Here is a 461,373-nt window from a genome sequence, read left to right on the forward strand (position 1 = left end):
CAACATAGCAGGCACCGCTGCCGCCATGCTGCGGCTGCGCGCTGCAAAAGGCCTGCACGTGCTCAAACTGCTGGAGCCAGCGATCGAGATAACTGCGTACGACATTCGCGTGTGAGCGATCTTCCCTTCCCTTTCCGTGGATAATCAGCAGGTTGCGGAAGTTATGTTGCTCCGCCTGAAGCATAAAGGTGTACAGCGTACGGCGGCAGGCTTCCACCGGCTGACGCAGCAGATTCAGGCTGGCATCCTGCTTGTATTTCCCCAGCCTCAATTTATCCAGCACGCCCTGCTGAATGCCTTCTGCTTTGTATTCCAGCGGCGTGGCAAGCGGAACGAGAGTGAGGTTACCGCTGAGCAGCGGATTATCCAGTTGCGTTTCATCGTAAGGTGCCTGGCGCGTTCTGACGGAAGGTGATTTCAACCACTGCGTGTCGGCGCGGGTGCTGAGCGGCGTCACGTCTTCCATTGCCGCCTGAAAGAGATCTTTGTCTTCTGAATTTGTCATCTGGCCCTCCGGTTCACTCAGCGCGATCGATGACCGCGCCGGGTTAGTTTAGCAAATTTGCTCCCGGATGCGCTTACGCGCTGGCCAGCGCGAAGCGCGCGCTCTCTTCATCAGTGATCAGGCCGGAAACCCAGCGTCCTTTCAGCGCAGCCAAGATGGCACGATGTTTGTCGCGCCCGCCAGCGAAGCCAATTACGCGGCGCGTGGTATGCGCGGTCAGGCGCACGCTGGTCAGCCGCTCATCCAGCTCGCTGGCAACCCGCTGCCCGTCTTCGCCAATAAAATGACCGAGCATTTCCGCCGCCACGCGCTGCGATTCCAGTCGACTCACCTGCGCATCGCTGATAAACCCGTCCGCGTTCAGCGGGCAGCCTGGCGCCACCTGGCCGATGCCGACAAACATCACGTCCGCCTGCGCCGCTTTCTCTGTAACAGTGCGATAAATGCGATGGTTACACCAGAGATCGCGGTCTTCGGCACTGTCGGCGTAGAGCGGCGCAGGCAGAATAAAATAGCGCCCCTGGGTTTTTTCCGCCATCCACAGCGGCACGTCGTAGCGGGTACAGGAACCGTCGCTGGCGATGGCGCCAATCAGCGAGACGCAGCTGTGCTGCGGACGATCGAAAGCAGGCAGTTCCTCAATGGTGGCACGCAGCGTACGCCCCGATCCCACCGCGACAATTTGCGGCGTATCCAGCTTCAGCGTTTGCGCCATGATCTCCGCACCGGCAACGGCGATCATCTGTTGAAGACCCGAGGACTCCACGCCCGATGAGGGCACCACCTGACACTCTTTCAGTTCAAACCGCTCTCGCAGCTGTCGCGCCAGCGTCATGCAGTCGGCGACCGGATGCGCAATGGTCACGCTGACCAGCCCCTGCTCGGCGGCCAGCGCCACCAGACGCTGCGCTACCTGACGTGAAACACCGAGTTTATCGGCGATATCGTGCTGCGTTTCTCCTGCAATGTAATACATCCAGGCCGCGCGTGCCGCCTGATCAAGCTTCTTATCGTGTTTACTCATCATAGTGCTCTGACATTTTTTTTCAGCTTACTCCGAATATTTGCCCTTCAAACGGGCAAAAGCAAAATTTGTGATCTCTCCCGCAGACAGCCAGACGTTTGTTCACCAGTCTATAACGCATTAAGCAAAAGCTCTTGTTAAGAGCAAATGCCCATTTAAATAAGGAGAGTATTATGGCCGCTTCTGTCCCTTCCGTCTGGATGCATATTGGCGCAGGTTCATTTCATCGCGCGCATCAGGCCTGGTATCTGCACCGTCTGATCAAACAGGGTGAGTCCGACTGGCAGATTGCGTTGAGCAATATTCGCGATGACGCCTGCGCGCTGCTCGACACGCTCAGCGCACAAAACGGTGAATATACGCTGGAAACCGTTACGCCTGAAGGCGAACGTGCTTATGAGCGTATTACCTCCATTAAAACGCTGGTGCCGTGGGATCGCGAACTGAACGGCATGATCAAACAGGGCGCCGACGAAGCCACCCGCGTCATCGCTTTCACCGTGACCGAAAGCGGTTACTATCTCGACAACGATCACCAGCTTGATCCGCGTCATGCCGATATCCGTGCCGATCTTCAGGGCGAGGCGCGCACCATTTACGGCGCGCTGACTCGCATTTTGCTGGCGCGAATGGCTGCACATGGCAATCCCGTGACGCTTCTCAACTGTGACAACCTGCGCCATAACGGCGAGCGCTTTCGTCAGGGCTTTCTCACGTTCCTGACCCTGCGTAAAGAAGAAGCGCTGCTGGCGTGGGTGACCGCGAACACCACGTCGCCTGACACCATGGTCGATCGTATCACGCCGCGCCCAACGGCCGATATTGCGCCGCGCGTGGCACAGGCAACCGGTTTTGATGATAAAGCGCCGATCATGGGCGAAGCCTTTATTCAGTGGGTGATTGAGGATGACTTTGCCGCCGGGCGCCCTGCGCTGGAAAAGGTTGGCGTGGAAATGGTTGACTCCGTGCTGCCCTGGGAAGAAGCAAAAATTCGCATTCTTAATGCCAGCCACAGCTGCATTGCCTGGGCGGGCACGTTGACGGGCCAGTCTTATATTCACGAAAGTACGCAGACGCAGGCGATCAAAGAGATGGCCTGGGAATATGTCACGCAGGATGTGATCCCGTCGCTGACGCCAAGCCCGCTCGACTTGCAGGCGTATCGCGATGTGGTGCTGGAGCGTTTTGCCAATCCCTGGATTCAGGACACTAACCAGCGGGTGGCGGCCGATGGCCTCTCCAAGATCCCCGGTTTTATTACCCCAACGCTGATTGAGTGCTATGCCCGTGGCGAAACGCCGCGCGCGACCGCCGTGCTGCCCGCCCTCTTCTTCCTGTTTTTACAACGCTGGCACCGCGGCGAACTGCCGTATGAGTATCAGGATGGCGCGCTGGATGCGCCTGCGCTGCATGCATTATTAGACCGTGACGACGCGCTTGAGCGCTTTGCCGCCGACGAAACGTTGTTCGGCCCGCTGGCACAGCGGGCTGAGTTCGCCGCGCTGTTGAAAGAGACCGTTGCCGGGCTGGCTGAGTGGGTAAAACAGCCGCAGCCCGTCGGCGAATAAGGAGCACACTATGTATCTCGGAATTGATGCAGGCACCTCGGAAATTAAAGTGCTGGTGATTGACGGCGAAGGCGAGATGGTGGCCAGCGCCGGGGCAAAACTCAGCGTGCAGCGCCCGCATCCGCACTGGTCGGAACAGGATCCGGCGCAGTGGTGGCAGGCAACGCAGCAGGCCATCAGCGAACTACGGACGAAGGTCGGCAACCGCTGGGGAGAAATCCGCGCCATTGGCCTGTCGGGTCAGATGCACGGCGCGGTGCTGCTGGATAAAGATAACCGCGTTCTGCGCCCGTGTATTCTGTGGAACGATACCCGTAGCGCGGCAGAGTGCGCCGAACTGACCACGCTGGCGCCAATGCTCCACAGCGTCGCGGGCAATCTGGCGATGCCGGGATTTACGGCACCCAAGCTGATGTGGGTGGCGCGCCATGAACCTGAAATATTTGAACAGACCGCCAGCGTGCTGCTGCCGAAAGACTATCTGCGCTGGAAAATGACCGGTGAGAAAATCAGCGATATGTCTGATGCGGCCGGGACGCTCTGGCTGGATGTGGCGAAGCGCGACTGGTCAGACAGCCTGCTCGCAGCCTGCGGATTGAGCCGCGATCATATGCCGCGGCTGGTTGAAGGCTCTGCGCCGGGCGGAATGTTGAAGGTTGAGCTGGCGCGCCAGTGGGGGCTGAGCGAAGAGGTGATCGTGGCGGGCGGCGGTGGCGATAATGCCGCCAGCGCGGTAGGCATTGGCGCGGTGAATCCGGGCGATGCTTTTATCTCTCTCGGCACCTCCGGGGTGCTGTTTGCGGTGAACGATCGCTTCCGCCCGAACCCGGCCTCGGCGGTTCATGCATTTTGTCACGCCCTTCCCGACCGCTGGCATCAGATGAGCGTAATGCTCACCGCCGCCAGCGGTCTGCGCTGGCTGTGTGACCTGCTCGGCGCGTCGGAAACCACGCTCCTCTCGGAAGTGGCGACGCTGAGCAGCGCCGAGCAGCAGAGCGCTCCGCTGTTCCTTCCTTATCTGTCCGGCGAACGCACGCCGCATAACGATCCGCAGGCAACGGGATCTTTCCACGGGCTGACGCACGGCACGCAGCGCGCTGCGCTGGCCTATGCGGTGCTGGAGGGCGTGACGTTCGGTATCGCTGATGGACTGAAGGTATTAAACGAAGCGGGCACGGCGCTGACCGCCTGTTCGCTGATTGGCGGCGGCGCACGCAGCCCGTGGTGGGCGCAGCTGATGGCCGACGTGCTCAATCTGCCGGTGGTGACGCATAAAGGCGGCGAAGCGGGCGGCGCACTGGGCGCGGCGCGGCTTGGCTGGCTGGCGGATGGCGGTGATGAGGCGCAGGTCTGCCGCAAGCCCGCCGAACTGAAACGTTACCTGCCGGATGCCGGACGGCATGCGGTTTTAGAGAAGCGGCTCGACTATTTCCGGCTGCTTTATCAGCAGCAGCGCGAGGCTCGCGCACTCGGTTTCTAATCCTGACCCGGACGCCATGTCCGTCCGGGCCCTGCACGCATCTGAGGTACTAACATGACATCAGCAAAAAACTGGTTCGGACTCCCGCTCTCGCTGATCTGGGGCTATATCGCCATCGCCATTTTTATGAGCGGCGATGGGTTTGAGATGGCGTTTCTTTCCAAACACATTACCGATCTGGGCTTCACCCCGGCGCAGTCCGCGCTGGTCTTTACGCTGTATGGCGCCGCCGCCGCGCTGGCGGCGTGGAGCTCTGGCGTGGTGGCGGAAATCATCACCCCGCAGCGCGCGATGCGCATCGGTTTTGTGCTATGGGTGATCATGCATATTCTGTTTATGACGCTGGGACTGGGCCTGCGTAACTATCCGCTGATGCTGCTGTTTTACGGTATTCGTGGCCTGGCTTATCCGCTGTTTATCTACTCTTTCGTGATGCTGGTAGTGCAGAATGTACCTAAACATCAGCTCTCTTCCGCCATGGGCTGGTTCTGGGCGATGTATTCAATCGGCATCGGCTGCGTGGGCAGCTACCTGCCAAGTTTTACCATTCCGTGGATTGGTGAAACCGGTACGCTGTGGTTTGCGATTGCCTGGGTGACTGCGGGCGGTCTGATGGCGATGTTTATGCTGCGTAAGGTGGGCGGCGAAAGCGAAAAAGCCCATCTTTCAACGCGTGAGAAAATCACCGAGCTGTCGCGGGCGGTGACCATTCTCTTCACTAACCGCAATATTTTTCTGGCCTGTCTGATCCGCATTATCAATACCCTCTCACTGTTTGGTTTTGCGGTGGTCATGCCGATGCTGTTCGTCGGACGGCTGGGCTTCAGCATGTCGGAATGGCTGCAAATATGGGCGGTATTCTTCTTCGTCACCATTTTCACCAACGTGATGTGGGGCGTGCTGGGTGAATATATCGGCTGGATCCGTCAGGTGCGCTGGTTTGGCTGCCTGGGCTGCGCGCTGTCGAGCCTGGCGTTTTACTATCTGCCCGTTACCTTCGGTCATAACTACTGGGTGGCGATGATCCCGGCGGTGATGCTGGGCATTACCGTGGCCGCTTTCGTGCCAATGACCGCCGTTTTCCCGGTACTGGAGCCAAAACATAAGGGCGCGGCGATTTCGATTTATAACCTGTCGGCAGGGCTCAGCAACTTTCTCGCCCCGGCGATTGCATCACTGGTGCTTCCCTTCTTTGATATTGTCGGTGTGGTGTGGACGTATACCGGTCTTTACCTTTTTGCCGGTATTCTGACCATGATCATTAAAGTCGATCAGCCTGCACGCGTCTCTGCTTCGCAGGAAACCAGCCGCTACCGCAACAGCGTCGCCACTGAGCATAAATCCTAATTTTCTCTAACCACTTGATTTTTATTAAGGGATGCTGTTTTAAAAACGGCATCCCTTTTTTTATGCGGATAAACAACCTCCGACCCGTTCCCTTTAGTGGCCAATAAATGTTAAAATTGACCCTGGTCAATAATACAGTCGAGCATAATTTATGATCCCGGAAAAGCGTATTATCAGTAGACGCATTCAGTCTGGCGGTTGTGCAATCCACTGTCAGGATTGCAGCATCAGCCAGCTCTGTATTCCATTCACCCTGAATGAACATGAGCTCGATCAACTCGATAATATTATCGAGCGCAAAAAGCCGATTCAGAAAGGCCAGACGCTGTTCAAAGCAGGTGATGAGCTGAAGTCTCTGTACGCAATCCGTTCCGGCACCATCAAAAGTTATACCATTACCGAACAGGGCGACGAGCAGATCACCGGCTTTCACCTGGCGGGCGATCTGGTGGGTTTTGACGCTATCAGCGCCGGGGAGCATCCGAGTTTTTCTCAGGCGCTGGAAACGGCAATGGTCTGCGAAATTCCTTTTGAAACGCTTGATGACCTTTCCGGTAAGATGCCCAGCCTGCGTCAGCAGATGATGCGTTTGATGAGCGGCGAAATCAAAGGTGACCAGGAAATGATCCTGCTGCTGTCAAAAAAGAACGCGGAAGAGCGGCTGGCTGCCTTTATCTATGGCCTTTCACGTCGTTTCGGCCAGCGCGGTTTTTCCCAACGCGAGTTTCGTCTCACCATGACGCGTGGCGACATTGGTAATTACCTGGGGCTGACGGTGGAAACGATCAGTCGTCTGCTGGGCCGCTTCCAGAAGAGCGGTATGCTGGCCGTTAAAGGTAAATACATCACCATTGAAAATCACGAGCTGCTTTCGCAGCTCGCCGGTCAAAGCCACGCCGTGGCCTGAGGATTGTTTCCGGGCTGATAAACAGCCCGGCTTCTCCTTTTTTCGCCAGGCAATCACCCTTCGACAATATTGTTATAATATTGATCCCGCTACGTCTTTTTTACTTCTTACCCGGCCATGATTGGGCTATCTTTATGCAATACGCTCAGTGCATGGAGACTTTACTTATGGCTAAGTATCAAAACGTTCTGGTGGCCATCGACCCACAGCAGGACGATCAACCCGCGCTACGTCGTGCTGTTTATCTCAATCAGCGTCTGGGCGGCCGGATCACTGCGTTTCTGCCGATCTACGACTTCTCTTACGAAATGACCACGCTGCTTTCACCGGATGAACGCACCACTATGCGTAAAGGCGTGGTCAGCCAGCGAACCGAATGGATCCGCGAGCAGGCGCAGGCCTATCTGAGTGCGGGTGTGAGCATTGATATCAAAGTTGTCTGGCACAATCGACCTTTCGAAGCCATCATCCAGGAAGTTTTGCACGGCGGTTACGATCTGGTGCTGAAGATGGCGCATCAGCAGGACAAACTTCAGGCGGTGGTCTTTACGCCGACCGACTGGCATCTGCTGCGTAAGTGCCCCTGCCCGGTGTGGATGGTTAAAGACCAGCCCTGGCCGGAAGGCGGTAGAGCGGTGGTGGCGGTCAACCTGGCGAGCGAAGAGCCGCATCACGATCCGCTTAACACAAAGCTGGTGAAAGAAACCATTGAACTGGCTGAGATGGTTAATAATACGGAAGTGCATCTTGTGGGCGCGTACCCTGTCACGCCGATCAATATTGCGATAGAACTGCCGGACTTCGATCCCAGCGTGTATAACGACGCTATTCGCGGGCAACATCTGTTGGCGATGAAAGCGCTGCGCCAGAAGTTCAGCATTGATGAGAAATATACGCACGTTGATAAAGGTTTGCCGGAAGAAGTCATCCCGGGTCTTGCCGAGCACCTGGATGCAGGCGTGGTGGTACTGGGCACTATTGGCCGGACCGGCCTGTCAGCTGCGTTTTTAGGGAATACTGCTGAGCAGGTTATCGATCATCTGCGCTGCGACCTGCTGGCAATCAAGCCGGATGGCTTTGTCTCACCGATTGCGCTGGACAATGACGAAGACGACTAGTCGGCGGAGAACATAATGGATAAAAAAGCCGGGTTTCCCCGGCTTTTTGTTATAACGCTTTCAGAATGGCGTCGACGGTCGCTTTCGCATCGCCGAACAGCATCTGAGTGTTCTCTTTAAAGAAAAGCGGGTTTTGCACGCCAGCGTAACCGGTATTCATTGAACGCTTAAACACCACGACATTCTGCGCTTTCCACACTTCCAGCACCGGCATCCCTGCAATTGGGCTGTGCGGATCGTCCTGTGCGGCCGGGTTCACCGTATCGTTCGCGCCAATGACCAGCACCGTATCGGTATCGCTGAAGTCGTCGTTGATTTCGTCCATTTCCAGCACAATATCGTACGGCACGCGCGCTTCAGCCAGCAGAACGTTCATATGCCCCGGCAGACGTCCGGCCACGGGATGAATGCCGAAACGCACCTTAATGCCCATCGCACGCAGTTTCTCGGTGATTTCGGCGACCGGATACTGTGCCTGAGCAACCGCCATGCCATAGCCTGGTGTGATGATCACCGAACTGGAATTTTTCAGCAGCTCTGCGGTGCCCTGGGCGTCGATTTCCCGATGTTCGCCGACCTCTTCACCCTCGCTGGATACCGCGCTGTCGGTGCCGAATCCGCCAGCAATCACGCTGATAAACGAGCGGTTCATCGCTTTACACATGATGTAAGAGAGGATGGCGCCGGAGGAACCGACCAGCGCACCGGTGACGATCAGCAGATCGTTACTGAGCATAAAGCCCGCTGCCGCTGCCGCCCAACCTGAGTAGGAGTTAAGCATTGACACCACCACCGGCATATCCGCACCGCCGATGGAGGCAACCAGATGCCAGCCGAACGCCAGCGCAATCAGCGTCATCACAAACAGTGCGAAGCCCTGAAGCCCTGCGCTGTCGGTACGCACAAAAATGATCAGCAGACAGAAGGAAACCACCAGCGCCAGCAGATTCAGCTTGTGGCGATGCGGCAGCATCAGCGGACGCGAGGAGATTTTCCCGCGCAGTTTACCAAACGCCACCAGCGAACCGGTGAAGGTCACCGCGCCAATAAAGATACCAATGAACACTTCGCTCAGATGGATATTTTCCAGTACCGCATCCAGACCCGGACCGTGATCGAGGTAGCTGTTAAAACCGACCAACACCGCTGCCAGGCCGACAAAGCTGTGCAGGATTGCCACCAGCTCCGGCATTTCGGTCATTTCAACTTTTTTCGCCAGGTGCATGCCAATCGCGCCGCCAATGACCATCGCCAGCAGAATCCAGGCAACGTGACCGGTTTCAGGGCCAAAAATGGTCGCCAGCAGCGCAATCGCCATACCGCTGATGCCGAACAGGTTACCCTGTTTAGAGGTTTCATGTTTTGACAGCCCGGCCAGGCTGCAAATGAAGAGAATTGCCGCAACAATATATGCTGCTGTTACTAATCCGCCAGACATTGCTTATCCCTTAGTTCTTACGGAACATTTTCAGCATACGCTGAGTCACGGTGAAACCACCGAAAATATTAATGCTGGCAATCAGCACCGCGATAAATGACAGGAAGCTCACCCACCCGCCGTGGCCAATCTGCAACACTGCGCCAACCACAATAATGCCGGAAATGGCATTGGTAACCGACATCAGCGGCGTATGCAGCGCATGGCTGACGTTCCATACCACGTAGTAACCCACCACGCAGGACAGCGCGAAAACGGTGAAATGGGAAAGGAACGACGCAGGCGCAACACTGGCAAACCAGCCAAACAGAATGATGGCCAGCGCGAACAGCGCATATTTACGCATCGGCGACGCAGGTTTGGCCTCAACCTTCTCCACTTTTGCCGCCGCCGGCGCGGCTTTTGGCGCAGCGGAAACCTGAATCGGCGGTGCGGGCCAGGTCACCTCGCCGTCGCGGATCACGGTAACGCCGCGGATCACCACGTCGTCGAAATCAATGGTGATTTCACCATTTTTCTCTTTGCACAGCAGCTTGAGCAGATTCACCAGGTTGGTGCCATAAAGCTGGGAGGACTGCGTTGGCAAACGGCTCGGCAGATCGGTATAGCCAATGATCTTAACGCCGTTGTCGGTAGTGGTAACGCGATCGGCAACGGTGAGCTCGCAGTTACCGCCGGTTTGCGCCGCCAGATCGACAATCACACTGCCCGGCTTCATTGCCGCCACCATCTCTGCGGTAATGAGCTTCGGCGCCGGGCGACCGGGGATCAGCGCGGTGGTGACAATAATATCCACCTCTTTCGCCTGCGCGGCGAACAGTTCCATCTCCGCCTTGATAAAGGCTTCGGACATCACCTTTGCGTAGCCGTCGCCGCTGCCCGCTTCCTCTTCAAAGTCGAGCTCAAGGAACTCGGCGCCCATGCTTTTCACCTGCTCTTTTACTTCAGGACGGGTGTCAAATGCACGAACGATCGCCCCGAGGCTGCCTGCGGCGCCCACGGCGGCAAGGCCAGCCACGCCGGCGCCGATCACCAGCACTTTTGCCGGCGGCACTTTACCGGCGGCGGTAATCTGTCCGGTAAAGAAGCGGCCAAACTCGTGCGCAGCTTCAACGATCGCGCGATAGCCTGCAATATTCGCCATTGAGCTGAGCGCATCAAGCGACTGCGCGCGCGAGATACGCGGCACCGCGTCCATTGACATCACGGTGACCTTACGCGCCGCGAGTTTTTCCAGCAGTTCAGGATTCTGCGCGGGCCAGATAAAGCTCACCAGCGTGCTGCCTTCACGGGTGAGCGCAATCTCGGCGTCATCAGGCGCATTCACCTTCAGTACGATATCGGATTGCCAGACGTTGACGCTGTCGGTCAGCGTGGCGCCTGCGGCCCTGTAGGCGGCATCATCAAAGCTTGCCAGCGCGCCCGCTCCGCTCTCCACCGCCACGGTAAAGCCCAGTGCGATCAGTTGCTCAACGGTTTTAGGCGTGGCGGCGACACGCGCTTCGTTGAGCAACCGTTCTTTTGTAATTCCAATTAACATGTTTTTCCCTTTCACCAGAATTTAACGGCGTTCTCGTGAACGGCAGAGGCCGTCCGGTCTGTATCAAACTGTTTATAACCTACTGAAATTGTGTCTTGCGATCTACCCGCAGCCCGAGCGTTTCACAACATTTCATATAAAACTTCGAAGGCAAGTAGCAAATGCGCTATTTTTCGACTGAATTTTACCGTTCAGCACGCATATCCTGCTGTACCTTAAAACAACGTTTCAAAAAAATACATGCCCAAAATCATTATTTAACAATGGATTAACGTTTTAAACGATAGGACTTATCGAATTCACTGTTTAAAAAGCGAAGCAGCATTGTGGATAGCAGCAAGCAGCAATTTACGCTTTTGCCGCACCGGCTCCCCTGCACATATCGCTCAAAATGGCTGAGACAGAACTCATTATTACATGTAATATCCCGCTACTAATCTGTTACACATCAAGAGTCCGGCACGTTTATTACTCATTTTGGCGTAAGGCGAAGGATTATTTTTATGAAGCTGAAGAACACCCTTCTGGCATCAGCCCTGTTATCACTCACATCACTCTCCGCCTTTGCGGCACAGGAGCTGGCGCCCGAAAAAGCAGCATCGCTGAAACCGTTTGACCGCATTGCGGTTTCCGGCCGGTTTAATGCGATCAATGAAGCAAGCAGCGCCGTATCGAAACGTGCGGACGAGGCAGGTGCGGCTTATTACTACATTCAGAATATTAACGACATCAATGGTAACGGCGGCAACTGGCGCGTGGTGGCCGACTTGTATCATGCGGATGCGCCAACGGTATCGACTAAAAATCGCGATCGCGTCATTAATGGCGTGCGCGAGCTGACTAAGGAAGAAGCCTACAAGCTTGAGCCTTACGACACCGTTTCGATAAGCGGCTTTTACCGCAGCCAGCCGGACGTCAACGAAGCCATTACCAAAGCCGCAAAGAAAAAGGATGCGGCCTCCTTTTTCATTATTCGCCAGTTTGACGCCAACGGCGGCGGTAATCAGTACATCACTGCCTACATCTATAAATCTGATGCGCCAGAGCGTAAAACGCAGTCGCCAGACCTGATCCCTGCCGATTCACAGGCGGGTAAAGCCGCGCTGGCCACCGGCGGCGCGGCGGCGGCGAAAGTGCAGATCCCTGGCGTTGCCTCCTCCGAAACGCCAAGCAATAAAGTGGGCCGTTTCTATGAAACGCAGTCATCGTCCGGCGAACGTTATACGGTGAAAACGCCGAACGGCAAGAGCGTGCAGGAAGTGAGCGCGGTGACGGCGGCTCAGATGCAGCCTTTCGACAGCGTGACCTTTACCGGCCACTTCGGTTCGCCAACGGAAGTGTCTGAAGCCGTTGGCCGCGCCGCCATTGCGAAAGGCGCGAAGTATTATCACGTGACGCGTCAGTGGTCGAATCAGAGCGGCGGCAACCTTACCGTCTCTGCCGATCTGTTCAAGTAAGTCCCGGAGTGGCGGCCTGCGCGCCGCCGCTCCTGCATAGTTTCCGCATTAAAACTGCATAAACACGCAAAACTCACCCTCATTGCATTGCATCCCGGTATCACGCCTCGTAGAATCGCCAGCCTGTTCAGAGGATCTGATGACTCATTTCCGCTCATTTACGCATCAGCAGCCTTTTAACGTGTTGAAGCTGGTTGTTTATTCTGTTTCTGGAAGCCATTTTGGATAAAAAACTTGGTCTTACCGCGCTGACCGCGCTGGTTCTCAGTTCAATGCTTGGCGCGGGCGTGTTCAGCCTGCCGCAAAATATGGCAGCCGTTGCAGGCCCGGCCGCTTTGCTGATTGGCTGGGCGATAACCGGCGTGGGGATCGTATTGCTCTCACTGGCGCTGATGTTGCTGACGCGTATCAAACCCGACCTCGACGGCGGCATTTTCACCTACGCCCGCGCAGGGTTTGGTGAGCTGACCGGTTTCTGCTCCGCCTGGGGATACTGGCTCTGTGCCGTGATCGCCAACGTCTCTTATCTGGTTATTGTGTTTTCCGCCCTGAGCTTTTTTACCGATTCGCCTGGGCACGTGGTGTTTGGCGATGGTAATACCTGGCAGGCAATGGTTGGCGCTTCCCTGCTGCTGTGGCTGGTTCACTGGCTGGTGCTACGCGGCGTTCAGACGGCGGCCAGCATCAATTTAGTTGCCACGCTGGGCAAACTTCTGCCGCTCGGTCTGTTTGTCGTGCTGGCGATTGCCGCCTTCAACCTTGATCGGTTCAGGTTCGATTTTTCAGGCATCCAGTTGGGCACGCCGGTCTGGCAACAGGTGAAAGATACAATGCTCATCACGCTGTGGGTTTTTATCGGCGTGGAAGGCGCGGTTGTGGTTTCTGCTCGCGCGCGCAATAAAAAAGATGTCGGGCGCGCCACGCTGCTGGCGGTGATCGCGGCACTGTGCGTTTACCTGCTGGTTACCCTGCTCTCTCTGGGCATTGTGCCGCGCGCAGCGCTGGCCGAAATGCGCAATCCCTCTATGGCAGGTCTGATGACCCGGTTGATCGGTTCATGGGGCGATGTGGTTATTGCGCTGGGGCTTATCGTTTCGGTATGTGGCGCCTATCTGAGCTGGACGATTATGGCTGCGGAAGTGCCGTTGCTGGCTGCGCAACTGGGCACATTTCCGCGTGCGCTGGCGAAGCAAAACGCCCGCGGGGCGCCCGCTGCCTCGCTCTGGCTGACCAATGGCAGCGTTCAGGTGTGTCTGGTTCTCATCTGGCTGACCAATTCGGATTACAACACCCTGCTCAATATTGCTTCTGAAATGATCCTCGTACCCTATTTTCTGGTGGGCGCTTATCTGCTGAAAGTAGCAAAAAAACCGGCGGTGAAGGCGGTGGCAACGGGAGCCAGCGCCTATGGCTTATGGTTGCTGTATGCGTCCGGCCCGCTGCATCTGTTGCTCTCCGTGGTGCTTTACGCGCCGGGTATTTTGCTGTTTTTGTATGCGCGGCGCGGTGAGCGAAAAGATGTCAGGCTGAACGTTGCGGAAAAAATCGCCATGGTGGCGTTAATGGCAGGCGCCGTACCAGCGCTTTGGGTGCTGGTGCGCTAATGAGAAAAAGCGGCGACCTGTACGCGTAGCCGCTCGTTTTGTTGTTCAAGCTTCAGCGGCTTCACGTACTCTTCGCGGATGGCCTCAAGCTGAGGTTCCGACAAGGGATAAGGCAGCAAAATATCGAACTGTTCAACGTGCTGCTGTGCCGCCAGCGTTATCAGTCTGACGATATTGGTTTCGTCACTGAGCTGCGTTGAAATGATTTGCAGCGCTAACGCTTTCAGCCGCTCCGCAGGCGAACGTGGCAGGTCGGGAGCGCTACGGGTTACCATGCCGAAAACGGGTATTACGCCATAAATAGCATCGACAAAACTCCAGCGTTTTTTGCAGGAAGCCGCAAGAAAATCAGTGTAATTCAGGCAGATTGCTTCACTTACTGGTGCAGCGGTCAGCTTTTTGTCAGACACGCTTTTGCTCCCCTGTTCGTTAAATATTTCCCTTAGTTGCCGAAACAACCCTGCTAATATAATGGCATATCTTTCCGCGCTTATACTATATATCCGGCGTTATTTAGCGTAGGGGAATAGTGCTAAGGCCGGACAAAAGGTAATCTTGCTTACTTCTTTTCAGATAAACGCGCGTATGAACAGAATTGTATTTGTTGAAGACGACCCGGACGTAGGCGAACTGATCGCCGCCTACCTTAATCGCCATGATATCGAGGTGGTGGTGGAAAGCCGCGGCGATCGCGCTGAGGCGACCATTGCTGAAACCAATCCCGACCTGGTGATGTTGGATATTATGCTGCCCGGCAAGGATGGCATGACGCTGTGTCGCGACCTGCGTTCACAGCAAAAATGGACCGGGCCCATTGTGCTGCTGACCTCCCTCGACAGCGACATGAATCATATCCTGTCGCTGGAAATGGGCGCCAATGACTATATCCTCAAAACCACACCGCCTGCGGTGCTGCTGGCAAGACTGCGGCTGCATCTGCGTCAGGCAGGAAACACGACGGATATCGCGCCCGCCGTCAGCGGACAAAAAGAGCTGCGATTCGGCACCCTGCGCATCGATCCGCTTAATCGTCAGGTGCTGCTCAGCAACGACGTCGTTGCTCTTTCCACGGCGGATTTTGATCTGCTGTGGGAGCTGGCGACCCATGCAGGCACGATTTTAAACCGCGACGCGCTGTTAAAGACGCTGCGCGGCGTCAGCTACGACGGGATGGATCGCAGTATTGACGTGGCGATATCGCGACTGCGCAGAAAACTGCTGGACAGCGCCACCGAACCCTATCGCATCAAAACCATCCGTAACAAAGGCTATCTTTTCGCGCCACATGCCTGGGATGCAGAGCAATGAAGAAACTGTTTATTCAGTTCTACCTGTTGCTGTCGGTCTGCTTTCTGGTGATGGCGATGCTGGTCGGGCTGGTCTATAAATTCACCGCCGAACGCGCCGGGCGCCAGTCAATGAACGATTTGATGAAAAGTTCGCTGTACCTGATGCGCAGCGAACTGCGGGAGATCCCGCCGCGCGACTGGAACAAAACCATCGATAATCTTGATCTCAACCTGTCGTTCAAGTTGCATATCGAACCCATGAGCAACTACCGGCTCGATGCGGCTACGTTCAAACGCCTGCGCGCCGGTGAAATCGTTGCGCTCGATGATGAATACACTTTCCTGCAACACATTCCACGTAGCCATTATGTGCTGGCGGTGGGGCCCATTCCTTACCTTTTCTATTTGCATGAGATGCGGCTGCTGGACATTGCGCTGCTGGCGTTTATCGGCATTTCGCTGGCGTTTCCGGTGTTTATCTGGATGCGTCCGCACTGGAAGGAGATGCTGCGGCTGGAGGCCGCCGCACAGCGCTTTGGCCAGGGGCATCTGGACGAACGCGTCCATTTCGACAGCGCGTCAAGCCTTTTGCGTCTTGGCGTAGCCTTCAATCAGATGGCGGACAATATCAACGCCCTGGTCGCCAGTAAAAAACAGTTAATTGACGGTATTGCCCATGAACTGCGCACGCCGCTGGTGCGCCTGCGCTACCGGCTGGAGATGAGTGAGAACCTGACGGAAGCGGAAGCTGCCGCGCTGAATCGTGACATCGGCCAGCTTGAGTCGTTGATTGAGGAGCTGCTGACCTATGCACGCCTCGATCGTCCTGAAGTAAAGCTCGACGCGCAGCCGCTCGATCTGGCGCGCTGGCTCAGCGAACGGCTGGAAGACATCCGCTTTATGCACCCTGATTTCACCATTGAACTGGATATGCCGCAGCGGCAGAATCACGGCGTGGCGGATACGCGCCTGATCGAGCGCGTGCTTGATAATCTGGTTAATAACGCGCTGCGCTATGCCAGCCAGCGTCTGCGCATCAGTTTGTGGTTTGATGGCGAGAGCGCTTTTATGCAGGTCGAAGACGACGGCCCCGGCATTCCGCCCGAAGAACGCGAGCGGGTATTTGAACCTTTTGTCAGGCTCGATCCCAGCCGCGATCGTGCCACCGGCGGCTGCGGGCTGGGCCTGGCCATCGTGCATTCCGTCGCGCAGGCTTTTGGCGGTAACGTCTCCATCGGCGCCAGCCCGCTGGGCGGCGCCAGCGTTCGCTTTTGCTGGCCGATTAATTTACCCTTAACCCCTTCTTCACGCGCTGCCTGATGGCGCCAGACAACATCAAGGAATCCCATGCCTTCTGCCTATGAAAATCTGACCAAAACGTTTACCCGCCTCTCCCGCTTCGGTCACCTTTCAGCCATTGCTGGCTGGGATATGATGACCATGATGCCGCCAGGCGGCAGCAGCGCGCGCGGCGAAGCGCTGGCTGAACTGAGCGTGCTGCGCCATGAGATCCTGACGGCTAAAGAGGTCGGCCAGTGGTTGAATGAGGTCGACCCCGCTGCGCTGAATGATATCGAACGCGCTAACGTGAGCGAAATGCGCCGTGTCTGGCAGCAGGCCGCCCTGCTCCCCGCCTCGCTGGTGGAAGCCAAATCCATCGCGGGTACGCGATGTGAACACGCCTGGCGACAGCAGCGTCCGGCCAACGACTGGCAGGGCTTTGCTGAAAATCTGAAAGAAGTGGTGAAACTGAGTCGCCAGGAAGCGGAGATCCGCGCGCAGGCCGGTGGCGTTTCGCGCTACGATGCATTGCTGGATATGTTCGAACCGGGCATGACGCGCGCGAAGCTGGACAATACCTTTGGCGACATCAGGCAGTGGCTGCCGGATCTGCTGCAACGCATCGTCGATAAGCAGGCGCGGGAAACCGTTGAGGTGCCGGTCGGGCCGTTCGCTGTTGCATCGCAAAAGCAGCTTGGCCTGGCGATCATGAAGCAGCTTGATTTTGATTTTAATGCAGGCAGGCTGGACGTCAGCGCCCACCCTTTCTGCGGCGGCGTACCGGAAGACGTACGCATTACCACCCGCTACAATGAAAACGAATTTATCAGCGCGATGATGGGCGTGATCCACGAAACCGGCCACGCGCGCTACGAGCAGAACCTGCCGAAGCAGTGGCCGGGACAGCCGGTTTCGCTGGCCCGCTCAACGGCAATCCATGAATCACAAAGCCTGTTTTTTGAAAAACAACTGGGTCGCAGCGCCGAATTTCTGCGCCTGATCCTGCCGCAGGTCAAACTGCTGCTGGGCGATCAGCCTGCGCTGGAAACCACCAACTTTATTGCGCTTAATCAGCGCGTGAAACCAGGCCTGATCCGCGTGGATGCCGATGAGGTCAGCTATCCTGCGCACATTATTCTGCGTTACGAAATTGAGTGCGCGCTGATTGAAGGTGACATCGAGGTGGATGATATTCCTCAGCTATGGCAGGAGAAAATGCAGTCGCTGTTGGGCCTGGATACCACCGGTAACTATCGCGATGGCTGTATGCAGGATATTCACTGGACCGATGGCGCGTTCGGCTACTTCCCTACTTATACGCTCGGCGCAATGTATGCCGCGCAGCTTTTCCAGGGATTGAAGAAGGCGCTGCCGCAGGTTGATGAACTGCTGGGGGAAGGTAATCTGCAACCGGTCTTCGAGTGGCTGCGGCAAAATATCTGGCAGCACGGGAGCCGTTTCAGCACCCGCCAGCTCATTGAGAATGCCACCGGCGAAGACCTGAATCCTGTCTGGTTCCGCCAGCATTTAGAGAATCGCTATTTGCGGGGCATTTAACCGATATAAACGCTGTGCGGTCGGTAAACGGCCGCACAAATTTCAGTAATTTTGACGTCTGCGAGTTTGTTTAATGAGATTTCAGCCGCTTCATGTTCCCCGCTAACACTTTTCTTCGCCCACCGCATCATAGGTACATTCAAACGGATCGCGCCATGTGTAACGCTTATAAAATAAGCTCACCTTGTCGCCCGTATCCCAAAATAATACGCCGCCGCCGCTGGAATATATTTTCCATCTTCCGCGAAAACTATTATTAAATTCGACACTTCCTGTTGCATAGCAAGGCGAGTAGCGATCGTGCACGATAAAGCTGAGAGGCACCGGCTGCGAGTTGAGGAAAAAAGCACGAATATCTTTCATGTCAGGGATAAAATTACGACAGCCACTTTTCACATTTTCGGCGTCATCTTCACTTTTACCTGTTTCGTTAATTTCTATTGATACTATTTTTCTGTCTGACGCTGCATTTACCTGCGCAACATTTACAGCGTAAAGCAAAATCAGCAACGAATGAAGTATATTCACCATTTTGCCGTGCCTGCTTCAGTTTTAACTTTATACGATACTTCCGGATGCCTGAAGACATCAGCCATTGAAACATTGAATGTATCTGACAGTTGGTTAACTAACCATTTAAGCGAACTATTTTGCGCATCATTAACTTTTTCATAAATGGCATTTTCACCTTCCCCGGACTCTGGCTTTCCCACGATTTCTATTCCAATAGAATCAAAATTAGCTGGATATCGTTCTGGATAGGTTTTTTTTTGCTCAATACGGGATAGTTGCTTATATTGATTCAGGAAAGGTTTGATCTTAGCGAGTTCCACAGGGCTGCATCTCATTTCCATAAGACATCTTGACCTGATATTGCCAACATGATTGGCTACTTTGTATAAAGAAGCGGTTTGATATATCGCCCCATCTTTAGCGATCAGAAAATGCGCGCCATTTGCACCTTTATTTTTATAATTATTGAATGCGCTTTCAGCGCTGGGGCCGCCCGTCTGATGTACTATTATGCCGTTAACTTTACGCAATTTTCCTCGTTCAATTGTATTAAAAATCTTAACAACAATGCGTTCTGCATCAACGTAACCCTTTTCATCGATATATAACATGCCTGTTCGTCCTTGTTCTTCCTTTTCCAGCCTGCATAGTGCGCTATCGCCACACTCAAGACAAATTTATGATGTTTTTTTTGAAATGCCTGTCACAATTTGACACTCACCGGCCCTTTGTACAATCCGTTACACGCCGATACCAATCACTCACTGAACAGTGCAAACCACTCCCTTATAGTTCACCTACCGGCCCCGCAGTGGGCTGACATGTGAAATAAAATCGAGGATTTTTGCAATGAAAAAATTATTTGCTCTGGTTGTAGCCGCTGCTCTGGGTATGTCTTCTGTTGCTTTCGCTGCTGATACCGCTGCTGCGCCAGCATCAACTGACTCAAGCACCACCACCAGCACCACGACGTCTACTCCGGCGAAAACAACCACCGTTAAGCATCACAAACAACATAAAAAAGCCGCCGCACAGAAAGCGCAGGCTGCCAAAAAACACCATAAAAAAGCAGCTAAAAAACCCGCTGCTCAGAAAGCGCAGGCCGCTAAAAAACACCACAAAAAAGTAGTGAAAAAAGCAGCAACGCCAGCAGCATAATTGCAGAAATATAACTGTTGATAGCATGATGTCACTTAACACCCGGTTCGCCGGGTGTTTCTTTCTGGAGTCACGGATAATGGTACGACGCTACTTGTTCGAAATTATCCTGTTGGTGATGATCGTCTGCGGCGTCATTACCGCCAGTTTCTGGCTGTAATTTTTTGGCGTGCTGATATTCCAGTTTACTCTCCCTTTTTGCCCCGTATCCGACTATAGTTAGCACCATCCTCAGGGTTAAATTGTGATTATTCTCCATTCAGAGAGAGATATGCGCCTAAAAGCAGCTTTTTTGGTCGGGTGTTTAGCTTTTTCCTTTTCTGGTCATGCTGACGAAGACGATACCAGTAGTGCGGACGTGAAAACCCTTTTTTTTGGCAACGATGAACGCAGGCCGGTTTCTGATAATGCAAGCCAGCCCTGGGAAGCCATCGGCCAGCTTGAGACCGCCAGCGGCAACCTTTGCAGTGCAACGCTGATCTCTGCGCATCTGGCGCTGACCGCCGGTCACTGCCTGGTGATCCCGCCGGGTAAAGTGGATAAAGCTATTGCTCTGCGTTTTATTGCCAATGAGAAAAATGGCTGGCGCTATGAGATCCACGACATAGAAACGCGTGTCGATCCCGCGCTGGGAAAAAAGCTGAAGGCAGACGGCGACGGCTGGATTGTGCCCGCGTCGGCAGCGCCCTACGATTACGGCCTGGTGGTCTTGCGCAATCCCCCCTCAGGCATCACGCCGATTCCCCTATTTGACGGCAGCCGCAGCGACTTAACCGCAGCGTTGAAACAGACCTCAAGACGGGTGACGCAGGCAGGCTACCCGGAAGATCATCTGGAGACGCTCTATTCACATCGCGACTGTCTGGTGACCGGATGGGCGCAGAAAGGCGTGCTGTCGCACCAGTGCGATACGCTGCCGGGCGACAGCGGCTCGCCGCTGTTATTAAAGGTGGATAATGCCTGGCAACTTATCGCGGTGCAGAGCTCGGCACCGGCAGCGAAAGACCGTTATCTGGCGGACAACCGCGCCATTGCCGTTACTGCCTTTCGCGATAATCTGGAAGCGCTGGCGCAGTAACAGCAAAAGCGTTTCGAATAAGCAGACGCTCAGGCGCCAAAAGCGCCATCTATCGTATGCATTGCGCCGGTGACAAACCCTGCTTCCGGCCCCGCCAGCCAGGCGACCATACCGGCGACCTCTTCCGGCCGCCCGTGCCGTTTAAGCGCCATAAAGCTGTGCATCAACGCCTTCATCGGCCCCTCAGCCGGATTGGCATCGGTATCAATTGGCCCCGGCTGCACCACGTTTATCGTGATGCCACGCGGGCCGAAGTCGCGCGCCAGCCCCCGCGCCAGTCCCTGTAAGGCCGACTTGCTGACCGCATAAGACGCCATGCCTGCAATGGGCATCCTGTCGCCGTTTACCGAACCAATAACAACGATCCGTCCGCCTTCCGGCATCTGTCGGGCCGCTTCGACCGAGGCATAGTAAGGCGCGTGGATATTGATCTTAAAAAGCCGCTCAATCTCATCAGCACTCTGCTCCAGCGCATCGCCGAAAACGGCTATGCCTGCATTCACCACCAGCACGTCCAGCGGGCCGCTGGCGCGTACCTGCGCAATAACCGCATCGCGATCGGCGCTATCGATCTGCACCGCCACGCTGCCCGTTTCGCTGGCAAGCTGCCGTGCCGCCTCCGACGAACCACCCCAGGTAAAGGTGACGACCGCGCCATCTGCGGCAAATCGCCGGACGATTGCTGCGCCAATGCCGCGACTTCCACCCAGTACCAGCACCGACTTATTTTTAAAATCTGTCATAACACACTCCACAAGTAATATTGTAGTAGACGGTATATAATACCCTGAGAGCCTCGTCAATGGATTATGTAGTCATGACTAAAAAATTAACCCGTTCGCCTGGACGGCCTCGCAGCTTCGATCCGGCTATCGCGGTGGAAACCGCACAGAAACTCTTTCACGCGTACGGATACGACGCGGTCAGCGTGTCGGATGTTACCGATGCGCTTAACATCAAAGCGCCCAGCTTCTATGCGGCTTTTGGCAGCAAGGCGGGACTGTTTACCCGTGTTCTCGATCGCTACAGCCATCAGGGTGCGATCCCGCTAAACGAGATCCTTCGCCCTGACCGACCGGTTGCTGAGTGTCTGGCAGAACTCCTTGAGGAGGCGGCACGGTATTATGCGGCCGACCCGCTTGCAAGAGGCTGCCTGGTGTTGGAAGGGGTTCGCTGTAACGATCCGGATGCCCGCGCGCTCGCCAGCAATTACTACTTCGCCGCCGGAAAGGCGATCCATGATTTTATCGCTGAGCGCCACCCGGAGGACGCAGTCCGCCTGACCGACTTTATCAGCACTACGATGGCGGGGCTTTCCGCCAAAGCGCGCAGTGGTCAGTCGCCTGAACGTCTGCTGGCCACCGCGCAGCTTGCCGGTATGGCGTTGAGTAATGCGTTTCCGACCTGACGTTTGCAACGTTGCCGGGCAGGCGCCCGTCATAAATAAAACCTATCCCTCTACCCCATGAATTTAAGGAACTTCTTACGGCTTATTACCACGTATATAAAAATCTTTATTCATGAGTACATAATGAATCCAACTTCTTCTTCCATCACGAGTACGTTACATCCACATCCGTCTGCCGATAATGAGCCAGTACATACGGAACAGCCTGGCCCTGCTCACTGCTTTGCGCTGAGTGGCAGCCCGCTACCGCCATCGCGAATGACGCCAGGTCAGGGACAGGCATTATTGCGGAATACATTGAATGCGGCTTTGCTGCATCAGTCAGGACAACATAATTTCAGTGGCCTTGAACCGTTAATAACGGCGCTACCTGATTTACTTCAGGATGCCGACGCGCTTCACGAGTTGACTGAACCGCCACTCAATACGCTTCTTGACAACGTCAATACTCAGATTCAAAAGCAATTAGCAGAGAGTACAGTCGGGCAGCGACCGCAGTTGCACCAGCTTGCAAGTGATGTCAACACGCTTCGCCAGGCGGCGCACTTTGCCGGTCATGGTCAGTGGGCTGGTCTGCCTGAAGGCGGCATACTGTTAAAATTACATCTCCTTCGCGAACTTGACCCGGCCACGTTTCCGCAGGTCAAAAGTAGTCAGGGGCTACGCCAGTTTCTGCATAGCGCCAGCGAGGCGTGTCGTGGATTAATCGACCAACTGAATCGCCCGCTCGATCTGGCTAAACCGCTGGTCGGTGACGACACTATTCCTCCAATGCTCAGGCAAGTCTCTGATTTACTGGCGGCCATTGTTCCGCAATTAACGGATGCTGATGGCCGTGAATCCGCTAAAGATTTACAGCAGACGGTGGCTGAACTGCACGATCATCTGCTTCAGCGGGCAGCGTCTGAAGGAGACGTTTACGTTGACGCGCCCGAGGGGGCGGAGCAGGCTGACGGCGCGATGCAAAAACTGACCCATGCGCTGAGACAAACGTCGCAGCGTACTGATGTGCATGCGGCTTTATCACAGCGTGATGATGCAGAGTTTAAGTCGCAGTTGCGCGGCGAGTACGCTGAACAGATTAAGACAATGATCACGCATGCCGAAGGGCTGGACGCGATCCTGACCGACGCCAAACTGCCAAAAGCCGCCGAGAAAAGTCTGCGCAGCGCAAATAACGATATCATCAGCGAACTTAACGCGCTCAGCAAAGGGGTTCCCCTGACCGAACGTGCCTGGCGCGGTGCGTTGACACTGGCTGCTTATCCCTTACCACTGGCGGTTTCACTGGTCACCCATGAAAAAGAGTACAGTTCAACCCTGATCCCGCACTTTGTTAAAAATCTTGCGCTGCTGACCGGCCTGATGACAAATGACAGTACTAACCATCAGTCAGTTCTACAGCATGCCAACAATCGTCTGTTTGTTAATGGCGTGGTGGGTCTCATTTATGCCGGCCCGGCGTTTATTAACGCAATGAAGCCGTTGCACGGCGCGCCAGCCTTCAGCGTTGGCGCGGGTTTACTCTCCGGCGCAGCCACATTCGGATGGTTTAATCAGAAACAGCTGGGCAAAGGTGTGAACCATATTATCCAGAAAATGCAGTCTCTGGTTTTCGGCTCCCGTAATGACCAGTTAATTCTGCGGAGTGATGCCAAAGCGCGGCTACACGACTACATCGAAGGACTACAGGGCAACCGCCAGGCTTTTGCAGAAATTGACCGCGCGTTTCGCGGCGGCGGCGAAAAACATCTGTCTGATAATCTCGATGCGCAGATTGAGCGTACGCTGACACAAATGGATTCAGTGCTGCAAGAAGGCCACGATCTTCTGACCAGGAACACGCCGGATGAGCGCAACAACAGAACTGAAACGGCTGCGCCGCCTCATAATGCAGATTTCCTGCCTAAACTTGGGCTGACCGCTTTTACCGGTATGATTTGCGGCGGCGTTGTTGCGCTCATGTCGGATAATCCGGTGGGCATGGTCGACTATATTGTTGATGGCTTGTGGTGTAGTCATGAGATGTACAAACAGGCAGCGAATCCAAACGTTAATTTGCAGGGCGCGGTGAAAACCTTTAAAGATTTGGTCGGCCTTAATCTGACGATGATCGCCTATCTCTCAGCGAACAAAGGCTACGACTTCCTGCACGCCGGCGCCGGTGAGTACGCCGCCGGGACGCTGGCGATGACTGCGGCAAACTTAACTCTGCCGGGCATGGTGGGTGAAATGGTAGGCAACAGCGCGGGTGGGATTCTGGAAAAAGGGAATGCGGCTTTCAGTCACGCCTCGCGTGAGGTCCAGGGCGCACTGGGATATCTGACCAGCAGACTCAACAGCAGCTTTGGCATTACAGAGCCTGAACGGCGTGGCACTGACATTGAGATGCAACCTGCTCAGGTCGCCGCCATGGAACCGGAGGCGCAATCCGTTTCGCGCTCCTGACAAGCGCGAAACGGTCGCCAGCGGACGCACAAAATGCATCTGCGGCAAGGCCTAAACAGCAATCTCATCCATCGCCTGCTGGATGCGTTTTTCCGACACCGGATAAGGCGTACCGAGCTGCTGCGCAAAGTAGCTGACGCGCAATTCTTCAATCATCCAGCGCACGTCCTTCACCTCGTCGTCGTCCCGGCGCGCTTCCGGCAGCTTATTAAACCAGGCGCTCCAGGCCTGCTGAATTTTTTCCACCTTCAGCATACGCGCGCGATCGCTGTGTGGATCCACCGGCAGTTTTTCCAGCCGTCGTTCGATGGCAAGGAGATAGCGCAGGGTATCTCCCAGGCGCTTCCAGCCGTTACGCGTTACAAAGCCGCGATATACCAGGCCGCCCATTTGCGCTTTGATATCGGCCAGCGCCAGCGCCTGAGTCATATCCACGCGCCCTTTCAGCCGTTTGTTTATGTTGAAAACGGCGGTCAGGATCTGCTCGACTTTTTTTGCGATATCCACCACCGTGTCGTTAAGACCGGCGCGCACTTTTTCATGCAGCGCGTCAAATTCGTTTTGCTTCCAGGCCGGCCCGCCCTGTTCGGCCATCAGCTTGTCCACGCCGCAGGCAATGCAGTCATCAATCAGATCCAGCACCTTGCCGTAAGGATTGAAATAGAGTCCCAGCTTGGCTTTATTCGGCAGCTTTTCATGCAGATATTTAATCGGCGATGGAATGTTAAGCAGCAGCAGCCTGCGTTGTCCCTGCCACATCGCCTTTTGCTGCTCGTGCTGTGAATCGAACAGCCGGATCGCCACGCTGTCTTTTTCGTCCACCAGCGCTGGCCACGCCTTGACGCTGTAGCTGCCGCGCTTCTGCTCGTAGCGATCCGGCAAATCGCCAAAGCTCCAGATGTGCAACCCGCTCTGCTCCAGCCCGTCATCCGCGACGTTCGCCAGCGTCTCCTGGACTTTGCCTTTCAGGATCTGCTTAAGCTGCATCAGGTCGCGCCCTTCGTTCAGCTTGCGGTTGTGCTCATCGACGACGCGGAAACTCATTTTCAGATGATCGGGCACCTGCTCCCATTGCCAGTCTTCACGCGCCAGCGCGATCCCGCTCATGCGGCGGAACTCGCGCTCCAGCGATTCAAGGAGAGGCCGCTCAAACGGCACGGCGCGCTCAAGAAATGCCTCAGCATAGTTGGGCGCGGGCACAAAATTACGACGAAGCGGTTTGGGTAAAGATTTAATCAGCGCAATCACCAGCTCTCGCCTGAGGCCCGGGATCTGCCATTCAAAACCTTTGTCCCCGACCTGGTTGAGCAGCGGCAGAGGAATATGCACCGTCACGCCATCAGCGTCGGCGCCGGGCTCGAACTGATAGCTCAGACGCAGGCTGAGATTACCCTGCTGCCAGACGTTCGGATAGTCGAGCTTGCTGACGCCCTCTGCACCCTCTTTGATCAGCATCTCTCTGGCAAAGTTGAGCTGTTCAGCGTCATCACGACTTGCCTGCTTCCACCAGCTGTCAAAATGGCGGGCGGAAACCACCTCGTGAGGAATGCGCCGATCGTAGAAAGCAAACAGGGTTTCATCATCAACCAGAATATCGCGGCGCCGTGACTTGTGCTCCAACGCCTCCACTTCCTCACGCAGCCTGAGATTGGCGCGGAAAAAAGCGTGGCGCGTCTGCCAGTCGCCCTCAACCAGCGCGTGACGAATAAACAGCTCGCGTGACAACGTCGGATCGATACGGCTGTAGTTAACTTTGCGCGCAGCAACGATGGGTAGCCCGTACAGTGTCACTTTCTCACTGGCCATCACCGCGCCCTGCGCTTTTTCCCAGTGAGGCTCGCTGTAGCTGCGTTTGATCAGATGCTGCGCGACGGGTTCGATCCACTCAGGATCGATGCGCGCGGCAATGCGCCCCCACAAGCGGCTGGTTTCAACCAGCTCGGCCACCATCGTCCACTTCGGCGGCTTTTTAAACAGACCGGAGCCGGGAAAAATCGAAAAACGGGCGTTGCGTGCGCCGGTAAATTCAGGTTTCTCGGCATCTTTCTGACCGATATGCGACAGCAGTCCGGTGAGCAGCGCAGTATGCAGACCACGAAAATCCGCCGGTTCACTGTTCAGCGGAATCCCCAGTTCGCGTACCACCTGGCGGAGCTGGGTATAGATGTCCTGCCACTCGCGCACCCGCAGATAGTTAAGGTAATCCACCTTGCACTGGCGACGGAAGGCATTCGAACCCAGCGCTTTTTGCTGTTCCTGAAGGTAGTTCCACAAATTCACGAATGACAGGAAATCTGACTCTTTATCAAGGAAACGGCGATGCTTCTCATCCGAAGCCTGCTGCTTTTCTACCGGACGCTCGCGCGGATCCTGAATCGACAGCGCAGCGGTGATGATCATCACTTCGCGCGTGCAGCCATATTTTTGCGCTTCCAGCACCATTTTCGCGAGGCGCGGATCGACCGGCAACTGCGCCAGCGCCCGGCCCGACGGCGTCAGTTTATAGTGCTGATTGTCCTGCGTGATGGCGCCCAGCTCTTCCAGCAGCCTGACGCCATCCTGAATATTGCGCTTGTCGGGCGCTTCCACAAACGGAAAGGCGCCGATGTCGCCTAAACCCAGCGCGGTCATTTGCAGGATCACCGAGGCCAGATTAGTGCGCAGAATTTCGGGATCGGTAAATTCGGGACGATTTATAAAGTCCTCTTCCGAATAGAGGCGAATGCAAATCCCTTCTGACACGCGGCCGCAGCGCCCTTTACGCTGATTGGCCGACGCCTGAGAAACCGGCTCAATCGGCAGGCGCTGTACTTTAGTGCGATAGCTGTAACGGCTGATGCGCGCCGTGCCGGGATCGATAACGTACTTAATGCCCGGCACCGTCAGCGAGGTTTCAGCAACGTTCGTCGCCAGAACGATGCGCCTGCCGGTATGCGACTGAAACACGCGGTTTTGCTCAGCGTTGGAAAGACGCGCGTAGAGCGGCAGTACGTCGGTATGCGGCAGATCGCGGCGATTGAGCGCATCGGCGGTATCGCGGATTTCCCGCTCGCCGCTCATAAAGATCAGAATATCGCCCGGCCCTTCGTGGCTCAGCTCGTCCACCGCGTCGAAAATGGCCTGAAGCTGATCGCGCTCGCTATCGTCGGCGTCCTCCATTACCGGACGGTAACGCACCTCGACCGGAAAGGTGCGGCCTGAAACTTCAATCACCGGCGCGTTGTGAAAGTGGCGAGAAAAGCGCTGCGGATCGATGGTCGCCGAGGTAATAATGACTTTCAGATCGGGACGGCGCGGCAGCAGTTCACGCAGGTAACCCAGCAGGAAATCGATGTTAAGGCTGCGCTCGTGCGCCTCATCAATAATGATGGTGTCGTACTGCATCAACAGGCGATCCTGCTGGATTTCCGCCAGCAGAATACCGTCGGTCATCAGCTTTACCTGGGTGGTGTCGCTGACGCGATCGTTAAAGCGCACTTTATAACCGATGCAGCCGCCCGGCGTGGTGTCTAACTCGTCGGCGATGCGGTCCGCCACGGTACGCGCCGCCAGCCTGCGCGGCTGGGTGTGGCCAATCAGCCCGACGATCCCTCTGCCCAACTCCATACAAATTTTAGGGAGCTGCGTGGTTTTACCGGAGCCGGTTTCACCGGCCACGATCACCACCTGATGGTGTTTAATCGCCTCGGCGATATCCTCTTTTTTCTGGCTGACCGGCAGCGCGTCGGGATAGCTGATGGTTGGTGTGGCCGCACGACGCTGCGCCACGCGCTGTTCTGCGTGGGTCACCTCAGCCTCAAGCTCGTCGGCGATGGCCTGACGGGCAGCAGAATTCTTCACTTTGCGCGCGCCGTGCAGGCGTTTTTGCAGCCGCTGGCGATCGCGCAGCATCAGCGCATCCAGGCGTGGCATCAGCGCCGCAAGTGATGAAGGAAGGATTTCAGACATAGGGTTTAATGCTCGATCGACCGCAGCCGATATTTCAGATGAAAAAATTTCGCGTAGTGTAGCACAGACAGGCACTTAGCACCGATCCCTCGCGGGTTACGCTTGTTCAGTAATTTTGAACGCGGGCGTCAGAATATTGCACTATCACTCGGCGAAGTTTGCCCATAGAGTGTAACCCATTGAGCATAAAGCCATCACGCAAAGGAAATTAATATGAGCAAAGTTTTAATTCTGAAATCCAGTATTCTTGCCGGTTATTCGCAGTCGAACCAGCTGGCCGATCACTTTGTATCAGAGTGGAAAGCGTCTCACAGCGGCGATGCTATTACCGTACGCGATCTGGCTGCGGATCCGATCCCGGTGCTTGACGGCGAACTGGTTGGCGCGCTGCGTCCTTCCGATGCCGCACTGACGCCGCGTCAACAAGAAGCGCTGGCGCTCTCTGATACGCTGATTGCTGAACTTCAGGCTCATGACGTTATTGTTATTGCGGCGCCGATGTACAATTTCAACATCTCAACTCAGCTCAAAAACTACTTTGATTTGGTGGCCCGCGCAGGCGTCACTTTCCGCTATAGCGAAAACGGCCCTGAAGGCCTGGTCACCGGCAAAAAAGTCATCGTTATCACCAGCCGCGGCGGTATTCATAAAGACACGCCAGGCGATCTGCAAACCCCGTACCTGAAGCTTTTCCTGGGCTTTTTGGGCATGTCCGACGTGCAGTTCGTCTTTGCCGAAGGCATCGCGTACGGCCCGGAAGTGGCGACTAAAGCCGCCGCAGAAGCAAAAGCGGTTCTTTCGCAAATCGTTACCGCTTAACGTATAAACAATAAAGCCGCCGCGGCCTTTGCGACGGCTTATCGCTATTCTATAAAGTTAGCCAGCTCGTCTGATGTTCCTTCAGGAAAGCATTTCTTCAGCCAGGCCATAAAGGCGGAGACGCGTGGGCTGAGCAGGCGCCGCGAGGGATATAATGCCCACAACGCAGCGGCCGGGCCTTCCATGTCGCCCCATTTCACCAGTTTTCCGGTATTGAGGTCGTTAAAAACCAGCGAGAGCGGCAGGCTGGCAACGCCAACATCAAGCCGCACTGCATCGCGGATCATTATCATTGACGAGAGCGAAAGAACCGGATTGACCATCATGGTCGATGCCCCGTCCGGCGTGATGAATTTCCAGCTTTTTTGCTGTCCGGTTGCTCCTCTGACGATTACCGGAACAACGCCGTCGCCCGAAGGCCGGGTTCGATGCGGGCTGGCGACCAGGATCTGGCGATCGTGCAGGAAAGGCCGACCAATCAGCGTTTCATCCTCTTTCGGATTCACCCTGATCACCAGATCGTATCCCTCCTCAATCATCGCAACTTCACGGTCATCCGCTGTCACCTCCAGCTGTATTTCCGGATAGTGCAGCACAAATCCGGCGGCAAGCCTCCCCATTGCGGTCTGCGCAAACAACAGCGGAACGCTGACGCGCAACCGTCCTCGCGGTATTTTTCCTCCCGACGCTATTGCTGCCGTGGCTTCCTCAAGTTCGGTGAGCAACTGCCCCGCGCGCTCAAACAGCGCCAGCCCTTCTTCCGTCAGCCTGAGATCGCGCGAACCCCGTTCAAACAGCCGTAAACCGAGTTCAGCTTCTAATTCCGCCACGCGGCGCGACAGCGTCGCCTTGGGGCGGCCGGTGGCGCGGGCGGCTTTCCCGAACCCGCCGTAGCGGGCAACCAGGGTGAAGTCTTTTATTCTCAGAAGATCCATGTGTTCCACCAGTGAGACAAGGCATCTATATATAACGTCTATTCGCCTGATTTTGAATCAGTGATAATGATTCCGTCAACACAGACATCCTTCAGGAGAAATAAAATGACCATTCTTGTAACAGGCGCGACTGGCCGCGTTGGCCATCATGTTGTTGAGCAACTTATCAGCCGTGGCGCTGCCGTTCGTATACTTACCCGCGATCCGTCAAAGGCGAATTTTTCCCCAGACGTTGAAGTGGTACAGGGCGATATGTTGAACATCGCTTCGCTTCGCGCTGCCTTTGCTGGCATAAAAACGCTGTTTCTGCTCAATGCCGTAACGGGTGATGAATTTACTCAGGCGCTGATCACACTCAATATTGCGCGTGAAGCGGGGGTCAGACGCGTTGTCTATCTCTCGGTTCTTCATGCCGATCGTTTTGTGAACGTGCCGCACTTTGCGGTGAAATCCGGCGCCGAGCGGATGATTGCACAAATGGGGTTCAGCGCCACCATTCTGCGTCCCGCCTATTTCATTGATAATGAGCACATGATCACCGATGTCATCGTCAATCATGGCATCTACCCAATGCCCATCGGCAGCAAGGGGATTGCCATGGTCGACACACGCGATATTGCTGAAGTGGCGGCAATTGAGTTAATCCGCCGCGACCAGACAGAGGGCGAACTGCCATCCGACACCATTAACCTTGTCGGCCCTGACGTGCTGACCGGCGCCGATGCGGCTGCTCTCTGGTCTGAGGTTCTGGGCCGTACAATCGGTTATGGCGGCGACGATCCCACGGGGTTTGAACAGAACCTGGCGACGTTTATGCCTGAGTGGATGGCTTACGAAATGCGTCTGATGGCTGAACGCTATGTCAGTGACGGAATGTTGCCAGCGCCGGGTGACGTTGAGCGCCTGACCGCCCTCCTTGGCCGTCCGCTTCATACCTATCGGGAATTCGCGACCGGCACGGCTTCTGAAGCATGATAAAGATCCTGAGGCAGGGAAGCCTGTTTTGCTGCGGCTCAATGATCCTTTTTCAGCCACTGACCATTTATACCACGCACGTATTCACCCACCGCCGCGCGCTCCACCAGTTTTTGACCGGCGATGCGGCCGACTTCGTTTTCGGTCATATTGTTCTTCTTTGCCAGTGCCTGATATTCCTGTTTTCGTCCCTGATTAACCCGTTCGACCAGCGCACGGGTTTCCTCATCCTGTTTTACCGGCGCGACAAAGCCGGAAAAGGTTTCGCCCACGCGGCCCTGCTGACGCGCTTCGTTAAGCGTTAACGCCATGACGGCGGGAGTAAAAAGCATCAGGGCAGTTACTATTGCTTTCAGCGTAGTCATTATTTTTTCCTCAGAACAGGTCGCTGTTATTTTTCAGCAGCGCTTCTACGTCTTTATCAACCTTAATATGGATCTCATGCTCAATCTTCACGTTCATATTAATGGTGATGGGCTCTTTCGGGGCAGCCACTTCGATACGCGGAATGCAGCCGCTCAGTAGCATCGCGATTGCAGGCATCAGCAGGCTAATGCGTTTCATCTTTTTTTTCCTTCTGCTGTGGCAGGTTGGCATTATCTTCTACCCAGGATTGCAAATTATCGCCAAAGCGCAGGCTGCGCCAGAGCTGGAACAGATTTTCCTGCTGCGTATAGTTAAGCGATACGCGCTGATTTTTATCGCTGAAGCGGCTGGTGCCTTCCACCTGCGCCTTCATCGTCAGGCCGCCCAGGTTATCCAGATCGAGGGTGGCCCAGCTACGCGATATTTCCATATAGCGCAGCCAGTCGAGCGCGGCGCCGGCGGCAATACTGTTCTGTGACAGGGCATCAGCGAAATCCTTATCCAGCCGGATGGTCAGCGGGCCGCTGTTGGCCAGCCAGCCCTCTTTTACCAGCCACTGAGAATGGTTGAGCCACAGCGGCAGCGCGCCGTTAATTTTGCCCGACATGGCGATCTGTTTTGGCTTCACCGCCGTAATCACTTCACTGAGGTCGATATTACTTAAGCGCAGCATCGCCGCCTCGGTTTGCGGCATTTGCAGGCTCTCCATACTGATTTTTCCGCCGAGAACGTCCATGGCGACGTTGCTTAAACGCAGCGGCTGCCGGGCGCGCCAGGGATACCACCCCTGAAGATCTGCGGTGATATTGTGCAAAGCAAACTGGTTCTTGATCTCTTTAATGCGCAGCGAAACCGGCCCTTTTGCGCCGAAATACCACTGATGCGCCTTCAGGCGGAACGGCAGAGAAAAGTCCACGCCGTTAATCTGATTATCCGGCATGCGTACGCTGCCGTTCGTCACCACCCAGTGTCCACCGGCGCTCAGCCCCTGCTCGTCAGAGGCTGAAAACGCCGCCTGCGCGCGGAGCGTGCCGGACTGGATCTGCATTTTCAGGTCGCCGAGCAGCGGCTGAAAGACCGACAGCGGCTGTGATGGCCACCAGGCCTGACCGCGCAGCCGCTCGCCATCCCAGCGGCCCTGCACGCGAACCGGGCCGATCGCCTGCGCCTGTAGCGATCCGCTGTACAAAAATGCGGCCGGATCGCGGCCTCTGACGGCCAGCGTCAGCGCAGCCGGCGGCAGGTAACCGCCGCCGGAGAAATCCGTACGCTGCGCGGCAAGCCGGAACTGCCCTGTCATTGACGGATTTTTTTGATCGCGCTGCCAGCGCAGCGGCGCCGTCAGCGTCAACCTTGGGGAATTCACGTTGACGCTGCCGTAAGCGATGCGATCGAACCCGGTGGAAAGCGACGTCAGTTCAATCACCGTATCCTCCCAGCGCCCTCGTCCGCTGATATCCCACGTCGCCGCCAGCGGTGCAATCGCGCCATCGCCCCAGTAGCGCCAGCGCCACAGCCCTTTGTCCGGCCAGAAATCACGCGCGCCGCCGTCAAGATGCAGACGAAAACGCCCCCGCCGGGGATCGTGCGCGGTCAGGATTGCCTGAAGGCGACCGCTCAATCCCGCAGAAGAGAGCGTCACGCCCGCCAGCGGCCAGCGCGCTTCGTCCACTTCCAGCGTCGAAAGCAACCGCCCTTTCATGCGCAGCAATGCGCCGGGCTTGAGGAGAATATGCGGATCGCTCAGCGCGCCCTGCACGTCACCGGGCAAACCGGCATAGAATTGCAGCTGATCCAGTTTGCTTTCGCCGGTAATGCGAAACGGCAATGCGCTGTTAACGAAATCAAGATGTCCCGGCCCGAGCGACAACACCACGTTTCCTTTACCGCCGCGCCCCTGCGTCAGCACGTTAAGCCTGCCGACGATCTCCGTCGCGGGCAGCCCCTGCTGCCAGTTACGCAGCGACAGCGAGACGCCGCCGGAAACAGGCTGCGGGCCGTAAGGCCAGCGCCATTGCCCCTGATTGATGCGTATCTCTTCTGCGGTCGCCTGCCAGGGAAGCGCCAGCAGCGGCGTGTCGTCATTCTGCTGCGTCACGCTCAGTTGGCCCTGCCGACGCTGCCACGCCAGGTTAATCGCCACGGGCGTCGGCAGAGCGGACAGGGTCAGCGTGCTGTGTAGCCGACCGCTCTCAGGCAGGCCATCAGGAAACGCAGGCAGCGTCACCGTACCGGCAAGACTTACCGGCTTTTCCACACCCGGCGCGCTCAGCGTCAATGACTGAATATCCAACTGCTGACCGCGGAGTTCAGCGATGAGCGAAAGCGCCTCTCCGCTATAGCGGATACGCTGTGCGCTGCCGTCCAGGTTGAGCGTCAGCGCGCCCGCCCATGTCTGCCACGGGGTGACCTTTACCTTATCAATATTGATATCGGCAGCAGGCAGCATTGCCTGCCAGTCGGCGATCGATCGCGGCGCGGCGCGGTTTTCGCCCGCCGGAAGCTGATTAAAGCAGTCGCTGTCGATATCCAGCCCGGCAGCATGCAGCCGCCAGCGGCCTCCCGTGTGCTGCAACGTGGCATCTTTCACTACCGCCATCGGGCAATCACCCGCCAGATAGCGAACGTCAGGCACAAAAAGGCCGCCGTTACGCCACTGCGGCCGCCCGTCGAGCGCCACGGAGGTGCCCGCCGGTAACCAGATGCCGGCCAGGTGTGGCAACCAGCGGGTGACGGTTAGCATGAGCCCGGCCAGCAGCAAAATCAGCGTCAGGACCGCCGTTGTGAAAATTTTCCAGCCCCGGCTCATGACAAATTACGTCCGTAAAAAAAAGAGAGTAAACAATGATGGCACGTAATATTCATTCAAAGAAGTTTTTCGCCAAAAATCATGGTGTAGCGTCATAAGGAGTTTTCAGTTCATCCTGAAGAAATGTTGTTAAGATTAAAGCAGTGTTTTTTGAGTTCAGGAGAAACGTAATGAGACTCGCGGTGTACAGCACAAAACAGTATGACCGGACATATATCGAACAGGTAAATCAGGATTTTGGTTATGAACTGGAGTTCTTTGACTTTCTGCTCACCGAACGCACCGCAAAAAATGCCGTAGGCTGCGATGGCGTCTGTATTTTTGTCAACGACGACGGCGGGCGCGCGGTGCTGGAAGAGCTGGCGGCGCTGGGCGTTAAGTTTGTGGCGCTGCGCTGTGCGGGTTTTAACAACGTCGATCTGGACGCGGCGAATGCGCTGGGCATTCAGGTCGTGCGTGTACCGGCCTATTCACCCGAAGCCGTAGCCGAACATGCGGTAGGCATGATGATGACGCTGAACCGGCGCATTCATCGTGCGTATCAACGCACGCGCGACGCCAATTTTTCGCTGGAAGGGTTAATCGGTTTCAATATGCATGGCCGCACGGCGGGCGTCGTCGGCACGGGAAAAATCGGTCTGGCCACGCTGCGTATTCTGAAAGGCTTCGGCATGCGCCTGCTGGCGGTTGATCCTTTCCCCAATCCACAGGCCAGTGAACTGGGCGCAGAGTATGTCGATATCACTACGCTGTTCCGGGAAGCGGACGTTATTTCTCTTCACTGCCCGATGACGCCGGAAAATCACCACCTGCTGGATATGGCGGCGTTTAATCAGATGAAAGATGGAGTGATGATCATCAATACCAGCCGCGGCGGGCTGATTGATTCCCAGGCGGCCATTGATGCGTTAAAGCTGCAAAAAATTGGCTCGCTGGGGATGGATGTTTATGAAAACGAGCGCGATCTGTTTTTTGAAGATAAATCCAATGACGTTATTCAGGATGATATTTTCCGCCGCCTGTCCGCCTGCCACAACGTGCTGTTCACCGGCCATCAGGCGTTTCTGACGGCGGACGCGCTGACCAGCATTGCGGAAACGACGCTGCAAAATCTGAAGCTGTTGAGCAACGGAGAGCCCTGTCCAAACGCGCTGACTGCGTAATCAGCGCGCGCAGGTGCCACCGGCAAGCGCGTCTTCGCCGCAGCGACGACCGTTCGCCAGCTGGCACATGCCCACCGATGAGCCATCGAGCTGGCGGGAGAGCGCCAGCGTTCCGCCTGCGCTGACGCAGTTACTGGCAGCCAGATCGGACATCACGACTTTTGCAGGTACGTGCGCAGCGGTGGCCTGCTGCGGCGGTTCGTTATCATCGCTGCTGCTGCATCCGGCCAGCAGCAATACTGCGCCAGCAATAAGTAAAGTCGTGGTTCTCATGGTGTCTCTCCAGGCGGTTGGACAGCCAGCATATGCCACGATTTCGGGTGGGTCGAGAGGTGACATAAATATTTACCATTCAGCAGCGCGCCGCGGTCTCCTGGCTGATACGTGTGGTCAGATTGTCTGACCGCTTGCCGCCTTAATGCGCGGTGAGGTGACTCAGCGTTTGTTGTCACGCAAGAGGCTGGCGACCATTGGGCCAGCGCCAACCGGGAAGCGCCGTGGCGCGACATTCGCAGGGAAACGTCGCATAAAATTGATGCCTGACAGCACGAAGGTTGAAAGTTATGCGTCAGGGTTTGCTAAACTGATTAAGTTCAGGAACATAAGAGGAAAACAGGATGAGTAATAAATCAGTGCTGATTGTGGCGAAATTTACGGCAAAACCTGGCAAGGCTGATGAGTTAAAAAAAGTGCTTAATCACGCGGTGAAACCTTCCCGCGCGGAAGCAGGCTGCCTGCATTACGATCTTTATCGCAGCGTGGAGGACGGGAACGTGTTCCTGTTCCACGAGGGATGGGAAAACGGTGCGGCGGTGGAGAACCATGAACAGCAGCCCCATTTCAAGACGTTGATTGAGCAGGCGGAACCGCTGCTTTCAGCACCACCTGACGTCAATAAAATCTGAAAAAAAAGCCAGCGTCGCTGGCTTTTTTATTGGAGAAATTCTATTTCAGCAATCGTACGCGGCAGGTCTTGCCTTTAATTTTTACCTGCTGAAGCGACTTCAACGCCTGGCGGCCGCCCTCGCTTTGCAGCGCGACATAAGCATGCGCAGGCGCAATATCGATTTTACCAATCAGATCGCCGCTCAGCCCTGCCTCACCGGTCAGCGCGCCTAAAATATCACCGGGGCGAATTTTCGCTTTGCGCCCGCCATCAAGGCACAACGTAATATTCATCGCCGGTAGCGGCCTGGCCGCGACGGAGAGCAGAGAGGCGACCGGCTTCCATACCAGCTTCTGTTGCAGAAAATCTTCCAGCGCGTGAGCGCGGATCATCTCATCGGCAGACACAAAACTGACGGCGCTGCCCTCTTCGCCCGCGCGTGCCGTGCGTCCAATGCGGTGTACGTGCACTTCAGGATCGTAAGAGAGCTGATAATTCACCACCAGCGCCAGCGATTTGATATCCAGCCCGCGCGCGGCGACATCGGTCGCCACCAGTACGCGGCTGCTGCCGTTGGCAAAGCGTATCAGCACCTGGTCGCGGTCGCGCTGTTCCAGATCGCCATGCAGCGCCAGCGCGTCAATACGGCTGCTTATCAGCGCGTTGGCAATATCATCGCAGTCGCGTTTTGTGTTGCAGAACACCACACAGGACGCGGGTTGACGTTCGCTCAGCAGGCCAGTCAGCGCCGTCAGTTTTTCACGTGAGCCCGTCTCATAGAAATGCTGCTCAATGGCGGGCAGCGCCGACACGTCATCCGTTTCAACGCTCAGCGGATCGCGCTGAATGTGCTGGCTGATCTGCGCGATGTCCTGCGGCCAGGTGGCGGAGAAAAGCAGCGTCTGTCGCGCTGACGGGCAGTGGCTGATAATGGCATCAATATCATCGCGAAAACCCATTTCCAGCATCCGATCCGCTTCATCCAGCACCAGGGTGGCGATACCGTCCAGCCGCAGGGTTTCGCGTTTGAGGTGATCGAGAATGCGCCCTGGCGTGCCGACCACGATATGCGGCGCGTGGACCAACGAATCCCGCTGCGCGCTCATTGGCTGTCCGCCGCAGAGGGTGAGGATTTTTACGTTTGCGGTGAAGCGAGCAAGACGACGCAGCTCTTTCGTGACCTGCTCGGCCAGTTCGCGCGTGGGACAAAGCACCAGCGACTGGGTGGCACCCTGCGTTGCATTGATGCGCTGCATGACGCCCAGACCAAATGCCACCGTTTTGCCGCTGCCGGTTTTCGCCTGTGCCCGCACGTCGCGTCCGGCGAGAATGGCGGGAAGCGCGGCGGCCTGAATTGGCGTCATGCTATGGAAGCCGAGCTCGTTAAGATTCTCGATCTGGCTGGCGGGCAGGCCTGGAAGCAGTGAAAAAGCGGTCACACAGTACTCTCTGTTTACGTCGACGGGCGGAATGCCGCCGAGTGTAACAGAGGCGTCGGACGCGCTGAAGAAGCTTTCACAAAAACCATTACGCCTGGCGCGTAATAAGCGCTCAAATCCTGCTGGTAATCCCTGCTGTAATCCGTACCATACTCTGCATCATGACGCCGCGCGCTTCACGCGACGATTACTATCGCAACGAGTAAGTCAACAAATGCATTCTAATCAAGAAGTTAATCAAAAGTCCCGCTATAATCTTAATAAGCTGCAAAAGCGTCTGCGTCGCAATGTCGGCGAGGCGATTGCCGACTTTAACATGATCGAAGAAGGTGACCGCATTATGGTTTGCCTTTCCGGCGGCAAAGACAGCTATACGATGCTGGAAATTTTACGCAACCTGCAACAGAGCGCGCCGGTGAATTTCTCGCTGGTGGCGGTCAATCTTGATCAGAAGCAGCCCGGTTTCCCTGAGCATATCCTGCCTGAGTACCTGGAAAAACTGGGCGTTGAGTACAAAATTGTTGAAGAAAATACCTACGGCATCGTTAAAGAGAAGATCCCGGAAGGCAAAACCACCTGTTCGCTCTGCTCGCGCCTGCGTCGTGGCATTCTTTATCGCACCGCAAGCGAACTGGGCTGCACGAAAATCGCGCTCGGCCATCACCGTGACGATATTCTGCAAACGCTCTTCCTCAACATGTTTTACGGTGGAAAGATGAAAGGCATGCCGCCAAAGCTGATGAGTGATGACGGTAAACATATTGTGATCCGCCCGCTGGCCTACTGCCGGGAAAAAGACATTGAGCGTTTCGCCATTGCCCGCGAATATCCGATTATTCCCTGCAACCTGTGCGGATCGCAGCCAAATCTGCAACGGCAGGTTATTGGCGATATGCTGCGTGACTGGGACAAACGCTTCCCCGGACGTATTGAAACAATGTTCAGCGCGATGCAAAACGTGGTGCCTTCTCATCTGGCCGACCACCAGTTGTTCGATTTTCGCGGTATTCAACACGGATCGGCGGTGGTTGACGGCGGTGATTTGGCATTTGATCGCGAAACGTTGCCGCTCCAGCCTGCCGGATGGCGCGTTGAGGATGATGAAGAGATGCCTGAGCGGCTTGATGTGATTCAGGTGAAATAAATAATACTTACCGGCTTACCTTTTGGGCAAGCCGGGCGGTTCAGACTACATATGCGGCGGCGGGTCGAGAATGGGATCCGGATCGCCCGGCGGTGGATCGGGCATCGGCTGCGGTGTAGGAATTGGATCGGGGATCGGCGTAGGGTCGGTGGGAACCGGATCGGACGCACGCGGAGTGTTCAGAGCGTTTAGCGATAACATGTCTTCCTCCTGTGACGTTTCGTGTCAGTTAAGCATAGGCACGCTGCGCGATGCTGGCAAATGCGCAAAAAAAAGCCGGCATTAAGCCGGCTCGTGTGAATCAAATGTGCTATGCATTAATTCAAATAAGGAAGTAAGACAATATGGAGCGCAACGCCCATCGCTTGACGTTGCATTCACCTGCGAGAAAGAGTTTGCCTCAGTGCCATCGGCTGGATATTGATGTCGATCAGCTTTTTTAGCATTGTTACTATTTTTGCGCAGCGCTACAGCCACCTGCGACGCCTGAGCCAGAAGGCGACGCCCAGCACTAATCCCATCAGCAACAGGCAAAAGACGCCAAACCCATAATGCCAGTTGCCGCCCGGAATACCGCCTAAATTCACGCCAAAAAGCCCGGTCAGAAATGTGGTTGGCAGGAAAATCATCGCCAGCAGCGACATGGTGTAGGTTCTGCGGTTCATCGCTTCCGCCATGACCGTGCTGATCTCGTCCGCCAGCACCGCCGTTCTTGCCACGCTGGCATCAAGATCGTCCAGACCACGCCCCAGCCGGTCGGCAATATCCTGCATTCGTCGGCGATCGTCATCACTCATCCACGGCAGGCGTTCACTGGCGATACGCGAATATACATCGCGCTGGGGAGCCATATAACGCCGCATGATGATGAGCTGCTTACGGATCAGCGCCAGTTCGCCGCGTGGAGGAACCTGTTGATCCACCACCGCATTTTCAAGCTCAATGATGCTGTCATGAAGCTCTTCAATAAATTCGCTGGTGTGATCGGTCAGGGCATCACACACCTCCACCAGCCAGGTTCCCCCATTTACCGGCCCGTTGCCGTTTTGCAAATCGGTCAGCACTTCATCAATGGCGAAGACCTTTCTTTGCCGTGTGGAAACGATGAGCTTTTCATTAATAAATACCCGAATGACCACCAGTTGGTCGGGCCGCGACTCGCTGTTAAGGTTGACGCTGCGCAGCGTGATCATGGTGCCGTCGCCAAGGCGGCTCACCCGCGGACGCATGCTGTCACCGGCCAGCGCATCGCGCACGGCATCGGGCAGCAGCGGTGTGGACATCAGCCAGTCCGCGCTCTCACGGTGGGTATAGTTAAGATGAAGCCAGCAAGGCTGGTGGCAGTGAATAACGTCCTTGTCCTCGATTGGGATCATGCCGCCCTTTCCGTCCAGCTGGCAGGAGATAATCGCATCGGACACCTGTAAAGCTTTACCTGCAATAACGTTCACATCCGCCCCACTAAGCATTTTCAATTCGATACAGTCTAGCGCGACGTTGACGTGTTGCAAAACGCGGCCCGTGCCAACATTGCGCAAAAAAATAAGATCTTGCTCACGAATTCTTTGGCAGTACGCTTTTATCGCTTGTGTTCACCGTCTGACTAAGGAAATATCAGCCCTGCGCGTCAGGATTGTTACTGTACAGACAGGCAAAACCTAAACCGCTTACCTTCTCGCCACGGTGAAGAGAGTAAGCGGTTTAGGTTTTTTTTTGGTCTGCACTTCGTCAGGGAAACGCTATTCAGGAGCGAATACAATGAAATACCAACAGCTAGCGCAAGACATTTTGCAGGGGGTCGGAGGTCGGGACAACGTGCTCTCACTGATGCACTGCGCCACCCGTCTGCGGTTTCGCTTAAAAGACGCCACGCAGGCGAACTCGCCGGAACTGAAAAATCATGCCGATATTATTACAGTCGTTGAGAGCGGCGGGCAGTATCAGGTTGTAATCGGTAATCATGTGGGTGAAGTCTGCCAGGCCATTCAACAGCTGGGCAAAATTGGCGACGACGCAACAGCAAGCGAACCCGTCGGGAAACAAGGCATTGTCGCCAGATTTATCGATATTGTATCCGGCATTTTCATGCCCTTCCTTGGCGTAATGACCGCTTCCGGCATACTTAAAGGCCTGCTCGCGCTGGCGGTGGTTATTGGGATCACCGATGACAAAAGCGGCAGCTACAGAATGCTGTTTGTCGCCAGCGACGCCCTGTTCTATTTTTTACCGCTGATACTGGGCTACTGCGCCGGTAAGAAATTCGGCGGAAACCCGTTTACCACACTCGCCATTGGCGCGGCGCTGGTGCATCCGATAATGTTTGATGCCTGGCAGCAGACGCAAAACGGTGGAGAATCTCTGCGCTTCCTCGGTATACCGGTGGTGCTGATCAATTATGCGTCGTCGGTTATTCCGGTGATCCTGGCCGCCTGGCTCTCGTGCTTTATTGAACGCACTATCCATCATCGCCTGCCTTCCGCCATTCGCAATTTCACGACACCGTTGATCTGTCTGGTGGTCGTTATTCCCCTGACCTTTTTAGCGATTGGCCCGGTGGCCACCTCGCTGAGCCTGAAGCTGGCGGATGGCTATCTGTGGGTTTACGGCTTAAGCCCGCTTTTTGCCGGTATGGTGATTGGCGGGCTCTGGCAGGTCTGCGTGATTTTTGGTTTACACTGGGGACTGGTGCCGGTAATGATCAATAATCTCAGCGTCTATGGCTTTGATACGATCCCACCGCTGTTGCTGGCGGCGGTAATGGGTCAGGCCGGCGCAACGCTTGGCGTCATGCTGCGCACCCGCGACCTTAAGCTCAAAGGTCTGGCCGCCTCATCGTTTACCGCCAGCCTGTTTGGCATTACTGAACCAGCGGTTTACGGCATCACGCTGCCGCGCCGTCGCCCGTTTATATTTGGCTGTCTCGGCGGCGCACTTGGCGCCGGACTGATCGGTTTTTATCAGGCCAAATGCTATTCGTTTGGACTGGCCAGCATCTTCACAATCTTTCAGTCCGTGCCGAACACCGGCATTGACTCAACCGTTATCGCAGTCATCTGCGGTTCGCTCTTCGCGCTGGTTTTTGCCGCGCTCAGCACATCGCTATTTGGCCTGCCCGCCTCGCCTGCGGAGCAGGAAAAACCGACGCCGCCTTTACCACACAGCCGCGCCTTTCAAAGTCTGCTGAGCCCGCTTGAGGGGCGCGTCATTCCGCTGGAAAACGTTCCCGATGAAAGCTTTGCCAGCGGGCTGCTGGGCAGAGGTATCGGTGTTGTCCCTTGCTGCGGGCGCATCGTCTCGCCGGTCAACGGCACAGTCGCTTCGCTGTTTCATACCGGCCATGCTATCGGCCTCAAGGCGGACAACGGCATGGAGATACTTATTCATATCGGCCTGGATACCGTAAAGCTCGGCGGCAAACACTTTACCGCACATGTCAGTCAGGGAGAGGCCGTCAGCGTGGGCGACGTGCTGATTGAGTTTGATATGGCAGCGATAGACGCCGCCGGATATGACCTCACCACCCCCGTCATTATCAGCAACAGCGAAGACTACCTTGACGTACTGCCTGCAACGTCGCAGGAACAGGTCAGGGAACAAATGCCGTTGTTAAGTCTGTTTATTTAACCAGCACAAGGAGAGAGCCATGACTAAACGTTTTCCAGAAGGTTTTTTATGGGGCGGCGCAGTGGCTGCCAATCAGGTTGAGGGAGCCTGGCAGGCCGACGGGAAAGGCCTGTCGACTGCCGATTTACAGCCGTCGGGCATCATGGCGCCCCGCGTGGCGTGGCGTCAGGATGACTTTAGCATTCGGGACGTGGCGATCGATTTTTACCACCGCTATCCTGAAGATATTAAATTATTTGCTGAAATGGGCTTTACCGTACTGCGCATCTCAATTGCCTGGTCGCGTATCTTTCCCGCAGGCGATGACGCCAAACCTAACGAGGCCGGGCTGGCCTTTTACGATCGGCTTTTCAGCGAAATGGAAAAATATAACATTGCGCCGATGGTTACGCTTTCTCACTATGAGATGCCTTTTGGGTTGGTCGAAAACTATGGCGGCTGGGGAAACCGGAAAACCATAGAATTCTTTGAACGCTACGCGCGCACGGTATTTGAGCGTTATAAAGACCGGGTGAAATACTGGCTAACCTTCAATGAAATCAATATGTCACTGCACGCACCGTTCACCGGCGTCGGCCTGTCGGAAGGGAGCGGTAAACAGGCTATCTATCAGGCGATCCATCATCAGCTGGTAGCCAGCGCGCGCGTGGTGAAAGCCTGTCATGAAATTGTACCAGAAGGAAAAATCGGCAATATGCTACTTGGCGGACTGCTCTATCCGCTGAGTTGCCAACCGGCCGACGTGCTGGAAGCGATGCAAAAAAACCGTGAATGGCTCTTTTTCGGCGATGTGCAGGCACGCGGACACTATCCAGCCTACATGAAGCGATTCTTCCGGGAAAACGACATCACGCTGGAGATAACCGAGCAGGACAAATGCGAGCTGCGTGAAACCATCGACTACATCTCCTTCAGCTACTACATGACCGGCTGCGTTACAGCCGATAAGGAACTGGATAAACGAACGCGCGGAAACATTCTAAGCATGGTGCCCAACCCTCATCTGCCCGCCTCGGAGTGGGGATGGCAAATCGATCCGCTTGGCCTGCGCGTACTGATGAACCAGCTATACGATCGCTACGAAAAACCGCTTTTCATTGTCGAAAATGGTCTGGGCGCGCGCGATAAGCAGGAGGCCGACGGTTCAATCAATGATGACTATCGCATCGCCTATCTGAACGACCATCTGGTGCAGGTTCGCGAAGCCATTGAAGATGGCGTGGAGATCTGGGGATATACCAGTTGGGGCCCCATCGATCTGGTAAGCGCCTCGAAAGCGGAAATGTCGAAGCGTTATGGCTTTATATACGTTGATCGCGATGATAATGGCAACGGTACGCTGGAGCGCAAGCGCAAGAAAAGCTTCACCTGGTATCAGGAGGTTATCCGCTCGCACGGTACTTCTCTGGAATAAATGTTTTAAAGGGGCACTCGCTGCCCCTTGTTTCATTCAGCCCGTCAGCGTTTGAATTCTGCTGACAGCTCATCGGCTACCAGCATTTCGCGCCTGACCCTTTCAACATGAATGGTTAAAAACATCCGCTCTTCTTTACCCAAAGCGTAGTGCCAGTTTTTTTGGACGTGGCGATCAATTTTTTCAACGCAGCGATAGGCCTGAGGATAGCGTTGGGAAACCACATCGTGCAGCGATTCATCATCGCTGGTCACGCCCTGCTTCCCTAACATTCGCTGAGCGAAAAATTTGAGATGGGTAACAAACCGGTTGTAGCTGAGCGCGTCGGTACGCCAGGTGATGTGAAGCGTGTATTTAACGATATCGAGAATTTGCTGCATGAACAGCGTGATATGCATAACTTCAGGCATTTCCGCATGCAGTTGGGCATTAACCAGATGTAGCGCAATAAAGCTCGCTTCATCTTCTGCCAGCCGGATAGCTAACCGCTGGTGAATAATATCAAGCGCCCTCGTGCCAAGCGCAAACTCCTGAGGATAGAGGTTTTCAATCTCCCATTTCAGCACGGTGTGTAACGGAAGATGATGCTCATAACGATATATGGCGAAGTTGAGATGATCGGTCAGCGCAATAATAACGCTTTCATGCAGGCTGGCTTGCAGTGTCTGCTTTGCCATAGCGATAATGCATTCGCTGGCTGCCAAAACTTCCGGACGAATGGTACCGAGTAATTCACCAAGCTGTCCGGTAAGCTGTGGATTTTGCAGCGTGAACACCTTTTCGACTGAGCTGCTATCAATTCTGTCTCCCGCGCGCTTTTGAAAAGCCAGCCCGCGGCCCATCACGACCTGCTCTTTTCCCTGCGCATCGCATACGACCGCGACGTTATTATTCAGTACCTTGCGTATTTTCATATCCCTGCCTGCAACCCGATCCGAGTAAGTCAGGTCTTGCCCGCACAAACGGTCACAATCCTTTTCGCTACAATAGTTCATTGCCTTTTGACATCAAGCTTCTCACGACAGAAATGTGAAGCTTCTCCGGCTTTCACTTCTCTGCATCAGCGACCCGGTGGGCATTTCACCGTCTGTAACGTCTTTAACCGGGCCATCCGGCGATCGGCGGCCTTCTGCGCCCTGTTTTTTACCACACCGTTACCGATGCCGAAGTCTCCCAAAAACCCCAGCACCGTCAGGCTGTCGAATTCGCCCGTTTTATCAATTTTTGATTGTACACGCTGCTGGGCGGCAATACGTTCAGTGACGTTGTCACAGTCCCATATCGTAGCCTGTACATCAGTAACAGGCGGTGAATCCGGGTAGCGCTTTAATGCACAGCCTGAAAGCACTATCACCGCCGTTATCAGTAAGCAAGCTCTGTTCATTTATTTTATGCGCCTGGATTAGTGTTTAAGAATATAGAGCTCGCGACTGTAGGCAACGTCTTCCGGGTTAGTCACCGGGTAGCCTTTCACCCACGGTTTAATCAGGCGCCCGTTGGTATACTGATAAATGGGTGCAATCGGCGCGCGCTCGGCAATAATCTGCTCTGCACGGTTGTAGTCATCATTGCGCACGGCAGGCTTCGTTTCACGGCTGGCTTTGTCTAAGAGTGCATCGTATTCAGGGCTGGAAAACTTAGCAATATTGCCGCTGTGTCCGGCGGTTAACAGGCTGAGGAAAGTTGACGGTTCATTATAGTCCCCCACCCATGAGGCGCGGATCACATCAAAGTTGCCGCTGTTGCGGCTGTCGATATAAGTTTTCCACTCCTGATTTTGCAGCTTCACGCTCACGCCCAGATTTTTCTTCCACATTGAGGCCACCGCAATCGCAATTTTCTGGTGATTTTCTGAGGTGTTATACAGCAGCGTTAACGCCAGAGGGTGCGCGGGGCTGTATCCGGCCGCAGCCAGCAGCGCTTTCGCCTGCTCGTTAAGTTCGGCCTGCGTATGCTGTTCTAAGATACTTTTCTTCGGATGGAATCCGGCTGTGACGTCTGGCGTGAAGTGCCAGGCTGGCTTTTCGCCCGTCCCTAACACTTTCTCAGCAATAATTTTGCGATCGATACTCAGCGACAGCGCCTGCCGCACGCGCACATCGGCGGTCGGGCCTTTTTGGGTGTTAAAAGCGTAATAGTAGGTACCGAGCTGATCAGGCGTATACACCTCATTCGGGATCTGCTTTTTCAGCAGGGCATACATATTTTTCGGGAAGGATTCGGTGATATCAATATCATTTGCGCGATAGCGTTTGGTGGCGCTCGACTCTTCATTGATCGGCAGGAAAGTGACTTTGCTGATAACCGTGTGGGCGTTGTCCCAGTAATTGTCATTACGCACCAGCACCAGTTTTTCATTCACCACGCGAGCCTGAAGCTGATAAGCGCCGTTACCCACCAGGCTGCCGGGTTGTGTCCAGTCGGCACCCGTGCTCTCAATGACTTTTTGCGGCACCGGATACAGGCAGAAGTTAGCGGTAAGGCTGACAAAATACGGCACCGGCTTGTCGAGCGTCACCTTCAGCCGGTATTTATCCAGCGCAACAACGCCCAACTCCCCGGTTGTCTTTTCGCCTTTGGCGATGGCTTCCGCATTCTGTATGCCCGCAAGACCGGCAAACCAGGCAAAGGTGGAACCGGTTTTTGGATCAACAAGACGTCGCCAGCTATAAACGAAATCGTTCGCGGTGACCGGTTCACCGTTTGACCAGCGTGCATCTTTGCGCAGCGTAAAAATCCAGGTTTTGTTATCCGTCGTCTGCCACTGCGTGGCGACACCAGGCACGATATTGCCTTTCGCGTCCTGGCTGGTCAGCCCTTCAAACAGATCGCGGATCACCTGAATTTCCGGCAGGCCGACGGCGCGGGCAGGATCAAGCGTAGCGGGTTCGTCTTTGATATGGCGAACAATTTCCTGGCGATCTGCCAGCACTGTGCCGGGGGGAACGTCGGCGGCAAAAAGGGACGACGTAACAGCCAGCGCAACGGCGGCCAGGGTGAAACGGGCGATCTTCATCGGAGCACCTTTCAGATGAGAATATGCGATTGACAGCACTTTAACGCAAATTGTTAAGCGGCAAATAGCCTTTTCCATTGCTGTTGATGCTTTATACGAAAAGAGTGGAGATGCGCCGGCTTTTGTTAGCCGCAGTTTTGCGCTAGTTTTAAAAAAACATTCGGGAGTCAATAACATGTCGCAGATACATCCCCGCACGCAGCGCGGCGCCCTGAACGCAGAGAACCAGCGCTACGGCGCGTCGGTACTCGGCGCGCCGCTGCTGTGGTTTCCGGCGCCTGCCGCCGATGCGCAGAGCGGGCTGATTCTGGCGGGTACGCACGGCGATGAGACCGCCGCCGTAGTGACACTTTCCTGCGCAATGCGCACCCTGAACGACGCACACCGTCGTCATCACGTGGTGCTGGCCGTCAACCCGGACGGCTGCCAGCTGGGTCTGCGAGCCAATGCGAACGGCGTCGATCTGAACCGCAACTTTCCGGCGGCAAACTGGCAGAAAGGTGACACCGTTTATCGCTGGAACAGCGTAGCGGATGCGCGGGATGTGTTGCTGTCGACCGGCGATTGTGCGGCGTCAGAGCCGGAAACCCGGGCGCTGTGCAAGCTTATTCATCAGCTCACCCCCGCCTGGATCGTCACCTTTCATGAGCCGCTGGCCTGCATAGAAGATCCGCACACCAGCCCGCTCGGCCAGTGGCTGGCAAACGAGATGGCGCTGCCGCTGGTAACCAGCGTGGGCTATGCCACGCCGGGTTCGTTTGGCAGCTGGTGTGCCGATCTCAACCTGTCGGTGATCACCGCAGAGTTGCCGCCGATCTCTGCCGATGCCGCCACGGAAAAATACCTGACGGCGATGGTTAATTTGCTTGGCTGGCAAGCGTGATGCGCCCGCAGCTAAACGGCAGCGACGGGTCAACGTCTGCCGCCAGCCAGGTGGGGCCGTCCAGATCGACAAAGCGCGCCCGCGGCGCCAGCGGCAGCACGGCGTTAATGGCGCGTGACGTGCAGAGCATACAGCCCAGCATCACCTGAAAGCCCGCGGTTCTCGCTGCCTGAGCGAGCGCCAGCGCCTCGGTCAGCCCGCCGGTTTTATCCAGCTTGATATTGACCATTTCATAACGTCCCTTCAACGCGGGCAGGCTTTCACGCGTGTGGCAACTCTCATCGGCGCAAATCGGTAAAGGGTGAATGAAGTTTTCCAGCATCGCGTCATCGTCTGCGGGCAACGGCTGCTCCAGCATGACGATGCCGAGATCGGCGAGAAGCTGACATCGGGCGGCAAGCCCTTCGCTCTGCCAGGACTCATTGGCGTCGACGATCAGCGTCGCGTCCGGCACCGCAGTGCGTACCGCCATCAGCCGCTCGGTGATCAGCGAGTCGTCCATTTTGATCTTGAGCAGCGTCGCGCCGTTCTGCCACAACGCCAGCGCGGTACTGGCCATCATTTCCGGGGTGTCGATACTGACCGTCTGCGTCATCACGATCTCGTTCGGCATTGAGACACCGGTAAGCTGCCACAGGCTGCTGCCGCTTTTTTTTGCTTCCAGATCCCACAGCGCAGAATCAATTGCGTTACGTGCCGCGCCAGCCGGCAGCGCCTGTTGCAGCGCCTCACGGGTCATTCCCTGCTCAAGCGAGGTCAGCAGCGACGCGATCTGTGCCAGCACAGAGGCTTCCGTCTCGTTATAACGTGGATATGGCGTGCATTCGCCCACGCTTTTTACGCCGTCTTCTTCCAGTTCAACCACCACTACGCCCGCTTCACTGCGGGCACCGCGTGCAATCACAAAAGGCTTATGCAGCGGCCAGGCTTCCGGGTATACCTTTACTGCTCTCATTAACGAGTCCTTTTTCACGACGGGGAAAAGCCACTCAGACAACATAGCCATTTCTGACGGTTTTGGGTAATTCATCCGTGCCAGAATGTTTTTTGTGGGCAGCGGCCAGGGTGGCTTACACTCAGTGCTGGGTTAATCATGCTTAAAAAGGAAAGATTATGTCTCAGACCGTTCATTTCCAGGGCAATCCGATCGCCGTTGCGGGCGATCTGCCGACGCCGGGCCAGCTTGCTAAACCCTTTACGCTGGTGGCGAAAGATCTCTCGGAGGTCTCCCTCTCAAATTACAGCGGCAAGCGTAAAGTACTGAACATTTTCCCCAGTATTGATACCGGCGTATGCGCCGCGTCAGTGCGCAAATTCAATCAGCTTGCCAGCGAACTGGATAACGCCGTCGTACTGTGCATTTCGTCGGATCTGCCATTTGCGCAGTCTCGCTTTTGCGGCACGGATGGCTTAAACAATGTGATTACGCTCTCCACCCTGCGCGGCAGCGATTTCAAACGTGATTACGGCGTCGCGCTGGATGACGGTCCGCTGAAAGGCCTCGCGGCGCGCGCCGTGGTGGTGCTGGATGAGCATGACACGGTGCTTTACAGCCAGTTGGTGGCAGAAATCACCACCGAGCCGGATTATGAAGCGGCGCTTGCGTCGCTGAAATAGCAGGATAAAAGGCCGGTCATCGGCTGGCCTTATTTCTCTGTCCCGGACGGCGTCTCATCGCTTTCACCTCGCTTCTGGCTCAGCCCGTACTCGCGCAGCTTGTTAGCGATTGCGGTATGGGAAACCCCGAGGCGCTTCGCCAGTTTGCGCGTGCTGGGATATGAGAGATAAAGGCGCGACAGGACCGATCGCTCAAAGCGGCTGGTGATCTCATCCAGCGAACCTTCCATCACCTCTTCGCCCAGCGGCACCTCCAGCGTGAATTCCGGCAGAATAATATCCTGCGGTCGCAGTTCGTGGCCCTCTAACTGCGTCAGCGCGCGATAAAGCACGTTTTTAAGCTGGCGCACATTGCCGGGCCAGGTGTAGCGCGCCAGAAAGGCGTTAAGCTGCGGTGCAATAACCGGCCGCGCAATCCCCTGCTCATCAGCAAAGCGCGCCACGAACATGTCGGTCAGCGCCGCCAGATCCTGCTGACGATCGCGCAGCGGCGGCAGATTGAGGGTCAATACGTTCAGCCGATAGAAGAGATCTTCACGAAACTCGCCGCGCTGCACCAGTTCCGTCAGGTTCTTCTGCGTGGCGCAAATCACCCGGACGTCAACGTGCACCTCATGCTCTTCTCCCACCCGACGAAAGGTACCGTCGTTCAGGAAACGCAGCAGTTTGGTCTGCATCCGCGGCGACATTTCGCCAATTTCGTCCAACAGCACCGAACCGCCGTTGGCCTGCTCAAAGAAGCCTTTTTTCCCTTCAAGCGCGTTGGGATAAGCGCCCGCCGCGTGTCCGAAAAGCTCGCTTTCCGCCACGTCATCCGGCAGCGAGGCGCAGTTGAGCGCCAGAAAAGGCTTTTTGCCGCGCGCGCTGCGCAGATGGCAGGCTCTGGCGAGCATATCTTTACCCGTACCGGTATCACCGATAATCAGCAGCGGCGCGTCCAGCATGGCCAGCTTGCGCGCCTGCTCAATCACCTGACGCATTTTAACGTTCACCGCCACGATATGCTGAAATTCGCTGTCGTCGTTCACCGTCAGCGTCTGAAGCTGTTGGCCCATGCGTGCGGTCGATTTAAGCATCACCACCGCGCCTGCCGCGCTCTCCGCTTCCGCCGCATAGATGGGGGTGATCTCCATCAGAAAGTCGCGCCCCTGAAGCACAACACGATGCGCCTGCGGCTCCAGTTTTTCGCTCTCCAGCCAGCGCTGAAAGTTAAACCCGGGGATCAGCGAACCCGCGCCTGCGCTGCGTATTTTCTCTTCATTGAGCGCAAACAGCGCCTGCGCCGCAGGATTAGCCAGCTCGATTTTACTTTTCATATCCACAGAGAAAACCGGTTCTGGCATCGCCACCAGCAGCGCGCTGAGGGCGCGATGTTCACGTTCGGAGGGGAGAAACGCCACCGTTTTGACATCTGTAACGCCAGGTATACGTCGGATCTCAGCCATTAACTGGCTGAAAGAGTCAAAGCTGACGGGGGTGAAATTAAGGTAAATACAGCGCGGCGGCGCGATCTCAATACCGCGCAGATCGATACTTCGTTCAACAAGTAAATCAAGAAGTTCGCGGGCGAGCCCTAAACGATCCTGACAAAACACTTCCAGACGCATGCATATCACCTTAATCAGTTACTGGCGTAACGCTGATGATACTCTATTGGCGCAGGCGTCAGAAGTGGTCTGGCATGAAAAGTTGACACCTATCCATGACGTTTTTGCATGGTTTCTTTTAACTGAGTGATTAACTCGCGGCGAAAATCACCCAGTCTGGGTTTGTCGTTCTCAAGCCAGGGCAGCGGGCGGCACAGCTCCATGGTTTTGATGCCCAGCCGTGCGGTGAGCAAGCCTGCGCCAATGCCCTGCGCGGCGCGTGCGGAAAAACGCGCTGCCAGATCCTGCGACATCCAGTCCATTCCCACTTCGCGTACCAGTTCGGACGCCCCGGCAAACGCGATATTCAGCAGCACCAGACGGAACAGGCGAATACGGCTGAAGTAGCCCAGTTCGATGCCATAAATCGTTGCAATACGATTGACCAGCCGCAGATTGCGCCAGGCGATGAACGCCATATCGACCAGCGCCAGCGGGCTGACCGCGATCATCAGCGTGGATTCCGCAGCGCTGCGGCCAATTTCACGTCGTGCCTGGCTGTCCAACACCGGTTGCACCAGTTGCGCATAGAGCGCAACGGTTTCGCGATCGCTGTGGGATTCATGAACGGAAGCATACCAGCGCTGAAGCGCCGGGTGTCCCTGTTCAAGGCCCGCCTGCCGCGCCAGCTTTTCGCAGAACGGGCGGCCCCGGCCCATGCCGTGGCTGTGCAGCAGCTCGCGGGCGACATCGCGTTCTTCCGCGCGCTCACGCAAACGCCACAGACGCCGCCACTCTGCGACCAGCGATCCGGCGCCGGCAAACACAATCAGGCCGCCGGCAACGCAGCCGCCAAGCGCTATCCAGTCATGGCTGAGCCAGGCGTTGTGCGCCCACTGCACGCCCTGCGCCGCCACGCTGACGCCCAGCACCGCCAGTCCGGCTTTGACCATTTTTCGCCACAGGCTCCGTTTGGGGCGCAACGCCGCCTCAACCGCCCGCTCGCCAGCGCCCTCTTCTTCAGGCTCCTGGCGCGGGTCCTGCACGATAAACGCCGTCTCTTCTTCACTGAAGGCCCGCGCCGTTCGCAACAGGATGGGTTTCTCTTCCTCAAGCGGCTGAGCAAAATCAATACGTGGTTTAACAGGTCCATTCATCGCAGCTTGTCTCCCAGTAAAAATTCCAGCGCGGAATCGAGCCGGATATGCGGCAGCGGGCGATCCACCTCTGACTGTCGTGGGCGAAACTGTTCAAAATGGAAGCCCTGCTGCTGCCAGAACGCGTTACCGGGCAGGCGCGGCGGCACATCGCCCGGATAGACGGTCAGCGGCTGATTGTCGGCAAGACGATGGCCGCGCAGCGCCAGCATTTTTTCGCCCTGATGATCGACCAGTCCGCTTTCGGTCGCCTGCACCGACGCCAGCCCAAGGCAGTCCATACTGATGCCTTCAAAGGCGGCGTTCTGCCAGGCATCCTGCACCAGTTGCTGAAGCAGCGACACCAGGTTTGCGTGCTGATCTGCCGTAATATGGTCGGCCTTCGTGGCGGCGAACAGCAGTTTATCGATCACCGGCGAGAACAGGCGGCGAAACAGCGTGCGCTGCCCGTAGGAGAAACTCTGCATCAGCTGCGTCAGCGCCAGGCGCATATCGTTAAACGCCTGCGGCCCGCTGTTCAGCGGTTGCAGGCAGTCCACCAGCACGATTTGACGATCGAAACGTAAAAAATGCTCTTTGTAAAAACCTTTTACCACGTGCTGGCAGTAGTAGTGATAGCGCGCTTTCAGCATAGCGATATTGCTGTTGCCGTCGGCCTGCATCAGTTTTGATTCGCCGATGGCGTCAACGTCAGGCCACGGGAAAAATTGCAGCGCGGGCGCGCCGGCCATTTCGCCCGGCAGCACGAAGCGGCCCGGTTGAATAAAGTGCAGCCCTTCGCGCTTGCACTGCAACAGGTAGTCGGTCCAGGCAGACGCAATCTCCGCCAGGCGGTTTTCATCGGCGGGCGCCAGCGGATCGAGCCCGTCACACAAGGTACGCCAACGCGCCGACCATGCAGCGCGATCGCCCTGCATCAGGCCGGTCATCTGACGTGACCAGCTCAGGTAGTCTTGCGCCAGCATCGGCAGATCCAGCAGCCATTCGCCAGGGTAATCAACAATTTCGAGGTAGAGCGTGGAGGCGTCTTTAAAATGACGAAACAGCGATTCGCGTGAGCGGTAGCGCAGCGCCAGGCGCATTTCACTGACGCCGCGGGTTGGCGTCGGCCAGGCGGGCGGCGTACCGTACAGCTGCGCGAGACCTTCATCGTAGGTAAAGCGCGAAATGCCCATATCACGCTGCGGCACGCGCTTGACGCCCAGCAGCCGACCATCGCGCGCGGCAGAGAACATCGGCAGGCGCGCGTCGGCGTTGACGTTGAGCAGTTGATTGACCAGAGACGTGATAAAGGCCGTTTTTCCGCTGCGGCTTAATCCGGTTACCGCCAGGCGCAGGTGGCGATCTGCGCCGCGATTCATCAGCGACAGCAATTCATTTTGAAGTCGTATCACGGCACCTCTTTATAATAACAGTCCTTTTCGTGCGCTAAGCGTAGCAAAGCATCAGGCGATCTTTTACAACTTATTGCGGAAAAGACCCTTCAGCGCGCGACGCAGCAGCGGTTCCAGCGCCCAGGCAAGAAAGATTTTCAACGGACGGCGGGCTACCGATTTCACCGCCCAGCCGGCTGCCCCCGCCGGGCCGTAAGTCATTGCGCCGGTGAGCGCCAGCCTGCCTGCCGTTTTTAATGCAGGTCCGGCGTGACGTTTTACTGTATGCCAGTGACGCATAGCGTTCTCCGTTAATACGTAGAGGCCCGCAAAACGGGCCAGCGAACAGGATCAGAGCTGGCGGAAACGGCTGCGGACGCTAAACGTTTCCGAAGTGACATAACGCTCCATGTCACGTAACGGCATTTCGCCGCCGTTGAGTTCCGCGCTGAGCCGGTCCAACAGCTCATGCGCCGTTGGCCTGCGCTGCGTCTGACTGTCCAGACCATATGGCTTCTCGTTCAGTACAAACGCCAGCGCGAAATAGGCGATCAGCGTGAACATAAATAACCCAAAAATCATCGACAGGATAACGATAACCCGCACCAGACGAACCGGGATGTCCAGAAATTCAGCCACCCCGGCACAGACGCCCTTTACCTTGCCGCGCGCCGGATCGCGGTAAAGCCTCTTTCCTTTATACGTAATGGTTTTCATGGCTGTCTCCAGTTTGGATGCTCTGCGTTGAGGATCTCTTCCAGCGCGTGAATGCGTTCACGCATGCGTTTTGCATCCTGCGTCAACTGTTCAAGCCGCTGAAGCTCGTTTTGCGACAGCTCTGCCGCGCCGTTCTGCCGGTTGCTGTAGTGCAGCCACAGCCACACCGGCGCCACAAACAGCACGAATATCGTTAAAGGGATAGCCAGAAATAATGCGCTCATTCACACTCCTTGAAATAACAGTCTGACGGCTACGCTTACTCGCTGCGGTTCATTTTGACTTTCAATGCGGCGAGCTGCTCGCTGATTTCGTCGTCGGCCTTCAGGTCGGCGAACTGCTCATCCAGCCCTGGTTTTTTACCAAAGCGCTGGCTTTCCGCTTCAGCTTCCATATGATCGATGCGGCGTTCAAACGATTCGAAACGCGCCATGGCCTCGTCGATTTTACCGCTGTCGAGCTGGCGACGAACATCACGTGAAGACGATGCGGCCTGATGACGCAGCGTAAGCGCCTGCTGACGCGCACGCGTTTCGCTGAGTTTCTTCTCCAGTTCACCGATTTCGCCTTTCATGCGCACCAGCGTCTCTTCAACCTGCTCTGACTCGCGGGAGAGGGTGGCGATCAAATCGGTCAGTTTCTGTTTTTCAATCAGCGCGGCGCGCGCCAGATCGTCTTTGTCTTTACGCAGCGCCAGTTCGGCTTTTTCCTGCCATTCCGCCTGCTGGGTTTCCGCCTGATCGATGCGGCGCAGAAGCTGTTTCTTCTCTGCCAGCGCGCGGGCAGATGTCGAACGAACCTCAACCAGCGTGTCTTCCATTTCCTGAATCATCAGGCGAACCAGTTTCTGCGGATCCTCCGCTTTTTCCAGCAGCGAATTGATGTTGGCGTTCACGATGTCGGCGAAGCGAGAAAAAATACCCATAGCAATGTTCCTCATTGGTCTGATTAAAGTGCGCGATGCGCTACAAGGAGTATTCAAAAGCCGTGCCAGTTTTTATCTCGTTGATTTGTAACGCCCCGCCTGCTTTACAGCCGATTGAATCGCGACTAAAGTAGTGAAAATCACTAACATTTGGTGAAATTAATGAATGATTTTAATGATACGCTGCTCGGCGAGTCTGAAAACTTTCTTGAAGTGCTTGAGCAGGTTTCCAGGCTGGCGCCGCTCAATAAACCGGTACTGGTACTGGGCGAACGCGGCACGGGTAAAGAGCTGATTGCCAGCCGCCTGCACTATCTCTCCGATCGCTGGCAGGGGCCGTTTATCTCCCTCAACTGCGCGGCGCTGAATGAAAACCTGCTGGACTCGGAGCTGTTCGGGCATGAAGCAGGCGCGTTTACCGGTGCGCAAAAACGGCACCTTGGGCGCTTCGAGCGTGCTGATGGCGGCACGCTGTTTCTCGATGAGCTGGCGACCGCGCCGATGCTGGTACAGGAAAAACTGCTGCGGGTGATTGAGTACGGCCATCTGGAGCGCGTGGGCGGCAGTCGGCCGCTTCAGGTCAGCGTCCGCCTGGTGTGTGCCACCAACGACGATCTCCCGCTGCTCGCCCGGCAAAATAAATTTCGTGCGGATCTGCTCGACAGGCTGGCCTTTGACGTTGTGCAACTGCCGCCGCTGCGCGAACGACGCAGCGATATCATGCTGATGGCGCAGCACTTCGCTATTCAGATGTGTCGCGAACTGGGAATGCCGCTTTTTCCCGGTTTTACGTCGGCGGCGCAGCAAACGCTGCTGGCTTATGACTGGCCCGGTAACATCCGCGAACTGAAAAACGTTGTCGAGCGCTCGGTTTATCGTCACGGTAACATCGAGCAGGCGCTGGATAAGGTGATCATCAATCCTTTTCAGCCCGCTGCGCCGGTGGTTGCCCCGCCCGCTTCCTTGCCCACGCTGCCTGTCGATCTGCGCGGCTGGCAGCAGCAACAGGAAAAAGAGTTGTTGGCATGCGCGCTTGAACAGGCCTTTTTCAACCAGCGCCGCGCGGCAACGCTGCTTGGCGTTACCTATCATCAGCTACGCGCAATGATGAAAAAGCATGGCGTGCAGCCTGACAAAACAGGCGAATAAAAAAAGCCCGCACAGGGCGGGCTAAATAATACTGGAAGCAATGTGAGCAATGTCGTGCTCTTCTTCGGTAGAGCCACCGTCGAAGCGCACATGAATAGTAATCATTCTCACTATCATCTGTAAAGCGTTTTGTTGAGAATTTTTCTCATTTCCACAGCAAGATAAGGCGTATTCAAACCGGTGCGCGCGAAAAAGCATCACTTACTGCTGCAAACTTTGGGCGATAACCGAGAGTACGATACACTCTGCTTATTGCCTGTTATTTCAGATGACTTATGCGCACACTTTTCTCCGCCCTTCTCTTCGCAGTGGGTCTGCTCTCCGGCACCGCCTGGTCTGCCACGCCTGGCGATATTCGCCAGACCGGCTTCGTTTACTGCGTCAATGGCACCGTGACCACCTTTAACCCGCAAATGGTCAGCGGCGGACTGGTGGTGGATACGCTGGCGGCGCAGCTTTACGATCGTCTGTTGGATGTGGATCCCTATACCTATCGCCTGGTGCCTGAACTGGCCGCCAGTTGGGATGTGCTCGATAACGGCGCCACCTACCGTTTTCACCTGCGTAAAGACGTGACTTTTCAGAAAACGGCGTGGTTTTCACCTCAACGCAGGATGAATGCCGACGACGTGGTATTCAGCTTCCGGCGCGTGTTTGATCGTCAGTCGGCCTGGCATAACGTTAACGGCGGCAGCTATCCCTACTTTGACAGCCTTCAGTTTGCCGATGCGGTGCACAGCGTCAGAAAGCTCGACAAATACACCGTTGAGATCCGCCTGACCCGGCCCGACGCCTCTTTTCTCTGGCACCTGGCCACACACTACGCGCCGGTGCTTTCCGCCGAATATGCCGATAAGCTGACCGCAGAAGATCGTCAGGAGCAGCTTGACAGACAGCCGGTCGGCACCGGGCCGTTTATGCTCAGCCGATACCGTACCGGCCAGTATATTCGCCTCGCGCGCAATCCGACCTACTGGAAAGGTCTGCCGCGTATGTCGCAGGTGGTCATCGACATGGGCGCAGGCGGCACCGGGCGGTTATCGAAACTGTTGACCGGCGAGTGCGACGTGCTGGCCTATCCGGCTGCCAGCCAGATTTCCGTGCTGCGCGACGATCCGCGCCTGCGTCTGACGCTCCGTCCCGGCATGAATATCGCCTATCTGGCGTTTAACACGCGCAAGCCGCCGTTAGATCGCACCGACGTTCGTCAGGCGCTGTCGCTGGCGATCAACAATGAACGGCTGATGGAATCCATCTTTTACGGCACCGCCGAAACTGCCGCGTCGATCCTGCCGCGCGCGTCGTGGGCCTTCGACACCAGCGCGCAGGTAACGGAATACAATCCCGATAAGGCGCGAGCGCAGTTGAAGGCGCTCGGCGTGCAGAATCTGCACCTGACTTTGTGGGTACCTTCCGCCTCGCAGGCGTGGAACCCCAGCCCGCTGAAAACCGCCGAACTGATTCAGGCGGATCTGGCGCAGATTGGCGTTGCCGTCACCATCATTCCTGTGGAAGGACGCTTCCAGGAAGCCCGCCTGATGGAGATGAGTCACGATTTGACCCTGACCGGCTGGGCAACCGACAGCAACGATCCCGACAGCTTCTTCCGACCGCTGCTGAGCTGTGCGGCAATCCGATCGCAAACCAACTATGCTCACTGGTGTGACGGCGAATTAGATGAGGTGCTGCAAAAAGCGCTGCGCTCACAGCAGCTGGCATCGCGTATTGAGTATTACGGCCAGGCACAGGCGATGCTGGCGCAGTCGTTGCCCGTGCTGCCGCTGGCCTGGTCGCTGCGGCTCCAGGCCTATCGCGCGGATATTCAGGGGCTGGTGCTGAGTCCGTTCGGCAATGCCTCGTTTGCCGGCGTGCATCGTGATAAAAGCGGAGAGAAGTCGTCATGGTGATTTATACCCTGCGTCGGCTGGTTCTGTGGCTGGTTACGCTGTTTCTGTTAACTTTGGTCGGCTTCTGCCTGAGCTATTTCACCCCACATGCGCCGCTGATGGGCGCCTCGCCCGTTGATGCCTTTATATTTTGGTATAAAGGGCTTTTTCAGCTCGATTTTGGCGTTTCAACCATCAACGGCGAACCCATTGGCCCCCAGCTGCGGGAGGTTTTTCCGGCGACGCTGGAACTGTGCATCATGGCGTTTGTGCTGGCGCTGGCGGCGGGCATCCCGCTTGGTATTACCGCTGGCGTGCTGTATAACCGCTGGCAGGATAAAGCGATCAGCGCCTTTGCCCTGCTGGGTTTTTCGCTGCCGGTGTTCTGGCTGGCGCTGCTTTTTACCCTCTGGTTTTCGCTGAACCTCGGCTGGCTGCCGGTTTCCGGGCGCGTCGATCTGCTTTATCCGGTAGAAAACATCACCGGATTTGCGCTGATTGACGCCTGGCTCAGTCCGACGCCCTGGCGAAATGAGATGGTGATCAGCACCCTCCGCCACCTGATCCTGCCGGTCACCGCGCTGGCGGTCGCACCGACGACGGAAATCGTGCGGCTGTTGCGCATCAGCACGCATGACGTGATGGATCAGAACTATATCAAAGCGGCCGCCACGCGCGGGCTGTCGCTGTTTACCGTGATTCGCCGCCATGTGCTGCATAACGCCCTGCCGCCGGTCATTCCGCGTTTGGGGCTGCAATTCTCCACCATGCTGACGCTGGCGATGATCACTGAAGTGGTGTTCAGCTGGCCGGGTCTGGGCCGCTGGCTGGTGGATGCCATCCGCCAGCAGGACTACGCGGCGATCTCCGCAGGCGTAATGATGGTGGGCGGCCTGGTGATCACCGTTAACGTTCTGGCCGATATTCTGGGCGCGCTCGCCAACCCGCTGAAGCATAAGGAATGGTATGCCCTCAGATAACGTTTACGACGAGAAGCGGCTTCCCAGCCCGTTGCGCCACACCTGGCGACTGTTCTATCGCGATACTCTTGCGATGGTGGGCCTGTATACCTTTGGCGCGCTGCTGCTGCTGTGCGTCTTTGGTTCGCTGCTCGCCCCTTACGGCCTCGATCAGCAGTTTCTCGGCTATCAACTCCTGCCGCCCTCCTGGTCGCACTATGGCGATGTCTCTTTCTTTCTTGGCACTGACGATCTGGGGCGCGATCTGCTCAGCCGTTTATTGAGCGGCGCGGCGCCCACCGTCGGTTCGGCGATACTGGTCACGGTGTTTGCCGCCCTGTGCGCCATGGTGCTGGGCGTGGTCGCCGGTCTGACGCGCGGCCTGCGCTCGGCGGTGCTGAATCACGTGCTGGACACGCTGCTCTCTATTCCTTCACTGCTGCTGGCGATCACCGTGGTGGCGTTTCTCGGGCCACGCCTGTCGCACGCGCTGCTGGCAGTATTTCTGGCTATACTTCCCCGACTGGTTCGCGCTATTTATACTGCGGTGCATGATGAACTGGAAAAAGATTACGTGATTGCCGCACGCCTCGACGGTGCCAGCAGCATGAACATTCTCTGGTATGCGATTTTCCCCAACATTCTGGCGCTGCTGGTGACGGAATTCACGCGGGCGCTGTCGATGGCGATTCTGGATATTTCCGCTTTGGGTTTCCTTGATCTCGGCGCGCAGCTTCCCTCACCCGAATGGGGCGCAATGCTGGGCGATGCGCTGGAGCTGATTTACGTTGCGCCCTGGACAGTCATGCTGCCCGGCGCGGCGATTATGATCAGCGTACTGATCGTTAACCTGCTGGGCGACGGCATCCGCCGGGCTATCGTCTCAGGAGTGGAATAAATGCCGCTGCTCGATATTCGCAATCTGACTATTGAATTTATGACCGCTGATGGCCCGGTTAAGGCAGTGGATCGCGTCAGTATTACCCTGAGCGAAGGTGAAGTGCGCGGGCTGGTGGGGGAATCCGGTTCAGGAAAAAGCCTGATTGCCAAGGCGATTTGCGGCGTGACGCGCGACAACTGGCGGGTGACGGCCGATCGTATGCGCTTTAACGATATCGATCTGCTACACCTTTCGCCGCGCGAGAGACGAAAAGTGATCGGGCATAACGTGTCGATGATATTTCAGGAGCCGCAGTCGTGTCTTGATCCTTCAGAAAACATTGGTCGTCAGATCATGCAGGCCATTCCGCGCTGGACGTGGAAAGGCCGCTGGTATCAGCGTTTTCGCTGGCGGCATCGGCGCGCCATTGAACTGCTGCATCGCGTCGGGATCAAAGATCATAAAGACATTATGCACAGCTATCCTTACGAGCTGACCGACGGCGAATGTCAGAAAGTTATGATTGCCATTGCGCTGGCAAATCAGCCTCGCCTGCTGATCGCCGACGAGCCGACCAATGCGATGGAGCCAACCACGCAGGCGCAGATTTTTCGCCTGCTCAGCAAACTCAATCAGAACAATAACACCACCATTTTGCTGATCAGTCATGATTTGCAAATGCTCAGCCACTGGGCGGATCGTATTAACGTCATGTACTGCGGGCAGACGATGGAAACGGCGTTCAGTGACGAGTTGATTACCACGCCGCACCATCCTTACACGCAGGCGCTGATCCGCGCGATGCCCGATTTTGGCCGCGCACTGCCTCACAAAAGCCGCCTCAACACGCTGCCCGGCGCAATCCCTTCGCTGGAGCACCTGCCGATTGGCTGCCGTTTAGGGCCGCGCTGTCCGTATGCGCAGAAAACCTGCATCATCACGCCACGCCTGAGCGGTGCGAAAAACCACCTGTTTGCCTGCCACTTCCCCCTTAATATGGAGAGCCAGTAATGGGCGACACGCTGCTTGAGGTGCGTAATCTCTCTAAAACCTACCGTTACCGCACCGGCCTGTTTCGTCGCCAGCACGTTGAGGCCGTAAAAGCGGTGAGTTTTACCCTGCGCGAGCGGCAGACGCTGGCGATTATTGGTGAAAACGGCTCGGGAAAATCAACGCTGGCGAAAATGCTGAGCGGCATGATCGCGCCCAGCGACGGCGAAATTGTTATTGACGATCATCCGCTGAGCTATGGCGATTACGGCTATCGTAGCCAGCGCATTCGCATGATTTTTCAGGATCCCTCCACCTCGCTCAATCCGCGCCAGCGCATCAGCCAGATCCTGGATTTTCCGCTGCGGCTTAACACCGATTTGTCGGCTGACGAGCGCGAGAAGCGTATCATCGCCACCCTGCGTCAGGTGGGACTGCTGCGCGATCACGCGGCGTATTATCCACACATGCTGGCGCCAGGACAAAAGCAGCGCGTGGGACTGGCGCGCGCGCTGATCCTCCAGCCAAAGGTCATTATTGCCGATGAGGCGCTGGCGTCGCTGGATATGTCAATGCGCTCGCAGTTGGTGAACCTGATGCTGGAACTTCAGGACAAACACGGCATTGCCTATATTTATGTCACGCAGCACCTTGGCATGATGAAACACATCAGTGACCAGGTACTGGTGATGCATCAGGGGGAAGTGGTTGAGCGCGGCAGTACCGCAGACGTACTGGCCAGCCCGCTCCACGATCTTACTAAGCGGCTGATCACCAGTCACTTTGGCGAGCCACTCACGGCGGACGCGTGGCGAAAATATTAAATCACCTTACTCTTATTATCGCCCGCGAACACAGGTGATTCGTTTTTTACGCGCCTGGACGCCATGCGCCGCTGGCCACAAACCACACCAGCAGCACCACGCCCGCTATCCCAATGACGATGGGGAACAGATATCCGATTTTCACAGGCTCACCAACCTACAATTTTACGCTTTCAATTCACGATCGGGCACATAATGGCGTTAACGAACCCCATCGCGAGCAGGACACATCACGGCACAAGATAGTGCTTATCTTTTTCCTGTGATACAGATAAAACATGCCCGGAACCGCAAACAGGGAGAATGTCGATATGCTGTCGCTCCGCCCCGAACAGATTTTTCGGTTCTCATTATGCACGCCCTTTACACAGATGCCATTTTTTTCCTGGCTGCCCATATATACCTTTCCGTTATGGATTAGCACCGTTCATTCTTTGGTTCATCTCCCGCGTTGCGCCAGGATAGTCCTGCTCTCCAGGCCCGGCAAGGCGCACGTCGTTTTTTGCGCTGCCCCGGTCGGTTAACCAAAAGGAACGATCATGGAACAGCGCCGTTTTGCAGGCAACAGTCACTGGTATCATGAAACGCAGTCTTCCCGCACCGCGCAGGCCGCGCCGCTGGTTCCGGAAGCCGCAGAAATAGAGGATCGCTTTTTGTTAGGGCTGGCACCGGCGTGTCAGGGCGAGCTGAATGCGATGCTCCGGCAGGCGCAGCCCGCGCTTCTGGCCTCGCGCGATCTCTATCATCTGCTGTTTCCGGCAGAATTGACGACCAGCCTGACCCATACGCTTTCGTTGTATGACCGGCTCAGCACCGCACTGACCGTTGCGCAGGTCACCGGTATTCAACGGCTTTGTAATCATTATGCCGCTCGTCTGAACCCGCTTTCCGGCCCTGACTCTTCGCGCGAAAGCAATCGCCGCCTGACGCAGATCACCGAATACGCCCGTCAACTTGCCAGCCAGCCGACGCTGGTTGATGCCGCAGCGCTGCATCGTCTTGAAGAGTGCGGACTGAGCGCGCCGGATATCGTCACGTTTACGCAGATTATCGGCTTCGTCAGCTATCAGGCGCGGGTGGCGGCAGGTCTCCACGCCCTTCTGGCGCTGCCGGTGCGCTGGATGCCCGGCGTCACTATCCCGCCGGATGCTGAGCCTTTTACCGAGGCAGCCGCCTGGCGGCCTCTGCTCGCGCCGGTCGAGCTGCGCTATGCAACCGCGCTCCAGCTTGAGGCGCTGACATGGTGCCAGTCGCAATCACACCTCAGCGAGAGCGCCTGGCTGTTGGCGCACGATGCCTCCGCCCTGAACGGCTGGAGCAGGCTGCTCAACGCGCTCGACGCAACGCCGGAAGGCGTGCTGGCGGCCGCGGTTACGGCGCGGATCAACGGCAGCGCTGCCTGTTTTGCGCGATTCGAACAGATAAAGCTGCACGCGGCGCTGCGCCAGGGCGTGGACGATGCGCTGAACATAGCGGAAGAGCGCGATCGGGCGATCATTCAGGTTGCCGCGCAGCTTACCCGTTCACCGGAGCGGTTCAACGCGGCGCATTTACAGCCGCTGAAAGCGACGGGCATGAATGTGGAAACGCTGTTTAACGTGTTCCAGCATATTGCGCAGGCCAGCTGGCAGAACCGGCTGATGCAGTCACTGGGTACCGTGCAGGCAGGCTGAGTTACCGGGTATGCCGCTGGCTCAGCCAGCGCCGCACCTCGTCGAAGAAGTGTTGCGACAGAGGCGTCGCCCTGCCCGGTTCTGCAATAACCACCGCTGCCTGGCGCGTCATCGCCGCAATCGACAGGGGGCGACGCTGTAACCCGACAAGGGTTTCTGGCAGCAGATGTCCTGCGGGTGAAATCAGGCAGCCAAGCCCCACCTGCACGCCCTGCACCAGTTGGAAAACCGAGGTGGTTTCCAGCACCACGCGCAGAGTAACGCCCGCTTCGCGAAAATGGGTGTCGAGATAGCGTCGGAAGTAGCGCGTTGGTTCTGCCAGGCAGAGCGGTAGCGCTTCCAGTTGCGTGAGCGTTACTTCGTCGTCGCCGATCAGTTCAGGAAAAAAGTGTGGATGAAACACCACCTCGACGCCGTTGTCCTGAAGCGGCTCAGCCTGAAAATGAAGTTCCCGCAGCGTTGCCAGTTCAAAGAAGCCGATCCCCACGTCCACGGTATGGCTGTTCAGCGCCTCCAGCAGCTGATCGGCGCTCAGTACCGCCACGCGATAGTTAAGCTGCGGATAGCGGTCGCTGACTGCTTTAAGCATCAGCGGCAGCGAGATACTGCACTGAGGCACCGCGCCAATACGTAGTGTGCCGTTTACGCCGTGTTTAAGCGATTCGACTTCAAGCTTCAACCCCTGATAAACAGAAACGATTTCCCGCGCCCAGGCAAGCACCCGTTCCCCTTCCGAAGTAAATCCGTCGAAGTTGTTGCTGCGGTTAATCAGTGAAAGCCCCAGCTCGCGCTCAAGGTTTTTCAACCGCATCGACAGCGTGGGCTGGCTGACAAAGCTGGCTTCAGCGGCACGGCCGAAGTGGCGTTCCCGCTCAAGGTTGACAAGGTAGATGAGCTGCTTGATATCCATTAATAATGTTCAGTGAGTTAAGGAAAGCGCTTTCAGGCATTTTTCAGATAATAACACTGATGAAAAATGATGGCGCGGAAAGCATTGTCAGTTCATCCCTGAACGACTTGCCGCTCAGGCCACGCCCAGCGCGGTTTTGACCTCGTTGGCTATTTTCTCCACCTGCGGGCCATAAATCACCTGCACGTCGTGATCGCTGACGCGATTGACGCCGTTCGCGCCGGTGGTCATCAATGTTTGATCCACCACTTCTTTCATCTCTTTAACCCGCACGCGCAGGCGGGTGAAGCAGCAATCGACGTCCTCTATATTGGCTTCGCCGCCGAGGCCGCTGATGATCACTCTGGTGCGCTCGTCGGCAGAGACGCGCGTGGTCTCTGTCTCAGCCTCTTCAGATTCGCGGCCCGGTGTCTCGACGTTCATCCGCATAATCACCATGCGGAAACCGTAGTAGTAGATCGGCACATAGATCAGGCCTAATACGATCGACCACCACCAGTGCGTTTTGCTGCCGCCGAGAATACCAAATACCACCAGATCGATAGCGCCGCCCTGCACGTTGCCGATCATCAGATGCATCATCGACATCAGCATAAACGACAGCCCGCTCAGCACCGCATGGAACAGATAGAGCACCGGCGACACAAAAATGAAGCAGAACTCCAGCGGTTCGGTAATGCCGGTGGTAAACGAGGTCAGCGCGCCGGCCAGTACCAGCGCCTTGACCCGCTGTTTATGCTCTGGCCTGGCGCAGTGATACATCGCCAGCGCCGCCGCGGGCAACCCAAACATCATGACCGGGATCTTTCCCTGCGCCAGAAACTGCGTGGCGCTGCGTACGGTATCGTCGGGGATGGAACCGGGATGCGTCAGTGCGTTATTAAAAATATTCAGCGCGCCGACAATGGTCTGATTATCCACGGTGGCGATACCGCCAATCGGCGTGAAACGCACGGTTTCATTGAGAATATGGTGCAGACCGGTCGGGATCAGCAGCCGCTCGCTGGCGCCATACAGAAACGCGCCGTACTGTCCGCTTTTCCCAATCAGCTCGCCCACCCAGGCAATGCCCGCGCCGATGGTCGGCCAGATCATCGCCAGCAGCACGCCAACAAGCGGCAGCACCAGCACGGTCACAATCGGCACAAAGCGGCGTCCGCCAAAGAAGCCGATCGCAGCGGGAAGCTGCGTGGTGTAAAAGCGGTTATGGATCATTACCGTCAGCAGCCCGGCGATGACCCCACCCAGCACGCTCATGTTGTAGGTAAAGATCCCCAGCATTTCAATGTATTCCGCCGAGGTCATCATCGCGGCGGTTTGCGCCATTCCTTTCGCCTGAAGCGCCTCCGGCGTGGTGGTGGCCGCTGTCAGCCCCTGTGCGCCAAGCGTGGCGCTCACGCCAACGTGCATGGCGATGAAGCCAATCACGGCGGCAAAAGCGGCGGTAGGCTTCTCCGCCTTTGCCAGCCCGATGGCGCTGGCCACGGCGAAAAACACCGGCAGGTTGGCAAACAGCGCCCCGGCCACTTTGCGAATGAAGCCAATAATTAATTGAGGAACGTGCAGGTTGGCGAACGCGTCACCGGTAATAGCCGGATTTTGCATTGCCGCCGCAACGCCAAGAAAAATGCCGGCGGCGGCAATGACCGAAATCGGCATCATCAGCGCCTTGCCGAACGCATGGATTTTGCTGGCAAATTCTTTCACAGGCACCTCATCGTGTCAGACGGGAAAGCCTAATTATTAGCCAGACGGCGGGTCGCGGTATGATAAACACGCGGCATTACTGCCGTTTCTTTGCACTGCTTCACACTTTCATGATAAAGCGCGCCTATCGCACCATTAAACCAATCAATTAGACATTTTTTTTACCTGATAGCAGACTAATTGCATAAAACCCGCAATAACTTGCTAACAATTTAAAAACATAAATCCAACCTGCGATCGCTTATGAAATTCAAAACGGCTATTAAACCTTATCAGGCAGCCGCCGGCGGCTGGGGCTCTCTTGAAGCCACCACCCGCTTCGTGCTCGACAGCAAACATGTGCTGAAAAACATGCGCAACCTGATGCGTATGAACAAAGCCAAAGGCTTTGACTGCCCCGGCTGCGCCTGGGGCGATGATAATAAAAGCACCTTCAGCTTCTGTGAAAACGGCGCAAAAGCCGTCACATGGGAAGCCACGCGTCGCTTTATCGATGCCCGTTTCTTCGCTGAACATACCGTCACGGCGCTTTACCAGCAGAGCGACTATTTCCTTGAATATCAGGGCCGTCTCACCGAACCGCTGCGCTATAATCACGCGACCGATCGTTATGAACCCGTCAGCTGGGACGACGCCTTTGCGCTGATCGCGCAGCATATTCATGCAATGGACAACCCCGACCAGATGGAGCTGTATACCTCCGGTCGCGCCAGCAATGAGGCGTCGTGGCTGTATCAGCTGTTTGGCCGTATGAACGGCAGCAACAATTTTCCCGACTGTTCTAACATGTGCCATGAAGCCAGCGGCACCGGCCTGAAGCGCAGCATCGGCGTGGGTAAAGGCACCATTCGTCTGGATGATTTCGATCATGCTGACGCCATTTTCGTTTTTGGTCAGAATCCCGGCACCAACCATCCGCGCATGCTGCACAGCCTGCGTCACGCTGCCGATCACGGTGCGAAAATCGTTACTTTCAACACCTTGCGCGAGCGCGGCCTTGAGCGCTTTGCCGATCCGCAAAAGCCGCTGGAAGTGGTTACCTCAAAAGCGGGCACCATCAGTTCCACCTATTACCAGCCCAATCTGGGCGGCGATATGGCCGCCGTGCGCGGTATGGTGAAGGCGCTTAATGAAACTCATCGCGCGCGGCTGGCCGCTGGTGAAAAAGGCCTGTTTGACGAGGTGTTTATTAATGCGAAAACCGAAGGGCTGGAAGCATATCTGGCTGCGGTGGACGCCACCTCCTGGGCGAAGATTGAACAGCAATCAGGCCTGAGTGAACAGCAACTGCGCGAGGCGGCGGCAATTTATCAGAGCGCGGAACGGGTGATTTGCACCTGGGCGATGGGCATCACCCAGCACAAGCACTCCGTTGATACGGTGCGGGAGATCGTTAATCTGCAACTGATGTTTGGCCAGTTGGGAAAAAAAGGGGCAGGTTTGTGCCCGGTGCGTGGTCACAGCAACGTGCAGGGCAACCGCACCATGGGCATTGATGAAAAACCATCGCAGGCGTTTCTCGACAGTCTCGGCGCGCATTTTGATTTTGAGCCGCCGCGCGAAGCCGGTCACAACACCGTCGAAGCGCTGGAAGCGATGCTCAGAGGCGAAGTGAAAGTGCTGATCGCTCTTGGCGGCAACCTGGCCGCCGCCGCGCCGGACAGCCCGCGGACTGAAGAAGCGCTGCGCCGCTGCGGTCTGACCGTGCAGATCAGCACCAAGCTGAATCGCAGCCACCTCTGCCCCGGCTGGAAAGACGCGTTGATCCTGCCGACGCTGGGACGCACCGAGCAGGATATTCAGGCCAGCGGCCCGCAATTCATCACCGTCGAAGATTCATTCAGTATGGTTCACGCTTCGGAAGGCGTCGGCAAACCGATTGCTGAGACGCAGCGTTCGGAAACCGCCATCGTTGCCGGTATCGCTCATGCGGTACTGGGCCGCGAAAAAGTAGACTGGCTGGCGCTGGCGGCGGATTACAATAAGATCCGCGATCATATTGCCGCCACCCTGCCCGGCTTCAGCGACTTCAATGCAAAATGCGACATTAAAGGCGGGTTTTACCTCGGCAATGCCGCTGCGGAGTTCCGCTTCAATACGCTGCATAATAAAGCACAGTTCAGTGACGCGCGGCTGCCGGATTCGCTGTTTCCGCCGCTGGGCGAGGTTGTGGTGCCTTTCACTCTGCAAACGCTGCGCTCGCACGACCAGTACAATACCACCATTTACGGGCTTGATGACCGCTATCGCGGCGTTTATGGTCAGCGCGACGTGCTGTTTATCAACCCGGACGATATGGCGGCGCAGGGACTTTCTGCCGGCGACAAGGTGGATATTGAAACAGTGTGGAATGACGGCATTACGCGCCAGGTCAACGGCTTTATGCTGGTGCCCTATGCTATTCCGCGCGGCAATCTGGCGGCCTACTATCCGGAAACCAACCCGCTGGTGCCGCTTTCAAGCTTTGGCGACGGCAGTGGCACGCCGACCTCAAAATCGGTGCCGGTTAAAATAAGCCTGTCGGCGCGGGTGGATACGCTGCGCATTGCGTGAAGGCAGCAAGGCGAACCGGCGTCGGTGATTTATGCACAGTAAATGGCGGGGTTGAGAACGGGTTAACGCCCCCGTTTCCCGGCTTTTTACTTGCCGCGAGGCGCCTAATCGCGTAAAACTGTGTGCCGCTCTTAGCCACCAAAACTGTTGAGATTATGTTCCAGGATAACCCGCTGCTCGCGCAGCTCAAAGAGAAGCTTCACTCCCAGACGCCGCGTGTTGAAGGGGTAGTTAAAGGCACCGATAAAGGCTTCGGCTTCCTCGAAGTTGACGCCCAAAAGAGCTATTTCATTCCACCGCCGTTCATGAAAAAAGTGATGCATGGCGACCGCATTGTCGCCGTGCTGCAAACCGATAAGGATCGTGAAATTGCCGATCCTGAAAAGCTGGTTGAACCTTTTCTGACGCGCTTCGTGGGCCGCGTCCAGAGAAAAGACGACAGATTGTCTGTTGTGCCGGATCATCCCCTGCTGAAAGAAGCCATCCAGTGTCGTAGCGCACGTGGCGTGGAACATGATTTTCAGGCAGGCGACTGAGCCGTGGCTGAAATGCGCCGCCATCCGCTCAAGGGCGACCGCACCTTTTACGCCGAGCTGACACAGTTTATTACCACCGGTGACGATCATCTTGCGCCGTGGTGGGTGACGCTTTCACGCCATAATCTTGAGCGCGAAGCGCCAGAGGCGGTGACCGGCGAAATGCTGGACGAACAGCTTGAGCGGAGCGATCTGACCGCGCTGAATTTCGTCACCATCGACAGCGCCAGCACCGAAGACATGGACGATGCGCTTTATGCAGAAGAAGCCGCCGACGGCGCGCTGACGCTGACGATTGCCATTGCCGATCCCACGGCTTACGTTGCGGCCAACACCGAGCTGGACGCCATCGCCGCCGAGCGCTCATTTACCAACTATTTGCCGGGCTTCAATATCCCGATGCTGCCGCGCGAGCTTTCAGACAATATCTGTTCGCTGCGTCCTCATGAGCGCCGTCCGGTGCTGGCCTGCCGCGTGAATGTCGCCGCGGACGGGACGCTGGGTGAAGAGATCCATTTCTTTGCGGCGTGGATCGAGTCAAAGGCGAAGCTGGCCTATGACAACGTCTCCGACTGGCTGGAAAACAAAGGCGAATGGCAGCCTGAAAACGATGCCATAGCCAATCAGATCCGCCTGCTGCACCGCGTTTGCCTGGCCCGCGCCGAATGGCGTCAGACGCATGCGCTGGTGTTCAAAGATCGCCCTGACTTCCGCTTCCTGTTAGGCGAAAAAGGCGAGGTGCTGGATATCATTGCTGAACATCGCCGTATCGCCAATCGCATCGTGGAAGAAGCGATGATCGCGGCCAACATCTGTGCGGCAATTGTGCTGCGCGACCGTCTTGGCTTTGGCATCTATAACGTGCACCTCGGTTTTGACGCCGTCGGCGCCGAACAGGCCGCCACCGTGCTGGAAAACCACGGCGTGAAGGTCGATCCGCTGGCCATCGCCACGCTTGAGGGTTTCCGCACGCTTCGCCGCGATCTTGACGCGCAGCCGACGCAGTTCCTTGACAGCCGTATCCGCCGGTTCCAGTCCTTTGCCGATATCAGCACGCAGCCTGGCCCGCACTTTGGCCTTGGTCTGGAGGCGTACGCAACCTGGACCTCGCCTATCCGTAAGTATGGCGACATGATCAACCATCGCCTGTTGAAAGCGATGATCAAAGGCGAAAACGCTGAGCGTCCGCTGGACGACATTACCGTGAAAATGAACGAGCGTCGCCGCCAGAATCGCATGGCGGAACGCGACGTGGGAGACTGGCTCTACTCGCGTTTCCTTGAGAAACACGTCAGCAGCCAGCAGCGTTTTCAGGCAGAGATTATCGACGTCTCACGCGGCGGCATGCGCGTGCGCCTGATTGATAACGGTGCGGTAGCCTTTATCCCTGCCCCGTTCATTCATGCCGTGCGTGATGAGCTGGTATGCAGCCAGGAGAACGGCACCGTGCAGATCAAAGGCGAAGTGGCTTACCGCGTCACCGATCTCATCGAGGTGACGATTGCGGAAGTTCGAATGGAAACCCGCAGCGTCGTTGCCCGCCCGGTCGCTTAACCTGACAAAGGTGGGATAACCCGTTTATCCCACCTCTTTTCTCCCGCCAATAAAAAAAACGCTCTGCGCCTCACACTTCTTTCCTGACTCACTTTCATTAACAAATAATTACATTACGTTTACTTCTGGTTCTGACCTTTTGCCGGTTGCCGGGAGTTATTCATGAAAAAGATAAAGAGTCATATTGCCTGGTTAGTGGTTGCCGTTATTGGCGCGGGCGCCTTCGCGATGCTGGCGCTGAACCGCGGCGAGCATGTTAATGCGCTGTGGCTGGTGGTGGCTGCTGTGGCGTGTTACAGCATCGCCTATCGTTTTTACAGCCTGTTTATTGCGCGTAATATTTTTGAACTTGACGATCGTCGCCTGACGCCTGCCGAACGCAATAACGACGGTCTGGATTATGTGCCTACCAATAAATGGGTGCTGTTCGGACATCACTTCGCCGCCATCGCGGGCGCCGGACCGCTGGTCGGACCCATTCTTGCCGCACAAATGGGCTTCCTGCCGGGCACGATCTGGATACTGGTCGGCGTGATGCTGGCCGGTGCGGTGCAGGACTTTTTGATCCTGTTTATTTCGACCCGCCGTGACGGACGCTCGCTGGGTGAGATGGCGAAGCAGGAACTTGGCGCGTTCGCGGGCGTGATTACCATGCTCGGGGCGCTGGGCGTGATGATCATTATTCTCTCCGCGCTGGCGCTGGTGGTGGTAAAAGCGCTGGCAAACAGCCCGTGGGGGCTGTTCACTATTGCCGCCACCATTCCAATTGCGCTGTTGATGGGCGTCTACATGCGTTTTCTGCGCCCCGGAAAAATTGCCGAAGTGTCGTTGATTGGTTTTGTGCTGATGATGGCGGCGATTATTTATGGCGGCAACATCGCGCAGCATCCCTACTGGGGCCCTTTCTTCACCCTGAAAGGCACCACGCTGACCTGGGTGCTGGTCATTTATGGTTTTGTTGCCTCGGTTCTGCCGGTGTGGCTGTTGCTGGCGCCGCGCGACTATCTTTCCACCTTCCTGAAAATCGGCGTCATTATTGGTCTGGCCGTGGGTATTCTGTTTGCCATGCCGGAAATGAAGATGCCCGCCTTCACCAAATTTATCGACGGCAGCGGCCCGGTGTTTTCCGGCAGCCTGTTCCCTTTCCTGTTTATCACCATCGCCTGTGGTGCGATTTCGGGCTTCCACGCGCTGGTATCCAGCGGCACTACGCCAAAGCTGATTGAACGCGAAAGTCATATTCGTTTTATCGGCTACGGCGCCATGCTGATGGAATCTTTTGTCGCTATCATGGCGCTGATTTGCGCCTCGGTTATCGATCCCGGCGTCTACTTTGCGATGAATTCGCCCGCCGCGCTGATTGGCACAACCGTTGAATCCGCCTCGCAGGCAATTAACGGCTGGGGTTTCGTGGTGACGCCGGAAGTGCTGAACGGCATTGCGCGTGACGTGGGTGAAGGCACAATCCTCTCCCGCGCGGGCGGCGCGCCGACCTTTGCCGTCGGCATGGCGCATATCATCACCGAGGTGTTTAACAGTCGCGCAATGATGGCCTTCTGGTATCACTTCGCGATTCTGTTTGAGGCACTGTTTATTCTGACCGCCGTTGATGCCGGTACGCGCGCCTGTCGTTTTATGGTGCAGGATCTGGTGGGTACGGTGGTGCCGTCGCTGGCGAATAACCGCTCCTGGATTGGCAATATGGCCGGAACGACCGTGGCGGTGGCCGGATGGGGATTTTTTGTTTATCAGGGGGTGGTCGATCCGCTGGGCGGTATCAATACGCTCTGGCCGCTGTTCGGCATCGGCAACCAGATGTTGGCCTCGATGGCGCTGATCCTCGGTACCGTGGTGCTGTTTAAAATGAAAAAACAGCGTTACGCCTGGGTCACGATCCTGCCTACGGTCTGGCTGTTTATCACCTCAATGACCGCGGGCTGGCAGAAAATTTTCCATGAAAAACCCGGTATCGGCTTTCTGGCGCAGGCTAACAAATTTTCCAAAGGCATTGAGGATGGCATTATCATCGCGCCCGCAAAAACGATAGCGGATATGCAGACTATTGTGTTCAGCAATCAGATAAACGCCCTGCTTTGCGGCTTTTTCATGCTGGTGGCAGTGACAATGCTGGTCGCCGCCTTTTTTGTGATCCGTCGCGCGCTTGCCAGCTCGCAGCCGACGGTACATGAAACCGATGTTTCCCTGCGCAGTGAAGGTAACCGCGCCTGATGCGTTTGCAGGCTGTGACATTAATGACGCTTATGGTCTTAACCCGCTGAAAACGGATACGCGGCCCGGTTGCTCCTGGCATCAAAGAGGACAAACGCCCGCATGCCCTCTTCGCCCTGGTCTTACGGCCAGGGCTTTTTTATCAGAATCAGTAATTTTCGCACATAAAATATATTTACCGGACGGCTTGAGATTCTGCGGATTGCCGAATACTGTTGCTAAAATAATAAGATAGTGCCCACTGGTTCTTCAAGGAGACAATCGATGACCGATGATCAAGGGCAAGCGCTTTTCTACACATGGTTTGGCACGGCAAGCCCTCACTGGCGTTTAACCTCTGACAGCGACGCGCTAAAATTTGCGGAAGATGAGAAGGCCAGCACGCAAATAGCCATTGCGCTTACACCCTCGCAGGCCAGCCTGCTGCGCAGCATGACGGTGATTACCTCCAGCATTAACCTCACCGTTTCGCTGTATGGCGAAGAGATGCCGATGCATCTGGTCGGCAGGAAGGTGAATCAGTATGAATGGGCAGGCAGCGCCTCTGCCTGGGGCGACACGCGCGCGGTGGCGCGGGATCTGTCAATGGGCCTCTCCTTTGCTGAGCAGGTTGTTTCCGAGGCGAATTCCGTTATCGTTATTGTCGATCATCGCGGGAATATTCAGCGCTTCAACCGCCTGTGCGAAGAGTATACCGGCCTGAAGGAGCAGGAAGTTATCGGCCGTAACGTTTTCCAGCTCTTTATGAGCAAGCAGGAAGCGGCCGCGTCGCGGCGTAATATCAGCGGCTTTTTCCGCGAGGGCAGCTCTTATGAGGTAGAGCGATGGATTAAAACCAAAAAAGGTCAGCGCCTGTTTCTGTTTCGCAATAAATTCGTTCACAGCGGCAGTGGAAAAAACGAGATCTACCTGATCTGCTCCGGTACAGATATCACCGAAGAGCGTCATGCGCAGGAGCGGCTGCGGGTGATGGCCAATACCGACACGATTACCGGTCTTCCTAACCGCAATGCGGTCAACCAGCTGATTGCCGATGCGCTGGCGGTGCAAAGTGATGAGCAGGTCGGCATCGTTTATCTCGATCTGGACAACTTTAAGAAAGTGAATGACGCCTACGGGCACATGTTCGGCGACCAGTTGCTCAAGGCGGTGTCGCTGGCGGTGCTGAGCTGTCTGGAGAACGAGCAAACGCTGGCGCGGCTCGGTGGCGATGAGTTTATCGTGCTGGCAAGACATACCAGCCAGGCCGCGCTGGAGTCGATGGCGTCGCGCATTCTTAACCGACTGAGGCAGCCCTTCCGTATTGGCTTAATCGAAGTCTACTCAGGCTGCTCCATCGGCATCGCGGTCAGCCCGCAGCACGGTACGGATCGCGAGAGCCTGTTGCGCAATGCGGATACCGCCATGTATACCGCGAAAGAGAACGGACGCGGTAAGTTCTGTATCTTCAGTGCGGAAATGAACCAGCGCGTTTTCGAATATTTATGGCTGGATACTAACCTCCGTAAGGCGCTGGATCTTAATCAGTTGATTATTCACTACCAGCCAAAACTGGATAGCGACGGCAAAGTCACCAGCGTTGAGGCGTTGGTACGCTGGCTGTCGCCTGAACGTGGGCTGGTGCCGCCAGGAAGTTTTATCTCCTATGCGGAAGAGTCGGGCTTGATCGTTCCGCTTGGACGCTGGGTAATGCTCACCGCCCTGAAGCAGATCCTGAACTGGCGGGAAAAAGGCATCCATCTGCGCGTGGCGGTGAACGTTTCACCGCGTCAGCTTATTGACCAGAGCATCTACTCCGATCTCAGGCTGGCGCTGGAGCAGGCCGGTCTGGACAGCTGCCCGATTGACATTGAACTGACCGAAAGCTGCCTGATTGATAACGAAAAGATGGCGCTGGCGTTGATGGAACAGTTTAAAGCGTTAGGCGCTGAAATCCATCTCGACGATTTTGGCACCGGCTATTCCTCTCTGTCGCAGCTTGCCCGCGTGCCAATCAATGCCATCAAGCTCGATCAGAGTTTCATTCGCGGCGTTAATCAGCAGCCGGTTTCGCAGTCGCTGGTGCGGGCGATTATCGCTGTGGCGAAGGCATTAGACCTGAACGTCATTGCCGAAGGCGTCGAGACAAAAGAAGAAGAGGAGTTTGTGGTTGCGAGCGGCGTTGATGGGCGGCAGGGCTATCTGTATGCGAAGCCAATGCCCGCCGATGAGCTCGAGCACTGGCTTCTACAGCATCCTGCTAATCAGATGTCGTCAACAGGTTAACCCGCGCGACGCATCGACTGTGCACTGTGGCGATCCTGTAACTGCACCAGTCGTTCCATATAGGCGATGTCTTTCGGCTCCAGCCGAAATGCAAAGTCCACCCAGTCTTCGGTGATATCCATCAGTTCGCCACGCGTCAGTTGCAGCACCCGCTGGCGCGCTTTGAGCATCGCTCTTACCCCGTTCAGTTTTGGCCGCATCAGGTCGATGAAGGTGCGCGTGGTTTGATAAGCCTCTTCCGGTTCAAAGATCTTATCTACCAGACCACGCGAAAGAAACCATTCAGCGGTATGCGCCTCCCCTTCACATATCAGCTCTTCCGCCAGCTTCATGCCGGCGCGTCGGGCCACCAGCGAATAGCCGCCCATGCCGGGAAACAGGTTAAACGCAATCTCAGGGAAACCCATGCGCGCCGTGCTCTGCGCAAGAATGAAATGGTGAGCTAACGCGGCTTCAAAACCGCCACCCAGCGCGCTGCCTTCAACCATGGCAATGCTCACCGCGCCGGTGTCAAAACCGCGCGCCGCCGCATGAATGCAGTCAACGCAGGCTCTGGCGTAGGCTCGCAGCGCTTCCCGCTGACCATTTTTGATGGACTCGACAAAGAAGCGCAGATCGCCGCCGGCGTTGAACATGCCCGGCACCATTGAGCCGGTAACCCAAAAGTCGATTGGCAGACCGGATCGCTGCGCGGCGTAGCTGAGATTCATAATCTCTTCCATCAAGGCGTGATTGAAGCTGGGCCGCGGTTGGGCTCTCAGCAGCATCCACATGGTATTGCGCTCCTCTTCATAGTACGCGGAGAGCTGACTGGTCTGCCCAACTTCGTTAAACAGCCTACAGGTTGTCTGATTAATTACTGTCATAGTGTCATCCTCTGTTTATGGGTGCGCTTAAGCGCCCTGCCAGCGTAGTCCAGAGGATGATTCGACTAAATGCTCTTGAGATATTACGCGTGCTAATTACTCTATTTTTTTTGTCCATACCAGGCGTTGCTGCCATGTTTGCGCAAATAGTGACAATCAAGCAGCGGTTGCTGAATCGCCGGAAGCCGTGGCGAAAGTTGCTGAGTATGAATGCCCATAAACGCCACCTCTTCCAGCACCACGGCGGCATGAACGGCCTCTTCGGCGGTTTTGCCCCAGCAGAACGGCCCGTGCGAGTTCACCAGCACCGCCGGGATTGCCAGCGGATCAAGCGCGCGTTCACGGAAGGTTTCGATGATGACGTCTGCGGTTTGCCACTCGTAGCGGCTTTCAATTTCCTCGCGTTTCATCTGACGCGTGCAGGGAATGGCGCCGTAAAAGTCATCGGCATGCGTTGTGCCCCAGGCCGGAAGATCGCGGCCCGCCTGTGCCCAGACGGTGGCGTGGCGCGAATGGGTATGTACGATACTGCCGATATCAGGCCACGCCAGATAGAGCGCGCGATGCGTATCGGTATCCGATGACGGACGCTTGTCTCCTTCAACAATGTCGCCACTTTTCACATTGACGACCACCATATCGTCACGCTGCATGCCTGCGTAGGCCACACCCGAGGGTTTGATGACCATCAGCCCGGAGGCGCGATCGATTGCGCTGACATTGCCCCAGGTGAAGACCACCAGACCATGATGCGGCAGGGCCAGATTGGCGTCCAGCACCTGCTGTTTGAGTTGCTCTAACATGGATTGCTCCCTTATGCGCTTTGGATCATTGTCCGTGGCGGCAACAGGATAGGGTATGGAGAGACTGGCTGGATGGCGGGCAGTAAATGGCTGACCGGTAAAATATGGCAACGGCTTTAAGAATTTTTAACCTGTTCAGCCTGTGACGAAACGTTACACTGTATCTTCCTGTTGTGACATAAGGTGATAGTCAGCGTGCTCACTACCCTGCTGACATCTGATAAATCGCGCATAAATGTACTGAAAACAGGCCGAAAACGCAGGGCGCGCACTATACTGATTGAGTGTTCCCTGTAGTTGAAAAAATGGAGAAGTAATTATGTCAATGACTGCAAAACGCATTACCGCCAGCCTGCTGGCTGCAACGCTGGTGTTATCCCTGAGCGGTTGCTCAAACTGGTCTAAACGCGATCGTAATACGGCAATTGGTGCAGGCGCAGGGGCAATTGGCGGCTCAATTCTGTCTAACGGCAGCGGCCTTGGTACCGTTGGCGGAGCCGCAGTGGGTGGTATTATTGGTCATCAGATCAGTCGTTAAACCGTTATTCTTATAAATAAAAATCTGGCTATAGCAGCGCATCTACACATCTAAAGGCCGCGACACTGTTCGCGGCCTTCTCATATCAGCCGCCGGCAAGCCTCACCCTGAAGCCCTTTCCTTCCAGCAGCGTTTTAAGCAGCTCGCGTTTATCACCCTGAATTTCGATAACGCCCTCTTTGACTGCGCCGCCGCAGCCGCATTTCTTTTTCAGTTCTGCGGCCAGCTTGTCCAGTTCGCCATCGGCGAGATCGACGCCGGTTATCAGGCAGACGCCCTTGCCTTTACGACCGCTGGTCTGCCGCTGAATACGCACAATACCGTCGCCTTTTGGTCGTGCCGCCGTCGTTTTCGGCTGGTCGATACGGCCGGTTTCAGTGGAGTAAACCAGCCTGCTGTTGTCATCAGCCATCAGGCCTCCTGTAACGCGGTAAGAATGTCGGTCAGCGCCTGCGCCGGATTGGCAGCCTGCGTGATCGGACGACCAATAACCATATAGTCCACACCTGCCCGCTGCGCCTGCTGTGGCGTCATAATGCGACGCTGATCGCCTGCATCGCTGCCGGACGGCCGGATACCCGGCGTGACTAACTTAAAATCGTGCCCCAGCGCCTGTTTGAAGTGCACGGCTTCCTGCGCAGAGCAGACTACGCCATCCACTCCGCACTGCTGGCTGAGCTGCGCCAGCCTGAAAGCGTGGTCGGCGGGAGGCATGTCGATACCCGTGCCGCGCAAATCCTCCGCCTCCATGCTGGTGAGGACGGTGACGGCGATCAGCAGCGGCGCGTCCTGACCAAACGGCAGCAGCGCTTCACGCGCCGCTGTCATCATGCGCGCCCCGCCGCTGGCGTGAACGTTTACCATCCACACGCCCAGATCGGCCGCCGCCGCGACTGCACGTGCCGTAGTGTTTGGAATATCGTGGAATTTGAGATCGAGGAAAACCTCGAAGCCGCGCCCTTGCAGATCGCGTACCAGCTGCGGGCCAAACAGCGTAAACATCTCCTTGCCGACTTTCAGGCGGCAGCGCGAAGGATCGATGCCGTCAACCAGCGTCATTGCGCTGTTGAGGTCGGCGTAGTCCAGTGCCAGCAAAATCGGTGAGCCATGAGACGTTTGCATGTAATGTCCTCAGAGTGAAGCACCGCGCGGCGCGAAAGTTAAACGGCTGGCATTTTACCTGTGCGACCAGAAAAGTCACCGTTTTCCTGCCTGACATTTACCTACAGCAGACGCCGTTGCCGCTGAAAATAGAAAAAAGCATTAGTATGTTGTAACTAAAAATCAAAAGTCTGTTCCACGCAGGCCGACGTATTTACTGGCCGTCAAGGCCCCGAATCGGCTTCACGGAGGACCAGGCGCGGCATGACGGGCAATGCCAGTAAAGCGCGTGCGCGGTAAATCCGCACTTATTACAGCGATAGCGTGGCTTGGTGCGGATCTGCTCGCCTACCATATCGCGCAGCACCATCAGGCTCTCTTTTGCCCTGCCGTCTTCCGCTTCATAAAGGTGATAATCCATCAGACGATGAAACACCCGCATGGTGGGATGACGTTGAAGCTGGCGATTGATATAGATCTGCGCCACCTCACCGCCTTCCGCCCGCTCAATGATATCGGAAAGATAAAGCTCGGCCGCCGCGCCGGTATTTTCTTCAACGCATCGCTTGAGGTATTCCGCCCACGCTTCGGGCTGATTGAGCCGCTGAAAACAGGTTTCCAGCATCTCCAGCGTTTCGCTGACCAGCTCCTTATCCTGCTCAATCACGCGTTGCAGGTGCCCCACCGCTTTACCGTATTCACCCTTCGCCATGTGAATGCGGCCCATCATGATTGATACGCGCGCGCTTTGACGATCGGCTGATTCGCCTTTTTTCAGCAGGCTCATCGCTCTGTCGAGATCGTCGCTGCCCATTGCCTGAAGCGCCAGTTCACAATAGAAGTGGGCGATCTCCATCCGCTGCTTCTCTTTGCCGAGTTTGACCAGACGTTCGGCAACGTCAATCGCTTTCGGCCAGTCGCTGGTGGCCTGATGGATGAGGAGAAGCTGTTGAAGAGAACTGACGCGAAAATCCGTTTCATCAACCAGCTGGCTGAACATCTCTTCGGCGCGATCGTAAAACCCGGCCGCCATATAGTCACGCCCAAGCTGCTGCACCGCCAGCAGTCGCTGATCCAGCGTCAGCGATGCACTCTCCATCAAAGCCTGATGGATGCGGATCGCCCTGTCCACTTCGCCGCGCGAGCGAAACAGATTGCCCAGCGTCAGATGCGCTTCAACGGTGCCGCTGTCCTCTTTTAACATGTCGAGAAACAGATCGACTGCTTTATCCTGCTGATTAGAGAGAAGAAAGTTAACGCCCGCCACGTAATCGCGGGAAAGCCGACTGGCCTCCTGTTGCTTATCCTGCTGCGCACTCCTGCGCCCCATATACCAGCCATAGGCAGCGGCAACGGGTAATAACAGAAACAGCAGTTCTAACATGCGCGTTTATTCCTTAACGACCACAACGGCGGAGGCGCCAGCCGCTTCATCGCTTTGCCCCAACTGTTGCTGAAGGCGTTTCAGTTTACGCTGTGAGTGTGCCAGAGAGACGCGAACGCGCAGCCAGAAAAGGCCACAGATTGCCCAGCCAAGCAGGAAACCCGCAGCAAAAAGCGTTGCCAGCAGTGTGGAAACGCGGTATTCACCCTGCGCCAGCAGATAGTTAAAGGTGACGACCTGGTCGTTATGCGCGCCGAGCGTAACAGAGACGATAAAAATGACTAATAGCAGTAAGAAAATCAGCAAATATTTCACAGTCCATCCCTTAGTCTGATGTTAACCAGATGAATTATGCCAAAAAAAAAGTTCTGTTGCTTGTCTGATACAGCAGCAGCAAGCGGGACGGCGAAAATATCGTTGCCATCATTATGTTATGGGGTCAGAACCACGAAAAACAATCACGACTGTTCGCGCTCCTCGATCTCTTTATGCTCCTCAGGCGGCACGGTCAGCGGCCCGCACCAACGCTGCACCAGCCAGGTTGCCAGCGTGACCAGCACCCAACTGATCAATGTGGAGGTGATCAAATCGCGTGGCCAGTGCATCCCTAACACCAGACGGCTGGCCATCACGCCAATTGCCCAGGCCATCAGTAATACAACGGTAACCAGCCGACGACGCGGCCACAGCAGGCCGATAGCCAGCAGCGCCCAGCTGGCGGCGAACATGGTATGCCCGGAGGGAAAAGCATAGCCGGTTTCAAACTCCCAATGTTTTTTCAGCCAGGTCGGCAACAGCGTATCTTCCCGGATCGCTTCCTGCACCATCTTGCTGCGCTGCTTGCGTTTCAGTTCGTAAAAAGTTTTCTGATCAAGCCCCTGTGATTTTTCCAGCCAGAGAACATAGGGACGTGGCTCCTGAACCTGCTCTTTAATAAAACTTTTGGTGTACTGTCCGGCCAGTAGCGCGACCGCCACGATACAAAGCAACATCAGCGCGGGCTTCAGCCGATAACGCAGGCACCATAAAAACCACAGGCAGAGAACTGCGCTGGTCACCGCGCCCCACGGGCTGGTGACGGTTTCGGTCAGCCAGAACAGCATCTTAAGGCCAAAACCTGATTCGGCGGGTTGCCACTGCCAGCCAGAAATCCATACGGCGGCAGGCATCAGGAGCAACAACAGCGCACCGAGGGTAGTACGTTTAGCGATATCAAACATAGGTAGCCAGGCCTTAAAACAATTATCGTCATTAAAATGATGAAAAATAATAACATACTGCTGCACAGTGCGGTAACCGCGCACTATTATAGCAATAGCGCTAAGGCATTAACCTTCCCGGCCATGATTGTGGCAAAATGGCCGGATCGCTTTAGTGAAAGCGCGCTACCATGAGGATAGCGCAACATAAGGTTCGGAGAGTCACATGCAGCTTAAAAGGGTGGCAGAAGCAAAACTGCCAACGCCATGGGGAGATTTCCTGATGGTGGGTTTCGAGGAACTGGCGACGGGCCAGGATCATGTCGCACTGGTTTTTGGTGATATTACCAACAGCGAGCCGGTTCTGGCGCGCGTGCATTCCGAATGCCTGACCGGCGATGCGCTGTTCAGCCTGCGCTGCGACTGCGGTTTTCAGCTGGAAGCGGCGCTGAATCATATTGCCGAAGAGCAGCGCGGCGTGCTGCTCTACCATCGCCAGGAAGGACGCAACATCGGCCTGCTGAATAAGATCCGCGCCTATGCATTGCAGGATAAGGGTTATGATACGGTAGAAGCCAATCATCAGCTCGGCTTTGCGGCCGACGAGCGCGACTTCACCCTCTGCGCCGACATGTTCAAGCTGCTTGGCGTTAACGAGGTTCGGCTGTTGACCAATAATCCACGTAAGGTTGAAATTCTCAGCGAAGCGGGGATCAACATTGTGGAGCGCGTGCCGTTAATTGTCGGTCGCAACCCGGAGAACGCGCACTACCTGGATACCAAAGCGGCTAAAATGGGCCATCTGCTGAATAAAGAGTAAAAAAAGGGACGCTGAGGCGTCCCTTACTTCTTCTTATTTCTTAATCGAGCATATTACGTATGACATAGTGCAGGATGCCATCATTTTTGTAGTAGGTCAGCTCATTTCCCGTGTCAATGCGACAGCGTGCATCCAGCGTCACGCTCTGGCCGTCGATACCGGTAAGAGTAACCTTGACGATGCCGCCCGGGGTGATTTGCGTCAGGTTTTCCACGTCAATGATTTCATCACCGGTGAGTTTAAGCGTTTTACGCGTGACGCCCTGCGGAAATTCCAGTGGTAAAATCCCCATGCCAATCAGATTGGAACGGTGAATACGTTCGAACGACTCGGCAATCACCACGCGCACGCCCAGCAGGCGCGGCCCTTTTGCCGCCCAGTCGCGGCTGGAGCCGGAACCGTACTCTTTACCGGCAATCACCGCCAGCGGCACAGACTGCTGCTGATATTTCATCGCAGCGTCATAAATCGCCATCTGCTCGTTACCGGGGATCAGACGCGTAACGCCCCCTTCCACGCCGGGCACCATTTCGTTTCGAATACGAATATTGGCAAAGGTGCCGCGCATCATCACTTCATGATTGCCGCGACGCGAGCCGTACGAGTTAAAATCGTTGCGCTCCACGCCGTGCGCCAGCAGGTAGCGTCCCGCCGGACTTTCGGCTTTGATGCTGCCCGCCGGTGAAATATGGTCGGTGGTGACGGAGTCGCCCAGGATCGCCAGTACGCGCGCGCCTTTGATGTCCTGAACGGGCGCCGGCTCTTTTTCCATCGTATCGAAAAAAGGCGACAGACGAATATAGGTTGAGCCTTCATCCCAGTCGTAGGTAGCGGCTTCGCTGACGCTGATTTGCTGCCAGTCGGGCGTACCTTCGAACACTTCGGCATACTCTTTATGAAACATCTCGGTGGAGACAAGCTGTACCGCCTCGGCAATCTCTTCCGGACTCGGCCAGATATCCTTCAGATAAACCGGCTTGCCGGTTGTGTCGGTTCCCAGCGGATCGCTTTGCAAATTGATGTTCATATTGCCCGCAAGTGCGTAAGCCACCACCAGCGGCGGCGACGCCAGCCAGTTGGTTTTCACGAAAGGATGAATGCGGCCTTCAAAATTGCGGTTACCGGAGAGCACTGCGCCAACGGTCAGATCGCCCTGCTTAATAGCCCCTTCAATGGCATCAGGCAGCGGCCCGGAGTTACCGATACAGGTAGTACAACCGTAGCCCACCAGGTTGAAGCCGAGCTTGTCAAGCCAGGGCGTCAGCCGCGCGGCGGCCAGATAATCTGAAACCACTTTCGAGCCAGGCGCCAGCGAAGCCTTCACCCATGGCTGGCGCTTCAGGCCGAGCGTGACGGCCTTCTTCGCCAACAGGCCCGCAGCCATCAGCACGCTGGCATTGGACGTGTTGGTGCAGGAGGTGATAGCAGCGATCACTACCGCGCCGTCTTCCAGCTTCTCGGCGCGACCGGTTTTGGCATCGGTGTAATCCACTGACTGATGCTGTTTTTTCGCCTGATTGACCTCCAGCTCGTTGCTGGCCTGGAAGGCACGCGGCGCATCGCCCAGCGCGACGCGATCCTGCGGGCGTTTCGGCCCGGCGATGCTGGCCTCGACGTCGCCCATATCCAGCGCCAGCGAACTGGTAAATACCGGTTCGTCACCGGTGTTGCGCCATAATCCCTGCGCTTTCGCATAGGCTTCCACCAGCGCAACCTGCTCGCTGCTCCGTCCGGTCAGGGACATATAACTGACGGTAACATCATCGACGGGGAAAAAGCCGCAGGTCGCGCCATATTCGGGCGCCATATTGGCAATGGTCGCACGATCGGCCAGCGGCAGGTCGTCGAGACCGTCGCCGTAAAACTCCACGAATTTGCCCACCACGCCGTGCTTACGCAGCATCTGCGTCACCGTCAATACCAAATCGGTGGCGGTGATGCCCGGTTTCAGTTTGCCGGTGAGCTTGAAACCCACCACGTCCGGGATCAGCATCGAGACCGGCTGGCCCAGCATGGCGGCTTCCGCCTCTATGCCACCCACACCCCAGCCAAGCACGCCCAGCGCGTTAATCATGGTGGTGTGCGAGTCGGTACCCACTAAGGTATCGGGATAGGCGATCTCTTCGCCATTGAGGTTTTCATGCCAGACGGACTTGCCAAGGTATTCAAGATTGACCTGATGACAGATGCCGGTGCCGGGCGGCACCACGCTGAATTTATCAAAGGCCTTTTGTCCCCAACGCAGAAAGACGTAGCGCTCGTGATTTCGTTCCATCTCCAGCCGCACGTTTTCTTCGAAAGCATCGTCATCGCCAAAATGGTCAACGGTTACCGAGTGGTCGATAACCAGATCGACCGGCGACAGCGGATTGACCTTTGACACGTTACCGCCGAGACGCGTTACCGCCTCGCGCATGGCGGCGAGATCGACCACCGCCGGGACGCCGGTAAAATCCTGCATCAGTACGCGCGCGGGACGATAGGCAATCTCCCGATCCGCGTGCGCGTGTTCAAGCCAGCCCGCTAATGCTTTGATATCATCAAGCGTTACCGTATCGCCATCCTGCCAGCGCAAGAGATTTTCCATAAGCACTTTTAGGGACTTAGGCAGACGGGAAAGGTCGCCCAGCTCGTCCGCCGCCGCCGGCAGGCTGAAATAGTGATACTGTTGCTCACCGACATTAAGAGAATTTTTAACGTGTGAATGTAGGGTAGAAGACATTACTCCTCCTGTGTCTCATTTTTATCATAACCCGATCAAATACATGGTCTGATTTAAACATAGTACACACAAGAGGTAACGTTTTGATAACAACACAAAACGACAACTATTTTAATAATCGGAAATGCAAAACGCCCCGCGGTTGACACCGCAGGGCGTTTAAAATTTATTAAGTCGGACGCGATTAATGCATCATCATGCCAAGCCAGAGCAGGCTTGTCCAGAACAGTGCGGAAAAGGTCCAGGTACTAACCCACGTCATTTGAGTTAAATTCATATTTTACCTCCGCAAGCTGGCTGTGAAATAAATGCGCAATATAATTGCGTAAATAAATATTTCGGTATTCAGGTCACAATGTGGCCTACCCTCAAGTCGGGTAAATAAGCGAATCTGTTTTTTTTATTAATTTTCAACCTGGAACGGTTGAAAAGGCACTGCACATTACTTTTTTTCGATCATCGATTCAATAAAATTGCGCTGAAGCTCATTCAGTTCCCACGATGGCGGAATAGTCACATCAGCTTTAGCTTTCGCCTGGTAATAGTGCTTGCCCGATTTACTGCTCTGTCGCAGTTTCTGATCGTGAGTCTGTGGTTGCATCGCTTAACCCCATATACGCCAAATCATCAGAGCAGCAGCAATCCAAAATACCGCTGAGCCAGTGAAGACCGCTAACCAGGCTCTGCGTTTCAGATTGCTGGTACGCTGAACCTTGATGGTTTTATGCCCGAAGCCGGGTTGTACAGATAGTCTGGTAGCCATAGTTTTTGATAATCACTCTCATTGAAAACGATTGTTTGAAGCAATCAGAAATTAGGATGAATCCTAAACATTTTATGAAGCAAAATCCAGTAATTTTTGTTGCGCCGTACGATTAATTGGATTTATCGAATCACATAAACATTATCGGCAGGCTTTAATTAAACTTAAGTCAATTAAATGAGAATTAAGTAAAATTTACCTGGGAAAACCTTACTTAAGATCCAATCATTACTGGAAGTTATTTCATCAGCCCTTATGTTACGCCTCTCTCAATGACTCCTTAACCAGAGTATGAGAATCATCCTGGCGTTACGCAAAGTCAGATCGTAAAAAATGTGTGCTGTTTCTCATTTAAGTAACAACAATGAGAAAACATGTGATTCATGTTTTATTAACTGAAAATTTCTAAAACTTTTATCGTCAGGTTTGACATAAGGGCCAGTCAAAAAAAGGACGCACAATGTGCGTCCCGCTTGACATAAGGCAAATATTCACTTCGGAGACTATTTCGCCGGTAATTTAATGTCTTTAAACATCGCCTCGATGTCTTCGTTAGAGCGTAAGCCGACGGCGGCATCCACCACGTCACGCGTCAAATGGGGCGCGAACCGCTGGATGAAGTCATACATATAGCTACGCAGGAAGGTGCTGCGACGGAAGCCGATTTTGGTGGTGCTGAAACTGAAAACATCCGTTGCTTCAATGCGCACTAAATCCGGGTCAGAAACAGGATCGACGGCCATACTGGCAATAACGCCCACTCCCAGCCCAAGACGGACGTAGGTTTTGATGACGTCGGCATCGGTCGCGGTAAACACAATGCGCGGCGCCAGCCCGGCACGATTGAACGCCGTATCCAGTTCGGAACGGCCGGTGAAACCGAACGTATAGGTCACCAGCGGATACTCTGCCAGCTCTTCAATCGACACTTTCTCCTTGCCCGCCAGCGGATGATCAGGCGTCACGACAATCGCGCGATTCCAGTGGTAACAAGGCAGCATGATGAGATCGTCATAAAGATGCAGCGCTTCGGTGGCAATCGCGAAATCCGCATTCCCCTTCGATACCGCCTCGGCAATCTGCGTGGGCGAGCCCTGATGCATATGCAACGAAACGCGCGGGTAACGCTCAATAAAGCCTTTAATCACGTTTGGCAGCGCATAGCGTGCCTGAGTGTGCGTGGTGGCGACGTACAACGAGCCTTTATCCGGCCAGGTATGCTCACCCGCTACGGATTTGATGGCATCCACCTTCGACAGCACTTCGCGCGCGATACGAATAATTTCCTGGCCTGCTGGTGTCACCTGCGTTAAATGCTTGCCGCTGCGGGCAAAAATCTGGATGCCCAGCTCATCCTCCAGCATACGAACCTGCTTACTGATGCCGGGCTGGGACGTATAAAGCCCTTCTGCCGTCGAAGACACATTAAGGTTATGGTTAACCACTTCAACGATATAACGCAGCTGCTGCAATTTCATCGATCGTTCCGTCCAGGATAGTCTTCAGGAGCAGGGAGTTCGCCCCGCGCGTAATACGATTTGATAATAAAGAAAGGAGTATTAATAACAATTATATCAAATACGAAAAAGATGTATAGCGCAGCGGAGCAGCAGAAAAAAGGGCCAGCATGCTGGCCCTGAGGGTTATTTCTTCGCGGAGCCTTTGGTTGTGACGCTCCATTTGCCATCGGCATAGAATGCCGACCAGCCGGTTGCTTTACCGTCTTTCTCGGTGCTGACATACTGCTGTTTGGTCTTACGGCTGTAACGCACCACGCTTTTGTTGCCATCTTCATCGGCAGCGGGCGCATCCGCAAGATAACGCAGTTTTTCCGGCAGACGATCGCTGAAGCGCTGAAGCTCTTCCACCAGCGGCGCGCGCGTTTCCCTGGATTTGGGGAAAGTATTGGCCGCAAGGAAAACACCCGCCGCGCCGTCGCGCAGCACAAAGTACGCGTCCGACTTCTCGCACGGCAGCTCAGGCAGCGGCACCGGATCTTCTTTCGGCGGCGCCACATCGCCGTTTCGCAGAATTTTCCGGGTATTTTTGCACTCATCGTTGGTGCAGGCCATGTACTTACCGAAACGCCCCATTTTCAGGTGCATCTCAGAACCACACTTTTCACACTCAACGACCGGCCCGTCATAGCCCTTGATACGGAACTCGCCCTGCTCGATTTCATAGCCATCGCAGGAGGGGTTATTACCGCACACATGAATTTTTCGCGTATTATCAATCAGATAGCTGTCCATCGCCGTGCCGCACTTGCTACAACGGCGCCGCGCGCGCAGGGCATTGGTTTCCGCGTCATCACCCTCAAGGATGTTGAGCACTTCATTTTCAGGGATCAGATTGATGGTTTGCTTACAGCGCTCTTTCGGCGGCAACGCGTAGCCGGAACAGCCCAGAAACACGCCGGTGCTGGCGGTGCGAATACCCATTTTGCGTCCGCAGGTCGGGCAGTCAATATCGGTCAGGATCATCTGGTTAGGCGGCATGCCGCCCTCTTCCGGATCTTTGTCCGCGATTTCCAACTGCTGGCTGAAGTCGCTAAAAAACGTATCCAGTACCGCTTTCCATTTCGCCTGGTTATTCGCAACCTGATCGAGGCTGCTTTCCATGTGCGCGGTGAAATCGTAGTTCATCAGCTCGCGGAAGTTGTTTTCCAGCCGATCGGTAACAATTTCGCCCATTTTTTCCGCATAAAAGCGGCGGCTTTCAACGCGAACGTAGCCGCGATCCTGAATCGTGGAAATAATCGACGCATAGGTGGACGGACGACCGATGCCGCGTTTTTCCAGCTCGCGTACCAGCGAGGCTTCACTGAAGCGCGCCGGCGGCTTGGTAAAGTGCTGGCTTGGGTTGAGCTGCACAAGCGTAAGCGTTTCGCCCACGTCAACCTGCGGCAGCGTGCGATCCTCATCGCCTTTACGCAGCGCAGGCATCACCTTCGTCCAGCCATCAAAACGCAGCGTGCGACCGCGCGCCTTAAGTTTAAAATCTCCCGCCGTCACGGTCAGCGTGGTCGAGTCATACTGCGCAGGCATCATCTGGCAGGCCACGAACTGGCGCCAGATCAGCTGATAGAGTTTTTGCGCGTCCGTTTCCATATCTTTCAGATGTTCAGAAAGCACGCCCACATCCGAAGGTCGAATCGCTTCATGCGCTTCCTGCGAATTATCTTTACTGGTGTAGACGTTTGCCGCTTTCGGCAGATATTTGCCGCCAAACTCGTCTTCAATGTAGCCGCGCACCATGCCGATGGCGTCCTGACTGAGGTTGGTGGAATCGGTACGCATATAGGTGATGTGGCCCGCTTCATAGAGCCGCTGCGCCATCATCATCGTTTTCTTCACGCCAAAACCCAGGCGCGTGCTGGCTGCCTGCTGCAACGTGGAGGTAATAAAAGGCGCGCCAGGCTTGCTGCTGGTGGGCTTGTCTTCCCGATCCGCCACCACGTACTTCGCTTTCTCAAGCAGGCTGACCGCTGAGTGCGTCTGTTCGCCGTTGACCGGTCGGAAGGGTTTCTCGCCCTGATGCGTCACTTCCATTGGCAGCGCGATGCCTTTCGCGGTGTTCAGGTCAGCGTGCAGCTCCCAGTACTCTTCCGGGACAAACGCTTTGATTTCGCGCTCGCGCTCTACCACCAGCCGCACGGCAACGGACTGAACGCGCCCCGCCGACAGACCGCGGGCCACTTTCTTCCACAGCAGCGGCGAAACCATGTAGCCAACCACGCGATCCATAAACCGACGTGCCTGCTGCGCATTGACGCGGTCAATATTCAGTTCGCCCGGCTTATCGAACGCCTGACGAATGGCATTTTTTGTTATCTCGTTAAACACCACGCGGCTGAAACGCGAGTCATCACCGCCAATCACTTCCCGCAGGTGCCAGGCAATGGCTTCCCCTTCGCGGTCAAGGTCGGTGGCGAGATAGATGTGATCGGCGTTTTGCGCCAGCGATTTCAGTTCGGCAACAACCTTCTCTTTACCGGGAAGGATTTGATAGTCCGCCTCCCAGCCATGCCAGGGATCGACGCCCATCCGGTTGACCAGCGCCGCCTTCTCGTCTTTTTTGACCTTCGTTTTTGTTTTACTGGTTGTAGAGTCAGCGCTCTTTTTAACCGTTGAACCACTGGTCGGCAAATCACGGATATGACCGACGCTGGATTTCACCACGTAGTCATTTCCAAGGTATTTATTGATTGTTTTGGCCTTTGCCGGGGACTCAACTATTACGAGAGCTTTGCCCATATTTACCTTTACCTGATTGATACATCCGAGTGTAAATGTGCCGTTTGCCCTGAGGCAATCGCGCCGCGTTGTGATATGGCGGCCAGGAAGCAAAACATCAACCCGGCTGTGCCAGCGCCTTCAGCCCCTGCTGGTCATAACGCCAACCTGCTGATTAACGGCACCTTTTACAATCTGCTATCCGCATTCCTTCTGAAGCGTAACGTCATATTTACGCCCGGAACATGAAACGCCCACACTCTACCTGATAAAATCTGTTAAGCAACTTAATTAGCATCTGGCGGTAATTTCTGCCACAGCGCACAATAAAAAGAGCAATCTTCCATCTTGAGCCCGGCGTCTTGTTTTTTTTCAGAGCGCGGACGTAAGATACACGCCGCACACGTACTATAAAGGAGAGAATGCCGTGAATAAGACAGAAGCTATCGATCGCGAAGCGCTGCTGCTTAAAGCGAATGAAATTATTACAGGACATGAACAGTTTTTTGACGGCATGGCGGCAACGGACGTTGAGCAGAATGGCGACATTATTGTTTTTCGTGGCGACTATTTTCTGGATGCCAACGGGCTGCCAACGGAGAAAAGTACGGCGGTGTTTAACGTGTTTAAATTTCTGGCGGTGACGCTTTCCTCCCGCTATCACCTGCAACAGTGACGCCCGCCAGCGCGGGCGTCAGGAGCGTTACAACAGCGGCTTGTCGCCCCGTTGCCACAGCTTAAGCAACAGCCGTTCGGCGCTGCTTGCCGCGCTTTGGGTGAAACGATCGATAACCTTTTTACGCTGCAAGTAGCGCACATTGATCACTTTATGACTGCTGATGCGATCGATAATCAGATCGTCGCTGGTGCCAATGGCATCAATTAACTTTTTCTCCAGCGCCTGGCTGCCAAACCAGTGCTCGCCGGTAGCGACCTGATCCATGTCCAGCACCGGCCGCATCTGATGCACAAACTGCTTAAACAGCTGATGAGTTTCGTTAAGGTCTTCACGAAATTTCTCACGGCCCTGCTCGGTGTTTTCCCCAAACAGCGTCAGCGTGCGCTTATATTCCCCTGCCGTATGCAGCTCCACGTCTATCTCATTACGCTTTAGCAGGCGGTTGAAGTTAGGGATTTGCGCCACAACGCCAATAGAGCCAATGATTGAAAAAGGCGCAGCGACAATGCGATCCGCCACGCAGGCCATCATGTAGCCGCCGCTGGCAGCCACTTTGTCCACCGCGACGGTCAGCCGAATCCCCTTCTGCCGCAGGCGTTGAAGCTGCGAGGCCGCCAGACCATAGCCATGCACCACGCCGCCAGGGCTTTCCAGGCGCAGCAGCACTTCATCCTGCTCTCTGGCGACGGCCAGAACCGCAGAAATCTCTTCGCGTAGCGAATTCACTTCATGCGCGTCCATGCTGCCTTTGAAGTCCATCACATAGAGCGTTGGCGTGCTGCTTTCGGTTTTCACCCCCTGCTTTGCCTGAAGCTTCGCCGCCTTCGCCACGGCTTTGTCTCTCTTTTTCTGCTCTTTATGCCACTGTTTCCGATCGTGATGCTTCATGTGCGCAAGCATCATCTCGTCTTTCATCTCTTTATAGCTTTCGCTGAGATCGGTCAGTTTAAGGCGCCCGGTCTGGCTGCGTTTGCGCATAGCAAGGTTGGCAATCAACATAACAACGATCGCAATAGCGACCACAACGGTGACCGTTTTGGCCAAAAATAAACCATAATAAAAGAGTAATTCCACTCATTCCGCCTTATTTAACTTCCTGGTATTGATCCTGCCAGTGTAGCCGACTCGCTTCATCACGTCGCGTCTATCCTGTGGAGAGAGCACGGTTTACACCCTGGCGGGAAACAGGCTACATTTTACTGTTTTCGGCTTATGACTCACGGCGGGTCAGCCGCCTCACCAGGGAGCAACGTGTGGAATATCAACCTGAACTCAATCTGCTGAACGATCGTATCGTGCTGGTTACCGGTGCCAGCGACGGCATCGGGCGCGAGGCAGCGCTTACCTTTGCCCGCCACGGCGCGCGCCTGCTGCTGCTGGGACGCAACGCGGAGAAACTTCAGCGGGTTGCCGATGACATCGCCGCAAGCGGCGCAGCCCCTGCCGCCGTTTTTGTGCTTGATATGATGCAGGCCACACCCGAGCGCTGCCAGCAGCTTGCCGCAGAGATTGCGCGCCAGGCGCCGCGTCTTGATGGCGTGCTGCATAATGCGGGCCTGCTGGGCGACATTACGCCAGTCGCTGAGCTGGCACCGCAAGTCTGGCAGGATGTGATGCGCGTTAACGTTGACGCCACCTTTTTTCTCACTCAGGCGCTGCTGCCGCTGCTGCTGAAATCGCCTTCCGCCTCACTGATATTCACCAGTTCCAGCGTGGGTCGTCAGGGCCGTGCCGGCTGGGGCGCTTACGCCGTCTCCAAGTTTGCCACCGAAGGCCTGATGCAGGTGCTTGCCGAAGAGTATGCCGACACTTCTCTGCGGGTAAACTGCATCAATCCGGGCGGAACGCGGACGAAAATGCGCGCCAGCGCTTTCCCGCAGGAGGACGCAAACAAGCTGAAAACGCCCGCCGATATCATGCCGCTCTACCTGTGGCTGATGGGCGATGACAGTCGCGACACTACCGGCGGCAGCTTTGACGCACAGCCGAAACGCAAACCGGGAGCGGCGCAATAAATGGCCGACGAGCGTCACCGCCAGCGTCAGCAACGGCTTAAGGAAAAAGTGGATGCGCGCATTGCCGCCGCGACCGTGGCGCGCGGCATTCTGATGGTGTTCACCGGCAACGGCAAGGGTAAAACCACTGCTGCTTTTGGTACGGCGGCGCGCGCGGTAGGCCATCAGCGGCGGGCAGGCGTCATTCAGTTCATCAAAGGAGAGTGGCCCAACGGCGAGCGTAACCTGCTGGAGCCGCATGGCGTTGAGTTTCAGGTCATGGCAACCGGTTTTACCTGGGACACCCAGAACCGTGAAAGTGACACCGCAGCCTGCCTTCAGGTCTGGCAGCATGGCAGACGGATGCTACAGGACGACACGCTGGATTTGGTGATCCTCGATGAACTGACCTATATGGTGAGTTTTGACTATCTGCCGCTGGAAGAGGTGCTGACGGCGCTGGCGAACCGGCCGCCGCAGCAGAGCGTGATCGTGACCGGTCGGGGTTGCCATCGCGATATTCTCGCCATGGCGGACACGGTGACTGAAATGCGCCCGCTCAAACATGCTTTTGACGCAGGCATTCAGGCTCAGCAAGGCATCGACTGGTAAAAAAAGGCGATCGCTCGCCTTTTTCACTAACCGCGTTTACCCGCAGGCTTACCTGCCGGACGGCGGCTACCGCTGACCTGAGTGTGACGCTTAACCGCCCGGCGGATCTGATTCGCCTTGGTGCGGCGGCGATCTTTCTCAACCGCCACTTTCGTGGCGGTTTCCGGCGCCAGCCCCACCAGCTGGCGCAGGTAGTTAACCGGCGCCAGCTCAAGCTCGGTCCAGCCGCCGCGCGGCAGACCTTTCGGCAGCGTGATGTCGCCATAGCGCGTGCGGATCAGACGGCTGACCTGCACACCCACGGATTCCCACAGCCGTCGCACTTCACGATTACGGCCTTCGGTCAACGTCGCGCTGTACCACTGGTTAATGCCTTCGCCGCCGGTAAATTTCAGCGTCTTGAACGAGGCCGGGCCGTCTTCAAGCTGCACGCCTCGGCTCAGTTGCCTGAGCTTCTCCTCATCGACCTGACCAAATACCCGCACGGCATATTCCCGTTCCACTTCGCGGCTGGGATGCATCAGGCGGTTAGCCAGTTCGCCATCGGTCGTAAAGAGCAGTAAACCGCAGGTATTCACGTCCAGACGCCCTACGGCAATCCAGCGCGCGCCGCGCAGTTTAGGCAGGCGATCGAAAACGGTTGGACGACCTTCGGGATCGTTACGCGTGCAGAGCTCACCCTCTGGCTTGTAATACGCCAGCACGCGGCAGATTTCTGCGGTTGATTCAGTAACGGAAACCAGATGACCATCAATACGGATTTTTAACGTTTTATTTGGCTCGACGCGGTCGCCCAGCGTGGCCAGTTTGCCATCGACGCTGATGCGTCCGGCGGAGATCATTGCTTCGATTTCGCGGCGGGAGCCATGTCCGGCGCGCGCTAACACTTTCTGTAACTTTTCGCTCATAGAGCACCCTCTTTGTCGCCTTCCCAGGCGTCATGGTGAAAACAAAATATCTTTTATTTTCAATAACTTAATATGTAACCGCGCTGCTATTATACAGACTTTCCGCCTGGCTGTAACCCTGTTTATCAACGTTAACATGCCGTACTTTTCGACCGGCTAAACGTCACATCGTAATGAGAGCAGCAGAGAGAGGTCTGTTACATGGTTATAAACACCTGTGTATAACGCACGTTATATTGTTGCCTCTTATTTTCCTGGCATCTTCGGGAAGAAAAGGTTTAATCCCGCTTAACTGCGCCACTTAAAAAATAAATAATGATTGCTGATATCAATTGCTGCGATTTGCCGGGCCGTGATTAATAAAAAATAATAAAGTGAATGATTAAAATATTTGCGATAAGTACCAGAACGATCCGCCTGAATCCCTTCCCTCTCTTTAATTTTATGCTGGTATTTGCATAAGATCCTTCGCTAATCGGCGGCATTAACGCAAATCTTCCACCCGCTTCAGGTAGTGGATTGAGTTAACAGCCGATGAATGCCACTTTAAATGAAAACGCTGCATTGGCAATTGATCTCTTTAGTGACTCATATAAACTTTATTTAAGGCGGAGAAACTTCGCTAATAAAATATAAATATCAGTTCGACCATAAATAAAAACTTTAGTGTTTTTTTAATTAAATAACCCCGGAGCATCGCTCCGATAAAAACGCTGATCCCGAATCAGCATCGGCATTCCACGTCATTAATCTTCACCAGGGATTTACCGACGTGACCGACTGAGCGTAATGATGATGAAAAACAAACTTTTTTCAGCGTTAGCATTGCTAACGCTGACCGGCTGCTCCGTGGGAAAATACCAGTACAGCAGCGAAGCAATGAATCGTGTCGATATGAATTTTACCGGCATTCCCACCATTTTGGGCATTGGCACGCTGGGGAGCAGTATTCCCCTGACGGCTGACTACAGCCTTACGGCGGCGCACGTGGCCAGATATTCCGTACAGCGCGTGAAGGCTTACCATCCCTATTGCGATCTGGCGATTATTTATCATAAAAACGATCTGAAATCCCTGCCGAAATTCCGTGAGGGTGCAATTGGCGAGCCGGTTAAAATGTATGGCTACAGCTTTATCAGCGCGATGCCGGTGGAGTCATCAGGCGTTAATCTGGCACTCACCGGTATCAGGAATGACTGGAATAAACGTCCCTGCGTGGCGATGGCCTCAAATGCCGGCGTGGTGAAAGGCATGTCAGGCGGCGCGGTTTATAATAATGATGACACTATTGGCGGAGTGATTGTCGGTTTCAGCACGGAAATCAGGCAGCACAAAGCGTCACCCGCGCCGCTTAAAGACGTCTCGCTTTATATTCCTTATCGTGATTTTAAATCATGGCTGAATAAATCGATCACCTGATAATAACGCGGGTAACGTTCATTTATACCGCCGGATGCCTTCCGGCGGTGGAACGTATTACAGAAAAGGGGTGATATCTCCTGCCCCTTCTCTCACCACGACCGGCGAATTGTCCGTCAGATCGATAACGGTGGTGGGATGCTGCCCCAGATAGCCACCGTGAATAATTAAATCCACCTGTTTACCAATTACGTCCTGAATGGCTTCCGGGTCGGATTCGGTAAAGTCGTTGCCTGGCAAAATCAATGATGTGGACATCATCGGCTCATTAACCGCATTCAGCAGCGCCAGCGCAACAGGATTGGAGGGAACGCGCAGCCCGATAGTTTTGCGCTTCTCGTTCATTAACCGGCGAGGCACCTCTTTGGTCGCTTTTAAAATAAACGTGTAGTTGCCCGGCGTATTATTTTTTATCAGCCTGAAGGCGGTATTATCGACGTGCGCGTAGGTAGAAAGCTCCGATAAGTCGCGGCATACCAGCGTGAAGTGGTGATCGCCGTCCAGCTTTCTGATCTGGCAAATGCGCTCCATGGCGCTTTTATCTTCCAGGCGACAGCCCAACGCGTAACCGGAATCGGTTGGATAGACGATCACGCCGCCTTTATTCAGCATCTCAACCGACTGCTTAATCAGCCGCGGCTGCGGATTTTCGGGATGAATATAGAAAAATTGACTCATTATAAACTCCTGGCTGTCACGCCTGCGGCGCAGCAACCTGAATAATATGTGGAAAGCGGAGCCAGACGGCCTCGACGCCTCCCGGAAGCCACAGGTTTTTACCCAGTTCGATCCACGGGCAGGCCTGATGAAAATCGGAACCCTGCGACGCGGCCAGGTGATAATCCTGCGCATAACGCGCCAGTTGGCTGCGCTCATGCGGTGGCTGCTGACACTGCGCCACCTCCATTGCATCGCCGCCCTCTTCGCTGAAGTGCGCGACCAGGCGCTTCAGCCATTTCGCTGACAATCCGTAGCGTCCGGGATGGGCCAGCACGCTGCGCCCGCCAGAATGATGAACAGCATCAATGGCTTGTTTAATTGTACACCACTGCGGCGGCGCGTAGCCGGTTTTCCCGCGCGCGAGGTAATTTTTAAAGACCTGCGCAATATTTTCTGCCTTTCCCTGCGCCACCAGAAAACGGGCAAAGTGGCCACGGGTTATCGCGCCCCCATCAGCCAGCGCCAGTACGCCTTCCAGCGCACCGGGAATGTGCGCTTTTTCCAGCCGTTCGGCGATCAGTTCTGCGCGCGCCATGCGCCGCTGATGCTGCTCGTGCAAAAAAGCCGTCAAATCAGGGTGGTGTTCGTCCACGCCCAGACCAACAATATGAATTTCATGGTTTTCCCACAGGGTGGAAATTTCCACGCCAGCCACCAGTTGCAGAGGCAGCCCGTCTTTTTCTATTGCCTGACGCGCGGGCGCAATACCGGCGACGGTGTCATGATCGGTTATCGCCAGCACACCCACCCTGCGTGCTACCGCCCTGTTTACCAGTTCATCCGGCGTGAGCATGCCATCAGACGCGCGCGTATGGCTGTGAAGGTCGTAGATCGGAAAAGGGTTGTACGGGAAAGTTTCAGCCAAAACGACTCCGGATGCAGCGGAAAATATCGCAGCATGATAACCAGATTTCATTGGCAGGGAAAAAGAGTATTGACTTTTTTGCCGCGAACCCGTTAACTAGTACGCAAGTTCACGCACAAGGGTATCTGAATCATGATTATCAAAAACAGAATGATGACAGGTTGGTGGCGCACTTCTTCCTGAACGGGCGAAGGCGTCCTGCACGTACCTGAAAGAGTGCAGATACCCAGGCCCGCCAACAGCGGGCTTTTTTTTTGCAAAATTTAGAGAAGTGAGTGTATGCCAAACGTTAAACCTGGAGTGAAACTGATTACCGGTAGCGCCCCTTATCGCGAAGATCCGGCCGCCGTATTCCATCAGCTTTGCGGCGCGCGTCCCGCCACGCTGCTGCTGGAATCCGCTGATATTGACAGCAAACGTAACCTGAAAAGCCTGCTGATTGTTGACAGCGCGCTGCGCATCAACGCGCTGGAGAATGTCGTCACCATTCAGGCGCTCTCGGAAAACGGTCGCGCGCTGCTGCCGCTGCTGGACGAAGCATTGCCGCATGACGTGGTGAATACCGTACGTCCCGATGGCCGCGAACTCCGTTTTTCGCCAAACAGCGAGGTACAGGATGAAGATTCACGTCTGAAGGCCACCTCGGTGTTTGATGCGCTGCGCCTGATCCCGCATCTGGTCAGAAGCCCGGCGGACGAGCGCGAAGCCGTGCTGCTCGGCGGCCTGTTTGCCTATGACCTGGTCGCAGGTTTTGAAGATCTGCCCGCGCTGGCAAATGACCAGCGCTGCCCAGATTACTGCTTCTATCTGGCCGAAACGCTGCTGGTTATCGACCACCAGAGCCGGAGCGCGCGTTTGCAGGCCAGCCTGTTTACCCCGGCACCGGCGGAATTTTTACGGCTGCAAAGCCGTATTGAGCAGATCCACGCGCAGATGCTGCAACCGGCGCCCTCGCTGCCCGTCAAAACCCTTGAAACCATGACGCTGAGTTGTAACCAGAGCGATGAAGCCTACTGCGCGGTGGTTGAAGAGATGCAGGCGGCCATTCGTCAGGGCGAAATTTTTCAGGTCGTGCCGTCGCGCCGCTTTTCGCTGCCCTGCCCGTCGCCGCTGGCGGCGTATGACACGCTGAAAAACAGCAATCCCAGCCCCTACATGTTCTTCATGCAGGACAGCGATTTTCAGCTCTTTGGCGCCTCGCCCGAAAGCTCACTGAAATACGATGCAACCAACCGTCAGATTGAAATCTATCCTATTGCCGGTACGCGTCCGCGCGGCAGGCACGCAGACGGCACGCTGGATCGCGATCTCGACAGCCGCATTGAGCTGGAGATGCGTACCGATCATAAAGAGCTGGCGGAGCATCTGATGCTGGTTGATCTGGCGCGCAACGACCTGGCGCGCATCTGCGAACCGGGCAGCCGTTACGTGGCCGATCTCACCAAAGTTGACCGCTACTCCTTCGTGATGCATCTGGTGTCGCGGGTGGTTGGCACGCTGAGAGAAGATCTTGATGTACTGCATGCCTACCGCGCCTGTATGAACATGGGCACGCTGAGCGGCGCGCCGAAGGTTCGCGCCATGCAGCTCATCGCCAGCGCCGAAGGCACGCGTCGCGGCAGCTACGGCGGCGCGGTGGGTTACTTTACCGCCAGTGGCGATCTGGACACCTGTATCGTTATCCGCTCGGCCTGGGTTGAAGACGGCGTCGCCACCGTCCAGGCCGGCGCGGGCGTGGTGCTGGATTCCGTCCCTCAGGCCGAAGCCGACGAGAGTCGCAACAAGGCGCGCGCGGTACTGCGCGCTATCGCCACTGCGCATCACTGCAAGGAGATTTTCTGATGGCCGATATCCTGCTGCTCGATAATATCGACTCATTCACCTACAACCTCGTCGATCAGCTACGCGCCTTCGGTCATCGCGTGGTGATCTATCGCAATAACGTGCCGACGCAGACGCTGGTTGAGCGTGTTAACACCATGACCCGTCCGGTGCTGTTGCTTTCACCAGGCCCCGGCGCACCTGCCGACGCGGGCTGCATGCCTGAATTATTGCGCCAGCTACGCGGCAAACTGCCGATTATTGGCATCTGTCTGGGGCATCAGGCGATTGTGGAAAGCTATGGTGGCCACGTTGGTCAGGCGGGGGAAATCCTGCACGGTAAAGCCTCTGCCGTCACTCACGACGACTGCGGCATGTTTGCCGGACTGAGCAATCCGCTGCCGGTGGCGCGCTATCACTCGCTGGTCGGCAGCAACGTGCCTGCCGAACTGACGGTCAACGCGACCTTCAATGACATGGTGATGGCCGTGCGTCACGATGGCGATCGCGTGTGCGGCTTTCAGTTCCATCCGGAGTCCATTCTGACCACGCAGGGCGCGCGACTGCTGGAACAAACCATCGCCTGGGCGCTGGCGTAACAGGGAGAATGAAATGAACGTAATTCTGGAAAAGCTTTACCAGGCGAAGACGCTGAGCCAGGCCGAGAGCCACCAGCTATTTTCAGCCATCATTACCGGACAGCTTGAGCCGACGCAGCTCGCCGCCGCGCTGATCGCCATGAAGGTGCGCGGCGAACGTCCCGAAGAGATTGCGGGGGCGGCCACCGCGCTGCTGGAAGACGCAAAACCTTTTCCGCGTCCCGACTACGCTTTTGCCGATATCGTCGGTACCGGCGGCGATGGCAGTAACAGCATCAATATTTCCACCGCCAGCGCTTTTGTGGCGTCGGCCTGCGGCCTGAAGGTTGCCAAGCACGGTAACCGCAGCGTCTCCAGCAAATCCGGTTCTTCCGATCTGCTGGCGGCGTTTGGCATCAGTCTGGATCTGCCTGCGGACGAGGCGCGTAAGGCGCTGGATGAGCTGGATGTCTGTTTCCTGTTCGCGCCGCAGTATCACAGCGGTTTTCGCCACGCCATGCCGGTGCGCCAGCAGTTAAAAACCCGCACCCTGTTCAACGTGCTTGGCCCGCTGATCAATCCGGCCCGCCCGCCGCTGGCGGTGATCGGCGTTTACAGTCCGGAGCTGGTGTTGCCGATTGCGCAGACGCTGAAAGTGCTGGGTTACCAGCGCGCTGCGGTGGTGCACGGCGGCGGAATGGACGAAGTGGCGCTGCACAGCGCCACGCACGTGGCCGAACTGCGCGAAGGCGAAATCACGCATTATCAGCTTACGCCGGAAGATTTTGGCCTGAGCTTTCATCCGCAGGAGGCGCTGGCAGGCGGTTCGCCGGAAGAAAATCGTGACATTCTGACCCGATTACTTCAGGGTAAGGGCGAACGCGCCCATGAAGAAGCCGTCGCCGTGAACGTTGCGCTGCTGTTGAAAATTTTCGGTCACGAAGACCTCCGTGAAAATGCGCAACACGCACTTCGCGTCATTCGCAGCGGCAAAGCTTATGAACGCGTTGTGGCACTGGCAGCAAGAGGATAATCATGCAGGATACCGTACTCGCTAAAATTGTTCAGGACAAAGCGGTCTGGCTGGCAGCGCGTCAGCAAGCGCAGCCGCTCTCTTCATTTCAGGATGAGGTTACGCCCTCGACCCGCAGCTTTTATGATGCGCTTGCAGGCACGCGTACCGTGTTCATTCTTGAGTGTAAGAAGGCTTCGCCGTCAAAAGGGCTGATCCGTGAAGATTTCGATCCGGCCACTATCGCCGGTGTTTATAAGGACTACGCGTCGGCAATATCCGTACTCACCGATGAGAAGTATTTCCAGGGCAGCTTCGACTTTCTGCCGGTGGTCAGCGCTGCCGTCACCCAGCCGGTGTTGTGTAAGGATTTTATTATCGATCCTTATCAGATTTACCTGGCGCGTTACCATCAGGCCGATGCGATCCTGCTGATGCTGTCAGTGTTGAATGATGAACAGTATCGCCAGCTCGCCGCCGTCGCGCACAGCCTGGAGATGGGCATACTCACTGAAGTGATCAGTGATGAGGAGCTGGCTCGCGCCACGGCGCTCGGCGCGAAAGTTGTCGGTATTAACAATCGCGACCTGCGCGATCTGTCGATTGACCTTGACCGCACCCGCCGTCTCGCGCCGAAAATGGCGCACGGCGTTACCGTGATCAGCGAATCCGGCATTAACAGCTACGCGCAGGTGCGCGAACTCAGCCATTTTGCGAACGGCTTTTTAATTGGCTCGGCGCTGATGTCAGAAGACGATCTGGCCGCCGCCGTTCGCCGCGTCATGCTCGGCGACAACAAGGTTTGCGGCCTGACCCGCCCGGAAGATGCACGTAGCGCGCTGGACGCCGGCGCGATTTACGGCGGATTGATTTTCGCTGAAGGATCTCCGCGTCAGGTTGATACGGAAAAAGCGCGCGCGGTGATCGGCGGAGCAAAGCTTAAATACGTCGGCGTGTTTCGTCATAACGCACCCGGTGACGTTGTCACTATTGCAACCGACCTTAAGCTGCATGCCGTTCAGTTACACGGTCAGGAAGACCGCCAGTATGTTGCTGAACTGCGCGCCGCGCTGCCGCCTGAAATAAAAATCTGGAAGGCGTTCAGTATCGATGACGCTCTGCCTGCGCGTGACTGGCCGCACGTCGATCGCTACGTCTTTGATAACGGTCAGGGCGGCAGCGGCAGACGCTTTGACTGGGCGCTGTTGCAGGGCCAGAGGCTGGATAACGTGCTGCTGGCCGGCGGCCTGGCCGCCGACAACTGCGTGGAAGCCGCCCGGCTTGGCTGCGCCGGACTGGATTTTAATTCAGGCGTGGAAAGCGCTCCCGGCATTAAAGATGCGTCGAAAATTGCCTCCGTGTTTCAAACGCTGAAGGCTTACTGACTCCTGAAGCAGGCCCGGCCTGCTTCCTGCTGGAAAAGAGAAACGACTATGACCTTACTCAATCCCTATTTTGGTGAATTCGGCGGCATGTACGTGCCGCAGATTCTGATGCCGGCCCTGCGCCAGCTCGAAGAAGCCTTTGTCAGCGCCCAGCGCGATGCGGAATTTCAGGCTGAATTCAGCGATCTGCTGAAAAACTACGCCGGTCGTCCCACCGCCCTGACCCGCTGCCAGAACCTGACAAAAGGCACCCGCACCCGTCTTTACCTGAAGCGCGAAGACCTGCTGCACGGCGGCGCGCATAAAACCAATCAGGTGCTGGGACAGGCACTGCTGGCGAAGCGCATGGGCAAAAAAGAGATAATCGCTGAAACGGGCGCCGGACAGCACGGCGTGGCCTCCGCCCTGGCCAGCGCGCTGCTGGGCCTGAAGTGCCGCATTTACATGGGCGCGAAAGACATTGAGCGCCAGTCGCCAAACGTCTTCAGAATGCGCCTGATGGGCGCCGAGGTGATCCCGGTGCACAGCGGCTCGGCCACGTTGAAAGATGCCTGCAACGAAGCGCTGCGCGACTGGTCCGGCAGCTACGACACGGCGCACTATATGCTTGGCACCGCCGCCGGCCCGCATCCCTTCCCGACCATCGTGCGTGAGTTTCAGCGAATGATTGGTGAAGAAACCAAAGCGCAGATACTGGAAAGAGAAGGTCGTTTGCCGGATGCGGTTATCGCCTGCGTGGGCGGCGGCTCAAACGCTATCGGCATGTTCGCCGATTTTATTGATGACGCCAACGTCGGGCTGATCGGCGTTGAGCCGGCAGGCCACGGCATCGAAACCGGCGAGCACGGCGCGCCACTCAAGCACGGTCGCGTGGGGATCTATTTCGGTATGAAGGCGCCGATGATGCAGACGGAGGACGGGCAGATTGAGGAGTCCTACTCCATTTCCGCCGGGCTGGATTTCCCTTCGGTCGGCCCGCAGCACGCGCACCTGAACAGCACGGGTCGCGCAGAGTATGTCTCTGTTACCGATGACGAGGCGCTGGACGCATTCAAGATCCTGTGTCGCAGCGAAGGCATAATCCCTGCGCTGGAGTCGTCTCATGCGCTGGCCCACGCGCTGAAAATGATGCGTGAGAACCCGGAAAAAGAGCAGCTGCTGGTGGTTAACCTTTCCGGTCGCGGCGACAAAGACATCTTTACCGTTCACGATATTCTGACTGCGAAGGGAGAAATCTGATGGAACGTTATGAACAGCTGTTCAAACGCCTGCGCGCTAATAACGAAGGTGCCTTTGTTCCTTTTGTGACGCTGGGCGATCCCTCACCCGAGATCTCTTTGCAAATCATCGATGCGCTGATTGAAGGCGGCGCGGACGCGCTGGAACTGGGCATCCCCTTTTCCGATCCGCTGGCCGACGGCCCCACGATCCAAAATGCCACCCTACGCGCTTTTGCTGCGGGCGTGACACCGTCACATTGTTTTGAGATCCTGAAAACCGTGCGGCAGAAGCATCCAGAGATCCCGATTGGCCTGCTGATGTACGCCAATCTGGTTTTCTCAAACGGCGTGGATAACTTTTATGCACGCTGTCAGGAAGCGGGCGTGGATTCGGTGTTGATTGCCGACGTGCCGGTTGAAGAGTCGGCCGCTTTCCGCCAGTCGGCGATGCGCCATAACATCGCGCCGATCTATATCTGCCCACCCAACGCCGATGACGAGCTGTTGCGTGAAATTGCGTCGCACGGCCGTGGTTACACCTATCTGCTGTCACGTGCGGGCGTGACCGGTGCGGAAACGCGCGCCAGCCTGCCTTTGCAGCATCTGGTTGAGAAGCTGAGCGAGTATCATGCTGCACCGCCGCTTCAGGGTTTTGGCATCTCTGAGCCTTCTCAGGTCAAAGAAGCGCTTAACGCAGGCGCAGCGGGCGCCATCTCCGGCTCCGCTATCGTTAAAATTATCGAGCGCAATCACGCCAACCCGCCGGAAATGCTGGCTGAACTGACCGCTTTTGTCAGCAATTTGAAAGCCGCCACGCGTTAATTTCCTCTCGCGCCTTAGCGACTCCGTTAAGGCGCTATTTTTCTGTTCTTTTTTAGTGCCAGCAAATTGATTAATTCGCTATCGTCGCTAACACTCTACGAGTGACAGAACAGTTCTGTCCGACCGGCACATGCCAATTATTAATGACAGGGAGATTGACAATGAAGTTGTTTAAAGTTCTGACGGGTGTGGTGATTGCGGCAGCAGTAGCATTGACGGTCGCCTGTGCGCCAACAGCAACAAAAGAAGGTACTGGCGGTTATCTGGACGACACGGTTATCACCACCAAGGTGAAAGGCGAGTTAATTAAGGACGATATGCTTAAATCCACTGAGATCAACGTTGAAACCTTTAAAGGTCGCGTACAGCTGAGCGGATTTGTCAGTTCACCACAGATGGCTAATCGCGCGGTGCAGATCACCCGTAGCGTGAAAGGCGTTAATGCGGTAACTAACAAAATGCAGATTAAGTAAATCTGACAGACGTTATACAGGCGCACAGAGTGCGCCTTTTTTTATGGCTGACGATCAGAAACGATAGCCTGCGCCAAAGAAGAAGACGAACGGATTAATGTGAGTATCAATGCTCTGCCGCTCGCCGCCCGCATCAAAGCTGACTTTGGTATCAATATCCATGTACCAGACGGAGGCATTGATCATCCAGTCTGGCGTGAGTTGATAATCCAGCCCTACCTGACCCGCCACGCCCCACGAGTTTTTCACGCTCAAATTGCTTAAGCCCGCATCGCGACCGGTTTGATTAAAATCTTCATCGTAAAACATGGTGTAGTTAACGCCGATACCGGCGTAAGGCTGCCATTTGCTGGCGCCGTCCATAAAGTACCACTGCGCCATCAGAGTGGGCGGCAGTTGACGCACCGTGGCCAGCGTGCCGGTAGATTCCAGCCCCACTTTATGGCGGAACGGCGTGGCGCCGAGGAGTTCAACCCCCACGTGGTCGGTCGCCATCCAGGTAAAGGTCAGCCCCAGTTGAGTATTGTTGCTGACGTCAAATTCGCCTAACCCGAGCACGTCATCGGAACCACCGGTTGGCCGCACGGTGGCAGAACCTGCCCGCATAAAGAAATCGCCCGCTTCATGGGCGGATGCCACAACGGGTAACAGAGTAACCACAGCCAGCGCCAGTGCTTTCAGTTTCATCCTTCACTCCTTTGCAAATTTGCTATGAAAGTTTGATTTGGTAGTTATTGGCCGTACTTTTACATGGGTTATTCAAAAAGATCATCCAAATCAATTTTTTCGAATCCCTTAAAAAACATAGAGTTGATTTAGATCAACTTACCCACTTCTACCTCTAAAGAATTAACCCTGTTGCAGGAAACAGGGCAGCGGACTATTTTCATATTTCTTACTGGTGATGTTGGTTCGAAGCCTCAGGAGGGGTGGACAATCAGATGAGCGACTCTCTTAATCCATGCATCAGTTGCGGCGCCTGCTGCGCACATTTTCGCGTCTCTTTTTACTGGTCAGAAGCTGACGACGGCGGCGGCGTTGTTCCGGCTGAACTGACCGAGCCTTTAAATCTTTTTATGCGCAACATGCGCGGCACCAACGCGCGTTCGCCTCGCTGCGTGGCGTTAAAGGGGGAGCCAGGAGGCTGCGTTTCATGCGGGATTTATGAAAACCGGCCCACTCCCTGCCGCGAGTTCGCCCGTGCGGGTGAAAACGGTGAAGCGAATGAAGCGTGCGATCGCGCCCGGGCACGCTACGGACTGCCGCCGCTTTTTGCAGCACTATCGCCTTCTTTAATCGAAAGTTATGTAAGTCAGGGTGCCAGGTTAGCGTCAGACAATGTACAATCGCTCGATCGTTAATACAGGCTTTTCAAGGAGTGTACATGTCAATCACGGCGGGATCGCTTTACCGTGACACCGGGAATTTTTTACGCCATCAGCTTATTACTATCGTGCTGATGGCGCTGTTAACCTCATTCATCACCGTTATTATTGGCCACGCATTAACCCCCGAAGCCGGACAGCTCTCTCTGATGACCGAAGGCAACAGCGGTTCCAGCCTGCTGGAAATGGTACAGAATATGACGCCGGAGCAGCAGCAGGTGCTGCTGCGCGCATCGGCTGCGGGTACCTTCGCCTCACTGTTGGGCAACACCCTGCTGTTGGGGGGCATGCTGTGCCTGCTGCCGATGGTTTCCGCCGGGCAGCGCGTCAGCGCGCTACGCGCGATCGGCGCATCTGCGCCCATGCTGCTGCGTCTGCTGTTGCTGGTGTTTTTGATGACGCTGGCGGTGCAGATTGGCTTTATGGTCGTGGTGGTGCCGGGGATTGCGATGGCGATTTTGCTGTCGCTGGCGCCGGTGATCATGAGCACCGAAAAAGTCGGCGTATTTGCGGCCATGCGCACCAGCATCCGTCTGGCGTGGCGTCAGGTCAGGCTGGTTGCGCCGGCGGTAGCCGTCTGGCTGCTGGCGAAGGTGGCGGTGCTGTTGCTGGCCTCCTCGTTGACCGTGTTGCCTGCCAATGTGGCTTCAGTAGTGCTTAACGCGCTCAGCAACCTCATTTCGGCCATACTGATTATCTACTTATATCGCCTTTATATGCTGTTACGTTAATGCAGTTTTGGCTCTGTCTGGTATCTGGAAGCCCTTATGAAGCAATTACTTGATTTTCTTCCGCTGGTGGTATTTTTTGTCTTTTATAAGCTGTATGACATTTTTGTCGCCTCCGGCGCGCTGATCGTCGCCACCGCGCTTGCGCTGGTGGCAAGCTGGGTGCTGTATCGTAAAGTGGAAAAAATGACCATCGTCACCTTCGTGCTGGTGGCCGTGTTCGGCACGCTGACGCTGGTTTTCCATAACGATGAATTCATCAAGTGGAAAGTAACCGTTATCTATACGCTGTTCGCTGCCGCACTGGTGTTCAGCCAGTTCTGGATGAAACAGCCGCTGATCCAGACCATGCTGGGTAAAGAGCTGACGCTGCCTGCCCTTGCGTGGCGAAGGCTGAACGTGGCCTGGGCAATCTTTTTTCTCGCCTGTGGTCTGGCAAATATTTATGTGGCGTTCTGGATGCCGCAGGAAATCTGGGTCAATTTTAAAGTCTTTGGTTTAACCGGCCTCACGCTGCTGTTCACGCTGTTCAGCGGGGTCTATATCTACCGTCTGATGCCGCAAGAAGAAAAATAGTCACCATGCCCGGCCACTCGCCGGGCTTTTTTTATTTTTACCGGAAGCAAAATGATGATCGATAACAAAAATCGTGCGCCGCAGGGTGAAATGGTGCTGAGGACGCTGGCGATGCCCGCTGATACCAATGCCAACGGCGATATTTTTGGCGGCTGGCTGATGTCGCAGATGGATATGGGCGGCGCCATTCTGGCGAAAGAGATTGCCGGTGGGCGCGTGGTGACGGTACGTGCGGACGGCATGACCTTTCTGAAACCGGTAGCGGTAGGTGACGTAGTGAGCTGTCACGCGCGCTGTATTCGCACCGGCACCAGCTCGATAACCATTAATATTGAGGTATGGGTAAAAAAAGTGTCGTCGGAACCGATTGGTCAGCGTTACTGCACCACCGAAGCGGTGTTCGTTTATGTTGCCGTTGATGATAAAGGCAAGTCACGCCCGCTGCCTGCGGATAAGAGCCACTTTCAGTCAGACGACGAAGCACAGGCCTGAACCGGGCCGCGCAACAGTGCTATTGGAGAGTCGTTCAGGGTAAAGAGTAAAGCGGCACGCGCCCTTGACGGCGCGTGCCGGACAGTCAGGGATGGCGTTTTGCATCTTTACGATTGCCCTGCCAGACACGCCTCCCCGCCGTTTTTATTTACCCGACGCTTGCGCCGCCGTTGAGACGGAACATAATATTCATCGTCAGGTTCTTGCCAGGTTTACCGGGTTCATATCGCCACTGTTTCATCGCAGCCTTCACCTCGCGCTCGAACATATTGCGCGGTTCGGCGGAGAGGATGCGGACGTTATCAACGCGGCCGGAATCATCAACGTCATACTGCACCCGCACGCGTCCTTCCATGCGCAGCGCCTGCGCGCGCGCCGGATAAACCGGTTTGCCGACGTTAAGCGCTTTTGGCCCGGTTGGCGGCGCGACTGAAGACCCCTGCGCGGTTTTCGGCGCGGTGGAAGGCTTAGGCGCGGGTTGCTTGTTTTCATTGAACGGCGATGCCGGACGCGGCTCCTCGCGCGGTTTTACCTGCTTCTTCGGCTTGACCACCTCTTTCTTCACCGGTTTCGGTTTTGGTTTTGGCTCCGGTTTCGGAATGGGCACCGGCACCGGCTTCGGCGGTTCGGGAACCGGCTCTGGCTCTGGCTCAGGTTCTGGCACCGGTTCCGGTGCGGGCTGAGGAGCAGGCTGCGGCTCCGGCTGTACCTCCGGCGCCACCATTGAAACGCTGATAGGCTGAGACGCTTTTGGTACTTCCACAACCTGGTGATAAGAGGCGTAAAGGATCCCGCCAATCGCCACCACATGCAGCGCAACGGAGCCCAGCATCGGTAACGAAATACGTCGGGGTAAAGAGGGTTCAGTCAGCGTCGTCATAATCTTTCTACAGCAAAAGTGAAGGTGTAAGTTTAAATGCAAATAGCAATCAGTTTCAACAACCACGCATAATAAGGTGATGGTTTTTGTTCTTAATCGCTTTTTCACCGCGGCTGTATCTCTGAGCGGCGCTTTTCGTTTGCAGAATCCCTGTCAATAACTTAACGTGAAGCCAACTTTTTGAGCGGACAGGAGTATAACAGGTGCTTTACGTAATCTATGCGGAAGATAATGCAGACTCACTGGAAAAGCGCACCTCGGTGCGTGCGGCGCATCTGGCGCGCTTACAGCTGCTGCGAGACGAAGGCCGCCTGATCGTTGCCGGCCCGATGCCGGTGGTTGACAGCAACGAACCCGGCGCGGCGGGCTTTAGCGGCTCCACCATCATTGCCGAGTTTTCTTCGCTGGAAGAGGCGCAGTCCTGGGCGCAGGACGATCCCTATATCGCCGCTGGCGTGTATAAGCAGGTGGCGGTCAAACCCTTCAAGCGCGTTTTTTAAGCCATCAGTTGCGCAGCCTGCCGGATGGGCTCAAAGCTGGTTAATAAACAGGACAGAGCGACGATGCTGCTGGTTTAACGTATGACGGATAAGATGCATCCGTCCGTAGCGTTTGGATTGCGCTTCCAGCCAGCGTGTCCGGCGACGTTGGGCCTGACGCTGCATTCTCCAGCGCGCGACTTCATTGCGGCTTCGTCTCATCTCTTCTTCCTGCTTTAAAAAAATGGCGGCGTATTATAACGCCTCAACGCCGTAACTGAGGTCCGATGACTTAAAGGTTTCGCCTGCCGTCATCTGCACGTACACTCCTTCTATCTAAGAGAGAACCGGATTTCCCACACCATGACGACGTTTTATACCCTGCTCAGCTGGCTTCTTGTTTTTGGCTACTGGCTGCTGATCGCTGGCGTTACGCTCAGGATCCTGATGAAGCGTCGGACGGTGCCGTCCGCCATGGCCTGGCTGCTGATCATCTATATTTTGCCGCTGGTGGGGATCATTGCCTATCTCTCGTTTGGTGAGCTGCACCTCGGCAAACGTCGCGCCGAACGCGCGCGCACCATGTGGCCTTCAACGGCACGATGGCTGACCGATTTAAAATCCTGCCATCAGATCTTCGCCCATGAAAACAGTGATGTGGCGCGCTCGCTGTTTCAACTGTGTGAGAAACGTCAGGGCGTGGCGGGCGTTAAAGGCAACCAGCTCCAGCTGCTCACCTCTACCGACGATACGCTGACCGCGCTGATCCGCGATATCCAGTTAGCACGTCACAATATCGAAATGGTCTTCTATATCTGGCAGCCCGGCGGCATGGCCGATGAGGTCGCTGAGTCGCTGATGGCGGCGGCGCGGCGCGGCGTGCACTGCCGCCTGATGCTTGATTCAGCGGGCAGCGTGCAGTTCTTCCGCAGCCGCTGGGCAGGCATGATGCGCAACGCCGGGGTCGACGTGGTGGAGTCGCTAAAGGTCAATCTGCTGCGCGTGTTTTTGCGCAGGATGGATTTGCGCCAGCATCGCAAGGTGGTGTTAATCGATAACTATATCGCCTACACCGGCAGTATGAACCTGGTCGATCCGCGCTATTTTAAACAGGACGCCGGCGTCGGGCAATGGATTGACCTGATGGCAAGAATGGAAGGCCCGGTCGCCACCACCATGGGCATTATCTACTCCTGCGACTGGGAGATCGAAACCGGCAAGCGCATCCTGCCGCCGCCGCCGGATCCCAATATTATGCCGTTCGAGCAGGAGAGCGGACACACCATCCAGGTGATTGCCTCCGGGCCTGGCTTCCCGGAAGACCTGATTCACCAGGCGCTGCTGACGGCGGTGTATGCCGCGCGCGAGCAGTTGATCATGACCACGCCCTACTTTGTGCCAAGCGACGACCTGCTGCACGCCATCTGTACCGCCGCGCTGCGCGGCGTTGACGTCAGCATCATCGTGCCGCGCCATAACGATTCGCTGCTGGTCGGCTGGGCCAGCCGGGCGTTTTTTGCCGAACTGCTGGAAGCCGGGGTAAAGATTTATCAGTTTGAAGACGGCCTGCTGCACACCAAAAGCGTACTGGTGGACGGTCAGCTCAGTCTGGTCGGCACGGTGAACCTCGATATGCGCAGTCTGTGGCTCAATTTTGAAATCACGCTGGTGATTGACGACGACGGTTTTGGCAGCGATCTGGCGACCGTTCAGGACGACTATATCGCCCGTTCGCGTCTGGTTGACGCCCGGCGCTGGGCGAAGCGCGCGTGGTGGCAACGAATTGTTGAACGACTGTTTTACTTCTTCAGCCCGTTGCTGTAAAACGTGCGGAAATGACCCGGCCCGATGGAAAACGTTATGGATTTAAACAATCGCCTTACAGAAGATGAAACGCTGGAACAGGCCTACGATATTTTTCTTGAGCTGGCCGCTGATAATCTCGATCCGGCCGATATCATTCTGTTCAATCTTCAGTTTGAAGAGCGCGGCGGCGCGGAACTTCACGATCCGGCCGAGGACTGGGCTGAACACGTTGATATTGACCTGAACCCGGACTTCTTCTCGGAAGTGGTCATCGGCCTGGGCGATGCAGACGGCGAGCCTATTAACGATGTCTTTGCCCGCGTGCTGCTGTGCCGTGAGAAAGATCACAAGATTTGCCATATTCTGTGGCGCGACTAGCCACGCGTGCAACGGTCAACCGGGAAGCGTCGCCCTGTACGTTATGGCAGGCCACGCGATGACCGCTCTCTTCAACCTCACGCAACAGCGGTACCTCCACCCGACAGCGCGCCGTGACATACGGGCAGCGCGTATGAAAACGGCAGCCGGCTGGCGGGTTTGAAGGATCCGGAATTTCCCCACTGACCACGGCTACCGGTTCACTATCCGGATCCAGCGTCGGCACCGCCGCCAGCAGCGCCTGCGTGTAAGGATGGAGAGGCTGGCGAAACAGCGCATCACGGCTTGCCGTCTCCACCAGTTGCCCCAGATACATCACCGCCACGTCATCACACAGATGTTCCACCACGCCGAGATCGTGCGAAATAAACAGAAAAGTGACGCCAAAATCATCCCGCAAATCGGCAAACAGATTGATGATCTGCGCCTGGATCGACACATCCAGCGCCGAAATCGGCTCATCCGCCACAATAAAAGCCGGTTTCAGGATCAATGCGCGCGCAATGCCGATGCGCTGGCGCTGACCGCCGGAAAACTCATGGGGAAAGCGATCGTAATGCTGCGGCGCAAGGCCGCAAATATTCATCACCTCCAGCACCCTGTCGCGCAGTTCGGCGCGGGTGCAGCGTTTATGCTCGAGCAGGGCTTCACCGATGGCATCGCCAATCCGCAGGCGTGGATTGAGCGAACTGTAGGGATCCTGAAACACCAGTTGGATCTCGGGCCGTAGCGCTTTCATCTGCTTTGGCTTCATTGCGTGCAGATCTTCGCCGCGAAAAATCACCCGCCCCGCCGTTTTATCATGCAGCCCCAGCAGCGTGCGGCCTACGGTGGTTTTACCGCTGCCCGATTCTCCTACCAGGCCAAAGATGGTGCCTTTACGAATGGCAAAGCTGACGTCATCCACGGCGCGCACCTGGCCAGTCTCCTGTCCAAACAGGCCATCACGAACCGGAAAATACTTTTTCAGCCCGTCCACTTCAATCAGATACATGGTGTCGCTCCTGCGGCAAGCGCGGCGGGGCCGGACCAGAAACAGGCGACCTGCCGCTCGTCGCCGATGAGTGGCGGAACGCCCGCGCGACAGCGCTCGGTGGCGCGTTCGCAGCGAGCGTAAAACGCGCAGTATGGCGGCAGCGCCGCCAGATCGGGCACCTGGCCGGGTATTGAGTAGAGGCGACGGCGACGCTCTCCCGGCTGTGGTTTTGCGGCAATCAGCCCTTGCGTATAAGGATGCAGCGGATTGCGCAGCACCTCCGCCGTGGTACCCTGCTCAACGATCCTGCCGGCGTACATCACCACCACCCGCTCGGTCATCTGCGCAATCACCCCTAAATCATGCGTAATAAGCATCAGCGCCATCGCGTGCCGCTGCGCCTGCTCGCGCAGCAGCCGCAGAATTTGCGCCTGAACGGTGACGTCCAGCGCAGTGGTCGGCTCGTCGGCGATCAGCAACGCGGGCTGACAGCTCAGCGCCATCGCGATCATTACGCGCTGCAACATGCCGCCGGAAAGCTGGTGAGGATAGCTGCTCATCAGGCTTTCCGCACGGGCCAGGCCCACGCTGGTCAGCATTTCCGTCGCCAGCGCCCACGCCTTCTTCGGCGATTCGCCGCGATGGAAAATCAGCGGCTCCACCAGTTGTTCGCCAATGGTAAGTACCGGATTGAGCGCCGTCATCGGTTCCTGAAAGATCATCGCCATCTGGTTGCCACGCAGCGCCGCCCGCTCTCTGCCGCGCAGTGCCAATACATCGCGGCCCTGAAAGAGAATTTCACCGCCGTCGATGCTCGCCGACCGGGGCGGCAACAGCCCCATCAGCGACATTGCGGTGACGCTTTTTCCGCAGCCCGACTCACCCACGATACCCACGGTTTGTCCGCCCCGCACCTCGAAAGAGAGATCCTGCACGGCGCGAACCCGTCCCTGTTCACTGGCAAAAGAGAGGGAAAAGTGATTAAAACGCACCAACGGCTGCGTCATCGTCTGCTCCGTTTCATTTTAGGATCGAGCGCGTCGCGCAGGCCGTCGCCAAGAATATTAATGGCAATGACGGTAATAAAAATCGCGATGCCCGGCGGCATCCACAGCCAGGGGCGGCGCTGAAAATCGATCAGGCTGTTCGCCGCGTCCATCATGTTTCCCCACGAGGGCATGGGCGGCACCACGCCCAGCCCGAGATAGCTGAGCGCCGATTCGCTGAGGATGGCATTCGCCACCGCCATCGTCGCCATCACCACCAGGATCGGCACGGTATTGGGCAGCAGGTGACCGAAAAGGCGGCGGCGGGATGACAGACCCAGCACCTGCGTCGCTAACATAAACTCGCGCTCGCGCAGCGAAAGGATCTGCCCGCGCACCAGGCGCGCCAGTTTTGGCCACTCCAGCACACTGAGCATGACGATAACCATCCAGACGCGCGACTCCGGCGAGAAGTCCAGCTCGGCGAGCATCGCCCCCATGACAATCAACAGCGGCAACGACGGAATGGTCATCACCAGATCGGCAAAGCGCATGATCAGTTTGTCCGTGAGGCCGCCCACATACCCGGAAATGGCGCCGAAGAGATAGCCGAGCGTGACCGACATCAGCATGGTCAGCAGGCCGATAATCAACGAAATACGGCCCGCCAACAGCAGGCGCGTGTACACGTCGCGTCCCAGAAAGTCTGTGCCAAGCCAGTGTTCCGCGCCGGGTGGCTTATTAATCATCAGCGCATCGGTGGCGTCGTCACGCCACGGCGAGAAGTATGGCCCAACCATACACCAGACGGCCATCACCAGCAGTACAACCAGGCAAAGCATGGCAAGCGGGTTGCCGCGCAGCGCGCGCACTGCCTGCCGCCAGGGTGACGGTGTCACCTGCGCCAGCGCCGGAATCTCCGCCTTGCGCAAACGGCGTTGGGTGGAAAATAACGTTCGCAACATCTTCATGCCACCCGAATACGCGGATCGGCCCAGGCGTAAAGCACGTCGGCCAGCAGATTGCCCAGAATGGTCAGCACCGCAAGAAACAGCGTAAAACCCATCAACACCGGATAGTCACGCGCGGCCAGTGAGTCAATATGGATATGTCCGGCGCCGGGCCAGTTAAAAACTTTCTCGGTGATCAGCGCACCGGAAAACAGCCCCGGCAGTTCAAAACCGAGCAGTGTGATAATGGGCAGAAGCGCATTACGCAGCGCATGTTTGAAAATCACCCTGCCTTCGCGCAGCCCTTTGGCGCGCGCGGTACGGATAAAATCCATCCGCACCACGTCAATCATGCTGGCGCGGAAATAACGCGTCAGGCTACCGGCCTGCAACATCACAAGCGCCAGCACCGGCAGGATCAGATGTGCCGCCACCTGCATGATATACGCCCAACCGCCTTCATCGCTGCCGATGTTGGTCATGCCGCCGACCGGCAGCCAGTGCAGATCGACGGCAAACCACTTAATCAGCAGCAGGCAGAGGAAAAAGGTCGGAAACGACATGGCGGCGAAAATCACCACGCTGACCAGGTGATCGAACAGCGATCCGGGTTTCATCGCTGACACAACACCCACCGTCAGCGCAATCCCCCAGTAGAAAACCAGTGCGACGCTCGCCAGCAGAAAGGAGTTCCAGATGTACTGATTCAGCAGCTGGCTGACCGGGATCTGGTATTGCAGCGAATAACCCAGATCGCCCTGCATTAACTGCCAGAGCCAGTGCAGGTAGCGCGTCAGCAGCGGCCGATCCAGGCCGTAGAGCGCCTTCAGTTCAGCGGCGCGCTGCGCGGTCAGCGTAATATTGCCATCAATAAAATCGCCGGGCGTTTTTGCAAACAGCAGGAAGATAAGCAGCGACGCAAGCAGCAGCATCGGCAGGGTTTGCAGCAGACGACGCAGAATGAAATTTCTCATCACGTTCTCGGTGCCGCCGCGAGGTCATCGCGGCGGTCAGGGCTGGTTATTTAACGATGTTGACATCCGGCAGGCTGCCGGTCAGGCCGTTGTAGATATCCGGCCTGAAACCGGTGACTCTTGCGCTGCTGGCCGAGAGAATTTTACGATTGGCAAGCAGAATGACCGGCGGATCGTTTGCCAGCACCTGGTAGAGTTGATGATAGATCGGTTTTCGCTTCTCAATATCTGACGTGGCGTTGCCTTCATTGATCAGCCTGTCGACTTCCGCATTGTGATAGCCCTGAACGGCGGCTTCGGTGCTGTAGAAGTCCCATACGCCATCGTGCGGATCGTTGAGCGTGCTGGTGCTGAAGGAGGCCAGATCGTAGTTGCCCGCCTTACGCTGTGACATCAGCGCATTGAAGTCCACCACCTGTGGCTTAAGCAGCACGCCAATCTGCCGATAGTTCTCTTTGGCAATCGGGATCAGCGCGTCATTCAGCACCTTCTTGCTGACCAGCAGCGACAGTTCAAGCCGCTTACCGTCTTTAACCCGGATGCCGTCTGCTCCCACCTTCCAGCCTGCCTCATCCAGCAGCTTTTTCGCCTGCGCCGGATCGAAGGAGTAAGGATTTACGCCCTGCGTATTGTAAGCCCAGGAGATGGGCGCGATGGGTTCCACTGCCACGCTGCCGTAACCCTGATAAACCACGCTGACCAGCTTCTGGCGGTCGAGGCCATAAATCAGCGCCTGACGCACGCGAACATCCTGCAAGGCCGGACGCTTCAGATTGAACTCAACCTTACTGTAGTCGCTGGAGCCGTAGAGATTGATATTGGCGAAGCCGAGGAGTTTGAGCTGTTCAATATCATCCGGCCGCGAGGTAAACGCATCGTAATCGGTGTCACCGGTTTGAAATAACTGGAAATTGGTTGACGGATTGGTGACGCGATAAATAAATCGCGGCGTGGGCGGTTTACCACGATAGTAGTGGGCGTTGGCATGGAAACGGATCTCCTGGCCGGGAATATATTTATCGTAGATATAAGGGCCATTACCGAGCGGTTTACCGTGCAGCGTGCGCAGGTAATCCAGCTCTCCACGCTGATAGCCGCGGCCGTAATACGCTTTCGACAGTACCGGCCCGCCGATCTTTTGCAAGGTGGTGGCGCCCGGCTGCGTGGTGGTAACCTGTAAGGTAAGTGGATCGATAACCTTCAGTCCACTGACGCTGTCGGCCTTACCCTGCTTGTACGCGTCGCCACCGGCGATATGCGCCAGAGTGATGTCGGTATCGCCATCATACTTCGGATCGTAGAGGACGGTCAGCGTGAAGGCGACGTCTTCAGCGCTGAGCGGCGAGCCGTCGCTGAAGGTTAAATCAGGGCGCAGTTTTATCGTCCAGGTTTTGCCATCATCGCTGACCTGCCAGCTCTCCGCCAGGCCCGGCACAAGTTTGCCGTGGCTGTCCCAGTCGATCAGCCGTGCGAAGATCACATTGGTGACGTTTTCATCCCAGCCGTTAACAAAGAAATAGGGATTAAAGATGCCCTGCGGTTCGGAGATACCGGCGATAACCGTATCCTTACGCAATTTTGCGGCAGCGGGAACCTGGCTGGCGTCGGTTGCCGGTGTGATACCTTCCTGAAGCAGTTCGTCCGCAAAAGCGAAAGATGAACAGACTATCGCGCTGGTCAGCAGTGCAGCGCTCACGGCCACGCGCAGAGGCGTGGCGAAAAACGGAATTGATAACGTGGCCAAAAACGATCCCTCATCCAATGGTAATAATCAGCGAGAGAGTAAGGTCATTCACAGAGGCTGTCTAACAACGAAAAAGCATGTTCTTCGACGTTAATGTGCTAAAGGCAAGAAAGATATTGACGAAAAAAAAGGGCGCTGCCGCGCCCCTTCACTAACGCTGTTAAAGCGGATCGACCTTCAGGCAGGAAACCGCGTGACGGAAGCTTCCTTCCAGCAGCGGGCGGGTTTTGGCACACTCCGGGCCGGCAATCGGACAGCGGGTGCGAAAGACGCAGCCCGAGGGCGGATCGATCGGTGAAGGCAGCTCGCCCTCCAGCAGTTGGATGACTTTGTTCTTCTCCAGATCGGGATCGGGAATTGGCACGGCGGACATCAGCGCGCGCGTGTAGGGATGCTGCGGATTCTGATACACCTCATCGTAGGTGCCCAGTTCCACGGCATGCCCCAGATACATCACCAGCACGCGATCGGAGATATGTTTTACCACCGCCAGATCGTGAGCGATAAAGATCAGCGACAGCCCCATCTCCCTTTGTAGTTTCTGCAACAGGTTCACCACCTGCGCCTGAATGGAGACGTCCAGCGCCGAAACCGGTTCATCACAGATGATCAGCTTAGGCTCGAGAATCAGCGCACGCGCAATACCAATACGCTGGCACTGGCCGCCGGAGAACTCGTGCGGATACCGGTTGATCAGGTTTGGCAGCAGCCCCACTTTCATCATCATCGTCTTCACCCGCTCTTTTACTTCCAGACGCGGCATTTTTGGATGATAGGTGCGTAGCGGCTCGGCGATGATGTCGCCAATGGTCATGCGCGGGTTCAGCGAGGCGAGCGGATCCTGGAAAATCATCTGAATATCGCTGCGTGCGCGCCGCCACTCCTCTTCGCTCTGGCCCAGCAGATCGCGGCCAAGCCAGGCGACGCGTCCGTCGGTCGCCTTCACCAGCCCGATAATGGCACGCGCCAGCGTCGACTTGCCGCAGCCGGATTCACCCACCACGCCCAGCGTTTCACCCTCATAGAGGCGCAGGCTGACGCCGTCCACCGCCTTCAGCGTTTTTGACGGCTGCCAGAACCACTGCTTACCGTCTTTGATATCGAAATGCACCTTCAAATCGGCGATTTCTAACAGGACTTTTTTCTCAGCTACCGCGCTCATACCAGTTCCTCCGCGGGTTTAAAGCAGGCACGCAGGCGCCCTTCGCCAAACGGCGTCAATGGCGGCATGGTCGAGCAAATCTCCATCGCGTGCGGACAGCGCGGCTGGAACGGACAACCCTTCGGCAGGCGCAGCAGGTTCGGCGGATTGCCGGGAATGGTAGTCAGCGACTCGCCTTCCGCATCCAGGCGCGGCACTGCGTTGAGCAGGCCGATGGAGTATGGGTGCGTTGGCTGATAGAAAACATCGCGCGCACGGCCATATTCCATGGTGCGCCCGGCATACATCACCAGCACCTGATCGCAGATACCGGCGACCACGCCGAGATCGTGGGTGATCATGATAATCGCGGTGTTGAACTCTCTTTTCAGGTCGTTCAGTAGCGTCATGATCTGCGCCTGCACCGTCACATCCAGCGCGGTAGTGGGCTCATCGGCGATCAGCAGTTTAGGCCGACAAAGCAGCGCCATCGCGATCATCACGCGCTGACGCATCCCGCCAGAGAACTCATGCGGATACATCTTCATCCGCTTGCGCGCTTCGGGCATTTTCACCGCGTCCAGCATCCGTACCGATTCGTCGAAGGCCTGGGCGCTGTTCATGCCTTTATGCAGTTTCAGCACTTCCATCAGCTGCTCGCCCACCTTCATATAGGGATTCAGCGAGGTCATCGGATCCTGAAAAATCATCGCAATCTGCTCGGCACGCAGTCTGTTCAGCTTGTTCTCCGGCAGGTTGAGAATTTCTTTGCCCTGGAACACCGCCGAACCACCAATGCGACCGTTGCTCGCCAGCAGGCCCATCAGGGCGAAAGCGGTCTGCGATTTACCGGAACCGGATTCGCCGACGATCCCCAGCGTTTCGCCCGCGCTCAGGCCGAAGTTCAAATCGTTAACCGCCGTCACGTCGCCGTCCGGGGTGGAAAAGGTGACGCGCAAATCCCTGACGTCAAGTAGCCGGTCGCTTCCCGCGATTTTCGCCAGTGCTGGCTGTTGTTCAATTACGCTCATCGGGAAACTCCTTAACGATCTTTCGGGTCGAGGGCATCACGCATACCGTCGCCAATAAAGTTGAAGCAGAACAGCGTGACGACCAGGAAACCTGCCGGGAACAGCAGCAACCACGGCGACACTTCCATTGAGTTGGCGCCGTCGCTGAGCAGCGCGCCCCAGCTGCTCAAAGGCTCCTGCGTGCCCAGCCCCAGAAAGCTGAGGAAGGATTCAAACAGGATCATGCTGGGCACCAGCAGCGAGGCATAAACCACCACTACACCAAGCACGTTCGGCACGATATGTCGCAGCACGATGCTGACGGTGGAAACGCCGCCGACGTGCGCCGCTTCAATAAACTCCTTGCGTTTCAGGCTCAACGTTTGGCCGCGCACGATACGCGCCATATCCAGCCAGGAAACCAGACCGATGGCAACGAAGATCAGCAGGATATTGCGGCCAAAGAAGGTCACCAGCAGGATAACGAAGAACATAAAGGGAAAGGAGTTGAGGATCTCCAGCAGGCGCATCATTACCGAGTCGGTTTTGCCGCCCAGATAGCCCGCCAGCGAGCCGTAAAGCGTGCCGACCAGTACCGCTACCAGCGCGGAAGCAATGCCGACCATCAGTGAAATACGTCCGCCAATGGCCACACGCACCAGCAGGTCGCGCCCGGAGGAGTCGGTGCCGAAGTAGTGTTTAGAGATCATATCCGGCGGTGCGGACATCATTGCCCAGTCGGTATCATCGTAGGTGAACGACGACAGCATTGGCGCGAAAATGACAAACAGCGAAATCAGAACCAGCACAATCAGGCTGGCCAGCGCCGCGCGGTTATGGATAAAACGACGTCGGGCATCCTGCCACAGGCTCCGCCCTTCCACTTCCAGCTTTTCGCTGAAGGCGTCGAGAGCTTCGCTATTCTTTTTACTCAGGATCATGGCGAGCTCCGATATCAGTAGCGAATTTTTGGATCGATGACGGCATAAAGCACGTCAACAATGGCGTTGAACAGAATGGTCAGCACGCCGACCAGAATGGTCAGGCTGAGCACCAGCGAATAGTCGCGGTTCAGCGCGCCATTAACAAAAAGCTGACCAATGCCCGGCAGGCCATAAATGGTTTCAATCACCATCGAGCCGGTGATGATGCCGACAAAGGCCGGGCCGAGGTAAGAGAGCACCGGCAGCATGGCGGGCTTCAGCGCATGGCGCATCACAATACGTCGCATCGGCAGCCCTTTGGCCCGCGCGGTGCGAATAAAGTTGGAGTGCAGCACCTCAATCATCGAGCCGCGCGTGATACGCGCGATACTGGCGATGTAGGCCAGCGACAGCGCCACCATCGGCAGGATCATGAACTTCGCTTCACCACCGTTCCAGCCACCACCGGGCAGCCACTTCAGCGCAATCGCAAATATCAGCACCAGCAGCGGTGCAACCACAAAGCTCGGAATGACCACCCCGGTCATCGCCACGCCCATTACAATATAATCCCAGGTACTGTTCTGCTTTAACGCCGCAATCACGCCGGCGGTGACACCGAGGATCACCGCCAGAACAAAGGCGGCCAGTCCCAGCTTCGCCGAAACCGGAAACGCATGCCCCACCAGATAGTTGACCGAATAGTCTTTGTATTTAAACGACGGGCCGAAATCCCCTTTTGCCAGCTGCAACAGATAGTCGCCGTACTGTTTCAGGATCGGATCGTTGAGGTGATATTTCGCTTCAATATTCGCCATCACTTCAGGCGACAGCGTGCGCTCGCCGGTAAAAGGGCTGCCGGGCGCGAGGCGCATCATAAAGAAGGAGATCGTAATAAGAATGAGTAGCGTCGGGATCGCTTCCAGAACGCGACGCAGAATAAACTTTAACATTGCCCATACCTGCTGGCTTGTGCCTCAGCACTGCTCAAAATAGACACGCCGGGAAGCGGTGAACCGCCTCCCGGTTTTTGCCATTAGTGTTTAATAATATAAAGATTTTTGTCGTACACGTTGTCCAGCGGATCTTTACCGGTATAACCGCCTACGTACGGTTTCACCAGGCGGGCGTTAACGTAGTAGTAAACCGGAACGATAGTGGAGTCTTTATCCAGAATCTGTTCGGCTTTGGCGTAAAGATCGCTACGCGATTTGTCATCGCTGGCCTTCGCAGCATCGGCAATCGCCTTATCGAACTCAGCCGATTTGTAGTGCGAGGTATTGTTGCTGCTGTTAGAGGTCATCGTGTTCAGGAATGAGGTTGGCTCATTGTAGTCCGCACACCAGGCCGCGCGGGATACATCAAAATTGCCCTGATGACGCGTATCGAGGAAGGTTTTCCACTCCTGGTTGTTGAGCTTAATGTTAACACCGAGGTTTTTCTTCCAGATCGACGAGGCGGCGATAGCCAGCTTCTTGTGCAGATCGGAGGTGTTGTACAGCAGTTCAAAAGTCAGCGGCTTGTCGGCGGTATAGCCCGCTTCCGCCAGCAGTTTTTTCGCTTCTGCGTTGCGTTTTTCCTGCGACCAGCTGAACCATTCCGGTTTAACCAGATCGGCGCCGTCGGTGGCCGGTGGCGTATAGCTGTAAGCAGGCAACTGGCCCTGCGCCAGCACTTTATTGACCATGATATCGCGATCGATACCCAGCTTCAGGGCAGCGCGAACGCGTGGATCGGTAAACGGCGCTTTCTGGTTGTTGATTTCGTAGTAATAGGTGCAGAGGTAAGGATCAACATGCAGCTCTTTCGGGTTGTCGCGCTGAAGCTTTTTGAACAGCTCGATAGGCATATTGTTGTAGGTCATGTCGCTGCCGCCGCTGCTGAAATAGCGGTTAACATCGCTGACTTCAGAAGGGATCGGCAGGAAGGTCACCTTATCCAGCTTGGTGTTGGCGTTATCCCAGTATTCGGTGTTGCGCACCAGCTCGATACGTTCGTTAATCACGTGAGATTGCAGTTTAAAGGCGCCGTTGCCCACCCAGTTTTCCGGCTGGGTCCATTTTTCACCGGCCTTGTCGATGGCAGGTTTGTAAACCGGCGACATTGACGGGTGAACCAGCAGCTTGAAGAAGTAAGGCACGGATTCGCTCAGCGTGACTTCCAGCGTGTTGGCGTCAATCGCTTTCACACCCAGCTGATCGGGGGTTTTCTTGCCGGCGATGATGTCATCAATATTCAACAGGTGACCGTATTGCAGGTAGCTGGCATAAGGCGATGCGGTTTTCGGATCGGCCAGACGCTGCCAGCTGTAAACGAAATCCTGAGCGGTAACCGGCTCGCCGTTAGACCATTTGGCATTTTTACGCAGGTGGAAAGTCCAGACTTTACCGTCTTTGTTTTCCCAGCTCTCCGCCACGCCAGGGATCGGATGCCCCTGCTCATCACCGATAACCAGCCCTTCCAGCAGGTCGCGGTTGACGTTGGATTCCGGCACGCCTTCGATTTTGTGCGGATCAAGAGACTGCACTTCGTCGCCGTTGCCTTTTACCAGCTCCTGTTTTGCCGCCAGCTCAACGCCCGCAGGCACGCTGGCCGCTATCGCCAGATTTCCCGCCAGCGCGGTCATAACGCCAAGCGCAATCAGACTTTTTTTCGTGATGTTGGTCATTATTTACCTACTCCAGTTTTTATCATTGCCAATGTGGTCAAAATCATCAGCGTCCCCCCGTTAACCGGGCAGCCCACCGCGACGGAACGACGTCGCATCGGGCCGGTTTTACCCAAGCCAGAAATACTCCAAATCGTTAATGCTGTTCAATATAAAAATATTTGATATCGGTCAGATCCTGCGGATCTTTACCGGTAAATCCACCCACCCAGGGCTTCACCAGACGCGCACTGACGCGATAGTAAACCGGTACGATAGCCGAGTCGCTGTCCAACTGCCGCTCTGCCTGTTGGTAAACGTCCTCGCGCTCTTTATCCGAAACCTGAAGCGACTTCGCCATCAACGCGTCAAACGCCTTGCTGTTATAAAAGGCGGTATTGTTAGTCGAAGTGCTCAGCATGCTGTTAAGAAAGGTGGAAGGCTCGTTGTAATCGGAGCACCAGGTGGCACGCGCCACGTCGAAATTGCCCTGATGACGCGTGTCCAGCATGGTTTTCCACTCCTGATTATTCAGGGTGACGCTGGCGCCCAGATTCTTTTTCCACATAGAGGCGGCGGCGATTGCCTGCTTTTTATTCACGTCAGAGGTGTTGTAGAGCAGAGTGAAACTCAGCGGCTTATCAGCCGAATAGCCTGCCTCTTCCAGCAGCTTACGCGCCATCTTATTGCGCTGATCCTGGCTCAGTGCCAGCCACGCCGGCGCCGTCAGGTGCGCACCGTTGATAAACGGCGGCGTAAAGCCACCCGCCGGAATTTGCCCCTGCCCCATGATTTTTTCAGTGATGATGTTGCGATCGAGCGTCAGTTTAACCGCCGTGCGCACGCGTGGATCGTTAAACGGCGGGCGCTTATTGTTTAGCTCATAATAAAAGGTGCAGAGCAGCGGATTGATACGCACCTGTGTCCCTAAGGTCTTTTTCAGCGTGGCGAACATCTCCGGCGGCAGCACGCTGTTGGTCATATCAATTTCACCGCTGCGAAAGCGATTCACGTCACTGGTTTCTGAGGTGATCGGCAGGAAGGTTGCGCGGTCAATCACCGTTTTCGCATTGTCCCAGTAGCGTGGATTGCGCTTAAGCACCAGCTTTTCATTGATCACCCATTCGCTGAGCGTATAGGCGCCATTGCCCACATAGTGCTCTGGTTGCGTCCATTTATCGCCCCATTTTTCCAGCACGGCGCGGTTAACAGGTTTCATTGCGGTATGTGAAGCCAGCGCAATGAAATAGGGAACGGGCTCGCTGAGGGTCACCTGAAGATGATGGTCGTCCAGCGCTTTCACGCCAAGCGCGTCGGGCGGCTTCTTGCCTGAAAGAATATCGTCAATATTGTCGAGATGAGCATATTGCAGATAGCTGCCGTAAGGCGAAGCGGTTTTTGGGTCTGCCAGTCGCTGCCAGCTGTAAACAAAATCCTGCGCCGTCACCGGTTCGCCATTCGACCACTTAGCGTTATCACGCAGTGTGAACGTCCAGACTCTGTTTTCCTCATTGCTCCAGCTTTCGGCGACGGCAGGCACAATCTTACCGTTGTTGTCACTGGTCACCAGTCCTTCCAGCAAATTAATAATGATATTGCTTTCCGGCACGCCCTCAACTTTTTGCGAATCGAGCGATGAAACTTCTCCGCCGTTATTAATGACGATTGACTGAGCCGTTGCCAGCGTCGTACCAGCAGGTACGGTGGCGGCGGTGGCACACCCGATAAAAGTGCCCAGCGACAACAGCAGCGCCTGTGACAGGTTCGGACAACGAAGCGGGAATGGTTTCATCAATTAACCTGTGTGAGTGGATCTGAATGCAGATCGTTAAAGCTGACCTTTTTGCACATCCGATGCCAGTTATCAGGAAGGCCACCGAAAATTATCAGAATGAAAATTTAATCGCCAAAAAAAATAGCAAAAATGTTAACTCTTTCTCTTTTATCATGAGTGCTCGTTAATCGAAAGCATTATTTAAATCAAAAAATTAACGACTATCTCGTTGAAATGTAGATGTTTATAAACGGAAACAGGCAGGTAATTACGCAGATAGCCTTCAGGGTGTTCATTAACCAGGCGAAATCGCTGTATAAACAGGCTTTATGGCGCAAAAATTCAGCTATCGAAGGGTAAGCAGCATGTAACACCGCACAGACGCTGCCATATCGCATTTTTTTCTTGTGAAGATCGTAACATTTAAAAGTTATATCGCTGATTACTTTAATTTTACAGTAATTACATTAATGACACCGCTTCGCTGTTAAGTTTTGCGAATAACAAGCACCATAAAGGTGCAAACGACCCATTTAATGCACCAGATAAGCGCATTGATCGTTTGCTGATAAAAAAAAGCGCAGGATATGCGCTTTTAAAAGGTTTATTCGGTGCAATTCTTTATGCGGCAAGACCAGGAAAGAGCGTTCGCATGCCCGTCACAACAAATTCAATGCCCAGCGCCATCAACAACAGCCCCATAATGCGGGTAATGACGTTGATACCGGTTTGACCCAACACGCGCACCATCAACGGCGCGGCGCGGAACAATACCCAGCAGCTGAAAGCAAACAGCGCAATCGCCACGCTGAACCCCAGAAGATTTTGCCAGCTATGATAGCGCGTGCTCCAGACAATGGTTGAGCTGATCGCGCCCGGCCCCGCCATCAGCGGTAGCGCCAGCGGGACCACGCCGATGCTTTCTCTGATCGCCGTTTCTGATTTTTCCTGTTTGTTCTGTTTGTCTTCGCCTAATTTGCCGCTAATCATCGACATGGCAATCGTCACTACCAGAATGCCGCCGGCAATGCGAAACGAATCAATGGAGATACCAAAAATATGCAGGATGCCATCCCCCAGAAAAAGCGACGTCCAGAGAATAATGGCAACGGAAAGATTAGCGGTCAGGTTGGTTTTGTTACGCGCAGCCGGCACCTGATAGCTGGTCATGCTGATGAAAACAGGAATTATTCCTATGGGATTCACTAAAGCAAACAGACCAATAAAAAATTTAATATAGCCGGAGAGGTCTAAAAGTGCCGGGTTCATGCAGGCTCCTGGGGGTAGTTTCTGGCGGCTAATTTAATGTAAAAGTCGTGCGCTTACCAGCGCCACTCACTGGAATATTTACCTGGATTTTTGCCACCGCGGCAGCGATAAATACCACTCATTCCCTTCACACCCAGTAAAAGCCACTTAACAATTCCTTACAGGAATAACCAATCTGAATCATCTTGCCAACACACGGCGTAAACACAGGCGCTGAATGGAGTCAGCGTTAGTGTTACCTGATCCAGATCAAAATTGCGCTACTCCATTGTGAGTAAGCTTAATTTCAGAGAAAGGAAGCGGGTAGTAAGCACACCCTTTACGCTGTGAAGAATGTGCAGACTCTATCAGTAAACATGCGGAATACATCGCAGATATAACGAGTGCATCACAGCTTTATAACAACACATTAGCACTCAATGACTATACTGCTGGTTTCCGACCTGTTTACTAATAGAGTTTAACTTTCATCAGGAGAGTATTATGGCCGTTACTAATGTTGCTGAACTTAACGCACTGGTTGAACGTGTTAAAAAGGCACAGCGCGAATATGCCAACTTCACTCAAGAACAGGTAGATAAGATATTCCGGGCCGCCGCTCTCGCGGCAGCCGATGCCCGAATTCCGCTGGCCAAAATGGCCGTTGCAGAATCAGGCATGGGTATTGTGGAAGACAAGGTCATTAAAAACCACTTTGCTTCTGAATATATCTACAACGCCTACAAGGACGAAAAAACCTGCGGTATTCTGGATACGGACGATACCTTCGGCACCATTACTATTGCTGAACCCACCGGTCTGATTTGCGGTATTGTTCCTACCACCAACCCCACGTCCACCGCAATCTTCAAGGCCTTGATAAGCCTTAAAACCCGCAACGGCATCATTTTCTCACCTCATCCGCGTGCAAAAGACGCCACCAACAAAGCGGCAGACATTGTGCTTCAGGCCGCTATCGCCGCCGGCGCGCCTAAAGACATCATCGGCTGGATTGACGTTCCTTCCGTTGAGCTTTCTAACCAGCTGATGCATCACCCGGATATTAACCTGATCCTCGCCACCGGCGGTCCGGGCATGGTTAAAGCGGCTTACAGTTCAGGCAAGCCTGCCATCGGCGTTGGTGCAGGCAACACGCCGGTAGTGATTGATGAGACGGCTGACATCAAGCGCGCAGTGGCATCGATTCTGATGTCTAAGACCTTCGATAATGGCGTTATTTGCGCCTCCGAGCAGTCGGTGATCGTGGTGGATTCAGCCTATGATGCCGTGCGTGAGCGTTTTGCCAGCCATGGCGGCTACATGCTGCAAGGCCAGGAGTTGAAAGCCGTTCAGGACATTATCCTGAAAAATGGCGGTCTGAATGCGGCTATCGTAGGCCAGCCCGCGGTGAAAATCGCTGAAATGGCGGGCCTCAACGTGCCGGGCAACACCAAAATTTTGATCGGCGAAGTGCAGGCCGTTGACGAGTCTGAGCCGTTTGCTCACGAAAAACTCTCTCCTACCCTTGCCATGTATCGCGCGAAAGACTTTGAAGACGCGGTCGTTAAAGCAGAAAAACTGGTGGCGATGGGCGGTATCGGCCACACCTCCTGTCTCTATACCGATCAGGATAACGAGCGTGAACGCGTCAACTACTTTGGCGACAAGATGAAAACCGCCCGCATTCTGATCAATACGCCAGCGTCACAGGGCGGCATCGGCGACCTGTATAACTTTAAACTGGCACCGTCACTGACGCTGGGTTGTGGTTCATGGGGTGGTAACTCCATTTCTGAAAACGTCGGACCTAAACATCTGATCAACAAGAAAACCGTGGCCAAGCGAGCAGAGAATATGTTGTGGCATAAACTTCCGAAATCCATCTATTTCCGCCGTGGCTCACTGCCTATTGCCATGGAAGAAGTCGCCAGCGATGGCGCAAAACGCGCCTTTATCGTGACCGACCGCTTCCTGTTCAACAACGGCTATGTCGATCAGGTGGTGAACGTCCTCAAATCACACGGCATTGAAACCGAAGTGTTCTTTGAAGTGGAAGCCGATCCAACGCTGAGCGTGGTGCGTAAAGGTGCGGAGCAGATGAACTCCTTTAAACCAGACGTTATTATTGCGCTGGGCGGCGGTTCACCAATGGATGCAGCAAAAATCATGTGGGTGATGTATGAACATCCTGAAACCCATTTTGAAGAGCTGGCGCTGCGCTTTATGGATATTCGCAAACGTATCTATAAATTCCCGAAAATGGGCGTTAAGGCGAAAATGATCGCGATCACCACCACCTCAGGCACCGGTTCAGAAGTTACGCCGTTCGCCGTGGTAACCGACGATGCCACCGGTCAGAAATATCCGCTGGCGGACTACGCGCTGACGCCGGATATGGCCATCGTTGACGCTAACCTGGTGATGAATATGCCGAAATCGCTGTGTGCGTTCGGTGGTCTGGATGCGGTGACGCACGCGCTGGAAGCGTACGTTTCAGTTCTGGCAAATGAATACTCTGATGGACAGGCACTTCAGGCGCTGAAGCTGCTCCAGGAAAACCTGGCGGCAAGCTACAACGAAGGCGCGAAAAACCCGGTAGCGCGTGAACGCGTTCATAACGCCGCCACTATCGCCGGTATCGCTTTCGCCAATGCCTTCCTCGGCGTATGTCACTCAATGGCGCACAAGCTCGGTTCGGAATTCCACATTCCGCACGGTCTGGCTAATGCCCTGCTTATCAGCAACGTTATTCGCTATAACGCTAATGATAATCCAACCAAGCAGACGGCTTTCAGTCAGTACGACCGTCCACAGGCGCGTCGTCGCTACGCCGAAGTGGCTGACCATCTGAAACTGAGCGCCCCTGGCGATCGCACCGCGCAGAAAATCGAGAAACTGCTGGTGTGGCTGGAAGATCTGAAAGCGCAGTTGGGCATTCCTAAATCAATCCGCGAAGCGGGCGTGCAGGAAGCGGACTTCCTGGCGAAAGTTGATAAGCTGGCTGATGATGCCTTCGACGACCAGTGTACCGGTGCTAACCCACGCTATCCGTTGATTGCAGAGCTGAAACAAATCATGATGGATACCTTCTACGGCCGTGAGTACAGCGAGCCATTTGACAGCGTATCCGAAGCGATTGTTAAGCAGCCAATTGATAACGTCAAAGAACAAATGCCTAAAAAAGTGAAAAAGGCATAACTCAGTAAAAAACCGCCGAAAGGCGGTTTTTTTTTACAACAGGCAACGGTTCTTCATCACCTCAGGCCATGCTCGCCGTGTATCGCACGCATGCATCCCTGCTCAATCGCCGCTTTATAATGCTTGCGGCAAACCGACACGTAGCGCTCATTACCGCCAATGACGACCTGCTCCCCTTCTTTATACGGCTTGCCCTCATGATCGAGGCGCAGCACCATTCCCGCTTTACGACCACAGTGGCAGACGGTTTTCAGTTCAATCAGTTTGTCAGCCCACGCCAGCAGATACTGGCTACCGGTAAAAAGCTCGCCGCGAAAATCCGTACGCAGGCCATAACACAAAACAGGGATATCCAGATTATCCACCACGTCAGATAATGCTTTGACCTGATCGCGAGTCAGAAACTGGCTTTCGTCGATTAAGACACAGTGCACCGGCTCGACCCGCTGCCCGGCTTCAATGTCACCAAAGAGATCCGTCGCGTTGTTATACAGTTTTGCCGGTGATGACAGCCCGATACGCGAGCTGACTTTGCCGGTACCAAAGCGGTTGTCGATTTCTGCCGTATAAACCAGCGTTCGCATCCCACGCTCCTGATAGTTATATGAAGACTGTAGGAGCGCCGTTGATTTACCTGCATTCATCGCAGAATAGTAAAAATAAAGCTGAGCCATTTTGTTCGACTCCAGATAGGCAGTTCAGAAAATTTCGCCCGGCAGTGTATCATATACCCCTTGATTCTGCGTGACATTAATAGTTGCTATACGACGTTCCCGCCAGCTATACGAAAGAGTAATAAATAAATTATTAATAATTCAGATTGTAAATTTCACAAAAAAAACGGTAACGTCGAGGACTAATGGAGAAGATGAAAATCACATTTATTCAGCAATATAAGACTATTTTCCCTGATATTTTCCTGACATTATCTGCCGGCTCGGCATGCTGACTGAAAATTTATAAATCGTAAAACGCGCTAATGGATAGGGTATTAACGTTGCGTTAATGCGACATTTCCAGCACATTGACTATTCCCAAATAATTAAAATTACATCAAAATATTAGCAAGAAATGCATTTACCTTTTAAGCCAGCGCTGACATTTAACGATAGAAATTTGCTATTGCAGAACCTTTTTTCCCGCCTTATTATTATTGGGCTAAAACATACCCACATATTTATAAATTTGAGATTTTTGACAATGAGCGAATCACTAAAAATATTGAACAATATTCGTACTCTGCGTGCACAGGCGCGTGAATGTACGCTGGAAACTCTGGAAGAGATGCTGGAAAAACTTGAAGTTGTGGTTAATGAGCGTCGTGAAGAAGAAAGTCATGCTCAGGCTGAAAACGAAGAGCGAGCCCGTAAACTTCAGCAGTATCGTGAAATGCTGATTGCCGACGACATCGATCCAAATGAATTACTGGCCGTACTGGGTACCTCTAAAACTTCCGGTAAGTCCAAACGTGCCGCTCGTCCGGCGAAATATAAATTTGTTGATGAGAACGGCCAGGCCAAAACATGGACCGGCCAGGGACGTACCCCGGCGGTAATCAAAAAAGCAATTGATGAAGAAGGCAAAACGCTGGACGATTTCCTGCTGTAACGTCTTTTATTAAAACCCTACTCTTTATCGTGATAAAAAAGGAAGCTGACGCTTCCTTTTTTATAGTCGGTTTACACCTGGTAGAACGTTTTGTACCAGCCGACAAAGCGTGATATTCCCTCTTCCACGCTGGTCTGCGGCTTAAAGCCAATGGCCTGATAAAGCGCTTGCGTATCGGCGCTGGTTTCCAGCACATCTCCGGGCTGCATTGGCAGCATATTTTTTACTGCTTCGCTGCCCAGGGCTTTTTCTAACGCCTTGATATAGGCCATCAGCGTCACCGGCTGGCTGTTGCCAATATTATAAACGCGATACGGCGCAGAGCTGGTCGCCGGACTGCCGTTTTCAACCGTCCACTGCGCATCAGCCTGCGGAATAACATCCTGAAGACGGAAAATCGCTTCGGCAATGTCATCAATATAGGTAAAGTCGCGCCGCATCTGACCGTTGTTATAAACGTCAATGGCTTCGCCAGCAACGATGGCTTTGGTGAATTTGAATAAGGCCATATCCGGACGCCCCCACGGGCCGTAAACCGTGAAAAAGCGTAATCCGGTAGTCGGTATGCCATAAAGGTGCGAATAGGTATGAGACATCAGCTCATTCGCTTTTTTGGTCGCCGCATAGAGCGAAACCGGATGATCGACCGAATCATCGGTGGAAAATGGCATTTTGCGGTTGAGCCCATAAACAGAGCTTGATGAAGCGTAAAGCAGATGGCCAATATTATTGTGACGACAGCCTTCAAGAATATTCAGGTGACCAATCAGATTCGCGTCCGCATAGGCGAGAGGATTGTCCAGCGAATAACGCACGCCAGCCTGCGCGCCCAAATGAATAACGCGCTCAAAACCCTGACTGGCAAAAAGTGCCGCAATGCCTTCGCGGTCGGCTAAATCGAGTTTTATAAAGGTGAAATCGGGAGAGGCGATCTGTGCCAGGCGGGCCAGCTTCAGATTGACATCGTAATAATCGTTCAGGTTGTCGATTCCGACAACCTGGTGACCGGCCGACAGCAGACGGTTTGTAACGTGAAAGCCGATAAATCCTGCTGCGCCGGTAACCAGATATTTCATACTGCCCTCGTTAATTATGCAATTTGGATAGAAGCTCCGCGGCCGATTGCATAATAAACAAAACCGCGTTTACTGACTCTCTCTGGATCATACAGGTTACGACCATCAAAAATCACGGCTTCTTTCAGAGCATTTTTAATAACGTCAAAATCCGGGGCGCGGAAATTTTGCCATTCGGTACAAATGACCAGACCGTCAGCGCCCTGAAGGGCCGCTTCTTTGGTGCCCATCAGCTTCAGATCGTCACGGTGACCGTAGATACGCTGCGCTTCATCCATTGCTTCCGGATCGAAAGCCTGCACCGTCGCGCCTGCTTCCCACAGCGTTTCCATCAGCACGCGGCTGGAGGCTTCGCGCATATCGTCCGTGTTCGGTTTGAATGACAGGCCCCACAGTGCAAAGGTCTTGCCCTGAAGATTGTCGCCGAAGTGACGCTTAATAAAGGTTGGCAGCTTGGTTTTCTGCGAATCGTTAACGTCTTCCACCGCCTGAAGCAGACGCGGTTTGTAACCAATCTGCTCTGCGGTGCGGATCAGCGCCTGCACGTCTTTCGGGAAGCAGGAACCGCCGTAGCCGCAGCCAGGATAGATAAACGAGTAGCCGATGCGTGAATCAGACCCAATACCCTGACGAACTTTCTCAACGTCTGCGCCCAGACGCTCCGCAAGGTTAGAAATCTCGTTCATAAAGCTGATTTTTGTCGCCAGCATGCAGTTTGCCGCGTACTTGGTCAGCTCTGCGCTACGAATATCCATCAGGATCATACGGTCGTGGTTGCGGTTGAACGGCTCATAAAGCTCGCGCAGAAGCTCAACAACCTCGTCATTATCCGTACCGACAACGATACGTTCAGGACGCATGCAGTCGCTTACCGCCGCGCCCTCTTTGAGGAATTCAGGGTTAGAGACCACGTCAAACGCAATCTCAGCGTTTCTTCCCTTCAGCGTCTCTTCCATCACGCCGCGAACCTTGTCAGCAGTGCCGACAGGAACGGTTGATTTATCGATCACAACCTTATGATCGTTCATGTGCTGTGCAATAGTACGGGCTACGGCAGTAACATATTTCAGATCTGCGGAACCGTCTTCATCGGGCGGCGTACCAACCGCGATAAACTGCATGATACCGTGGTTAACGCCCTCTTTCGCGTCAGTGGAAAACTTGAGACGACCCGCCTCATAGTTTTGCTTAACCAACGGCGTCAGGCCCGGTTCAAAAATTGGAATGATCCCTTTCTTCAGATTGTCGACTTTGTTTTCGTCAACATCGATGCAAAGAACGTCATGTCCGACTTCAGCTAAAACCGCAGCCTGAACCAGACCGACATAGCCGATACCAAATACGGTGACTTTCATTGAATTGTCCCGGTTAAAATTAAACTTACTTTTTATTACCAACGGTGCTTTCGAGCCACTCTTTAAAGTCGCTGCCCAGCGAATTATGGCGCACGCCATACTCTACAAACGCCTGCATATAGCCGAGCTTGTTACCACAGTCATGGCTGATGCCTTTAAGATGGTAAGCTTCTACAGTCTCTTTATCCATCAGCATAGCGATCGAGTCGGTCAGCTGAATTTCGTCACCCGCGCCTGGAGGTGTCTTCGCCAGCAGAGGCCAGATGTCAGCAGAGAGCACATAACGGCCCACTACTGCCAGATTTGACGGCGCTTTATCTGCTTTAGGTTTTTCCACCACGCCGACCATTGGTGCGCTTTCGCCTGGGTTAAGCTGTGCGCCCTGGCAATCCACCACGCCGTAAGCGGTCACGTCAGCGACGGGCTCAACCATGATCTGGCTGTTGCCGGTTTCTTCAAAGCGACGGATCATGTCAGCCAGGTTTTCTTTCGCCAGGTTGGATTCGTATTCGTCGATGATAACGTCTGGCAGGATAACAGCGACAGGTTCGTCACCGATAACCGGATGCGCACACATCACCGCGTGGCCAAGCCCTTTTGCCAGCCCCTGACGCACCTGCATGATGGTGACATGCGGTGGGCAAATAGACTGAATTTCTTCCAGCAGCTGACGCTTGACGCGCTTTTCCAACATGGCTTCGAGTTCGAAACTGGTATCGAAATGGTTTTCGATAGAGTTTTTTGAAGAATGCGTAACCAGTACGATCTCATTAATGCCTGCGGCAATACACTCGTTTACGACATACTGAATTAGCGGCTTATCAACCAGTGGCAACATTTCTTTAGGAATAGCTTTAGTTGCTGGCAGCATACGCGTTCCCAGTCCTGCAACGGGGATTACCGCTTTTTTTACTTTGGACTTATAGGCAGACATCAAAGTACCTCTCTGTTAGGCCGTTCAAGTTATTACTTGATATGTCGAGTTTAAAAAACGAAGTGAGTATACCAGTGGAACCCTGACGGATTTATCCTGGTTGAATCATTTCAGCATAATTTAAGATTATTACCCAAGTATAAAGCCAATCTCTGGACCTGCCCGGCTTCGCGGACAGGAATATCCGCGGCCGGTTTAATCGGTCGACAACATCAGGCGCAGCCTGCCGCCGGCGCCCCATACCTGACACTGCCAGTCACTACAGCGCTGACTTATTTGATTCAAATGTGTACTGCCCATCGTACCAAGCGGGACACCATTACTGAGCTGTATTTGATGGGCATTTACGTTCAGGGTGGCATTTAATCCCGCAGAAACGAGAATAAGGTTTTTCAATCCCTGATGATAATAGCCGACCAATAAAGGAAACTGCCCTTTCAGATTGGCCTGGCGTAAAAGCAGATTAACCTGTTTTAACAGGCCATTTAATTCAGGTAACCGCTGAGACTGGCCGGACAATTGATCCTGAAGCAGGCCGTTAAATAATGCGCGTAATAATAAAGCAGCGAGTACGCCATTATCTCCGGCGCGCGTCACATCAAGACAGTAGAACGCCAAATCTTTCTCAGAAAGGGCCGCAACATCCAACACCAGACCCGGCTGTTCGGCCATCGTGAGCTGACGATAATTTATACGGCAGTGCGCAATCGTCTGTTGCACCGGCGGCTGTAGCTGTTTAAGCAATTTGGCCGCCGCCTGAGGATCCTGAACCAGCGCGTCCCAGTCCTGAAAAAGCTGTTCATCCTCCTCGACTTTCGAGGAGAACATTGAAGGGTAAAGGCACTCAAACACCGCTTCACGCAGGCGGCCTAAATCTTTAAGCGGCTTGAGCAACACATCCTGCACGCCGAGCCGAAGGACGCTGGCGATGTCGGCCATGTTCTCCGTGGCTGAAACGATAAGAATCGGGATATCGTTGCCGCTGCTGCGAAGAGTCTCAACCAGCTTAAGGCCATCCATGCGCGGCATCGCCAGATCGCAGATCATCAGGTCGGGCACAGTGGCGCCGATTTTTTCCAGCGCATCAAGTCCGTCATCAGCGACGACAACGGTTGCCCCGAGCGCATCAAGAAAGTTGTTCAGCAGGGAACGGAAAACGGCTTCGTCTTCAACAATCAGAATCTGTTTTCCGGTTAACGGCTTCTCCATTATTCCCCCTTGCACAGCAGATAACTCAATAGTGGCTCATAAAAACCATTCTCGCTTGTGGTAAAAAGCATTAACCGCATAACTTATTCATCCTTAGATAATTTATGGCGGATCAGCGGCAAGAGTTCATCCATTCTCTTCTCAACGGCCAGCCGACCGGCTTCAATGGCTTCCGCCGCACGGTGAAAATCCAGCGTGGAAATTTGCGGACAAAAGGGCTGAATGAGGACATCAGGAGGGTCGCCCGCCATACGCGTACGTTTCACGCAGTTTTCAAGCACCTGTATTGAGGTAGTCATAATCTCCATCGCGCCGGGACGTTGATTCATTTTTCGCTGAGTGGCGCGCGTCAGCGTTTGCCGCAGCTTAACGCCCCACCCCGAAGTGGCTGCGCTTGATGTGCGCTCCTCGACAGGCGTAACGGAAAGTAAATCCTGATGCATCAGATGCGCGTCGTGCTGAAGATCGACAGCAATCACGATATCGGCGCCCAGCGCACGCGTCAGAGAGATGGGAACAGGGTTAACGACGGCACCATCAACCAGCCAGTAGCCGTTCCATTCAACTGGCGATAGCAGACCGGGCATACTGCAAGAGGCGCGAACCGCCTGATGAAGGTCACCTTCGGTCAGCCACAGTTCGCGACCGGTACTGAGATTCGTGGCAACGGCACCGAAGGGAAGTGAGCACTGCTCGATTTTTTCATGACTGACCAGCCGCCGTACGTGGCTGAACACCCGATCGCCGCGCAACAGGCCGCCGCGCCGCCATGAAAGATCCATCAGGCGAATGACATCCCAGTAACGAAATGAGCGTACCCAGGTTTCCATTCGCGGCAGGTGATGACTGGCATAGGCAGCGCCCACCAGCGCGCCGACGGAGCTTCCGGCGACCACATCAATCTTTATTCCTGCCCGCTCCAGCGCATTGATTACGCCGATGTGGGCCCATCCTTTTGCAGCGCCAGAACCCAGCGCCAGCCCAACCTTAACCTGTCTCATTCATCCCCTGGTATTTGCCAAACTTCAAATGGCATCATCCCGGCTGCTCGGTTACCATGATGCCTTGTTATTCTGCCGTCTTTAATCATTCCTGGAGTCGACGTGTCAGCCCTGTGTCCCTGTTGTAGCGGGTTGGAGTATAGCCTATGTTGCCAGCCCTATCTAAATGGTCTTGCTGTTCCACCTGACCCGGAAGCGCTGATGCGCTCACGCTATACCGCTTACGCCACGCATAATACCGACTGGCTCATTGCCACCTGGCATCCGTCCTGCCACGCCGAAAACTTCCGTGGCGAGCTGGAAAGGAGTTTTGCGAATACTAAGTGGCTAAGTTTACAGATTATTGAAGCAAAAAAACCAGGGGATTACTCTGAAGGATTTGTGTCTTTTTTTGCTCGTTTCTCCGAAAACCACGGTGAAGGCTTTATTCACGAGCGCTCGCGCTTTCTTCGCGAGGAACAACGCTGGTATTATATAGACGGCATCGTGCCGGAAACAGGGCGAAATGACCGCTGTCCCTGTGGCTCCGGCAAAAAATTTAAGAAATGCTGCGGTCAATAAACAGCGCCGCTCACCTACACAGAATTGCTTCGACAGGATCATCAACGCAATGCAAGCGCAGACACCGCAAAGAAAAGTTTTACGTACCATTTGCCCGGATGCAAAGGGCCTTATCGCAAAAATCACCAATATTTGCTACAAGCACGAACTGAATATTGTGCAGAACAATGAATTTGTCGATCACCGCACCGGGCGTTTTTTTATGCGTACCGAGCTGGAAGGCATATTCAACGATACGACGCTGCTTGCCGATCTCGACAGCGCGCTGCCTTCGGGCTCCGTGCGCGAGTTGCACCCTGCCGGTCGTCGTCGTATCGTCATTCTGGTCACCAAAGAGGCGCACTGTCTGGGCGATCTGCTGATGAAAAGCGCCTATGGCGGCCTGGACGTTGAGATCGCCGCGGTAATTGGCAACCATGAGACACTGCGCACGCTGGTGGAACGTTTTGATATTCCGTTTATGTTAGTCAGCCATGAAGGTCTGACGCGCGAAGAGCATGACAATAATATGGCGGCGGAAATTGACCGCTACCAGCCTGACTACGTGGTGCTGGCGAAGTACATGCGCGTGCTGACGCCTGCCTTTGTGCAGCGTTATCCCAACCAGATTATTAATATTCATCACTCGTTCCTGCCGGCATTTATAGGCGCGCGTCCTTATCATCAAGCCTATGAGCGCGGCGTGAAGATCATTGGCGCCACCGCGCACTACGTGAATGATAATCTGGATGAGGGGCCGATCATTATGCAGGACGTGATTCACGTCGATCATACCTACACGGCGGAAGATATGATGCGTGCGGGACGCGACGTGGAAAAAAACGCGCTGAGTCGCGCCCTTTACCAGGTGTTGGCGCAGCGGGTGTTTGTTTACGGTAACCGCACGATTATTCTTTAACGCGCCTGGCAAAGCAGCGGTCAGCGTAAAAAAGCGGCAAACGGTATTTTTTTCGGGTGCGCAGGCTTTACAGCCGTCTCTCATTTGGTATGATGCGCCCCGCTTCAACAGCACACAGCAAGCCCCGTGGTGGGGTTCCCGAGCGGCCAAAGGGAGCAGACTGTAAATCTGCCGTCATCGACTTCGAAGGTTCGAATCCTTCCCCCACCACCATCACTTTCAACGCCCACAAATTCCCCCCACATACTGACGCCTGCATAATTCTCCTTACGGGGAAGGATGAGAACCTTCGACCAGGGTTCGATTCGAGCGCAGCGAGAAAGCGTTGCCGCAGGCAACGACCCGAAGGGCAAGGAACAACGTTCCGCGTCATCCTTCCCCCACCACCATCACTTTCAACGCCCACAAATTCCCCCCACATACTGACGCCTGCATAATTCTCCTTACGGGGAAGGATGAGAACCTTCGACCAGGGTTCGATTCGGGCGCAGCGATGAGAATCTTCAACGCGCCAGCCCTGTCAGCAAAGATGACATCAACCGCCGCTCTCTGCTACCATTCCGACATCTTTCCCCTTGTAAAGCAGCCTGCGTAATGAAATTTGTTTCTTTTAATATCAACGGACTACGCGCCCGTCCTCATCAGCTTGCCGCTATCGTCGAACAGCATCAGCCCGACGTGATCGGCCTTCAGGAAACCAAGGTTCACGATGATATGTTTCCGCTCGAAGAGGTGGCGAAGCTTGGCTATAACGTATTTTATCACGGGCAGAAAGGTCACTATGGCGTTGCACTGCTGACTAAGATGCAGCCGGTCGCGGTTCGTCGTGGTTTTGCCGACGACAATGAAGAGTCGCAGCGTCGCCTGATCATGGCCGATATCCCCAGCGCGCTTGGCAACATTACCGTCATTAACGGCTATTTCCCGCAGGGGGAAAGCCGTGACCATCCCAGCAAGTTTCCGGCGAAAGAGAAATTTTATCGCGATTTGCAAAACTACCTGGAGCAGGAACAGCAGCCCTCCAGGCCGGTGCTGATTATGGGCGATATGAACATCAGCGCGGCGGATCGGGATATCGGCATTGGCGAAGAGAGCCGTAAGCGCTGGCTGCGCACCGGCAAGTGCTCCTTTTTACCTGAGGAGCGTGAATGGATGGATCGCCTGATGAACTGGGGGCTGGTGGATACCTGGCGCAGCCAGAACGGCGAGGTAAGCGACCGTTTTTCCTGGTTTGACTATCGTTCTAAAGGGTTTGACGACAATCGCGGCCTGCGTATCGACCTGATGCTGGCGAGTCAGCCACTGGCCGCGCGCTGCATTGAAACCGGCATTGACTATGAGATCCGCAGCATGGAAAAGCCTTCCGATCATGCGCCGGTCTGGGCGCGTTTCGACATCGAATAATGAATGATGCCCCTTTACCGGAGGGCCAGTCCGGTGAAGGGCTTTACTTCACGGTTTGCCAGGTCAGATTGTTGGTGCCAATCGAGCGCTCATCGCGGCTGCACTGCAACAATACGCCTTCCATTTTCACTACCGATCCCTCTGTGTAGCTGCGGTTTTCATAAGTGCAGCAGCGCAGGCAGGGCGGCTGATTGCTTTGTCCCTGCGTCCACGCTTCCGGCGGCATATCCACCACGACATCAGCATTGGGGCTGCTACCCTGCTCACTGTTGCCGCCGTTATGATAGCCGCCGCCCTGCTCATAACCGCCGCCGTTGCCATAATCATCGCCCTGATGATGCTGTGAATTACCCACGTGCAGGCTTTGATCTGCCGCGACGAGGTGTCCGCTGAACAGCAGCGCGGCGGAGAGAACTACCCAGGCCGTTCTTTTCATTATTCTGTATCCTTCGCTTTCGCCGCTTTTCGCCGAGGCGGCTTTTTAGATGATCTGGCGGGCGCCGGCAGCCCCCGAAACGCATGGGCGGCGGGCTGCTGTCGCGCCTGTGAAATCAGGTTGTGCAGCGTCTCCACCAGGGGCGTCATGAAATCCTGATAGCGGCACTGCTTCTCACTGATTTTAGTCAACGTTGACTCCCAGTGGGCGGTCATATCCGGCCGCGCCGCCATTTCGGGCAGTGAATGAATTAACGCGCGGCCGGCGGGCGTGGCGTGTATATAGCGCCCTTTCTTCAGCAGAAAAGCACGCTTAAACAGCAGCTCGATGATCCCCGCACGGGTTGCTTCCGTTCCTAAACCATCGGTCGCACGCAGTACTTTCTTTAGATCTTTATCCTGTACAAAACGTGCGATGCCGGTCATGGCCGATAACAACGTCGCATCGGTAAAGTGACGCGGCGGCTGCGTCTGTTTTTCCACCACCTCGCCGCGTTCGCAAAGCAGCGTGTCACCTTTCGCCACTACCGGCAGCGGCGTGCCGTCGTTCTCCTCATCGCGTTCCTTGCTGCCAAGCAGCGCGCGCCAGCCCGCTTCGGCAAGAAAACGCGCTTTTGCAATGAATTTACCCCCGGCGATATCCAGCTCAATCACGCATTTGCGGTAAACGGCATCCGGGCAGAATTGCATCAGGTACTGGATAGCGATCAGGCGATAGATCTGACTTTCCGTGTCGCTCAGGCGAACCGCGCTGCTGCGTGCGGTGGGAATAATGGCATGGTGCGCGTCAACTTTTTTATCATCCCAGCAGCGGTTTTTACGATCGCTGTCAAAATCCCCCGGCGGCGTGAGATCGGGCTGATGAATACCAATCGCATTCAGCACCGAGTGCCGTCCCGCGAAGTGTTCCGCAGGCAGATAGCGGCTGTCCGAACGTGGATAGGTGATCAGCTTATGGGTTTCGTACAGCTTCTGGCAGGTATCCAGCACCGCCTGGGCGCTGAGGCCAAAGCGTTTCGCCGCCTCAATTTGCAGGCTGGAGAGCGAAAACGGCAGCGGTGCGGTGTCATTTTCCCGTTTGTCATTATAGCTGGTGACCTGAGCAGGCTGTCCGCTGATGCGGGTTACCACATGGTCGGCAAGCGCCCGACGCAGCAGTCGTCCCTCTTCGTCCTGATAGGGTTCGCACGCCTCGCTTGGCTGCCACAACGCAACAAAACGCTCTTCCGCCGGCGTGACGATGTGGGCTTTTACTTCAAAGTAGTCCTTTGCCACAAAGCTTTCGATCTCCTCATCACGCCGCACCACCAGCCCCAGCACCGGCGTCTGAACACGGCCAACGGAGAGCACGCCATCGTAGCCCGCGTTTCGTCCCAACAGCGTATAGGCACGCGTCATATTAATGCCGTAAAGCCAGTCGGCGCGCGCTCTGGCCAGCGCGGAAACGCACAGTGGAATAAACTCACGGTTTTCGCGCAGCCTGCCGATAGCCCTTTCCACCGCTTGCGGATTGAGATCGTTAATCAGACATCGCCGCACCTGGTCACGTTTTGCGGCAGGCATCGCCAGATAGTCGAGCACCTCATCTACCAGCAGCTGCCCTTCTCTGTCCGGGTCACCGGCGTGGATGACTTCGCTGGCTTTGCCAAGGAGCCCCTCAATCACCCGAAGCTGCTTAGCCACCGACGGCCGCGGCTGTAGCCGCCACTTTTCCGGCACGATAGGCAGATCCGCCAGCGACCAGCGCGCGAAACGGCTGTTGTAGCTGTCCGGCTGCGCCTGCTCAAGCAGGTGGCCGACGCACCAGGTCACCATGTTATCGGAACCGCAGGCGATGAAACCGTCGCCGCGACGGTGAGGCTCAGGCAAAACGTCCGCTATCGCGCGGGCAAGGCTGGGTTTTTCTGCAATAAACAAGCGCATCCGGGATTTGCTTCCTGCTCAGCCGATAATTTCAATCAGCGCCCGGCCCGCCCGCGGCGCATGCAGCTCGCCGATGGCGGTAAGGGAGGTATTCATTACGCCTGCGCGCTCGATGACCGCCGCTTCTGCTTCAGGCGTTACCGCCAGCAGCAGACCGCCGGAAGTTTGCGGATCGCACAGTAGCTGTCGCTGAGGTTCGCTCATTTCGCCAATCAAATGGCCGTAGCTGGCGAAGTTGCGTGCGGTTCCGCCGGGAACGCAGCCCCGGGCGATGTAGCCGTCAACGCCTGGCAGGCGAGGCACTGCGCTGAACCAGACGTCCGCCTGCACGCCGGAGCCCTGGCAGATTTCGCTAAGATGCCCCAGCAGGCCGAAACCGGTGACGTCAGTCATCGCCGTCACGCCGTCAACATCGGCGAACACCGCCCCGGCTTTATTCAGCTGGCACATCACTTCAGTGGCAAGGCCAACATGTTCTGGCTGGAGCAGCGTCCGTTTCTCAGCCGTCGTCAACACGCCGATACCCAGCGGTTTGGTGAGAAACAGCTTGCACCCTGCGCGCGCTGCGCTGTTTTTCTTTACCTTATGCGGATCGATTACGCCGGTTACCGCCAGGCCGAAAATAGGCTCCGGCGCATCGATTGAATGCCCGCCCGCCAGCGAGATCCCCGCGTCGCGGCAGACGTGGCGCCCGCCCTCAATCACCTGCTTCGCCACCGACGGCGGCAGTTTATCCACCGGCCAGCCCAGAATGGCGATCGCCATAATCGGTTTACCGCCCATGGCATAGATATCACTGATGGCGTTGGTGGCCGCGATGCGGCCAAAATCAAAGGGATCGTCAACGATGGGCATAAAGAAGTCGGTTGTGCTGATCACCGCCGTACCGTTACCTGCATCCCAGACCGCCGCATCGTCACGGGTTTCATTACCCACCAGCAGATGGGGATCGTTGAACAACGGGCTGTCGCTGTGCAGGATCTGCTCAAGGACGGCGGGCGAAATTTTGCAGCCGCAGCCGGCGCCATGACTGTATTGCGTCAGGCGAATGGTTTCGTCTTTCATTTTATGGCTCCCATCAGGCATCAACCCGCGACATGGTAGCGCTTAATGCCGACAGTAGTAAGGGCTGAGATATTTTTCCGCCGCCGTTCGCTCATTATCACCACAAAATGCGGGGCCGCTCGCAACCCCTGGGTGCAAAATCTTCAGAAACGGCTGACAAAAGGCGCGGTATCTGGCGGGAGAACGGTGGTGGAAGACTTTAACTGCGGCGTGCCGAGGTAAAGGAAGCCGACGATGGCGTCCTGCTGGCGACAGTTGAACGCATCGCGTACGGCAGCATGTTCCGTCCACGCCCCGCTGCGCCAGACACCGTTGAAGCCCTGCGCCAGCGCGGCCATCTGCATCGCCATGACCGCGCAGCCCGCCGACACTACCTGCTCCCACCGCGGCACTTTATGATCTTCTTCGCAATGCGCCACCACGGTGATGATCATCGGCGCGCGATACGGGGCCTTTTTCGCTTTTTCAATCGCTTTGTCGTCCATCCCGTCCGTGCGGGCTGCCTCTTCGAGCAGCGTGCTGAAACGGTCACGCCCGTCATTTTCAACAATAATGAAGCGCCAGGGCTGTAGCGTGCCGTGATCGGGCGCGCGCATACCGGCACGGAGGATATTTTCGAGTACCTCGCCCGCAGGCGCAGGTTCGCTCAGGCGTGACGCCGAACGACGGTTAACAACCAGATCCAGTGCATCCATTTTTACCTCCTGATAACACGTGTAGTGCGTCCAGGCTAGCACAGGATGATGATTTGTTACAGCATTGCACTTTTTCCTGCTGACAATTTCACCGTCGCTAATTAGGATGTCATCATCACGCTGCGGTTTGGCGAAAAGGCGACAGCGTCTTTCCCTTACCGGGTTTTTATCAAAATGGAGAAGTTATGCGCACTTTGTGGCGAATCATTGCCGGTTTTTTCAAATGGACCTGGCGGCTGTTGAATTTTGTTCGTGAATTTATTCTTAATCTGTTTTTAGTGCTGTTGATTGTGGTGTGCGTGGGGATCTGGTTCCAGGTGAATCGCGCGACGACGCCGGAGCCGGTGACAAAAGGCGCGCTGGTGGTTGATCTCACTGGCGTCGTGGTCGACAAACCCTCCGTTAACAACAAGCTCAGCAAAATCAGCCGACAGCTGTTGGGCGCCAGCAGCGATCGCTTAAAGGAGAATTCGCTGTTTGACGTAGTGGATGCCATTCGTCAGGCAAAGGATGATGCCAACATTACCGGAATGGTGCTCGATCTGCGCGATTTCGCGGGCGGCGACCAGCCATCCTTACAATATATCGGCAAGGCGCTGCGCGAGTTCCGCGACAGCGGCAAGAAAATTTACGCCACCGGCGACAGCTACAGCCAGGCGCAATATTACCTTGCCAGCTTTGCTAATAAAATTTATCTCTCACCGCAGGGCAACGTCGATTTGCACGGTTTTGCCACCAACGGCCTCTACTACAAATCACTGCTGGATAAGCTGAAGGTCAGTTCGCACGTTTTCCGCGTGGGCACCTATAAGTCGGCGGTAGAACCTTTCCTGCGTGACGATATGTCGCCTGCGGCGCGCGACGCCGATGGCCGTTGGGTGGGCGAGCTGTGGCAGAATTTCCTCGGCACCCTGGCTGCTAACCGGCAGATTACCGCCGATCAGGTGTTTCCTGGCGCGCAGGGCGTGCTTGACGGCCTGCAAAAAACCGGTGGCGACACGGCCCTGTATGCCAAAAACGCAAAGCTGGTTGATGAACTGGCCTCACGCGCGCTGGTTGAAAATGAGTTAGGTAAAATCTTTGGCTGGGACGATCGGGCCAACGAGTACAAAGGCACCAGCATTTACGACTATGCCGTGAAGGATAACGGCTCCGCCAATGGCGAAATTGCCGTTATCATGGCAAACGGCGCCATTATCGACGGAGAGGAGACGCCCGGCAACGTGGGTGGCGACACCACGGCAATGCAGATCCGCGAAGCGCGCCTGGACAAGAAAATCAAAGCGATTATTCTGCGCGTTAACAGCCCCGGCGGCAGCGTTACCGCCTCCGAAACCATTCGTGAGGAGCTGGCGGCGGCGAAGGCAGCTAATAAGCCGGTTGTGGTATCAATGGGCGGCATGGCGGCTTCCGGTGGCTACTGGATCTCCACGCCGGCGAATTACATTATCGCCAGTCCGAGCACGCTGACCGGCTCCATCGGCATCTTTGGCGTGATCAATACCGTTGAAAACTCGCTCGACGCTATCGGCGTTCACACCGATGGCGTGGCTACTTCACCGCTGGCCGATGTGGCATTGACCAAAGCATTGCCACCTGAGATGCAGCAGATGATGCAAATCAGTATTGAAAACGGCTACAGAAACTTCCTCGGGCTGGTGGCGAAATCGCGCGGCAAAACGCCGGAGCAGATCGACCAGATTGCGCAGGGACACGTCTGGACCGGCAGTGATGCGAAAGCAAACGGCCTGGTGGATGCATTAGGCGACTTTGACGACGCGGTCACCAAAGCGGCGGAGCTGGCGAAGCTCAACAAGCCGAAACTGAACTGGTATCAGGATGAGCCGGGCTTTATGGACATGCTTTTCAGCCAGGTAGATGTCTCGATTCGTGCCGCGCTGCCTGGCGCGCTGAAGGTTTATCTGCCGGCACCGATGGCCGAAGTGGTGAGCGCAATGAAAAACCAGCCAGGTCTGTTTGATAAGATGAACGATCCGCAAAATCGTTATGCGATGTGCCTGACCTGCGCGCAGGTTAAGTAATCAACGCAGCCCGGCCTCTGGTCGGGCTGCTTTTCCCCCGCTTTACCCTTATACTTCGCCTTTTCGGCAAGCCAGAGTTTTCAATGCAAAAAAAATCTATTTACGTGGCCTATACCGGCGGCACTATCGGTATGCAACGCTCCGAGCACGGTTACATTCCTGTTTCAGGTCACCTGCAATCTCAACTGGCGGCCATGCCGGAGTTTCATCGCGCAGAAATGCCGGATTTTACCATTCATGAATACGCGCCGCTGATTGATTCATCCGATATGACGCCGCAGGACTGGCAGGCGATAGCCGACGATATCCGGCAAAATTATGCGCTGTACGACGGTTTTGTCATTCTCCATGGCACTGACACCATGGCGTTTACCGCTTCTGCGCTCTCTTTTATGCTGGAAAACCTCGGCAAACCGGTAATTGTGACAGGGTCACAAATTCCGCTTGCCGAACTGCGTTCTGACGGGCAGCAAAATCTGCTTAACGCGCTGTTTGTTGCTGCGAATTACCCGATCAATGAAGTCGCCCTTTTCTTCAACAATACGCTTTACCGGGGCAACCGGACCACCAAAGCGCATGCCGATGGTTTCAACGCGTTCGCGTCGCCTAACCTGCCGCCGCTGCTGGAAGCCGGTATCCACATTCGCCGTCTGAACACGCCGCCTGCACCCGGCGGCGCTGGCGAACTGATTGTACACCCGATTACGCCGCAGCCCATAGGCGTGGTGACAATCTATCCGGGCATTTCTGCCGATGTGGTCAGTAACTTTCTGCTTCAGCCGGTGAAGGCGCTGATCCTGCGTTCCTATGGCGTGGGCAACGCGCCACAGAACCCGGCGTTTCTGCGTGAACTGAAAGAGGCGAGCGCGCGTGGCATTGTGGTAATTAACCTGACGCAGTGCATGTCGGGCAAGGTCAATATGGGCGGTTATGCGACCGGTAACGCGCTGGCGCTGGCGGGCGTGGTCAGCGGACACGATCTGACGGTGGAAGCGACGTTGACCAAGCTGCATTTCCTGCTGAGTCAGGATCTGTCGAGTGATGAGGTACGCCGTTTAATGCAGTTGAATCTGCGTGGCGAACTGACGCCGGATGACAAGAATTGAGGATGGACTGAGCGGGCGTCACGCCCGCTGAAGGCGAAGACACTACTGCAAACGGATAGAAGTGACGTTGTCATCATTAATGCCGAACTCTTCCTTAAGCTGCTTTTTTGTTCGGGTGACGATTTCGCCACCCTTACCCACGCTCATGTGCTGCGGCGCGTCGTTATGTCGCGACTGCCACAGCATCACCAGTTGCAGGCTGTTCTCCTTTTGCTCCGGCGTCAACGCCACGCCGTCCGCCCATTTTCCGGTTTCAACCGCCGTTGCCAGCCGCTGATAGACTTCCGGCGTCATGGCGGCAATCATTTCATCAAGTTCCATGGTTCAGCCTTTAATGTTATTGCCATCATCATCGGTGAAGCTTAACGAAGCGGAGTTGACGCAAAAGCGTTCGCCGGTGGGCTGCGGGCCGTCAGGAAATACGTGCCCCAGATGAGCGTCGCAGGTTCCACAGCGGATTTCCGTACGCTGCATGCCATGCGAATCATCTTCCAGGTAACGGATCGCCTCGTCCTGATAAGGCTGATAGAAGCTGGGCCAGCCACAGCCGGACTCGTATTTGCTTTCGGATAAGAACAGCGGCGCGTTGCACACCAGGCAGTGATAAATGCCCTCGCCTTTATTGTGCAGGAGCTTGCCGGAAAAAGGCGGCTCCGTTCCACGCTGCTGCGTAACGTAGTGCTGGATTTCGGTTAAATCGGTTTCAGGTTTCAGGATGTCTTTGGCCATTTTTACCGCTCTCTCGCCGTGTAAATCTGAAAATTTCAGCTACTATTCTAACAAATGCTTAACAAGATCAGGGGAATTTTTTCTTCCAGGCAGAATCTGAAGGCAGCGCGGAAGATAAAATGTGAAGTACATCACTCTTTTTACCTTTCCCCCCTTTATATTTTGTCCGGTCGGCCCAAGATCAGTGCCCAGAAGTCATTGCGAACCGCCTTTTTGGGCAACTATTCCTCGCTGAGGATTTGATTTGCCGCAACAGTTGAAGCGATTCCGCTTGACGCCTGGCAAGGTTTTTGTAATTTTACAGGCAACCTTTTATTCACTAACAAATAGCTGGTGGAATATATGACTATCAAAGTAGGTATCAACGGTTTTGGCCGTATTGGTCGCATCGTTTTCCGTGCTGCTCAGCAGCGTTCTGACATCGAAATCGTTGCCATCAACGATCTTCTGGACGCAGAGTACATGGCTTACATGCTGAAATTTGACTCTACTCACGGTCGTTTCGACGGCACCGTAGAAGTTAAAGACGGCCAGTTGGTTGTTAACGGCAAAACCATCCGTGTTACCGCTGAAAGAGATCCGGCTAACCTGAAATGGGGCGAAATCGGCGTTGACGTTGTTGCTGAAGCAACCGGCATCTTCCTGACCGATGAAACCGCACGTAAACACATTCAGGCAGGCGCGAAGAAAGTCGTTCTGACCGGTCCATCTAAAGATGACACCCCAATGTTTGTTATGGGCGTGAACCACAAATCTTACGCGGGTCAGGAGATCGTTTCTAACGCCTCTTGTACCACTAACTGCCTGGCGCCGCTGGCTAAAGTCATCAACGACAAATTCGGTATCGTTGAAGGCCTGATGACCACCGTTCACGCGACCACTGCAACGCAGAAAACCGTTGACGGCCCATCTCACAAAGACTGGCGCGGCGGCCGTGGCGCTTCTCAGAACATCATCCCTTCTTCTACCGGCGCTGCTAAAGCCGTAGGTAAAGTGATCCCTGAGCTGAACGGTAAACTGACCGGTATGTCTTTCCGCGTACCTACCCCTAACGTTTCCGTGGTTGACCTGACTGCACGTCTGGCGAAGCCTGCTTCTTACAAAGAAATTTGTGAAGCCATCAAAGCTGCCGCTGAAGGTGAACTGAAAGGCGTTATGGGTTACACCGAAGACGAAGTGGTTTCTACCGATTTCAACGGCGAAACCCTGACTTCCGTATTTGATGCGAAAGCCGGTATCGCGCTGAGCGACACCTTTGTTAAGCTGGTTTCCTGGTACGATAACGAAACCGGTTACTCTAACAAGGTTCTCGATCTGATCGCACACATCTCTAAATAAGCGATGTGATGCCATTCTCTGAGGCGACTTCGGTCGCCTTTTTTTATAGCAGGGTGACTCATGAACGAAAAACTCTTCTCGCTCCCCGTTATTGAACAAATCACGCCTTACATTTCTCAACGCCTTGTCGGCGAACTGCCGGTTATTACTATTGTTCATCCAAAGGTCCGCGCCGCAGTCACGCTTCAGGGCGCACAGCTTATTGACTGGCAGCCCGCAGGTGAAGCCCCGGTTATCTGGCTGAGCGAAAAAACCGCCTTTGCCAACGGCAAGGCCATTCGCGGCGGCGTACCAATCTGCTGGCCCTGGTTCGGCCCTGCGGGTGAACCCGCACACGGTTTTGCCCGCAATCTGCCGTGGACGCTTTCCGCCCATGATGAAAACGAAGAGAGCGTGGTGCTGACTTTTGTGCTGGAAAGCAGTGAACAAACAAAGAAACTGTGGCCCCACGACTTTACGCTGCTTGCCCGCTATCGCTTCAGCGATCGCTGCGAAATCGAGCTGGAAGCGCACGGCGAGTTTGAGGCAACGGCAGCGCTGCACAGCTATTTTGCCGTGGCGGATATTGCCGGCGTTGAGGTCAGCGGCCTTGGCAAGCACTACATCGATAAAGTAAACGGCGGTGTTGAAGGCGCGTCCGAAAACGGTAAGCAAACCTATCCGGATCGTGTCGACCGCATTCATACCCAGCCGGAAGACTGTAGCGTGATCGTTGATACGGCAGGCAGGCGCACGCTGGAGATCTATCACCACTACCACAGCGATGTGGTAACGTGGAACCCCGGCCCGGCACTGTCGTGCAGCATGGGCGATATGCCGAATGAAGGCTACAAAACGATGGTCTGCGTTGAGACGGCGCACGTTTCAACGCCGATGATCAGCGCGGCCGAAGCGCCTTCACGCCTGGCGACCACCTTTCGCATTCGTAAAGGCTGATTGCACGCCTTAAACGATATCCAACGGCAATTTACGATCGGGTGCAGGAAAGGCCCGATCGATCGTCTCCCGCTCCGTCCTGGTCAGGGTAATATCAAGCGCAGCGGCGTTTTCCTTTACATGCTGTATTGAACCGGCCTTTGGAATTGCCATCACCCCTTCTTCACGAATGACCCACGCAAGCAGCAGTTGCGCCACGCTTACGCCTTTTTGCCGGGCAATTTCGTTTAATTTTACGTGCGTCATCAGGTCATGCCGTAAACGGCCCGCCTGCGCCAACGGGCAATAGGCCATTACCGGCATCGCCCGCTCACGGCACAGCGGTAAAAGATCGTATTCAATGCCTCTGGAAGCAAGATGGTAAAGCACCTGATTTGCCGCGCAGGCTTCGCCGCCCCGTTCATTCAGCAGCGATTTCATATCGTCGCTGTCAAAGTTGGAGACGCCCCAGCGCCGGATTTTACCCTGCTGCTGGAGAGTTTCCATCGCGCGAATGGTTTCTTCCAGCGGCACGCCGCCGCGCCAGTGGAGAAGGTAGAGATCGAGGTAATCGGTTTTCAACCTCGCCAGGCTGCGCTCGCAGGCGTTAATCGCATCACTATGGCCCGCATTCCACGGATAGACTTTTGATACCAGCCAGGCGCTGTCGCGTCTGCCCTTTAACGCCTCGCCCACTACCTCTTCCGCGCCGCCGTCAGCGTACATTTCGGCCGTATCAATGACCGTCAGCCCCAAATCGAGACCGCACTGAAGCGCGGCCACTTCGCTTTTACGCTGATGGGCATTTTCACCCATGTACCAGGTGCCCTGGCCGATAGCGGGTAGCGCCACGTCATGGGTAAAGCCGATCGTATGAGCCATGGATCCTCCCGGAGGTTTACTGAGTGAAAAAACAGGGCGCGGATGCCCTTTAACAGTGCATCAGAAGGTGTAGCTGATGCCTGTCCATACGGTGAGCTGCGAACTCTGATCGACCATCGGGCTGTCTTTCACCTCATCGCTCAGGCGCGTATAGCGGCCGGCCAGGGTAGCATTCCAGCTCTCATTGATGGCATAAATAGTGGTCAGCTCAAGGTAAGGATTCCAGCTATCGTCCGCATCGTAGCTGGCGAGGCCGCTGCGACGGGATTCTCGTTTAGAGACGCCATAGTAATAGTCATTCTGGTTTTCGCTGCTGTAAACCGCGCCAATACCAGGCGTAACGGAGAGTTGTCCAAACTGGAAACGATAGAGGTAGGCCAGATCCCAGATGTAGCCGTTGCTGTTATCCAGTACGTCAGCCGCTACCGTGGTACGCACGGTGCCCCACTCGGCGTTATGTCGCCAGGTTGCGCCAGCCAGCGCGGTCATGTGACGATTATCAAGCTGTTTAAGCTGTTTATTGTCCGTGTCGTCAGTATCAAACTGCTGGGGGGAACCCAGTATGGTGAGTGAAAGCTGATCCTCCTGATCTTTCCACAAATAGTAACCCGCCTGAAAACCATGAATATAGAAACTGTCGCCATCATAGTTGATCAGCGGCAGTGGCAAATAACGGCTGTCCCCTCCTTTATACGGGCTTTCGCTGTAGACAACGGAGGCTCCAAGGCTGACCGGCTCGGCCTGCACAACGCTGGCAGCGAAACCCGTTGAGAAAAGAACGGTCAGGGCGCTAAGTTTGAAATAGTTCACAATTAATTCATTCCATAAATATAACAATCAGACAGGCCAGTTTTACTGCCGCTGGCGGTAAGGTTAAATCTTTACATGTTTCGTCGCATTTAGCATCAGCTTCTGCAAGGATAATCGCTGCAAAGCCTTTTTTACAATTTTCCCGCAGCCCGCGTCAGTCAAGGTTATCCCTTTGCAGGAATTTAACTTTGTTATTGAAATTGCATATGAAATAGCCAGTAACTCAGGAAATTTCTTAAATGCCATCTACGCTTAAATGAATGACCTCAGGTTTTGATGAGCAGAGTAACTCTCAGATTTGTGTTCCCGATAATAAGTCAGGTTGGCATAAGGGTTGCTGTACTCTTTTATAAGTTCCTTCAGGGGCTCGCATAACTTAGGCTCCTGGTACCTGTGCTATAAACGAAAGGACGGGCATCGCCATGAATATATTCGATCATTATCGTCAGCGTTATGAGGCTGCCAAGGACGAAGAGTTCACATTACAGGAATTTCTTACTATCTGTCGGCAGGACCGTAGTGCCTACGCCAATGCGGCAGAACGACTGTTAATGGCTATTGGCGAGCCGGTTATGGTCGACACAGCACTGGAGCCTCGCCTTTCCCGCCTCTTCTCCAATCGCGTTATCGGGCGCTATCCTGCCTTTGAAGAATTTTACGGTATGGAAGAGGCGATTGAGCAGATTGTCTCTTACCTGAAACATGCTGCGCAGGGGCTGGAAGAGAAGAAACAGATCCTTTATCTTCTCGGCCCGGTGGGCGGCGGTAAATCCTCGCTGGCCGAGCGTCTTAAATCGTTGATGCAGCGCGTACCGATTTATGTGTTGAGCGCGGACGGTGAGCGCAGTCCGGTCAACGATCATCCGCTCTGTCTGTTTAACCCGCAGGAAGACGCGAATATTCTTGAGAAAGAGTACGGCGTACCGCGCCGTTACCTGGGCACGATTATGTCGCCCTGGGCAGCGAAGCGCCTGCACGATTTTGGTGGGGATATCTCCCGCTTTAAAGTGGTGAAAGTATGGCCTTCCATCCTGGAACAGCTTGCTATCGCGAAAACAGAACCGGGCGATGAAAACAATCAGGACATCTCTGCGCTGGTAGGGAAAGTTGATATCCGTAAGCTGGAGAATCATGCGCAGAACGATCCCGATGCCTACGGCTATTCGGGCGCGTTGTGTCGGGCAAACCAGGGCGTGATGGAATTTGTCGAGATGTTTAAGGCGCCCATCAAGGTGCTGCATCCGCTGCTGACCGCCACGCAGGAAGGGAATTACAACGGGACGGAAGGTATCTCTGCCCTGCCGTTTAACGGCATCATACTGGCGCACTCCAACGAATCCGAATGGGTGACTTTCCGCAACAATAAGAACAATGAAGCCTTCCTTGACCGCGTCTATATCGTCAAGGTGCCTTATTGCCTGCGCGTGTCGGAAGAGATCAAGATTTACGATAAGCTGCTTAACCACAGCGAGTTGACGCATGCGCCATGCGCGCCCGGCACGCTGGAAACCCTGGCTCGCTTTACTATCCTGTCGCGTCTTAAGGAGCCGGAAAACTCCAGCACCTACTCAAAAATGCGCGTTTACGACGGCGAAAGCCTGAAGGATACCGATCCCAAGGCAAAATCTTATCAGGAGTACCGCGACTACGCAGGCGTGGACGAAGGCATGAACGGCCTCTCGACCCGATTCGCGTTTAAAATTCTGTCGCGGGTATTTAACTTCGATCATACCGAAGTGGCCGCCAACCCGGTGCATCTCTTCTATGTGCTTGAACGGCAAATCGAGCGCGAACAGTTCCCGCAGGATCTGGCGGAAAAATACCTGGAGCACCTGAAAGGCTATCTGATCCCGAAATACGCCGAGTTTATCGGAAAAGAGATCCAGACCGCCTATCTTGAATCCTATTCCGAATACGGTCAGAACATTTTCGACCGCTACGTGACCTATGCGGACTTCTGGATTCAGGACCAGGAGTATCGCGACCCGGACACCGGCCAGCTTTTCGATCGTGAATCGCTTAACGCTGAACTGGAAAAAATTGAGAAGCCCGCCGGGATCAGTAATCCGAAAGACTTCCGTAATGAAATTGTCAATTTTGTGCTGCGGGCACGCGCGCATAATAGCGGACGTAATCCCAACTGGACCAGCTACGAAAAACTACGCACGGTTATTGAGAAGAAAATGTTCTCTAATACCGAAGAGTTACTGCCGGTTATTTCGTTTAACACCAAAACGTCAACCGACGAGCAGAAAAAACATGATGACTTTGTCGACCGCATGATGGAAAAAGGCTATACGCGCAAACAGGTTCGCCTGCTGTGTGAATGGTATTTGCGCGTCAGAAAATCGTCGTGATAGCGGCATTCATGCTCACGAGCCAGATATCGTCTGGCTCGGTTTGCAACGTTGTGTGGGGGATCTATGGCCTATTTTATCGATCGGCGTCTCAACGGCAAAAATAAAAGCGCGGTTAATCGCCAGCGCTTTTTGCGCCGCTACAAGTCGCAAATCAAGCAGTCGATTTCCGAGGCCATTAATAAGCGTTCGGTAACCGATACTGAAAGTGGTGAATCCGTTTCCATCCCGATTGATGATATCAATGAGCCCATCTTTCATCAGGGACGCGGCGGTCAGCGTCACCGTGTCCATCCGGGCAACGATCACTTTGTACAAAACGATCGTGTGGAGCGGCCTCAGGGCGGTGGTGGCAGCGGCGGAAGCGGTCAGGGTAATGCGAGCCAGGACGGCGAAGGCCAGGACGAATTCGTCTTTAATATCTCAAAAGATGAGTATCTCGATCTGTTATTCGAAGATCTGGCACTGCCTAATCTGAAGAAAAATCAGCATCGTCAGCTCAATCAATACAAAGTGCATCGCGCCGGCTACACCTCAAACGGCGTGCCGGCCAACATCAGCGTGGTTCGCTCGCTGCAAAATTCGCTGGCGCGACGTACGGCGATGACCGCGGGCAAGCGAAGAATGCTCGGTGAACTTGAAGAAGCGCTGGCGGACGTTGAAAAGAGCGAACCGGCACAGCTTCTCGAAGAGGAGCGCCTGCGTAAAGAGATTGCCGAACTGCGCGCGCGCATTAAACGCGTGCCCTTCATCGACACCTTCGACCTGCGTTATAAGAATTTCGAAAAACGCCCGGAGCCGTCAAGCCAGGCGGTGATGTTTTGTCTGATGGACGTTTCCGGCTCGATGGATCAGGCCACGAAGGATATGGCGAAACGGTTTTATATTCTGCTCTACCTGTTTCTCAGCCGTACCTACAAAAATGTGGATGTGGTCTATATTCGCCATCACACGCAGGCGAAAGAGGTCGACGAGCAGGAGTTTTTCTACTCGCAGGAAACCGGCGGCACTATTGTCTCCAGCGCCCTGAAGCTGATGGATGAGGTGGTTAAAGAGCGCTACGATCCGGCTCTGTGGAATATTTATGCCGCACAGGCCTCTGATGGCGATAACTGGGCGGACGATTCGCCGCTTTGCCATGAGATCCTGACAAAAAACATTCTGCCGGTGGTGCGCTATTACAGTTATATTGAGATCACCCGTCGCGCGCATCAGACGCTCTGGCGGGAATATGAACATCTTCAGGCGGTATTTGATAACTTTGCCATTCAGCACATCCGTGAGCCGGAGGATATCTATCCGGTGTTTCGGGAACTGTTTCATAAGCAGGCCGAAGAGAGTTATTAACGGTTCATTGCAGCCAGTGAATTCAGGCTGGCTGCCCTCCTTATTTTATCGTCGAGCGCAAAAAACAGTGGTGCCGTCTGTTTTTGGCAATCAATCCTTTAAATAACGTACTATTCCTTGCTCCCCGCCGCCTTTTAACGCTGCCTTCTGCGTGCTACTTTATTTTATAAGCACAAAACTTCACTGAATCGTCAACAAGATGCGTTACTCTTTTGACATTCGGCGCACTTTTACCCCACACTGACATAATCTGCCGTTAATCCTACAGGAGTGAAGCACTTTGGAAGCCAGCGCAATTTATAGTTTGTTCATTATCGGTTCCGTGCTGGTAGCCGCGAGTATCTTACTCAGTTCTTTTTCTTCCCGGCTTGGCATCCCGATTCTGGTTATCTTCCTTTTTCTTGGCATGCTGGCAGGCAGTGATGGCATTGGCGGCATCGCTTTTGATAACTATCCTGCGGCCTATCTGATCAGTAACCTGGCGCTGGCGGTGATCCTGCTTGACGGTGGTATGCGCACTCAGGCCAGCTCATTCAAAGTGGCGCTTGGCCCGGCGCTCTCGCTGGCAACGGTCGGCGTACTGATTACCGCAGGATTAACCGGCATGGCTGCGGCATGGCTGTTCAACCTCGATATGATTGAAGGCTTTCTGGTCGGCGCCATTATTGGTTCAACCGATGCGGCAGCGGTCTTCTCGCTGCTGGGCGGAAAAGGGCTGAATGAACGCGTCAGCGCCACGCTGGAGATTGAATCCGGCAGTAACGATCCGATGGCGGTGTTTCTCACTATTACGCTGATTGAGATGATCCAGCAGGGCCAGACCGGCCTGAGCGGGATGTTCGTTGTGCATCTGATCCAGCAGTTTGGCCTCGGCATCGTGCTCGGCCTCGGCGGCGGCTGGGCGCTCCAGCAGTTAATTAATCGTGTTCCCCTGCCGGGCGGCCTCTATCCGCTGCTGGCGCTGAGCGGCGGCATTCTGGTCTTCGCCCTGACAACCGTTCTGGAAGGCAGTGGCATCCTGGCCGTTTACCTGTGCGGTTTTCTGTTGGGCAACTCGCCTGTTCGCAGCCGTCACGGTATTTTGCAAACCTTTGACGGCATGGCGTGGCTGAGCCAGATAGGCATGTTCCTGGTGCTTGGGCTGCTGGTTAATCCCAGCGATTTGTGGAACATTGCGCTGCCGGCAATGCTGCTGTCTCTGTGGCTGATTTTGATTGCGCGACCGCTGTCGATTATGGTCGGCCTGCTGCCTTTCCGCGGCTTTACCACCCGTGAGCGCTGGTTTATCAGTTGGGTAGGCCTGCGCGGCGCGGTGCCGATTATTCTTGCGGTATTCCCGATGATGGCGGGCATTGCGCACGCCTCGCTGTTCTTTAATATTGCTTTCTTTGTGGTGCTGGTGTCGCTGATGGTTCAGGGTACCTCACTGGGCTTTGCGGCCCGCAAGGCGAAAGTGGTGGTGCCGCCCACCGCGTCGCCCGTCTCCCGTGTGGGTCTGGACATTCACCCGGAAAACCCGTGGGAGCAGTTTGTTTACCAGCTTGGCGCCGACAAATGGTGCGTCGGCGCCGCCCTGCGCGATCTGAAAATGCCGCGCGAAACGCGCATTGCCGCCCTGTTTCGCGATAATCTGCTGTTGCATCCAACCGGTAATACACGTCTCAAAGAAGGCGACGTGCTCTGCATTATCGGACGCGAACGCGATTTGCCCGCGTTAGGCAAGTTATTCAGCCAGTCTCCGCCGGTTGCCCTCGATCAACGTTTTTTCGGCGATTTTATTCTTCAGGCAGATGCGCGCCTGCATGACGTTTCTGAGATTTACGGCATCGAGCTTGAAGAAGGATTTAACGACCGACAAACGCTGGGTCAGCTGGTGGCAGGTATGATTGGCGGCGCGCCAGTGGTAGGCGATCAGGTGGAATGGAAAAATATGATTTGGACCGTTGCTGAAAAAGAAGACAATGAAATTGTCAAAATTGGCGTGCGCGTGGCTGAAGAGAAGGAATAATCCTGGCACCCGCGCCTTGTATTTCTGTGCATTGACGACCAGGCTTAGAGAACTTGTTAGTTCTGAAGGGAGAATATCATGGGTCATGTCGTAAAGATTGGTCGCTATGAAATCATCGATGCAGAGATGGACGCGCAGAATGTCGATACGGTCAGCATTCCCTGCAACACCAATCCTGGCCTGAGCTATCAGCTCGACGGATGGGACGACCAGACCAGCGTTCCCGCCTGGATTGACGGCGAACCTGTTGATCTTGCAATCGATCATTACGATAAACAGCAGGACCGCTGGGTGTTAAAAAAACCAGCTTGATTACCGCCGCCGCGATTATTCGCGGCGTTTTTTTTGCCTCTGCTTTAATCTTTTTCACATAAATACAGAATTATCCTGATTTTCCGCTTCGCTTATTTCATATATATGCCCGATATCTGAATATAAAAATAAGACTGTTTTTAGGAATAACCCGTATTAACTCACGGTAATAACTCCTGCATACTCATCTCGCTACAGGGATGAAGCCGCATAAAATATTTCTGTCATATGTTTTAATTATTGTAGATGTTAAACATCGCGGAAAGTAATAAGAATTAATTAATTGAAGATAAAGGAATAAACTTCAATACCCATACTCCTGAACGCATGCTTGATCTTCGTCAGGTCACTCATTCCTCACTCAAAGAGAGCAGGCATTATGGCAAGTACCTTGGTTTTAAATAACCGCAGCCGTACATTTAGCGGTACGCGGAAAAACATTATTGCAAAAGTCGCACTCAGTCTTTCAGATTTAATTTCTATTAACCTGGCGCTATTTTTATCCGCCGCAACCGTACGGGCTATTTGGGGAAATCTGGATGTTTTTATTCCCCCACAGGAAGTACAGGTGCGCTTTATTGCGCAGTTTGTCATGTCGGTAGTGTGCACCGCCTGGTTCTGGATGCGGCTGCGCCATTACACCTACCGCAAGCCATTCTGGTTTGAATTAAAAGAAATTATTAAAACGCTGGTGATATTTTCGCTGCTGGATCTGGCGCTCATTGCCTTCTCCAAATGGGATTTTTCACGCATGCTGTGGAGCTTCACCTGGGTCTATGCGCTGATTCTGGTTCCGCTGCTGCGCGCCAGCGTTAAGCAGGCGATCATGAAAGCAGGCCAGTGGCAGAAGCAGACCATTATTATCGGTTCGGGTAAAAATGCGCGTGAAGCCTATGCTGCGCTGCAAAGCGAAGAGATCCTCGGCTATGAAGTGAAAGCCTTCGTCGCTTCCAATGGACACGGCGGCGCCGAGCATCTTAATGGCGTTCCGGTTATCACAGCGAAAGATATCGTGTGGGATACGGTCGATCTGGAGAACACGCAGTTCATCGTGGCGATGGAGTATGAGCAGCAGACGATGCGCGATCAGTGGCTTAAACTGCTGTCGAAGAAGAAATGTCGCTCCGTGTCTGTGATCCCTACCCTGCGCGGCGTGCCGCTCTACGGTACGGATATGTCTTATATCTTCAGCCATGAGGTAATGATCCTTCGCGTCAGCAATAATCTGGCGAAGCGTTCATCACGCTTCCTGAAACGCACCTTCGACGTGGTGGTTGCGTCAATGCTGCTGTTGTTCCTGGCGCCGGCCTTTGGCCTGATCTGCTGGATGGTCGGTCGTGATGGCGGTAACAAAATTTACGGTCATGAACGTGTGGGTCAGGACGGCAAGAAATTTAAATGCCTGAAATTCCGTTCGATGGTAACCAACTCGCAGGAAGTGCTGGCTGAACTGCTCGCCACCAGCGAAGAGGCGCGCGCAGAGTGGGATAAAGACTTTAAGCTGAAAAACGATCCACGCGTCACGAAAATCGGCGCATTCCTGCGCAAGACCAGCCTTGATGAGCTGCCGCAGTTGTGGAACGTGATCCGTGGTGAGATGAGCCTGGTAGGGCCACGTCCGGTAATCGAAGCGGAACTGGAGCGTTATGCCGGCGATGTTGACTATTACCTGATGGCCAAACCGGGTATGACCGGTCTGTGGCAGGTGAGCGGACGTAACGATATCGATTACGACACCCGCGTCTACTTCGACTCCTGGTATGTTAAAAACTGGGCGCTGTGGACAGACATCGCCATCCTGTTTAAAACCGCAGGCGTTGTACTGCGTCGTGACGGTGCTTACTAAGTCGCCTGCATAAACCGCGCCCTTATCAGGGCGCGGTTTTTTTCTCAGGTGACTATTTCTTTCTTCTCCCCTTTTCTTTTCCCGCCGTAATCCTTACCCTGTCCGGCTTGCTGTTTAATGGACGTCATCACGCACGATGCAAAAATTCACGCTACTTCTTCTGACCCTGGTGCTGCTGGCGCCGCTGGGCATCGATCTCTATCTGCCCACGCTGCCTGAGATCGCGCTGGGCCTGAACACGCCGGTCAGCAATATTCAGACCACCATTCCGCTTTTCCTGCTGGTGATGGGGCTTGGGCAACTGGTTGCCGGGCCGCTGGTTGATAATCTGGGAAGAAAGCCGCTGGCGCTGGCCGGGCTGCTTCTTTATCTCATTGGTAGCATCCTTGCCGCTACCGCCAGCGGCTGGCCACAGTTTCTGTCGGCCCGGGTGGTACAAGGCTGCGCGGTGTGCTGCACCGCTGTCGTGGCGTTCAGCGGCGTGCGCGATCGTCTGGATGGCGAAGAAGCGGCCCGCGCCTATGGCTTTCTTAACGGCGCGCTGAACATTGTTCCGGCGCTGGCGCCGATGCTGGGCGGCTTTCTGGCTGAGGCTTTCGGCTGGCGGGCACCCTTCTGGTTTCTGACCGGCTATGCATTACTGATTGGCCTGCTGGTGATTTTCTTTTTACCGGAAACGCGTCCGGCGGATACGCTGCGCGTTAAGGGATTGCCGCTGAAGCAGTATGGGCAAATACTCAGCCAGCCGCGCTTTCTTGCCTTTGCTTTTGCGAATGCCGGCGCGCTGGGCATGGTGTTGACCTATGTTTCCCTCGCGCCACAGGTGCTGATGATGGAAGGAAAGCTCACCGCCCTGCAATTTTCCATTGCCTTCGGCGCCAACGGCTTCTGGATCATGCTGGTCAGCGTGCTGGTAAATAAAATGATCCGTAAGGTTGGCAGGCCGGTTTGCCTGTTTATCGGCAGTGTGGCAATGGCGCTGGGCGCGGTGATGCTGATGGCGGGCGCAGGGTTTCTTCCTGACGCCTGGCAGTCGCACTGGGCGCTCTATATGCTGCCGGTCGCGGTGGCCGTCGCCGGTCTGGCCTTTACCGTTGGCCCGGCGACCAGCTATGCGCTGGAACCCTGGCAGCAGCAGGCAGGCGTGGCGTCTGCGTTGGCCGGTTTTATTCAGATGGCGGGCGGCGCGGGCGGTGGCCTGCTGGTAATGATGTTGCCGCTGGCGGAAAAATCGGCGCTCGGCCTGATGATGGCGGCGGGCGCGATACTGACCGGCCTCGCCTGGCTGTGCAGTAAAAAAGTGCGCGGCACGCTGACCGCGCTCTGATATTAGATGACCGTGACCGGCACGCGCGGCGCCAGCGCGCACATTAACTCGTAGCCTACCGTGCCGGCGCTCGCAGCAACGTCATCAATACGAACGTTGCTTCCCCACAGTTCGACCGCGCTACCGATCCCCGCCTGCGGACAAGGCGTCAAATCAATCGTCAGCATATCCATTGAAATCGCGCCAACCGTCTGCGTCATCACGCCGTCAACCCAGACCGGCGTACCGGTCGGCGCATGGCGCGGATAGCCATCGGCATAACCGCACGCCACCACGCCGATGCGCTGCTCGCCACGTGCGTGATAGCGCGCGCCGTAGCCCACGCCGTCGCCCGCCGTCAGCGTCTGGATACCAATGATCGTGCTGCTGAGCGTCATCGCGGGCTGCAAACCGCAGCTGGCGATGTCCCGCCACTGTCCGCTGGGTGATGCGCCATAAAGAATGATGCCGGGTCGCACCCAGTGATAATGCGTTTCAGGGTGCCACAGCGTGGCGGCGGAGTTGGCCAGCGAGCGCGGGCAGTCCAGCCCTTCCGCCGCGGCGTTGATGCGCCGCATCGGTTCAACGATCCCTTCGCTGCTCTCTGCCTCGGCAAAATGCGCCATCAGCGTTATTTCGCCAACGTTTTTCAGCGCGCGCAGCTTCTGCCAGGCGTGATTCACCTGCGTTGGCTGGAAACCGAGCCGGTTCATGCCGCTGTTCATTTTTAAATAAATATCCAGCGGCGCAGAAAGCTCCGCCCTGGCCAGCGCCTGAATCTGCCAGTTGCTGTGCACGCTGGTGGTCAGGCGATAGCGGTCGAGGATCGCCAGCTCGCTGCTTTCAAAAAAACCCTCCAGCAGCAGGATGGGTTTTTTCCAGCCGCGCTCACGCAGCAGGATTGCCTCTTCAAGATTGAGCAGCGCAAAGCCGTCGGTTTCAGAAAAACTTTGCCAAACGCGATCGAGGCCGTGGCCGTAGGCGTTTGCTTTCACCACGGACCAGACGCGTGAATGGGGCGCAGCCTGACGGGCAACCGCCAGGTTATGTCGCAACGCATGAGTATCGATCGTAGCGACGGTCGGACGAGACATAACTTCTCCTGATCTGAAATGCAGGGACGTTTAGCGGCTGGCGCCGTACAGCGTATGACCAGTCGTTGGCCAGGTTCCCGGCAGGTAACGCATTACCGACAGATCGTCTGCGGCAATGGCGGGTTTACGTCCGGAAATGATATCAGAAAGTAGCTGACCCGATCCGCACGCCATCGTCCAACCGAGCGTTCCATGACCGGTATTCAGAAAAAGATTATTCAGCGGCGTGCGGCCAACGATTGGCGTGCCATCCGGCGTCATCGGGCGTAGTCCGGTCCAGAAGGTTGCCTGTGCCGTGTGTCCGCCGCCGGGGAAGAGATCGTTAACCACCATTTCCAGCGTTTCGCGTCGTGCGGGCAGCAGCTCGGTGTTATAGCCGACAATTTCCGCCATGCCGCCAACGCGAATGCGGTCGTCAAAACGCGTGATGGCAATTTTGTAGCTTTCATCCAGTACAGTAGAAACCGGCGCCGCCTGTGCGTTGTTAATCGGAATAGTTAACGAATAGCCTTTCAGCGGATAGACCGGAATTTTCACCAGGGGCTTCAGCAGCGAAGTGGAAAACGATCCGAGCGCCACCACAAAGGCGTCGGCCGTGACCACCTCTGCGCCACACTGCACGCCAACGATACGGTTACCTTCCTGCAACAGCGCGTCAACAGGCGTATTAAAACGAAAGGTAACGCCTGCGGACTTCGCCATCTCCGCCAGACGTCCGGTAAAGAGCTGGCAGTCGCCGGTTTCATCGTTAGGTAAACGCAGACCGCCGGTCAGCTTATGGCGCGTCGCAGCGAGCGCTGGTTCGGCGATGGCTAACTGCTCCGCTTCCAGTAGTTCATACGGCACGCCTGCTTCTTTCAGCACTGCAATATCTTTGGCAGCATTTTCATATTGTTGCGCAGTGCGAAATACCTGAAGCGTTCCGCCCTGCCGACCTTCATAAGCGATGCCGGTTTCCCGGCGCAGTAACTTCAGGCAGTCACGGCTATACTCGGCAATACGCACCATGCGGCTTTTATTTTGCTGATAGTGCGCCATGTCGCAGTTACGCGCCATCTGCCACATCCACTCAAGCTGAAAGCGGCTGCCGTCAGGTCGGATCGCCAGCGGCGCATGACGCTGAAAAAGCCATTTGATCGCCTTCAGCGGCACGCCGGGCGCGGCCCATGGCGCGGCGTAACCGGGTGAGATCTGCCCGGCGTTTGCCGCACTGGTTTCCAGCGCCACGTCGGGCTGCCGGTCAATAACCGTGACCTCGTGCCCCGCCTGAGACAAATACCAGGCGCTGGCGACGCCAACCACGCCACTACCCAAAATGACAACTCGCATAACGCTCCACCGATTTTGTAACAGAGAGATAAACTGCCTGAAAGCGGCATCGTCAGATGAAAAGACTACCGCAAAACGATCGTTACCGCATGGGCACATTTCACATCTTTTTAACCAAAAAAAAGAATAAAGAACATACCCGGCATGCAGTTTGCCATTTAATATCGCTTTCAGGCGTTATAAAGCAGTTAATCTCATTAAAAAAGCCAATGATGCCTTTGCTCAGCACAATATTATCGTGCCATAGCTTTCACTTATAAACAGGATTATCTGCTGTTAAAAAAAGAAAAACCAATATATTAAATCATTAAAAAAACAAATTACTTACCACACTCTGTTTCCTGCCAAATATATCCATTGTATTCGCCGAAAGAATCAGAGAGAGTGAACTATCATTAGCTTATTGGCTTCATTTCTGGCCTGCCGGCACGCGATGCTTCAGGTGGTTCAGGATAAAACGGACGTTTTGCCGCTGCGCTATGCAGCGATGGAAACCGGTTTTATAAAAGAGGTGCGCTATGACAACTATCTTTGACGTTCCTGTCACTAACAGCAAACGACTCAGCGATGGGCCCGACTGGACCTTTGACCTGCTTGATGTTTACCTGGCGGAAATTGATCGTGTTGCCCGGCTCTATCGGCTTGATACCTACCCTCATCAGATTGAAGTGATTACTTCAGAGCAGATGATGGACGCCTACTCCAGCGTGGGCATGCCCATTAACTACGCCCACTGGTCTTTTGGTAAAAAATTCATCGAAACCGAGCAGCGCTACAAACACGGGCAGCAGGGTCTGGCGTATGAAATTGTTATTAATTCCAATCCCTGTATCGCCTACCTGATGGAAGAAAACACCATCACTATGCAGGCGCTGGTGATGGCGCATGCCTGCTACGGGCATAACTCCTTTTTTAAAAATAACTACCTGTTTCGTAGCTGGACAGACGCCAGCTCTATTGTCGATTACCTGATTTTTGCACGTAACTATATTTCCGAATGCGAAGAGCGCTACGGCATTGATGAGGTGGAGAAGCTGCTTGATTCGTGCCATGCGCTGATGAATTACGGCGTCGATCGCTATAAGCGCCCGCAGAAAATTTCACTTCAGGAGGAGAAAGCACGGCAGAAAAGTCGTGAAGAGTACCTGCAAAGCCAGGTGAACACGCTGTGGCGTACCCTGCCACGTCGCGATCGCGAAGAGTCTCAGGTTGAGGCCGCGCGTTACCCCTCTGAACCACAGGAAAATCTGCTCTACTTCATGGAGAAGAACGCGCCGCTGCTGGAGCCGTGGCAGCGGGAAATCCTGCGTATTGTGCGCAAGGTCAGCCAGTATTTCTATCCACAAAAGCAGACGCAAGTAATGAATGAAGGCTGGGCGACGTTCTGGCACTACACCATCCTCAATCACCTTTATGATGAAGGCAAGGTGTCCGAGCGTTTCATGCTTGAGTTCCTGCACAGCCATACAAACGTGATTTTCCAGCCGCCGTACAACAGCCAGTGGTACAACGGCATCAATCCTTATGCGTTGGGTTTTGCCATGTTTCAGGACATCAAACGCATTTGCGAAGCGCCGACGGAAGAAGATCGCTACTGGTTCCCGGATATTGCCGGCAGCAACTGGCTTGATACGCTGCATTTCGCCATGCGCGAATTTAAAGATGAGAGCTTTATCAGCCAGTTTTTATCACCGAAAGTCATGCGTGATTTCCGCCTGTTTACGGTGATGGATGACGATCGAAATAATTATCTGGAAATTGCCGCTATTCATGATGAAGCGGGCTATCGGGCCATCCGTCAGCAGCTTTCGGCGCAGTACAATCTCAGTAACCTGGAGCCGAATATTCAGGTTTATGATGTCAATCTGCGCGGCGATCGCTCGCTGACGCTGCGTTATGTGCCGCATAATCGGGCGCCGCTGGATAAAACGCGAAGGGAAGTGTTGAAGCATGTACATCGTCTCTGGGGCTTTGACGTGCATCTGGAGCAGCAAAATGACGATGGCACCACGGAAATACTCGATCGCTGCCCGCCACGCACCTCAACGCTGTAAACGTCCGGCCGGTTCTTCAGAACCGGCTTTTTTTTATCGGCGCTGCGGGGTCAGTTCGGTGGGCATACTGTTCTGCATTGCGTGCCACAGTTCACCGCTACGGCGGCCATAGTCGCGCACCGCGTCGACGATCTTATCGAAGTGGCGATCGTGCAGTATCACTAACAGCTGTTGGTAAAAATCTGCCGCCAGCTTGCGCGCTTCCGGATTGGAGAAATAGTGACGGCCGACGCGCGTATACAGGCCTTTCAGCCCGTTCAGGATCAGTCCGTAAATAGGATTGCCGGAGGCAAATGCCAGCCCGCGGAAAATGTTGTAGTCCAGCTCAGTAAACGCTTCTGCGCCGTCTTCCACGCTTTTCGCCATCTCCAGCACTTCTTTTGCTTTCTCCGGATGGATGCGGATCGCGCGGCGAATAAAAATCGACGAAATATTGGTGCGCACCGACAGCAGATTATCAATGAGCTGCGGTACGCTGTCGTGATCCAGGCGCGCCAGCGTTTCCAGAATATTGAGGCCGGAGGTTTCCCAAAAATTATTCACCCGCGTTGGTTTGCCGTGCTGAATCGTCAGCCAGCCATCGCGCGCCAGGCGCTGGAGCACTTCGCGCAGCGTGGTGCGGGTCACGCCGATCAGCTCTGAGAGCTCACGCTCTGCCGGAAGGATGGAACCTGGTGGAAAACGGCTGTTCCAGATACTTTCAATAATGTATTCTTCAGCGAATCCCGCTGGGCTCTGCGCCTTGATGACCATAGCGTTTTGTTTCCATTGCTTCAGGACGACAAAAAATTGAGCTCATCATACCAGACGCCCTGAACATCACCTAGACCGCCAGCGCGCTAAAAAGTGGTCAAGGCCGCAAATCACGCAAATGTAAACGCACGTCTGACGGGTTTTTGATGACGCAGATTATTCACACTTTCTTTTATCTGGGTCATTGTCCTCGCTAAATTTTCTTTTCATGACTGGCACGCATCCACTTTTCGTTTACACTGCCGTTTCGAAAGCTGTTACATGGATTGATTATGTTGAGATATCTGAATACCTGTTCCCGCGGTCGCGGCGCGTGGCTGCTGCTGGCGCTGACGGCGTTTGCACTGGAAATGGTCGCGCTGTGGTTTCAGCACGTGATGTTGTTAAAGCCCTGCGTATTGTGCATTTACGAGCGCTGCGCGCTGTTTGGCGTGATGGGCGCGGGCGTGGTCGGTGCGATTGCGCCCAGAACGCCGCTGCGCTGGGTCGCCATAGCGATCTGGTTATACAGCGCCTGGGAGGGACTGCGTCTGTCGTGGGAGCACACTATGATCCAGCTTCATCCCAATCCGTTTGTCACCTGCGACTTTGCGGCGCGCTTTCCAACATGGCTGCCGCTGGACAAGTGGCTGCCTGCGGTGTTCGTCGCCAGCGGCGACTGCGCAGAAAAGCAGTGGTCTCTGTTTACGCTTGAGATGCCACAGTGGCTGGTGGGCATCTTTGCCGCTTATCTGCTGGTGGCCGCGCTGGTGCTTATCGCTCAGGCCTTCCGCCCGAAGCGGCGCGATCTCTTCTCACGCTGACGCCTGTTTCCTGGCCCGCTCCGGCGGGCCTTTTTACATCATTCCCCTTAAAAAACGTAAGCCATTTGAAAGACCTGGCGCAGCCAACTACGCTTTAAGGACTCCGACGCCACAAAAAGGAATACCATGAAACATATTGCGTTAGCGCTGGTTCTGGCTTTCTCTTCTGCCGCCCTCACCGGCTGCGCTTACTGGGGAAATAACGACGACACGCACAGTCCGCCACCGGCACCGCCCGGCGGTCAGCAGCCTCCTGGCGCGCCGGGCGGCAGCGGTCCTGTTGGACAGCCGCAATCCTGATGAGATAAAACCGCACCTCAAAAGAGCGTGCGGTTTTTTTTAATACGGGCGATTAATGATGTGATCTTCCCAGTCGCGCACTTCGCTTTCGCGAACGGCGATATGACGGACCGAAATGCGTTCGGCGTGCATGGCAGATTTGGAACCGGCGCGCAACGGATGCCATGCGGGCAGGTTTTTTCCTTCCGCCAGCAGGCGATAGGCGCAGGTAGGCGGCAGCCAGGAAAATGTTGGCAGGTTCTCTCGTGTCAGCTTGATACAGTCCTCTTCGTATTCGAAGCGGCGTTCATAGTTGCGGCACTGACAGGTTTTCAGATTCAGCTGGTTACAGGCGACATTGGTGAAGTAGATTTCATCCGTGTCCGCATCCTGTAACTTGTTCAGACAGCACTGTCCGCATCCATCACAAAGGGATTCCCATTCCTCATCGCTCATCTGCTCCAGCGTTTTTTGTTGCCAGAAAGGGGTCTCGGTCATGTTCGCGTCCTGATTGAATAAAAGCCCGCACCTTATAAACAGTTCGGGCTTCAGATGCAAGTTTTACAGCACGCGCGTGGCAATGCCGTGGCCGCCCAGCGAGGCTTCCAGTTTGTCGCCTGAGTTCATCGGGCCGACGCCTTCAGGCGTACCGGTCAGAATGACATCACCGGCGCGCAGGGTGAAAAAGCGGCTCATATAGGCAATCAGCGGCAGAATTTTATGGATCATATCGCTGGTATTGCCCTGCTGCCGAACCTCACCGTTCACCAGTAATTTTAGCTCAACGTCCTGCGGATCGGCATTGAATTCCCCCACCGGGATAAAGCCGGACAGCGGACAGGAGTTATCAAAACCTTTGGCTTTTTCCCACGGCTGCCCCGCTTTTTTAAAGCCCGCCTGCATATCGCGCAGCGTGAGATCGAGCGCAATGCCATAACCGGCAATCGCTTTTGCCACATGCTCTTCGGAAGCCTGCTTCAGCGTTGAACCAATCAGTACCGCCAGTTCAATTTCATGATGTACGGCGCCAAAACCTTTCGGAATGGACAGCGGCTGGCGGATATCGCAAATCGCCGTTTCCGGCTTGATAAAAATAACCGGCTCATCCGGCGTTGCGCTGCCCATCTCTTTAATGTGTTTTGCATAGTTGCTGCCCACGCAAACCACTTTACTTACCGGGTAATCTAGCAGTGCGCCCTGCCAGTTGTGATGTTGATACATATTCTTCCCCTGACTGTGTTGATGGAAACGACCCGTGATGGTCGTTACTGCGAGATCGCATCGGCCATCATGCCGATGCTGAGAGCAAAATAGGTTGAGCGGTTCCAGTGCATAATGGTGCGGAAATTGTCATACACCAGAAACGCTTTTCCGGGCGCGTCGTCCGGGGTGATGATCCAGGCGCGCTGGGCGTTATCCGGCAGCGAGGCATCGCTGGTGAAACGCACGCCCAGTCGCTGCCACTCGCCGACGCTTTTGGCCTGAGAATCTTTCAACCCTGCCATTTCCGGCACGAAATCAAGCGGCAGAATAGCCTCTCTTCCCCAGCTCTGTCCGGCTTTCCAGCCCTCTTTCGACAGGTAGTTGGCGGTGGAGGCGAACACGTCATCGGTACTGTTCCAGATATCAATTTTGCCGTCGCCATCGCCGTCTGCGCCGTAGCGCACGAATGAACTGGGCATAAACTGGCTTTGTCCCATTGCGCCAGCCCACGAGCCTTTCAGTTCGTCAGCGGTGATATGCTGCTGCTGGACAATCCGGAGCGCAGCGTAAAGCTCTTTGGTGAAAAACGCCTCGCGGCGGCCTTCGAAAGCGAGGGTAGCGAGTGCCGAAACGATATCTTCTTTGCCCTGGATTTTACCGAAGTTACTCTCCATGGCCCACAGCGCCACAATGTACTGCGGCTGCACGCCGTAACGCTGGCTGACCGGCTCAAGCTGCGCGCGATAATTTTGCAGGTTTTCCCGTCCCTGCTGCACTTTTGCTTCCGGCATGACGCGCGCCAGATAGTCGCTCAGGGTGATTTTTTTCTCGGGCTGATTACGATCGGACGCAATGACATGGTCAACAAAGTGGACATTAGCAAAGGCGACCGCAAGCGTTGATTCATCGATCCCCTGCTGGCGTGCCTGCGCTTTCAGTTTTTCCACATAAGCCGGGAATTCAGCCGGATCGCGCCCTTCGCTGGCCAGCGTGGTTTTCTCAGGCGGCGTAAGAAAAGCGCCGCTGCTTTGCGATGCGGGTGCCGCATGGTTTTTGCCGGCGCATCCGGTCAGCGCAACGGTAAGAATAAAGGTCGTGAGAAAGGTCAGTTTCATGCGTTCATCCTTTTCAGGTGAGCGCCGCCGCATATATATCTCTGCGCGTGCATTCGGCGACGATAAAATAGCGTGCAGATATCTCTTAATTACTATTTTTTACCTGGTCGAGATGGCTTTTAAGCAGGCTTTCAACCGGTGGCGGCATTTGCAGGTAATACCCCTCTTCTTTAAGGGCATTTTTTACCTTACTCAACTCCGCGTTAACTAACCGCTTACTGCCGTCAAGCGGCAGCAGCATGGCCAGCTGTGGCCTGCCAAACCCTTTCAACAGCGCCTCGGGCACGCGGGAAAAATCGTCTTTTTTTTCGACGTAGAGATAAGTCTGGTCGCGTAAGGGACTTCTGTAGATCACACAAAACATATATTTAACCCGAAATTACCTGGAAGGTGACTTGCCTGAATATAACAGTAACTATAACATGCTTGCTGAACTTCGGAATATTGTCCTGCCGCGGTAAATGTCGGTAACACAGACATAATTTAGTCGGGACAGAGATTACAGGACTGGGCCGGGCAAATGCCACAAACGCCAATCGAGTTAAAAGGCAGCAGTTTTACGCTGTCAGTTGTTCATTTGCACCACGCCGATCCTGATGTGGTACATCAGGCGCTTCAGGATAAGATCAATCAGGCGCCCGCCTTTCTGAAAAACGCTCCTGTGGTGTTGAATATCGCTTCATTAACGCGCGATGTCGACTGGCCGCGTATGCAGCACGCCATTGACTCAACCGGTCTGCACATCGTTGGCGTGAGCGGGTGTAAAGATGATGTGCTGAAGCGCACGGTGATCCGTGCGGGCCTGCCTGTTCTGTCTTCGGGTAGAGATCAGAAAAGCAGCGTTGAGCCAGCGCCTGCTCAACCGGTGGCGACGCCGGCGGCAAAAACCCGCGTGATTGATACGCCGGTGCGTTCAGGCCAGCAAATCTACGCGAAAAACAGCGATCTTATCGTCACCAACAGCGTCAGCGCCGGGGCGGAACTGATTGCTGATGGCAACATCCATATTTACGGCATGATGCGCGGCCGCGCCCTGGCCGGCGCCAGCGGCGACGCAGACTGCCAGATTTTTTGTACCAGCTTGTCAGCAGAATTGGTTTCGATAGCCGGACAGTACTGGATTATGGATCAGATCCCTGCTGAATTTTTCGCAAAAGCGTCGCGTCTTTATCTGAAAGACGGCGCATTGACGATACAGACACTGAATTAAGCCGGGCTCACGAGCCTTTCTATTTCTAAGGAAATCCTTATATGGCACGCATTATTGTTGTTACTTCGGGTAAAGGAGGCGTTGGCAAGACCACGTCCAGCGCGGCCATCGCTACCGGTTTAGCCCAGAAAGGTAAGAAAACCGTAGTGATCGACTTCGATATTGGCCTGCGTAATCTTGATTTGATCATGGGCTGTGAGCGCCGCGTCGTCTACGATTTTGTTAACGTAATTCAGGGCGATGCCACGCTCAATCAGGCATTAATCAAAGACAAGCGTACTGAAAACCTCTTCATTCTCCCTGCCTCGCAAACGCGCGATAAAGATGCGCTTACCCGTGAAGGCGTGGAAAAAGTATTGAACGATCTGGGTGAGAAGGCTTTCGATTTTATCGTTTGTGATTCGCCGGCGGGGATTGAAACCGGCGCGCTGATGGCGCTCTATTTTGCTGATGAAGCGATTATTACCACCAACCCGGAAGTCTCCTCCGTTCGCGATTCCGACCGCATCCTGGGTATTCTTTCTTCAAAATCGCGCCGCGCGGAAAACGGTCAGGACCCGATAAAAGAGCATCTGCTGCTGACCCGCTACAATCCCGGCCGCGTAAATCGTGGCGATATGCTGAGCATGGAAGACGTGTTGGAGATCCTGCGCATTCCTCTGGCGGGTGTGATTCCTGAAGATCAGTCGGTACTGCGCGCGTCCAACCAGGGCGAGCCGGTTATTCTGGATCTCAGCTCCGATGCGGGTAAAGCCTATGCCGATACGGTAGACCGTATACTCGGCGAGGATCGTCCCTTCCGCTTCATTGAAGAAGAGAAGAAGGGTTTTCTGAAACGCCTGTTTGGGGGATAAGACATGGCCTTACTCGACTTCTTTTTATCCCGTAAAAAGAGCACAGCCAATATTGCCAAGGAACGGCTGCAAATCATCGTTGCGGAGCGCAGACGGGGTGACAGCGAACCTCATTACCTGCCGCAGCTGAAAAGGGACATTCTGGAAGTTATCTGTAAATACGTGAAGATCGATCCTGAGATGCTGAGCGTTAAGCTTGATCAGAAAGATGATGATATCTCGATTCTGGAACTGAACGTAACCTTGCCAGAGACGGACGAAACGCCAAAATGATCGTCTGCCGCCGCTGAATTTCCCCTGCCTTCGCAGGGGAAATCGTCAGCATGCGCTTCAGATCGTGTTAAGCACGTCACTGATACCCGCGTGAAGTAGCTCTCCACGCCAGCCATCAATCAGTTCCGGCGTGGTGCTACGGGGTTTTATATTCCAGTGCCAGTTTAATAGCTGATTAATCTGCCGACGGGAAGCCAGTAATTCCTGACTGACGCCATGCCGCTCCGCTGCGCTGGCAACCACCGCCTTCAGCGCTTTGAAAGCGTTTTTATACTCGGGATGATCGATCAGATTCCGCAGCGGCTCCGGCAGTTCACTCTCATCAAGCGCATTGGCCTGCTCAACCCTGTTGACCAACTCTCTGCCGTGGAAGCGGATCTCCTGCCCGTTCAGCCCTAACTGATCCAGCTCTGCCAGTGAACCTGGCATAAAACGCGCCACCTTCCACAAATTTTCTTCGCGTACGACAAAATTTACCGCCATGTCTTTTTCACGCGCCAGCGTCAGTCGCCACTCAGCCAGCAGCTTCAGCGCAGCCAGCTGTCGCGGCCGTAGCTGCCATGCGTTGGTAATGTCGCGCCAGGCTTCAGACGGCGCGACCACCGTGCGGCGACGCTGACACAGCAGCGCGCACTCATTCAGTGCGGCGGCGAGTTTGCCGCTCTCTTCCGCTTCCGCCATCAGTTTGTGGGCAACAGGCAGCAAATAGTAAACGTCTGCCGCCGCGTACTCACACTGGCGTTCGGTCAGCGGACGCGCCAGCCAGTCGGTGCGGGACTCGCTTTTATCCAGCGCAATACCGGTAAACGACGCCACAATGGTTGCAAAACCACAGGAGAGCGGGCGTCCGGTAAAGGCCGCGAGGATCTGTGTATCAATCATCGGCGTTGGCATCACGCCATATTCATGCAGAAAAACTTCCAGATCTTCGCTACCGGCGTGCAGAAATTTTATAACCTGCTCATCCAGCAGCAGCGCGCGAAAAGGCGCCCAGTCGGTAATGGGCAACGGATCGATCAGCGCGATGTTTTCGCCGTCATAAAGCTGGATCAACCCCAGTTGAGGATAATAGGTACGGGTACGCACAAATTCGGTATCCAGCGCCAGCGCAGAAAACGTACGCGCGCGCAGGCACAGCTCAGCCAGCGCCTCGTTGGTGGTTATCATGGTGTAATTCAAAAAAAATCCTCTTACCGCAACAAAAAAACCGTTTCGGTGACAATAAAAACGCCGGGGTCACCGGCGCTCTGAAAAAAGTTGCAGGCAGTATACCGTGTTCAGGGGCTCCTGGTCGCATTGGTTGCCTCGTCACGGAGTTCGCGACGCAGGATTTTGCCCACGTTAGTTTTCGGCAGATCTTCGCGAAATTCAACTATTTTCGGCACTTTGTAGCCTGTCAGATGCTTTTTACAATGGGCTGTCAGCTCTTCTTTAGTGAGCGACGGATCTTTTCTGACCACGCACGCTTTTACCGTTTCCCCGGCAATATCATCAGGCACGCCGATGGCGGCCGCTTCCCGCACTTTCGGGTGCATCATCAGCACGTCTTCGATTTCGTTGGGGTAAACGTTAAAACCGGAGACCAGGATCATATCTTTTTTACGATCGACAATGCGAATAAAGCCTTCGCTATCCACGGTCACAATATCGCCGCTGTGCAGCCAGCCATCTTGCAGTACTTCAGCCGTCGCGTCCGGTCGCTGCCAGTAGCCGCGCATCACCTGCGGGCCTTTAATGCACAGTTCGCCAGGCTCGCCCTCGCCGACCTCATTTCCTGCGTCATCCACCAGCCGGATATCCGTTGACGGCACCGGCAGGCCAATGCTGCCGCTGTGGTAGCGAATATCATAGGGGTTGACTGAAACCAGCGGCGCGCATTCGGTCAGGCCGTAGCCCTCCAGCAGATAGTGGCCGGTGAGTTTTTCCCAGCGTTCCGCCACGGCCTTATGTACCGCCATGCCGCCGCCTGCCGATAAACTGAGGCTCGAGAAGTCCAGTTTGTTGAACTCGCTGTCGTTCAGCAGCGCATTAAAAAGTGTATTGACGCCGGTAATGGCGGTGAAGCGGACTTTACTCAGCTCTTTCACCAGGCCCGGAATATCACGAGGATTCGTAATCAGCAGGTTGGTGCCGCCAAGATCGATAAACAGCAGGCAGTTTACCGTCAGCGCAAAAATATGATACAGCGGCAGCGCCGTCACCACAGTTTCTTTGCCTTCCTTGAGCAGCGAGCCGTAGGTGGCTTTGGTTTGCTCAAGATTGGCCTGCATGTTGCGGTGGGTGAGCATCGCACCTTTCGCCACGCCCGTCGTCCCGCCGGTATATTGCAGGAAAGCGAGATCGTCATTGGTGGTTTCAGGCCGCACGTACTGCATGCGGTAGCCTTTTTGTAGCGCGCTGCGAAACGAAATGGCACCCGGCAGATGGTATTTCGGCACCAGACGCTTGATGTACTTGACGACAAAATTAATCAATGTTCCTTTGGCGGGAGAGAGCTGGTCGCCCAGGCGCGTCAGCATCACATGCTTCACCTGCGTTTTCGCCACCACTTTTTCCAGCGTATGGGCAAAATTGGAGACGATAACGATGGCGCTTGCGCCGCTGTCGTTGAGCTGATGCTCCAGCTCACGCGGCGTATAAAGGGGATTGACATTAACCACCACCATCCCGGCGCGCAGGATGCCGAACAGCGCAATCGGGTACTGCAACAGATTCGGCATCATCAGCGCAACGCGATCGCCTGCTTTCAGACCCAGCCCTTCCTGGAGCCAGGCGGCAAATGCCCGGCTGCGCTCTTCCAGTTTGCGATAGGTCATGGCCTGACCCATATTGATGAACGCCGGGCGATCCGCGTAGCGATGTGCTGCCTGCTCAAAGAGATCGATGAGCGATGTGTAGCGATCGGAACTGATCTCAGCCGGCACATCGGCGGGATAACGGTTTAACCAAACCTTTTTCAAGGAAGCACCTCGGAAACTATTTATTGTTGTCATTGGCTTCACCCATCGCGTTTGTTAACATTATTTTAACTCAGCGTACCAGTTAAAAAATGCCGCCGTATTCAGGTTGCGAAGCCCATCACTAAAAATCCCGTTCAACGGGTCGTGATAAAAAAAGACCCGGCGGCAGAGAAACAGCCGTCGGGTCATAAGCGTTATCGTCTGTCTGTTTATTCGGTCAGAATGGTCTGCACCTGCGCTGGCCCCTGATTGTAGAACCCGAACGGCGGCGGGCCCCAATAACCGCCGCGATGGCGCCCGTGCGGCGGGCCGTACCAAATCCACGGATCGAGCGGCTGCGGCGGCGAAACCAGCTGCTGCGTCATGTGCCAGCGCTGATAACCGGTCACGTTCACGGTGACAAAGTTATATGCTGCCTGGCCGATTTCCCCTTTCTCTGTGCCTTTAATCGGCCCGACCACAGTCACCATCTGATTAGTGAAGTCGATGGGATCGACAAAGCCGTTGATGTCCGCATAAATGCGGCCGATTGACGCGCTGCCAAGCACAGGCCGGGCGGTATCATCAAGCCGCATAGCGGCAATTTCCAGCCGCGTCATGCCGCTTTTATTACTGACCTTCACCACTTTGCCGCCAAAGCGAGACTCCTGCCCGACGTAGAGCTGCGGCGCGTTAAGCACCCGCGCCAGGTCCTGCTGAGGCATCTCCGAATGTCCTTTCACCGAATCCGGCACGCTGACGCAGCCGGACACCAGCGCAACGGCCAACAGCACCCGGCCCAACTGCAATATTGCTTTTTTACGCATAACCCACTCCATGAATACAGCCTGAAAATTAGACTTCGGGCACGGCGAATAGTTGCCTGCTATTCGCGACCGGGCAGTTTTTTCCAGGCGACCTCATTGCGCAGATAAGTGGGCTCGGCGTGTTCAACCGCAACGGCGCGATGTTGCTGAAGCGCCATCACGGCGAGCGGCAGCATATCCTCCGCATGCGGTAAGGCAATGTCGGTGGCGGTAAGCGTGAGGTGACTCTGCATGGCCAGCTGTGGCCAGGCTTGCCAGCCGGTGCCGACCGTGGCCCACTCACCGCCGAGCTGCGCCATTCGCTGCTGAGCCGCTTCCGGCGTCAGTACGGCTTCGCTGCTGTCACCCTGCCAGACGCCCTGCGCGTCGCGCTGATATTCCGCCCAGTAAACTTCCCCCATGCGCGCATCAATGGCGGCCAGCACCCGTTGCGCCCCGAGCGTGCGCCATGCGCCTTCAGCCATGGTTTGCAGCGTCGAGACGCCAATCATCGGTAAATCAGCACCCAGCGCCAGACCCTGTGCAATACCAATACCGATGCGCACGCCGGTAAAGCTGCCCGGCCCTTTTCCAAACGCCAGCGCGTTGAGATCGGTCAGCGTTGTTTGCCCTTCAGAAAGGATCGTCTGTACCATCGGAAGGATGCGCTGCGTGTGCTCACGGGCGCAAAGTTCGAAATGGGCCGTTATCTTTTCATCATTCAGCAGCGCCACCGAACAGGCTTCCGTGGCCGTATCAATAGCTAAAATTCGCGTCGACATACTCACCTCAGGCGGGAGAAAATTTTCGGCGCGCAGCATAGCATACTGCGCGCAAAATTACCGTTGCTTCTCAGGTTGAAGAAAGGCGACCGCCTGCGCAATATCCCGCGTGCGCGGCGTCGGCGGCAGGCTGTTAAGGAACACCGCGCCGTAAGGCCGCATCACCAGCCGGTTATCGCAAATCACCAGCACGCCGCGATCGTCTGTATCGCGGATCAGGCGGCCCACGCCCTGTTTAAGCGTGATAACCGCGTCCGGGAGCTGCACCTCGTCAAACGGATCGCCGCCACGTATCCGGCAATCCTCCATGCGGGCTTTTAACAGTGGATCGTCGGGCGAGGTGAACGGCAACTTATCAATGATCACCAGTGACAACACATCGCCGCGCACGTCCACGCCTTCCCAAAAGCTGCTGGTCGCCACCAACAGCGCATTACCGGCAGAAATGAACTGCTTCAGGAGCTGACCCTTGCTGGTTTCGCCCTGCAACAATACCGGCAAGGTCGTCATCGCCCGGAACTGTTCGGCAAGACCGCGCATCATCTGGTGCGAGGTACAGAGAAAAAAGCAGCGCCCGTTGTTGGCTTCAATCAGCGGCAGCAGCATACGCGCCATCTGTCGTGCGCCGCCGGGCTGATTCGGCGACGGCAAGTTACGCGGCACGCAGAGCAGCGCCTGCCGGGCGAAATCAAACGGGCTGTTGAGTATCAGCGTATCGGCGTTGGTGACGCCAAGCCGCTCGACAAAGTGGGTCATCTGCTCGTTCACCGCCAGCGTCGCGGAGGTGAATATCCAGCTCGCCGGGCGCTCGTCCATCACCTCGCGGAAACGATCCGACACCGACAGCGGCGTGAACGCCAGCACAAAGTGGCGGGAGTTGCATTCGTACCAGTAGCTGAAGCCGGGCTGCGACACATCCTTCAGACGCTTGAGCCTGCCGCGATAGAGCGCGGCGCGTTCAAAAGCGGCATCCAGCAGCGCCGAGCGCCCCAGCGACATTTTCGCCACGTCATAACAAAGCTCAAGCGCATCATCCAATAACGTCAACGAGCGCAGCACCTGCGCGTTGCTGAGCAGATCGCGCAGGTTGCCACGAAAACCCGGATCGCCCAGCGAAAGGCGAAAGTCCTGCGCGCTCTGCGCCAGACGGTCGGCAGACTTCTGTAGCTGCTGTGCGTCGCGGACTTCGGTGCGGTACGCGATTGAAATATCTTTTGCCAGATCGAGAAGCTGTTTGCTGGAGAGCTGCTGGCCGAAGTACTGGCTGGCGATATCCGGCACCTGATGCGCTTCGTCAAAAATCATCACGTCCGCATCCGGGATCAGCTCAGCAAAGCCGCTCTCTTTCACCACCATATCAGCGAGAAACAGGTGATGGTTCACCACAATAATGTCGGCATCCATCGCTTTTCGTCGCGCCTTCACCACAAAACAGTCCTGATAGAGCGGGCAGTCGCTGCCCAGACAGTTGTCATTGGTACTGGTGACCAGCGGCCAGACCGGACTGTCCTCCGCCACGCCGCCGCAGGTGCTGATGTCGCCGTCAATGGTTTCAGACGACCAGCCGCGCAGATGGACCAGATCGCTCATCGCCTGCGCAGCCAGCTCTCCGCCCGCCATTGACTGCTGCTCAAGGCGCTCCAGACAAAGGTAATTCGAGCGCCCTTTCAGCAGGGCCAGCGCACCTTTGTACTTCAACGCGCGGGCGACGGTGGGAAGATCCCGGCTGTAGAGCTGATCCTGAAGCGCTTTAGAACCGGTGGAAATAATCACCTTTTTGCCGGAACGCAGCGCGGGCGCCAGATACGCGTAGGTTTTACCCGTTCCGGTTCCCGCCTCAACCACCAGCTCACGCTTATTAGCAATAGCATTCGTGACTGCCTCAGCCATTTGACGCTGGGGTTCGCGCGGCCTGAAGCCCGGAATGGCCTGCGCCAGCGCGCCCTCTGCTGCAAAATCGTCCGCCACACGCCCTCACCGTTTTAAAAAAAAGTACTGTAATTATGTCAGTATTTGCCTGGTTTGTATAAGCCCGCGTTCGTTACATACAGGATCGCGCAGAGGCTATCCAGCGATCGCGCGGGTCCTTCGATGCGGTATATATTTTGACGTCCGCGCCGCCGTCGCTGGCCATCTCAATGGTTGCAACGGAATCAACAGCGCCCGTCGTGGTAATCCGGTAACCCTTTGCACCCGCCACGCTGGCATATGCCGGGTTCAGTGCCAGCCACTGAGGCGCGAGGCATTTGTTAAATTCATAGGCCGACTTTATCGAGTGCGCGGCATAGCCGGGCGCTTCCTTCTCCGGCCCGGCTGATGAACAGCCCGTCAGTGCCACAACAATAAGGATGAGAAGCTGCTTTTTCATGAGTCACCTGCCGGAAAAAAGTGGATTCCCTCAGATATAAGGGCGGCGCAAGCCAATGCCAACGGTCAATCTTGCGTGTTGTCATGCCATCCTTCAGATGACATCGCCCCCGGAAATATGCCAGGCTTGCGGCAAACCGATTACCCGTAAGGAAAAATAATGACCGTCGAACGTATCGATCCGGAACACCGCATGTCTGAAGCCGTCATTCATAACGACACGATTTATTACACCAGCGTACCTGAAAACCTGGATGAGGATGCCGAAGCGCAAACGACCAATGCGCTGGCGGTGATTGACAATATTCTCAGCCGTCTGGGGTCAGACAAAAGCCGCATTCTTGATGCAACGATTTTTCTGGTGCACAAAGAAGATTTTCAGGCGATGAATCGTGCCTGGGATGCCTGGGTTTCTCCCGGTAATGCGCCGGTTCGCTGCACGGTGCAGGCCGGCCTGATGAATCCGAAATATCGCGTCGAAATTAAAATCATCGCGGCAAAATAAGTGCGGGCGATGCCGCCCGCCCTGACCTCGTCGACCCGGTATTACTCGTCGTCGTCTTCTTCTTCAAATCTGGCGGCGATCATGTCGCCGGTATGCGTTTCGCGGATCTCTGCGGCGACCAGTTGAATCGCCTGGCCGCTGCTCATCCCTTCGGACATGAGTTGATGAATGCGCTCAACGGCCTGCTGCTGCTGCTCATGTGAAAGTGCCGGTAGACCTGTAATCATTTTCGCTCCTGTCTGGTGTTGACGCTGAACAAACGGATGCCTTCCGCGTTAAAATATGGCAGGCTTGCATCCTGTTGCGATCCGAAACTGCTGAATATCTGTCTATGCCGCCTGTTTTTTTTCCGCTCGACTACGCCCCTGACGCGCTCACTGAATATTTTTCCGCCGTGGCCGACAGGCCCTGGGCAATGCTGCTGCACTCTGGTTTTGCCGATCACAGCGACAATCGCTTTGACATCATGGTGGCCGATCCGCTTATCACGCTCACCACGCGAGGGACGTTAACGCACACGGTGCGCGGCAGCGCGGTGACCGTCAGCGAAGACGATCCGCTGCGTTTACTGTCGAAGGCGCTGGCGGAGAGCGGTTTAAAGGCCGCGCAGAACGCCGACTTCCCTTTTCAGGGCGGCGCGCTGGGCCTGTTTGGTTACGATCTTGGACGCCGTTTCGAAACGTTGCCTGCCTGTGCTGAGCCGGATATTACCACACCTGATTTGGCGGTGGGCATCTATGACTGGGCATTGATAGCGGATCATCATCGCCAGACTTTAACGCTGGTGACCCATCGCGATGCGCAGGCGCGTCTCGACTGGCTTGCCGCACAACGCTCCCCGGCCAGGACGCCCTTCCGGCTCGCCGGAGCATGGCAATCGAATATGACGCGAGAAGACTATGGCGAAAAATTCCGCCGCATTCAGGCCTGGCTTCGTGCAGGTGATTGCTACCAGGTCAACCTGGCCCAGCGTTTCAGCGTAGGCTATAGCGGCGACGAATGGCAGGCGTTCAGGGCGCTGAATGAACAAAACCGTGCGCCGTTCAGCGCTTTTCTGCGTCTGGAAGACAGCGCCATTCTCAGTCTCTCGCCTGAACGCTTTTTGAAGAAAGTGGATTCGGCGATTGAAACGCGTCCGATCAAGGGCACCCTTCCCCGCCTTGATGATGAGGAAGCGGATCGTCTTCAGGCGCAAAAACTGGCCAGTTCGCCAAAAGATCGGGCTGAAAACGTGATGATTGTCGATTTGATGCGTAATGATATAGGTCGGGTTGCCGTGCCGGGCAGCGTCCGCGTGCCGCAGCTTTTTGCCGTTGAGGCTTTCCCGGCGGTGCATCACCTGGTCAGTACCGTCACGGCTCGTCTCAGCGTCGGGCATGACGCCTGCGATTTGCTTCGCGCCTGTTTTCCCGGCGGATCGATTACCGGCGCGCCAAAGGTGCGCGCCATGGAGATTATCGACCAGCTCGAACCTCATCGCCGTAATGCCTGGTGCGGCAGCATCGGTTACATCAGCGCCTGCGGCACCATGGATACCAGTATCACTATCCGCACGCTGATCGCCGGGCAGGGATACCTTCACTGTTCAGCGGGCGGCGGCATCGTCGCAGACAGCATCGAACAGGCCGAATATCAGGAAACGTTTGATAAAGTTAACCGAATACTTCCCTGCCTGGATGCGTTTCATGAGTGAGTTTTCTCCGGTGCTGGCACAGTTTTTAAGCCGTTTTGTGCTGCAATGCCCCCAGCCGTCAACGTCGTCGCTGCCGCTGCGTCGCGCTGCGGTGCTGGTGCCGGTCGTTAATCGCGCCACACCTTCACTGCTGCTGACCCGTCGTTCTTCAACGCTGCGCAAGCATGCTGGACAGGTGGCGTTTCCCGGCGGCATGATGGATGCCGGAGACGCCTCGCTGATTGCCACCGCGCTGCGTGAGGCGCAGGAAGAGGTCGCCATTCCGCCACACAGCGTGCGTGTGGTGGGCGTGCTGCCGCCGGTGACCAGCAGTACCGGATTCCAGGTGACGCCGGTGGTGGGCGTGGTGTCGGACAACGTTCGCTGGCACCCCAATGAGGACGAAGTGGAGTCCATATTTGAGATGCCTCTTGAGGAAGCGCTGCGCCTGGGCCGCTATCAGCCGCTGGATATTTATCGACGCGATCGCCATCATCGTGTCTGGCTCTCCTGGTATGAAGATTATTTTATCTGGGGAATGACCGCCGGCATTATTCGCGCACTGAGTCTTCAGGTCGCTGAATAGCGCGCTGCGTCACACTGATATCATGCTTTTCCGCTATCCTTAACGTCTGTACAGCCATAAGTTTTTCGCACGTGGTCGATTAGTTTTTTTCATGCGGCAATCCCACGCAGGATGATTACTATGTGCGCCACGATACGATGATTTTTGGCCCCGGCAATCTTATAAGGAGCGCGATGTGATTAGCGTTTTTGACATGTTCAAGATCGGCATTGGCCCATCAAGCTCCCATACGGTTGGCCCGATGAAGGCCGGAAAGCTTTTTGTTGATGAACTGGTTAACAGTGGAAAACTGGCAGACGTTACGCGCATCGCCGTTGACGTTTATGGTTCACTCTCGCTGACCGGCAAGGGTCACCATACCGATATCGCTATTATTATGGGTCTCGCCGGCGCCTCGCCAGAGAACGTAGACATTGATGGCATTCCCGCTTTTATTCGTGATGTGGAGCAGCGTCAGCGGCTGCTGCTGGCAAACGGCGAACACGAGGTGGAATTTCCACGTGAAGGCGGCATGGTATTTCGTAGCGATAATCTTCCGCTGCATGAAAATGGCCTGCGCCTGCACGCCTTTGCCCATGAGACGCCGCTTCTCACTAAAACTTACTACTCCATCGGCGGCGGATTTATTGTTGATGAAGAGCATTTCGGCCAGTCCACGCTGGACGACGTTGACGTCCCCTACCCGTTCAATTCTGCCAGAGAGATGCTGACGCACTGTCACGATACCGGTCTGTCGCTTTCCGGCATGGTGATGAAAAATGAGCTGGCGCTGCACAGCAAAGCGGAGATTGAAAAGTACTTTAGCGACGTGTGGCAAAGCATGCGCGACTGTATCGATCGCGGGCTGAATACAGAGGGCGTGTTGCCTGGCCCTTTACGCGTCCCACGCCGTGCCTCGGCGCTTCGCCGCCTGCTGGTGTCATCGGATAAGCTTTCGAGCGATCCGATGAACGTGATTGACTGGGTAAATATGTTTGCGCTGGCGGTGAATGAAGAGAACGCCGCAGGCGGCCGCGTGGTAACGGCACCGACCAACGGCGCCTGCGGCATCGTGCCAGCGGTGCTGGCCTATTACGATCACTTTATCCAGTCGGTCAGCCCGGATATTTTCATTCGCTACTTTCTTGCCTCGGGCGCGGTGGGTATTCTCTATAAAATGAACGCCTCGATTTCTGGCGCAGAAGTCGGCTGCCAGGGTGAAGTGGGCGTGGCCTGTTCCATGGCCGCTGCCGGGCTGGCCGAGCTCCTTGGCGCCAGCCCGGAGCAGGTGTGCGTCGCCGCTGAAATTGGCATGGAGCATAACCTCGGTCTGACCTGCGATCCGGTCGCAGGACAGGTGCAGGTGCCCTGCATTGAGCGGAACGCCATTGCCGCTGTTAAAGCGATCAACGCCGCGCGTATGGCGCTTCGTCGTACCAGCGAGGCCCGGGTTTCGCTCGATAAGGTTATCGAAACCATGTATGAAACCGGTAAGGATATGAATGCCAAGTATCGGGAAACTTCACGCGGCGGGCTGGCTATCAAGGTACAGTGCGACTGATGTATTCCGATCGCGGCCTGGCCTGTTAAGCCGCTGATTTATTAACCACTGTATTTCATGTTCACTCACTAAACTTACCGGGTAAACTGCCGATAACAGATATCCGGTCTTATGTGTGCGTGTCCGAGTAGAGGGTGGTTACTGATGCATATGTCCCATGAGGTTTTCGGACAGTTTCGCCGCAAGCGGTTATTCATCGCTGTGGTCGTTGCCGCATTGGTGCTCATCTTTACGCTTTTTATTCGTTTCATGGAAGAGAAAAGTCGCATTGAGCAGCAGTCGAAAACATTTGCGGGCAATGCTATTCAGCGTTTTGACCGCCTGTTTTCTCCGCTGGATATTGCCGCCAATAACACGTTAGGGCTGGTGGGGTTGCCGTGCGAGCAGATACGTTCGCAACTGATTGAAAAGCTCGCCAGTTTACAAACCGTGCGGTCGATTATCGTGGTTGACCGCGACACTCTTTACTGCTCAAGCATCTTCGGCGACAGTCATACCTCCTTCAGTGCAACCTGGCCTGAACTGGCGGTGAACAACCAGCGCATGATACTCAGTACCGACGATCATTTGCTTAAAGGCTCGCCCATTCTGCTGCTGTGGACGCCAAACGATACCGATAATCGTGCCGGCATCATCCAGATTATCAATATCGAAATGATGAACAACTACCTGCTCGAACCCACGCTGCCGTGGGTTGAGCGTGCAATACTCAACGTGGGTGGTAAGAGCCTGGAATACGGCAATCCAATGATAGAAGCGGCGTTGCCCTCTGCGGATGAGGTCAGTTACAAGGCGGAGTCATTGCGCTATCCCTTCTCCATCACGCTGTTTGGTCCTGCACCGGAGCGGCTGGCGCTGGAAAAACTGCCCTCGCAGCTGCCGCTGGCGCTCCTGCTGAGCCTGCTGCTGGGGTATATTGTCTGGCTGGCCACCGCCAACCGTATGAGTCTCTCCTGGCAGATTGGCTACGGCATCACCGCGCGGGAATTTATGGTTTATTGCCAGCCGTTGATTAATTCCCGTACGGGAAACTGTAGCGGTATCGAACTGCTGCTGCGCTGGCACAATCCGCGCCACGGGTGGATATCGCCTGATCTCTTTATTCCGCTGGCGGAGCGGCAGAATATGATCGCGCCCCTGACGCGGTTTGTGCTCAGCGAAGTGGTGCGGCATCTGCCCGATCTGCCCACCTGCACCTCTTTTCATATTGCGATCAACGTGGCGGCAAGCCAGTTTCATCAGCGGCAAATTATCAACGATCTGCAAAATATCTGGTGGCCTGCCAGCCCGGTGCCGCAGTTGATCGTCGAACTGACCGAGCGGGATGCGCTGCCGGAAGTCGATCGTCAGGTGGTTTCACAGCTGCATCAGATTGGCGTGAAGCTGGCTATTGATGACTTCGGCACCGGCCATAGCTCACTGTCTTACCTGAAGACGCTCAGTCCGGATGTGCTGAAAATCGATAAGGTGTTTACCGCCGCAATTGGCACCGACGCCATCAACGCGACGGTGACGGATATGGTGATTTCACTGGCGCAGCGGCTGAATATCAGTCTGGTAGCGGAAGGCGTTGAAACCGCTGAACAGGCGGCCTATCTGAAGGAAAGAGGTGTCGATGTGCTTCAGGGATATTACTATGCGCGGCCGATGCCGCTGGGCGATTTTCCCGTCTGGCTGAGCAGCCATAAGGTGAGACTCAGCGCCTGATGAAGCGTCTGCCACCAGACGGTGGCAGACGGGCAGGCTTATTGTGGGTTCTCTTCCTCATCATTGTCCGTTCGCGCACGCGTCACGCGCACCAGATCAACGCGATAGTCGGTTGCTTCAATAACCTGAAAGCGCAGCGGCGGCAGTTCAATCACTTCGCCGACCGTTGGCAACTGTCCCTTCTGGGCTATCAGCAGTCCCGCCAGCGACGCGTGGTCGTCTTCACGATTAACCAGCACCTGCGTATCCAGCAACTGCTGAAGCGAATGAAGATCGGTGCCGCCCTTCACCAGCCAGCCGTCGCCGTCGGCGATCACGTCCGGCGTTTCGTCCTCGTCCGGGAATTCTCCCGCAATAGCCTCCAACACGTCGAGCGGCGTGATCAGCCCCTGCACCACGCCAAACTCATTGTTCACCACCACAAAACTGCCTTTGGCGCGGCGCAGCACTCCCAGCAGGTTGATGGGATCAAGCGTTTCCGGAACAATGATTGGCGGCGTGGCCGCCGCAAAGGTGGCAACGTCGATACCATGATCCAGCGCGACCAGCAGCTCTTTCGCCCGCACCACGCCAATGATCTCATCCAGCTCGCCGCGGCAAACCGGGAACAGGCTGTGCGGCGTATCAAGAAGCTGAAGCCGAACTTCATCCACCGGACGCATCGCATCGACCCAGGAGATCTCGCCGCGCGGCGTCATGATGCTGCGTACCGAACGGGAAGCCAGGGTGAGCACGCCGTTAATCATGTAACGCTCCTCATCCTTAAACGCTTCCTGCGGCATCGCTTTTGCCACTTCGCTGCTTTCGCTGCTGCTCTCCTGCTGGCGACGACCGCCCATCAGACGCAGGATCGCCTCGGCGGTGCGCTCGCGCATCGGCCGTCTGGCCTGATGCCGCATAAAGTTTCGGCGGGCGATCTGGTTGAACAGTTCAATCAGAATTGAGAAGCCGATAGCGGCATAGAGGTAGCCTTTCGGAATATGGAAGCCAAAGCCTTCCGCAACCAGACTCAGCCCAATCATCAGCAGGAAACTGAGACAAAGCACCACAACGGTTGGATGTGCATTAACAAAGTTCGTCAGCGGTTTTGAGGCCAGCAGCATGACGCTCATCGCAATCACCACCGCCGTCATCATGATGGCAAGGTTGTTCACCATGCCGACGGCTGTGATCACCGCATCCAGCGAGAAAACCGCGTCCAGTACCACGATCTGCGTGACCACCGCCCAGAAGCTGGCGTAGGCCTTGTTGCCGTCGGCGTTGACTTCCCGGTTCTCAAGCCGCTCATGCAGCTCCATGGTGGCTTTGAACAGCAGGAAGAGTCCCCCGGTCAGCAGGATCAGATCGCGCCCGGAGAAACTGAATTCGCCCACGCTGAACAGCGGTTTCGTCAGCGTGACCATCCATGAGATAAGCGACAGCAGGCCCAGGCGCATGATCAGCGCCAGTGAGAGACCAATCAGGCGGGCCTTATCACGCTGCTTCGGCGGGAGTTTTTCCGCAAGAATGGCAATAAAAACCAGATTGTCGATACCCAGCACGATTTCGAGCACAACCAGCGTCAGCAAACCTACCCAAATTGAAGGATCCAGGAGAAATTCCATTACAGACTCCGAAAAAAGGCTGCCGGCGCAGACAGGATCGCGCAGCAGGGGTAAGCGTTGAGGGAGTGAAGCGTATCGTCAAAGGACGGAACAGAACTAACCGGGCTGGCCGGTAAAAAAAGAGAGTGGCGTCGGTGACGGTCCATAGAGGGGGCTGAAGCCCGTTACTCCTGTATTGAATAAGGAGCTTTACTCTAATCAGCGTCCAGGCTCGCGTCAAAATGTTTTCTTACATTTACACTTGTATACGTGCATTTCGTGCTGCACTTTTAAGCAATAGCGTCTGACAACGAGATCAGGGTCTAAATAGCTGAGCACCGTCACATAATTTATTTTTTCGCGTACTAAAATAAATCGCGTCGTAAGGTTGGGTTAAGTTTTTTCTTAAACGTCTTCCCAACACAATAACAGATTAATCTCTTTCATGATGATGGCTTCGGCACTCTGATGAAGATTCGCACGGCCCGCCTTCCGGGCGGCCATTGATGATTGTTTATGGAGGTAGCAGGTGACAATTGCTATTGTGATCGGCACACACGGCTGGGCTGCTGAGCAGCTGATAAAAACAGCCGAAATGCTCCTTGGGGACCAGCAGAACGTCGGGTGGATAGATTTTGTACCCGGCGAGAATGCGGAAACCCTGATTGAGAAGTATCAGGCGCGACTCACCGAGCTGGATACCAGTCAGGGCGTGTTGTTTCTGGTCGATACGTGGGGAGGCAGCCCGTTTAACGCCGCCAGTCGCATTGTGGTAGATAAGGCGAATCACGAAGTGATCGCCGGGGTGAATATCCCAATGCTGGTGGAAACACTGATGGGACGTGATGACGATCCCTCTTTTGACGAGCTGGTCGCCATCGCGGTTGAAGCCGGGCGTGAAGGCGTGAAGGCGCTGAAGGCAAAAGAACCTGAACCCGCGCCTGCCGCGGCGCCTCAGGTCAAAGCGGCGCCAGTGGCGCAAAAGCCAATGGGCGCCAATGACTATATGAAAATTGGCCTCGCGCGAATTGACGACCGTCTGATTCATGGACAGGTCGCCACGCGCTGGACAAAAGAGACCAACGTTACGCGCATTATTGTCGTCAGCGATGAAGTGGCTGCCGATCACGTCCGCAAAACGTTACTCACTCAGGTTGCGCCTCCCGGCGTGACGGCGCATGTGGTTGATGTCGCTAAAATGATCCGCGTATGGAATAACCCCAAATATGCGGGCGAACGCGTTATGCTGCTGTTCACTAATCCGACCGACGTTGAGCGTCTGGTTGAAGCAGGAGTAAAAATTCCCAGCGTAAATATCGGCGGTATGGCATTTCGTCAGGGTAAAACGCAGGTTAATAACGCCGTTTCGGTTGATGAGAAAGATATTGTGGCTTTCAAAAAACTCAACGAGCGCGGTATTGAATTAGAAGTTCGGAAGGTCTCAAGCGATCAGCGCCTGAAAATGATGGATCTGATTAACAAAATGGGCCGCCAGTAGCACTTTATTGCCTGATACGTCAGGTTTAACTCAGTTCACGAATGTCAGAGGAGAAGTGCAATGGAGATTACCACTCTTCAAATTGTGCTGATATTTATTGTCGCCTGTATTGCAGGTATGGGATCAATTCTTGATGAGTTTCAGTTTCACCGTCCGCTGGTGGCCTGTACCTTAATTGGTTTTGTTTTAGGGGATGTCAAAACCGGCATTATCATCGGCGGTACGCTGGAGATGATCGCGCTGGGTTGGATGAACATCGGTGCCGCCGTGGCGCCTGATGCCGCCCTCGCCTCTATTATCTCAACCATTCTGGTTATCGCCGGTGGTCAGAGCGTTGGCGCCGGTATTGCGCTGGCTATCCCACTGGCGGCGGCCGGTCAGGTGCTGACGATTATCGTTCGTACCATTACCGTCGCCTTCCAGCACGCGGCCGATAAGGCTGCCGAGAAAGGCAATCTTTCTGCCATATCCTGGATTCACGTATCGGCGCTGGTATTGCAGGCAATGCGTATCGCTATTCCGGCAGTGATCGTGGGCGTTTCCGTCGGCACCAGCGTTGTGCAGAGCATGCTTGAGTCCATCCCGGAAGTAGTGACCAACGGTCTGAACATCGCAGGTGGAATGATTGTTGTGGTCGGTTACGCAATGGTTATCAACATGATGCGTGCTGGCTACCTGATGCCGTTCTTCTACCTTGGCTTTGTTACCGCCGCCTTCACCAACTTCAACCTGGTGGCGCTTGGCGTCATCGGCGTGGTGATGGCTGTGCTTTACATTCAACTGGCACCGAAATATAACCGCGTGGCGGGCGCTCAGGCCGCGGGTCCAGTGGCTAATGACCTTGATAACGAATTAGATTAAGGAAAGGGTGAGAAAAATGGTTGATACCACAACAACTGCGACCACGCAGAAAAAACTAACGCCGGGCGACGTGCGTGGCGTGTTTCTCCGCTCTAACCTGTTTCAGGGTTCATGGAACTTTGAACGTATGCAGGCGCTGGGCTTTTGCTACTCGATGGTGCCGGTGATCCGCCGCCTCTACCCTGTTAACAACGACGACCGTAAACAGGCGATCAAGCGCCATCTGGAGTTCTTTAATACCCATCCGTACGTGGCTGCGCCGGTGCTTGGCGTCACCATGGCGATGGAGGAGCAGCGTGCCAACGGTGCGGCCATCGACGATGCGGCCATCAACGGCATCAAAGTGGGCCTGATGGGGCCGCTGGCAGGCGTGGGCGACCCGATTTTCTGGGGTACCGTGCGTCCGGTGTTTGCGGCGCTGGGCGCAGGCATCGCCATGAGCGGCAGCCTGCTTGGCCCGCTGTTGTTCTTCATTTTGTTCAATCTGGTGCGCATGCTGGTTCGCTATTATGGCGTTGCCTATGGCTACCGCAAAGGCGTTGATATCGTAGGTGATATGGGCGGCGGTTTCCTGCAAAAACTAACGGAGGGCGCCTCTATTCTTGGCCTCTTTGTTATGGGCGCGTTGGTGAACAAGTGGACCCACGTCAACGTGCCGCTGGTCGTATCACGTATCACCGATCAGACCGGCAAAACCACCGTCACCACGGTTCAGTCGATCCTCGATCAGCTGATGCCGGGCCTGATCCCGCTGCTGCTGACCTTTGGCTGTATGTGGCTGCTGCGCCGCAAAGTCAACGCGCTGTGGATTATCATGGGCTTCTTCGTGATTGGTATTTTTGGCTACTGGGTTGGCTTACTGGGGCTGTAAACGTTTCGCCGGGCCCCCTCCGGCGAAACGCTTTCGGACATCGCGCCCGGGTGGCGCGATGTCTTTTTTTGAGGACTGGAGATGTCGTTAACAGATTATGTCATCGTGGCCGTTATCGCGCTTTTCCTGCTTTATGCGATATACGATGAGTTCATAATGGATCGCCTGCGCGGTCAGACACGCCTGAAGGTGCTGCTGAAGCGTCGTAACAAGCTCGACAGCCTGATATTCATGGGGCTGATTGCCATTCTGCTCTACCAGAACGTCACCACGCAAGGCCCCAGGATCACCGCAACGCTCCTGATGGTACTGGCGGCGCTCTCTTTCTATCTCTTCTGGCTCCGCCGCCCCAAACTGTTATTTAAAGCGCAGGGATTTTTCTTCGCCAACGTTTTTATCGCCTATGCGCGCATCAAAAGCATGAATTTGTCTGAAGATGGCGTGCTGGTGATTGAGCTCGAGAATCGTCCGCTTCACGTCCACGTTAACAAACTGGACGATCTCGAACAGATTTACCAGTTTATGATCCAGTCATAACGGTTTCTTCGCGATGGCGACGCCAGACGCGCAGCGTAAAGTCCGTTTCACAGTCAAACTGCGGCGTTGTCGCCAGTACGCCCCAGACTTCCGGCCGGGCGCGCCAGGCCAGCGGCGTCATCTGCAACAGCGCGGCGGACTCTTCACTGTTAAGTGAGAAAGGATAGGCCAGCGACTGCTGTTCAATCAGCTCAAAACCCGGCATCTGCTCCGGCGTATCATCATGCAGCTTTACATCCTGATAAATCAGCGCTTTAAACTGAATAAGATGCCTTGGACCGGGCGTAACCGTCACCACATATCCCTGTTCCTTCACCACGCGCGCCAGCTCTTCAGCCTTGCAGGGCGCATAGATACGCAGCACGGCATCAAACTGATTCTCTGCGAACGGCAGACGATGGCTGGAGGCAACGCAAAACGCCACGTTACGATAACGCTTTGCGCCGTAGCGGATAGCGACCCTGGAGACGTCCAGACCATAAACCATCGCGCGTTCCCCTGCATGAAAGCGGGTTGCCACGGCATTGGTGTAATACCCTTCCCCACAGCCGATGTCCAAAACGTTGACCGGCTGTTCAGGCAGCAGACGCGCCAGCAGATCGCAAACCGCATCCCGTAATGGCTGATAATGGCCCGCATCAAGAAAGTCGCGTCTGGCCTGCATCATTTCCGCACTGTCGCCCGGCTGTTTTGAATGCCTGTGCTGCACCGGCAACAGGTTGACGTAGCCCTCTTTGGCCCGGTCAAACTGATGCCGGTTTTCGCAGCGCAAACCGCCTGATACAGGCAACAGCGGCTGATGGCAAAGGGGACAAAGATAGGACATAACCACGCTCCGGTTCAGATTTGAGGCGGCATTTTACCGGAAAGGCACTGACAAACGGCAAAAAATTTTTCTTCAACAAAAAAGCCCTGCCGCCAGGGCAGGGCTTTAGTATTCAGATTTTTGCCCGGATCGCGCGCAGTGCGGCAATAGCAGGCTAAGATCGAGAATTAGATAGCGGTAACGTTCACAGCAGCAGGGCCTTTCTGACCATCCTGAATTTCGAACTCAACGTTCTGGCCTTCAGCCAGCGTTTTGAAACCATTACCCTGGATAGCAGAGAAGTGTACGAATACATCTTTGCTGCCGTCGGCTGGGGTGATGAAACCAAAACCTTTAGACTCGTTGAACCACTTAACCTGACCTTTAATCTTTGCCATTTTGCAAATTCCTTAGAGTGTTTATTCGCCCGGAGGCTTACGTACAAAAACCAGAGACATTACTGCATGAGGCACGAATTAATACTCGGCAAGGAAGCGGTATTCAACGTCAACGTCTTTACTCGAAACTTCTTTACTGATGATGCCTTGCATAAACAGAAGTGTACCTCGTTTTACTTCATGCGTTATCACATATTCGTTAATTGATGGCAAGTTATTTTTAAGCATTAACAGATGCGCCGCACACAATTGAAACAGCCCAAACCGACGCATTGATAAGGAAGCATCGTTCTGAAAGCGATTACATTAAAATAGTATTTTTGCATGTCAAATATTGTTACCACCACTGCAAGGGATGCTTTACGCCGCAGCGCGCAGCACAGCCTGTGACAGGGCAAATTTTCGCCCTTTATCACCGCCTGTTTATTACCGTTTTATGGCATAGCTTACATCAAAAACTTCATTTAAATTAAAGCAGATTCAACGTAAGACAATCCGCTCCGTTGTACAAGGAAATTAATTTGGTACAAGTTTAAATTAATTGCACCAAAAAAAGGAAGGGTGTCATTCCGCTGCCCCATTAAATGGCAACAAGAAGAATAATTAATTTCTGCCCCGCTCTCGAATAGAACCTTTATATAACATCTGCGACTAAAGTTAATTGCCTCGCAATAGCAATTTAGGATTATTCTTAGCAGGGTTTATTTAAGGCCATTTTCGCCCCTATTTTCCATGCGGTGAAACGGCTTTTATCCAGTCCCGCTTTATCCATTGCTGCCGCAAGCTGTCGGGGAGGCTCATCAAGCGACTCGTCCGCCAGTTCGAATACTCCCCAATGAATAGGAATGCTAACGGGTTCGCCTGATGCAGCATGAAGAGCAACCGCTTCTTGCGGATCCATGTGCTGCGCCTGCATGAACCATTTTGGTGCATACGCGCCCACCGGCAACGCTGCCAGCGTAAAAGGCCCCAGCTGTTGCGGAATAGCCAACAGCGCTTCGCTGTATCCGCTATCGCCTGTGAACCAAAAATTTATCAATTCAGTTTTTATTGTCCAGCCACACCATAGCGAGCGGTTACGATCAAAAGGCGTGCGCATGCTCCAGTGCCTGGCGGGAACGGCATGGATCGTGGCACCCGCCACGTCGGTTGCTTCCCACCAGTCAAGCTGAGTAATGTGCCGCGCACCGCGCCGATGAAACCAGGGTTCGAGCCCAAGCGGCACCACAAAATGCACCTGCGGAAAGCGACGAAGGATTTTTTTGACAGTGGGAGCATCAAGATGATCGTAGTGACTGTGCGAGATCAGCACGCAATCAAGCGTCGGCAAATCGTCGATATTAAGCGCAGCAGGTGTTCTGCGCTTCGGGCCGTAAAAGCTGACTGGCGAAACACGCTCAGACAGTGCGGGGTCAATGAGTATATAGCGCCCTGCCAGCCTCAGCAGGATACAGGCATGCCCCAACCACCAGACGGCGTCTTCACTGCCGCAAAGATCGGCAGGCTGCCACCACGTCTCAATAAAACGTTCATAGCCCAGCGCGGGCGGCAAGGGCAATCCCTGTGCCTTCCGCTCTTTACGCCAACGATTGAGATCGCCATTTTTACGTAGATCCGGGTCAGCAGCATTGCGGAACCCTTCTGGTGAATGGTGCGCTTTAGCAGGATCGTACCAGGGATTTTGCCAGGCCATGCTTACATCCTTTTTGCGTTTATTAACGTTCAGGGATTAAACGAATAAAGTCTTTATTATCATCCTGCCCGTCGGACGTGGTTTCCGTTTTCTCTTTACCCACGACGGAATCCGTCAGTTTACGCAGCATCGCATTTTGACGCTTCTGCTCTTCCAACAGCGCCTCCAGCAGTTTGATCTGTTGATTTGCTCTGACACTGGCGCGATTGATAAAAAACCAGATCACAACGCCTGCAAAAAACAGGACGACGGTTATTATTGGCGCGAACATGCCGTTTGCCAGTTCGTTCATAGAGGCTTCTTTACTCCCGTTACGTAACGCTACAGATGTGCATGGATTTTACCCTGTCGATTGCAAAATAGTAGCCAGAAAGAAAAGAATTCAGAACCTTCACGCAGGCATTATGTGCCAGGTTGTGTATTCTCTTTACCCATTGCGAGCCTTTTCGCAGTCCTGATTAACGTGACCGGACACAAGCCTGTCTGCGATAAATATTTTACGAGGAACCCATGAGATTTTTGATTCGCATTGTTTCGCTGCTGATTCTGATCTGGCTTGCGCTACTGGTTACCGGTTACGGCATACTGGCCGGGAGCTCGGAAAACGTGGCAGGAATGGGGTTGCAGTGCCGTTACCTTACCGCCCGCGGCGTTGTTTCGGCTCAATATCTGCATACGGACAGCGGAATTGTTGGCGTTACGCAGTGCCCCTTGCTCAAGAAAAGCACTGACGTCATTGATAATTAAGCCAGCCTTGCCGGCTGGCCTGATTGCTCAGAAAGGGTAGTCGCGGTAGCCCATCTGCGCGGATAGCTTTCCGGCCGCTTTATGCAGCATGGCGACGTAATTTTGTTTCTGCCCGACATCGAAACGAATAGTCGGAAAGGAGATACTCATGCCTGCGACGACCACGCCAAAGCGGTCAAAAACCGGCACGGCAATACAGCGTAATCCCTCTTCCTGCTCTTCGTTGTCTTCGCCGTACCCCTGCGCCCGCACCCGATCAAGCTGCGCAATGAGCTCTTCCGCGCTGCCAACGGTACGTGAAGTGCTACGTTTGAACGTCACTTCGCTGAGGATCTCTTCCACTTCCGCCCGGTCGCGCCAGGCCAGCAACACCTTGCCGATAGCCGTGCTGTAAAGCGGATTACGGCGGCCAATCCGTGAATACATACGCAGGTTATACAGGGAATCAACCTTGTGGATGTAAACAATACTGTCTTCCTCCAGCGCGCCAAGGTGGATGGTCTCTTTGGTATGGCGGGAAAGCTCGCGCATCTGAATATCGGCGCTGCGGATCAGATCGACATTCTCAAGCGCCTTTGCGCCCAGCTCGAACAGTTTAAGCGTTAAGGTATATTTGTCGGAATCGCCTTCCTGTGCAACATAACCCAGCGATTTCATCGTCTGTAAGAAACGATATACCGTGCTTTTTGACATCATAACTCGCTGAGAAAGCTCGGTTATCCCATGCTCTCTCTCCTCACCCAGCGCTTGCAAAATGCCAAAAACCTTCATCACTGAAGATACCGCGTCAGGTTGTTTATCCATATCGCTGCTTACCATAGCTTTTTATCCGTTTCAGAAAAAATGGAACACTATTTTTAGTATACGTTTTGACGTGCCTTCTGCGCAATGCCGTGGCCTGCCCTCACCGGGCTTTTGCACAATTAAAAGCGTAGCCATTGGATCATTCAGTAAAAAACCCCTAGCATGGACATTCCCTCTGCTGACATCTTCAGGTCTATGCCGCAAATTACTCAACCGGACGGTTTACCCGTTCCACAGCGCTATGGCGCAATCCTGGCGATTGCGTTGGGGATCACTGTTGCCGTGCTGGATGGCGCGATCGCCAACGTTGCCTTACCGACCATTGCGCACGATCTGCATGCCAGCCCGGCCCGCTCGATCTGGATTGTTAACGCCTACCAGCTTGCTATTGTTGTGGCGCTGCTTCCGCTCTCGTTTCTTGGCGATATTATTGGCTATCGACGCATCTATCAGTGCGGACTGGTGGTGTTTACCTGTACGTCGTTACTTTGTGCACTGTCCGACTCGCTGACCACGCTGACGGTGTCGCGTATTCTCCAGGGCTTTGGCGGCGCCGCCCTGATGAGCGTCAATACGGCGCTGATCAGGATCATCTATCCGCAGCGCTATCTGGGGCGTGGGATGGGCATCAACTCGCTGATTGTCGCCGTTTCAACGGCGGCGGGCCCAACCGTGGCGGCGGCGGTATTGTCGGTTGCCTCATGGAAGTGGCTGTTTCTGATAAACGTTCCCGTGGGCATTGCAGCGGTGGTGCTGGCATTACGCTTTCTGCCGGATAATGCGCAAAGGCCAAAGGATCAGCGCTTTGACGTTCTCAGCGCGCTGATGAATGCACTGACCTTCGGCCTGCTGATTTCGGCGCTGAGCGGCTTTGCGCAGGGCCACAGCGGCAGCGTGGTGTTGGCTGAACTGGCAGCGCTGGCAGTGGTCGGCTTTCTTTTTATTCGCCGTCAGCTACGCCTGCCCTTTCCGCTGCTGCCGGTTGATCTGTTTCGCATTCCGGTTTTTTCGCTTTCTATCGGTACCTCCATCTGCTCTTTTTGCGCGCAGATGCTGGCGATGGTTTCGCTGCCCTTTTTTCTGCAAACGGTGCTGCACCGCAGCGAGGTGGCAACCGGCCTGCTGCTCACGCCGTGGCCGCTGGCGACAATGGTGATGGCGCCGGTCGCCGGACGATTAATTGAGCGCTATCACGCCGGCTTGCTGGGCGCCATCGGGCTGGCGATGTTCGCCCTCGGCCTGTTTGCGCTGGCACTGCTGCCTGACGCGCCGGGTGACCTGAATATTATCTGGCGAATGGCACTGTGCGGCGCAGGGTTCGGTCTTTTTCAGTCGCCGAATAACCACACGATTATCTCTTCAGCGCCACGTCATCGCAGCGGCGGCGCAAGCGGAATGCTGGGTACAGCGCGCTTACTGGGCCAGACCACCGGCGCGGCGCTGGTGGCGCTGATGTTTAACCTGTTCGATGCGCAGGGAACGCATGCCTCGCTCCTGCTGGCGGGAAGCTGCGCCACGGTTGCCGCCGTGGTCAGCGCCCTGCGGATAACTCAACCGCGGGCGCAGCTGTAACGAAAAAAAACCGGGCTTTTCAGCCCGGCTTTATTATTTGAGATAGTGACCGCTGCGTAGCGCTTCAATGCGCTTATCCAGCGGCGGGTGCGACATGAACAGCTCGCTGAAGGTTTTTGATTTGCCGTTGATACAGAAGGCCATCATGGTACTCGCCTCCTGCGGTTCATAGCTGGTTTTCAGGCGTTGAAGCGCGGCAATCATCTTTTCACGACCGACCAGCCGTGCGGAACCCGCATCGGCATGGAATTCACGGTGGCGTGAAAACCACATGGTAATGATGCTGGCAATAATACCGAAGACCAGCTCCAGCACCATTGAAACCGCAAAATAGACCAGCGGATTACCGTTGCTGCTTTCACCCTCTTCGCGATCGCCAGACATAAAACCTGCGGCAACCTGCGCAAGTATGCGCGAAATAAAGATCACAAAGGTGTTCACCACGCCCTGGATCAGCGTCATGGTGACCATGTCACCGTTGGCAATGTGGCTGATTTCATGCGCCAGCACCGCTTCCGCTTCGTCACGGCTCATGTTTTGCAACAGGCCGGTCGAAACGGCAACCAGTGACGCATTCCGGCGGGCGCCGGTAGCGAAGGCGTTGATATCCGGCGCATGATAAACAGCCACTTGCGGCATCGCAATGCCGGCCTGTTGGGCCTGCTGCGAAATAGTCTGCATCAGCCAGCGCTCGGTTTCATTGCGCGGCTGCTCAATAACTTCACCGCCAACGGAACGCAACGCCATCCACTTCGACATCAGCAGTGAAACAAACGCACCGCCGAAGCCAAACAGACCTGCCATGATCATCAGGCCCTGAACACTGCTTGACTGAATCCCCGTCAGGCTGAGGATCAGCCCAAAGACCACCATTACGCCCAGGTTGGTCAACAGGAAAAGCGCAATACGCATCATATCGTTTAATCTTCCTCAGTTATAAAAATCGCTTGTAGCGGTTATCCATCGTAGGGGCAGATCAAAACATTTCAAGCACTCTTAACCTTTAAGTCACTAAAAAGACATAACTTTACACTGCGCCGCTCTCTTTACGCGCTCAGTCAAACCGCAAGCAGTCAACGGCGAGTCGCCCAAAAAAAAAGCACAGCCTGCGCTGTGCCTTTGGTGTTATTTGCTGCCCGTTGCCGGCGATTAAGATTTTGTTAATCGCGCCAGATCGTTAGCGATATTGACCGTCTCATCAAGGTAGGGATCCGGCTCTTTATACTCTTTCGGCAGGTCTTCCAGCTTAGCCAGCGGTTTTTTGCCTTCGCGCTTCATGCGTGCATTGATTCGCTCAAGGCGCAGCGCATCATCTTCATGGTTCTCTTTCTCACGCTCGGCAAGATTCAGCGAAATGGTTTTACGCTTGTCTTTCATCGCGTTGAAGCGAGCAATATCCTTGATGATGTACTGAAACTCCTGATCGTTGGCGATGCGATCCTGATGTGCCTTCAGCAACTGCGCGCCAAACGGTTTCAGATCGCCCGTTTTGGTAAAGCTGGCGGCGTTGATGCTGTCCCACGGCAGCGCGTTGTCTTCAAACTTCTCGCCGGTTTCCACGGCTTCAACGCCGGTTGGCATCAGCAAATCGGGAGTTACGCCTTTCCGCTGCGTGCTGCCGCCGTTGATGCGGTAAAACTTCTGAATGGTGTACTGAACCGAACCCAGCGCAGGCCATTCAGGGCGCAGCATCTGATCATAAATACGATTCAGTGAACGATACTGCTGAACGGTGCCTTTACCAAAGGTGGGTTCGCCCACGATCAGCGCCCGGCCATAATCCTGCATCGCAGCGGCAAAAATCTCCGATGCCGACGCACTGAAGCGATCGACCAGCACCACCAGCGGCCCTTTATAGAACACCGTGCCATCGGTATCGCTGTCTTCACGCACTTTACCGTTGTTATCACGAACCTGCACCACCGGGCCGGACGGGATAAACAGGCCGGAAAGCGATACGGCTTCCGTCAGCGCCCCGCCGCCGTTAGTACGCAGATCAATGACGATGCTGTTCACATTCTGCTTTTGCAGTTTCTGAAGCTGCACTTTTACGTCATCCGTCAGGCCCACGTAGAAACCGGGAATATCCAGCACGCCGACTTTCTCTTTGCCGACGTTATGCACCGTCATTTTCACCGCCCGATCTTCAAGGCGAATTTTCTCACGCGTCAGCGTCACGATGCGCGTTTTGGTGCCCTTACCGGCAGGCAGCACTTCCAGCCGAACTTTACTGCCTTTCGGGCCTTTGATTTGTGCGACAACGTCGTCGAGACGCCAGCCAATCACATCAACAATCGGCTTGCCGGGCTGGCCGACGCCAACAATACGATCGCCAACGGTGATCGCTTTGCTTTTCGCCGCCGGGCCGCCCGCTACCATTGAGTTGATGACGGTATAGTCTTCATCCATTTGCAACACCGCGCCGATACCTTCGAGCGACAGGCTCATTTCGGTATTGAACTGCTCGGTATTGCGCGGCGAGAGATAGTTGGTGTGCGGATCGATTTCATGCGCAAACGCGGTCATCGCCATCTGGAAAACATCTTCACTGTTGCTCTGCGCCAGGCGGCGAATAGCAAACTGATAGCGTTTGGTCAGAACGTCACGAATTTCTTTTTCGTCTTTGCCGGTGAGCTTAAGGCTCAGCTCGTCATATTTGACCTTCGCGTCCCACAGCTGATTAAGCTCAGCGGTAGTTTTTGGCCACGGCATCTTGCTGCGATCGGTATCGATCGTGTCATGACCGGTAAAATCCATCGGCTTATTTAACACCGTCAGCGCGTATTGATAACGCTCAAAACGACGCTTTTGCGCAAGATTATAGATTTCGTAAAAAACATCCAGCTTGCCGGTTTTCAGCTCGTCACTCAGCAGCGTCTTTCGCGAAGAAAACTGCTCAATGTCAGAAACCAACAGCACGTTGTGGCTGTAGTCGAGAAGATTAAGGTATCGCTCAAAAATCTTGACGGAAAAGTCTTTATCAAGATCGAATTGACGATAGTGCGAACGCGTAAAGCGAGACGAAACGCGCTCGCTCACGGTAGCGTGCTGCGGCTCCTGATGGAGCTGGGGGATCTGATCGGCGCGCGTGATGCTGTCGGCGGCGAAAACGTTTCCTGCAAGCAGCAACCCTGCAATAACGGTGGTTTTAAAAAAGTTGTTCATGCCCTGATTGGCCTCCGTTTCAGAACTGTAAATGTTCTGCGCGTACGATCATTGCCAGACCGGAAGCCAGTTGAACCCGGACGCCATCTTTAGTGACTTCAAGAATGGTTGCGTCCATTGCACTTTTGCCTGCGGTGACTTTAATGCTCTGGCCCGGCTGAAGTGCGGCGGTGTCGGTGACGGGTTGCGTGCGCGGTGGCTGACGCTCTGCGGAAGGCGCGCGTCCGGCAGCAGGTTTGCTGCGAACTTTGCGCGGCTGCTCACCTTCTGCAGAAGGTTTCGGCCTGCGCGGACGGCGCGGCGCGGTCTCTTCACCCGCTTCACGTTTTTTCGCCTGCTGCTGCTCACGCTGCGCCTGAACGCGCGCTTTCGCTTCTTCAAGCTGCTTACGGGCATGTTCTACGTGCTGCTCATCCAGTTCGCCGCAGGCATTGCCATCGAGATCCACGCGGGCTGCGCCTGCTTTGATGCCGTACAGGTAGCGCCAGCTCGACGTGTAAAGACGCAGCGCGGAGCGAAGCTGGGTTTTGCTCAGGTTCATTTCGCCCTGAACGCGTTCAACCAGATCCTGAAAGATACCAATCTTCAGCGGTTTTGCTTCGCCTTCGGCACTAAAGCATTGCGGGAAACGCTCGGCCAAAAAAGCGATGACTTCTTTACTGCTATTCAACTTAGGTTGATTTTCCATGAATTTTCCTGATTACAACGGAATTGCCAATAAGCCGCAGGCATGAACAGGCGCCATTATAATGACCCCATCGGCAAATGCTACGTTATCCAGCGCTTTAGCTGTGTTTCATCGCAATAAATTTTTGCAGATCGGTTTCAGCCAGCACCTTACACAGTCCGTCGGTCAGGGCTTTCAACCCTTCTTCATCCTGCTGGTCGAAGCGATGATGCGTTACGCTGTCGATGTCCAGTACGCCGACCGTCTGGCCGTTAACGATCAGCGGCAGAACGATTTCCGCATTGCTGGCGGCATCGCAGGCGATATGCCCCGGGAAGGCGTGAACATCGGCGACGCGCTGAATCACGCCCTGCGCCACGGCGGTACCACAAACGCCTTTACCCACAGGAATGCGCACGCAGGCGATTTTCCCCTGAAACGGCCCCAGCACCAATGTGTCGGGTTCACTCAGCAGGTAAAATCCCGCCCAGTTCACGCTTTCCAGCCGCTCAAATAATAGCGCACTGCAATTGCCCATGACGGCAAGAAAACTGGTTTCACCCGCAATCAGGGCGTTCGAATCGCGGGTCAGTTCCGCATAAAATTCTGCTTTAGTCATTATCTAACCATTGGTGGAAACGTAGGTCGCGGCACAAAATGAGCACGCATGTTTAAAAAAAGTATCAAATGTTCAGGACGATAGGGTGTATTTGTTAATATACTCTTAATCGGCTGGCCCTGAAGCAGGGGCTTCCCGGCCCGCCGAAAGTCAGTAACGTGGCCTAACCCAACCCAGTGCAGTCGGGGCTTTCAGCTTAGTCAGGATTATGAAAATACACGCTATCAGTGAGGCTTTGCCACAGGCACGTTATCAGCGTTGTCCCCAATGCGATACCCTTTTTTCCTTACCAGACGTCAACTCTGACCAGTCAGCGCACTGCCCGCGCTGCAACGCGCGAATTCTGAATGGCCGTGACTGGTCAATGACGCGCCTTGCCGCGATGGCGGTCACCATGCTGCTGCTTATGCCGTTCGCCTTTGGCGAATCGCTGATGTCTGTCCGCCTGCTTGGCAGCAATATCAGCGCCAGCCTGTTTGGCGGCGTAATTCAGATGGCCCGCCAGGGAGACGTTATTACCGCGTCCATGGTCGCCTTCTGCACCATCGGCGCGCCGGCCACGCTGGTGGCTTCCATCGCCTGGCTCTATTTCGGCCAACGCGCCGGCATGAATCTTCGCCCTGTTCTGCTGATGTTTGAACGCCTGCGCGAATGGGTGATGCTGGATATCTATCTGGTGGGTATCGGCATTGCGTCTATTAAAGTGCAGGACTACGCAGAAATTACGCCAGGGCCCGGCCTGATTGCATTTGTTTTGCTGGTGCTGCTGAGCGTCATTACGCTGATTCATATGAACAGCGAGCAGCTCTGGCACCGTTTTTACCCACAGCCACGGCTCAATGTCTCGCCTGAGCGGCTACAGGTGTGCCTCAACTGCCACCATACCGGCCTGCCGGACGCGCGCGGTCGCTGTCCGCGCTGCCATACGCCGCTGCGCTTTCGTCGCCGTCACAGCCTGCAAAAATCATGGGCGGCGCTTATCGCCTCGATCGTTTTACTGATCCCGGCGAATACGCTGCCGATCTCAATCATCTATCTGAACGGCGCGCGGCAGGAGGATACTATTCTTTCCGGCATCATGTCGCTGGCCTCAGGCAATATTCCGATTGCGGCGGTGGTGTTTATCGCCAGTATTTTAGTGCCGTTCACCAAGGTGATCGTGCTGCTGACGCTGCTGCTGAGCATCCATTTTAAGTGCGAACAGGGGCTGAAAACGCGCGTCAGGCTGCTGCGGGTGGTGACCTGGGTTGGACGCTGGTCGATGCTCGATCTGTTTGTTATTTCGTTAACGATGTCGCTGGTCAATCGCGATCAGCTTTTGGCTTTTACCATGGGACCGGCAGCCTTCTATTTCGGCTCGGCGGTTATTCTCACTATCATGGCCGTTGAATGGCTGGATAGTCGTTTACTTTGGGATGCACATGCAACAGGAAACGCCGACTACACCGACTAATGCACGCATTAAAAGCCGCCGCAGGATTTCGCCATTCTGGCTGCTGCCTTTTATTGCCATGCTGATTGCAGGCTGGCTCGTCTGGACCAACTACCAGGAGCGCGGCACCACGGTCACCATCGATTTCGCCACGGCGGACGGCATCACTCCGGGCCGGACGCCGGTGCGTTACCAGGGCGTTGAGGTCGGCATGGTGCAGAGCATCAGCATGACCGACGATCTGCGTACCATCAAAATCAAAGCCAGCATCAAAAGCGACATGCGCGATGCGCTGCGTGAAGACACGCAGTTCTGGCTGGTGACGCCAAAGGCCTCTCTGGCGGGCGTGTCGGGGCTGGATGCGCTGGTTGGCGGTAACTATATCGGCATGATGCCCGGCAAGGGGAAACCGCGCGAAAGCTTTGTGGCGCTGGATACCCAACCGAAATATCGCGTCAACACCGGGGAGCTGCTGGTGCATCTGCACGCCACCGATCTTGGCTCACTCAATACCGGTTCGGTGGTTTATTTCCGCAAGATCCCGGTGGGCCGCGTGTATGACTACAGCATCAATCCGGGTAATAAAGATGTGACAATCGACGTGCTGATTGAGCGTCGCTTTACCAATCTGGTGAAAAAAGACAGCCGCTTCTGGAACGTTTCCGGCGTCAAAGCTGACGTCGGGCTGAGCGGCGCGAAGGTCCAGCTGGAGAGCCTGGCCGCGCTGGTTAATGGCGCCATCGCCTTTGATTCGCCGGCGCAGTCAGCGCAGGCAAGAACGGATGACGACTATTCGCTCTATCCCGATCTGGCACACAGCCAGCGCGGGGTAATTGTTACGCTGGATCTGCCGGATGGTAAAAACCTGAAGGCGGGCAGCACGCCGCTGATGTATCAGGGGCTGGAAGTCGGCACGCTTACCGCCCTTAACCTGCACGGCGGCAGCGGCGTTACCGGCGAGCTGACGCTCGATCCTTCCGTTATCGGCCTGATGCGCAGCGGCACGCGCATTGAGATGCGCAGCCCGAAAATCAGCCTGACCGATGCCAATTTAAGCAGCCTGCTGACGGGCAATACGCTGGAACTGGTTCCCGGCGACGGCGAGCCGCAAAGCCGTTTTACCGTCCTGCAAAGCGACGCCTCGCTGCTTCAGCGCCCCGATACGCTGGCGGTGCAGTTGACCGCGCCGGAAAGCTACGGCATCAACGCCGGCCAGCCGCTAATCCTTCACGGCATGCAGATTGGCCAGGTGGTCAGTCGTGAACTCACTGAAAAAGGCGTGGCGTTTCGCGTGGCGATTGCGCCGGAACATCGCCATCTGGTACATGGCGACAGCAAGTTTATTATCAACAGCCGCCTGGACGTGAAGCTCGGGCTGGATGGAATGGAAGTGATCGGCGCCAGCGCCAGCGAATGGGTGGATGGCGGCATCCGCCTGGTGCCCGGCGGCAAAGGCGAGGTAAAAACCACCTATCCGCTTTATGCCAACGCGGAGAAAGCCGCGGCGGGGATCACTACCGACCGCCCTCCTACCACTCTCACGCTGCGCGCCACCAGCCTGCCGGATATTCAGAAAGGCTCGGTGGTGCTCTATCGCAAATTTCAGGTGGGAGAAATCGTCGATGTCATTCCTAAAGCCAACCAGTTCGATGTCCTGGTGCACATCAAGCCGGAGTACCAGAAGCTGCTGACGGAAAACAGCGTGTTCTGGTCGGAAGGCGGCGCACGCGTGCAGCTTAACGGCAGCGGCCTGACGGTGCAGGCCTCGCCGCTGAATCGTGCCCTGCGTGGCGCAATCAGCTTTGATAACCTGTCCGGCGCAGGTGTGGGCCTGAGCAGCAAAGATCAGCGCACGCTGTACGACTCTGAAACCGCCGCCCGCGCGGTGGGCAGCCAGATCTCTCTGGTGACCTATGACGCCAGCAAGCTTGCGCCGGGCATGCCGATCCGCTATCTGGGCATCACTATCGGCCAGGTTGAGTCGCTGGCATTTAATGACGACAGAAACCAGGTGGTGGCAAAAGCGGTGCTCTATCCGGAATACGTAAAAGATTTTGCCCGGCTGGGCACGCGTTTTTCCGTGGTCTCACCCGAGATTTCCGCTGCGGGCGTGAATCATCTGGATACGCTGCTGCAAAACTACATCAATATCGATCCGGGCAAGGGCCGCAGCCAGCGCAGCTTTGAGCTTCAGGAATCCACCATCACCGACGCGCGCTATCTTAACGGGCTGAACGTGGTGCTGGACGCGCCGGAAGGCGGCTCGCTCTCCGTGGGAACGCCGGTGCTGTTCCGTGGTGTCGAAGTCGGTACAGTGACCGGTACGTCGCTTGGCGCCATGGCCGACCGCGTGCAGATCACCCTGCGCATCAGCAAGAAATACCAACACCTGGTGCGGAACAACTCGGTGTTCTGGCTCGCTTCCGGCTATAACTTCAAGTTTGGCCTGATTGGCGGCGTGGTGAAAACCGGCACCTTCCAGCAGTTCATTCAGGGCGGCATCGCCTTCGCCACGCCGCCAACCGTGCCGCTGGCGCCACAGGCGACGCCGGGCAAGCACTTTATGCTGGATGATGAAGAGCCCAAAGAGTGGCGCAAATGGGGAACCGCGCTGCCCGCTAACTCACCGCAATGAAAAGCATCACGCGCCAGGGAAGGCGCGTACTTTCACTAAATTTTGTGCCTGAGCATGATAAACTGCGGCTATTCTCCATCAGCGGAACCGTTCAGTGTCGTTATCTTCCCAGCTTGTTTTTCCGGATCTTTTCCTGCAACAAATGCGCGATTTGCTGCCAGACAGCGCTGACTTCGCGCGTTTCATCGAAATCAGCCAACAACCTTTACGTCGAAGCGTACGCGTCAACACGCTTAAAATCAGCGTGGCGGATTTTCTGAAGGAAGTTGAGCCTTATAACTGGTCGCTTACGCCCATTCCCTGGTGCGATGAAGGATTCTGGATCGCCAGAGAGGACGCCGACGCCTTGCCGCTGGGCAGCACGGCAGAGCATCTCGCCGGGCTTTATTACATTCAGGAAGCCAGTTCTATGCTGCCGGTCACCGCATTGTTTGATGGCTGTCCGACGCCGGAACGCGTCATGGATGTCGCCGCCGCACCCGGTTCGAAAACCACCCAGATTGCGGCCAGGATGGCGAATAAAGGCGCGATCCTCGCCAATGAGTATTCCGCCAGCCGGGTGAAGGTACTGCACGCTAACCTCAGCCGCTGCGGCATCAGCAATACGGCTATCACCCATTTTGATGGCCGCGTCTTTGGAGCAGCACTGCCGGAAACGTTTGATGCGATCCTGCTGGATGCCCCCTGCTCCGGCGAAGGCGTGATCCGCAAGGATCGCGACGCATTACGCAACTGGTCGCCGGAGAGTATCGCTGACATCGCCGCCACCCAGCACGATCTGATCGACAGCGCGTTTCATGCTTTGCGCCCTGGCGGCACGCTGGTCTATTCAACCTGCACGCTTAATCGGGCTGAAAACCAGCAGGCGATTGCGTGGCTGATGGCACGCTACCCGGATGCGGTGGCGATTGAGCCGCTGGACAGGCTGTTCGCGGGCGCCGAAGCCGCCGCCACGCCGGAAGGTTTTCTGCACGTGTTCCCACAGATTTTCGACAGCGAAGGCTTTTTTGTCGCCCGGTTAAGGAAGCTCGCCAGCGTGCCGCCGTTGCCGGTGCCGGGTTATAAAGTGGGTAAGCTTCCGTTCGCACCGGTCAAATTGGACGAACACAACGCGATCGTGGCTGCGGCGGCAAAAGCCGGCCTGCGTTGGGAAGCGGATAGCTGTTCGCTGTGGCAACGTGATAAAGAACGCTGGCTGTTTCCACGCGCGCTGGAGCCACTGTTGGGCAAAGTACGCTTTTCACGCATCGGATTGAAGCTCGCAGAAACGTTCCCGAAAGGCTATCGCTGGCAGCATGAAGCGGCGATTGCGCTCGGTGACGCGCAGGCGAAAAACAGCGTAGCGCTGACGGCTACGCAGGCGGAAGAGTGGTACAGAGGACGGGATATCTATCCTGAAACGGCGTTGCCTGATGGCGAATTTCTGGTCACCTGTCAGCAGCAGCCTGTGGGTATCGCTAAGAAAGTGGGCAACCGGATAAAGAACAACTACCCGCGCGATTTAGTCCGCGACGGAAAGCTGTTTTCATCCTGAAGCATTACTGAATCTGCACCAGCGTCAGCGTGTTGCCAAACACCGCGCCGGTGTCGATGTAGTGCAGATTAAAGGCGTGCAGCGGAGAAGAGAGCGGCGTATGACCGAAGTAGAAATCATCGGCGCCCGTTATTTTGCCGCCGCGCCCGTTCTGAACTCGCTCAATACGCGCGCGGCTCCAGACCACCTCATAGGGATCCACCTCCGCTCCCCATGAATAGTGTGCGGCGGGATAGTCAGCGTGCGCCACCACCACCACGCGCCCGTCGAGCAAAATATGCAGGATTAACGGCAGTTGGTTGCAAAGACTGAGCGCATGCTTCGCTTCAATCATTTGCGCGCCCTGAAGCTGATAGAACCAGTCGCCGCCGTTTCTTATCCATTGTTGGTGCGCGCCGTGATGAATTGCGTTCAATGCCATCTCTTCGTGATTGCCGCGAACGCTGCGAAACCACGGCGCCTGGAGCAGCGACAGACATCCCATGCTGTCCGGGCCGCGATCGATGAGATCGCCGACCGCCACCAGCAAATCCTGCTGAGGATCGAAACGGCAGGTCAGCAGCTGGCTGTCGAGCATCGATTTGCAGCCGTGCAAATCGCCCACCAGATAGATATGCCGCCAGTTTTTGCCGTCGAGATAGTGATAGAGCATCGCCGCACCCGCAGTCGCGCGTTAAAAAGAGTGTTGCCCGGAAAGACAATACCTTTTTATTTTAGCGCACGCGGATTTTTACGCACGGACGCCGTCCAGTTAAACTCTTTCACTTCGCTCTCTTTCGCCGCAGACGGTTTACGCGGTTTTTTCGCCAGCACGGCTTTGGTGGTTTCCTTTTCAACCCGCGATTTCATTACCGAGCGTTTCGCTTCCTTGACGATCTCCTTCTCCTCTTTTTTGCTGGGAACATGTGCCAGCTTGAGCGTCAGCTGTTTAATTTTTACCTCGACAAGCTCTTTTTCGGTACTGGTAAACGCGTCAATCGAAATCTCTTTCTCGTTTTTCATGTTTTTTCCTCCTGAAGGTGTTAGCGAAACGCAGTCATGTGCACTGTTTTATTACAAGCAAAAAAAGACCGAAGACGATTCCTGTCTTCGGTCCAGGGAAATGGCTCTTCGAAAGAGCCGTGCGCTAAAAGTTGGCATTGATGCAGGCGATGACGCCTTGCACTTTTAAAGATAGTTCGCCAGTGGAGCTTTTCCAGTCAGTTGTCAACGTTAATCCATAAGAGTTGTGCATTTGTGATCCAGGCGTAAGAATTAAACAACGCTTAAGGAATAATCACATTCCCGGCCCACTACGCGTCTGTCAGTCGCATAACGTGTGTGCCCGGTCGATAAATGGCGCAAGGCTCTTCTTTTCGCCCGGATGCTGCGGATCGTCAATCTGTATAACGCTGATCGGTTGTCCTTTTGCACTGCCATTTTTTACCAGCGTCTCAGCAGTATCGTTCAGCGGATACTGCACCAGCGTGCTGGGATTGATAGCAAAAAGCGCCCCGCCTTTCCCGCAGGTCAGCATTACCTCTTCACGGTTAAACGCCCACTTGTCTTTACCAATTTCAAACCGGCTGACGGTTATAATCTGCGCCGCCAGCGCATCAGAACACAAACTCAGCGCCAGTACCAGGCCAACTACCTTTTTCATCATCTTTCACTCTCTTAATAATGTCCGCTATACGGCGGTGAATTATCACGTCACGCCGGTTCCAGCGTGGCAAACAGGCTGACCAGCGCCAGCGCGGCGCCTGCTATCAGCAGTTCGGCAACGGTTAATATCATAAAACTGCGTCGGGACGTTCCCTCCCGACGGCGAAAACGCGGCACCAGCAGATAACGATTGATCAGGGCGATGCCGCTCATCAGCGCAACCAGCAATACCTTGGCCAGCAACAGCTGGCTGTAAAGGCGAAAGCTGCTCGGCGGCCAGCCCAACAGAATGCGCGCGTTGATTATGCCGCTGAGGATCGTTAATGATACGGCCAGATGACCGTAACGCGAAAAGCGCATCAGGGTAGAAATGGCCTCATCCTGACTTATCCGCTGACGAATATCTTTCATCAGTAGCAGCACCGGCAGCAGCCCACCGGCCCAGAAGGCGGCAGAAAGCAGGTGTACGCCCTGACACAGGCGATGCAGCGTACCCGCCGTTCCTTCCAGCATGGCGGCATGGCCGACAAACGCCAGCCCTGTCAGTTGCCCGATAGCGCTCAGCAACAGTAAAACCTGCCCCGCCCGCCCCTTTATCACCAGCGCAATCACACCTGTCAGAGCGGCAATAAGCTGCCACTGCCAGACCTGACCAAAACGGGTGTTCAGCACGGCCTGCCAGACATCGGCGCTGGCGATATCATACCAGCCTTCGCCCATCAGGCCGGTTTGCGCTGCCAGCAGCGATATCGCGCTCAGCAATGACAGCGCGGCGCTCAGGCGCAGCAGCGTTGTAAATTTTGTCGAAAGGCGATCTCTGAAGCCAGCCGGCGCAAGCAGCACGGTGAAGGCGCTTGCGCCCGCCAGCGTAATCAGCGCGGTCAAGTGCAGCCAGCGACAGCACACATAAAAAAGACTGAGCGACATATCACTTCACGCTAAAGGCATAGTTCCCTTTGGTTTTATGACCGTCAACGGAAAGCACGTGCCAGGTGACCTGATAGTGGCCGGAGACCAGCGGTTTCTCCAGCGGCACAATAAGCTGATTATGCTGCTTTGGCGCGCGCTCAACCTCGGCCAGCGGCACCGCCTGTTGGTTGCCGTCGATAACCTCTACGCCGCTGAAGGCAGGCTCAATATCCTCAGAAAAGGTCAGGGTCAACGCCTGCGGCGAAGCAGTGACGTTAGCATTTGCTGCCGGATACTGGTTTTTGAGATGTGCGTGAGCAGAAGCCTGTTGAGTAAATACGGCGACGCTCACCAGCGTCAGGATCAAAGAGAACTTACGCATTAAATCGTCCTTACCGGATCGGCCCGGTAGCTGATTGAGGTCGAAAGAATACTCCGCCTGAAAAAAGGTGTCGAGACGATCAGCGTGTTTCCTCATGACGGGCTTGCGAAAGCGCCCGGAGTGCTTTATTTTTGCCGCCAACAGAGGAGAGGGTCATGAATCATAATCTTGCCGAACTGTCGCAGGACGAAAAAGATAAAGTGAATGTGGATCTTGCCGCCGCTGGCGTCGCCTATAAAGAACGCTACAACATGCCAGTGGTCGCCGACCTGGTGGAGCGCGACCAGCCGGAAGCGCTGCGGGAATGGTTTCGCCAGCGGCTGATGCATCATCGCCAGCTTTCGCTCAATTTGTCGCGTCTGCCTTACGAACCGAAACAAAAATAGCGCGTCCTGCGCCTTGTTTTTCTCTGTGGCTTCGGTTGTTATGACCTCTTTGCAACCATCAGGCAGGAAAAGTATGCCCACCTGGAGTATTGCCGCAGCACAGTACGGGGCGCGCCCCGGTGATATTGACTGGAATATTTCTCATCATCTCGAATTTATCCGCTGCGCCGCCGAACACCGCGTCGATTTGCTGGTTTTCCCCGAGCTTTCTCTCACGGGCTATGAGCTGGCACTGGCGCCGCAACTGGCGATGTCCATTCACGATCCCCGCCTGGATGTTTTTACCCGTGCCGCTCACGATGCGCAAATGACAATCGTCATTGGGTTACCGCTAAGTACCGGACAGCAGGTTTTGCTTTCCGCGCTGGCTTTTTTGCCGGAAGGCACCCGCATGGCTTACGGCAAGCGTAATCTGTTCGGTGATGAGAAGCGGATTTTTCAGCCGGGAGAGAGCCTGCCGCTGTTTGGTTATGCACGACATCAGGTGGCGATGGCTATCTGCGCAGATATTAAGATAGAGGAGTTTGCCCGAGATGCGTCCGAACGTGGTGCCGATCTCTACGCGACCGGCATGCTGCTTTCCAGGGAAGGCTATGCAGAAGACAGCGCTCATCTCGCGCGCTGGGCGCAGCAGTTCAGCATGACGGTTTTAATGGCGAATTATGCGCTGCCCACCGGCGGCTATCAGAGCGCCGGAAAAAGTGCGGTATGGGATGAAAGCGGCCGGCAGATCGTTGTCGGCGGCGCTGACGAGGAGGTGGTCATCGCCAGACGCGAAGGCCACCATTGGCAGGGTGAAGTTCATCCGTTACCCTGTTTGCCTGAGTCTTAAAAAGGACAGCTATGTTACGCGTGATTGATACCGAAACCTGTGGGTTGCAGGGTGGCATCGTTGAGGTTGCCTCCGTTGACGTAATTAACGGTGAAATTGTGAATCCCATGAGCGATCTGGTCTGTCCCGATCGCCCGATCGGCCGTCAGGCAATGGCTATCCATCGCATCACGGAAGCGATGGTTGCCGATAAACCGCCCATCGAACAGGTTATAGGGCGCTATCATGGCAGCGCTTTTTATGTCGCGCATAATGCCAGCTTCGACCGCAGAATGCTGCCGGAAATGCCGGGCGAATGGATTTGCACCATGACGCTGGCGCGCGGATTATGGCCGGGTCTGAAGTATGGCAACCAGGCGCTGCGCGAGGCGCTTAAGCTTGAAGTTGAAACGCCCGCTGGCCTGCACGCCCACCGGGCGCTGTACGACTGCTACGTGACCGCGTCACTTTTAATTCGCATTATGACCTTTTCCGGCTGGGATGCCGCTGAAATGGTACGTCGAATGCAGGTGCGCGGCTCCACGAATACCTTTCCTTTCGGTAAGTATCGCGGCAGCCGTGTTGACGATGTGGCTAAACGCGATCCTGGCTATCTGCGCTGGATGCTGAAAAATATTCAGGATCTCAGGCCCGATCTGCGCAGCGCAATGGAGCGCGCGCTGTCAGCCGATCAGTGAGCGTTACCGGCGCTGAGCGTCTCCTGAGCCAGCCCGATCAGAAAAGCATACTCCAGCGCCACGCCCTCCCAGGATTTAAAACGACCGGACTTGCCGCCGTGCCCGGCGTCCATATCAGTACAAAGCAGCAGCAGGCTGTCATCCGTCTTCAGCGCCCTGAGTTTTGCCACCCATTTTGCCGGTTCCCAGTACTGCACCTGTGAATCATGCAGTCCGGTCGTCACCAGCATGTGCGGATAAGCCTGCTGGCTCACGCAGTCATAAGGGCTGTATTCGCGGATATAACGGTAAAAGGTTTCGTCAGCCGGATTGCCCCACTCATCGTACTCTCCGGTAGTGAGCGGAATGGTTTCATCAAGCATGGTGGTCACCACATCAACAAACGGCACCTGCGCCACCACGCCGTGGAATCGCTCCGGCGCCATGTTGATCACCGCACCCATTAACAGCCCACCCGCGCTGCCGCCCATGGCATAAATCCTCTCAGGGTGACCGTAGCCCTGCTCCACCAGCGTATCCGTTACGTCGATAAAGTCATTAAAGGTGTTCTTTTTATTGAGCAGCTTGCCGTCTTCATACCACTGCTGCCCCAGTTCGCTGCCGCCACGTATGTGCGCCAGCGCAAAAATGAAGCCGCGATCGAGCAGGCTCAGGCGGCTGGCGCTGAAATCAGCTTCCATGCAGCTTCCGTATGAACCGTAGCCGTAAACCAGCATCGGATTCTTACCCGGTTGATAGTGTTCACGATGGTAAACCAGCGACACCGGCACCTCCGTGCCATCGCGGGCAGTGACCCAGTGATGCTCGCTTTTATATCTGCTGGCATCAAAGCCCTTCACTTCAGACTGCTTCAGCACGCACCGCTCGCCGGTGTCCATGTCCAGTTCGAAAAGCGTATCCGGCGTGGTCATGGAAGAGTAACCGTAACGAAGTTTGCTGGTATCCGGATTCGGATTGTAAGCCAGCCAGGTGACATACGCGGGATCGTCAAAGGCGATACCAAAGGTCTCTCCGCTTTGACGATTTATCTGGCGCAGGCTGGTCAGGCCGCGCTGGCGCTCTTCAACCACGAGCCACGCGTCAAACACGCTGAAGTCTTCCAGCATCACCTGTTCACGCGGCGCAATCAGCGTTTCCCACGCGCTTTCGCGCAGATATGCCGTGCGATACAGCCCGAAGTTTTTACCTTCGCGGTTGGAGCGTACATAAAATTGATGCTGATAGTGATCGAGCGAATACTCGTGATCTTTGCGACGCGGACAAAAGACATGCGGCCGGGCATCGGCATAGTCGGCGTCTATCAGCTGGATCTCACTGGTGGTGGTGCTGTAGAGCGCAATTAAGATAAAGTCCTGTGAGGTGGTTTTATGCACGCTCACGCTGAAGGTGTCGTCTTTTTCCTCATAAACCAGTTCGTCCGCCTCCTGCGCGGTTCCCGCACGATGGCGCCACACCTGCCAGGGCAACAGCGTCTGCTTGTCTTTTAACACGTAATAAAGGGTCTGGCTGTCGTTGGCCCAGACAAAACTAGAGGAGACGTTTTCCAGCACTTCAGGATACCAGGTACCGGTTTCCAGATCGCAGAAGCGAATGCCGTATTGACGACGTGAAAGAAAATCCTCCGCTACCGCCATCAGCCGGTTATCCGGCGCAACCGCCAGCCCGCCCATGGTATAAAACTCGCTCTGCGCCGCACGCTGATTGCTGTCGAGCAGGATCTGCCAGCTATCCGGCGAGGTGGTTTTTTCAGGCTGGCGCGTATAGACAGCGTACTCTTTCCCCTCTTCATAACGACGCTGATAGCGATAGCCGTTTTTAACATAGGGCACCGAGTGGTCGTCCTGCGGAATGCGATCGACGATCTCCTTCAGCAACCGATCCTGAAGCGACCGCTGCGATTGCATGACTGCTTTGCCGTAATCATTTTCAGCATGCAGGTAGTCCAGTACGTCAGGATTTTCACGGCTGTCATCGCGAAGCCAGTAATAGTTATCGGTACGCGTCTCACCGTGTAACGTCATTTCGAAAGGAATTTTCTTTGCCACGGGTGGTCTGGTCATCACTCTCCCTCGCACTATCAATCATCTGCCTTAAGGGTGGCATGTTGCGACCACGAATGCCAGGCGGGACGGCTAGACTGCTTTTTTGTTGTGAAAAGGCAACATGACCGCTTGGCGGGCGCGGCGACGCTCTGCTTTTTTAAGTCGATAACAGGGGAGAAATATGAAATTCGCGAATAATCCACTATTCCTGAATACCGTGCTGTTGGGCGGCACGTCTGAAGAGAAAATAAGCGCTGCCGCCGGGGCGGGTTTTCAACAGATCGAACTGTGGCGTCAGGATGTGGAAAAAGCGCAGAGCGATGTCCGGCAGCTCACACAATTTATCCATGCGCAGGGTCTGGCGCTGACGGATTATCAGGTGCTGCTGGACTTTACCGGCGCGCCTGATGTAAAGCGCGCAGAGAAACGCAGCGAAGCCCTAACCCTTCTGGATACCGCCGCCGCGCTGGACGCATCAACGCTGCTGGTGCCTGCCTCAACCGATCCCGCCTGTATCGCCCAACGTGAAGAAGAGGATCTGCTCTGGTTGACGCAGGAAGCAAAAGCGCGCGGGCTACGTGTGGCGTTTGAGGCGATGGCCTGGAGTACGCACATCAATACACTCCCCCAGGCATGGCGGCTGGTGGAGAATATTAATGAAGCCGGTCTGGGACTGGTGGTGGATGCGTTTCATCTCTTTACCCGCAGGCGCACCGTTGCCGATCTGGCGAATATACCCGCGGAGAAGATTTTTCTCGTGCAGCTTTCCGACCTGGCCGTGACGCCCGAGATCGACGCGCTGTCAGAGACCGCCCGCCATCGTCGCCTGCTGCCCGGCGAGGGCAATTTCCCGCTGAGCACCCTGCTTGGCTGCCTTTCTGAAAAAGGCTACAGCGGGCCGCTGGGGCTGGAAGTCTTTAATGACGAACTGCACCAGCAGCCGCCGTCAGACATCGCGAAAAAGGCGATGCGGGCGCTGAAAAACTGTCTTGCGCAATAAATCGCTTCTCCGACGCGCGCGCCGCGCCGGAGTCGATATCACGCCGCCTTAGCCGCTCGTCCTGCACCGCTTTTCGCTTTTGCAGGACGGTCGTCGGATGCGTTTACGGACGCCTCGCCCGCTTCCGGTTCAGCTTCTTTTTCTACCGGGCTGGCTTCAGTTCTGTCGCTTTTGCTGGCGTTCTCATCAGGTTGGTCAGCACGCGGCCTGTCAGCAGGGTGCTCAGGCGCCCTGCTGGTGCGCACAATATGCTGTACGTCGTCTTTACGTTCCGCCAGGAACAGACCCAGCGCTTCGCGCTGTGATTCGTCCATCTCCAGCGGCGCATCGCCCAGCCAGTCGCAGAATGCTTCTGCCATATCGAGCATTTTGTCGTAGGCGTCCGCTTCTTTTTTACTGGCAAAGGTCATCTTTTCCTCACCTCTTCTCACAACAACGTATTTGATTTCAACAGCCATTCCGCACACCTCATTTAACTGTATTTATATACAGTATAACGAACATTACGGGTAAACTCAACCCTGCAAAGCAGATGAAGACGCAAACGTTTTCGTTTATACTGCGCGCGCGATTTTTTCAATCAGGTAAAGACTATGACGACTCTTGGAACCGCGCTGCGCCCCGCCGCAACTCGCGTAATGCTGTTAGGTTCAGGCGAACTGGGTAAAGAAGTTGCGCTGGAATGCCAGCGTCTTGGTGTGGAAGTGATCGCCGTTGACCGTTATGCCGATGCTCCGGCGATGCACGTGGCGCATCGTAGCCACGTTATTAATATGCTCGACGGCGAGGCGTTAAAGACGCTGGTGGCACTTGAGCGTCCTGATTATATCGTGCCGGAAATTGAAGCGATCGCCACCGATATGCTGATTGCGCTGGAGGAACAGGGCCAGCGCGTGGTGCCGACCGCGCGCGCTGCGCGTCTGACCATGAATCGTGAAGGCATACGCCGTCTGGCTGCGGAAGAATTGGCGCTGCCCACCTCTTCTTACCAGTTTGCCGACAGCCAGCAGGCTTTTACCCGCGCGGCGAACGAGACTGGTTTTCCCTGCATCGTGAAACCGGTCATGAGTTCATCCGGCAAGGGCCAGAGCTTTATTCGCGACGCCGCGCAGCTTGACGCTGCCTGGCAGTATGCGCAGGAAGGCGGCCGCGCCGGCGCGGGACGCGTGATCGTCGAAGGGGTGGTGAAGTTTGATTTTGAAATTACGCTGCTGACGATCAGTGCCGTCGACGGTATCCATTTTTGCGATCCAATCGGGCATCGGCAGGAAGATGGCGACTATCGCGAATCCTGGCAGCCACAGCAGATGAGCGGTCTCGCCTTGTCACGCGCGCAACAGATCGCAGAAAAAGTCGTCAGCGCGCTCGGCGGCTACGGTCTGTTTGGCGTTGAGCTGTTTGTCTGCGGCGATGAGGTGGTGTTCAGCGAAGTTTCTCCCCGCCCGCACGATACCGGCATGGTCACGCTTATTTCGCAGGATCTTTCAGAGTTTGCGCTGCACGTGCGCGCTTTTCTTAACCTGCCGATTGGCGGTATCCGCCAGTACGGCCCGGCTGCCTCTGCGGTGATCCTGCCTGAACTGAACAGCGACAATGTGCAGTTTGGCAACGTTGAGGAAGCGCTTGGCGCCGGTCTGCAACTGCGGTTGTTCGGCAAGCCTGACATTCAGGGACGGCGCAGGATGGGCGTTGCGCTGGCGACGGGTGAAAACGTTGAAGAGGCGGTACAGCGCGCGGTTAACAGTGCTGCACAGGTGAAGGTCAGCGGCTGAATACAAAAAAGGAAGGCGGCGCCGCCTTCCCTGTTTTCGCGTATTAACGCGCGCCGGCAACTGCCTCTTTCGCCAGCTGTGTAATGCGATCGAAGTCGCCTGCTTCAAGCGCATCCGCCGGCACCAGCCACGAACCGCCAATGCACAGCACGCTTTTCAGCGCCAGGTAATCGCGATAGTTGGCAGGTGAAATGCCGCCGGTAGGGCAAAAACGCACCTGAGAGAAAGGCCCGGCAATGGCCTGAAGCGCTTTCACGCCGCCGTTCGCTTCGGCAGGAAAGAATTTGAACTCACGCAGTCCGTAGTCCATGCCGGTCATCAGTTCGGAAACGGTGCTGATGCCAGGGATCAGCGGGATTGAGCCATCGACCGCGGCTTTTAACAGCGGATCGGTGATGCCAGGGCTGATGGCAAACTGCGCGCCCGCATCGGTAACTTCTTTCAACTGCTGCGCGTTCAGCACCGTACCGGCGCCCACAATGGCGTCCGGCACTTCTTTAATCATCGCCTTCAGTGCATCCATCGCGCAGGCGGTACGCAGCGTCACTTCCAGCACTTTCACGCCGCCGGCCACCAGCGCTTTTGCCATCGGCACCGCGTGCTCCAGCTTATTGACCACGATCACCGGCACGACCGGGCCGGTGGTCAGAATCTGTTCCGCACTTATTTTCCAGTTACTCATCGAGCTGTTTCTCCTGTCTGGCCCGTCTTCCTTCAGCGGATTCAAACGGGCAAAAGCGACGCATCTGGCGTCAGACTGGCTCTACCATACAGGATTGCCGGAGCCGACGTCTATGCGATTGAACATATTTTGAAACTACGGTTCAGTTTTTTCCCGGAGGGATAAAAAAACCCGCCGAAGCGGGTTAGTTGATGCCGGATCATCACTCAAATTCGTTCCAGGAACGACCGTCGCGAGTGATCATTGCCACGGAGGCCACCGGCCCCCAGGTGCCTGCCTGATACGGTTTAGGCGCTTCTTTATCCGATGCCCACGCGTCCATAATGGAGTCCACCCACTTCCACGCTTCCTCCACTTCATCGCGACGCACAAACAGCGCCTGAATGCCGCGCATGGTTTCCAGCAGCAGGCGTTCATAAGCGTCCGCAAGGTGCGACTGGTTGAAGGTTTCAGAGAAGCTTAAATCCAGCTTGGTGGTTTGCAGGTTGTGCTTGTGATCCAGCCCCGGCACTTTATTGAGGATCTGGATATCCACCCCTTCGTCTGGCTGAAGACGAATGGTCAGCTTGTTTTGCGGCAGCTCCTGCCATGACTCTTTAAACAGATTCAGCGCAGGATTTTTAAAGTAAACCACCACTTCAGAGCATTTGGTGGGCAGGCGCTTGCCGGTACGCAGGTAGAACGGCACGCCAGCCCAGCGCCAGTCATCAATATCCACACGAATGGAGACAAAGGTTTCGGTGCTGCTGGATTTATTGGCATCTTCCTCTTCCAGATAGCCGGGCACTTTTTTGCCCTGCACAAAGCCAGAAGTGTACTGACCGCGCACGGTTTTTTCGCGCACGTTGGAGTGATCAATGCGGCGCAGCGAACGCAGTACTTTCACCTTTTCATCGCGAATACGATCGGCGGAGAGATCCGCCGGCGGCGACATCGCAATCATCGTCAGCACCTGGAGCAGGTGGTTCTGGATCATGTCACGCATCTGGCCGGCTTTATCAAAATAGCCCCAGCGCCCTTCAATCCCCACCTCTTCGGCCACGGTAATCTGTACGTGATCGATGGTGCGGTTATCCCAGTTAGCGGCAAACAGCGAATTCGCGAAGCGCAGCGCCAGCAAGTTGAGCACCGTCTCTTTACCCAGGTAGTGGTCGATGCGGAACACCTGATTCTCTTCGAAATATTCACCAACCTGATCGTTGATTTCGCGTGACGTATCCAGCGAGGTGCCCAGTGGTTTTTCCATCACCACACGCGCGGGTTGCGCATTGAGTTTGGCAGTGCCAAGCCCTTTGCAGATGGCGCCAAAGGTGCTCGGCGGCATGGCGAAATAGTTGATGGTGACGCGGTTTTTCTGATCGAGCATTTTACCCAGTTTTGGAAAATGCGAGGTGTCATCCACGTCGAGGTTACAGAAGTCCAGACGACCGCTCAGCTTATCCCACAACGCTTCGTCAATTTTCTCCTTCATGAAGGTTTCCAGCGCCTCGCGCACCACTTTGGTGTAAGCGGCTTTATCCCAGTCGGCACGGCCCACGCCAATGATGCGTGACTCCTCATGAATTTGTCCGGCCTTTTCTAACTGGTAGAGCGAAGGCAACAGTTTTCGGCGTGCAAGATCGCCCTTGGCACCAAATATAACCAGATCGCATGCCTGAGCTGTTTGTGTAACCGCCATTTGATTCTCCTCATTGCAGGATGAACTGGCTCGTACATTCCGTCGATACCAGACTCTTTGTAATTTTCTTTCGTCACAATGTACTGCTTTTGCCCGCCTCGCGTAAACCTGAGCGCGCCGTTTCAGCACTGATGATTCAATATGTTATCTGTTTAAACGCATTATTCCATATTGCGAGCGCTTGTTTTTATCGTCGCTTTTAAACCGCCTGTTGACGATTAAAGTCAGACGCAGATCAAACTCTGGCAAAAAATGACAAAGCCACAAGCGATCCTTCTGCCCGCAGCCGTTTAATACATTGTATATTCTCTACAAAATGACATCGATTTCTCCTTTGATTGAAATCGTCAGAATGTATGAGCGGGCGCCGTAATGAATATGCAGGAAAAAATTCAGACTCAGCTTGAAACGCTGAGCAAATCCGAGCGGAAAGTCGCCGAAGCGATCCTTGCCGCACCCGCTTCGGCAATCCACTCCAGTATTGCGCTGCTGGCCAGAGAAGCCAATGTCAGCGAGCCGACGGTCAATCGTTTTTGCCATCGTATGGGAACTAAAGGCTTCCCCGATTTTAAACTCCAGCTGGCGCAAAGCCTGGCGAACGGTACGCCCTGGGTAACCCGCAACGTCGATGAAAACGACAGCGTCGAGATCTATTCAGAGAAAATATTTGAATCCGCTATGGCGGGCCTCGATCGCGTCAGAAGCAGCCTGGACGTCAGCGCGGTAAATCGCGCGGTCGATCTTCTCACCCAGTCCAATAAAATCGCGTTCTTTGGCCTCGGTGCCTCCGCCGCCGTGGCGCACGATGCCATGAATAAATTTTTTCGCTTTAATGTGCCGGTGATCTATTCCGATGATATTGTGATGCAGCGCATGAGCTGCATCAACAGCGCGGAAACGGATGTTATCGTGCTTATCTCCCATACCGGGCGCACAAAGAGCCTGGTTGAGCTGGCAGGACTGGCGCGCGAAAATGGCGCCACCGTGCTGGCCATCACCTCTGCGGGCTCGCCGCTGGCGCAGGGTGCCACGCTGGCGTTAACGCTGGACGTGCCTGAAGACACGGATATTTATATGCCAATGGTATCAAGGCTGGCCCAGCTTACGTTGATTGACGTGCTGGCGACCGGTTTTACGCTGCGGCGCGGGGCGCGGTTTCGTGACAATCTCAAACGCGTAAAAGCGGCCTTAAAAGAGTCGAGATTCGACAAAGAACCGCGCGCGACGAACTGAACGACAACGTAAAGGGTCGATGCCTTCGCCCCTTTTCTTATAAGATAGAATCCATCTTTTCAGGATCTGCGCCGGCAGCATCCTTTTAACGTCAACGGAGTCATACATGTCAAGACGTCTCAGAAGAACCAAAATTGTGACGACACTCGGCCCCGCCACCGATCGCGATAACAATCTCGAAAAAATCATCGCTGCGGGTGCAAACGTCGTTCGGCTGAACTTTTCACATGGCACCGCAGAAGATCATCAACTCCGCGCGAATAAGGTGCGTGAGATCGCCGCAAAACTTGGCCGTCATGTCGCCATCTTAGGCGATCTTCAGGGACCGAAAATTCGCGTTTCTACCTTCAAAGAAGGCAAAGTATTTCTCAGCGTGGGCGACCGTTTCCTGCTTGATGCCAGCCTGAGTAAAGGCGAAGGTGATAAAGACAAAGTTGGCATTGATTATAAAGGTCTGCCCGCTGACGTGGTGCCGGGGGATATTCTGCTGCTGGACGATGGCCGTGTTCAACTGAAAGTGCTGGAAGTTCAGGGAATGAAGGTGTTTACCGAGGTAACCGTCGGCGGCCCGCTTTCCAACAATAAAGGCATTAACAAGCTGGGCGGCGGCCTCTCTGCCGAAGCGCTGACTGAAAAAGACAAAGTCGATATTCTTACCGCCGCAAAAATCGGCTGTGACTACCTTGCCGTCTCCTTCCCGCGTAACGGTGAAGACCTTAACTATGCGCGCCGCCTTGCTAAAGAGGCGGGCTGCGATGCGAAAATCGTGGCGAAAGTCGAGCGCGCGGAAGCGGTCGCCAGCCAGGAAGCAATGGATGACATCATCCTCGCCTGCGACGTGGTGATGGTCGCGCGAGGCGATTTGGGCGTCGAAATTGGCGATCCTGAACTGGTCGGCATTCAGAAAGCGCTGATCCGTCGCGCGCGCCAGCTCAACCGTTCCGTGATCACCGCCACGCAAATGATGGAATCAATGATCACAAACCCGATGCCTACCCGCGCCGAGGTGATGGACGTCGCTAACGCCGTGCTCGACGGTACGGATGCGGTGATGCTGTCTGCCGAGACCGCAGCAGGTCAGTATCCGGCGGAAACGGTCAGCGCGATGGCGAAGGTGTGCGTCGGTGCCGAAAAGATCCCCAGCATCAACGTTTCAAAACACCGTCTGGATGTGCAGTTCGATAATATTGAAGAGGCGATTGCTATGTCGGCGATGTACGCCGCCAACCACCTTCAGGGTGTTACGGCAATCATCACCATGACCGAATCCGGCCGCACCGCGCTGATGACCTCGCGTATCACTTCGGGCCTGCCGATTTTCGCTATGTCGCGTCATGAGCGCACGCTGAACCTTACCGCGCTGTACCGTGGCGTTACGCCGATCTTTTTCGACAGCAATAATGACGGCGTGGCCGCAGCCCATGACGCCACCACGCTGCTGCGCGACAAAGGCTTTCTGATGTCGGGCGATCTGGTGATCGTTACCCAGGGTGATGTGATGAGCACCACCGGTACGACAAACACCAGCCGCGTACTGCGGGTGGAATAACATCAGGCGGGTTAGTGAGCCACTAACCCGTCTGTTATTTCCTGTAGAGATCCTTACGCCGGTAGGGTTCGATCTCCCCTTCTTTTCGGGTTTTCAATAATTTCAGTATCCAGGTGTACTGCTCCGGATACGGCCCCACCAGATTTTCAACTTCCTCGTTCATCCGCCGCGCCTGCGTTTTATCATCCACTTCCAGCAGATCATCCATAGGCGCTCGCAGGTAAATATTCAGCCGGTGCGTTTTATTGTCATAAACCGGGAACATCGGCACCACTTTCGCGCGACACACCTTCATCAGCCTGCCAAGCGCTGGAAGGGTTGCTTTATAGGTTGCAAAGAAATCAACAAATTCGCTTTGCTCTGCGCCGTGATCTTCATCGGGCAGATAGTAGCCCCAATAGCCCTGACGAACCGAGGAGATAAACGGTTTTATCCCGTCATTACGCGGGTGAAGACGGCCGCCAAAGCGCCGTCTGGCGGTGTTCCATACGTAATCAATCAGCTCGTTGCGTTGATTATGAAACATGCCCGCAACCTTATGCCCTTCCGCCGCAAGCAGCATGGCGGGAATATCAATCGCCCAGCCGTGTGGAACAAGAAAAATGACGTTCTGCTCTTCAGCGCGCAGCTGCTCAATCAGTTCATGATTATGCCAGGTGATGTGACGCATGGCATGCGCCGGACGTACCGCCAGTTGCGCCATCATCACCATGGACTGCGGCGCGGTGGCGAACATCTCATCAATAATTTTTTCCCGCGCGGCTTCTGACTTTTCAGGCATGCAGTAAAAAAGGTTAATTTGCGCACGACGCCGCGCGCTTTTCGCCATCTTTCCCGCCAGGCGGCCAATTCCCCCCAGCAGCGGATCGCGAATGCCTGCCGGCACCCAGGCCAGCCCGATACAGGCGCCAATGGCCAGCCAGCTTCCCCAGTAGCGTGGCAATAAAAACGATCGTTTAAAGACAGGTATGAACTCGCTGTTATTTTTTTTGCTGTTTTCCATGCATTCGCCTCGGACAATAAGCGGCTAATGATAGTGGCGGTGGACTATTTTGCAACGCTTCAATCATCCTGAAAATAAAAATGAAAAAGCCGGCGGGCAGCCCCGTCGGCTTAAAAAAAGCACATCACAGATTATTTAAAACGTAACTGTGGCATTACCTCACGCACCTTAGCCAGGTAGCTGCTACGATCCTTGCCGGTCAACCCTTCCATGCGCGGCAGTTTCGCCGTGAGTGGGTTCACTGCCTGATTGTTGATCCAGACCTCATAGTGCAGGTGCGGCCCGGTAGAGCGCCCTGTATTGCCGGTCAGCGCAATGCGATCGCCGCGCTTCACTTTCTGCCCCGGCTTCACCAGCAGCGTTTTGAGGTGCATATAGCGCGTCATATACTGCCGCCCGTGACGGATAGCGACATAGTTCCCCGCCGCGCCGCTGCGTTTCGACACAATCACTTCACCATCGCCAATCGCCAGAACCGGCGTACCGACCGGCACGGCAAAGTCCACGCCTTTGTGCGGCGCAATACGGCCTGTCACCGGGTTCAGGCGGCGCGGGTTAAAGTTTGACGAGACGCGATAGGGCTTGATGGTGGGAAAACGCATAAAGCCGCGAGCCAGCCCGGAACCGCTGCGATCGTAAAATTTGCCGTCTTCGGCACGAATCGCATAATAATCCTTGCCGTTGGTTTGCAAACGCACGCCCGCCAGCTGGCTCTGCTCCGTTTTACCGTTCATCTCTTCGCGGGACATCAGCACAGCGAATTTGTCGCCTTTTTGCAGCTTGCGGAAGTCCATCTGCCACTGAAGCGCTTTGATCACCGCGCTGATTTCACCGCTGCTGAGCCCCGCCTGTTTGGCGCTGGTCACGAAGCTGCCGTTCACGGTGCCGGCCAGCACGCTGTTTTTCCACTCGCCTTTCTGCATTTCAGAAGAGGATTTGAAGCCGTCTCCTGAACGATCGTAAGTACGCGTTTCCCGACGCGACGATTCCCAGGACAGTCGTTGAAGCTGTCCTTCATCGGTCAGCGTCCAGGAGATCTGCTGCCCCACTTGCAGGTTACGCAGATCCTTATCGGTTTTAACCAGCTGGTTGATATCACTCATATCGATGCCATACTGGTTAAGAATGCTGCTTAAAGTATCGCCGGATGAAACCACGTAATCGTGGGTGCCGGTTTCATTGGGCACGTCTTCATCAATTTCATCCTTTGGCACATCGTCTTCCGGCGCGGGCGTGTCCTGGTCGATGGGCTCGCTGGCTTCAGGAAGCAGCGTGCGCAGCTGGCTTTTTTCCAGTTCAATGCTTTTGACGACAGGATTTTCATCGCTGGGATGATAAACGTAGGGCCGCCAGACAGAGACGGCCAGCGTGACAACGGTCAGCGAACCCAGCATGATGCGATGGGCTCGCGGCAGTGTATTAAACGCCATAGATACAGCGCGGGCTATTTGCTGCACTTAGTTAGTTCCTCTAATCTCCTTTCAGGCAGCTCGCATACTGGCTGGACAACTGTGAGAGGAATTTCACATAGCTGTCTTTGCTCGGAGTGATATTCGTACCCAGTGGATCAAGCGTCCCTTTACGTACGCGGGTTCCTCTGGCTACGGCATCGATCACGGCAGGCCTGAATTGTGGCTCAGCAAAGACGCAAACGGCCTTGTGCTCAACCAACTCTGTTCGAATATGATGTAAACGCTGAGCGCCGGGTTGAATTTCCGGGTTAACGGTAAAATGACCCGCGGGAGTCAATCCGAAATGTTTTTCAAAGTAACTGTAAGCATCGTGAAAAACGAAATAACCCTTTCCTTGCACCGGCCCAAGCTGAGACGCAATCTGCGTATCTGCTGACGCTAATTCTGCCTCAAAGTGATGCAGATTTGCGTCTAGTTTGTCTCTGCTTTGCGGCATAAGTTCCAATAATTTTTGATGGATTGCAACCGCCGATTGCCGGGCAATTTCCGGCGACATCCACAGGTGCATATTATATTCGCCATGATGATGATGTTCATGGTCATGATCGTGCGCTTCTTCGCCCTCTTCATGGTCATGCTCTTCCTCGTCGCCGCCCTTGATTAATAGCGGTTTTACCGCGGGTAGCGCCGACAGCTCAAGTGATTTTTCAGGCGGTAATTGCGCGACCGCTTTTGGCATAAACGCTTCCATTTCCGGGCCCACCCACACGATGAGATCCGCGCCCTGTAAGCGTTTAACGTCGGAAGGACGAAGTGAATAATCATGCTCTGAAGTGCCGTCCGGGAGTAACACTTCAACGGGAGTCACCCCGTCGGCAATGGCGGCGGCGATGAAACCCAGCGGTTTGACGGAGGTGACAACGGCAGCGTGGGCAGCAGGCGCCAGCGAAGCGGCAAAACCTGCTAAAATGAGCATGCTCAAAAGGGGGCGATTTTTATGTAACATAATGCGTCTGTCCATCGTGATAGGCTGATGGATTGTGATATTATAACATTCTAAAATTTCTGCAAACTGAATTTACTATGTCCTCATTGATTAGACTGGATAAAATTTCCGTCAGTTTCGGATCGCGTCGCGTTCTTTCCGATGTTTCGCTCACCCTACAGCCGGGCCGGATTTTAACGCTGCTTGGCCCTAACGGCGCGGGCAAATCGACGCTGGTGCGGATCGTGCTTGGACTGATTAAACCAGATAAAGGCGTTATTGAGCGCCCTGCTCAGTTACGCATTGGCTACGTGCCGCAAAAAATCCATCTGGATGCCACCCTGCCACTGACCGTAGAGCGTTTTATGCGGCTACGCGGTCGCATCAGGCGCGGCGATATCTTACCGGCGCTGAAACGCGTACAGGCGGCACAACTGCTGGATTATCCGCTGCAAAAGCTCTCCGGTGGCGAAATGCAGCGTGTGCTGTTGGCCCGTGCGCTGCTGAATCAACCTCAGCTGCTGGTACTGGACGAACCGACGCAGGGCGTGGACGTTAACGGTCAGGTGGCGCTGTATGATCTGATCGATCAGCTGCGCCACGAGCTGGCATGCAGCGTACTGATGGTTTCGCACGATCTGCATCTGGTGATGGCGAAAACCGATGAGGTACTCTGCCTTAACCAGCATATTTGCTGTTCCGGCACGCCCGAAGCGGTCTCACAACATCCTGAGTTCATCTCTATGTTTGGCTCTCAGGGCGCTGAACAGCTGGCAATCTACCGCCATCACCATAACCATCGTCATGACCTTCAGGGACGTATAGTTTTACGCAGAGGACCTTATCAGTGATTCAATTGTTATTACCCGGCTGGCTGGCCGGGGTGTTGCTGGCGCTGGCGGCCGGGCCGCTGGGATCGTTTGTGGTATGGCGACGGATGTCCTACTTCGGCGACACGCTGGCGCACGCATCGCTGCTTGGCGTGGCCTTTGGCCTGCTGCTTAACGTCAGTCCATTCTATGCGGTGATTGCGGTAACCCTGCTGCTGGCGCTGGTGCTGGTCTGGCTGGAGCGTCGTCCGCACCTGGCTATTGATACGCTGCTGGGAATTCTGGCGCACAGCGCGCTGTCGCTGGGCCTGGTGGTGGTCAGCCTGATGTCGAACGTCCGCGTTGATTTAATGGCTTACCTGTTTGGCGACCTGCTTTCCGTGACGCCAGCCGATCTCTGGACGATTGGCGCGGGCGTGGTGGTGGTGCTTGGCGTGCTGGCACTCAACTGGCGCTCGCTGTTATCAATGACCATCAGCCCGGAGCTGGCGCAGGTTGATGGCGTGTCCATTCAGCGGACAAAAATGGTGCTGATGCTGGTTACCGCGCTGACCATTGGCGTCGCCATGAAGTTTGTCGGCGCGCTGATCATCACTTCGCTGCTGATCATTCCTGCGGCAACTGCCCGCCGTTTTGCCCGGTCGCCGGAGCAGATGGCAGGCGTGGCGGTGATCGTCGGCATTCTGGCGGTGAGCGCAGGCCTGACCTTCTCCGCCTGGTACGATACCCCTGCCGGGCCGTCGGTTGTACTCGGCGCGTCACTGATGTTCCTGCTGAGCATGGCAAAACGACCTGCCGTCTGAGCGCAGACGTAAAAAAACCGGGCCTGGCCCGGTTTTTAATTCTTCTTAATTACTCTTCGCGGGTAATGCCGAAGTGCTTATAGGCATGCTGCGTGGCCATACGTCCGCGCGGCGTACGCTGAATAAAGCCCTGCTGGATAAGATACGGCTCCAGCACGTCTTCAATCGTTTCCCGCTCTTCGCCAATCGCCGCCGCAAGGTTATCCAGCCCGACCGGGCCGCCGGTAAATTTGTCGATAATTGCCAGCAACAGCTTGCGATCCATGTAGTCGAAGCCTTCGGTATCCACGCTCAACATGTCCAGCGCTCTTGACGCAACGTCACCGCTCAGGCTGCCGTCGGCGCGCACGTCGGCAAAGTCGCGTACGCGACGCAGCAGACGGTTGGCGATACGCGGCGTACCGCGCGAACGGCGGGCGATTTCCAGCGCGCCTTCAACGCTCAGCGGCAGCCCCAGACACGCGGCGCTGCGGCTGACGATGTGCTGAAGATCCTCAACGCGATAGAACTCCAGTCGCTGGACGATGCCGAAACGGTCGCGCAGCGGCGACGTCAGCGAACCGGCGCGCGTGGTGGCGCCAATCAGCGTAAAGGGCGGCAGATCCAGCTTGATGGAGCGTGCCGCCGGGCCTTCGCCAATCATGATATCCAGCTGGTAATCTTCCATCGCCGGATAGAGCACCTCTTCCACTACCGGCGAAAGGCGGTGGATCTCATCAATAAACAGCACGTCGTGGGGTTCAAGGTTGGTGAGCATTGCCGCCAGATCCCCTGCTTTCTCCAGCACCGGGCCGGAGGTCGTGCGCAGGTTAACGCCCATTTCGTTAGCAACGATATTCGCCAGGGTGGTTTTCCCCAGGCCCGGCGGACCGAAAATCAGCAGATGATCGAGCGCGTCGCCGCGCATCTTCGCCGCCTGGATAAAAATCTCCATCTGTTCGCGCACCACCGGCTGGCCCACGTATTCGGCCAGAAGTTTTGGACGAATTGCGCGGTCGATGACCTCTTCTTCAGTGATGGTTCCCGGCGATACCAGGCGATCGGCTTCAATCATGCTTTACCTCAGATGGCGGCGCGCAGGGCTTCGCGGATCAACGTTTCGCAGTCCGCGTCAGCGCGGCCGACTTTGCTTATCATACGGCTGGCTTCCTGCGGTTTATAGCCTAACGACACCAGCGCGGCAACCGCTTCACTCTCTGCATCATTTGCCGCGTTATCGGGCTGCACTTCGCTGGTCAGCGCAAACGGCGCGTCGGCGGCGAAAAGATCGCCATGCATACCTTTGAAGCGGTCTTTCATCTCCACCACCAGACGCTCGGCGGTTTTCTTACCGACGCCCGGCAGCTTAACCAGGGCGGCAATCTCTTCCCGCTCTACCGCCGTGACAAACTGCTGGGCGGACATACCGGAAAGAATAGCCAGCGCCAGTTTCGGCCCGACGCCGTTCACTTTGATCAGCTCACGAAACAGCGCGCGTTCCGGCTTGCTGTTAAAACCAAACAGCAGCTGCGCATCTTCACGCACCACAAAATGGGTGAAAATAATCGCTTCGTGATTCAGTTCCGGAAGCTCATAAAAACAGGTCATTGGCATATGGATTTCATAACCCACGCCGTTGGCTTCAAGCAGCACCTGCGGCGGCTGTTTTTCCAGGATGATGCCTCTTAAACGACCAATCACATTCGCTTCCTCACATTCAATACAGTGTCGGGGTTATACCATAAAAAAAGCTGGATGAATATCCAGCCCTTCAGGTTCGCAGCCGTCCGCGCGCAAGATTGAGCTTTCCTTCCCCGATGCGCGCCACGTTTTGACTGAGGTGGCAATGGGTAATGGCAATGGCCAGCGCATCGGCGGCATCCGACTGCGGATTCGCTCCCAGCCTGAGCAGCGTCTTCACCATGTGCTGCACCTGGCTCTTCTCCGCACTGCCGATGCCGACCACGGTCTGCTTTACCTGCCGCGCCGCATACTCAAACACCGGCAGGTCGCGGTTTACCGCCGCCACAATTGCCGCGCCGCGCGCCTGGCCCAGCTTCAGCGCCGAATCGGCATTTTTCGCCATAAAGACCTGCTCGATAGCGAAAAAGTCCGGCTGAAACTGCGTGATGATTTCGCTGACGCCTGCGTAAATAAGCTTCAGGCGCGAAGGGAGATCGGTCACGCTGGTACGGATGCAGCCGCTGCCAAGATAGGTGAGCTGACGGCCCACCTGACGAATAACGCCGTAACCGGTGACGCGTGATCCCGGATCGATACCTAAAATGATCGTCATCGCGCGTCTCCGGTCAGAGGACAGTGATGCGTAAAGCGCGCCATTACAGCGTCGCCGCCACCTCGTCGGAAATATCACCGTTGTGATAAACCTCCTGCACGTCGTCGCAGTCTTCCAGCATGTCGATCAACCGCAGCAGCTTCGGCGCCGTGTCGGCGTCCATGTCCGCTTTGGTAGAGGGGATCATCGACACTTCTGCGCTATCCGCCGTCAATCCCGCCGCTTCCAGCGCATCCTTAACGTCGCCCAGCGATTCCCACGGCGTGAACACGTCGATAGCACCGTCATCATAAGTGACGACATCATCAGCGCCCGCTTCCAGCGCGGCGTCCATCACCGTATCTTCTTCCAGACCCGGCGCGAAAGAAACCACGCCTTTGCGGGTGAAGAGATAGGCTACCGAACCGTCGGTGCCCAGGTTGCCGCCGGTTTTGGTGAAGGCATGACGGACTTCAGACACGGTGCGATTACGGTTGTCGCTCAGGCATTCAACCATCACGGCGGTGCCGCCGGGGCCGTAGCCTTCATAGATGATGGTTTCCATGTTGCTGTCGTCTTCGCCGCCCACGCCGCGCGCGATGGCCCGGTTCATGGTGTCGCGGGTCATGTTGTTCGCCAGCGCCTTATCCATTGCCGCGCGCAGGCGCGGGTTAGACGCTGCGTCGCCACCGCCAAGCTTCGCCGCGGTAACCAGTTCGCGAATGATTTTCGTAAAAATCTTACCGCGTTTGGCATCCTGCGCCGCTTTGCGGTGCTTGGTATTTGCCCATTTACTATGTCCAGCCATTATTTTCCGTCTCCAGATAAACAGCGTGCGGGCCAGCAGACAGCCCGCACGTTTCGCTCATTGCAACCCTTCTGCCTGCTGTTCAAAGCGGGCCAGGGCGTTAAAGTACAAATTCTTCTATCGCCTGGCGATTGCTCCAGGATCGGGTCAATCGTGCGGCGTCAGCGGCAGCGATCCAGCGGTATGCCAGATGCTCGCTGAGCGTCACCGGCTGCTCACAAGGGAGCGCCAGACTGAACCAGTGTTCAGCATTGTGCGTCACTTCCGGCGCATAGCGATGCCGGAAGTGAGGAAAGATTTCGAATTGTATCTGACGCTGGCAGTCAACAACTGTGAGCCGCGCGGCGTTGACGTCAATTCCTGTCTCTTCCTGCACCTCACGCGCCGCCGTTTCCGCCAGCGTTTCGCCAGGCTCCTGACTGCCGGTGACCGACTGCCAGAAATGCGTGTCGTCGCGGCGCTGAAGCATCAGTACCCGCCTGGTATCAGCAGAGTAAATGACCACCAGCACCGAAACGGGATGTTTGAAGGCCAATTATGCCTTCTCTGACGAACCGTCAGCAGACGGCTGTTGATACTTCGCCATTACCTCAACGCCCAGCTCGCGCAGCGAAGAGGGATTCGCAAAGCTTGGCGCTTCGGTCATCAGACAGGCGGCCGCGGTCGTTTTCGGGAAGGCGATAACGTCGCGAATATTGTCGGTGCCGGTCAGCAACATGACCAGACGATCCAGGCCAAACGCCAGCCCCGCGTGCGGCGGCGTGCCAAATTTCAGCGCGTCGAGCAGGAAGCCGAACTTCTCACGCTGTTCCTGCTCATTAATGCCAAGAATGCCGAATACCGTTTGCTGCATCTGTCCATGATGAATACGCACCGAGCCGCCGCCCACTTCATAGCCGTTGATGACCATGTCATAGGCGTTGGCGATCGCCTGTTCAGGCTGCGCGGCGAGTTCCTGCGGCGACATCGCTTTAGGCGCGGTAAACGGATGGTGCATCGCGGTCAGTCCGCCTTCGCCATCGTCTTCAAACATCGGGAAGTCAACCACCCACAGCGGCGCCCACGCGGCGTTATTGGTGATTTTCAGGTCGCGGCCCAGCTTCAGACGCAGCGCGCCCAGTGCGTCGGAAACCACTTTGCCGCTGTCCGCGCCGAAGAAGATCATGTCGCCGTCAGCGGCCTGCGTGCGTGCAAGAATCGCTTCCACAATCTCTTCATTGAGGAATTTCGCCACCGGGCTGGTGATACCTTCAAGGCCTTTTGCACGTTCGTTGACCTTAATATAGGCCAGCCCCTTCGCGCCGTAGATTTCAATAAATTTGCCGTATTCATCAATCTGCTTACGACTGAGCTGTGCGCCGCCCGGCACGCGCAGCGCGGCAACGCGGCCTTTAGGATCGTTGGCCGGGCCGGAGAAAACTTTAAATTCGACCGTTTTCAGCAGGTCGGCCACGTCTACCAGCTCCATCGGATTCCGCAAATCCGGCTTATCGGAACCGTAGCGCCGCATCGCTTCTTCAAAGGTCATCTGCGGGAAGTCACCCAGCTCAACGCCTTTTACGTCCAGCCACAGTTCGCGCACCAGCCGCTCCATGATCGCCTGCACCTGCGGCGCGGTCATGAAAGAGGTTTCAACGTCGATCTGGGTGAATTCAGGCTGGCGATCGGCGCGCAAATCTTCATCGCGGAAGCACTTAACGATTTGATAATAGCGATCGAAGCCGGACATCATCAGCAGCTGTTTAAACAGCTGAGGCGACTGCGGCAGCGCATAGAACTTACCTTTATGCACGCGGCTCGGCACCAGATAATCCCGTGCGCCCTCCGGCGTGGCCTTGGTCAGCATTGGTGTTTCGATGTCTAAAAAGCCGTTGTCGTCCATAAAGCGACGTACGAAGCTGGTAATTTTGGCGCGGGATTTCAGGCGTTGCGCCATCTCCGGGCGACGCAGATCAAGATAGCGATACTTCAGGCGCGCTTCTTCGGTATTGACCTGATTGGCGTCGAGCGGCAGCGGCTCAGCGCGATTGATAATCGTCAGATCGGTAGCAAAAACTTCGATTTCGCCGGTCGCCATGTCGCTGTTGCGGTTCTTGTCGTCACGCGCGCGCACGGTGCCGGTTATCTGCACGCAAAACTCGTTACGCAGTTCAGAGGCCAGTTTGAAGGCATCCTGACGATCGGGATCGAAAAATACCTGCACGATACCTTCACGGTCGCGCATATCGATAAAGATCAGGCTGCCCAGGTCGCGGCGGCGATTGACCCAACCGCACAGTGTCACTTGCTGGCCTACGTGAGACAGATTGAGCTGTCCGCAATACTCAGTACGCATAACGATATCCTTTAAACTTCGCCGCTTACGCGCGGCCGGTGCCTTGCAGCGCCATGCCGTCGCGAAAAATGGCGGCCATTATAATGGAAAAAGCCCGACGCGATAAGTGCCGCCGCCGCATCCCGGCGTCGAATTAACGTCAAAAAAGTTCGCCAGGCGGGCTGTTCTCACAAACGCTAACAAATTTCACGCTTTTCGGACATTGATCTAATCGCCTTTTGTCATGGAATATCTGTAATCTCAACGATTTCGCTGTTAACGGAGAAACTATGTTGCAACTTAATGCCGCTTCAACCGCGCTGGTGCTTATCGATCTTCAGGAAGGGATTTTGCCCTTCGCTCGCGGCCCTTATCAGGCCGCCGACGTTGTTGCGCGTGCAGCAACGCTTGCGGAAAAATTCAGGTCGGTGAATGCGCCGGTGGTGCTGGTACACGTCGGCTGGTCTGCGGATTTTGGCGATGCGCTTAAACAGCCGGTGGACAGCAGCCACAGCGGCGCGCTGCCGGATAACTGGTGGGACTATCCGCCTGCGCTGGGGATGCAGCCGCAGGATATCAAAGTGACAAAACGTCAGTGGGGCGCGTTTTACGGCACCGATCTGGAGCTACAGCTGCGCCGCCGTGGTGTGGATACCATCGTGCTTGGCGGCATCTCGACTAATATTGGCGTGGAGTCTACCGCACGCAATGCCTGGGAGCTGGGTTTTAACCTGGTGATCGCAGAAGACATTTGCAGCGCGGGCAGCACTGAAGAGCATAACGGCAGCTTCACCCATATTTTCCCCCGGCTGGGACGCGTGAGGCAGTCGGCAGAGATCCTGGCTGCATTTTAATGCCATACCGACAGGTCAGTCGTGACAGAGGCGGCAGGTGACATTGAGATAAAGTCTGCCTGCCGCCCTGTCCAGCAAACCGGAGCCGCCTCTGCTGGTCAGGACGGGTCGGTATCGACGCGGGCCGGGTCGTTTGCTTTTTCCTGCGCATCAGGCTCAATGCCCGCCGCAATCAAACAGCCTTTGAGTACGCCGAACGCATCCTGACACTGCCTTTCATTTACGCAGGCGTAACCGAGCAGTAAACCGCGCGCGGTCTGCTGATGCATATAGTATTGCGACAGCGGTCGTACCTTGACGCCGCGCTTCAAAGCCTGTGCGGCAATAGCGACATCGTCACAGCCGGATGGCAGCCGCAGCACCAGATGTAACCCGGCTTCATGGTTTACCGGCGGCAAAAAAGACGGCCCCAGATAGCGCTCAATCAGTTTGCATAAAAACTGCCGCCGCTGGCCGTAAAGCAAACGCATCCGCCGGATATGGTCCATGTAGTGTCCCTGACGTATAAACTCTGCCAGCGCGCGCTGGATCAGCAGGTGCCCGCCGCGATAAAGCTCTGCGGCAGCGATGCGCAGCGGTTCGGCCAGCATCTTCGGCACCACCATGTAGCCAATTCGCAGTGCCGGGTAGAGCGTCTTGCTGAAGGTGCCCATGTAAATCACCGGCGCATCGGCTTCCAGCCCTTGCAACGAGGGATAAGGTTGACCAGAGAAGCGAAATTCACTGTCGTAATCATCTTCAATAATCCAGCTCTGGTGACGCCGCGCCAGCGATATCAGCGCTTTGCGTCTTGCAAGACTGAGGTGGACGCCCAACGGATATTGATGTGACGGTGTCACAAAAACCATTCTGGGCGGCGGCCCCGACGCCGGCACGATACCTTCGTCATCCACCGACATTGCACGGATTTTAAGGCCGTTCTTACGCAGGAGGTTACGCGTTCCCCAATAACCCGGCTCCTCCATCCAGACATCATCACCCGGATCGCAGAGCACGCAGGTGACCAGATCGACCGCCTGATGCACCCCTTCCGTGATCAGGATCTGATCGGCGTCGGCCTTAACCGAGCGTGCCACACGCAGATACTCCACCAGCGCATGGCGGAGATCCGGGCAGCCGCCGCCGCTGCTGTACACCAGCCGATGAACATCCGGATCGCGATTCAGCCGGGCCTGAATCTGACTAAAAAGTTTATGTGGAAACTCGGTAACGTCGGGCGCGCCGGGGACAAATGCGCCCCACTGCCAGGGAGACGCCGTAGCGTGCCCTAACAGCGTAGCGCCGCGTTTTGACAGCGTTGCCGGCAGCGGCGTGGCGACAGGTGGTAGCAGATCGATAGCGTGGCTTTGCAGGCAGATCTCCGGCAGCGTCTCAGCAACCCTGGTGCCGCTGCCGGTGCGCGCCGTTACATAACCCTGCGCCATCAGATTTTCATAAACATGCAGTACGGTATTCCGCGAGACCTTAAGCTCACGCGCCATGTCGCGCGTTGGCGGCAAGCGCCCGCCGCGCGGAAAAATGCCCTCTATGATTGCAGCCTGCATGCAGGTCAGCAGCCGCTGCTGCAACGAACCACTCTGCAAAAACTGTAATCGTTCTAGTAAGTGATCGGCGTAAATCAGCTGCAATTGGCACCATCCCTCTCTCTGAAATTGGCTCTGGCAACTTACCTCTTCACACGCGTAAATAAAAGCGTTTGTCGTGAATTGTAAATAAGCATATGAGCGAGGTGGATGAGATGAGCGAACAACATATTCCGATGCAGCAGCGCAAGGCACAGGCTTTGCCCCGCGGCACCGGCACGCTGTGTGACTGGTATGTGGCGCGGGCGGAAAACGCCACCCTGTGGGATAACGAGGGCAACAGCTGGATTGACTTCGCGGGCGGCATCGCGGTACTCAATACCGGGCACCGCCATCCGCGCATTGAACAGGCGGTAGCCGCTCAATTAACGAAATTTACCCATACCGCGTTCCAAATCACGCCGTACGAAAGCTACGTTGCGCTGGCGGAACGCATCAATCAGCGGGTACCCGTGGCGGGTCCGGCTAAAACCGCCTTCTTCACCACCGGCGCAGAGTCGGTAGAAAATGCTGTTAAAATCGCCCGTGCTTATACCCACCGCCATGGCGTGATCGCCTTTGGCAACTCCTTTCACGGCCGCACCCTGATGACCATGGCGATGACCGGCAAGGTCGCGCCCTATAAACGTGATTTTGGCCCGATGCCGGCCTCGGTGTTTCATGCGCGCTACCCCAGCGCGATACAGGGCATCAGTATTGATGCGGCACTGGACAGTCTCGACGCTATTTTCACTCAGGACATCGCTCCGCAGGACGTCGCCGCTATCGTGCTGGAGCCGGTGCAGGGCGAAGGCGGTTTCCACGCTGCGCCGGCTGCGTTTATGGTCAAACTGCGTGAACTGGCCGATCGCTACGGCATTCTGCTGATTGCCGACGAGGTGCAGAGCGGTTTCGCCCGCACCGGCAAGCTGTTCGCCATGGAGCACTATCCGGTGAAAGCGGATCTGATCACCATGGCCAAAAGTCTGGCGGGCGGGATGCCGCTCTCTGCCGTATCGGGGCGCGCAGAAGTGATGGACGCGCCAGCGCCGGGCGGTCTCGGCGGCACCTATGCCGGCAATCCACTGGCGATTGCTGCGGCGCATGCGGTACTGGACGTCATCGAAGAGGAACAGCTCTGCGCGCGCGCCGCAGAACTTGGCGGCAGGCTCGATGCCTGGCTTCAGGACTATCGCAAGCAGTGTCCCGCGATCGCCGATGTACGCGCGTTAGGGTCGATGGTCGCCGTTGAGTTTACTCAGGCAGCCATTGCGCAGGCGATACAGAAAAAGGCGATGGAGAACGGACTGTTGTTGCTGACCTGCGGCGCAAAAGGCAACGTCATCCGTTTTCTTTATCCGCTGACCATTCCTGACCAGCAGTTTCACCAGGCGCTGGACATTTTGACGTCGGTACTGAACGACTGCGCCGCTGACGTCGAAAAAAACGCCGTCACGGCCTGACCTTCCCCGGCTCGCTGCGGCGAGCCCATTCCCTTGCTCGCCCCGGACACAAAAGCCCGAAAACCATTCTGGAGACGTTCTGATGACGACAATACAGACTGCGAATGAAGATGCACTGGCACAAAATCTGAAGCCGCGCCATGTGCGCATGCTGTCTATAGCGGGCGTAATTGGCGCTGGCCTGTTTGTCGGCTCCGGCCACGCGATTTCCGAAGCGGGCCCGGCGGTGCTTATCGCCTATGCCGCCGCCGGCGCGCTGGTGGTGTTAATTATGCGCATGCTGGCCGAAATGGCGGTCGCCCTGCCCGATTCCGGTTCTTTCTCCACTTATGCCGATAAAGCGCTGGGCCGCTGGGCAGGATTCACTATCGGCTGGCTTTACTGGTGGTTTTGGGTGCTGGTCATTCCGCTGGAGGCGAATGCAGCCGGCACCATCCTGCACGCCTGGTTCCCGCAGGTTGCCATCTGGCAGTTCACTCTCGCCATTACGCTTGTTTTAACCCTCACCAATCTGCTGAGTGTGAAAAACTATGGCGAGTTTGAATTCTGGTTCGCGCTGATCAAGGTCGTGGCAATAGTCGCGTTTCTGTGTGCAGGCGCCCTGGCCGTCTCCGGTTTTATGCCTGGCAGCAGCACCAGCGGCCTTCAGCATCTCTACGATACGCAAGGCTTTATGCCTAACGGCATGGGTAAAGTGATGGCTGCGATTTTGACCACCATGTTTTCGTTTATGGGCACCGAGATTGTCACGATCGCCGCCGCCGAATCGAAAAACCCGGGCAGGCAGATCACCCAGGCCACCAATTCGGTTATCTGGCGTATCGCGCTGTTCTACCTGCTGTCGATTTTCTTTGTGGTGGCTCTGGTACCGTGGAATTCGCCGGCGCTGGTTGAGCATGGCTCCTACCAGACCGTGCTTCAGGCGATGAATGTTCCGCACGCCAGGCTGATCGTGGATATTGTGGTGCTGATGGCGGTGTGCAGCTGTCTTAACTCAGCGCTCTATACCTCTTCACGCATGCTCTATTCGCTGTCGCGCCGGAAGGATGCGCCTGCGGCGGCGTCCCGTACGAACCGCAGCGGTACGCCGTGGATTGCGGTGCTGCTCTCCACCGCAGCCGCTTTCGTCGCGGTTATTGCTAACTATCTGGCGCCCAGCGTGGTGTTTGAATTTCTGCTGGCGAGTTCCGGCGCCATCGCGCTGCTGGTCTACCTGGTCATTGCCGCCTCGCATCTGGTGCTGCGTAAAAAGCGTGAGAAAGCAGGCGAAAAACTGAGTTATCGCATGTGGCTGTTTCCCGGTCTGACCTGGATTACCATACTGTTTATCATTACCGTGCTGGTTTCCATGCTCTTCAACGCTGAGCATCAGGTCGAGCTGCTGGCGACCGGTGGTCTGACGTTGGCGATTATCGCGGCCAGCCTGGTGGTGCCGCGTAAAAAGAGTAAGCAACAGAAAGCTCGCTTCTCTGCCGTTCACTCCTCAGAAAACTCCTGACCTGACCAACATGCGGCGCGGCCGCATGTTGTTTTACTGAAAGGCGTCCCTGTCCGCATTTCCCGTGAACATCCCGTCTGGCATGCCCGCCCGCGTAACATTTTTTCGGTAGTCATTTCCCGTCCCACCTAATTAAACGCGTCTGGTCACATTCATCAGACAAAGTGTGACCTGCAATGGGCTTTTTTCCTCTTTTCTCCGTTCGTTTGTGATCGGGATCCAGAAACGGCAGAAGCCGACTTGTATGGTAGTAATCCCGGGAACTAAGTTAACAACATGTTTGTTTTTTGTTCTAAATCTGAATTTCATCGGCATGACAGAAAAATAAAAAAAACGTGCGGCCTGTTCGATCCTGGCAGGACAAGGCGGCAGATAACCACAACTTTTAAAGGCACCGGATATGACCCTTCCTTCATCAGAACTGTCGCAAAAACCGGCCAACGCGCCTCATTCCGGCCGGAATGCCGTTCATCGACGCGGCCTGTTTCGCTTTTTACCGCGGGCGCATCCTCTTTCCTGGTGGATGCTCGTGATTACGACCCTCGCGATCCTCATGAACTCCATCGACAGGATTATTCTGCCCACGTTACTTCCTGCGATCATGACGTCGTTCAATCTGACCGAAGTGCAGGCTGGATGGCTCAATTCATTGAGTTTTGTCGGCACCTTAACCGGTGCAGTGATTTTTGGCTTATTTTCCGACTGGGTAGGAACCGGACATAAACGCTGTTATAGCTGGTGCGTGGCCGTGTTGGTGGAGATCGTCTCAGGCGTGGCGACAGCATTTTGCAAATCGCTGGGCGCGTTTCAGGCTCTCAGAGTCGCAATGGGCATGGGAACAGGCGGATCGGAACCGATAAATGTCGCACTGCTGGGTGAGTGGTGGCAGAAAGAGAACCGCGGTTTTGCCATTGGCGTACACCATACCGGCTTTCCCATGGGACAGTTTATTGGCCCTGTTCTGATCGCCGCAATTCTGGCATTTGCGACCTGGCGCGAGGCGTTCCTGTTTATTCCACTTATTGGTTTAGTGATACTGATAGCGCAGCTCATCATCGGTACGCGCAAAAATCATCAGAAGGTCAATAACTGGATTGTTGAAAACGGACTGACGCCGCCCGTTACCGAGTCCCTGCAACATACGGTTGAACACGCGTCCCTGTGGACTAATGCCGCTTCCTGTCTGAAAAACCGTAACTGTCAGATGGCAATTCTGTTAATTTTTGGCTTTACCTGGGCTGAGATGGGGATCGCTAACTTCCTGACGTTGCAGCTGACACGCGATGTCGGGCTTGATCTGTCAACCGCAGCGATAATTTCCGGCGCATCCGGGATGACCGGCTGGATTGGTCAGATTCTGTGGGGGAGTTTCTCCGATGTTAAAGGGCGTAAGCGTTCACTGGTCATCATTCTGGCGGGCTGGGTGTTAGCCGCTGCGCTGTGCATAGCGATCCATTCTGCTGTATCAGGCTGGGCGATCCTGATCTTTTGGGGGCTGTTTCGTAACTCACCCTACCCTGTCGCATATGCCTTGCTCATTGACTCTTCTCCGCGTGCAGCCGCGTCAAGTATGGGCCTGATGATAGGCCTGGCTGTCGGTATCGCCGGTATTCTGGTGGCGCCGGTCAGCGGCTGGATTATTCACACTTTTGGCTTCACCGTACATTACCTGGTGATTGTCGCCGTACTGCTCATTTCCTGTCTCCCTTTGTGGTTTATTAAAGAAACTGTCACCTTCAAAAAGGCCTGATATGACCCCTGATCTGATCCGCTTATTCCGTCAATGTACCCTTATTGAACTCAATCATGCGTATGAAGAACTTATGCCGGTCTGGACCGGGCATGGGAAGTTTTTCTGTAGCCATGCGGAGGATTACAGCGCAGGCGATGGTAACTATAACTGTCAGTTGAGCCTTGGCGACCACTGCGGCACCCATGTGGATGCGCCAGCGCACTTTATTGAGGGCGGTAAAACGGTCGAACAAATTGATGCGCGCCAGTTAATCGGCCGGGGCCGCTGCCTGGACATGTCCTGCCTGGCGGAGGACAGTGATATTACCGTTCAGATGATTCAGGCATGGGAGGCGGACAAAGGAGAGATCGTTGCCGGTGATATTGTGATTTTTCGGACGGGATATGACAAAAGATGGCGTTGTCGTCCTCATCACGCCGGCTTTCTGCAAAACTGGCCAGGACTCTCGGGAGAAGGCGCAAATTACCTGATTGGAAAAGGGGTAACGGTATTAGGAACGGATGCTATGTCGCTGGACAGATACAGCAATGACGCACATCCCGCGCATTTTGCTGTATTAGGTTCTGACTGCCTGATCGTTGAGAATCTCGCCAATCTGGAACATCTCCCTTCTGAGTTCGTCTTTATGGCGCTGCCACTCAGAATCAAAGGGGCGTCCGCCTCGCCAATAAGGGCGGTGGCGCTGCTGGCATCACCGCTTCAGGCGGAGCAGAACGGCCAGGGCGCGTTTAGTGATGAGGTCAGCCCGCGGCCTGCGGAAACCGCATAATATGCTTGCTGATGCAGCCGTGTTTAACGCGTTACGAAAGAGATCCACCCTTTCTTTCATTGCGCTGATACCGTTTGACCGCTACATTTTCCGGATCATTTCAGCTCAGGACGGATAACCGTGAAGCCTTTTTACCTTGGACTGCCGCAGTGGCAACATCCGCAATGGAAAAAACGGGGAATAGTGACGCTGGCTGATTACGCGCAGTACTTTAACTGCGTGGAAGGCAACACCACGCTTTACGCCCTGCCAAAACAGGAGATTGTTCAACGCTGGCGCGATATGACCGATGACAACTTCCGTTTCTGTTTTAAGTTTCCCGCGACCATCAGTCATCAGGCCATGCTGCGCAATTGTGACGCGCTGACCGCTGAATTCTTTGCCCTGCTTGCACCGCTGGCAGAGCGCATCGGCCAATACTGGCTTCAGCTGCCGCCCGTATTTGGTCCCGACCACCTCCCCGCGCTGTGGGCATTTCTGGATGGTTTGCCAGAGGCCTTCAGTTACGGTGTGGAGGTGCGTCATCCTGAGTTTTTTGCCAAAGGCGACGCCGAGCGTGCGTTAAATCAGGGTCTGCATCAGCGCGGCATCAATCGGGTGATCCTCGACACGCGCGGCGTTCATTCGGCCGTGCCCGCCACGCCTGCGGTGATTGAAGCACAGCGTAAAAAGCCGCATCTGCCGGTGCACGCGGTGATGACCGCCGACCAGCCAATAATCCGTTTTATCGGCGGTGACGATTTCGCAGCTAACCTCGCGTGGTTTCAGGCATGGCTGCAAAAGCTGCCGCAGTGGACAACAGCGGGCCAGCCGTGGCTGTTTATTCATACGCCTGACGTCGCGTTCGCGCCAGACCTGGTACAGTATCTCTGGCCTTCCCTTCAGCAGATTTTACCTGAGCTGGGCGACGCGCCGCGCTGGCCGCAGCAGGATCGCCTCTTTTAACCACAATTGTTAACGATTATCGTTAATTGCCCGATGCGGCACTGACAGGCTCCCCGTTCATCGCTATGATGGCCCTTAAAATTTCAGAAAGGATAAAAGTGGGATGGTCAGCGCCCTCTATGTTGTCGTTGGAGCTCTTTTCCTGATTAAACTGTCGTTGGACGTGGTGCGTTTGCGACGTCAATATCGTGTTGCCTATGGCGACGGCGGTTTTTTTGAATTGCAGACGGCGATCCGCACACATGGCAACGCGGCGGAATACATTCCGCTTGCCCTGCTGCTGCTGGTTATTATGGAGATGAACGGCGCAGACATCTGGATGCTGCACCTGTGCGGTCTGCTGCTGTTTCTGGGCCGTGCGCTACACGCTTATGGCCTGCGCAGCAGCACGCTGCTCTGGCGTAAAAACGGCATGATGCTGACGCTGCTCTCTCTGCTGATCATGGTCATCCTCAATCTGGTCTACCTTCCCTGGGATCTGGTGCTGACGCTGCACTGATTCTTCATGCCCGCGCGCGCAGAAAGGATGCAGCCCGCGCCGCTTTCTGACAAAATACGGGTTTTTCTCCCGGACTTACCACTATGTCTAACCGCGATATGCTGTTCTCCGCGCCAATTGCTCAACTGGGCGACTGGACGTTTGACGAGCGCGTGGCTGAAGTTTTCCCCGATATGATCCAGCGCTCGGTGCCTGGCTACTCCAATATTATCTCCATGATCGGCATGCTCGCCGGGCGCTTCGTGCAGCCGCATACGCAGGTTTACGATCTCGGCTGCTCGCTGGGTGCGGCAACCCTTTCTGTTCGCCGCAACATTCAGGCTGAAGGCTGCAAGATCGTCGCCGTTGATAATTCACCGGCGATGATTGAACGCTGTCGCCGACACATTGACGCCTTTCGCGCCGAAACGCCGGTTGAGGTGATCGAAGCGGATATTCGCGATGTCGTCATCGAAAACGCATCAATGGTGGTGCTGAATTTTACCCTGCAATTCCTGGCGCCGGATGAGCGCCAGCAGTTGCTGAAAAAAGTGTGCGAAGGGATGCGTCCCGGCGGTGCGCTGGTGCTTTCCGAGAAGTTCAGCTTTGCCGATAAAGACGTTGGCGAACTGTTGTTTAATATGCATCACGACTTCAAGCGGGCGAACGGTTACAGCGAACTTGAGATCAGCCAGAAACGCAGCATGCTGGAAAACGTGATGCTGACTGACAGCGTGGAAATCCATAAAGCGCGGCTGCACAATGCAGGCTTTGCGCATGCTGAACTGTGGTTTCAGTGTTTTAACTTCGGATCGCTGGTGGCGTTGAAAGCAGGTGATGCCTGATGGATTTTGGTAATTTTTATCAGCTTATTGCAAAAGGCCCGCTTTCTCACTGGCTCGAAACGCTGCCCTCGCAGATTGCCGCCTGGCAGCGCGAACAGTTACACGGTCACTTTAAAAACTGGGATCGCTCGGTTGAGCACCTGCCTATCATTGAGCCCGACACGCTGGATCTGCTCCACAGCGTCAGCGCCGACAGCAGCCATCTCAGCGACCGTCAGCGCTCGGGACTGGAAAACCTGCTGCGTAACCTGATGCCGTGGCGCAAAGGGCCCTACTCGCTTTATGGCGTCAATATCGATACGGAATGGCGCTCGGACTGGAAATGGACGCGCGTGGCGCCGCATATTTCACCGCTGGCCGGCCGGGTGGTGCTCGACGTGGGCTGCGGCAGCGGCTATCACATGTGGCGGATGATCGGCGCGGGCGCCAGCCTGGTGGTTGGCATCGATCCGATGCAGCTTTTTTTATGTCAGTTTGAGGCGGTCCGTAAGCTATTGGGTAACGATCAGCGCGCGCATCTGCTGCCGCTGGGGATTGAGCAACTGCCGGAACTGAAAGCCTTCGATACGGTCTTTTCCATGGGCGTGCTCTACCATCGCCGTTCGCCGCTCGATCACCTGTTCCAGCTTAAAAACCAGTTAGTCAGCGGTGGCGAACTGGTTCTGGAAACGCTGGTGGTTGAAGGAGGCGAGCATGAAGTACTGGTGCCGGGCGAGCGTTATGCGCAGATGCGCAACGTCTTTTTCATTCCCTCCACCGGTGCCCTGAAGAGCTGGCTGGAAAAGTGCGGTTTTGTGGACGTGCGCGTCGTTGACTACTCACGCACCAGCACGGACGAGCAGCGCCGCACCGACTGGATGACCAGCGAATCACTGGCCGAGTTTCTCGATCCCGACGATGCCAGCCTGACGGTGGAAGGCTATCCCGCCCCGCTGCGTGCGGTGCTGGTCGCGCGCAAACCCTGACAGCCCCCGTGCCGCCGGCGGAGATCCGGCGGCAGGAAAAACGCTCTTATTCGTCTGCGTCCTGCGGCGCTTTGCCGTTTTTATCCCAATATTCAAACCGGTAGGCAGCGCTGATATTGCGGCGGATTTCGCCCTGCGGCAACACTTCCGTTTCGCGCGAATAGCTCAACGTACAGTTGCCGTAGCTGTCCCAGAGCTGGCAGTCGTCAATCGTGGTCAGCTCACTGGTGGGCGAATGCGTCAGCGTCAGTAAACGCTGTTCGCGCGCGTCACTGTCGTAGCTCCAGGTCGATTTGCTGTTTTCTGACGATGAGTTAATCAGCTGATTTTTAGCATTCCAGCGGTAGCGACTTTCTCCATTGACTCGTACGTCTGTTCCGCGCGCGACGCTTTTCGTCAGGCGCCGGCGGCCATCAAAACTGTTCGTCGTTTCCGTAAAACCTTTTTGACCATCAAGCAGAAACGCATCGCTTGCACTGATAATCGTGCCCTTGCTCCCGACGCGATAACTGATGTTTCCCTGCTTGTTGCTGACCTGCTGCGGCTGCCCGTCTTTAACGGCAAAAACCGCAATCTCATAGACCGCCTGCCAGCCCGACGCCACACGGGTGATGCTTTGTACGATCTTCAGCGCCATATTCCCTTCATTTTTATCCACGCTGATATCAGCACGGAGCAGCGCGCCGCACTCATCAAACTGTCCCAGAATTCGCTTCTGTTGGTTAACGTCTTTACCAAACTCGCCGACGACAACCTGTTTAATCGGCCCTTTTGCCGTGCCGCCAAGCAGGAGAATGCTGTTGCTGTCATTTATCTGCTGACTGTGAGGCGGGCAACCTGGCGCAGCATATATTACGCCCGGCAGGTAAAGGCAGACGGCGCTCAGCATGATGATTTTCATCAGAAATCTCGTCGGTAATAATGGAAAGTTAAGTGTAAGAGGAAATTTGTCGTCGTGCTGCACAGCGGATGAAAAAACCCATCGACTTTTCTGGCATCATTCAGCCACCAGGCTAAGGTTGTTATTCATCGTTTGATGATAATTCACCATTAACTCAGGGAAATAGCCATGAAAAAATCATTAATTGGCGCGGTATTTATGTTCGCATTAGCAACGCTGGCAGGTTGCCAGCACGACAGCAGCGCCGTCGGCAGCGATGGTCGTCCACATGCACCAAGCGGTCAGCAGGCGCCAGGCGGTACCCTGGGAAGCGGCCCGGACGGCGGCCCGCAGTCCTGATAACGTTTGCAGCGGTCGGCGTTTTTACCTGCCGCTGAAAGAAAAAAAGCCCCATCAAAACGATGGGGCCTGGTACTTGCAAAACATCACGTCGCTATACTGGCGTGCTGTGCGGCAAAATCGGTTCATGCGACTCTGACCGGTGAACTGAGCATGACGGCCTTCATAGCCTCAACCATATCAGTATCAACACACGGGCGGCTGAATTCGTCGGTTTCAGCGACGGAATTCATCGAAACCCCCGCTTTGCGGTAACGCATGAGGGAAGGAATTCGCTGGCTGGCCGAACTGTGCACTTCAGGCAGCCCGGCATCAATAAACTTTTGCAGGTTGCTCAGACGCACGCCCGCGCCAGCCATAATAATTGGACCACGGGTATGGCGATTAAGTTCCCTTAATAAAGGTAATCCGCTTTCCGCGCTCTGTTGTTGACCTGAAGTCAGTATGCGCGCCACCCCCAAATCCGTTAGCTGAGACAGCGCCGTCAACGGATTGTGACAGAGATCAAACGCGCGATGAAACGTTACCGCCATCCCCTCGCACAGCGCCATAATCTGCTTCATGCGCGGCATATCGATATGGCCATCGATGTCCAGTACGCCGACCACGAGGCCAGGGAAACCCAGCTCGCGAATAAACGCGATATCCGATTTAATCTCGTTAAATTCGCCATCGGTAAAGCAAAAATCGCCGCAGCGCGGCCTGACAATGGGATGAACCGGGATACTGAGCCGTTCGCGCGCCTGAATAAGGCTTCCGGCCGACGGGGTCAACCCACCTTCTGCGGGCGCAGCGCAAAGTTCAATGCGATCGGCCCCGGCATTTTCCGCTGCCAGAGCACAATCGACGCCGTAGCAGCATACTTCCAGTTTTAGCATTTCATCCTCCTGTTAATGACTGCTGTGTGGGAGTTGTTTTTTTTCCGGATGTCTGCTTTGCTTCCAGACATTAAGAATAATATTAACGGGAACGGGCAACATGGCATCCAATTTTAATGAACGGATAGATCGCCGTCACAGCGATAGTTTAAAATGGAAAAAATATGGCGATCGCGACGTTCTTCCATTATGGGTGGCGGACAGCGATTTTCGTTCACCTGATTGCATTATCGACGCGCTTAAACGTCGCGTTGAACATGGCGTGTTCGGCTATGGCGATACCCCTGCCGAGCTGATCGACATTGTTATCCAGCGCATGGCCGATCGCTATCAGTGGCATATCGAGCCAGACTGGCTGGTTTTCCTGCCGGGGGTGGTCAGCGGTCTTAACCTGAGCGTCCGCGCTTTTACCGATGCACATCAGGGGACTATTGCGCCCACGCCGATTTACCCGCCGTTCCGCTCTGCCGCAAAACTGGCAGACCGCACGCAGCTTAACGCGCAGCTCCGGCTTGAAAATCAGCGCTGGGTGATGGATCTCGCCGCGCTGGAAATGCAGATGAGCGGTAATGAGAAACTCTTAATGCTGTGCAATCCGCAGAATCCCGGCGGTACGGTGTACCGACGCGAGGAGCTGGAAGCCCAACTGCATTTCGCCCGGCGACACGACCTGATCGTCTGTTCTGATGAGATCCACAGCGATTTGATCCTGGAGCCCGGCCTGAGGCATATTCCGTTTGCCAGCCTGAGTGAAGACGCTTCGCAGCGTTCCATTACCCTTATTTCGCCTTCGAAAACCTTTAATATCGCCGGACTTGGCGCCTCGCTGGCGATTATTCCCAATAAATCACTGCGCGAGCGCTTTAAAAAGCAGCGTCAGGGCATCGTGCCCGGCGTTGATATTCTTGCTTATGTGGCCGCCACGGCCGCCTGGCGCGACGGGCAGCCGTGGCTGGATGAGCAACTTGACTATCTGCGCGGAACCCGCGACTTTCTCACACAGCGTATTAATGCAATCAATGGACTGTCAATGGTCGCGCCAGAAGCCACTTACCTGGGCTGGATCGATGCCAGCAGGCTTGACGTCGCCAGCCCGGCGCTGTTCTTTGAACGTCACGGCCTGGGATTTTCTCCCGGCCGCGATTTTGGCGACGATGGTTTTGTCCGCTTTAATTTTGCCTGCCCGCGCGATTTAATCGAGGAGGCATTACGCCGCATGACGACAGCTGTCCGCAGCGGCCATATCCGTTAGTTTTGTTCGCTGGCGACGATCTCCTGTAAAGACCACGGATGGAATTTTATCGTGACGCTGCCGTCGGTAACCGCCAGTGTCGGGTTTGGCAGTCGCTCGCCTGCCCCCTGCGGCGCGCTGCTTTTTACCGAAATCCCGGGCTGACAAAGCCCGTCATCCGCCAGCAGGGCCAACGCACGCGCGGCAAGTTCAGAGGGGTCGCCCCGCAGCACAATTTCGATATGTTCCCAGCCTTCATGGCGGTAGAGACGTTGACCGGGCCAGGGCAGTTCGACCACGCCGATGCGGCACGGCCCAACCGTCAGCGGCTCATGTAATTCAAACAGCGCCACGGCACGCCCGTTTATCTCTTTTTCTGAAAAGAGCGTTCCCTGCTGCAATAATCCCTGCTTCCATCGCTCTGCGGTGGTATTTTGATGGCAGCGTAGCGCAATGTGATCAATCTCCAGTTCCTCAAGGGAAAGTTTGAGCCGGGCTGCAAAATTGAGCAGAGCCTGCTCGAAACGCGGTAAATCATTAGCTAAATCACTTAATTCTCTTGAATTCCCCAGTAAAAACATGTTTATTACCTTTTATAGTGAAATTTTTCTAATCATTCAGTTCGATGCTGGTGATTTTTCAGGGCCACGCGATCGCTTTTTTTTCTAACGACCATTAATAATTATTATAATAAACCGTCGCTTTGCCGCAAAATCACTACTTTACGCTGGTTCAGTACCAGAATATTATTTAGGTAGACTAACTTAACCTTTTGTTTTAATTTACTTAAATTAAAACAATGCGAGTTTTCTTAAATCCACTGCGGGGTGTTGTAGAGTATTCTTAATCTTTAACAGTTCCACTTGACCCAAATACAAGGAAAAGCCAAATGCTTATGTTACTACTTGTCGCCGTTCTTATCGCGATGACGGGGTTTGCGCTGGTACGCCACTGGAAGGTACGTAATACGAAAACCACCATGGAGAGCCCGCACAGACCATCGCGTCGTCGTTAACGTCTCTCACTCAGATGCGGCGGGCAGCTTCCCGCCGCTTTCTTCAGTCTCTCGCCCGCAGGTTCCTGGATTACTTCCCGCAAAATACAGTATACTTTTCCCCTTCATTTTTTAGCGATATCCTTCGTCATCCGGCGATGGAGCGCATACCGACAGACAGCCTGCGCGCAGGCATTATCAGCACAATTAAGGTAACCCGGTGAATATTCAGGCTCTTCTTTCAGAAAAAGTCAGTCAGGCGATGATCGCAGCAGGCGCTCCGGCGGATTGCGAACCGCAGGTGCGTCAGTCAGCAAAACCGCAGTTCGGTGATTATCAGGCTAATGGCATCATGGCCGTCGCTAAAAAACTGGGCAAAGCGCCCCGACAACTGGCCGAAGAAGTGCTGCAACACCTCGATCTGCGCGGCATTGCCGCTAAAGTCGAGATCGCCGGGCCGGGCTTTATCAATCTTTTTCTCGCGCCGGAATGGCTCGCCGCGCAGATTGACAGCGTGATTGATGCGCCGCGTCTGGGCATTGCGCCCGTCGAACCTCAAACCATCGTGGTGGACTACTCCGCGCCCAACGTGGCGAAAGAGATGCATGTCGGTCACGTCCGTTCAACCATCATCGGCGACGCCGCGGTACGCACCCTTTCCTACCTCGGGCACAATGTCATCCGCGCCAATCACGTTGGCGACTGGGGCACGCAGTTCGGCATGCTGATTGCCTTTCTGGAGAAGCAGCAGAGCGAACACCATGAAGAGATCGCGCTGGCCGACCTGGAAGGCTTTTACCGGGAAGCAAAGCGTACCTATGATGAAGATCCGGCCTTTGCCGAGCGCGCGCGCGGCTACGTGGTGAAGCTACAGGGCGGCGACGAATACTGCCGTAAAATGTGGAAAAAGCTGGTCGACATCACCATGGCGCAAAATCAGCAGATTTACGACCGCATGAAGGTGACGCTGAGCCGCAATGACGTGATGGGGGAAAGCCTCTATAACGATATGCTGCCGGGTATCGTCGCCGACCTGAAGGCAAAAGGCCTGGCGGTGGAGAGCGAAGGCGCAACCGTGGTTTTCCTCGACGAATACCAGAATAAAGATGGCGACCCGATGGGCGTCATTATTCAGAAAAAGGATGGCGGCTACCTCTATACCACCACCGATATTGCCTGTGCGAAATACCGCTATGAAACGCTGAAGGCCGACCGCGTGCTTTACTACATTGATTCACGTCAGCACCAGCATCTGATGCAGGCGTGGACAATCGTTCGCAAGGCGGGCTACGTGCCGACATCTGTCCCGCTGGAACATCACGCGTTTGGCATGATGCTCGGCAAAGACGGCAAGCCGTTTAAAACGCGCGCGGGCGGCACCATTAAGCTTTCCGGCCTGCTGGATGAGGCGGTTGAACGCGCGACAAAACTGGTCAGTGAAAAGAACCCGGAGATGCCGCAGGACGAACTGAACGCGCTGGCGACCAGCGTGGGTATCGGCGCGGTGAAATACGCCGACCTGTCAAAGAGCCGTACGACCGATTACGTTTTTGACTGGGACAACATGCTGGCCTTTGAAGGCAATACGGCCCCTTACATGCAGTACGCCTACACGCGCGTTCTGTCGGTATTCCGCAAGGCTGGCATTGATGAGTCCGCCATTACTGGCGCAACCGTTATCAGCGAGGATCGCGAGGCGGCGCTGGCGGTTCGCCTGTTACAGTTTGAAGAGACGATTATGCAGGTCGCGCGCGACGGTACGCCGCATGTGATGTGTGCTTATCTGTACGATCTGGCCGGTCTGTTCTCCGGTTTTTATGAACACTGTCCTATCCTCAGCGCAGCGGACGATACCACCCGCCAGAGCCGCCTGAAGCTGGCGTTGCTGACGGCCAAAACCCTGAAGCAGGGGCTGGATACGCTCGGCATCGACACCGTCGAAAAAATGTAATCCCTCGGAGGTAAAACGGGCAGCCCGCTTTACCTCCGCACGCTGTTTCTGGTTATCATCCAGCCCTGTTGCCCGACCACGCAAATCTTTCCGGGAGTAACCGTTTGTCAGATAACCCTGTTGCAGCCCTCTACCGTCGCTATCTCAACTGTCTCAATCGTCGCGACTGGGGAAACCTGGCCACTTACGTCGCCGATGATGTTAAACATAACGGACGTCCGCTGGGCCTGTCGGGCTATCGCGCCATGCTGGAAAAAGATTGCCATGACATCCCCGATCTGGCGTTCACTGTCGACATGCTGGTGGTGGAACCGCCTCATCTCGCCTGTCGCCTGGCCTTCGACTGCACGCCCTCAGGTCGGTTTCTTGGTATTCCCGTCAATGGACGACGCATACAATTTTACGAAAATGCCTTTTATCGTTTTGATAAGAACAGGATTGTTGAAGTCTGGTCAATCGTTGATAAAGCCGTTATTGAAAAGCAGCTGGCAGATCGTCCGTAAGCTCCCCTTCATGACCGCTGCGACGGAGCATTAACGGTAGTTCACCATCACTTCATTACTTAACACCCGCAGCGTTTTATTCAGCCTGCCCGTTCCCATCACGCCGTAAATAAAATGCAGGCTTTCTGACGCGCTGATGTTAGTCAGGCCTTTTGTGGTGCCGCTCGCGCCTTCAAGCTCTACGCAGCGACTGGTGGCACACAGCCAGACGCGCAGATCGGCGGGCGGCGGCCCGTTCAGCGTATAGCGCCAGGCGATCTGCGTCATGGTGCCGCTGACCGCTTCCGGCGAAACCAGCACAGGCGAGGCCGCCTGCATACCCCGGTTAACAATACCCGGCCCGGTGGCGCTGGCCTGCCAGCCGCCGTCGGCCATCGCCATGCACGGGAGAAGCAGCAGCGGCAGCAGGCGTTTCATCAGTGGCCTCCGATGGAGGAAGTCATGCGGATCTGACGATTGTCGGTCAGCTCCAGATTTGAAATCACCATCAGCTGCGGCAGGTTGCGGCGCAGGAAACGGGCCAGCAGCGCACGCAGCGGATGATTCACCAGCAGAACCGGCGGCGCGCCAACGGATTCCTGATGAGCCATCGCCTCCTGCGCCTGCGCCAGTAAACGATCGGCCAGGCCAGGCTCCAGGCCACCACCGCCCTGAAGCGCCTGAAGCAGCAGGCGCTCCAGCGTGCTGTCCAGCCCGATAACCTGCACTTCGCCGTTACCAGGGAACCACTGCTGGGTGATGGCGCGCCCCAGCGCGACGCGAACCACTGAGGTCAGTTCGTGCGGGTCGGTCTGTACCGGAGCGTGCTCCGCCAGCGTTTCAATAATGGTGCGCATGTCGCGAATGGACACGCGCTCCGCCAGCAAATTCTGCAACACTTTATGCAGCGTGGTCAGGGAGATAACCCCAGGGATCAGATCTTCAGTCAGCTTCGGCATATCCTGCGTCACGCGATCCAGCAGCTGCTGCGCTTCCTGACGCCCAAACAGCTCGCTGGCGTACTGGCCGATGAGGTGATTAAGATGCGTCGCCACGACGGTACTGGCTTCCACCACCGTAAAGCCCTGAATTTGCGCCTGCTCTTTCAACGCGCTGTCAATCCACACCGCCGCCAGGCCAAAGGCTGGATCGACGGTCGCTTCGCCCGGCAGCGTGCCCGCAGCGGTGCCCGGATTTATCGCCATCCAGCGGCCCGGATAGGCATCGCCGCTGCCGATCTCCACACCCTTCATCAGAATACGGTAACGCGCGGGCGGCAGATCCATGTTGTCACGGATGTGCACCACCGGCGGCAGAAAACCCATCTCCTGCGCGAATTTCTTACGAATACTGCGAATACGGCCCAGCAGCTCGCCATCCTGCGTGTGATCGACCATAGGGATCAGTCGGTAACCCACTTCCATTCCCAGGCTGTCCTCAAGCTGCACATCAGTCCACGACGCTTCAACGGTCGACGCCGTTTCAACCGGCCGCGTCAGGGTCTGCGGTGCCATCTTCGGCTGTGATTCTTTGCCGCGCAGATACCAGGCGAGGCCCAGCAACGCAGCGGTAAACATCAGGAAAACGAGGTTTGGCATGCCGGGCACCAGGCCCAGCAGGCCCAGCACGCCGGCGCTCAGCATCATCACGCGGGGGTTTTTGAACAGCTGGCTCACCATCTGCTCGCCAACATCCTGATCGGTGCTGACGCGCGTAACGATAACGCCCGCGGCGGTAGAGATAACCAGCGCCGGGATCTGCGCGACCAGACCGTCACCGATAGTCAGCAGCGTATAGGTTTCCGCGGCGTGTCCCACGTCGAGACCGTGCTGCATCACCCCAACCAGCAGTCCGCCGATGACGTTAATCACCATGATCATGATGCCCGCGACGGCGTCACCGCGAACGAATTTACTTGCACCGTCCATCGAACCGTAGAAGTCCGCTTCCTGCGTCACCTCGGCGCGACGTTTTTTCGCTTCGTCTTCACCGATCAATCCGGCATTGAGATCGGCGTCAATCGCCATCTGCTTGCCTGGCATGCCGTCCAGCACGAAACGGGCGCCCACTTCCGCAATACGTCCCGCGCCCTTGGTGATAACCATAAAGTTGATGATCACCAGAATGATAAATACCACGATACCGATAGCGAAGTTGCCGCCCACGAGGAAATGGCCGAACGCTTCCACCACGCGCCCCGCCGCCGCCGCGCCGGTATGGCCTTCCATCAGGATGATACGGGTGGACGCCACGTTGAGCGCCAGGCGCAGCAGCGTGGAGAAGAGCAGGATGGTCGGGAAAGCGGCAAACTCCAGCGTGCGCTGGGTAAACATCGCCACCAGCAGCACCATAATCGACAGCGCAATGTTAAAGGTGAACAGCAGATCGAGGATGAAAGGCGGCAGCGGCAGCACCATCATCGACAGGATCATCAGAATCAATACCGGCCCGGCCATCACCTGCCATTGGGTATCTTTCATATTGGGTAACCGTAATAACGCGGTCAGATTTGCCATCAGTCTTCTTCTCTTGAGCCAAAGTCCAGCGCTGCCGGCACCGGGAGATTATCAGGTTTTTTCGGGGCCAGGCCGCCTTCAAGCTTCCAGCGACGGAGCTGCCAGACCCAGGCGAGTACTTCTGCCACGGCCGCATATAACGTTCCCGGTATATGCTGACCAATTTCACTGTGCCGGTAGAGCGCACGCGCCAGCGGCGGTGCTTCCAGTACGGGAATACGGTGTTCTTTACCCAGTTCGCGGATGCGCAGCGCGATCTCGCCTGCGCCTTTCGCCACAACTTTCGGCGCACTCATTTTGAGCTCGTCATACTGCAACGCCACCGAGTAGTGCGTTGGGTTGGTGACAATGACATCCGCTTTGGGCACATCGGCCATCATTCGCCGCCGCGCGGCAGCGCGCATCTGCTGCCGGATGCGTCCTTTTACGTGCGGATCGCCCTCCTGCTGCTTGTATTCGTCGCGGATGTCCTGGCGGGTCATGCGCAGACCTTTAAAATAACTGTAGAGCTGCCAGAAAACGTCAAAACCGACCATCGGCGTCAGGCCAAGCACGACCAGCAGGCTGCACATCGCAATCATATTCAGCGCGCTGGCCAGCGCAATAAAAGGCGATTCGCTGATTAAACGCAGCATATCCGGCCAGTGGCTGTGCAGGTAAATCCAGGTCACGCACCCGACCAGCACGGCCTTCAGAATGGCTTTCACCAGCTCCGCCGCCGTCTGGCCGGAAACCAGTTTTGCCAGGCCTTTAATCGGGTTCATTTTGCCGAGGTCAAACTTAATGGCTTTGCCGCTGAGCAAAACGCCGCCTAACAGCATCGGCGCGGCAATCGCTACCAGCACTAAGCCGGCCATAATCGGCAACAGCGCAAACACCGCCTGGGTAATTAAATTCGCGATCTGATGCAGCATCTGGCTGGTGTCGCTCACCACCGAGTGGTTGAAGTTAAGGCCGTCGGCCAGCACCGCGCCCAGTTTGCGCGCCATGCTTTCGCCGCCAATCCACAGAATGCTCAGACCCGCGACCAGCATCAGCACGGAGGTGAGTTCGCGCGAACGCGGGATTTGCCCCTCCTCGCGTGCTTTCTCAAGCCGGTGCGCGGTGGGGGATTCGGTCTTCTCTTCTTCGCTGTCTCCAGCCACGGCAGCTCACCCCTAACGGAAATTTCAGGGTTCATCATGCCAGAGCGGCGCAGGGATAATGGCGCGAGTAAACGCGTAAAAAGGAGGTTATTTCGCGGATGGTCGGCGGGTGTGGAAGAAAAGCAGGCGTCGCTCGCCGTGTCGACAACGGGCATCAACACGGTGAGCGAATCGCTTCAGGGCGAACTCAGAAGCCGAGGCTGTCCAGCAGATCGTCAACCTGATCCTGGTTAGCCACTACGCCAGGCGCCGCGCCGTTGATCTGCGGGCCGTTCAGCAGGCTGTCCGCATCTTTCTTCGCGCGCGCAGAGGACGGTTCTGGCATGTTTTCCAGCAGCACCATCAGCAGTTGACGCTCAATTTCCTGAATCACGTCCATCATGCGCTTGATCACCTGCCCGGTGAGATCCTGGAAATCCTGCGCCATCATGATTTCCATTAACTGGGCGTTAGTGAACGAAGTATGTCCCGGCACCGCGTCGAGGAAGCCGCGGGTGTCGGTTACCAGCGAACGGGCATCCGCCAGCTCGACAGGGTGCTCAAACCATTCGTCCCAGCGCCCTTTCAGCGATTTCGCTTCATTCTCCATCTGCGTCTGACGCGGCTGTGACGCCTCAACGCAGTTCAGGGCACGCTCGGCCGCCTGCGCGGTCATTTGCACCACATAATCCAGACGATCGCGCGCGTCGGGAATGGCCTCAGCCGCTTCGGCGATGGCCTGGTCCAGCCCAAGTTCCCGCAGGCTGTCGCGCAGCATACGCGTCAGCGAGCCAATACGGGTGACGATGTCCTGCGCAGAGGCCGCATCCGTGCTCGGTTTGATAAGTTCGCTCATGTCGGCTCCTTACATACCCAGCTTTTCGAAGATCTTACCTAACTTCTCTTCAAGGGTAGCTGCCGTAAAAGGTTTAACGACGTAGCCGCTGGCACCAGCCTGAGCAGCCGCAATGATGTTCTCTTTCTTCGCTTCCGCCGTGACCATCAGCACGGGCAGTTTGCCGAGCGTGGCGTCTGCGCGAATGGTTTGCAGCAGTTGCAGACCATCCATATTGGGCATGTTCCAGTCGGAGATCACAAAGTCGAATCCGCCGGCGCGCAGTTTGGTCAGGGCGTCAACGCCGTCCTCTGCCTCCTCAACGTTGTTGAAGCCCAGCTCTTTTAACAGGTTACGGACGATACGACGCATGGTATTGAAATCGTCGACCACCAGAAACCGCATATTTTTATCAGCCATACTTACTCCTGTTTTGCGTAGCCCCGCAGGACGGGCGCTGCTTATATACGTAATGCCTGTCCGGCGCTAATTTTTGCCAACATGTGCTGGCTGATTTGGTGGAGATCCACCACCTCGCTTGCTCCCCCCATGGCTATTGCTTCACGGGGCATACCAAAGACAACGCAGCTTGCTTCGTTTTGTGCGATGGTCCAGGCGCCGGCTTTATTCATCGCCAGCAGACCCGCCGCACCGTCATTGCCCATGCCAGTCAGGATCACGCCAACGGCATTTCTTCCGGCATACTGCGCCACAGAATTAAACAGCACGTCCACTGACGGCTTGTGTCGATTCACCGGCGGCCCTTCATTCAGCTTCACCTGATAGTTAGCGCCGCTGCGCGACAGCTCCAGGTGCATAGCGCCAGGGGCGATATAGGCGTGACCGGGCAAAATACGCTCGCCATCCTCCGCCTCTTTCACCGTTATCTGGCAAAGCTTGTTCAGTCGCTCCGCGAACGAGCGGGTAAAACCGGCGGGCATGTGCTGAGTGATCAGCAGCGCCGGACTGGTGGCCGGAAGCGGCTGAAGCACGTGCCTGATGGCTTCCGTACCGCCGGTCGAGGCGCCGATAGCGATCAGCTTTTCACTGCTCAGCAGCGGCCCGGCCTTCAGTACCGGCGGCGCCGTTTGCGGGCCGCGCATCTGTAATCTGGCACGCGATGCGGCACGCACTTTATCGGCGATCATCTGGCTGTAGGCCAGCATTCCTTCGCGAATGCCCAGCGACGGTTTGGTGACAAAATCCACCGCCCCCAGTTCCAGCGCGCGGAGCGTGATTTCCGACCCTTTGCCGGTCAGGGACGAAACCATGACCACCGGCATCGGCCGCAGCCGCATCAGCTTTTCCAGAAAATCCAGCCCGTCCATGCGCGGCATTTCCACATCCAGCGTCAGCACGTCCGGGTTAAATTGTTTGATCAAATCCCGTGCAACCAGGGGGTCCGGCGCAGAAGCCACCATCTCCATATCCGAATGACTGTTAATGATTTCCGTCATCAACTGCCGCATCAGGGCGGAGTCGTCGACGCATAACACTTTGATTTTTCCCATCATCTTTCCTTAGTCAGTCCGTAGACCGTCTGGCCGCGCAGATAAAATTCTTTACTGATCTGGCTGAAGTTCTCTGAGTGACCGGCAAACAAGATACCGCCCGGCTTCAGCATGGTGACAAAACGCCGCAGAATTTTTTCCTGGGTTTCCTTATCAAAGTAAATCATCACGTTACGACAAAATATCGCGTCAAACGGGCCGGGCACCGCCCACTCGTTAGCCAGCAAATTAAGCTGGGCAAAACTAATCATATTCGCCAGTTCCGGACGAACTCTCACCATTCCTGCGTGCGGTCCGGTACCGCGAAAAAAGAATTTTTGTAGCTGCTGGGACGAAAGCGTACGCAGCTCTTCCTGGCGATACACGCCCGCCAACGCCTTCTCCAGCACCTGCGTATCAATATCCGTCGCGTGCACCTGAAACTTGCCCGGGCCGCTGCCGAGCGTTTCCGCCAGCGTCAGCGCGATTGAGTACGGCTCCTCGCCCGTGGACGCCGCCGCGCACCAGACGTTAAAGCTACCGCTGCGTTTTTTAGCGTGTTCGGCCAGAATCGGAAAATGGTGCGCTTCACGAAAAAAGGCCGTCAGGTTTGTGGTCAGCGCATTAATAAATGCCTGCCACTCCGGACTGTTGGAATCGTTCTCCAGCAGCGCAAGGTAGCGTCCAAAGTCGTCAAGGCCCAGCGTTCTCAGCCTGCGCACAAGGCGGTTGTAAACCATTTCCCGCTTGTGATCGGCAAGAACAATACCGGCTCGCTGATAAATCAGCTGGCTTATCCGCTTAAAGTGCGTATCGGATAACGGCAGACGCTGAACCATCTGTGCCAACAGCGTTGTGGTATCCGCCGGTGCTAACGTTGTCGATTTTTTCATAAAATGCCACCCTGCAAATTGCAGATTAAGGGGTCAAAACAGTGCTATTTTCCCTGTAAGCCTGCATGGCAACCTGATCCGTATCACTGAGTGAGAATCTGCTCACCGCGCCCGTCAGATGTTCTGCCTGTGCTTCAAGAGCTTCAGTGGCTGCTGCCGCTTCCTCAACCAGCGCGGCGTTCTGTTGTGTCACCTGATCCATCTGGCTGACCGCCAGTGCGACCTGTTCAATACCGCGACGCTGCTCGTCAGACGCCGAGGCGATTTCGCCCATGATGTCGTTAACGCGCGTGACGCTTTGTACAATCTCATCCATGGTTTCGCCCGCCGACGCCACCAGTACCGAGCCCTGATCGACGCGGCTCACCGACTCTTCAATCAGACTTTTAATCTCTTTCGCCGCCTGCGCGCTGCGCTGCGCCAGACTGCGCACTTCGCCGGCGACCACCGCGAAGCCCCGTCCCTGCTCGCCTGCCCGCGCCGCTTCTACCGCCGCGTTGAGCGCCAGAATATTGGTCTGGAAGGCGATGCCATCGATCACGCTGGTGATATCGCCAATCTTCTTCGAGCTGCGGGCTATTTCGCTCATGGTGGTTACCACGTTGCCGGTCAGCGCGCCGCCTTTATGGGCGGTAGTCGATGCTTCTTTTGCCAACTGCGAGGCCTGACGCGCATTTTCTGCGTTGCCGGTCACCGTCGCGGTAAGTTGTTCCATACTCGCTGCCGTTTCCGCCAGCGAAGAAGCCTGCTGCTCGGTACGGGCGGAGAGATCGTTATTGCCTGCGGCGATTTCGCGGATGCCGGTCTGCATCGACTGGCTGCCGTCGCGCACGCGACTCACCGTTGCCGCCAGTTCGTCCTGCATCGCTCTCAGGCTGGTAAAAAGCTGTGTTAACTCGTTGCGCCCTGCAATCTCAATGGTGCCGCCCAGGTTGCCGGAGGCGATGCGTTCAAAATGGCCGCGCATCAGCGCCAGCGGCGCAATCACTGCTTTTCTTACCCAGATGAAGCCAATAAGCGTAACCAACAGCGAGAGCACCACCGCAGCGCAAAATATCACCATCGACTGCGAGTAGAATCCTTTACTCTCCTCACTGGCGTGCTGGCGCAGCAGGTCGATATGCGTTATCCAGCGGTTATACTGCACCTTAAATTTGTCCTGCACGCCCTGCGTCGGCGAATCCAGGAAATCCTGGAGCTGATAGTTCTGTAAGTAGACGATCAGCTGGCCCAGCTCATGCGAATAGTCGTTATAGACCACGCCCATCGCTTTTTTCAGTTCGCTGCCTTCCGGCGTCAGTACCGGTATCGCGTCGAACCGCTTATATGCTTTATCGGCAGCATCCAGCTCTTCCTGAGCCTTTGTCATTAAACTTGTGACCTGATCGCGCGGCGCGCTTAGCGCAGCACGCGTTCCGGCGCGGCTGAGCGTGACGCGAGCGCTTAACAGTGCCGCCCAGGTTTCGCTCAGCGTCTCGCGCTGAATACCGCTAACTTCCACCTGATGCATATTCCTGGCATCCTGACGGAAGGAGTTAAACGACAGACCGTTACTGGCGATCTGCATGAGGCAGAACACCCCCAGCAGAAAGATTATCGACGTTGAAATACGAAGCTGATTAAACATCAGTGACTCCTGGTGTAGTTGCCCAACATGGGCCTTTAAACGGGATTAAAACGTTTCCCAATTATCTTTTGTCGCCAGTGCAACAGGCGCGGCAAGAGCGACAGCGGGCGGGTTATTTTGTGCCCTGCTTACATTAACGGCCTGGATAACATTTTCTTTACGTATTTGAAATACCGCCACTGCCTGCGTCAGCTGGCTGGCCTGCACTTCCAGCGCGGCGGCGGCCGAAGCGGACTCTTCCACCAGCGAGGCGTTCTGCTGCGTTACGCGATCCATCTCGTTAACGGCGACGCCCACCTGGTCGATTCCCCGGCTCTGCTCGTCGGAGGCGGAAGAAATTTCGCCCATGATGTCCGTGACGCGGGTGACGGCGCTGACGATGTCCGCCATGGTTTCGCCTGCGCTTTCCACCAGCACCGAACCGGTATCAACACGCGCAACCGAGTCTTCGATAAGTCCTTTGATCTCTTTCGCTGCCTGCGCGCTGCGCTGCGCCAGATTGCGTACTTCACCGGCCACCACGGCAAAACCGCGCCCCTGCTCTCCCGCGCGCGCTGCTTCCACCGCCGCGTTCAGGGCCAGAATGTTGGTCTGGAAGGCAATACCGTCAATTACACCGGTAATATCGGCAATTTTCTTTGAACTTCCGGCAATGTCGCTCATGGTTTTCACCACGCCGTCAATCACTTTGCCGCCCTGCTGCGCGGTGCCGGAGGCGCTCAGCGCCAGTTGTGAAGCCTGCCGGGCGTTTTCGGCATTCTGTTTCACCGTGGCGGTGAGTTGCTCCATGCTGGCGGCGGTTTCCTGTAGCGATGCCGCCTGCTGTTCTGTGCGGCTGGAGAGGTCGTTATTGCCCGTGGCGATTTCGCTGGCGCCGGTGAAAATGGCCTCTGCGCCGTCACGCACGTTGCTGACGGTGCGGATCAGCGACTGCTGCATCTCATGCAGGCTGTCCGCCAGCTGCGACATTTCGTTGCGGCCGGTCGCGTCAATAGGCTGAGTAAGATCGCCGCGCGCAATGTGTTTAATATGTTCAATATTGCTTTTCAGCGGACGTAGCAGAATATTCATGATGCCGCTCCACGCCAGCACGCACGCGGCCAGCATAATCAGCAGTCCTGCCGCCAGCGTCCACACCGTTTGTTGATAAGCACTCTGATTGAGTTCAGTGGCGGTAGCGGAAAGCTGGTTGTTGGTTTCCAGCCAGGCGTCGTACTTTGCCTGGAAGGCATCCTGATAGCTCTGCGTCGGCTGGGCGATAAAGTCGCCGAGTCGGCCCGTCTGCATCATGGTAATCAGATCGTTCAGCGCGTCGTGGAGCTGTTGATAGCTGGCCTGCAACGCCTTAACGTTTTCAGCCGTTTTACCCTGCTCAGACAGGTTGGCGTTGAACACCGCCAGTCCGCGATCGGCCGCCTCCAGTTCCTGACGCGCCAGCGTCATCAGTTCGCCAACGGTGGCGCCCGATCCGGTCTGGCTGGCATCCTGAAGCGTACGAATAGCGGCCCGGTTCAGCGTATTGCGGGTTTTAACCAGCGAAACCCATGAGGTGCCCATCGCCTGCTGAAGCACACGCAGGCGCTGGTTAAAGGCAAAGTTTTCTTTATCGTTGGTAATATTGTTGAAAAAAATCCCACCGGTGCCCAACTGAAGAACGGCGAACACTATCAGCACGCTAATCAGACCGGTAACCACTTTGACACGCTTGAACATAACCACCTCTGAACAGGGAGAAGAGGCTCTGTTATCGGCAGAAATAATGAGATCTTTATCACGAAATAACGTCGCGGAGGCGCCTGCCTCCGCGAATGAAGAGATCAGAACGTTTCCCAGTTGCCTTCGGCGACCGCCGGTGCGGCGACTCTGCCAGGGCTGAGCAACGCTTTCGCCGGGACAGGTCGCGCGGCGCTCAGGCTCTGCTCTTTACGCAGGCGGAACACCGCAACCGCCTGGGTCAGACGGCTGGCCTGATCCTCCAGCGCCGCCGCCGCCGTGGCGGACTCTTCCACCAGCGAGGCGTTCTGCTGCGTCACGCGATCCATCTCGGTTACGGCCGTGCCAACCTGGTCGATACCGCGGCTCTGCTCATCGGAGGCAGAGGCAATTTCACCCATAATATCGGTCACGCGGGTCACGGCGTTGACGATATCATGCATGGTGTCGCCTGCCGTCCCAACCAATACGGTGCCGCTGTCAACGCGATTAACCGAGTCTTCAATCAGGCTCTTAATCTCTTTCGCTGCCTGCGCGCTGCGCTGGGCAAGGTTACGTACCTCGCCGGCAACCACGGCAAAGCCGCGTCCCTGTTCACCGGCACGTGCGGCTTCCACCGCCGCATTAAGCGCCAGAATATTTGTCTGAAAGGCAATGCCGTCAATAACGCTGGTAATGTCGGCTATTTTCTTCGAACTACCGGCAATATCGCTCATGGTTTTCACTACGTTGTCGACCACTTTACCCCCTTTAACGGCGGTTTCCGATGCGCTCAGCGCCAGTTGAGAAGCCTGACGGGCGTTTTCGGCGTTCTGTTTCACGGTCGCGGTAAGCTGCTCCATGCTCGCAGCCGTTTCCTCCAGCGAGGCGGCCTGCTCTTCAGTGCGTGCGGAAAGATCGTTGTTGCCCGCCGCAATTTCGCTCGCGCCGGTATAAATGGCGTCGGAACCATCGCGCACGTCGCTGACGGTGCGGATTAGCGCCTGCTGCATCTCTTTCAGGCTTGAGGCCAGGCTCGCCATTTCGTTACGCCCGACAACCTGAATCGTGTGGGTTAAATCCCCCGCCGCAATCTGGCTGATGTGCGCAATGTTCTGCTGGAGGGGCTTAATCAGTATTGAGCGCAGACCTGTCCAGCACAGGCCGATCAGCGCAATGACCAGCACCATTACCGCCGAAATCACCCACAGCATTTTGGTATAGGCGCGCTGGTTATCGGAGACGCCCTGCACGGTCAGCACATTTTGCGCGTTGCGCCAGTTGGTGTAGGCCGTCTGCATCTCACTCTGTTTCTGATCGATGTTCAGCTTAAACATCTCATCAAGCTGATTATTGTCCATCAGGGTCAGCATGGTGCCGAGCGCTTTGGCATAGACAGCGTAGCTCTGTTCCAGACTGTCGACGGTGACGCCAGACAGCCCCGGCGTATCGGGCAGCTTTTGGTAAATGTCATACGATTTTTGCGCGCTGGCCAGCAGGTCACGGGTTTGCTGGCTGATGACGGTGAGCGAAGCGCTGCTGCCGTTATTCAACGCCGTATTCTGCATACGCAGCATGCCGCGGTTCAGCGCGATACGCGCCTGGTTAAGCGCGATCCAACTGTCGGTAAGGGAAGAGATGTTTTCATTGGAGGTCTGCGCAACGGAAAAGCTGTTTTTATCGCTGTTCAGCGCATGAATGAACAGACCGCCGGCGATGAGCTGTAGCGCACCGAAGACCAGCAGAACCAGCAGCAGGCTGGTGACGACTTTTATATTTTTAAACATAGAACACCCTGGAGTTTAACGTTAAAGTAACATCAGGGTTATCGGCGCAGTAAAACCAAACTTTATGCTGCCACACTGGCAATAAATGGTGCAAAAAGTTTCTTAATTAAATAAATTGCGGGGTTTTATTTCAAGCTGTAACAGGCCGACCTTTATCGGCCTGTTATTGTGTTGCGGGGTAAATCAGGCGCTGCGCAGGGTGTCCATCAGGGCCATCTCTTCGCTGCTCAGCAGCTTCTCGATATCCACCAGGATCAACATCCGCTCGCCGAGCGCGCCGAGGCCGGTCAGGTATTCGGTGGACATGGTAACCGCAAATTCAGGCGAAGGACGGATCTGATCCTGCGTCAGCGACAGCACGTCAGACACGCCGTCCACCACGATGCCCACCACGCGGTGCTCAAGATTCAGCACGATCACCACGGTGTTTTCGTTGTAGTCCACATCCGGCTGCGCGAACTTGAGGCGCAGATCGATAATCGGCACGATCACGCCGCGCAGGTTAGTCACCCCTTTAATAAAATGCGGCGTGTTGGCGATACGCGTGACCTGATCGTAACCGCGGATCTCCTGTACTTTCAGAATATCAATACCGTACTCTTCGTCACCCAGCGTAAATACCAGGAACTCCTGACCGACGGTTTCGCCAGCGAGTTTAGTGACAGTTGCCATTCCAGTCATAGTTTTATCCTTAATCGGTTAAGGTCAGGCTGCGGCTCCCGCCACACGCTTTTCACGGTTGAGGGATTGCAGGGCCGATACATCAACAATCAGCGCCACGCTGCCATCGCCAAGGATGGTGGCCGCAGAAATGCCCGGCACTTTGCGATAGTTACTTTCAAGGTTTTTGACCACCACCTGGTGCTGGCCGATCAGCTGGTCTACCAGCAAGGCGTAGCGCTTGCCTGCGCTTTGCAGGATCACCACGATGCCCTGCGTCGCTTCTGTTTTCGCATCCTGTACATCGAAGATGTTCCACAGTTCAACCAGCGGCAGATATTCGCCACGCACTTCCAGCACGCGTTCGCCCCCCGCCAGCGGATGCAAATCGTTCGCCAGCGGCTGCAATGATTCCATCACCGCGTTGAGCGGCAGAATAAAGACTTCGTTTGCCACGCGTACAGACATGCCGTCGAGGATCGCCAGCGTCAGCGGCAGCAGGATGCGGATTGTGGTGCCCCGGCCCTGTTTCGACGCGATTTCAACGTGACCGCCCATCTCCTGGATGTTACGTTTCACCACGTCCATGCCTACGCCGCGCCCGGAGACATCGGTCACCTGCTCGGCGGTGGAGAAGCCCGGCGCGAAAATCAGCATGCCGACCTCTTCGTCGCTCATTGATTCGCTGACCGGCAGCCCGGAAGAGAGCGCCTTAGCCAGAATGCGTTCACGGTTCAGGCCTGCGCCGTCGTCGCGGACTTCAATACAGATGCTGCCGCCCTGATGTTCCGCCGAAAGCGTCAGGTTGCCGACAGGATTTTTACCCACTTCAGCGCGCTTATCCGGCGTTTCAATACCATGGTCGAGGCTGTTGCGCACCAGGTGCGTTAACGGATCGATAATACGTTCAATCAGGCTCTTATCGAGTTCTGTTGAGCTGCCTTCCAGCGTCAGTTCCACTTCCTTGCCGAGCTTGCTGGCCAGATCGCGCACCAGGCGCGGGAAGCGGCTGAAGACATACTCCATCGGCATCATGCGGATGGACATCACCGATTCCTGAAGATCGCGCGCGTTTCGCTCAAGTATGCCCATACTGTTCAGCAGGTCGCCGTGCGCGACAGGGTCGAGTTCGCCCGAACGCTGCGCCAGCATCGACTGCGTGATCACCAGCTCGCCCACCAGGTTGATCAGCTGATCGACCTTCTCTACCGCAACACGAATACTGGTGGATTCGCTGACTTTTGGCGCCGCAGGCTTCTTCGCGCTTTCACGCTTCGCTGCCGGCGTGATATCGGTCACCGTCGCCAGCGCAGGCGCTTCCTCTGTGACTTCCGCCACCTCAGCGACCTCTTCTGGCGCTGCCGGTGCGGCGGCGCTGATGAATTTAATCTGTGACTCTTCGATGACAAAACAGAGTACGGCGACAATATCATCCTGCCCGACCGAAGAGTCGAGCGTGACCTCCACGCTGCTTTCGCCTTTGACCACGTCGGAAAGCGTGCCAAGGTTGCCCAACTCTTCCAGCATCAGCGGAATTTCGCCGGGTTTTAAATCAACCAGTGCAAGACGCAGTCCGCTTGCAGCGGGGGCCGCCGTTGGTGCGGTTTCAGCGACGTTTGGCGCGTTGACCACCTCGCCTTTGGCCTCCAGCGCCAGCTGACGCAGCGCCTGGCAGATGTAAGCGAACGTCTCGGCGTTCGGTTCCGTGGCGGTTTTATACGCATCCAGCTGTTCTTGCATAATATCTTTGGTTTCCAAAAACAGGTTGATGATATCGGTGCTGAGCTGCATTTCGCCGCGCCGTGCACCATCGAGTATGTTTTCCAGAATGTGCGTGGTTTCCTGCAATACGGTAAACCCGAAGGTTCCCGCCCCCCCTTTGATCGAGTGGGCCGCACGGAAAATGGCGTTAAGCTGTTCCGAATCCGGATCCTGTGGGTCTAACCCCAACAGGTGTTGTTCCATATCGGCCAACAGCTCATCAGCCTCATCGAAAAACGTCTGGTAAAAATCGCTGATATCCATGCTCACGGTATCACCTCTGCTGTGAGTCGCGATCGGTCTGGGCCGCTGGCGCCGGCGCTGCCGGGGCCGAAGCCGCCGGTGTTGCGCCGTTTGCCGCAGGCTCAGCCTGTGGGGGTTGAGGGTTTGGATTGGCCGCTGACGGCATCGCCGGCGCAGCTATCTGTTTTAAATTCATGGTGCTGCTGTCACTAATTTGTACGGCATCGCTTTCAGAGTTCTCCTTCTCAATCTGCATTTCCGTATCATGGTTCAGTACCAGCAGACTGATTCTGCGGTTTACGGCATCATCCGCACCGCGGTTTTTTAATCTCATGGTGTCGGCCATGCCTACCACGCGCAGCATTTTGCCCGCGGCCAGGCCGCCGGCGATCAGCTCGCGGCGCGAGGCGTTAGCCCTGTCTGCTGACAGTTCCCAGTTGCTGTAGCCGCGATCGCCCGACGCGTACTGAAAATCATCGGTATGGCCCGCAAGGCTCATTTTATTGGGAATATCGTTAAGGATCGGCGCAATAGCCCGCAAAATATCGCGCATATAAGGTTCTACCTCCGCACTGCCGGTTTTAAACATCGGCCGGTTTTCGCTGTCGATAATCTGAATACGCAGCCCCTCTTCCACCATATTGATAATCAGGTGGGGACGTAGCGCCTTCAGTCGCGGGTCCGCTTCAATCAGTTGATCAAGCTTTTCGCGCAGGCGGTTGAGGCGAATCTCCTCCAGCTTGCGCTTCTGTGCATCCAGATCGATATCAGGTTGCTTCATTACTTCCCCCGTCTTTTTCGTCGGGTCATCGCCGCCGCCAGGGATAGGGCTGTCGCTGTCGCTGCTGCGGGCGCCGCCGGTCAGCGCGACCTTGAGCGGTGTTTTAAAGTAATCGGCAATTTGTACCAATTGCTGAGGGTTCGAGATCGAAATGAGCCACATCACCATAAAAAAAGCCATCATGGCGGTCATAAAGTCAGCGTAAGCAATCTTCCATGAGCCGTGTCCGCCCTCATGTCTTTTATGCTTTTTGCGCTTAACCAGCACAATGGGGTGATTGTTATGCTTCATGCGTCCTGATCCGATGTCTGTTTCGCTGGTGATTTCGCGTTACGTACGTGCTCCTCCAGCTCGGTGAACGACGGCCTGTCGGTGGAATAGAGCGTCTTGCGACCAAACTCCACCGCGATCTGCGGCGCGTAGCCATTCAGGCTGGAAAGCAGCGTCACTTTGATGCACTGCATCATTTTGGTGGACTCTGCGCATTTCTGTCGCAGCACGCCTGCCAGCGGTGAAACAAAACCGTAGGCCAGCAGGATGCCTAAAAATGTTCCGACCATCGCATGAGCGATCAGCGCACCCAGCTCGGCCGCCGGCCTGTCTGCCGACGCCAGCGTGTGCACCACGCCCATTACCGCAGCAACAATGCCGAATGCGGGCAGCGAATCGCCGACGGTTTGAAACGCCGTGGCAGGCACTTCGCATTCGTGCTCATAGGTTTCGATTTCTTCGTCCATCAGCGCTTCTATTTCAAAAGCGTTCATATTGCCGCTGACCATCAGACGCAAATAGTCGGTAATGAAGTCCACTAATCTTTTATCGGCAAGGATGCGTGGGTAATTAGAAAAAATTTCGCTCTCCTGCGGATTATCAATATCTCTTTCCAGCGACAGCATGCCCTGCTGGCGCGACTTTGCCATCAGGCGATAAAGCAGCGCCATCAAATCCATATAGACGGCTTTATTATATTTTGAGCCGCGCATTAAAAGCGGTAGCGCTTTCATTGTGGCTTTAATCGCTTTCCCGTTATTTCCTACAATAAATGCGCCAATACCGGCCCCGCCGATAATTAATAATTCAGACGGTTGATAAAGTGCGCCAAGGTGGCCGCCTACCATCGCAAAGCCGCCTAACACTGACCCAAGTACCAGGATGTAGCCCAAAATAATTAACACAATCAATCCTTACGTCTGGTGACGTGTGGGTGAAAGATAAACCTGCGTTTTACATTTTCTTTATTCGCTACGGGCAAAAAAAAAGCAGCGGTATTAACCGCTGCTGGATTCATTCCACGTGGCGAACTTGATTAAACGGCTTGTTTAATAGGTTCATCCAGCAGTTGTGAAATGTTATCGGCAGATTCCACCGAAAGTTTACGTCTTTTTACCGCTCTTGATGGCGGCTGGCACAAGCTACACGCAAAGCTGCCAACCGGCTGATGTGCATGGTTGATAAAGCTTCCGCCGCAGCATTTGCAGTCGGACAGCTCCAGCATTCCGCTCTCAACGAACCGGACCAGGGTCCAGGCGCGGGTCAGCGCCAACAGCGGGCCCTCGTCCTGTTGCGGACACTGTTCCAGATAAAGACGATAGGCCTTAATGACAGCATCCACGCCTTTACTCAGGCCGCTTTTCAGCAAAAACTGCCAGGCGTTACAGAACATAGAGGCATGAATGTTCTGTTCCCATGTCATGAACCAGTCGGTTGAAAAAGGCAGCATACCTTTTGGCGGCGGGCTGCCGCGCAGTTCTTTATAAAGCTTAATTAAGCGCCCGCGGCTCAGTTGAGTTTCGCTTTCTAACATTTGCAGACGCGCGCCAAGCGTAATTAATTCCATCGCCAGCTGAATATCGCGCGCTTCCTGGACAATACTTTTTTCGCTCATCAGCTCGCTCTCTTCTTAGCTATTTCGTCAACCTTGCCGGATGCATTACGTAATAAGCGGCTTGATAACAGAATGCCGGTGTGGATTTGTTGTAAATCCTCAACGCGAGATTCCTGTGTTAAGCGAGTAATGGTTTTATGATCGTTAAAACGGAACTGGCAAACCAGCTGATTTGTTTCCGCCAGCTTAACCATTTCAGGCAGCGTCAATTGCGATAAGGCGTCAGCCATGGGCTCATCTATGCCAAGACGAAACATTGCTGATGCTTTTTCCTGGTTAATAAGACGCTGAGCAAGCAGTAAATATGACAGGTTAATATCATAAATGTGTTTGAGTAATTCTGATGTACCCATTTTTTATCCATCCCGACTAACACGACTTAAACGTTTGCGGATTGCGCCGCTACCTTGGTTGCTGCTCTGTAAATCTGAAGATGGCAAAAAATTTAGTGGCTAACGCCAAACGTTCACGAAGCTATCAACACCCCAGAGGTGCATCCAGAAAGTAGTCATTACTCATTTTGCCAGGTGCTGCTCCTGAAAACCGTGTTTCTTCCGTGACGTTTTCCGAATCGCTTTAAGAAAGTTTTAGGACAATTCCGAAAACAAGGCAACTCTAATCGCTCTTATTTCGACATACAACGAGAGCCAGACGCAATTTTAGATAAAGTGTGATCTACATCACACTTTTTCGGCATTTTCTTTAAAAAAACCCTTCAGACACGCTGTTGATTAGTTCACTAACTAATCAATCAGGCCCTTTTTTTGTTAAAATTTTACATTCATGACGCTTTACCCTCTAAAAAAGGTCTCTTATCGGGCAATTGATAGATAAAAAAACAAAAAAAAGACAAATATCAGCACATTTATCTGCAAAAATATCAAATATGCAGCATAACCCATCATACAATGCCCTGAAGGCAAGATGTTATGAACGTTACCATCTGTAATGGTATTGCAAGGTAACGATGATAAAAATGTGACATAACGCAGATTTTTTTCATGAAGTGAAAAGCTTTTGTAAGGACAGGCGGGGGAGTGTTTCGTGGAGAACAAAATTGCAACATGTACCCACATTAAAGATGTGAATGTTTTTATTGGTTTTTTGAATTTGACCGGTAATTATCGGCCCGACCGCGATTTTCTTCAGTCAAAAATGGTTTTTTGTGGTTTTTTTATTTTTTTTGGTCCTTTTTGATGGATTTATCATCATAAAGAGCAAATGAAATGATAAAAAAAAGGGCGATCCACGATCGCCCTTTGTCAGAGTTGGCCTGAATTTTGCTTAAAGTTACCGTGTCGCCATCTCATCGCTTGTCTGTTCAGCCCGCGGCGTGACGGCCAGCAGATCTTTCAGATAGCTCTCCCGCCAGTGCGTGATGTCGTTTTTACGCAGCACCGCCATTAAATCGTTGTAGCGAGACACGCGTTCGCTGTGCGGCATGGTCAGCGCTTTATCCAGCGCAGCAGCGACATCATCACGATCGTAAGGATTAACGATCAGCGCCGCGGTCATTTCGTTAGCGGCCCCGGCAAAGCGCGACAGGATCAGCACGCCAGGATCGTCAGGATTTTGCGCCGCGATATACTCTTTCGCTACCAGATTCATGCCATCCCGCAGTGGCGTTACCAGCCCGATATCAGTCAGGCGGAAAATTTTCATCAACAGCCGCCGGTCGAAGTGCTGGTTAAGGTAGTAGAGCGGCGTCCAGCCCAGCGTGCCATATTTGCCATTGATGCGCCCTGCTTCTGTTTCAAGCTGGTGGCGAATATCCTGGTAAGCCTGCACGTCGCCGCGTGAAGTCGGCGCAATCTGCGAGTAGCGAATTTTCCCGCGATGCTGCGGATAGTTTTCCAGTAACGCTTCATAGGCGAGAAAGCGTTCAGGCAGCCCCTTTGAGTAGTCCAGCCGTTCGCAGGCGATAATATTCTTCGCGTCGCCCAGATCCTTCTTCATGGCTGCCATTTTGGGCGGCAGCGGGCCTTCAGCCATCTCTTTGATGCTGTCTGGCTCAATACCGATGGGATAGACTTCAGTGGTGAAATGATGACCAAATGCGTAGTGTTTTTTGCCGTCACTTTCCACTTCCGTCAACAATGACAGGCACTCAATAAAGGCGGCGCGATCGCTTTCGGTCTGGAAGCCCAGCAGATCGTAATCGCACAGCATCTCCAGCAGCTCGTTGTGCGGCGGGAGCGCATTGAAAATTTCCGGCGTAGGGAAAGGAATATGCAGGAAGAAGCCGATGCGGTTCTGTACGCCCAGCTTGCGTAGCGCTGCGGCAAATGGCAGCAGATGATAGTCGTGGATCCACAAGACGTCGTCAGGCTTTAGCAGCGGTACAAGACGCTTTGCCAGTAGGGTGTTGACGTGACAGTAGCCATCCCAGGCTTCCCGCTGGAAGTTAACCAAATCCAGTCGATAGTGAAACGCTGGCCAGATAACGGCATTAGAAAATTGCAGATAATAGAGATCATAATCATTCTGATTCAGGCCAAAAGAGGCGTAGGTCACGTTGTCCTGTTCGAACAGGTTCATTTCCTCGTCATCTTCGCCTATTTCGTTGATTTCGCCGTTCCAGCCAAACCATAGCCCTCCCGTGGTCTTCAGCGCGTCCATAATGCCGACGGTGAGCCCGCCCGCGCTGGTTTTTGAACCATCCGGGACAGCGATGCGGTTAGATACGACTACTAAACGACTCATAACCTTGACTCCTTACCGACGATGTTTTGTCTTTATTTAGTTGTAATAGTATTTGTTCAAGCCAGTGATACACGGCGTTGACATCTGCCAGGCGCAGGCCCGCCAGCGTTTCGCCCTCACCCACTTTTACTGAGATACCCTCCATGGCATTGACCGCTTTAAACCCTGCTTCATCGGTCAAATCATCACCAATAAATACCGGAGTGCGTCCGGTAAACGGCGGCAGTTGCATAAATGCCGCAATCGCCGCGCCTTTATTAACGCCCTTTGGTTTCAGCTCCACCACGCATTTACCGGGTTGGAGCGTCAGTACAGGGAAGCGTTTTACCATCTCCTCGGCCAGCGCCAGCACCGCCTGCTGGTAGTGTTCAGCCTGACGGTAATGCAGCGCAAATGCCATACCCTTGCTCTCAAGGTGGGTGCCCGGCATCGCGGCAACCCCTTGTTCTAACAATACAATAAGTTCACGGGTAACCGTTTCGGGCAGGGAAATTTTTTCTGTTTTACCCGCCGGATCGCGTCGCTCAGCACCATGTACGCCCGCCAGCGGAACACGAAGCGGCGCGGCCAGCGCATCCAGCTCGTCCATCGGGCGCCCGGAAACCAGCGCCAGCGCGCCCTCGCTGATTGCAGCAAGACGTTGCAGATTTGTCACCACGCCCTCAGGGATAAACACCTCTTCCGGTCGTGGCTGGATGGCGGCAAGGGTGCCGTCAACGTCAAAAAAGAAAGCATAACGGCCATCCTGCGCAAGCGGGAATGCGGCGTTTTTTTGCATATTCACACTGTTCCTCCTGAATGTCGGGGCCGTGAAGACGCGTTAAACGCGGCGGCAAAGTGAAGATGAGCGACGTTCATCGCGTGCAGGGGAAGATTCAGGCTACCGCAACGGGATCGCGTAGAAGTGTTACCGCAGTTAAAGAGAAAGGATGATATGGGAAGAAAGCGCGTATCAGATTTCATTGTCTTGCGGATCGTTTCCTTCTCTCGTTTGGGCCTACGGTTTGTTTACGCTTCAGGCCCGTGCTGTTGCCACCCGCGTCAACGCATCAGCTCCAAGTATAGTCTGAAAACCCCTTTTTGCCAGGCGAGGCGGCGTTCCCGCGCCTGCCGTGAGGGAGAACAAGCATTGCCCGCACCTGGTGATAAAAACATAAGAAAAGGATGAAACAGGCGGAATTCATTCAGAAAAATCTGTAACAATGAACCTTTGATTATTTATTCACCGGTTCAAACAGAGGGCGCTTTGGCGATGTTACCCTGGCTTTCTGACGTTCAGCGAGTTTCTTTTCCTTTTCATCAAGGTAAGTATTAAGGCGGGTAAGCGGCGCGCGCTGCGAACAGACTACACGCGCGGCAGAGGATGGCAGCGTGCCTGCCGGTTTGGCAATAACCGCCGGGGCTGTTGGGTGCCGGACAGGCGCAGTCCTGCCCGGACAGTCCGTATGATGAGTGGCGCTGGCCGAGAATGCCAGGCAAACAGAGGCGGTGACAAATAGCACAATTCCTTTATGCATTTTTTTCCCTGAAATAAACAGTGCGGATAACATCTTTACCGTAGCGGGGTTCTGTGACCCGTCACGCCGGATTAAATATTAATATCCATATTTTTGCTACGAAGTTTTTTTGGGTCAGGAGTAAACAGGTAATAATGCTCAAAAAAAGTAAAAAATTATACATTTGTCTCCCCTGTTTCCAGTGAGTAGTGATGATAAATGACGCTAAATCTTTCTTTTCATATTCACAGCCATTTTTCCGGCAGCGCGTAAAAACCGATAAAAGAGGCAGCAAAAAAACAGGCTCTGGTCAGGTTGAACTCTACCTGATTGCGCGATCTAACTGTTTTTGTTTACGGTGAAATAGTACGGTCTGATCATGTCCGGTTTCAAAATATGCCCTTTCATTTCGAACGTTTCGATTCGCATAATAAAATCGTGCTCGACGCCGAGTGAAGCCAGGCGGAATTTTAATGCCTGCATAACCTGCCATAATCGTTGGCTGGAAGATTTTAAACCATGAAGATCCCATACATTATACAGTAACTCTTCACTGGTAATGATTTTCCCATTGGCATTCTGTAACAGATAAAGGAACAGCCTTAACATGGTTTCACGGAGAACATAGTAGCGCACCGCTCTTTTTTTTGCGTCAAAGCTAATCAGTTTCTTACATGAAATGTCCAACTGAACATTATTTCCTATATAATATCCAATGAGCACTTTTTCCATACACTTCCTCGTTAACCGGATAAATATGAATTCTCTCTCAATCGCTGATTTCGGCGAGGTGCTATAATATCTTCTGTTGCGAAAAAATGAATGAAATAAGCGCAGCGGTAAATCATCAAAAGAATATTCGCCTCAGTACTCAACAAACAACCTATCTGACTGTCTTTCCTGTTAACTTCTTGCTTGCGATAACACTTCAGCAACAACCCTTTCTTTTGTGAGAGAGAAACACGTACATAATGTCATAAAGATTTTATTCTTTATTTTAATTTCACACAAAACTTTCATCTGAAAGCCAGCGCGAATTCAGCCAGCTTACACTGGGGCTCCTCGTTTATAACGTCGCCACTGGCATTAAAACAACCTTAATCGTTTTATTAAAACATCATCGTGATAAATACCTTACGTTAAGCCATTAATCCGTTAAACCGCGGTCGGCCTGGCTTTGCCGATCAGGATGGTATGCCCTGTGTAAGCTATATACGATGCAAAGCGGACAGGAGGAGTGCATTTATACTGTTCGCTGTCAAAACAGATGACGTATTATTGCGTTTGTATTTCTGGTTAGTATTCTATTTTGATTAAAAAAATTAGCGGAATTGTGAATAATAATGGAAAAAGGCAGAGTGAAATCGGATTTATCGCCAGGAAGCGAGCGTCGCCGCCGCGCACAGATCATCCACATTTTAAGCAGCTATCTGCGTGTAGATAAATGTCATTATTATTTTATTAATAAACGAATTAATTTTGCGTCTTCCGACGATGCGACAGCCCCACAGGCGGGCCGGGTTTGCTCTTCTGATCGCTGCGTGTGCAGTGAAAAGCCTGTTTCCGCAGTGTCATTCTCTGGCATGCGTAAAAAATAGCTGCCGTCATGCGTTATGCAGGATAAGGGCATGGAACAGGCAACCCGGGCGCGTTTATAAGATAAAGCCACACGCCGCTTTTTAAATTTCCTTTTGCCTCAGGCAGTTTCAAGAAATTTCCATGAGATGGCTTGATCGTTCCCGCAACTTGCGGGTACTGTATATACATACAGCAACTCTTTTCAGGAATTCTCAACCATGAACCTCTCCCGCCCGGCAGTGATTTACGAAGCGTTATCGTTGCCCCTTTTCGTCGAGCGCGTTGCCTGTGGCTTTCCCAGTCCGGCTCAGGATTACGTTGAGGAGAGGCTGGATCTCAATAAGCTGGTCATTAAGCATCCCAGCGCGACCTATTTCGTTAAGGTCAGCGGCGACTCAATGAGCGGCGCTGGCATCGGCGATGGTGACCTGCTGGTGGTGGATCGTTCGCTTTCCGCCACGCATGGCGATATCGTCGTGGCGGCGGTCGCAGGAGAGTTTACCGTTAAAGAGCTATGCACCCGCCCTTTTCTGCAACTGATACCGCATAACGTTAATTATCAACCGATTTCATTTCACAACGAGGAAGAACTGGTTATTTTTGGCGTGGTCACCTTTACGTTAAAATCGAACAGATAATTATGTTTGCGCTGATTGACGTAAACAGTTTTTACACCTCCTGCGAAACGGTTTTTCGCCCTGATTTATGGGGAAAACCTGTTGTTGTCGTTTCCAACAATGATGGCTGCATTATTTCGCGCTCCGCAGAAGCCAAAGCCCTGGGCATTCCCATGGCCGCGCCCTATTTTAAAATTAAAGAGCAGCTACGGCGCCAGCAGGTTCAGGTTTTTAGCTCCAATTACACGCTTTAGTAAGTTAAGTGGAATGCAACATCTTCGGTATAAACTTTAATCAGTTGTTATGAACTGAAAGGGGAAGCCCGTGAACACCACCCTGCATTCCACATCTGCACTTCTGCTGACTGAGCAATGGCTTAAAATTCTTTCGAATCTAGGAAGAGCCAGCGCAACTATCAAAGCCTATCAAAGCCTATCGAAGTGCCCTGACGCATTTTTTGGCCTTTTGTGAAATACATGCTATTGCTCCGGAAAGGGCTTCCTTTGAGGACATGGCAGCATATATCCGCCCTCAGCTCCCTGATATGCCGTCATCCGTTGCCAGCGCCACACTCCAGCTGCGCATTTCAGCTCTTCGCCTCTGGTATGACTTTCTGATTTACCAGGATTTATGCAGTCTCAATCCGTTACCCCGTTCGGGGTTGCCTGGTGCCCATTATACCGGGCGTGGCCTGATTCCTCGTATCACCCGCCTCCCCGTTATTCCCGATGACGGGCAGTGGCTTATGTTCCTGAAACACGTTTCTGCTGCGTCTCTGCGTGACCGGCTGATGCTTGCTCTGGCTTATTATGGCGCGCTCCGGCGCACGGAAGTGACGGCTCTGAGGCTTGAGGACGTTGATCTGGCTCACCGCCTGATCCGCATCCGCGCAGAGACGACGAAAAACAGACGGGAAAGAATGGTCTGCTACAGCGCTGACGTTGCGCCGGTACTGGCAAACCATTTTCGACAGCTACGGCTGGCCGGCTGGTCAGGCGGTGCTCTGTTCCGTTCCGCTTCTGACCGTAATTACGGCGATCCGCTCTCGTTCTGGAGCTGGAGTAAAACCGTGCGAAAATGGGCGACAGAGTGTGAATTGCCAGACGTCACCACGCATACTTTCCGTCATCTCCGGCTGACGCACCTGGCACGGGCCGGATGGAAACTGCATGAACTGGCTACGTATGCGGGGCACAGGGACCCACGTACCACACAAATTTATATTCATCTGTCGGGAACGGATATGGCTGCCCGAATGGCTGCTGCCGTAGCTGAAACCGACCGGAAGATCGCAGGACTTATCTTTCAGGCGGGGGCAGTATGATGAAAGCTGAAACAGAAATTCATAACATTTATGTCCCTTTCAGTCGTTCAGATTATCAGCTGAATAATGTGTTAAGCACTGAAGAGCGCGAGGCGTTAAGCACCGGGCACAAACGTACCTCAGCTCTGAGCCAGCAAGGTCCGCTGTCATCTTTACTGCGGCCTCTCCAGGATATTGCCGATCGCAGCGGCACCAGTGACAGACTCGTCAGGATTATCCTTCCTGCCGTTCTGGCGGAGATACACCGGACAGGGCAACCCTGCTGGCTGTGGGAATCGGAAAAGTGGCTGACGCTGTGTCAGCAGCACCGTTCAGGCAGGCCCCTCATTGCGGCTTTTGCCTTCCATCTTGGCCCGTTTCCCTCACCATTCGGCCTACCGCATCATGGTGCCCCGTCGCTGTACGCCTGTGCCATCTATGGCCGGGAATTTTACACACAGGAACTTAACCGGCTGACCGAAGCTCTGGTTTCACTGGGATACAAACGCAAGAACCAGAAAAATCAGTTGTCAGCCCTGTTGGGCATACTGATGATGATGAACAGTAATCCTCAGCTCGAAAGCTTCACGACTGATCTCTTGTGGCGCGCGCAGAAGTACCACGATCGCGGGATCGCAAGAACGGTGGGCAGAGTTTCGCATGCGCTTGCCGCAATGGGCATCATCAAAAGCCCCGTGCGTATGCGCAATTACCAGGAGTGGCGCGAAAAACCGACAGATGACATCGCACAGGCCTGGGTAGCATGCTGTCGGCGGTGGAGGGAAACCTCAGTGCTTCGTCCCCGCTCCAGAGAGAGCCAGTACAGTTTTATCCTTCGCTGCGGCCTGTGGCTCGCCCGGGAGCATCCGGAAATATGCGAGCCGTCCGACTGGACAATGGAGATCTGCGCAAGCTTCATTGCAGCAGTCGGAAGAATGAAGGTCGATGAACTTTCTCTGGGCACGGCACAGGGGGTGCGCCGGTCTTCCCGTTCCGGAGAACCCATGTTGCCAAACTCCCGCGCCTGTTTTGTGTATGCCGTTCGCCGCTTTATGATTGACTACGAGAACTGGGGATGGGGACGGCTTAAATTCAGTCCGTCCCGCCACCTCTCCACGCCTGATACGCCGCTGTTTCGTCAGGGCGTCAATCCCCGGGTTATTGATGATCCGGTCTGGTTGAAACTGATATGGGCAAGTCTGAACCTGCGTCAGGAAGATTTGCTGAGTGAAATCCATTATCCCCTGTCTATGCTACAGGCTATGGCGGTCATCTGGACGCATGCAGGGCTGCGTCAGAATGAGCTGATGCGCCTGACCGCTGGCTGTATCATTCCACCGGAAGATATTAACCGGGACGACGGCAGTACCATTCCGGCCGGGACGCTTTGCTACCTGAACGTGCCGGCTGGCAAGACCTCTAAAGCCTTTGTTAAACCGGTTTCTGCCGCAGTGAAAAAATATGTCGATATCTGGCTGGCAGAACGACCAGAAGAGCAGGCAGCTCTGACGGATGAGCGCACCGGCGAAAAGGTCCGTTTTCTGTTTCAGTACCGGGGCAAACCGGTGGGAAGAGACATAATAAACCGCACCGTTATTCCGGTTCTCTGTACCAGAGCGGGAGTGCCGGAGGATGACAGCCGGGGTCCCATTACCAGTCACCGGGGGCGCGCATCGGCCATGACTGCCCTGGCCAGCGTTCCTCAGGGTATGTCGTTATACGAACTGATGCAGTGGGCTGGTCACTCTTCGCCGCAGTCCACCATGCATTATATTCGTATACGCCCGACACAGCTGGCGGCCTCTTTTGTGAAAGCTGACCGGGTTGCACATATGATAAGCGTGCTGATTGACCATGACCCGGAAGCAGCCAGCCTCACGGGACCTGCGACATATTATGATCTGGGCGACTCTTTCTGTACTAATCCCTTCTGGAGCAGCTGCCCGCACCGTATGGCATGCATCGGATGTGATTTTAATCTGCCAAAGAGAAGTGCAAGAGGACTGTTACTGGAAAGTAAGGCATCGGTAAAACATTATCTTGAAGAAGTGCCACTGACGCCCGATGAGAAAGAAGTAATAGAAGGTGATGTGGAAAAACTGAACGCCGCTCTTATGAAAACAGATATCCCACGTATTCTGTAGCAGGCCCTGACCGGAATTCACTTTATGTGTGTGAAGGACGGCGTAGTAAGGAGCTGCTACGCCATAACGAAGTAATATAAACAGAGCTTATTTACTGAGCCATACTTCCATCTGCCGTATTTCTTCTTTCTGGGCGCTGATAATGCTTTCAGCCATCTTCCGCATTGCCGGTGATTTACCATAACGGAGTTCCGTTTCGGCCATGGCAATGGCTCCTTTGTGATGTTCAATCATGCCCCTGGCAAATGCCCTGTCTGCATCCGGCTCCTGTACGGCCTTCATCATTCCTTCGTGCATATTATTCATGCCGTCCATATAGGCCTCAGAAGACGGTGACATTCCGGCATGGTTTCCGTGTACTGCCTGCGCAGCCGTTGCCGGAAACACGACTGCGAGCATCAGCAATAAAATCATGTTACGCGGTTTCATACTCTCTTCCTTTATCAGCGTTCAGATTAGCGGCTATTTTCAGGTGCCTGTCTTTACCGGAAGAGCAGCCAGGCAGGTTACTTACGCAACAGGCGCAGACCGTTTGCCACGACAAGCAGACTTGCCCCCACATCTGCGAATACGGCCATCCACATGGTCCCCATACCGGCAATGGTCAGGGCCAGGAATACTGCCTTGATCCCAATAGCCATAACGATATTCTGAACCAGAATGTTATACGTCTGCCGGGAGAGTCGGACAAAAGCCGGAATTTTACGCAAATCGTCATCCATGAGGGCCACATCGGCAGTCTCGATGGCGGTATCCGTGCCCATTGCACCCATGGCAAAGCCGATATCGGCGCGGGCCAGCGCCGGTGCATCATTGATGCCGTCGCCTACCATGCCGGTCGTGCCCTGCGCCGTAAATGTTTCTACAGCACGCAGTTTATCTTCCGGCAGTTGATCCCCCCGCGCCTCATCAATACCAACCTGACCGGCAATGGCCTGCGCAGTGTGCGCATTGTCTCCGGTCAGCATGAGCGTTTTGACACCCAGACTATGCAACTGACTTATCGCCTCGCGGCTGCTTTCCTTCACCGTATCAGCCACCGCAAACAGCCCAAGCACCTGATGAGTGTCACAGAGCATGATGACCGTTTTACCCCCGGTCTCCAGTTCCGTTAGTGCAGCCCTGACCGCTTCCGGGCAGCGCACCGTTTCTTCAGCCAGCCTCAGATTGCCCAGACTGTAGGTTTGACCGTTGATGACGCCACGCACGCCGCGGCCTGGCAGAGCCTCAAAGTTTTCCACTTCATAACGCTGAATGCCATCTGATGCCGCCGATACAGCCTGCGAAACCGGATGATCGGAGTAACCTGCCAGGCTCACAGCCAGCTTGCGCCCCTCGTCTTCTGCCACCCCGGTATAGATAATCGCATCCGTCTGTACCGGCTTACCGTGCGTCAGGGTGCCGGTCTTGTCGAGTGCCAGCCACTTCAGCTTTCGGCCCTCTTCAAGATAAACGCCGCCCTTGATCAATATCCCCCGGCGAGCTGCTGCCGTCAGGCCGCTGACAATGGTCACTGGCGTGGAAATGACGAGCGCACAAGGGCAGGCGATAACCAGCATCACCAGCGCCTTGTAAATCCACTCCTGCCAGCTTTCACCTGCAATCAGCGGCGGGAGAACGGCAACTGCAACGGCAATAGCAAACACCACAGGGGTATAAATTTGCGCAAAGCGATCAACAAAGCGCTGCGTAGGGGCTTTTGCCCCCTGCGCTTCCTCCACGGCATGAATGATACGCGCAAGCGTGGTATTTCCGGCAGCGGCCGTTACCCGGTACTCAAAGCCACCGGATCCGTTGACCGTCCCGGCGAAGACCGGGTCGCCTTCCCCTTTATCCACCGGCAGGCTTTCGCCGGTAATAGGTGCCTGATTAATGGCGGTCCTTCCCCGAACCACCGTGCCGTCGAGGGCGATACGCTCGCCCGGTTTTACCCTGACCACGCTGTTAAGGGATACAGACCTGGCCTCAGTTTCTTTCCAGGAGCCGTCCGGCTGCTGAACCGTGGCCGTTTCAGGCGTCAGTTTCATCAGAGAGCCAATGGCATTGCGGGCGCGATCAAGAGACTTTGCTTCAATCAGTTCCGCAATCGTGAACAGCACCATTACCATGGCGGCTTCAGGCCACTGTCCGAGCGCCAGCGCCCCGGTGACGGCAATACTCATCAGGGCGTTGATATTCAGGTTGCCGTTGCGAAGTGCAATCCAGCCTTTTTTGTATGTGGACAGGCCACAGGCAGCAACGGCAGCCAGAGCAAGAGCCGCTTCCAGCCATTCCGGCATACCCGTCCAGTGCATGGCTTCGGCGGCGATTGCCGCCACACCGGCCAGCGCCAGCGGCCACCAGGTTTTTTTCTTTTCCTCCGTGACCACGTGTCGGCCACTGCTGTCAGGAAGTTCAGGCTCAAAGCCCAGCGAACGAATGGCGGCCAGAACGGGCTCGAGCGCATCCGGTGCGTGAACCACCGTCAGTACGCGCTGCATAAGGTTAAAATCCAGTTCCTTCACGGCTGACATGCCGTCCAGCTTTTTACGGATCATGCCCTCTTCAACCGGGCAGTCCATCTGCATGATCCTGATACTGGTACGCACCCCGTCAGCGGTCACCTGCTGGGTCTGCAGCTCACCGAATGTGACAGGAGCAGGCGCGCAGCAGGAACCGCCGGTACTTTCAGCCTCACGGCTTGAACAGCAGTTGCCTTCAGGCTGCATTGCTTTATCAATCGGTTCCGGGTCAAAACCCAGCGAGCGCACCGCCTGCAGAACTGGCCCCAGAGCCTGCGGCGTATGGGTCACGGTAAGCACCCTCTGTATCAGATTGAATTCAAGATTGCTGACGGCAGATAATTTTGCCAGTTTTTTTCGGAGGAGCGCCTCCTCCGTCGGGCAGTCCATCTGCATGATGCGCAGACGCGTCTGAACGTCATCGTTGCGGGGATGCTCTGCAACCGGTTCGGACACCTGGCTCAGGCCGTCCCTTGAGCAGCAGCTCCCGGTGCTGCAACAAGCCGGTGTGGTCTCAGTCGTTTTTGGTGGCATCTTCCCGGAAGCCTCAGTCGGGGCAGTTGCGGTATTTTTAACAGACGCCCCCTCTACGGTTGCGGCTGATCCACATTTTTTATTACTGCAGCAGTCACTCATTTTTTTATCCCGTTCATAACGTATACTGGCATTAAAGACCCTGATGTAACTACAGGGTCAAGCTCAGAAGAGGTGTGATATGAAAATTGGTGAACTGGCCCGCCAGGCGGGATGTCCTGTAGAGACGGTACGTTATTATGAGCGAGAGGGGCTTTTGCAGGCCGCATTGCGGGACCAGACTAATAACTACCGCCATTACGACAGCGCACATCTCGAAAGGCTTATGTTTATTCGGCGCTGCCGGGCGCTCGATATGACCCATGAAGAAATCCGGGTGTTGCTGCAGGCGCGCAGCCAGCCTGACGCAGACTGCGGTACGGTTAATGCCCTGATAAATGAACATCTGAACCATGTTCAGGCCCGTATTCGTGAACTGAATATGCTGGAAAAACAACTGTTTGAGCTCCAGAGCCACTGCAATGCCAACCGGGCAACACGGGACTGCGGTATTCTGCGCGAACTGGAGCAGGCAGAAGAGCCTGAGGATATCGTGCCGGTTATTACTGCAGGTCATCTGGCCGGAAGCCACTCTTACTGATGCTGCTTTCTGCCATAAGTAGAACGGTTCACTAAAGAAACAGGCTTTTTTTGTGATGTTACTTCGTCATGCCCGACCATTAAGGCAGCTGAAAGTGTGCTGCCGTTAAAATCTGTGTGATATCGTTTAACCGCTATTCCCTCATTAAGCTGTACTGAAAAGCCTGTAAGCACGTCAAAACATATATGAATTTATAAATATAAAGTTGACCTTTCGTCTGCAGCAGACGAGACTTGTTGCTGTCCGCCACGAAGGAGAAATTATGCCGTCACTTCTGCCCCTGCAACTTTTTAAGAATCTTTCTGACGAAACCCGGCTCAGCCTGGTGCTGTTGTTGCGCGAAAAAGGGGAGCTCTGCGTCTGCGAGCTTGTATCTATCCTGAAAGAAACACAGCCAAAAATATCGCGGCACCTGGCCCTGCTCAGAGAGAGTGGGCTGCTTATCGACAGGCGCGACGGCAAGTGGATCTATTACCGGTTATCGCCACACATGCCTGCATGGGCAGCAGCGGTCATTGAGCAGGCATATCTGTGCCAGCGGGATGAAATTCTTTATCTCAGTCAGCAGGCTGAGCGTGATAACGCAACCACTAACGGCAAAGCTGTCTGCATGTAAAAATTTTATCTAAACACATTCGATTAAACGCATATATTTACAGGGTACACTTAGCAGCCCGCTTTAACGGGCAGTTATAATTAAGAAGGAGAGAGTATGTTTCTGGCGGGTGCGATTTTTATCCTGACCCTGATACTGGTGATCTGGCAGCCGAAAGGGCTCAGCATTGGCTGGAGTGCCGTTATCGGCGCCGCGCTGGCGCTGCTGACCGGCGTGGTACACATCGGGGACATTCCGGTGGTCTGGCAGATTGTCTGGAACGCTACGGCTACCTTTATTGCGGTTATCATTATCAGCCTGCTGCTCGATGAGTCCGGCTTTTTTGAGTGGGCGGCGCTGCACGTTTCCCGCTGGGGCGGCGGCAGGGGCCGGTTGCTGTTCACGTATATCGTTCTGCTGGGTGCGGCAGTGGCGGCGCTGTTTGCCAATGACGGAGCCGCGCTAATTCTGACGCCCATCGTTATCGCCATGCTGCTGGCGCTGGGTTTCAGCCCCGGTGCCACGCTGGCGTTTGTGATGGCGGCGGGCTTTATCGCTGACACCTCCAGCCTGCCGCTCATCGTATCGAACCTTGTGAACATCGTTACGGCCGACTTCTTTAAGCTGGGATTCAGCGAGTATGCCTCGGTAATGGTGCCGGTGAATATCGCCTCTGTGGCCGCCACGCTGGTGATGCTGCACCTGTTTTTCCGCAGGGACATCCCGGCCACTTACGACCTGGCGAAGCTGAAGGCGCCGCGTGAGGCCATTCGCGATGCGCGTACCTTTAAAACCGGCTGGATTGTTCTCATCCTGCTACTGGTCGGCTTCTTTGCTCTCGAACCACTCGGCGTGCCGGTAAGCCTGGTGGCAGCGGTGGCGGCGTGTATTCTCTGGCTGGTTGCCCGCAAAGGACACGTGATTGATACCGGCAAGGTGCTGAAAGGCGCGCCCTGGCAGATTGTTATCTTCTCGCTGGGCATGTATCTGGTGGTGTACGGTCTTCGTAACGCCGGCCTGACTGATTACCTTTCTGCCGCCCTGAACCGGTTTGCCGAGCATGGCGTCTGGGGCGCAACGCTCGGCACCGGCTTTCTGACAGCGGCGCTTTCCTCGGTGATGAACAACATGCCTACCGTGCTGGTTGGGGCGCTTTCGATTGACGGCAGCACCGCGCAGGGCGTGGTGCAGGAGGCGATGATTTACGCCAACATCATCGGCTGCGACCTCGGTCCGAAAATCACCCCCATCGGCAGCCTTGCTACCCTGCTGTGGCTGCACGTCCTGGCACAGAAAAACATTACCGTCAGCTGGGGCTACTACTTCCGTGTGGGCATCGTGATTACCCTGCCGGTACTGTTTGTGACGCTGGCCGCGCTGGCCCTGCGCCTGTCTGTTTAACCCTAACCCCGGCGCTGCGCCTGTGCAGCGCCTTTACGGAGTACCGCTTATGACTGACATCACCATTTATCACAACCCGGCGTGCGGGACGTCCCGTAATACCCTGGCGCTTATCCGCAACAGCGGCACCGAGCCCACGGTGATTCTGTATCTGGAAACTCCACCGTCGCGCGACGAGCTGAAAAAGCTGATTGCGGACATGGGCATCAGCGTGCGCGCTCTGCTGCGTAAAAATACCGATCCCTACGAGCAGCTTGGCCTTGCCGAAGACCGGTTCAGCGAAGAAGAATTGCTCGATGCGATGCTGGCTCATCCAATCCTCATTAATCGTCCGGTGGTGGTGACGCCGCTCGGAACGAAGCTGTGCCGCCCCTCCGAAGCGGTTCTGGACATACTGCCGGATCCGCAGAAGGGAGCGTTTACCAAAGAGGACGGCGAAGCCGTCATTGATGAGCACGGGAACCGCGTCAGCCACTGATGTTTCCCCAGGCTGTGGGCATAGAAAATGTGAAAAAGCCGGCAGATGCCGGCTTTTTTATATGCTGCGCTGGTTTACCCGCTCAGAGAGCTGCGCAGCACTCTCCTTCCTTTCGCTGTAGCGGTCGGTGAGATAACCACTACGACCGCGCGTCAGCAGGGTGAACTTCATCAGTTCCTCCATGACGTCCACTATGCGGTCATAATACGGAGAAGGCTTCATGCGGCCGTCCTCATCAAACTCGGCCCAGGCTTTCGCTACGGATGACTGGTTCGGGATAGTGATCATGCGCATCCAGCGCCCGAGAATACGCATCTGGTTTACGGCGTTGAACGACTGTGAGCCGCCGCTGACCTGCATGACCGCAAGAGTTTTGCCCTGCGAGGGCCTGACCGCCCCGGACGTCAGCGGTATCCAGTCAATCTGCGTTTTCATGATGCCAGTCATAGCCCCGTGACGCTCAGGAGAGCACCAGACCATTCCTTCTGACCAGAGCACCAGCTCGCGCAGCTCCGCGACCTTCGGGTGCGTCTCAGGTGCATCATCCGGCAGCGGCAGGCCGGACGGATTGAATATCCTCACCTCCGCACCCATGGCCGTCAGCAGCCGCGCCGCCTCTTCCGTGGTGAGACGACTGTAAGAGCGCTCCCGCAGCGAGCCGTAGAGCATCAGGATGCGGGGCGGGTGCGCCACCTCTGCGGCCTTCAGATTTTCTTCCGTCATCGGTGCATCGAGGAGAATCGGGTCGATATTGTTCAGGACATCATTCACGTTATTCACAATGGAGTCTCTTTATGGGTAATTGCGGTGGACAGGCTGCAGCCACTGCCACCGGCGCAGCACTCTTCCGTCAGAAAGGTCATCAGCTGCTCAAGCTGCGCATAGCAGGGCCTGCAGAACAGGGTTCGGCTCTGCCGTTCCTGGCTTATGAGGCCAGCGGACATCAGCGCAGAAAGATGATGGCTGAGCGTGGAGGCCGGAATAGACAGTCTTTTCTGGATGTCACCCACGGGCAGTCCTTCAGGCCCGGCTTTCACCAGTTCACGGTAAACTCCCAGTCGCGTCACGTGTCCCAGTTCCCTGAGAGCATTAGCAGCATTTTGTATGTCCATGCCATCACCAAATCTATATTTCCAGAATAATGGAAATATAATTTAAAGCTGGCTAAATGGTCAAGCCTCTTACTGCCGTAAAAGGGCTGCACTCAAAAGGAAAGCCTTTTATACCCTGTTGATCCGGCTGCAGTGGCAACGCATATAAAAAGGCCATAGCTCAGCATTTCGGTAAAATTTCAGCGATCTGACAACAGTTTTAGCCATAACCGTTTCGCTTCCTCTTGCCAGAAATTTCAGGCTCAACAATACTGTTCATATAACCAGTATAATTTAAAGGAGGATTTTTATGCGCTTTACATTTTTTTTCTTAATCCGTACACGGCAGCACGTCCGGGACGCCGCGTTATGAAAGCGGTCAGTTACGCTCAGGGCCTGACGCTGTTATGGCCGCCGATTTTTACCTCAACGGTAAAGGTGCCGCTGTACGCAGATCCCTGCTCAGCCGGCTTTCCCTCCCCTGCTCAGGATTATGTAGAGAAAGAGCTGGACCTGAATGAGCTCTGTATTCGCAGACGGGCATCCACATTCTTCGTACGGGCCAGTGGCAACAGCATGCAGGAGCTGGTGCTCTATGACGGTGATGTTATGATGGTCGATCGCGCGGAGCCACCCACGCATGGCGACATCGTCATTGCCGAGGTTGGCGGTGAGTTCACAGTTAAGCGCCTGCAGCTGATCCCGAGGGTGGCACTGCTGCCCATGAATCCTGCTTACGCCGCCATCTATCCGGAAGAGCTGCAGCTGCTCGGCGTTGTCACCTGGTTCTTTAACAGTACCCGTGCCCGTCGGAGATAATTATGCCCATGTTCGGACTGGCTGACGTCAACTCTTTCTATGCCAGCTGTGAGACGCTTTTCCGCCCGGACCTGCGTGGCAGGCCGGTAGTCGTGCTCAGTAACAACGATGGCTGCGTTATTGCGCGCTCTGCTGGCGCAAAAGCTCTGGGTATAAAAATGGGTGCACCTTGGTTCCAGATAAAAACGCAGGACTATCCGGAAAAGATACACGTGTTCAGCTCAAACTATGCGCTGTAGTAAGTTACGTGGAATGCAACATTGATTGAGTAAACTTTGAACAGCAAAGCTGTTGTCAGAGGAGAATGCAATGCTGATTCCACCGAGTGAACACGTTCTGTTGCTGGCAGAGCGCTGGCTGCAACTGTTATCCGATCTGGGGCGGGCGCAGGCCACGCTAACAGCCTACCGCAATGCCCTCCGTCATTACTTTGCGTTCTGCAGCCAGAACGGAATTAAACCTGAAAAGGCGCGGTTTGAAGACCTGGCTGCCTATATTAGTCCTCAGTTACCCGGGATGCCTTTTTCCGCGGCCAGCGCCACGCTCCAGCTTCGCCTGTCGGCGATCCGCCTCTGGTATGACTTTCTCATGTACCTGGATCTTTGCACGGTCAATCCGCTGCCCCGATCCGGCACGCCCGGCATGCTGAGTTCCGGCCGGGGACTGGTTCCCCGCGTTGTAAAGCTGCCGCGCATTCCTGACGATGCGCAGTGGCAGTGTTTTCTTTATCATGCCGCCGCTTCCCCACTGCGTGACCGCCTGATGCTGGCATTAACCTATTACGGCGCGCTGCGTCGGTCTGAAATTACCTCGCTAAGTATTGACGACTTCGACTTTGCTCACCGGCTCATCCGCATCCGGGCAGAAACCACCAAGAGCCGGCGTGAACGAATTGTCTGTTACAGCCCGGCAGTAGTGCCAGTGCTGGCCGCGCACCTTATGCAGATGAAGCGGACCGGAATCGTAAGAGGTGCCCTGTTCCGTTCTGAGTCCGATCGTAATCAGGGCGGGCCGCTTTCATTCTGGACCTGGAGCAAAACGGTACGGAAATGGGCGCTTGAGTCTGGGATGCCGGACATCTCAACCCATACCTTCCGGCACCTGCGACTCACACACCTTGCCCGCGCGGGCTGGAAGTTGCACGAACTTGCCACCTATGCAGGACACCGCGACCTGACCACAACACAGATTTATATTCATCTTTCTGGCAGGGACCTGGCTGCCCGGATGGCTGGCGCGATTGAAACGGCAGATATCAGGATGGCGAACCTCATTTTCAGAACAGAGAAATAACATGAGCCCACACACACCGATTGAAAACAGCCGGCATCCGTTCGACATGACTGAATACCGGCTTGAGGCGTCACTGACCCTCGCTGAACGGACGGCACTGAGCAGCGCTCACAGCCGGTCCCGTATGCTGCGAACGAAGCCGGTGCCGGACCTCATCAGGCCGCTGATGGACATTGCCGCCGGAAGCGGATGCGGCAGCAAAATCACGGGGCTGGTGATAGCCGGATTGCTGCGCGAAATGCATGCAGACGGCATGCCCTGCTGGTGCTGGCCGCAGGAACGCTGGCTGACGCTGTGCCGGGAAGTCAGGGAGGGCCGTCCGTTAATGGCCGCTTTTGCCTGGCATCTGGCTGATTTGCATGACCCGCTCAGCCTGCCTGATATACGTAAACCCGCGCTCTATGCTTCTGCCATCTTCGGCCAGGCTTTTTATCACCAGGAGCTGGACCGGCTGACTGATACGCTGACGTCGCTGGGTTATGCCCCGACCAGCCAGAAAAATCATGTCTCGGGTATACTGGCAACACTGATGATCATGAACAGGGATCCCCGGCTTGAAACGTTTACGCCTGAACTCCTCTGGCGCGCCCAGAGCGGGACAGACAAGGGAATATCCCGTTACGTCGGCCGCGTTTCACATGCACTTGCCGCACTGGGGATTATCAGCGCCCCGGTGAGGATGCGAAACTATAAAAAATGGTACGAAAAGCCGGTCGAAGGCGTCGATCCGGCCTGGGTGCACTGGTGCCGGCGCTGGCGGGAAACGTCGGTGCTCAGGCCGCGCACCCGTGAAAGCCAGTACAGCTTTATTCTGCGCTGCGGCCTCTGGCTGAAAAAGGAGCATCCGGAGGTTCGGGAACCGGCAGACTGGACAATGGAAACCTGCGCCAGCTTCATTGCGGCGGTAGGCCGGATGAACGTGGATGAGCTTCAGCTGGGCACGGAAAGGGGCACCCGCAAATCGGTGCGCTCCGGCGAGCCCATGATGCCGCATTCCAGGGCGCATTTTATCTATTCTCTGCGCCGTTTTATGATTGATTACGAAAACTGGGGCTGGGGGCGCCTGCACTTCAGCCCTGCCCGCCATCTTTCCACACCGGATACGCCGCTGTTCCGTCGCGGCGTCAATCCCCGTGTTATTGACGATCCGGTCTGGCTGAAGCTCATCTGGGCCAGCCTCAATCTGCGTCAGGAAGATCTGCTCACTGAAATACATTATCCACTGGCCATGCTGCAGGCAATGGCCGTCATCTGGACCCATGCGGGGGTAAGAAAGAACGAACTGCTCCGCCTGACAACCGGGTGCATCGCGCCGCAGGCGGACGATATCGTGAAGGACGACGGAAGTATCATCCCGGCAGGAACCCTGTGTTACCTGCATATCCCTGCCGGAAAAACCTCAAAAGCCTTTGTTAAACCGGTGGCGGCCGTGGTGAAAAAATACGTCGACATATGGCTGGATGAGCGTCCGGCAGAACAGGCTTTGCTCGCTGACGAGCGAACCGGTGAGAAAGTCCGGCTTCTGTTTCAGTACCGGGGTAAGCCTGCCGGCAGCGCTATCCTCAACCGCACCGTGATACCGATGCTATGCGCAAGAGCGGGCGTGCCTTGTGAAGACAGTGGCGGAATGATAACCAGCCACCGGGGGCGGGCCTCAGCCGTGACCGCGCTGGCGAGCGTACCGCAGGGCATGTCGCTGTACGAACTGATGCAGTGGACGGGCCATTCAACGCCCCAGTCTACAATGCACTATCTTCGCATCCGCCCGACTCAGCTGGCTGCCTCGTTCGTCAAAGCCGACAGGGTCGCTCATATGATAAGCGTGCTGGTTGACCACGATCCTGAAGCCGCCAGCCTGTCCGGGCCCGCGACCTACTACGATCTGGGCGACTCATACTGTACGAACCCCTTCTGGAGCAGTTGCCCGCACCGGATGGCCTGCATCGGCTGCGATTTTAACCTGCTGAAGGATAGCGCGCGCGGGCTGATACTGGAGAGTAAAGCATCCATCCGGCGTTACCTCGAAGAGGTCCCGCTCACTCCCGATGAGAGAGCCATACTGGAGCAGGATGCTGAAAAGGTTGAGCAGGCTCTTACAAGATTGGGCCCACAATCCTGACTGCTCAGATGCTTACAATGTCAGGTCTGAGGGTATCAGTGCAGAATCAGTACAGATAACTGAACGCCGTATTTGATATAAAGCTGATTATAACGGGCGTAATGCCGTAACTGATGGAGCAGCAGATGAGAAAACAGAAGCGATGTATGGGATACGTGGCGGTCGTGGTCGATGACTACGATCGTGCAATTGAGTACTACACCGATAAGCTGGGCTTTACCCTCATTGAAGACACGCCGCAGCCGGGTAAGCGCTGGGTCGTGGTGACGCCGGCCCCTGACAGCGACTGTGCTATTCTTCTTGCCCGCGCGTCGAACGACCGGCAGGAAGGCTTTATCGGCAATCAGTGCGGCGGACGGGTTTTTCTGTTCCTGCAGACCGACGACTTCTGGCGCGACTACAATGCTATGAAGGCAAAAGGCGTCCACTTCTTTCAGGAGCCACGGGAGGAAGAATACGGAATGGTTGTCGTATTTGAGGACATCTACGGCAATCGCTGGGACCTTTACCAGAACAGGCAGGCCTGAAATTCTTTCACAGCAGCGCCTCAGGTGTACGGGAAGCATTACAAGCGTAAACCCTGTCAGGTCTGGCCTGCAGAGAGCGCTTCTGAACAATATACCTCAGTGCAGCGGTCACTGCACTAAGGTCTCCCTCGGGTTAACCACACAGCGTCATGATATAAAATCCGGCCGCCGTCATGGCCAGCGAACCCAGCACGTGTATCAGCACCGAGGCGGCTGCCCAGGCATAGCTGCCGGACTGCAGCAGGGCAAAAACCTCAGCCGAGAACGTGGAGAAGGTCGTCATTCCGCCACACAGCCCGGTGGTAATGAGCAGCCGCCAGGCCGGATCGAGGCCGGGATGGCGCAGAAAATACGCCAGCGCCGCTCCGATGATAAACCCTCCCAGCAGGTTGACCAGCAGCGTCCCCGGCGGCAGGTCCGGAAAAAGCGCGTTCAGGCGCGCGCCCAGCTGCCAGCGGATAACACACCCTAAAGCACCGCCGGTGATGACAGCAAAAAGCTGATTCACGTTCACTCCTTTTATTTTTTTATATTCAGAACATAACGGGAAACGACCTGTGCGGCCGCATCCATCTGGTATACGGCCGGCACGCCGGTCGGGATATGCAACTGTGCCAAGCTGTCGTGTGGCATGCCGTCCAGGAAGGCGGCCAGGGCGCGCAGCGTGTTGCCGTGCGCCACGACCAGAACGGTACTTCCGCAGAGTATCTGCGGCATCACGGCGTGCTGCCAGTAGGGCATGACGCGACGCAGCGTCATTTCCAGGCTTTCCGTCGCAGGCAGGTCGGCCAGCGCAACGCGGCTGTAGCGCGGGTCCCGACGCAGCTGCGCCGGAGCCCCTGCGTCCGCGGGGGGAATGCCGCTGAAGCTTTTGCGCCAGAGCCGGACGGTCTCTGCACCCATCATCCGGGCAGCCGCTTCCTTGTTCAGCCCCTGCAGCGCACCGTAGTGCCGCTCGTTCAGCCGCCAGTGTTTGTCCACGGGCGTCCAGCTGCGGCCAAGACGGTCCAGCACCCGCCAGACCGTGTGAACACAGCGCGTCATCACCGAGGTGAAGACCCGATCGGGCAGCAGGCCCGCGTCCCGCAGCACGTCACCGGCCCGGTCAGCCTCCTGCCGCCCCCGGTCCGTCAGCGGCACGTCTGTCCATCCGGTAAAACGGTTTTCCCGGTTCCACTGGCTTTCGCCATGGCGCAGGAGAATCAGCGTTGAAGGTGCCAAAGACTGTGCTCCTGTGCCGGCCGCTGGCCGTCCGGTGGATCTGTTACGTGCGGCGCACAAACGCATGAAGCCCCGCATAGTGAGCGTCCTCACCCAGCGCCTGCTCAATGCGCATCAGCTGGTTGTACTTTTCCACGCGTTCGCCGCGGCACGGCGCACCGGTTTTCAGGTGTCCCGCGCGCAGGGCTACCGTGAGGTCGGCAAGAAATGTGTCCGTCGTTTCCCCACTGCGGTGGGACATGAACGCGCCCCACCCGTGCCGCTGGCAGAGCGCCACGGCGTCCAGCGTTTCGCTAAGCGAGCCTATCTGATTGAGTTTAATCAATGCGGCGCTGGCGAGGTTTTCGTCAATGCCGCGCTGGATGTACTTCACGTTGGTGACAAACAGGTCGTCACCAACCAGCTCGGCCCTGCCCGCAAGCTGCTGGTGCAGATGCTTCCAGCCCGACCAGTCATCTTCTGCCAGGCCGTCTTCCAGCAGAATGACGGGAAACTGGTCCATCAGCTCGCCGTAGTACGCCGTCATTTCCGCCGCGCTCAGCGCACTGCCCTCCGTGCGCAGATGATATTTTCCGTCTGCGAAAAACTCACTTGAGGCAGGGTCCATGCAGATGCTGATGTCTTCTCCGGGCCTGTACCCCGCCTTCTCAATGGCCTGCACGATAAACGCCAGCGGGTCGCGGTTCGACGATACGGCGGGCGCAAAACCGCCTTCGTCGCCGACTGCCGCGGACAGGTTCTTGTCCAGCAGGATCTGGCGCAGCGCCTGGTAGACCTCGCTGCCCTGACGCACGGCCTCGCGCAGCGTGGGTGCCCCGTGTGGCGCTATCATGAACTCCTGAAAGTCCGCGCCCTGACCGCGGGCGTGCACGCCGCCGTTGATAATGTTCATGCACGGTACGGGCAGCAGGTTCGCCTGCAGGCCCCCCAGGTAGCGCCAGAGCGGCTCGTGCGAGGCCTGTGCCGCCAGCCGGGCAACCGCCAGCGACACGCCCAGAATGGCATTGGCACCCAGCCGACTCTTGCTCTGCGTACCGTCCAGCGCCAGCATGATGTTATCCAGCTGACGCTGCTCGCGCACGTCCCTGCCGCGCAAGGCTTCGCAGATTTCCGTATTAACCGTCCTGACAGCATCCAGTACGCCTTTACCGCCAAAACGGTGTACGTCGCCGTCGCGGCGCTCAGCGGCCTCGCGCGAGCCGGTGCTGGCCCCGGAAGGCACCGAGGCCCGCGCCATCATTCCGTCCACGGTCCGGGCTTCGACTTCAACGGTGGGGTTGCCGCGAGAGTCAAGAATTTCACGGGCGGTCACGTTATCCAGTGTAAAGCGCATAGAGTTTCTCCCGGTTCAGTCATTCAGGTGAGTGATAAGCACATCCACCGTGAGGTGGTTAATGTATTCCGCCGAGCGGGACGTCAGCATTCCCATAAAGCGGTTTCGGTGCCCGGCAAGCACGAGGTCCACGCCCAGCTCAGCGATGCACTTCTCCACGTCCTCAAAGCGGCGCATGGTCACCAGCTCCCGCATGTCTACCGTCTCAGGCACGGAGGCCGCCAGCTCGCTCATAAACGCTTTGGATTTCAGCACCTCTTCCGACACGACGTCGTCCATCAGGCTGTCGGACACGTAGTTCATTTCCCGGTAGTCGTCGCTGATGTGGGCCAGGGTGATTTTCATGCCGAGCGGCTGCGCCAGCGCGACCGCCCGCTTCAGCAGGAGGGTGCCGTCGTCTTTATCGTTCACAAGTATCAATGCATGGGTGTAGCAGGTCATAATGAACTCCCGTTCTGGTTGAGGCGGGACTCAAGCCACGGCAGAAGCTGTTTTTTGCGGCTGAGCATACCCGGTACGGAGCAGGAGGCCGCGTTAACGCTCTCCCGCCCGGCGAAATAAAGCGTTGAAAACCCGGCCCGGATGTCGGTCAGCATCAGCACCGCCAAACCAGCACCCGACTGGTCTGCCAGATACGCCAGGGCAGCGAGCAGGTCGTCCATCACGGTGGCAACCTGTGACGGGGAGCTGACCTCAATCTGGGCGATGCGCACGTCAGTGCCGGCAATGACGAAGGCCTTGAGGTCCCTGTCCAGCAGCAGCTGTGCGCTGAGGCCGCTGACGTCAGTTTTTGCCGTAAGGAGGTCACGGGCGAAGGCTCTGCGGTTTACGCCGGACAGTACGCCCAGCTCGGTAGCCGAACGGATATCGTCTTCGGTCGTGGTGGGCGAGCGAAGATTCACGGTGTCGCTCAGGAGTGCACCCAGCAGAAGAATGGCAAGCGTCGGGGGCAGCGTGCGTCGCGCTTCAGCGTTCATAAGCAGCCACAGCAGCGTGGCGCTGCTGCCAAGCGGGCGTATGTGTACCTCCGGCGGCAGTTGCGTTATCAGTCCGCCCAGCCGGTGGTGGTCAGTGATCCCCACGATGTTGCTCCGGAGCAGGTCGTCAGGTCCCTGCGCCGGCTCGGTGAAATCGACCAGCCAGACCCGTTCATCCTGTAGCGGAATATCAAGCCGTGGCGGCAGCGTGAGTCCGGCGGTGTCAAAGATAAAATGGGTTTCGCGGTTAGCTTCGCCAAGACGCCATGCGCGGGCGTCCATGCCGCGCCCGGTCAGCCAGTGCGCGGTGACGAAGGCCGTGCAGATGGCGTCGCTGTCAGGATTGATGTGGCCAAAAACGTGTATCACAGGTCTCTCCCCGAAGAGGGAAGTACGCAGGCCGGGAAGAAAGTAAGGACGGCCTGACGCACCTCCTGAAAATCAAGAGTCGCATCAGGCGTCATCAGCTCCGGAACGGAGCGGTTGGGAAAGGTGGAACGCCATCACCTTGTCATATGAGTATAGAGCCGGTTGCAAAACCTGTCAGTATTATTCTGCTGGCGCCCTCAGCCTGCCAGCGCAGCCCGTGCCTCGCAGAGTACCCGGCGAATGTTTTCCGTCACCGCCGGACTCGTGCAGAGCGAAAGCGGACTGGGGTGCGGCATCGTCAACACGGGGACGCCGGGGTACAGATGATTGACCGTCCCGCGGGCCTGAGCCGCTACGGCACCGGCCAGCACCACCACGCGCAGCGCGGGCAGATACGCCAGCACGTCCTCAAGCAAGGCGCAGCCTCTGCGGATGTCCGCCGCTGACGGCCGTTTCTGCAGCCCGTGACTGACCCAGGGCACCGTATTCCACAGCACGCTGTCCTGACGCGAAATACCGGCTTCCGCCAGAAACCGCCCAAGGTTCTGCTGGGCCGGCCCCGGGTTATCACGCGACACAAACCGCGGTGACGGGCTGCTGCGCGCCGGCGACTGCAGCAGGACGAGCAGTCCGGCCCTAACCCCGCCGTCAGCCGGATCAAACCACGGCAGTTCTGCACCGGCCTGACGCTGGCCGCTGACCCAGCGATTCAGCGCGGCCACATGCGGCGCGGTGACTGCCGCGAGGCATTCCTCGCGTAAAAACGAGTCCTGCATCGATGTGCTGGTTTCACTCACGGCTTCCGATCCAGGCCTGCCAGACAGGGAGAAACAAACAGTTTACCGCTCCATGCCCCACGCACTGTTTTCACCGCGACAAGCAGCCACATGGCCGCCAGTATGACGACAAGAAGCGCACCGAAGCCTTTAAAGAATGCGAGGTCAATCAGGGTAGACAGCTTGAGCGTGGCCACGGTGTACACGCCCAGCGGGAAGGTAAAGCCCCACCATCCAAGGTTGAACGGGATGCCTTCACGGAAGTATCGCACGGTTATCAGCGTGGCCAGCAGCATCCACCACAGGCCGCAGCCCCAGAAGAGAATGCCGGCAACGAACCCCACGCCCTGCGCGATGTGACCGATTTCCGGCATGCCCGCCGCGGCAAACACCCCGGGCGCATCTCCGCCGATGACCAGCATGCCGAGCGAGCCGGTGCCAATCGGACCCAGCGCCAGCCAGCTTGAGGCCGCCATGCTTTCGTGCGGTAGCTTGTGCAGCGCCATACGCAGCAGCAGAATGGCGAGGATGCTCAGCGCCACCGGCACGGAGTACGCCCACAGCACGTAGCTGGTAATAATGATGCCGAGCTGCGCGTGTGGGGCAGCAATGTGCGGCGCCAGCAGGCCGCCGCTGACCGCCGCGACCTCGGCTGCCACGACCGGCAGTAACCAGACGGCAGTCATCTGGTCAATACTGTGCTGCTGCCGGGTAAACATCATGTAGGGAATGCACACGCCGCACAGCAGCGACATCGCCACGTCCAGCCACCACAGGGCGTGTGCCACCTGAATAACGTCTGCGCCCCAGCGCGGAAGACCGAACGCCAGCAGGCCATTGATGATGGTCGCCATGCCCATCGGGATGGTGCCGAAGAACATGGACACGGTTGAATGGCCGAAAATGCGCTTTGCCTCTCCGAAGTACATCACCCAGCGGGCCAGATACATCACGGCAAAGACGCTGAACAGGAGGATGTTAAACATCCAGAGCCCCTCGGCGACAAGGCGCAATCCCGGAACCTGCCAGGGGAACTGCGCCAGAGACAGCGACAGGATGCCGGTCCCCATGGTCGCGGCGAACCAGTTAGGCGTGAACTGTCGTATGGCCTCTTTCGGGCTGCTCAGCGCGCTCAGCGGACGCGCACCGTTATGCAGGGTGAATATTTTATCGTTCATGCCGGAATCTCCTGAGTAGACAGAAAGATTATAGGCATGTCAGAGTAAATCTTTAAAACAGGTTATTTAGCTAAAATAAATCTATAAAAGTGATTAACCACCCCACTTTGCGAAGGATCGTCACTGCGCTGGAGTAAGGGAGGTTTCGCGTCAGGTCTGCGGCGGGCTTTTAATCGTGGCCATGACACGGTTCTTTTTCAGGTCAACCACCGCAATGCTGAGGTCTTTATTCAGCACCCACGCGCGGGTACCGTCCTTGTTGAAGACAATCGCCTGACGGGGCGCATCCAGTCCGGTGACGGTGGACACCACCTTACCGGCGGCGGTATCAATAACGGAGAGGCTGTTGTCGCCAAGGTTGCCGCTGTAAACATAGCGGTTATCCGGCGTCAGCGCGGCACCGTAAGGGTCCTGACCCACGGGAATGGTTGCCGTAATGACGTGCTTTTGCGTGTCAACCACGGCGATTGTGTTGCTGCCGCTGTTAGCCGCGTACAGTGTGCGGCCGTCTGCGCTGACAGAAATGGCGCGCAGCTTGCTGAAGCCGGTTATCTCGCCGCGAATGTCGCCCGTCACGGCATCAACCAGGGTAATTTTATCGCCCTTAAAGTTGGTGACGTAGACGGTTTTGCCGTCCGGGCTGATTTTAATGCCCTGACGGGGCTGGGCAAAACCCGTCACAACTGCAATGGGCCGGTCATGTGTAAGGTCATACACCGAGAGCGTGCTGGCGGCCTCGTTATTCACATACAGTCGCTGACCGTCACGACTTATGGCCGTGCCGAATGCCCCGGGCCCCAGCGGCAGCGTGGCCGCCACGTCAAGCGTCCCGGTGCTGATTTTTTTGACTACGCCGAGACTGCTGTCAGAAAGAAATATGGCCTTACCGTCCGGAGAGAAAAGTGCATTACGGGGGGTGACGTAGCCCTTCATCACCTTTCTGACTTTCCCGGCAGCCAGATCATAGACCACCACGTCTGAGCGCTCACTGTAGGACGCCACCGCCGTTTTTTCATCGGGACTGACAGCAAGGGAATTGTTGTGGATATCGCCGTCAAACGTCCAGCGCGCTTCTGCAGCACCTGCGATGGTACTTATGAGGAGAAATGCCACCGCGGTCAGTCCCGGGATTCTGTAATTTTTTATCATTATTTCTTCCTGCATAAAGTGAAAGATAAAAGCGCATTGCCCGATTGAGGGCTTCAGAATAAGCGTGGCAGATTAAATCCCGGCGGGGAAATCGATTTTCCGGCTATGTCTTACCACCCGTCAACTTTCCTCCCTGCCAGTAAGCATACCGAAGTGGTTCAAGGCTGAATAATTCCTGTTCAGAAAATAAACTTCAGAGGAATGGTAACTTATTTTTTTGTTTAAATTGCATTCCACATAAACGCCGATATGAGCCATCGCGTAATGACTATTTTGGATGAGATGACCACGCGACTGGAAATATATTCCATCGATGAAGCCTTCATAGACCTCTCCGGTATTCGGGGCGATGCCGCGCTTGAAGAATATGGTCGTGAAATTCGTCAGAAAATTCTTCAGTACACCGGATTAACCGTGGGCGTCGGTATCGCGCCAACCAAAACGCTCGCCAAACTCGCCAATCATGCCGCAAAGAAATGGTCGCAAACGCAGGGCGTGGTCGTACTGTCCCGGCCGGAACGTCAGCGCAAGCTTCTGGCGCTGACGCCGGTGGAAGAAATCTGGGGCGTCGGGCGTCGCATCAGCAAGAGGCTGAATCTGCTGGGCATCGAAACTGCGCTCCACCTGGCCGACTGTTCGAGCTGGGTTATCCGTAAACATTTTAACGTTGTGCTGGAAAGAACCGCCCGCGAGTTAGGCGGCGAGCCATGCCTTGAAATGGAAGAATATCCTCCCACCAAACAGCAGATCGTCTGTAGCCGATCTTTTGGTCATCGCATTACGCAGTATGGCGATATGCACCAGGCGGTCTGCGCCTACGCCGAGCGCGCGGCGGAGAAGCTGCGTCTTGAGCACCAGTTTTGCCGTTTCGTCAGCGTGTTTATCCGTACCAGCCCGCACGGCAACGAAAGCGAAGCCTTCTATAATAATCAGGCCGGCGGTCGGCTGATGATGCCTTCTAACGATACGCGCGACATTCTTCGCCTCGCCAGCGAGGCGCTGGATCGTATCTGGGTGGAGGGTCATCGCTATATGAAAGCCGGCGTGATGTTGGGCGATTTTTACAGTCAGGGCGTGGTGCAGCTTAATCTGTTTGATGAACACCAACCGCGCGCCAACAGCGCGGCGCTGATGGCGGTGGTTGATGGTCTGAACAAGTCCGGCAATGCAAAAATCTGGTTTGCCGGACAGGGCATTCAAAAAAGCTGGGCGATGAAGCGGGAGATGCTCTCGCCCGCGTGGACGACTCGCTATGAAGATTTACCCAGGGTGACATAGCGAAAGGCTGAACATCTACAGCAGATTTTTTTCGGCCAGATCCAGCGCGAAGTAGCTGAAAATCAGATCGGCACCGGCGCGTTTGATCGCCCCCAGGCTCTCCAGAACGACGTCACGCTCGCTGACGGCGCCGGCCTGCGCAGCAAATTTAATCATCGCGTACTCGCCGCTCACCTGATAGGCCGCCAGCGGCAGTTCGGTACGGTCGCGCACGTCACGAATGATATCCAGATAGGCACCTGCCGGTTTAACCATCAGCGCATCCGCGCCCTCCCCCTGATCGATCAGCGATTCACGGATCGCCTCGCGACGGTTCATCGGGTTCATCTGGTACGTTTTGCGATCGCCTTTCAGCGAAGTGCCCGCCGCCTCGCGGAACGGCCCATAGAAAGAAGAAGCAAACTTGGTGGAGTAAGACATGATCGCCGTATCGGTAAAACCCGCCTCGTCCAGCGCCCGGCGAATGGCCGCCACCTGACCGTCCATGGCGGCGGAAGGCGCGATAAAGTCGGCGCCCGCCCGCGCGGCGGCGACGGCCTGACGGCCAAGGTTAGCCAGCGTGGCGTCATTATCCACCACGTCGCCATGCAGTACGCCGCAGTGACCGTGCGAGGTATATTCACAGAAACAGGTATCGGACATCACGATCATTTCCGGCACCGTATCCTTACAAATACGCGACATACGGGAAACCAGCCCGTTATCCTGCCAGGTGTCGCTACCGTCCGCGTCGGTATGGTGAGAGATACCGAAAGTCATGACCGAACGGATACCCGCCCTGGCGATACGCTCAATTTCAAACGCCAGGCGTTTTTCTGGAATGCGCATCACACCGGGCATCGCCTGAATCGCTTTGTAATCATCAAGGTCTTCCTCAACGAAAATGGGCAGCGCCAGGTCGTTGATACTGAGGGACGTTTCCTGAAAAAGAGAGCGGAGTGAAGGCGACTGGCGTAAACGCCTTGGGCGTTGAATAAGCGAATAGCTGGACAAAACAACCTCGAATTAACGGTTATTACCGCTGACGCGGCAGGAAAAACGGAATGGTTAACACTATACCTCTGTGCCTCTTGTGACAATCGTTGCCGACATGGGACGCACAGAATGGTCAATATAATTGACCAGACAGATATCCGGTGGCCTTACCCATTACCGTCCATACTTAATGTACTGATTATTACAGAGGAGTCGCAATGGGTTTTCTTGGCTGGACGGCCGCAACGGGCGGGCTGTTATTACTTATGTCTCTGGCATCGGGCTGGATCAATCGTGGCCCGATAACCACCTTCGCTCTTTATCTGTTGGCCGGTATTATTTGTGGCCCGTGGATTCTGGATCTGCTGCGTATTGATATCGCCGCCCATGCCGAACTGTCAAAAAATCTGACCGAAATCGCCATGGCCGCCTCGCTGTTTATTACCGGCCTCAAACTACGACTGCCGCTGCGGAGCCGGGGCTGGCGGATCGGCCTACGGCTCGCCTTTCCGGGCATGCTGTTGACGGTGGGCGGCGTGACGCTGGCCGCGCACTATCTCCTCCACTTCTCCTGGCCAATATCGCTGGCCTTTGGCGCCATTGTGGCGCCGACCGATCCGGTGCTGGCGAGCCTGATCTCCGTTAACGACGCGCGTGACGACGACGATCTGCGCGTATCGCTCTCCAGCGAAGCAGGCATGAATGACGGCAGCGCGTTGCCGCTGCTGATGCTGGCGGCGCTCTGGCTGTCGGCAGGCAGCGATCTGTCGCTGCCTGCGCTGGGCCACTGGGCGTTAGTCGATGTGCTGTGGGCGATTGCAGGCGGAACGTGCATCGGCTTTTTACTGGGACGCTTCGTCGGCCAGTTTGCCACGCATTTACGCCACACTCATCAGGACGTGGCGCCCAATGACTTTCTGGCGCTGGCGCTGATCGCCCTGAGCTACGCGCTGGCGCAGTCGCTGGACGCCTCTGGTTTTCTGGCCGCCTTCGCCGCGGGCGTAGGGCTGCGCCGCGCGGAGATGCGGGTGACTAATCGCCAGCCGGCAGATGATTTCACCGACAGCAACAATCGCCCCCCGGCCGAAGTCATGGTTAATCCGCATATTCGTCACGGTGAGGGCGAAGCGAATCCGGCCAGCGTGGTCGGGCTGGTGGTCGGCGATGCCCTCTCCTTTGGCGATACGGTTGAGCGCATTTTTGCTGCGGCGATTATTATTGTGCTGGGCGTGACGCTGGCCCACCACTGGGACCCGGCGGGCCTGCTGATGGCGGCGCTGCTGTTTGTCGTTATTCGCCCGCTGTCGGTGTGGATCGCTACCGCTGGCGCTGGCGCGCCGCATAAGCAGCGTCTGATTCTGGGCTGGTTGGGCATTCGCGGCATCGGCAGCATCAACTATATTGCCTGGGCCTATACGAACGGCATGGTGGGTGATGAAATGACGCGCATGGCTAACGTTGCGTTTACGCTGATCGTCGCCAGCGTTATTGTGCACGGCATTTCGGTAACGCCCCTGCTCAGCTGGCGGCAAAGAAAACTGGAGGCGCGGCAGCGCAACGCGCGCTGACCGTTCCTCCTGGCTTTCGCTTACGATAGCTTCGCGGCGTCAATATCTTGCTTAAGCAGATAGGGTTTTAACAGATCGTTTTTGACCATGACGCGCAGTATGCCTAAAAACACCAGAAACTCCGAAAATACCAGTGAGCCTGCGGCGCCAATGGCGCCCAGCTTCCACGCCATCAGGCAGCAAACAGGCACGTTAATCATGCCGACAATAAACATGACGTGCATACGCTGGCGGGCCAGCCCGTGCGGAATAAGGATCTGCAACCCTGCCGGATAGCTGACGTTGCCAAAAATAAATCCGCACACCACCACTCTGAGCACATTCGCCGACTGATGATAGTCCGCACCAAGCAAAATTCGCACAATATAGTCGGCAAACAACAGCGTGAAAATGACAATAAACAGGCTCATCAAAAAGGAAAAGGTGATGCTTTTCCGTGTCGCATTGATGGCTGCGGTGGGATCTTTATGTAGCAGATAACTCACGCGTGGGAAAAACGCATTTCCAACCTGTTCAGGCAGCGAATTAGCCGCTTTTTTCAGGCGATCGGCGCCGTTATAGAGCCCGACCATATAGGTGGAAGTCACGCTGGCCAGGATCAGCACGTTAACGTTGTTAAAGAGATTTGCCCCGGCGATCGCCAGGAACACGTCGAAACTGTCTCTGATGCGCTGCACGATCTCTTTCGGATCAAAACGATATGCGCCGATAATACGCATATTAATGACGAACCACAGCGTGATCGCGGCGGAAATGAACGCCACAACGCCAGGAATAAGCGCAGCAAGCCAGGTATCGTCCGGCGATTTTACCAGCAAGAACGTTAGCGGAATGGAGCAAAACTGGCCGATCGTCGAGATGACCGCCGTTTTCCCGAGCTTTTCAAACCCCTGCATCAGCCAGCCAAATGAAAGTAGCTGACCAAAGAGCACGGTTGAGTTCGCCAGCACAATGTAGAACAGGCTGTGCCAGCGCGGATTAAACCACGTGGCCAGCAGCAGGATCGTTAAGGAGAAAGCGCCAAGCAGAAGCTTGGCATTAAACGTCGACCAGAAAAGCTGCGTCACTTTTTCCCGATTTTCACGGTGCTGCGCAATGTCTTTGGTGGTATAGACGTTAAAGCCCCAGTCTGAAATGGTGCTACAGTACATCACGCAGGCCAGCCCCAGCGCCAGCAGCCCCATGTGCTCTACCCCTAAAATACGCGCAAGGTAGGGCAACGTAATCAGCGGAAAAAGGAAGGTCGTTCCACGGTAGGCCAGCAGCGAAAGTACATTTATCAGCAAACTTCTATCAACGACTTTAGCCATCAGACTTCAACCTTAACCTTGTCATTATTCGTCAGATTGCGCAGACGCAGCCTGATCATCAGCAGATTAGAATATAATTCCGGCTCTCTTAACAGCAGCCATCTGGCTGGTGAGTCGGGTTTCAGATTTTTCCCGAAATATTTAATGGCTGATATCATATAAATCGGCACGTTACGGTTATCAGCAATGCATAAGTTTATCATCAGCCTGAACGAATGAATCAGATAAAGTCGTCTCAGCTCACAGTGGGACGGTGTATTCTCCGTCAACGCGCGCAATTTCTCATAAGATGTAATAAAAGCGTTATAGCGTTCGCGAAAGAAATTTTCGCTTTTTACACTATTTGTCAGCGAGCCATTTCTGATCCGCTGTTTATAATAGAGACGTGAGGAGACATACGCACTACGGGCCCGCATAAACGCTTCGAGCGTAAAAACATGATCTTCATGCAGTCGGTTAATATATTTCATTTGATACTGCTCAATGACGTGCTTTTTCAATACGTAATTCCATGTTGCAGACGTATAAGAGCCAGAGCGCAAAAGCGAAGCAAAGACCTTTTGTGGATGAAAAACACCTGTATCAATATGTCGAACCTTGGGATACGTTTTATCAGGATGAGTATCCTCGAACATTAATGAGTTAAAGCAAAACATCTCCATATCCGGATAACGGGCAGCGGCCTCACTCAGCTCAACAAAAAGTCCGTCACACACAATATCATCAGGATCACAACAGAAGATAAAATCGCCCTGCGCCATGCTGATGCCCGTATCACGCGCATTCCCCAGCCCGCCATTAGGGATGGTGACGATATTAACGTTATCCAGGTGTGCGTACTTATTTTCTACCAGCGCCAGCGTATTGTCCGTTGAACCATCGTTAATAACGATCAGTTCATTCGGAGACGGTATTTGTTGTAACAAAGAGTCAATACATTCAACAATATAATTCCCGACATTATAGGCAGGCACGATCACGGAAAGAAGCATAATTTTTTTCGCAAGGAGATATCGTGAAAGCAAATTATCAGGACGCCTGCATTAATGAAATTAAATTATTTCGTAAAAAATAAAACTAACACAGACAGCCCGCCAATAATGGTAATTAACAGATCCTTTTTTAATTTAACCTCTCCCCCATCATCATCAATTAGCTTTTAAGTAACATAACGGTTTCGAAACAACGCGAAATATCAATATATCAACTCCGCTTCTGGACGCCTGAACGCGGCAGGTTTACGAACAGATCCGACCCATTTTGATGAAGTTTCAGTAGCTGGAAATGAGTATAATGCGATTAGTCCTAATGGCGAAAGGCGTCATCAAAGGTGCATCATGAGGTTTATCTTATTTCACGCAGCGCATGAAAAATATTTCAAAAAGGAATGGATTGTTTTGTAATGCATTACTCTTTTTTTTAACAAACGCGTTTATTGCGGCAAGAGCATACTTTTTTCAATGTTGATGCTTTTACTCTACCGGGAATGAATTTCTTTTCGTAAATAAACCTGCTTCAGACAGGTTTTTTTCAGTCATTGGGCGAGCCTGGTTTTTCACCCTTTATGATAAAGCAGCGGAAAACACATTGAAGATGGTTAACTATTGCTCAGGGCGCGCAAGGCTGGCCGGGAAAACACCTTAAGAGATCGACGTCTCATAAAATGAGTCTTCCGGCCTCAGATGAACGCAAAAACGCGTGCATAAAATCAGACTTTACGGATTGGAGGGAAGAAAAAAATTACCCGCGCCCGTCAAATTGAGGCGAATTCATGCCATCATTATCGGGTGATTTACGTATTTGAAGGACTGCTTTGTGGCACTGCGTCATTTTTTTCTGATTTTACTGGTGGTGACGGTATGGGCATTCAACAACGTCGCCGTCAAATGGGGGCTGCTCGATCTTCCTCCGCTGTTCCTTACGCTGATGCGCTTTATCGTCGTTGCGCTGATCCTCGTTCCTTTTACCCGCGTAACCCGAGCGCAGCTTCGCTATCTGGTGCCGCTGGCTTTTACCTTTGGCTTTATGCACTTTTCCCTGCTTTTTGTCGGTATGAAATACACTGATGCCGGCACCGGCGCCATTGTTGTGCAGTTGGGAACGCCGTTTGCCATGCTGCTGGCAAGCGTGGTGCTGAAAGAGAAGCTGACGCTGATACAGATGACAGGGATTTCGATTTCGCTGACTGGCGTGGTGGTGCTGGCGGGAAGCCCCACCATTCCCGCCTGGTGGGTGCTCTGTCTGCTGCTGTGTAGCGCAGCGGGATGGGCGATCAGCAATCTGATTGTGAAGAAGTCGCCGGATATTAAGCCACTGGCAATGACCGGCTGGCTCTCCTTCCTGGCCATCCCGATAGTGGGTCTGGCTTCAGCCATGCTGGAAACCAACCAGATAGAGAGCCTGATCCATGCAACATGGCGAGGCTGGTTCGGCATTCTTTACAGCGCCATCTGCTCTTCTATCGTCGCCTATTCGCTGTGGTATGCGCTGCTGCGCAGCTATAACGTCAACCTGATTATGCCCTACTCGCTGCTGACGCCGGTGCTGGCGGTGATCATGGGCGTTACGGTGCTTGGCGACAGCATGAACACCTTTAAAATTGTCGGTTCGCTACTGGTTGTGGCAGGCACGGCCATTGCGGTTATCAATCTGCGAAATCTGCGCGCGCATGCGCGCCTGCCTAAATTCCGCCGTTTGCGCTAATGGCCGTGGTGGCGGATTAAGGCTGCTCTTCTTCCAGTTCGTCACGCATTGCCTGAAGCGCTTCGCGGCTCAGCGCTGCCAGCGTACGGTAAAAATCACTGGTGGCATGAGCTTCAACCTTGCCGAGAAACTGACCGCACCACGGCATAAGATAGCGGTCAAACAGCGTAATCTGCGCGTCAGACTCATCAGCTTCAGACTGATCTTCCAGCCATGATGAAGCAAGAAGCAGCACGCCGAAGTGATCCGCTGGCGCATCGCTAAGCGGCATACCGCGACTTTGCAGAAAGTTGCGCACGTCACTCTCCTGCGGGCCGTTTTCCCACTGCGAGCCGTATGGCGGTACTTTGCACTCCGGGCCGACAAACAGCGCGTTGTAGTCGGCAGCGAGCGCGAGCGGATCGCTGTTCTGTTGCAAACGCGTCAGCAGCTCTTCCTGTTCCAGCGGCCACTGCTGCTGGAGTTTACCTTCGCGCAGTACGGCGAAAAGCGGCATAAGTAGGGGATCCTGCGGCTGGCGGTTGTACAAAGAACCCAGGATACGGCAGATGATCGAAAATTCATTCATGAGGTCATTCCAGTCAGGACATAAGTGACAACGTCACATGTCAGCAAATTCAGCAATCGTCTTGCCGGTGCGTAATGCTAAAAAATCCAGCAGACGGCGCGGCGTGACATTTAATATGCGATCTTCCGGGAAATCCACCTCTTTTGCGATTCGCAGGCAATGTTCGAAGTTTCCGAGCGTAAATGCAGTATGCGAATCCGACCCGAAAGCGATACGTCCGCCCGCGTCGCGAACCGCTTTCGCAATGGCGCGGCAGTTTGGTTCACTTCCCGGACGTGAGTGAGTAAATGAGGAGTTGTTCAGCTCCAGCGCCACATCGTATCTGGCCGCTGCTTCAGCAATGGCAAGGATATCAACCGGGAACTTCGGGTTCCCGGGATGGCTGATAATGTGCACGTTGCCGCTGGCCATTGCGGCGATCATCGCTTCCGTATGAGTGGCTTTATCACGCGGCGGAAAAACCGGCTCATGAAACCCGGCAACGACGATATCTACCGCATCCATCATCGGCCCGGTACAGTCAATTTCGCCGTCGATATTTTTGATGTTGGCTTCAATACCGCGCAGGACGCCGATGCCATCTACCACCCGCGGCCAGACGCGCATGTTTACAAAATGCCAGTAGTGCGGCGCATCGGCCATATCAGGGCCGTGGTCGGTAATCGCCAACAGTCGGATGCCGCAGGTCTGTGCCTGAAGCACATAGTCGCGCAGCGTGCTGTAGGCATGAGTGCTGGCGACGGTGTGCATATGAAGGTCAACGGGGTACATATTTTTCTCCTTAATTCGCTCAGGCATGAACCACCCTGAACCGTTAATAACCGCGAGTGAGATCCACCCGACCGGTTGGCATTTCACCCACCTCGCGCAGCCGGATGGCGTTGGCAATATAATCCATAGCATCGTCGGGCAAGGTGACAGCCGCATTATGCGGCGTGATGGCGATGGCCGGATGTTGCCAGAATGGATGATCTGCATTCAGCGGTTCTTCAATGAAGACATCCAGCGCTGCGGCCTTCACCTCGCCTGCGGCGATAGCGGCCAACAGATCGTCTTCCCGCAGATGCGCTCCGCGCGCAATGTTAAGAATATACGCGCCGCGCTTTAGCTGGCACATCATCTGGCGGTTAATGATACCAATGGTTTGCGGCGTGTTGGGCAGCAGGTTAATCAAAACCTGCGTTCCTGCAAGAAACTCACTCAGTTGCGCCTCACCGTGAAAGCTGGTGATGGCTGGCAACTGTTTAGGTGTCCGGCTCCAGCAGCGCACCGGGAACCCCCACGCAGTCAGGCAATCGGCCACGCTCCGCCCCAGTACGCCGGCACCCAGGATGCCAACGGTGAAATCCTCGCGTGGAGTCTCAGGCAGCGGGTGCCACAGCGCCCGATCTTTTTGCTGTTGATAGTCGCCAAAACGGCGGTACCAGCCAAGCACATGATAGAGCGCATATTCCTGCATCTGGCGCGCCATACCAGTATCTTCCAGCCTGAAGAGCGGCACATCCGGCGCCAGCATGGCGGGACAGCGACGCAGTTGTTCAAGGATATCGTCCACGCCCGCCGCCAGCGAGAAAACGCCCTTCAACGCCGTACGTCCGGCAAGCATTTCTGTCGGCGGCTGGCGGATCAGGGCGTAGTCCGCGTGGCGGTCATCGTCGGGCCTCCATATACGAATGCGCGCATCGGGTAGCCGCCGTTGCAGACCGGTGGTCCATCTGTCGGGTTCAGCGGACGGATGATAAAAAATGATATCCACATTTCTCTCCTGTTTTGTTTAAGGCTCAGGGAAAACTCTGCCGCTGGCAAGCAAAAAGCGCGGAAAGACGAGGTGATGTTTTTTGCGACACTTTGCTGAAAAACTGACTAAGTCCGAGAACAAAGCGAGAAAGAGTATTGACCGCAGGGCGCCTTTTACCTACATTAGCGGCCGACGTCATAGTAGTGATGTCACACGGTGAGGTGTCCGAGTGGCTGAAGGAGCACGCCTGGAAAGTGTGTATACGGCAACGTATCGGGGGTTCGAATCCCCCTCTCACCGCCATATTTAATGAGAAAGCCTGAATTAACGTTCAGGCTTTTTTGTTGCATATCCCCCCATGAGAGGGGTGATGAGAACCCCCGCCGGGGTTTGACAGCCGGCGACAGCCGGATGGACAGACCGCAAGCGCAGCGCGCGGGCTGCCTTTAGTGTGAGCGAAGCGAATCAATCCCCCTCTCACCGCCATATTTACAGAGAAAGCCTGAATTAACATTCAGGCTTTTTTGTTGCATATCCCCCCATGAGAGGGGTGATGAGAACTCCCGCCGGGGTTCGACAACCGGCGACAGCCGGATGGACAGACTGCAAGCGCAGCGCGCGGGCTGCCTTTAGTGTGAGCGAAGCGAATCAATCCCCCTCTCACCGCCATATTTACAGAGAAAGCCTGAATTAACGTTCAGGCTTTTTTATTGCTAACCTTCTACTGATTAATGTCCATTGCCGCGCGCATGGTATAGAACAGGTCGGTTTGGTCGGTCAGCCCAACCACATTCGCTGCGTGTGGGCCATAGGCAGCGATACGTAGCTGGGTGCCGGTATGCCCCTGAGAATCCTCTTCAGAATTGCCGTAGCTGATGGTCATCAGGCCGCCCTCTTTGGTATTGAGCGTCTGCGTCAGGCCTGGCGCTTTGCTGTCGTTGGCCACGATTTGGCTGGAGTGCGCATGATCGGCGGTAACAATTACCAGGGTGTTGCCCTCTCTCCGGGCGAACTCCAGCGCTTTTTGCACGGCCTCGTCCAGGTCAACGGTTTCACCAATCTGCCCGCAGGGATTAGCGGCATGATCCTGCTTATCAATGGACGCGCCTTCTACCTGAAGGAAAAAGCCGTTGGCATTTTTGCTCAGAAGCTGAATTGCTTTATCGGTCATCTGCGCCAGAGTCGGCGTGGACGCCGGTCGTTCAGCGTTAACTTCACAGCTTACGGGTTTGCCCTCAAGATTACCGTGATAGCTCGCCTTTGGCCCTTTCCAGCGCACCGGCATGTTGCCATCCGCAAAGAGGCCGAGCACCGGTTTGTCCTGGTTGGCGTCGGTGATCCCATTCAGACCGTCAAGATCGCTGATAAGTTGATAGCCGCGCGCTTTGGCCTGCTCCTCCAGGGTCTTGCCCTGCCATTCGCCCGCTTTCGCTTTTTCGCTGAAGGTTTTACCGCCGCCGCCTAAAGTTACATCGGCGCGAGCATTCAGAAGCTGTTCAGCGATCGATCCTTTGCCGTTTTTCTCCAGGGCATTTGTTGCACAGACTTCACTGGTTTTTTCCGGGCCGTAGCATTTCCGCGACGTCACATGGGCGATCTGCGCGGCGGGCGTGGCATCTTCCAGTTCGGCGGTAGAAACGTTACCGGTCGCTTTACCCGCCGCTTTCGCCATCTCAAGGATCGTCTGATGATCTTTACCGTTCACATCAACGCCAATGGCACCGTTATAGGATTTAACACCGGTGCTCCAGGCGGTTGCCGAGGCAGCGGAGTCAGTCACGTAATCCGGCTTATGCGTTTTTTTATCCAGCGCATAGTGCGTGTATTGACCGGTCAGCGGCAGCGCATCAATACCTTTAAAGAAACCGCCCGCTCCTTCCGCGTAGTTGCGCGCAGCGGTAATTTCAGAATCGCCCATACCGTCGCCAATCAGCAGAATGACGTTTTTCGCCGTGCTATTGGTCAGCGAAGCTTTCAGCGCCTCGGTTTGATCCTGTGATAAGCGACGCGCACCGCCGGGTTGCGTGAGGTCGCCCTGAGCCGCGCGGCTGCCGTTCACGTTATCGGCAACCGCACTACCAGAAAGGATGAGGGCGATCAGTGAAAGGCTGAACAGCGTTGTATGTTTCATTACGTCGGCGCTCCGTGAGAAAGTTTTGCTAATGATTTCAGGAAGCCAGTCTGCTTCACAACTGTGACGAATTTTTGTCAGCAACATGTCGCGGATGTGACAGCGCATTTTGTCGCCTGGGCATCATTATCCAATTTGCTCACGCCTTAACCGGGTATAACAAAAGGAAAAAATACTGCTTGACCCTTTACAGGCGACTCCCTATAGTAGCGCCCCGTCGTCCTGTGGACGGCGAGGAAAAAATACGGTGAGGTGTCCGAGTGGCTGAAGGAGCACGCCTGGAAAGTGTGTATACGGCAACGTATCGGGGGTTCGAATCCCCCTCTCACCGCCATATTTACAGAGAAAGCCTGAATTAACGTTCAGGCTTTTTTATTGCATACTCCCCAGTGAGAGGGGTGATGAGAACCCCCGTCGGGGTTTGACAACCGGCGACAGCCGGATGGACAGACCGTAAGCGCAGCGCGCGGGCTGCCTTTAGTGTGAGCGAAGCGAATCAATCCCCCTCTCACCGCCATATTTAAATGAGAAAGCCTGAATTAACGTTCAGGCTTTTTTATTGCATACTCCCCCATGAGAGGGGTGATGAGAGCCCCCGCCGGGGTTCAACAACCGGCGACAGCCGGATGGACAGACCGTAAGCGCAGCGCGCGGGCTGCCTTTAGTGTGAGCGAAGCGAATCAATCCCCCTCTCACCGCCATATTCAAATGAGAAAGCCTGAATTAACGTTCAGGCTTTTTTTATTGCATACTCCCCCATGAGAGGGGTGATGAGAACCCCCGCCGGGGTTCGACAACCGGCGACAGCCGGATGGACAGACCGTAAGCGCAGCGCACGGGCTGCCTTTAGTGAGCGAAGCGAATCAATCCCCCTCTCACCGCCATATTTAAATGAGAAAGCCTGAATTAACGTTCAGGCTTTTTTGTTGCATATCCCCCAATGAGAGGGGTGATGAGAACCCCCGCCGGGAATATCAGGTTTGCCGACGTGCGGAACGGTCGTGTTGCCTTGCGGCTGAGCATCTGCTTATGGCGAAAGACGGATGAAAACATCTTCCGGCTTACCACCGCCATCGTTCGCGCCCCCGCCGCCAGGCAGAGAACGCGAAAAAAAAGCCCGAGCCAGTGCCCGGGCCTGTTTCAGATAATGATGATCAGCCGTAAGCGGCGAGCGTGCGCTGACAAAGCTCAGAGCGCACGCAGTCCTCTTTCTCAAAACGAACCACGCCAATCATCTCGTCCTCGGCAAAGCGCGACAGCGCGTCACTGAGGCCCGACTGAACATGCGCGGGCAGGTCACATTGGGTAATATCGCCGTTGACAATAACGGTGACGTTTTCTCCCAAACGGGTCAGAAACATTTTCATCTGTGCGGCAGTGACGTTTTGTGCCTCGTCGAGGATGACCACCGCGTTTTCAAATGTACGCCCGCGCATATAGGCAAAAGGCGCGATCTCCACCTTGCCGATTTCCGGGCGAAGGCAGTACTGCATAAAGGAAGAACCAAGACGTTTAACCAGAACGTCGTAAACCGGTCGGAAATAGGGAGCGAACTTCTCAGAGATGTCGCCGGGCAGGAATCCCAAATCTTCATCGGCCTGCAACACCGGGCGCGTAACGATAATCCTGTCCACATCCTTATGTATCAGGGCCTCAGCTGCTTTTGCGGCGCTAATCCAGGTTTTACCGCAGCCTGCTTCGCCGGTAGCGAAGATCAGCTTTTTACTCTCTATGGCAGTTAGATAGTGCGCCTGAGCGGCGTTTCTGGCTTCAATTGGCGCGTGGTCACGCGTATCGCGCGCCATGCCGATTGAGTCCAGTCCCCCCATATGCACCAGCGAAGTGACCGATTCTTCTTCACGCTGACGATGGCTGCGTGAATCGCTGCGAAGAACGCGTTTTGCTTCACGACGCGCTTTGATCACTGCTTTCTGTCTTCCCATAGTGGCACCTTACAGTTGGTTTCATTTCCCGCATCTGAACAGCATGCGATTACGTGAACGCTTTAGTGGTTTTTGGCTTCCTTTTAAGCCTTTAGGGGCCGTAAAAAGACGCACGGCGGAATCAGCCAGGCGTCTGATTTGAGTAATGAGATGAGAAAAGAGGAGAGAAGAAAATAGCGTTGGGGCGGAGTAGCCCTCGCGAAGAAAAGCGATATGATGACGACGATGCTGCGATCCGTGACAGGATATTCCCATTCGCGATCTCCGTGAGGGTAATAACAACACTATAGACTGCCGCTACGAATAAGTTGCTCCAAACGCAGTGATAAATGCAACATTTATTTTACGTGATTTGAAACAAAATTTTATTAGCCGATCTTATTTGAACAGCGCCCCGCCCGAACGCCCGGCTGCTGTGCATGGCAGGCGGCCCTACCAATTGAGCGTGAAATCCGCTGATACCTCACAAATTCTTACTCTCTCCGAACAAAGCTATTGCCAGCAAATAACAACTGATTAACCATCCGTTGTCATTATTGATACATCAATCTCTGGCCGTACCAATTTTACATTACGCAGCGTCAGCCGATTCATTGTCACGCCCAACGAATACTCCAGGAGAATAGTAATGGACCTTTGGCAACAAAATTACGATCCCAATGGAAATATCTGGCTTTCCAGCCTCATCGCCGCGTTGCCGATTATCTTTTTCTTTTTCGCGCTGATTAAGCTGAAACTGAAAGGCTACGTCGCGGGCACGATAACGGTGCTGATTGCCTTAGCTGTCGCGCTGTTCTTCTATCGCATGCCGGTAGAGCGCGCGCTGGCAGCCGTGGTCTATGGCTTTTTTTACGGGCTGTGGCCAATCGCATGGATTATCGTTGCGGCGGTGTTTGTCTATAAAATTTCGGTGAAAACCGGCCAGTTTGAAATTATTCGTTCGTCGATCCTGACGATAACTGCCGATCAGCGCCTGCAAATGCTGATTGTTGGCTTCGCGTTTGGCGCCTTTCTGGAAGGCGCGGCAGGCTTTGGCGCGCCGGTCGCCATTACCGCAGCCCTGCTGGTTGGGCTGGGTTTCAATCCGCTCTATGCTGCGGGCCTGTGTCTTATCGCCAATACCGCGCCGGTCGCCTTTGGTGCGATGGGCATTCCGATTCTGGTCGCGGGTCAGGTGACCGGGCTCGACAGTTTTGAAATCGGGCAGATGGTCGGCCGTCAGTTGCCGTTCCTGACGATTATCGTGCTGTTCTGGATCATGGCCATCATGGATGGCTGGCGCGGGGTAAAGGAAACGTGGCCTGCGGTGATGGTGGCGGGCGGTTCTTTCGCCATCGCCCAGTTTCTGAGCGCCAATTTTCTTGGCCCGGAGCTGCCGGATATTATTTCTTCACTGGTTTCGCTGGTCTGCCTGACGCTGTTTCTTAAACGCTGGAAGCCAACGCGGATTTTCCGTTTTGCCGATGCCCCGGCCATTGAGCCTTCAGCGCAACCGCGCTACACGCCCGGTCAGATACTCCGCGCCTGGTCGCCGTTTCTGTTTCTGACCGCCACCGTCACGCTGTGGAGCCTCCCGCCGTTCAAAGCGCTGTTTGCGCCGGGCGGCGCGCTGTATGACCTGGTGATAACTGTCCCGGTGCCCTGGCTGGATAAGCTGGTTGCCCGTATGCCGCCGGTGGTCAATGAGGCGACGCCTTATGCGGCAGTGTTCAAATTCGACTGGCTCTCCGCCACTGGCACGGCCATTCTTGTCGCGGCGATCCTGTCTGTTATCTGGCTGCGGATGAAGCCCGGCGCGGCGGTAGAAACCTTTGCCGCCACGCTGAAGGAACTGGCGCTGCCGATCTACTCCATCGGCACGGTGCTGGCCTTCGCTTTTATCTCCAACTACTCCGGACTGTCATCCACCCTTGCGCTGGCGCTGGCGCATACCGGCAGCGCCTTTACCTTCTTCTCACCTTTTCTCGGCTGGCTGGGCGTGTTCCTGACCGGCTCGGACACCTCATCAAACGCCCTGTTCGCCGCATTGCAGGCCACCGCCGCACAGCAGATTGGCGTCTCTGACGTGCTGCTGGTAGCGGCCAACACCACCGGCGGCGTCACCGGCAAGATGATCTCGCCGCAGTCTATCGCTATCGCCTGCGCCGCCGTCGGGCTGGTGGGAAAAGAGTCCGACCTGTTTCGATTCACGGTGAAACACAGCCTGATATTTACCTGCATGGTGGGTATCATTACCAGCCTGCAAGCCTATGTTCTGACCTGGATGATCCCATGACCACGGAGAATCGCCGTCCGACAACCAACCTTGCCGGGCGGATTAAAACGCTGATTCATGAACAACGCCTGGAAGCCGGTATGCGCCTCCCGGCGGAACGACAGCTTGCGGCCGAGCTGGGCGTTTCGCGTAATTCATTGCGTGAGGCGCTGCGACAGCTCAACAGTGAAGGATTGCTGTTGAGTCGCCGGGGCGGCGGCACCTTTGTACGCTGGCAACATGAAGCGTGGTCAGAACACAACATTGTGCAGCCGATCCGCACCTTGATGGCTGACGATCCTGACTACAGCTACGACATTCTGGAAGCACGCCACGCGATAGAGGCGAGTACGGCGTGGCATGCCGCCATGCGGGCGACGGAAAGCGACAAAGAGAAACTGCGGCTTTGCTATGACGCGACGCTCAGTGCCGATCCGGATCTGGCGTCGCTGGCGGACGTGCGCTTTCATCTTGCCATTGCCGAGGCGTCCCACAATGTGGTGCTGCTGCAAACCATGCGCGGCTTTTTCGACCTGCTGCAAACGTCCGTGAAGCAGAGCCGCCAGCGGATGTACCTCGTTCCGCCGGTCTTTGCCAGACTTTCCGAACAGCATCAGGCGGTGATGGAAGCCATTCTGGCAGGCGATGCAGACGGCGCGCGCAGAGCGATGATGGCGCATCTTGGCTTTGTGCACACCACTCTTAAACGATTTGACGACGATGCCGCCCGGCAGGCGCGTATCACCCGCCTGCCGGGCGATGGTAACGATTTTTTCAAGGAGAATGACGCATGATTATCTCTGCTGCCAGCGACTACCGCGCCGCGGCACAGCGTATGCTGCCGCCCTTTTTGTTCCACTATATCGACGGCGGTGCCTACGCGGAGCATACCCTCAGACGTAACGTGGACGACCTGTCGCAAATTGCCCTGCGCCAGCGCGTGCTGAAAAACATGTCCGATTTAAGTCTGGAAACCACGCTGTTTAATGAGCGGTTGAGCATGCCGGTGGCGCTCGCGCCCGTCGGCCTGTGCGGCATGTACGCCCGACGCGGCGAAGTGCAGGCGGCCGGAGCAGCAGCGGCAAAAGGCATCCCGTTCACCCTCTCCACCGTTTCTGTTTGCCCGATTGAAGAAGTGGCGCCAACCCTGAACCGCCCGATGTGGTTTCAGCTGTATGTGCTGCGCGATCGCGGTTTTATGCGCAACGCGCTGGAGCGCGCCAAAGCGGCGGGCTGCTCGACGCTGGTGTTCACGGTGGATATGCCAACGCCCGGCGCGCGCTACCGCGATGCGCACTCCGGCATGAGCGGCCAGCACGCCGCGCTGCGCCGTTACTGGCAGTCGGTGACGCATCCGCAATGGGCGTGGGACGTCGGTGTAAACGGTCGCCCACACGATCTGGGCAATATCTCTGCCTACCTCGGCAAACCAACCGGGCTGGAAGATTACATCGGCTGGCTGGCGAAAAACTTCGATCCCTCTATCGCCTGGAAAGATCTGGAGTGGATACGCGAATTCTGGGACGGCCCGATGGTGATCAAAGGCATTCTGGATAAGGAGGACGCCCGCGACGCCGTGCGCTTCGGCGCGGACGGCATCGTGGTATCCAATCATGGCGGACGTCAGCTCGACGGCGTGCTCTCGACGGCGCGTGCCCTGCCCGCCATTGCCGACGCGGTAAAAGGCGAGATCGCCATTCTGGCGGACAGCGGCATTCGCAATGGTCTGGACGTGGTGAGAATGATTGCGCTGGGGGCGGACTGCGTGCTGTTAGGTCGCGCTTACCTCTACGCGCTGGCGACACACGGCGAAAAAGGCGTGGCGAATCTGCTCAATCTGATCGAGAAAGAGATGCGCGTCGCGATGACGCTAACCGGGGCCAGAAATATTGCAGCGATTACGCGTGAGTTACTGGTGACGGATAACACTCCGATCGGATGACATAATTTGAAAGACAGATAAAAAGTGGCGGCGCGAAGCGGGTCAAAGCCTGAATCACTCAGGCTTCCAGAAGTGTCTGCCCCAGATAATGCTTGTCGTCCGGCACGCCGGGCAGGACGAAGAAATAGCCGCCGCCGATGGGCTTGATATATTCCTCCAGCGCCTCGCCGTTGAGCCTTTTCTGCACGGTAAGAAAGCCCTTTTCAAGATCGTGCTGATAACAGACAAACAGCAGCCCCATATCCAGCTGCCCGGCATGCGAGACGCCCAGCGAATAGTTGTAGCCGCGTCGCATCATCAGGCTATCCTGGCTGTCGGCGGTACGGGGATTGGCCAGCCGGATGTGGGCATCCAGCGGCGTGACCTCACCGTCGGGATCGCTGGCGTAATCAGGCACGTCATGCTCATTGCTCATGCCCAGCGGCGCGCCGCTGTGCTTAACGCGGCCAAAGATGTTCTCCTGCTCGCGCAGCGGCGTACGGTCCCAAAACTCAACGCGAAACTGTATGATCCGCGCCGCCTGATAGCTGCCGCCCACTGCCCAGGCGGGTTCGCCCTGTTCCGCCGTCACCCACAGCATCTGGTTCATCAGCGCCGCGTTGGTGCTGTCAGGGTTAGCTGTTCCATCCTTAAAACCCAGCAGATTGATGGGCGTTTCTTTGCCGTGGCTGCGTGCGGCATGATCGGAAATAAACCCTTCCCGCCGCCAGCGTACGCTGAGCAGATCCGGCGTGTATTTGATGATGTCGCGCAGCGCGTGGATCACCGTGTCATTGGTATTGGCACAGATTTGCAGGAGCAGATCGCCGTGGCACAGGCGCGCGTCGAGCGCATCATTGGGAAAGCGCGTCATCGGTTGCAGCTTGCGCGGCCTGAGCGCCGCCAGCCCGAATCGCTCATCAAACAGGCTGTTGCCGACTGAAAGCGTCAGCGTCAGATTATCAGGAGAGATGTTGTCGCCAAGAATACCGGAATCCATCGGCGGCAGGCGCGGATTGCTGACCTGCGGCGCTTCACCGCCCTGAGTCAGAAAGGCGAAGCGCGCCGTCAGTAACTGAAAAAGACGCGTTAAATCAGCGTTGTCCGCCGCCAGCACGTCAAAAGCCACCAGCATCATAGCGGACTGCTGGGGCGTGACAATCCCCGCCTGATGTGAACCATAAAAAGGCTGGGCCTCAAGACGCGCATTGGGCGACAGCACGCCCGGCGAAAAAGAGCGCTCCGCCGGTGCGGCCTGTAGCGGACAGCCGCCGCCAACCGCCAGCGCGCCGCTGATAAGCCCCATCCCCTTCAGTAAACGACGGCGCGCCGCGCCGTCAATCGGTTGTTGTGCCATCGGCGTTTAATCCAGGCTCAGCGTGCCACGCAGCTTCGACAGGTCTTCCGCCAGCGTAGTAATCGGCCCTTTAAGGGCGTTACGATCGGCATCGGTGAGTTTGTCGTAAGACTCGAAGCCGTCCCCGGCGCGGTACTTCTTCAGCACGCCGTCAACTTTAGCGAAGTTGGCGTCTACCCTGGTCAGCAGTGCCGCATCGTGCTTTTGCAGCATCGGGCGCAGCAGGTTAACAATTTTCTGCGCGCCGTCGACGTTGGCCTGGAAGTCCCACAGATCGGTACGGCTGTAGCGATCTTCCTCGCCGGAGATTTTGCTGGAGGCGACCTCTTCAATCAGGCCCGCCGCGCCGCCCACCACTTTGCCCGGCGGGAACGCCAGTTCGCTGACGCGTTTTTGCAGTTCCAGCACATCGCTGTTGAGTTTATCGGCGTAGTTTTCCATCCCTTTGGTGCTGCCGTCGCTGAACAGCGCCTTCTCCAGACGGTGGAAGCCGGTGAACTGCGGATCCTCCGCTTTCTTCTCATAGTCGTCTTCGCGGGCATCAATGCTGCCGTCCAGATCGGAGAAAAGTTCGGCGATAGGTTCAATGCGCTCGTAGTGGCGACGGGTCGGTGCGTACAGCGCTTTCGCTTTGTCCAGGTCCCCCGCTTTTATCGCATCGGTAAACGCTTTTGTGCCGCTGACCAGCCCGGTGAGTTCCTGCGTCACGTAAGTTTTGTAATCGGCGATCGGCCCGGCCAGCTGCAACAGATCCTGCTTGCCAGCGGCGGCTTTGCTGTCGCCCTGCACAATCAGCTTGCCTTTAGGGTTGCTGAGCAGGCCGCAGGTCATCTCGTACTCACCGGCCTGGAGGGTGGCGGTAAGCTTTTGGGTAAAGCCCGGCGCAATATTTTCACGCTCTTCCACCACCATCACGCCTTTCAGGATCTCCCATTCCAACCCTTTCTGACTGTTGTTTTTGATCACAAACTGGGTTTTGCCGGCCTTAACGGTGATATTCATCGGCTCGCACTGTTTGTCGTTAACGGTCACGTTGACCTGTGGCACATCAGCAGCGGCGGCGAACGGGCCTGACAGCACAGCCAGCGCCAGCACGGAATAACGGAAACAATTCATAGTGATTCCCTGTAAAAGTTAGTGTGTTCGGGCAGGCGCGGGTTTGAAGAACAGCGCCAGCGCAGGAAGCAGATAGATAAACCAGACGGCAACTTCACTGACGGACGGGGTTTCCTGATAGCCAAAGAGGCCTTCAAGCAGCGTGCCGAACAGCGTATGGGTGGAAAGCGTGTTACTCATATCGAACGCCACGGACTGGAAGTGGTTCCACAGTCCTGCCTCATGGAAAGCACGGATAGCCCCTGCCGCCAGCCCGGCGGCCACCAACAGGATGAACAGGCTGGTCCATTTGAAAAACGCGGCCAGGTTGAGACGCAGGCCGCCCTGGTAAATCAGCATGCCGAGCACGACGGCGGTTGCAAGCCCAAGAACGGCACCGGTCGGCGGCGCAATGCCGACATCCTGCTGGAATGCCGCGAGCAGGAAGAAGACCGACTCCAGCCCCTCGCGCGCCACGGCGAGGAACACCATCATCACCAGCGGCCAACCGCTGTTGTTGCCCTTCTTCAGCGCGCTGTCGACCGCGTCTTCAAGTTGCGCTTTGACATTGCGTGCAACGTTGCGCATCCAGAACACCATCCAGGTCAGAATGCATACGGCTACCACGGCCACCAGCCCTTCGAACAGTTCCTGCTCTTTTTGCGGAAATTCACCGGTGGTTTCGTTGATAAACCAGCCCAATGCCAGACACAACGCAGCAGCGCTGAAAACGCCAATCCACATCGCGCCCAGCCATTGACCACGGTGGGTTCGCTTCAGGTAGCTGGCAATCAGGCTGACGATCAGCGCGGCTTCCAGCCCCTCTCGCAGCATGATAAGAAACGGAACGAACATGCAGCACCCTCAAATGTGAATCAGTTTCAATGAAAGTAAAGAAATGCAAATTTAAACGAGAGTGATTATCATTACAAGGAAATAAAAAACAAGAGACTGAACAGGATTTTTTGCTTTTTGCGAACGCTGCCTTGCCAATAACTTCTGCTGCATACGCTTTATAAAATTTTTCGTGCTCACGGAACCGTCGATGCGGTTAAAACACTCAATGACACCGACCGTCTTTTCTTCAGAGAGCGCCTATGTCCGTTGAACTGCTTAATCCGACTCCAATACACCTGCCGCAGCAGTTTGGCGGAGGGTTTGATTCCAACTCGCTGAATACCCCGCAGGGCGGGGGCGCTGATCACCAGGGTCTGAGCGGAGGCGCGATCAATTTCGCTTCTCCTCAGGCAGGCATGTTAAATTACGGCAACCCGGGGGGCGTAAACAGCCTGTCTGCGCAGGACGGTCTGGCAGGAAGCGGCCAGGGCGTTGATGACAATCTCCGCCAGTTGGTCAGCGACCTCGTGAACCAAATCATGAAAGCGTTTGCGCAAATGATGCAGCAGGGCGGCAACGATGATGCCACCTCCCCTGCCGGAAAAGACGCGGGCGACAGCAGCGCGCAGCCGCAGACGGCCTCTTTTGATAGCATGAGCGATCCATCGCAGACTGAAGAACAGCCGGCAACGCCAGCAAACGCAACCGCCCAGCCGCAGCCGCAAACGGCAACGCCATCCGCTGAGACGGATGCCACTAACCAGTCTGCAAGCAAAGCCAATGTTTTCGATAAAGGTACCGTCGCTGGCAGCGGCCCCCGCACGTTTGATATTACCAATAAAGAAGATCATGATATCAATATCGGCCAGTTTGATAAGGACAATAAGCTGGTCGCCGAAATGACGCTGAAACCAGGCGAAAGCGGCAAAATGAAATATCAAAATGACTTTACCGGCGTGCTGAAGCAGTCGGACTCTGAAGGCAAATATCAGGACAGCGCCAGCCGTCTTGAATTCTATAATGGGTTTGTCAATACCAGCGATATTGACGGACGCAATGCCGCCATCCATGCCGAAGATGGTAAAGGATTTGAAATTGGCGATGAGAAGAGCATTGCCGATGAGGCACCTGACAGCATCGTGAGCAAAGACTCAGCAGGCAATAAAACGATTGCCGGCTGGTATGACGGTTCAACCGATACGATGAAAAAAGGCGGGGAATATATGACCAACAAGCTGGGTACCGGCGATACCTATATGCATCCGGATGACGATAAACTGCCAAATGGTCAGAACCCAATGCGTCACACTGATTCTATGGAGCTGGATGTGACGTTTGGTAAAGCGTAATGCATGGACCGGTTGTCGATAATGGCAGCCGGTTACCCCCAAATCTGCGCTAAATATATTAAAAAAACACCGAAAGGCTACGCAAAACTTACCTTCGGCGATACGTATTTAACCACCTGCTTTAACAATTTTACCTTTATCATTTATCATATAGGCAGAATAGTCAAACTCGTATATTTCCTTTCCTTCACGGTTTGTACTAATCATCATTAAAATATCTTTATCAATGCAGTTTTTCGGCCTCGGTAAATGGTCAAAGCATAATCTATCTTTTTTTCCCAACTCCTGATAGCCCTCCCCAAAAGCAAAAATGGTAATATAACGCGGGCCACCCTTTTCATAAGTAAGGATATTATTATCGCGTAGCGTTATATTTTTATTTTTTCTCCACCATTTAATTTGAGCCGTATGAGAGATCGGGAATTGTTCAACGAGTACATCCACTGTATTTGCGTTATGATGTACAGCAATGATCTTTACGGAACGATTATTTATCCAGAAATAACCGCCGCTCACCATAATTAAAAATATAGTTACTATTAAAATTCCTTTTCTCATTCAACTCCACCCTTAACATCTATTATTGCTTCAAGGTTAGTCAAAAACGGCCTGAAACCAAATTTATTATATCGTTGTAAAATAAACCAGATACGAAAAAAGTGAAACTGATGAAATTTTAATTTTCGTATATCTTCAACATCCAGGCCAAAATGATCTTGTGCACTATATCGCAATTTAGCATTCCAGCTTCTCCCATTGTTCTCCAGGCATAATATTTCTATGCGAGTAGCATGTACATCATGTATGGTAATACCTAAACCGTTAATTTTATCGAGTACCGGTGAATTAAATTTTGGCATAATACTTCTGCCAATTCTATCCTTAAAAACATTGATTTCTTTTAAAGGATAACCGCCACTTTCGTAGTTGATATTATCATTTATTACCTTTTCTATAGCAAGCTTTGAGCTCCTGCGCGAATTATCATTATAAATCTGTCGCTTATATGCTACATTCAGCGATGGATCTCTAAAAGGCGCGCCGTTAAAATGCTGGAAATGATGCAGCATTTTGTTAATGAGATATTTCTGGTGCCCAATTAATGCTAACGGTAAAGAAGTCACCTGCATTTCTTCGAATAAAAGTCTGGCACACTCCTGCACGCTGACCTTCTCACCACGCCGCCGGTTGCCGTACGCACCGGCAAATCGCGAACGTGGATTATCAAATGCGGTCAGACGCGTTAAGGTGTAAGGATCAATAATATCTGAGACATGCGTGAGGCGTAATTCGCGTTTCAGAAAAGATTCGCAGATATCGCCATAGCGCATATCGTCGGCGCTGTAATCATTAAATTTGCGTTGGGTGGTAAAAATAGTTTGCGGGAATCTGGCCATGACCATAGCGGTGTTACTCCATGTAACGAACTTTCCATTTTAAAACCGACGGGTTGAGTGTGCTTTCTGCACCGTGGCACTTTCCCATAAATGCCTGAACAGGTAAACCTGTTGAAGTGAGCCACATTAATAAACGTGAACTGGAGCAAGGATTGGAGTAAGGCCGGTTGTGCAATAACCGGCCAGGCGTGAGGTGTTAGTGCGTATTAAATTCAGCTTCTGCCTGTTCAAAACGCTGGCGGGCAGCGACTGAAGGTTCTCTTCCCATCAGGCTGACGATAACGATCGCCAGGGTGGCAAACAGGAAACCGGGAATGATTTCATAGAGGTTGAGCCAGGCGAACTGTTTCCAGATAATCACCGTAGCAGCCCCCACGATCATGCCTGCCAGCGCGCCGTTACGCGTCATCCGTTTCCAGATCAGTGACAGCAGTATCACCGGGCCGAAGGCGGCGCCAAAACCTGCCCAGGCATAGCTCACCAGACCCAGCACGCGATTGTTTGGGTTGGCGGCCAGCGCGATAGCAATGACTGCGATCAGCAGCACCATCATGCGCCCTACCCACACCAGCTCGCGCTGTGAGGCGTTCTTACGCAGGAAGTTTTTGTAAAGATCTTCTGTCAGCGCGCTTGAACAGACCAGCAGCTGGCAGCTCAGCGTTGACATCACCGCCGCCAGAATCGCGGACAGTAAAATCCCGGCAATCCACGGGTTAAACAGAATACGCGCCAGCTCAATAAAGACCCGTTCGCCGTTTTCAGTTACGCCCGACGCCTGTTCAGGATGATTCTGGAAATAGGCGATGCCGAAGAATCCGACCGCGACCGCACCGGCCAGGCAGAGGATCATCCACGTCATACTGATACGGCGTGCGCTGCGAATCGAGCGATGGGAATCCGCTGCCATAAACCGCGCCAGAATGTGCGGCTGGCCAAAGTAGCCCAGTCCCCAACCCAGCAGCGAAATCACCGCAACGAAGTCCAGCCCTTTCAGCATGTTGATGTTTTCAATACTTTTGGCTTCAATAACCTTCAGCGAATCGCTGAGTCCGCCGACGGCAAAAATAACGATGACCGGCGTCAGGATCAGCGCAAAAATCATCAGGCTGGCCTGTACGGTGTCGGTCCAGCTCACGGCAAGGAATCCGCCCACGAAGGTGTAAATGATGGTGGCGGCCGCCCCCGCCCACAGCGCGGTTTCATAGCTCATGCCAAAGGTGCTTTCAAACAGGCGCGCGCCTGCCACAATGCCGGAAGCGCAGTAAATGGTGAAGAAAACCAGAATAACCAGCGCCGAAATAACCCGCAGCAGTTTGCTGTTATCTTCAAAGCGACTGGTAAAGAAGTCAGGCAGCGTCAGGGCGTTGCCGTGGTGTTCCGTCTGCACACGCAGGCGACCCGCGACGAATTTCCAGTTCAGGTAAGCGCCGATGGTCAGCCCGATGGCGATCCAGCTCTCTGAAATACCGGAAAGGAAAATCGCACCCGGCAGCCCCATCAACAGCCAGCCGCTCATATCGGATGCGCCCGCCGACAGCGCAGTCACAAAACTTCCCAGGCTCCTCCCGCCTAAAATATAGTCGTCAAAGTTTTTGGTCGAGCGCCACGCAACAAAGCCTATCAGCACCATACCTAGGATATAGATGCAAAAGGTCACCATCAGGGGTGTGCTTACTGTCATTCAGGTTCTCCACTTATTATTGTTGATGCGTTGTGCATCCGATTAACCTTCCCCGGGCCGCGGGAACATCGCGGCATCACGTCCTGTCGCCTGAGGCGGGATATCCTGCCGTAAACCGCATTCGCGCACAATGATTTAACACAGGAGTTACAGCGAGTTCACGCTTTATCACAGCCTGCGTGCTGACAGGTTGCACCGGATCACACTCTTAAAAGTAGCACCGGCTAAACCCCTGTAACTCTTGATGTTATAGCAAAATCATTTCTGGCGAGATTCTTGCAGCAATAAGCGTGCCGCTTTGCAGAAATTGCGGTTTTACTCTGCAAGCCAGATCACATTTAACATGGTTGCACAAAGTTGCAACTTAAGTGATATTGCTTGCCATCAATGACAGCGTTGTTAAAGGAGTTTCAGGCATGGGCATGACGACCATGGGTGTAAAACTGGATGATGCCACACGTGAGCGTCTCCGCACCGCCGCCGGACAGATCGACCGCACCCCGCACTGGCTGATTAAACAGGCGATTTTTAACTATCTGGAACAGCTGGAGAAAGGCGACGTGCTGCCTGAAATTACCCCGCAGAGGCAGGAAAATGAGGATCGTGCAGAAGAGGAGCCGCGTCAGCCGTTTCTCGATTTTGCCGAACATATTCTGCCACAGTCGGTATTGCGCGCCGCCATGACCTCCGCATGGCGTCGCCCGGAGACGGAAGCGGTGCCGATGCTGCTGGAGCAGGCGCGTCTTTCTCCGCCGCTGGCAGAACAAACCCATCGTATGGCGTACCAGCTTGCCGAGAAGCTTCGTCACCAAAAAGGGGCAACCGGCCGCGCCGGCATGGTGCAGGGCCTGTTGCAGGAGTTCTCTCTTTCATCACAGGAAGGGGTGGCGCTGATGTGCCTGGCGGAGGCGCTGTTGCGCATTCCTGATAAGCCAACCCGCGATGCGCTGATCCGCGACAAAATCAGCAACGGCGACTGGCAGTCGCATCTGGGCCGCAGCCCTTCCCTGTTCGTCAATGCCGCGACCTGGGGGCTGTTGTTTACCGGCAGGCTGGTTTCGACTCACAATGAGGCCAATCTTTCCCGCTCGCTGAACCGCATCATCGGCAAGCGCGGCGAACCGCTGATCCGCAAAGGCGTGGATATGGCGATGCGCCTGATGGGCGAGCAGTTCGTGACCGGCGAAACCATTTCTGAGGCGCTGGCTAATGCGCGCAAGCTGGAAGAGAAAGGCTTCCGCTATTCGTATGACATGCTGGGTGAAGCAGCGCTGACCGACCGGGACGCCAAAGCCTATCTCCTCTCCTATCAGCAGGCCATTCACGCCATTGGAAAGGCGTCTAACGGTCGCGGCATTTATGAGGGGCCGGGCATCTCGATCAAGCTTTCGGCGCTGCATCCGCGCTACAGTCGCGCGCAGTATGAGCGCGTCATGGAAGAGCTTTACCCGACGCTGAAATCATTAACGCTGCTGGCCCGCTCTTACGATATCGGCATCAATATTGACGCCGAAGAAGCTGACCGGCTGGAGCTGTCGCTGGATCTGCTGGAGAAACTTTGCTTCGAACCGGAGCTGGAAGGCTGGAACGGCATTGGCTTTGTTATTCAGGCCTACCTGAAGCGCTGCCCGTTCGTTATTGATACGCTGATCGACATGGCGCAGCGCAGTCGCCGCCGCCTGATGATCCGCCTGGTGAAAGGCGCCTACTGGGACAGCGAAATCAAGCGAGCGCAGATGGAAGGGCTGGAAGGCTATCCGGTTTACACCCGCAAAGTGTATACCGACATCTCGTACCTGGCCTGCGCGCGCAAGCTGCTGGCGGTGCCGAACCTGATCTATCCGCAGTTCGCTACCCACAACGCCCATACGCTATCGGCCATCTATCAGATGGCAGGCAATAACTACTATCCGGGGCAGTATGAGTTTCAGTGCCTGCACGGTATGGGCGAACCGCTTTACGAGCAGGTTGTCGGCAAAGTCGCCGAAGGCAAGCTGAACCGCCCCTGTCGCATTTATGCACCGGTGGGCACCCACGAAACGCTGCTGGCCTATCTGGTGCGGCGTCTGCTGGAAAACGGCGCCAATACCTCGTTTGTGAACCGCATTGCCGATGCCACCTTGCCGATCGACGATCTGGTTGCCGATCCGGTGAGCGAGGTGGAAAAACTGGCGCGCCGCGAAGGCGTGGTCGGACTGCCGCATCCTAAGATCCCGCTGCCGCGCGATCTCTACGGCAGCGAGCGTGTGAACTCATCAGGCCTGGATCTGGCTAATGAGCATCGCCTCGCCTCGCTCTCCAGCGCGCTGTTGAACGGCGCCATGCAGCCGTGGCAGGCTGCACCGGTTATTGATGGCGAACGGCAGGAAGGCGAACGTCTGCCGGTTGTTAATCCCGCCGAGCCTGGCGATGTGGTTGGCTACGTCCAGTACGCCAGCGAAGCCGATGTTTCCCGCGCGCTGGAAGCCGCGATTAACGCCGGGCCAATCTGGTTCGCCACGCCGCCGCAGGAGCGCGCGGCGATCCTCCTGCGTGCGGCCGTATTAATGGACGGACAGATGCAGCGGCTGATCGGCTTACTGGTGCGCGAAGCAGGTAAAACCTTCAGCAACGCCATTGCTGAGGTGCGGGAAGCCGTCGATTTTCTCTACTATTACGCCGGACAGGTGCGTGGCGATTTTGATAACGAGACGCATCGCCCGCTGGGGCCGGTCGTCTGCATCAGTCCCTGGAACTTCCCACTGGCGATCTTTACCGGTCAGATCGCCGCCGCGCTGGCGGCAGGCAACAGCGTGCTGGCAAAACCGGCCGAACAGACCTCGCTGATTGCAGCCGAAGGCGTGGCGCTGCTGCATGAAGCGGGCGTGCCGGTCGCTGCTCTCCAGCTGCTTCCCGGCCCGGGTGAAACGGTGGGCGCGCAACTTACTCAGGATCCACGCGTGCGCGGCATCATGTTCACCGGCTCCACCGCCGTCGCCACGCTGCTTCAGCGCGGACTGGCAGGTCGGCTGGACCCGCAGGGACGCCCGACGCCGCTGATTGCGGAAACCGGCGGAATGAACGCCATGATCGTTGACTCCTCGGCGCTGACTGAACAGGTAGTGATTGATATTGTCGCCTCCGCCTTCGACAGCGCCGGTCAGCGCTGCTCTGCCCTGCGCCTGCTCTGCATTCAGGAAGATGTGGCGGAGCATACGCTGCAAATGCTGCGCGGCGCGATGGCCGAATGTCGGATGGGTAATCCGGAGCGTCTTTCAACCGATATCGGGCCGGTGATTGATAAAGAAGCCAAAGAGAATATCGATAAGCATATTCAGGCGATGCGTAGTAAAGGCATGAAGGTATATCAGGCTGCCTTCTCCCATCCGCAGGACAGTAAAGAGTGGCAGACCGGCACCTTTGTGATGCCGACGCTGATTGAACTGAATGCGGTGGCGGAGCTGGATAAAGAAATTTTTGGCCCGGTTCTGCACGTGGTGCGTTTCAAACGCAGTGAACTGCCGACGATTGTCGAACAGGTCAATGCCTCCGGTTATGGTTTGACGCTGGGTGTGCATACGCGTATTGACGAAACAATCAATCAGGTTACCGGCAGCGCGCGGGTGGGCAATTTATATGTAAACCGCAATATGGTCGGCGCAGTGGTTGGCGTGCAGCCGTTTGGCGGCGAAGGGCTTTCCGGCACCGGGCCGAAAGCAGGCGGACCGCTCTATCTTTATCGCCTGCTCTCTTCGCGCCCCGACGATGCGTTGCGTGTGACGCTCGACAGGCACGACGGCGAGCGCCCGGTGGAAAGCACGCTGCGCACCGCCCTGCTGTCGCCGCATCGGGCGCTGAGCGACTGGGCGCAGGACAGACCGCAGCTTGCTGACGTGTGCGACCGTTTCGCCAGCCTGACGCAGAGCGGCACGGTTCGTCTGTTACCCGGCCCAACGGGCGAGCGCAATACGTTTACCCTGCTGCCGCGCGAACGCGTGCTGTGTCTGGCGGACAACGAAGAGGATGCGCTGGTCCAGCTTGCTGCGGTGACCTCATCGGGCAGCCGGGCGCTGTGGGCCGATGACGATCTGCATCGCGCGCTGCATACATCGCTTCCCGCTGAGGTGCAAAAGCGGATCGATTTCGCCGCGCAGCCGTTGGACGCGCAACACGACTTTGATGCGGTAATCTACCATGGCGATGCCGATCGGCTGCGCGAAGTCTGTGAAACGGTTGCGTTACGGGATGGCGCGATTGTGTCGGTGCAGGGTTTTGCGCACGGGGAAACCAATCTGCTGCTGGAGCGTCTGCTGCTGGAGCGTTCGCTGAGTATCAATACCGCCGCAGCGGGCGGGAACGCAAGTCTGATGACGATTGGCTGAGACAGGTTTGAAAGCAAAACCTGAGACCTGCTACGTGAAAGACGTCCTTAAGGTTGATCACCGGGGCGCCTTCCCCGGCGGCTTCGCTGTCGCATCCCTGCGGCAGCGATCCGGCTCGTCGGAAACCTTAATGTCGCCCGTCTGGAACAGCGTTGCCTGTGAAATTTTGCACCACGCGCATGTATGCGATGAAGCGTCACTCTTGACTGATATCAGCCATGCAGCTTCATTCGCAGCAGTCTGGGATAGATAAACAGCCCTTTACCCGGCCCATGATTCAGTAGCGTCCAGACCGCCACGGAGCAGCCAATACACACGCCGACCATCACGACAGGGAAAGCCACCGCCCAGAGCATTGAAAACGCCTGGCTGGAAAAAAGGTCGTGCCCGGTCGCAAACAGAATGGTGGACATACCAAAAAACTCAATAAAAATACGATGCAGCACGTAAATTTGCAGCGTGTTCTTACCTGTCCAGTTCAGCCAGCGCAGGGTGAACAGCCGATTCAACAGCCGGCAGGCCGCAATGCAAAACAGAATGGCAAGCGTGCACATAAAGATGCTTTCAGGTAGCCCGAGCAGCGCGTGAACGGCGGCCAGCGCAATCAACGTAGCCCAGCGCCATCCGTTACCGCGATGCCATTCACTCCAGCGTATCAGCGTACTGCTATAAAACACGCCAAAAAGGAAGAAAACAAAATATTGCGACAGGCTCTCCGGCCCCCAGCCAGGGATCACGTTGCAGATAGCGGCATAGTTCAATCCTACTGCCATCAGCATCAGCGCGGGTTTGAAACGGTGAAAAAGTTTGGCAAACACGAAAAACAGCGCCAGCGCGTACAAATACCACGACGAGCTCATCGCCAGCAGCATCAGCTTAATAAATTCAGCCGGTGTTGCGGCCCAGGCGGCGTTGAGATTACCGGAAAGCTGCTTGCCCATGATTTCGCCAGAGACGCCGTCAATCATCAGCCACTGGATCAGACCCCAGAGAAAATAGAGATAAAAAAGATTGGTGACCCGGCTGGTAAAAACCTGTTTCCACTGGCGATTGATTATCGCATTAGACGCTAAGAGTCCGGAAACAAAAAAGAAAGCGGGCATACGCAATGGCGAGAGCGTGTCATTAAACGCGATCCATATCTTTGCCGGAAGCGTTCCCGCAGTAAGATAGTCAATGGTATTTGCATAGCCGGGGAGTACAACATGATAGAGCACGACCAGAATTATACAGCCGCCTTTCAGGCTGTTAATCCAGGCTATCTCTTTATTATTTTCTGGCTTCATTAAATGACTCCTGCTGATGTGTCATAAAAAGGATGAAGAATAAAGTCATTAATTTTTTTATTATTTACTGGTACAAAACAGCGGATATAAAAATAATCAGGGCCGATGTTATCGGCCCTGTAAAGGAGTGTTTAGTGATTGCCGGGAGCCTCTGTCACCGGCTGCGGCTTTTTCATCAGGCGCGGATACAGGAACAGCGCCCGCCCGGGCCCACGATTCAGCAGCATCCAGACCATCAGCGAAATCACCGTACAGAACGCGACGGCCAGCACCGGCAGCGTCAGCGCCCAGGCAACAGAGAAGGCGGTATTGCTGAACAGCTCGTATTTTATTGCCAGCGTCAGCATCGTCAGGCCAAGCAGCTCGATAAAAATGCGATGCAGCACATAAATTTGCAGCGTATTGCGGCCGATCCAGTTGAGCCAGCCCATATTAAAGCGGTTGTTCAACGCACGGCACACAACAATGCCAAATACGATGGAGAGCAGACAGTAGAACAGGTTCTTATTCAGTCCCAGCCCCACATGGTGAACAAGCCCCAGAACAAAGAACGACCCCAGAATCAGGGCATTTCTGCGTGTCAGGAAGCTCAGTTCAACCAGCTGATGGCTCAGGAAGGCGCCGGTCAGGAAGTAAATGAAATTCTGCGAGACGCTGGCCGGGCCCCAGCCCGGAATCAGGCTAAACTGCGTGGCATAATTCACCGCAACGGCAGCCAGCAACAGCGCATATTTCTGCCGGTGAAACAGTTTTGCAATCACAAAATAACCTGCCAATGCATAGAGATACCACAGGCTGGTCATCGACATTACCAGAAGTTTAATAAACTCCACGGGTGATTCAGCATAGGCTGCATTTTTTGCCGAGGAGAGCTTTTCACCAATCAGATTGGCAGAAATATTATGAATGCTCACCCACTGAATAACGCCCCATAAAATATAGAGATAAAGAATATTACTGAACTTTTTAGTAAATACCTCACTCCATGACTTTTTAGTAATGGCGCTGGCGGCCAGCAAACCGGAAACAAAAAAGAAAGCTGGCATACGTAATGGTGAGAGGTGTTTATTAAAGGCCACCCACATTTCGGCGGGCATAATGCCTGCGGTAAGATGCTGAATTGAAGGGGCGAATGTCGTAATAATAGTGTGGTGCAGCACCACCAGTAATATACACCCGCCCTTCAGCGTATTAATCCATAGAACTTCTTTTTTTTCGGCAGACGCCATATGTTTAACCCAGTAGACATGACAAAATTTAACGAATTATTTCCTTTTGCGGGAAAAAACACTATGAGGTTACTCTTAAAGAAGCAGTAATGCTGAGGGAGAGCGCCGGGGAAACCGGCGTTATTATTATTCAGGCGTTAAGGAATTTTTCCAGAAACTGACGGGTTCGCGGCTGCTGCGGCGCGGCAAAAAGCGTTTTTGCATCGCCCTGCTCCACAATGCGTCCCTGGTCCATGAAAATGGCCCGATCGGCCACGTCGCGAGCGAAGCTCATCTCATGCGTCACGATAACCATCGTGCGCTTCTCTTCTGCCAGCGCGCGGATGGTATTCAGTACTTCACCCACCAGCTCAGGATCAAGCGCGGAGGTTGGCTCATCGAACAGGATCACCTCCGGACGCATAGCCAGCGCACGGGCGATGGCGACACGCTGCTGCTGACCACCTGAGAGACGACGCGGGTAGCTCTCTTCTTTACCGTGCAGTCCCACTTTCTCCAGCAGCTGACGCGCGCGCGCGACAGCTTCACTTTTTGGCTCTCGCTTAACGATGGTTGGCCCTTCAATAATGTTCTCCATTACTGAACGATGGGGAAACAAATTAAAGTTCTGGAATACAAAGCCAACCTGCTGACGCAAACGGCGTACCTGCTCTTTTTGACGCTGCATGCCCAGCGCCGCATCTATGGTGATGTCACCCACCTTTATGGTGCCGCTGTCCGGCTCCTCAAGCAGGTTGATACTGCGCAACAGCGTGGTTTTACCAGAGCCACTCGGGCCGATAATCGCCACCACTTCGCCGGCCTTCACCTCAAGATCGATTCCATGCAGCACCGTCTGTCCGTTAAACTGCTTAACCAGGTTGTTAACTTCAATGGTACTCATTTCGACTCCCGATCCTGACGGTTAACGCGGTCTTCCAGCCTGCTTTGCAGCATCGACAGGAGCGTAGCCATTACCCAGTAAATCAGCGAAGCAGCCAGATACATGGTGAAAACTTCCAGCGTGCGCGAGGTGATCAACTGCGCCTGACGAAACAGCTCAGGCACCTGAATGGTTGCCGCCAGCGAGGTATCCTTTACCAGACTGATAAAGCTGTTGCCGAGCGGTGGCAGCGCCGTTCTGGCCGCCTGTGGCAGGATCACGCGGCGCAGCGTCTGCCAGCGGGTCATCCCGATGCTTGCCGCCGCTTCCCACTGCCCGCGCTCAATGGCCGCAATGGCACCGCGCAGGGATTCGGACGCATAGGCCGCCGTATTCAGCGACAGGCCGATCATGGCGGAGGGAATGGGGTCCAGCTCGATGCCAAACTGCGGCAGGCCGTAGTAAATCATAAACAGTTGCGCAATCAGCGGCGTACCGCGAAAAATCGAGACGTAGATGCGTGACAGCCACGCCACAGGCCAGAAAGATGAAAGGCGCATCATTGCCAGTAAAAAGCCCAGCAGCAGCCCGAAAAACATGCCGCCGATACTGAGCTGAAGCGTGAAGAGCGCCCCTTTCAATAAAAATGGTGCTGAATCCAGCACCAGTTGCAAACTTTCCTGCATTATTTCGTTACGTCCGCGCCAAACCATTTCTCAGACAGCTTCGCCATCGTACCGTCTTTCTGCATCTCCGCGATGGCCTTATTAATGGCTTCCAGCAACTGCGTATTGCCTTTACGCAGCGCCACGCCGGCTTCCTGACGCGAGAAAGCGTCGCCCGCAGCGGCCAGGGTATTACCGGTTTTCTTCACCAGGTCCAGCGCCGCCAGACGGTCAACCAGAATGGCGTCGGTACGGCCGATGCGCAGATCCTGATATTTGGTCGGGTCATCATCATAAGTACGGATATCCACGCCCTTCACGTTTTCACGCAGCCACTGCTCATAGTTGGAACCCAGACCTACACCGACTTTTTTTCCTGTCAGATCGGCAGGTTTAGTGATACTGGCAGCATTCTCTTTTTTAGTCAGCGCCTGAATACCGGAAATGGTATACGGCGTGGAGAAGTCATATTTCTTCTTGCGTTCGTCCGAAATCGTTACCTGATTGATCACTACGTCAATACGTTTTGAATCCAGCGAAGCCAGCATGCCGTCCCATTTGGTCGGTTTCAGGCTGGCCTTAACGCCGAGATGCTGCGCCAGCGCCTGGGCGAACTCAACTTCGAAACCGGTCAGCTTGCCGCTTTCGTCCTGGAAGCTGAACGGGGGATAGGTGCCTTCCAGACCAACCAGCAGCGAACCACGTTCCTTCACTTTATTCAGCAGGTTTTCATCTGCGGCAAAACTGTGTCCAGAAAAACCAGCGACCAGCGCCAGAGACATAACGCCCATCACCAGTTGGCGACGCACCAAAGAAAAATTCATAATGGCTCCACGGTATTATTTGTTATTTGGAACACGGCGGTTCCGTCTGTGTCAGTGCCGGAAAGAAACGATCGCTTCACGGCAATACGTTGTCGACACGAAGAATCTATTCGACCCTCTGAGTTTATACCAGATGCCACTGTCATCTTTTTAGTTCTTATTTATACCGAATGATGATAAGCAAATAACGCCGGCGCGCCGCCGGTGTGAATAAAAGCGATGGGCCCGTCGCGACGGAAGCGCTTCTGCGTAATACCGTCAAGCAGGCCAGCCATCGCTTTGCCGCTGTATACAGGATCGAGAAAAATACCTTCAAGCCGCGCCAGCAGCTTAATGGCTTCCATGCCTTCTTCATTCGGCATGCCGTATTGCGGGGCATAATAGTCATCCCAGAGCGTGACCGGCGCGGCGGTGGTGAGGGCAAGCGAGGCGGCCAGCGCCTGCTGAATGGCGACGACTTTTGGCTGCTGATCCGCCACGCTGCGCGACACCGTGACGCCGACCAGTTCGGTATCGGGCAGCAACTGCTCAAGACCCACGGCCAGCCCCGCATGGGTTCCTGCGCTGCCGGAAGCGACCACTACCGCCGCGAAATCCACCACGCCCTCGCTTTGATGCGCGATCTCCTGCGCACACTCCACGTAGCCCAGCGCACCCAGCGCGTTGGAACCGCCAACCGGCACGATATAGGGACGGAATCCCTGCGCTTCAAGGCGTGACGCCTGCTCTTCCAGCTGCGCATCGGGCGCGTGCAGCGCATCGACCATAATCACTTCCGCATCGAGCAGATCGAGCAGCAGACGGTTGCCGTTAGTCAGGTAGTTGTCGGCAGCGGTGGCAAGGGGGTTTTCCAACAGCGCCACGCACTTCAGGCCCAGCTTTGCCGCGACGGCCGCCGTCTGACGAACGTGGTTCGATTGAATGGCGCCGGCGGTGAGCAGAACGTCCGCGCCCTGACGCAGCGCGTCAGCGGCAAGAAACTCCAGCTTTCTGAGCTTATTACCGCCGAAGGCAACCGGCGTCAGATCGTCACGTTTGATAAAGATGTCGCGCCCCAGATAGTCGGACAGACGCGGAAGATGCTCCAGCGGCGTTGGCGCGCCGAGCAGTTCAACTTTTGCAAAAGAGTGTAAGAGATGTAAGGACAATGTGGCCTCCCGAAAAGGGCAACGAATTATCCTTACAGTTTTACAGTAAGAGAGGCAAAAAAGTAACGAAAAAGGTCTTCACCCACGCAGGCCTATGCCTGTTGCCAACCCAAAAACTGATCGTACTTCCGCAGCGCAATGCGGTAGTTATTGTTTCCCGCATCCGGCAGATCGTCTTGCAGGCGCTCATGCCAGCTACCGCCGCGCAGCTTCTCCAGCGGATAGTTTTTCGCGGAGAGCATATCGTCCAGCCGACGCAGCCGCACCACGTATTCGCGAATGGTGCTGTGGCTCATTTCGGTCTGTTCAAACAGATACTGTTTAAACGCCATAATATCGAAGTAATTCGGATGTGTGTTGCAGAAAATATCGCTACAGAAGCGGCAAAGCGCCGTCAGCTCATTCTGAAGTTTTAACCAGACCTGATCGTCGATCAGCTGATCCATCCGGGCAATAGCCTCTTTATTTATTATCTGACCACGAAACACCAGCGCCATACGATCCAGCACTTTGCCGCAGTGCGAACAGTTACTCTGGCTGTGTTTGTAGTCTTTCAAATAACGGCTCAGTGGCCTCATTTTTGTTTTGGATCCCATTTTTGAGTCCCCGGTTGGTGTTGAGAGTGCAAAGCTGACTCCGTCAGCGCGCTCCCGTTAACCGGGCGCGCAGGCGTTTAATCGCCTGACTGTGCAGCTGGCTGACGCGGGATTCCCCCACCTCCAGCACTGCGCCAATCTCTTTCAGATTCAGCTCTTCCTGGTAATAAAGCGTCAGCACCATTTTTTCGCGGTCGGGCAAGGCCTCAATCGCTTCAATGACGCGTTCGCGCAGATTCCCTTCCATAAGCTGGTGTAATGGATTCGCCTCTTCATGGCCTTCCGTTACCAGCTCGGCGCTGTCGCCGTGTTCTTCACGAAATTCGTCGTAGGAGAACAGCTGGCTGTTATTGGTATCCAGCAGGATCTGCCGGTACTCCTCTAACGAAACCTTTAACTGTGTCGCCACTTCCTGCTCGGTCGCGGTGCGTCCCAGCGACTGTTCGACCTGATGCATCGCACCAGCCACCTCACGCGCGTTACGTCGCACGCTGCGAGGCGCCCAGTCACGGCTGCGCAGTTCATCCAGCATCGCGCCCCGGATTCGCTGTACGGCGTAGGTGGTAAAGGCCGTGCCCTGAAGTGCATCGAAGCGTTCCACGGCGTTCAGCAGCCCTATTCCTCCAGCCTGTAGCAAATCATCCAGCTCAACGCTGGCAGGCAATCTGACCTGTAGGCGAAGCGCTTCATGACGTACCAGCGGTACGTAGCGCTGCCACAGCGTGTTTTTGTCCATCACCCCATCGGCGGTATAGAGATCGTTCACTCTGTCTACCCTGCGTTAGTTAAGTTATCGGCACGATTATCTGTTTCTATAGGGACTTTTGATTGGGGGAATAGCGCTAAAAAAGGCGGTTTATTTCATTTTGTTTAAGTAAGACGGCGCATCGCGCCGTTGGAGACGGGATTTAAAGCAAAAAGCGCAGTTTCTCTCTGGTGGCCTGCGGCACCTGTGGCCAGAGCGCGCAAACTTTTCCGGTGATGTGCTGATAGGAAACGCTGAGATCTTCTGCCAACGGCATGCCCTGCCGCAGCTGTACGACCCCGCTATCGCTATCGATCGTCAACAGGCGGTTGATAAAAAGACGCAGCAGATCGCTGCGTAAAAAGAGGCCGTTATCCACGCCGTTGTCGTGCAGAAAACCGTCTTCATTTTCCGTTGTATCAATGTGACAGGCTTCCACCCAGGGATGCGGCGCATTTTCTGCCAGCGGCGTGCCGGTGATAACGCAGCCGCCGTAGCGTGCCTTAACCGCCGCCGCAAACTCCGCCTGGCTGGCGCGCTGCCAGACCCGCGTTTTCACCTGCCTGCCCACCTGCGTACCGGCGATAACGCCCGCAGGCACACTATGCAGCGGGCTGGTCAGCACCACGATAAACTGGATGCGGCGCGAAACAGTGAAGCAGGCGTGCGCCTGCGGGTCGAAGAGTTGCCACAGCCCCTCCTCGCCTTCCTGACGCATCAATGCAAGCCGGTAACCGCGGCTGTTGATCAAATTTTGCGCGGCAGCCGACGCGGGATCGAGCATGGCGTAAACGCGGCTCTCGCCCATGACCTTCCAGCGATTTTCCAGCTTTGCCTGCTCAGTGCGGCGAAAATAGAAAAACGGCAGTTGCAGTTTGAGGTAATGTTCCATGCGTCGCAGGTAATTTTTGCGTTCGTTATCATTAGAGATAAACAGCAAGTCTTCCAGCGGACTGTTGGTTTCGTCGTTGGCGAAGACGGCGCGGATCACCAGATTACGGTAGCTGGTGGACGGACTTAGCAGCGCGCGCGCCGTCAGCTCTTTCTCTTCAGGGAACTTGATCGCATAGCGCCGGGCAATCTCTTCAAAGCTCAGCAGATCGCCCGGTATCAAATCAACGTTGAAGCGCATCGGGATACTCCAGAAATTATCAGTTTTATGCTCACTGGAGCACGATCGAAAGTTATTCATTCGTTATCGGCAATGTGCGGAGATCCTATACGTTATTTAAGTAGGATTAAGTAATAAAGGTGCAAATCCTCTTCACTATTCTACAAGTTGCTCCCGGTAAAAGGCTTGCAGGCAAGCAGCTTTTAAATGCGCGATCCGCGTCAAAGAAAGTTATTTCCAGTAATCTGTTAAAAAAAATGGTGAGCATGCTCACCATTTTCCCTTTTAAGGTAGCCAGATTTTAGCCCATCGCTCAAGTGGCTCGCCTGTCAACATCCACTGACTAAGCACCAGCTCTTTTAACGCATCACCCGTTCGCCATGATGTTTCGCGATCGTCCAGATGCATTTCAATTGCATCTGCCCAGTCTTTAAATCTGTTGCGGACGCGAGTCACAGGCATGTCATAACGATAGCATTCAATATCACTACAAATAACCGGGTAGCCGCATGCTCCGTATTCAAGTAGCCGTAAATTACTTTTACAGCGGTTGAATTCGTTATCTTCTACGGGCGCTAATGCCAAATCCAGATTAAGTGAGGCAAGTTTAGCGGGGTAATCATCAATACTCACACCCGGATGGTATTCATGTATATAAGGCATGAGTTTAGGCGGGCACATTCCCATAAATACCCATTCCACCCGATTGGCAAAAGCTTTAACCACATCGACGATCATCTCAAGATCGCCAGTATGACTCACGCCCCCGGCCCAGCCAACCCGCGGTTTACGACCTTGTCCGCGCAGACTGACAAGATTGCTCCACTTATCGCAAGGCAGACGGTTTTCAACAATTTGAATATCGTGATGCGCTCCATCGAATCTGTTAGCCAACGCGGCCGTCGATACAACAAATCGGTCCATCATGCTCAAACTTTTACGGATAGATTTAAGAATATCCTTCGGCATATCGGCACGATGCACGCTCTTGACCGGTAAATTTGGCAGATAATCATCTAATTCAAATACCTTGAAAGATTTTATGAATTTAGCAACCCTCGCGGCCCATTCATGAAACTCCGGGGTAATTTGACGTTGCAAAACCAAACTATCAGCATCTAAATGAGAAAGTTGAGGTATGTTAATTAAATATTGAGAGAGATTGCCCTGGATAAGGCCCGCATCACGCATTGCTTCAAAGGGTTTTATGATACGGTAATTACCGCAACCAGTAAGGTCAGCCATAGTTGCCACGACCTGGGGTGCAGGTTTCCAGAACACAGGACGCCATGTAAAAAGGCTGTCTGACATGAGTTCAAAACCCTCGCCAGATAATGACAGGCAATTATTGTATGCAGGATCGTTGGCTATCAACGGTAACCATTTTTCATACATAGCATCCTGCTCACTGGTAAAACGTTTATGTTTTACTTCAACCGTTGCAGAGTCAACTTTTTTCTGACTTACGCTGCCTTCATGCATTACATGTGCATAGGGAGTCCAGACAGTTAAATACCCTCTCTCTCTGACTTTCAGACAGAAATCAATATCATTATATGAAACACGGAAATTAATTTCGTCCAGTCCACCCACTTCTTCATAGATATCTTTACGCACCATCATACATGCCGCTGTAACAGCGGTATAATTTTGATCTGCAACCAGGCGATAAAGATACCCTGTTTCGTCACCCGATCTCCCGATGAAAGGATGTTCCGCAGGCCCGCGAAGACCCAGCACTACGCCAGCATGCTGAATACGACCGTTAGGATAGAAGAGTTTTGCGCCAACAATACCCACTTCCGGGCGCATAGCATGATTAAGCATATTCTGTAACCAATCATTCTGGATGATTGCTGTATCATTATTGAGTAGAACCAAATACTCACCCAGTGCTTGCTGTGCCGCCATATTATTCATTGCTGAATAATTAAAGGGTTTTGGATATGGGATCACACGTATGCGGCGTGGATCTATTTCAGAAATACCTTTTAACCATGCCAACGTTTCAGGCAGTTCGCTGTTGTTATCAACAATCAAAATCTCGTAATTTAGGTAACTTGTTTTTTCCATTAACGTTGTAATACATGTTATTAATAATGGAAGTTGGTCCTTGGTTGGGATGATAATGGAAACCAAAGGATTTTGCTGAACATTATAATGCAAACGCCACACGCCAGGCATATCTGAAGTAATACTGGCATCAGTAAAACCTCTGTTATTAAGATGTTTTTTTATGACAGACTTTTGATCATCATTATTCTTTAACGTATAGGATTCGCGCTTAAATGTAGGTTCTTCTAAATGTCCAATAGTCTGAATTCCGTAATATTCAATAAGCCGTGTAATATATTCAAACTGCATAGCCTGAGGATAGTCAGCAGTGAACCCTCCCAGTGAAATAAATACCTCTCGTTTAAAAATCCAATTCTCAGCCATAATGGAAGGCAGGCTAAGTAAGAGGTCGAGATTGAATTCAGGATGCAAGGCGACACTGGTCATGCCATCATTATCATTTAATAGCATATCAGTAAAAATTGCCGCACAATTATTTGCCAATGGCAATTGCAACTCTGCGACCAATGCACCGCTTTGAGTGAAAGACTCCCCGGCATTCATTACGGTAAACCAACCACATTCACTATCCTGAATTAATTGATTGATACTATTGGCAATCGCATCAGGATGAACATTCATTATGTCCACTGACTCATCATTCAGGTCAGAACCATTAGTATTAATTACAAAAGGGATCAGCTTAAGCATTTGGTTCTGATCGTTATGTAATGCGATATTTTTTAGCGTCTCATCATAAGCCAGCTTTTTATCATCGACTAAAATTACACAAACAACTGACGTTACAGTAGTGTTTTTAGACTGGTAGTCTTCGACAAATTTTTCCTGAATTGCACTGAGCGTTCTTTTTTCCAACCATGCCTCAATACCCCTGTCCGTTTCATCAACTTCATTGATATTGATATTTTCTGTACGCATAAAAAAGGAAATGTTTTCTGTAATATCTCTCATTTCATGCGTACGGCCATCACTGACAACTTTTATATTAGTTTGACCATCACTATCAGGATGAAAAGGAAGAGTTAGCTCGCGATTAAAAACGCTATCGATAACTAATTTCTTTACCGGTATATCATTAATGAATACAGTCGTGTTAAATGGGAAGTTATCATACTGCTGACGTTCAAGCACAGAGAGATTTAATCTTAGAAAAGAATCCCCGGGTTTTACATCATCAATTGATGCGTTCATTGTAAAACAAGCACTGTCGCTCATCATAAACCAGTCTTTTCCGGGATTTCGTACCACTCCCCTGGCCGGAGTAACGTTAAGTGCATCTGATGTCCACAGGGTTTCACCATTAGCCTTATTATTCAATGAGTTTTGAATAAATGCATCTACATCATTATACTTAAGCAACGAAAGAGCCGCTCTCTCTCCCGCACGCAAAACCATGCAGCCAATTTCGTTTCTGGCCAATTTTTTTATTGCGCGTGAGATCTGATGAGCACTGCCCGGCAATTTTCCCTGATCTGCATCAATCAGTAATGTGACTCTGTGACGTGCGGAAACATTCGCTGCTCCAGACTGCCAGTGTTGCCAATCCACATACTCGTTTCCGACAGTCTGACCGCTCAACGTATTATCGATGATTGAAAGCCGACAGAAAGAAAACCTCTTCTGCATTTTCGAAAAAATATTACGCTTCTCTTCAACAGACGTTTTCTGACCAAAAATGACAATATCAAGTTTGGGCTGTTTAGAAATAGCATCGGCAACGCGATTAATTGACTTACCATCCTGGTAAATGCCGTGTAAAAATTTTGTACGTTCTTTCTGAGCTATTTTGCAGCAATCTTCATGACGTTTAAAAGCATGGCGTATGTGATTTAAAAATGTTTTATCATCGCTAAACTCTAATCCAATATCACGCCAGGCATTTCCAGGAGCATCAGGATTATAATCCCAATGAGATACCTTTTCTGTGGCAGAATAAAGAATAATTGGGCGATCAAGCGTCATAAACTCATAAATCAGTGAGGAAGCATCAGCTATCAAAATATCTGCTTCTACAAAACTTTCAGCGATACTGGCCTCAGGATTATCAATAAGTTCAATCAATGGATCGTCAGCACACTGTTCGCGCCACTGTTGCATAAGCTGACGGAAGATATCCTTATTGACAACAAAGCCGTGCTCATGTTGGACAATGGCTGGATGAGGTTTGATGATAATTTTGGATTCAGGATATACAGAACGTACCAGTGAAACAACACGCTCACCAAAGAACACTGCTGAGCTAATTTCAGGATTATATGTGGGTGCAAAAAGAAAAGTTGGATTAAGTTTATCCGCAACTTTTTTCTCAATTTGAAAAACCTGGTCAACCCATGAGTTTCCGGTTATCAGAAATCCTTTACGCGGCTGGACATCAGAAAGCAAAGTATCTTCAATATCCCAGGGGCTTCCACACATATAATCTGCAAAATTATATTGACTTTCGGCAAAGCCATAACGTGTAACCGACCCATGACGCATTCCAATAAGCAGCACGTTATTTGCATCACAATAGTCGCGCCAGTATTCAACGGACCAGCCATCAGCTACTGCAATAACATCCGGACGCCATGATATAACCTCATCAACTGATAAAGTTACTATGCTATTTTCAAATAATTCTGAAAGTGGCTTCAGGGAACGAAAATGAAATGGCATACTACCAAAACATGCCAGCTTTAATGTGCTATTTTTCTTTGGATGAGCACTCCATACAGGCAAATTAAAGGTTAGAAAATATTTTTCATCTGCACTTTCTTCGACCTTCCCCGTATAACTTCCTTTGTATTCAAGCCCAAGCATTTCTGACAATGAAATATCACCTGAGCGTTTTTCTTCATCAGAGACAACAACCAACATGCCATCTTTTTTAAGTAATTTTGTTGCTTTTAGAATAGCTCTAAGTTGTTTTTTTTGACTATTAAATCCCTTTAACCCATCAGAAAATAAGACACAGTCATAGGTATCTTCACATTCGAAATGGAAAAAATCATTATTCACTAATGAAACATTATTGACATTATTTATAGAAATTTTTTCTTGCACATGGCTTAAACATGGCAAACGACTATCCAATCCCACAACATGCTCAAAAATAGCTGAAGCGGTGATGCAATTGTCACCATACCCTATATTTATATCAAGAATGTTTTCTTTCGCACACTTAAGGACGTTGAATATAGTTGATAGCGTCAAGCAGGAATCTTCATCAATGCTTTTCGAAACTTGAGTGTCAATATAGCCATTAGTTAATGAATGCATTGTTCCTCCAACCATCATTCATGATTTTTTTCGCCATATCCAAATCCTGAATAGTATCAATATCAAACGCATTGATATTGCACAGTGGAATAGGTAAAAAATCATTTAAGGACTGATATACAAAAATCTGTTCATTAACAACCATATTCGTTCCAATAATAGCAATACCAGTCCATTCCAAGTTAAATGAGGTGTCACGAGTAAAACCAGTGACATTCATACCTTGTGAATCAACATTAACACGTACGCCATCGCTGGTTGTAAATGATGATACGCCTATAAGATGCTCAAAATCACTTGTTGCAGCCATAAACTTATTAAAACTTTCATCTTCGATAAGTGTATCAGCATCAATGATTAAAAATCTCTCTTTCAGATGCTTTGAAACCCGCCAGATACTTTGCAATGTATTAGTTTTCATGTAGTCCGGATTACGGACAATTATACAATCTGGACGTATTTTAATTGCTTCCTCGATCACATCCTCTTCCTGAAACCCTACCACAACCCAAACATTTTCAACGTCTGACAGTCTTTCCAGGTGATAACTTAGCAATGTTTTTCCAGCAACTTCTATAAGACACTTGGAGCGATTAAGCCCCAATCTGGAACCAATTCCAGCCGCGCTGATTACAACGTTTTTAATAGGCGACATAATGAGCCCTCATCGTAAACGATAAAATCACTGAGTTTGCAAAGTATATTGTTGGGTTTATGCGTCGCCCCGAAGGCAATTCGCCAGTCTGATTCTTCAAACATCGGCACGTCGTTCATGCCTTCGCCTACAGCAACAATACGGTCGAAATTTTCACGTAAGCTTCTTACCGCATCAGATTTGTTAAGAATATGGCTTATACCGCATAACTCTCCTGCTTCATTTAATCGGGCAGTAGAAGTAAAAGCGTTGATACCCAGCTTTTCCAGAAGTGGTTTAACCCAAATATCAAGGTTGCCTGTAACAACAAAGCATTGCCCTGGGCGCTTAATTATGAAATCTAATATTTTCGTCTGAAAATTCACTTCCTTTTCCAAAACTTCATGAATCCAATCAATATTAGCATCTTTTAACAATCTTACGCGCAGCTTAAATGATTTTTCAAAAGGTAAGATCCCGGCAATAGTTGCCTGAGTCAAAGCAGATATTTCATCATCAAGCCCAACCGAGGTAGCTATCAAAGGTAATAGCTCCTGTTTAGTTAATGTGCCATCAAGGTCAAAGCAATAAGCCGTCTTCATAGCGTCTCACTCCTGCATAGCAGACTATATTTTTGTCGAGTCTCTTTACGTTTTTCCAAATCATCGGAAAATAATTTCTTCCAGGGTTGCATGTAAAAAACATCATCAGCACATGCTTTTTTTATAATTTCATTCAACTCATCTTCAGTGCGGTAAATTGCGGAGTAGTTATAATTAAGTTCTTCTGAAAAAACATCCTGAAGTGTTAACCTGACACTTATTGCAAGCGGCTCTCTTAAATAAATTCTTCCATTTTTCGCGCAAAGACTAACCGCTTTTTTTAAAACTTGCAGACAATCATTATCGTTAAGGTACATTAACACCCCAGAAATAATCACAAATTCATAAGGTGGCGGAACAATTAACTTCTTCTCTTCAAGCTCGGTTACAGACATAACTTGAAAATGTGTCTTTTTCCCGTTTTTAACGTTAATTTTTTTTGCTTTTTCGATTAATGATGCGGAAAAGTCTATCCCCAGATAGACGGGTGGTTGCGTTTGATCAGCAAAGAATTTTGCCCAACGTCCAATTCCACATCCCATGTCTAACACGCTTTCCACGCAGGAAATTCCCGGGAAAGAAGCAAGGGTTGCTTTTTCGGCAACATCTCGCTTTTCAACCAGTTCGGGCTGTTCATCCTGATACATGGTTGCACTTAAGGGATTGATATATGAACCCAGTCCTCGAGCATCGAAAAAAGCCTGCGTTGACTTATAGTCGATATCGACTGCTTCTTCATTAACCCTTCTACCCTTCGTCATAGTAAAGCCCTTTAGAAACTCTATTGATGGAATTCTATGCGCACATACGTTTCACCAATGACTTGATAACAGGCTTTCTTTATGGGTAATTAAGTCAATTAAGCAAAAAAATCCACTGCACAACAGGGATGCTTGTCAGTTGAGCTTTTCGGAACGCCGCGCGGGCTGAGGACAATATCAAGATGTGAGACGAGCTGATTCATGGAAAGAGAACAGAAGAACGCCTGCCGGTAACGGCCAAAACCATCATTTCCATGGGCAGGCGGCGTTTACGTATCTTAACGACCCCGTTATCAGCCAGACACTCATCAACGAGTTCAGGCGAATGCAGGTCAGAGAGAGAGGAGAACTCTTTCGGTGAGAACTTGAGAACAGCGTCGAGGGCCTGGCTGAGCAGCATAAAAAAATCCGTAATCCTCTATGAGAGATTACGGATTTCACACAGCCACTGAATCGTTCAATCGATCTTTTAGTCTTAACTGATCGCTATTACTGCATAGTAGTGACTTTTATCTTGACTGAAATTGAAAAATTAACGCAGCAGGGACAGCATGGTCTGCGGAACCTGGTTGGCCTGAGCCAGTACGGACGAGCCGGCCTGCTGGAGGATCTGCGCACGTGACATGTTCGACACTTCCGTCGCGTAATCCGAGTCCTGAATACGGCTGCGGGCTGACGACAGGTTGTCCACCGTGTTGTTCAGGTTGGTGATGGTTGATTCAAAACGGTTCTGCGACGCACCCAGCAGGCTGCGCTGTGAGTCAACCGATTTGATGGCCGCATCGATATCGGCCAGCGGCGTGCTGCCTGATGCCGTACCGGATGCGCCACCGGTGACCTTGCCTTTCAGCACGTCAAAGCCGACCGCTTCAGTGGTACGTGCGTTGCCGTTAACCGTGTCGGTGCCTGACGCCATGGCTTTGGTGTTCAGTGCCGTGCCGCTGCTGAGACCGGCTGCCGCCAGGTTGTAGCTGTCGCTTTTGCTGATGGTGATGGCGATCTTCTCGCCGTCTTTTGAACCCACCTGGAAGTTGTAGTCGGTTGAGCCCGAACCGGTGTTCAGCACCTTGATGCCGTTAAAGTCGGTCTGCTTGGTCACGCGGTTGATCTCTTCCATACGCTGGTTAACTTCAGCCTGGATGGAGTCAATATCGGATGCAGAGTTGGAGCTGTTCTGTGCCTGAACGGTCAGGTCACGCACGCGCTGTAAGTTGTTGTTGATTTCTGACAGTGCGCCTTCAGCGGTCTGTGCCAGCGAGATACCGTCATTGGCGTTACGCGCCGCCACGGTCAGGCCGTTGATGTTGGAGGTGAAGCGGTTGGCAATGGCCTGGCCCGCTGCATCATCCTTCGCGCTGTTGATACGCAGACCGGAAGAAAGACGCTCGATCGCAGAGCCCAGTGAAGCCTGAGATTTGTTCAGGTTGTTCTGTGTGGTCAGAGACAGGGTGTTAGTGTTGATCACTGCCATGATAAAATTCCTTAAAAGGTTGGGTATGGGTCAGGTTTCTGGCTCATGGCCGTACCGCCTTCAATAAAATTATCGTCACGGCGAAAAAGATCTTTAGGGGTAAACAGCAGAATTTACGGGAATAATGCCGGAAATAACCGGCGCCGGCGTCATGCACTTTTCGGAGGGACATCAGCGGGCGCCCTTGCGGCAGCCGGTATGCGTATAAAAAAAAAGAGCCTCATGATGAGGCTCTTTTTGCGAATCACGCGTATTAACGCAGCAGGGACAGCATGGTCTGCGGAACCTGGTTGGCCTGAGCCAGTACGGACGAGCCGGCCTGCTGGAGGATCTGCGCACGTGACATGTTCGACACTTCCGTCGCGTAATCCGAGTCCTGGATACGGCTGCGGGCTGACGACAGGTTGTCCACCGTGTTGTTCAGGTTGGTGATGGTTGATTCAAAACGGTTCTGCGACGCACCCAGCAGGCTGCGCTGTGAGTCAACCGATTTGATGGCCGCATCGATATCGGCCAGCGGCGTGGTGCCTGACGCCGTACCGGATGCGCCACCGGTGACCTTGCCTTTCAGCACGTCAAAGCCGACCGCTTCAGTGGTACGTGCGTTGCCGTTAACCGTGTCGGTGCCTGACGCCATGGCTTTGGTGTTCAGTGCCGTGCCGCTGCTGATACCGGCTGCCGCCAGGTTGTAGCTGTCGCTTTTGCTGATGGTGATGGCGATCTTCTCACCGTCTTTTGAACCCACCTGGAAGTTGTAGTCGGTTGAGCCCGAACCGGTGTTCAGCACCTTGATGCCGTTAAAGTCGGTCTGCTTGGTCACGCGGTTGATCTCTTCCATACGCTGGTTAACTTCAGACTGGATGGAGTCAATGTCGGATGCAGAGTTGGAGCTGTTCTGTGCCTGAACGGTCAGGTCACGCACGCGCTGTAAGTTGTTGTTGATTTCTGACAGCGCGCCTTCAGCGGTCTGTGCCAGCGAGATACCGTCATTGGCGTTACGCGCCGCCACGGTCAGGCCGTTGATGTTGGAGGTGAAGCGGTTGGCAATGGCCTGGCCCGCTGCATCATCCTTCGCGCTGTTGATACGCAGACCGGAAGAAAGACGCTCGATCGCAGAGCCCAGCGATGCCTGAGATTTGTTCAGGTTGTTCTGTGTGGTCAGAGACAGGGTGTTAGTGTTAATTACGGCCATGATAAAATTCCTTAAAAGGTTGGGTATGGGTCAGGTTTCTGGCTCATGGCCGTACCGCCTTCAATAAAGTTATCGTCACGGTGCAAAAGATCTTTAGGGGTAAACAGCAGAATTTGCGGGAATAACGCCGGAAATAACCGGCGCCGGCATCATGCACTTTTCGGAGAGACATCAGCGGGCGCCCTTGCGGCAGCCGGTATGCGTATAAAAAAAAAGAGCCTCATGATGAGGCTCTTTTTGCGAATCACGCGTATTAACGCAGCAGGGACAGCATGGTCTGCGGAACCTGGTTAGCCTGTGCCAGCACGGACGAGCCGGCCTGCTGGAGGATCTGCGCACGTGACATGTTCGACACTTCCGTCGCGTAATCCGAGTCCTGGATACGGCTGCGGACTGACGACAGGTTGTCCACCGTGTTGTTCAGGTTGGTGATGGTTGATTCAAAACGGTTCTGCGACGCACCCAGCAGGCTGCGCTGTGAGTCAACCGATTTGATGGCCGCATCGATATCGGCCAGCGGCGTGGTGCCTGATGCCGTACCGGATGCGCCGCCGGTGACCTTGCCTTTCAGCACGTCAAAGCCGACCGCTTCAGTGGTGCGTGCGTTGCCGTTAACCGTGTCGGTGCCTGACGCCATGGCTTTGGTGTTCAGTGCCGTGCCGCTGCTGATACCGGCTGCCGCCAGGTTGTAGCTGTCGCTTTTGCTGATGGTGATGGCGATCTTCTCGCCGTCTTTTGAACCCACCTGGAAGTTGTAGTCGGTTGAGCCCGAACCGGTGTTCAGCACCTTGATGCCGTTAAAGTCGGTCTGCTTGGTCACGCGGTTGATCTCTTCCATACGCTGGTTAACTTCAGCCTGGATGGAGTCAATATCGGATGCAGAGTTGGAGCTGTTCTGTGCCTGAACGGTCAGGTCACGCACGCGCTGTAAGTTGTTGTTGATTTCTGACAGCGCGCCTTCAGCGGTCTGTGCCAGCGAGATACCGTCATTGGCGTTACGCGCCGCCACGGTCAGGCCGTTGATGTTGGAGGTGAAGCGGTTGGCAATGGCCTGGCCCGCGGCATCATCCTTCGCGCTGTTGATGCGCAGACCGGAAGAAAGACGCTCGATCGCAGAGCCCAGTGAAGCCTGAGATTTGTTCAGGTTGTTCTGTGTGGTCAGAGACAGGGTGTTAGTGTTAATTACGGCCATGATGTGTTCCTTATAAATGAAGAGTGACCCGGGCTGCTGGCCCAGGGCCATTAACCGTTAACCAGGTTATCGCCTCATTTCGAGGAAACTTTATTTTTTATTTTTAGCAAAGCGTCTAACTAGACCCTTTTCTCACGTCTGTTTGCCCCATTGTTTTTTTTAAATGCCCCTAAGATTTACTCAGTCACTGCCGATACTACTTGCAATGATGGTGAACGAACTAAGGATTATCTATGGCAAGTGTAAGCTCACTCGGTGTTGGAACCAGTCTTGATCTCAGCTCGCTTTATGACAGTTTGGAAACAGCGGAAAAGACCCGTCTGACGCCTATTACCACGCAACAGACTTCATATAAGGCTAAACTGACTGCCTGGGGCGTTGTACAAACTTCATTAGCTAAGGTTCAGACCGCAGCGGCGGCCCTGAAAGATACCTCGTCAATTGCCTCAACAAAGGTGACCAGTACTAACACCGCGTTTAGTGCTTCACTGGCAACCACGGCAACTGCCGGCAGCTATTCAATTGAGGTTTCACAATTAGCGAAAGCACAGTCGTTGCTATCCAAATCAGCGACAAGCAGCTCTGCGGATCTTGGTGATTCCAGCCTGAGCTCACGTACGATTACTATTGCTCAAACCGGCCAATCTACTCCTCTTGAAGTAACATTGACCAGCGACCAAACCAGCCTGTCGGATATTCGCGATGCGATTAATAAACAGCAGGGTAGCGTCACTGCGAGCATAATCAAGTCGGATGACAATACTTATTATTTGTCGCTGACCTCGCGTGATACTGGCACCGCGAACGCCATGACCGTCACAACAACGGATAGCGCGCTTTCAGCTTATATCAGCTATGACGGAAATGCTTCAAACACCAGCAATGGTATGACACAAAAAGTCGCGGCCGCTGATGCTAAGCTCAATATTAATGGCGTAGATATTACCCGCAGCAGCAATACCATTACCGATGCGCCAGAAGGCGTAACATTGTCGCTGACTGCAACGACTGCGACAGATAAACCGGAAACGTTAACGGTAACAAAAGATAATTCGCCAATGACAACGGCGGTGCAGGCGTTTGTGGATGCGTATAATTCGTTGCAGACCACGATCTCGTCACAGACGAAATATACCGCTGTCGATCAGGGAAGTACCACACAAAACACCAGCAATGGCGACCTGTTGGGTGATGGCACACTGCGAAATATTCAAACGAGCCTGCGCTCAATGCTGTCAACCAGCCAAAGCGGCGGTGACTATACGCTTTTATCACAGATAGGTATCACACAGGACGTCGATGGCAAATTAACTGTGGATAGCACTAAGTTAAATAAAGCGCTGGACGAAAAACAATCAAGCGTCATCAGTTTTTTGTCCGGCGATGGAAAAACAACCGGATTTGCCACACAAACAAGTAATTTGCTCGACAAGATTCTGGGCAGCGATGGGGCAATTCAAAATGCGCAAGATGGTATAAATAGTTCACTGAAACAGCTGAGTGAGCGCTCGACGGCGATTACTGCGAGCATTACAGCGACGATGGCCCGTTACAAAACACAGTTTACTAATTTAAGTACGTTGGTATCGTCGTTGAACACGACTGCTGCTTATTTGACGCAACAGTTTAGTTCGTCAAGCTCATAGTTGAGGAAGAGATATGTACGCGAAGACAGGAATCCAGGCCTATGCCCAGGTGAGCGTGGAAAGCGCGGTATTAAGTGCAACCCCTCATCAACTGGTGGTGCTTTTGTTCGATGGCGCGCACAGCGCCATGAAAAAAGCGGCCATTTTGATTGAGCAGGGAGATATTCAGGGCAAAGGGCAGGCTATTTCCAAAGCGATTAATATTATTTCTAACGGGCTGCGCGCAGGCCTGAACCATGAAGCGGGTGGTGAGATCGCGGGGAATCTTGACGATCTTTACGAATACATGACGCGACGCCTGCTGCACGCCAACTTGCATAATGATTTGAATGCGATTACCGAAGTTGATTCGCTACTGGCAAATATTTCTGACGCATGGAAAGAAATTAGCCCTACTCCTTAACCTTTGCAGGATACATTCTGATGAATGGTAATGTCGAAATGCTTGTAAACTATCAACAGCTTTTGAATATGAGCAAGTCTATGCTCTCTCTGGCCATTGAAGGTAAATGGAACGATCTCATTGATTGTGAAGTTGATTATCTTCAGACCGTTGAAAAAGTGACGCATAATGAACTGCCTGCTTCCCTGCCGCAGGGTTTGCAAAGCCAAATTCGACTTGCCGTCAAAGAAATTCTTGCAAATGAAAGTCAGCTGAAAACGCTATTAACCGGGCGAATGGATGAGCTACGCGGTCTGGTTGCCAGCAGCTCGCACCAGCGTAATATCAGTACCACCTACGGAAGAATATCCGGCAACGTTCTGTTTCCCGAATGATTTAACGCGTTACCCCGCCTTTCGGGCCGAGAAGAAAAATATTTTTCGTCGGCCCGCGCTTTTTCCCGCCCCTGCTCCATACTTCAGATCCCGTTAATTGCTGGAGCCTGGACGCATGCATAACCCCACGTTATTACAGTTTTTTCACTGGTATTACCCGGACGGCGGCAAACTCTGGCCGGAAGTGGCTGAACGCGCCGCGTGGCTCGCGGAAACCGGCATCACTGACGTGTGGTTGCCGCCCGCCTATAAAGGTGAATCCGGCGGTTACTCGGTGGGTTATGACACTTACGATCTGTTTGACCTTGGGGAGTTTGACCAGAAAGGCTCCCGCGCCACCAAATACGGCGATAAACAGCAGTTATTAGCAGCGGTCGATGCGCTTAAAGCGCAGCAGATTGGGGTGATTCTGGATGTCGTCCTCAATCATAAAATGGGCGCCGATGAGAAAGAGCGGATGTTAGTTAATCGGGTAAATCCGGACAACCGCGAAGAGATTGCAGAAGAGGTGATCGAAGCCGAGGCCTGGACACGTTTCACCTTCCCGGTGCGGGACGGTAAATACTCCAGATTCGTGTGGGATTATAAGTGCTTCAGCGGCGTCGATCACATCGAAAATCCGGATGAAAACGGCGTGTTTAAAATCGTCAATGACTATACCGGTGAAGGCTGGAACGATCAGGTCGATGACGAACTGGGCAATTTTGACTATCTGATGGGCGCCAACATCGATTTCCGTAATAAAGCGGTTACCGAAGAACTTAAATACTGGGCGCGCTGGGTAATGAACGAAGTGCACTGCACCGGTTTTCGACTTGATGCCGTTAAGCACATTCCTGCCTGGTTCTATAAACAGTGGATCGATCACATTCAGGAAGTTGCCGAGAAGCCAATGTTTATCGTGGCGGAGTACTGGGCGCATGAAGTGGATAAACTTCAGCACTATATTCACCAGGTCGACGGCAAAACCATGCTGTTTGACGCGCCGTTGCAGATGAACTTCCATATCGCCTCGCAGGAAGGCGCGGGTTACGACCTGAGCCAGATTTTTCACAACACGCTGGTGGAAAAGGATCCGTGGCACGCGGTAACCCTCGTCGCCAACCACGATACGCAGCCGCTTCAGGCGCTGGAAGCACCGGTCGACGCCTGGTTTAAGCCCCTCGCCTACGCGCTGATTTTGCTGCGCGAACAGGGCGTACCGACTGTTTTCTATCCCGATCTGTTTGGCGCCAGCTATCAGGACAGCGGCAGCGATGGCGAAAACTGTCAGATTGAGATGCCTGCGATCCCGGCGCTTGAAGCCCTGATCCAGGCGCGTCAGCGTTACGCGCACGGCGTGCAGACCGACTGGTTCGATCATCCTGACTGCGTGGCCTTCGCCCGCAGCGGCACGGAATCGCTGCCGGGCTGCGTGGTGATCATGTCGAACGGCGACGAAGGCGAAAAAACGCTGCCACTCGGATCGGATCTGGCCGGGAAAACCTGGTGCGACCTGTTGGGACATCGGCAGGAAACGGTGACCGCCGACGCGGAAGGCAACGCGCTGTTCCGCTGCAACGGCGGCAGCGTCAGCGTTTGGGTGATTCAGGCATAAAAAAAGCCCGCGCTTGCATGCGCGGGCGTTTTACATTTAACGGATCAGGATTTCTGATTTTTTCTCATCGCCTTCGGGTGCGATTTTTTGTTTTTCACCGTCGGTTGCGCGTCTGCCTTTGGTGCGTTGTTGATGTCATCCAGCGCCGTCTGACACTCTGACGTGGGCTGCGACACTTTTTCAAGCACCAGCTTATCGTAATGCAGCATGCCGCCTTCCAGTTCCAGCGGCATCACGCGCACCTGATTGTTGACATTGACCCACTCGTCATCCAGGCGCGTCACCTTGCCCGGCTTGGCAATCACCCGCTGCCATTGACGGCAGTCAAGCGTATCGCCCGCCGGGGTAATAATCAGTGAGGCGATCGCTTCGCTGCTGACCAACCCTTTCTGCGGCCCTTTGCTTTGCCAGTTTCCGACAAGCGCCGCAGGCGGCGGCGTTTTTACCGCGCTTTGATAATTTGGTATCTGCGCGCAGCCCGACAGCGCAACCGCTGCGGCGGTCATAGCAATCCACTTTTTCATTTTCAGTTCCTGACTCATCCACCAGGCGCTACGTTATAATGTCTGCCTGCGTACCGCAAGCGGCACCGCAACAGCCAGGACTATCCTGTTGAGCACGCTTCAATATTTCCGCGCCGTCTAAAGTTCACCACCCCATTTGCCGATAACCAGTTGCAAAGCAAAAAAATAGCGACGGTGAATATTAACGCACCGTAATTATCGATAACCGGGGAAGTATCTATGCGTCTGACCATTCGCGCCCGCCTGATTGGCATCGTGGGCCTGCTGTGCGTTCTCCTTATTGTTTCCGCCGTTTGGGGAATTATCGGCCTGCGCGCCGCCGACCAGCGCGCTGCCACCACCTACCGTACCGAACTGTTGCCCTTACAAACCACCTCACGGCTGTTTCGCACCGCTCAGCTTCAGTCCGCCACGCTTTTTGAGGCGCTGCGCTACTGGACAGATCCCGCTGAAGTCGATAAACGTCTGGAAAAAATCAGCCGTTACGCCGACCAGATCGCTCAGGATCGCACTCGCCTGAATGCAATGCCGCGCATTCCCGGCACCGAAGCGCTCAGTGCGAAGCTGCTGGATGAACTGAATGTTTACCAGGCTGCGCTGACGGAAGCGGGCAAGCTGCTCAAAGCGGGCAACCCTTCCGGCGCGCTGGTCATTATTGAAACGCAACTGCGCAGCGGCAGCGAAGCGCTACAGGCGGATATGGACAGGCTTGATGCACAGATGCGTCAGCATGCCGGAAAAAACTACGAGGAGAGCGCCAGTTCTTATGCGCTGGCGCGTAACAGCCTGATTGCTATCCTTGCCATCGGCCTTTGCCTGGCGCTGGTGGCCGGCTGGATGCTGATCCGCTCCATTGCGCGGGCGATTACCGCTGCGCGTCGCTTTGCGGAGTCAATCGCCGAAGGCCAGCTCAATCACCACGTCACCCATTTCTCTTCCGATGAGATGGGCGAGCTGATGCGCTCTCTGGCGACCATGGACGTCAGGCTTGCAGAGATTGTCCGCGAGGTGGGCGAAAGTGCCGGGGCGCTGAATGATGCAGCCCGCCAGATGGCGGCGGGCAATGATGACCTCTCCGAGCGCACCCATTCTCAGGCCAGCTCGCTGGAGCAGACGGCGGCCAGCATGGAGCAGATGACGGCGACGGTAAAACATAATGCCGATAACGCCGCGCAGGCCAATGAGCTGGCGGTAACGGTGCGTGAACAGGCGCAGCGCGGCAGCAACGTATTGCAGGAGGCGGTGGGCGCCATGCAGGAGATCGAATCCTCCAGCAAGCGCATTGCGGATATCAACCGGGTGATCGATGAAATCGCCTTCCAGACCAACCTGCTGGCGCTGAATGCGGCAGTGGAAGCGGCGCGTGCCGGCGAGCAGGGCCGCGGCTTTGCCGTGGTCGCCTCCGAGGTGCGCCAGCTGGCGCAGCGTTCTTCAAAGGCCGCGCAGGAGATCAAAGAGCTGATTCAGGCGAGCGTCAGCAAAGTGGATACCGGCAGTTCACTGGTGATGCGCTCCGGCGAGATGCTTATGGAGATCAACAACGGCGTTGCCCGCGTGGTGGATATTGTCGGTGAAATCGCCATTGCCAGCCGCGAACAGTCAAGCGGTATCGATCAGGTGAACATTGCGGTAACCCAGATGGACAGCGCCACGCAGCAGAATGCGTCGCTGGTGCAGGAAGCCACCGCCGCCAGCCAGACGGTGAGCGAACACGCCGGACTGCTGGTTGAGAAGATGTCATTCTTCCGCCTTCAGGAAGGCGTGCCGCAGGCCGCTGAAGCGCATGCGATCCACGCAACGCTCACCCCGGCGTGGAAATAAGGAGCGGACATGCGTAAAACTACCCTGCTCGCCCTGATGCTGTCGCTGCCGCTGGCGGCGGCGGCAGATACCACCCTGACCATCGCCACCATCGCCAATGGCGATATGACTATCATGCAGCAGATCGCCTCGCGCTATGAGCAGAGCCATCCGGGCATACACCTGCAATGGAAAATCATGAGCGATGCCGAGCTGCGTAAAGAGAACCTGGCCGCGATGAGCAGCGGTCAGGCCGGTTTCGACGTTATCACCGTTGGCACCTATGAAGCGCCGCTGTGGGGACAAAAAGGCTGGCTGACGCCGCTCAACGCACTGCCCGCGGACTACGATGCAGACGATCTGTTGAAACCGGTGCGCAAAGCGCTGTCATCGAATAACACGCTTTACGCCCTGCCCTTTTATGGCGAAAGCAGTATGACCTACTACCGCAAAGATCTCTTTGCGGCAAAGAACCTCACCATGCCTGACGATCCCTCGTGGAGCGATATCAACCGACTCGCCGCAAAGCTGACCGATCGGGCAAAAGGCATTAACGGGCTCTGCCTGCGCGGCAGCGCGGGCTGGGGCGACAACGTGGCGCTGATCACCACGATGGCCAATGGCTACGGCGCACAGTGGTTTGACGATCGGTGGCAACCCATGCTCAACAGCCCCGAATGGCGCGAAGTATTGCAGGATTATGTGCAGATGGTGCGTGACTACGGGCCGTCGGATACGGTTAAAAACAGCTTCGGCGAAATTCTTCGCCTGGTGGCGCAGGGGAAATGTGCGATGTGGGTGGACAGCACCGTTGCCGCTGGCATGCTGGTGAATCCGCAGATTTCGATGGTGGCGGACAAAATAGACTTTGCACCCGCGCCGGGCGAGCTGACCCGCAACGGATCAAACTGGCTATGGGCCTGGGCGCTGGCGGTACCGACTAACGCGCCCAACAAGCAACAGGCGGTTGAGTTTATCAGTTGGGCCACCTCGCGCGCCTATATTAAGCAGGTTGCGGAAACCGTGGGCTGGGGTGCGGTGCCGCCGGGTAGCCGTAACTCCACCTATGAACAGGCTGACTACATCAGACTGGCGCCCTACGCCAAACGCGTGAAGGCAGCAGTAGAGAGTGCGTCCGTTGAGCAACCCACGCTGGGGCCGGTGCCTTATCAGGGCGTGCAGTACGTCAGCATTCCCGGCTTCGATCGCATGGGCAATGCGGTTGGCGAAAATATTGCCGCGCTGCTGGCGGGTAAGCTGACGCTGGATGAAACGCTGACGCGCAATCAGCAAGCGGTCACGCAGATTTACGCCGAAACGGCGCGTTAAGCCGACTGCCGGACGTCCGCGACGCGTCCGGCATTTCAACCCGGCTTTTCAGCGTGTAAACTGACGCCTTTTCTCCTGTCAGGTTCCATGATGAAAACCATTGAAGAGTATTACACCCTTGCCAAGGCGCTGTTTCTTGAGGCGTGCCCGGAGATTAAAAGCGCGATAGGCGCTCTCACTGAAGCAGACGCCGCACGCGCAGGCCTGACGCTTGCTCAGCTCCGCGCGCTGCAAACCGATCGTGCCTGGGCCGCCTGGACCCGTGAAAGAAAACTCGACGGCATGCTCTTCGCTATTCAGTTGGCTGAGCCGGACAAGGCCGTAGCCGCCGAAGCGATTGAAGCCTATTTACGCAGTCACGCAGAGGCGTTGGGTATGAGTTGGGAAGCATTCTGCATCAAAAACGAACTTTAACCTTGTGCGTTTTATTACCGGGCATCCGGGTTAAGAATGCTCCCAAAGCCAAATTCGCGATAAATTAGTGTTCGATAAGCCCCTGGATTTGCGATATACATTGGCAAAAAAATTTTTTGCGGGCGCACGATTAATTATCGATCAGCCGAAGTTAAATTAATTCATCGCAGTCATATTGGCCCGTTTTGCGGGGTGATATCGCGCCGTCATATTTCAGGCGGCATGGCTCTTAAGCATATCGAACCTTAACAATGCCTCATGATAAATACAGAGTTAGCACCATCGTATTGTTTCTTCTTGCGTTTGGTTTCGCTGCCTTAGGTATCTGGTGCCGTAGCTATAACGCCCTTTCTCTGTTCTGGCCCTGTAATGCCATCATGGCTGGCCTGCTGATACGCTTTCCCTGTTTTAATCACAGGCTCAGCTTCCCGATCATTTATAGTGCGATGGTAATTGCCGATCTTATGTCCGGAAGTTCGCTGATGATTTCGCTGGGCATGACGGCAGCCAATGTGGTTTTCATGGTTATCGCCAAAAACGTGCTGCTTTCAAACTCGTTTAATCACGCCTTCTCTCAGCATCTGCAAACCCTTCTGCGCGTGTTTCCGGCCTCCCTTCTCGCCGCAGCGGGCTGCGCGGCGGTGGGCTCACTGGCCAGCCAGCACTATTTTCACGAGGATTTTGTCAAAGGCTGGATCTCGTGGTTCTGCGAGCAGGTTTCCACCTCGCTACTGATTTTGCCGCTTTTTATTACGCTGCCGCGCCGGGCCGAACTTCCGCAGTTGGGTAGCGAGATGCGGCAAAGCTCCCTGCTGCCGCTGGTTGCGCTGGTGGTGTCGACACTGACCGGTATTGGTGTTGGCGGCGGCGGCAGTCTGATCTTCCCGCTGCCTGCCCTGGTCTGGTGCGCCATCAGCTACCCGGTTTTTTTTACCTGCCTGCTCACGCTTGCCACCGGCATTACGGAAATTGTTCTTGTTGCCAGTGATATGCTGAATATTCAGGGCACGGATGACTTTTTTCGTATCGATAGCCTGGCGTCTGCACGGCTTGGCGTTGCCGCGATGATTGTCAGTCCGCTCATCGTTGCGCTCAGCACCAGTGCGAATAAACGGCTGCTGGCGCGCATCACTCAACGCGCCGACTATGACTACCTGACCGGTGCGCTGACGCGAAGCGGCCTGGCGGCAAGGCTGGATGCGTTAACCCAGGGCAAAGGCAGGCAGCATGTTTTTTTTGGGGCAGTGCTGGTGATTGATATCGACCGTTTTAAAAGCATCAATGATACCTGGGGCCATGCGGCCGGAGATATCGTGCTGGCCAAAACCGCAGAGCGTCTTCAGCAATCCTTATTACAAAAAGCGATGATCAGTCGAATGGGCGGTGAGGAGTTTTTGATTTTGATTGAGGGAATTTCACAACCGCGCGCGCTACTGCTGGCTGAACGTCTGCGTCAAAGTGTGGAACGTAACACGATTATGTTTAATGAGCATGATCTCAGCGTAACCATCAGCATCGGCGTCAGCAGGCTGACGCTCACCCATCCCGGCAGTCTTGATGAATCGATCAAAACTGCCGATGAGCAGCTCTACATTGCTAAATCCAGCGGGCGCAACCGCGTCAGCCCGCAGTTTGTTCTGTAAATAAAAAAGCCCGCCATGAAGGCGGGCTGATTTTACTGCTGTGAACCGTCAGGCTTCGTTTTCGATGCGGTTAACGTCGATTTCGAGATCCTGGATAAATTTATCCAGCTCGTCGAGTAAGCCGCCCTGCCGGGTCAGTAAATCATTAATTCGCTCAGCGAACGCCGGATTTTTATACTCTCCCTGGTCGAAAGCCAGCCAGTGGGTCGAGAGCATTTCCGTGTTGGTCTGCGCATAATGGCGCATCTCTTTTAACTGCGAAGTGACGTCACGCAGGTGATCGGTCGGCAACTTAGTTTCTTCATTATCACTCATGCATATATCCTTCTTTAGTTAACGCGTACAGGTTCTGACTGCTCCGTTTTCCTAAAGTTCCTTAACATTTCCATAACCAGTTCATTCGGCATAAAAAACCGCCTTCCCTGGCGGCGATCGCCTAGTAGTAAGCGACTTTGCGGTCCGTGCCGTTAATGTTAAGCGTGATATAGCCTGTCGGCGTGGTTGCGCCGGGCGCGACCGCCGTCGCCGTGGCCAGTGTCAGCACGCCCTTCTCATTCGCACCGAAACCGGCCAGCCCGTTATGGAAGCTCATCCGCGCATTTGGCGAGGTGGTGCCGATAGTGGACGTATCGGTCACTTCGCTCAGGTCAACGGTGAACAGGTTACAGACGCCGGCATCAAAGCGCGTCGGGCCGGTCGAAGTGAGGTTAAACACCGTATCGCCGCTGGACGCCTTGAGCTTCACCCAGACCTCAACGTAGGTCAGGCCAATCCTGTTGAGCTTCACGTCTAATACCGCCGGAAAACCTTTATGCTGAATATCAGCATAAATTGCATTGGCACAGCGCGAGATGTTCAGCCACGTCAGACAGGACGCCATCGTGGTCACCGGATTCCCTGCCGTGCCGCTCAGCGAATCATTGGTGCCTTTGCTGATGATCTCAACCACCCACTGCTGGTTATCGTTTGGCATGGTCAGCTTACCCAGCCGATACCATTTGTCGCTGCCGGACGTGTTGGTTATCCGGTAGCCACTGTACCAGCCTGCCTTCATTGAGCCGGTCATGGTCGTGCCAAAGCTTTCGTCCCTGCGCCAGCCGTACTCGTAGCCTGAAAGCCAGCGCGTGGTGAGATTCGCATCCATGTTCATCGTCGCCCCTGCCTGAAGATTGAGCTGGCGAAGCTGCACGCGGCTGTTGGTCAAATCCAGCGGCGTGGCGCAGTCTTCAAGGCTCAGCGCTTCAATCAGCCACTGTCCCTCACTCAGATTACCCGGATAGCGCGTATGCTCAATCCATATATTGCGCAGCAGCCCCTGGGTCACACGCGGCATATAAAGCGTGGCGTCGCCGTAGCCGGTCTGGAAGTTACAGTTGGAGATCTCGATAGCGGTTGAGTGATCCCACACGCCCGTCGCCGTGCCCGACCAGCCGACGTCCAGAACCCTTGCGAAGGTGTTGAGGGTGTAAACCTGATCGAATTTTGTATCCAGCGTATCCTGAATTTTGATAACCGTACCGCCATTGTTTTGCGCACGGAAGCTGGTAACCAGCACCGATTGACCCGCAGTGGTGGTATTGACAAAAAACGGCTGCTGATTGGAACACATTGTCGGAGCAATCGCTGCTGTATTGGCAACGATATCCGCATTGGACTGGCCGTTCCAGGTGATGCCCTGAATGACCGTCCGGCGGGCTTTCACCAAAAAAACCGGATTAGTGGATTTATCGGAGATGATGGTGGTTCGTGGCATGGCGCCATGCGGGTTGTAATCCCCCTGAATGTAGAAGAACGCCATTTCCGTTGCCGACAGATCCATCGGGCTCAGCAGGAATTTCCCGGCCGGGAAACGTACCCCGAGATCCTTTATATTGCTGTTGTACTTCTGCGACCATGCCAGCATCAGTTTGAACGCCGGACTGTCGTCAGTGACGCCATCGCCCTTCGCGCCAAAGTGATAGAGATTGAGCTCGTCCGGGTCGTTAATAATACGCTTCCAGTAAAAACCGTTGCCGGTCGCGACCGTACCGGCATCATCGGTCAGCGTGGTGGCAGAGACAAACCCGACAAAGTCGCCGCCGCCGTGAAAGGTGGCGTCTTTATCGTAATAGCGTTTGAGTGACGCAATATCACCTGATTTAGCAGGTGCGGTGGTTCTCAGCTCAGCAAAAGAATTAACTTCAATCATAATAGCCTCCACGGTGACAAGCATTGACCAGTCACCTTTACTTAATAATTAAGGGAATAAAACATCTAAAAGAGGGAAACATCTTAAATGAATGGCATCCGTTATTTATTAACCTGTCTTTTTCCACAGACAGTTGGTGCGTATTATTTATTTACGCTGACTTTCTGCACAGATTTTATCCCACATATCATTGTGAGCATTAATTTCTCTGATGGTTCTTATATCTAACAACTGCCAGTCGTTACCGTAAGTTTTAATGGGTGAGAAAAAAGTACAGGATGAGTCCGTTGATATCTGCGGACTACTTGTCACTGTTCCAGGATGATTCACGCAGCTTGTTACGAGCAGCATCATCACTGAGAGCGTTATTATTTGCCTGAACATTTTTGGCCTCCTCACTGTTTTCCGCCTGTTTTTTTGCTACGGCGGAAATGCGTGATAGTTCATTTTTCGTTTCACTGACTTCCGCGCGGGCTTTTTCTTCAACCCGCCCGGTTTTCTTTCCGCCAAACCAACTGGCGGCCAGCGCCATAATCACCACGCCGATGCCCGCCAGCAGATGCCAGCTTCCTGAAAAAAGAGAGAGAAGTAAGCTCATGCTTTCTGCCCCTCATTGCTGGTGTTCTGATCCGCTTCGACAGTGTGTTGCGCCAGCAGCTTTTTCTGCCGGACAAACTGCGCTATCACCGCCATGGCCACCATGAAGGAGGCAATAAAGCCAAGGTAATGCTGGGGAAGCACCGTTTTCACATCCTCCGGCAGGCCGGTCCATGCGGTGATGGCTGAAGAGGGAAAGGATTGCGCCCAGGCGCCCATGGCCGAACCGATTGACGCCAGCCACACCGACCACGTTCTGGAAAGAAGATGCGCATGCGCAACCATTTCTATTTTGCCGCGACGGAATGCCACCCACGTAATACAAACCGCCACGATAATAACAGCGACAAACAGGATGAATTTCATATAACCCCCTGATAACATTGATAAGAACCTGTACGCATTACTTGTGCATGGCGCCTCGCTCTCGCCGGTGTTTGCTTTGCCCAACGGCTGTTCAGCATCGCATCAGCCGCCCCGTCAAAATTTCCTTCAGATACCATTACCAGCATATTTTTAAATGCGCACAGTCCTGATACGCCCAACTGGTAAGCCATGCTATAAAGCACATCCGCACGCGCCTCGTTACACTTATTCAGCGCGGCCCGCAACGACGGCTGGCTGTTTATTTCAGCTATTTTTTGATCAATTATTTTTTGCATCCAGACATCTCCCACGTTTCGGGGGATGTTAAAAACATAATTTTCCAATGGTGCATTTTTAGGACCAATAACGATACCGCATCCAATTGTCGGATAGCCTTCAGTATCAATATAAGCGCGCTCTTTATAGCCTTCTTCATAGGCGAGAATTGAAATTATTTTGCTCATAGCCTGCTCCCAAAATGTATTACCGCGAGGCTCACTGGCCGTCCCGATAAATATTGATGGACACTGAATTGTCAGACGTTAAGAAAATAAGGCACAAAAAGGAATAAAACCTGAGGCAATCAAAGAATATCAATCTGATAATTCACACCGCTTTTCAAATTCCAGCCTGCTGTCCATAGCGCAAAGCATGCCTTCAATAAATCCTTCGGCCGTTTGTAGTTGTTTTCGCAATGTACCGTCTGCGCAGTGCAATCGCCGCGCAAGCGCGCGTAAAGAGACACGATAGTGGTAATGCGCGACCAACAGGCGATGTTCATCAGGATGATATTTCTTCAGCCTGCTGATGCAGGCATCAAGGATCATGCCGTCATGGTCACTGCAAATCGGACGCGTGGCCGGTGGAGAGGTGATCAGGCCGCGAAAGCCTGCGGCAATATGTGAATAACTTACGCCGCTGTAGTCGGTCGCCGCCCAGCCTCCCCACGCTTCCAGTAACAATTTTATATCCCGCATTGGAACCCCCTTAACGAGTGCACAATGTAATATTGAGATAAGATCTTGCGCTGATGACAACGCATTAAGCGTAAGTGCGGCGACACCGCATTCGGTAAAACGACAGGCATTGGAATGCGCTGTAGGGTTTCCAACGATTAGGCTGGACGGCCATGTTGTCAAAGAGCGGCGTGATAGTTCCCGAAAGCAACTTCTTAATCCCTTTCGCTATCACTTGAGATAATTAATAGCATAGAGTATTGAATGATGCAATAGCAAAGCGTGTTTGACGAAAAATACGCGTCGCTATAAATTCTGTCATATGAAACCTAATACTCTTGCCTCGCGGCTGAACATAGCCATGTCTACGATGGGATTTACGCAGGGAGCTTTAGCTAAAGCTTCTGGCGTGTCTCAACCTACAATCTGGCGTTTGACGAAAGGAGAAGCGGAGGGATCGCGTAAGCTTGTCGATATTGCTCGTGCACTTGAAGTCAATGTTGAATGGCTGGCAAACGGTGAAGGAGAAATGCGCGGTCCGGCGGGATTAAACAACGTTGATAAAGTAAAAAATGGTACAACTGTCGCGGTATGGGGCCCCGAGGGCAAAACCAGCGAAATGGTGTCTACGCCCAATGGGGTGAAATCCAAAAAAACCTGGCGCGCCTACATTCTTGAGAGAAACAGCGGTTGTAACGAAGCCACCGCCGGCACCATCGTTATTGTTGACACAGACGTACCAGCTGAATCTGGAGATCTGGTCATCGCTCAGGTGCATTCCCGCATATCAGTTTATCGCTATCTTGAAGGCCCAACTAACGGTTTTTTAACCGTTGACGATCCGCGTCTGCCCGCCGTTGAACTCTCAAATGACTCAGCGTTAATAGGCGTCGCAATTTTTCTAATCCGTGATTTAAGGCGGTAAGAACTCATATCCTGCCCTTGCAGAATTGTTTCCTTGTAGCAGCCTGGGGAAACTCTGTATAGCACAGATATCATCACTTTACCCTCGCTAAAACCGCCCTCTGAAACAGATTAGCCTCAGAGGGACTTTGGCGCATTGTCTTAAATGAATAGATTAGTAAAGCTTTTCACCAAATCGCCACAAAAACGCGTAAAAAAAAGCTTGAAAAAACAATAAATACTTTTAAATCAAAAGGTTGAACCAATAGCGAAAATTAATCACCTAATAACCATTGATATTAATAATAACAATAGCTATTGTTTTATTAACAGAAAGCTTGCTGTTATTCAAGCAGCCCTGAAGTGTCAGTCTGTTTATCTGCTCACCCTGTGGAGATGCACTTATGACTACCATTATCTGGTTAACCGCTCGTGAAAATGGCACCTGTAAAAGTCGTTATAAAAAGCGCAGGCAGCAAAACGTGCAGATAAAACGGCAGGAAAAACTTCTGATAAAAAAAATTGCCTGTGTGCTATCGGGATGCAATGAACGCGTTTTAAAAACATCAGGAAAATGAGCATCGTTAAGCGCCTCTGATTAGTACTGTTTATACATACAGTATTTTCTTTATTCGCAACGATCAACTCTTTTCAGCAGCCTGAAAAGCAGGTTGCTGTACAACAAGGAAATTTAGCGCTAATTAACGTGCCGCTGGTTGAGTAGATTTTACGGTCAAGGCCTGCCAGAAGCCGCTTCGGTGGGGAATGGAGAGATAAAAAGGCGCGCAGATAAGTGACGAGTGAAGTGTACAATTATGAAAAACACCCTGCGCGTAATTGTACAAACCTAAGAATGTTGTATAAGTTTATCTCCAGACACCGCTTGCACCTTACAGTAATCGCCGGGCCAGAATTATTGAGTCGGGCGCATCAACGCCTGGAGAAAATGATGCTACAACAACACTGTTCAACGGATTCATTAATACCTGATGATTTTCAGTTCGCGCGTGAGTTGCACCGCAGTGAATCCGACGTTATTACCGCGATTATTCACGAGCTTTCCGCCACTGAGGGATTCGTTTCCCATAAAGCAATCATTTTTAAGCTGTTAGAAAAGCTTGAGACGGAGAAGGACGTGGTTCAGCTTGATATTTACCGACATGCGTTGGAGTTTGTCATACAGCGCACGCCGGGCGAACTGTAAGGCGTTAAAAAAGCCACTGATGTGGCTTTTTTATGGCCCGGTATCAGGCCACCGCTTCTTCCAGCACCTTGTGAATAATGGCGGAAAGCTGGTTAATTTCGAATTTCGCCACGTAGCCATTGGCGCCTACTTTACGTACATGGTCTTCGTTTGCGCTGCCCGACAGCGAAGAGTGGATAACCACCGGAATACTTTTAAGATTTTGATCGGTCTTAATATTGCGCGTCAGGGTAAAACCATCCATTTCCGGCATCTCAAGATCCGTTAGCACCAGCCCGATTTTGTCCCGTATCGACACGCCCTCTTCGGCCGCCTGGCGCGCCATCACCTTGATCTGCTCCCAGGCCTCCAGCCCGGTAGTATGCATCATGGCCGGAATGCCCATCGCTTTCAGTCCCTGCTCAAGCATCGAGCGGGCTACTTTTGAATCTTCAGCAACAATCGCCACGGCGCCCGGTTTAATCTGGAAGTTTTTCAGGCTGATATCACCCTCTTTCACCTCGCGTACCGACGGAATAACGTCATGCAGGATCTGTTCAACATCCAGCACCAGCGCCATAGCATTCTCCTGCTGGGTGCCTTCCAGCAGCGCGATGCTGGTGATATTACGGCTGCCCACCCCGGATTCTGCGGTATGCACCTGGCTCCAGTTAAGGCGGACGATATCCTCCACCGACTCGACAGCAAAGGCCTGCGTGCTGCGTGCATATTCAGTGACCAGCAACAGATTAAGGCCGGTGGTCGGCGTACAGCCAGCGACGGCAGGCAGATCGATAACCGGGATCAGCTGGCCGCGAATATTAGCCATCCCCAGCAGCGGCGACTGCATCCCGGCCGCTTTAGTTATGGTCGGCATCGGCACGATTTCACGCAGCTTGAATACGTTTATCCCGTACAGTTCAGACTTTTCATCCGCCGCATCGGCGCCCAGTCTGAACAGCAACAGTTCAAACTTATTGGATAATGCAAGGTTCGCTCGCTCATCAATTTCTTTCTGAAAATTATCCACGTGAAATCCCCTACGTTGTTATTGTCGTTGGTCAACGGTATTAGCGAGCCGCCGGAGTTGTGTCGCGTTGTTCGTTTTCACGTATCAAGCATTAGCGCAGCTAAATTGACTCAGAGAAGTTATCGGCAGGAGGGAGAAAAAGTACAGAAGGTTTTTTAATTATCGGGCCGCATTTCGCGAACCCGATAATAATGCGAGGATCAGGACTGTTTAAAAGGATCTTTTTTATGATGTTCGCTGTCATCACGCGTGCGGGGAACCTCGCCGTGCTCCTGCGGGCTGTCTTTTGCCGGGTAATCATCTTCTTCATAAGCATTACCAACATCAGGCGCGTTCTCCGGCAACCCTTTATGTACATCGCCTTCATGCTTGCGGTGGGTATTTTGTTTTTTATCTGACATAGTGCTCTCCTAAAGCTCCAGAAGATCTGAGTGTAGTCGAGCACCTGTAAAGCGTGGAAGTTTCAGGGCAGTCTGTGCGGTTAACACTATTTGATATAACGCAATATTTTTATACAATGCAGTGGTAATATTGCCTGCGCATCGGGTCGTTAGCTCAGCTGGTAGAGCAGTTGACTCTTAATCAATTGGTCGCAGGTTCGAACCCTGCACGACCCACCATGCACATCGCGGAAGCAGCGCTGCTTTTCGGCAGCGCCATTCAGGCTTCTAAACCTGCATATTCATGATATCGGTATAGGCGCTGACCAGTTTATTACGTACCTGAATCCCCATCTGCATTGAAACGGACGATTTCTGTAAGTCGATCATGACATCGTTCAGATTCACACCGGCTTTGCCCATCTCAAAATCCTGCGCCTGCGTGCGTGCCGCATTCTGCGTGTCGCTGATTTTATTCAGCGCCGCTTTCAGTTCGCCCGCAAAGTCGGCGTGATTCGCCGCATCAGAACGCCCGCCAGCCGCCTGCACTGCCGTGGCCTGAAGCTGCTGCATTACACTCTCAATACCCTGAATTGCCATCATTTTCTCCGGTAAGATTCCAGTAGCGGATTTTGCTGTCATTAAACTTATCACAATGTCAATGAGACAAAGGCTCTAAATGAACGCATAAAACGTGGCTTATCCAGCCATCGAAATTTTGATTTCAGAAAATAATGGCAGCCATCAGAAGTGGAAATATCAAGCCAGCGCTTCAGGGAGTCAGTCTTGTTATCACATAACACGAAACGGTCAGGCAGGAACGAGTCATGAATGCAACTGTCACGCAGGATCAACCAGAGAAGAAAGGTCTGAACGACCTTTTCGCTCGACTACGCGCAAATCCTCGCCTACCGATCCTTTTGGCAGCGGCGGCGGTGATCGCCATCGTGGTCGCCATGGTGCTGTGGGCTAAGCAGCCAGAATATCGTGTCCTTTATAACAATCTCAGCGATGAGGATGGCGGCGCCATCATCACTCAACTGACCCAGATGAACATCCCTTATCAGTTTGACGATAAAGGTGGTGCGCTGATGGTTCCGGCTGAGAAAGTTCACGAGCTGCGTCTTCGCCTGGCCGAACAGGGTCTGCCGAAAGGCGGTGCGGTTGGCTTTGAGCTGCTGGATAAAGAAAAATTCGGCATCAGCCAGTTCAGCGAGCAGGTCAACTACCAGCGCGCACTGGAAGGCGAACTGGCCCGCACCATCGAAACGCTGGGTCCGGTTAAAAACGTTCGCGTTCATCTGGCAATGCCGAAGCCATCGCTGTTTGTGCGTGAGCAGAAAGCGCCTTCTGCTTCCGTTACCTTAATGCTGCAACCTGGTCGCGCGCTGGATCAGGGACAGATCAATGCCATTACCCATATGGTTTCCAGTAGCGTGGCTGGCCTGCCGCCGGGCAACGTGACCGTGGTCGATCAGGCCGGTCATTTGCTTACCCAGTCTGACAATGCCGGTCGCGACCTTAACGACGCGCAGTTGAAATATGCCAGCGACGTTGAAAACCGCTATCAGCAGCGTATTGAAGCCATTCTGAACCCGATTCTCGGTAACGGTAACGTGCATGCCCAGGTCACGGCGCAGATTGACTTCAACGCCCGTGAACAAACGGACGAGCAGTTCAAACCTAACAGCGATCCGGCGAATCAGGCGATCCGTTCTCGTCAGATGAGCGACAGCGAGCAGCTCGGCGGCCAGTATCCTGGCGGCGTACCGGGCGCGCTGTCGAACCAGCCGGCGCCGGCGAACCAGGCACCCATTACCACGCCTGCTAACGGTGCGAACGCAGCAAACGGCCAGAACGGCCAGAACAATGCCAACGCGGCAGCCAACGGCACAGCGAATCAGGCGGGCTCAACCAGTACAGCCGCCAGCGCAATGCCATCGAATACACGTCGCGATAACACCACTAACTTCGAAGTGGATCGCACCATCCTCCACACCAAAATGAACGTGGGTGAAGTGCAGCGTCTTTCCGTTGCCGTGGTAGTGAACTACAAGGCTGACGCTGCCGGTAAGCCGATTGCGCTGACTGACGCACAGATCAAACAGATTGAAAACCTGACGCGTGAAGCGATGGGCTATTCCGACAAGCGCGGCGACAGCCTGAATGTGGTGAACTCACCGTTTACCGAAAGCGCGCAGGACACCGGCGGCGACCTGCCGTTCTGGCAGCAGCAGTCCTTCATCGACCAGATGATGGAAGCAGGACGCTGGTTGCTGGTGCTGATTGTGGCCTGGATACTCTATCGCAAGCTGGTTCGTCCGCAGCTGCGTCGCAAGGCAGAGCAGGAAAAAGCGGTTGCCGAAGCGAGAGCGCTGGCCAGTCAGCAGCGTGATGATGATGATGCCGTCTCCGTCAGCCTGTCGAAAGATGAGGCCGATCAGGAACGTAAATCTCAGCACCGCTTAAGTGCTGAGGCAATGAGCCAGCGAATTCGTGAAATGTCAGAAAACGATCCGCGCGTTGTGGCTCTGGTCATTCGCCAGTGGATGAAGGAAGAACTATGAGTCTCACCGGAACTGAAAAAAGCGCCATCCTGATGATGACGATTGGCGAAGACCGTGCCGCCGAAGTGTTTAAGCACCTGGATTCACGCGAGGTACAGCACCTCAGCACCGCCATTTCCAATATGCGCCAGGTTTCGCACAAGCAACTGACCGATGTGCTGCGTGAATTTGAAACGGACGCCGAGCAGTTTGCCGCGCTCAGCCTCAATTCAAACGAATACCTGCGTTCGGTGCTGATTAAAGCGATGGGCGAAGAACGTGCCTCCAGCCTGCTGGAAGACATTCTTGAAACCCGTGAAACCACCTCCGGCATGGAAACGCTCAACTTTATGGAACCGCAGGCTGCGGCCGACCTGATCCGCGACGAGCATCCGCAGATTATCGCCACCATTCTGGTGCACCTGAAACGTGCGCAGGCTGCCGATATTGTTGCGCAGTTTGACGAACGCCTGCGTCATGACGTCATGCTGCGTATCGCCACCTTTGGCGGCGTACAGCCTGCGGCGCTGGCAGAGCTGACCGAAGTGCTGAACGGACTGCTGCACGGTCAGAACCTCAAGCGTGCGAAGATGGGCGGCGTGAGAACCGCAGCAGAAATTATCAACCTGATGAAGTCGCAGCAGGAAGAGGCGGTCATCGGTGCGGTTCGCGAGTTCGACGGCGAACTGGCGCAGAAAATTATCGACGAAATGTTCCTGTTCGAAAACCTGGTGGACGTGGACGACCGCAGCATCCAGCGCCTGCTCCAGGAAGTGGAGTCCGAATCGCTGCTGGTGGCGCTGAAAGGTTCCGAGCAGCCGCTGCGCGAGAAGTTCCTGCGCAATATGTCCCAGCGTGCAGCCGATATTCTGCGCGACGATCTCTCCAACCGTGGCCCGATGCGTATGTCTGCGGTCGAAAACGAGCAGAAAGCCATTCTGCTTATCGTTCGCCGTCTGGCGGAGAGCGGCGAGATGGTGATTGGCGGCGGCGAGGAACAGTATGTCTGATAAGTCCACTCTGGCCTGGCAGCGCTGGCAGCCCAACGACCTGGCTCAGCTTAATAAGCCGTCCGTTATCGAGCGGATGGAGCCGGTCGTCGATGAGGAAGAACCGTTTGATCAGCAACAGTTCGCGCTGGAGCAGTTGCAAAGCCAGGTGCGCACCGAGGCCCAGGGTCTTGGCTACGCCGAAGGTCATCAGCAAGGCTTCAGCGAAGGGCAGAAAGCGGGCTATGACGCCGGTTTCCAGCAGGGTCTGGCGGAAGCACAGCAGCAGCAGGCGCCGCTTCAGGCGCGCATGCAGCAGTTGGTTTCCGAGTTTCATCACACGCTGGAGGCGCTGGACAGCGTCATCGCCGCACGCCTGATGCAGCTGGCGCTGGAAGCCGCGCGGCAGGTCATCGGCCAGGCGCCGCACGTCGACGGCACCGCCCTGCTTCGCCAGATTCAGGGGATGATCCAGCAGGAACCGATGTTCAGCGGCAAACCGACCCTGCGCGTGCATCCGGATGATTTACAGCGCGTTGAACAGACGCTGGGCGCCACGCTCAGCCTGCATGGCTGGCGCCTGATGGCGGACAGCACCATCCATCCCGGCGGCTGTAAGGTCAGCGCCGAAGATGGCGATCTGGATGCCAGCATTGCCACGCGCTGGCATGAACTTTGCCGTCTGGCCGCGCCCGGAGAACTCTGATGAGCACTCGCCTTTCGCGCTGGCTTGGCGCGCTTGATTCGTTCGAAAACCGCCTGACCCAGGTGCCGGATGTGCGCCGCTACGGCCGCCTGACCCGCGCCACCGGTCTGGTGCTTGAGGCAACCGGCCTACAGCTTCCGCTGGGCGCCACCTGCGTGATTGAGCGCCTGGACGGTCAAAACGTGTCCGAAGTGGAAAGCGAAGTGGTCGGCTTTAACGGACAGCGGCTGTTCCTGATGCCGCTGGAAGAAGTGGAAGGCATTTTACCCGGCGCGCGCGTTTATGCACGCGTTGCGGGCGACAGCCAGCACAGTGGTAAACAGTTAATGCTCGGCCCGGAATTGTTGGGCCGCGTACTGGATGGCAGCGGGCGTCCGCTGGACGGCCTGCCCGCGCCGGAAACCGGCTACCGCGCGCCGCTGATCACCCCGCCCTTTAACCCACTGCAACGCACGCCGATTACCGACGTACTGGACACCGGCGTTCGCGCGATCAACGCGCTGCTGACCGTCGGACGCGGCCAGCGCATGGGCCTGTTCGCCGGCTCCGGCGTGGGCAAAAGCGTGCTGCTCGGCATGATGGCGCGTTATACCAAAGCGGACGTGATTGTGGTCGGGCTGATCGGCGAACGCGGGCGTGAAGTAAAAGACTTTATCGAGAACATTCTGGGTGCGGAAGGACGCGCGCGCGCGGTGGTGATTGCGGCGCCGGCGGATGTGTCGCCGCTGTTGCGCATGCAGGGCGCGGCGTACGCCACCCGCATCGCCGAAGATTTCCGCGACCGTGGCCAGCACGTGCTGCTGATTATGGACTCCCTGACCCGCTATGCTATGGCGCAGCGTGAGATCGCCCTGGCTATCGGCGAACCGCCCGCAACCAAAGGCTATCCGCCTTCAGTATTCGCCAAGCTGCCCGCGCTGGTTGAGCGCGCCGGTAACGGCATCGACGGCGGCGGTTCGATTACCGCCTTCTATACCGTCCTGACGGAAGGCGACGATCAGCAGGACCCGATTGCCGATTCGGCGCGCGCCATTCTTGACGGCCACATTGTGCTGTCGCGCCGCCTGGCGGAATCAGGCCACTATCCGGCCATTGATATTGAAGCCTCAATCAGCCGCGTAATGGCGCATCTGATTGATGAGACACACTACGCGCGCGTTCGCCAGTTTAAGCAGTTGCTCTCCAGCTACCAGCGTAACCGCGATCTGGTCAGCGTGGGCGCCTATGCGGCGGGCAGCGACCCGATGCTGGATAAAGCGATCAAACTCTATCCTGAGCTGGAAACCTTCCTGCAACAGGGCATGTTCGAACGCAGCACCTTTGACGACGCCTGCCTGCATCTACAGGCCATTTTTGGTTAACGTTCGGGAGAGGTTATGGCTAAACAAGCATCGCCCATCGATACCCTGTGCGATCTGGCGCAGAAAGACCTCGAAAAGGCCGCCATCCAGCTTGGCGACGTACGGCGCGCTCAGAAACAGGCCGATGAGCAGTTATTAATGCTGCTCAACTATCAGGATGAGTATCGTAAATCTCTGAACAATACGATGGCGGAAGGGATTGCCAGCACCCGCTGGTACAACTATCACCAGTTTATCGAAACGCTGGAAAAAGCGATTGAACAGCACCGCCAGCAGCTTGCGCACTGGAACAGTCGGGTAGAAAACGCGTTGAACTTCTGGCGCGACAAACAGCAGCGGCTGCACGCCTATGAAACCCTTCAGGCACGTGCGCAGGCTAACGCACTCTTACAAGAAAACCGTCTCGATCAGAAACGGATGGATGAATTTGCCCAGCGGGCATCATTGAGGAAAGGCGAATGATTACGTTGCCAGGTGTGACTTCCGGAACTAAACCCAGCGCGAACCACGGCAAAGCTGACGCCGCCCAGGCCGATGCCGCTGCTGATATCGCTGGCGCAGGCGACAGCGTCGACGGCGCGCAGGGCAAAGCGTCTCAGGGTTTTGTCGCCCTGCTCGGTAATAAACTGCTGTCGCTGGCGAAACAGAGTGATTCTGCCGGTCAGGCAACTGACGCGGCCCAAACCGCCGACACCGGCCAGGCCTCAAAAGAGAAACTGAACGCGTTGCTGATGTCGCTTGATAAGCCGGAAACGCTGAACGCGCTGCTTACCCGGCAGCCGGGCGGTAAAGACGCGGTGAAAACCGTCAGTGATGAGAAAGAAGATGAGCAGCATCCGGCTGTCTCACTCAGCGACAGCGATATGCAAACCCTTCAGGCGCTTTTCGCCATGCTGCCGCCAACGGCGACCCAGCCGACCGGCAGCGCGCTGAAAAGCGGCGAGGCGGTAACGGAGTCCGTACAGGATAAAGTGGGCAAACAGAGCACGATCGGCGCGATGCTGACCGGCGATACGCCAGCCTCTGCCGACAAAACGGGTAAAAGCCTGACCGCCAGCCTTAATCAGAGCGCGGCACATGCACCGGATGCGCCTGTGGATGTTGCCTCACAAACCAACACGTTTCAGCAGGTAATGAGCCAGGTCGGTAAAGAAGCCGATAAAGACAATTCCGTTGCCGCGCCTGCTGCTGCGACCAGCAATACGCTGCTCGGCGCAACGTCGGCCGCCGTTACGCCTGCCGCCGTCTCACCGTTTGCCGCCACGGCAGCCACGCCGCAGCTTACCTCACAGTTGGGAAGTGAGGAGTGGCAACAGGCGCTGGGACAGCAGATCCTTATGTTCAGCCGCAACGGCCAGCAGAGCGCCGAGCTGCATTTGCATCCACAGGATCTTGGCAGCATCCAGATCAGCCTGAAACTGGATAACGATCAGGCGCAGCTCAGCATGGTTTCCAGTCACAGTCATGTGCGTGCCGCGCTTGAAGCCGCGCTTCCGCAGCTGCGCACCGCCCTGGCGGAAAACGGCATCAGTCTGGGCCAAAGCAACGTCAGCAGTGACGCGTTTCAACAGGGACAAAGCTTTAACGGACAGCAGCAACAGCCGCGTAACAGCGGCGGCAATACCTTCAGCCTCACCGCTGACGGCGACGCCGATGTGACGCCGCTGGCGGTGCCTGCCTCGCTCCAGGCGCGCGCTTCCGGCAACAGCGCCGTCGATATTTTTGCCTGATAAAGACAAACGCCTAAGCTAGCGGCAAAATCCGCGTCTTTTCTGCCTATTGTTTGGCGCAAGACGCGGGATAATCTGCCCATAAAGCCGGAGGAAATAAGAACGACGTTGTTCAAAACCTCCTACATCATCACAGGAAGTCATAGCTCATATGTCTGATAAAAAAGCCAAAAGCGGAAAACGCAAGCTCCTGCTGCCGATAATACTGGTGGTGACTCTGGTCGCTTGTAGCGTGGCGGGCTATATAGTCTGGCGCATGAAGAGCACTTCCGCCGATGCCGCTCAGGCCCACAAGCCGGAGCCGCCTCCCGCGCCGGTGTTTTTTGCGATGGATACTTTTACGGTTAACCTGATCAATCCTGATAACGATCCCGATCGCGTGCTGTACGTGGGCTTTACGCTCCGTCTGCCCGATGAAGAGACGCGTCGTCGCATGAACGATTTTCTGCCGGAAGTGCGCAGCCGTTTACTGCTGCTGCTTTCACGTCAGAATGCCGCTTCGTTGGCCAACGAACAGGGCAAACAGGCGCTGGTGTCAGAAATTAAAGCTGTACTGGCACCGCCGCTGGTACCCGGTCAGCCTCAGCAGGTAGTGAGCGACGTGCTCTTTACTGCGTTTATCCTGAGGTAATAACATGGGCGACAGCATTCTTTCTCAGGCGGAAATTGACGCGCTGCTCAATGGCGACAGCGACAGCGCGGCAGAAGAGAACGTCAACAACGCTGGCGATGGTGATATTCGTCCTTACGATCCCAATACCCAGCGTCGCATGGTTCGCGAACGTTTACAGGCGCTGGAGATCATTAACGAACGTTTTGCACGCTCGTATCGTATGGCACTGTTTAATCTGCTGCGCCGCAGCCCGGATATCACCGTCGGCGCAATCAAGATCCAGCCATACCATGAGTTTGCGCGCAACCTGCCGGTGCCAACCAACCTGAACCTGATTCAGCTTAAGCCGCTGCGCGGGACGGCACTGGTGGTATTTTCGCCAAGCCTGGTGTTTATTGCTGTTGATAACCTGTTTGGTGGCGACGGTCGTTTTCCGACCAAAGTGGAAGGCCGCGAGTTCACCGCCACCGAGCAACGTGTGATCCGTCGCATGCTCAAACTGGCGCTTGAAGGCTATAGTGAAGCATGGAAGCCTATCTATCCGATTGAAGTGGAATATGTTCGCTCGGAAATGCAGGTGAAGTTTACCAACATCACCACTTCCCCGAACGATATCGTGATCACCACGCCGTTCCACGTTGAGATCGGCAACCTGGTAGGCGAATTTACTATCTGCATTCCGTTCGCCATGATCGAACCGCTGCGTGAAACGCTGGTCAACCCGCCGCTGGAGAACTCGCGTCAGGAAGATCATCAGTGGCGCGAGACGCTGGTTAAGCAGGTTCAGCACTCCGAACTGGAGCTGGTTGCTAACTTTGCCGACGTGTCGATGCGCATTTCACGCCTGCTGGCGCTGAAGCCTGGCGATGTATTACCGATTGATAAACCGGATCGCATTATCGCGCACGTTGATGGCGTCCCGGTATTAACCAGCCAGTACGGTACCCTGAACGGACAGTACGCGCTGCGCGTTGAACATCTGATTAACCCGATTTTGCACTCGATGAATGAGGAACAGCCCGATGAGTGATACCAATAAGCCGTCCGAAGACGACATCTCCGCGGACGACCTGTGGGCTGACGCGATGAATGAGCAGGCCAGCACCACCCCAACGGAAAGCGTCTTTAAAAGCTTTGAAAGCAATGACGTTGCCGGTTCGCTCCAGGATATCGATCTGATTATGGATATCCCGGTCAAGCTGACCGTTGAATTGGGCCGTACCAAAATGACCATTAAAGAGCTGCTGCGCCTGACGCAGGGTTCCGTGGTCGCGCTGGAAGGTCTGGCGGGCGAGCCGCTGGATATTCTCATCAACGGCTACCTGATCGCGCAGGGCGAAGTGGTGGTGGTTGCTGATAAATACGGCGTGCGTATTACCGATATCATTACGCCGTCTGAACGTATGCGTCGTCTGAGCCGCTAATGAACGAAAAAACAACCCAGGTACAGCATCAGCCGGTTGGTCAGCCGGCCATCTCTACCGGTTCGATGCTGACGCAGGTCAGCACCGTTCTGGCCGTGATTATTCTGTTGATCCTCGCCTGCGCGTGGCTGGCGAAGCGCTTTGGCTTTGCGCCTAAACGCGGCGTCCGTGGGCAGAAAAGCCTTTCGGTCAGCGCAAGCTGTCAGGTAGGACAGCGCGAGCGCGTGGTAATTGTCAACGTGGAAAATGCTCGCCTGGTTCTCGGCGTAACCAGCCAGCAGATTACCCATCTGCACACGCTGCCGCCCGCCCCGGAAGAAGAAAATGTGGAACCTCCGGCTGCTCCGGCAGACTTCCGTCAGGTTTTGCAGACGTTAATCAAACGCCCCGGAAAGCCATAATGAAACGCACTCTGTCTCTGCTGGCGCTGCTTTTACTGCTGGCGCCGGGCGCTCACGCGCAGCTTCCTGGCCTGATTAGTCAACCAATGTCTAACGGCGGACAGAGCTGGTCCTTGCCGGTGCAGACGCTGGTTTTTATTACCTCGTTGACTTTTCTTCCGGCCATTTTGCTGATGATGACCAGCTTTACCCGCATCATTATCGTATTTGGTTTGCTGCGCAACGCGCTTGGTACGCCCTCTGCGCCGCCTAACCAGGTTCTGCTTGGCCTGGCGCTGTTCCTGACATTCTTCATTATGGGCCCGGTGTTCGACAAGATTTACGATGAAGCCTACCTGCCGTTCAGCCAGGACAAAATCAGCATGCAGGTGGCGATTGATAAAGGCGCTCAGCCGCTGCGTGAGTTTATGCTGCGTCAGACGCGTGAAGCCGACCTGGCACTTTTCGCCCGCCTCGCCAACACGCCGCCGTTGCAGGGACCGGAAGCCGTGCCGATGCGTATTCTTCTGCCCGCTTACGTTACCAGCGAGCTGAAAACAGCCTTCCAGATTGGTTTTACCGTTTTCATTCCGTTTCTGATTATTGACCTGGTCGTTGCCAGCGTACTGATGGCGCTGGGGATGATGATGGTGCCACCGGCGACCATTTCGCTGCCCTTTAAGCTGATGCTTTTTGTTCTGGTGGATGGCTGGCAATTGCTGGTGGGATCGCTGGCGCAGAGCTTTTATTCGTAACGTCCGGCGAACCCGGCCTTTAGGTCTTTTGGAGTCACTATGACACCTGAATCGGTGATGGTTATTGGTCACGATGCCATGCAGGTTGCGCTGGCCCTGGCCGCCCCTCTGCTGTTGGCCGCGCTGCTCAGCGGTCTGGTTATCAGCCTGCTTCAGGCGGCAACGCAGATTAATGAACAAACGTTGTCGTTCATTCCTAAAATTCTGGCCGTTGTGACCACTATCGTGGTGGCAGGCCCGTGGATGCTGAATCTGGTGCTGGACTATATGCGCACCCTGTTTAGCAATCTGCCTTATATGATCGGTTAATGATTACCTTCGACAGCAGTCAGCTCATTGCGTGGACCAGCCAGCTTTTCTGGCCGCTGGCCCGCGTGCTGGCATTGATCATGACCGCGCCGCTGCTCAGCGAAAAAGCCATCAGCCGAAAAGTGAAGCTGGGGCTGGGCGTGATGATCACCTGGGTATTAATCCCCTCGCTGCCGCCGGTAAATATGACGCTGTTCTCAGTTGGCGGCTTCTGGCTGCTGATTCAGCAAATTCTTATAGGCATCGCGATAGGTTTTACGATGCAATTCGCTTTCGCTGCGGTACGGACTGCCGGAGAAGTGATTGGTTTGCAAATGGGGTTGTCCTTCGCCACCTTCTTTGATCCTGCCAGCCGCCTGAATATGCCAGTGCTGGCTCGCTTTATGGATTTGCTGGTCATGCTGCTGTTTTTAACCTTCAACGGCCATCTCTGGCTGATTTCGATGGTCGCCGACAGTTTTCATACCCTGCCTATCGGCGGCGAACCCGTTAACGCAAACGCGTTTATGGCGCTGACGAAAGCGGCAAGTCTGATTTTCCTTAATGGCCTGCGATTAGCGCTGCCGTTGATTACTCTGCTGCTCACGCTTAACCTGGCCCTGGGTTTGTTAAACCGCGTTGCACCTCAGCTCTCTGTTTTCGCCATTGGCTTTCCCGTTACCTTATCATTGGGCATTGTTTTCCTGAGCCTGATGATGCCCCTCATAGCGCCTTTCAGTGAACATTTGTTCAGTGAGGTGTTCGATCTACTCTCCTCTATTTTGTCTGAAATGCCAGGTAAGTAATCTTAACTATTTCCTGGTAATGAGATAAGCATTGTTAAGCGTTGAAAATGTATAGCTGCATTTTCCGATCCATATTTATCAGAATTTCATTAAGGAAATTCTGATAAGAAGAGTGCGCCAGTGAAAATAATTCTTATCAAGCCGGATATGACGTATTTTATGAAGGGTAAAATGTGTATCATTGCGCGGTACGGAGTCGCACCGCTTCCATCAACCTGCTGATTTTTAATAACTTTTTTAATTATTCAGGCTTTGATGCATTGATGACTATGCAAAAGATGATGTCAACGCTTTTTTCACAGGCATTCATTCGAAAAATGAATGTTTTTTAGGATTCGTCCTATCAGAATTTTCTGCGATCTGCGCGATAGTGTCGTGGATCACAAAAATGACTTTCAACACTGTACATTGATAATTTAGTCAGAGAACCCATAAAAAATGAGCAATTTCAGTAACCTGGTTAACTGAGAAACGCTTTGCTTTAAAACAGATGGGCAGGATGAATGCGGCTTATCAACCGCCTTTGACAGTTTAAGAAAGAAATAATAATGAGATCACCATTCAGCATTTAATTAGTACTACACAGTTACTACACAAACGCGTAATTCATCGTTGATTTAAACGGATAACAATTTGGTGAGGGTCACTATTATGCCAACGATTATAATGGATTCATGCAACTACACACGGCTTGGGCTCATGGACTATATGTCAGTTAAAGGGGTGAAAAAGAAAAATATTACCTCCGTTAGCGACATTGAACAGCTACAAACAAAATGTCAGCAGCTTCAGCCGGGCGTGGTTTTTATTAATGAAGATTGTTTCATTCATGAAGCTGACGCCAGCCAGCGCATCAGAACCATTATCATGCACCACCCTGATACACTGTTTTTTATTTTTATGGCTATTTCTAATATTCATTTCGAGGAGTATCTGTACGTTCGTAAGAACCTGATTATTACCTCAAAAGCGATTAAGCCTGCAACACTGGATAGTTTATTACTGGCGTATTTTCAGAAAAATAATAATATATCTTCACGCTACTCAGCCAGCAGTGAGATTCATCCTTTGACGCTCAGTCAGACTGAATCAAACATGCTTAAAATGTGGATGTCTGGCCACGATACCATACAGATATCGGATAAAATGCAAATTAAGGCCAAGACGGTTTCTTCCCATAAAGGCAATATTAAGCGTAAAATCAAAACACACAACAAGCAGGTTATTTACCATGTGGTCCGCCTGACCGATAACGTGACCAGCGGTATCTACGTCAACGTCAGGTGACAGTGACCCGAAAGCCGGCGCCAGCCGGCTTTTTTTTGCTCTTCTTTCTCATTATGTTATCTGGATCTCATTTCCCGTCTCACCCTTTTTCCTTCTCTGCCGATGTTCTTAAGCGACTTCTACAACACCTCGCATTGATCATCCTTACAGAGAGCAAATGGACATGAAATCATTACAGCTTAGTGCCGAACCGAATGGGATTAGCTTCTGGCAACATCTGCGCCTCGTTCCCTTATTTACCGTTATCCTTGGCGGCATTCTCTTGTTATTCGCCTTGTGTATCGGCCTCGCCAGCTACTTTCTGACCCACAGTAATCAGTCATTGAAGGATGTTACCGAAGAGATTCAGGTACGCATGGCGGTTTCTAACAGTTCTAATAACCTGCGTACCGCCCGACTCAACATTATCCAGGCAGGTGCGTCAGCGCGCATTGGCGAAATGGACGCTTTCGAAGCCGCCATGAAGCAGACGGACAAACGTATCCGGCAGGCCAGCGACAGCTTCACCAGCTATCTCAATCGTCGGGTGAAAACGCCTGCCGATGCGGCCATGGATGACGATCTGAAAACACGCTTTGAGGCCTATCTGAATCAGGGGCTGCTGCCGATGGTTAAGGCCGCGAAAGACGGCAGCTTTGAAGGGGTGATTTCGCAGGAGACCGAGACCACACGCAAGCTGGACGATGCTTATAACGCCATCCTGCTGAAAGCCATTCAAATCCGCACTGCACGCGCCAGCGCGATCAACGCCGAAGCGCAGCGGGAGACACGTCTGAGCTTTATTATGATGGCCTGCGCCTTTGCCGCCGCGCTGCTGCTCACCCTGACCACCTTCATCTTCCTGCGTCGGGTGGTGATTACGCCACTGCATCAGGCGGTAGAGCGTATAGAGCGGATATCGCAGGGCGATCTCACTGCACCGATACAGCAGTGGGGGCGCGGCGAGATCGGCATGCTGGGCAGTAATTTGCAAATTATGCAGCAGTCGCTGGTTCAGACGGTTGGCGTGGTTCGCGAAGGGGCGGTGGCTATTTACCAGGGCTCCAGCGAGATCACCGCAGGTAATACCGATCTCTCGTCGCGTACCGAACAACAGGCCGCCGCGCTTGAGCAGACGGCCGCCAGCATGGAGCAACTGACCGCCACGGTGAAACAGAACGCCGAGAATGCGCATCACGCCAGCCAACTGGCCGCAGATGCGTCAGGCAAAGCGCATCAGGGCGGCAGTATTGTCTCCGGCGTGATCGCTACCATGAACAACATTTCCGGCAGCTCGAAGAAAATTGCCGAAATCACCACCGTGATCAACAGCATTGCATTTCAGACCAACATTCTGGCACTTAATGCGGCGGTAGAAGCGGCCAGAGCGGGCGAGCAGGGTCGCGGTTTTGCCGTGGTGGCGAGCGAGGTACGTAATCTGGCGCAGCGCAGCGCCGGTGCGGCAAAAGAGATTGAGGGGTTGATTGCCGAGTCGGTGTCACTTATCGATAAAGGTTCCTCTGAGGTGAGCCATGCCGGCGAAACCATGACCGATATTGTCGGCGCCGTAGGCCGGGTAACGGATATCATGGCGGAGATCGCCGCCGCCTCGGATGAGCAGAGTCGCGGCATTCAGCAGGTCAGCGTAGCCGTTACCGAAATGGATAACGTCACGCAGCAGAACGCCTCGCTGGTTGAAGAAGCGACGGCCGCCGCCTCGTCGCTGGAAGAACAGGCTTCGCGTCTGACTCAGGCCGTTGCAGCCTTTCAACTCCGCGAGAGCGCATCGCGCGCCGCCGCGTCGGTGGTGCCAGCCCCGACAACGTTGAAGACGCCTGCCCTGCCCGCTCGCCCTGCGCTGGCGGAAGGCAATAACTGGGAAACGTTTTGAGTCAATGCAGCATGCAGCGGCGAAAGCCGCTGCACGTCAGAAACCGTTATCCTGCCGGATGCGGTTCGACAAAAATGCCATCGGTATGGCCAACTTCGTTAAAGAACCAGATCCCCATTGGATAGTCTTCCAGCGAAACAAGAAACATCGTCCCTTCGCTGAACTCTTCCACCGCCAGCACTTTGCCCGGACGCCGTTCGCCGCCATCCGTTTTAACCGTAACGTGATCGTTGACCTTCATCGCATTCCCTCCCGTGTGTGCGCTAAGTTTATCTGAAATTCCTGCACGGCGCAGCGCGAGCGGTTAACGGCGCGCGATGACCCAGACGGCGTGCACGATGCCGGGAATGTAGCCACAAATCGTCAACAGAATATTAAGCCAGAAGGCGCCGCCAAAGCCGACCTGCATGAAAACGCCCAAAGGCGGCAGAAGAATGGCAATAACAATGCGTAAAAAATCCATAAACGATCCTTTTTTAAAAGAGTAGCTCTTATAATTGATTGATAAGCTTAGCCGTTTATCACCGCTTTGCCTTACCTCTAACGTAAAGCATCGTAATCCTCTTTTTCACTTTCTTAACGTTTCCTGACGAGATTTATAACAGCGTAAAATCTTACACTTCTTTCACTGCTCCACCCAAAGGCGCAGACGTAACAAGGATTTTGCCCGCGCAGCGCGGGCTTTTTTTTTGCCCGTTAAAAATAAAAAAACCCGGCCAGTGGCCGGGTATGAAAGTTCATAAATAAAATTCGTTACACAGGAAATTCTTAGACAAACAAAGCGTAGCGCAACTCAAGACTAAGACAAGTCTTAAGTTCAACGCTTATCTCCCTGACTTTGCAGCCTGTTTTTAAACCACTCCCTCGTGATGCCAGTGCTGACGCCGCCTGCTAAAACGCAAACTTGTTTCCTGGGTGATTATCAGCCCGCTATCTTTTGAGAAAATTCCTGGTTTTCCCTGCACCGTTCCCTTTTCGGCGGGTAAAGAAGCCTCTACCAAAGAGCAGTAAGTCTATACTCCATGATAATGCAGCACTTTTGCCGCACAGATGAGGAATGCCAATATGCCAACGGTGCAGGATCCTTTAATGATAGTGACCGACCTGGATGGTTCACTGCTTGATCATCACACTTACGGCTGGGAGCCTGCTCAATCATGGCTCGACAGGCTGAATGCCGCCGACGTGCCAGTCGTGATCTGTTCCAGCAAGACGGCTGCGGAGATCGTGCCGCTTCAGCAGGCGCTGGGCATTTCCGGCGCGCCCTGGATTGGCGAAAACGGCGCGGTAGTTAACGGCGGCGATGTCAGCGAGGTGCCGCCGCTCATCCCTGATGGCAAGGACTATCCCGCCATTTGCCAAACCCTGGCGCAGTTACGCAATCAGCAGGGCTTCAAATTCATTGGTTTTGCCGACGTCACGGAAAAAGAAGTTTCGGAGTGGACGGGCCTGACGCCGGCCGATGCGGCGCTGGCGAAAGATCGTCAGGGTTCAGAGAGCATCATCTGGCGTGACAGCCAGGAGAACTTTGATCGTTTTCAGCAGGCGCTGAAAGAACAACGCCTGGCGCTGATTCAGGGCGGGCGCTTCTGGCACGTGATGAATGAAGGCAGCGGCAAAGCCACGGCGCTGGCGTGGCTGCTGAAGCATATCCCCTCGCGCGCCGGGCAGCCCTGGATTACGTTAGGGCTGGGCGACGGGCCGAATGATGCGCCCATGCTGGACAGCACGGATTATGCCGTTGTCATTAAAGGCTATAACAACACGCCCGTTACGCTTTCACGTCGCGATGAAGCGCGGATCTACCGCTGCGCGCTTTATGGCCCCGAAGGCTGGAGCGAAGGCCTGACCTGGTTTTTAGCGCAGGAGTAGCGCTTTTTTTCGCAAGATAATTCGATTAAGGGGAATGTAATGAGTGATTTTTTTCAGAATGGCGTGATAACAAATTTCCATAATTTAACCGGACGTTCCGTTGAAACGCTTGAGGAAGATCTGGTTCGCTTCTCTGAAAAGCGCAAAATGGCGTTGATCCTTCCCTCGCTCTTCTCCGAACTGGAAGGCCCGGCGCTCGGTAAAATTGTCGATGAACTGGCGAAGGTGCCCTATCTCGAAGAGATTGTGATTGGTCTCGATCGTGCCGACCGCGAACAGTTTTTATTCGCGCGGGAGTTCTTTTCGCGGCTGCCGCAGCGTCACCGTATCCTGTGGAACGACGGCCCGAGACTGAAAGCACTGGACGCCGAGCTGGATAAAGAGGGACTGTCGCCTTCTCAACCGGGTAAAGGCCGCAACGTCTGGTTCTGCACTGGCTACACGCTGGCATCAGACCGCTCCTCCTGCGTGGCGCTGCACGACTGCGATATCGTCACCTATGAGCGAGGCATGCTGGCGCGACTGCTCTACCCGCTGGCCAACCCTGCGTTTCAGTATGAGTTCTGTAAGGGATTCTACGCTCGCGTCGCCGACGGCAAACTGAATGGCCGCGTAGGCCGATTGCTGGTTGGGCCGCTGCTGCGTTCGCTACAAAAGGTTTACGGGCACTCGGAGTATCTCGACTACCTGAGCAGCTTCCGCTATCCGCTGTCGGGCGAATTTGCCATGCGCACCCACGTGCTCAACGGCATCAAGCTGCCGGGCGACTGGGGACTGGAGATCGGCGTGTTATCGGAAATTTATCGTAACTACACCACGCGACAGAGCTGTCAGGTGGAGATCGCCGATAACTACGACCACAAACATCAACCGCTCTCCGAAGAGGACGGCACGGGCGGATTGCGCCGGATGAGCAACGATATCGTGCAGTCACTGCTGCGTAAGATGGCAACCATGGGTGTGAATATCACCAGCGACTCTTTCCGCGTGCTGAAGGCCACCTATTATCGTAACGCGCTCGATATGATGGAAACCTACAGCCATGAGGCGACGATGAACGGCCTGAAGTTCGATCAGCATGCCGAAGAGGCAGCGGTTGAAATGTTTACTCAGGCGATCCTTGATGCAGGCCAGTCGTTTATCGAGCGCCCGAACGAAAAGCCGTTTATACCGAGCTGGAGCCGCGTGCAGTCTGCGTTTCCGGATATCCTGCAACGCATCTATAAAGCCGTAGAAGAGGATAACGAAGGGAACGTGTAACGTTTCCGGCGACGGCGAAACGTAAAAAAAGCGGGTGAATTCACCCGCTTTTTGTTTGCGCCCTGGTCAGATTTTACAGCCTTCGCAGTCCGCTTCGTCACTGAGATCCTGCGGCACTTCGCGGGCTTTCTCTTCTGCTCTGGCTTCTGCCTGCTCTAACTGAGCATCAATATCAAATTCGAAAATATCGTCTTCCATCGTCACTCCTGCGTAGTCTGAATGCACATCGTCTGCTTTTATACTGATTTACCCCGCACTTTGGCAATCAGATTGACCACCAACAGCACAATCGCACCCACTATCAGCCCCGCCACCAGGTTTGCCAGGTTGACGATAATCGAGCCGCTGACGCCGCCATACCCCGCCGTGAAATGCTCAATTGCATGGTGAAGGGCAGGCACACCGTGAACAACAATACCGCCGCCGACCAGAAACATCGCCAGCGTGCCGACCACCGACAGAATCTTCATCATCCACGGCGCCATCGCCAGCAGCGCGCCGCCGATGCTTTTCGCTACCGCAGAAGATTTTTCCTGCAACCACATGCCTAAATCGTCAATTTTAACAATGCCGGCCACGATGCCATAGACCCCCACGGTCACCAGGATCGCGATGCCGGAAAGGATCAGCACCTGGTTGAGCAGCGGCGCCTCGGCAACAATCCCCAGGGTAATGGCCACGATTTCAGCGGAGAGAATAAAATCGGTACGCACCGCGCCCTTGATTTTTTTCTTCTCGAATTCCGCCGCATTCTCCTTGCCCAGGCTTTGTAGCCGCTTTTCGCGCGCCTCCGGCGTTTTCTCTGATTTGTCCTTGTGGACGCTGTGCAGCACCTTTTCCATGCCTTCATAGCAAAGGTAAGCGCCGCCAATCATCAACAGCGGCGTAATCGCCCACGGCGCCAGCGCGCTGATCACCAGCGCCAGCGGCACCAGGATCAGCTTGTTAATAAACGAACCTTTTGCCACGCCCCACACTACCGGCAGTTCACGGTTGGCTTTCACTCCGCTTACCTGCTGCGCGTTCAGCGAAAGATCGTCTCCCAGCACACCTGCGGTTTTTTTTGCCGCAATCTTTCCCATTACCGAAATATCATCCAGCAGCGTGGTGATATCATCTAACAGCGTCAGTAAGCTACTTCCGGCCAAAATGCGTTTCCTTATTCCAGTTCATTATGCTGACAGCAGGGACAAACCTGCACTTCAACCACAGCCATATCGGCAATACCGTCACACTCCCATTCCACTCTCACCGGCTGACCCTGCGCTTCGGTATGATGCAGAAATTTACTGACCGGACTTTCGGTCATGCCTGTAATCTCTTCGGTTACCACCCGTTTCTCACCCACGTAAACATGCGCCGTCGCCTGCGCATTCACCATGCGTTCGCCGCTGAGTTTATAGAGCCGTTTTACCGTGAGTTTGATACTGTTCATGGTTCACCGTGAGAATGTTAACAAATGCGATCTTCATCAATTATGCACCAGCCACGTCGTTTATGGGATCACAATCCTTAGCCAGCGAAAAAATCCGCTTTTTCATTTGGTTGTGAGGCGGGTTTGAGGTTAAGTTAACGCAACGTTAATTAAAAAATAAGTGAATTATGTTACGCCGCGCCTCCTCTCTGCCCACCCTTATTGCCGCGCTGTTTGCCCTCTACTTTATTTGGGGTTCAACCTATTTTGTGATTCGCCTCGGCGTGGAGAGCTGGCCGCCTATGTTGCTGGCCGGGCTGCGTTTTTTAATGGCGGGTATAGTCCTGATGACTTTTTTGCTGCTGCGCGGTGAGAAATTGCCCTCCTGGCGCGCGGCCGGGAATGCGGCGCTGGTCGGCATTATGCTGCTGGCCGTCGGCAACGGCGCGGTAACGGTGGCCGAGCATCAAAACGTGCCGTCCGGCATTGCGGCCGTGATGGTGGCAACCGTGCCGCTGTTCGCCATGTGCTTCAGCCGCCTGTTTGGCATCCAGACCCGCTGGATTGAGTGGGTCGGAATCGCCGTCGGCCTGGTCGGCATTATTTTACTGAACAGCGGCGGCCATTTAGGCGGCAATCCCTGGGGGGCCGTGATGATTCTGATTGGTTCGCTTAGTTGGGCATTCGGTTCAGTATGGGGATCGCGCATTACGCTGCCGTCGGGCATGATGGCGGGTGCGGTCGAAATGCTGACGGCGGGCGCAGTGCTGCTTGTCGCCAGCGCGTTAAGCGGTGAAAAGCTGACGGCGGCGCCTACCTTGCAGGGCTTTCTTGCTCTGGGCTACCTGAGCCTGTTTGGTTCCGTTATCGCTATTAACGCCTATATGTATCTGATCCGCAACGTCACGCCCGCCATTGCCACCAGCTATGCCTACGTGAATCCGGTGGTGGCGGTGCTGCTCGGCATCAGCTTTGGCGGTGAGAGCCTGACGTCCCGCGAGTGGCTGGCGCTCGGCGTCATTATTCTGGCGGTGGTGCTGGTGACGCTGGGGAAATACCTGTTCCCTGCACCGCCTGACGTTAAACCCTGTCAGTGAGGGAGCCATGCGCAGCCTCGTCCGCTGACATGGAGCGGGGATGAAAATTTGCAGCTTCAGCAACAGCGCTACGACTGGTGGATGCCTTTTACATTAATCTCCGCGTTGCCGCTGCCGGCAAATATCCACTCTTCGAGGCGTGAACTCAGCGCCTCGTTGTCCAGCTTCATCTTTCCGCGTAACGCGCATTCCCAGACAATCAGCACCCGCCAGCCTGCGGCGGTGAGTTCGCCGGTAAAACGTTGATCACGCGCGACGTTGCCGGCAATTTTTTCCATCCAGAACGTGGTGCGCGTCGCCGGCACTTTAAACAGATGGCAGTCATGGTGATGCCAGAAACAGCCGTGGACAAAAACAATAGCCTGATGCTGGCGCAGAACAAAGTCAGGACGGCCGGGCAGCGTTTTATCCTGCACCTCATAGCTCAGCCCCAGCTCGGCCAGCAGCGTTGCCAGCCGGTTTTCAATCGCCGTATCGCGGGTGCGAATGGCGCGCATATTTTTACTGCGGATTTCAGAAGAGTGTACGTCAGCCATAATATTGTCCGTGTACGCCAGCACGTTTAATCGTCGTGATCTGTCGAAGAGACAGGACACCGGAATATTTTCCCAAACGTAATCTCTATGGCGCAGCCAGCGTTGAATATGGCGAGTGAAGCGCCATCAGCAGCACGTCTTCATATCTGCCGTGACGTAACGCCGCGCCGCGCTTCAGCCCCTCTTCGGTAAAACCAAACTTTCGGTAAAGGCTAATCGCTTTTTCATTGTCGCTAAAGACTTCCAGTTCGATTTTTCTTGCGCCCAGCCAGTCAAAAGAATAACGGATTGCCTGGCGCATTAACTCAGATCCCACCCCTTTCCCGGAGAAATCCGTATCGACACCAAGACCCAAGCTGACGACATGTTTCAGACGAGAATTAGCATTCGTGAAAATCGTGACTTCGCCTGCCACAATGCCATCCAGCATGGCAACAAAACCATATTTCCCCTGTCTGGCATAGGCAGATAGTTTCTCTTTCCAGCTATCAAGCGAAGGATAAGGGAGTTGCAGCGTATTTTCCTGAACCTCTTTTTTACCAAAAATTCGCTGATAATCTTTCGCATCATCTTGCTCTGTACTACGAATGGTTATGCTCATCCCCTTCTCCTGTTTACTAAAATCGGTAATGGTCGCGGATACATGGCGAAGGCTTGCTTGGTGCATTACGCGCGCATCTTCACCGCCTGCTTAATCCACGGGAGCAGCAGCGTTGCCACTGCGGCAAAAGCGGGCACCACCACCGAATTGCCGAACTGGCGATAGGCCTGTGTATCAGAAACCGGCTGACGGAAGCGCGGCCCGCCAGGTTGTTCAAAACCCATCAGGCGAGCGCATTCACGCGGCGTCAGGCGACGCGGGCGGCGCTGCTGATTGGCTTCATCGTCAAAATCACGTTCTCCCAGCGCACGATCCCAACCGCGATCGATCAGAATTTCCGAGCCATCCTTGTGATAGCGCGCGGAGAGCGTACGCACCACGCCGTTTTCAAGCAGAGGATCAACTAACCCGTAGCCAAATCCGTTGCCTTTGGCCTGGTGTTTTTTAGCGTACTGGTAAAGGTATTTCCACAGCGTGGGCGTGAGGATATATTTCGCGTCCACCGCCGGTTCCAGCAGTTCGCGCAACGGCGTACGGCGCGCGGGGTAGTGGCTGGCAAGCGCGCGCAGGCTGAAGGCGGGCAGTTGCAGATCCCGCCGAAACCCCACCAGCACGATGCGCTCCCGATGCTGGGGTAAAAAATGTTTGCCATCGATGATTTTAGGATCGCTGGCGCCGCTGGCCTCCGCGTCAGCCACGTCATAGCCCAGCTCGTCCAGCGTCTCCATGATGATACGGAACGTCTTCCCTTTATCATGACTCTTCAGATTCTTAACGTTTTCCAGCACAAAAATGGCCGGTCGCCTGGCGGTGATAATGCGCGCCACGTCAAAAAACAGCGTACCCTGCGCCTCGCACTCAAACCCGTGCGCGCGGCCCAGCGCATTTTTCTTTGAGACGCCCGCCAGAGAAAATGGCTGGCAGGGAAAGCCCGCCAGCAGAACGTCATGTTCCGGGATGGTGCGCACGATATGTTCGCTGGCCTGCGCCGGAGTGACCGCCGGGTTGCCGCTCAGGGTAACGTCGCGAATATCCTGATTGAAAGTGTGCCGTTCAGGATCGCAATACCAGTTCGCTTTATAGGTGCGCACGGCATATTTATTCCACTCGCTGGTAAAAACGCACTCGCCGCCCGCTGCCTCAAAACCGCTGCGCAGGCCGCCGATACCGGCAAAGAGATCGATAAAGCGAAAGGCATAATCAGGGTGATGCGGCGGCGGCGAAGGGAGAAGCTGCCTGAGTTGGGCGATCTCCGCTTCATTGAGCGCCGCTTGCGAACCTTTACCGCTGAGCCAGCGGTTCAGCCCGTCGCGCGTCCATGCGCGATTGCCGAGCGTGGCCAGTACGGTTTTGATGTCGTAAATGTCCAGCACCTGGCGCATCAGCTGACGATCCTGCTCCCACTTCTCCGCCTGAGGCTCTTTCGCCGTCACGTTCTCACGCTCGCTCATGATTGTCCGGTTATCAGAAAAAACGGCGGTCAGTTTATCACTTACTCTGCGCGATGCCAGGCACACGGGCTATTTTTGCCGCCGCCACGCCGTGACATTGCGCGCCACGCCGCCTAAACTGGCGCTTATCAGAAAAAAAAGGAGCCCCTGCCGCCATGCAAGACATTAATCGCCCCCCGCTTCAGTTGCCAAACGGCGCAAAAAAACTGCTTCTGCACTCCTGCTGCGCACCCTGCTCCGGCGAGGTGATGGAAGCCATTCAGGCCGCTGGCATCGATTACACCATTTTCTTCTATAACCCGAATATTCATCCGCAAAAAGAGTATTTGCTGCGTAAAGAGGAGAACATCCGCTTTGCGGAGAAGCACGGCGTTCCGTTTGTCGATGCCGACTACGATACCGATAACTGGTTTTCGCGAGCGAAGGGCATGGAGTGGGAGCCGGAGCGCGGCGCGCGCTGCACCATGTGTTTCGACATGCGCTTTGAACGCACCGCGCTTTATGCGCACGAGCACGGTTTCCAGGCGATTTCCAGTTCGCTCGGCATTTCACGCTGGAAGAATATGCAACAGATCAACGACTGCGGCGTGCGTGCGGCAGCACCCTATCCCGATATGGTTTACTGGGAGTATAACTGGCGTAAAAAAGGCGGTTCAGCGCGAATGATTGAAATAAGCAAGCGTGAGCGCTTTTATCAGCAGGAGTACTGCGGCTGTGTTTACTCATTGCGCGACAGCAATCTCCACCGTAAAAACCAGGGCCGGCCGCTGATCAAGCTCGGCGTACTTTACTATGGCGATGAAGAGCAGTAGCAGCGGCTTGCCTCAGCCAGTTTGTGCTCTGAGACAATAAAGCCCCTGGCTGGCAGGGGCTCCGATGAGCATCGTTACTTCTTCTTTTTTGTCTTTTTCAGCAGCGCGCGCACTTTTTTGATTTCGTCGAGGCTCAGCGGCGCATCCACGTCTTCGATGACGCCCTGATTGTCTACCGCCGGATGTTGAAAGGTGTTCAGGCTGTCCTGCAAACGCTGGCTGACTTCCTGGCTGAGTGTAATCTGGTTTTCAAGGGCAAAGGATTTGAGCATTTCCTTTAAAGCAGGATCGATCTTAATGGTTAAGCTCACGGTATCGTTCATGGCTGATTCTCCTGAAGAATTCACCGATACCGTAGCCCAAAGCGCCTTCATAACCTATACAGTCACAAAAATTTAATATTTCTCATTGATGGCGCTGAACTCACGCAGCACCTCTTCATCCAACGAGCAAAAGTCCCCTTTCAGTTCAGCGCACAGCTTGGCCATATAGGTCACCAGAAAGCTGGCGTTGTGTTCTGCCATCTGCCTGCCCTCTGCGGTTTGCATGGTTTGCGGCAGCGTGAGCAGCTTTTTCTGGAAGTGATCGAGCGCCCATTCGGTGTCATTCAGCGGCCTGGCGCGGCCAAGCGGATCAACACTGTCGAACATCGGTCGCCCCAGGGCGCCGGAGACGTAAAAGACGCGAGCCAGACCAATGGCGCCCAGCGACTCCAGGCGGTCGGCATCCTGCACAATTTTGGCTTCCAGCGTTTCGGCCGCCACACCTGCGCTGAAGCTGTGCGCATGCACCGCATGGGCGACAGCATCAAATTTCTCTTGCGGAAAGTCCGGGAAGACGGTGAGAAGAATACGCCGCGTTTCCGCCGCTGCCTGAGCTGACGCAAGATGACGTTCCGGATGGTTCTTCGGCAGGTTTACAACGTCGTGAAAATAGCAGGCGGTCAGCACCACCAGTTCATCGACATCATGTGCCGCCATAATGCGCTGCGCCGTTTGCCAGACGCGACGCAAATGCGCCACATCGTGCGCTTTGTCGTCCTGCGGCCAGGTTTCATGGAGCCAGTTCTCAAACCGCGATTGCCAGTGAATTAATGTCACCGCTTCCTCCTTGCTGATTTAGCCCGTGGGCCGTTTTATACCAGGCTGAACCGCAGCGAATAACCTGCTGAATCAGGCCGGTAAAATGGGATCCATGTCATGTTTATAGCGCTAATTTTCAGGATTTCACACTATTTTTCACTATTTAAGCATTTCGCTATTCAGAAAAAGTAATTGGTTTTCAGGTAAATGATTAAACCCGGATAGCGGAAAGATTGAAACGAATGTGCTGCTGATTGAGCGATATTGAGGTAGAATTGGGCCTGTGCCATATCGGGGCCGGGGCGCGCTGAGTCCTGTAAACCACACTGCTATGCCTGGTGTAAGGGACTGTAAAGAAAACAGATGTCAGAAAGATGACAGGCGAGTGGCGCCTCAGGACGTGCCTGGCCGTCGTAAAGCTAAGCATGATAACGCAATCGTTTACGTTTCTTGTTTTTTTCGTTGCATATTTAAAAGCACAGCTAATGTATATAATAAATTGTTCCCGCTGACGCGCCTCCCGGCGCTAACGTTCAGACATGCTCATATGATGTTTTTCATTACGGCGTCAGCGTGTCAGCAACCGAGGTGAATTATGAAAGAACGCCCGATTTTATTTAGCGATCAGCGGGTGCGTGCGCTGCTTTCAGGGCAGCAGACTCAAACCCGTCGTATCATGAAATCTCAGCTTATGGGTCCGGGACAGGACAATCATGAAGGCTGTTATGGCATTGACGTTATCAATAATCACCTTCAGGGTAATCGGGTTATGGGGATGGAAAACTTAAGTTATCATTGCCCGTATGGACAGCCGGGCGACAGATTATGGGTACGCGAAACGTGGCGCGGCCCGATTATCGACGCCAATGAGGTGAGCGATTACGAACGCTCGCCAACGCGGTTTAAAAACCCGCGCTATTGTCAGTATCGAGCCGACACCAGTCACTTTGTCGATCGGGCGGATCAGGAAGATCAGTCGGGATGGCAGGCGGGCATTCATATGCCGCGTTGGGCAAGCCGCATCGATCTGGAAATAGTCCGTATTCGCGTCGAAAAGATTCAGGACATCAGTGAAGATGATGTGATGGCGGAAGGCGTGCAGACCGACTCCCATTTTTTGAATAACTTTTTTACCATGCATAATGAGCCTGTTTCCGCGAAGGACGCTTATCGCAAGCAGTGGGCGCTGCAATATGGCGGTACCAGTTGGGAAGTGAATCCGTGGGTATGGGTAATTGATTTTACCCGCGTCGACGCATAAAACGCGCCTGCGGCGCAGGTTAACCTCACCCTGTAAAACTGAGCGGCAACATGATCAAATGGCCCTGGAAAACCCGTGAATCCGCTCCTTCCGCGCTGCCCTGGTCGGAAGCGCTCATGCTGCCCGTGCTGAGCGGGCTTAGTGAGGAAGAGCGGCGCTCTCTTATCCAGCTTGCCGAACGTTTTCTGCAACAGAAAAGCCTGGTGCCGTTACAGAACCTCCAGCTTGATGCATTAAAACGCGCGCGGCTGGCGCTGCTCTTTTGCCTGCCGGTGATGCAGCTGGGCTTTGAATGGCTGGATGGCTTCCACGAGGTGCTGATCTACCCTTCGCCTTTTATCGTTGATGATGAGTGGGAAGATGAATTTGGCCTGATACATGCCGGGCGCGCCGTTCATGCCGGGCAGAGCTGGCAGCAAGGGCCGATCGTGCTGAACTGGCTGGACGTACAGGACTCTTTCGATCTCTCCGGTTTTAACCTTATCGTCCATGAAGTAGCTCATAAACTGGATTCTCGCGGCGGTTACGCCAACGGCGTACCGCCGATTGCCCTGCGTGACGTTGCGGGCTGGGAGCAGGATCTGCACGGCGCAATGGCGCAAATTCAGGAAGAAATTGATTTAGTGGGCGAAAATGCAGCCAGCATTGATGCCTATGCGGCAACGGACCCGGCAGAGTGTTTTGCGGTACTGTCAGAGTATTTTTTTAGCGCACCGGCGCTTTTTAAAGCCCGTTTTGCCACGCTTTATCAGCGCTTCACGCAGTTTTATCAGCAAGACCCCTGTCAGCGTTTATCTGATGGCGATCCGGCCGTGACTGCTGCGGAAACTGATTACTAAAACGTCGGGTTGTTTTAATCGTAGTCAATTGAAAGCCTGACGCTTTTTTGCTGTTGACAGTGCTCTGCGCCCTCGCTAATATGCGCCCCATCGAAACCGATTCCTCTGTAGTTCAGTCGGTAGAACGGCGGACTGTTAATCCGTATGTCACTGGTTCGAGTCCAGTCAGAGGAGCCAAATTTAAGAAGCCTGCTCACCCGAGCGGGCTTTTTTTGTCATCACAACGGCCCTGAATAAGTTTTCAGAACCAGGCCTGTTCATTCCCGGTTAACCGCAGCATTTCTTAAATTTCTTACCGCTCCCACAGGAACAGGGCGCATTCCGGCCTGTTTCTTTCCCTGCCTTACGCTTCTCAACCGCCAGCCATTGCATAATCGCAGGCACCGGATAACCCTGATTGAGCATCTCTCGCCATGCGTTCATCACCGGCGTGATGTGCTGAAAAAAATGTTGATAGCCCGCGCAAAGATAGCTGTGGCCGGGATGACCGGAGGGCGACACGGCGAAGCGATGTTTCGGGCAGCCGCCGTGGCAAACAAAACGGTAATCGCAACAGCGACATTCGGCAGTTAACGTTTTGCGTTTCGCTTCGCCAAAGGCCATCGCCCGTTCGCTGTTATTCAGCGACTGAATGCTGTGCTGATGAATATTGCCCAGCAGGTGTTCCGGGTAGACAAAATGATCGCAATTATAGAGATCGCCGTTTGACTCCAGCGCAAACGCATGTCCGCAGGTTTCGGCATGAACGCAGAGAACAGGCGGCTGCCCCATCCAGGCCGCCAGCGCGACGGCAAACATCTGTACGTAGACGTTGTCCACGTCGCGCCGTACCCAGATATCAAAAATCTGGCTGAGAAACTGGCCATATTGCCATGACGGCACGGTCCACGGCGCCAGCGTCGCGGCGCTCTCACCGGGCATCACCAGGTTCAACGTGCTGGTCACGTCACTACTCATCCGTTCCACCAGCGGGATGAACTGGATATAGCGCGAACCGGCCGCCAGAAGAAATTCATACACTTCCCGCGCATGATCCACGTTATGTCTGCCGATCACCGTTAACGTGTTGAACTCAACCCTGTGGGCTTTCAGCAATGCCAGCGCGGCCATGACCTGGTCATGCGTCCCCTTCCCGGCGCGATTGACGCGATACTGGTTATGCAGATGCGCCGGGCCGTCGATCGACAGTCCCACCAGGAACCCGTGTTCCGCAAAGAAGCGGGCCCACTCATCATTTAACAGCAGGCCGTTGGTTTGCAGAGCATGTTCTGTTTTTTTGCCGTTAGCGTATTTATCACACAGCGCAATGACCCGTCGAAAAAACGGCAATCCCATCATGGTGGGCTCGCCGCCCTGCCAGGCGAAATTAACGCAATCGCTGCTTTGTGCCGCGATATGCTGGCGAATGAACGCTTCGAGCGTCTCATCTGACATGCGCCAGTTGTTATGACGCTCAGGGTACAACGCCTCCTTTTCAAGATAGAAACAGTAGGTGCAATCAATATTGCAGACCGATCCGCCCGGTTTCGCCATTACGTGGCAACCCGCTAACGCCATGTCAGCCCTCTCCTTTCATTAAATTGAGCAATGCTGGCAGCGCAAATGACAGCGACACCAGACAAAGCGCTGCGCTGATCAATCCTTTAGCCAGCGCCGATGAGAGCGTCGACAGGTCTGTTCGATTGATAAGGGTTTGCTGGCGACGATAAGAGATAGCCATCATCAGCAACAGGATGATGCCAGCACCACTGAGTGCGCCGGAGACAATATCACCACGGGAAAGCGCCACGCGAACCGCCGCCAGAGAGAAAATCAGTACGGTGAAAACGGTTCTTTGCCAGGCCAGCGCGGTGCGTTCCGGTTGCAATCCCGCATCGCCGGGGCGAACGTTTTTGCTCATAACAGCATCAACGCGGCCAGCGTCAGTAAAATCCCCGTTGCCAGACCGCCGCTCAGCCAGACAAGTATGTGCGGTAAGGTCAGTTCGGCGTCATTACGCATGGCGCGTTCATTGAGCACCCAACGTCGCCAGGCATACCAGGCCAGCAGCGCTGCCGTGATGCCCAGTGCGGCAACCAGCCCTTCACGCAGTTGGGACGGCGCCAGATCGGGCGCAAGCTGATCGATGCCAATGGCGGCGGCCATAAACGCCAGCGCGGTGCGGATCCAGGCAAGAAACGTCCGCTCATTCGCCAGTGAGAAACGATAATCCGGCGATTTTCCCTGCGTTCGCCAGCTCACTGGCTTTCTTCTGTAATGGGCGGGCAGCCGTTGATAAGCTGCCCTGCTGAACTGAACGCTCTCCCTGTTTTCATCAACGTCTCCTTTTCCCTGTGATCAACGCGTCACTGCAACAGCAGATAGCTGCTTCTGATCACGATATAGTAAGGCGTCCGGCAAACAGATTGCGCCAGATCATTGATACAGAAAGTTTTGAGCTATTTTTCAGCCTTGTGTGCGCTGCATCCCTCTGACGGCGCCATCTTTTCTCCAGACTTGCCTGGCACTGAAACGCCTGCGCATTCTCCTGAAAACGGTCGGTAAGAAGAATTCAGGCACATTTACTGTGTCATACTGAGCCTTCTTTACAGGGCGAGATTGCCCGCAGCCCTTTCCCGACAACGAGATTTTTCATGTGTAATTTCCTCACGCCCGCTGCCGCTTACCTCAACCGACGCAATGAACTGCTGGCAGAACGCTCGGTGGTGGCTTCCTCGGCAGAGATCCATTTAATTAACAAAGCGCTGATGGCCAGTGAAATTGCAATGTCGACGCTGCACGAACTGGAAGGTCTGAAAACGCTTCAGCAGCGTAAAGCCCGGCTGATCGATGCTGAGGATGAACAAAGCCAGTCTGAGCTTCAGCGTTTTGAACTCGCCAGCAATCAACTGCCTCAGGTTGACGACAGCGACAGCCTTGCATTCGGTGCTTACCAGAGTGCTTTTTTTGAGCTGATTAGCCGGTTTAACTGGCAACACGCCAGCCTGGAGATGGCACAAAACGAGCTGTTTAATACCACGCTGGTTCTGTGGCTGGAAACGCTGGAAGAGCTGTTTGCTTCTGCTCATCGGCGACTGCTGTTTATTCGCGTGGAGAAAATGCTGGCCTTTTCCATTGGCAAAATGCCGGTGCTGGGCGATGCGCCAGATGTTTGTCGCCTGCTGGTTTCCGCTATGCAAACCAGCCGTCAAAACGCGCAGGGCGATGAAATCTATTTGCAATCGCTGGAAAGCTATACCGACGTGACCAACCTTTGCAGCCGCAGCATTTTAATTTTTTGCTTTACCACTGAGGCTCTGCTGCGCGGAAAGCCGCTGCCCGATCAGGCCGAACTCAATGCAAAAATAGACACGCACTTCGCGAGCGTGGTCGATGGTACGCACACGTTAACTGACCATCGTCATTAGTAAATTTTCTATTCCCTTCCCTTCTTCCTTGCATAAAAATCTGTACAATACATCTACCACCTGTACAGATTTTTTAACGTGAAATTTTTTTTTTGCCGCAACTCATCTACGCTTAACGGTGTCTGAAACAAAATAACCGTGACGACTCACACATTTCAGATCGATAAATTTTTTCTTCATTTAAAAGGAGCTCCAGATGGCAAGCGATTATGCCGGATACCCACGCCGTGAAACCGACCCCGGCACAGATCACTCTCAGGTATGGAACTGGGCCCGGAACGAAACACTGGGTAAAAAACGTATTGTTGTTGCGCCGCAAAATGAGGCAGAGCTTCAGTCGGTTGTGGCAGCGTGTGGCGGTAACGTGCGCATAATGGGCAGCAAGATGTCGTCGGGGCGAATGCTGAAGCTGACCGCGCCGGACGATATGCTGGTGGATCTTCAACACCTCAGCGGACTTATCGCACTGACCGAAGACAGCGCCACGTTTGCCGGCGGCACGCCGCTGCATGAGGTTTACGAAGTGCTGGCTGGCGTGGGGCGTATGCTTCCCTCCTCGCCGGGCGTTATCGCCTCGCAGTCGCTGGCCGGTGCGCTGGCAACAGGGACACACGGACAAGGATTGCGCCAGAGTTCGATTGCCGATGAAGCATCAGAAATTCGCATGGTGTTGGCAGATGGCAGCGTCGCCACCTTCGATCGCGATCACCCCTGGTTTCACGCCGTACAGCTTGGATTAGGCGCGCTTGGCGTGGTGACACAGGTCATCCTGCGCACGCAGCCTCTGCAAATTTACACCTGTTTCAAGAACGCCGTCAGCGCCGACACGCTTGAAGAGGATCTCCTGCACTGGAATCGCGATTTTGCGCTAAGTAAAGCGTGGTGGTTCCCGAATGAAAATCAGGTGCACGTCTGGGCGGCACGTGAAGCGAGCGAAGAAGAGATCCAGCAGTATCGCGACAATAACGAAGAGCTGGTCACACAGGAAGCGACCAGCGATGCCATGAACGACACGGTGGAGCAGACGCTGGAACATATGCGCAGCGATACTAAAATCGTTGATGAAAACGGCAAACCGTTTCGTACCGTCACCCGCTTTAAAGACTTCTCCGACGTAACCGGCGACGTTTATCAGGTCTTTTGCCGCGGCATCGCCACACCGCAGATCAATGTTGAAATCGGTATTCCACTGGCCCGTACGGCAGCGGTAATAAAAAAAATCAAAGCGTGGCATCAGGAAACGCAACCGCATATGCACTATCCGATTATCCTGCGCTGCACCGGCGGTTCTTCTGCCTGGCTCAGCCCGGCAGCCGGCGAGGAAACCTGCTTCTTTGGCTTTGTGGTCTACTACGCTGAGGACGGTTCACTTTCTGAAGAAGGCGTAAATTTCCTGCTGGCCGTCGAAAAACTGCTGGCGGAAGAAGGCGGAAAACCGCACTGGGGCAAATATTTTGATGCTTCGCTATATGACTGGGCTGCAATCTATCCACAGTGGGCGGCCTTTAAGAAGGTCAGAGAGGCGCTCGATCCGCAGCATAAATTCGCTAATGCGTTTATTGATGGATTATTGAAGGAGGCGCAACGATGAAAGCATGGGCTACGCTGCTGACGCAGCCGGGGTACGCCACTGGCGTCCGCACGCTTTTCGCCTCATTAAAAAAAGTGAACAGCGCCTACCCGCTGGTGGTGATGGTGACGGCAAATATCGGTGCCGATATCAGAAAGCCGCTGGAAGAAGCCGGTTGCCTGCTGAAAAACGTCGAGCCGGTCAGCCCCGACAGCCGCCTTCAGAGCAACTACGCCAATGCACGGTTTTCAGAGGTGTGGACCAAGCTGGCCGCCTGGACGCTAACGGATTATCAGCGCATCGTTTTTCTTGATGCCGACATGCTGGTTACGCAAAATATGGATGAGCTGTTTGAGCTTCCGCTGGCGGAAGATGAGATCGCTGCCTGCCACGCCTGCCGCTGCAATCCCAATAAAATCCGCAGCTATCCGAAAAGCTGGACGCCGGAAAACTGTTTTTACAGCTACTGCCGTGGACGCGATCACACCTCTGCGCCGGACGAGGTGGACAACTACCTTAACAGCGGTTTTCTGGTGCTGACACCGGACAAGGCCGTTTTCGACGATATGATGCATGAGCTGGCCGCGCTGGGGGACCTTTCCCGCTATCTGTTCCCGGAACAGGATTTTCTCAATGACTACTATCATCAGCGCTGGCGTCCGCTGCCCTACATCTATAACGCGCTGAAAACGCTGCCGCATCAGCATCCGGCACTGTGGGATGACTCTGCGGTAAAAAACATTCACTTTATTCTCGATAAACCGTGGGATAAACCGCTGGATCCCACCGACCGCTATTACGCGCTGAATAAGCAGTGGTGGGACGTGGCCGGATAGATAGCACGTCCGGCACGCTTGCCGGACGTTATGGGCTAAGATACGACGCTGCTCTCCAGCCCAACCGCCAGTAATTTCTCCGCCGCCTTCCTGCCCGCCAGAAACGCATGGTCGGAATTATAATATTCCCACTCGCTGTAGCGTCCGGCCAGCGTGATGCCAAAGTGACTCAGCCAGTGACGAATAAGCGTCACGTTTCTCTCCCGGGCATGGTCATAAATAACATAGGCACACGGGATATCGATTTGCGTGGCGGTAAGCACCTCATCTTCATCGGTAAACAGCCCCACCTCAATACACTCGCGGATGCAGCGTTCATTCAGCGCATCCCCTTCCAGCGGCAGCGGCGACGCCTGCGAATAGCTGATCTCACAGGTCAGGCCAAAACCACCGGGGGGATTGCAGTGCGGGCTGGCATTCCCCTGCATAAAGATGCGATGAAACAGCGTGTTTTCCGGATAGTACACCCAGTGTTTATCAGTCAGATTCGCGCGGTTAATGCCTAAATTCACACAGCGAATCGAGGTATGGCGCAGCTGACCGGCGGCGTTTCTGATCTCCTCAGGGGCCTGATCGCCAATCATCTTTATCAGCGCGGGCAGCGGTAACGTGCTGATAAGCTGCTCGTATTGATAGTGACGCCCGTCTGCAAGCGCAACAAGATGCTGGCTCGGTAGCACGCGAACGATCTCCGCTTCTGTTTCAAGCGTGCCCTTGAGCAACGGCAGGAAACCGGACATCAGCGCCTCAAAACCACCTTTTAACGGGTAACCAAAACGGGCGTTCGGACCGACGGGTTGAGACACAGGCGCCAGCGCCCCTGAAATAATCTGCCGGAGATCGGGCAGCGGAACGCGTCCGCCCAGCCATGACGTCTCCATCTCAGCCAACGGCACCTTCCATATTTTTTTGTTGTAGGGCACGGCGAAGTGCTTCGCTATTCCGCTTCCCCAGGTGCGATAGATAAACTGCTCAAAGTTTTTCGCCTCTTTATCGCGCCGGGTGAGCGTACAGTCGTCGGTGGCAGGCGTGCCGCCATCAGCGCAGCAATCTTCCACCTTAATTATGCCCGGTTCATACTCATCGGTTTCGTAACGTGCTTCTATTGCGCCCATTACGCACTCGGTGATCACCCCGGCGGGCAGCCCAAACAGCGCGCCCTGAAAAGGATAGCGGGTGTAGGTTTGGTGTGACCAGACCCAGGCTTCACGGTTTTGCCAGTGGAGATTGTCGCCAAGCAGGCGCTGATACATCTCCAGCACCCAGGGATCGGCGGAAAACATAATGTGTCCGGCGTAGTCAAAGGTAAATCCGTCATGTTGTTCCGAACGGCACCAGCCGCCCACGCTGCTGTTCCTCTCCAGCAGCACTGCGTCTTTTCCCAGACACTCGGCGGCGCTCAGGCCGGTCGGCCCTGCGCCGAGGATCAGGTATTTTGCCTTCAACGCCGCCGGATTACGCGGCATGATGTCGGGTTCGGCCAGCGGCTGGCCCACGTCCTCAATGCATACAGTCGGCATGAAAGGGTTATCGATCAGCGCCTTCATCTTTTGCACGGTGCTGTCCCACGAGGTTGCGCTGACGATTGCCCGCATGCGTTCCCCGGTGCGCAGACGCTCTGCGTCCGACAGCGACAGCGCCCGCGCGCAATCAGTGATAAACGCCTGTTTGTCGCGGGCAATGAACACCACGTCGTCGTAGCCTGCCACCACGTCGGCAATCGCCGTGCTGACAACGGGCAGTTCCGCTGCCATGTACTCCAGCACTTTAGTCGGACTGATAAAACGCGTGGCGTCATTCAGCGCAAACGGCATCAGGCAGACGTCCCACCCCGCCAGAAACTGCGGCAGCGCCTGATAAGGCTGCTGACCGAAATAATGAATATTACCCCGCACCGGCAGCGTGGCGGGATCGATCTTCACCACCGGTCCGACAAAAATGAGCTGCCAGTCATTGTGCGCGTCAGCCAGCGCAGCAATCATTTCGAGGTCCAGCCGCTCGTCGATCACGCCGTAATAGCCAAGACGCGGATGCGGTATAGCATTCTGCAACGGATGACCGTTGCTGCGATCCAGCGCCTGCTCGAAATGGATGGCGTCCACGCTGCTGCTGAAACAGTGCACGGCCGGATGCCGCGTTTTTTTCGAGGCGTAGAGGCTTGGGCCGCCGGTAAAGACCAAATCGACGCGTTTCAACAGCGCGGACTCACGCTGTAAGAGCTGGCGCGGGGCCTGCTGGAAAGCGGAAAGTTCATCCATACAGTCGTAAATCACCCGCGACGGCGTGAACTGCGTTAACAGCGGCAGCGCCATCGGCGTATAAAACCACACCACGGGTTTCGCCTCTGGCGAGCACAGCTCGCCCATCAGCGGCTTAAGCTCTGCGAGCTGATCGTCATGAAACCCCGGCTGCTGCACGCTGGTATGCGGCCGCGCAACGGTGATATTGGCTGCCGGCCAGCTATAGTCAAACCCGGCTTCGCCGGCGCGAAAAACCGGCTCCTCGACAAACACAATGCGGTAATACCCGGCGAGCCGCGTCAGCAAATGCTGCGGACGTTGAAACACAAAATCCCAGCGCAAGTGGCTGAAAACGATCATTTCAGGCATATTCATAGGTGTTTTCTCTCTTATGTTGAGCTTCACATTGAAAAGGCGAAGCGATGCCTGCGCGGCCTCAAGCGCCCTGGCGAACGGGTGATTGAGCGTGCGGGTAAAAGGGTCATGGTGGGTGGCGGCGACATCCCATAATCCGCTGTGATGCCAGGTGCCGTGATCCCAGTCGGGCCGATCAACCACCGGATAGAGACAAATGCCCGTCAGGCTGACACCATCAAGCAATGCCTGCGCGACTTCATCAGCAATGTGCTTTATCCATGCGCCTCTGCCGCTGCCCACGTGGCTGGTCTCCGCCAGCAGCACGGGCCGACCGTAGCGCTGATGTAATTTTTGCAGCATCTGGTGCAGCGGGATGCGTCGTGGGTCGCCAAGGTGCCAGCCGAGCCGCTGGTTGGAGAGGAATTCCCACTGATTGTCGTGATAATAATTTGCGCCGATCAGATCGAGATAACGCGGCGCGCCGCCCAACTCCGGGGCCAGCCTGCCGGCGATCATGTCCCACGCCTGATACTGCGCCTCGCACGCGGCGTTCACCTGCGCGCGATCGACAGCCATCTCAGGTGGCGCAACAAGATGGATTATCGGATCGCAGTGCAGAAAACGCGCGCGGGGATCGGCCTGCCAGATGGCGTCGCAGCCCGCTAACAGTGCGCTGACCAGCTGGCGCTTGCAGCGTTCCCCCGCGCCGTCGGCGGGTGCACAGGAAGAGGGGAAATAGCCTTCCCCCAGCGCCCAACTGGTGAATGAGATCTCATTTACCGGCGAATAAATGGGGGGCTGCTGGTCATAGAAAGGCGCCAGAAAGCGTGCCAGCGCGCCGCAAAACATGGCAAAACGGTGGACAAAGCGTCGGTCAAAAATATCGGTTTCTTCCGGCCAGCCGTAGTGCATAACCGTCCAGCATACCTGTACGCCAGTCTCCTGTGCCGCCAGCATGCGGACCTTAACGCTGCTGAAGTCATAGCCCTCGGGAAAATCGCAAAGCCGCCAGCCGACGCTTTCACGCACTGTTGCCATTCCCTGCGCACGCAGCGCCCGGTAGTCCTCCACAACCTTCTGTAAATGGCCGTTAGCCGTGATCATCGCGAGCGGCGCGCCCTGTCGCGTCACGTGATCGGCCCCTTCAAAACCCGCCTGCCAGAATGAAGCAAACTCCGCCATACACCGTCTCCGTCTGTGAAACACGAGGCACGCCTGAACGGACGCGAAAAAATCGCGCCGCCCGAAAGAGGAACTGACTCTGCAAGGAATGCAGTGAGAGGGAATTAGCATCTGGCGCTATCGCGGCGCGATAACGGAGGGGCTAAGGAAAAGGAAAGTCGCTTGTTATTATTGGGTTCAGGCAGGGCCTGGTGCACTTTCCTGTTTCAGTGTAGGCGTAACCGGACAGAGCTGCGCAGATTTTAAACAAAAAGTGAGCCAGCGCAATATGGCCCTCCTTTCCGTGAGAAGGGCCTGCGAGGTTACTGCGGAAAATCCGTACCAAGCGTGGTTTCTTTCCAGGCTTCAACCTGCTCAAGACGCTCTTTGAGTTTTTTGCTCACCGCGTCAAAACCGAAGGCGCCCATTACCAGATGACGCGGTGGATTTGCGCTTTCGGTGAGGGCAATCATCGCCTGCGCCGCCCGCACCGGATCGCCGGGCTGAGTGCCGCTGTAGCCAGAGGTGGTTTTCATGCGGGCAGCGGCGGTTTCTGCATAGTCATCGATGTGGCTGGCGGTCTGTCGCAGTGAACGGCCCGCCCAGTCGGTTCGAAACGGCCCCGGCTCCACGCAGGTGACATTAATGCCCAGCGGCGACACTTCCGCCAGCAACGAGTCAGACCACCCTTCAACGGCATGTTTACTGGCTGAGTAGTAGCCGGAAGAGGGAAAACCGATCAGACCCGCTACGGAGGTGATATTGATAATGTGACCGCTTTTCGCCTGGCGCATCACCGGCAGCACCGCGCGGGTCATCGCAAACAGGCCAAAGACGTTGGCATCGAACTGCGCACGAATCTCCGCCTCGTCGCCCTCTTCCACCGAGGACTGATAGCCATAGCCTGCATTATTGACCAGCACATCAATGGTGCCGAATTTTTCCTGCGCCGCCCTGACCGCCTCATCAATCTGCTCGCTGCGCGTCACATCCAGCGTTAACGCCAGAGCGCGCTCGTCTGATCCCGCAACAATATCGGCGATTTTTGCTTTGTCACGGGCGGTCGCCACCAGACGATAGCCTTTTTTCAGTACCTCTTTTGCCAGCTCGCGGCCGAAGCCGGTGGAGCAGCCGGTAATAAACCAGACCGGTTTTTTATCTGTCGTCATCTTTTTTTCCTCATATTTACTGCGTACTTAAGCAGAGAACCCGCCACGAATGCGGCGGGGAAGATCGAATAAACTACGACTTGCCGGGCAGCACGCCGTTAATAATCTGGCTGGCGGTATCGGCAAGCACCTTTCCGGCGCCGCGATCGCCCTTCGCCATCGACGCCATAAAGGCTTTGGCCTGCTTGAAGGTAATATGCGGCGGCAGCGGCGCGACTTCCGGGTCGGTTTTCACTTCCAGCACCACCGGACGGTCCGCCGCCAGCGCTTCTGCCCATGCGGCGCTCAGCTTTTCAGGATCGTCAATATAGATGCCCTTCAGGCCCAGCGACTCGGCAAACTGCGCATAGGCAACATTGGGAAGCTGCTGTGTCGCCTCAAAGCGCGGATTGCCCTCCATGACGCGCTGCTCCCAGGTGACCTGGTTGAGATCCTGGTTATTAAACACGCAGACAATAAGCTGCGGCGTCGCCCACTGTTGCCAGTATTTCTGAATGGTGATCAGCTCCGCCATGTTATTCATCTGCATGGCGCCGTCACCGACCAGCGCCACGACGGGTTTTTCAGGCTCGGCGAATTTTGCCGCAATGGCGTAAGGCACCGCCGCACCCATGCACGCCAGGCCGCCGGAAAGCGTGGCCCGCTGCCCCTGTTTGACCCGGTAGTCGCGGGCAAACCAGTTGGCGCATGAACCGGAATCCGACGTCACGATAGCGTTATCCGGCAGCAACGGCGACATTTCCCACACCACGCGCTGCGGGTTTACCGGGCTGGCCGGCGCCTTCGCCCGATCTTCCATCAGTTCCCACCATGACTGCACCTGGCGCGCAATATCCTCCTGCCAGTGGCGATCGTCTTTATGCCTGAGCAGCGGCAGCAGCGCGCGCAGCGTTTCGGCCGCGTCGCCGTGCAGATTGATCTCCGTTGGGTAGCGCAGGCCCAGCATGGCCGGATCGATATCAATCTGCACCGCGCGCGCCTGGCCCTCTTCCGGCAGAAACTCTGTCCACGGGAAGCCGGAGCCGATCATCAGCAGCGTGTCGCAGGATTTCATCATCTCAGCGGACGGCTTCGTACCCAACAGACCGATCGAACCGGTAACAAAGGGCGCGTCATCCGGCAATACGTCCTTACCCAGCAGCGCTTTGGCAACGCCTGCGCCAAGCAGATTGGCCGCCTGAACCACTTCCACCGCCGCATCGCGCGCGCCGGAGCCAATCAGGATGGCCACTTTCTTCCCGGCATTGAGGATTTCCGCCGCTTTTTGCAGATCTTCCGCGTAAGGGACGACTTTTGGCCGCTGATAGCCCACGCCGGAATGGGTAAAGCCATGCGCATGCGCCGGCGCTTCCCAGGGTTCATCCTGCACGTCTTTAGGGATGATCAACACCGCCACGCCATTTTGCGCTTTTGCCAGGCGCACGCCGCGATCGACCAGATGGCGCAGCTGCGCGGGCGTGGCGGTTTCCTGCACAAAGTTCGCCACGTCGGCAAAGACGCGGTCAAGATTCATCTCCTGCTGATAGCTGGCTCCGCGTGCGGTGGTTTCCGCCTGTCCGGCTATCGCCAGTACCGGCGCGTGATCCATTTTTGCATCGTACAGGCCGGTCAGCAGATGCGTCGCGCCCGGCCCACCGGTTGAAAGGCAAACCCCCATTTCACCGGTGAACTTTGCGTGGCCCACCGCCATGAAGGCCGCCATCTCTTCATGCCGAACCTGGATAAATTCAATGCCTTCGCCGCGTTTGTTGGCACGCTGGATCGCGCCCAGCACACCGTTTATTCCATCGCCCGGATAACCGTAAATGCGCGTCACGCCCCAGGCTTTAAGGCGCTCGACGAAAAAATCACTGGTTTTGGTGCTCATTATCAGCCTCACCTTTTTTATGTATGGGCTGTTAATAATAGTTGAGGATTGAGGGTAAGCAGGAAAAGCGCGGCGCGTCAGCCCATTGCCTGGCTGACCAGCGCGAACGGCCGCACACCGTCTGGCGTCCAGGGCTCGCCGCGGATCATGGCCAGCGTTTCGTCCTTCTGCGTCAGGCCAGAGCTGGTGAGCCAGTCGGCAAGGCCGGTGCCGGCGCAGGCATCCACGCGCACAAACTCGCCGCAACGTTCAGCGACAAGCGAAGCGATAAGCCGTTTTGCCGCGGCAAGATCGCCACAAATAACCGGGCCGATATAACAGCCACGGCCAAAATGGCGCAGCGCGGCAAAACCGCTTATTTTACCCTGCTCTTCCAGCACGTTTATCTGGCTGTCAAGCAGCCAGCGGATCAGTTCTGGTCGATATTGTCCGTGCGCCTGACAATCAAGCTTCGTTAAGGCGGTGTGATCCTGCGGCCCTGCCCGACGCAGGGTTTGTCCCGGGGAGGCGAACGATGGCGATAAAGGATGCGTAAGCACGCCCTGATACTGCTCAACGCGCCCGTCAGGCATGAATCCATACTTCAGGTAAAGGGCTTTTCCCTCTGCGGTAGCGTGGAGGCGGACGTTTACCTCCGGCAGCCTTGCCAGCGCCGCGCGCATGAGCTGGCTACCCAGGCCTTTGCCCTGCATGTGCGCGCTGACGATCACCAGCCCGATTGACGCGTAGCGCTCGCCCCACGGCCAGAACATCGTGGTGCCCAACAGATGCCCTTCGCTTTCAGCTACCACGCCCTTTCCCAGCTTCAGCATCTGCTGCCAGTCCTCAAGGCGATGTGGCCAGCCCACCTGCTGAGTCAGCTGAAACGCCGCGGCAAGATGCTTTTCCTGCATGGTATTGATGTTCATGGTCTGCGTCCTTTATGCTGCTGAAATATGCAGCATAAACGGCTCAGATTTGAAAATCGATAACGGGTTCTTCTTCATCAACCGCAAGCGCCTGCCGCTTGATCTCTTCCAGCGAGAGATTGGCGTTGCAGAGTTCAAGGAACTGCCACACATAGTTGCGCTGTAGCTGACCGCGTTTCAGGCCGAGCCAGACGGTATTTGACTCAAACAGATGCTTTGCATCCAGACGCGTCAGTCCGGACTGCTCGTCAAGCTGGCATGCCTGATCGGCCAGCACGCCCACCCCCAGCCCGAGCTCGACGTAGGTTTTCACCACGTCGGAGTCCTGCGCGCTCAACACGATATCCGGTTTGAGGCTGGCAGCATGGAAGGCGCGGTCAACGCGCGAACGGCCGGTGATGCCCTGACGATAGGTGATCAGCGGATGGCGGCTCAACGCCTCCAGCGAGACCGGCTGCTGTTGTTCGAGCTCATGCCCTTTCGGCACCAGCAAGGCGTGATGCCAGCTAAACCAGGGGAAGGCCGCTACTGAAGGATTGTTAATAACCTGTTCACTGGCGATACCAATATCGGCTTCACCCGCCACCAGCATGGCGACGATCTCCTGCGGCGTTCCCTGATTGAGTTCAAGGCGCACGTCGGGATAGAGCACGCGAAAGGCTTTAATTACGCGCGGAAGGCTGTAACGCGCCTGGGTATGGGTGGTGGCGATGGTCAGCACACCGCTGGATTCATTGGTAAAGACGTCCGCCAGCCTGCGTACCTTGCCTGCTTCATCGAGGATGCGCTCGGCGATGGTCAGCAGCGCCTTGCCGGGCTCGGTCATGCCAAGCAGGCGCTTGCCACGACGAATAAAAATTTCCACGCCCAGTTCATCTTCCAGATCGCGAATATGGCGACTGACTCCCGACTGCGACGTAAACAGCGCGTTGGCGACCTCGGTAAGATTAAATTCGCAGCGCGCCGCTTCTTTAATTATTTTAAGTTGCTGAAAATTCACGCCCTTCTCCTTAACCGGTTTTGGTATATGCAAACCATGTTAAGGAGGAGTATCCATAGCAACAAATAATAAAAAAACTTTTTATATGCATTTGAGTACTAAGCACCCGGGCGTGTTTTCTGTTATCAGCCGACCAGCATCAGTTCGCGATCTTCTGACACCGGCTTGCTGAGTATTGACAGCAAAATATCCTTCACCGCCTGCGCAGATGGCGTGAGCGGCAGGCGCGAAGAGGTGTTCAGCGAAAGTGGCAGACTCAGCGACGGACTGCAAATGCGCGACATCCATGCATCCGTTGAGTTACTCAGCGCACGCGCAGCCGATTCAGGCAGTACGGTTACGCCCATTCCACTGGAAATGGCGGCGGTGAGCGTGGCGATGGATTCGATCTCGCCAATGATGCGCGCGCTCAGCCGACGCAGCGTGAAGGCCTCATCGACGCGTTTACGCACCGCGCTGTAATCGCGTGGCAGAAACAGATTCATTTGCGCCACGGCGGTGAGTTCGACGCTGGCGCCGGGGAAGTCCGTAGTGCCGACCAGATAAAGCTCTTCTTTCATTAAGGGCTGACTGGTGATGCCCGCCGTGGGCGCACGATCGTAAAGCACCGCCATATCCAGCTGCCCGTTCATCACTTTCTCATTGAGCAGGCTGCCGCTGTTTTCATGCAGATAGACCAGCACCTCCGGGAACTGCTCCCGCACGGTTTGCAGCAGCGGCATGGTCAGCGATGACGCAGCGGCGCCTGGCGCAAGACCGATGGAAACCTGCCCGCTCAGCGCCTGACCAGCGTTAATCACCGCCGCCTGCGCCTGCTCGCACTGGCGAAGGATGGTGCGGGCATGGGTATAAAGAATTTTGCCCGCCTCGGTAGGTGTCACACCGCGTTTGGTACGGATAAGCAGCTGTTGATCCAGCTCACCTTCGAGCGTCGCCACCTGCTGACTGAGCGCGGGCTGCGCGATATGCAGCACTTCTGCTGCGCGGGTCAGGCTGCCGATATCGACGATTTTCACAAAGTACTTCAGTCGTCTTAAGTTCATATTGCCTCCGTCACATTCCCCGAATACCGCCATTGCTGGCGCGTAAAATTATCTTTGCCTGAGCATGAGGAAATAACTGCAAGTGCCGTGCCAAATACTCAGGGTGTTCCTGCCATGCATGTCAGCTTATGACTAAGCGTCGGTAAAATAAGAGAATCTGATTGCTAACGGAGGGGCGATAAAAATTACTCATGAGTGAGGAAGCGCTACGATGAGTGAGAATGCACTGCCGGAGTGCAGCAAATGCAAGCGGGCTGTGCATGTAACCGGTTTCAAACCCGGCCGGATGGAGGTGATGGATGACTGTGACTGCGACCGCTAATGGAAAATAATAAGACGTTGCGAGGGACATATTGAGTGAAGAATGCGCGTGCTGATGAGTTATGATCACACTGGCGACGATTTTAGCAGCAGTTAATTCCATAAAACCGCTCTGGCCTTTGACATTTCTCTCATCCGTCGATACCATGCGCCCGTTCAAACGATTCCTCTGTAGTTCAGTCGGTAGAACGGCGGACTGTTAATCCGTATGTCACTGGTTCGAGTCCAGTCAGAGGAGCCATCTTCAGGTCAGCAGACCTTTCATAACGTCTGCTTTCCGCTTTCTGGTCAGGCAGTTTTCCTCTCCCCACATGTTCGACAACGTCCTTCAAAGACGGCACCAGCCATCCGCATTTAATGGTATATATGCTGGCATATCCGGTTTGTACCATCAGACGGAGGGCTGTCCTGTGGCACTCACTGATATAAAAATAATAAATACGAAACCTTCCGGGAAATCCGTCAAGCTAACGGATGGTTTTGGTATGTATCTCCCTGTTCATCCCAACGGCTCAGAATACTGGCTTTTGAGTTAATGAAAATCCCGTTGCGAATATAGCCAGTGGGCATACCCTGTGGCAAACTTACGTTTTCTCAGGCAAAGGAATCTGCCCAATGTCCCAAAGCCACGCTATCTGTCTGTTCAGCGAAGGCCGGATAACGCTTCCTGACCAGTATCAGGATCGCACGGTTAATGTCTTTACCCTTTCTGGCGAGAACGCCCCCGCCTTTAACATATCCCGCGATACCCTCAATAATGGAGAGGCGCTGACGGACTACATCAGTCGCCAGTCAGCGCTCATGGATAAGCATCTTAAAGGATGGAAACTGTCGCTGCGTGAAGCCGCTGTGCTGGGGGAGAATCTTATCCACGGTGAATGTATTCATGCCAGCTACCTTCGTGACAACCAGCGGGTCTTTCAGCAGCAGGCAGTCTTTAATACAGCGAATAAGCATATTCTGGTGTTCACCATGACCCGTGCGGAAAAAATCAGGGACACGGACAGCCAGCATTTTCAGACCCTGCTCGCCAGTTTTCAGTTTAACGCTTAACAATTAAGGAAGGTTGTTATGTTTGAGGCGGCATGCGTGGGTGATGATATCGGTCATTCCCATGCACTGGCAGGGATGATTGCCGGAACGATTGTCGGTGGACTGATTGCCGCAGCAGGGGGTATCGCCGCCGGGGCACTGATGATTGCCGGTATCGGGGCGTCATGTCTGGGTATTGGCGTACTGCTGGTCGGGGCCAGCCTGGCGGTGGGGTATTTTACTGGCGAACTGGCAACGGCGGCACGCGACGGTATTGCGGATGCCGGGGTCGCCAGTATGGAGAAGGAAGGCGTTATCGCCACCGGCTCTCATAACGTGTTCATTAATGGCAAACCTGCCGCCCTTGCCACCGACAGCATGGTGGAATGCGCCAGAGATGCCGGCTCACAGCAGCTGGCCGAAGGCTCCTCACGCGTTTACATCAACGGCCTGCCTGCCGTTCGTACCGGTGACCAGACCACCTGTGGCGGAAAGGTCATGACCGGTTCCGGAGACGTTATGACTGGCGGTGAGCCGGAACAGACACTGCCGATACAGTCTGAAGTCCCGGAATCACTGTATAAAGCGTCTGACCTGACGCTGCTTTTTGCCGGACTGCTCGGCGGCGCGGGTGGAGCCGCGAAAGCCGGGGCGCTGGCGAAGCTGTTCAGTAAAATTCCCGGCATTAATAAGCTGGCCCGTATCGCCTGCCGCGCTGGCGCGCTGATGACGGGTGCGGCTGCCGTGGGCATCATCGCTCGCCCGGTCGATATTATCAGCGGCCAGAAGTTTCTCTCCGGTGACGACGATCTGGACTTTGTCTTACCCTCCCGTCTGCCGGTTGTCTGGCAGCGTTACTGGCGCAGTGGCAATCCCGGCGACAGCGTACTGGGCCGTGGCTGGTCACTTTTCTGGGAAACCCGACTGGAAAAATATCAGGACGGGCTGGTGTGGCGTGCACCGTCCGGCGATTATGTGTCCTTTCCTCTCGTGCCAAAAGGACAGCGAACCTTCTGTGAACCGGAGAAGCGCTGGCTGGAACATCATCAGGACGACAGCTGGTCAGTATATGACATCCGCGGCGAGCGCTGGCATTATCAGTCGTTGCAGGACAATTCCCCTTCCCTGCCGCAGCGACTCACCGAACCCTGTGGTAACGATATTGTGTTTGCGTGGAACGATGACAACACGCTGCATTCACTCGCCGACAGTGCGGGGAAAAGTGTGGTATGCCGCTACACAACTCTCAGTGGAAATGTCCGACTTAGCGGAGCCTGGCTGGATGATGAAATCTGCCTGGTCAGCTACGGCTACGATGATGAGGCCAGGTTGATTAGCGTCACCGGACGTGGTGGTCAGGTACGCCGCCGTTTCAGCTGGCATGACGGCCGGCACGGCACGGATTTACTGCGCAGCCATGAGGACAGCAACGGGCTTCTGAATGAATACCTGTGGCGGAACATTGATGGCCTGCCGCGCGTGGTGGCATACCGCAACAGCGCGGGTGAGCAGCTTGATTTTGAATACGATTTTAATAACGGTATACGGCGTGCCGTTCGTGATGACGGTGCTCAGGCAAACTGGCTGGTTGAGGATGATGACAATGTCGCCCGCTTTACAGATTATGACGGTCGCCAGACCAGCTTCGTTTACCGCGACGGTGAGTTATGCGACGTTATCCTGCCTGACGGCGCCATGCGGCGCAGCCAGTGGGATCGTTATGGCCGCCTGACGACCGAAACCGACCCGGCAGGCCGCACCACAGAGTATTACTGGTTTCGCAACACTGACCGCATTGCCCGCACGGTTTTTCCGGATTCAACAGCCACACAGTCAACGTATGATTTAAACGGTCGCCTGCTGTCGGAAAGCGACGCACTCAGTCACATAACCACGTACCACTATTTTGATGAAGAAGAAACGCTGCCGGAACGCATCACCGATGCCGGTGGCGGTGACGTGATACTTGAATGGAACCATCAGGGACTGTTGACGCAGCGTACCGACTGCTCTGGTAGCATCACCCGCTATGCGTATGACCGGTTCGGTCAGCTTATTACCAGCGAGGACGCAGAAGGCAACATCACACGCCGCGAATGGAACGATGCAGGCCAGCTTACCGCCGTTATTCGTGCCGATGGCAATCGGGAAACGCTGAGGTGGAACGAACACGGGCAACTCACTGCCTGGCGTGACCCGCTGGAAAGCGAAGTGCTCTGGACGTATAACCGCCTGGGGCAGCCGCTCAGTCAGACTGACCGCAATGGTATCATCCGCCGCTGGCACTATGACCCGAGAGGCAATTTGCTGCGTCTGGAAAACGGCAACGGTGGCGAGTACCGGTTTACGTATGACCCGACAGGCCGTCCACTGAGCGAAGTCCGCCCGGACGACACAATCCGGCAAATGGAATGGAACGAACGGGGACTGCTCACCACCCTGCTGGAAAGCGGCAGACCGGATAATGACGGCGGCATTCCCCGGCGTATGCAGACGTTCAGCTATGACAGCAGCGGCCTGCTGACCACCCGAACAACCTGCGATGCTCAATACCATTTGCGGCGTAACAACAGCGGGCAACTTACCGGCCTGACGCGCACACCAACCACCGATGGCATGGCGCCTGGAATGGAACCGGATGAGATTCAGTTTTGCTTTGATGCAGCAGGAAAACTGCTCGGTGAGCGGGGCATTAATGGTGAGCTGCATTACGACTATGACGCCCTGGACAACCTCACCGCGTTGACCCTGCCCGGCGGGCAGCACATAAGCTGGCTGCATTACGGTTCCGGCCACGTCAGTGCCATCCGGTTCGGTCAGCAAATCATCTCTGAATTTATCCGCGACCGCCTCCACAGGGAGGTGTCCCGCACTCAGGGAACCCGTGAACAGACCCGCCAGTATGACAGTCCGGGCCGACGTACCCGGCAACGCAGCTTCGCACCCGACCTGCCGGAACAGGCAATCTTCGAACGCGCCTTCAACTACACCGGGCGGGGAGAACTGTCAGACGTCAGTGACACGCTGCGTGGCAACACCATTTATGGCTATGATGAGGAAGGTCGTCTTCTCAGGCACTACGAAGCCCGTCCGGGTCACAGTACCCGGACGTTCCGCTACGACGCAGCAGACAACCTGCTGCCGGATGATAAGCTGCCCGCCCTGCCGCTGACGGATAACCGCCTCACGCACTGGCAGAACCTGTTTATGAAATACGACGGGTGGGGGAACCTGGTCAGTCGCCGAAGCGGCCTGTATGAACAGCACTACCAGTACGATGCGGAAAACCGGCTGATACAGGCCGAAGGCAGCGGGCCGCAAGGCCACTTTACGGTACGCTATCACTATGACGCCCTGGGTCGTCGCACACGGAAAGCCGTTACCACGCAGCGCGGCACCACCGAGACCCGCTTCCTGTGGCAGGGCTACCGGCTGTTGCAGGAGCAGCAACATAAACATCAGTGCATAACTTATATTTACGACCCGAACGAGGCATACAGCCCGCTGGCGCGTGTTGACCATTTACGCGACGACAGCCGCGGAGAGATTCTCTGGTTCAGCACCGATCTGAACGGTGCACCGCTGGATATCACTGATGAACAGGGACAGCTTCGCTGGAGCGGACACTACGGGAGTTTTGGTGAGGTTACCCGGCAGACGGAAGGTTTTCACAGACTCACGCAGCGAACGGCCCTGACTCACCAGCCGCTTCGCTATGCCGGGCAGTACGCTGACAGTGAAACCGGGCTGCACTATAATCTTTTCAGGTATTACGATCCGCAGGTTGGACGTTTTACGGTGCAGGACCCGATTGGGCTTGTGGGCGGATGGAATCTGTATGCTTATGCGCCGAATCCGTTAACGTGGATAGATCCTCTGGGGTTGTATAATGGCGAAGGTGAACGTGACTTAGGAAAATATCATGTGTTTCATGAGCACACCCTAAATCCTGATGAATATACAATGACGGATAAAGAGCATTTCAGCCGAGCTAACAAATCAGTTTTTGAAAGGCTCCAAACTGATCTGGATTTTAAACGTGAGTTACAAACAAAATATCCTGGCGTCGTCGAACATGTACAACCAATGAAAAATGGTAATTTCAGAGGGGCATCACCCAAAAACATGACTTGGCATCATGGCGATGATCCAGGATCACTACAACTAGCTGATTTTAAAGACCACAAAAACTACCACAAAATTTATCACCCCGATGGCACAGGCGGGCGAAATAAATGGGGCGGTGGAACCACATGTAGAAAATGAGGTGCTAAATGATTTTAATCGATGGCTTTGAAGAACTCCTTGAAAAATGCGGTAGCTTGCCTGACGTTGGGTGGTTATATGTTGAAGAGTCGTTTAATTTAAACTCTATCGAAGATATAAAAAAAAGGAAATATTATATCGTAGAAAATGAAGACGAAGAAATTGATTGTGAGGAGAACTATGGCACTTTTCTCGAAGCACCGATATTTAAAGCAATCATTGAAAATAAATTGGAGCATCATCCTAATTCAGATAAAAATGAATTACTAAATGCAGTAATTTATTACCTCGAAAATGACGATTTCTTGGACTGATTTCATCTGGCTAGCCTACTAATCCACAAGTTTGGCTAGTCAAATCAATCTACAAAAGAAGGTAATAGAAACCATCTATACTAATATACTCGATGATTATCTCAGTTCGTCCTATAATCAATTTTCCTGTACTAAAATAACCCATAACATCTCGTGATGAAATTTAAAACGATGAAGTTGTCTTTTATAAAAAAAGGGAAAATTCCTGTGGCAGGGCTACCAGTCGCTACATGAACAGCAGCAGAGCGGACAATACCAGATATATGTTTACGACCCCGAACGAGGCATACAGCCCGCTGGCGCGTATTGACCATTTACGGGACGACAGCCAAGATGAAATCTTCTTGTTCAGCACCGATTTTAATGGTGCACCGCTGGATATGACCGCCGTAATGACGAACGGCTCAGGAACGGCCAGTACGAATCATTAATTTGAGTAGTGAACCAGCTTCAGATCATCGCTGTTGGATAGAGAGGGCATTCTGATGGACCTGACAAGGAATAAATTTAATTACCCATCAGGCAGTTAATGGCAAAGGCGATTCCAGTCAGGCGAACCAAAAGCATGGAGCCCACCAGGGACGGACTCCCCGGACGGTCTTCATACTTTTAGTGGTCTGTGGAAAATGAATGCTAAACGGCTTTCAAAATAGCCTCTGCCTGAATTCTGGCCGTTGCATAGCGCAGGATTTCAGCACCAAAACGGTCGGAATGACTTCAGACCTTAAGCAGTTTTACCGTGGAATCAATGTCTATCTCATCTTCCGAGAAGATCAACGTTGTTCCCTGGAAGGTGGTAATCGCCAGTTTTTTCAGCGAACGCACCTCGTCTGGCTTATCGGCTTTTTTCGGCCTGATGCTGCTCATCAGCACCCCAACCGACAGCACCGCATTTTCTTTATCAATACGTGTTACGGCAGGCACTTCTTCGCGGTAAACCAGGTAAGATTTGATCGAGGTGAGCTTAAGGCGCTCGCCAGCAATATAGATGTATTTGCTTTCCGCCTGCACTTTTACACCATAAGCGGACAAACCCTTGTTATTGGTAGTGGGTTCGAAAGTCACCGATGCATCTTTTTTTATCAGTTCAGGATTGGCGACCTTAATCACATGAAAGTAACGGTTTTCACCGTTTTCATCTTTGATAAATCCAAAACCTTTATCCTGAAACCAGGTTGTGATCGTTCCGTTCATTGCTTTTATCGCCTGTTTACTCGTTTATCTGCTCAGTTTTTCCAGCGCGCAGTGTAAAACACTCTGTGCGCACAGACTATGCCTTCAGGTTAAGTCTGGACGATAAATCTCTGACAGGCGAAGAGTCGGCCGTGAAACTGCCCTGCACAGGTACCTGCCTCATGGCAACGTGACTCCTGCACAGCGACAGTGCGATGGTGCACTCTTTACGGCCACTGTTCCTGCTCCGCGCATCGCCTTCTGTGCCTCTCTTTCGGCCTGATGAAAAATAATCGACATTAATTCAAGAACTTAATCACAAAAAATCTGAACCGATGTGCCGCGCAGCCGGCATGGCACGTTTCATGCTTCTGTCATATTTGTCAAGTTACTTGAATTACCTTCAAATCACTTTCACCGGGGCGACGAACATGACACGACACAAGCAGGCACTCTCTCTCGGCTGGGCGCTACTCGGCGCAGCCACCATTTTTTCAACGGCGGCGCACAGTGCCGATCAGTTGGATCGTATCAAAGCCAGCAAAACCATCACTATCGCCACCGAGGCGCGTTACGCGCCCTTTGAGTCAGTAGAGAATGGCAAGATTATTGGCTATGACGTGGATTTGATGAACCATATTCTTGAAAAAAAACTGCCTGGCGTGAAAGTGAAGCAGCTTGATCTGCCGTTTCAGGGCATTCTGCCTGGCCTTGATGCTCAGAAGTTTGATTTCGTGGTCACCGCCGTCACCGTCAACAAGCAGCGCGTTGAGCATTTTGCCTTCACCGTGCCGATTGCCGAATCCACCGTGGCGCTGCTTAAACGCGACGGCGACGACTCTCTCAACAGCCTTGACGACCTCAGCGGTAAGGTCGTGGGATCGCAGGCCGGTTCCGGGCAGCTTCAGGTTCTCCAGGCATTTGATCAAAAGCTCAGGGCCAGCGGCAAGCCCGGCATAAAAGAGATCAAACAGTACGTCTCTTTTGATGAAGCCTATGCCGATTTAGCCAACAAGCGTCTTGATGGCGTGGCGCAGTCACTGGCTAACCTCGGCCCGCTCATTAAGGCGCGTCCGGGGATTTTTACCACTCTGAAGCCGATGCTCGGCCCGACGACCTATTTTGGCTGGGTGGGACGTAAAGGCGATGACAGCGCGCAACTGGTGAAGCTTTTCAGCGACGGCATTAGCGAAGCCAATCACGATGGCACCATGAAGGCGCTACAGCAGAAGTGGTTCGGTTTCGTCATGGACGTGCCGGCAGACCAGATGCCGGCTCCGGCGCTGTAACAGGAGTGATGATGGGCGACTATCTGCTACTACTGGGTGGCTGGCTGCCGATGCTGGCGGACGGCGCGATGACCACCGCCTCACTCTGTATCGTCGCCATTGCGGCCGGTTTTTTTGTCGCCGTGGTTATCTGTCTGATGCAAAACGGCCGCTCACGCGTTGGCAGAGGCGTCGCCCATTTCGCTGTCAGCCTGTTGCGCGGTACGCCGGTGCTGGCACAGGTGCTGCTCTGCTACTACCTGCCCGGTGAACTGAATCTGTCGTTACCTGGCTATCTGGCGGCGGTGCTGGCGCTGACCCTGAATACCGCCGCCTACCAGTCACAGATCCTGCGCAGCGGATTTGCTGCCATTCCGCCCGGCCAACTGGAAGCCGCAGACGTATGCGGGTTAAGTCCACGCCAGGCCCTGTGGCATATCCAAATCCCGCAGGTGCTGCGATTGACGCTGCCGTCGCTGATTTCCGAACTGATCGATGTGATTAAAGCGTCGGCTGTCGTGTCGGTGATTGCGATTACCGACCTGATGCGCGTCGGTCAACAGCTTGCCTCCGCCACCTACCGGCCATTAGAGGTTTACATTGCCATTGCGCTGTCCTACCTGTTACTGACCAGCCTGCTCGCCCTGCTGGGCAACTATGTTGAACGTCGCTGGCACAAGGAGAGCCGATGAACGAATTTCTGCTCTATCTGCCCGATTTTGCCCGCGCGCTGGGCGTTACGCTGGGCGTGAGCCTCAGTGCTGCGCTGTGTGGCGCCTGCGGCGGATTTCTTCTGCATGCCCTGTGCCGCAGCAACGCGTGGCTGTTCGGGATCTGGCGCGTCTGGGTATGGCTTATTCGTGGCACTCCCTATCTGGCGCAGCTTGCCGTGTTCTACTTTGGGCTACCCGCCCTGGGGCTGACGCTGAGCGCCGTAGAAGCCACGGTGATGTCGCTGGCTCTCTACAGCGCTGCCTACTTCGGTGAAATCTTCCGCACGGCGTGGAAGAGTATCGGGCAAGGCCAGCTTGAAGCGGCACAGGTTCATGATATCTCCGCGTGGCAAAGCTTCTGGTTTATCCAGACGCCGCAGGCGCTGCGATTCAGCCTGCCTTTACTGGGCAACCAGTGCATTTTAGTCATCAAAGAAAGTGCGGTGGCCTCGGTGATAACCGTTCCTGAGCTGACCATGACCACCGGGCAAATCGTTGCCACCACCTACACCTATATCGTGCCTTACACCCTGCTCATCATCAGTTACTGGCTGCTGGCGCAGGGGATCAGTCTCAGCGTGCGTCTGCTCAGCCGCCAGGTTACAGAGGGATAACTTAATGCATCACGAACCCATTATTCAGTTACGCAACGTCGGCAAGTCGTTCGCGGCACATCGCGTACTTAAGGGTATCAGCCTGACAGTCAGCGCTGGTGAAATCGTCACGCTTATCGGGCCGTCCGGGTCAGGAAAAACCACAGCGCTGCGCTGCATGAACTTTCTTGAAGCCTATGATGAAGGCGAGGTGCTGATCAAAGGGCAACTTCTTGGCTACAGCGGCCTTGGCCGCGAGGCGAAACATCGCGACAGCGCCGCGCTGATCGCCGAAGTACGTCGCCCGCTGGCGATGGTCTTTCAGCAGTTTAATTTGTGGCCGCACATGACGGTGCTGGAAAACGTCTGCGCCCCGCTGCTGCTTGGCAAAAAATTACCGCGCGACGAGGCGCGTAAAAAAGCGGCAGCGGCGTTGGCGCAGGTCGGGATGTCGGACAAAGCAGAGTCACGCCCGGCACGCCTCTCCGGCGGACAGCAGCAACGCGTGGGCATCGCTCGCGCCCTGGCGCTCGGGCCGGAACTGATGCTGCTGGACGAGCCTACGTCCGCGCTCGATCCGGAACGTGTGGAAGAGGTGCAGGATGTCATTAAAACGCTGGCCAATGGCGGTATGACGATGGTGATGGTCACGCATGAGATGTCTTTCGCGGCCAGTATCTCCTCACGGGTGGTCTTTATGGCCGATGGCATGCTGGTCGAAAGCGGCGCACCAGCTTCTCTTTTCCGCCAGCCGCAAACGGAGCGACTGAAAACGTTTCTGGCACCGTGGTTCAGGCGCCCCCTGCAACCGGACGATGCGGAGCGCTTACATGGCTGAGAAAACGGCTCTGAAGGTCGCGGGTTTTGTCAGCCAGCAACGCCTGTTGGACAGGCTGGCAGAACTGGCCTGCTTTGGCGCGCTGGATAACGGCGGCGTTGATCGCCAGGCGCTTTCTGACGTTGAGTTAACCGCCAGAGCGTGGCTGATTGAGTGGGCGCGCGCGCTGGGCTGCACGGTAATGACCGATGACTGCGCCAATCTTTTTATCCGTCGTGCCGGGCGTGAAGATTTGCCGCCGATCGTGACCGGCAGCCACATTGATACGCAGCCCGGCGGCGGTAACCTCGACGGCTGCTATGGCGTTATGGCCGGTATGGAGTGCCTGAGCGCGCTGAATGACGCAGCCGTTATTACGCGGCGACCGATTGAAGTCGTCGTGTGGACAAACGAAGAAGGCAGCCGTTTTTCTCCCGGCGCGATGGGATCAAGCGCGTTTGTCCATCCGTCAAGGCTGGCAGACTACCTGCCGCATCAGGATGCGCAGGGTATCACGCTTGCGCAAGCGCTCAGCCGCTGTCATCAACGTTTTTCAGGGCTGCCGCGCCGCGCCGCTGTACCGATGGCAGCCTTTATTGAGTTACATATCGAACAGGGCCCGGTGCTGCAACAGGCCGGACTGCCGCTGGCGCTGGTGGGCGGGATTCAGGGCGTGCGCTGGTATCAGGTCTGCTGCCACGGAACTCCCGCACACGCAGGTACCACGCCGATGGCCGACCGCCAGGATGCCATGACTCTGGCGCGCCGCATAATGCAGCAGCTGGAGCAGCGTGCTGCAACGCTCCCGGCAGACGAACTTCGCCTGACTTTTGGCCGCTGGCACGTCGAGCCTAATGCAATCAACACCATCGCCGGTCGGGTGACGTTCACGCTTGATTTTCGTCATCCCGATGCGGCGGTTCTGGCCCGTTTTGACGCCTGGATGCAGCAGCTTGCCGCAGAGAATGTTGCGGTTGCGTGCGTGTTCAGTCAGGCGCCGGTCGCTTTCGATCCGACGCTGCTTGACGCGCAGTTTGCCTGTACACAAGCCTTACAGATTGAGACTACCACGCTCATTTCGGGTGCCTTTCACGACGCCATGCACCTGGCCAGCCACTGCCCGACCAGTATGTTTTTTGTTCCCAGTCATAACGGCATCAGCCATAACCCGGCTGAGTATACCGATCCTCAGTATCTGTATCTCGGCGCAAAGGCACTGGCCTGTTGCCTGACAGAGCTGGCAAATCAACCGACAGGAGTTAACCATGAGCACTCTCACCTATCCTCACTGCTGTGACCACGACAATGGCGACGCACTGGGCACGAATGCAACTCTTTCCGAGCCCATCTCTGTTGACGGCACCCCGATCCCCGGAGAGCGGTATACCATCCCGGCACGTTGCGGCCGCGCCGTGCGTTTACGTCAGGGCCAGGTGATCCGTATCATTAACACGCCCGGCAGCCAGGTATGTGATACCTGGCTGTTCAACAGCGCCGACTTAAGTGAGTTCTCTTCAATGGAGCATACCCGCGCCTATATCGATAAAATCATTCCGCAGGAAGGCGATGCGCTGGTGACCAACCAGCGCCGTCCGATCGGCACGCTGCTGAAGGACACGTCGCCGGGCGTGCACGACACGCTGATTGCCGCCTGCGATCTGTTTCGTTATACCAATCTGGGCGTGGAGGGTTACCATGACAGCTGTGCTGATAATATGCGTCTGGCGCTTAACGCCATCGGTTTGCGCGCGCGTGAGGTTCCCCAGCCTTTAAACCTGTGGATGAACATTCCGGTCAGGGCTGATAACAGCATTGCCTGGTTACCCACGGTGAGCAAAGCCGGGGACTACGTTGAGATCCGCGCCGAGCTTGACTGCATTGTGGTGATGTCGGCCTGCCCGCAGGATATTGTGCCGATCAACGGCTGCGATCCGCAGGCCGTCCATTTCAGCGTCATCGGCTAAGCGGTTTTAACGCTTATCCCGTCGCGCCCGTGCCCGGCAATGTTCTGCCGGGTTTTTCGTCTCTTTCACACCCGAAGTTAATTTATGAAAAAAAACGATGTGACTGACAGTCAGGCCATACCGGCACTGGGAATGCGCCTGCGACATGCTCGACTGGCTCAGGAGATAACGCTCAAACAGCTGGCGCTGAAAGTGGGCTGTTCAGAGAGTCTGCTCTCTAAACTGGAAAACGACGTTGCCTCTCCCTCGCTGGCAATGCTGCACCGCCTTGCCAACGCGCTGGAAACCAACATCTCCGATCTGATGGCAAAAACCTGGGCGGCGGACGCGCCGGTACTGAAGTCCGGCCAGCGCCCCCGCAAACGCTTTGTGCATCGGAATAAAAAAGGCGGTATTGAACTGGAGAATCTGACCAGCCCTCACAAGGGAAATTTGCTTCAGGGCAACATTCATATTATTGAGCCAGGCATTGCCAGCGACGGGCAGATAGAGCATCACGGTGAAGAGATGGGTTACGTGCTGGAAGGGGAAATCGCGCTTTACCTTGGGGAGGAGACGTGGAGCCTCAGCGCGGGTGATTCTTTCTATTTCCCGAGCAACGTGCCGCATGGCTATCGCAATACGGGCGACTGCGTGGCGAAGGTGCTGTGGGTGAATACGCCGGTGACGTTCTGATGGCGCCCACGGTGACGCTGAAGAGGCGTTTATGCTTCCAGCCTGTCGGTGACGACAAGAAGACACTCTTTCAGGTGGCGGCGGTTTAACGAAAACCGGCTCCCTACAACTGGAGCCTGCCAAATGCCGCCGTCCAGTCCTGATCAAAACGCTGAAGCGCGCTGTCGACGGCGGGGTCCAGAAGAAAAAGCTCCGCCACGCCGGGCTCGACCGTGATCGCCTGACAGCCTGCTAACATGCAATCCAGTACCTGCCGCGGCGTGCGAAAACTGGCAGCCAGTACTTTGCTTTCGGGAAGGTGGAGATCGAGCAGCGTCTGTAACTCTTTCACCAGCGCAACGCCATCGCCGCCCTGAGCATCAATCCGATTGACATAGGGTGCAATGTAACGCGCGCCCGCCATTGCCGCATAAAGCCCCTGCCCGGCGCCGTAAACCGCCGTTCCCAGCGTCGGAATTTTTTGTTGCGTCAGCGCCTTAATAGCAACCAAACCGTTATGCGTGACGGGGATCTTCACCACCAGATTGGGGACACTCTCACGAAGCTGATGTGCCTCCTCAATCATGGCTTCCGGGTCGCGGGAGAGCACCTGAGCAAAGAGCGTATTATCCGCAGGCAGAAGTGATGCTAACTCCTGCAAAACGTCGGCGATCCGCCGCTTTCCGCGCGAAACAATGCTCGGGTTGGTGGTCACGCCCTTGATGGGCAGTACAGGCGCGAGACGCCTTACACTCTCCACATCGGCCGTATCAAGATAAAACTCCATTCATTCCTCCTGCGTGTCAAAACAGATAACCGGAAGCGTCGTCATAAAACATAAACGGCGACTCATACTTGCAGAGCCGCCGGTTGGCTTAACGGACGCCCAGTCCCAAAAGAATACCCACTGCGCCAAGGTCGGAATCACTGAAAGTAGTATTTGCCAGTCCAATGCTTCCCAGCACCGGTAGCAGAAAAACAGGAATGAAGGTGATGAGCAATCCATTGGCGAACGCGCCAAGCACGGCTCCCCGCCGTCCGCCGGTGGCATTTCCAAATACTCCGGCCGCTGCGCCCACGAAGAAGTGCGGAACCACCCCCGGAATAATCACCGTCATGTTCAGTGCGTACAGAAGAACCATGCCTGATACACCGGCGGCAAAACTGCTCAGAAAACCAACCAGTACCGCGTTGGGCGCATAAGGGAACACTACCGGGCAATCCAGTGCAGGCCTGGCATCAGGAACCAGTTTGTCCGAGATCCCTTTAAATGCAGGGACAATCTCGGCAATGACCATGCGGATGCCCTGGAGGACGATGAAAACCCCGGCGGCAAAGGTAATCGACTGCATCAATGAGAACATAAACCAGTTTTTACCGCCTGCATTCATGCTTTTGACTGATTCCGGGCCGGCGACAAGGCAGGTAAAAATGAAGATAAAAAACATCGTAAAGGCTATCGCTACCGGCGTATCGCGCAGAAACAGCAGGCTTCTCGGCACTTCCATGTCCTCTGTGGACTTTTCCTTGTTGCCAAACCGGCTGCCAATAAAGGCGGCTAGCAGTTGAGAGAGCGCGGAAAAGTGTCCATAGGCCACCTCATCGGAACCGGTAACTTTTTTCATATAGGGATGCACGATAGCCGGGAAAAACACCATCGATACCCCCACCACCAGCGCCCCTACTGCGATCAACACTGTGCCCTGAAGACCGGCGGTTGCGAGGATCACCGCCACCATCATTGACATAAACAGCGTGTGATGGCCGGTAAGAAAAATGTATTTCCACGGCGTAAAACGCGCAATGGCAATGTTAATGACCATGGCGAAAAACATGATCATCGCCATCTCGGTGCCAAAACTTTTCTGTGCCACGGCAACAATGGCTTCATTGTTTGGTACAACGCCGGCAATGCCAAACGCATGGTGAAATATGGCTGAGAAATCGCTCAACGATGAAACGATAAGACCGGCGCCCGCCCCTAATATCAGGAAACCCATGACGGTTTTTACCGTGCCTTTGATCACTTCCGTGGCAGGTTTTTTTTGCGCAATCAAACCAATTAAGGCGATCAATCCCACCAGTATCGACGGTTCAGACAGTACATCACTCATTAAAAAACGGAAGAAATCCATTTTGAGCTCCTGATTACAATGCGCCGAGTTCTGTCAGCGCAGCAGAGATGCGCTCTTTCATGGCGGCTTTATCCACCATGTTTTTTAACGACACGATTTTCCCCTCCACTTTTTGCGCATGGAGCTGCTCGGCAATATCGGACGTTCCCACAAAAATATCGCTGGCAGTGCTTTTTGCTGAACCTAAATCGACATGGTCGACGTCAGCCGCAACGCCTAACTCTTTAATAATGTTCTTAATACTCATTTCCATCATTAAGCTTGTGCCCAGGCCATTGCCACATACGACGGTAATTTTCATCTGTTTTTTTCTCTTAAGGTTGCTTAGTAACGTGAAAGGATGGCGTGAATGTCCGCAACGTTTTTTGCTGCAATCAACGACGCGGTATCGTCCGGGTTATCGAACAGCGCTGCCAGCGATGAGATGATGCCGATATGGCTGTTACTGTCAGAAGCCGCCAGCACGATCACCAGGTGAACGGGGTCATTCCCTGCCGAACCGAAGTTAACGCCCTGCTGAATAATAGTCAGGCTGATGCCCGTTTTATTCGCACCCTCTTCGGGGCGGGCATGAGGCATAGCGATCCCCGGCCCGACAACATAATAAGGGCCGATTTCCTCATGAGAGCGAAATATGGCTTCTACATATCTGCCTTCAATGGTGCGATTGTCCTGAAGCGGTTGGCACGCCAACGAAATCGCCTGCCGCCAGTCTTCGCAAGCGGGAATAATTTGAATAACATCGGGTGTTAATAATTCATTAATCATTTAGGATCACCTTGGCATTTCGTTCCGGCAGAGTAGTGTGCCGGACGTCACAAAGATGTGATGCATATCTCATAAGTTAGCGCTAACTGTTAAAGTTATCATTTAATGTGATCGGCTTATCATTAAACGGTTAACATCTGGTGGGTCTTTACCGGATTAGCGTCCCTTTTTAATCGATAGTGGAAGGAGAGCCCGCGTGGGAAAACGGCGGAGCAGTGGTCGGGTTACGCTCCAGGATGTAGCCAACTATGTCGGTGTCGGGATCATGACGGTTTCGCGGGTGATGCGAACGCCCGAATTAGTGTCGGATAAGGTTCGCCAGCAGGTACAGCAGGCGGTTGACACGCTGGGTTACGAGGCCAATGTCCAGGCCAGCCATCTCGCCGGGCATCCTTCAACACGTACGACGTTGCAGGATGTCGCCCGTCATGCGGGCGTGGGGCCGATGACCGTCTCCCGCGCGTTACGAGAACCAGAACTGGTATCAGAGGCGTCGCTAAAAAAGATCCATCAGGCCGTGGCCGAACTGGGATATGTTCCTCATCAGGCGGCGGCAACGCTGGCATCGACTCAACTGCACACCGTGGCGGTGCTGTACCCTTTCCAGCACGACCGCGCCAGCAACCGTTTTATCCAGTCATTGCAGCAGTCTCTGAATAATCAGCCGTTCCGGCTTATTATGGCCTGCCATGAATACCATCAGTATGGTGAGACACCGCTGGTAGAAAAGCTTTTACAAATGCGGCCGGCGGCGTTGGTGCTTTTCAGTGCGCAACTGTCGCAGAAAACCTGCAAACTGATTGAGTCCGCTGACATCGTCACCGCGAACATCGGCGGTGCCGGGCACCTCCCTGCCGACATCACGTTTAATATCGCGATCGGCGAAGCGGCTGAAACATTGACGCACGCCTTGCTGGAAAAAGGTTACCAGCGCATTGCCTTTCTGGGCGCGCATACCGATAACCGCCTTCACAAACAACAGCTAAACGGCTGGCATAAAGCCATGATGTCCCACTATCAAAATGCTGATTTGATGATCACGGTACCCGATGCCCCTTCGCTGGAATTTGGTCGCTATGCGCTTTGCCAGCTGTTACAAAATCAGCCAGATTTGGATGCTGTGATCTGTAGCCATGAAGAAATTGCCCTGGGCGTTATGTATGAATGCCAGCGCAGACTACTCAAGATCCCCTATAACCTCGCCGTGGCCTGTCTTAATGGTTCCAACAACTGTGACCACACCTTTCCGGTGCTGACCTCAATGAGGCTGGATTATGAAAAACTGGGTCAAACGGTCGGGGAGAAATTGCTGATGATGCTTGATGATTCACCGCATGCTGTGGAAGAGGATCTCAAGTTTGTCCTTCATATCGGTGACAGCAGTTAATCCCTCTGCCGGGCCTGAAACCGTGGCGTTATTCTGTGAACGGGTGGGTTGTCCGGCGGATTTATCCCCTTTCCCACCTCACGGCGGTTACACAGCCGGATGCGCCACAGAAAAACCTCGCATAGCGACCAAAACAGGCAAAAGTTGCCTGCCCATTTCTGAGAGCTGATATTCCACCCGCAAAGGCTTTTCCATGAAATCAATGCGATCGACAAGACCATCTTCTGCCAGTTCGCGCAGGTGTTGCGTCAGCATTTTTTGTGAAATACCTGCAATCTCCCGCTTCAGTTGAGAGGTTCGCAGAGCAGGATCGGCATAAAGCCTGAAAAGTATTGGCAGTTTCCAGCGCCCCTGTAACATGCGCATGACTCTGGTTACGTGCGCAACCGAGCCGTCAGGGCCCAGGCAGAGGGCTTTCTCTTCCGGGTCGATGGGCACAAAAAAGTGCCTGATTGTGTCGTTTTGCATCCGCCTTTACCTTGTTAAAACATACTCATTCCACGATAGGTTTCCAGAGATGAATTTGCAATTAGAGGGTAAAAAAGCGCTGATCACCGGCAGCAGTAAGGGTATTGGCGAAGCCATCGCCAGACGGCTCGCAATTGAAAAAGCCGTTGTTATCGTTCATGGACGGGATCGTGCGCAGACAGAGAAAGTAGCCAGTGCGATCGTCGCTGAAGGCGGAAAAGCTTTCTTTGTAACGGGCGATCTGACCAGTAATGATGACGTGCAGCAGCTGGTTGATGAGGCAGAAAAACTCGCTGGCGGTATTGATATCCTTGTCAATAATGCCGGTGGCTCGGGTGGCATTAAGGAAAGCTGGTCTGAAACGCAAATCGCCTCCTGGACGTCCACTTACGATCGTAACGTGCTGGCGGCACTTCGCGTCACCACCCGTCTTTTGTCTGCCATGAGGCAAAACCAGTGGGGCCGCATCATCAATATATCCAGCATTGCGGCCATTATGCCTCCGCCCTCTGCGCCCGATTATTCAGCGTCTAAAGCGGCGATGAACGCGATGACCGTCTCGCTGGCAAAGGCGGTGGCCGCAGAGGGCGTTACGGTCAATAGCGTTTCTCCCGGCACCGTTCACAGCACAACGCTTGAGGCGCGTTTTCGCGAGGTGGCGCAGCAGCAAAAACTGCTGGATAAAGAGGCTCCCTGGAACGATATTGAGCGGGTTGTATTACCGTTATTTGCTCAGGTACCCGCAGGGCGCGTTGGGAAACCGGATGATATTGCGCAGGCCGTCGCCTTTCTCGCCAGTCCGCTCGCCGGTTACATTACAGGCATAAACTTGCGGATTGACGGTGCAATGTCGGCCGGTCTATAACTGTTGTCCGCGTTGTCTTTTACAGTGAGATCTTAGTCACAATTTTCAGGCGGTTAGCCTCCGTCTGAAACCGCTTATGCCTGCCACCTGACCGCTTATGCGCGCATACAACCGCTCAATGAATTATCCCCCTTCTCCCGCCGGAAATTCGTCAACATATCCTGTGTAAAAAAACTTGCCTCTTATTACCTTACCCACGTTGTAATAATCGGACTCATGATGAATAAACATAAAATTTTTAAGCACATACCATGGATACTTCTGGGGTTCATCGGTGCCTGCTGTCTGGCGGTGGTGGCACTGCGGCGCGGAGAACATATCAGCGCACTGTGGATCGTGGTTGCTTCAGTATCGGTCTATTTAGTGGCCTATCGTTATTACAGCCTCTATATCGCGCAAAAAGTGATGAGGCTTGATCCCACCCGCGCAACCCCTGCGGTGGTTAATAACGATGGCCTGAACTACGTGCCCACCAACCGCAACGTGCTGTTTGGTCATCATTTTGCGGCTATCGCCGGTGCCGGGCCGCTGGTCGGGCCGGTATTGGCGGCGCAAATGGGTTACCTGCCCGGCGTGTTGTGGCTGCTGGCGGGCGTGGTGCTGGCTGGCGCGGTGCAAGACTTTATGGTGCTGTTCATCTCATCGCGCCGCAACGGCGAGTCGCTCGGCGAGATGATCAAGAAAGAGATGGGATTTGTTCCCGGCACCATCGCGCTTTTTGGCTGCTTCCTGATCATGATCATCATCCTCGCGGTGCTGGCGCTGATTGTGGTGAAGGCACTGGCGGAGAGCCCGTGGGGCGTATTTACCGTCTGTTCGACGGTGCCGATTGCGCTGTTTATGGGTATCTACATGCGCTTTATTCGTCCGGGCCGCGTGGGTGAAATTTCCGTGATTGGCGTGGTGCTGCTGGTTGCTTCTATCTGGTTCGGCGGCGTCATCGCTCACGATCCTTACTGGGGCCCGGCGCTGACGTTCAAAGACACCACCATCACCTTCACCCTGATTGGCTACGCATTTGTCTCTGCGCTGCTGCCGGTGTGGCTGATTCTGGCGCCGCGTGATTACCTGGCTACCTTCCTGAAGATTGGGGTAATTGTTGGTCTGGCAATAGGCATTGTGATCCTGAATCCTGAACTCAAAATGCCTGCGCTGACGCAGTATATTGATGGCACGGGCCCGCTGTGGAAAGGCGCGCTCTTCCCGTTCCTGTTTATCACTATCGCCTGCGGTGCCGTCTCTGGCTTCCATGCGCTGATTGCCTCCGGTACCACGCCTAAACTGCTGGCCTGCGAAACCGACGCGCGTTTTATCGGCTATGGCGCAATGCTGATGGAGTCGTTTGTGGCGGTGATGGCGCTGGTGGCTGCATCTATTATCGAACCCGGTCTTTATTTCGCGATGAACACGCCACCGGCTGGCCTGGGCATTACCATGCCTAACCTCCACGAACTGGGCGGCGCGAACGCGCCAATGATCATGGCGCAGTTACAGGATGTCACTGCCCATGCGGCGGCAACCGTCAGCTCGTGGGGTTTTGTTATCTCTCCTGAGCAGATCCTGCAAACCGCGAAAGATATTGGTGAACCCTCGGTGCTGAACCGTGCCGGCGGCGCGCCTACCCTTGCCGTCGGGATCGCGCACGTGTTCGACAAAATTATGCCGATCGCCGATATGGGCTTCTGGTATCACTTTGGCATTCTGTTCGAAGCGCTGTTTATTCTCACCGCGCTGGATGCCGGGACGCGCTCCGGGCGCTTTATGCTCCAGGATCTGCTGGGCAACTTCGTGCCATTCCTGAAAAAAACCGACTCGCTGCTGGCGGGTGTTATCGGCACCGCAGGCTGCGTCGGATTGTGGGGCTATCTGCTTTACCAGGGCGTGGTTGATCCGCTGGGCGGCGTGAAAAGCTTGTGGCCGCTGTTTGGCATCTCAAACCAGATGCTGGCTGCCGTCGCGCTGGTGCTGGCAACCGTGGTGCTGGTTAAGATGAAGCGCACGCAGTACGTTTGGGTAACCTTGCTCCCTGCCGTCTGGCTGCTGATCTGCACCACGTGGGCGCTGAGCCTGAAACTGTTCAGCGATAACCCACAAATGGAAGGTTTCTTCTATATGGCGCGCCAATACAAAGCGAAAGTGGCGACGGGAGGGGCCGATCTTACCGCTCAGCAGGTTGCCAATATGAATCATATTGTGATCAACAACTACACTAACGCAGGTTTGAGTATTCTGTTTCTGCTGGTGGTGTACAGTATTATTTTCTACGGCATCAAAGCCTGGCTGAAGGCACGTCAGTCAGACACCCCAACGGACACCGAAACGCCTTATGTGGCAGTGCCGAAGGAAGGAATAAAAATTTCTTCGGGTCATTGATAACGTTACATCCTGGCCCTGCTTCTGCGGGGCCAGCTCAGTCGGGAGCAAGTTATGTTTGATAATCTGGGCGCGGCAAAAAAGTATCTCGGCCAGGCCGCCCGCATGCTGGTCGGCATTCCCGATTACGATACCTATGTTCTGCACATGCAGACTAATCATCCCGATACGCCGATGATGACCTATAAAGAATTTTTCCGCGAGCGACAGCAGGCGCGCTACGGCGGAGACGGCAAAGGCGGTATGCGCTGCTGCTGACAGTAATAAAGGAATACACTCTATGACACCGATTGCTGTTACGGTACTGACCGGTTTTCTCGGCGCAGGAAAAACCACCCTGCTGCGCCATATTCTGCATGAACAGCACGATTACAAAATCGCCGTTATCGAGAACGAATTTGGCGCCGTTGCCGTCGATGACCAGCTGCTCGGCGACCACGCGACGCAAATTAAAACGCTGACTAACGGCTGTATCTGCTGCACTCGTTCAGGCGAACTGGAAGTCGCCCTGCTGGATCTGCTGGAGAGTCTTGATAACGGCGACATCACCTTCGATCGCTTAATCATTGAATGTACCGGCATGGCCGATCCCGGCCCGATTATTCAGACTTTTTTTTCTCATGAGATCCTCTGCCAGCGCTATCTGCTGGATGGCGTCATAGCATTAGTCGATGCGGTTCACGCCGGGCAGCAGATGGATCAGTTTACCCTTGCGCAATCGCAGGTTGGCTATGCCGATCGCATTCTGTTGACCAAAACAGATATCGCCGGGGAGCCACCCGAACTGCTGGCGCGGCTTCAGCGCATCAACGCGCGCGCGCCCCTTTACCCGGTGATTAACGGTAATATTGACCTGGCGCTGCTGTTTGATACCCGCGGTTTTATGCTGGAAGAGTCGATTATTTCAGTCAGCCCCCTTTTCCGCTTTATGCCTGATAAACAAAATGAGATCTCATCGGTTGTTGTGGATCTGGATTACCCGGTGGCGCTGGACGCAGTTTCTGGCGTTATGGAAAATCTGCTGGCAGGCTTTGCGGATAAGCTGCTGCGTTACAAAGGAATGTTGTGGATTGAAAATCAGCCTTGTCGCCTGCTGTTTCAGGGCGTGCAGCGCCTTTACAGTGCGGACTGGGATCGGGAATGGCAGCCCGATGAACAACCCGCCAGCACGCTGGTTTTTATCGGTATCCGGCTCCCGGAAACTGAAATTCGCGACGCCTTTGCCTCGCTGAAAAGAGCCTGACGCACCTACAATCCCACGACTTCTTTCAGGCTTTTCAGATAGCGGCGGCTCACCGGTACGGTGTGCCCGTCGCGCAGCAGCAGCTCGGCCTGGCCGTTATCTTCCAGACGTATCTCTTTCAGGTGCGCCATATTCACCAGAAACTGGCGATGGCATCGCAGGAGCGGCGTGCGGTTTTCCAGGGTGCGTAACGTCAGTTCAGTAAAACCCTCTTTGCCATCCTGACTGGTGACGTACACGCCGCTCAGGCGGCTGCTGACAAACATCACCTCATCCATCTGCAACAGATAAATACGGCTCAGACCGCTACAGGGAATAAACTTCAAATGCTGCTGACTCTCCGGTAACACCGAGATATCCTGCTCCTGGCGGTTCAGGCGCAAACGCGCCAGCGTTTTGCCGAGCCGGGGCGCCTCCACCGGTTTCAGCAGATAGTCAAAGGCGTGCTCCTCAAATGCCTGTAAAGCAAACTCATCGAAGGCGGTAAGAAACACAACCCACGGACGATCCTGCGGGTCGAGCATGCTGACCATCTCAAGACCGCTGATGCGCGGCATCTGGATGTCCAGAAACAGCACGTCAGGACGCAATTTATGCACCATGCCAATGGCTTCGATGGCGTTGCTGCACTCGCCAACGATATCGATATCCGTCTCTTTTTGCAGCATGATGCGCAGGTTCTCGCGCGCCATGGGTTCATCATCCACGATCAGTACGCTTAACATACACGTTCCTCCAGCGGTAGCCGCAGGGTAATACGGGTAAGGCAGTCAGGCTCGCAGGCAACGGTGATGCCGTAGGTATCGCCATAACGCACGCGCAGACGCTTATCCACCAGGCTCATTCCCAACCCGCCGCCGCTGTTTTTGGGTTGATACAGTCCGGCATTGTCTTCGATATCCAGAATAAGATGCTGCCCGTCGCGGCTGGCCTGAATAGTAATTTCACCTGTTCCTAATAGCTGCGACGTGCCGTGCTTAATGGCATTTTCCACGATAGGTTGCAGCGTAAAAGCCGGGAGCTGATGATGGGCCAGCTCTTCCGGTATGCGTAAATGTATATTCAGCCGGGACTGAAAACGCGCCTGCTCTATTTGCAAATAGGCATTCACATGCTCTATCTCATTCGCCAGCGTGACAATTTCTGAAGGTCGCTTCAAATTTTTACGGAAAAAGGTAGAGAGATAGTGCACCAGCTGCCCTGCTTTTTCACTGTCGTGGCGGATCACCGCCATCAATGTATTCAATGCGTTGAACAGAAAATGCGGGTTTACCTGCGCATGCAGCAGTTTGATTTCCGACTGCGCCAACAGCGCAGTCTGACGCTCATACTGCCCGGCGAGGATCTGCGTTGACAGCAGTTGCGCAATGCCTTCGCCCAGCGTGCGGTTAATAGAGCTGAACAGGCGATTACGCGGCTCATACAGTTTGATTGTGCCGATCACGCGCTGATTCTCACCACGCAGCGGAATAACCAGCGTGGAACCGAGCTTGCAGTCAGGATGCAGCGAACAGCGATAAGGGATTTCGTTGCCGTCAGCGTAGACGACTTCCCCACTCTCGATGGCCCGCCAGGTATAGCTGGATGAGACAGGTTTTCCCGGCAGATGGTGGTCATCGCCGGTACCGGTAAACGCCAGCAGTTTTTCACGATCGGTAATGGCCACCGCCCCGATATCCAGCTCTTTATAGAGTACCAGCGCCACTTTCATGCTGTTTTCTTCGTTAAAGCCCTGGCGAAGAATGCCTTCGGTTGACGCTGCGACCTTCAGTGCTTTCGCCGAGAACGCAGTGGTGTATTTTTCAAACATTGCTCGCTTATCAAGCAGGATGCGCATAAACATCGCTGCGCCGACGGTGTTGGTGATCATCATCGGTGCCGCGATATTCTGCACCAGATGCAATGCATCCTGAAACGGACGCGCAATCAGCAGGATAATCGCCATCTGCACCAGTTCGGCAATAAAGGTGATCACGCCAGCCGTTAACGGGCTGAAGACTTTATCGCTGCGCCCGCGCGCAATCAGAATACTGTGCATCAGGCCGCCCAGCAGCCCTTCGGCAATGGTTGATATCATGCAGCTCAGTGCGGTCATGCCGCCCAGTGAGTAACGATGGAGCCCGCCGGTCAGGCCCACCAGGCCCCGACCACCGGCCCGCCGAGCAGGCCGCCCATTACCGCGCCAATGGCACGGGTGTTGGCGATGGAATCTTCAATATGCAGGCCGAAATAGGTGCCCATAATGCAGAAAATTGAGAAGGTGACATAGCACAGTAGCTTGTGCGGCAGGCGCACCGTGACCTGCATTAAGGGAATAAACAGGCGCGTTTTACTCATCAGCCAGGCGATGACCAGAAAGACACACATCTGCTGTAACAACAGTAAAATCAACGTAAATTCGTACATACCTTGTCGCCCCTGTTCTCCGCTGCGAGCAACATACACCGGACCGGGCGATCTTTCCCGGCATCAAACGCTAAAATGCGAAGTTGTTCTGAATAATTCATGATAACGACGCGTCGCCTGCGATGACGTCTTACCGCCAATCCTAAAAACTGTCATGTGAACATGTTAAACCTTTCTGCGCCAGGCGCTTATTGCTGACTTCGGCTACCATGCTGTTATGTAAACAATAATCACAGGAAGAAGAGATGACCCAACCTTTTGCTCCGCAGGGACTCACCGTTGAAGAGACGCTGAATAAACTGGATACCCTGTATGAGGATGCCGTAAACGCACTGCGCGGAGCCATCACCGACTATATTGATAATGGCACGCTGCCCGACCCGGTTCTGCGATCCAACGGACTTTTTGTCTATCCTGAGCTGCGCGTGAGCTGGCAGGGCGATGCGGCAAAGCATCATCTGTCACGCGCCTTTGGCCGTTTCACCCGCCCCGGCAGCTACGCAACCACCATCACGCGCCCGTCACTGTTCCGTCACTACCTTTCCGAACAGCTGGAGATGCTGGCGGGCGAATACCCGGTGACCTTCAGCGTCAGGCCCTCCAGCCAGGAAATCCCCTTCCCGTATGTGATTGACGGTTCCGACCTGGCGCTGGATCGCACCATGAGCGCCGGGCTGGCGTCCCATTTCCCCACCACCGAGCTGGCGCAAATTGGCGATGAGAACGCCGATGGTCTTTATCAGCCAGGGGAAGCGTTTCCGCTGTCGCACTTTGACGCGCTGCGCACTGACTTCTCGCTGGCCCGCCTTCGCCACTACACCGGCACGCCGGTGGAACATTTCCAGTCGTATGTGCTGTTCACCAACTATACGCGCTATGTTGATGAGTTCGTCCGCTGGAGCTGTGAGCAGATTGCCGACCCGAATTCGCCTTACGAGGCGCTCTCCTGCGCGGGCAGCATTTATCTGACCGCGGACACGCCAAACCCGCAGGAAACCCTCTCCGGTCTGGCGTGGAAAAACCATCAGATGCCTGCCTGGCATCTGATCGCCAAAGAGGGCCAGGGCATCACGTTGATTAACATCGGCGTGGGGCCGTCTAACGCCAAAACTATTTGCGATCATCTGGCAGTACTGCGTCCGCATACATGGCTGATGATTGGCCACTGCGGCGGCCTGCGCGAGAGTCAGTCGATTGGCGATTACGTGCTGGCGCACGCCTACCTGCGCGACGATCACGTCCTTGACGCCGTTCTGCCGCCGGATATCCCTGTGCCGAGCATTGCCGAAGTGCAGCGCGCGCTTTACGACGCCACACGTCAGGTGAGCGGCCGGCCGGGTGAAGAGATCAAACAGCGGCTGCGTACCGGCACCGTCGTCACCACCGACGATCGCAACTGGGAGCTGCGCTATGCCGCCTCGGCTCTGCGCTTCAACCTGAGCCGCGCAGTGGCGGTAGATATGGAAAGTGCCACCATCGCCGCGCAGGGTTACCGTTTTCGCGTCCCCTACGGAACGCTGCTGTGCGTTTCCGACAAGCCACTGCACGGCGAAATCAAGCTGCCGGGCCAGGCGAATCGCTTTTATGAAGGCGCCATCTCCGAGCATCTGCAAATTGGCATCTGCGCCATCGACCTGCTGCGCGCCGAAGGCGACCGTCTGCATTCGCGCAAGCTGCGCACCTTCAACGAGCCGCCATTCCGGTAATGCGCGCCATTGGCGGCGGCGTAAATGCCGCTGCCAGAGCCGCCGGTCGCCGTTTTGCTGTTTTATGCAGCAGTCGACAAAAAAGGTGAAAACAGCCTTTGACATCCGAAAGCGTGCTGGATATGATGCGCCCCGTTCCAACAATTCCTCTGTAGTTCAGTCGGTAGAACGGCGGACTGTTAATCCGTATGTCACTGGTTCGAGTCCAGTCAGAGGAGCCAAATTTGAGAAGCCTGCTCACCCGAGCGGGCTTTTTGTTTTTTCGATTCCTGAAACGTTTATCTTTTCGGCCAGCCGTGAACGCCGCGCCGTCTCTGCCCGTTAAAAAAACCCGCCTCGGTTGCCCGGGCGGGTTTATTGCTGACTCAGAGACTATTTTCAGAGATCGAATCGGTCAAGATCCATCACTTTACTCCATGCGGCGACGAAGTCTTTGACAAACTTCTGCTGCGCATCGCTGCTGGCATAAACTTCGGCTGAAGCGCGTAAAACGGCGTTCGAACCAAATACCAGGTCAGCGCGAGTGGCGCTGAAGCGCGGCTGCCCGTTCAGGCGGTCACGGCCTTCAAAGCGTTCCCCGCTCTCGTCAGTGGCTTTCCATTCGGTGCGCATGTCCAGCAGGTTGACGAAAAAGTCGGTGTTGAGTTCACCCACTTTATCGGTAAAAACGCCGTGCTGGCTGCCGTCAAAGTTGATCCCTAATACGCGCAGCCCACCAATAAGCACCGTTAATTCAGGTACGGTCAGCGTCAGCTGCTGCGCTTTGTCGATCAACAAGTTCTCGGTCGACGTGCGGCCCGCCGCTGCGCGATAGTTACGAAAACCATCCGCTTTCGGCTTCAGCAGTTCAAACGACTCGATATCCGTCTGATCCTGACGCGCATCCACACGGCCAGCCGTGAACGGCACTTTAATATCAACATTAACCGCTTTCGCCGCCTGTTCGACACCGACCACCCCGGCCAGCACGATGATATCCGCCAGCGACGCTTTCTGCTCGGTCTTCTGGATCGCTTCCAGCACTGGCAGCACGCGTGCAGCCACGGCGTTCACTTCCCACTCACGCTGCGGCCGCAGCGCCAGACGAGCACCGTTTGCCCCGCCGCGTTTGTCACCGCCGCGGAAGGTCGACGCTGACGCCCATGCCACCGACGTCAGTTCAGTCACCGACAGGCCCGACGCGGCAATTTTTTCTTTCAGCAACGCGATGTCATAAGTGGTCGGGTGATAGATCGGCTGCGGCAGCGGATCCTGCCAGATGAGATCTTCCTTTGGCACTTCCGGGCCGATGTAGCGCGCTTTAGGCCCCATATCGCGGTGGGTCAGTTTGTACCAGGCGCGGGCAAAGGCTTCGTTAAACGCCTGAGGATCGTTGAGGAAACGGCGTGAGATCTTCTCAAACTCCGGGTCGAAACGCAGCGTCAGATCGGTCACCAGCATGGTTGGTTTATGCTTTTTCGCCGTGTCAAAGGCATCGGGAATAATCTCGGCTGCTTCGACCGCTTCAAACTGGATCGCACCCGCCGGGCTGCGCGTCTGCACCCACTCATACCTGAACAGGTTCTCGAAGAAGTAGTGGCTCCACTGCGTGGGCGTCTGTGACCAGATCACTTCCAGGCCGGAAGTGATGGCATCCGCGCCGACCCCCGTGCCGTGGCTGCTGGCCCAGCCCAGGCCCTGCGCTTCAATCGGCGCGGTTTCCGGGTCGACACCAACATGTTTGGCATCTGCCGCGCCGTGGGTTTTACCAAGCGTATGACCGCCGGCAATCAGGGCCACGATCTCTTCGTCGTTCATTCCCATATTGCCAAAAGTGGCGCGAATAGCCGGTGCGGCTGAAGCGGGATCGCCGCTGTGTTCCGGGCCTTCCGGGTTGACGTAAATCAGGCCCATTTCTGTGGCACCGAGCGGCGAGTTAGCCAGCGATTCAGGGTGGCGGTGTTCCAGCCAGGTGGTTTCATCGCCCCAGTTCACATCAAGATCCGGTTCCCACACGTCTTCACGCCCGGCACCAAAGCCAAAGGTGCGGAAGCCGGAATTTTCCAGCGCGACGTTGCCCGCCAGGATATAGAGGTCGGCCCAGGAAATTTTCTGACCATACTTTTGCTTTACCGGCCACAACAGACGACGTGCTTTGTCGAGGCTGACGTTATCCGGCCAGGAGTTGAGCGGTGCGAAACGCTGCTGACCACGACCCGAACCGCCGCGCCCGTCTGTGGAGCGATAGGTTCCGGCGCTGTGCCACGCCATGCGGATAAACAGACCAATATAGCTCCCCCAGTCGGCGGGCCACCACGGTTGTGATTCACTCAGCAACGCTCTGAGGTCGCCTTTCAGCGCAGAATAGTCAAGTTTGGCGAACTCCTGTCGGTAATCGAAGGTTTCATCCAGTGGGTTAGAACGGTTGGAATGTTGGTTAAGCAGGTCAACCCTGAGCTGCTGTGGCCACCAGTCGCGGTTAGTGGTACCGCCGCCGGAGGCTTTATTTGATGCGCCCGCATGGAAAGGACATTTACCGGCAGAGGCTTCCCTTTCTGCTTCAACAATGGGTTCGGCACTATTGGCTTCATTATCAACAGAATTGCTCACAATCTTTCTCCTTTAGCGGTTATCAACATCACTTTATACCCGGCATTCAATAGGTGAAACCTGCATCCCTCTATGTATTTGATAGACCTTTCCTTGTGTTTACGGCGCGACTTTGTCAGGTTCTCCCACCCGGATCATTAATTTTTATGCGCACCGCGCAACCCGCCTGTTTCTGAGGGGTTCTTCACCACGCAGAATACAAAAAGCCCGCTTACTTATCCTTAAGCGGGCTTTTTGTGTTCACTCATTCAGAGGGCTGATTTAAGCAAAGAGCGGCCTGAGCAGGCAGAAGCGGATTGATGCTTTCGCAACCATGTCCTGCCGTTTCTGACAAGGGATGCTTTAAGGTGATTCAGGTTAAAGGGTAATATCTACATTACGGCTCTATTTAAAGTAAGGAGGCAATATGAGCAATAACCGGATATATGTCGGCACTGATATTAACAACCGTCAATGGTTGATCCTGACCCAAAATCCCGCTCCTTTCAGAAACGGAATTTCGGCATGATAACATCATTCTGTTTCACTCAACGGGCGGCAGGTCAATGTCATTTTCAATGCCGAGTGTATGCAAATTCCCTTCGTAGAAAATATCACCTAAAGGTATTTGCTGCGCAGCCAGCTACTGCGGGTAACCGACTACGTGTCTTGCTTTATAAGGTCGGAAAATCCCCTTTTACTTCAGTATACTGTTCGTTTATTTTGGTTTTCCTGCCTCACTGGACTACAGCATGACGGCGCATCAACTCCTTTTGCCCTGAAGGGAATTTTCCGAATTGGCATTTATGGTGCGTAAAGAAGAGTAGACCCTACCGATAAAGTGTTATAAATTATTTCCTGGTGATGAAAAACAGGAATAATTGAGTAACCAATTGATATTAAAGGTATTAATTTTTCAGCTGCGTTGAGTAAGCACATTGCTGATATGCAAAACTTCTGACAATCTTGCTGCCTTGAAGCCGTGGAACCCGGCTTAACCCTGAAAGTCCGTTTTGTATCAGAATTTTCAATCAAAAAGTTATATGTGATCGCACTCATCCTCTGGGAGTGAAGCAGTAATAAAAGAGTTTAACTATTTTTCAGAAGGAGTCTCCTGCTATGAGAAGAAATCAATTATTATCAACGCTCGCGCTGCTATTTGTTATTACTCAATTATCCGGGTGCGCTCACATAGGTATGGAACTTTACGGCCGTTTAAAAGGTCCTCCCTCCACAGAAGAAGTCCGGAAAAGCTTCGCTCAGTCGATGAACGTGGCCCCAGAAAAGGTAACTATAAGCAATATTAAAGAACGCGAAGGTAACGGAAACGTTCTCGCCGGTTCTGGCTCAAAAGACTATACGTTTGATGCAGCTATAGGCGGAAAAACCAAAAATTGCTCGTTAAAAAAATTAAGCACCGATGAAATTTATTTTACCGGCTGCACAGTTAAGGACGCAGCATTGACTAACTGGTGATCAGAATAAGCCTTAGTCATTTCATACAGTACGAATATCAGAGGATGTTCATAACGCAGAAGCAACTTTATACAAAAGTTGTTTCTGCGAAGTCTGCCTGCAGTTGCGTGTTAGCCAGCCCCTGTCCGGTATAAAAGCGCACTTCCTTCTGTTTTGCTGGTCATTTCTAATCTTACCGGTCTGTCATCGCTCAGCGCAGGCCGTTCATTATCTGCTGGAGGCTGACCTGACGGAGCCTCCTGTCGGCCGACTCGGCGACAATTAACCTGGGAGGTACGGTTTTTATGTTTCATCATCATATTAAGTCAGTGCGCTTTTTTTCTGCATAACTTTAGCCATGTAATTTATACTACTGAATCTTCCCCTCCAGCCTTTTTTCGAATGCTCAACTGTGATTAGCGCCTCTTTTATTTGTCAAATCCGGCAGATCCGGAAAAGTACAGAAACAGGCGTGCGTATTTTACTGGTGCTAATGAATAACATACCGATACCTTGCTAACTGTGTTGTAACAAAAAATGCCGGAGTTCAGCTGTGACTTCTTCTGGGGCTTCTTCAGCCATATGGTGACCGCTGGCTATTGCTTTACCCTGAAGATGCTGCGCCCAGGTTTTCCAGATACCCACTACATCGCCATATATATCTTCCAGATCATCATATTTTGACCATAAGCAGAGCGTCGGGCATTTAATCAGCCTTCCGTTCTGACGATCCTGGAGCTCGTGATTTTTATCTATGCCAAGACCGGCACGATAGAGTGGAACAAAAATTGACGCCAGGCAGTATCCTCCTCCTCAGCAGACTTTTTAATGACCACAGGCGCTCCGGACAGAAATGCAGTGAGGTCACTTCACAGAAAAGGGAGCGGAGCAACCGGGACAGCCCGGCATTGCCCGCTCCGCGATGTATAAAATTCCGGACAGCGAGAAGGGACTATGATGACAGAAAAGTATGAATATCATCTACGGCTCGGAAGTGTCTAAATTATCCGTGGCGATTCAGTCAGCTTCCCTGACAAATTGTCGTCGTCTGGCAAGGGTCTTGAGGGATACCGCTGCCCTGACAAACCGCAGATATCTGGCACGGGTCATCGGCAAAACTTGCACCTGTGACTGCCATCAGGCTGGCGAAAATCATTGCGTTAATTTTTTTCATGTTTTTACTCCTCTGAGAAAATCGATACGTGCAGGGATAACAAAGCTGCTACTAAAACTGAGTGGCGCAGGGGGTAATTCAGTTCCATGAACAGAATCGGTTGTTATTGTTCAGAAACCGGGAAGGCTGCCGGGCAATGCGCAGCCGGCCCTGTGATACCGCGCAGCGGCATGAAGGCCCCCACAGTTGCTACAGAGAACGCAGCAGCTCACCGGCACCAGTAACCCGGCGAAGCCGCCTCGATTTAACAGATTGCCTCACTCCCCACTCTTTGTATCTGACAGTATGCGGTAATTAGCTATCACCGCACGAAGCGGAGTGAGTCCGGCCCTTCCATCATGAATATCTTTCATGTTTGATGAAATTAAATCACTTTTACTCAATCAGTCATTCAGGCATAAAATATACCTTATTAATAACTTTAGATAATATAAAGGCTGCCAAATGAGAAAAACTGAAAAGAGAACCGGGAATCTCTGAAAAGCAACAAATAAGATCACATTTTCACATCAAAATTTAGGATGCCAGATCCCGATGAATACAGAGCTTACCTTCACCATTAAGAGCATTCGTTTCGACGAAAACTATAACCCCTCTGAAAATACGCGTATCACGACTAACTTTGCTAATCTGGCCAGAGGTGAGAAGCGCCAGGAGAACCTGCGTAACGCGCTGGTCATGATCGACAATCGTTTCAATTCCCTGGCGCACTGGGATAATGCCAGGGGAGACCGTTATTCAGTTGAGCTGGAAATTATTTCAGTTGCGTTAAATATCAATGCGGAAAGCAATGATATTACCTTTCCGGTCATTGAAATTTTAAAAACAAATATTATTGATAAGAAAAATAATGAACGTATTGAAGGCATTGTCGGCAATAATTTTTCTTCCTATGTTCGCGACTATGATTTTAGCGTAGTACTGCCAGAACATAATAAGAATAAATCAGACTTTACGATCCCTGATAATTTTGGCGATTTGCATGGCAGCATTTTTGAAAGCTTTGTTAACTCAACTGACTATAAAAACCACTTTGAAAAATCACCTGTAATATGCCTGAGCGTTTCAAGTAAAAATGTCTATCAGCGGACTGACAATCAACATCCAGTGCTCGGAATCGAGTATCAGCAAGATGAACTTTCTCTGACCGATCACTATTTCGCCAAAATGGGGCTGCATGCTCGCTATTTTATGCCGCCCAACAGCGTTGCGCCTTTAGCTTTTTATTTCCATGGCGATTTGCTTCGTGACTACACTAACCTTGAGCTTATTAGCACCATCAGTACGATGGAAGCTTTTCAAAAAATTTACCGGCCTGAAATTTACAATGCGAATTCCACAGCAGGAAAATACTATCAACCAAATCTGAACCATCAGGATTATTCTTTAACTCAGATTGTTTATGATCGGGAAGAACGCAGCCAGTTGGCTGTTGAGCAGGGGAAGTTTACTGAGAAGCACTTCATTAAGCCATACCAAACTATTCTTGAGCAATTGTTCACTACTTCTGCTCGCTGATTAAACGAAAACGTAAGGTCATCAATAATGAAAAAGCTATTACCCACGTCGACTGCTGGCAGTTTACCCAAACCTTCCTGGCTTGCGCAACCTGAGACGCTCTGGTCACCCTGGAAATTGCAGAATGAAGAATTGGTTGAGGGTAAACAAGATGCTCTGCGTCTGTGCCTGGAAGATCAACGTCAGGCAGGTATTGATATTGTCAGTGATGGTGAGCAAACACGCCAGCATTTTGTCACGACGTTTATTGAGCATCTGAGCGGCGTTGATTTTGAGAAACGCCAGACCGTCAAAATTCGCGATCGCTATGATGCGAGTGTACCTACCGTTGTGGGTGAGGTGACTCGTCAAAAACCCGTTTTTGTGGAAGATGCCAAATTTTTACGTCAGCAAACCCGTCAACCCATTAAATGGGCGCTGCCGGGTCCGATGACGATGATTGATACACTCTATGATAGCCATTATAAGAGTCGCGAAAAGCTGGCCTGGGAATTCGCTAAAATTCTTAATCAGGAAGCCCGAGAATTAGAGGCGGCGGGTGTCGATATTATTCAGTTTGATGAACCCGCCTTTAATGTCTTTTTTGATGAGGTGAATGACTGGGGAATTGCTGCTTTAGAAAAAGCCATTGAAGGGCTTAAATGTGAAACAGCCGTACATATTTGCTATGGTTATGGCATTAAAGCCAATACGGACTGGAAAAAGACGCTGGGATCAGAATGGCGACAATATGAAGAAGTTTTTCCTAAGCTACAAACATCTGGTATTGATATAATTTCGTTAGAGTGTCAAAACTCGCGTGTTCCGATGGATCTCATCGAGCTCATTCGGGGTAAAAAAGTGATGGTCGGCGCCATTGATGTGGCAACCAACATCATTGAGACACCAGAGGAAGTGGCTGATACGCTGCGCAAAGCACTTAATTTTGTCGATGCCGACAAGCTTTACCCTTCAACCAACTGTGGCATGGTTCCCTTATCTCGTCGGGTAGCAAGAGGCAAGTTAAGTGCTTTAAGCGCAGGCGCAGAAATTGTGCGAAGAGAAATCCTGTCTGAATAACTCAATACCTGAAGGGAACCCAGTCCGGGTTGAACAATTGGTTCAATTGCCAACGATAAACCGGACTGGGTGATAATGCTCATAACAGCACTCACTGCTGAATTATTCTGACCAGAAGAGCATTAGCCTGTCTGGTTCTGGCATGAAGGTCGTCAGCAAGAGACTTCAGTAATCATATTTTTAGCCATCGCCAACAGGAAAGCGGCTACGGACGTCGCGTCGGTGATTTCACCATCAACTATCAGCCTGGTGAAATCACTGATTTTGATTTTTTTTACCGTCAGGCCATATTCCTCTTCATCCAGCTGTTGTCCGGTGAAGGTGAGCTGCGAGGCAAGGTAAATATGATAGCCCTGTGCTGAATAGCCCTGCGCGAGCTTCTGATAGCCGACATACTCCATTTTTCCGGCGCTCAGACCGGTTTCTTCTTTCAGCTCGCCTGCGGCAACGTCTTCAGGGGCGGCATCGGGGTAACACTCCCAGCTTCCCTGTGGAAGCTCCGTGGTTCTCAGGCCCAGCGGATAACGGTACTGCTCAACCACGCAGATCTCATCCTGATCAACAGGGATGATGACCACAAAATCATTTTTTTCTATAACGGAATAGATCCCTTCGCTGCCATCGGCTCGCTGGATCCGGTCTTCCTTAAGCGACATCCAGCGGTTACGATAAATCTCTTTCGATGCGAGTGTTTTTATTTCCACGCTCACAGTAGCCTCCTTATTTCTTTGCCTGATGATCTGCCACGATGACGTTAACACCTTCGCCCCTGAATAATGCAATTGAGTCAGCCGGCGCATCGCCATCGGTGATGATATCGTTTATTTCACCGGGCGTTGCATAAGAGAAAGGGGAATGTTTCCCCAGCTTCTCTCCCGACATCACACAAACGCTACGCGCGGCCGCTTCCGTCAGCGCCCGCTTAACCTGATTAAATTACTGAATGAATTTTTGCCAATACATGGCAGGCTACCTTAAAAAACTTTGCTCAATATCTTTCAGAAGTCCGTCATGAGAAGGATGCCAGGGGATACGCTGCCGTGTCAGTGCACTTGATGCCCGCATATCCATTTCAGCAAACATTGCTAACCAGCCAAAATGTGCTTTAGCGGCCTCAGATGAAAGGCTCACGAGCGGAATATTCAGGCCGACGCTAATCGCTTTCGCTATGCTGTACAGGGAAATGCCTTCTTCTGCTACTGCATGGTAACGCAGTCCGGCTCGCGGCTTCTCTACCACAAGTCTGTAAAGTCTTGCGACATCAAGGAGATGAGCGGCAGCCCACTGATTCGTTCCTTCAGCAACATAAGCGGAAATGCCTTTATCAGCAGCAAGCTTGATAAGTGCGGTAATAAACCCTTGTTTGATCTCATTATGAACCTGAGGAAGTCGCACAACCGATACATTTACTCCGCTATCCCCTACGCGGGCTGCGGCGATTTCAGTTGACCTGCGCGGATTATGCGTCCTGGGATCATAAAAATCTTCGGTAGCCCGTTTACCTGGTACTGCACACCCCATGCCGACGACGGAGGTAACGATCAGGGGCCGCGACGACCCATGAAGGCCTTGACCGAGCGCTTCAATCGCCTGAGTTTCTTTTTTTGCGGTTTCCTCTAAATTGGAAAAAGAGTGGTCGTAGGCGCAGTGAATGACCGTATCGGCACTTTTCGCGCCATCGATCAGACCCGATAAATTTTCCAGCGCTCCCGGATGGGATTCTGCGCCGATAGTAGTGAGAAGTTGTGCACTTTTATCTGAGCGCGCCAGTCCCGTCACCTGATGGCCCGCCCTAATCAGTTCTGCTGTAATGGCGAAACCGATAAAACCGGTGGCGCCGGTTATAAATATCTTCATTCTTTCTCCTCTTATGAGTTGTCCGGACTTAACTGCTTTTTTGCAGTGTAGGGTAGGAATGTCGGCACGGTCTCTGCTATAAGTATGCCATTCTATGCAGATCGTACGGTTTTCAATGGATCCGCTTTCCGAAGTCCTGTCATTGCTAAAGCTGGAGGGATTTATTTCCGGCGGTTTTTCAATTCCGGCCAGGACCGGTTTCGACTTCAAACAGCATTCTGGTATCAAATGCTATGCCGTCGTTGAGGGCAGTTGTTGGGTCTCGGTTAAGGGGGATGCGCAGCCGATTTTTCTTAACGCTGGTGACTGTGTTTTTCTGCCCTCCGGGGATCCTTTTTGCCTGGCGACAGCCTTATCATGTCCGCATCAGCCTTTTCTTCCACCGGATCCACAAACAGGCGCGAACCTGGTAATGAATGCGCCGCAGGACGGAGCTTTTATTCTTGGTGGTCGTTTCACGTTCAGCAGCAGCTATGCTGATACCCTGCTTCATTCTTTACCGTCGAGGGTGCATATCGCCGAAGGGACTGGCAAAAACATCATGCGCAGTGCCATGGAGTGTCTGCGAGAGGAACTTCATACCTCTCAGCCAGGCGGGGCTCTCATCGCACAGCAACTGGTGCACATTATGCTGGTCCAGGCACTGAGGATATTTCTTCAGCAAGAGGGGGAGGAACGTGTCGGCTGGCTCTTTGCTCTTGCAGATCCACAGTTAAAATCAGCGCTTATCTGTATGCACGCTGATCCTGCCTTTCCATGGACATTGCAGGAACTGGCGAATCGCGTGGGCATGTCACGAACCGTTTTTACCAAGAAATTTAAACGTAAAGTGGGCAACACGCCGATGAAATATCTGGCGAGATGGAGAATGCTGCTGGCCGGCGAACGCCTCAGAAATTCTCAGGATTCGATTACTCAAATCTCATTTTCCGTCGGCTATGATACCGATAGCGCATTTGGTCGGGCTTTTAAAAAAGAGTGGGGATGTTCTCCGCGAGAGCATCGCAAACGGCAGCCATAGAAAACCGCTTTCGCCGCAAAAAGTTATCGGCTTAATATGGCTGGCGGTCACTTATTCTGACGTAACGCGATCGTTAAATGCCTGGTAAAAAGCGGGGTAGTCACCGCGTTCAGCAAAACGCTGCGGCTTAACTTTCTCAACCAGTACTTCGTTTATATCAGGCCGGGCATGGAGGATACTCATCGTTTGGCGTATAAAGTCCGCCAGTGGCAGGGCAGCAGGATTGGTGGCATGCTTTTTACCCATTAACTCTGTTTGCACTAAAGGAGGAATAAGTTCAGTTACCTGTACGCAGGTATCCCGTAACTGATAACGTAAACTCTGGGTCCAGGAGTGAATAGCCGCTTTGGTTGCACAATACGTTGGTGTCAGCGACAACGGTACAAACGCCAGACCGGACGATACCGTCAGGATGGCGGCATGGGGTTGTTGCAGTAAATGTTCGATCAATGCCGCCGTGAGCCGAATGGGCCCTAAAAGGTTGGTGGTAATTTCAGCTTCAGCAACGGAGACATCCCCACTTTTCAGGTTTTCCGGACGCATGATCCCCGCATTATGTAAAACAACATTCAACCCTGGCCAGCGTCTTTTCAACATTGCGGCGCTGGTAACAATTGACGCCTGACTGTCGATATCCATTACGACGGCATGCATGCCAGGATTCGCTGCGACGGTATCATCCAACGCTTCTTTTCGCCGTGAGGCAATAATCACCTCATTGCCTTCGGCATGAAGAGCTTCGGCCAGTGCCCGGCCAATGCCTGAGCCGCCGCCAGTGATCAGAATCGTATTGCCGGTTAATTTCATAATTTCTTCTTTTCAGATAAATGAGCATGGGCTGCTCGCGGGTAATAAGAGAAAGAAGTATAGGAATATGGCGCACGCAATACTCGTCAGAAAGTACGTAAAACTATGCCGATAATAATAAAACTCGCCCAAGACCAGACGCGTAGCAGCCCATGGAAGTACTGTCCCGATCGGATGATGTTGCCAGGCGACCAACTGTGGATAGCAGAAGAAATGTTCCAAACGCGCCTGAGAAACTGCCGTTTTATGATGCCCTCTTACATGAAAAGGGCTTCCCGGAAAAGCGCCTTAAAACTGTCTGAGGCAGGCTTTTTTGTTTTATTCCCCTGCGCCAATTTCCCACGCCATATTGATACCGGTTACCGCAAAACCCGACTTCTGGTAAAGATGAAGAGCAGCATTGTTATCAGGCGCCACACGCAGTTTCACCGATAAAATATTCAACGCCTGAAGCTTTTCAGAAAGTGCCTGCAAGGCTTCACCCCCCAGCTTCTTATTACGCCACTCAGGAAAGATAAAAAAATCCATAATGAAGGCAGAATGGTCACCTGGTGAGACCTGTATCCAGAAATAACCGACATGGCATTTTCCGGTATCATTCTGTGTATGAAAGCTGAAAAGGAGATAGTTTTCTGCCGCCTTTTCGCCGGGAAAAGAAGCGGCGATTAAATCTGCGGCTTTTTGATGCGCCTGCGGCTGCGGCAGGCGGTGGTTTTTTATCAGATCGTTGGTGTACTCATTAATGAAGATCGTAAAATATAAATTACGCTCTTCGTCGAGACATTCAGCTAATGTAACCAAAGCAGGTTCCTTTTGATCGGTTTAATATTAAAAAGGAAGAGACTGGCTTACGTTACCCTTATCAGCAGACAATGAATATTTTCACGTCAACCGCTGCGTCTGACCTGCGACCAGATAATTATTGCCCGTCGCCGGCAACAAGCCGACCGCAGGCCGCTGCGATGCGCCGCCCCGCTTCCTCGACCGTGGCGATGTCGGTGGCGATGGAGAGGCGAAAACAGGGCGACAGACCGTAGGCGCTACCGCCCACCCCCGACACGCCGTTTTCCAGCAGATAATCCAGTACGTCGTCTTCGCATGTCAGGGCATTGCCGTCCGGCCGCCGCCGTCCGATAAGTCCGGCGCAGCGACAGAAAATAAAAAAACCGCCCTGCGGCGTCAGCAGTTCAAGCCCTTCCACAGCAGAAAGTCGCGCCACAAGGGTATCGCGTCTTTGCTGATAAGCCGCCACCTGTGGCTTCAGAAAATCCAGTCCGCCGTTGAAGGCCGCCAGCGCTGCCGCCTGGCTTACCGAGCCGGCACCGGAGCTGATTTGCGACTGAACAACAGTCATGGCGGTTATTAACGTTTTCGGCCCGGCACCATATCCAATGCGCCACCCCGTCATCGCATAGGTTTTGGAAACGCCGCCCACCAGCAGGCTGCGCTCGTGAAAGTCCGCCGCCACGTTGAGCAGATTATGATGCTCGCGCCCGTCAAACAGAATATGTTCATAAAGTTCATCCAGCAGCACTATCACCTGTGGATGCTGCCGTAGCACATCCGCCAGCGCCAGCAGCGCCTGCCGCGAGTAAACGGCGCCGCTCGGATTTCCCGGATGATTCAGCACCAGCCAGCGCGTGCGCGGCGTGATGCTGGCGGCCAGCGCCTCCGGCGTCAACCGATAGCCCTGCTCAAGCGGGCATTCCACCAACACCGGCCTGCCGCCGTTAAAGCGCACGCTGTCAGGGAACGTTGGCCAGTACGGCACCGGCACAATCACCTCGTCGCCTTCATTCAGCGTCGCGGCAAAGGCGTTAAAGATTATCTGTTTGGCGCCGTTGGCGATAATGATGTTCTCTGTTTCAAACGCCAGCTGGTTTTCACGGAGGAGCTTCTGCCGCACCGCCTCACGCAGCGGTTTCGTCCCCGCCGTCGGCGTATATTTGGTTTCGCCCCGGTTCATCGCTTCATACGCGGCCTGCCTGATATGCATGGGCGTATCAAAATCGGGTTCGCCGGTGGTTAAATCCAGAATATCCACCCCGGCCTGTTTCAGACTGACCGTGCGCTGTTTTGCCGCCGCGTTAGCGGAAAGCGAGACGCGCTGTACGCGTTCTGACAAAGAAATAGCCATGGATTACGCCTCCTGCTGCATGTCAGGCGCGGGCAGGCCGAGGTTCTCGCGCAGCGTGCTGAACGCATACTCCTCCCGGAAGAGGCCGCGACGCTGAAGTTCAGGGATCACTAATTCAATAAACAGCGACAGCTGCTCCGGCATCACCGCAGGCATGATATTGAAGCCGTCGGCGCCGCGCTGCTCCAGCCATAACTGGAAGTCATCGGCAATATCCTCCGCCGTCCCGACCAGCACCCGGTGCCCGCGCGATCCGGCTGCAATGGCGGCCAGTTCGCGCAGTGTCAGATTCTCGCGAAACGCCAGCTCGGTCAGCAGCTTCACGCGGCTTTGACCGCCTTCACCTGCGGGTACGTCCGGCACCGGGCCATCAAGCGGAAACTGGCTGAGATCCATCTCAAAGCGTGTGGAAAGCTGGCGAATACCGTTATCAATATCGACCAGCTCATTTAAACGACGCCACGTTTCACGCGCCTCTTCGCGCGTGCGGCCAACAATCGGCATCACGCCGGGGAGGATCAGCAGACGATCGGGGTTTCGCCCTGCGTCAGTGACCTGCTGTTTCTGGCTGCGATAGAAACGCTGCGCATCGTCCAGCGTGGCGGCGGCGGTAAACACCACTTCGGCGGTGGCGGCGGCCAGCTTCTGACCATCGGCAGACGACCCCGCTTCGATAATCACCGGTCGCCCCTGCGGCGAACGCGTGATATTCAGCGGCCCCTGCACCTGAAAGTGCTCACCCTGATGGTTAATCGGCTGAATTTTTTCATTCACGAAATACTGCCCGCTCTCTTTGTCGGGCCGGACCGCGCCCTCCTGCCAGCCTTCCCACAGTTTGAACGTCACCTCAAGAAACTCATGTGCGCGGGCGTAGCGTTGTGCATGCGTGGGAATATCGCTGCGACTGAAATTGCGCGCCACGTCGTCCGAAAACGAGGTGACGACGTTCCAGGCCGCGCGCCCGCGGCTGATGTGATCCAGGGAAGCGAAACTGCGTGCGAGATTGAACGGATCGGTGAAGGTGGTGGAGGCCGTTGCCGCCAGGCCGATATGCCGCGTGTTCACCGCCAGCGCCGACAGCAGCGTCAGCGGCTCCAGTCGTGCCATGGTCGACGGCAGGCGATAGACGCTGGTCGCCAGCGCGTCACCAATGAAAAACAGGTCGAACCGCCCTGCTTCCGCCATTTTGGCAATCCGGATAAGCCAGTCAATATCGGTTGGTGAGCCGAGCTCTTCGGTCAAACGCCAGCCGCTGACGTGATGCCCCAGCGGTTGGACAAAAAGGCCGAGCCGAAGCTGCCGTGGGGAGTCTGTCGTTGTGGACATCGCTATTCCTTTCCAGGTGTTCTGTATCAAAAACCGTGTTCAGTCGCCATCAGCGCGCGTTCAATTTTTTCCGCCGCCAGCGAAAATGGCAGCCGCGCCGCGCCTGATGCCGGAAACTTAACTTCGCGGGCAATGGCAGCCATAGTCGCCGCGCGATCGCCCGACAGCGGTGCGAGCGTCAGCGGCGCATCATACTGGCGCAGCAGCGCCAGCAGCTGTGCGTCGGGCTGGCCGGTTTCGCTTTCCATCAACGACTGCACAAGCAAACCAAAACCGACCTTCTCGCCATGCAGCCAGTCATGCAGTTCTGGCTGATGAGTTAACCGGTTATGAATGGCGTGCGCGACACCCGGCGCAGGCGTGGCGTCGCGCATGCTGTTTGCCATGCCAGCCACCGCGATGTTCGCATCAATGACCTTTATCAGGGCGGGCGTCACTGCATGGCGCTCGTTGTCGCGCACGGCCTCAGCGCCGTATTTTTCAAAAATGTCGACGGCGAGTCGCGCGGCCTGCACCTTCAGATTCAGCGCCAGGCTGTCGTCGCTTTTCTGTTTATAAGGGCGAAACTCGTACCATTTTGCCAGCGCATCGACGATGCCCGCCTTCAGGTAACGAACGTCGTTCTGCGCGATGATTTCGCTGTCCACCAGCACCATCAACGGCATCGTTGAAAGCGGCTGGCTGCGTACATGCCCACCGCGTTCATTATAAATAATGCTCACCGGCGACCAGGCGGCGCAGGTGGCGGCGACGGTTGGCATCGTCACCAGTACGCCGTCGCCCAGTCCGTCAGCGACCGCTTTGGCGCAGTCGAGCGCGCGGCCGCCGCCGATGCCTAAAATAAGCGATGCTCCCTGCTGCTGAACGGCAGCAAGATGTGATGCGATAGCGACATCGGTGCATTCCGTGGTCAGAAAATGGCATTGATAGCGAATATTTTCCGCCTCAAGACTCTCTCTGAGCTGCGGATTGACCGCCTTCCACGCCTGCGGGCTGGTGATAATTGCAACATGACTGGCATGGGCGGAGAGGATCTCCCCCACGCGGGCGCGAAGTCCCGCCTGGTTGAGGTAGTGCTGCGGCGATTTAATGGCAAACACAATATTGGCCTTATTCTTCTGGCGATAATATTCAGCGAAAATAAATTCATTCACCCTGCGGAAAAATTATTTTCCGCCGGACGGACAAGTGAAACAGGTTTTTCGATCGCGATCTTATCGATAATACGTAAATCAACGCTGTCAGCAAGCCGTTGATTACGTTTCCTTATTCTCTTATTCGCAAATAAACAGATGAAATTCAGCTAAAGAAGTAAATCCCTTGCATCCTCCCCTGATGAAGGGAAATGATGAGATGAAATAACGCGATGAGAATATTATGTCATCACATCCCATTGATTATCTTTTGCTGGGCGATAATTTCGGCACGCCAGAAATGCGTGATATCTGGTCAGAGCAAAATCGCCTGACGCGGCAAACAGAAGTGGAAGTGGCGCTGGCGATTACCGAAGGCGAACTTGGGGTTATTCCACGCGCGGCGGCACGGGAGATCGCGGCAAAGGCCGACCCGGGCCGCCTCAATATCCGCGATATCGCCCTGTCCGGCGTAAAAATGAAGCATTCGCTGATGCCGATGATCGCCGCGCTACAGCAGCAGTGCGGTGAAGCGGGCGAGTTTATTCACTACGGCGTCACCACGCAGGATATCGTTGACACTGCCACCGTCCTGCAACTTCGCCAAACGCTGGACGTTATCCGGCGCGACTGCGTGGCCATTGCCGACGCGCTGAAAACGCTGGCCCGGAAGCATCAGCACACGCTGATGGCGGGCCGCACGCACGGAATGCAGGCGCTTCCTGTCACCTTTGGTTTTAAGGCCGCCGTCTGGCTGGATGAGTTTGTGCGGCATCTCGACAGACTGGCGGCGCTGCGCCCTCGCCTGCTCACCGGCAATCTCAGCGGTGCCGTCAGCACCTATGCGGCGCTGGGCGAGATCGGGCCGGAAGTTGAACGCCAGACGCTGACGCGACTGGGTCTGAACACGCCCGCTATCGGCTGGCAGTCGGCGCGCGATCGCTTCTCGGAATATGCCTCGGTGGCGGTGATGATCAGCGGCACGCTGGGCAAAATCGGCAACGAGCTTTATAACCTGATGCGCACCGAGATCGGCGAGGTGGAAGAACCGTTCAGCGCAGGGAAAATCGGCTCCTCCACCATGCCGCACAAGCGCAATCCTGCCGCGCTGGAAGGCCTTGCCAGCCTGACCGCGCCGCTGCTGCACAGCGCCTCGCTGATTTATCATTCAATGCACGTTGAACATGAACGCGACGCGATGAGCTGGCGCGCCGAATGGATCGCGCTGCCTCAGATCTCTGTTTATCTCGCCGCGCAGTTAAAAAACGCCCTTGAAATCCTCTCCGGCCTGACGGTGAATAAAGCGCGCATGCTGGCGAATCTGCAACTGCTGGATGGCCTGTTGCTCTCTGAGAAAGTAATGTTTGAAACGGGAAAACGGCTGGGCAAGCAGACGGCGCATCATCTGGTTTATGAGTGCGCCATGACGGCATATGAGCAGCGGCTGTCATTCCGCGATCTCCTGCTGGCCCACCCGGTACTCGCCGCGCACATTACGCCGGAGGACCTGGATAGCTGGCTTGACCCGGCCAACTATACCGGCTGCGCCTCGCAAAAGGTGGATGAAGCCATCCGCTTTGCCGAACAATCCGGCCATCTCACTCACGTAAAGGAGACTGAACGGTGACGCTGCACTACAAACGTCTCACGGTCGCCGATCGGGAAGAGTATCTGATCCTGATGCAGGCGGCCTATGCGCCCATCCGCGCGCTGGGTATCCATTTTGACGCCGCCAGCGCCGACCTGCAAAAAGTGACGCAACACCTTGAACATCATGCCGTTTACGCCGCGCTCAGCGATCACAGGCTGGCGGCCTCCGTAACGGTGCGTTTTCCCTGGGGGCCGCTACCAGGCCCCTTCGGTCTGCCGCATATCGGCTGGTTTGGCGTCCATCCCGATTTCAAAGGCCAAAACCTTGGCGCCACGCTGCTTGGCTGGCTGGAGCAGGAGGTGCTTCTGGCGGAGCTCAGGGCGCCCGCCGTCTCGCTGGGCACTGCTATCAGCCATCCGTGGCTGCGCGCGATGTATCAGAAGTTGGGCTTTGAAGCGATGCACGAAACCGATCTCGGTAAAGGCCATATCACCCTCTATATGAAAAAAGTGCTCGATGAATCGCTCCATGCACAGTGGCTGGCGCGCAGAACGCCGCCGCCGTTAACGTCAACGGAAAAACAATGACCGTATCTTATTCCTCCTCTCTGGCCCGCTCGCTGGCGGCGGCGATTGTCGGTTCCACGCCCTCCTCCGCCGCGCGGGAAAAAGCACGAGGCGGATTACTGGATTTTCTGGCGGTCACGCTGCCGGTCGTTCGCGGTGACATTGCGGATTCGGGCCTGCGCAGCCTGCGGCAGGTTTATCCGTCCGACGATGCACAGAGCCGCGCGCTGCTGCTCGGCTACGCCGGACACGCGCTCGACTTTGATGATTTTCATCCGGATTTTCGCGGACACCCCACCACCGTGATCGTGCCCGCGCTCCTCGCACTGGCAGCGGAGGACGACAGCGAAAGATTTCTGGATGCCTGTGTGATTGGCGTGGAGACCGCCGGTCGTCTGGGGCTGGCTGCGGGCCCGCAGCATTATGGGCTGGGTTTTCATAATACCGCCACGCTCGGCACGATCGCCGCCGCTGCCGCCTGCGCCCGTCTGGTCAACGCCAGCCCGTCTCAGGTCGCGATGATCATCGGCGTTGCCGCGACGCAGGCCAGCGGGCTTCGCGCGCAGTTTGGTAGCGCGGTGAAACCGCTGCACGCCGGGCTGGCCGCACGCGCTGCCGTTGCCGCCACGCAGCTGGTGCTGGCAGGATTTGAGGGGCAGCCTGACAACGTGCTGGAAGCCTTCCTTCACGCCTTCGGTGGCGGCGGGCAGCAGCCAGAAAAGCTCACGCAGAACTGGGGATCGCCGTGGCGCATCGTGGCGCCAGGTCTGGAGTTTAAACCCTGGCCGACCTGCGGCGGCACTCACGGCGCAATTGATGCAGCAAAGGCGATACGTCACGCCTGGCAGGCGGCGGGAAAAAGCATCGCCATGCTGAACGCGCAGATTGCACACATTGAGGTGTCATTCCCGCCCGGCGGCGATATTGCCGCTTCGGTACGCCAGCCCGTTAACGGTATCGAGGCGCGTTTCAGTCTGGAGTACGTCATTGCTGCCAGCCTCTTGCGCGACACGCTGCGCTTGCAGGATTTTTCTGAAGCGCCGGTCGACCCGGAGCTGGCTGAACTGGCGATGAAGGTGTCACGCTGCCCGGACGCCAGCGCACCGCCGGATGCACTTGACCCCACCGCACGTTTTCATCAGGTTACGCTGTTTCTGCATAATGGGGAGACGCTGCAACAGCGCTTCACCCGTCAGCAAAGCCTGGCGCAGCCGCTGGATCTGACTGAAAAGCTGCGCGGCTGTTTGCCTGCCGCCAGCGAAGCGCAACGCGCTGATATCATTGCGCACAGCCGCCTGGAGACGGCGGAGAGCCTGTCGCAGCTTAGCCGCTGGCTCTTTGCGCGCTGAAGACTCAAAGCACGGTTGACAGGAAATTCTTCACCCGAACGTTGCTGGCATCGTCAAGGACGGCTTTACCCGGCCCGGAAGCGACGATTTTACCGGCTTCCATAAAGATGATGTTGTCGGCCACTTCACGCGCGAAACCAACTTCATGCGTCACGATCACCATAGTGATGCCGGAGTGCGCCAGTTTTTTAATCACCTGAAGCACTTCCCCCACCAGTTCAGGATCGAGCGCCGAGGTTGGCTCATCAAACAGCATAACCTCAGGATCCATCGCCAGCGCGCGTGCAATCGCCACCCGCTGTTGCTGTCCGCCTGAAAGCTGTTGCGGCCAGTCGTCCGCGCGATCGGCCAGCCCTACCTGTTGTAACAGCTGCCGCGCCTTTGCCGTCGCCTGTCGGCGATTTTGCTTTTTCACGCGAAGCGGCGCATCAATGATGTTCTGTAGCACCGTTCGGTGCGGAAAAAGATTGAACTGCTGAAACACCATGCCGATGCGGCTGCGTTGTGCGGCGATCCTGGTGCTACTCAGCTCGTGGAGCGCCTGCCCCTTCTGCTGATAGCCCACCAGTTCGCCACCGATACGTATTGTGCCGCCATCCAGTTTTTCCAGATGATTAATGCAGCGTAAAAGCGTGGATTTCCCGGAGCCGGACGGGCCAAGGATCACCGTGACCGAGCCGGCCGGAATATCCAGATCGATCTGATCCAGTACCGTATTGCCGGAAAAATGTTTGCTGACCTGACGAAAGGCAATGGCTTCACCCATGGCTGGTTTCTCCTGCATTCATGCTGCGGTGCAGCGCGGGTTCCGCCGCTGGGCGTTTACGTTTGACCTGACGATAGCTGCTGCGGCTGAAGTAGCGTTCGACATAATACTGCCCCACCGACAGCAGCGAGGTCAGCACCAGATACCAGAGCGTGGCGACCAGCAGCAGCGGGATGACCTCGTAGGTACGCTGATAGATAATCTGCGCTGAAAAGAGCACATCCTGTAGCGAGATAACCGACACCACCGCCGTGGTTTTAAGCTGGCCGATCACCTCATTGCCGGCGGGCGGCAGAATAGCGCGCATGGCCTGCGGCAATATGGTATGGCGAAAAATTTGCGCCGGACGATAGCCCAGCGCGCGCGCCGCCTCGATTTGTCCGGCGCCAACGCTCTGAATGCCTGCGCGAATAATCTCCGCCGCATAGGCTGACTGGTGCATCACCAGCGCGATAACGGCCGCGCTGAAGGGGCTGATCAGGGCGTTGGCGGGCGCGCTCCAGATTTCGCCGATCCACGGCAGCGAGAGAGAGAGCGTCGGATAGAGCGCGGCCACGTTGTACCAGAGAAAAAGCTGAACCAGCATCGGCACGCCACGGAAAAACCAGGTATAGCTCCAGCTCACCGCCACCAGCACCGGATTGGACGACAGACGCATCAGCGCCAGCACCGTACCGCCAGCGAAACCAACAATCACCGAGATGGCGGTCAGTTGCAGGGTCATCAGCACGCCCTGAATGATCGAAGGAGCGGTAAAGTTTTCCGCAATCACCGCCCATTCGAAACGTGGATTATTCAGCATTGAATGCCCTGCCGCCAGCAGCAGCAGGGCAACAATCAGGGCGCTTATCCAGCGGCCGACATATTTTTTACTGACGATGCGCAGCCCGTCGACAGTCGCGCCGTCCTGATAGTGGCTCATCCAAAGATCTCTTCGTTACGTTTAGACTCTTTTACCGCACCGAAGCCAATCGACCATTTATCAAGGATTTTCTGGTAGGTGCCATCTTTAATCAGCGAGTTAAGCGAAGCCTGAATCGCCTCTTCCAGAGGTGACTGCTTGGGCAGCGCAATGGAGACCGGTGCATCATCAACGTGGATTTGTCCGCTCATCGTCAGCGGCTTCACCTGACTGACCTGATACGTCAGCCCTTCGTACGGGCCGAAGAACAGCGGCACGCGGCCGCTTACCACCGCCTGCACACCGGATGGCCGGTCAGGGAAGACGGCAATTTTGACAGGCTTTTTGCCCGCGTCGGTACAGTTTTTACTGGCTGCTTCCAGGCGACCGATCTGCGTGGTGCCCGCACCCGCCCCAATCTCCTGGCCGCAAACCGCGTCGAAAGAGGTAAATGGCGCAATGTTGGCATCTTTACGAGAGATCACGCCGAGACGAGAGGCATCGTAATAGCTGATGAAATCAACCTGCTCCAGACGCTTTTTGGTGGCGTTAATATTCGACAACGCGACGTCATAGCGGCCCGATTTCAGACCAGGAATAATATTGTCGAAACCGCCGGTGTCCTGCCAGCGTACGTCGACGCCCAGCCGTGCGGCCACGGCGTTCATGATGTCTATCTCACGTCCTGCCAGCGTCTTGTTGTCTTCTTTAAAAAAGGTGGTGGGCGGCGTATTCGGATTGGTGCCTGCCACAATGTAACCTCGCTTGCTGATATCCGCAGGAAGTTTCCCTTGCAGCGACGCGTCTGGCGAAACCGTAAAGGTCGACGACGCCGGAACGTTCTGCTCTGCTGCCCATACCGAAGATACATTTCCCGCCATCAGCAGCGGGATCAATACGTTAGCCAGCTTCATCATGAACCTTTTCCTGATTAAATCGTTAATAACTGTCGCGCTGTCACGAGACATAAGCGTTAACGTCCGACGATTTTTATAACGTTCTGATCTGAGAAACGCTGCCGGAGCGAAGTTTGATTTTGCGTGCAGCGACCGTTTGTTTACAAATGAGAAAAAAATCTAAGCTATCCACAATCGTTGCTAACTTATTACGCTCTTTTTGTACCGCCCCGGCGCATGGCATTACCCAAAACCGTTGATGAGAACTATTATCACGTATGGGTTGTTTACAGAGAGAGAGGCAGGTGACAGAGACGATTTCGTTATCGGCGGCATGCTGTATTGTGGGCGGCGGCCCGGCAGGCATGATGCTTGGCTATCTGCTGGCACGGGCAGGCGTGCGCGTGATTGTTGTCGAGAAACACGCCGACTTCCTGCGCGATTTTCGCGGCGACACCGTGCACCCTTCCACGTTGCAAATCATGCACCAGCTTGGCCTGCTTGACGAACTGCTGACGCTGCCCCACCAGCGCGCCGGGAAGCTTCATGCCGAAATGAATGGAAAAGACGTCACCATGGCGGACTTCTCCCTTCTGCCGGTAAAATGCCGCTTTATTGCCTTTATGCCACAGTGGGATTTCCTCAATTTCCTTGCCAGGAAAGCCGCTGCCCTGCCTGACTTTACGCTGCTCCGGTCTGCCCGTTTTGAGGACTTCCTCGTTGAGGAAGGCCGGATCTGCGGCGTAAGGGCGCTGACCCCAAACGGGCCGGTTACGATCCGATCGCCGCTGGTGGTGGGCGCCGATGGCCGCCAGTCTCAGGTAAGAGAAAAGGCCGCGCTGACCGGACGCGCCTTTGGCGCACCGCGCGATGTGCTGTGGTTCCGACTGGCAAAACGGCCTGACGATCCTGCGTGGAGCATGGGCCATACCGGGCCGAAGCAAAATTTTATTCTGATTGACCGGGGCGACTTCTGGCAGTGCGGTTTGTCCATCGCCAAAGGCGACTATCAGGCGATAGTGGATGCCGGACTGGAGGCGCTAAAGCAGCAGATTGCGCAGGTATCGCAATTTGACGCCGGGCGGCTGGCGGAACTCCGCGACTGGGATGAGGTTAAGCTGCTCAAAATTCGTATCGACCGGCTGGATGCCTGGGCGAAGCCCGGCGTGCTCTGCATTGGCGATGCGGCGCATGCCATGTCGCCGGTGGGCGGCGTAGGGGTGAATCTGGCGATTCAGGACGCGGTGGCCGCCGCAAACGTGCTGACGCTGCCCTTGCGTAATAACACGCTGACGCTGAACGATCTGCACAAAGTACAGCGGCGACGAGACTTCCCTACCCGCGCCACACAGTTTTTACAGATTAAAATGAGCGGTAAAAAGCGGCGTAAAAAAAGCAGCGCAATGCCGAAACTGGTTCGACGGCTGCCTTTTTTGCCGCACGTATTCGGCTGGATCATCGGGCTTGGCTTTCGCCGCGAACGCCCGCGGGATTTTAACCGTTAGCTACGTTTCATTATGCAGACGCTGGCGCCGCCGCAATCCGGGGAATAACGCCATCCACAGCCCGACCACGATCAGCGTGCCCACGCCACCCACCAGCGCAGCGGGCGCCGCGCCTAACCACGCCGCCAGCATGCCGGATTCAAATTCGCCAAGCTGGTTCGAGGTATTAATAAAGATGGAGTTGACCGCGCTGACGCGCCCGCGCATCTCGTCGGGCGTATCAAGCTGAACCAGCGAACCGCGAATGACCACGCTGACCATATCAAATCCGCCGAGCAGAAACAGCGCCAGCAGCGACAGCCCCAGGTGAGTGGACAGCGCAAAAGCCACCGTCGCCACGCCAAATCCCGCCACTGACGCAAACATGATCATCCCCACGTTGCGCTCCAGCGTACGGCGGCTGAGCCAGAAGCCGACCAGTAGCCCACCGACCGCTGGCGCGCCGCGCAGCAGTCCCAGCCCCCAGGGGCCGGTATGCAAAATATCTTTAGCAAAAATCGGCAGCAGCGCCGTAGCGCCCCCAAGCAGTACGGCAAAGAGATCGAGTGATATCACGCCCAGCACATCGGGCCGGTTGCGGATAAATTTCACCCCGGCAAACACCGTGGCAAAGGTGGCAGGCGCGCGCGGCGGCGGTGCCTTTTCGTAACGCAGGCGGCTGACCATCAGCACGGAAATGAGGTAAAGCGCGCCGGTAGTCAGGTAAACCACGCCCGGCCCGGCGACATAGAGAAAACCGCCCAGCGCCGGGCCCAGCATCGATGCGGTCTGCATCGACGCGCCGTTGGCCGCCGTGGCGCGTGAGAGCAGTGACAGCGGCACCAGCGCGGGCAGCATTGACTGCAACGACGGCGCTTCCAGCGTGCGCGCTACCGAAATGATAAAAATCAGACCGAGGATCACCGCCTCATCGGTACGGTGAGCGAGCGTCAGGCCCGCCAGCGCCATAATCGCCACCCATTCCGTGATCTGCCCGAACAGTACCACGCGGCGGCGGTCGAACTGGTCGGCGATGTGTCCGGCGGGAAGCGCCAGCAGCACCGCAGGCAGAAACTGCGCCAGCCCTATCAGCCCCAGATCCAACGCGCGGCCGGTCACCGCGTAGATCTGCCAGCCGACGGCGATGGAGAGCATCTGGAAAGCAAAGCTGGAGGTGGTGCGAGCCAGCCAGAACGCCACAAACGAACGATGTTGAAACAGCGATTCCGCCGCAGCGGAGGAAGAAGACGGCATAACGTTTCCCGTGCAGGTCAGGTGAATATTTTTATTTTTTTACGGCAGCTTCGCCGGTTTAGCATACTTCCACAGCCAGCGACCGCTGACCAGTCTGCGATAGAAGAACAGCGCGCGTACGATCCAGTCCAGGAACATGCCCATCCAGATGCCGACCACGCCAAATCCCAGCATTACGCCAAGCGTGTAACCTGCCACAATGCGGCAGCCCCACATGCCAAGCAGCGACACCCACATGGTGAATCGGGCATCCCGCGCGCCTTTCAGGCCCGCAGGCAGTACCCAGGAGGCGGCCCAAAACGGCATAAAGGCGGCGTTCAGCCAGACCAGCATTTTAACCACGTGAATAACTTCCGGGTCGCGCGTGTAGAAAGACGCGAGGATGCCGGCAAACGGCACCGTCAGTGCCGACACGATGCACAGCCCAACCGTAGACAGCATGAAAATATTGTGTAGCTGCCGTTCCGGCTGGAGAAGCTGCCCTTTGCCCAGCCGCGTGCCGACGATGATGGTTGACGCCGATCCCAGCGAGTTGCCCGGCAGATTGATCATGGAGGCGATGGAAAAGGCGATAAAGTTACCGGCAATCACGTCGGTGCCCATCCCGGCGACAAAAACCTGGGTGAGCAGCTTGCCGCCGTTGAACAGAACAGATTCAATGCTCGCCGGTACGCCGATGCCCAGTACTTCTTTCAGAATGCCAATATCCAGCTTACGGAAGTAGCTTTTCAGCGAAATTTTCAGCTGTGGCGTAAAGCCAGTCATCAGCACGTAAATCACCGCAATCGCGCCGACGTAGCGAGAAATCGTCAGTCCGACGCCTGCGCCGGCAAAGCCCATCCCTTTCCATGAGAAGCAGCCGTAGATCAGCACTGTACTGAAAATGATATTGAGGATATTCATGCCGCCGTTGATCAGCATGGGGATTTTGGCATTGCCCGCGCCGCGCAGCGCGCCGCAGCCGATCAGGGCAATCGCCGCCGCCGGATAGCTCCACGCGGTAATTTGCAGATAGACCAGTGCCAGCGCTTTCACTTCGGGTTCGGCGCTCCCTGCAATAACGTCAATAATCGCTTCGCCAAACAGGGCGATCAGCAGCGCCAGCGCCACGGCAAACAGCGTCATCAGCACCAGCGACTGACGCGCGGCGGCCTGCGCCCGTTCGCGGTTGAGTTTGCCCAGGCTGAAAGCCACCACCACGGTTGTGCCCAGATCGATAGCGGCAAAGAAGGCGATGATCACCATATTGAAACTGTCGGCCAGCCCGACGCCCGCCATGGCCTCTTTACCCAGCCAGCTGACCAGGAAGGTGCTGAGCACGCCCATCAGCAGTACGCAGAGATTTTCGAAAAAGATTGGCACCGCCAGCGGTGTAATTTCCCGCCAGAAAAGTACGCGTCTTGAGCGCCGTCGGGTGTACCACATCGAATTTTTGAAAGTTTGAAGCAGAGAAGCGCTGAAGTATTGCAAGGTCATTCCAGCCGGAAAAGGGAAAAGGCTTTAGTGATGATGATTACTGGCGACGATTTATGCAAAGTTTTTTATTAGCAAAAAATGTGATAGGCGGCGGGCGTCGGGGAAAAGAGAGAGAAAGGCAGGAAAACCGGGGCAACGGCCCCGGTGGCGGAGCTTATTGCGCTTTGGGTTCACCCATCGCCTTCAGCTTTTTAGAGAGTTCACGACGCTCTTTCGACAGGTCAGCGTTTTTGATGATGTAATCATCAACGCGATCTTCATAGTCACTGCGCATGCTGGCGATAATCTCCTGGATGGCCTCGACGCTCATGCCTGGTTTGATGTATTCACTGAGGTTGTCGAGCAGCAGCACGCGTTTCTGGTTGTCGCGAATTTTCTTTTCAATATCGTGGATTTCGCGCTGAAGCTTATTTTTGCGACGAAACATCCGTACGAATTCCAGCACGTTCTGGAATGACTGTTTTGCATTTTCCATGAAGCCACCTTTTATTCAGGCCTGTTAGTACAGGCACCATTATCATAGCCATCAGCTTAGCGGTTTGCCGCCCCTGATGGCAATTTTCAGATTGCAGAATAAGACCTGCGCTCATCTTATCGTGAAGCGCTCTTTCGCGCAGTAAGTTGTTGCAAATCGCTTATTTACGCAGCGCCATGCGGATCAGATCGGACAATCTTTCCAGCTGTCCTGCCATCTCCAGACTGAGCCAGACATAGCCATGAATCGGCGTTTCAACCTGTACGCTGCTGTTGGACGCGGAAATTAACTCCCGCAGTTCACGGCTGATTTCCGCCAGCTCGTCGCTGTTGGCGTCGATTTTGCCCGCGTTGCCCTCCACCACCGCCGTCGACAGCGCGCGGAGCGTCTTCTCGGTCATCTGCTGCGTGCGCCGCAGCGTTGGCGCGTTCAGCATGATCAGGTGGCTTTCGCGCAGCGCCCACCAGGCATTGATCTGAAGCTCAAGCGTGCAAACCATATTGCGATTCAGCGTCTGAATCCCTTCAAATACCGAGCGCGGCGTGCGCGTCTCTTTGCTGGCGGGATCGAGCATTGCCCGCATTTTCACCACGCCGGTGAGTAAACGCTGAAGAGGCTGCGTCAGGCGCGGTTTATCCACCAGATTCGGTGAAAAGCCCGCATGGTAAATCTTTGCGGTCTCCAGCAGCGAGTCTGAGAGCTTAATGCGCCAGTGCGTGTAGGCTTTTTGCGGATAGATGCTGGTAAAGAGCAGCGCCAGCAGTGAACCGAAAATCACATCGCCTCCCCGCCACAGCGCCGTGGTCATGTCTCCCGGCGGCGCGCCGCAAATCACCGCCAGCGTAATGCCGATAAGCAGCGCCATATAGGGATGTTTGCCAAGCGTCAGAAAGCCGCAGAGAAACATGACCACCGTGCACCAGAGCAGCATCACCGGCAGCGAAAGCAGCTCCAGCTTCAGCGCTATCAGCCCGGAAACCGAACCGAAAATGGTGCCGCCAATCCGCTGCACCGCGCGCGGAAAAACGTTTCCCCACGACGAAACCGGCCCCATCACCACCACCAGCGTGATCAGCGGCCAGCTCCCTTCCGGGATCTGAAGCAGCCGGACCAGCAGAAAGGTCAGCACAAACGCCAGCGCAATGCGGGCGCCGTGTACGATGCGATAGTTACGGTAAAGCGTGAACTCGAAGGGTGAAAGCGGCTTGTCGGGACGCACTACGTTCTCCAGAAACTCAATCGTCGCCCCGCAGCATAGCGCATCGGCCCCGCGCCGTAATTGATTCGGGTCGTTTTCTTGCCCACTTTTAACCTGTTGGCTTCGAACTTCCCATCAAATGCTCTACCATAAGGGGAATTTTCCCTGACTGGATACGAGCCGAGTGAAACAAGACGCCCCACAACCCACCTTCCTGTTCCACGACTACGAAACCTTCGGCAAGAGCCCGTCGCTGGACAGGCCCGCCCAGTTTGCCGGGGTGCGTACCGATATGGATTTCAATATTATTGGTGAACCGGAGGTGTTTTACTGCCGTCCTGCGGATGACTATTTACCGCAGCCGGAAGCCGTGATGATCACCGGCATCACGCCGCAGGTGGCGCAGGAAAAAGGGGTTGATGAAGCCGCGTTTGCCGGTCGTATCCACCGGCTGTTCAGCGAGCCCAATACCTGCGTGGTTGGCTATAACAATGTGCGTTTTGATGATGAAGTCACGCGGAATCTGTTTTACCGCAACTTTTACGATCCCTACGGCTGGAGCTGGCAAAACGGCAACAGCCGCTGGGATCTGCTTGACGTTATGCGCGCCTGCTACGCGCTACGCCCCCAGGGCATTACGTGGCCTGAGAACGATGACGGCTTTCCCAGCTTTCGCCTGGAACACCTGACCAAAGCCAACGGTGTGGCGCATGAAAACGCGCACGATGCGATGTCCGACGTTTACGCCACCATTGCGATGGCAAAACGGGTGAAAGAGAAGCAGCCCCGCCTGTATGACTTTCTGTTCAGCCATCGTAACAAGCAGAAGATCGTTACGCTGGTTGATATTCCGCAGATGAAGCCATTGCTGCATATTTCCGGCATGTTCGGCGCATTTCGCGGCAATACCAGCTGGATTGCACCGCTCGCCTGGCATCCGGAGAATAAAAATGCGCTGATCGTATGCGATTTGGCCGGCGATATCACGCCGCTGCGCGAGCTGGATGCGGAGGCGTTGCGCGAGCGCCTTTACACGCGACGCAACGATCTGGGCGACGCTGCGCCGGTGCCGCTCAAGTTACTGCATATTAACAAGTGTCCGGTGGTGGCCCCGGCGAATACGCTGCGCCCGGAGGATGCCGAGCGCCTCGGTATCGATCGCCAACGCTGCCTGGATAACCTCGCCCTGCTGCGTCAACTGCCTGACGTTCGTGAAAAAGTGGTGGCGCTGTTCGCGGAAGCTGAACCCTTCCCCCCTTCTGATGATGTGGATGCACAACTGTATGACGGTTTTTTCAGCGATGCTGACCGTTCGGCGATGCGCATTCTTCAACAGACCACGCCGGAAAATCTCCCGGCGCTGGATCTCACCTTTAACGATGCCAGAATCAATAAGCTGCTGTTCCGCTATCGCGCGCGCAACTTCCCCGGCACGCTGGATGAAGCCGAGCAAAAACGTTGGCTTGAGCACCGCCGTGACGCGCTGAACCCTGAACGGGTGCGAAATTATGTGCAGGAACTGGAGATGTTATTGAATCAGTACGAGGGCGACCAGGAGAAGATGAAGCAGTTGAAGGCGCTGTTTGACTATGCACGCGAGCTGACGTCGTAAGTCTGCTTCGCGCAGCAAAAAGGGCGCCGGGGCGCCCTTTTTTATCTCACCGTTACATCGGCTCTTCAGTACACTGCGGCACCGGATTGCGGAAGCTGCGCGTCACCCAGGCCAGATAAATCAGACCAATAGTGCCCCACACCAGCCCCAAAATCATAGAGCTCTCTTCAAGATTGATCCACAGTGCGCCTACCGTCAGCGCGCCGCACAGCGGCAACAGTAAAAAGTTAATGTTGTCTTTCAGCGTCTTGTTGCGCTTCTCGCGGATCCAGAACTGCGAAATCACCGACAGATTCACAAAGGTAAAGGCAACCAGCGCGCCAAAGTTGATCAGCGCCGTGGCGGTCACCAGATCGAAGGTGACTGATGAAAGCGCGATCGCCCCCACCAGCAGCACGTTCAGCGCTGGCGTACGCCATTTCGGATGGATATAGCCAAAGAAGCGCTCAGGAAAGACGCCGTCGCGGCCCATCACGTACATCAGGCGCGAGACGCCCGCATGCGCCGCCATACCGGACGCCAGCACGGTGACGCACGAGAAAATCAGGATGCCGAACTGGAAGGCTTTACCCGCCACGTACAACATGATCTCCGGCTGTGAGGCATCGGGATCTTTAAAGCGCGAGATGTCCGGGAAATAGAGTTGCAGGAAATAGGACACCACAATAAAGATCACGCCGCCAATCAGTGCGGTAAGAAAAATCGCTTTTGGTATTACGCGACCGGCGTCTTTAGTC

Annotated in this window: 426 protein-coding genes, 7 tRNA genes, 1 other RNA gene, 8 pseudogenes, 1 riboswitch and 1 other annotated feature (2 of these 444 running past the window's edge); of the genes and pseudogenes, 202 read left to right on the plus strand and 240 right to left on the minus strand. The window is 54.9% G+C overall.

Features of this window, described 5'->3' with window-relative positions; translation table 11 throughout:
* Window positions 1-505 carry the 5' portion of a DNA endonuclease SmrA gene (smrA, locus tag FA91_RS09255; RefSeq protein ID WP_034914912.1) on the minus strand. Its footprint begins 65 nt before the window's first position, so the window shows 505 of its 570 coding nt (coding positions 1-505); the start codon lies at window positions 503-505; its stop codon lies off the left edge, out of view.
* A gap of 73 nt (window positions 506-578) precedes the next feature.
* Window positions 579-1,529, minus strand: a complete 951-nt coding sequence (locus FA91_RS09260; protein WP_034914914.1) for a sugar-binding transcriptional regulator — start codon at window positions 1,527-1,529, stop codon at window positions 579-581.
* A gap of 173 nt (window positions 1,530-1,702) precedes the next feature.
* Here FA91_RS09260 and dalD point away from each other — a divergent pair, with 173 nt between their 5' ends.
* The 5 genes from dalD to uspE all read left to right on the plus strand — a co-directional run bounded on the left by dalD (window position 1,703) and on the right by uspE (window position 7,949).
* A complete protein-coding gene (dalD, locus tag FA91_RS09265; RefSeq protein WP_034914916.1) occupies window positions 1,703-3,097 on the plus strand; it encodes a D-arabinitol 4-dehydrogenase in 1,395 nt (464 codons plus the stop codon).
* 10 nt (window positions 3,098-3,107) lie between these two features.
* A complete protein-coding gene (gene xylB, locus FA91_RS09270; protein ID WP_034914917.1) occupies window positions 3,108-4,577 on the plus strand; it encodes a xylulokinase in 1,470 nt (489 codons plus the stop codon).
* Window positions 4,578-4,631: 54 nt separating this feature from the next.
* The gene (locus FA91_RS09275; protein ID WP_034914920.1) at window positions 4,632-5,924 is read left to right on the plus strand and encodes an MFS transporter; all 1,293 of its coding nucleotides are present in this window, start codon (window positions 4,632-4,634) and stop codon (window positions 5,922-5,924) included.
* A gap of 151 nt (window positions 5,925-6,075) precedes the next feature.
* Window positions 6,076-6,831 carry an FNR family transcription factor gene (locus FA91_RS09280; protein WP_034914923.1) on the plus strand — a complete coding sequence of 252 codons (756 nt, stop codon included), beginning with the start codon at window positions 6,076-6,078 and terminating at the stop codon, window positions 6,829-6,831.
* Window positions 6,832-6,998: 167 nt separating this feature from the next.
* A complete protein-coding gene (gene uspE, locus FA91_RS09285) occupies window positions 6,999-7,949 on the plus strand; it encodes a universal stress protein UspE (protein ID WP_034914927.1) in 951 nt (316 codons plus the stop codon).
* A gap of 49 nt (window positions 7,950-7,998) precedes the next feature.
* Here the strand turns inward: uspE and pntB are convergent, their stop codons facing one another.
* Window positions 7,999-9,387: a Re/Si-specific NAD(P)(+) transhydrogenase subunit beta gene (gene pntB, locus FA91_RS09290; protein WP_034914928.1), complete on the minus strand. Its 1,389-nt coding sequence runs from the start codon at window positions 9,385-9,387 to the stop codon at window positions 7,999-8,001.
* 10 nt (window positions 9,388-9,397) lie between these two features.
* Complete coding sequence (gene pntA / locus FA91_RS09295; RefSeq protein WP_034914932.1) at window positions 9,398-10,927, minus strand: Re/Si-specific NAD(P)(+) transhydrogenase subunit alpha; 1,530 nt, start codon at window positions 10,925-10,927, stop codon at window positions 9,398-9,400.
* Window positions 10,928-11,430: 503 nt separating this feature from the next.
* Here pntA and ydgH point away from each other — a divergent pair.
* Together ydgH and FA91_RS09305 are read left to right on the plus strand one after the other, a co-directional pair.
* Window positions 11,431-12,384: a DUF1471 family protein YdgH gene (ydgH, locus tag FA91_RS09300; protein ID WP_034914934.1), complete on the plus strand. Its 954-nt coding sequence runs from the start codon at window positions 11,431-11,433 to the stop codon at window positions 12,382-12,384.
* Between the two features lie 221 nt (window positions 12,385-12,605).
* Window positions 12,606-13,988 (plus strand): amino acid permease, encoded by a 1,383-nt coding sequence (locus FA91_RS09305; RefSeq protein ID WP_034919174.1) that lies wholly within the window; start codon window positions 12,606-12,608, stop codon window positions 13,986-13,988.
* Here the strand turns inward: FA91_RS09305 and FA91_RS09310 are convergent.
* Window positions 13,985-14,398, minus strand: coding sequence for a hypothetical protein (locus FA91_RS09310; protein ID WP_034914937.1), 414 nt, complete (start codon window positions 14,396-14,398; stop codon window positions 13,985-13,987). The genes FA91_RS09305 and FA91_RS09310 overlap by 4 nt on opposite strands.
* A 175-nt stretch (window positions 14,399-14,573) precedes the next feature.
* On the opposite strand from FA91_RS09310, the gene rstA reads away from it, so the two are divergent.
* From rstA to FA91_RS09325, 3 genes are read left to right on the plus strand one after another with little or no spacing between them, the layout of a single operon-like run.
* On the plus strand, window positions 14,574-15,296 hold the full coding sequence (rstA, locus tag FA91_RS09315) for a two-component system response regulator RstA (RefSeq protein WP_034914940.1): 723 nt from the start codon (window positions 14,574-14,576) through the stop codon (window positions 15,294-15,296).
* On the plus strand, window positions 15,293-16,597 hold the full coding sequence (rstB, locus tag FA91_RS09320; RefSeq protein WP_034914942.1) for a two-component system sensor histidine kinase RstB: 1,305 nt from the start codon (window positions 15,293-15,295) through the stop codon (window positions 16,595-16,597). Before rstA ends, rstB begins: the two co-directional genes overlap by 4 nt.
* A 27-nt stretch (window positions 16,598-16,624) precedes the next feature.
* Window positions 16,625-18,115, plus strand: coding sequence for a carboxypeptidase M32 (locus FA91_RS09325; protein WP_034914944.1), 1,491 nt, complete (start codon window positions 16,625-16,627; stop codon window positions 18,113-18,115).
* 102 nt (window positions 18,116-18,217) lie between these two features.
* Here FA91_RS09325 and FA91_RS09330 read toward each other — a convergent pair whose 3' ends face one another.
* Window positions 18,218-18,646, minus strand: coding sequence for a hypothetical protein (locus FA91_RS09330; RefSeq protein WP_034914946.1), 429 nt, complete (start codon window positions 18,644-18,646; stop codon window positions 18,218-18,220).
* Window positions 18,640-19,239, minus strand: a complete 600-nt coding sequence (locus FA91_RS09335) for a peptidoglycan recognition family protein (protein ID WP_034914948.1) — start codon at window positions 19,237-19,239, stop codon at window positions 18,640-18,642. The genes FA91_RS09330 and FA91_RS09335 overlap by 7 nt, the downstream gene beginning before the upstream one ends.
* Window positions 19,240-19,477: 238 nt before the next feature.
* Between FA91_RS09335 and asr the strand changes: the two genes are divergently transcribed.
* On the plus strand, window positions 19,478-19,786 hold the full coding sequence (gene asr, locus FA91_RS20780; protein WP_034914951.1) for an acid resistance repetitive basic protein Asr: 309 nt from the start codon (window positions 19,478-19,480) through the stop codon (window positions 19,784-19,786).
* Between the two features lie 271 nt (window positions 19,787-20,057).
* Complete coding sequence (locus FA91_RS09345) at window positions 20,058-20,864, plus strand: serine protease (RefSeq protein ID WP_034914953.1); 807 nt, start codon at window positions 20,058-20,060, stop codon at window positions 20,862-20,864.
* 29 nt (window positions 20,865-20,893) lie between these two features.
* Here the strand turns inward: FA91_RS09345 and bdcA are convergent, their stop codons facing one another.
* Entirely contained in the window at window positions 20,894-21,607 is a 714-nt protein-coding gene (gene bdcA / locus FA91_RS09350; protein WP_034914956.1) for an SDR family oxidoreductase, read from the minus strand.
* A 74-nt stretch (window positions 21,608-21,681) separates the two neighbouring features.
* Here bdcA and FA91_RS09355 point away from each other — a divergent pair, with 74 nt between their 5' ends.
* On the plus strand, window positions 21,682-22,272 hold the full coding sequence (locus FA91_RS09355) for a TetR/AcrR family transcriptional regulator (RefSeq protein WP_034914960.1): 591 nt from the start codon (window positions 21,682-21,684) through the stop codon (window positions 22,270-22,272).
* Between the two features lie 297 nt (window positions 22,273-22,569).
* Window positions 22,570-24,720 (plus strand): hypothetical protein, encoded by a 2,151-nt coding sequence (locus tag FA91_RS09360; protein WP_156103070.1) that lies wholly within the window; start codon window positions 22,570-22,572, stop codon window positions 24,718-24,720.
* Between the two features lie 51 nt (window positions 24,721-24,771).
* On the opposite strand, the gene hrpA is transcribed toward FA91_RS09360, so the two are convergent.
* The gene (gene hrpA, locus FA91_RS09365; RefSeq protein ID WP_034914967.1) at window positions 24,772-28,668 is read right to left on the minus strand and encodes an ATP-dependent RNA helicase HrpA; all 3,897 of its coding nucleotides are present in this window, start codon (window positions 28,666-28,668) and stop codon (window positions 24,772-24,774) included.
* Between the two features lie 213 nt (window positions 28,669-28,881).
* Between hrpA and FA91_RS09370 the strand changes: the two genes are divergently transcribed.
* On the plus strand, window positions 28,882-29,487 hold the full coding sequence (locus tag FA91_RS09370) for an FMN-dependent NADH-azoreductase (RefSeq protein WP_034914969.1): 606 nt from the start codon (window positions 28,882-28,884) through the stop codon (window positions 29,485-29,487).
* 44 nt (window positions 29,488-29,531) lie between these two features.
* Here the strand turns inward: FA91_RS09370 and FA91_RS09375 are convergent, their stop codons facing one another.
* Entirely contained in the window at window positions 29,532-30,422 is an 891-nt protein-coding gene (locus FA91_RS09375; RefSeq protein ID WP_034914972.1) for a LysR family transcriptional regulator, read from the minus strand.
* A gap of 105 nt (window positions 30,423-30,527) precedes the next feature.
* On the opposite strand from FA91_RS09375, the gene FA91_RS09380 reads away from it, so the two are divergent.
* Window positions 30,528-31,397: an NmrA family NAD(P)-binding protein gene (locus FA91_RS09380; RefSeq protein ID WP_034914976.1), complete on the plus strand. Its 870-nt coding sequence runs from the start codon at window positions 30,528-30,530 to the stop codon at window positions 31,395-31,397.
* A 38-nt stretch (window positions 31,398-31,435) separates the two neighbouring features.
* Here the strand turns inward: FA91_RS09380 and FA91_RS09385 are convergent, their stop codons facing one another.
* From FA91_RS09385 to FA91_RS09395, 3 genes are read right to left on the minus strand one after another with little or no spacing between them, the layout of a single operon-like run.
* On the minus strand, window positions 31,436-31,762 hold the full coding sequence (locus tag FA91_RS09385; protein WP_034914978.1) for a YdbL family protein: 327 nt from the start codon (window positions 31,760-31,762) through the stop codon (window positions 31,436-31,438).
* 10 nt (window positions 31,763-31,772) lie between these two features.
* Window positions 31,773-31,961, minus strand: a complete 189-nt coding sequence (locus FA91_RS09390) for a YnbE family lipoprotein (RefSeq protein WP_034914982.1) — start codon at window positions 31,959-31,961, stop codon at window positions 31,773-31,775.
* On the minus strand, window positions 31,948-34,572 hold the full coding sequence (locus FA91_RS09395; RefSeq protein WP_034914987.1) for a YdbH family protein: 2,625 nt from the start codon (window positions 34,570-34,572) through the stop codon (window positions 31,948-31,950). The genes FA91_RS09390 and FA91_RS09395 overlap by 14 nt, the downstream gene beginning before the upstream one ends.
* 170 nt (window positions 34,573-34,742) lie before the next feature.
* Between FA91_RS09395 and FA91_RS09400 the strand changes: the two genes are divergently transcribed.
* Window positions 34,743-35,735: a 2-hydroxyacid dehydrogenase gene (locus tag FA91_RS09400; protein ID WP_034914990.1), complete on the plus strand. Its 993-nt coding sequence runs from the start codon at window positions 34,743-34,745 to the stop codon at window positions 35,733-35,735.
* Here FA91_RS09400 and FA91_RS09405 read toward each other — a convergent pair whose 3' ends face one another.
* Window positions 35,736-36,008 (minus strand): DUF333 domain-containing protein, encoded by a 273-nt coding sequence (locus FA91_RS09405; protein WP_034914992.1) that lies wholly within the window; start codon window positions 36,006-36,008, stop codon window positions 35,736-35,738.
* Window positions 36,009-36,352: 344 nt separating this feature from the next.
* Here FA91_RS09405 and FA91_RS09410 point away from each other — a divergent pair, with 344 nt between their 5' ends.
* Window positions 36,353-36,640: a putative quinol monooxygenase gene (locus tag FA91_RS09410; protein ID WP_034914995.1), complete on the plus strand. Its 288-nt coding sequence runs from the start codon at window positions 36,353-36,355 to the stop codon at window positions 36,638-36,640.
* Between the two features lie 40 nt (window positions 36,641-36,680).
* On the opposite strand, the gene dbpA is transcribed toward FA91_RS09410, so the two are convergent.
* Complete coding sequence (gene dbpA, locus FA91_RS09415; RefSeq protein WP_034914996.1) at window positions 36,681-38,060, minus strand: ATP-dependent RNA helicase DbpA; 1,380 nt, start codon at window positions 38,058-38,060, stop codon at window positions 36,681-36,683.
* 214 nt (window positions 38,061-38,274) lie between these two features.
* Here dbpA and ttcA point away from each other — a divergent pair, with 214 nt between their 5' ends.
* A complete protein-coding gene (ttcA, locus tag FA91_RS09420) occupies window positions 38,275-39,204 on the plus strand; it encodes a tRNA 2-thiocytidine(32) synthetase TtcA (RefSeq protein ID WP_034914997.1) in 930 nt (309 codons plus the stop codon).
* Window positions 39,205-39,249: 45 nt separating this feature from the next.
* On the opposite strand, the gene FA91_RS21220 is transcribed toward ttcA, so the two are convergent.
* Window positions 39,250-39,405, minus strand: a complete 156-nt coding sequence (locus FA91_RS21220; protein WP_197060495.1) for a hypothetical protein — start codon at window positions 39,403-39,405, stop codon at window positions 39,250-39,252.
* Between the two features lie 266 nt (window positions 39,406-39,671).
* The gene (zntB, locus tag FA91_RS09425) at window positions 39,672-40,655 is read right to left on the minus strand and encodes a zinc transporter ZntB (RefSeq protein WP_034914999.1); all 984 of its coding nucleotides are present in this window, start codon (window positions 40,653-40,655) and stop codon (window positions 39,672-39,674) included.
* A 307-nt stretch (window positions 40,656-40,962) separates the two neighbouring features.
* Between zntB and bglF the strand changes: the two genes are divergently transcribed.
* Entirely contained in the window at window positions 40,963-42,828 is a 1,866-nt protein-coding gene (bglF, locus tag FA91_RS09430; RefSeq protein WP_034915002.1) for a PTS beta-glucoside transporter subunit IIABC, read from the plus strand.
* A 19-nt stretch (window positions 42,829-42,847) separates the two neighbouring features.
* On the plus strand, window positions 42,848-44,242 hold the full coding sequence (gene ascB, locus FA91_RS09435; RefSeq protein WP_034915005.1) for a 6-phospho-beta-glucosidase: 1,395 nt from the start codon (window positions 42,848-42,850) through the stop codon (window positions 44,240-44,242).
* A gap of 44 nt (window positions 44,243-44,286) precedes the next feature.
* Here ascB and FA91_RS09440 read toward each other — a convergent pair whose 3' ends face one another.
* The 3 genes from FA91_RS09440 to FA91_RS09450 form a co-directional block, all read right to left on the minus strand.
* Complete coding sequence (locus FA91_RS09440) at window positions 44,287-45,156, minus strand: PRD domain-containing protein (protein WP_034915008.1); 870 nt, start codon at window positions 45,154-45,156, stop codon at window positions 44,287-44,289.
* Window positions 45,157-45,302: 146 nt separating this feature from the next.
* Window positions 45,303-45,626 (minus strand): hypothetical protein, encoded by a 324-nt coding sequence (locus tag FA91_RS09445; RefSeq protein WP_034915011.1) that lies wholly within the window; start codon window positions 45,624-45,626, stop codon window positions 45,303-45,305.
* 18 nt (window positions 45,627-45,644) lie between these two features.
* Window positions 45,645-47,258, minus strand: coding sequence for a peptide ABC transporter substrate-binding protein (locus tag FA91_RS09450; protein ID WP_034915015.1), 1,614 nt, complete (start codon window positions 47,256-47,258; stop codon window positions 45,645-45,647).
* Window positions 47,259-47,433: 175 nt separating this feature from the next.
* On the opposite strand from FA91_RS09450, the gene mpaA reads away from it, so the two are divergent.
* Complete coding sequence (gene mpaA, locus FA91_RS09455; RefSeq protein ID WP_034915018.1) at window positions 47,434-48,141, plus strand: murein tripeptide amidase MpaA; 708 nt, start codon at window positions 47,434-47,436, stop codon at window positions 48,139-48,141.
* Here mpaA and ycjG read toward each other — a convergent pair.
* Entirely contained in the window at window positions 48,116-49,096 is a 981-nt protein-coding gene (gene ycjG / locus FA91_RS09460; RefSeq protein WP_034915022.1) for an L-Ala-D/L-Glu epimerase, read from the minus strand. The two genes, mpaA and ycjG, sit on opposite strands and share 26 nt — an antisense overlap.
* A gap of 158 nt (window positions 49,097-49,254) precedes the next feature.
* Here ycjG and tpx point away from each other — a divergent pair, with 158 nt between their 5' ends.
* Window positions 49,255-49,758, plus strand: coding sequence for a thiol peroxidase (tpx, locus tag FA91_RS09465; protein ID WP_034915025.1), 504 nt, complete (start codon window positions 49,255-49,257; stop codon window positions 49,756-49,758).
* Window positions 49,759-49,787: 29 nt separating this feature from the next.
* Here the strand turns inward: tpx and tyrR are convergent, their stop codons facing one another.
* The 7 genes from tyrR to pspA form a co-directional block, all read right to left on the minus strand.
* A complete protein-coding gene (gene tyrR / locus FA91_RS09470) occupies window positions 49,788-51,365 on the minus strand; it encodes a transcriptional regulator TyrR (protein WP_034915028.1) in 1,578 nt (525 codons plus the stop codon).
* An 89-nt stretch (window positions 51,366-51,454) separates the two neighbouring features.
* Window positions 51,455-52,501 (minus strand): YcjF family protein, encoded by a 1,047-nt coding sequence (locus FA91_RS09475; protein WP_034915030.1) that lies wholly within the window; start codon window positions 52,499-52,501, stop codon window positions 51,455-51,457.
* Window positions 52,498-53,895, minus strand: a complete 1,398-nt coding sequence (locus FA91_RS09480) for a YcjX family protein (RefSeq protein WP_034915033.1) — start codon at window positions 53,893-53,895, stop codon at window positions 52,498-52,500. Before FA91_RS09480 ends, FA91_RS09475 begins: the two co-directional genes overlap by 4 nt.
* Window positions 53,896-53,958: 63 nt before the next feature.
* Window positions 53,959-54,174, minus strand: coding sequence for a phage shock protein PspD (gene pspD / locus FA91_RS09485; protein WP_034915037.1), 216 nt, complete (start codon window positions 54,172-54,174; stop codon window positions 53,959-53,961).
* 51 nt (window positions 54,175-54,225) lie between these two features.
* A complete protein-coding gene (pspC, locus tag FA91_RS09490) occupies window positions 54,226-54,591 on the minus strand; it encodes an envelope stress response membrane protein PspC (protein WP_034915039.1) in 366 nt (121 codons plus the stop codon).
* Window positions 54,588-54,815, minus strand: coding sequence for an envelope stress response membrane protein PspB (pspB, locus tag FA91_RS09495; protein ID WP_034915041.1), 228 nt, complete (start codon window positions 54,813-54,815; stop codon window positions 54,588-54,590). Before pspB ends, pspC begins: the two co-directional genes overlap by 4 nt.
* A 35-nt stretch (window positions 54,816-54,850) precedes the next feature.
* Window positions 54,851-55,516, minus strand: a complete 666-nt coding sequence (pspA, locus tag FA91_RS09500; protein WP_034915043.1) for a phage shock protein PspA — start codon at window positions 55,514-55,516, stop codon at window positions 54,851-54,853.
* Window positions 55,517-55,678: 162 nt separating this feature from the next.
* Here pspA and pspF point away from each other — a divergent pair, with 162 nt between their 5' ends.
* From pspF to sapF, 6 genes are all read left to right on the plus strand, one after another.
* Window positions 55,679-56,665: a phage shock protein operon transcriptional activator gene (gene pspF, locus FA91_RS09505; protein ID WP_034915047.1), complete on the plus strand. Its 987-nt coding sequence runs from the start codon at window positions 55,679-55,681 to the stop codon at window positions 56,663-56,665.
* A 275-nt stretch (window positions 56,666-56,940) separates the two neighbouring features.
* Window positions 56,941-58,572, plus strand: a complete 1,632-nt coding sequence (sapA, locus tag FA91_RS09510) for an ABC transporter substrate-binding protein SapA (RefSeq protein ID WP_034915049.1) — start codon at window positions 56,941-56,943, stop codon at window positions 58,570-58,572.
* On the plus strand, window positions 58,566-59,531 hold the full coding sequence (gene sapB, locus FA91_RS09515; protein ID WP_034915052.1) for a putrescine export ABC transporter permease SapB: 966 nt from the start codon (window positions 58,566-58,568) through the stop codon (window positions 59,529-59,531). Before sapA ends, sapB begins: the two co-directional genes overlap by 7 nt.
* Window positions 59,518-60,408 carry a putrescine export ABC transporter permease SapC gene (gene sapC / locus FA91_RS09520; RefSeq protein ID WP_034915055.1) on the plus strand — a complete coding sequence of 297 codons (891 nt, stop codon included), beginning with the start codon at window positions 59,518-59,520 and terminating at the stop codon, window positions 60,406-60,408. Before sapB ends, sapC begins: the two co-directional genes overlap by 14 nt.
* Window positions 60,409-61,401, plus strand: a complete 993-nt coding sequence (gene sapD / locus FA91_RS09525) for a putrescine export ABC transporter ATP-binding protein SapD (RefSeq protein WP_034915059.1) — start codon at window positions 60,409-60,411, stop codon at window positions 61,399-61,401.
* Complete coding sequence (gene sapF, locus FA91_RS09530) at window positions 61,401-62,204, plus strand: putrescine export ABC transporter ATP-binding protein SapF (RefSeq protein ID WP_034915061.1); 804 nt, start codon at window positions 61,401-61,403, stop codon at window positions 62,202-62,204. Before sapD ends, sapF begins: the two co-directional genes overlap by 1 nt.
* 46 nt (window positions 62,205-62,250) lie before the next feature.
* Here the strand turns inward: sapF and FA91_RS21000 are convergent, their stop codons facing one another.
* Window positions 62,251-62,349, minus strand: a complete 99-nt coding sequence (locus tag FA91_RS21000; RefSeq protein ID WP_152601393.1) for a YoaK family small membrane protein — start codon at window positions 62,347-62,349, stop codon at window positions 62,251-62,253.
* 394 nt (window positions 62,350-62,743) lie between these two features.
* Between FA91_RS21000 and FA91_RS09535 the strand changes: the two genes are divergently transcribed.
* A complete protein-coding gene (locus FA91_RS09535; RefSeq protein ID WP_034915065.1) occupies window positions 62,744-63,877 on the plus strand; it encodes an oxidoreductase in 1,134 nt (377 codons plus the stop codon).
* Between the two features lies 1 nt (window position 63,878).
* On the opposite strand, the gene FA91_RS09540 is transcribed toward FA91_RS09535, so the two are convergent.
* Both FA91_RS09540 and FA91_RS09545 read right to left on the minus strand, forming a co-directional pair.
* Window positions 63,879-64,787, minus strand: a complete 909-nt coding sequence (locus FA91_RS09540; protein ID WP_034915066.1) for a LysR family transcriptional regulator — start codon at window positions 64,785-64,787, stop codon at window positions 63,879-63,881.
* A 114-nt stretch (window positions 64,788-64,901) separates the two neighbouring features.
* On the minus strand, window positions 64,902-66,494 hold the full coding sequence (locus FA91_RS09545) for a PTS transporter subunit EIIC (protein ID WP_034915069.1): 1,593 nt from the start codon (window positions 66,492-66,494) through the stop codon (window positions 64,902-64,904).
* Between the two features lie 243 nt (window positions 66,495-66,737).
* On the opposite strand from FA91_RS09545, the gene FA91_RS09550 reads away from it, so the two are divergent.
* The 4 genes and pseudogenes from FA91_RS09550 (at window position 66,738) to pdeR (ending at window position 75,631) form a co-directional block, all read left to right on the plus strand.
* Window positions 66,738-69,047, plus strand: coding sequence for an FdhF/YdeP family oxidoreductase (locus FA91_RS09550; RefSeq protein ID WP_034915071.1), 2,310 nt, complete (start codon window positions 66,738-66,740; stop codon window positions 69,045-69,047).
* Between the two features lie 155 nt (window positions 69,048-69,202).
* Window positions 69,203-71,137, plus strand: a pseudogene (locus FA91_RS09555) (exoribonuclease II).
* A 162-nt stretch (window positions 71,138-71,299) separates the two neighbouring features.
* Window positions 71,300-73,366: a carbon starvation CstA family protein gene (locus FA91_RS09560; protein ID WP_034915072.1), complete on the plus strand. Its 2,067-nt coding sequence runs from the start codon at window positions 71,300-71,302 to the stop codon at window positions 73,364-73,366.
* A 264-nt stretch (window positions 73,367-73,630) separates the two neighbouring features.
* Entirely contained in the window at window positions 73,631-75,631 is a 2,001-nt protein-coding gene (gene pdeR / locus FA91_RS09565) for a cyclic di-GMP phosphodiesterase (protein WP_034915075.1), read from the plus strand.
* On the opposite strand, the gene FA91_RS09570 is transcribed toward pdeR, so the two are convergent.
* Together FA91_RS09570 and FA91_RS09575 are read right to left on the minus strand one after the other, a co-directional pair.
* The gene (locus tag FA91_RS09570) at window positions 75,628-76,497 is read right to left on the minus strand and encodes a crotonase/enoyl-CoA hydratase family protein (RefSeq protein WP_034915077.1); all 870 of its coding nucleotides are present in this window, start codon (window positions 76,495-76,497) and stop codon (window positions 75,628-75,630) included. The genes pdeR and FA91_RS09570 overlap by 4 nt on opposite strands.
* Window positions 76,498-76,598: 101 nt before the next feature.
* Window positions 76,599-77,300 (minus strand): L-ribulose-5-phosphate 4-epimerase, encoded by a 702-nt coding sequence (locus tag FA91_RS09575; RefSeq protein ID WP_034915079.1) that lies wholly within the window; start codon window positions 77,298-77,300, stop codon window positions 76,599-76,601.
* Between the two features lie 319 nt (window positions 77,301-77,619).
* Here FA91_RS09575 and osmB point away from each other — a divergent pair, with 319 nt between their 5' ends.
* On the plus strand, window positions 77,620-77,838 hold the full coding sequence (osmB, locus tag FA91_RS09580; protein ID WP_034915083.1) for an osmotically-inducible lipoprotein OsmB: 219 nt from the start codon (window positions 77,620-77,622) through the stop codon (window positions 77,836-77,838).
* Between the two features lie 85 nt (window positions 77,839-77,923).
* Here osmB and yciH read toward each other — a convergent pair whose 3' ends face one another.
* From yciH to pgpB, 5 genes are all read right to left on the minus strand, one after another.
* Window positions 77,924-78,250 (minus strand): stress response translation initiation inhibitor YciH, encoded by a 327-nt coding sequence (gene yciH, locus FA91_RS09585; protein WP_034915086.1) that lies wholly within the window; start codon window positions 78,248-78,250, stop codon window positions 77,924-77,926.
* On the minus strand, window positions 78,250-78,960 hold the full coding sequence (gene pyrF / locus FA91_RS09590; protein WP_034915088.1) for an orotidine-5'-phosphate decarboxylase: 711 nt from the start codon (window positions 78,958-78,960) through the stop codon (window positions 78,250-78,252). The genes yciH and pyrF overlap by 1 nt, the downstream gene beginning before the upstream one ends.
* Before the next feature lie 193 nt (window positions 78,961-79,153).
* Window positions 79,154-80,323 (minus strand): lipopolysaccharide assembly protein LapB, encoded by a 1,170-nt coding sequence (lapB, locus tag FA91_RS09595; RefSeq protein ID WP_034915092.1) that lies wholly within the window; start codon window positions 80,321-80,323, stop codon window positions 79,154-79,156.
* Between the two features lie 6 nt (window positions 80,324-80,329).
* Window positions 80,330-80,638 (minus strand): LapA family protein, encoded by a 309-nt coding sequence (locus FA91_RS09600; RefSeq protein ID WP_034915095.1) that lies wholly within the window; start codon window positions 80,636-80,638, stop codon window positions 80,330-80,332.
* Between the two features lie 143 nt (window positions 80,639-80,781).
* Window positions 80,782-81,543 (minus strand): phosphatidylglycerophosphatase B, encoded by a 762-nt coding sequence (pgpB, locus tag FA91_RS09605; protein ID WP_034919176.1) that lies wholly within the window; start codon window positions 81,541-81,543, stop codon window positions 80,782-80,784.
* A 205-nt stretch (window positions 81,544-81,748) separates the two neighbouring features.
* Here pgpB and ribA point away from each other — a divergent pair, with 205 nt between their 5' ends.
* Entirely contained in the window at window positions 81,749-82,342 is a 594-nt protein-coding gene (gene ribA / locus FA91_RS09610) for a GTP cyclohydrolase II (protein ID WP_034915096.1), read from the plus strand.
* Window positions 82,343-82,382: 40 nt separating this feature from the next.
* On the opposite strand, the gene acnA is transcribed toward ribA, so the two are convergent.
* The 5 genes from acnA to topA all read right to left on the minus strand — a co-directional run bounded on the left by acnA (window position 82,383) and on the right by topA (window position 90,083).
* Complete coding sequence (acnA, locus tag FA91_RS09615; RefSeq protein ID WP_034915098.1) at window positions 82,383-85,064, minus strand: aconitate hydratase AcnA; 2,682 nt, start codon at window positions 85,062-85,064, stop codon at window positions 82,383-82,385.
* A 442-nt stretch (window positions 85,065-85,506) separates the two neighbouring features.
* The gene (locus FA91_RS21005; protein ID WP_156103071.1) at window positions 85,507-85,665 is read right to left on the minus strand and encodes a hypothetical protein; all 159 of its coding nucleotides are present in this window, start codon (window positions 85,663-85,665) and stop codon (window positions 85,507-85,509) included.
* A gap of 3 nt (window positions 85,666-85,668) precedes the next feature.
* A complete protein-coding gene (locus tag FA91_RS20500; RefSeq protein ID WP_072016914.1) occupies window positions 85,669-85,827 on the minus strand; it encodes a YmiA family putative membrane protein in 159 nt (52 codons plus the stop codon).
* A gap of 503 nt (window positions 85,828-86,330) precedes the next feature.
* Window positions 86,331-87,305, minus strand: coding sequence for an HTH-type transcriptional regulator CysB (gene cysB, locus FA91_RS09620; protein ID WP_034915102.1), 975 nt, complete (start codon window positions 87,303-87,305; stop codon window positions 86,331-86,333).
* A 165-nt stretch (window positions 87,306-87,470) separates the two neighbouring features.
* Window positions 87,471-90,083 carry a type I DNA topoisomerase gene (gene topA / locus FA91_RS09625; protein ID WP_034915106.1) on the minus strand — a complete coding sequence of 871 codons (2,613 nt, stop codon included), beginning with the start codon at window positions 90,081-90,083 and terminating at the stop codon, window positions 87,471-87,473.
* A 406-nt stretch (window positions 90,084-90,489) separates the two neighbouring features.
* Between topA and FA91_RS09630 the strand changes: the two genes are divergently transcribed.
* Window positions 90,490-90,738: a DUF2498 family protein gene (locus FA91_RS09630; RefSeq protein WP_034915107.1), complete on the plus strand. Its 249-nt coding sequence runs from the start codon at window positions 90,490-90,492 to the stop codon at window positions 90,736-90,738.
* Window positions 90,739-90,765: 27 nt separating this feature from the next.
* On the opposite strand, the gene sohB is transcribed toward FA91_RS09630, so the two are convergent.
* A complete protein-coding gene (gene sohB, locus FA91_RS09635; protein ID WP_034915111.1) occupies window positions 90,766-91,815 on the minus strand; it encodes a protease SohB in 1,050 nt (349 codons plus the stop codon).
* 179 nt (window positions 91,816-91,994) lie between these two features.
* Here sohB and FA91_RS09640 point away from each other — a divergent pair, with 179 nt between their 5' ends.
* On the plus strand, window positions 91,995-92,756 hold the full coding sequence (locus tag FA91_RS09640) for a YciK family oxidoreductase (RefSeq protein WP_034915113.1): 762 nt from the start codon (window positions 91,995-91,997) through the stop codon (window positions 92,754-92,756).
* Window positions 92,757-93,347: a cob(I)yrinic acid a,c-diamide adenosyltransferase gene (cobO, locus tag FA91_RS09645; RefSeq protein ID WP_034915114.1), complete on the plus strand. Its 591-nt coding sequence runs from the start codon at window positions 92,757-92,759 to the stop codon at window positions 93,345-93,347. It abuts the gene before it with no gap.
* 26 nt (window positions 93,348-93,373) lie between these two features.
* Here cobO and rluB read toward each other — a convergent pair whose 3' ends face one another.
* Window positions 93,374-94,255, minus strand: coding sequence for a 23S rRNA pseudouridine(2605) synthase RluB (rluB, locus tag FA91_RS09650; RefSeq protein WP_034915117.1), 882 nt, complete (start codon window positions 94,253-94,255; stop codon window positions 93,374-93,376).
* Window positions 94,256-95,050: 795 nt separating this feature from the next.
* Here rluB and FA91_RS09655 point away from each other — a divergent pair.
* On the plus strand, window positions 95,051-95,674 hold the full coding sequence (locus FA91_RS09655; protein ID WP_034919178.1) for a trypsin-like peptidase domain-containing protein: 624 nt from the start codon (window positions 95,051-95,053) through the stop codon (window positions 95,672-95,674).
* Window positions 95,675-95,731: 57 nt separating this feature from the next.
* Here the strand turns inward: FA91_RS09655 and FA91_RS09660 are convergent, their stop codons facing one another.
* Both FA91_RS09660 and FA91_RS09665 read right to left on the minus strand, forming a co-directional pair.
* Window positions 95,732-96,352 carry an L-threonylcarbamoyladenylate synthase gene (locus tag FA91_RS09660; RefSeq protein ID WP_034915120.1) on the minus strand — a complete coding sequence of 207 codons (621 nt, stop codon included), beginning with the start codon at window positions 96,350-96,352 and terminating at the stop codon, window positions 95,732-95,734.
* 16 nt (window positions 96,353-96,368) lie between these two features.
* The gene (locus FA91_RS09665; protein ID WP_034915121.1) at window positions 96,369-97,259 is read right to left on the minus strand and encodes a PHP domain-containing protein; all 891 of its coding nucleotides are present in this window, start codon (window positions 97,257-97,259) and stop codon (window positions 96,369-96,371) included.
* A 156-nt stretch (window positions 97,260-97,415) separates the two neighbouring features.
* Window positions 97,416-97,514, plus strand: a sequence feature (Trp leader region).
* A gap of 24 nt (window positions 97,515-97,538) precedes the next feature.
* Between FA91_RS09665 and FA91_RS09670 the strand changes: the two genes are divergently transcribed.
* From FA91_RS09670 to FA91_RS09700, 6 genes and pseudogenes are all read left to right on the plus strand, one after another.
* Window positions 97,539-99,101 carry an anthranilate synthase component 1 gene (locus FA91_RS09670; protein ID WP_034915123.1) on the plus strand — a complete coding sequence of 521 codons (1,563 nt, stop codon included), beginning with the start codon at window positions 97,539-97,541 and terminating at the stop codon, window positions 99,099-99,101.
* Window positions 99,101-100,691 (plus strand): annotated as a pseudogene (gene trpD / locus FA91_RS21360) (bifunctional anthranilate synthase glutamate amidotransferase component TrpG/anthranilate phosphoribosyltransferase TrpD). The gene FA91_RS09670 and the pseudogene trpD overlap by 1 nt, the downstream one beginning before the upstream one ends.
* 2 nt (window positions 100,692-100,693) lie before the next feature.
* Window positions 100,694-102,055: a bifunctional indole-3-glycerol-phosphate synthase TrpC/phosphoribosylanthranilate isomerase TrpF gene (gene trpCF, locus FA91_RS09685; RefSeq protein ID WP_034915131.1), complete on the plus strand. Its 1,362-nt coding sequence runs from the start codon at window positions 100,694-100,696 to the stop codon at window positions 102,053-102,055.
* Between the two features lie 48 nt (window positions 102,056-102,103).
* Window positions 102,104-103,294, plus strand: a complete 1,191-nt coding sequence (trpB, locus tag FA91_RS09690) for a tryptophan synthase subunit beta (protein WP_034915133.1) — start codon at window positions 102,104-102,106, stop codon at window positions 103,292-103,294.
* Window positions 103,294-104,097, plus strand: a complete 804-nt coding sequence (gene trpA / locus FA91_RS09695; protein ID WP_034915135.1) for a tryptophan synthase subunit alpha — start codon at window positions 103,294-103,296, stop codon at window positions 104,095-104,097. Before trpB ends, trpA begins: the two co-directional genes overlap by 1 nt.
* 161 nt (window positions 104,098-104,258) lie before the next feature.
* A complete protein-coding gene (locus FA91_RS09700) occupies window positions 104,259-104,570 on the plus strand; it encodes a BON domain-containing protein (protein ID WP_034915137.1) in 312 nt (103 codons plus the stop codon).
* Window positions 104,571-104,624: 54 nt separating this feature from the next.
* On the opposite strand, the gene ompW is transcribed toward FA91_RS09700, so the two are convergent.
* Entirely contained in the window at window positions 104,625-105,257 is a 633-nt protein-coding gene (ompW, locus tag FA91_RS09705) for an outer membrane protein OmpW (protein WP_034915140.1), read from the minus strand.
* Between the two features lie 254 nt (window positions 105,258-105,511).
* Here ompW and FA91_RS09710 point away from each other — a divergent pair, with 254 nt between their 5' ends.
* The 4 genes from FA91_RS09710 to yciA are packed head-to-tail and all read left to right on the plus strand — an operon-like array spanning window position 105,512 to window position 107,751.
* Complete coding sequence (locus FA91_RS09710) at window positions 105,512-105,931, plus strand: YkgJ family cysteine cluster protein (RefSeq protein ID WP_034915142.1); 420 nt, start codon at window positions 105,512-105,514, stop codon at window positions 105,929-105,931.
* A gap of 23 nt (window positions 105,932-105,954) precedes the next feature.
* Window positions 105,955-106,686: a YciC family protein gene (locus FA91_RS09715; protein ID WP_034915146.1), complete on the plus strand. Its 732-nt coding sequence runs from the start codon at window positions 105,955-105,957 to the stop codon at window positions 106,684-106,686.
* A 36-nt stretch (window positions 106,687-106,722) separates the two neighbouring features.
* The gene (locus FA91_RS09720; RefSeq protein ID WP_034915148.1) at window positions 106,723-107,259 is read left to right on the plus strand and encodes a septation protein A; all 537 of its coding nucleotides are present in this window, start codon (window positions 106,723-106,725) and stop codon (window positions 107,257-107,259) included.
* 57 nt (window positions 107,260-107,316) lie between these two features.
* Window positions 107,317-107,751 carry an acyl-CoA thioester hydrolase YciA gene (yciA, locus tag FA91_RS09725; RefSeq protein ID WP_034919181.1) on the plus strand — a complete coding sequence of 145 codons (435 nt, stop codon included), beginning with the start codon at window positions 107,317-107,319 and terminating at the stop codon, window positions 107,749-107,751.
* A 148-nt stretch (window positions 107,752-107,899) separates the two neighbouring features.
* Here yciA and tonB read toward each other — a convergent pair whose 3' ends face one another.
* Window positions 107,900-108,631, minus strand: coding sequence for a TonB system transport protein TonB (gene tonB, locus FA91_RS09730; protein WP_034915151.1), 732 nt, complete (start codon window positions 108,629-108,631; stop codon window positions 107,900-107,902).
* A 203-nt stretch (window positions 108,632-108,834) separates the two neighbouring features.
* Between tonB and FA91_RS09735 the strand changes: the two genes are divergently transcribed.
* The gene (locus tag FA91_RS09735) at window positions 108,835-109,131 is read left to right on the plus strand and encodes a YciI family protein (protein ID WP_034915153.1); all 297 of its coding nucleotides are present in this window, start codon (window positions 108,835-108,837) and stop codon (window positions 109,129-109,131) included.
* Between the two features lie 30 nt (window positions 109,132-109,161).
* On the opposite strand, the gene FA91_RS21010 is transcribed toward FA91_RS09735, so the two are convergent.
* Entirely contained in the window at window positions 109,162-109,332 is a 171-nt protein-coding gene (locus tag FA91_RS21010) for a YciY family protein (protein WP_152601416.1), read from the minus strand.
* A 141-nt stretch (window positions 109,333-109,473) separates the two neighbouring features.
* On the opposite strand from FA91_RS21010, the gene cls reads away from it, so the two are divergent.
* Both cls and FA91_RS09745 read left to right on the plus strand, forming a co-directional pair.
* Entirely contained in the window at window positions 109,474-110,934 is a 1,461-nt protein-coding gene (cls, locus tag FA91_RS09740; protein ID WP_034915156.1) for a cardiolipin synthase, read from the plus strand.
* Between the two features lie 36 nt (window positions 110,935-110,970).
* A complete protein-coding gene (locus FA91_RS09745; protein WP_034915159.1) occupies window positions 110,971-111,294 on the plus strand; it encodes an HI1450 family dsDNA-mimic protein in 324 nt (107 codons plus the stop codon).
* Here FA91_RS09745 and FA91_RS09750 read toward each other — a convergent pair.
* From FA91_RS09750 to FA91_RS09805, 12 genes are all read right to left on the minus strand, one after another.
* A complete protein-coding gene (locus FA91_RS09750) occupies window positions 111,218-112,288 on the minus strand; it encodes an oligopeptide/dipeptide ABC transporter ATP-binding protein (protein ID WP_051937122.1) in 1,071 nt (356 codons plus the stop codon). The genes FA91_RS09745 and FA91_RS09750 overlap by 77 nt on opposite strands.
* Window positions 112,279-113,277 (minus strand): ABC transporter ATP-binding protein, encoded by a 999-nt coding sequence (locus FA91_RS09755; protein WP_034915162.1) that lies wholly within the window; start codon window positions 113,275-113,277, stop codon window positions 112,279-112,281. The genes FA91_RS09750 and FA91_RS09755 overlap by 10 nt, the downstream gene beginning before the upstream one ends.
* On the minus strand, window positions 113,274-114,221 hold the full coding sequence (gene opp4C, locus FA91_RS09760; protein WP_034915164.1) for an oligopeptide ABC transporter permease: 948 nt from the start codon (window positions 114,219-114,221) through the stop codon (window positions 113,274-113,276). The genes FA91_RS09755 and opp4C overlap by 4 nt, the downstream gene beginning before the upstream one ends.
* A 2-nt stretch (window positions 114,222-114,223) precedes the next feature.
* Window positions 114,224-115,180: an ABC transporter permease gene (locus FA91_RS09765; RefSeq protein WP_034915166.1), complete on the minus strand. Its 957-nt coding sequence runs from the start codon at window positions 115,178-115,180 to the stop codon at window positions 114,224-114,226.
* Window positions 115,181-115,226: 46 nt separating this feature from the next.
* The gene (locus tag FA91_RS09770) at window positions 115,227-116,888 is read right to left on the minus strand and encodes an ABC transporter substrate-binding protein (protein ID WP_231566802.1); all 1,662 of its coding nucleotides are present in this window, start codon (window positions 116,886-116,888) and stop codon (window positions 115,227-115,229) included.
* 196 nt (window positions 116,889-117,084) lie between these two features.
* Entirely contained in the window at window positions 117,085-118,086 is a 1,002-nt protein-coding gene (gene oppF, locus FA91_RS09775) for a murein tripeptide/oligopeptide ABC transporter ATP binding protein OppF (protein WP_034915169.1), read from the minus strand.
* Window positions 118,083-119,096: an ABC transporter ATP-binding protein gene (locus FA91_RS09780; protein ID WP_034915172.1), complete on the minus strand. Its 1,014-nt coding sequence runs from the start codon at window positions 119,094-119,096 to the stop codon at window positions 118,083-118,085. The genes oppF and FA91_RS09780 overlap by 4 nt, the downstream gene beginning before the upstream one ends.
* A gap of 11 nt (window positions 119,097-119,107) precedes the next feature.
* On the minus strand, window positions 119,108-120,016 hold the full coding sequence (gene oppC, locus FA91_RS09785) for an oligopeptide ABC transporter permease OppC (protein ID WP_034915177.1): 909 nt from the start codon (window positions 120,014-120,016) through the stop codon (window positions 119,108-119,110).
* 14 nt (window positions 120,017-120,030) lie between these two features.
* Window positions 120,031-120,951 (minus strand): oligopeptide ABC transporter permease OppB, encoded by a 921-nt coding sequence (gene oppB, locus FA91_RS09790; RefSeq protein ID WP_034915180.1) that lies wholly within the window; start codon window positions 120,949-120,951, stop codon window positions 120,031-120,033.
* 83 nt (window positions 120,952-121,034) lie between these two features.
* Window positions 121,035-122,666: an oligopeptide ABC transporter substrate-binding protein OppA gene (gene oppA / locus FA91_RS09795; RefSeq protein WP_034915182.1), complete on the minus strand. Its 1,632-nt coding sequence runs from the start codon at window positions 122,664-122,666 to the stop codon at window positions 121,035-121,037.
* Window positions 122,667-122,802: 136 nt separating this feature from the next.
* Entirely contained in the window at window positions 122,803-124,437 is a 1,635-nt protein-coding gene (locus tag FA91_RS09800) for an ABC transporter substrate-binding protein (protein WP_051937126.1), read from the minus strand.
* A gap of 603 nt (window positions 124,438-125,040) precedes the next feature.
* On the minus strand, window positions 125,041-125,688 hold the full coding sequence (locus FA91_RS09805; RefSeq protein WP_034915185.1) for a YchE family NAAT transporter: 648 nt from the start codon (window positions 125,686-125,688) through the stop codon (window positions 125,041-125,043).
* Between the two features lie 483 nt (window positions 125,689-126,171).
* Between FA91_RS09805 and adhE the strand changes: the two genes are divergently transcribed.
* The gene (gene adhE, locus FA91_RS09810; protein WP_034915186.1) at window positions 126,172-128,865 is read left to right on the plus strand and encodes a bifunctional acetaldehyde-CoA/alcohol dehydrogenase; all 2,694 of its coding nucleotides are present in this window, start codon (window positions 126,172-126,174) and stop codon (window positions 128,863-128,865) included.
* A gap of 56 nt (window positions 128,866-128,921) precedes the next feature.
* Here the strand turns inward: adhE and tdk are convergent, their stop codons facing one another.
* Window positions 128,922-129,539 carry a thymidine kinase gene (gene tdk / locus FA91_RS09815; protein ID WP_034915187.1) on the minus strand — a complete coding sequence of 206 codons (618 nt, stop codon included), beginning with the start codon at window positions 129,537-129,539 and terminating at the stop codon, window positions 128,922-128,924.
* Window positions 129,540-130,065: 526 nt separating this feature from the next.
* Between tdk and hns the strand changes: the two genes are divergently transcribed.
* Window positions 130,066-130,473 (plus strand): histone-like nucleoid-structuring protein H-NS, encoded by a 408-nt coding sequence (gene hns / locus FA91_RS09820; RefSeq protein WP_034915188.1) that lies wholly within the window; start codon window positions 130,066-130,068, stop codon window positions 130,471-130,473.
* Between the two features lie 71 nt (window positions 130,474-130,544).
* On the opposite strand, the gene FA91_RS09825 is transcribed toward hns, so the two are convergent.
* The 5 genes from FA91_RS09825 to rssA all read right to left on the minus strand — a co-directional run bounded on the left by FA91_RS09825 (window position 130,545) and on the right by rssA (window position 136,048).
* Window positions 130,545-131,549 (minus strand): NAD-dependent epimerase, encoded by a 1,005-nt coding sequence (locus tag FA91_RS09825; protein ID WP_034915191.1) that lies wholly within the window; start codon window positions 131,547-131,549, stop codon window positions 130,545-130,547.
* A gap of 14 nt (window positions 131,550-131,563) precedes the next feature.
* The gene (locus tag FA91_RS09830; protein ID WP_034915193.1) at window positions 131,564-132,904 is read right to left on the minus strand and encodes a UDP-glucose/GDP-mannose dehydrogenase family protein; all 1,341 of its coding nucleotides are present in this window, start codon (window positions 132,902-132,904) and stop codon (window positions 131,564-131,566) included.
* Between the two features lie 25 nt (window positions 132,905-132,929).
* Window positions 132,930-133,838 carry a UTP--glucose-1-phosphate uridylyltransferase GalU gene (gene galU, locus FA91_RS09835; protein ID WP_034915196.1) on the minus strand — a complete coding sequence of 303 codons (909 nt, stop codon included), beginning with the start codon at window positions 133,836-133,838 and terminating at the stop codon, window positions 132,930-132,932.
* Between the two features lie 195 nt (window positions 133,839-134,033).
* On the minus strand, window positions 134,034-135,047 hold the full coding sequence (gene rssB, locus FA91_RS09840) for a two-component system response regulator RssB (protein WP_034915200.1): 1,014 nt from the start codon (window positions 135,045-135,047) through the stop codon (window positions 134,034-134,036).
* A gap of 83 nt (window positions 135,048-135,130) precedes the next feature.
* Window positions 135,131-136,048: a patatin-like phospholipase RssA gene (rssA, locus tag FA91_RS09845; RefSeq protein ID WP_034915203.1), complete on the minus strand. Its 918-nt coding sequence runs from the start codon at window positions 136,046-136,048 to the stop codon at window positions 135,131-135,133.
* Window positions 136,049-136,150: 102 nt separating this feature from the next.
* Between rssA and FA91_RS09850 the strand changes: the two genes are divergently transcribed.
* The 5 genes from FA91_RS09850 to xthA all read left to right on the plus strand — a co-directional run bounded on the left by FA91_RS09850 (window position 136,151) and on the right by xthA (window position 138,911).
* Entirely contained in the window at window positions 136,151-136,609 is a 459-nt protein-coding gene (locus FA91_RS09850; protein ID WP_034915206.1) for a YchJ family protein, read from the plus strand.
* A gap of 49 nt (window positions 136,610-136,658) precedes the next feature.
* Window positions 136,659-137,507, plus strand: coding sequence for a formyltetrahydrofolate deformylase (gene purU / locus FA91_RS09855; RefSeq protein ID WP_034915209.1), 849 nt, complete (start codon window positions 136,659-136,661; stop codon window positions 137,505-137,507).
* A 128-nt stretch (window positions 137,508-137,635) separates the two neighbouring features.
* Window positions 137,636-137,720, plus strand: a tRNA-Tyr gene (locus FA91_RS09860).
* Window positions 137,721-137,765: 45 nt separating this feature from the next.
* Window positions 137,766-137,896, plus strand: a non-coding RNA gene (locus FA91_RS20505) — RtT sRNA.
* A 205-nt stretch (window positions 137,897-138,101) separates the two neighbouring features.
* On the plus strand, window positions 138,102-138,911 hold the full coding sequence (gene xthA / locus FA91_RS09865) for an exodeoxyribonuclease III (RefSeq protein WP_034915211.1): 810 nt from the start codon (window positions 138,102-138,104) through the stop codon (window positions 138,909-138,911).
* 43 nt (window positions 138,912-138,954) lie between these two features.
* On the opposite strand, the gene FA91_RS21365 is transcribed toward xthA, so the two are convergent.
* The 4 genes from FA91_RS21365 to FA91_RS09885 all read right to left on the minus strand — a co-directional run bounded on the left by FA91_RS21365 (window position 138,955) and on the right by FA91_RS09885 (window position 143,029).
* A complete protein-coding gene (locus FA91_RS21365) occupies window positions 138,955-139,347 on the minus strand; it encodes a DUF1496 domain-containing protein (protein WP_082212581.1) in 393 nt (130 codons plus the stop codon).
* Window positions 139,347-141,269, minus strand: a complete 1,923-nt coding sequence (locus FA91_RS09875; protein ID WP_034915212.1) for a DNA topoisomerase III — start codon at window positions 141,267-141,269, stop codon at window positions 139,347-139,349. The genes FA91_RS21365 and FA91_RS09875 overlap by 1 nt, the downstream gene beginning before the upstream one ends.
* A gap of 18 nt (window positions 141,270-141,287) precedes the next feature.
* Entirely contained in the window at window positions 141,288-142,334 is a 1,047-nt protein-coding gene (gene selD / locus FA91_RS09880; protein WP_034915213.1) for a selenide, water dikinase SelD, read from the minus strand.
* Window positions 142,335-142,477: 143 nt separating this feature from the next.
* Entirely contained in the window at window positions 142,478-143,029 is a 552-nt protein-coding gene (locus FA91_RS09885) for an NAD(P)H nitroreductase (protein WP_034915214.1), read from the minus strand.
* Between the two features lie 185 nt (window positions 143,030-143,214).
* On the opposite strand from FA91_RS09885, the gene sppA reads away from it, so the two are divergent.
* Together sppA and ansA are read left to right on the plus strand one after the other, a co-directional pair.
* Complete coding sequence (gene sppA / locus FA91_RS09890; RefSeq protein WP_034915217.1) at window positions 143,215-145,071, plus strand: signal peptide peptidase SppA; 1,857 nt, start codon at window positions 143,215-143,217, stop codon at window positions 145,069-145,071.
* Between the two features lie 83 nt (window positions 145,072-145,154).
* Complete coding sequence (gene ansA, locus FA91_RS09895; RefSeq protein WP_034915219.1) at window positions 145,155-146,177, plus strand: asparaginase; 1,023 nt, start codon at window positions 145,155-145,157, stop codon at window positions 146,175-146,177.
* A 42-nt stretch (window positions 146,178-146,219) separates the two neighbouring features.
* Here the strand turns inward: ansA and FA91_RS09900 are convergent, their stop codons facing one another.
* Both FA91_RS09900 and msrB read right to left on the minus strand, forming a co-directional pair.
* A complete protein-coding gene (locus FA91_RS09900) occupies window positions 146,220-146,498 on the minus strand; it encodes a DUF1315 family protein (RefSeq protein WP_034915221.1) in 279 nt (92 codons plus the stop codon).
* A 3-nt stretch (window positions 146,499-146,501) separates the two neighbouring features.
* On the minus strand, window positions 146,502-146,906 hold the full coding sequence (gene msrB / locus FA91_RS09905; RefSeq protein WP_034915224.1) for a peptide-methionine (R)-S-oxide reductase MsrB: 405 nt from the start codon (window positions 146,904-146,906) through the stop codon (window positions 146,502-146,504).
* A 342-nt stretch (window positions 146,907-147,248) separates the two neighbouring features.
* Between msrB and gapA the strand changes: the two genes are divergently transcribed.
* Both gapA and FA91_RS09915 read left to right on the plus strand, forming a co-directional pair.
* Entirely contained in the window at window positions 147,249-148,244 is a 996-nt protein-coding gene (gene gapA, locus FA91_RS09910) for a glyceraldehyde-3-phosphate dehydrogenase (protein ID WP_034915227.1), read from the plus strand.
* Window positions 148,245-148,304: 60 nt separating this feature from the next.
* Window positions 148,305-149,180, plus strand: coding sequence for a D-hexose-6-phosphate mutarotase (locus FA91_RS09915; protein WP_034915230.1), 876 nt, complete (start codon window positions 148,305-148,307; stop codon window positions 149,178-149,180).
* Window positions 149,181-149,189: 9 nt separating this feature from the next.
* On the opposite strand, the gene FA91_RS09920 is transcribed toward FA91_RS09915, so the two are convergent.
* Both FA91_RS09920 and FA91_RS09925 read right to left on the minus strand, forming a co-directional pair.
* Window positions 149,190-150,041: an aldo/keto reductase gene (locus FA91_RS09920; RefSeq protein ID WP_034915232.1), complete on the minus strand. Its 852-nt coding sequence runs from the start codon at window positions 150,039-150,041 to the stop codon at window positions 149,190-149,192.
* Between the two features lie 60 nt (window positions 150,042-150,101).
* The gene (locus tag FA91_RS09925; protein WP_034915234.1) at window positions 150,102-150,851 is read right to left on the minus strand and encodes a MipA/OmpV family protein; all 750 of its coding nucleotides are present in this window, start codon (window positions 150,849-150,851) and stop codon (window positions 150,102-150,104) included.
* 422 nt (window positions 150,852-151,273) lie between these two features.
* Between FA91_RS09925 and yeaG the strand changes: the two genes are divergently transcribed.
* The 6 genes from yeaG (at window position 151,274) to FA91_RS09955 (ending at window position 160,048) form a co-directional block, all read left to right on the plus strand.
* Entirely contained in the window at window positions 151,274-153,208 is a 1,935-nt protein-coding gene (yeaG, locus tag FA91_RS09930; protein WP_034915237.1) for a protein kinase YeaG, read from the plus strand.
* Window positions 153,209-153,274: 66 nt separating this feature from the next.
* Window positions 153,275-154,555, plus strand: coding sequence for a YeaH/YhbH family protein (locus tag FA91_RS09935; RefSeq protein ID WP_034915239.1), 1,281 nt, complete (start codon window positions 153,275-153,277; stop codon window positions 154,553-154,555).
* A 280-nt stretch (window positions 154,556-154,835) separates the two neighbouring features.
* Complete coding sequence (locus FA91_RS09940; protein ID WP_034915240.1) at window positions 154,836-156,563, plus strand: potassium/proton antiporter; 1,728 nt, start codon at window positions 154,836-154,838, stop codon at window positions 156,561-156,563.
* Between the two features lie 78 nt (window positions 156,564-156,641).
* The gene (locus FA91_RS09945) at window positions 156,642-156,875 is read left to right on the plus strand and encodes a DUF1480 family protein (RefSeq protein WP_034915242.1); all 234 of its coding nucleotides are present in this window, start codon (window positions 156,642-156,644) and stop codon (window positions 156,873-156,875) included.
* A gap of 379 nt (window positions 156,876-157,254) precedes the next feature.
* A complete protein-coding gene (wbaP, locus tag FA91_RS09950; RefSeq protein ID WP_034915245.1) occupies window positions 157,255-158,721 on the plus strand; it encodes an undecaprenyl-phosphate galactose phosphotransferase WbaP in 1,467 nt (488 codons plus the stop codon).
* 136 nt (window positions 158,722-158,857) lie between these two features.
* Window positions 158,858-160,048 (plus strand): multidrug effflux MFS transporter, encoded by a 1,191-nt coding sequence (locus FA91_RS09955; RefSeq protein WP_034915247.1) that lies wholly within the window; start codon window positions 158,858-158,860, stop codon window positions 160,046-160,048.
* A gap of 2 nt (window positions 160,049-160,050) precedes the next feature.
* Here the strand turns inward: FA91_RS09955 and dadX are convergent, their stop codons facing one another.
* Window positions 160,051-161,121, minus strand: a complete 1,071-nt coding sequence (gene dadX / locus FA91_RS09960) for a catabolic alanine racemase DadX (protein ID WP_034915249.1) — start codon at window positions 161,119-161,121, stop codon at window positions 160,051-160,053.
* A 30-nt stretch (window positions 161,122-161,151) separates the two neighbouring features.
* Window positions 161,152-162,450 (minus strand): D-amino acid dehydrogenase, encoded by a 1,299-nt coding sequence (locus tag FA91_RS09965; RefSeq protein WP_034919191.1) that lies wholly within the window; start codon window positions 162,448-162,450, stop codon window positions 161,152-161,154.
* A 518-nt stretch (window positions 162,451-162,968) separates the two neighbouring features.
* Here FA91_RS09965 and FA91_RS09970 point away from each other — a divergent pair.
* A complete protein-coding gene (locus FA91_RS09970) occupies window positions 162,969-164,504 on the plus strand; it encodes a SpoVR family protein (RefSeq protein ID WP_034915252.1) in 1,536 nt (511 codons plus the stop codon).
* Window positions 164,505-164,537: 33 nt separating this feature from the next.
* On the opposite strand, the gene fadR is transcribed toward FA91_RS09970, so the two are convergent.
* Window positions 164,538-165,257 carry a fatty acid metabolism transcriptional regulator FadR gene (gene fadR, locus FA91_RS09975; protein WP_034915253.1) on the minus strand — a complete coding sequence of 240 codons (720 nt, stop codon included), beginning with the start codon at window positions 165,255-165,257 and terminating at the stop codon, window positions 164,538-164,540.
* A 272-nt stretch (window positions 165,258-165,529) separates the two neighbouring features.
* Between fadR and dsbB the strand changes: the two genes are divergently transcribed.
* Window positions 165,530-166,060 (plus strand): disulfide bond formation protein DsbB, encoded by a 531-nt coding sequence (gene dsbB, locus FA91_RS09980; RefSeq protein ID WP_034915254.1) that lies wholly within the window; start codon window positions 165,530-165,532, stop codon window positions 166,058-166,060.
* A 126-nt stretch (window positions 166,061-166,186) separates the two neighbouring features.
* Window positions 166,187-166,360 carry a hypothetical protein gene (locus FA91_RS21020; RefSeq protein ID WP_156103072.1) on the plus strand — a complete coding sequence of 58 codons (174 nt, stop codon included), beginning with the start codon at window positions 166,187-166,189 and terminating at the stop codon, window positions 166,358-166,360.
* Window positions 166,361-166,399: 39 nt separating this feature from the next.
* Here the strand turns inward: FA91_RS21020 and FA91_RS09985 are convergent, their stop codons facing one another.
* The 4 genes from FA91_RS09985 to FA91_RS10000 form a co-directional block, all read right to left on the minus strand.
* The gene (locus FA91_RS09985; RefSeq protein ID WP_034915256.1) at window positions 166,400-166,837 is read right to left on the minus strand and encodes a YcgN family cysteine cluster protein; all 438 of its coding nucleotides are present in this window, start codon (window positions 166,835-166,837) and stop codon (window positions 166,400-166,402) included.
* A gap of 63 nt (window positions 166,838-166,900) precedes the next feature.
* Window positions 166,901-167,560, minus strand: a complete 660-nt coding sequence (locus tag FA91_RS09990; RefSeq protein ID WP_034915259.1) for a fumarylacetoacetate hydrolase family protein — start codon at window positions 167,558-167,560, stop codon at window positions 166,901-166,903.
* 44 nt (window positions 167,561-167,604) lie between these two features.
* Complete coding sequence (locus FA91_RS09995) at window positions 167,605-168,657, minus strand: lytic murein transglycosylase (RefSeq protein ID WP_034915262.1); 1,053 nt, start codon at window positions 168,655-168,657, stop codon at window positions 167,605-167,607.
* An 85-nt stretch (window positions 168,658-168,742) separates the two neighbouring features.
* A complete protein-coding gene (locus FA91_RS10000) occupies window positions 168,743-169,021 on the minus strand; it encodes a YcgL domain-containing protein (protein WP_034915266.1) in 279 nt (92 codons plus the stop codon).
* A 156-nt stretch (window positions 169,022-169,177) separates the two neighbouring features.
* Between FA91_RS10000 and minC the strand changes: the two genes are divergently transcribed.
* From minC to minE, 3 genes are read left to right on the plus strand one after another with little or no spacing between them, the layout of a single operon-like run.
* Window positions 169,178-169,867: a septum site-determining protein MinC gene (gene minC / locus FA91_RS10005; RefSeq protein WP_034915268.1), complete on the plus strand. Its 690-nt coding sequence runs from the start codon at window positions 169,178-169,180 to the stop codon at window positions 169,865-169,867.
* A 41-nt stretch (window positions 169,868-169,908) separates the two neighbouring features.
* Complete coding sequence (minD, locus tag FA91_RS10010) at window positions 169,909-170,721, plus strand: septum site-determining protein MinD (RefSeq protein WP_034915270.1); 813 nt, start codon at window positions 169,909-169,911, stop codon at window positions 170,719-170,721.
* Between the two features lie 3 nt (window positions 170,722-170,724).
* Window positions 170,725-170,994 (plus strand): cell division topological specificity factor MinE, encoded by a 270-nt coding sequence (minE, locus tag FA91_RS10015; RefSeq protein ID WP_034915272.1) that lies wholly within the window; start codon window positions 170,725-170,727, stop codon window positions 170,992-170,994.
* A gap of 57 nt (window positions 170,995-171,051) precedes the next feature.
* Here minE and rnd read toward each other — a convergent pair whose 3' ends face one another.
* The 6 genes from rnd to FA91_RS10045 all read right to left on the minus strand — a co-directional run bounded on the left by rnd (window position 171,052) and on the right by FA91_RS10045 (window position 177,889).
* Window positions 171,052-172,161, minus strand: a complete 1,110-nt coding sequence (gene rnd, locus FA91_RS10020) for a ribonuclease D (RefSeq protein ID WP_034919194.1) — start codon at window positions 172,159-172,161, stop codon at window positions 171,052-171,054.
* Window positions 172,162-172,271: 110 nt separating this feature from the next.
* On the minus strand, window positions 172,272-173,954 hold the full coding sequence (gene fadD, locus FA91_RS10025) for a long-chain-fatty-acid--CoA ligase FadD (protein WP_156103073.1): 1,683 nt from the start codon (window positions 173,952-173,954) through the stop codon (window positions 172,272-172,274).
* A 209-nt stretch (window positions 173,955-174,163) separates the two neighbouring features.
* Window positions 174,164-174,760 carry a Slp family lipoprotein gene (locus FA91_RS10030; protein WP_034915280.1) on the minus strand — a complete coding sequence of 199 codons (597 nt, stop codon included), beginning with the start codon at window positions 174,758-174,760 and terminating at the stop codon, window positions 174,164-174,166.
* A gap of 59 nt (window positions 174,761-174,819) precedes the next feature.
* Window positions 174,820-175,521 (minus strand): tRNA (adenosine(37)-N6)-threonylcarbamoyltransferase complex dimerization subunit type 1 TsaB, encoded by a 702-nt coding sequence (gene tsaB / locus FA91_RS10035; protein WP_034944804.1) that lies wholly within the window; start codon window positions 175,519-175,521, stop codon window positions 174,820-174,822.
* 57 nt (window positions 175,522-175,578) lie between these two features.
* Window positions 175,579-177,489 (minus strand): ATP-dependent DNA helicase, encoded by a 1,911-nt coding sequence (locus FA91_RS10040; RefSeq protein ID WP_034915284.1) that lies wholly within the window; start codon window positions 177,487-177,489, stop codon window positions 175,579-175,581.
* A gap of 73 nt (window positions 177,490-177,562) precedes the next feature.
* The gene (locus FA91_RS10045; RefSeq protein WP_034915287.1) at window positions 177,563-177,889 is read right to left on the minus strand and encodes a hypothetical protein; all 327 of its coding nucleotides are present in this window, start codon (window positions 177,887-177,889) and stop codon (window positions 177,563-177,565) included.
* 159 nt (window positions 177,890-178,048) lie between these two features.
* Between FA91_RS10045 and FA91_RS10050 the strand changes: the two genes are divergently transcribed.
* Complete coding sequence (locus tag FA91_RS10050; RefSeq protein WP_034915290.1) at window positions 178,049-178,393, plus strand: RidA family protein; 345 nt, start codon at window positions 178,049-178,051, stop codon at window positions 178,391-178,393.
* A 41-nt stretch (window positions 178,394-178,434) separates the two neighbouring features.
* On the opposite strand, the gene FA91_RS10055 is transcribed toward FA91_RS10050, so the two are convergent.
* Window positions 178,435-178,620 (minus strand): YoaH family protein, encoded by a 186-nt coding sequence (locus FA91_RS10055; protein ID WP_034915293.1) that lies wholly within the window; start codon window positions 178,618-178,620, stop codon window positions 178,435-178,437.
* A gap of 104 nt (window positions 178,621-178,724) precedes the next feature.
* On the opposite strand from FA91_RS10055, the gene pabB reads away from it, so the two are divergent.
* The 4 genes from pabB (at window position 178,725) to FA91_RS10075 (ending at window position 183,898) form a co-directional block, all read left to right on the plus strand.
* Complete coding sequence (gene pabB, locus FA91_RS10060; protein WP_034915296.1) at window positions 178,725-180,086, plus strand: aminodeoxychorismate synthase component 1; 1,362 nt, start codon at window positions 178,725-178,727, stop codon at window positions 180,084-180,086.
* Window positions 180,079-180,651, plus strand: a complete 573-nt coding sequence (locus FA91_RS10065) for a CoA pyrophosphatase (protein ID WP_034915298.1) — start codon at window positions 180,079-180,081, stop codon at window positions 180,649-180,651. The genes pabB and FA91_RS10065 overlap by 8 nt, the downstream gene beginning before the upstream one ends.
* Before the next feature lie 175 nt (window positions 180,652-180,826).
* Window positions 180,827-182,191 (plus strand): L-serine ammonia-lyase, encoded by a 1,365-nt coding sequence (locus tag FA91_RS10070; RefSeq protein ID WP_034915301.1) that lies wholly within the window; start codon window positions 180,827-180,829, stop codon window positions 182,189-182,191.
* Between the two features lie 144 nt (window positions 182,192-182,335).
* On the plus strand, window positions 182,336-183,898 hold the full coding sequence (locus FA91_RS10075; protein ID WP_034915302.1) for a cyclic diguanylate phosphodiesterase: 1,563 nt from the start codon (window positions 182,336-182,338) through the stop codon (window positions 183,896-183,898).
* Between the two features lie 38 nt (window positions 183,899-183,936).
* Here FA91_RS10075 and FA91_RS10080 read toward each other — a convergent pair whose 3' ends face one another.
* Window positions 183,937-185,502, minus strand: coding sequence for a TerC family protein (locus FA91_RS10080; RefSeq protein WP_034915304.1), 1,566 nt, complete (start codon window positions 185,500-185,502; stop codon window positions 183,937-183,939).
* Window positions 185,503-186,010: 508 nt separating this feature from the next.
* On the opposite strand from FA91_RS10080, the gene manX reads away from it, so the two are divergent.
* The 4 genes from manX to FA91_RS10100 all read left to right on the plus strand — a co-directional run bounded on the left by manX (window position 186,011) and on the right by FA91_RS10100 (window position 189,248).
* Window positions 186,011-186,979, plus strand: a complete 969-nt coding sequence (manX, locus tag FA91_RS10085) for a PTS mannose transporter subunit IIAB (protein WP_034915308.1) — start codon at window positions 186,011-186,013, stop codon at window positions 186,977-186,979.
* A 60-nt stretch (window positions 186,980-187,039) separates the two neighbouring features.
* A complete protein-coding gene (locus tag FA91_RS10090) occupies window positions 187,040-187,840 on the plus strand; it encodes a PTS mannose/fructose/sorbose transporter subunit IIC (protein ID WP_034915310.1) in 801 nt (266 codons plus the stop codon).
* A 16-nt stretch (window positions 187,841-187,856) separates the two neighbouring features.
* Window positions 187,857-188,711 carry a PTS mannose transporter subunit IID gene (locus tag FA91_RS10095; protein WP_034915313.1) on the plus strand — a complete coding sequence of 285 codons (855 nt, stop codon included), beginning with the start codon at window positions 187,857-187,859 and terminating at the stop codon, window positions 188,709-188,711.
* 81 nt (window positions 188,712-188,792) lie between these two features.
* Window positions 188,793-189,248 carry a DUF986 family protein gene (locus tag FA91_RS10100; protein WP_034915316.1) on the plus strand — a complete coding sequence of 152 codons (456 nt, stop codon included), beginning with the start codon at window positions 188,793-188,795 and terminating at the stop codon, window positions 189,246-189,248.
* On the opposite strand, the gene rlmA is transcribed toward FA91_RS10100, so the two are convergent.
* The 5 genes and pseudogenes from rlmA to FA91_RS10125 form a co-directional block, all read right to left on the minus strand.
* Complete coding sequence (gene rlmA / locus FA91_RS10105) at window positions 189,232-190,074, minus strand: 23S rRNA (guanine(745)-N(1))-methyltransferase (RefSeq protein WP_034915319.1); 843 nt, start codon at window positions 190,072-190,074, stop codon at window positions 189,232-189,234. The two genes, FA91_RS10100 and rlmA, sit on opposite strands and share 17 nt — an antisense overlap.
* Window positions 190,075-190,241: 167 nt before the next feature.
* Window positions 190,242-190,451 (minus strand): transcription antiterminator/RNA stability regulator CspE, encoded by a 210-nt coding sequence (gene cspE / locus FA91_RS10110; RefSeq protein ID WP_001062678.1) that lies wholly within the window; start codon window positions 190,449-190,451, stop codon window positions 190,242-190,244.
* Window positions 190,452-190,506: 55 nt separating this feature from the next.
* A pseudogene (locus tag FA91_RS21370) lies at window positions 190,507-190,604 on the minus strand (DUF2627 domain-containing protein); the annotation flags it as partial.
* Between the two features lie 538 nt (window positions 190,605-191,142).
* Window positions 191,143-192,144 carry an MBL fold metallo-hydrolase gene (locus FA91_RS10120; protein WP_034915324.1) on the minus strand — a complete coding sequence of 334 codons (1,002 nt, stop codon included), beginning with the start codon at window positions 192,142-192,144 and terminating at the stop codon, window positions 191,143-191,145.
* Between the two features lie 22 nt (window positions 192,145-192,166).
* Window positions 192,167-192,436, minus strand: coding sequence for a YebO family protein (locus FA91_RS10125; RefSeq protein WP_034915327.1), 270 nt, complete (start codon window positions 192,434-192,436; stop codon window positions 192,167-192,169).
* 218 nt (window positions 192,437-192,654) lie between these two features.
* Between FA91_RS10125 and FA91_RS10130 the strand changes: the two genes are divergently transcribed.
* Window positions 192,655-192,891 (plus strand): YobH family protein, encoded by a 237-nt coding sequence (locus FA91_RS10130; RefSeq protein ID WP_034915329.1) that lies wholly within the window; start codon window positions 192,655-192,657, stop codon window positions 192,889-192,891.
* A 27-nt stretch (window positions 192,892-192,918) separates the two neighbouring features.
* On the opposite strand, the gene kdgR is transcribed toward FA91_RS10130, so the two are convergent.
* A complete protein-coding gene (kdgR, locus tag FA91_RS10135; protein ID WP_034915332.1) occupies window positions 192,919-193,710 on the minus strand; it encodes a DNA-binding transcriptional regulator KdgR in 792 nt (263 codons plus the stop codon).
* A 180-nt stretch (window positions 193,711-193,890) separates the two neighbouring features.
* On the opposite strand from kdgR, the gene FA91_RS10140 reads away from it, so the two are divergent.
* Window positions 193,891-195,267 carry an MFS transporter gene (locus tag FA91_RS10140; protein WP_034915335.1) on the plus strand — a complete coding sequence of 459 codons (1,377 nt, stop codon included), beginning with the start codon at window positions 193,891-193,893 and terminating at the stop codon, window positions 195,265-195,267.
* A 33-nt stretch (window positions 195,268-195,300) separates the two neighbouring features.
* Here FA91_RS10140 and htpX read toward each other — a convergent pair whose 3' ends face one another.
* From htpX to FA91_RS10160, 4 genes are all read right to left on the minus strand, one after another.
* Window positions 195,301-196,182 carry a protease HtpX gene (gene htpX / locus FA91_RS10145; protein WP_034915338.1) on the minus strand — a complete coding sequence of 294 codons (882 nt, stop codon included), beginning with the start codon at window positions 196,180-196,182 and terminating at the stop codon, window positions 195,301-195,303.
* 234 nt (window positions 196,183-196,416) lie between these two features.
* On the minus strand, window positions 196,417-198,432 hold the full coding sequence (prc, locus tag FA91_RS10150; protein WP_034915340.1) for a carboxy terminal-processing peptidase: 2,016 nt from the start codon (window positions 198,430-198,432) through the stop codon (window positions 196,417-196,419).
* A 19-nt stretch (window positions 198,433-198,451) separates the two neighbouring features.
* Window positions 198,452-199,120, minus strand: coding sequence for an RNA chaperone ProQ (gene proQ, locus FA91_RS10155; protein ID WP_034915342.1), 669 nt, complete (start codon window positions 199,118-199,120; stop codon window positions 198,452-198,454).
* Window positions 199,121-199,217: 97 nt separating this feature from the next.
* Complete coding sequence (locus FA91_RS10160) at window positions 199,218-199,718, minus strand: GAF domain-containing protein (protein WP_034915345.1); 501 nt, start codon at window positions 199,716-199,718, stop codon at window positions 199,218-199,220.
* Window positions 199,719-199,926: 208 nt separating this feature from the next.
* On the opposite strand from FA91_RS10160, the gene yebS reads away from it, so the two are divergent.
* From yebS to rsmF, 3 genes are all read left to right on the plus strand, one after another.
* Window positions 199,927-201,171 carry a membrane integrity lipid transport subunit YebS gene (gene yebS, locus FA91_RS10165; protein WP_034915348.1) on the plus strand — a complete coding sequence of 415 codons (1,245 nt, stop codon included), beginning with the start codon at window positions 199,927-199,929 and terminating at the stop codon, window positions 201,169-201,171.
* Entirely contained in the window at window positions 201,140-203,785 is a 2,646-nt protein-coding gene (locus FA91_RS10170) for a PqiB family protein (protein ID WP_034915352.1), read from the plus strand. Before yebS ends, FA91_RS10170 begins: the two co-directional genes overlap by 32 nt.
* A gap of 94 nt (window positions 203,786-203,879) precedes the next feature.
* Window positions 203,880-205,319, plus strand: coding sequence for a 16S rRNA (cytosine(1407)-C(5))-methyltransferase RsmF (gene rsmF, locus FA91_RS10175; protein WP_072032302.1), 1,440 nt, complete (start codon window positions 203,880-203,882; stop codon window positions 205,317-205,319).
* 4 nt (window positions 205,320-205,323) lie between these two features.
* Here the strand turns inward: rsmF and FA91_RS10180 are convergent, their stop codons facing one another.
* The 5 genes from FA91_RS10180 to yobA form a co-directional block, all read right to left on the minus strand.
* Window positions 205,324-205,971 carry a metallophosphoesterase gene (locus tag FA91_RS10180; protein ID WP_034915360.1) on the minus strand — a complete coding sequence of 216 codons (648 nt, stop codon included), beginning with the start codon at window positions 205,969-205,971 and terminating at the stop codon, window positions 205,324-205,326.
* Window positions 205,972-206,027: 56 nt separating this feature from the next.
* Window positions 206,028-206,321: a hypothetical protein gene (locus FA91_RS10185; protein ID WP_034915363.1), complete on the minus strand. Its 294-nt coding sequence runs from the start codon at window positions 206,319-206,321 to the stop codon at window positions 206,028-206,030.
* Window positions 206,322-206,622: 301 nt separating this feature from the next.
* Entirely contained in the window at window positions 206,623-206,961 is a 339-nt protein-coding gene (locus FA91_RS10190) for a YebY family protein (RefSeq protein ID WP_034919195.1), read from the minus strand.
* A gap of 50 nt (window positions 206,962-207,011) precedes the next feature.
* The gene (gene copD / locus FA91_RS10195) at window positions 207,012-207,890 is read right to left on the minus strand and encodes a copper homeostasis membrane protein CopD (RefSeq protein WP_034915366.1); all 879 of its coding nucleotides are present in this window, start codon (window positions 207,888-207,890) and stop codon (window positions 207,012-207,014) included.
* Window position 207,891: 1 nt separating this feature from the next.
* A complete protein-coding gene (gene yobA / locus FA91_RS10200) occupies window positions 207,892-208,254 on the minus strand; it encodes a CopC domain-containing protein YobA (RefSeq protein ID WP_051937128.1) in 363 nt (120 codons plus the stop codon).
* A gap of 155 nt (window positions 208,255-208,409) precedes the next feature.
* Here yobA and FA91_RS10205 point away from each other — a divergent pair, with 155 nt between their 5' ends.
* The 3 genes from FA91_RS10205 (at window position 208,410) to exoX (ending at window position 210,149) form a co-directional block, all read left to right on the plus strand.
* Window positions 208,410-208,640, plus strand: coding sequence for a DNA polymerase III subunit theta (locus FA91_RS10205; protein WP_034915368.1), 231 nt, complete (start codon window positions 208,410-208,412; stop codon window positions 208,638-208,640).
* Window positions 208,641-208,713: 73 nt separating this feature from the next.
* Entirely contained in the window at window positions 208,714-209,472 is a 759-nt protein-coding gene (locus FA91_RS10210) for a carbon-nitrogen hydrolase family protein (protein WP_034915372.1), read from the plus strand.
* An 11-nt stretch (window positions 209,473-209,483) separates the two neighbouring features.
* Complete coding sequence (gene exoX / locus FA91_RS10215) at window positions 209,484-210,149, plus strand: exodeoxyribonuclease X (protein ID WP_034915374.1); 666 nt, start codon at window positions 209,484-209,486, stop codon at window positions 210,147-210,149.
* Here the strand turns inward: exoX and FA91_RS10220 are convergent.
* Entirely contained in the window at window positions 210,143-212,209 is a 2,067-nt protein-coding gene (locus tag FA91_RS10220) for a prolyl oligopeptidase family serine peptidase (RefSeq protein WP_034915376.1), read from the minus strand. The genes exoX and FA91_RS10220 overlap by 7 nt on opposite strands.
* Window positions 212,210-212,372: 163 nt before the next feature.
* Here FA91_RS10220 and FA91_RS10225 point away from each other — a divergent pair, with 163 nt between their 5' ends.
* Window positions 212,373-213,191, plus strand: coding sequence for a sugar phosphate isomerase/epimerase family protein (locus FA91_RS10225; RefSeq protein ID WP_034915379.1), 819 nt, complete (start codon window positions 212,373-212,375; stop codon window positions 213,189-213,191).
* Window positions 213,192-213,229: 38 nt separating this feature from the next.
* Here FA91_RS10225 and FA91_RS10230 read toward each other — a convergent pair whose 3' ends face one another.
* Entirely contained in the window at window positions 213,230-213,649 is a 420-nt protein-coding gene (locus FA91_RS10230; protein ID WP_034915381.1) for a YebG family protein, read from the minus strand.
* Between the two features lie 135 nt (window positions 213,650-213,784).
* Between FA91_RS10230 and purT the strand changes: the two genes are divergently transcribed.
* Window positions 213,785-214,963, plus strand: coding sequence for a formate-dependent phosphoribosylglycinamide formyltransferase (gene purT, locus FA91_RS10235; RefSeq protein ID WP_034915384.1), 1,179 nt, complete (start codon window positions 213,785-213,787; stop codon window positions 214,961-214,963).
* Window positions 214,964-215,006: 43 nt separating this feature from the next.
* Here the strand turns inward: purT and FA91_RS10240 are convergent, their stop codons facing one another.
* Both FA91_RS10240 and zwf read right to left on the minus strand, forming a co-directional pair.
* The gene (locus tag FA91_RS10240; RefSeq protein WP_034915387.1) at window positions 215,007-215,645 is read right to left on the minus strand and encodes a bifunctional 4-hydroxy-2-oxoglutarate aldolase/2-dehydro-3-deoxy-phosphogluconate aldolase; all 639 of its coding nucleotides are present in this window, start codon (window positions 215,643-215,645) and stop codon (window positions 215,007-215,009) included.
* A 202-nt stretch (window positions 215,646-215,847) separates the two neighbouring features.
* On the minus strand, window positions 215,848-217,323 hold the full coding sequence (gene zwf, locus FA91_RS10245) for a glucose-6-phosphate dehydrogenase (protein ID WP_034915388.1): 1,476 nt from the start codon (window positions 217,321-217,323) through the stop codon (window positions 215,848-215,850).
* A gap of 372 nt (window positions 217,324-217,695) precedes the next feature.
* On the opposite strand from zwf, the gene FA91_RS10250 reads away from it, so the two are divergent.
* Both FA91_RS10250 and pyk read left to right on the plus strand, forming a co-directional pair.
* Window positions 217,696-218,556, plus strand: a complete 861-nt coding sequence (locus FA91_RS10250) for a MurR/RpiR family transcriptional regulator (protein ID WP_034915391.1) — start codon at window positions 217,696-217,698, stop codon at window positions 218,554-218,556.
* A gap of 106 nt (window positions 218,557-218,662) precedes the next feature.
* Complete coding sequence (gene pyk / locus FA91_RS10255; protein WP_034915394.1) at window positions 218,663-220,105, plus strand: pyruvate kinase; 1,443 nt, start codon at window positions 218,663-218,665, stop codon at window positions 220,103-220,105.
* Between the two features lie 34 nt (window positions 220,106-220,139).
* Here the strand turns inward: pyk and lpxM are convergent, their stop codons facing one another.
* The 3 genes from lpxM to znuA all read right to left on the minus strand — a co-directional run bounded on the left by lpxM (window position 220,140) and on the right by znuA (window position 223,526).
* Window positions 220,140-221,108: a lauroyl-Kdo(2)-lipid IV(A) myristoyltransferase gene (gene lpxM / locus FA91_RS10260; protein WP_034915396.1), complete on the minus strand. Its 969-nt coding sequence runs from the start codon at window positions 221,106-221,108 to the stop codon at window positions 220,140-220,142.
* A gap of 131 nt (window positions 221,109-221,239) precedes the next feature.
* Window positions 221,240-222,565 (minus strand): murein DD-endopeptidase MepM, encoded by a 1,326-nt coding sequence (gene mepM, locus FA91_RS10265; RefSeq protein ID WP_034915398.1) that lies wholly within the window; start codon window positions 222,563-222,565, stop codon window positions 221,240-221,242.
* Window positions 222,566-222,578: 13 nt separating this feature from the next.
* A complete protein-coding gene (znuA, locus tag FA91_RS10270) occupies window positions 222,579-223,526 on the minus strand; it encodes a zinc ABC transporter substrate-binding protein ZnuA (RefSeq protein WP_034915401.1) in 948 nt (315 codons plus the stop codon).
* 77 nt (window positions 223,527-223,603) lie between these two features.
* Between znuA and znuC the strand changes: the two genes are divergently transcribed.
* Both znuC and znuB read left to right on the plus strand, forming a co-directional pair.
* Window positions 223,604-224,356 (plus strand): zinc ABC transporter ATP-binding protein ZnuC, encoded by a 753-nt coding sequence (gene znuC, locus FA91_RS10275; RefSeq protein WP_034915405.1) that lies wholly within the window; start codon window positions 223,604-223,606, stop codon window positions 224,354-224,356.
* The gene (gene znuB / locus FA91_RS10280; RefSeq protein ID WP_034915408.1) at window positions 224,353-225,138 is read left to right on the plus strand and encodes a zinc ABC transporter permease subunit ZnuB; all 786 of its coding nucleotides are present in this window, start codon (window positions 224,353-224,355) and stop codon (window positions 225,136-225,138) included. The genes znuC and znuB overlap by 4 nt, the downstream gene beginning before the upstream one ends.
* A gap of 49 nt (window positions 225,139-225,187) precedes the next feature.
* Here the strand turns inward: znuB and ruvB are convergent, their stop codons facing one another.
* The 6 genes from ruvB to aspS all read right to left on the minus strand — a co-directional run bounded on the left by ruvB (window position 225,188) and on the right by aspS (window position 230,535).
* The gene (gene ruvB / locus FA91_RS10285) at window positions 225,188-226,192 is read right to left on the minus strand and encodes a Holliday junction branch migration DNA helicase RuvB (RefSeq protein WP_034915409.1); all 1,005 of its coding nucleotides are present in this window, start codon (window positions 226,190-226,192) and stop codon (window positions 225,188-225,190) included.
* A gap of 8 nt (window positions 226,193-226,200) precedes the next feature.
* A complete protein-coding gene (ruvA, locus tag FA91_RS10290; protein WP_034915411.1) occupies window positions 226,201-226,818 on the minus strand; it encodes a Holliday junction branch migration protein RuvA in 618 nt (205 codons plus the stop codon).
* A 70-nt stretch (window positions 226,819-226,888) separates the two neighbouring features.
* The gene (ruvC, locus tag FA91_RS10295; protein WP_034915417.1) at window positions 226,889-227,413 is read right to left on the minus strand and encodes a crossover junction endodeoxyribonuclease RuvC; all 525 of its coding nucleotides are present in this window, start codon (window positions 227,411-227,413) and stop codon (window positions 226,889-226,891) included.
* Between the two features lie 43 nt (window positions 227,414-227,456).
* Window positions 227,457-228,200 carry a YebC/PmpR family DNA-binding transcriptional regulator gene (locus FA91_RS10300; protein WP_034915420.1) on the minus strand — a complete coding sequence of 248 codons (744 nt, stop codon included), beginning with the start codon at window positions 228,198-228,200 and terminating at the stop codon, window positions 227,457-227,459.
* A 100-nt stretch (window positions 228,201-228,300) separates the two neighbouring features.
* Window positions 228,301-228,735, minus strand: a complete 435-nt coding sequence (gene nudB, locus FA91_RS10305) for a dihydroneopterin triphosphate diphosphatase (protein ID WP_034915424.1) — start codon at window positions 228,733-228,735, stop codon at window positions 228,301-228,303.
* Entirely contained in the window at window positions 228,736-230,535 is a 1,800-nt protein-coding gene (aspS, locus tag FA91_RS10310) for an aspartate--tRNA ligase (protein WP_034915426.1), read from the minus strand. It abuts the gene before it with no gap.
* A 269-nt stretch (window positions 230,536-230,804) separates the two neighbouring features.
* Here aspS and FA91_RS10315 point away from each other — a divergent pair, with 269 nt between their 5' ends.
* Window positions 230,805-231,368 (plus strand): hydrolase, encoded by a 564-nt coding sequence (locus FA91_RS10315; protein WP_034915428.1) that lies wholly within the window; start codon window positions 230,805-230,807, stop codon window positions 231,366-231,368.
* 98 nt (window positions 231,369-231,466) lie between these two features.
* Here FA91_RS10315 and FA91_RS10320 read toward each other — a convergent pair whose 3' ends face one another.
* Entirely contained in the window at window positions 231,467-232,996 is a 1,530-nt protein-coding gene (locus FA91_RS10320; RefSeq protein WP_051937130.1) for a PLP-dependent aminotransferase family protein, read from the minus strand.
* Window positions 232,997-233,106: 110 nt separating this feature from the next.
* Between FA91_RS10320 and gabT the strand changes: the two genes are divergently transcribed.
* From gabT to cmoB, 8 genes are all read left to right on the plus strand, one after another.
* Entirely contained in the window at window positions 233,107-234,393 is a 1,287-nt protein-coding gene (gene gabT, locus FA91_RS10325; RefSeq protein ID WP_034915429.1) for a 4-aminobutyrate--2-oxoglutarate transaminase, read from the plus strand.
* Window positions 234,394-234,475: 82 nt separating this feature from the next.
* Window positions 234,476-235,891, plus strand: coding sequence for a GABA permease (gene gabP / locus FA91_RS10330; RefSeq protein ID WP_034915431.1), 1,416 nt, complete (start codon window positions 234,476-234,478; stop codon window positions 235,889-235,891).
* A gap of 523 nt (window positions 235,892-236,414) precedes the next feature.
* On the plus strand, window positions 236,415-237,641 hold the full coding sequence (locus tag FA91_RS10335; RefSeq protein WP_231566803.1) for an MFS transporter: 1,227 nt from the start codon (window positions 236,415-236,417) through the stop codon (window positions 237,639-237,641).
* Between the two features lies 1 nt (window position 237,642).
* The gene (locus tag FA91_RS10340; RefSeq protein WP_082212582.1) at window positions 237,643-238,413 is read left to right on the plus strand and encodes a cyclase family protein; all 771 of its coding nucleotides are present in this window, start codon (window positions 237,643-237,645) and stop codon (window positions 238,411-238,413) included.
* 120 nt (window positions 238,414-238,533) lie between these two features.
* On the plus strand, window positions 238,534-239,358 hold the full coding sequence (locus tag FA91_RS10345) for a DUF72 domain-containing protein (protein WP_034915438.1): 825 nt from the start codon (window positions 238,534-238,536) through the stop codon (window positions 239,356-239,358).
* 103 nt (window positions 239,359-239,461) lie between these two features.
* Window positions 239,462-239,857: an MAPEG family protein gene (locus tag FA91_RS10350; RefSeq protein WP_034915440.1), complete on the plus strand. Its 396-nt coding sequence runs from the start codon at window positions 239,462-239,464 to the stop codon at window positions 239,855-239,857.
* Between the two features lie 83 nt (window positions 239,858-239,940).
* Window positions 239,941-240,681, plus strand: a complete 741-nt coding sequence (gene cmoA, locus FA91_RS10355; RefSeq protein ID WP_034915443.1) for a carboxy-S-adenosyl-L-methionine synthase CmoA — start codon at window positions 239,941-239,943, stop codon at window positions 240,679-240,681.
* Complete coding sequence (cmoB, locus tag FA91_RS10360; protein WP_197060496.1) at window positions 240,681-241,646, plus strand: tRNA 5-methoxyuridine(34)/uridine 5-oxyacetic acid(34) synthase CmoB; 966 nt, start codon at window positions 240,681-240,683, stop codon at window positions 241,644-241,646. The genes cmoA and cmoB overlap by 1 nt, the downstream gene beginning before the upstream one ends.
* Before the next feature lie 46 nt (window positions 241,647-241,692).
* On the opposite strand, the gene FA91_RS10365 is transcribed toward cmoB, so the two are convergent.
* Window positions 241,693-242,547 (minus strand): hypothetical protein, encoded by an 855-nt coding sequence (locus FA91_RS10365; RefSeq protein WP_034915448.1) that lies wholly within the window; start codon window positions 242,545-242,547, stop codon window positions 241,693-241,695.
* 168 nt (window positions 242,548-242,715) lie between these two features.
* Between FA91_RS10365 and FA91_RS21225 the strand changes: the two genes are divergently transcribed.
* Entirely contained in the window at window positions 242,716-242,886 is a 171-nt protein-coding gene (locus FA91_RS21225) for a hypothetical protein (protein ID WP_034915449.1), read from the plus strand.
* Between the two features lie 125 nt (window positions 242,887-243,011).
* On the opposite strand, the gene cutC is transcribed toward FA91_RS21225, so the two are convergent.
* Window positions 243,012-243,764, minus strand: coding sequence for a copper homeostasis protein CutC (cutC, locus tag FA91_RS10375; protein WP_034915451.1), 753 nt, complete (start codon window positions 243,762-243,764; stop codon window positions 243,012-243,014).
* 100 nt (window positions 243,765-243,864) lie between these two features.
* Between cutC and FA91_RS10380 the strand changes: the two genes are divergently transcribed.
* On the plus strand, window positions 243,865-245,016 hold the full coding sequence (locus FA91_RS10380; RefSeq protein ID WP_034915453.1) for a PatB family C-S lyase: 1,152 nt from the start codon (window positions 243,865-243,867) through the stop codon (window positions 245,014-245,016).
* On the opposite strand, the gene FA91_RS10385 is transcribed toward FA91_RS10380, so the two are convergent.
* Window positions 245,013-245,576 carry a VOC family protein gene (locus tag FA91_RS10385; protein ID WP_034915456.1) on the minus strand — a complete coding sequence of 188 codons (564 nt, stop codon included), beginning with the start codon at window positions 245,574-245,576 and terminating at the stop codon, window positions 245,013-245,015. The genes FA91_RS10380 and FA91_RS10385 overlap by 4 nt on opposite strands.
* Before the next feature lie 308 nt (window positions 245,577-245,884).
* On the opposite strand from FA91_RS10385, the gene FA91_RS21445 reads away from it, so the two are divergent.
* The 3 genes from FA91_RS21445 to FA91_RS10395 all read left to right on the plus strand — a co-directional run bounded on the left by FA91_RS21445 (window position 245,885) and on the right by FA91_RS10395 (window position 248,443).
* Window positions 245,885-246,010: a hypothetical protein gene (locus tag FA91_RS21445; protein WP_255350082.1), complete on the plus strand. Its 126-nt coding sequence runs from the start codon at window positions 245,885-245,887 to the stop codon at window positions 246,008-246,010.
* 199 nt (window positions 246,011-246,209) lie between these two features.
* Complete coding sequence (argS, locus tag FA91_RS10390; RefSeq protein WP_034915458.1) at window positions 246,210-247,940, plus strand: arginine--tRNA ligase; 1,731 nt, start codon at window positions 246,210-246,212, stop codon at window positions 247,938-247,940.
* Between the two features lie 104 nt (window positions 247,941-248,044).
* Window positions 248,045-248,443: an ester cyclase gene (locus FA91_RS10395; protein ID WP_034915460.1), complete on the plus strand. Its 399-nt coding sequence runs from the start codon at window positions 248,045-248,047 to the stop codon at window positions 248,441-248,443.
* Window positions 248,444-248,473: 30 nt separating this feature from the next.
* On the opposite strand, the gene FA91_RS10400 is transcribed toward FA91_RS10395, so the two are convergent.
* The 20 genes from FA91_RS10400 to FA91_RS10495 form a co-directional block, all read right to left on the minus strand.
* The gene (locus tag FA91_RS10400; protein WP_034915461.1) at window positions 248,474-248,860 is read right to left on the minus strand and encodes a flagellar protein FlhE; all 387 of its coding nucleotides are present in this window, start codon (window positions 248,858-248,860) and stop codon (window positions 248,474-248,476) included.
* Window positions 248,860-250,938, minus strand: a complete 2,079-nt coding sequence (gene flhA / locus FA91_RS10405; RefSeq protein ID WP_034915463.1) for a flagellar biosynthesis protein FlhA — start codon at window positions 250,936-250,938, stop codon at window positions 248,860-248,862. Before flhA ends, FA91_RS10400 begins: the two co-directional genes overlap by 1 nt.
* Window positions 250,938-252,083, minus strand: a complete 1,146-nt coding sequence (gene flhB / locus FA91_RS10410; protein ID WP_034915465.1) for a flagellar biosynthesis protein FlhB — start codon at window positions 252,081-252,083, stop codon at window positions 250,938-250,940. Before flhB ends, flhA begins: the two co-directional genes overlap by 1 nt.
* Window positions 252,084-252,270: 187 nt before the next feature.
* Complete coding sequence (gene cheZ / locus FA91_RS10415; RefSeq protein WP_034915467.1) at window positions 252,271-252,918, minus strand: protein phosphatase CheZ; 648 nt, start codon at window positions 252,916-252,918, stop codon at window positions 252,271-252,273.
* Between the two features lie 9 nt (window positions 252,919-252,927).
* A complete protein-coding gene (cheY, locus tag FA91_RS10420; RefSeq protein ID WP_034915469.1) occupies window positions 252,928-253,317 on the minus strand; it encodes a chemotaxis response regulator CheY in 390 nt (129 codons plus the stop codon).
* Between the two features lie 41 nt (window positions 253,318-253,358).
* Window positions 253,359-254,408, minus strand: a complete 1,050-nt coding sequence (locus FA91_RS10425) for a chemotaxis response regulator protein-glutamate methylesterase (RefSeq protein WP_034915470.1) — start codon at window positions 254,406-254,408, stop codon at window positions 253,359-253,361.
* Window positions 254,408-255,280, minus strand: coding sequence for a protein-glutamate O-methyltransferase CheR (gene cheR, locus FA91_RS10430; protein ID WP_034915472.1), 873 nt, complete (start codon window positions 255,278-255,280; stop codon window positions 254,408-254,410). The genes FA91_RS10425 and cheR overlap by 1 nt, the downstream gene beginning before the upstream one ends.
* Before the next feature lie 25 nt (window positions 255,281-255,305).
* Complete coding sequence (locus tag FA91_RS10435; RefSeq protein WP_034915473.1) at window positions 255,306-256,907, minus strand: methyl-accepting chemotaxis protein; 1,602 nt, start codon at window positions 256,905-256,907, stop codon at window positions 255,306-255,308.
* 45 nt (window positions 256,908-256,952) lie between these two features.
* Window positions 256,953-258,620 carry a methyl-accepting chemotaxis protein gene (locus FA91_RS10440; RefSeq protein WP_034915477.1) on the minus strand — a complete coding sequence of 556 codons (1,668 nt, stop codon included), beginning with the start codon at window positions 258,618-258,620 and terminating at the stop codon, window positions 256,953-256,955.
* A gap of 104 nt (window positions 258,621-258,724) precedes the next feature.
* Window positions 258,725-260,386 (minus strand): methyl-accepting chemotaxis protein, encoded by a 1,662-nt coding sequence (locus FA91_RS10445; RefSeq protein WP_034915480.1) that lies wholly within the window; start codon window positions 260,384-260,386, stop codon window positions 258,725-258,727.
* A 183-nt stretch (window positions 260,387-260,569) separates the two neighbouring features.
* On the minus strand, window positions 260,570-261,067 hold the full coding sequence (cheW, locus tag FA91_RS10450) for a chemotaxis protein CheW (RefSeq protein ID WP_034915483.1): 498 nt from the start codon (window positions 261,065-261,067) through the stop codon (window positions 260,570-260,572).
* A 24-nt stretch (window positions 261,068-261,091) separates the two neighbouring features.
* Entirely contained in the window at window positions 261,092-263,071 is a 1,980-nt protein-coding gene (gene cheA, locus FA91_RS10455; protein WP_197060524.1) for a chemotaxis protein CheA, read from the minus strand.
* Window positions 263,072-263,081: 10 nt separating this feature from the next.
* A complete protein-coding gene (gene motB, locus FA91_RS10460; protein ID WP_034915487.1) occupies window positions 263,082-264,122 on the minus strand; it encodes a flagellar motor protein MotB in 1,041 nt (346 codons plus the stop codon).
* Complete coding sequence (gene motA, locus FA91_RS10465; RefSeq protein WP_034915488.1) at window positions 264,119-265,006, minus strand: flagellar motor stator protein MotA; 888 nt, start codon at window positions 265,004-265,006, stop codon at window positions 264,119-264,121. The genes motB and motA overlap by 4 nt, the downstream gene beginning before the upstream one ends.
* A 131-nt stretch (window positions 265,007-265,137) precedes the next feature.
* Window positions 265,138-265,716 carry a flagellar transcriptional regulator FlhC gene (gene flhC / locus FA91_RS10470; RefSeq protein WP_034915491.1) on the minus strand — a complete coding sequence of 193 codons (579 nt, stop codon included), beginning with the start codon at window positions 265,714-265,716 and terminating at the stop codon, window positions 265,138-265,140.
* Window positions 265,716-266,069: a flagellar transcriptional regulator FlhD gene (gene flhD / locus FA91_RS10475; RefSeq protein WP_034915493.1), complete on the minus strand. Its 354-nt coding sequence runs from the start codon at window positions 266,067-266,069 to the stop codon at window positions 265,716-265,718. Before flhD ends, flhC begins: the two co-directional genes overlap by 1 nt.
* A gap of 937 nt (window positions 266,070-267,006) precedes the next feature.
* Window positions 267,007-268,419 (minus strand): alpha,alpha-trehalose-phosphate synthase, encoded by a 1,413-nt coding sequence (otsA, locus tag FA91_RS10480; RefSeq protein WP_034915496.1) that lies wholly within the window; start codon window positions 268,417-268,419, stop codon window positions 267,007-267,009.
* The gene (gene otsB / locus FA91_RS10485) at window positions 268,394-269,197 is read right to left on the minus strand and encodes a trehalose-phosphatase (RefSeq protein ID WP_034919205.1); all 804 of its coding nucleotides are present in this window, start codon (window positions 269,195-269,197) and stop codon (window positions 268,394-268,396) included. Before otsB ends, otsA begins: the two co-directional genes overlap by 26 nt.
* A 436-nt stretch (window positions 269,198-269,633) precedes the next feature.
* Entirely contained in the window at window positions 269,634-269,936 is a 303-nt protein-coding gene (locus FA91_RS10490) for a hypothetical protein (protein WP_034915499.1), read from the minus strand.
* Between the two features lie 318 nt (window positions 269,937-270,254).
* Window positions 270,255-270,647 carry a hypothetical protein gene (locus tag FA91_RS10495; protein ID WP_034915501.1) on the minus strand — a complete coding sequence of 131 codons (393 nt, stop codon included), beginning with the start codon at window positions 270,645-270,647 and terminating at the stop codon, window positions 270,255-270,257.
* Window positions 270,648-271,258: 611 nt separating this feature from the next.
* On the opposite strand from FA91_RS10495, the gene FA91_RS10500 reads away from it, so the two are divergent.
* The 5 genes and pseudogenes from FA91_RS10500 (at window position 271,259) to FA91_RS10520 (ending at window position 275,557) form a co-directional block, all read left to right on the plus strand.
* Window positions 271,259-271,513, plus strand: a complete 255-nt coding sequence (locus FA91_RS10500; RefSeq protein ID WP_034915503.1) for a hypothetical protein — start codon at window positions 271,259-271,261, stop codon at window positions 271,511-271,513.
* A gap of 198 nt (window positions 271,514-271,711) precedes the next feature.
* Window positions 271,712-272,131, plus strand: coding sequence for a translesion error-prone DNA polymerase V autoproteolytic subunit (gene umuD / locus FA91_RS10505; protein WP_034915505.1), 420 nt, complete (start codon window positions 271,712-271,714; stop codon window positions 272,129-272,131).
* Between the two features lie 2 nt (window positions 272,132-272,133).
* A pseudogene (locus tag FA91_RS10510) lies at window positions 272,134-272,355 on the plus strand (DNA polymerase V subunit UmuC); the annotation flags it as partial.
* A gap of 500 nt (window positions 272,356-272,855) precedes the next feature.
* Window positions 272,856-273,434 (plus strand): site-specific integrase, encoded by a 579-nt coding sequence (locus FA91_RS21375; protein ID WP_231566761.1) that lies wholly within the window; start codon window positions 272,856-272,858, stop codon window positions 273,432-273,434.
* Window positions 273,434-275,557 carry a tyrosine-type recombinase/integrase gene (locus tag FA91_RS10520; protein ID WP_034919207.1) on the plus strand — a complete coding sequence of 708 codons (2,124 nt, stop codon included), beginning with the start codon at window positions 273,434-273,436 and terminating at the stop codon, window positions 275,555-275,557. Before FA91_RS21375 ends, FA91_RS10520 begins: the two co-directional genes overlap by 1 nt.
* Window positions 275,558-275,644: 87 nt before the next feature.
* On the opposite strand, the gene FA91_RS10525 is transcribed toward FA91_RS10520, so the two are convergent.
* On the minus strand, window positions 275,645-275,986 hold the full coding sequence (locus FA91_RS10525) for a DUF305 domain-containing protein (protein WP_034915510.1): 342 nt from the start codon (window positions 275,984-275,986) through the stop codon (window positions 275,645-275,647).
* Between the two features lie 77 nt (window positions 275,987-276,063).
* A complete protein-coding gene (locus FA91_RS10530; RefSeq protein ID WP_034915512.1) occupies window positions 276,064-278,514 on the minus strand; it encodes a heavy metal translocating P-type ATPase in 2,451 nt (816 codons plus the stop codon).
* A 259-nt stretch (window positions 278,515-278,773) separates the two neighbouring features.
* Here FA91_RS10530 and cadR point away from each other — a divergent pair, with 259 nt between their 5' ends.
* The 4 genes from cadR to arsC all read left to right on the plus strand — a co-directional run bounded on the left by cadR (window position 278,774) and on the right by arsC (window position 281,706).
* Entirely contained in the window at window positions 278,774-279,232 is a 459-nt protein-coding gene (cadR, locus tag FA91_RS10535) for a Cd(II)/Pb(II)-responsive transcriptional regulator (protein WP_034915515.1), read from the plus strand.
* A 262-nt stretch (window positions 279,233-279,494) separates the two neighbouring features.
* On the plus strand, window positions 279,495-279,848 hold the full coding sequence (locus FA91_RS10540) for a metalloregulator ArsR/SmtB family transcription factor (RefSeq protein ID WP_034915517.1): 354 nt from the start codon (window positions 279,495-279,497) through the stop codon (window positions 279,846-279,848).
* 96 nt (window positions 279,849-279,944) lie between these two features.
* Window positions 279,945-281,228, plus strand: coding sequence for an arsenic transporter (locus tag FA91_RS10545; RefSeq protein WP_034915520.1), 1,284 nt, complete (start codon window positions 279,945-279,947; stop codon window positions 281,226-281,228).
* 49 nt (window positions 281,229-281,277) lie between these two features.
* Window positions 281,278-281,706 carry a glutaredoxin-dependent arsenate reductase gene (gene arsC, locus FA91_RS10550; RefSeq protein ID WP_034915523.1) on the plus strand — a complete coding sequence of 143 codons (429 nt, stop codon included), beginning with the start codon at window positions 281,278-281,280 and terminating at the stop codon, window positions 281,704-281,706.
* Between the two features lie 57 nt (window positions 281,707-281,763).
* Here arsC and arsH read toward each other — a convergent pair whose 3' ends face one another.
* Window positions 281,764-282,477 (minus strand): arsenical resistance protein ArsH, encoded by a 714-nt coding sequence (gene arsH / locus FA91_RS10555; RefSeq protein ID WP_122983671.1) that lies wholly within the window; start codon window positions 282,475-282,477, stop codon window positions 281,764-281,766.
* 5 nt (window positions 282,478-282,482) lie between these two features.
* Entirely contained in the window at window positions 282,483-282,818 is a 336-nt protein-coding gene (locus FA91_RS10560; RefSeq protein ID WP_034915528.1) for a metalloregulator ArsR/SmtB family transcription factor, read from the minus strand.
* A 348-nt stretch (window positions 282,819-283,166) separates the two neighbouring features.
* Here FA91_RS10560 and umuD (FA91_RS10565) point away from each other — a divergent pair, with 348 nt between their 5' ends.
* From umuD (FA91_RS10565) to FA91_RS10585, 5 genes and pseudogenes are all read left to right on the plus strand, one after another.
* The gene (gene umuD / locus FA91_RS10565; RefSeq protein ID WP_082212583.1) at window positions 283,167-283,616 is read left to right on the plus strand and encodes a translesion error-prone DNA polymerase V autoproteolytic subunit; all 450 of its coding nucleotides are present in this window, start codon (window positions 283,167-283,169) and stop codon (window positions 283,614-283,616) included.
* An 8-nt stretch (window positions 283,617-283,624) separates the two neighbouring features.
* Window positions 283,625-283,852: pseudogene (locus FA91_RS10570) on the plus strand (DNA polymerase V subunit UmuC); the annotation flags it as partial.
* 73 nt (window positions 283,853-283,925) lie between these two features.
* Entirely contained in the window at window positions 283,926-284,909 is a 984-nt protein-coding gene (locus FA91_RS10575) for a tyrosine-type recombinase/integrase (RefSeq protein ID WP_010260799.1), read from the plus strand.
* Between the two features lies 1 nt (window position 284,910).
* Complete coding sequence (locus FA91_RS10580) at window positions 284,911-287,028, plus strand: tyrosine-type recombinase/integrase (RefSeq protein WP_013199813.1); 2,118 nt, start codon at window positions 284,911-284,913, stop codon at window positions 287,026-287,028.
* A 125-nt stretch (window positions 287,029-287,153) separates the two neighbouring features.
* A complete protein-coding gene (locus tag FA91_RS10585; RefSeq protein ID WP_010260801.1) occupies window positions 287,154-287,555 on the plus strand; it encodes a VOC family protein in 402 nt (133 codons plus the stop codon).
* Between the two features lie 133 nt (window positions 287,556-287,688).
* Here the strand turns inward: FA91_RS10585 and crcB are convergent, their stop codons facing one another.
* From crcB to FA91_RS10625, 8 genes are all read right to left on the minus strand, one after another.
* Window positions 287,689-288,063: a fluoride efflux transporter CrcB gene (crcB, locus tag FA91_RS10590; protein WP_010260804.1), complete on the minus strand. Its 375-nt coding sequence runs from the start codon at window positions 288,061-288,063 to the stop codon at window positions 287,689-287,691.
* Window positions 288,064-288,074: 11 nt separating this feature from the next.
* A complete protein-coding gene (locus FA91_RS10595) occupies window positions 288,075-288,776 on the minus strand; it encodes a 2,3-bisphosphoglycerate-dependent phosphoglycerate mutase (RefSeq protein WP_013199814.1) in 702 nt (233 codons plus the stop codon).
* Window positions 288,777-288,819: 43 nt separating this feature from the next.
* Window positions 288,820-290,109 carry a phosphopyruvate hydratase gene (gene eno / locus FA91_RS10600; protein ID WP_010260810.1) on the minus strand — a complete coding sequence of 430 codons (1,290 nt, stop codon included), beginning with the start codon at window positions 290,107-290,109 and terminating at the stop codon, window positions 288,820-288,822.
* A 15-nt stretch (window positions 290,110-290,124) separates the two neighbouring features.
* On the minus strand, window positions 290,125-290,550 hold the full coding sequence (locus FA91_RS10605; RefSeq protein WP_010260813.1) for a universal stress protein: 426 nt from the start codon (window positions 290,548-290,550) through the stop codon (window positions 290,125-290,127).
* Window positions 290,547-291,455, minus strand: coding sequence for a DHHA2 domain-containing protein (locus tag FA91_RS10610; protein WP_010260815.1), 909 nt, complete (start codon window positions 291,453-291,455; stop codon window positions 290,547-290,549). Before FA91_RS10610 ends, FA91_RS10605 begins: the two co-directional genes overlap by 4 nt.
* 78 nt (window positions 291,456-291,533) lie before the next feature.
* A riboswitch (Fluoride riboswitch) is annotated at window positions 291,534-291,603 on the minus strand.
* A 49-nt stretch (window positions 291,604-291,652) separates the two neighbouring features.
* Window positions 291,653-292,252, minus strand: coding sequence for a uracil-DNA glycosylase (locus FA91_RS10615; protein ID WP_010260817.1), 600 nt, complete (start codon window positions 292,250-292,252; stop codon window positions 291,653-291,655).
* On the minus strand, window positions 292,249-293,409 hold the full coding sequence (locus FA91_RS10620) for a TDT family transporter (RefSeq protein WP_010260819.1): 1,161 nt from the start codon (window positions 293,407-293,409) through the stop codon (window positions 292,249-292,251). The genes FA91_RS10615 and FA91_RS10620 overlap by 4 nt, the downstream gene beginning before the upstream one ends.
* A gap of 150 nt (window positions 293,410-293,559) precedes the next feature.
* Complete coding sequence (locus tag FA91_RS10625; protein ID WP_013199815.1) at window positions 293,560-294,558, minus strand: beta-propeller fold lactonase family protein; 999 nt, start codon at window positions 294,556-294,558, stop codon at window positions 293,560-293,562.
* Between the two features lie 243 nt (window positions 294,559-294,801).
* Between FA91_RS10625 and umuC the strand changes: the two are divergent.
* A pseudogene (gene umuC, locus FA91_RS10630) lies at window positions 294,802-295,836 on the plus strand (translesion error-prone DNA polymerase V subunit UmuC); the annotation flags it as partial.
* Between the two features lie 15 nt (window positions 295,837-295,851).
* Here umuC and hemB read toward each other — a convergent pair.
* Window positions 295,852-296,829 carry a porphobilinogen synthase gene (gene hemB, locus FA91_RS10635; protein ID WP_034915539.1) on the minus strand — a complete coding sequence of 326 codons (978 nt, stop codon included), beginning with the start codon at window positions 296,827-296,829 and terminating at the stop codon, window positions 295,852-295,854.
* Window positions 296,830-297,029: 200 nt separating this feature from the next.
* Between hemB and FA91_RS10640 the strand changes: the two genes are divergently transcribed.
* Window positions 297,030-298,379 carry a sodium:proton antiporter gene (locus FA91_RS10640; protein ID WP_034915541.1) on the plus strand — a complete coding sequence of 450 codons (1,350 nt, stop codon included), beginning with the start codon at window positions 297,030-297,032 and terminating at the stop codon, window positions 298,377-298,379.
* A gap of 20 nt (window positions 298,380-298,399) precedes the next feature.
* On the opposite strand, the gene FA91_RS10645 is transcribed toward FA91_RS10640, so the two are convergent.
* Both FA91_RS10645 and FA91_RS10650 read right to left on the minus strand, forming a co-directional pair.
* The gene (locus tag FA91_RS10645) at window positions 298,400-299,689 is read right to left on the minus strand and encodes a flippase (protein ID WP_034915544.1); all 1,290 of its coding nucleotides are present in this window, start codon (window positions 299,687-299,689) and stop codon (window positions 298,400-298,402) included.
* On the minus strand, window positions 299,689-300,681 hold the full coding sequence (locus FA91_RS10650) for a glycosyltransferase (RefSeq protein ID WP_034915547.1): 993 nt from the start codon (window positions 300,679-300,681) through the stop codon (window positions 299,689-299,691). Before FA91_RS10650 ends, FA91_RS10645 begins: the two co-directional genes overlap by 1 nt.
* Window positions 300,682-301,504: 823 nt before the next feature.
* On the opposite strand from FA91_RS10650, the gene FA91_RS10655 reads away from it, so the two are divergent.
* Window positions 301,505-302,392, plus strand: a complete 888-nt coding sequence (locus FA91_RS10655) for an EamA family transporter (protein WP_034915549.1) — start codon at window positions 301,505-301,507, stop codon at window positions 302,390-302,392.
* A gap of 16 nt (window positions 302,393-302,408) precedes the next feature.
* On the opposite strand, the gene FA91_RS10660 is transcribed toward FA91_RS10655, so the two are convergent.
* Genes FA91_RS10660 through ghrA form a run of 3 tightly spaced genes read right to left on the minus strand, consistent with a single transcriptional unit; the run spans window position 302,409 to window position 304,716 of the window.
* On the minus strand, window positions 302,409-302,960 hold the full coding sequence (locus FA91_RS10660) for a molecular chaperone (RefSeq protein WP_034915551.1): 552 nt from the start codon (window positions 302,958-302,960) through the stop codon (window positions 302,409-302,411).
* A 33-nt stretch (window positions 302,961-302,993) separates the two neighbouring features.
* Window positions 302,994-303,731 (minus strand): phosphatase, encoded by a 738-nt coding sequence (locus FA91_RS10665; RefSeq protein WP_034915553.1) that lies wholly within the window; start codon window positions 303,729-303,731, stop codon window positions 302,994-302,996.
* Between the two features lie 43 nt (window positions 303,732-303,774).
* The gene (gene ghrA / locus FA91_RS10670; RefSeq protein WP_034915556.1) at window positions 303,775-304,716 is read right to left on the minus strand and encodes a glyoxylate/hydroxypyruvate reductase GhrA; all 942 of its coding nucleotides are present in this window, start codon (window positions 304,714-304,716) and stop codon (window positions 303,775-303,777) included.
* A 197-nt stretch (window positions 304,717-304,913) separates the two neighbouring features.
* Here ghrA and FA91_RS10675 point away from each other — a divergent pair.
* Window positions 304,914-305,001 (plus strand) — tRNA-Ser (locus FA91_RS10675).
* A 418-nt stretch (window positions 305,002-305,419) separates the two neighbouring features.
* On the opposite strand, the gene phoA is transcribed toward FA91_RS10675, so the two are convergent.
* Window positions 305,420-306,829 (minus strand): alkaline phosphatase, encoded by a 1,410-nt coding sequence (phoA, locus tag FA91_RS10680; protein WP_034919215.1) that lies wholly within the window; start codon window positions 306,827-306,829, stop codon window positions 305,420-305,422.
* 246 nt (window positions 306,830-307,075) lie between these two features.
* On the opposite strand from phoA, the gene FA91_RS10685 reads away from it, so the two are divergent.
* Window positions 307,076-307,163, plus strand: a tRNA-Ser gene (locus tag FA91_RS10685).
* 820 nt (window positions 307,164-307,983) lie between these two features.
* Here FA91_RS10685 and phoH read toward each other — a convergent pair.
* Window positions 307,984-308,772: a phosphate starvation-inducible protein PhoH gene (phoH, locus tag FA91_RS10690; RefSeq protein ID WP_034915558.1), complete on the minus strand. Its 789-nt coding sequence runs from the start codon at window positions 308,770-308,772 to the stop codon at window positions 307,984-307,986.
* 628 nt (window positions 308,773-309,400) lie between these two features.
* Here phoH and lldP point away from each other — a divergent pair.
* From lldP to lldD, 3 genes are read left to right on the plus strand one after another with little or no spacing between them, the layout of a single operon-like run.
* Entirely contained in the window at window positions 309,401-311,047 is a 1,647-nt protein-coding gene (gene lldP / locus FA91_RS10695; protein WP_034915560.1) for an L-lactate permease, read from the plus strand.
* Complete coding sequence (gene lldR / locus FA91_RS10700; RefSeq protein ID WP_034915561.1) at window positions 311,044-311,820, plus strand: transcriptional regulator LldR; 777 nt, start codon at window positions 311,044-311,046, stop codon at window positions 311,818-311,820. Before lldP ends, lldR begins: the two co-directional genes overlap by 4 nt.
* Window positions 311,817-312,968 carry an FMN-dependent L-lactate dehydrogenase LldD gene (gene lldD, locus FA91_RS10705; protein WP_034915562.1) on the plus strand — a complete coding sequence of 384 codons (1,152 nt, stop codon included), beginning with the start codon at window positions 311,817-311,819 and terminating at the stop codon, window positions 312,966-312,968. Before lldR ends, lldD begins: the two co-directional genes overlap by 4 nt.
* Window positions 312,969-313,026: 58 nt before the next feature.
* On the opposite strand, the gene efeB is transcribed toward lldD, so the two are convergent.
* Genes efeB through efeU form a run of 3 tightly spaced genes read right to left on the minus strand, consistent with a single transcriptional unit; the run spans window position 313,027 to window position 316,254 of the window.
* Window positions 313,027-314,304, minus strand: a complete 1,278-nt coding sequence (gene efeB, locus FA91_RS10710) for an iron uptake transporter deferrochelatase/peroxidase subunit (protein ID WP_034915566.1) — start codon at window positions 314,302-314,304, stop codon at window positions 313,027-313,029.
* Between the two features lie 6 nt (window positions 314,305-314,310).
* Complete coding sequence (efeO, locus tag FA91_RS10715; RefSeq protein ID WP_034915569.1) at window positions 314,311-315,420, minus strand: iron uptake system protein EfeO; 1,110 nt, start codon at window positions 315,418-315,420, stop codon at window positions 314,311-314,313.
* An 18-nt stretch (window positions 315,421-315,438) separates the two neighbouring features.
* Entirely contained in the window at window positions 315,439-316,254 is an 816-nt protein-coding gene (gene efeU, locus FA91_RS10720; RefSeq protein ID WP_034915572.1) for an iron uptake transporter permease EfeU, read from the minus strand.
* A 242-nt stretch (window positions 316,255-316,496) separates the two neighbouring features.
* On the opposite strand from efeU, the gene FA91_RS10725 reads away from it, so the two are divergent.
* Window positions 316,497-317,585, plus strand: a complete 1,089-nt coding sequence (locus FA91_RS10725) for a hypothetical protein (protein ID WP_034915574.1) — start codon at window positions 316,497-316,499, stop codon at window positions 317,583-317,585.
* A 108-nt stretch (window positions 317,586-317,693) separates the two neighbouring features.
* Here FA91_RS10725 and FA91_RS10730 read toward each other — a convergent pair whose 3' ends face one another.
* The 3 genes from FA91_RS10730 to putP form a co-directional block, all read right to left on the minus strand.
* Window positions 317,694-318,143, minus strand: coding sequence for a DUF943 family protein (locus FA91_RS10730; protein WP_034915576.1), 450 nt, complete (start codon window positions 318,141-318,143; stop codon window positions 317,694-317,696).
* Window positions 318,140-318,988, minus strand: coding sequence for a DUF3289 family protein (locus FA91_RS10735; RefSeq protein WP_034915578.1), 849 nt, complete (start codon window positions 318,986-318,988; stop codon window positions 318,140-318,142). The genes FA91_RS10730 and FA91_RS10735 overlap by 4 nt, the downstream gene beginning before the upstream one ends.
* A gap of 190 nt (window positions 318,989-319,178) precedes the next feature.
* Entirely contained in the window at window positions 319,179-320,663 is a 1,485-nt protein-coding gene (gene putP, locus FA91_RS10740) for a sodium/proline symporter PutP (protein WP_034915581.1), read from the minus strand.
* A gap of 416 nt (window positions 320,664-321,079) precedes the next feature.
* Between putP and putA the strand changes: the two genes are divergently transcribed.
* The gene (putA, locus tag FA91_RS10745) at window positions 321,080-325,024 is read left to right on the plus strand and encodes a trifunctional transcriptional regulator/proline dehydrogenase/L-glutamate gamma-semialdehyde dehydrogenase (protein WP_034915582.1); all 3,945 of its coding nucleotides are present in this window, start codon (window positions 321,080-321,082) and stop codon (window positions 325,022-325,024) included.
* A 212-nt stretch (window positions 325,025-325,236) separates the two neighbouring features.
* On the opposite strand, the gene FA91_RS10750 is transcribed toward putA, so the two are convergent.
* The 17 genes from FA91_RS10750 to FA91_RS10830 all read right to left on the minus strand — a co-directional run bounded on the left by FA91_RS10750 (window position 325,237) and on the right by FA91_RS10830 (window position 344,676).
* The gene (locus FA91_RS10750; RefSeq protein ID WP_034915584.1) at window positions 325,237-326,310 is read right to left on the minus strand and encodes an acyltransferase family protein; all 1,074 of its coding nucleotides are present in this window, start codon (window positions 326,308-326,310) and stop codon (window positions 325,237-325,239) included.
* Between the two features lie 131 nt (window positions 326,311-326,441).
* Window positions 326,442-327,539 (minus strand): acyltransferase family protein, encoded by a 1,098-nt coding sequence (locus tag FA91_RS10755; protein ID WP_034915587.1) that lies wholly within the window; start codon window positions 327,537-327,539, stop codon window positions 326,442-326,444.
* A 130-nt stretch (window positions 327,540-327,669) separates the two neighbouring features.
* Entirely contained in the window at window positions 327,670-328,422 is a 753-nt protein-coding gene (gene tcyN, locus FA91_RS10760) for an L-cystine ABC transporter ATP-binding protein TcyN (RefSeq protein WP_034915589.1), read from the minus strand.
* Window positions 328,419-329,087, minus strand: a complete 669-nt coding sequence (gene tcyL, locus FA91_RS10765; RefSeq protein ID WP_034915591.1) for a cystine ABC transporter permease — start codon at window positions 329,085-329,087, stop codon at window positions 328,419-328,421. Before tcyL ends, tcyN begins: the two co-directional genes overlap by 4 nt.
* On the minus strand, window positions 329,087-329,890 hold the full coding sequence (gene tcyJ, locus FA91_RS10770; RefSeq protein WP_034915593.1) for a cystine ABC transporter substrate-binding protein: 804 nt from the start codon (window positions 329,888-329,890) through the stop codon (window positions 329,087-329,089). The genes tcyL and tcyJ overlap by 1 nt, the downstream gene beginning before the upstream one ends.
* Window positions 329,891-330,051: 161 nt before the next feature.
* On the minus strand, window positions 330,052-331,038 hold the full coding sequence (locus tag FA91_RS10775; protein WP_034915596.1) for a D-cysteine desulfhydrase: 987 nt from the start codon (window positions 331,036-331,038) through the stop codon (window positions 330,052-330,054).
* 92 nt (window positions 331,039-331,130) lie between these two features.
* The gene (gene fliZ, locus FA91_RS10780; RefSeq protein ID WP_034915598.1) at window positions 331,131-331,634 is read right to left on the minus strand and encodes a flagella biosynthesis regulatory protein FliZ; all 504 of its coding nucleotides are present in this window, start codon (window positions 331,632-331,634) and stop codon (window positions 331,131-331,133) included.
* 43 nt (window positions 331,635-331,677) lie between these two features.
* Complete coding sequence (locus tag FA91_RS10785) at window positions 331,678-332,400, minus strand: RNA polymerase sigma factor FliA (RefSeq protein ID WP_034915600.1); 723 nt, start codon at window positions 332,398-332,400, stop codon at window positions 331,678-331,680.
* Window positions 332,401-332,542: 142 nt separating this feature from the next.
* A complete protein-coding gene (locus FA91_RS10790; RefSeq protein WP_034915601.1) occupies window positions 332,543-333,511 on the minus strand; it encodes an HNH endonuclease signature motif containing protein in 969 nt (322 codons plus the stop codon).
* A 264-nt stretch (window positions 333,512-333,775) separates the two neighbouring features.
* Window positions 333,776-338,824, minus strand: coding sequence for a glycosyltransferase (locus tag FA91_RS20095; RefSeq protein WP_051937134.1), 5,049 nt, complete (start codon window positions 338,822-338,824; stop codon window positions 333,776-333,778).
* On the minus strand, window positions 338,808-339,479 hold the full coding sequence (locus FA91_RS10800) for an NTP transferase domain-containing protein (RefSeq protein ID WP_034915603.1): 672 nt from the start codon (window positions 339,477-339,479) through the stop codon (window positions 338,808-338,810). Before FA91_RS10800 ends, FA91_RS20095 begins: the two co-directional genes overlap by 17 nt.
* The gene (locus FA91_RS10805) at window positions 339,455-340,060 is read right to left on the minus strand and encodes an HAD family phosphatase (RefSeq protein WP_034915607.1); all 606 of its coding nucleotides are present in this window, start codon (window positions 340,058-340,060) and stop codon (window positions 339,455-339,457) included. Before FA91_RS10805 ends, FA91_RS10800 begins: the two co-directional genes overlap by 25 nt.
* Window positions 340,057-340,821: a class I SAM-dependent methyltransferase gene (locus FA91_RS10810; RefSeq protein ID WP_034915609.1), complete on the minus strand. Its 765-nt coding sequence runs from the start codon at window positions 340,819-340,821 to the stop codon at window positions 340,057-340,059. Before FA91_RS10810 ends, FA91_RS10805 begins: the two co-directional genes overlap by 4 nt.
* Window positions 340,822-341,020: 199 nt before the next feature.
* Complete coding sequence (locus FA91_RS10815; RefSeq protein WP_034915612.1) at window positions 341,021-341,221, minus strand: transposase domain-containing protein; 201 nt, start codon at window positions 341,219-341,221, stop codon at window positions 341,021-341,023.
* 132 nt (window positions 341,222-341,353) lie between these two features.
* A complete protein-coding gene (locus tag FA91_RS10820; RefSeq protein ID WP_034915614.1) occupies window positions 341,354-342,292 on the minus strand; it encodes a flagellin in 939 nt (312 codons plus the stop codon).
* 253 nt (window positions 342,293-342,545) lie between these two features.
* Window positions 342,546-343,484, minus strand: coding sequence for a flagellin (locus FA91_RS10825; RefSeq protein WP_034915616.1), 939 nt, complete (start codon window positions 343,482-343,484; stop codon window positions 342,546-342,548).
* 253 nt (window positions 343,485-343,737) lie between these two features.
* On the minus strand, window positions 343,738-344,676 hold the full coding sequence (locus FA91_RS10830; protein ID WP_034915619.1) for a flagellin: 939 nt from the start codon (window positions 344,674-344,676) through the stop codon (window positions 343,738-343,740).
* Between the two features lie 233 nt (window positions 344,677-344,909).
* Here FA91_RS10830 and fliD point away from each other — a divergent pair, with 233 nt between their 5' ends.
* The 4 genes from fliD to amyA all read left to right on the plus strand — a co-directional run bounded on the left by fliD (window position 344,910) and on the right by amyA (window position 348,696).
* Window positions 344,910-346,322 carry a flagellar filament capping protein FliD gene (gene fliD / locus FA91_RS10835; protein ID WP_034915620.1) on the plus strand — a complete coding sequence of 471 codons (1,413 nt, stop codon included), beginning with the start codon at window positions 344,910-344,912 and terminating at the stop codon, window positions 346,320-346,322.
* A 13-nt stretch (window positions 346,323-346,335) separates the two neighbouring features.
* A complete protein-coding gene (gene fliS / locus FA91_RS10840) occupies window positions 346,336-346,725 on the plus strand; it encodes a flagellar export chaperone FliS (RefSeq protein ID WP_034915621.1) in 390 nt (129 codons plus the stop codon).
* 20 nt (window positions 346,726-346,745) lie between these two features.
* A complete protein-coding gene (gene fliT, locus FA91_RS10845; protein ID WP_034915623.1) occupies window positions 346,746-347,099 on the plus strand; it encodes a flagella biosynthesis regulatory protein FliT in 354 nt (117 codons plus the stop codon).
* Between the two features lie 115 nt (window positions 347,100-347,214).
* Window positions 347,215-348,696, plus strand: coding sequence for an alpha-amylase (amyA, locus tag FA91_RS10850; protein ID WP_034915626.1), 1,482 nt, complete (start codon window positions 347,215-347,217; stop codon window positions 348,694-348,696).
* A 44-nt stretch (window positions 348,697-348,740) separates the two neighbouring features.
* On the opposite strand, the gene yedD is transcribed toward amyA, so the two are convergent.
* Window positions 348,741-349,220, minus strand: a complete 480-nt coding sequence (yedD, locus tag FA91_RS10855) for a lipoprotein YedD (RefSeq protein ID WP_034915629.1) — start codon at window positions 349,218-349,220, stop codon at window positions 348,741-348,743.
* A gap of 219 nt (window positions 349,221-349,439) precedes the next feature.
* On the opposite strand from yedD, the gene FA91_RS10860 reads away from it, so the two are divergent.
* The 4 genes from FA91_RS10860 (at window position 349,440) to FA91_RS10875 (ending at window position 354,406) form a co-directional block, all read left to right on the plus strand.
* Window positions 349,440-351,041 (plus strand): methyl-accepting chemotaxis protein, encoded by a 1,602-nt coding sequence (locus FA91_RS10860; RefSeq protein ID WP_082212586.1) that lies wholly within the window; start codon window positions 349,440-349,442, stop codon window positions 351,039-351,041.
* A gap of 9 nt (window positions 351,042-351,050) precedes the next feature.
* Window positions 351,051-352,349, plus strand: a complete 1,299-nt coding sequence (locus tag FA91_RS10865; RefSeq protein WP_034915633.1) for a sugar ABC transporter substrate-binding protein — start codon at window positions 351,051-351,053, stop codon at window positions 352,347-352,349.
* A gap of 90 nt (window positions 352,350-352,439) precedes the next feature.
* Window positions 352,440-352,763: a DUF6388 family protein gene (locus tag FA91_RS10870; RefSeq protein WP_034915634.1), complete on the plus strand. Its 324-nt coding sequence runs from the start codon at window positions 352,440-352,442 to the stop codon at window positions 352,761-352,763.
* A gap of 251 nt (window positions 352,764-353,014) precedes the next feature.
* The gene (locus tag FA91_RS10875) at window positions 353,015-354,406 is read left to right on the plus strand and encodes a GGDEF domain-containing protein (RefSeq protein WP_034915635.1); all 1,392 of its coding nucleotides are present in this window, start codon (window positions 353,015-353,017) and stop codon (window positions 354,404-354,406) included.
* A 48-nt stretch (window positions 354,407-354,454) separates the two neighbouring features.
* Here FA91_RS10875 and FA91_RS10880 read toward each other — a convergent pair whose 3' ends face one another.
* From FA91_RS10880 to FA91_RS10905, 6 genes are all read right to left on the minus strand, one after another.
* A complete protein-coding gene (locus FA91_RS10880; RefSeq protein WP_034915638.1) occupies window positions 354,455-354,721 on the minus strand; it encodes a hypothetical protein in 267 nt (88 codons plus the stop codon).
* A 121-nt stretch (window positions 354,722-354,842) separates the two neighbouring features.
* A complete protein-coding gene (locus FA91_RS10885; protein ID WP_034919222.1) occupies window positions 354,843-356,594 on the minus strand; it encodes a glycosyl hydrolase family 28-related protein in 1,752 nt (583 codons plus the stop codon).
* A gap of 301 nt (window positions 356,595-356,895) precedes the next feature.
* Complete coding sequence (locus tag FA91_RS10890) at window positions 356,896-357,192, minus strand: hypothetical protein (protein ID WP_034915641.1); 297 nt, start codon at window positions 357,190-357,192, stop codon at window positions 356,896-356,898.
* Entirely contained in the window at window positions 357,189-357,557 is a 369-nt protein-coding gene (locus tag FA91_RS10895) for a hypothetical protein (RefSeq protein WP_034915643.1), read from the minus strand. Before FA91_RS10895 ends, FA91_RS10890 begins: the two co-directional genes overlap by 4 nt.
* Window positions 357,554-358,021, minus strand: a complete 468-nt coding sequence (locus FA91_RS10900; RefSeq protein ID WP_034915645.1) for a glycoside hydrolase family protein — start codon at window positions 358,019-358,021, stop codon at window positions 357,554-357,556. Before FA91_RS10900 ends, FA91_RS10895 begins: the two co-directional genes overlap by 4 nt.
* Before the next feature lie 129 nt (window positions 358,022-358,150).
* Window positions 358,151-358,534: an antiterminator Q family protein gene (locus tag FA91_RS10905; protein ID WP_034915648.1), complete on the minus strand. Its 384-nt coding sequence runs from the start codon at window positions 358,532-358,534 to the stop codon at window positions 358,151-358,153.
* Between the two features lie 301 nt (window positions 358,535-358,835).
* On the opposite strand from FA91_RS10905, the gene FA91_RS10910 reads away from it, so the two are divergent.
* The 3 genes from FA91_RS10910 to FA91_RS10915 all read left to right on the plus strand — a co-directional run bounded on the left by FA91_RS10910 (window position 358,836) and on the right by FA91_RS10915 (window position 360,620).
* Complete coding sequence (locus FA91_RS10910) at window positions 358,836-359,438, plus strand: LexA family transcriptional regulator (RefSeq protein WP_034915650.1); 603 nt, start codon at window positions 358,836-358,838, stop codon at window positions 359,436-359,438.
* A 382-nt stretch (window positions 359,439-359,820) separates the two neighbouring features.
* Window positions 359,821-359,994, plus strand: a complete 174-nt coding sequence (locus FA91_RS21025) for a hypothetical protein (RefSeq protein ID WP_156103074.1) — start codon at window positions 359,821-359,823, stop codon at window positions 359,992-359,994.
* 368 nt (window positions 359,995-360,362) lie between these two features.
* Complete coding sequence (locus FA91_RS10915) at window positions 360,363-360,620, plus strand: biofilm development regulator YmgB/AriR family protein (RefSeq protein ID WP_231566764.1); 258 nt, start codon at window positions 360,363-360,365, stop codon at window positions 360,618-360,620.
* A 43-nt stretch (window positions 360,621-360,663) separates the two neighbouring features.
* On the opposite strand, the gene FA91_RS10920 is transcribed toward FA91_RS10915, so the two are convergent.
* Both FA91_RS10920 and FA91_RS10925 read right to left on the minus strand, forming a co-directional pair.
* Window positions 360,664-361,629 carry a chemotaxis protein gene (locus tag FA91_RS10920; protein WP_034915654.1) on the minus strand — a complete coding sequence of 322 codons (966 nt, stop codon included), beginning with the start codon at window positions 361,627-361,629 and terminating at the stop codon, window positions 360,664-360,666.
* Window positions 361,630-361,829: 200 nt separating this feature from the next.
* Window positions 361,830-362,030 (minus strand): hypothetical protein, encoded by a 201-nt coding sequence (locus tag FA91_RS10925; RefSeq protein WP_034915657.1) that lies wholly within the window; start codon window positions 362,028-362,030, stop codon window positions 361,830-361,832.
* A gap of 143 nt (window positions 362,031-362,173) precedes the next feature.
* Here FA91_RS10925 and FA91_RS10930 point away from each other — a divergent pair.
* Window positions 362,174-362,249, plus strand: a tRNA-Lys gene (locus FA91_RS10930).
* A gap of 48 nt (window positions 362,250-362,297) precedes the next feature.
* Here the strand turns inward: FA91_RS10930 and fliE are convergent.
* Window positions 362,298-362,609, minus strand: coding sequence for a flagellar hook-basal body complex protein FliE (gene fliE / locus FA91_RS10935; protein WP_034915658.1), 312 nt, complete (start codon window positions 362,607-362,609; stop codon window positions 362,298-362,300).
* Between the two features lie 227 nt (window positions 362,610-362,836).
* Between fliE and fliF the strand changes: the two genes are divergently transcribed.
* The 15 genes from fliF to FA91_RS11010 all read left to right on the plus strand — a co-directional run bounded on the left by fliF (window position 362,837) and on the right by FA91_RS11010 (window position 376,764).
* Window positions 362,837-364,576, plus strand: a complete 1,740-nt coding sequence (gene fliF, locus FA91_RS10940) for a flagellar basal-body MS-ring/collar protein FliF (RefSeq protein WP_034915661.1) — start codon at window positions 362,837-362,839, stop codon at window positions 364,574-364,576.
* Window positions 364,573-365,565 carry a flagellar motor switch protein FliG gene (gene fliG / locus FA91_RS10945; protein ID WP_034915662.1) on the plus strand — a complete coding sequence of 331 codons (993 nt, stop codon included), beginning with the start codon at window positions 364,573-364,575 and terminating at the stop codon, window positions 365,563-365,565. Before fliF ends, fliG begins: the two co-directional genes overlap by 4 nt.
* On the plus strand, window positions 365,558-366,250 hold the full coding sequence (gene fliH, locus FA91_RS10950; RefSeq protein ID WP_034915664.1) for a flagellar assembly protein FliH: 693 nt from the start codon (window positions 365,558-365,560) through the stop codon (window positions 366,248-366,250). The genes fliG and fliH overlap by 8 nt, the downstream gene beginning before the upstream one ends.
* Window positions 366,250-367,611 carry a flagellar protein export ATPase FliI gene (gene fliI / locus FA91_RS10955; RefSeq protein ID WP_034915666.1) on the plus strand — a complete coding sequence of 454 codons (1,362 nt, stop codon included), beginning with the start codon at window positions 366,250-366,252 and terminating at the stop codon, window positions 367,609-367,611. The genes fliH and fliI overlap by 1 nt, the downstream gene beginning before the upstream one ends.
* 15 nt (window positions 367,612-367,626) lie before the next feature.
* On the plus strand, window positions 367,627-368,073 hold the full coding sequence (fliJ, locus tag FA91_RS10960) for a flagellar export protein FliJ (RefSeq protein ID WP_034915671.1): 447 nt from the start codon (window positions 367,627-367,629) through the stop codon (window positions 368,071-368,073).
* Window positions 368,070-369,341: a flagellar hook-length control protein FliK gene (locus FA91_RS10965; protein ID WP_034915673.1), complete on the plus strand. Its 1,272-nt coding sequence runs from the start codon at window positions 368,070-368,072 to the stop codon at window positions 369,339-369,341. The genes fliJ and FA91_RS10965 overlap by 4 nt, the downstream gene beginning before the upstream one ends.
* Before the next feature lie 151 nt (window positions 369,342-369,492).
* The gene (fliL, locus tag FA91_RS10970; RefSeq protein WP_034915676.1) at window positions 369,493-369,972 is read left to right on the plus strand and encodes a flagellar basal body-associated protein FliL; all 480 of its coding nucleotides are present in this window, start codon (window positions 369,493-369,495) and stop codon (window positions 369,970-369,972) included.
* A 4-nt stretch (window positions 369,973-369,976) separates the two neighbouring features.
* On the plus strand, window positions 369,977-370,984 hold the full coding sequence (fliM, locus tag FA91_RS10975; RefSeq protein ID WP_034915677.1) for a flagellar motor switch protein FliM: 1,008 nt from the start codon (window positions 369,977-369,979) through the stop codon (window positions 370,982-370,984).
* A complete protein-coding gene (gene fliN, locus FA91_RS10980) occupies window positions 370,977-371,378 on the plus strand; it encodes a flagellar motor switch protein FliN (RefSeq protein WP_034915679.1) in 402 nt (133 codons plus the stop codon). The genes fliM and fliN overlap by 8 nt, the downstream gene beginning before the upstream one ends.
* The gene (gene fliO / locus FA91_RS10985) at window positions 371,378-371,779 is read left to right on the plus strand and encodes a flagellar biosynthetic protein FliO (protein ID WP_034915681.1); all 402 of its coding nucleotides are present in this window, start codon (window positions 371,378-371,380) and stop codon (window positions 371,777-371,779) included. Before fliN ends, fliO begins: the two co-directional genes overlap by 1 nt.
* Window positions 371,779-372,513, plus strand: a complete 735-nt coding sequence (gene fliP / locus FA91_RS10990) for a flagellar type III secretion system pore protein FliP (RefSeq protein ID WP_034915684.1) — start codon at window positions 371,779-371,781, stop codon at window positions 372,511-372,513. The genes fliO and fliP overlap by 1 nt, the downstream gene beginning before the upstream one ends.
* Before the next feature lie 39 nt (window positions 372,514-372,552).
* Complete coding sequence (gene fliQ / locus FA91_RS10995; protein WP_034915686.1) at window positions 372,553-372,822, plus strand: flagellar biosynthesis protein FliQ; 270 nt, start codon at window positions 372,553-372,555, stop codon at window positions 372,820-372,822.
* Entirely contained in the window at window positions 372,822-373,607 is a 786-nt protein-coding gene (fliR, locus tag FA91_RS11000; RefSeq protein ID WP_034915688.1) for a flagellar biosynthetic protein FliR, read from the plus strand. The genes fliQ and fliR overlap by 1 nt, the downstream gene beginning before the upstream one ends.
* A gap of 651 nt (window positions 373,608-374,258) precedes the next feature.
* Complete coding sequence (gene rcsA, locus FA91_RS11005; protein WP_034915689.1) at window positions 374,259-374,894, plus strand: transcriptional regulator RcsA; 636 nt, start codon at window positions 374,259-374,261, stop codon at window positions 374,892-374,894.
* 163 nt (window positions 374,895-375,057) lie between these two features.
* Window positions 375,058-376,764, plus strand: a complete 1,707-nt coding sequence (locus tag FA91_RS11010) for a methyl-accepting chemotaxis protein (protein ID WP_034919225.1) — start codon at window positions 375,058-375,060, stop codon at window positions 376,762-376,764.
* Window positions 376,765-376,810: 46 nt separating this feature from the next.
* Here the strand turns inward: FA91_RS11010 and dsrB are convergent, their stop codons facing one another.
* Both dsrB and FA91_RS20510 read right to left on the minus strand, forming a co-directional pair.
* Complete coding sequence (dsrB, locus tag FA91_RS11015) at window positions 376,811-377,005, minus strand: protein DsrB (RefSeq protein WP_034915690.1); 195 nt, start codon at window positions 377,003-377,005, stop codon at window positions 376,811-376,813.
* Window positions 377,006-377,068: 63 nt separating this feature from the next.
* On the minus strand, window positions 377,069-377,227 hold the full coding sequence (locus FA91_RS20510) for a YqaE/Pmp3 family membrane protein (protein ID WP_034915692.1): 159 nt from the start codon (window positions 377,225-377,227) through the stop codon (window positions 377,069-377,071).
* Window positions 377,228-377,829: 602 nt separating this feature from the next.
* Between FA91_RS20510 and FA91_RS11025 the strand changes: the two genes are divergently transcribed.
* Together FA91_RS11025 and FA91_RS11030 are read left to right on the plus strand one after the other, a co-directional pair.
* Window positions 377,830-378,636, plus strand: a complete 807-nt coding sequence (locus FA91_RS11025) for a mannosyl-3-phosphoglycerate phosphatase-related protein (protein ID WP_034915695.1) — start codon at window positions 377,830-377,832, stop codon at window positions 378,634-378,636.
* A gap of 39 nt (window positions 378,637-378,675) precedes the next feature.
* Entirely contained in the window at window positions 378,676-379,896 is a 1,221-nt protein-coding gene (locus FA91_RS11030; protein WP_034915697.1) for a glycosyl transferase, read from the plus strand.
* Between the two features lie 66 nt (window positions 379,897-379,962).
* Here the strand turns inward: FA91_RS11030 and FA91_RS21450 are convergent, their stop codons facing one another.
* Genes FA91_RS21450 through FA91_RS11040 form a run of 3 tightly spaced genes read right to left on the minus strand, consistent with a single transcriptional unit; the run spans window position 379,963 to window position 381,331 of the window.
* On the minus strand, window positions 379,963-380,094 hold the full coding sequence (locus tag FA91_RS21450; protein WP_255350083.1) for a hypothetical protein: 132 nt from the start codon (window positions 380,092-380,094) through the stop codon (window positions 379,963-379,965).
* A 38-nt stretch (window positions 380,095-380,132) separates the two neighbouring features.
* Window positions 380,133-381,044, minus strand: coding sequence for a DUF808 family protein (locus FA91_RS11035; RefSeq protein ID WP_034915700.1), 912 nt, complete (start codon window positions 381,042-381,044; stop codon window positions 380,133-380,135).
* An 11-nt stretch (window positions 381,045-381,055) separates the two neighbouring features.
* On the minus strand, window positions 381,056-381,331 hold the full coding sequence (locus FA91_RS11040) for a hypothetical protein (RefSeq protein ID WP_034915703.1): 276 nt from the start codon (window positions 381,329-381,331) through the stop codon (window positions 381,056-381,058).
* Window positions 381,332-381,498: 167 nt separating this feature from the next.
* On the opposite strand from FA91_RS11040, the gene yedA reads away from it, so the two are divergent.
* The gene (gene yedA, locus FA91_RS11045) at window positions 381,499-382,407 is read left to right on the plus strand and encodes a drug/metabolite exporter YedA (RefSeq protein WP_034915706.1); all 909 of its coding nucleotides are present in this window, start codon (window positions 381,499-381,501) and stop codon (window positions 382,405-382,407) included.
* A gap of 68 nt (window positions 382,408-382,475) precedes the next feature.
* On the opposite strand, the gene vsr is transcribed toward yedA, so the two are convergent.
* The 3 genes from vsr to FA91_RS11060 form a co-directional block, all read right to left on the minus strand.
* Window positions 382,476-382,943 (minus strand): DNA mismatch endonuclease Vsr, encoded by a 468-nt coding sequence (gene vsr, locus FA91_RS11050; protein ID WP_034915709.1) that lies wholly within the window; start codon window positions 382,941-382,943, stop codon window positions 382,476-382,478.
* Window positions 382,944-383,028: 85 nt separating this feature from the next.
* Entirely contained in the window at window positions 383,029-383,544 is a 516-nt protein-coding gene (locus FA91_RS11055) for a GNAT family N-acetyltransferase (protein ID WP_034915711.1), read from the minus strand.
* 65 nt (window positions 383,545-383,609) lie between these two features.
* Window positions 383,610-384,995: a DNA cytosine methyltransferase gene (locus FA91_RS11060; RefSeq protein WP_034915712.1), complete on the minus strand. Its 1,386-nt coding sequence runs from the start codon at window positions 384,993-384,995 to the stop codon at window positions 383,610-383,612.
* Between the two features lie 155 nt (window positions 384,996-385,150).
* On the opposite strand from FA91_RS11060, the gene FA91_RS11065 reads away from it, so the two are divergent.
* Complete coding sequence (locus tag FA91_RS11065; protein ID WP_034915713.1) at window positions 385,151-385,807, plus strand: epoxyqueuosine reductase QueH; 657 nt, start codon at window positions 385,151-385,153, stop codon at window positions 385,805-385,807.
* Between the two features lie 74 nt (window positions 385,808-385,881).
* Here the strand turns inward: FA91_RS11065 and FA91_RS11070 are convergent, their stop codons facing one another.
* Window positions 385,882-386,130 carry a TraY domain-containing protein gene (locus FA91_RS11070; RefSeq protein WP_034915715.1) on the minus strand — a complete coding sequence of 83 codons (249 nt, stop codon included), beginning with the start codon at window positions 386,128-386,130 and terminating at the stop codon, window positions 385,882-385,884.
* A gap of 72 nt (window positions 386,131-386,202) precedes the next feature.
* Complete coding sequence (locus FA91_RS11075; RefSeq protein ID WP_034915717.1) at window positions 386,203-386,907, minus strand: phosphohydrolase; 705 nt, start codon at window positions 386,905-386,907, stop codon at window positions 386,203-386,205.
* 577 nt (window positions 386,908-387,484) lie between these two features.
* Here FA91_RS11075 and FA91_RS11080 point away from each other — a divergent pair.
* The 3 genes from FA91_RS11080 to FA91_RS11090 all read left to right on the plus strand — a co-directional run bounded on the left by FA91_RS11080 (window position 387,485) and on the right by FA91_RS11090 (window position 389,166).
* Window positions 387,485-388,150, plus strand: a complete 666-nt coding sequence (locus FA91_RS11080; protein WP_034915720.1) for a hypothetical protein — start codon at window positions 387,485-387,487, stop codon at window positions 388,148-388,150.
* 50 nt (window positions 388,151-388,200) lie between these two features.
* Complete coding sequence (gene mtfA, locus FA91_RS11085) at window positions 388,201-388,989, plus strand: DgsA anti-repressor MtfA (protein ID WP_034915722.1); 789 nt, start codon at window positions 388,201-388,203, stop codon at window positions 388,987-388,989.
* Window positions 388,990-389,090: 101 nt separating this feature from the next.
* Window positions 389,091-389,166, plus strand: a tRNA-Asn gene (locus FA91_RS11090).
* A 90-nt stretch (window positions 389,167-389,256) separates the two neighbouring features.
* Here the strand turns inward: FA91_RS11090 and FA91_RS11095 are convergent.
* Genes FA91_RS11095 through FA91_RS11105 form a run of 3 tightly spaced genes read right to left on the minus strand, consistent with a single transcriptional unit; the run spans window position 389,257 to window position 391,230 of the window.
* Window positions 389,257-390,546, minus strand: coding sequence for an anaerobic sulfatase maturase (locus tag FA91_RS11095; protein WP_034915724.1), 1,290 nt, complete (start codon window positions 390,544-390,546; stop codon window positions 389,257-389,259).
* A 1-nt stretch (window position 390,547) separates the two neighbouring features.
* A complete protein-coding gene (locus tag FA91_RS11100; protein WP_034915725.1) occupies window positions 390,548-390,889 on the minus strand; it encodes a DUF202 domain-containing protein in 342 nt (113 codons plus the stop codon).
* Window positions 390,886-391,230 carry a DUF202 domain-containing protein gene (locus FA91_RS11105; protein ID WP_034915726.1) on the minus strand — a complete coding sequence of 115 codons (345 nt, stop codon included), beginning with the start codon at window positions 391,228-391,230 and terminating at the stop codon, window positions 390,886-390,888. The genes FA91_RS11100 and FA91_RS11105 overlap by 4 nt, the downstream gene beginning before the upstream one ends.
* A gap of 392 nt (window positions 391,231-391,622) precedes the next feature.
* Between FA91_RS11105 and FA91_RS11110 the strand changes: the two genes are divergently transcribed.
* From FA91_RS11110 to FA91_RS11120, 3 genes are all read left to right on the plus strand, one after another.
* Window positions 391,623-392,396 carry a hypothetical protein gene (locus FA91_RS11110; protein ID WP_034915727.1) on the plus strand — a complete coding sequence of 258 codons (774 nt, stop codon included), beginning with the start codon at window positions 391,623-391,625 and terminating at the stop codon, window positions 392,394-392,396.
* Window positions 392,397-392,592: 196 nt separating this feature from the next.
* Entirely contained in the window at window positions 392,593-393,987 is a 1,395-nt protein-coding gene (locus tag FA91_RS11115; protein WP_034915729.1) for a D-arabinono-1,4-lactone oxidase, read from the plus strand.
* Window positions 393,984-394,802, plus strand: a complete 819-nt coding sequence (locus FA91_RS11120; protein WP_034915730.1) for a glycosyltransferase family 8 protein — start codon at window positions 393,984-393,986, stop codon at window positions 394,800-394,802. Before FA91_RS11115 ends, FA91_RS11120 begins: the two co-directional genes overlap by 4 nt.
* Window positions 394,803-394,837: 35 nt before the next feature.
* Here the strand turns inward: FA91_RS11120 and FA91_RS11125 are convergent, their stop codons facing one another.
* From FA91_RS11125 to nac, 6 genes are all read right to left on the minus strand, one after another.
* Window positions 394,838-398,581 carry an NAD(P)-binding protein gene (locus FA91_RS11125; protein WP_034915733.1) on the minus strand — a complete coding sequence of 1,248 codons (3,744 nt, stop codon included), beginning with the start codon at window positions 398,579-398,581 and terminating at the stop codon, window positions 394,838-394,840.
* A gap of 302 nt (window positions 398,582-398,883) precedes the next feature.
* Window positions 398,884-399,729 (minus strand): oxidoreductase, encoded by an 846-nt coding sequence (locus FA91_RS11130; protein WP_034915735.1) that lies wholly within the window; start codon window positions 399,727-399,729, stop codon window positions 398,884-398,886.
* Window positions 399,730-399,802: 73 nt separating this feature from the next.
* Window positions 399,803-401,596 carry a thiamine pyrophosphate-requiring protein gene (locus FA91_RS11135; RefSeq protein ID WP_034915738.1) on the minus strand — a complete coding sequence of 598 codons (1,794 nt, stop codon included), beginning with the start codon at window positions 401,594-401,596 and terminating at the stop codon, window positions 399,803-399,805.
* 77 nt (window positions 401,597-401,673) lie between these two features.
* Window positions 401,674-402,504, minus strand: coding sequence for a GNAT family N-acetyltransferase (locus tag FA91_RS11140; RefSeq protein WP_072032303.1), 831 nt, complete (start codon window positions 402,502-402,504; stop codon window positions 401,674-401,676).
* A 43-nt stretch (window positions 402,505-402,547) separates the two neighbouring features.
* Window positions 402,548-403,504: an HTH-type transcriptional regulator Cbl gene (gene cbl / locus FA91_RS11145; protein WP_034915741.1), complete on the minus strand. Its 957-nt coding sequence runs from the start codon at window positions 403,502-403,504 to the stop codon at window positions 402,548-402,550.
* A gap of 125 nt (window positions 403,505-403,629) precedes the next feature.
* A complete protein-coding gene (nac, locus tag FA91_RS11150; protein ID WP_034915743.1) occupies window positions 403,630-404,547 on the minus strand; it encodes a nitrogen assimilation transcriptional regulator NAC in 918 nt (305 codons plus the stop codon).
* A gap of 486 nt (window positions 404,548-405,033) precedes the next feature.
* Here nac and FA91_RS11155 point away from each other — a divergent pair.
* The 5 genes and pseudogenes from FA91_RS11155 to FA91_RS11170 all read left to right on the plus strand — a co-directional run bounded on the left by FA91_RS11155 (window position 405,034) and on the right by FA91_RS11170 (window position 410,480).
* Window positions 405,034-405,109, plus strand: a tRNA-Asn gene (locus tag FA91_RS11155).
* 169 nt (window positions 405,110-405,278) lie between these two features.
* A pseudogene (locus FA91_RS21380) lies at window positions 405,279-405,398 on the plus strand (Arm DNA-binding domain-containing protein); the annotation flags it as partial.
* 85 nt (window positions 405,399-405,483) lie between these two features.
* The gene (locus FA91_RS11160) at window positions 405,484-405,921 is read left to right on the plus strand and encodes a DUF1795 domain-containing protein (protein ID WP_034915746.1); all 438 of its coding nucleotides are present in this window, start codon (window positions 405,484-405,486) and stop codon (window positions 405,919-405,921) included.
* Between the two features lie 18 nt (window positions 405,922-405,939).
* Window positions 405,940-410,166, plus strand: coding sequence for an RHS repeat-associated core domain-containing protein (locus FA91_RS11165; RefSeq protein ID WP_034915748.1), 4,227 nt, complete (start codon window positions 405,940-405,942; stop codon window positions 410,164-410,166).
* 8 nt (window positions 410,167-410,174) lie between these two features.
* A complete protein-coding gene (locus FA91_RS11170) occupies window positions 410,175-410,480 on the plus strand; it encodes a hypothetical protein (RefSeq protein ID WP_034915749.1) in 306 nt (101 codons plus the stop codon).
* Between the two features lie 717 nt (window positions 410,481-411,197).
* On the opposite strand, the gene FA91_RS11180 is transcribed toward FA91_RS11170, so the two are convergent.
* On the minus strand, window positions 411,198-411,674 hold the full coding sequence (locus FA91_RS11180; RefSeq protein ID WP_034915753.1) for a cold shock domain-containing protein: 477 nt from the start codon (window positions 411,672-411,674) through the stop codon (window positions 411,198-411,200).
* A 410-nt stretch (window positions 411,675-412,084) separates the two neighbouring features.
* Between FA91_RS11180 and FA91_RS11185 the strand changes: the two genes are divergently transcribed.
* The 7 genes from FA91_RS11185 (at window position 412,085) to FA91_RS11215 (ending at window position 417,683) form a co-directional block, all read left to right on the plus strand.
* Entirely contained in the window at window positions 412,085-412,942 is an 858-nt protein-coding gene (locus FA91_RS11185) for a transporter substrate-binding domain-containing protein (RefSeq protein WP_034915756.1), read from the plus strand.
* Between the two features lie 8 nt (window positions 412,943-412,950).
* Entirely contained in the window at window positions 412,951-413,613 is a 663-nt protein-coding gene (locus tag FA91_RS11190; RefSeq protein ID WP_034915759.1) for an amino acid ABC transporter permease, read from the plus strand.
* Window positions 413,610-414,248: an amino acid ABC transporter permease gene (locus FA91_RS11195; protein WP_034915761.1), complete on the plus strand. Its 639-nt coding sequence runs from the start codon at window positions 413,610-413,612 to the stop codon at window positions 414,246-414,248. The genes FA91_RS11190 and FA91_RS11195 overlap by 4 nt, the downstream gene beginning before the upstream one ends.
* A 4-nt stretch (window positions 414,249-414,252) precedes the next feature.
* Window positions 414,253-415,065 carry an amino acid ABC transporter ATP-binding protein gene (locus tag FA91_RS11200; protein ID WP_034915762.1) on the plus strand — a complete coding sequence of 271 codons (813 nt, stop codon included), beginning with the start codon at window positions 414,253-414,255 and terminating at the stop codon, window positions 415,063-415,065.
* Window positions 415,058-416,341, plus strand: a complete 1,284-nt coding sequence (locus tag FA91_RS11205; RefSeq protein ID WP_034915764.1) for a M20 family metallo-hydrolase — start codon at window positions 415,058-415,060, stop codon at window positions 416,339-416,341. Before FA91_RS11200 ends, FA91_RS11205 begins: the two co-directional genes overlap by 8 nt.
* Window positions 416,310-417,008: an urea carboxylase-associated family protein gene (locus tag FA91_RS11210; RefSeq protein WP_034915767.1), complete on the plus strand. Its 699-nt coding sequence runs from the start codon at window positions 416,310-416,312 to the stop codon at window positions 417,006-417,008. Before FA91_RS11205 ends, FA91_RS11210 begins: the two co-directional genes overlap by 32 nt.
* A gap of 84 nt (window positions 417,009-417,092) precedes the next feature.
* Window positions 417,093-417,683 carry a cupin domain-containing protein gene (locus tag FA91_RS11215; protein WP_034915769.1) on the plus strand — a complete coding sequence of 197 codons (591 nt, stop codon included), beginning with the start codon at window positions 417,093-417,095 and terminating at the stop codon, window positions 417,681-417,683.
* A 103-nt stretch (window positions 417,684-417,786) separates the two neighbouring features.
* Here the strand turns inward: FA91_RS11215 and fsa are convergent, their stop codons facing one another.
* The 4 genes from fsa to FA91_RS11235 all read right to left on the minus strand — a co-directional run bounded on the left by fsa (window position 417,787) and on the right by FA91_RS11235 (window position 420,565).
* Window positions 417,787-418,449 (minus strand): fructose-6-phosphate aldolase, encoded by a 663-nt coding sequence (gene fsa / locus FA91_RS11220; RefSeq protein ID WP_034915771.1) that lies wholly within the window; start codon window positions 418,447-418,449, stop codon window positions 417,787-417,789.
* Window positions 418,450-418,537: 88 nt separating this feature from the next.
* Entirely contained in the window at window positions 418,538-419,797 is a 1,260-nt protein-coding gene (locus tag FA91_RS11225) for a PTS ascorbate transporter subunit IIC (protein WP_034915773.1), read from the minus strand.
* A 13-nt stretch (window positions 419,798-419,810) separates the two neighbouring features.
* Window positions 419,811-420,098, minus strand: a complete 288-nt coding sequence (locus FA91_RS11230; protein ID WP_034915774.1) for a PTS sugar transporter subunit IIB — start codon at window positions 420,096-420,098, stop codon at window positions 419,811-419,813.
* Window positions 420,099-420,121: 23 nt separating this feature from the next.
* Window positions 420,122-420,565 carry a PTS sugar transporter subunit IIA gene (locus FA91_RS11235; protein ID WP_034915775.1) on the minus strand — a complete coding sequence of 148 codons (444 nt, stop codon included), beginning with the start codon at window positions 420,563-420,565 and terminating at the stop codon, window positions 420,122-420,124.
* A 196-nt stretch (window positions 420,566-420,761) separates the two neighbouring features.
* On the opposite strand from FA91_RS11235, the gene FA91_RS11240 reads away from it, so the two are divergent.
* Complete coding sequence (locus FA91_RS11240; protein WP_034915776.1) at window positions 420,762-421,952, plus strand: LacI family DNA-binding transcriptional regulator; 1,191 nt, start codon at window positions 420,762-420,764, stop codon at window positions 421,950-421,952.
* Window positions 421,953-422,039: 87 nt separating this feature from the next.
* On the opposite strand, the gene FA91_RS11245 is transcribed toward FA91_RS11240, so the two are convergent.
* Window positions 422,040-422,312: a helix-turn-helix domain-containing protein gene (locus FA91_RS11245; RefSeq protein ID WP_231566765.1), complete on the minus strand. Its 273-nt coding sequence runs from the start codon at window positions 422,310-422,312 to the stop codon at window positions 422,040-422,042.
* A gap of 157 nt (window positions 422,313-422,469) precedes the next feature.
* Between FA91_RS11245 and FA91_RS11250 the strand changes: the two genes are divergently transcribed.
* The 4 genes from FA91_RS11250 to yjiA all read left to right on the plus strand — a co-directional run bounded on the left by FA91_RS11250 (window position 422,470) and on the right by yjiA (window position 426,901).
* Window positions 422,470-423,285, plus strand: a complete 816-nt coding sequence (locus FA91_RS11250) for an SDR family NAD(P)-dependent oxidoreductase (protein WP_034915778.1) — start codon at window positions 422,470-422,472, stop codon at window positions 423,283-423,285.
* A 219-nt stretch (window positions 423,286-423,504) separates the two neighbouring features.
* Window positions 423,505-425,658 (plus strand): carbon starvation CstA family protein, encoded by a 2,154-nt coding sequence (locus FA91_RS11255; RefSeq protein ID WP_034919229.1) that lies wholly within the window; start codon window positions 423,505-423,507, stop codon window positions 425,656-425,658.
* Between the two features lie 54 nt (window positions 425,659-425,712).
* Entirely contained in the window at window positions 425,713-425,916 is a 204-nt protein-coding gene (locus FA91_RS11260) for a YbdD/YjiX family protein (protein WP_034915779.1), read from the plus strand.
* 22 nt (window positions 425,917-425,938) lie between these two features.
* Complete coding sequence (yjiA, locus tag FA91_RS11265) at window positions 425,939-426,901, plus strand: GTPase (RefSeq protein WP_034915780.1); 963 nt, start codon at window positions 425,939-425,941, stop codon at window positions 426,899-426,901.
* Between the two features lie 5 nt (window positions 426,902-426,906).
* On the opposite strand, the gene btsR is transcribed toward yjiA, so the two are convergent.
* The gene (gene btsR, locus FA91_RS11270; RefSeq protein WP_034915781.1) at window positions 426,907-427,626 is read right to left on the minus strand and encodes a two-component system response regulator BtsR; all 720 of its coding nucleotides are present in this window, start codon (window positions 427,624-427,626) and stop codon (window positions 426,907-426,909) included.
* Window positions 427,620-429,307: pseudogene (locus FA91_RS11275) on the minus strand (sensor histidine kinase). Before FA91_RS11275 ends, btsR begins: the two are co-directional and overlap by 7 nt.
* Before the next feature lie 245 nt (window positions 429,308-429,552).
* Here FA91_RS11275 and FA91_RS11280 point away from each other — a divergent pair.
* Window positions 429,553-431,013 (plus strand): AMP nucleosidase, encoded by a 1,461-nt coding sequence (locus tag FA91_RS11280; RefSeq protein WP_034915782.1) that lies wholly within the window; start codon window positions 429,553-429,555, stop codon window positions 431,011-431,013.
* 145 nt (window positions 431,014-431,158) lie between these two features.
* Window positions 431,159-431,234, plus strand: a tRNA-Asn gene (locus tag FA91_RS11285).
* A 157-nt stretch (window positions 431,235-431,391) separates the two neighbouring features.
* Here FA91_RS11285 and katG read toward each other — a convergent pair.
* Window positions 431,392-433,560, minus strand: a complete 2,169-nt coding sequence (gene katG, locus FA91_RS11290; protein WP_051937430.1) for a catalase/peroxidase HPI — start codon at window positions 433,558-433,560, stop codon at window positions 431,392-431,394.
* Between the two features lie 1,140 nt (window positions 433,561-434,700).
* On the opposite strand from katG, the gene FA91_RS21030 reads away from it, so the two are divergent.
* Window positions 434,701-435,057, plus strand: a complete 357-nt coding sequence (locus FA91_RS21030) for a hypothetical protein (protein WP_156103075.1) — start codon at window positions 434,701-434,703, stop codon at window positions 435,055-435,057.
* A gap of 1,000 nt (window positions 435,058-436,057) precedes the next feature.
* Here the strand turns inward: FA91_RS21030 and FA91_RS21035 are convergent.
* Entirely contained in the window at window positions 436,058-436,210 is a 153-nt protein-coding gene (locus FA91_RS21035; RefSeq protein WP_156103076.1) for a hypothetical protein, read from the minus strand.
* 534 nt (window positions 436,211-436,744) lie between these two features.
* On the opposite strand from FA91_RS21035, the gene FA91_RS11300 reads away from it, so the two are divergent.
* Window positions 436,745-437,728, plus strand: coding sequence for a DUF1852 domain-containing protein (locus tag FA91_RS11300; protein ID WP_034915786.1), 984 nt, complete (start codon window positions 436,745-436,747; stop codon window positions 437,726-437,728).
* A 27-nt stretch (window positions 437,729-437,755) separates the two neighbouring features.
* Window positions 437,756-438,787 (plus strand): methionine synthase, encoded by a 1,032-nt coding sequence (locus FA91_RS11305; protein ID WP_034915788.1) that lies wholly within the window; start codon window positions 437,756-437,758, stop codon window positions 438,785-438,787.
* Window positions 438,788-438,939: 152 nt separating this feature from the next.
* Here the strand turns inward: FA91_RS11305 and FA91_RS11310 are convergent, their stop codons facing one another.
* On the minus strand, window positions 438,940-439,497 hold the full coding sequence (locus tag FA91_RS11310) for an NUDIX hydrolase (protein ID WP_034915790.1): 558 nt from the start codon (window positions 439,495-439,497) through the stop codon (window positions 438,940-438,942).
* 259 nt (window positions 439,498-439,756) lie between these two features.
* Window positions 439,757-440,644 carry an SDR family oxidoreductase gene (locus FA91_RS11315; protein WP_034915793.1) on the minus strand — a complete coding sequence of 296 codons (888 nt, stop codon included), beginning with the start codon at window positions 440,642-440,644 and terminating at the stop codon, window positions 439,757-439,759.
* A gap of 115 nt (window positions 440,645-440,759) precedes the next feature.
* Between FA91_RS11315 and FA91_RS11320 the strand changes: the two genes are divergently transcribed.
* Window positions 440,760-441,665, plus strand: a complete 906-nt coding sequence (locus FA91_RS11320; protein ID WP_034919230.1) for an AraC family transcriptional regulator — start codon at window positions 440,760-440,762, stop codon at window positions 441,663-441,665.
* A gap of 51 nt (window positions 441,666-441,716) precedes the next feature.
* Here FA91_RS11320 and FA91_RS11325 read toward each other — a convergent pair whose 3' ends face one another.
* The 5 genes from FA91_RS11325 to FA91_RS11345 form a co-directional block, all read right to left on the minus strand.
* A complete protein-coding gene (locus tag FA91_RS11325; RefSeq protein ID WP_034915797.1) occupies window positions 441,717-442,472 on the minus strand; it encodes an SDR family oxidoreductase in 756 nt (251 codons plus the stop codon).
* 318 nt (window positions 442,473-442,790) lie between these two features.
* A complete protein-coding gene (locus FA91_RS11330) occupies window positions 442,791-443,273 on the minus strand; it encodes a GNAT family N-acetyltransferase (RefSeq protein ID WP_034915800.1) in 483 nt (160 codons plus the stop codon).
* Window positions 443,274-443,391: 118 nt separating this feature from the next.
* Window positions 443,392-444,609, minus strand: a complete 1,218-nt coding sequence (locus FA91_RS11335) for an aminotransferase class I/II-fold pyridoxal phosphate-dependent enzyme (RefSeq protein ID WP_034915802.1) — start codon at window positions 444,607-444,609, stop codon at window positions 443,392-443,394.
* 3 nt (window positions 444,610-444,612) lie between these two features.
* Window positions 444,613-445,935, minus strand: a complete 1,323-nt coding sequence (locus tag FA91_RS11340; RefSeq protein ID WP_034915803.1) for an LLM class flavin-dependent oxidoreductase — start codon at window positions 445,933-445,935, stop codon at window positions 444,613-444,615.
* Between the two features lie 26 nt (window positions 445,936-445,961).
* Window positions 445,962-447,035 (minus strand): iron-containing alcohol dehydrogenase family protein, encoded by a 1,074-nt coding sequence (locus FA91_RS11345; protein ID WP_034919233.1) that lies wholly within the window; start codon window positions 447,033-447,035, stop codon window positions 445,962-445,964.
* A gap of 277 nt (window positions 447,036-447,312) precedes the next feature.
* Here FA91_RS11345 and purB point away from each other — a divergent pair, with 277 nt between their 5' ends.
* The 3 genes from purB to FA91_RS11360 are packed head-to-tail and all read left to right on the plus strand — an operon-like array spanning window position 447,313 to window position 450,574.
* On the plus strand, window positions 447,313-448,695 hold the full coding sequence (purB, locus tag FA91_RS11350; RefSeq protein WP_034915805.1) for an adenylosuccinate lyase: 1,383 nt from the start codon (window positions 447,313-447,315) through the stop codon (window positions 448,693-448,695).
* Window positions 448,692-449,246, plus strand: coding sequence for a GNAT family N-acetyltransferase (locus FA91_RS11355; protein ID WP_034915806.1), 555 nt, complete (start codon window positions 448,692-448,694; stop codon window positions 449,244-449,246). The genes purB and FA91_RS11355 overlap by 4 nt, the downstream gene beginning before the upstream one ends.
* Window positions 449,243-450,574 carry an MmgE/PrpD family protein gene (locus FA91_RS11360; RefSeq protein ID WP_034915808.1) on the plus strand — a complete coding sequence of 444 codons (1,332 nt, stop codon included), beginning with the start codon at window positions 449,243-449,245 and terminating at the stop codon, window positions 450,572-450,574. The genes FA91_RS11355 and FA91_RS11360 overlap by 4 nt, the downstream gene beginning before the upstream one ends.
* 4 nt (window positions 450,575-450,578) lie before the next feature.
* Here the strand turns inward: FA91_RS11360 and FA91_RS11365 are convergent, their stop codons facing one another.
* From FA91_RS11365 to FA91_RS11375, 3 genes are read right to left on the minus strand one after another with little or no spacing between them, the layout of a single operon-like run.
* Window positions 450,579-451,340: an amino acid ABC transporter ATP-binding protein gene (locus FA91_RS11365; RefSeq protein ID WP_034915809.1), complete on the minus strand. Its 762-nt coding sequence runs from the start codon at window positions 451,338-451,340 to the stop codon at window positions 450,579-450,581.
* Complete coding sequence (locus FA91_RS11370) at window positions 451,333-452,262, minus strand: amino acid ABC transporter permease (RefSeq protein WP_034915810.1); 930 nt, start codon at window positions 452,260-452,262, stop codon at window positions 451,333-451,335. The genes FA91_RS11365 and FA91_RS11370 overlap by 8 nt, the downstream gene beginning before the upstream one ends.
* Entirely contained in the window at window positions 452,259-453,155 is an 897-nt protein-coding gene (locus tag FA91_RS11375) for an ABC transporter substrate-binding protein (RefSeq protein WP_034919235.1), read from the minus strand. The genes FA91_RS11370 and FA91_RS11375 overlap by 4 nt, the downstream gene beginning before the upstream one ends.
* A 287-nt stretch (window positions 453,156-453,442) precedes the next feature.
* On the opposite strand from FA91_RS11375, the gene FA91_RS11380 reads away from it, so the two are divergent.
* Window positions 453,443-454,642 (plus strand): FAD-dependent oxidoreductase, encoded by a 1,200-nt coding sequence (locus tag FA91_RS11380; protein ID WP_034915812.1) that lies wholly within the window; start codon window positions 453,443-453,445, stop codon window positions 454,640-454,642.
* On the opposite strand, the gene FA91_RS11385 is transcribed toward FA91_RS11380, so the two are convergent.
* The 4 genes from FA91_RS11385 to FA91_RS11400 all read right to left on the minus strand — a co-directional run bounded on the left by FA91_RS11385 (window position 454,643) and on the right by FA91_RS11400 (window position 459,045).
* Entirely contained in the window at window positions 454,643-455,875 is a 1,233-nt protein-coding gene (locus FA91_RS11385) for an MFS transporter (protein ID WP_034915815.1), read from the minus strand. It lies immediately after the preceding gene.
* 39 nt (window positions 455,876-455,914) lie between these two features.
* Complete coding sequence (locus FA91_RS11390; protein WP_034915816.1) at window positions 455,915-457,351, minus strand: EmmdR/YeeO family multidrug/toxin efflux MATE transporter; 1,437 nt, start codon at window positions 457,349-457,351, stop codon at window positions 455,915-455,917.
* A gap of 154 nt (window positions 457,352-457,505) precedes the next feature.
* Window positions 457,506-457,826: a DUF496 family protein gene (locus tag FA91_RS11395; RefSeq protein WP_034915818.1), complete on the minus strand. Its 321-nt coding sequence runs from the start codon at window positions 457,824-457,826 to the stop codon at window positions 457,506-457,508.
* A 160-nt stretch (window positions 457,827-457,986) separates the two neighbouring features.
* Window positions 457,987-459,045 (minus strand): FUSC family protein, encoded by a 1,059-nt coding sequence (locus tag FA91_RS11400; protein WP_034915820.1) that lies wholly within the window; start codon window positions 459,043-459,045, stop codon window positions 457,987-457,989.
* Between the two features lie 163 nt (window positions 459,046-459,208).
* Between FA91_RS11400 and sbcB the strand changes: the two genes are divergently transcribed.
* On the plus strand, window positions 459,209-460,636 hold the full coding sequence (gene sbcB, locus FA91_RS11405) for an exodeoxyribonuclease I (RefSeq protein WP_034915823.1): 1,428 nt from the start codon (window positions 459,209-459,211) through the stop codon (window positions 460,634-460,636).
* A gap of 52 nt (window positions 460,637-460,688) precedes the next feature.
* Here the strand turns inward: sbcB and FA91_RS11410 are convergent, their stop codons facing one another.
* Window positions 460,689-461,373 carry the 3' portion of an APC family permease gene (locus FA91_RS11410; protein WP_034915825.1) on the minus strand. The gene runs 686 nt beyond the window's last position, so the window shows 685 of its 1,371 coding nt (coding positions 687-1,371); the start codon falls outside the window, past its right edge; its stop codon occupies window positions 460,689-460,691.

This window comes from Erwinia sp. 9145, assembly GCF_000745075.1.
GTDB classification, from domain to species: domain Bacteria; phylum Pseudomonadota; class Gammaproteobacteria; order Enterobacterales; family Enterobacteriaceae; genus Erwinia; species Erwinia oleae.

Excerpts from the sequence above, each read along its gene's own strand:
- FA91_RS09260 (WP_034914914.1), bottom strand. The coding sequence starts at position 1,529 with ATGAGTAAACACGATAAGAAGCTTGATCAGGCGGCACGCGCGGCCTGG.
- dalD (WP_034914916.1), top strand. The coding sequence starts at position 1,703 with ATGGCCGCTTCTGTCCCTTCCGTCTGGATGCATATTGGCGCAGGTTCA.
- xylB (WP_034914917.1), top strand. The coding sequence starts at position 3,108 with ATGTATCTCGGAATTGATGCAGGCACCTCGGAAATTAAAGTGCTGGTG.
- FA91_RS09275 (WP_034914920.1), top strand. The coding sequence starts at position 4,632 with ATGACATCAGCAAAAAACTGGTTCGGACTCCCGCTCTCGCTGATCTGG.
- FA91_RS09280 (WP_034914923.1), top strand. The coding sequence starts at position 6,076 with ATGATCCCGGAAAAGCGTATTATCAGTAGACGCATTCAGTCTGGCGGT.
- uspE (WP_034914927.1), top strand. The coding sequence starts at position 6,999 with ATGGCTAAGTATCAAAACGTTCTGGTGGCCATCGACCCACAGCAGGAC.
- pntB (WP_034914928.1), bottom strand. The coding sequence starts at position 9,387 with ATGTCTGGCGGATTAGTAACAGCAGCATATATTGTTGCGGCAATTCTC.
- pntA (WP_034914932.1), bottom strand. The coding sequence starts at position 10,927 with ATGTTAATTGGAATTACAAAAGAACGGTTGCTCAACGAAGCGCGTGTC.
- ydgH (WP_034914934.1), top strand. The coding sequence starts at position 11,431 with ATGAAGCTGAAGAACACCCTTCTGGCATCAGCCCTGTTATCACTCACA.
- rstA (WP_034914940.1), top strand. The coding sequence starts at position 14,574 with ATGAACAGAATTGTATTTGTTGAAGACGACCCGGACGTAGGCGAACTG.
- rstB (WP_034914942.1), top strand. The coding sequence starts at position 15,293 with ATGAAGAAACTGTTTATTCAGTTCTACCTGTTGCTGTCGGTCTGCTTT.
- FA91_RS09325 (WP_034914944.1), top strand. The coding sequence starts at position 16,625 with ATGCCTTCTGCCTATGAAAATCTGACCAAAACGTTTACCCGCCTCTCC.
- FA91_RS09330 (WP_034914946.1), bottom strand. The coding sequence starts at position 18,646 with ATGGTGAATATACTTCATTCGTTGCTGATTTTGCTTTACGCTGTAAAT.
- FA91_RS09335 (WP_034914948.1), bottom strand. The coding sequence starts at position 19,239 with ATGTTATATATCGATGAAAAGGGTTACGTTGATGCAGAACGCATTGTT.
- asr (WP_034914951.1), top strand. The coding sequence starts at position 19,478 with ATGAAAAAATTATTTGCTCTGGTTGTAGCCGCTGCTCTGGGTATGTCT.
- FA91_RS09345 (WP_034914953.1), top strand. The coding sequence starts at position 20,058 with ATGCGCCTAAAAGCAGCTTTTTTGGTCGGGTGTTTAGCTTTTTCCTTT.
- bdcA (WP_034914956.1), bottom strand. The coding sequence starts at position 21,607 with ATGACAGATTTTAAAAATAAGTCGGTGCTGGTACTGGGTGGAAGTCGC.
- FA91_RS09355 (WP_034914960.1), top strand. The coding sequence starts at position 21,682 with ATGACTAAAAAATTAACCCGTTCGCCTGGACGGCCTCGCAGCTTCGAT.
- hrpA (WP_034914967.1), bottom strand. The coding sequence starts at position 28,668 with ATGTCTGAAATCCTTCCTTCATCACTTGCGGCGCTGATGCCACGCCTG.
- FA91_RS09370 (WP_034914969.1), top strand. The coding sequence starts at position 28,882 with ATGAGCAAAGTTTTAATTCTGAAATCCAGTATTCTTGCCGGTTATTCG.
- FA91_RS09375 (WP_034914972.1), bottom strand. The coding sequence starts at position 30,422 with ATGGATCTTCTGAGAATAAAAGACTTCACCCTGGTTGCCCGCTACGGC.
- FA91_RS09380 (WP_034914976.1), top strand. The coding sequence starts at position 30,528 with ATGACCATTCTTGTAACAGGCGCGACTGGCCGCGTTGGCCATCATGTT.
- FA91_RS09385 (WP_034914978.1), bottom strand. The coding sequence starts at position 31,762 with ATGACTACGCTGAAAGCAATAGTAACTGCCCTGATGCTTTTTACTCCC.
- FA91_RS09390 (WP_034914982.1), bottom strand. The coding sequence starts at position 31,961 with ATGAAACGCATTAGCCTGCTGATGCCTGCAATCGCGATGCTACTGAGC.
- FA91_RS09395 (WP_034914987.1), bottom strand. The coding sequence starts at position 34,572 with ATGAGCCGGGGCTGGAAAATTTTCACAACGGCGGTCCTGACGCTGATT.
- FA91_RS09400 (WP_034914990.1), top strand. The coding sequence starts at position 34,743 with ATGAGACTCGCGGTGTACAGCACAAAACAGTATGACCGGACATATATC.
- FA91_RS09405 (WP_034914992.1), bottom strand. The coding sequence starts at position 36,008 with ATGAGAACCACGACTTTACTTATTGCTGGCGCAGTATTGCTGCTGGCC.
- FA91_RS09410 (WP_034914995.1), top strand. The coding sequence starts at position 36,353 with ATGAGTAATAAATCAGTGCTGATTGTGGCGAAATTTACGGCAAAACCT.
- ttcA (WP_034914997.1), top strand. The coding sequence starts at position 38,275 with ATGCATTCTAATCAAGAAGTTAATCAAAAGTCCCGCTATAATCTTAAT.
- FA91_RS21220 (WP_197060495.1), bottom strand. The coding sequence starts at position 39,405 with ATGTTATCGCTAAACGCTCTGAACACTCCGCGTGCGTCCGATCCGGTT.
- bglF (WP_034915002.1), top strand. The coding sequence starts at position 40,963 with ATGAAATACCAACAGCTAGCGCAAGACATTTTGCAGGGGGTCGGAGGT.
- ascB (WP_034915005.1), top strand. The coding sequence starts at position 42,848 with ATGACTAAACGTTTTCCAGAAGGTTTTTTATGGGGCGGCGCAGTGGCT.
- FA91_RS09440 (WP_034915008.1), bottom strand. The coding sequence starts at position 45,156 with ATGAAAATACGCAAGGTACTGAATAATAACGTCGCGGTCGTATGCGAT.
- FA91_RS09445 (WP_034915011.1), bottom strand. The coding sequence starts at position 45,626 with ATGAACAGAGCTTGCTTACTGATAACGGCGGTGATAGTGCTTTCAGGC.
- FA91_RS09450 (WP_034915015.1), bottom strand. The coding sequence starts at position 47,258 with ATGAAGATCGCCCGTTTCACCCTGGCCGCCGTTGCGCTGGCTGTTACG.
- mpaA (WP_034915018.1), top strand. The coding sequence starts at position 47,434 with ATGTCGCAGATACATCCCCGCACGCAGCGCGGCGCCCTGAACGCAGAG.
- ycjG (WP_034915022.1), bottom strand. The coding sequence starts at position 49,096 with ATGAGAGCAGTAAAGGTATACCCGGAAGCCTGGCCGCTGCATAAGCCT.
- tpx (WP_034915025.1), top strand. The coding sequence starts at position 49,255 with ATGTCTCAGACCGTTCATTTCCAGGGCAATCCGATCGCCGTTGCGGGC.
- tyrR (WP_034915028.1), bottom strand. The coding sequence starts at position 51,365 with ATGCGTCTGGAAGTGTTTTGTCAGGATCGTTTAGGGCTCGCCCGCGAA.
- FA91_RS09475 (WP_034915030.1), bottom strand. The coding sequence starts at position 52,501 with ATGAATGGACCTGTTAAACCACGTATTGATTTTGCTCAGCCGCTTGAG.
- pspD (WP_034915037.1), bottom strand. The coding sequence starts at position 54,174 with ATGCGTCACTGGCATACAGTAAAACGTCACGCCGGACCTGCATTAAAA.
- pspC (WP_034915039.1), bottom strand. The coding sequence starts at position 54,591 with ATGAAAACCATTACGTATAAAGGAAAGAGGCTTTACCGCGATCCGGCG.
- pspB (WP_034915041.1), bottom strand. The coding sequence starts at position 54,815 with ATGAGCGCATTATTTCTGGCTATCCCTTTAACGATATTCGTGCTGTTT.
- pspA (WP_034915043.1), bottom strand. The coding sequence starts at position 55,516 with ATGGGTATTTTTTCTCGCTTCGCCGACATCGTGAACGCCAACATCAAT.
- pspF (WP_034915047.1), top strand. The coding sequence starts at position 55,679 with ATGAATGATTTTAATGATACGCTGCTCGGCGAGTCTGAAAACTTTCTT.
- sapA (WP_034915049.1), top strand. The coding sequence starts at position 56,941 with ATGCGCACACTTTTCTCCGCCCTTCTCTTCGCAGTGGGTCTGCTCTCC.
- sapB (WP_034915052.1), top strand. The coding sequence starts at position 58,566 with ATGGTGATTTATACCCTGCGTCGGCTGGTTCTGTGGCTGGTTACGCTG.
- sapC (WP_034915055.1), top strand. The coding sequence starts at position 59,518 with ATGCCCTCAGATAACGTTTACGACGAGAAGCGGCTTCCCAGCCCGTTG.
- sapD (WP_034915059.1), top strand. The coding sequence starts at position 60,409 with ATGCCGCTGCTCGATATTCGCAATCTGACTATTGAATTTATGACCGCT.
- sapF (WP_034915061.1), top strand. The coding sequence starts at position 61,401 with ATGGGCGACACGCTGCTTGAGGTGCGTAATCTCTCTAAAACCTACCGT.
- FA91_RS09535 (WP_034915065.1), top strand. The coding sequence starts at position 62,744 with ATGGAACAGCGCCGTTTTGCAGGCAACAGTCACTGGTATCATGAAACG.
- FA91_RS09540 (WP_034915066.1), bottom strand. The coding sequence starts at position 64,787 with ATGGATATCAAGCAGCTCATCTACCTTGTCAACCTTGAGCGGGAACGC.
- FA91_RS09550 (WP_034915071.1), top strand. The coding sequence starts at position 66,738 with ATGAAATTCAAAACGGCTATTAAACCTTATCAGGCAGCCGCCGGCGGC.
- FA91_RS09560 (WP_034915072.1), top strand. The coding sequence starts at position 71,300 with ATGAAAAAGATAAAGAGTCATATTGCCTGGTTAGTGGTTGCCGTTATT.
- pdeR (WP_034915075.1), top strand. The coding sequence starts at position 73,631 with ATGACCGATGATCAAGGGCAAGCGCTTTTCTACACATGGTTTGGCACG.
- FA91_RS09570 (WP_034915077.1), bottom strand. The coding sequence starts at position 76,497 with ATGACAGTAATTAATCAGACAACCTGTAGGCTGTTTAACGAAGTTGGG.
- FA91_RS09575 (WP_034915079.1), bottom strand. The coding sequence starts at position 77,300 with ATGTTAGAGCAACTCAAACAGCAGGTGCTGGACGCCAATCTGGCCCTG.
- osmB (WP_034915083.1), top strand. The coding sequence starts at position 77,620 with ATGTCAATGACTGCAAAACGCATTACCGCCAGCCTGCTGGCTGCAACG.
- yciH (WP_034915086.1), bottom strand. The coding sequence starts at position 78,250 with ATGGCTGATGACAACAGCAGGCTGGTTTACTCCACTGAAACCGGCCGT.
- pyrF (WP_034915088.1), bottom strand. The coding sequence starts at position 78,960 with ATGCAAACGTCTCATGGCTCACCGATTTTGCTGGCACTGGACTACGCC.
- lapB (WP_034915092.1), bottom strand. The coding sequence starts at position 80,323 with ATGTTAGAACTGCTGTTTCTGTTATTACCCGTTGCCGCTGCCTATGGC.
- pgpB (WP_034919176.1), bottom strand. The coding sequence starts at position 81,543 with ATGTTTGATATCGCTAAACGTACTACCCTCGGTGCGCTGTTGTTGCTC.
- ribA (WP_034915096.1), top strand. The coding sequence starts at position 81,749 with ATGCAGCTTAAAAGGGTGGCAGAAGCAAAACTGCCAACGCCATGGGGA.
- acnA (WP_034915098.1), bottom strand. The coding sequence starts at position 85,064 with ATGTCTTCTACCCTACATTCACACGTTAAAAATTCTCTTAATGTCGGT.
- FA91_RS21005 (WP_156103071.1), bottom strand. The coding sequence starts at position 85,665 with ATGCAACCACAGACTCACGATCAGAAACTGCGACAGAGCAGTAAATCG.
- FA91_RS20500 (WP_072016914.1), bottom strand. The coding sequence starts at position 85,827 with ATGGCTACCAGACTATCTGTACAACCCGGCTTCGGGCATAAAACCATC.
- cysB (WP_034915102.1), bottom strand. The coding sequence starts at position 87,305 with ATGAAATTGCAGCAGCTGCGTTATATCGTTGAAGTGGTTAACCATAAC.
- topA (WP_034915106.1), bottom strand. The coding sequence starts at position 90,083 with ATGGGCAAAGCTCTCGTAATAGTTGAGTCCCCGGCAAAGGCCAAAACA.
- cobO (WP_034915114.1), top strand. The coding sequence starts at position 92,757 with ATGGCCGACGAGCGTCACCGCCAGCGTCAGCAACGGCTTAAGGAAAAA.
- rluB (WP_034915117.1), bottom strand. The coding sequence starts at position 94,255 with ATGAGCGAAAAGTTACAGAAAGTGTTAGCGCGCGCCGGACATGGCTCC.
- FA91_RS09655 (WP_034919178.1), top strand. The coding sequence starts at position 95,051 with ATGAAAAACAAACTTTTTTCAGCGTTAGCATTGCTAACGCTGACCGGC.
- FA91_RS09660 (WP_034915120.1), bottom strand. The coding sequence starts at position 96,352 with ATGAGTCAATTTTTCTATATTCATCCCGAAAATCCGCAGCCGCGGCTG.
- FA91_RS09670 (WP_034915123.1), top strand. The coding sequence starts at position 97,539 with ATGCCAAACGTTAAACCTGGAGTGAAACTGATTACCGGTAGCGCCCCT.
- trpCF (WP_034915131.1), top strand. The coding sequence starts at position 100,694 with ATGCAGGATACCGTACTCGCTAAAATTGTTCAGGACAAAGCGGTCTGG.
- trpB (WP_034915133.1), top strand. The coding sequence starts at position 102,104 with ATGACCTTACTCAATCCCTATTTTGGTGAATTCGGCGGCATGTACGTG.
- trpA (WP_034915135.1), top strand. The coding sequence starts at position 103,294 with ATGGAACGTTATGAACAGCTGTTCAAACGCCTGCGCGCTAATAACGAA.
- FA91_RS09700 (WP_034915137.1), top strand. The coding sequence starts at position 104,259 with ATGAAGTTGTTTAAAGTTCTGACGGGTGTGGTGATTGCGGCAGCAGTA.
- ompW (WP_034915140.1), bottom strand. The coding sequence starts at position 105,257 with ATGAAACTGAAAGCACTGGCGCTGGCTGTGGTTACTCTGTTACCCGTT.
- FA91_RS09710 (WP_034915142.1), top strand. The coding sequence starts at position 105,512 with ATGAGCGACTCTCTTAATCCATGCATCAGTTGCGGCGCCTGCTGCGCA.
- FA91_RS09715 (WP_034915146.1), top strand. The coding sequence starts at position 105,955 with ATGTCAATCACGGCGGGATCGCTTTACCGTGACACCGGGAATTTTTTA.
- FA91_RS09720 (WP_034915148.1), top strand. The coding sequence starts at position 106,723 with ATGAAGCAATTACTTGATTTTCTTCCGCTGGTGGTATTTTTTGTCTTT.
- tonB (WP_034915151.1), bottom strand. The coding sequence starts at position 108,631 with ATGACGACGCTGACTGAACCCTCTTTACCCCGACGTATTTCGTTACCG.
- FA91_RS21010 (WP_152601416.1), bottom strand. The coding sequence starts at position 109,332 with ATGAGACGAAGCCGCAATGAAGTCGCGCGCTGGAGAATGCAGCGTCAG.
- cls (WP_034915156.1), top strand. The coding sequence starts at position 109,474 with ATGACGACGTTTTATACCCTGCTCAGCTGGCTTCTTGTTTTTGGCTAC.
- FA91_RS09745 (WP_034915159.1), top strand. The coding sequence starts at position 110,971 with ATGGATTTAAACAATCGCCTTACAGAAGATGAAACGCTGGAACAGGCC.
- FA91_RS09750 (WP_051937122.1), bottom strand. The coding sequence starts at position 112,288 with ATGTATCTGATTGAAGTGGACGGGCTGAAAAAGTATTTTCCGGTTCGT.
- FA91_RS09755 (WP_034915162.1), bottom strand. The coding sequence starts at position 113,277 with ATGACGCAGCCGTTGGTGCGTTTTAATCACTTTTCCCTCTCTTTTGCC.
- opp4C (WP_034915164.1), bottom strand. The coding sequence starts at position 114,221 with ATGTTGCGAACGTTATTTTCCACCCAACGCCGTTTGCGCAAGGCGGAG.
- FA91_RS09765 (WP_034915166.1), bottom strand. The coding sequence starts at position 115,180 with ATGAGAAATTTCATTCTGCGTCGTCTGCTGCAAACCCTGCCGATGCTG.
- oppF (WP_034915169.1), bottom strand. The coding sequence starts at position 118,086 with ATGAGCGCGGTAGCTGAGAAAAAAGTCCTGTTAGAAATCGCCGATTTG.
- FA91_RS09780 (WP_034915172.1), bottom strand. The coding sequence starts at position 119,096 with ATGAGCGTAATTGAACAACAGCCAGCACTGGCGAAAATCGCGGGAAGC.
- oppC (WP_034915177.1), bottom strand. The coding sequence starts at position 120,016 with ATGATCCTGAGTAAAAAGAATAGCGAAGCTCTCGACGCCTTCAGCGAA.
- oppB (WP_034915180.1), bottom strand. The coding sequence starts at position 120,951 with ATGTTAAAGTTTATTCTGCGTCGCGTTCTGGAAGCGATCCCGACGCTA.
- oppA (WP_034915182.1), bottom strand. The coding sequence starts at position 122,666 with ATGACCAACATCACGAAAAAAAGTCTGATTGCGCTTGGCGTTATGACC.
- FA91_RS09800 (WP_051937126.1), bottom strand. The coding sequence starts at position 124,437 with ATGAAACCATTCCCGCTTCGTTGTCCGAACCTGTCACAGGCGCTGCTG.
- FA91_RS09805 (WP_034915185.1), bottom strand. The coding sequence starts at position 125,688 with ATGAACCCGGCACTTTTAGACCTCTCCGGCTATATTAAATTTTTTATT.
- adhE (WP_034915186.1), top strand. The coding sequence starts at position 126,172 with ATGGCCGTTACTAATGTTGCTGAACTTAACGCACTGGTTGAACGTGTT.
- tdk (WP_034915187.1), bottom strand. The coding sequence starts at position 129,539 with ATGGCTCAGCTTTATTTTTACTATTCTGCGATGAATGCAGGTAAATCA.
- hns (WP_034915188.1), top strand. The coding sequence starts at position 130,066 with ATGAGCGAATCACTAAAAATATTGAACAATATTCGTACTCTGCGTGCA.
- FA91_RS09825 (WP_034915191.1), bottom strand. The coding sequence starts at position 131,549 with ATGAAATATCTGGTTACCGGCGCAGCAGGATTTATCGGCTTTCACGTT.
- FA91_RS09830 (WP_034915193.1), bottom strand. The coding sequence starts at position 132,904 with ATGAAAGTCACCGTATTTGGTATCGGCTATGTCGGTCTGGTTCAGGCT.
- galU (WP_034915196.1), bottom strand. The coding sequence starts at position 133,838 with ATGTCTGCCTATAAGTCCAAAGTAAAAAAAGCGGTAATCCCCGTTGCA.
- rssB (WP_034915200.1), bottom strand. The coding sequence starts at position 135,047 with ATGGAGAAGCCGTTAACCGGAAAACAGATTCTGATTGTTGAAGACGAA.
- rssA (WP_034915203.1), bottom strand. The coding sequence starts at position 136,048 with ATGAGACAGGTTAAGGTTGGGCTGGCGCTGGGTTCTGGCGCTGCAAAA.
- purU (WP_034915209.1), top strand. The coding sequence starts at position 136,659 with ATGCAAGCGCAGACACCGCAAAGAAAAGTTTTACGTACCATTTGCCCG.
- xthA (WP_034915211.1), top strand. The coding sequence starts at position 138,102 with ATGAAATTTGTTTCTTTTAATATCAACGGACTACGCGCCCGTCCTCAT.
- FA91_RS21365 (WP_082212581.1), bottom strand. The coding sequence starts at position 139,347 with ATGAAAAGAACGGCCTGGGTAGTTCTCTCCGCCGCGCTGCTGTTCAGC.
- FA91_RS09875 (WP_034915212.1), bottom strand. The coding sequence starts at position 141,269 with ATGCGCTTGTTTATTGCAGAAAAACCCAGCCTTGCCCGCGCGATAGCG.
- selD (WP_034915213.1), bottom strand. The coding sequence starts at position 142,334 with ATGAAAGACGAAACCATTCGCCTGACGCAATACAGTCATGGCGCCGGC.
- FA91_RS09885 (WP_034915214.1), bottom strand. The coding sequence starts at position 143,029 with ATGGATGCACTGGATCTGGTTGTTAACCGTCGTTCGGCGTCACGCCTG.
- sppA (WP_034915217.1), top strand. The coding sequence starts at position 143,215 with ATGCGCACTTTGTGGCGAATCATTGCCGGTTTTTTCAAATGGACCTGG.
- ansA (WP_034915219.1), top strand. The coding sequence starts at position 145,155 with ATGCAAAAAAAATCTATTTACGTGGCCTATACCGGCGGCACTATCGGT.
- FA91_RS09900 (WP_034915221.1), bottom strand. The coding sequence starts at position 146,498 with ATGGAACTTGATGAAATGATTGCCGCCATGACGCCGGAAGTCTATCAG.
- msrB (WP_034915224.1), bottom strand. The coding sequence starts at position 146,906 with ATGGCCAAAGACATCCTGAAACCTGAAACCGATTTAACCGAAATCCAG.
- gapA (WP_034915227.1), top strand. The coding sequence starts at position 147,249 with ATGACTATCAAAGTAGGTATCAACGGTTTTGGCCGTATTGGTCGCATC.
- FA91_RS09915 (WP_034915230.1), top strand. The coding sequence starts at position 148,305 with ATGAACGAAAAACTCTTCTCGCTCCCCGTTATTGAACAAATCACGCCT.
- FA91_RS09920 (WP_034915232.1), bottom strand. The coding sequence starts at position 150,041 with ATGGCTCATACGATCGGCTTTACCCATGACGTGGCGCTACCCGCTATC.
- yeaG (WP_034915237.1), top strand. The coding sequence starts at position 151,274 with ATGAATATATTCGATCATTATCGTCAGCGTTATGAGGCTGCCAAGGAC.
- FA91_RS09935 (WP_034915239.1), top strand. The coding sequence starts at position 153,275 with ATGGCCTATTTTATCGATCGGCGTCTCAACGGCAAAAATAAAAGCGCG.
- FA91_RS09945 (WP_034915242.1), top strand. The coding sequence starts at position 156,642 with ATGGGTCATGTCGTAAAGATTGGTCGCTATGAAATCATCGATGCAGAG.
- wbaP (WP_034915245.1), top strand. The coding sequence starts at position 157,255 with ATGGCAAGTACCTTGGTTTTAAATAACCGCAGCCGTACATTTAGCGGT.
- FA91_RS09955 (WP_034915247.1), top strand. The coding sequence starts at position 158,858 with ATGCAAAAATTCACGCTACTTCTTCTGACCCTGGTGCTGCTGGCGCCG.
- dadX (WP_034915249.1), bottom strand. The coding sequence starts at position 161,121 with ATGTCTCGTCCGACCGTCGCTACGATCGATACTCATGCGTTGCGACAT.
- FA91_RS09965 (WP_034919191.1), bottom strand. The coding sequence starts at position 162,450 with ATGCGAGTTGTCATTTTGGGTAGTGGCGTGGTTGGCGTCGCCAGCGCC.
- FA91_RS09970 (WP_034915252.1), top strand. The coding sequence starts at position 162,969 with ATGACAACTATCTTTGACGTTCCTGTCACTAACAGCAAACGACTCAGC.
- fadR (WP_034915253.1), bottom strand. The coding sequence starts at position 165,257 with ATGGTCATCAAGGCGCAGAGCCCAGCGGGATTCGCTGAAGAATACATT.
- dsbB (WP_034915254.1), top strand. The coding sequence starts at position 165,530 with ATGTTGAGATATCTGAATACCTGTTCCCGCGGTCGCGGCGCGTGGCTG.
- FA91_RS21020 (WP_156103072.1), top strand. The coding sequence starts at position 166,187 with ATGAAACATATTGCGTTAGCGCTGGTTCTGGCTTTCTCTTCTGCCGCC.
- FA91_RS09985 (WP_034915256.1), bottom strand. The coding sequence starts at position 166,837 with ATGACCGAGACCCCTTTCTGGCAACAAAAAACGCTGGAGCAGATGAGC.
- FA91_RS09990 (WP_034915259.1), bottom strand. The coding sequence starts at position 167,560 with ATGTATCAACATCACAACTGGCAGGGCGCACTGCTAGATTACCCGGTA.
- FA91_RS09995 (WP_034915262.1), bottom strand. The coding sequence starts at position 168,657 with ATGAAACTGACCTTTCTCACGACCTTTATTCTTACCGTTGCGCTGACC.
- FA91_RS10000 (WP_034915266.1), bottom strand. The coding sequence starts at position 169,021 with ATGTTTTGTGTGATCTACAGAAGTCCCTTACGCGACCAGACTTATCTC.
- minC (WP_034915268.1), top strand. The coding sequence starts at position 169,178 with ATGCCACAAACGCCAATCGAGTTAAAAGGCAGCAGTTTTACGCTGTCA.
- minD (WP_034915270.1), top strand. The coding sequence starts at position 169,909 with ATGGCACGCATTATTGTTGTTACTTCGGGTAAAGGAGGCGTTGGCAAG.
- minE (WP_034915272.1), top strand. The coding sequence starts at position 170,725 with ATGGCCTTACTCGACTTCTTTTTATCCCGTAAAAAGAGCACAGCCAAT.
- rnd (WP_034919194.1), bottom strand. The coding sequence starts at position 172,161 with ATGATAACCACCAACGAGGCGCTGGCTGAGCTGTGCCTGCGCGCGCGT.
- FA91_RS10030 (WP_034915280.1), bottom strand. The coding sequence starts at position 174,760 with ATGCGTAAAAAAGCAATATTGCAGTTGGGCCGGGTGCTGTTGGCCGTT.
- tsaB (WP_034944804.1), bottom strand. The coding sequence starts at position 175,521 with ATGTCGACGCGAATTTTAGCTATTGATACGGCCACGGAAGCCTGTTCG.
- FA91_RS10045 (WP_034915287.1), bottom strand. The coding sequence starts at position 177,889 with ATGAAAAAGCAGCTTCTCATCCTTATTGTTGTGGCACTGACGGGCTGT.
- FA91_RS10050 (WP_034915290.1), top strand. The coding sequence starts at position 178,049 with ATGACCGTCGAACGTATCGATCCGGAACACCGCATGTCTGAAGCCGTC.
- FA91_RS10055 (WP_034915293.1), bottom strand. The coding sequence starts at position 178,620 with ATGATTACAGGTCTACCGGCACTTTCACATGAGCAGCAGCAGCAGGCC.
- pabB (WP_034915296.1), top strand. The coding sequence starts at position 178,725 with ATGCCGCCTGTTTTTTTTCCGCTCGACTACGCCCCTGACGCGCTCACT.
- FA91_RS10065 (WP_034915298.1), top strand. The coding sequence starts at position 180,079 with ATGAGTGAGTTTTCTCCGGTGCTGGCACAGTTTTTAAGCCGTTTTGTG.
- FA91_RS10075 (WP_034915302.1), top strand. The coding sequence starts at position 182,336 with ATGCATATGTCCCATGAGGTTTTCGGACAGTTTCGCCGCAAGCGGTTA.
- FA91_RS10080 (WP_034915304.1), bottom strand. The coding sequence starts at position 185,502 with ATGGAATTTCTCCTGGATCCTTCAATTTGGGTAGGTTTGCTGACGCTG.
- FA91_RS10090 (WP_034915310.1), top strand. The coding sequence starts at position 187,040 with ATGGAGATTACCACTCTTCAAATTGTGCTGATATTTATTGTCGCCTGT.
- FA91_RS10095 (WP_034915313.1), top strand. The coding sequence starts at position 187,857 with ATGGTTGATACCACAACAACTGCGACCACGCAGAAAAAACTAACGCCG.
- FA91_RS10100 (WP_034915316.1), top strand. The coding sequence starts at position 188,793 with ATGTCGTTAACAGATTATGTCATCGTGGCCGTTATCGCGCTTTTCCTG.
- rlmA (WP_034915319.1), bottom strand. The coding sequence starts at position 190,074 with ATGTCCTATCTTTGTCCCCTTTGCCATCAGCCGCTGTTGCCTGTATCA.
- cspE (WP_001062678.1), bottom strand. The coding sequence starts at position 190,451 with ATGGCAAAGATTAAAGGTCAGGTTAAGTGGTTCAACGAGTCTAAAGGT.
- FA91_RS10120 (WP_034915324.1), bottom strand. The coding sequence starts at position 192,144 with ATGGCCTGGCAAAATCCCTGGTACGATCCTGCTAAAGCGCACCATTCA.
- FA91_RS10125 (WP_034915327.1), bottom strand. The coding sequence starts at position 192,436 with ATGAACGAACTGGCAAACGGCATGTTCGCGCCAATAATAACCGTCGTC.
- FA91_RS10130 (WP_034915329.1), top strand. The coding sequence starts at position 192,655 with ATGAGATTTTTGATTCGCATTGTTTCGCTGCTGATTCTGATCTGGCTT.
- kdgR (WP_034915332.1), bottom strand. The coding sequence starts at position 193,710 with ATGGTAAGCAGCGATATGGATAAACAACCTGACGCGGTATCTTCAGTG.
- FA91_RS10140 (WP_034915335.1), top strand. The coding sequence starts at position 193,891 with ATGCCGCAAATTACTCAACCGGACGGTTTACCCGTTCCACAGCGCTAT.
- htpX (WP_034915338.1), bottom strand. The coding sequence starts at position 196,182 with ATGATGCGTATTGCGCTTTTCCTGTTGACCAACCTGGGCGTAATGGTG.
- prc (WP_034915340.1), bottom strand. The coding sequence starts at position 198,432 with ATGAACAACTTTTTTAAAACCACCGTTATTGCAGGGTTGCTGCTTGCA.
- proQ (WP_034915342.1), bottom strand. The coding sequence starts at position 199,120 with ATGGAAAATCAACCTAAGTTGAATAGCAGTAAAGAAGTCATCGCTTTT.
- FA91_RS10160 (WP_034915345.1), bottom strand. The coding sequence starts at position 199,718 with ATGACTAAAGCAGAATTTTATGCGGAACTGACCCGCGATTCGAACGCC.
- yebS (WP_034915348.1), top strand. The coding sequence starts at position 199,927 with ATGAAAATACACGCTATCAGTGAGGCTTTGCCACAGGCACGTTATCAG.
- FA91_RS10170 (WP_034915352.1), top strand. The coding sequence starts at position 201,140 with ATGCAACAGGAAACGCCGACTACACCGACTAATGCACGCATTAAAAGC.
- FA91_RS10180 (WP_034915360.1), bottom strand. The coding sequence starts at position 205,971 with ATGCTCTATCACTATCTCGACGGCAAAAACTGGCGGCATATCTATCTG.
- FA91_RS10185 (WP_034915363.1), bottom strand. The coding sequence starts at position 206,321 with ATGAAAAACGAGAAAGAGATTTCGATTGACGCGTTTACCAGTACCGAA.
- FA91_RS10190 (WP_034919195.1), bottom strand. The coding sequence starts at position 206,961 with ATGAAAAAGGTAGTTGGCCTGGTACTGGCGCTGAGTTTGTGTTCTGAT.
- copD (WP_034915366.1), bottom strand. The coding sequence starts at position 207,890 with ATGTCGCTCAGTCTTTTTTATGTGTGCTGTCGCTGGCTGCACTTGACC.
- yobA (WP_051937128.1), bottom strand. The coding sequence starts at position 208,254 with ATGCGTAAGTTCTCTTTGATCCTGACGCTGGTGAGCGTCGCCGTATTT.
- FA91_RS10205 (WP_034915368.1), top strand. The coding sequence starts at position 208,410 with ATGAATCATAATCTTGCCGAACTGTCGCAGGACGAAAAAGATAAAGTG.
- FA91_RS10210 (WP_034915372.1), top strand. The coding sequence starts at position 208,714 with ATGCCCACCTGGAGTATTGCCGCAGCACAGTACGGGGCGCGCCCCGGT.
- exoX (WP_034915374.1), top strand. The coding sequence starts at position 209,484 with ATGTTACGCGTGATTGATACCGAAACCTGTGGGTTGCAGGGTGGCATC.
- FA91_RS10220 (WP_034915376.1), bottom strand. The coding sequence starts at position 212,209 with ATGACCAGACCACCCGTGGCAAAGAAAATTCCTTTCGAAATGACGTTA.
- FA91_RS10225 (WP_034915379.1), top strand. The coding sequence starts at position 212,373 with ATGAAATTCGCGAATAATCCACTATTCCTGAATACCGTGCTGTTGGGC.
- FA91_RS10230 (WP_034915381.1), bottom strand. The coding sequence starts at position 213,649 with ATGGCTGTTGAAATCAAATACGTTGTTGTGAGAAGAGGTGAGGAAAAG.
- purT (WP_034915384.1), top strand. The coding sequence starts at position 213,785 with ATGACGACTCTTGGAACCGCGCTGCGCCCCGCCGCAACTCGCGTAATG.
- FA91_RS10240 (WP_034915387.1), bottom strand. The coding sequence starts at position 215,645 with ATGAGTAACTGGAAAATAAGTGCGGAACAGATTCTGACCACCGGCCCG.
- zwf (WP_034915388.1), bottom strand. The coding sequence starts at position 217,323 with ATGGCGGTTACACAAACAGCTCAGGCATGCGATCTGGTTATATTTGGT.
- FA91_RS10250 (WP_034915391.1), top strand. The coding sequence starts at position 217,696 with ATGAATATGCAGGAAAAAATTCAGACTCAGCTTGAAACGCTGAGCAAA.
- pyk (WP_034915394.1), top strand. The coding sequence starts at position 218,663 with ATGTCAAGACGTCTCAGAAGAACCAAAATTGTGACGACACTCGGCCCC.
- lpxM (WP_034915396.1), bottom strand. The coding sequence starts at position 221,108 with ATGGAAAACAGCAAAAAAAATAACAGCGAGTTCATACCTGTCTTTAAA.
- znuA (WP_034915401.1), bottom strand. The coding sequence starts at position 223,526 with ATGTTACATAAAAATCGCCCCCTTTTGAGCATGCTCATTTTAGCAGGT.
- znuC (WP_034915405.1), top strand. The coding sequence starts at position 223,604 with ATGTCCTCATTGATTAGACTGGATAAAATTTCCGTCAGTTTCGGATCG.
- ruvB (WP_034915409.1), bottom strand. The coding sequence starts at position 226,192 with ATGATTGAAGCCGATCGCCTGGTATCGCCGGGAACCATCACTGAAGAA.
- ruvC (WP_034915417.1), bottom strand. The coding sequence starts at position 227,413 with ATGACGATCATTTTAGGTATCGATCCGGGATCACGCGTCACCGGTTAC.
- FA91_RS10300 (WP_034915420.1), bottom strand. The coding sequence starts at position 228,200 with ATGGCTGGACATAGTAAATGGGCAAATACCAAGCACCGCAAAGCGGCG.
- aspS (WP_034915426.1), bottom strand. The coding sequence starts at position 230,535 with ATGCGTACTGAGTATTGCGGACAGCTCAATCTGTCTCACGTAGGCCAG.
- FA91_RS10315 (WP_034915428.1), top strand. The coding sequence starts at position 230,805 with ATGTTGCAACTTAATGCCGCTTCAACCGCGCTGGTGCTTATCGATCTT.
- gabT (WP_034915429.1), top strand. The coding sequence starts at position 233,107 with ATGAGCGAACAACATATTCCGATGCAGCAGCGCAAGGCACAGGCTTTG.
- gabP (WP_034915431.1), top strand. The coding sequence starts at position 234,476 with ATGACGACAATACAGACTGCGAATGAAGATGCACTGGCACAAAATCTG.
- FA91_RS10335 (WP_231566803.1), top strand. The coding sequence starts at position 236,415 with ATGCTCGTGATTACGACCCTCGCGATCCTCATGAACTCCATCGACAGG.
- FA91_RS10340 (WP_082212582.1), top strand. The coding sequence starts at position 237,643 with ATGACCCCTGATCTGATCCGCTTATTCCGTCAATGTACCCTTATTGAA.
- FA91_RS10350 (WP_034915440.1), top strand. The coding sequence starts at position 239,462 with ATGGTCAGCGCCCTCTATGTTGTCGTTGGAGCTCTTTTCCTGATTAAA.
- cmoA (WP_034915443.1), top strand. The coding sequence starts at position 239,941 with ATGTCTAACCGCGATATGCTGTTCTCCGCGCCAATTGCTCAACTGGGC.
- cmoB (WP_197060496.1), top strand. The coding sequence starts at position 240,681 with ATGGATTTTGGTAATTTTTATCAGCTTATTGCAAAAGGCCCGCTTTCT.
- FA91_RS10365 (WP_034915448.1), bottom strand. The coding sequence starts at position 242,547 with ATGAAAATCATCATGCTGAGCGCCGTCTGCCTTTACCTGCCGGGCGTA.
- FA91_RS21225 (WP_034915449.1), top strand. The coding sequence starts at position 242,716 with ATGAAAAAATCATTAATTGGCGCGGTATTTATGTTCGCATTAGCAACG.
- cutC (WP_034915451.1), bottom strand. The coding sequence starts at position 243,764 with ATGCTAAAACTGGAAGTATGCTGCTACGGCGTCGATTGTGCTCTGGCA.
- FA91_RS10380 (WP_034915453.1), top strand. The coding sequence starts at position 243,865 with ATGGCATCCAATTTTAATGAACGGATAGATCGCCGTCACAGCGATAGT.
- FA91_RS10385 (WP_034915456.1), bottom strand. The coding sequence starts at position 245,576 with ATGTTTTTACTGGGGAATTCAAGAGAATTAAGTGATTTAGCTAATGAT.
- FA91_RS21445 (WP_255350082.1), top strand. The coding sequence starts at position 245,885 with ATGCTTATGTTACTACTTGTCGCCGTTCTTATCGCGATGACGGGGTTT.
- FA91_RS10400 (WP_034915461.1), bottom strand. The coding sequence starts at position 248,860 with ATGAAACGCCTGCTGCCGCTGCTGCTTCTCCCGTGCATGGCGATGGCC.
- flhA (WP_034915463.1), bottom strand. The coding sequence starts at position 250,938 with ATGGCAAATCTGACCGCGTTATTACGGTTACCCAATATGAAAGATACC.
- cheZ (WP_034915467.1), bottom strand. The coding sequence starts at position 252,918 with ATGAGCGAACTTATCAAACCGAGCACGGATGCGGCCTCTGCGCAGGAC.
- cheY (WP_034915469.1), bottom strand. The coding sequence starts at position 253,317 with ATGGCTGATAAAAATATGCGGTTTCTGGTGGTCGACGATTTCAATACC.
- FA91_RS10425 (WP_034915470.1), bottom strand. The coding sequence starts at position 254,408 with ATGGGAAAAATCAAAGTGTTATGCGTCGACGACTCCGCCCTGATGCGG.
- cheR (WP_034915472.1), bottom strand. The coding sequence starts at position 255,280 with ATGAAAAAATCGACAACGTTAGCACCGGCGGATACCACAACGCTGTTG.
- FA91_RS10435 (WP_034915473.1), bottom strand. The coding sequence starts at position 256,907 with ATGTTTAATCAGCTTCGTATTTCAACGTCGATAATCTTTCTGCTGGGG.
- FA91_RS10440 (WP_034915477.1), bottom strand. The coding sequence starts at position 258,620 with ATGTTCAAGCGTGTCAAAGTGGTTACCGGTCTGATTAGCGTGCTGATA.
- FA91_RS10445 (WP_034915480.1), bottom strand. The coding sequence starts at position 260,386 with ATGTTTAAAAATATAAAAGTCGTCACCAGCCTGCTGCTGGTTCTGCTG.
- cheW (WP_034915483.1), bottom strand. The coding sequence starts at position 261,067 with ATGACTGGAATGGCAACTGTCACTAAACTCGCTGGCGAAACCGTCGGT.
- cheA (WP_197060524.1), bottom strand. The coding sequence starts at position 263,071 with ATGGATATCAGCGATTTTTACCAGACGTTTTTCGATGAGGCTGATGAG.
- motB (WP_034915487.1), bottom strand. The coding sequence starts at position 264,122 with ATGAAGCATAACAATCACCCCATTGTGCTGGTTAAGCGCAAAAAGCAT.
- flhC (WP_034915491.1), bottom strand. The coding sequence starts at position 265,716 with ATGAGCGAAAAAAGTATTGTCCAGGAAGCGCGCGATATTCAGCTGGCG.
- flhD (WP_034915493.1), bottom strand. The coding sequence starts at position 266,069 with ATGGGTACATCAGAATTACTCAAACACATTTATGATATTAACCTGTCA.
- otsA (WP_034915496.1), bottom strand. The coding sequence starts at position 268,419 with ATGAGTCGTTTAGTAGTCGTATCTAACCGCATCGCTGTCCCGGATGGT.
- otsB (WP_034919205.1), bottom strand. The coding sequence starts at position 269,197 with ATGCAAAAAAACGCCGCATTCCCGCTTGCGCAGGATGGCCGTTATGCT.
- FA91_RS10490 (WP_034915499.1), bottom strand. The coding sequence starts at position 269,936 with ATGCATAAAGGAATTGTGCTATTTGTCACCGCCTCTGTTTGCCTGGCA.
- FA91_RS10495 (WP_034915501.1), bottom strand. The coding sequence starts at position 270,647 with ATGGAAAAAGTGCTCATTGGATATTATATAGGAAATAATGTTCAGTTG.
- FA91_RS10500 (WP_034915503.1), top strand. The coding sequence starts at position 271,259 with ATGGAAAAAGGCAGAGTGAAATCGGATTTATCGCCAGGAAGCGAGCGT.
- umuD (WP_034915505.1), top strand. The coding sequence starts at position 271,712 with ATGAACCTCTCCCGCCCGGCAGTGATTTACGAAGCGTTATCGTTGCCC.
- FA91_RS21375 (WP_231566761.1), top strand. The coding sequence starts at position 272,856 with ATGTTCCTGAAACACGTTTCTGCTGCGTCTCTGCGTGACCGGCTGATG.
- FA91_RS10520 (WP_034919207.1), top strand. The coding sequence starts at position 273,434 with ATGAAAGCTGAAACAGAAATTCATAACATTTATGTCCCTTTCAGTCGT.
- FA91_RS10525 (WP_034915510.1), bottom strand. The coding sequence starts at position 275,986 with ATGAAACCGCGTAACATGATTTTATTGCTGATGCTCGCAGTCGTGTTT.
- cadR (WP_034915515.1), top strand. The coding sequence starts at position 278,774 with ATGAAAATTGGTGAACTGGCCCGCCAGGCGGGATGTCCTGTAGAGACG.
- FA91_RS10540 (WP_034915517.1), top strand. The coding sequence starts at position 279,495 with ATGCCGTCACTTCTGCCCCTGCAACTTTTTAAGAATCTTTCTGACGAA.
- FA91_RS10545 (WP_034915520.1), top strand. The coding sequence starts at position 279,945 with ATGTTTCTGGCGGGTGCGATTTTTATCCTGACCCTGATACTGGTGATC.
- arsC (WP_034915523.1), top strand. The coding sequence starts at position 281,278 with ATGACTGACATCACCATTTATCACAACCCGGCGTGCGGGACGTCCCGT.
- FA91_RS10560 (WP_034915528.1), bottom strand. The coding sequence starts at position 282,818 with ATGGACATACAAAATGCTGCTAATGCTCTCAGGGAACTGGGACACGTG.
- umuD (WP_082212583.1), top strand. The coding sequence starts at position 283,167 with ATGAAAGCGGTCAGTTACGCTCAGGGCCTGACGCTGTTATGGCCGCCG.
- FA91_RS10575 (WP_010260799.1), top strand. The coding sequence starts at position 283,926 with ATGCTGATTCCACCGAGTGAACACGTTCTGTTGCTGGCAGAGCGCTGG.
- FA91_RS10580 (WP_013199813.1), top strand. The coding sequence starts at position 284,911 with ATGAGCCCACACACACCGATTGAAAACAGCCGGCATCCGTTCGACATG.
- FA91_RS10585 (WP_010260801.1), top strand. The coding sequence starts at position 287,154 with ATGAGAAAACAGAAGCGATGTATGGGATACGTGGCGGTCGTGGTCGAT.
- eno (WP_010260810.1), bottom strand. The coding sequence starts at position 290,109 with ATGCGCTTTACACTGGATAACGTGACCGCCCGTGAAATTCTTGACTCT.
- FA91_RS10605 (WP_010260813.1), bottom strand. The coding sequence starts at position 290,550 with ATGACCTGCTACACCCATGCATTGATACTTGTGAACGATAAAGACGAC.
- FA91_RS10620 (WP_010260819.1), bottom strand. The coding sequence starts at position 293,409 with ATGAACGATAAAATATTCACCCTGCATAACGGTGCGCGTCCGCTGAGC.
- FA91_RS10625 (WP_013199815.1), bottom strand. The coding sequence starts at position 294,558 with ATGATAAAAAATTACAGAATCCCGGGACTGACCGCGGTGGCATTTCTC.
- FA91_RS10640 (WP_034915541.1), top strand. The coding sequence starts at position 297,030 with ATGGGTTTTCTTGGCTGGACGGCCGCAACGGGCGGGCTGTTATTACTT.
- FA91_RS10645 (WP_034915544.1), bottom strand. The coding sequence starts at position 299,689 with ATGGCTAAAGTCGTTGATAGAAGTTTGCTGATAAATGTACTTTCGCTG.
- FA91_RS10650 (WP_034915547.1), bottom strand. The coding sequence starts at position 300,681 with ATGCTTCTTTCCGTGATCGTGCCTGCCTATAATGTCGGGAATTATATT.
- FA91_RS10660 (WP_034915551.1), bottom strand. The coding sequence starts at position 302,960 with ATGAATGAATTTTCGATCATCTGCCGTATCCTGGGTTCTTTGTACAAC.
- FA91_RS10665 (WP_034915553.1), bottom strand. The coding sequence starts at position 303,731 with ATGTACCCCGTTGACCTTCATATGCACACCGTCGCCAGCACTCATGCC.
- phoA (WP_034919215.1), bottom strand. The coding sequence starts at position 306,829 with ATGAAACATACAACGCTGTTCAGCCTTTCACTGATCGCCCTCATCCTT.
- phoH (WP_034915558.1), bottom strand. The coding sequence starts at position 308,772 with ATGGGAAGACAGAAAGCAGTGATCAAAGCGCGTCGTGAAGCAAAACGC.
- lldP (WP_034915560.1), top strand. The coding sequence starts at position 309,401 with ATGGACCTTTGGCAACAAAATTACGATCCCAATGGAAATATCTGGCTT.
- lldR (WP_034915561.1), top strand. The coding sequence starts at position 311,044 with ATGACCACGGAGAATCGCCGTCCGACAACCAACCTTGCCGGGCGGATT.
- lldD (WP_034915562.1), top strand. The coding sequence starts at position 311,817 with ATGATTATCTCTGCTGCCAGCGACTACCGCGCCGCGGCACAGCGTATG.
- efeB (WP_034915566.1), bottom strand. The coding sequence starts at position 314,304 with ATGGCACAACAACCGATTGACGGCGCGGCGCGCCGTCGTTTACTGAAG.
- efeO (WP_034915569.1), bottom strand. The coding sequence starts at position 315,420 with ATGAATTGTTTCCGTTATTCCGTGCTGGCGCTGGCTGTGCTGTCAGGC.
- efeU (WP_034915572.1), bottom strand. The coding sequence starts at position 316,254 with ATGTTCGTTCCGTTTCTTATCATGCTGCGAGAGGGGCTGGAAGCCGCG.
- FA91_RS10725 (WP_034915574.1), top strand. The coding sequence starts at position 316,497 with ATGTCCGTTGAACTGCTTAATCCGACTCCAATACACCTGCCGCAGCAG.
- FA91_RS10730 (WP_034915576.1), bottom strand. The coding sequence starts at position 318,143 with ATGAGAAAAGGAATTTTAATAGTAACTATATTTTTAATTATGGTGAGC.
- FA91_RS10735 (WP_034915578.1), bottom strand. The coding sequence starts at position 318,988 with ATGGTCATGGCCAGATTCCCGCAAACTATTTTTACCACCCAACGCAAA.
- putP (WP_034915581.1), bottom strand. The coding sequence starts at position 320,663 with ATGACAGTAAGCACACCCCTGATGGTGACCTTTTGCATCTATATCCTA.
- putA (WP_034915582.1), top strand. The coding sequence starts at position 321,080 with ATGGGCATGACGACCATGGGTGTAAAACTGGATGATGCCACACGTGAG.
- FA91_RS10750 (WP_034915584.1), bottom strand. The coding sequence starts at position 326,310 with ATGAAGCCAGAAAATAATAAAGAGATAGCCTGGATTAACAGCCTGAAA.
- FA91_RS10755 (WP_034915587.1), bottom strand. The coding sequence starts at position 327,539 with ATGGCGTCTGCCGAAAAAAAAGAAGTTCTATGGATTAATACGCTGAAG.
- tcyN (WP_034915589.1), bottom strand. The coding sequence starts at position 328,422 with ATGAGTACCATTGAAGTTAACAACCTGGTTAAGCAGTTTAACGGACAG.
- tcyL (WP_034915591.1), bottom strand. The coding sequence starts at position 329,087 with ATGCAGGAAAGTTTGCAACTGGTGCTGGATTCAGCACCATTTTTATTG.
- tcyJ (WP_034915593.1), bottom strand. The coding sequence starts at position 329,890 with ATGAATTTTTCTTTGGTGCGTCGCCAACTGGTGATGGGCGTTATGTCT.
- fliZ (WP_034915598.1), bottom strand. The coding sequence starts at position 331,634 with ATGGGATCCAAAACAAAAATGAGGCCACTGAGCCGTTATTTGAAAGAC.
- FA91_RS10790 (WP_034915601.1), bottom strand. The coding sequence starts at position 333,511 with ATGCGCTTCAACGTTGATTTGATACCGGGCGATCTGCTGAGCTTTGAA.
- FA91_RS20095 (WP_051937134.1), bottom strand. The coding sequence starts at position 338,824 with ATGCATTCATTAACTAATGGCTATATTGACACTCAAGTTTCGAAAAGC.
- FA91_RS10800 (WP_034915603.1), bottom strand. The coding sequence starts at position 339,479 with ATGTCGCCTATTAAAAACGTTGTAATCAGCGCGGCTGGAATTGGTTCC.
- FA91_RS10805 (WP_034915607.1), bottom strand. The coding sequence starts at position 340,060 with ATGAAGACGGCTTATTGCTTTGACCTTGATGGCACATTAACTAAACAG.
- FA91_RS10810 (WP_034915609.1), bottom strand. The coding sequence starts at position 340,821 with ATGACGAAGGGTAGAAGGGTTAATGAAGAAGCAGTCGATATCGACTAT.
- FA91_RS10815 (WP_034915612.1), bottom strand. The coding sequence starts at position 341,221 with ATGCTGCTCAGCCAGGCCCTCGACGCTGTTCTCAAGTTCTCACCGAAA.
- FA91_RS10820 (WP_034915614.1), bottom strand. The coding sequence starts at position 342,292 with ATGGCAGTGATCAACACTAACACCCTGTCTCTGACCACACAGAACAAC.
- FA91_RS10825 (WP_034915616.1), bottom strand. The coding sequence starts at position 343,484 with ATGGCCGTAATTAACACTAACACCCTGTCTCTGACCACACAGAACAAC.
- FA91_RS10830 (WP_034915619.1), bottom strand. The coding sequence starts at position 344,676 with ATGGCCGTAATTAACACTAACACCCTGTCTCTGACCACACAGAACAAC.
- fliD (WP_034915620.1), top strand. The coding sequence starts at position 344,910 with ATGGCAAGTGTAAGCTCACTCGGTGTTGGAACCAGTCTTGATCTCAGC.
- fliS (WP_034915621.1), top strand. The coding sequence starts at position 346,336 with ATGTACGCGAAGACAGGAATCCAGGCCTATGCCCAGGTGAGCGTGGAA.
- fliT (WP_034915623.1), top strand. The coding sequence starts at position 346,746 with ATGAATGGTAATGTCGAAATGCTTGTAAACTATCAACAGCTTTTGAAT.
- amyA (WP_034915626.1), top strand. The coding sequence starts at position 347,215 with ATGCATAACCCCACGTTATTACAGTTTTTTCACTGGTATTACCCGGAC.
- yedD (WP_034915629.1), bottom strand. The coding sequence starts at position 349,220 with ATGAAAAAGTGGATTGCTATGACCGCCGCAGCGGTTGCGCTGTCGGGC.
- FA91_RS10860 (WP_082212586.1), top strand. The coding sequence starts at position 349,440 with ATGCGTCTGACCATTCGCGCCCGCCTGATTGGCATCGTGGGCCTGCTG.
- FA91_RS10865 (WP_034915633.1), top strand. The coding sequence starts at position 351,051 with ATGCGTAAAACTACCCTGCTCGCCCTGATGCTGTCGCTGCCGCTGGCG.
- FA91_RS10870 (WP_034915634.1), top strand. The coding sequence starts at position 352,440 with ATGAAAACCATTGAAGAGTATTACACCCTTGCCAAGGCGCTGTTTCTT.
- FA91_RS10875 (WP_034915635.1), top strand. The coding sequence starts at position 353,015 with ATGCCTCATGATAAATACAGAGTTAGCACCATCGTATTGTTTCTTCTT.
- FA91_RS10880 (WP_034915638.1), bottom strand. The coding sequence starts at position 354,721 with ATGAGTGATAATGAAGAAACTAAGTTGCCGACCGATCACCTGCGTGAC.
- FA91_RS10885 (WP_034919222.1), bottom strand. The coding sequence starts at position 356,594 with ATGATTGAAGTTAATTCTTTTGCTGAGCTGAGAACCACCGCACCTGCT.
- FA91_RS10890 (WP_034915641.1), bottom strand. The coding sequence starts at position 357,192 with ATGAGCTTACTTCTCTCTCTTTTTTCAGGAAGCTGGCATCTGCTGGCG.
- FA91_RS10895 (WP_034915643.1), bottom strand. The coding sequence starts at position 357,557 with ATGAAATTCATCCTGTTTGTCGCTGTTATTATCGTGGCGGTTTGTATT.
- FA91_RS10900 (WP_034915645.1), bottom strand. The coding sequence starts at position 358,021 with ATGAGCAAAATAATTTCAATTCTCGCCTATGAAGAAGGCTATAAAGAG.
- FA91_RS10905 (WP_034915648.1), bottom strand. The coding sequence starts at position 358,534 with ATGCGGGATATAAAATTGTTACTGGAAGCGTGGGGAGGCTGGGCGGCG.
- FA91_RS10910 (WP_034915650.1), top strand. The coding sequence starts at position 358,836 with ATGAAACCTAATACTCTTGCCTCGCGGCTGAACATAGCCATGTCTACG.
- FA91_RS21025 (WP_156103074.1), top strand. The coding sequence starts at position 359,821 with ATGACTACCATTATCTGGTTAACCGCTCGTGAAAATGGCACCTGTAAA.
- FA91_RS10915 (WP_231566764.1), top strand. The coding sequence starts at position 360,363 with ATGATGCTACAACAACACTGTTCAACGGATTCATTAATACCTGATGAT.
- FA91_RS10925 (WP_034915657.1), bottom strand. The coding sequence starts at position 362,030 with ATGTCAGATAAAAAACAAAATACCCACCGCAAGCATGAAGGCGATGTA.
- fliE (WP_034915658.1), bottom strand. The coding sequence starts at position 362,609 with ATGGCAATTCAGGGTATTGAGAGTGTAATGCAGCAGCTTCAGGCCACG.
- fliF (WP_034915661.1), top strand. The coding sequence starts at position 362,837 with ATGAATGCAACTGTCACGCAGGATCAACCAGAGAAGAAAGGTCTGAAC.
- fliG (WP_034915662.1), top strand. The coding sequence starts at position 364,573 with ATGAGTCTCACCGGAACTGAAAAAAGCGCCATCCTGATGATGACGATT.
- fliH (WP_034915664.1), top strand. The coding sequence starts at position 365,558 with ATGTCTGATAAGTCCACTCTGGCCTGGCAGCGCTGGCAGCCCAACGAC.
- fliI (WP_034915666.1), top strand. The coding sequence starts at position 366,250 with ATGAGCACTCGCCTTTCGCGCTGGCTTGGCGCGCTTGATTCGTTCGAA.
- fliJ (WP_034915671.1), top strand. The coding sequence starts at position 367,627 with ATGGCTAAACAAGCATCGCCCATCGATACCCTGTGCGATCTGGCGCAG.
- FA91_RS10965 (WP_034915673.1), top strand. The coding sequence starts at position 368,070 with ATGATTACGTTGCCAGGTGTGACTTCCGGAACTAAACCCAGCGCGAAC.
- fliL (WP_034915676.1), top strand. The coding sequence starts at position 369,493 with ATGTCTGATAAAAAAGCCAAAAGCGGAAAACGCAAGCTCCTGCTGCCG.
- fliM (WP_034915677.1), top strand. The coding sequence starts at position 369,977 with ATGGGCGACAGCATTCTTTCTCAGGCGGAAATTGACGCGCTGCTCAAT.
- fliN (WP_034915679.1), top strand. The coding sequence starts at position 370,977 with ATGAGTGATACCAATAAGCCGTCCGAAGACGACATCTCCGCGGACGAC.
- fliO (WP_034915681.1), top strand. The coding sequence starts at position 371,378 with ATGAACGAAAAAACAACCCAGGTACAGCATCAGCCGGTTGGTCAGCCG.
- fliP (WP_034915684.1), top strand. The coding sequence starts at position 371,779 with ATGAAACGCACTCTGTCTCTGCTGGCGCTGCTTTTACTGCTGGCGCCG.
- fliQ (WP_034915686.1), top strand. The coding sequence starts at position 372,553 with ATGACACCTGAATCGGTGATGGTTATTGGTCACGATGCCATGCAGGTT.
- fliR (WP_034915688.1), top strand. The coding sequence starts at position 372,822 with ATGATTACCTTCGACAGCAGTCAGCTCATTGCGTGGACCAGCCAGCTT.
- rcsA (WP_034915689.1), top strand. The coding sequence starts at position 374,259 with ATGCCAACGATTATAATGGATTCATGCAACTACACACGGCTTGGGCTC.
- FA91_RS11010 (WP_034919225.1), top strand. The coding sequence starts at position 375,058 with ATGAAATCATTACAGCTTAGTGCCGAACCGAATGGGATTAGCTTCTGG.
- dsrB (WP_034915690.1), bottom strand. The coding sequence starts at position 377,005 with ATGAAGGTCAACGATCACGTTACGGTTAAAACGGATGGCGGCGAACGG.
- FA91_RS20510 (WP_034915692.1), bottom strand. The coding sequence starts at position 377,227 with ATGGATTTTTTACGCATTGTTATTGCCATTCTTCTGCCGCCTTTGGGC.
- FA91_RS11025 (WP_034915695.1), top strand. The coding sequence starts at position 377,830 with ATGCCAACGGTGCAGGATCCTTTAATGATAGTGACCGACCTGGATGGT.
- FA91_RS11030 (WP_034915697.1), top strand. The coding sequence starts at position 378,676 with ATGAGTGATTTTTTTCAGAATGGCGTGATAACAAATTTCCATAATTTA.
- FA91_RS21450 (WP_255350083.1), bottom strand. The coding sequence starts at position 380,094 with ATGGAAGACGATATTTTCGAATTTGATATTGATGCTCAGTTAGAGCAG.
- FA91_RS11040 (WP_034915703.1), bottom strand. The coding sequence starts at position 381,331 with ATGAACAGTATCAAACTCACGGTAAAACGGCTCTATAAACTCAGCGGC.
- yedA (WP_034915706.1), top strand. The coding sequence starts at position 381,499 with ATGTTACGCCGCGCCTCCTCTCTGCCCACCCTTATTGCCGCGCTGTTT.
- vsr (WP_034915709.1), bottom strand. The coding sequence starts at position 382,943 with ATGGCTGACGTACACTCTTCTGAAATCCGCAGTAAAAATATGCGCGCC.
- FA91_RS11055 (WP_034915711.1), bottom strand. The coding sequence starts at position 383,544 with ATGAGCATAACCATTCGTAGTACAGAGCAAGATGATGCGAAAGATTAT.
- FA91_RS11060 (WP_034915712.1), bottom strand. The coding sequence starts at position 384,995 with ATGAGCGAGCGTGAGAACGTGACGGCGAAAGAGCCTCAGGCGGAGAAG.
- FA91_RS11065 (WP_034915713.1), top strand. The coding sequence starts at position 385,151 with ATGCAAGACATTAATCGCCCCCCGCTTCAGTTGCCAAACGGCGCAAAA.
- FA91_RS11070 (WP_034915715.1), bottom strand. The coding sequence starts at position 386,130 with ATGAACGATACCGTGAGCTTAACCATTAAGATCGATCCTGCTTTAAAG.
- FA91_RS11080 (WP_034915720.1), top strand. The coding sequence starts at position 387,485 with ATGAAAGAACGCCCGATTTTATTTAGCGATCAGCGGGTGCGTGCGCTG.
- mtfA (WP_034915722.1), top strand. The coding sequence starts at position 388,201 with ATGATCAAATGGCCCTGGAAAACCCGTGAATCCGCTCCTTCCGCGCTG.
- FA91_RS11095 (WP_034915724.1), bottom strand. The coding sequence starts at position 390,546 with ATGGCGTTAGCGGGTTGCCACGTAATGGCGAAACCGGGCGGATCGGTC.
- FA91_RS11100 (WP_034915725.1), bottom strand. The coding sequence starts at position 390,889 with ATGAGCAAAAACGTTCGCCCCGGCGATGCGGGATTGCAACCGGAACGC.
- FA91_RS11110 (WP_034915727.1), top strand. The coding sequence starts at position 391,623 with ATGTGTAATTTCCTCACGCCCGCTGCCGCTTACCTCAACCGACGCAAT.
- FA91_RS11115 (WP_034915729.1), top strand. The coding sequence starts at position 392,593 with ATGGCAAGCGATTATGCCGGATACCCACGCCGTGAAACCGACCCCGGC.
- FA91_RS11120 (WP_034915730.1), top strand. The coding sequence starts at position 393,984 with ATGAAAGCATGGGCTACGCTGCTGACGCAGCCGGGGTACGCCACTGGC.
- FA91_RS11125 (WP_034915733.1), bottom strand. The coding sequence starts at position 398,581 with ATGGCGGAGTTTGCTTCATTCTGGCAGGCGGGTTTTGAAGGGGCCGAT.
- FA91_RS11130 (WP_034915735.1), bottom strand. The coding sequence starts at position 399,729 with ATGACGACAGATAAAAAACCGGTCTGGTTTATTACCGGCTGCTCCACC.
- FA91_RS11135 (WP_034915738.1), bottom strand. The coding sequence starts at position 401,596 with ATGAGCACCAAAACCAGTGATTTTTTCGTCGAGCGCCTTAAAGCCTGG.
- FA91_RS11140 (WP_072032303.1), bottom strand. The coding sequence starts at position 402,504 with ATGAACATCAATACCATGCAGGAAAAGCATCTTGCCGCGGCGTTTCAG.
- nac (WP_034915743.1), bottom strand. The coding sequence starts at position 404,547 with ATGAACTTAAGACGACTGAAGTACTTTGTGAAAATCGTCGATATCGGC.
- FA91_RS11160 (WP_034915746.1), top strand. The coding sequence starts at position 405,484 with ATGTCCCAAAGCCACGCTATCTGTCTGTTCAGCGAAGGCCGGATAACG.
- FA91_RS11165 (WP_034915748.1), top strand. The coding sequence starts at position 405,940 with ATGTTTGAGGCGGCATGCGTGGGTGATGATATCGGTCATTCCCATGCA.
- FA91_RS11170 (WP_034915749.1), top strand. The coding sequence starts at position 410,175 with ATGATTTTAATCGATGGCTTTGAAGAACTCCTTGAAAAATGCGGTAGC.
- FA91_RS11180 (WP_034915753.1), bottom strand. The coding sequence starts at position 411,674 with ATGAACGGAACGATCACAACCTGGTTTCAGGATAAAGGTTTTGGATTT.
- FA91_RS11185 (WP_034915756.1), top strand. The coding sequence starts at position 412,085 with ATGACACGACACAAGCAGGCACTCTCTCTCGGCTGGGCGCTACTCGGC.
- FA91_RS11190 (WP_034915759.1), top strand. The coding sequence starts at position 412,951 with ATGATGGGCGACTATCTGCTACTACTGGGTGGCTGGCTGCCGATGCTG.
- FA91_RS11195 (WP_034915761.1), top strand. The coding sequence starts at position 413,610 with ATGAACGAATTTCTGCTCTATCTGCCCGATTTTGCCCGCGCGCTGGGC.
- FA91_RS11200 (WP_034915762.1), top strand. The coding sequence starts at position 414,253 with ATGCATCACGAACCCATTATTCAGTTACGCAACGTCGGCAAGTCGTTC.
- FA91_RS11205 (WP_034915764.1), top strand. The coding sequence starts at position 415,058 with ATGGCTGAGAAAACGGCTCTGAAGGTCGCGGGTTTTGTCAGCCAGCAA.
- FA91_RS11210 (WP_034915767.1), top strand. The coding sequence starts at position 416,310 with ATGAGCACTCTCACCTATCCTCACTGCTGTGACCACGACAATGGCGAC.
- FA91_RS11215 (WP_034915769.1), top strand. The coding sequence starts at position 417,093 with ATGAAAAAAAACGATGTGACTGACAGTCAGGCCATACCGGCACTGGGA.
- fsa (WP_034915771.1), bottom strand. The coding sequence starts at position 418,449 with ATGGAGTTTTATCTTGATACGGCCGATGTGGAGAGTGTAAGGCGTCTC.
- FA91_RS11225 (WP_034915773.1), bottom strand. The coding sequence starts at position 419,797 with ATGGATTTCTTCCGTTTTTTAATGAGTGATGTACTGTCTGAACCGTCG.
- FA91_RS11230 (WP_034915774.1), bottom strand. The coding sequence starts at position 420,098 with ATGAAAATTACCGTCGTATGTGGCAATGGCCTGGGCACAAGCTTAATG.
- FA91_RS11235 (WP_034915775.1), bottom strand. The coding sequence starts at position 420,565 with ATGATTAATGAATTATTAACACCCGATGTTATTCAAATTATTCCCGCT.
- FA91_RS11245 (WP_231566765.1), bottom strand. The coding sequence starts at position 422,312 with ATGTTACAGGGGCGCTGGAAACTGCCAATACTTTTCAGGCTTTATGCC.
- FA91_RS11250 (WP_034915778.1), top strand. The coding sequence starts at position 422,470 with ATGAATTTGCAATTAGAGGGTAAAAAAGCGCTGATCACCGGCAGCAGT.
- FA91_RS11255 (WP_034919229.1), top strand. The coding sequence starts at position 423,505 with ATGAATAAACATAAAATTTTTAAGCACATACCATGGATACTTCTGGGG.
- FA91_RS11260 (WP_034915779.1), top strand. The coding sequence starts at position 425,713 with ATGTTTGATAATCTGGGCGCGGCAAAAAAGTATCTCGGCCAGGCCGCC.
- yjiA (WP_034915780.1), top strand. The coding sequence starts at position 425,939 with ATGACACCGATTGCTGTTACGGTACTGACCGGTTTTCTCGGCGCAGGA.
- btsR (WP_034915781.1), bottom strand. The coding sequence starts at position 427,626 with ATGTTAAGCGTACTGATCGTGGATGATGAACCCATGGCGCGCGAGAAC.
- FA91_RS11280 (WP_034915782.1), top strand. The coding sequence starts at position 429,553 with ATGACCCAACCTTTTGCTCCGCAGGGACTCACCGTTGAAGAGACGCTG.
- FA91_RS21030 (WP_156103075.1), top strand. The coding sequence starts at position 434,701 with ATGAGAAGAAATCAATTATTATCAACGCTCGCGCTGCTATTTGTTATT.
- FA91_RS21035 (WP_156103076.1), bottom strand. The coding sequence starts at position 436,210 with ATGAAAAAAATTAACGCAATGATTTTCGCCAGCCTGATGGCAGTCACA.
- FA91_RS11300 (WP_034915786.1), top strand. The coding sequence starts at position 436,745 with ATGAATACAGAGCTTACCTTCACCATTAAGAGCATTCGTTTCGACGAA.
- FA91_RS11305 (WP_034915788.1), top strand. The coding sequence starts at position 437,756 with ATGAAAAAGCTATTACCCACGTCGACTGCTGGCAGTTTACCCAAACCT.
- FA91_RS11315 (WP_034915793.1), bottom strand. The coding sequence starts at position 440,644 with ATGAAGATATTTATAACCGGCGCCACCGGTTTTATCGGTTTCGCCATT.
- FA91_RS11320 (WP_034919230.1), top strand. The coding sequence starts at position 440,760 with ATGGATCCGCTTTCCGAAGTCCTGTCATTGCTAAAGCTGGAGGGATTT.
- FA91_RS11325 (WP_034915797.1), bottom strand. The coding sequence starts at position 442,472 with ATGAAATTAACCGGCAATACGATTCTGATCACTGGCGGCGGCTCAGGC.
- FA91_RS11335 (WP_034915802.1), bottom strand. The coding sequence starts at position 444,609 with ATGGCTATTTCTTTGTCAGAACGCGTACAGCGCGTCTCGCTTTCCGCT.
- FA91_RS11340 (WP_034915803.1), bottom strand. The coding sequence starts at position 445,935 with ATGTCCACAACGACAGACTCCCCACGGCAGCTTCGGCTCGGCCTTTTT.
- purB (WP_034915805.1), top strand. The coding sequence starts at position 447,313 with ATGTCATCACATCCCATTGATTATCTTTTGCTGGGCGATAATTTCGGC.
- FA91_RS11360 (WP_034915808.1), top strand. The coding sequence starts at position 449,243 with ATGACCGTATCTTATTCCTCCTCTCTGGCCCGCTCGCTGGCGGCGGCG.
- FA91_RS11365 (WP_034915809.1), bottom strand. The coding sequence starts at position 451,340 with ATGGGTGAAGCCATTGCCTTTCGTCAGGTCAGCAAACATTTTTCCGGC.
- FA91_RS11370 (WP_034915810.1), bottom strand. The coding sequence starts at position 452,262 with ATGAGCCACTATCAGGACGGCGCGACTGTCGACGGGCTGCGCATCGTC.
- FA91_RS11375 (WP_034919235.1), bottom strand. The coding sequence starts at position 453,155 with ATGAAGCTGGCTAACGTATTGATCCCGCTGCTGATGGCGGGAAATGTA.
- FA91_RS11385 (WP_034915815.1), bottom strand. The coding sequence starts at position 455,875 with ATGCCGTCTTCTTCCTCCGCTGCGGCGGAATCGCTGTTTCAACATCGT.
- FA91_RS11390 (WP_034915816.1), bottom strand. The coding sequence starts at position 457,351 with ATGACCTTGCAATACTTCAGCGCTTCTCTGCTTCAAACTTTCAAAAAT.
- FA91_RS11395 (WP_034915818.1), bottom strand. The coding sequence starts at position 457,826 with ATGGAAAATGCAAAACAGTCATTCCAGAACGTGCTGGAATTCGTACGG.